The following is a 329143-nucleotide window of genomic DNA, read 5'->3' as shown; positions in this document are numbered from 1 at the left end:
CCCATGCCGAACACAGAAGTTAAGCTTCTTAGCGCCGATTGTAGTGAAGGGTTTCCCTTTGTGAGAGTAGGACGTCGCCACGCGAATTGTTGTTTTTGGAGGTTTAGCTCAGCTGGGAGAGCACCTGCCTTACAAGCAGGGGGTCAGCGGTTCGATCCCGTTAACCTCCATTTTTTGAGCCGTTAGCTCAGTTGGTAGAGCATCTGACTTTTAATCAGAGGGTCACAGGTTCGAGCCCTGTACGGCTCATATTCATATTTCATTTGCGGGTGTGGCGGAATTGGCAGACGCACTAGATTTAGGATCTAGCGCCGCAAGGCGTGGGGGTTCAAGTCCCTTCACCCGCATATTTAGCCGGCTTAGCTCAGTTGGTAGAGCATCTGATTTGTAATCAGAGGGTCGAGGGTTCAAGTCCTTTAGCCGGCACCATTTTGCGGAAATAGCTCAGTGGTAGAGCACCACCTTGCCAAGGTGGGGGTCGCGGGTTCGAACCCCGTTTTCCGCTTAGCCAATTCATTACGCCGGGGTGGCGGAACTGGCAGACGCACAGGACTTAAAATCCTGCGGTGAGTGATCACCGTACCGGTTCGATTCCGGTCCTCGGCATTGTTTTATATTTAGCACCCATAGCTCAACTGGATAGAGTGTTTGACTACGAATCAAAAGGTTAGGGGTTCGACTCCCTTTGGGTGCATTAGTTATATACGGGAAGTAGCTCAGCTTGGTAGAGCACTTGGTTTGGGACCAAGGGGTCGCAGGTTCGAATCCTGTCTTCCCGATAATAATTTTCATGGGGCCTTAGCTCAGCTGGGAGAGCGCCTGCTTTGCACGCAGGAGGTCAGCGGTTCGATCCCGCTAGGCTCCATTCTTATTTTAATATAAGAGTTTCGCGGTGTAGCTCAGCTGGCTAGAGCGTCCGGTTCATACCCGGGAGGTCGGGGGTTCGATCCCCTCCGCCGCGATTATACATTTGGAAGAGCCTGGACCTTTAGCTCAGTTGGTTAGAGCAGACGGCTCATAACCGTCCGGTCGTAGGTTCGAGTCCTACAAGGTCCATTGTGACGTTGTTTATAGTTTTATTTTTATCATGGAGGATTACCCAAGTCCGGCTGAAGGGAACGGTCTTGAAAACCGTCAGGCGGGTAAAACCGTGCAAGGGTTCGAATCCCTTATCCTCCTTTCTTAGGAATTAAGTTTCCTTAGTCTAATTATCGCGGGGTGGAGCAGTCAGGTAGCTCGTCGGGCTCATAACCCGAAGGTCGTAGGTTCAAATCCTGCCCCCGCAATTGCTTTTGATTTCAAAAGCACATAAAAAGAAAAGTATGGTTTGGTAGTTCAGCTGGTTAGAATGCCTGCCTGTCACGCAGGAGGTCGCGGGTTCGAGTCCCGTCCAGACCGCCATGCGGGTGTAGTTTAGTGGTAAAACCACAGCCTTCCAAGCTGTTGTCGCGAGTTCGATTCTCGTCACCCGCTTTTCTTTTTGGGCCTATAGCTCAGCTGGTTAGAGCGCACGCCTGATAAGCGTGAGGTCGATGGTTCGAGTCCATTTAGGCCCATAATTTTATAAAATGGCCCGTTGGTCAAGCGGTTAAGACACCGCCCTTTCACGGCGGTAACACGGGTTCGAGTCCCGTACGGGTCATAGTTTTGTTACGGAGGATTACCCAAGTCCGGCTGAAGGGAACGGTCTTGAAAACCGTCAGGCGGGTAAAACCGTGCAAGGGTTCGAATCCCTTATCCTCCTTTCTTAGGAATTAAGTTTCCTTAGTCTAATTATCGCGGGGTGGAGCAGTCAGGTAGCTCGTCGGGCTCATAACCCGAAGGTCGTAGGTTCAAATCCTGCCCCCGCAATTGCTTTTATTTTTTAAAGCATACATTTGCATAAAGCAAAAACGAATTGGTTTGGTAGTTCAGCTGGTTAGAATGCCTGCCTGTCACGCAGGAGGTCGCGGGTTCGAGTCCCGTCCAGACCGTTTTTGGCTCGGTAGCTCAGTTGGTAGAGCAATGGATTGAAGCTCCATGTGTCGGCAGTTCGATTCTGTCCCGCGCCATCCAAGAAAAATTTGCGGGTGTAGTTTAGTGGTAAAACCACAGCCTTCCAAGCTGTTGTCGCGAGTTCGATTCTCGTCACCCGCTTTTTTCTTATTTGGGGCCTATAGCTCAGCTGGTTAGAGCGCACGCCTGATAAGCGTGAGGTCGATGGTTCGAGTCCATTTAGGCCCATTTATTTCTTGGGGAAGTACTCAAGTGGCTGAAGAGGCGCCCCTGCTAAGGGTGTAGGTCGGGAAACCGGCGCGAGGGTTCAAATCCCTCCTTCTCCGTTTTTTCTTTTTAATGGCCCGTTGGTCAAGCGGTTAAGACACCGCCCTTTCACGGCGGTAACACGGGTTCGAGTCCCGTACGGGTCATAGTGAAGCATACAAACATTGTTTGTATGCTTTTTTTATTTTTATTACAAACAAATGTCGTTGAAAGCGTTGACATTTGTTGTAAATATGTTATTCTTTGGATGTAGGGATAAGTAAATAGATGGATAGTGATTGTTTAAAGACAAGCTAAACCTAATTTTTTCATGAAGCGACAGGTGTGTCGTTCTTTTTGAAGAAATTGGGTTTTTCTTTTTTCAACGAAACACAAAGGAGGTGGGGCATTGATTATTCACAAAATTTTAAACAATAATGTGGTTATTACATTAGATGATGATAAACGAGAGCAAATTGTTATGGGCAAAGGAATTGCTTTTAAGAAACGCATTGGGGATTGGGTTCCTGATGAAAGTATCGATCAAGTTTTTTATTTAGCCAATCAAGAAACATCACTTAAGTTTCAAGAATTGTTAGGAAATATTCCTTTAGAGATGATGAAACTCTCGGATGACATTATTGTTTATGCAAAATCAACGTTGAAAAAGAGTTTGAATGATACCATTTATATTTCTCTGACGGATCATTTGTACACAGCTTTAGAAAGAAAAAAACAAGGAATTGCAATTAAGAATTTATTATTATGGGATATTAAACGTTTTTTTCCTGAAGAGTACGAAGTAGGAGTAAATGCTTTAAAAATGGTACAAAAGCGCGTAGGAATGGAATTGTCAACGGATGAGGCAGGTTTTATCGCATTGCACTTGGTAAATGCGGAGATGGAGGAAGAAGTCGGTAATATTTACGAATTGACAAAGTTGATGCAAGAGATTACAAATATCGTCAAATACTATTTTAAGGTAAGTTTTGATGAAGACTCTGTCTACTTTTATCGATTTAGCACACATTTAAAATTTTTCTGTTATCGCTTATTACACCAACGTGAAGTTGTCGAAAATGATGATGAAGAACTGTATGCGGTAATTAAAAAGAAATATCTCAACGCCTATCGTTGCGTGGAAAAGATCAGCTTGTATTTAAATGAGAACTATGACTATCAAGTTTCAAATGAAGAACGCTTGTACCTAACGATTCACATTGCACGAATTGTACAAACAACGGAACAATAAACGCACCACTTTGGATAGTGACATTCAGTTGGCTAAACCTTCAAATGAAAATAAATTTTTGGAGGAAAAAAAGATGGGAAAATATCATGAACTAGCAGAAAAAATTGTAAAAAATGTCGGTGGGCAAGAGAATATTAATAGTTTGACACATTGTATCACACGTCTTCGCTTTAAATTAAAAGATGAGAGTCAAGCGAATGATGATGTCTTAAAAAATATGGACGGTGTGGTAACTGTTATGAAAAGCGGTGGACAATACCAAGTCGTTATTGGGAACCATGTTCCAGCCGTTTACGAAGAAGTAGTTAGTATTGCAGGCTTGTCAGGAGAACGTGAAGAAGAAGCTTCCAGTGGGAATTTATTTGATCGCTTAATAGATATTTTAAGTGGTTGTTTCCAACCCTTTTTAGGGGCGTTAGCAGCGGCTGGGATGGTCAAAGGGTTAAATGCCTTATTGGTTTTCTTAAAGCTCTATACGGCTACGTCAGGGACTTATACCATGTTAAATGGGATTGGCGATGCAATTTTCTACTTTATGCCAGTTATTTTAGGTTATACAGCAGCTAAAAAATTCCGGTTGCATCCAATGGTAGGGATCGTGATTGGCGCAGCTTTATGTTACCCAACGATTCAAGGAAGTGCATTACAAACGGCCTTTGAAACAACAGCGGGTGCGGGAGCCGCAGCGCCGTATAATTTATTCGGCTTACCTGCCTATGATACATTTATGGGGATTCCTTGGGTCGGTGCGAACTATACAAGTAGTGTCGTACCAATCATCTTCATTATTGCTTTTGCGGCACAAGTTCAAAAAGTGTTTAAACGTATTATTCCAGAAGTTGTTCAAACGTTCTTAGTACCGTTTTTCGTCTTGTTGATTGCCTTACCAATTGGTTTCTTAGTAATTGGGCCAATCGTTAGCATGCTAACAGATTTATTAAGCGCTGGCTTTACAGCATTAATGAGTTTCTCACCAGCTTTGTATGGTTTGATTCTTGGTTTCTTCTGGCAAGTCTTAGTTATTTTTGGTTTACATTGGAGCGTTGTGCCATTAGCTATTATGCAAGTGACACAAGAAGGTTCAAGCCAAGTATTAACGGGATCATTTGCAGCTAGTTTTGCGCAAACAGCGGTTGTTTTAGCGATGTTCTTCAAATTGAAAGATAAAAAGTTAAAAGCTTTGTGTCCGCCAGCAATTATCTCTGGTATTTTTGGTGTAACAGAGCCAGCAATTTATGGAATCACTTTACCAAAAAAATGGCCATTTATTTATTCAATGATTGGTGGCGCTGTCGGTGGTTTATATTTGATGATCAACAATGTGACAGCTTATACAATGGGTGGTTTAGGAATTTTTGGTGTGCTAAACTTTATCAATGGTGATGATGCAAGTGGGATGATCCAGTCCTTTATTGCAATTGCCATTGCAGCGGTCGTTGGTTTTGGTCTAACATTCTTCTTCTGGAAAGACAATACAGTTGAGGAAGAAGTGATTATTGATAAAACAACGATTAAAAAAGAAAATATTACAAGTCCAGTCAAAGGACGAGTGTTATCTTTAAAAAATGCAGAGGATCCTGCTTTTGCAAATGGAGCATTAGGAAATGGGGTCGTGATTGAACCAACGGAAGGTAAAGTGGTTGCACCCTTTGATGGAACGATTGTCACACTATTCCCAACAAAACATGCATTAGGTTTGATTTCAGATAACGGCACAGAATTATTGATTCATATTGGGATTGATACAGTTCAATTAGAAGGTGAAGGCTTTGAAGCTTTTGTAAAACAAGGTGACCGCGTGAAAAAAGGTCAAACATTAGTAACCTTTGATTTAGAAGGAATTAAAAAAGCTGGGTTTAGTACACAAATTCCAATCGTTGTGACGAATACAGCGGATTATTTAGATATTTTGGAAGTCGGCAGTAATGAAGTTTCAACAAGTGATGATTTGCTGACCGCTTTAATATAAAAAGATGTGGAGGAAGAGAATTTATGGCATTTAGAAAAGACTTTTTATGGGGTGGCGCAACAGCAGCCAATCAATGTGAAGGTGGCTATAACGAAGGCGGACGCGGTTTGGCAAACGTCGATTTAGCGCCAACGGGTCCAGATCGTTTTCCAGTAATCACTGGTGAAAAGAAAATGTTTAACTTTGATGAAGAACATTTCTATCCTGCACAAGAGGCAATTGATATGTATCATCGCTATAAAGAAGATATCGCCTTATTTGGTGAAATGGGTTTTAAAACATACCGTTTATCCATTGCTTGGAGTCGAATTTTTCCAATGGGAGATGAAACAGAGCCGAATGAAGAAGGCTTGAAGTTCTATGAAGACTTATTCAAAGAATGTCATAAATATGGGATTGAGCCACTAGTAACGATTACACACTTTGACTGCCCAATGCACTTAGTGGAAGAATATGGCGCTTGGCGTAGTCGTAAGTTAGTAGGTTTCTATGAAAATCTTTGTCGTGTAATTTTCAACCGATATAAAGGATTAGTCAAATATTGGTTAACATTTAACGAAATTAATATGATTTTACATGCACCATTTATGGGAGCAGGTCTATACTTTGAAGAAGGCGAAAACAAAGAACAAGTGAAATACCAAGCGGCCCATCATGAACTACTAGCAAGTGCAATTGCGACAAAAATTGCTCATGAGGTAGATCCTGAAAACCAAGTAGGTTGTATGTTAGCGGCTGGTTCCAACTACGCTTATACTTGTAAACCAGAAGATGTTTTCGCTGCTCGACAAGCAGATCGTGAAAATTATTTCTTTATTGATGTCCAATCACGTGGGGAATACCCTGCGTATGCTTTAAAAGAAATGGCCCGTAAAGGTATTCAAATTGAAATGGAAGAAGGCGACGAAGAACTTTTAAAAGAACATACGGTGGACTTCATTTCGTTCTCTTATTATTCTTCTCGTGTCACATCAACAGATCCAGAAATTAATGAACAAACAGCTGGTAACATCTTTGCCTCTGTGAAAAATCCTTATCTAAAAGCCAGTGAATGGGGTTGGCAAATTGATCCACTTGGTTTGAGAATTACGATGAATGACTTATATGATCGTTATCAAAAACCACTATTCATTGTTGAAAATGGCTTAGGAGCGGTAGATACACCAGACGAAAATGGTTATGTAGTCGATGATTATCGTATCGATTATTTGGCGGCGCATATTCAAGCGATGAAAGATGCCGTTGAACAAGATGGTGTCGACTTGTTAGGCTATACGACTTGGGGCTGTATTGATTTAGTATCAGCTGGAACAGGTGAAATGAAAAAACGCTATGGCTTTATCTATGTGGATCGCGATAACGAAGGAAATGGTACGTTAAAACGAAGCAAGAAGAAATCGTTTGATTGGTACAAAAAAGTAATCGCAACAAATGGTGAAGATTTAAGTAATTAATAAAATTAGCAACTATTAAAGGGCGTTTGACGTTGGTAGAAAAAACAAGGACTCTTCTGCCAGTGTCAATTCCCTTGATGGTTTCTTTGTGATGCCTAAAAACAGAGGGAAAGAGGGATTTTATGGGATTTCCAGAAAATTTTTTATGGGGCGGTGCAACAGCTGCTAACCAATATGAAGGTGGCTACCTTTCAGGAGGCAAAGGTCTGAGTACATTAGATGCAATTACTGGTGGTAGTCAAACAGAACCGCGACGGATTACGTATTTAACTAAAGAGGGCCAAAAAGCTTCGTGTACGCGCGATCAAGCATTACCCGAAGGAGCGATTGGTTATATCGATGAAGAGTTATACTACCCTAGTCATGTAGCGACGGACTTTTACCATCATTACGAAGAAGATATCGCCTTATTTGCAGAAATGGGTTTCAAATGTTTTCGGCTGTCTATCGCCTGGAGCCGGATTTGCCCAAATGGAACAAAAGAGATTAATGAAGAAGGCTTAGCCTTTTATGATAAAGTTTTTGATACTTTGCTGCGCCATGGAATTGAGCCCGTTGTGACGATTAACCATTTTGATATTCCGATGTATTTGGCCGATGAATATGATGGTTGGAAAAATCGTGAAGTGATTGATTTCTTTGTTTTCTTTTGCGAAACCATTTTTACACGTTATCAGGATAAAGTGAAGTATTGGATGACTTTTAATGAAATTAATTTTTTAAGAAGTTGGACGCAAATTGGGATTCACAATAATGATAAACAAAGTAAATATCAAGCAGCGCATCATCTATTTGTAGCAAGTGCGAAAGCAGTTGAATTAGGACATTCCATCAATCCAGATTTCCAAATTGGTATGATGGTGGCTTATATTCCAAGTTATCCTTTGTCCTGCAAACCTGAGGACGTGATGGCAGCTGTTCAATTTAACCGAGAGCAAGAATTTTATATGGATGTCCAGGCTAAGGGCTATTATCCAGCGCATAAGCTCAAAGAATTTGAGCGTGAAGGAATGACAATTCAAATGGAGTCAGAGGATTTAGCGATTATTCAAAAAGGAACAGTTGATTATATCGGGTTTAGTTATTATATGTCGACTGTTTCGACTGCTTATCCCGAAGAAGTAAAATATGTCGGAGGCAACCAAATGCCTGCGGTTAAAAATCCTTATTTGCAAGAATCTGAATGGGGCTGGGCTGTCGATCCTTTAGGGTTAAGAATTTCATTGTGTCAGCTGTCAGATCGTTACAATATGCCATTGTTTGTGGTTGAAAACGGGTTTGGTGCGGTGGACACATTGCAAGAGGATGGCTCGATTGTCGACGATTACCGCATTGATTATTTTAAACAACATATTGAAGCCATGAGAACCGCAGTAGAAGAAGACGGAGTTAACTTAATTGGTTATACGCCTTGGGGTTGTATTGATTTAGTTTCAGCAGGGACTGGCGAAATGAAAAAACGTTACGGCTTTATCTATGTAGACATGGATGACCAAGGTCAGGGAACCTTGAAACGAACTAAGAAAAAATCATTTAATTGGTACAAACAAGTTATCGCTAGTAATGGTGAAAACTTAACAACAGAGTAGAAGATGAGGGGAAATAAAAAATGAAAAAACGATTGACGATTGTGGGGATGCTTTTTCTGGCCATTTTAGTAATGGTTGGTTGTGGTAAAAATCAGCAAGCAACGACAAAAGAAAAAGAGACAAAACCTGAAGAACTAACTCTTTACATTGTGCGCCACGGAAAAACCATGTTAAATACGACGGACCGCGTACAAGGATGGTCAGATGCGGTCTTAACACCAGAAGGTGAAAAAGTTGTGACAGCAACTGGAATTGGCCTGAAAGATGTTGCCTTTCAAAATGCATATAGTAGTGATAGTGGCCGCGCATTGCAAACTGCTCAACTTATTTTAGACCAAAATAAAGCAGGCAAAGACCTTGAAGTCGTGCGTGACCCAGATTTACGTGAATTTAATTTTGGTAGCTATGAAGGGGATTTAAATAAGACAATGTGGCAGGATATTGCTGATGATCAAGGTGTTTCCTTAGAAGAATTTATGAAAAACATGACTCCTGAATCCTTTGCCAACAGTGTAGCTAAACTGGATCAACAGCGCGAGGAAAGCAAGAATAACTGGCCTGCAGAAGACTATGCTACAATTACTAAACGTTTGAAAAAAGGCTTAGATAAAATTGTTGCCACAGAATCAGCCAATCCCGGGAATGGCAATGTTTTAGTGGTCTCTCATGGCTTGAGTATTTCAGCGTTGTTAGCAACTTTATTTGATGATTTTAAAGTCCCAGAAGGCGGTTTGAAGAATGCTAGTGTCACAACAATTCATTACAAAAATGGCGAATATACTTTGGATAAAGTCAATGATGTCAGCTACTTAGAAGCAGGCGAAAAAGAATCAAAATAATCTAAGGAATCGAGAAACAGTCTATTTAGGAGTTGGTGGAGCAAGAAAAGGGTTGCTCCATCAACTCCTATTGTTGTGTTCTTTTTTTATTAAAGGTAGAATCAGAAAGAAGAATTTTTTCATTGGGAGGTAATGAGATGAAAAATAGAACAAAATCACGTTGGAAAAAAATTGTCCTAGGAATCGGGCTTTTTTTAGCGGTATTAGTCATCGGTCTGACTATTTTTATTAAAAATAGTACGTATCAAGCAACCGATTCGGCCTTAAAAATAAGTCAAAGTGCCACGCAAGAAAAAAACTATGATTATTACACAAACGGGCAAAAAAATGATACAGCACTGATTTTTTATCCAGGTGCATTGGTTGTGCCCGCTAGTTATAGTGAATGGGCGCAAGAAGTTGCTACGAAAGGTTACGATGTCTATGTTGTTCATTTTCCTTTGAATTTAGCGGTTCTTGCACCAAATGCTGCAGAACAAATTATAAAGGATCATCCACAACAAAACTTCGTTTTGGCTGGGCATTCTCTGGGTGGTGTGATGGCTAGTCGTTTTGTAGCGGAAAATGAGCAACGAATCAAAGGCATGATTTATTTAGCCAGCTATCCTGACGAAAAAGGTGCACTAAACAAGCAAAATCTGCCGGTTCTGTCAATAACAGCCACAAACGATGGTGTTTTAAATTGGACTAGCTACCAAAAAGCCAAACAGTTTTTGCCAAAAGATACGCAGTATGTATCTATCGAAGGTGGGAACCATGCAGGGTTTGGTAATTACGGTGTCCAAAAAGGAGACAACAAAGCGACAATTTCTAATGAGCAACAGCAAACAGAAATCAGTCAATTGATTGTAGCATGGCTACAATCACGCCCCAATAAATAATCCGATGAGCCGAAATGTTATTTTTTCGGCTCATTTTTACTGCGATAAACAGAGGGGGTTACGCCTGTTTCTTTTTTAAAAGTGGTGGCAAAATATGCTGCGGTTTGGAAGCCAACTTTTTTCGCGATTTGTTGAATCGTAAGGGGTGAATGGAGAAGCAATTCTTGGGCTTGCCTAATTCGGACACTTGTTAAATAAGCTAATGGGGTTTGTTTCGTCTGTTCCTTAAAGGTTCGCTGCAAATGAAAGGGACTACCGTGGCAGGTTTGCGCTAAATAGTCTAAACTTAAAGGTTCCGCTGAATGCCGATCAATAAATTGCTTAATTTGAGCAACCCATTCCTCGTTAGGAACGACTTGCCCGGTTGGTTGACATCTTTTACATGGACGAAAACCAAGTGTTAAAGCTTCCTGAGCCGTTTTGAAGATCAGAACGTGGTTCTTATTGGGCACACGGGAAGGGCACGAAGGACGACAAAAAATTTTAGTTGTGGTCACACCATAAAAAAAATCACCATCAAATTGCGTATTATTATTTTGAATGGCTTCCCAACGTTTCTGAGTAAGTCGATACGTTGTTTTCATTGTAAGCACACCTCCCGTTTTCTTCATTGTAAAAGAATCCCTAATAAAAACAAGTAAAAAGTGATAGGAGCGCAAGATTTTGAAAGCCAAAAGAATTATAATGAAGATAAGAAAAACACGAGAAAGAAGTGTAGAAATATGGCAAAAAAAATTTATTATGCGCAACAAGAATGGCAGAACGATCACTATTATCTTGGTGTGACAGACGCTGGACTAGCTTTTGTAGGTTCAGCCAATCAATCGATAGAAGAGCTGAAAAACTGGTACCCTCAAGCACAATTAGAAGCTTCTGAAAAGAAAACTGCGCCTTATAAAGAAGCATTAATAAGTTATCTTAACCAACATTCGACAACGTTTGCTTGCCCCATAGACATAGAAGGAACGCCCTTTCAAAAAGAAGTTTGGCAGGCGTTGCAAGAAATCCCTTATGGTGAGACAATGACCTATCAAGAAATTTCAGAAAAAATTGGGCGTCCACGTGCGGTTCGAGCAGTTGGCACAGCGATTGGGAAAAATCCTTTATTAATGGTCATTCCTTGCCATCGAGTCATCGGCAGCAAGGGACAATTAACCGGTTACCGTGGTGGTTTAGCAATGAAACAAGCATTATTAACATTTGAACAGTCTTAAAAGGAGGCGGCGATGAACAACTATCAATGGTATACAGAACAATGGGGAAAACCTACAAGAGAGGATGATTTGCTGTTTTTATTGTTGACGGTGGGTGTTTTTCAAGTTGGTTTAAGTTGGAAAGCAGCCGCAGGGAAAAAAGTAGCATTCATGAAAAATTTTTGCCAAATGAAGCCGGAAAAAGTTGCCGCGCTGTTGCCTGACGAAGTCGATCGAATAGTAGCTGATCCAGATATGATTCGCAATCGGCGCAAAATTGAAGCAACCATTAAAAATGCGCAAGCAATTTTAAAAGTACAAGAAGAATTTGGCAGTTTTGCCAATTATCTATGGCAATTTGTAAAAAACGTCCCCGTTTTATCTATTTATGAAGAAGCATACCAAGTCCCGCGCACACAGCTTTTGTCAGATAACGTAGCAAAAGACTTAAAAAAAAGAGGATTTTCTTTTGTAGGTCCGATTGTCACCAATATGTTTCTGAAAGCTAGCGGGATTATCCAGGTAGAAATTTTAAATCCAGAATAAAGGAGTGTTAGGATGTTTGAAAATGAATCTCTTAGTTTTGAAGAACAAACAATTATTCAAGCAGCAGCGCGTTATGTTCAACAAGAATTAGCCAACGAAGCAAGTGGCCATGACTGGTGGCATATTTATCGAGTGACACAATTAGCAAAAACAATTGCAGAGAAAGAACAAGCAAATTTATTTTTATGTATATTAACAGCATTGTTACATGATATTGGCGATGAAAAATTTAACGAAAGTGAAGAGGCTGGCTTACTAAAGGTGCAACAATGGTTGGAAGCAAATAACGTATCAACAGAGCAAACGAATCACATCCTTTCCATTATTGCTAATATGTCCTTTAAAGGAGGAAATACTGGGAAAACAGTTACTACATTAGAAGGAAAAGTGGTCCAGGATGCGGATCGATTAGATGCCATCGGCGCGATTGGAATTGCACGGGTGATGGCTTATTCGGGAAATAAAGGCCGTCTAATTCACGATCCCCACAAACAACCTCGTGAACAGTTAACCCAAGAAGAATACCGGAATGGGGAAGATACTGCCATTATGCATTTTTATGAGAAACTTTTAAAGTTAAAGGAACAAATGAATACAAATTATGGTCGCTTATTGGCGGAAAAGCGTCATCAATTTATGGAACTTTATCTGGAGGAATTTTATCAAGAGTGGGATGGACATCGATAAATAAGGGCCAACTAAAACAGTCAGTACATTTCTTTTTGAATTTTAAGAGAACTCTTTTTTACAAATACCTCAGAAGTGGTAAAATGATGGATGAATAAACGGGTGGTTTATCTTAGTTTTACGTTACATATAGGAGGTAATTATGGAGACAAAAAAATCGAGTGGCATGTTTGCAGTTATTGCCGCACTGATTGCGAATATTTTAGTAGCGATTAGTAAATTTGTTGGTTTTGCTTTAAGTGGTAGTACCGCTATGATGAATGAAAGTATCCACAGTGTCGTGGACTGTAGTAATCAGGTATTATTACTTTTTGGGAATAAGCGCGCTTCTCGTGGACAAAGTGCGTTACATCAATTTGGAGAAGGCCGTGCAAAATACTTTTTTAGTACAATTGTTGCAACGATGCTCTTTTTTGGTGGGGGTGCGTTAGGCGTAATGGAGGCTATTCAGAAGTTACTGCATCCCTCTCATGAAGTAGAAAATGTGGCTATTGTCATTGGTATTTTAATTTTTGGTTTGCTTGTGGAAGGTAGCTCGTTGCGTGTAGCGATGAAAGAAATCAAAGAATTGAATACAGAGAAGTTATCGCTCTTAAAATTTTTGCGAGAAAGTCGTCACAGTGAAATTTTAATTATTTTTACGGAAGACTTTTGTGCGGTTATTGGTTTGTGTTTAGCTTTGGTGGGGACCCTTTTAACGATGGTAACTGGGATTGCTGCATTTGATGCTATCAGTGGTTTACTGATTGGTTTACTATTAATGTGTGCAGCCATTTTCTTAGCGAAAGAATTTTATAGTTTGATTATAGGCGAAAGTGTGACCGCTACAGATTTAGCAAAAATTAAAACCGCATTTGATCGGGCGGATGTTGAAAAACTAATTGATGTAAAAACCGTTCATTTAGGCCCAACTGAAATTTTAGTAGCGGCAAAAATTGATGTGGTAGAACCAATGGAAGAAGATGCACCTGATGTTGTGAATGCGATTGAACGAGACATTCGCAGTAAAATGCCTGATAAAAAAATCTATATCTATATTGAAGTTGACGATTATGATGTGAATTACATTCGTAAATAACAAATGAAAGAATAACTTTAAAAAACAATATGGGGGAAGAAACGATGCAAGAGGCAATTATAACAAGTACAGTAGATTTAACCAGTGGTGGTTGCAACGCCTGTGGTTTAGTGGAAGATACCGTCTACACATTAGCAATGAATGGAGTGGACATTCCGTTAGATGGCTTGACAGTTGCTCATCTAGTTTCTGCTGTTGTTGCCAGAAATGGATTTAAACAGGAGCTACAAATGGATATGCTAGATGACGAATATATCCTTTATCGAAAAGAAGACACAGCAGTAACCTTTAAAGAAGCGTACAATCATTTAAGCTACGATAACGGTTCTGAAAAAATCCAATCTAAAAATAAACTGGAAGATTTACCAGAACTTTTTGAACAAGTCAATCAAATTCTAACAACTGTTTTTGGAATTGAAACTGTCGATTTTATTATAGAATAAAGTAAAAAATAGAACAGAAATTGGACAATCAATGAGTGAAAGAGATTGTCCAATCTCTGTTTTTTAATGTATAAATAGAAAATAAAGACAAAAAATGATTAAGTTAAGTGAACGCCTTTATCGACATAAATGATGTCACCGACCACACCACTAGCTAGTTCACTGACTAAAAAGGCACAAGTGTTTCCGACTTCTTCAATGGTTACACCTGTTTTATCTGGTGTCCGCTCATTAGAAATACTAATCAATTGATCGTAGTCTTTTACACCAGTCACAGCCAATGTTTTAATCGCTCCTGCAGAGATTCCGTTGACACGAATTTTATCTGCAGCTAATTCAAAAGCTAAATATTTCACGGCAGTTTCTAAAGAAGCTTTAGCAATCCCCATCATATTGTAGTTAGGAATCGCACGTTCGGAACCTAAATACGTCAATGTGACAATTCCTGAACCAGGATTTAACAAAGGTTTCGCATAATGAGTGACTGCTAAAAGAGAGTAGCTACTAATATCTTGTGCTAATAGGAACCCATCACGAGTGATGTCACTAACGTTTCCAGACAATTCTTCTTTTTTGGCAAAAGCAATCGCATGGACTAGTCCATCGATCGTGCCCACTTCATTTTTAATTGTTTCAAAGGCTGCTTGAATGGACGCATCAGAAGCAACATCGCATTCCACCAACAAATCATTTTCATCTGCTAATTTAACCACTTGCTTTTTCATGCGTTCATTTTGATACGTATAAATAACATTGGCCCCTTGATCTTTTAATGCTTTTGCACAGCCCCAAGCAATACTTTTTTTGTTGGCAACACCCATTACGACGACATTCTTATTTTGTAAAAACATATAAAATCTCCTTTAATAAAAAATTTTTGTTGATAGAATAGGCTTTTCTTCATCAAAATGTAAAAGTTACATTTATTGAGTTGACGAATAAAATTTCAACTGGTATTATCTGTGTGAGAATGATAACAAAATCTTCTCAATTTTCTAATCTTGAAAAAAACAGACATTTTTCCTGATGTCTGAATTATTAACCAAAATACTTTGAAAGTCAAACTATTTTTCTTATTTTTTGAGAAAAAGTGCTGGAAACCGCATGGAATAATAGTTTGATAATCAAAATAAACTCGGAGGTACAGTATGAAAAGAGTGGTCATAACCGGCATGGGTGCCGTAACACCATTAGGCAATACCGTAAAAGAATTTTGGCATAATCTAGTGGATGGCAAACTAGGAATTGGCAAAATTACTAAATTTGATTCTGAAGATACTGGGGTAGCTTTGGCTGGCGAAGTGAAAGAGTTTGACCCAAGTGCTGTTTTAGAACGCAAAGAGCAAAAAAGAATGGACTTATTTTCTCAATATGGCTTGGTCGCTGCTTTAGAAGCGTGGGAAATGAGTGGTTTAACAGAAGCAACGATTGACCCGACTCGTTTAGGTGTGATTGTCGGTAGTGGGATTGGCGGGATGACTACCTTACAAGACCAAGTACGGGTAATGGATAAAAAAGGCGCAAAACGCGTAACACCATTTTTCGTGCCCATGGTAATTGCTAATATGGCAGCGGGAAATATTTCGATTCGTCTAGGTGCAAAAGGACCTTCTCAAACTATCGTGACTGCTTGTGCTTCTGCGACGAATGCGATTGGTGAAGCTTTTCGCACGATTAAATATGGTTTAGCGGACATGATGGTAACTGGGGGGACAGAAGCCACAGTATGTGAAATTGGGATTGCAGGCTTTGCAGCATTGAATGCTTTAAATACAACAGAAGATGCGACTCGGGCTTCGATTCCTTTTGATAAAGAACGAAAAGGTTTTGTGATGGGTGAAGGCGCAGGAATGCTGGTTTTAGAAGAACTCGAGCATGCACAGAAACGTGGCGCAACTATCTACGGCGAAATTGTTGGATATGGCAGCAACTGTGATGCTAGCCACATGACCGCTCCTTTAAAAGACGGTAGTGGCGCGGCGGCTGCGATGGAAATGGCGATTGCAGAAGCAGGGATTACGCCGGAACAAATTGGGTATATCAATGCTCATGGTACGTCAACCCCAGCGAATGACGCTGCGGAAACAACGGCCATCAAACGTGTCTTTGGTGAGCGAGCATCGCAAATTCCAATTTCAAGTACAAAGAGTATGACTGGACATTTATTGGGCGCGGCTGGCGGTATCGAAGCGATCGCTTGTGTGCAAACATTGCAAGAAGGAAAAGCTCATCCGACAATAGGCTACCAAGTTGCTGATCCAGATTGTGATTTAGATTATGTCACAGAAGGTGCACGTGACATTACAGCGGACTATACAATTAGTAATTCGTTTGGCTTTGGTGGCCATAATGGTGTAATTTGCTTGAAGAAATGGGAGGAAAACTAGTATGAAAAAAGTAATGACTGCAACAGAAATTATGGAAATGATTCCTAATCGCTATCCGATTTGTTATATTGATTATGTGGATGAAATTATTCCAAATGAAAAGATTATTGCAACAAAAAATGTAACAATTAACGAAGAATTTTTCCAAGGACATTTTCCTGGAAATCCAACAATGCCAGGCGTTTTGATTATTGAAGCATTGGCACAAGTAGGTTCGATTTTAATCTTAAAAATGGATCAATTTGAAGGTGAAACGGCCTATATTGGCGGTATCAACAAAGCCAAATTCCGTCAAAAAGTGGTCCCTGGTGATGTCTTGAAATTACATTTTGAAATCGTCAAATTACGTGACTTTGTCGGCATCGGCAAAGCGACTGCTTACGTGGAAGATAAAAAGGTCTGCGAATGTGAATTGACGTTTATTGTGGGACGATAAGAATCAATCAATTTTGGATACGTTAGTTTCCCTAAGAAAAGGAATAAGTCACAATGGCTTATTCCTTTTTAAATTTATATAAATAACACTAACGCAAAAAAACATGCTATAATCATAAAAAGCTTACGTGAAGGTGGTAAGCTTATGAGTAAAACAATTTACAGGAGGGTTTTTCTTTTGGATATTTCAGTAGAGTTTTCGGGACATAAATTGGCGAATGTGTTAATGAACGCATCAGGCATTCATTGTATGACAATTAAGGAAATGGACGAGTTAGCGGCTTCTCAAGCAGGTGCTTTTGTCGCTAAGACGGCAACACCTAATCCTCGTCAGGGCAATGAGGAGCCTCGGTATTTTGATACACCATTAGGAAGTATTAACTCAATGGGCTTGCCTAATTTAGGGATTGATTATTATTTAGATTATCAGATTGCACGTCAAAAGGAATTTCCCGAGGAGTTACGCTTTTTATCTGTATCTGGTATGAATTATGAGGAAAATATCGCTATTTTAAAAAAAGTGCAAGAAAGTGAATACACAGGAGTGACAGAATTTAATTTGTCTTGTCCCAATTTGCCTGGTAAACCGCAAATTGCTTATGATTTTGAATTAACAGAAAAGCTTTTAACAGAAGTTTTCCAATTTTTTACTAAACCATTAGGTGTAAAATTACCCCCATTTTTTGATATTGCACATTTTGACGCAATGGCTGAAATTTTAAATAAATTCCCTTTAGTATACGTGAATAGTATTAATAGCATCGGTAATGGTTTATATATTGACAGTGACAAGGAAGAAGTGGTCATTAAACCAAAAGGAGGCTTCGGTGGACTGGGCGGCGAATATGTCAAACCAACAGCGTTAGCCAATGTTCGTGCGTTTGCGCAACGTTTGAAACCAGAAATCAAAATTATTGGAACGGGCGGTATTACATGTGGAAAAGATGTTTTTGAGCATCTTTTATGTGGTGCGACATTAGTACAAGTCGGCACACAATTGCATCAAGAAGGTCCACAAGTTTTTGAGCGTCTAGCCAAAGAATTACAAGAAATCATGGCAGCAAAAGGTTATGAAAGTATTGAAGAATTTCGTGGGAAATTGAAAGAGATGTAACAAAAAAACGTCAAGAAATTTTCTTGACGGTTTTTTGTTATTTCACAGCCTTAACATTTTCCATAAAGGCTTCCAAATATTCAGGTTGTGTTAATTGTTGGTTACAGGTGTCGCTATCATGGCAAATGTAATTGCCTTTTTTCGTGTAGGTTCCGTCACCGCCTGATTTGGTGGTAGCTAGGAACATAGACACATTCGTGATTGTTTGACAGATGGAGCAAACACCTTTAACAATGGTGGGTGAAAGGGTGCCGTGGACGCCGATTAATTTATTTTCTCGATAAGCTAAGATAAATTTTTTCTGAGTCCCAGCGTCGTTCCAACCGACATAGGTATTGTTCCGTAAATCCATGTTTTCCCACTCAGGAATCTTTAACTTTTTCACTTTGCGAAAGACTTTCGTGACTTGTGGTGTTGAAGGTTCCTTAAAGGGCAGCACGGTTTCTTTTAATTCGTCTAAATATTTTTCAGCACGCGCGCGTGTTAAACGACGATCCATCACTTTGTCCAACAAAATCGTAACAGCAGGGTGTTCTTCTGGAAATAACCCATTGATTTTTTCGGCACATAGGGCCTGGACAGTTTTGACAGTCGTAGCATCGTTAACAGACGTATAGGTGTTTAGTAACACAGCGACTTGTTCTTTAATTATGTTAAATTGGTAAGGTTGAATAGTTGGGTTCATGATTTTAAATTCCTTTCAAATAGACCGAGTACATACGCTGAAAGGCAATTTGTCTCACCAACGTATGTTTAGTGACAGACAACCTCATGTGTTTTTGATAAAGATAGCGTTTGACGTATCATATCATCACCCCCTTTAATGATTGATTTTTTCTATGTAAAAAGTGAAAATAATTGATGAAAGCTTGGTAATTCTAACGCAATTCAAGAAAAAAGGCAAGTTAAACTCGTTTTATTTCCCAATTCAATGTCTGGGGAGTGATAAACTTCTAAAAAAGATACGTGATTTCCTAGATTAATCCTAGGTTATTTGCTACAATAATGAAGAATTAACCAGAGAAAAGGAGAAATTACAATGATTGCAGCAAGCGATTTAAAAGCCGGTATGACTTTTGAGCAAGACGGCAAATTAATTAAAGTAATGGAAGCTAGCCACCACAAACCAGGTAAAGGTAACACGGTTATGCGTATGAAATTAAAAGATGTTCGTACGGGTTCAACAACAGATACAACAATGCGCCCAGATGAAAAAGTGAAAAAAGCGCACATCGATACAAAACCAGTTCAATATTTATACAGCCAAGATGATATGGCTATTTTCATGGATTTAGAAACATATGAACAATATGAAGTACCAACTGCTTTAATTGAAGAAGAACTAAAATATTTATTAGAAAATATGGAAGTAAAAATTCAATTTTATGGTGAAGAAGTCATTGGTTTAACTTTACCAACAACGGTAATCTTACGTGTTGCTGAAACACAACCTTCAATCAAAGGCGCAACAGTAACTGGTTCTGGTAAACCCGCTACAATGGAAACAGGATTAGTTGTTAACGTTCCAGATTTTGTTGAAGCAGACGAATTATTAGAAATCAATACTGCGGAAGGTACGTATTTAAAACGTGCTAAATAAGTAGCAGAAAAACAGAAGGCTAGCCTTCTGTTTTTTTTGGTCTATTAATTCTTTTGCCTATAAGAAAACCATTGGTGTGATAGGAAATAGCAATCGTTAGAATCGTTGACACTAGAAAATGGTAAATGGTATAGTTTGGTCAACACATGACGAAGGAGGAAATCAACCATGACGAAAAAACAAGCTAGCCTTTTTTTAAAAACGGAAAGCTGTTGTTGTATGGTGCAAAATAGTGCAGCATACTCTTTTGTGATGGGGAAAACCTCCGTTATTTCTGAAAAATTGCCTAACACGATTCCTCTCTGAATCTAGACAACCAGAAATAAACAAAAAAGGTGCTGATGCGATCAGCACCTTTTTGTTTTATGTACATGTATTAGAAGGAGGAATTCGCTATGATTGTTCAGTCAATTTTAGACACAATCGGAGCAACACCATTATTTGAATTTACAAGTGAACAATATCCTATGCCAGAAGGCACTAAAATTTATGCGAAACTAGAATATTTGAATCCAGGTGGCAGCGTCAAAGATCGGCTTGGTGTGCATCTTCTCAAAGAAGCAATGAAAACGGGAAAGATAAATCAAGCCACAACAATTATTGAACCGACAGCGGGGAATACAGGGATTGGACTTGCATTAGCTGCCAGTCAACTGGGCCTCAAGACAATCTTTGTTGTGCCAGAAAAATTTAGTCAGGAAAAACAACAGCTGATGCAAGCGTTAGATGCTAAAATTGTCCCTTCGCCAACAGAGCAAGGGATTGTCGGAGCGATAACTAGTGCCCAAGACTTAGCCAAGGAAATTCCTAATAGTTACGTGCCGTTACAATTTGAAAATCCGGATAATCCTGCTGCTTACTACGAAGGATTAGGACCTGAAATTGTTCAAGACCTAGGCGGGAAGATTACTAGCTTTGTCGCAGGTTTAGGCAGTGGTGGAACGTTTGCAGGTGTTGGCAGATATCTCAAAGAACAAAATAGTAAGACGCAATTATGGGGCGTGGAGCCAGAAGGTTCAATTTTAAATGGCGGACCTGCACACGGACATGAAATCGAAGGCATTGGCGTGGAGTTCGTGCCGCCTTTTCTTAAACAGATTCCTGTGGACGGCTTTTATACCATTTCAGACGAGGATGGTTTTTTCTGGGTCAAACAATTAGCCAAGAAAAGCGCTTTGCTGGTGGGAAGCTCCAGCGGCGCAGCATTTGCGGCGGCATTAAGAGAGGCGCGCCGCTTACCAGCAGGCAGCACAATTGTAACTATTTTTCCTGACGGTAGTGACCGTTATTTATCAAAAAATATTTATTCTTAGGAGGAAAACTTTTATGAAATTCAATACCAAATTAATTCATGGCGGCATTAGCAAAGACACAACAACAGGTGCAGTGAGTGTTCCTATTTATCAAACATCAACCTTTGAACAAAATGGCGTGGGCCAGCCAAAAGAATATGAATATTCTCGTTCAGGTAATCCCACACGTCACGCGTTAGAAACCTTAATTGCTGAGTTAGAAGGTGGGAGCCATGGCTTTGCGTTTAGCTCAGGCTTAGCTGGTATTCATGCAATCATTTCTATGTTTGGACCCGAAGATCATATTTTATTAGGTGACGATGTCTATGGGGGGAGTTTCCGTTTATTGGATAAAGTATTTGTAGCAAATGGGTTAAGCTACACGATTGTAAACGCCAGCGACGTATCAACAATTGAAGCCGCAATTCAGCCAAATACAAAAGCCTTGTTTTTGGAAACACCAAGTAATCCACTGTTAAAAATTACAGATATTGAAGCGGCAGCTAAGCTTGCTAAAAAACATCAGTTGTTAACCATTGTCGATAATACATTTGCGACGCCTTATTTTCAACGGCCGTTAGCGTTAGGTGCTGATATTGTGGTTCACAGCGGGACAAAATATTTAGGGGGCCATAGTGATGTAGTCTCTGGTTTAGTCGTAACGAATAACCCAGAAAGCGCAGAAAAGATTGCCTTTTTACAAAATGCGATTGGCGCTGTTTTAGGACCGCATGATAGTTGGTTGGTCCAACGTAGTTTAAAAACATTAGGCGTCCGGATGGCAGCGCACGCCCAAAATGCTCAAAAAATTGCAGAATTTTTAGAAGCGCATCCAGCGGTAGCAACGGTGTATTATCCAGGACTAGCGAGTCATCCTGGTCACGAAATTGCGCAAAAACAGATGTCGGGATTTAGTGGCATGATTTCTTTTGAATTAGCCAAGGATGAGCAAGTCGTTCCTTTCGTAGAAGCGTTGGAAATTTTTACTTTAGCGGAAAGTTTAGGTGGCGTAGAAAGTTTAATTGAAGTACCTGCCATTATGACTCACGCATCTATCCCCAAAGAAAATCGTGAAGCCGTGGGAATTAAAGATGGACTCATTCGTTTATCTGTAGGAATTGAAGCAGTCGAAGATTTATTGGCTGATTTAGAAAAGGGATTACAAGCATAAACAAAAGGCCCTCGTCTTTAGACGAAGGCCTTTTGTTTATAATTCTTCTCCATTCGTAGCAATCACTTGTTGATACCAAGCAAACGATTTTTTCTTTCGCCGTTCCAACGTTCCGTGACCATCGTTGTCTTTATCTACATAAATGAAGCCATACCGTTTCTTCATTTCGCCTGTACTAGCGCTCACTAAATCGATGAATCCCCAAGGTGTGTAGCCCATCAAATCAATGCCGTCATACGCAACGGCTTCTTTCATCATCTCAATATGTTCACGTAAATAAGCGATTCGGTAAGTGTCGTTAATCGTTCCGTCTGGTTCTAGCTCATCAATAGCACCAAAGCCATTTTCGACAATAAAAAGTGGTAATTCATACCGATCATTGAACCAATTCATTGCATAGCGTAAGCCCATAGGATCGATTTGCCAACCCCAATCAGATGTTGCTACATAAGGATTTCGCACCAAGTCTTTTGCTTCATTGTAGTCAAAAGTAGGGGCCTTTTCTGCACCTTTCACAGCAAACGACATGTAATAGCTAAAGCCAATATAATCAACACAGCCATTAGCTAAATCAGTTAAATCTTCTTTTGTGACATCTAATGAAATGTTTTTTCGTTTCAAATAGCATTGAATTGCACTTGGATAATGACCGCGGACATGAACATCGGTAAACCAATAACGTTTTTGCATTGCGCTAACACTCATCATCATATCCTCAGGATTACAAGAATAAGGATAAATAGGCACCATCGCAATCATACAGCCAATTTGGAAGTCGGGATTGATAGCGTGGCCAATTTTCACTGCACGTGCGCTAGCGACTAGTTCATAATGAGCAGCCTGATACATAATTGCTTCGCGGTCTTCTCCTTCCTGGTAAGCAATACCAGAGTTAGTAAAAGGTGCAAAATCTTCTTCATAATTGGCTTGGTTGTTAATTTCGTTAAAGGTCATCCAATATTTGACTTTTTTCTGGTAACGAGTGAAACAGACTTCAGCAAATTTGACAAAAAAATCAATGACCTGGCGATTGCGAAAACCGCCATATTTTGTGACTAAATGATAAGGCATTTCAAAGTGAGACAGTGTCACAACTGGCTCAATGCCATTTTTCAAACACTCGTCAAAAAGTGCATCATAAAAACGAAGGCCTTCTTCATTGGGCGTTTCTTCATCTCCGTTAGGAAAAATTCGTGTCCAAGCAATAGAGGTTCGGAAACAATTTAAACCAAGTTCTTTGAATAGTTGAATATCTTCTTGATAGCGATGGTAAAAATCAATCGCTTCATGGTTAGGATAGTGTTCATCTGGTAAAACGCCTGCGGTAATTTTACGAGGGACGCCATGTGCACCGGCAGTCATTACATCCGCCACGCTCACCCCTTTACCGCCTTGGTCCCAGCCTCCTTCTAATTGATGAGCAGCGACAGCGCCGCCCCAAAGAAAATCATTTTTCAAAATTGACATATCGTTTCAGTCCTTTGTTCAAATTTTTATACGTTTTGTGCTTCAACTTTTTCAAGGGTTTCTTCAGTAATCGGTTGATTGGTTTCTTCTGCGTAATTAAGTGCATCCATTTTTTTAGCAAACGGTAAATAGATAAAGAAACTCATCGTCAGTACCACTACTTGAAGCAACGCTGCTTGCCAACCACCAACTAAAAGTCCAGAAATGATTGGAGGAGTAGTCCAGGGAACTTGTACCGCAGTAAAGAGAGGAACCAGTCCTGTGTACAAGGCAAAATATGTCACAACAGAAGAAACAATCGGTGTGATAATGAACGGCACAGCCATGATTGGGTTCATCACGATAGGTGTAGCAAAGACAATTGGCTCGTTAATATTGAAAACAGCTGGCCCAATTGAAAGCCGACCTAATTGCTTAAACTGAGCTGATTTGGCAAAGAAAACCATGAACACGACTAACCCGATTGTCATGCCCGCACCAGTGACCGTTAAAAATTGATCTAAAAATTGTTGTGTAACAATATGGCCACCATTAGCCAGTGTTAAGTCTTTTCCTGATTTCAAAATTTCGGTGTTTTCTAAAGAGTTTGCTTGTAAAATAGGACCCATGATGCCGCCAACGATTGTTGACCCGTGAACACCGAAAAACCAAAAGAGCGGAATGACAAAACCTAATAGTAATGCGCCACCTAGTGAATCTGTGACTCCTTGAAGTGGTGATTGTAGCACTTCGTAAATAAAGTCAAAGAATGTCGTATTGAAGACTTTATCTAGAAGAATGAAAATTAGCATTGCACCAGTTACAATGACGCTGGCAGGAATTAACGCAGTAAAGGAATTGGCCACATTTTCTGGTACAGCTTCTGGTAATTTGATACGAATATCATGACGTAAAAACCAACTATATACAACGCCGACTAACAAACCAACAATAATAGCTGTAATCATCCCTTTGCCAGCTGTCCAATCTTTGTTGATGACATTGCCAACTACTGCGCCAGAAACCGCATCTTTGACTTCAGATGACATAAACAAAATGAAAACCACCATGGCAATCATGCCCGCTGGGAGGCCTTCAAATCCCTCGCTTTTTACATATGAGTAGGCAATACCGATGACCGCAAATAAAGACATAATCGCAAAAGATGCACCATATGCTTGATTGAAATAAACAGCCAGACCGCTTGCGTTAACCCATTCAGAAATAGCTGTAACTGGGAAATTCGCTAATAGAAGAAACACGGAACCAACAATGGTAAAAGGCATCGTGTAAAGCATCCCGTTCCGTAAGGCAGTAATTGCTTTGGTATTGACGAATTTTAGTACTGGAGGTAATAATTTCTCGTTAATCCATTCGTTCATAAAAATCTCTCCTTTGAAGAATAATATAAATGCAAATGTATCCGTTTACACATTTACTATATAAGGTTATTTGAAGAAAAAATAGACTTTTGCCTGAATGAGAAACATGTACCAAGAAAAAAAACAAAAAAACTCATGCTGTTTTAGACAGCATGAGCTTTTGTGAAAAACAACTAGAAAGGTGTTTCATCTAGTTCCTTTAAAAGTTGACTTGCTTGATGAGCTAGGAGTTCAATTAAAGCAATGACAGGGATTTGAGTGGTTGTATTGACTGATTTATCTGCAAATGGAGAACGTTCGTCGGGCATATAATAGGAGATGTTGTAGTCAGCCAAGCGGGCAATAGTTGAATGTTGATTGTTGGTAATGCTTAGTACTTTGGCGCCAGCTGTTTTAAAGTCGGTCATTTGTTTAATCATTTCATTGGTTTCCCCAGATACAGACAGAATCAAGGCTAATGTATTTTCAAATCCGCGCTTGGGGATAGGCGTAAAGGGGTCAGCAATACTGTAAGAATTGATATTTAAGTTGGCAAAATAACGACTGCCATAACTACCTAAAATTCCGCTAGTACCAATGCCAGTAAAGGCAACGTGACGTGCTTGAACAATCATTTGAATTGCTGGACGAAGCATTTCGTAATAGGTTTCTTGGTTTAATTTTTTCAAAAAAGCATCGACGTGAACTGTGGCATCATAAAAATTTTCAAACGTTTGTGTTTGTTTGGCTTCTTCTTTCACTGCATATTTTAATTCGGAAAAACCAGCATAGCCCATTTTGTTACAAAATCGTAGAATCGTTGAGGTGGAGACATGACAGGAAGTAGCCAGTTGGCGAATGGTCTGTTGAGGGATTTGGTGCAGGTGTTCCAATACATAATGGTAAACGAGCATTTCTAATTCATTCAAGGTCTGAACCTTCTCTAAATCAAACAAAGTAATCCTCCTTTATATAAAAACTGAATATGTTATTTTTTTGTGTAAATCAAATAAACCAATTCTTATTTTTCTTGAAAAAAATGTAAAATAACTCAATAAAAAGTTTCTTATTTCCTATTTTACAAAAAGTAGCCCAATTATCCTAGTTTTTCTCTTTTTTCTTTTAAAAATAACAATGCGCACCCCTAGAGTTTTTTGAGAAAACAAGCTAAAATAGATAAGAAGAGAAAAGGAGGCGTTGATGTGGCACGGGAAGTAATTTTATTTATTGCAGCGAGTATTGATGGTTTCATTGCGGATAAAGCGGGCGGTGTTGCTTGGTTAGAAGAGAATATTCGTGGCGATGAAGAAGATCGTAGTTACGATGAAATGTATAAAAAAATAGACACTGTGGTAATGGGGCGGACTACTTATGATCAAGTGACACAAGAATTGTCCCCAGATGTGTATTTTTATGAAGACAAGCATTCTTATATCATTACCTCTCATCCAGAACCATCAACTGCTTCAAGAACTTTTACCAAGGAAGATCCAGTCACATTAATTCGTCGTCTCAAAGAAGAAGACGGCGCGGGAATTTGGATTGTTGGAGGCCCAAAAGTGGTTCAACCGCTTTTGGCAGCTGATTTAATTGATACCTTCATTTTGACGACAATACCACTGTTTCTGGGTGAGGGCATTGCTCTATACGAGACAATGGCTCAATCAATCCCAGTTCGTTTAAAACAGGTTTATCAAAAAAATGAGTTGGTTTATTCGATTTATCAACGTGAAAACAAAAATTAAAAAATAATTATTCGGTTGGGCAAGTTGCTTTCAAGGTTTTGAGTTTCTCATAGGGCGAGAGGAACAAAGCAACAGTTGTCTAGCCGTTTGTGTTGTTTTTGATTGACAAAGAAATGGTAGAGGAGAAAAAAATGAAACATCAGATCAAAAGAAGGTTGTATATTTCACCTGTTCAAACAATTGTCTTAGGCTTTTTTCTATTAATTGTTGTAGGCACGATCTTATTAATGATGCCTTTTTCTGCACAAGCTGGACAAAAAACGCAATGGATTGATGCTTTTTTCGTGGCAACTTCCGCCGTCTGTGTTACAGGGCTTTCGCCTTTGAATACGGCGGAACATTGGAGTCCTATCGGGCAAGTTATTATTATGATTTTGATTGAATTAGGCGGCTTAGGCTTTTTAACCGTTGCCACGATTTTCTTTAGTTTGCTGCGGAAAAAAGCGTCACTAAGTGTACGGATGTTGTATCAAGAAGCGTTAAATGTTAGTGAAGTTTCCGGAGTTTTTCGTTTAATGAAATATATTATGAAGTTTGCGGCCATTATTCAATTACTTGGAGCCTTCTTGTTGTCCTTTCAATTTGTGCCAACAGTTGGGTGGAAAAAAGGGTTGTTTTTTAGTCTCTTCCATGCCGTTTCGGCATTTTGTAATGCTGGCTTTGATTTGCTAGGGGATAGTATGGTTCCTTATCAAAATTCGCCTTATCTTTTACTAGTCATTAGCTTTTTAATTATAGCTGGTGGTTTAGGATTTATTGTGTGGCGCGATATTTTTACAATGATTAAAGGCTATAAAAATAAAATTAAGCACCGTGTTAGTATTCATACACGCCTTGCTTTAACGGTGACCGCCACCTTTTTAGTCTTAGGGACCGTTATTTTTTACATTTCAGAATATCGCCATTTTCCAGCTGACATGTCTTTTTGGCAGCGTCTTGTCAACAGTTGGTTCTTGTCGGTTACACCAAGAACGGCTGGCTTTTATTCAGTTGATTATTTGAAAATGAGTAATCCAGGCCTGATTGTCACGATTTTGTGGATGTTTATTGGTGGCACTTCAGGATCAACCGCTGGCGGCTTGAAAACCACTACGTTTGGTGTGCTATTTTTACAATTTCGTGCAATTTTTAAAGGGAAACAGCGAGTGGAATTCCATGAACGCACAATTCCTGAGCGAGTAGTGCTCCAAGCGTTTACTTTGTTCTTCTTGGCAACTTTTTTATGTGTAACTGCTTCGGTTATTCTCTCGTTTACAGAAACATTACCTTTAAAAAACGGGATTGAGTATATTGTTTTTGAAGTGATTTCTGCATTTGGAACGGTCGGTTTAACAATGGGGTTAACACCAGATTTAACTGTTTTTGGTAAACTGGTGATTATTTTTCTAATGTTCGTCGGTCGTGTGGGTGTGTACACGGTGTTATTGTCATTAATTAAGAAAGGCTTGGAAAGTCAGTCGAAAGTTCAATATCCAAAAGAATCAGTGATGATTGGTTAATAGAGAAAGAGGGAAATAGAATGGAATTTTTAGGTATTTTATGTTTGATTTTAATTACAACGACTTTAGCAGGTGTTGCTTGTAAAAGAGTAGGAATTCCTGCAGTAATTGGGCAATTGCTAGTAGGGATTGTGTTAGGTCCAGCGATGTTAAATATTGTGCATCAAGATGTGTTTGTGCATGACTTTTCAGAAATTGGTGTCATTATGCTGATGTTTATTGCTGGAATGGAATGTGAATTGGAATTATTGAAAAAATATGCGAAACCTAGTGTCATGGTTGCTATTTTGGGCATCGTTTTACCGGTTGGTTTTACTATGTTGATTGGTCAGCTGTTTGCTTTTTCTTGGAAAGAAGCTTTTTTCCTTGGGTTAGTTTTAGCAGCAACGTCGGTCAGCATTTCAGTAGAAGTATTAAGAGAGTTGAATGTTTTAAGTAGTAAAGAAGGTGCAACGATTCTTGGGGCTTCTGTCGTTGACGATATCGTGGTCGTGATTATTTTAAGTGTTGCTGTCGGCATGATTGGTGCAAGTACAGGCGGCAATACAGAAGTCAGCTTTATTGTTAAGTTAATTGAACAAGGCTTATTCTTTATTGGGATTTTCTTTTTGGTCCGCTTTATCGCTCCCTATTTACTACGTTTAAGTCAAAAAATGAACATTGGGTCGTCTGTTATTATCATGTCATTGATTATCTGTTTGGGCATGGCTTATTTGGCTGATTTAGTTGGTTTAAGTTCTGTCGTAGGTGCCTTTTTTGCAGGGATTGCTGTGGGACAAACGGATGCAAAAACAGAAATTGATTTCAATATTGAAGCTATTGGCTATGCCGTGTTTATTCCCGTCTTCTTTGCCAGCATTGGCTTATCAGTGACATTTAACACGTTAGGAAAAGATTTACCTTTTATTTTGGTAATGACGATTATGGCGATTTTAACGAAATTACTGGGCGGCGCCTGGGGAGCGAAAATGGTTGGTTTCTCCAATACAAGTTCTTTAATGGTCGGTGCTGGGATGGTTTCGCGTGGGGAAATGGCATTAATCATTGCGCAAATTGGTTACCAATCTAAATTACTTTCAGAAGCGTATTATACGAGCATGATTGTGGTAATTATCTTAACGACCTTAGTTGCACCGTTCTTATTGAAATACTTTGTTAAAAAACAAGAATCTGCGTTGCAATAAAAAAAGATGAGCAGAAGTTGTTGACAAAAAAATAAAATAGCTATATGATGAGTTCAAGATAAACGACTACGTTTGTAGTCAATAATCTTGAACTCTTTTTTTATTGATGAAGGAGGAATTTAACGAGTATGGCAAAAGATAAATTAGCGACAATTACTGATGCAGAGTGGGAAGTCATGCGGGTTATTTGGACCCAAGGCAAAACCACGAGTCGTGAAGTGCATACACTTTTAAATGAGAAGAAAGAATGGAAATCAACGACCGTCAAGACGTTACTAAGTCGTTTAACAGATAAAGGGTTAGTTGGAACGGAGAAAGTAGGCAATAAATATATTTATTATCCGCTAGTAGAAGAACGTCGGAGCGTTGAAACGGTGGCAGATGAACTTTTAGCCAAAGTGTGCAGCCGTAAAGTTGGTTCCGTGGTGGAAACAATTTTAACAGAGAGTCAGTTGAGTTATGACGATTTGGATCGATTAGAGGAACTCTTGAAAGAGAAGCGCAAGACGGCGGTTGAATCCGTCCCTTGCAACTGTATTCCTGGTCAATGCCAATGTCATTTAATTTAAAAAGGAGTGAAAAAAATGGAAAGTAAAACGTTTGATATTGAAGGGATGAGCTGTGCTTCCTGTGCCCAAACGATTGAAAAGGCTACGGCGAAGTTACCTGGGATGGCAAAGGCAAGTGTCAATTTAGCTACGGAAAAATTAAGTGTCACGTATGATCAGACGGAAGTCACAGAAGAAGAAATTAAGGAAGCTGTGTCAGATGCTGGCTACAAGGCGATTAGCCCAGCCCAGCAACGAACGTTTGCGATTGAAGGAATGAGTTGTGCTTCCTGTGCCCAAACGATTGAAAAAGCTGTGAACCAATTATCTGGTGTTCAACAAGCGATTGTTAATTTAGCCACGGAAAAACTGGTGGTTAGTTATGACGACCATCAAGTAACGAGTGCTGAAATTATCAAAGCAGTTACGGATGCAGGTTATCAAGCGACAGAAGAAGTCGCTGCAGGTGCAACAGCGGACCAAGATCGTGAAAAGAAACAAAAACATATTGCTGAGATGTGGCAACGTTTTTGGATCTCAGCGGTGTTTACAGTGCCCCTTCTTTATATTGCGATGGGACATATGGTAGGCTTACCATTGCCGGATTTTTTGAATCCAATGACACATGCGATGACCTTTGCAATGGTTCAATTGATTTTGACTTTACCCGTTCTATATGTCGGCAGAGAATTTTTCACAGTTGGTTTTAAAGCATTGTTTAAAGGGCATCCGAATATGTTTTCTTTGGTGGCTTTAGGAACCAGCGCTGCTTTTGTGTATAGTTTATATGGCACAGTCATGATATTTTTAGGAGACACAAGTTTTACAATGGCTCTTTATTATGAATCAGCGGGTGTTATTTTAACCTTAATTACATTAGGAAAATATTTCGAAGCTGTTTCAAAAGGGAAAACCTCAGATGCGATAAAAAAATTAATGGGTTTAGCGCCGAAAACTGCTCATATTTTACGTGATGGCGCAGAAATTGAAGTGCCAGTTGATGCTGTTCAGTTGGATGACATTGTGATTGTTCGCCCAGGAGATAAAATCCCTGTTGATGGAGTGATTGTTTCAGGCAGTAGTTCTGTGGATGAAGCCATGTTAACGGGCGAAAGTTTGCCTGTTGAAAAGAAAGTCGGTGATGCAGTAATTGGTGCTAGCATCAATAAAAATGGCAGCTTTCAATTCAAGGCGACAAAAGTGGGAAAAGAGACGGCCCTTGCCCAAATCATTCAATTAGTGGAAGATGCGCAAGGCTCAAAAGCGCCGATTGCACAATTAGCTGATAAAATTTCGGGTGTTTTTGTCCCAATCGTTATTGGTTTGGCTGTTCTTTCTGGCTTGGTTTGGTTCTTTTTAGGACAAGAGTCATGGATTTTCGCTTTGACAATTACCATTTCTGTGTTAGTGATTGCTTGTCCTTGTGCGCTCGGCTTGGCAACGCCGACTGCGATTATGGTGGGAACAGGTAAGGGCGCTGAAAATGGCGTTTTAATTAAAAGTGGGGATGCTTTAGAAACCACTCACAAAATTCAAACAATCGTGTTTGATAAAACAGGAACTATTACAGAAGGCAAACCGGTGGTTACGGATATTTTAGTTGCTGATTCAGCACTTTCAGAAGCTGAGTTACTAACATTAGCAGCTTCTGCAGAACAAGGATCAGAACACCCCCTAGGTGAAGCAATTGTGGGAGCGGCTAAAGAACGTCAATTGCCATTAGCAGAAGGAAGCGATTTTTCAGCGATTCCAGGTCACGGCATCCGTGTGACAGTCAACGAACGAGTCCTACTTTTGGGCAATATAAAATTAATGAAAGAAGAAGCCATCGAGCTATCAACGTTTGTTCAACAAGCGGATCGTTTGGCAGAAGAAGGGAAAACCCCAATGTTTGTGGCAAAAGATGGTTCGTTTGCGGGTATCATTGCGGTAGCAGATACTGTGAAGGATAGCAGTCAAACAGCCATTGCACGTTTGCATAAAATGGGGATCGAAGCCGTGATGATTACGGGAGACAACAAGCGTACTGCCGAGGCGATTGCAAAACAAGTAGGTATCGATCGTGTCTTAAGTGAAGTTTTACCAGAAGATAAAGCATTAGAAGTGAAAAAACTACAAGCAGAAGGCAAAAAAGTTGCGATGGTGGGTGACGGTATTAATGATGCACCAGCACTTGCCCAAGCAGATGTGGGGATTGCTATTGGTTCAGGCACAGATGTTGCAATAGAATCGGCCGACATTGTGCTAATGCGTAGTGATTTAATGGATGTGCCTACAGCAGTTGAATTAAGTAAAGCGACCATCAAAAACATCAAAGAAAATCTTTTCTGGGCATTTGCTTATAATACATTAGGTATTCCAGTGGCTATGGGTGTGTTACACTTATTTGGTGGACCTTTGTTAAGTCCGATGATTGCAGCAGCAGCTATGAGTTTTAGTTCAGTCTCTGTCTTACTAAACGCCTTACGATTGAAAGGATTTAAACCTTCGACGGTGAAAAGAACTAGTGGAAGTCAAAAATAAAATTGAAAAGGATGAAGTGAAATGGAAAAAACAGTAAAAATTGATGGGATGAAATGTGATGGCTGTGTTCAAGCGGTCACTGAAAAATTTAGTGGAATTGACGGCGTAACGAATGTTGCGGTTCACTTGGCAGATCAAACAGCCGTTGTGACAGCAGATCGTGAAGTAAGCCAAGATGAACTGAATACCACGTTGGCAGATACAAAATTCAAGGTTGTCAGCGAATAACAAAAAACAGGGCCTACCATCATGAGTAGGCCCTGTTTTTTTGTTATGGAAGTTTGGCTTTGATTTCCTGATAAATCTTAGTCGTTTCTTGACCATCACGCGCAGTATAATAATAAACTTTTTCCCGCGTTTCTATTTTCAGAATCGGATGACTTTTTGTATAAATTAGTAAATAAGCAGGTTTTCCAGCGACTTTAAATTCTCCTGCTAAGTAACTATCTGTCGCAGCACCCATTGTGCGAATGCGTTCTTGAGGTAAGTCATCAATCAAAGAAACAGCAGTGATGTGGTTAAAAGGAATTGACCTCGTTTTTGCTAATGGGGCAGATAACTCAATTTGTTTCTTTTCAATAGTTGCTTGAAAGGCATGACTAGAAAAATCATTTATAAACATTGGTACTGTGGCAAAGAACAGCACCGCAATCGTTAAAATACCAGTAGCGGCTAGAATAATTTTCCCAGCAGGCCGTCCTAGGTTAATAGATAAATTCATACCAATGCGATCAGGAACCATGATTTTGGGGTCCTTTGGATTGATATAAATCCCATACCGCCAATATTGATCGTCATCTCCATAGCGATAATCGCCAGCCTGTAAAACGAATTGATCTTGTTTTTTGCGCATTGAAAATAGGTAGTAGAAGAGAAAGCCTACATAAACAAACAAAAGAATAAAATAACAAAATGTAAGAGCCATCGCAACCGTATAATCAATTACAATTGTCAAAGTTGGTAAAATGGTTAGCGGTGCAAAAACTAAGGCGGATAAAACCATTAAAACAGACCAATGATGCCGAAATAAATCATTAATTTGCTGATTAATTTTTGAGTCACTAGTTAGCGGTTTGACAGGTAAGCGCGCGATAAAATAATAGCCGCCAATGAACAAACTTAACATCAAAACAGTAATTAAGAAAAGAATCCAGGAACCAATCGCCGTTTGCAAGGAATAAAAGCCCCCAGCAAAAGTAAGAATAATTGCAGGTAAAAACCACCAAAATGAAATAAGTTTCTGGTTTTTATTTAAAACTAATTGCGTATCGATTAAGAGAGGACGCTTAGGTAGCAACCAGCCGTTTTGCATTTTTAAAGCGGCCATTTTGCGAATATAAACGATTTGCAGATAGTAGCCACTGCCAATAAAACTAAATAAAAGTAACAGAAAAAGGAACAATAAAATCGAATCATAAGGAATAAATAACAAAGGTAAACTAAGAACACTAAAAACGGCTGCTAGTTGAACCAAGCGTTTTTTATAACGTTTTCGGATTGCTTGAACGCTGGGATCTTGTAGTTTATCTTCTGGTAAAGTGTTTTCCAAAATAATATTTTTGTGAGGATTTGCATAAATCCCCATAGTAAATGCCATAAAAAAAGCGACAGAAACTAGGATGAAATAAAAGAATACCGCCATTATAATGCACGCCCTTTCGAATCAAAATTTTGATAAATTTTCTGAATAAGTGCTTGGATTTCTGCTTCGGATTGCTGATGTAAAAAACTTTCAGCCAACAGAAGTTCTAAACGCTCATGCAATTGCTGTTGCCAAACAGCGGTAGCAGGTAACTTTGCGGCAATTTTGGTGCCGTTACGACGGTCAGTCACAATATAACCTGATTGCTTTAACTTATTATAAGCTTTTGAAACAGTCATCATATTGACCCCGATTTCGTCCGCCAATTGTCGGATAGAAGGCAAACTTTCATTGGGAACCAGTTCACCTTTGGCAATGCCTACAATGATTTGATCAATGAGTTGCTGATAGATGGGCTGTTCGCTTTGTTCATCTATTTCTAAAAGCATCGAATCACTCCTGTCTTATTTGTGTTATCTGTATTATATATCCTAATACAAAAAGAGTTGGAAAGCAAGGAATTTAGAGTAAATGGTTGTTTCTGTTTAAAGAGAAGCATATAATGAAGAAGAACGTAAAATGAAAGGACGATGAAAATATGACAGCAATTGAACCAAAATTAACAGAGAAATTCCATCAAGATTTCTTGAACAATAATAAACAAAATGCCTTACAACGTAGTGTAGTAAAAAATGGTATCAGCGCTTCAGGTGAATCTGTACAAGGAGCCGTGAATAACGTACCCGTCTTTTCAGTCGACTTAGCTACTGGAAAAGTGGCCAATCAAAAACAAAGCGGTCGCTGCTGGATGTTTGCGGCATTAAATACATTTAGACATAGAATGTTAAATGCGTTTCAATTAAAAGATTTTGAATTATCACAAAACTATACATTTTTCTGGGATAAATATGAAAAATCAAATTATTTCTATGAAAATATTATTGCAACAGCCGATCAACCGTTGACTAGTCGTAAAGTGGCCTTTTTATTAGCTACACCACAACAAGATGGTGGGCAATGGGATATGATCGTTTCAATTTTTGATAAATATGGCGTAGTGCCTAAAACGGCAATGCCTGAAAGCAGCAACAGTTCCAATTCACGTGATTTAAACAACTATTTAAATAAAAAATTACGCAAAGATGCAACAATTTTACGTAGTTTAATTGAAAAAGGCGCTTCTGCTGAAGAAGTCCAAAAAAACAAAGAAGCAATGTTACAAGAAATTTATAATTTCTTAGCAATCTCTTTAGGAACGCCGCCAGAAACCTTTGATTTTGAATACCGTGACGAAGAAAAAAATTATCATTTGGATCAAAATCTAACACCGCAAACATTCTTTGAAAAATACGTTGGCGTTAATTTACATGATTATGTAAGTATTATTAATGCTCCTACAGAAGATAAACCCTTCAACAAAACATACACTGTTGAAATGTTAGGGAATGTTGTCGGCGGCAAAGAAGTTAAATATTTAAATGTAGAAATGGCTGCTTTCAAAAAATTAGCTGCTGCACAATTGGAACAAGGCGAATCTGTTTGGTTTGGTTGTGATGTCGGACAATCTTCAACACGTGACACAGGAATTATGGCATTAGACGTTTACGATATGAACGATCTTTTTGATATTGATTTTACGATGACTAAAGCAGAACGTTTAGACTTTGGTGAAAGCTTAATGACACACGCCATGGTTTTAACAGGTGTTGATATCGTTGATGGTCAAACAACAAAATGGAAAGTGGAAAATAGCTGGGGCGAAAAAGTCGGTGAAAATGGCTTCTTCGTTATGAGCGATGCGTGGATGGACGAATACACTTATCAAATCGTTGTGCACAAAGATTTATTAACTGATGAACAGAAAAAAGCTTGGGAACAAGCGCCAACTGTTTTGGCACCTTGGGATCCAATGGGAGCATTAGCATAAAACAGAAAAAGAAGGCCCCCGCCGTCATGGCGGGGGCCTTCTTTTTACGTTGGGCGGCGAATTTCACGGATTTCGCCCAATGTTGTATAATCATTGCCTGCTAAACGAGCAATCGGTTGGAGTTTTTCAGGTAAAATGTACTGATGTTCTTCATCGAAAACGGCTGAATCAAAATAGAAATCGGTAATTTCTACAATGAATAAATCCGTAATAATTTGACCTTCATGGTTAGCAATAGGTACATATTGATGTAAGCGAGCTTCCATCCGAATCGGCGCGGCTTTGATTGCTGGAACAGCAACAGTCTGGCTGGCAATGGTTTCAATACCAAATGTGTCAATTTCACTGATCTCTGCTGCTAAAGGTGCCGAAGTCTGATTCATTTGAGTAAGAACGTCTTCGTTAACGAAATGGATGACAAGTTCTTTAGTAGCCAAGATGTTTCGTGCCGTATCTTTAGGCGCTTTGTCTGGTCGTAAAATGGATAACGTTGCTAAAGGAATTTCAGCTGCCGCCGCATTAAAGAAACTAAAGGGAGCAGCGTTGACGACACCTGTGGCTGTATCTTGTGTCGTAACCCAAGCGATTGGTCGAGGAATAATGCTTCCTGATAAAAATTTATACGCTGTTTTTGCAGATAACTCGTTACTATTGTAATGAATCATAGGAGCCTCCTAGAAAAATACTAATTTCGTTGAACATTCGCATCTGAAGTATCGAAAGGACGCACAAATTCTTCAATCCCTGCCCGTTTTGGTTCTAAAAATGGCGGTAATGATAATTTTTCGCCAGCGTGTTCATAGGTTTCATCCTCTAAAAATCCAGGACCATCGGTTGCCAGTTCAAATAAAACATGTGTTGCTGCCAAGAAATATTCAGATTTAAAGTAAAAACGTTCCACAAAGCCAGAATTAGGAAATTCCAAACGATTAATTTTTTCAATCCAGAAACGTAGTGCTTCCTCATCGGCAACGCGCAAGGCTAAGTGATGGACATTGCCGTAGCCTTCTTGAGCCGCTGGTAAATCTTCTCGATGCTCTACGATGATGCTGGCGCCATTCCCACCTTCACCAACTTCAAATAAATGGAAACTACCTTCAGCATCAATCAATTTGAATCCTAAAACTTCAGTTAAAACTAGTTGCAGATGTTCGTAATTTTCGACAGTTACAAAGGCTGGACCTAAGCCGATTAAAGCATGTTCACTAGGGACGTTAGATTTTTTCCAAGGCGTGCCAGCTGCAACACCTTGGTTCTTTTCATCAGAAATAAGTTGGTAACGTTGATTGTCAAAGTCTTCAAATTCTAAATACTTTTTACCAAAACGTTCTTGAATTTCTCCATGATCAATTGCATATTCATTAAAGCGTGATACCCAGTAATCCAAAGCATCATCATCTTTTACACGGAAGGAAGTACGAGAAATTGTATTGGTTCCTTTGGTTCCTTTAGGTAAGCCTGGAAAGTCAAAGAAAGTCATATCTGTTCCGGGAGAGCCGGCATCATCAGCAAAAAATAAATGATATGTTTCAATATCGTCTTGGTTGACAGTCTTCTTAATTAAACGTAGACCTAAAATATCGGTGAAAAAGTGATAAATTTTTTCAGCACTTGAAGTCATGGCAGTGACGTGGTGTAAACCTAAAATTTGTGTATTCATAATAAAAATCCTCCTAAAAGAAAAATAATTTTTTAATTAATTAACTTACTAAAAGTAAGTTTAAATGATTAGTCCTAAAAATGCAAAAGAAATGTCTCGAATTCGAACTATTGTTTTTTAGTTGATTTTTTAAAAAAATAAGAATATAATGACCTGAGATATTTTAATACATAAACTTTCGTAAACATCGCCGGATGCTTGCGACTAAAGTGTTAATGAACAGTTCTTAGGCCATAGCTGAACTGTTTGTTGGCACTTTTTTTGTTTGGAAGGGAAGGAAAACAAGATGAGTAAAGCTTGGTTAAAAGTTATTTTTGGCGCTTTTTGTGAAGTGATTTGGGTCGTTGGCATGAAGCATAGTACAACATGGTGGGAGATTTTAGGGACAGTAATCGCAATCTTTATCAGTTTCTATGCGCTGATTAAAGCAGGAGAGGAATTGCCAGTCGGCACAGCCTATGCTGTATTTGTCGGCTTAGGTAGTGCTGGAACTATTGTAACAGATCATTTTTTATTCCACACACCTTTGGGTATAGGAAAAGTTCTTTTTCTGTTGCTGTTATTAATAGGTGTAATTGGCTTAAAAATGGTAACTGGAAATAAAGAGGAGGAAACAAGATGAGTTGGTTATACTTAGTCATTGCAGGCTGTTTTGAAATCTTTGGCGTAGGTTCAATTAAATTATTTACAACAAAAAAAGACTTACGTTCATTGTTAATTTTAATTCTAGCGTTTAGTGGTAGTTTCTTATTCTTATATTTAGGGATGAGACAATTGCCGATGGGCGTTTCTTATGCAGTTTGGACAGGAATTGGTACAGCAGGAGGCGCTATTTTAGGAATGCTCTTAGGTGAATCAAAAGACCTACGCCGGATATTTTTTATTTTTTTAATCATTGTTTCTGTGATTGGTTTAAAATTAATTGGTTAGAAAGCAAGAGAACATTGTTTGGATTATTGAAAGACCGGTGAGTAAAATTTAAAAAGAGACAGAACCAAATGCGGTGTTCTGTCTCAAAATAGCTTTTATTTTACAAGGTTACTATAACGTGTCGCAAATTCATTGTTGTAGGACTTGCCGTTGACATCTTGACCAACGTCCCAATTTGCAGACCAAGTCATTAAGCCACGGATAGGATTACCGTCTTTTGCTAACTGATCAAAAGTTTTGGCTACAGGGGTAGCCTCAACGACATAGCCGCTACCAGCAGCATCCCGATTTGCTGGTAAACCAAGGACTAATTTATCGTTTGGTATCTGTAGATAGCCGCGCGTGCCATGGATTAATGAATCAGACATATAATAGAGGAATTCGTATTTTAGAGCATCGTTGCTTTGAGCAACCCAAGTCATAATTTCATCGACCCAGACACCGTCGCCGCCTTGGTTATATAATTGTGGGGCAATGTAATCATAATAACCATTTAGGGAAGTAATGTATGTTTCATAAGCGGCACCAGGTTTTAAATAAGGGAATTCTGGCGCCATCGTAATGATGAAATTTTTTCCTTGTGCTCGATAATGGTCTTTGACTATTTTCAATGCAGCAGGGATGACGGTTTGGTTGTCGCCAGCAGTAATCGCCAATTGCTCTAAGTCAATGTCTAAACCATCAAAGCCGTATGTTTCCACTTGACGAATGATTTCATTCGCAAAGGCTTGTTCATCGCCTTTGACTAATTGGATATGTGCATCTGCTCCACCAAGTGCCAATAAAACTGCGCGACCTTGACTATTTAATTGTGCGACTTCTTGTCGGAAGGCAGTGTCTGTTTGGTTATAAGGCTTGAACGTAGGAATCCGTGTCGTGCCATCGCTTTTCATGAAGGAAACCGGTACGACATTGTAGGCTTGATTTACTTCTGAAAGGTTCAGTGATGCTGATGTTCCTTGTTTGTAACCATCGCGTCCTTTTGAGGCCCAGTTATGCCAATATCCAACCAACACTTTTTTGCCAGAGATATCTACCATCGTATCCGCAGCATCTGCAGAAGCTTGAGTAGGCGTTAACCACAAGCCAACTGCTACGGTTGAAAGAAGGAGAAAAGCAGGAATTATTTTTTTTAGCTTCATTTTTTGAGAACTCCTTTAATTTAGTTTTAGATGTGAGTATTTTTACTGAATGTTCACATCAATCGCTTGGTAAAAGGCGTTCACCGTATCACCAATGCCCCAGACAGCGTAAATGACATGATAACCTTTGCGGTCTGTCGGAATATTAATTGTTTGTTTAACAACTTTATTAGGAACTTCTTGTTTGCCGTCAATTGAAGCAATTTTGTCGAAGTTTTTAATGTCTAATGGTTGATTGGGATTCCAGCCATTTTTAGTAATATAGTAATCCCAAGAAGCAGTTCTATGTTGGGCAGTTAAGTTCCAAGTGATGTCAAGGGGACCTGTTGTAATGTTTGTTTTGTGCCAACGAGTAGCTGTTTGTTCATCCAAAGGTTCAAAACCTGAGACACCTGCACTGGCTAATTTACCAGTAATAAACGTATTTTTGGGAGCTTCGATACTTTGAGGTTCCCATTGTGCACGACCAACATTTGTATTTAAGTTACCACCAGCAGAACTACCAAAGAAAGCACGACTTCCAGGACTTGCTACGTAACCATGAGCCTCCGAAACAGTAGGGGCCAATGCAGCGCCACCTAAAACAAAACTAAAAGCCAGGACGATTGTTAATAAACTCTTTTTCACGAAAAAACCTCCTAAAAAATTATTTTGTATGCGATTACAGATAGGAATATAACATAATAATCTTTCGGATACAAATAATAAGAAATGTTATTTTTAAAAATAAAACAATATTTTTTAAGTAATATTAAGAATGTTTTTAAATAATATAAATAATAGTGTTTTTCAAAGTTTTGTTAATTTTTCATTCGGAATCGCAATTGAAGAAATCACGTGGTATACTTTTAAGAAGAAACAATGACACGAAAGTAGCCATTGGAAAAAGGAGATTATTTCGTGGGAAAAAAACATACATCCTCTTATGAAGTTGCCTACTATGACGGCGATTTTACTGGTGCAATGAAGATACCGGCTTTGTTAGCGGTTGTCATTAAAGTATCAGAAGAACAAACAGAATTACTAGGAAGAGATGCGGCTTATGTCGCTCAATTTGGTCTAGGCTGGGTCATCACCAATTATGAAATAGAGATTCACCGCTTACCAAAAGTTGGTGAAAAAGTAGCAATTACAACGCAAGCTATGAGTTATAACAAATATTTTTGTTATCGTAACTTTTGGGTTCATGATGAAGAAGGCAATGAATGTGTCTTTGTGAAATCAACCTTTGTCTTAATGGATCAAAAAAATCGGAAAATCAGTAGTGTGTTACCAGAAATTATTGCACCTTTTGATTCTGAAAAAATCACTAAAATTTATCGCCATGAAAAAATTGAAAAGGTCACAGAGGGGAACTTTTTACCTTATCGTGTGCGTTTTTTTGATATTGATGGCAATCAACATGTTAATAATGCGATTTACTTTAATTGGTTATTGGATGTGTTAGGGTATGACTTTTTAACAACGCATCAACCGAAAAAAATTCTTGTGAAATTTGACAAAGAAGTAGAATACGGCCAAGAAGTCGAAAGTCATTACGAAATTGTCGAACAAGAAAATCAGTTGAAAACGCGCCATGAGATTCGGATTGATGGTCAAACCTATTGTGAAGCGAATATCGATTGGACCAACTAAGTTAAGATGACGGTTTAGAAAATAAAAAGTTACGCAGAGGAGGAAGGACATGATTCGCTTAGGATTAACATCTTTTAGTGAACACGACTATTTAACTGGAAAAAAACGGGCCACGCTTTATGAATATGCCAGTCATTTACCACTAGTTGAAATGGACACGGCGTATTACGGGATTCCTCCCAAAGAACGAGTAGCTGAATGGGTCAAAGCAGTTCCCGAAAACTTTCGCTTTGTCATGAAAGTTTATAGTGGAATCAGTTGTCAAGGTGAGTGGCAAACCTATTATGCAAGTGAAGAAGAAATGATCACCGCTTTTTTAGAAAGTATGGCCCCATTAATTGAAAGTAAAAAATTATTTGCCTTTTTGGTACAATTTTCAGGAACATTTGGTTGTACGAAAGAAAATGTCGCTTACTTGCAAAAAATTCGTCACTGGTTTAAAGACCTACCCATCGCCATTGAATTACGAAATAATTCATGGTATCAACCAAACTTTGTAAAACAAATGTTGCAATTTATGAAAGAAAATCAATTTTCACTTGTGATTGTAGATGAACCGCAGATTCCTACGAATCCAGTGCCCTTTTATCCGTATGTAACGAATCCTAATCTCGTGCTCTTCCGGTTTCACGGACGTAATGCGGCTGGCTGGTTAGCCAATGATGCAGAGTGGCGAAAAAAAAGAACCCTTTATCATTATAATACGCAGGAAATCGCTGATTTAAGCGAAGCTGTTTTAAAAATGTCGCAAGAAGCCAAAGAAGTGGGCGTAATTTTTAATAATAATTCTGGCGGCGATGCCGCAGAAAACGCTCTACAGATGCAAAAAGTCTTGAATTTGAGTTACGATGATTTGAATCCAAAACAATTAGATTTATTTTGAGAAAGAAGGTAGCTGAATGTCTGAAAAGCAATCCCCTTATGAAATGGCTTGTGCATTCCACGAGGTTTTTAATCCACAACAACCAGAGCAACCAACTGCTTTTTCGCCAGAGTTAGCTAGTCGACGAGCAGAGTTTAAAGTCGAAGAACTTGTGGAATTTTTATATAGTGCTGCTAATAATGACCAAGTACTTTTTCAACAATTGGTCAACGGATTAAAAAAATCTGTCGATAAAGCAGAGCAGAAAGTCTTGGCGAAAGGCAAACCAGTATCTGATCCTTTAGTGGAGGAAGTGGATGCACTAGTCGATTTATTGTATTTTACTTATGGTTCGTTTTGCTTAATGGGCGTCAATCCAACAAAAATTATTGAAATCGTTCATCAAGCCAATATGGGGAAATTATTTCCAGATGGGCAGCCACATTATGATCCAGAAACAAATAAAGTATTAAAACCTGAAAATTGGGAACAAGATTTTGCGCCAGAAGCTAAAATTAAAGCGGAAATTCAACGCCAATTGAAAATTACTGAGACCAATGAAAAAGACGAATGAGAAAACTCATTCGTCTTTTTTATTAATCATGGAAGAACGTCCGATATAAGGCTTTGATGGCTTTTTCCTCTTGCTCTTTTTTGATACCAAACATAATACTTACTTCCGAAGATCCTTGGTTAATCATTTCTAAGTTGATTTTTTCTTTGGCTAACGCCATTGTACTTTCAGCAGTAACCCCAATTCGTTGGCGCATGCCTTCCCCGACAATCATAATCATGGAAAGGTGATGCGTGATGCGTAACTCATCAGGCGCTAAAACTTCTTGGAGTTGAGCCATCAGTCTATTTTCAATTTCAGCTGTTAACTGGTCTTCTCTTAAAACAATTGTGATGTCATCAATTCCTGAGGGCATATGCTCATAGCTTAAGGCTAATTTTTCTAGTACTTCTAAAAGCCGTCGCCCAAAACCTAACTCTCTATTCATTAAATACTTACTAATGTAAATACTTGCGAACCCTTGATCACTAGCAATTCCTACAACAGGGGCATGCTTCACTTTGCGAGAAGTGGTAATTAGGGTGCCAGGATGATGTGGGTTGTTAGTATTTTTGATAACGACTGGAATATTTGCGCGATAGGCAGGCATTAAAGCTTCGTCGTGGAGGACGGCAAATCCTGCATAAGCTAACTCCCGCATTTCTCTGTAGGTCAATTCTTGAATCGTTTGAGGCTGTTCAATAATTCCAGGATGGGCGACATAAATTCCGTCCACATCGGTAAAGTTTTCATACAAATCTGCTTGAACACCTGCGGCAACAATGGACCCTGTGATATCGGAACCGCCACGAGAAAAAGTACAAATTTCGCCGGCTTCTGTATAACCAAAGAAACCTGGAATAACCAAGATTTGTTGAGTCTCACGATAGACACTAATTTTCTCTAAAGCTTTTGGTAAAATGCGAGCATTTCCTGGCTCAGGTGTCACCAGGAGACCCAATTCTTTTGGACTAATGTAGCGAGCATCTAAGCCATTTTGCTTGAAAAAACTGGCAACAACTTTTGCATTATTGTCCTCGCCGCTAGCTAAAAAATAGTCAAATAAAAAAGCATTGTTTTCTTTTGGTAAAGTGGCTAATTGGCGAATCGAAATAGCAATATCAGCTAAAACTGCTTTATCCAAGTGTAATTCATCAAAAAGATCTTCATAACGACGAATGATGGCAGAAATTGTCGATTCAATTTCCTCATTATTTAAGTAGCGCTGATAGTATTGAATCAATAAATCAGTCACTTTAATATCTTGCGGGGTTCGCTTTCCAGGAGCGGATACAACGACAAACGTTCGGCGCGGCTCTTCCTTGACGATTTGTAAGACTTTCTGTAACTGTGGTGCTGATGCTAGCGAGCTACCGCCGAATTTAACTACGTTCACGTTTATCACTCCTGTTTTTAATTATTTTCTCATTTGTAGATTAGTAAAAGGATACCGAAAAACATTTAGAAAAGCAACCACTTATTTTCAGAAAGTTAGGAAATCATGAAAATATTTGTTCTTCATTTTTCCTTAAAATTTTGTTAAACTGTAAAGATATGAGTCGTAACGAAGGAGTTAAATAGTATGACAGAATCCAAAACTGCCATTATTTTTGATATGGACGGTGTCCTAGTAGATAGCGAAGCTTATTATTATGAGCGACGTAAAGCATTTTTAGCGGAATTTGATTTGACCATTGAGGGCCTAACCTTGCCAGAATTAGTCGGTGCAGATATGCGTTCATTATGGCAAAAGATTGAACAAGTCAACAAAAAAGAGCTAGATATTGCTTTTTTAAATGAACAATACATAGCCTATAAAAAAGCGCATCCGATAGATTATTTAGCTGTGCTTGATGAAAATGCGAAACGTGTTTTACAATTTTTAAAAAGACAAGGCTATAAAATCGGATTAGCTTCTTCTTCCACAAAAGACGCAATTGAAGAGGTTTTGACAGTGGGGCAATTAAGTAGTTATTTTGATGCGGTCGTGAGTGGGGAAGATTTCGAAGAAAGTAAACCGGCGCCGGATATTTATCTGCACACGTTACAAGAATTAGCTGTTGCGCCACAGGAATGTATAGCCATTGAAGATTCAGAAAAAGGCATTGCCTCTGCCAAAGAAGCTGGGCTAGAAGTTTGGGCGATGCGCGATGAACACTTTGGGATGGATCAAAGTCAAGCGGATGCCTTCTTAACACAACTAAGTGATATTTGTAAAAAAATTAGTGAAAATCGGATCGATGAAAGCAGTGAATCAACCCCTTCGTAAGAAGATCGCGGGTTTTCTTAAAAAAGTTTGTTATAACTAGTGAATGAATATACAGTTTGTGCTATAATTTTCTATAGGTATTTCTGCAAGAATGCCCTTTTTCAAGGGTCAGGAACAATAGATAACCGTGTGAAGAGAACAAACAACCTTTCTTTTATTATAGAAAAATTATCGGAGGAGCCAAAATGAAGAATAATTGGATTATCATTTTAGTACTAGTAATCGTTATTATTGCTGCGGTGCTATACTTAATTGGTTATTTTATGCGCAAAAAAAATCAAGAACAATTAGATGAATTAGAAGTTCGTAAAGAAGCCCTGTTTGACTTGCCAGTCTTTGAAGAAATCGATGACATTAAAAAAATGCATCTAGTTGGACAGAGTCAAAATAGTTTCCGTGAATGGAATCAACGTTGGGTAGAACTATCGACGCGTTCTTTCGCCGAACTAGAGAGTCAAATTTATGAAGTCGAAAATCAAAATGAAATCTTCCGTTTCATGAAAGCGAAGAAAGCAGTCGTGGAAGCGAATGAAACGATGACCGAAATGGAAGCCGAAGTGGAAGTCATTCGTAATGGCTTGAAAGAATTACGTGAAAGTGAAGAGCGCAATTCATTAGAAGTTCAAAAAGCTTTGGATGTCTATGAAGAATTAAGTAAATCACTAAAAGATGATAAAGCTAGCTTTGGTCCAGCATACTCCGAAATCCAAAAACAATTAAGAAACGTCGAAATTGAATTCACACAATTTGTCACACTAAATACATCGGGGGACCCAATCGAGGCTCGAGAAGTCCTAGAAGATGCGGAACGTCATACGTATGAATTGGAAGACTTAATGAAACGGATTCCACCAATGTATGAAGAATTAAATGAAACTTTCCCAGATCAATTAAAAGAAATCGAAGAAGGCTACAACCAATTATTAGCTGACGATTACGTGTTCCCTGAACAAAACTTTGCTGAAGAAATTCAACATGCGAAAAAACGTGTCGAGAATTCAATGGCTGATTTAGAGAAAACAGAGATTGCTGCAGTAGAGGTCGCAAATCGCGACACAGCAACGGCGATTGATGCATTATATGAAGTGATGGAACGTGAAATTGAAGCGAAGAAATATGTCGTGACCAATCAAAAAATTATTGACGATTATATTTCTCATTCCTTAAAAAATAACCGTCAATTAATGATTGAATTGGACCATGTATCACAAAGCTACACCTTAAACAACAACGAGCTAGGACGTAGTCGTGGCTTCCAAACGGAAATTGAAGAAATTATCCGCCGTCAAAAAGACTTGGAACCTCGAATGAAAGAACATACCGTTCCTTACTCTGAAATTCAAGCGTTCTATAAAGAATGCTATAAGATTTTAGATGATATTGAAAATCAACAATTAGAAATTGATGCTTCATTGAAAGAACTAAGAAAAGGCGAAAAAGTCGCCCAAGAAAAAGTCGACGAATACGAATTCCGTTTACGGAGTATCAAACGGTATGTTGAAAAGCAACGATTACCAGGTTTGTCTGCTGATTACTTAGAATTTTTCTATGTGGCAACGGATCGAATTGAAGATTTAAGCCGAGCCTTAAATAAAATGCGCATTAACATGGATGAAATCAATCGTTTGTGTGACTTATGCGAAGATGATTTAGAGTTATTAGATAAGAAAACAAAAGATTTAGTCAATGCAGCAGCTCTGACAGAACAAATGATGCAATATGCAAACCGCTATCGTCATACTCACGAGACCATCCGAGCGGCTTTAGATAAAAGCATGTATTTATTCTCGACAGAATTCCGTTATCAAGATGCATTAGATGAAATTGGAACGGCATTGGAAGCTGTTGAGCCAGGAGCGTTCAAGCGAATCGAAGATTTTTATTTTAAAAATATCAATAACCCTAATTTAACAGCAATTTAATTAAACAATCACTAAACAGAGGTTTGTCGACAGACAAGCCTCTGTTTTTATGGCGTGGTGGTGACTTGAAGTGATACTTTAGAAAGTATATAATGGGAAAGAATTTTAAAAAAGAAGGGTGACAAATGATTTATTTTGATAATAGTGCAACTACACCGATTTACCCCCAGGCTTTAGATACATATGTAAAAACCAGTCAGCGGATTATTGGCAATCCGTCTAGCCTACATGACTTAGGCAGCCAAGCGAATCGGCTCTTACAACAAGCACGGAAGCAGATTGCGGAGCTAATCAATGTTTCAGCAAATGAAATCTATTTTACAAGTGGCGGAACTGAAGGAGATAACTGGGTTTTAAAAGGAACGGCAATCGAAAAACGAGAATTTGGTAATCATATTATTATTTCTGCAGTGGAACATCCAGCAGTTACAGAAACAGCGGAACAATTAGTCGAACTAGGTTTTGAACTTTCTTATGCGCCAGTGGATAAAGAAGGTCGTGTAAAAGTCGAGGAACTACAGAAATTAATTAGAAAAGAAACGATTTTGGTTTCTGTTATGGCAGTGAACAATGAAGTGGGAACGATTCAACCAATTAAAAAAATCAGCGAGGTTTTAGCGGAGTTTCCTAAAATTCATTTTCATGTAGACGCGGTTCAAGCAATTGGGAAAGTTAATTACTCAGAGTGGTTAACGGATCGGGTGGATTTTGCAACGTTTTCTGCACATAAATTTCATGGACCACGAGGCATCGGTTTTATGTATTGGAAACAAGGAAAACGTTTAGCGCCGCTTTTAACAGGAGGCGGGCAAGAAAACAACCAACGCAGTGGGACAGAAAACGTACCAGCAATTGTGGCAATGGCCAAAGCGTTACGTTTGCATTTAGAGAACGAACAACAACGGCCGCAACATGTGGCGACATTACGGAGTTATTTATTAAAGGCGCTAGAAGAATTTCAAAATGTGACTGTTTTTTCACAAGATAATGAACATTTTGCGCCACACATTTTATGTTTTGCTTTGAAAGGGATTCGCGGCGAAGTGCTAGTCCATGCATTGGAAGAAAAACAGATTTATATTTCTACTACGAGTGCTTGTTCTAGTCGGAAAAAAATGGCTAGCAGCACCTTATATGCCATGCATGTGCCAGGGGAATTAGCGACTTCCGCTGTGCGCATTAGTTTAGATGAAAGCAATACAATGGCAGAGATTGAACAATTTATGATTGTTTTCAACCAACTTTATCAAAAATTTTCTCGTGTAAATTAATAAAAAAATAAGTCGGAGCCTAGAAATAGGCTCCGACTTATTTTTGCTCTCTTTATCGATTGAAGCGGTAGCCACTTCCCCAGAGTGTTTCAATTGGAGAGTCAGAAAGATTGGCTTTTTTTAATTTTTCCCGAATCCGTTTAATGTGAACAACGACAGTCGAAACCTCAGTATCTAAGGCATCAAATCCCCAGACACTTTCAAAAAGTTCTTCTTTATTCCACACGCGATTAGGATGTTCCATCAAGAAAACCAACAATTTGTATTCTTTGCTTGTAAAAATAACTTCATTTTCTAAAACAAACACTTTGTGGGCGGCAGTGTCGACAGCGATTTCATTGATTTTTAGTAATTGTGGTGGTTGTTCTGCTTTGCTTAGCAATTGATAACGGTTCATATGGGCTTTTGCTCGAGCGACTAATTCATTGGGACTAAACGGCTTGATTATATAATCATCAGCACCTAAGCCAAGCCCACGAATTTTATCAATATCTTCTTTTTTAGCCGAAACAATCATGATCGGCGTTTGCTTTTTTTTCCGAATTGCACGACAGATTTCAAAACCATCCATAGTTGGCAGCATCACATCTAAAATAATTAAATCAAAGGGCTCATTTAAAGCTGCTTCCAATCCTTTTTTTCCATCATGTTCGATTGTGACAGTCATATCATTAATTTCTAAATAATCTTTTTGCAAATCAGCAATGCTTGGATCATCTTCAATAATTAATACATGTGGTTTCATTTTTCATCCTCCAACAACGGCAGCGTAATTATCACGTTGGTGCCGTCTCCTTTTTTACTTGTGACAGTGATTGTTCCCTGATGATAGTCAATAATTTGTTTGACAATACTTAATCCCAAGCCGCTTCCTTTAACTGTTGGGGTTCGAGATTTGTCTACACGATAGAAGCGTTCGAATAAATAAGGTAATTCTTTTTTATCGATACCAATGCCGTTATCTGTAATGGTTAAAACTAAGTCCGTTTGATTATGCGTTAAAGAAATCGTAAAGGCTAGTTGCTCTTTAGTGGGATCCGCAAATTTAATGCTATTTTGAATTAGATTGGTAATCACGCGATTCATCTGCGTTGGATCCATTTGAACGTATAAAGCTTCGGTGGGAAGTACAGAAGTGATCACGAGTTCTTGTTCCAAACGGTATTCTTCAAGAATATGTGCAATAAAACGAGTGAAATTGGTCTTTTCCATTGTAAAGACAGCACGGTCTAGGTCTAATTTAGAATACAAAAATAATTCTTCGATTAAATCATTGAGGCCTAAACTTTTTTCATGAATGACCGTTAAATAGCGCTGTTTTTTTTCTTCGGTATTGGCAACACCATCCATCAAGCCTTCAACGTAACCAATGATAGAAGTAATTGGTGTTTTTAAGTCATGAGAAATATTTGCAATTAATTCTTTCCGATTAGCTTCATATTTTTCGCGTTCCGCATTGGCTTCTTCTAAATCTTGCCACATTTGTTCAAAACTAAGTTGGAGCTGTTTGACTTCCGTTGAGACGGTTTGGTGGCTAGTTGGTGTAAATGGATTTTCTTTTTGGGCATCCTTACCCAATGTTTTAGTCGCTTTTTCTAATGCTTCTAATGGCTCGATAGTGGTTTTGGTTAAGCGCTTATTAATGAGCCAAGCTGCCGCAATTGCTACAAGGATAATTAACAAAATCATCCAGATAATCCAGCGTGTGAAGAATTCAAAAAGGCTGCTTTCGCGTTTCAAGACAATAAAGCTCCCGTTAGAACCATCTAAATAATGAAAATCGGATTTGACATAATGATATAGACGCCCTGCATTATCCAGTGTGCCAGTTGGCATAATATTATTCATTTCGTAGTTTGGAATATGTACAGACAAAGATTTTTCTACTAAATTATCCGAATAATAAGGAAACCGTGCATTCTTTCGAATAATCACACTTAATCCTTTTGCCTCAATTGTTTGAATCGTTTCCTTTAATTCTTTACTCAAAGGCGTATCTAGTAATTTCGGTGACTTTTTTAACAATTGATCTAAGGCCAAATAACTTTCTTCTTCGTTAGCGGTCAATGGTCGTTGCTTATTCATCATTCGGTAAGCTTGGGGCAAACTGGGGACAGTTCCTAATGTGATGTAAGAAGCTAAGGATAAAACAGCTAAAACAGAGGCTAAAGTAATAATGATGGCACTAATATAAGAAATAAAAAAGCGGCGTTTAATGGTCAAAAGCGTCCCTCCTAGTGGTTTTAATCTATTTCTTACTTATAGTGTATTACAAGTGAACAAAAAAAAGCTAGTATTGTTATTAACTTTTTTTCATTTGTTTATAATTTGTTCATTTTTCGGCAAGTAGGAGTTTATAAGGCTTTGCTATTCTAGGTATATAAAAAAGAAAAAAGGGGATTACCAACTATGAAAAAGAAAAAAGTTTTTAGTACGATTACCTTATTAACCTTTAGTACGTTGTTGATTGCAGGCTGTGCTGGCGGAGCCAACTCTGCAACAGATAAATCAAGTGCAGCTAGCTCAAGCACTGCAGTCTCTAGTTCAGCAGAAGCAGCTAAAGAGCAATCAAAAGGACAAGAATTAACAGAAATTTTATCCAGTACTGATTGGCAAGGCACAAAAGTTTACGACAAAAATAATAATGATTTAACAGCAGAAAATGCTAATTTTATTGGTTTAGCAAAATATGATGGTGAAACAGGTTTTTATGAATTTTTCGACAAAGAAACAGGTGAAACCCGTGGCGATGAAGGCACATTCTTCGTGACAGACGATGGCGAAAAGCGTATCTTAATTTCGGATACACAAAACTATCAAGCGGTGGTCGATTTAACGGAAGTGACGAAAGATAAATTTACCTATAAGCGAATGGGTAAAGATAAAGACGGAAAAGATGTAGAAGTCTTTGTAGAACATATCCCTTATTCTGACGAGAAATTAACCTTTACGAATGGCCGTAAAGATTTAGAAACAGAAACTGGCAAAATTGTTACCAATGAACCTGGGGATGACATTTTAGGGGCCACATTATGGAATGGCACGAAAGTTTTAGATGAAGACGGTAACGATGTTACTGAAGCAAATAAAATGTTTATTAGTTTAGCGAAATTTGATAATAAAACAAGTAAATATGAATTCTTTGATTTAGAAACGGGTAAAACCCGTGGAGATTTTGGTTACTTCCAAGTAATTGATAATAACAAAATCCGTGCCCACGTTTCAATTGGTGACAATAAATATGGAGCTGCGTTAGAATTAACAGAATTAAATGATAAACGTTTTACGTATACGCGAATGGGTAAAGACAACAATGGCAAAGAAATTAAAGTCTTTGTAGAACATGAACCATATGAAGGAGATTTTACGCCAGACTTCACGTTCTAATTAGTCAATCACGAGAGGATGAAGCGGTCAAAAGGAAGTAAAGGATTCTTTTGACCGCTTCATTTTTAACAAAAAAATAGTTTATAGTTGTTTTTAATCGTTTATAAATTGTTCATTTTTCTGACAGTGGTAGTTTAGAATCGTTTGTTAAGATAGGTTTATCAAAGAAAAGGAGCGATGCTTTATGAAAAAGAAAGTATTAAGTTCGATTACTTTAGTAACATTAAGTACGTTACTTATAGCAGGTTATGCAAGTCCAGCATTTGCAGATCATGCAGCCAATCCAAATAGTGCTACAGCAAATTTAGGCAAACATCAAAACAATGGCCAAACAAAAGGCGATAAGGCGACAAAGATTTTATCTGGCACGGACTGGCAAGGAACCCGTGTTTATGATGCTGCTGGTAATGATTTAACGGCAGAAAATGCTAATTTTATTGGTTTAGCAAAATATGATGGTGAAACCGGTTTTTACGAGTTTTTCGACAAAAATACTGGGGAAACCCGTGGTGACGAAGGAACATTTTTTGTGACAGGTGATGGCACAAAACGAATTTTAATTTCGCGGACACAAAATTATCAAGCCGTAGTGGATTTAACCGAAGTGAGTAAAGACAAATTTACTTACAAGCGTTTAGGGAAAGATAAACTGGGGAATGATATTGAAGTTTACGTGGAACACATCCCTTATCATGGGAAAAAATTAGCTTTTACAAATGGACGTGAAGCATTAACCAATCAAACTGGCAAAATTGTGACAAATAAATCAGGGGATAAAATTTTAGGAACAACCTTGTGGAATGGCACAAAAGTCGTAGATAAAAACGGGAATGATGTGACAGCGGCCAATCAAAATTTCATTAGTTTAGCGAAATTTGATCCAAACACAAGTAAATATGAATTTTTCAATTTACAAACAGGTGAAACCCGCGGCGATTTTGGGTACTTCCAAGTGGTGGACAATAACAAGATTCGGGCCCATGTATCTATTGGGACGAATCGTTACGGTGCGGCGCTAGAATTAACGGAACTAAACAATGATCGATTTACGTATACACGAATGGGTAAAGATAATGCTGGTAATGATATTCAAGTGTTCGTGGAACATGAACCTTATCAAGGCACATATCATCCAGCCTTTACTTTTTAAAAGTCTCTTGTCTTCTCTCTTATTTAACAAAAGAACGTCCCCCAACGTTCTTTTGTTTTCTCTTCTTCTATAAATAAATTGTTATTAGTTACAATTAAACATTATTATTAATATAATTATAATGATTATTATTTAATAATTTATTCATATTATGGACAGGTGGAGTTAATAACTACTTGCTATCCTTAAATTATCAAAAGGAAAGGGAGTAGTAGCTTATGAAGAAAAAAATGGTGGGGACAATTACATTATTGGCCCTAAGTGCAATGTTAGTTGGTGGAGTAGGGAGTTCTGTCACAGCACAGGCATATGCGCCTGTAGCAATGGCTAATCCCAATAATTTAGGAGATTTACCTGAGTATTTACGCTCGGTTGGTATTCGGCAAGATGAAATGTTATCGGAAAAAGATTGGGCAGGTCAACGTGTCTATGATAAAAATGGGACCGACTTAACCGCTGAAAATCAGGATTTATTGCATGCAATCAAGTTTGATGCAACCACTAGTTTCTATGAATTTTTTGATAAAGAGACTGGAGAATCAACAGGAGATGAAGGAACCTTCTTTATGACCGCTGGTATTACAGATGTTTCCCGTCTTGTAATTATTTCTGAAACCAAAAATTATCAAGGTGTATACCCACTTAGAACTTTATACCAAGATACTTTTACGTATAGACAGATGGGGAAAGATAAAAACGGAAATGATATTGAAGTTTTCGTAGAAAACAAAGCAACCTCAGGTCCAGTTTATGGTCGTCCGCAGCCATACCCCAATAATCGTCCCAGAACACTAGAATTCACGAATGGACGCCGTGCCATGACAGAACAAACAGGCCAGATTGATGTAAATCGACAAGGGGATGAAATTATTGGTAAAACTTCCTTTGATGGGACACCGCAACTTCTTTGGAATGGCACAAAAGTAGTGGATAAAGATGGCAATGACGTAACTTCGGCCAACCAAAACTTTATCAGCTTAGCGAAATTTGACCAAGATAGCAGCAAATATGAATTTTTCAATTTACAAACTGGTGAAACTCGTGGCGACTATGGCTACTTTAAAGTAGGAAATCAAAATAAATTCCGTGCCCATGTTTCGATTGGAACCAATCGCTATGGTGCTGTCTTAGAATTAACAGAATTGAATGATAATCGTTTTACGTACACACGAATGGGTAAAGATAACGAAGGAAACGATATCCAAGTCTATGTGGAACATGAACCATACCAAGGAACTTTTAATCCTGAATTTACCTTTTAAGAACAAAACATACGAATGGAAACCAAAAAAAGTTTCGACTTCTTTTGGTTTCTCTCTTTTTAAAATAGAAAAACAGAGAAAGCGTTTTAATCGACAAATAAAAAAAGATTCGTTAGATTAGAACCACTGGAGAAAAATCTCATATTTCTCTCGAGGAAAGGAAGTTGAGCACAATGAACAAAAAAATTTTAATGGGGCTATTAAGTGTCGTGACCATTCCATTACTTGCTGCGTGTCAAGGAGGAGAAACACCCTCCGCAGCGTCAAAAAATAGTCAAACGGTGACTACTCAAAGTAGTGCAAAAACTGAAAGCACCAGTACAACCCGTTCGGTGGCTCAAACAACATCAAAAGAGGAAGTGAAAGAACCGATGAAGACCTATGAAGTGGGTGCGCTTTTAGAAGCAGCCAATCAACGAGATACGAAGAAGGTCAAGGAAATTTTACAAAATACTACTTATCAAGTGGATGAAGTCGACACAGAAGGCAACACACCGCTCAATATCGCTGTTCACAATAATGACATTGAGATTGCAAAAGCGTTGATTGATCGGGGTGCCGATATTAATCTGCAAAATAGCATTAGTGATAGTCCCTATCTTTATGCGGGAGCGCAAGGACGTACGGAGATTTTAGCGTATATGTTAAAAAATGCGACCCCAGATTTAAATAAGCATAACCGTTACGGTGGCAATGCGTTAATTCCGGCAGCTGAAAAAGGACATATTGACAATGTGAAGCTCTTGTTAGAAGATGGACGAGAAGACATAGATTTCCAAAATGACTTTGGCTATACAGCATTGATTGAGGCAGTGGGGTTACGTGAAGGGAACCAACTTTACCAAGATATTGTAAAATTGTTAATGGAAAATGGTGCGGATCAATCCATTAAAGACAATTCTGGTCGAACAGCAATGGACTATGCCAATCAAAAAGGTTATACGGAAATTAGTAAAATTTTAGCACAGTACAACTAAGTATTGTGTCCTTTCGGGAAGGAATAAATACAGGTAGGAGTGAAGGAAAGCATGAATTATTGGTTAAAAAATGTTCGAATTGAAACAGGGTATCAAAAAGAAGGTGACTGGTTATCTGGGACAGTAACCAAAGAAGTGGCAATTGAAATAACAGATGGAGTATTTACGAAAATCATCCCCAATGAAGAATTGGTAGAAGAACCTGGGTTGACAATTATTGATGGTCACCATCAATTGATTTTACCAGGTTTGATTGAAAAACATTGTCACTTTGATAAAAGTAAACTAGGTGTTCCGTGGTATCCGGTGACGCCAGCGAAGTCAATTGTGGAACGTGTCGAAGCAGAAATCCCTTATTTAGATAGTTTAGAACTTTCTTTAACTGAACGCGCAAATCATTTAATTGACTTAGAATTACCACATGGCGCGACAGCCTTCAGAACACATGTCGACGTGGAACCGATGACAGACTTACGTTATTTTGATGAAGTCCAAGCATTGGCCCAAACGAAACCATTTGCGGTAGAAATTGTCGTCTTTCCACAGCACGGCTTACTACGTTCAGATTCCGTTGAATTAGTTGATCAAGCATTGGCAAAAGGTGCCGATTTTATTGGTGGCGTGGATCCTTATTCACTAGATGGTGATTACAAAAAATCATTGGCTGAAACATTCCGCTTAGCAGATAAACATGGTGTCGGTGTGGATATTCATTTACATGACCGTCATGAAGCTGGGACAACAACGATTAAAGAAATTATCCGTTTAACGAAAGAATATGGCCTACAAGACAAAGTATTTATCAGCCATGCCTTCGGGTTAAATGATTTCATTGGTGAAGAACGTGCCGAAGTTTATGATGCTTTAGCAGCAGAAAAAATTCATATTAATTCCAGCGTGCCAATCACACCTAATACGATTCCGCCAATTATGGAATTGTTACGTCATGGAGTCAATGTTCATCTTGGTTGTGACAATATCTACGATTGCTGGTCTCCCTATGGTGATGGTTCATTACAAGAAAAATTGGCTCGTTTAGGTGAACTTTTTAATGTGAAAGATCAAGATGCTTTAACCCAATTATTGGGCTTAGTGACAGATGGTGTCACAACTTTAGACGAACAAGGGCAAGCAAATTGGCCGCAAGTTGGTGCTGAAGCAACTTACTTACTCACTGAAGCAGAATGTGCGGCGGCTTTTGTCGCTCGTCAGACACCGGTGGAAATCAGTGTGGTAAAAGGAACCACACTTTATCAAAAATAACAAAAAGAAGCGAGATTTCTCGCTTCTTTTTTTGTTATGCTTATCGTTCCTTCAGCCAGCTATCCAATTGCTCAAATAAAGTGATGACCGAAGGATCTTTGGTTTGTTTTAAAAAATCATGTTCTAAATAGTAAACCGCTTTAAAGGTACTCTCAGGAATGGTCCGTCCGATTTTTTTGCTATAGCGGAACGGCACTTCTTCGTCTGAGCTGCTAGCTGTACTGAAACAAGGTGGAAAAGTTTTTAATGTTTCGTCTGACAGTGCGTAAGCAGACCAGTCCCCGTTTTCTGGTAATCCGTAAAAGTGCGGCAATAGCGCTTGCTGAATACTGTAATGATACAGCAGATAGCGAGAAAGAAAAGGATCATCCCAAACAGGCTTCGTTTGGTCGATAGCAGCTATTTCTTTAGCGGAAATGGCTTGCTTTAATAATTTCCGTGGCTCTTTAATAAATTCTAAATCTGTATAGCCGTAAAAATTGACTAAAAATTGTGGCGTCAAATTTAGTGTTTGTAATTGTTTGGTTAACTGTAACATTAAATAACCGCCAGCGGAACGCCCGCACAAACCAAAGGACTGGTTTTGAATAATCTCTTCGTTTAACAATTGGAAGGTTTCCGTTAGCGTCCTTAAGATGTGATCGATTTTTGTATTTGGAGCCAACAAATAGTCCAGTGCTAAAACGGTATAGCCATTGCTTGTAAACAGCTCCTTCAGTTCTTCTGGTAAATCACTTTTGGTTCCATAAATCATCCCGCCACCGTGTAAATAGACGACATAGTTCGTTGGTTCAGTCGTAGTGGGGTAGATAGTAACTGTTGCGCCATTAGCGAGTGTTTGATTGTTTTTCAAGTGCACGTCTCCTCATCTTTATAATGTATGTGGCAATTTCATAATTTAACAATTGCAAGGGATTGGCTAAGTCAATATCAAGAAGTTGTTCCACTTTGTTTAAACGATAACGAATCGTTTTTGAATGAAGGAACATCGCTTCAGAGGTCTGTTTATAGTTGCGATTATTTTGGAAAAAACTGTACAAGGTTTCAAACAAATCGTAGTTATTTTCGGCTAATTGATAAAGTGCGCGAGGAATTAATTCGTCTAAATTTTCCAATTGGTCTTCGCGGATAAAATTTTTAAATACCCCGATATCGGCTAAGGTGACAATTGGTCCGTTATAAAAAGTTTCATTAAAGCGCAGAATGTCCAGACATTCAATCAGTAGCTCTTTAATCCCTTCTCGTGATTTTAAACTGCTGACGGCAACGGTAAGCGTGTCGTTTTCTTCTAAAAGTTCAGCTAATAAACGACTTAATTGCAGCTTTGTAATTTTTCCATCACTTTCATTGAAGTTAAAAAGGACCGCCGAATAATTTAGCTGATCGAAGAAGATGGATTTCACACGCAGGGTACGAAGTAAGGCAATAATTCGTTCTTTCATGAGTTGTGTATTGGTGTCTTTGGTAGAAAAAGCAATCGCTTGGTAAGAATCTAGCTCTTGCATTTGCACTTCACGAAGCAAACTGTTTAGCTCGTCAGGATTTTGCGGTGTATTTTGTAAAATAGCATCCGCTAAGTTGTTCAAACGAGTATACCGTTCTTTTTTTAACAAATTTTCGGTATTGAATTTTTCTTGTAAGACATCAATCGCATTTTCGATAATCACTAAATCCGTTTCTTTAACCTTTTCATCTTGTAAATAAACCAGAAGTAAACAATTAGTGGAATAACTATTGAAAATAGAAACTTCTAGTGCCAACTGTTTTTTGGGGTTGGCATGAGAGTAAAGTGTTAAAAGAGAGTAATCGTTTTTAGTGAATTCACTGTTTTTTAGTTTTTCTCTTGAGAGTACAATCGCATCATGGGGTAAGTCGCCATCGCTAATTTCCAGATGTTTATCCAACATTTTTAAAGCGAAGGGTAATTTAATGATGTCATAAAATTCTTGCATAATCGTCTCAACCGTTGGGTAGTGGCGCTCTAATTTGGTGAAACGTTGGCGCACATCGTAATACGTACGTAAGACATGCGACTGATAATTCAACAAAGGCTCGTAAATCGTAAACAGAATTTTTTCATAGCTAATGTCTTGTGTGATTTTAATTAAAGGAATTTCATAATTGAAACATAATTCGATAAACCACTCTGGAATCATTTTAATGAATCGATCTGTTTTCAAAATTAAGCCGCTGATGCCAATTCGGCGCATCTTTACGAAAAAATTTTCCAACTCTTTTTCGGGTAGATCATGCAATGCGTAGAAAGAAGTCAAAATTAACTGATTCTTTCTACTCCAGTTCTCAATGTCAATCGCTTCTAAGACCATTGCCGAGTCAACTTCATTGTCTAAACCAATCTCTTTCGTCAAAATTTTACCTTTTTTTAAGTCACCTATCGATAATAACTCTCTTAATTTCATCATTTTCTCCTTTTTTCCTCTTATGGATAAAAATTATACCATTTTTTTAGAATTATGTCCGATGAAAACACTTTCTCGTTTCGATACAATAGCATTGTAAGGAATAGATAGGAGGATGAACAATGTTACACACAGTAATTTTGAAAAACAATTACCAAGACTCCATCAACTTAATGTTATTGACCAATAAAATCAATGCATTAGATGGTGTAACCATGAGTCAAATCATGATGGGAACAGATGCCAACAAAGACATCCTTAACAACACAAACTTGTTAACGGATGAGGCCAATAGTGCATCTGCAAACGACATGATGATTGTGGTTGACAGTGAAAAAGAAAACATCATGGAAGAAGTTATGCCAGCGATTGATGAATTCTTAGATGATTTATCAGCAAAGGGAACTAGTGAAGAAGCACAAGCAGCGACTTCTTGGTCAGAAGCGTTTGATCTTTTACCAGAGGCGAATGTAGCGCTATTCAGTATTCCTGGTGAATATGGTGCGCCAGAAATGGAACGTGCCTTAAAAAATGATTTACACGTGTTCTCTTTCACGGATAATGTGTCAATTGAAGATGAAGTACGTTTGAAAAAATTAGCGCATGAAAAAGGCTTACTAATGATGGGCCCTGACTGTGGAACTGGTATTATCTCAAGTATTCCAATCGCCTTTACAAATGTTGTTTCTCCAGGAAACATTGGCGTTGTTGGTGCTTCAGGAACAGGGATTCAAGAAGTTACAACGATTATTGACCGCTTAGGTGGCGGAGTTGTTCACGCCATTGGTACTGGTGGTCGTGACCTAAGCGACAAAGTAGGCGCTATCACAGTGAAAGATGCTATTGTGGCCTTAGAAAATCACGAACCAACCGATGTGATTACAGTTATTTCTAAACCACCTGCAAAAGAAGTTCGTGATGAAGTGGTTGAATTATTACAAAGCATTTCAAAACCAGTCGTTGCGATTTTCTTAGGAGAAAAACCAACAAGTCACGAAGGCAAAGTTTATCTAGCTCATACATTAGAAGAAACAGCTAAAATTGCTGTTGATTTAGCAAATGATGTGGCCGTGAAGAAAAATTACTTTGAAGCATTAGCAAAACCAGCTGTACCAACATTACCAGAAGCTAAAGTTGTAAAAGGCTTATATTCAGGTGGTACATTAGCTTCTGAAGCGGGTATGTTAATTTCTGAAGCTTTAGACCTTGGCGGTTTAGTGAAAGCAGAAGGTTATGTCTTGAAATCTCACGGTTATGAAGTCATTGACTTAGGCGATGATATGTATACACAAGGTCGTCCGCACCCAATGATTGACCCAGATGTTCGTATCGAAAAAATTCGTGAATACGCACAAGATGAAAAAACTGGGATTATCTTATTCGATGTGGTGTTAGGCTACGGTGCTCATGAAGACATGGTTGGTGCATTGTTACCAGCAATTGAAGAAGCGCGTGCCACAGCCAAAGAAGCCGGACGTGATCTTTACTTTGTTGCAACTGTTTGTGGGACTACGAAAGATCCGCAAAATTACCAATCGTCGGTTGATCGTTTGAAAGAAGGCGGCGTTTTAGTTGCAGAAAGCAATGCTAAAGCTGTTCAATTAGCTCTATTGCTAAAAGGAATCGAAATTTCAGAAGACGATAAAGAAGTGGTTGCTTACAACGGACCAACTGTCGATGTACCAAAACCAGGCGAAAAAGTAATGGAACTATTAACAACCAAACCAAGAATCATTAACGTTGGGTTGCAAAGCTTTACAGAATCAATCGTTGATTACGGTGGCGAAACTGTTCAATTTAACTGGCGTCCGCGTGCCAACGGCAATAAAAAAATGATTAAAATTTTGGATGCTTTGGAAGATTACAGTGAACAAATCGAAGCTGAAAATCACAAAGTAACAGACAAAATTAAAAATGCACAACCATTCTTAGTAGATGTGGTACCTGCGAAATCAGTGATTCCAGAATTAAATGATGATGCACAAAAAACATTACTTCATGCTGGACCACCAATCCAATGGTCTGAAATGACTGGACCAATGAAAGGTGCTTGTATCGGAGCTGCATTATTCGAACGTTGGGCAGACAATGAAGAAGATGCTTTGAAGATTTTTGAAGCTGGCGAAGTACGTTTCATTCCTTGTCACCATGTAAAAGCAGTTGGACCAATGGGCGGTATTACTTCTGGTAATATGCCAGTCTTTGTTGTAGAAAATCGCTTAGAAGGTAACGAAGCATACTGTATCTTGAATGAAGGTATCGGTAAAGTATTGCGTTTTGGTGCTTATTCACAAGAAGTGGTTGATCGTTTAGATTGGATTAAAGATGTTTTAGGACCAACTATTGCGAAAGCCTTGAAACTTTCTGAAGAAGGCTTGAACTTAAACGTATTGATTGCGCGCTCTATTACAATGGGTGACGAGTTCCACCAAAGAAATATTGCCGCATCTTTGAACTTCTTAAAAGAATTGTCTCCGTTAATTATCAAAACAGATATTCCAGAAGATCAAAAATACGAAGTAATCAAATTCTTAGCTGACACAGATCAATTCTTCTTAAATGTCATGATGGCAACTGGAAAAGCAATTGTTGATGGTGCCCGTAAAGATACCAACGGAACGATTGTCACAACGATGACTCGTAACGGCGTGAACTTTGGGGTTCGGATTGCAGAAACAGGCGATCAATGGCATACCGCACCAGTAAATACACCAAAAGGTCTTTACTTCACTGGTTTCAGCGAAGAAGACGGAAATCCTGATGTCGGGGATAGTGCAATTACTGAAACAGTAGGCGTTGGAGCAATGGCTATGGTAGCTGCACCTGGCGTAACACGGTTTGTTGGTGCAGGTGGCTTTGAAGATGCGTTAGCAACCTCAAATGAAATGGCAAAAATCTGTGAAGGACACAACCCAACATTCTCAATTCCAACTTGGGATTTCCAAGGAACTTGTTTAGGAATTGATATCCGTAAAGTGGTGGAATTAGGAATTACACCAATCATCAATACAGGGATTGCACACAAAAATGCCGGTGTTGGTCAAATTGGTGCAGGGACAGTTAGAGCACCTCTAGGCTGTTTTGAAAAAGCCCTAGAAGCGTATGCTGAGAAACTAGGCATTACGGTTGAATAACCAACTAGTCATTAGTGACTACATTTTTCCTATCCACCAATATGGCAAGATGGGAACCATTCACAGTGTTTTTGAACGTTCATTTAATCTGAAAGTCCAGGATCAATTAATCAATGTTGCAAACTTCCATAATTATTTATCAAGCTTTGGTATGTTTTTGCCAGATCAATTGTTTCAAGAAATCTTTCCGTATGTACAACAAGGTAATAAAGTCAAAATCACAGAAAATCAGTTGACCTTTTACAGTACAGTCGGCGTGAAAACGATCCAACTCACACCTGCCGAGGTCGTTTCTTTAAACATTACTCATTTCAAGTTAGAAAAAGACCAATTACGCTTGTTGCGAGACCGCTTATTAGCGAGAAACTTAGAACGTAGAATTGGCCTGCCTTTAGACGAACGAGCAAAGCATATTTTCAAAAAAATGAGCCAAAAACAAAAAGTTTGGACACTATCGGAATGGCAAGAAGTAACGAATTATCTGATTGGTCGGGGCAAAGGGTTAACCCCGAGTGGTGATGACATTTTAGTAGCGTATCAAACAATTCTGTTCATACTTGCTGATGAAAGAGCTGCGGCGTTAGCCGCTACTCTTTCGGCAGCAAATTTATCCACAACAGATGTTAGTAAAGGCTATATTGCAAGCTCGGCTAAAGGATATGTAAATTCATTGTTGTATCAGTTACTCTTGGATTTGGAGAACCATCGGGATAATAGAGTTGACGAAAATATTGACAGAATTATACAAATCGGACATTCCTCTGGTAAAGATATGTCATTTGGAATGTTACTAGCTTTACAATCTGTAGAGTTAGATGAGAAGTGAGGAGAAGACATGGAGAATAGTAAAAAAAATCAAGCAGTGCAAGTGAGCAATAGTTACTGGATTAAAGTCGTAGCCATTTTCTTCGTAGGCTGGATTTTAATGTACGCAACACGAACTATTTTTAATCCAGTGATGGGGGTCATTGGAGAACAATTTGGTCTAAGTAACACACAACTTGGTTTAGCCAATAGTATCTTCTTTCTAACCTATGCTGTTGCACAGATTCCTTTTGGGATGATTGGCGATAAAATTGGGCGGAAATTAGTCATTGCTGTTGGGTTTATCGTTCTTGCTATTTCTACTTATTTTAGTGGATTAGCAACAACCTTTGTTATGTTTTTAGTCATTCGTGCAATTGCTGGTATTGGTCAAGGCGCTTACTATGGCCCGCAATATGCGCTATCGACAGAAGCGATTCCAGCAAGTAAACGGACCATCGGTAATGCCATCATCAATAGTGGGATGGCCTTCGGTACATCAGGTGGGTACTTACTTTCAAGTAAGTTGGTTTTAGAAAATGGTGAACATTGGAGCAAACCATTCTTTATCATGGCGATTCCAACGTTTATCGTAGGAATTCTTTTCTATACAATTTTGAAAGAAAAAGTGATTCGTCCTGGTGAAGAAGCTGCACGAGCAGCTGCTGAAGAAGGACCGCAAGAAAAGATATCATTAAAAGAAATTTTCTCAAATCGTAATTTATTAGCCGCATTTATTTTATGTTTCACAAGTATTTATGCAAACTTTGTCATTATTACTTGGTTGCCACAATTTTTAATTGCTGAACGTGGCTTTACAGGAGCGAGCGTTGGTTTCATTTCATCACTTGTACCATGGGCCTCTATTCCAGGCGCCTTAATCTTCGCTCGTTTGAATGATAAAACAGGTGCGACGAAAAAATTAGTCTTTACATTAGTACCTTTAGCAATCCTATCTGTCTTTGCGATTGCTTTTGTAACAAATCGGACATTGTTAATTTCTGTTTTAATTCTTTATGGGTTAACAGGGAAATTAGCGTTAGATCCAATTATGGTGACTTTTGTTACCAAACATGCACCAAAAGCGGCCTTAGGAACAACGTTAAGTGCCTATAATTTTATCGGGATGTCAGGGTCAATCCTAGCACCGTATGTCACAGGATATTTAGCAGATACAGCAGGCTCAATGCAAGTTGGCTTCTATCTTTCTTGTGTACTATTAGTTATTGGTTTACTAGCTTTTGCTTTCTTAGCTAAAGATGAGAGTAAACCGAAATTAGGTTAATTATCCCTTCGATAATGACTGAAACAATCAAAATGAGCAAGACAAAATCTTTCATTTCGTAAACAAATTATTTCTTATCCGTCGATACTGAAAAGATTTTGTCTTTGCTTTACTAAAAAGGAGCGAATCAATCAATGAGTTTAAACGTAATTGCCCTAGGTGGGAATGCTATTTTAGATACGGATCCAACAGATGAAGGCCAAAAAGCCGTCGTTAATCACGCGGCCAAATATATTGCAGAATTTGTTGCTAAAGGGGAACAAGTCATTGTCTGTCACGGAAACGGACCACAAGTAGGGAATTTGCTTTTACAACAAAAAGCAGGCGAAAGTGAAAAAAATCCAGCGTTGAAATTGGATACTTGTGTTGCGATGACACAAGGAAGCATCGGTTACTGGTTACAAAATGCTTTAACTAATGAGTTTGAAAAACGTAACATTGCTAAACCAGTTATCTCTGTAGTTACGCAAGTGCGTGTGGACAAAGAAGATCCTTCGTTTAAAAAACCATCCAAACCAATTGGTCCATTCTATACAAAAGAAGAAGCTGACGCGGAAGCAGCCAAAGATGGCTCTACGTATGTGGAAGATGCTGGCCGTGGCTACCGAAAAGTTGTTCCATCACCAATGCCTAAAGAAATTGTTGAAAAAGAGGCGGTTCGTGCTTTAGTAGAGGCGGACGTTTTAACTATCTGTTCTGGTGGCGGGGGCATTCCGGTCGTAGCAGAAGACGGACAATACGTAGGCGTGGAAGCGGTTAACGACAAAGATTTCTCTGCACGTGTTTTAGCTGAAAACGTTGATGCAGACCGTTTGATTATTTTGACAGGCGTTGATAACATCTACATTAATTACAATCAACCAGATCAAAAAGCATTAGAACAAATCAGTGTAGCCGAAGCAGAAGAATACATTAAAGAAGGTCACTTTGCTGCTGGTAGTATGCTACCAAAAATCGAAGCTGCCTTAGACTTCGTAAAAGGTGATGACAAACGGAAAGCAATCATTACTTCTATCGAAAACTTAGAAAACATCGATAAAGAAGCAGGAACTGTGATCAGTCAAAAGGGGTAGTTTACCATGAAAAAACCGTCCATGATCACCCAAATTGCAATTGCTGTTGTCGTAGGAATCCTCGTAGGACTATTGATTCCTGCTAGCAGCAATTACTTGAAAATAGTTGGAGATGTCTTTTTGCGACTGATGCAAATGGCTATTCCTATCTTGATCTTAGGGCAAATTGTCCAAGCAGTTGGCAGTATTAATCCAAAAGAATTAACGAGCCTTGGGGGTAGAACAATCGCTGTTTTCGGGATTTCCTCCTTAGCTGCCGCTTTATGGGGCGTCCTAATGGCAGTCATTTTTAATCCAGGATACGGTGTTAAAATGACTGGCTTCCAAGATGCTTCTATTAAAGCGCAAGAAATCTCAATCACTGATACGATTTTAAATTTCGTTCCGAAAAATATTTTTGATTCACTGACTCAAGGATCGATTATTCAAATTATTGTCTTTGCATTATTTTTTGGTTTAGCACTGAATAAATACTTACAAAGCCATCCAGAGACACAACTCTTCCAAATAATTGTGGACTTTAATGAAGTTATCATTACAGTCATTCGATACGTCATGTATCTAGCACCTCTGGGGATTTTTGCTTTAATTGCTTCAACAATTAGTCACTTAGGCCTTCAAATTATTTTACCGTTAGTGAAGTATCTATTGGTCTATGGATTAGGAACTATTTTATTTTTGGGCATCTGGATTTTGGTTATCACATTGTACTGTAAAGTAAGTCCACTACGTTTAATTACAAACATGAAAAATATGTCTGTGATGGCCTTGGCGACAACTTCTTCAGCAATTACTTTACCAGTAGCTTTGGAAGAAACAGAAACGAAATTAGGTTTAAGTAAGCGAATTACTAACTTAGTGTTGCCGTTAGGCATGTCGTTAAACAGTAACGGTTCAGCGATGCATATGGCTTTTACTGTAATGACTATCGCTCAGATGTATCAGCTAGAGTTTGATATTACGAAAATGATTTACTTAGCAATTACAGCAACGTTTGTCTCACTAGCAAACGCAGTTGTTCCCGGTGCGGGCTTAGTCTCACTGGCTGTGATTGTTCCGCAAATGGGTTTACCCATTGAGAGTATTGCAATTTTTGCAGGCGTCGAATGGTTTGTTGGCATGTTACGAACAATTTTAAATGTCAATTCAGATGTTTACTCTGCTATTCTAGTTGCAAAATCAGTGGATGAAATTGACTATACTGTCTTTAACAGTAGCAATAAGTAGTGAAAAAAGGGGAGGAAATGCAAGGACGAAGAAGAAAATCACTTGTTTTCTTTCCCTTTTTTAAGATTAATGATAAAGGAGCAAGCGCAATGGAAGAAATGGTTGTCGTTACACCGGAAAAATTAGAAAAGCTGATGAAACAAAAATTAGAAGCTGCTGGTTTACATTCTGAACATGCCGAAGAAGTTGCTCGACATTTAACTTTTGCAGATGCTAGCGGTATTCATTCACACGGGGCGGTTCGTATGGATTATTATGCGGAACGGATTGCAAAAGGCGGGATCACGATTGACCCCGAATTATCATTTGAAAAAACTGGACCGTCCACTGCCATTTTTCATGGCGATAATGGCGTGGGTCAATTTGTTTGTAACGAAGCATTAGCTGCTGCAGTTGATCTAGCCAAAGAATCAGGGTTAGCGTATGTTGGCGTTTCTCAAACGAGTCATAGCGGGACGTTATCGTATTATGTTAAAAAAGCAGCGGAACAAGGCATGGTTGCTCTTTCGATGTGTCAATCTGATCCAATGGTGGTACCGTTTGGTGGTACAAGCAATTATTTTGGGACAAATCCAATCGCTTTTGCAGCACCTAGAGCAGGTCACGAACCAGTCGTGTTTGATATGGCTACGACAGTACAGGCTTGGGGGAAAATTTTAGATGCACGTTCAAGAGATGTTGAAATTCCCGACACGTGGGCAGTAGACGAAAAAGGCCAGCCAACGACTGATCCTTATGAAGTACGAGGTTTATTGCCGATTTCAGGACCAAAAGGATATGGACTAATGATGATGGTCGATGTCTTAGCTGGTTCGTTGTTAGGCTTACCTTTTGGCAAACATGTCAGCTCCATGTATGCGGATTTAACGGAGAAACGGAATCTGGGACAGATGTTTTTAATCATTGATCCAAGCCGCTTTACAGATTCTGAACGATTTAAAGAAAATATTAATCAAATGGTGGAAGAACTTCATAGTGTGCCTACAGCAGAAGGGTTTCAACAAGTTTACTATCCAGGAGAAATTGGTCAGCTAAACTATCAAAAAGCCATGTCAGAAGGCATTGAAATTCCACAAAGTATTTATGATTATTTAGTTAGTGAGATTGTACATTACGATAAATATGGCGGGCAAGGTGCCTTTGCCAAATAATGAGGAGCGCAGAGAGTATTCGCTGCTGCGTTGCTCTCGCCTTCTTTCTATTGGAGGAAAGTAAAATGAAAAAATCGTCAAAAGTAGCACTTATTTTTGCATTCTTAGTTAGTATTTTTGTGCCAGTTGCGGCCTTTGCTGATGAGATTGGGGATGTAGTTGCCCCGACAGGAATCATGGCATTAGTTGTGATTATTCCATTGATTGTTGTTTTGGTTCTATTGTTTATGAAAGTCGATATGATTATCGCAGGTTTAATTGGTGGCGTCTTAGCGATGCTGATTGGTGGCATTGGACTAGAAGAAGCGAATAAACAGATGTTGGAAGCTATCCCAATGATGTTAGGAATTACCGTTCCCATCATTAATTCAGCTGTTGCGATGGCGGTCTTTAAAGCAGGTAGTTATTCAGCTGCATTAACTTTAGCCAAACGAGGCACAAAAGGAAAAGTCGAGTATGTTTCAGCTTTTATTGTTATCTTATTAGCCGCAGCCACATATATGTCAGGAATTGGTGGCGGAAGTGCGATGGTTATTGCACCATTGGCCTTTGCTGCAGTTGGCGTTGTTCCTGAATTAATTGCAGCAATGTCTTTAGCTGCTGCGGTATCATTTACAACATCACCCGCTTCATTAGAATCAAGTATTGTTTCAAAATTAGGTGATATCAGTGTCGGTTCATATGTTTCAACCATGCGACCTTATTGGTTATTCTTCGTAGCATTAGCGATTGTTTTAGCCTTTTGGGGAACGAAACATAGAAATGTTGGCTTTAAAGAGTCGGCAGATGATGAATTTGATAAAAAGAGCAATGGTGAATTATTTAAAATTACCTTGCCAGCCATTTTCTTATTGTTTGCTGTAATTTTTGGACCAATTGTGAATGATTTAATTGGTTTTGCCTTCTTTACGCCACTTGTATACATGATTTTAACATTAGTTTTAATTTTCTTATGTACAGATTTCTCAATGAACAAATCTGTCGAAGCGATGGTAGATGGGTCTACATATATTTTGACTCGTTTATTCCAAGTAGGGATTTTCTTAGCCTTTATTAATGTTATTGCGGAAACAGGAACGTTTGCTGTAATCGCAGGTGTTGCTGAAAATGCACCAGCCTTTATTGTCGTGCCAGTTGCTATTTTAACAGGGATTTTAATTGGGATTCCAGCTGGGGCCTACGTAGGTTCTGTTTTAACTTTAGTGCTACCAGTTGCTGTATCGTTGAACTTCCCGCCGTTAGCATTAGGTTTTGTAGCAATGGGTGTTGGTTTAGGTAGTCAAATGAGTTTCGTTAATATTACTATGCAAGCTTTATCTTCAGGCTTCCAAATTCCAATTTTGGATGTTGTTAAAGGAAACGTGAAATGGTTAAGTATTGCCTCTGTACTATTATTAGTTATCGGTTTAATCTTTGGATAAAAAACAATTTAGGGAGTGGAAAACATGGATTTATTAATTAAACAAGTTCGTCTTCAAGACGGTGAAGCATTACAAGATGTAGCTATTAAAGAAGGAAAAATCATTGAAATCGCCCCAGTTATTACTGGCGATGCCAAAGAAGTCATCGAAGCAGATGGTCGTGTTTTAATCCCAGGTTTTGTAGAAAGCCATTTACATTTGGACAAGGCATTAATCGCTGATCGTAAACCAAATAAATCAGGTACGTTGAAAGAAGCAATTGAAGTAACCGCAGAATTAAAACCAACATTTACCGAAGAAGACATTTACGACCGTGCCAAACGTGCTTTAGAAATGTTAATCGTTCATGGAACCACGGCGTTAAGAACGCATGCAGAATTTGACCCAGCGCAAGGTTTTACTGGCTTCAAAACAATTATGCGTTTGAAAGAAGAATACAAAGAGTTAATTGACATGCAAGTAGTTGCGTTTCCGCAAGAAGGAATTTTTAAAGCCCCTGGAACAGAACAAATGATGTATGAAGCAATGGATATGGGCGCAGACGTTGTCGGCGGTATTCCTTATAATGATGCACCAGCGAAAGAACATATTGATTTAGTGTTTGAAATTGCTAAAAAATATGATAAAGATGTAGATTTACACCAAGATTTTGCCGATGAAGCTGATGATATGAGTATTGAATATTTATGTGAAAAAACCATCGCTGAAGGCTACCAAGGCCGTGTTTCAGTGGGCCACTTAACGGCATTGCATGCCTTACCTGAAGCAGAATTGGCGCCTATTATTGCAAAAATGGCGGAAGCAAATATTAGCGTGATGGCTTTACCAGCAACGGATTTACATTTAGGGGCTCGTGGTGATCAGTACAATGTTCGACGTGCGGTTACGCCAATCCGTAAATTACGCGATGGTGGCGTGAATGTCTGTATTGCTACAAATAATATTCGCAATGCTTTTACACCATATGGCACAGGGGATATTGTTCAAACAGCGATGCTAGCCATTCCTGTTGGACACCTAGGTGGAGCGGATGACTTAAAAACAGTGCTACCAATGGTAACAACAAGTCCTGCTCGTGCGATGGGACTAGAAGGATACGGTGTCGCAGTTGGGAATAAAGCAGATTTAGTCTTATTAGACACAAAAGTGGTTGAACATGCGATTATTGATATTCCAGAACGGTTATATGTTATTAAAAACGGCCGTGTTACAGTTAAGACAGACAAAAAAGTCGAAATCATTCGTTAAGAAAAAAAACAAAAAGCTCAAAATGTTAGTTGTCAAAACTAACATTTTGAGCTTTTTTTGATAAAGGTGAAGATGTGTTTGATTGATCCTGTTTTAGTTATTTTTTTGTTCCACGAGTTCTATTTATTAACAGAATTAAATCATTTCTTTGCTACCAACCGAACTAATTGTTCTTGAATCGCTAGTAAGTCAGTTAAAGAAACTTGCGCATTAATTAATAAAAATGGTGCAGCTTGTTTTACTTGCAGCAAAGGCGTAGTGCTTAAATAAAGGTCGTACCTATCTTCTTCAGACAATTGATTAATTGCAAGGTGATAGAAACTTGCAAACGTTTCACGAATTCGTTGAATGATAATCGCTTCAATCGGTGTAGGTAAGTCTGTTTCTATTTTTATGTGAACTGTTTGATTGAAAGCTGTTGGAGCAGTAATTAACGTGTAGGCCATCGATAATTGAAGGCCTAAGCCAGTTTGTTTAGCTGGGTTCGAAACATAGATGTCTTGCTCGGCGACTATCTTTTGTGCATGCTCAAATAAATGAACAAAATTTTGTAATAAATACTTCTTAATGTTGTAGCCAGTAAGTGTAAAATCCATTTGTTCAAATAACTCTACGAAAAGAAGGCCGGCCACTAATTGTTTTGTAAATAAGGCCCTGTTTTTTGTGGTTTCAAAGGCATGAGGGTTTTCTGTTTCAAGGGAGTGAAGAATCTTTTTAATAAAGGAATTCGTCTCTGAAAATGGTTGGTTAGGTTCGATTAAATCTATAAAATGTTTGTTCGAGAGTTGTACTGTTGTATTTGTTAATAGAAATAAAAAAATCAGCTGGCTTTCACTCTTGGGTAACAGAAAGGCGTTCGTTAATTGATTTTCTAAATGTTCTTTTAGTAGATGATGAGTATCAACAAATTGAAGCAGTACTTCTTGATCTTCATCAGATAAAGAAGAAATAGATTCAGAAAGCAGGAAATTTGTCTGGAATCCCTTTCGATAACGAATAATATTTACCGCTAAAATATAACAAATAAGTTTCATATTCAATTGATTGGCTGGGAAATAGCCTAAAGCAATCAGCTCTTTCGCAAGGGTTTCACATTTTGTTTGCGAAACGTCAGCAAATGGCCAATCGAGACCAGAAAAAACGCGCCAAAAGAAAGCAATCATGAAAAAACGAATGCGTGGTTCAGCACCAACTAAACGAATCTCGCCTTTGGTTCTCTGGATCGAAAAATCAAAGGTTTTTAAAATGGTATCTAACTCAGCAACCTTATGCCGAACAGTTGATTCGGATAAGAATTGGTCCATACTAAATTTTGTTAAATGAACATTGCTTTCAAAGAATAGTTTTTCGAGCAATGTAAAATACGGACTACTTTGCAAAATTTGCTTCGTCAAAATTTTATATTCTTTTTTTGATCCCATGAAACAATAGCCTTTACCTCGCTCGGCAGAGAAAATATGTGAACAATTATTAGCCAATACATAAGGTTTACTAATTAAGGATTCGTAGTATTTATTGATTGAACGTCGATCCATTTGTAACAATTGACTAAGTGTTTCAATACGAATAAAGTTTTTTTTATGGTACAACAAACGCAGTAAATCCAATTCCTTTTTAACTTCTGAGCCGAAAAAAGTGTCTAATATTTCCATTATTCTTCTCCAATTGGTTCGATTCTTTTTGTTAAAATAAGTATAACTTGTTTTTTATTCGATTATTTAAAAAAATGTACTTAGCAAGTACATTTTTTTGTCTCCTTAAAAGTTATTTCTGTAGTAAGTTACATATATCGCTCAAATTTCATTTGAATGAGAAATTACTTACCACAAAGGAGTTAAAAAAATTGAAAAAAACAACCTTATTTTTATTTATGTTCTTTTTCCTAATGACTATTTTTAGTATAGACGTTTCCGCAGAAACATACAATTTTAACTATAAAAATGACGAACAAGGTCATTATTTAACGAACGGAATTAGTGAGGGAGACACAAACAATTATGATTATGGTCATGCCCCTGAAGCGACATTTGACGAAGAACAATATGTGAATTATGGAGATGAAGCTTATTTGAAGAAAAGTGTGGCGGCTGTAACAGGCCAGCAAGGGCTTTTTAATGTGACTTTAGATGTAAAAGGAAATCAGACAGAAAGCCCTATTGATCTAGTGCTAGTGATTGACTATTCTTCGTCAATGAAAGGTGAAAAATTAAACAACGCTTTGAAAGGTTTGCAACAATTCGGCGAAGAACTTTCAGATTCATTAACAGATGGTCATGTTCGAATTGGTATCGTTGCCTATAATCGACTAACTTACTCCACCGCGGATTTTTCTACAGACATGAATGACTTAGAAGACTTTTTAAGAAATACAGCCGAGCCACATTCAGGTACGTTTATGCAAAAAGGCTTGCTAGAAGGGCAACGTTTATTGGCTGAAAAAAGTCGTCCAAATGCAAAAAAGATGTTGGTTCATATTGGTGATGGTAGTGCAAATGCTAGTTTTTTACCTAGAGAAAATGCTCAAAGCTATCCCAATAATGGTGAAATTATCGATTACAACGGTTACCATACATCGTCCTACATGGAAGAGTTTCAAACAGAATCCAATCAGTACTATACAAGTAACAGTGCTTCTACTGATGCTAACGCTATCCAAACAAACAGTACAACAGTGACAGATAATACGTTAGGAACCATTGTTTCTCTAAAAAAATCAGGAGATACTTATTATTCAATTGCAGCTAATCCTTCGTTAAGAGGAGAGTATATTAGTAGGAATATAGCTTCTGATCCTAAAAATTATTTGATTATTGATGAAAATTTATCTGGTTTGGGCACTGCACTGAAAGAATTAGCTGGGAGTATCAATAATACTATCCATGAGGGGCTCATTATCGATCCAATGGGAGAAAATATTCTTTTACAAGGTGCTGGGAATTTCACAGAAGATAACTACCAACTAAAAGGTTGGCGAAAAATGCCAACGGGTGAATGGTTAGAGGCTAGTGACTTATTGACTGATGTCGTAGTTACAGAAGAAAATCAAGTGCTCCATATTTCTACTATTTCATTAGGAAAGAACGAACGTTTAACATTAACTTATCAGATTAGATTGAACACAGAAACAAATGATTTTAAAGGAGATACATGGTTTTTATGTAATGATCGTACTACGTTACAACCAACTCCAGAAGAAGAAACAGTTGATTTTCCGATTCCAGCAATTAAAGCACCTACTGTACAATTAAAATTGATTAAGAACTGGGAAAATATTACAGAAAAAGAAATTCCAGAAGCAATTCAATATCAAGTAACTCGAAAAGCGACAACAGATGAAACTGCTTGGTCCACTTCAGAAGTCATGCAATTAACCCAAAAAGAAGGCTATCAAAAGCTGATTAATCAAGTAACGGTTAATGGCGCAGAAGTAGCATTACCAAAGTTTAATAACAGGGGTGAAGACTTTGTATATCAGATAGAAGAAGTGAACGTGCCAGCTGAATTTGACAGTATAATGACAAAGACAAAGGATGAATTTATCCTTACAAATCGTCGTAAAGAAGTTGTTTCCAGCACAACAGATACAAGTACGAATGAGGCTTTAAGTTCTGAGACTGCTACAACAAATTCGAGTGCTGAAAAACCAATTGTTGTAGAAACTACCACAACAACCTCAGAACTCAAGGATAATAATTTCTCAGCAGAGACGAACACAACAGCAAAAAAAATAACGAAGGCTACACCCAATGATAGACATTTGCCAAAAACAAACGAAACCCAGAAATTTCAAAGAGCATTCTTACTATTAGGTGGTTTGTTGGTAGGTTTATCTGGATTCTATTTACTTAAGCAGAGAAACTAAAATAATTCTTTAAATAAAGCAATAAAAGGCGGCTCAACGAAGCGGCCTTTTTCTTGGTTCATTACCAAAATATAACGAATTTTGTAACAAAAACGTTTGATAAAAAGAAGGAAAAATGATTAATTTTACGAAAAAAAGCATATATCGACAAAAAAGAAGCAAAATTTGAATAAAAAAAGAAAAAATATGAAAAAAAATCGAAGAATTGTTTAACAATTGAAAACACGTGAAAACCAGTCGTGACAAGGCGTAAAAGCCTTACAAAAGGTAAGTTTACCTATTATGGAGAAAGAACGAGTGATCTGAAATGTTTTTGTAACATTTCTATTGCTTAATTGAAATATGGGTGTGGTAGAATGTTTTTGTCGTAAGAAAAGATTAAGATATTTTAAATAAACTTTAGAAATTAATTCGGAGGAATGACAAGTGAAGAAACGTCTATTTGCATCAGTATTACTATGTTCATTAACGCTATCAGCAATTGCTACCCCAAGCATCGCTTTGGCGGACAATGTTGATAAAAAAATTGAAGAAAAAAATCAAGAAATTTCATCATTAAAAGCAAAACAAGGGGATTTAGCTTCACAAGTATCTTCTTTAGAAGCAGAAGTATCTTCAGTATTTGATGAAAGCATGGCTTTACGTGAACAAAAGCAAACACTAAAAGCAAAATCAGAACAATTACAACAAGAAATTACAAACTTGAATCAACGTATTGAAAAACGTAACGAAGCAATCAAAAATCAAGCACGTGATGTTCAAGTTAATGGACAAAGCACAACAATGCTAGATGCAGTTTTAGATGCGGACTCAGTTGCAGATGCAATCAGCCGTGTTCAAGCTGTTTCAACAATCGTAAGTGCCAACAACGACTTAATGCAACAACAAAAAGAAGACAAACAAGCGGTTGTTGATAAAAAAGCTGAAAACGAGAAAAAAGTGAAACAACTTGAAGCAACAGAAGCTGAATTAGAAACAAAACGTCAAGATTTACTTTCTAAACAATCTGAATTAAACGTAATGAAAGCTTCATTAGCATTAGAACAATCATCAGCTGAAAGTTCTAAAGCTGGCTTAGAAAAACAAAAAGCAGCTGCTGAAGCAGAGCAAGCACGCTTAGCTGCTGAACAAAAAGCTGCAGCTGAAAAAGCTAAACAAGCTGCTGCAAAACCAGTTCAAGCTAAAGCTGAAGTAAAAGCAGAAGCACCAGTTGCCTCTTCTTCAACAACAGAAGCACAAGCACCAGCAAGCTCAAGCTCAGCAACTGAATCAAGCACGCAACAAACAACTGAAACAACTACACCAAGTACAGATAATAGTGCAACAGAAAATACTGGCTCTTCTTCATCAGAACAACCTACAACACCAAGTGATAATGGAAATAATGGTGGTGGACAAGAAACACCAGATCCAGTAACTCCAACTCCTGGTAATGGCGGTGGCAACGGTAATGGTAACGGTGGACAAACACCTCCTCCTGTTGCGGCTGACCCAACAATCAATGCATTGAACGTTCTACGTCAATCATTAGGTTTACGTCCAGTAGTATGGGATGCAGGTTTAGCAGCTTCTGCAACTGCTCGTGCAGCACAAGTTGAAGCAGGCGGTATTCCAAATGATCACTGGTCTCGTGGAGATGAAGTTATCGCAATTATGTGGGCGCCAGGTAACTCAGTAATCATGGCGTGGTACAATGAAACAAACATGGTAACAGCTTCAGGTAGCGGTCACCGTGATTGGGAAATTAACCCAGGTATTACACGTGTCGGTTTTGGTTACTCAGGTAGCACAATCGTAGGACACTCAGCCTAATCAGCAATGATAAAAATAGACGTAAGCAGCTTCTGAAAAGAAGCTGCTTTTTTCATTACTATTTCATCCGTCTCCGTTGACAAATTTGCTAAACGTGGTATTCTAATTATAATCTAATAATTTCCGTTGAATAGGAAAGTAAATACAAGACAGCTGGTAGAGAGACTTTGGTTGGTGAAAAAAGTTAGATGTCTGTATCGAAAAATGGCCTAGGAGGAATTTTTGTCGAAACGTAGGCAAAAACGTAATGTCTTTCGTTAACAAGACCGCTGATTATGATTGTCAGTTGAAGGGAAAGAGTCATCTTTCCGAAAAAAGGTGGTACCGCGATAATAATCGCCCTTTTACTAGTTACGGCTAGTAAAAGGGCGTTTTTTTATAAATAAAAATAGGAAAGAGTGAGGCAAATGAGTAGTCAGATTCCTTTTACAGTTGATCATGTGGGAAGTTTTTTACGTCCAGAAACAATTAAGAAAGCACGGAAAAAGGTCCAAGCAGGTGCTTTATCTCAAGCAGAGCTACGTCTTATTGAAGATGAAGAAATCAAAGCATTAGTAGCAAAACAAAAAGCTGGCGGCTTACGGGGAATCACAGATGGTGAATTTCGTCGCGGTTTTTGGCATATTGATTTCTTAGAAGGATTAAATGGTGTGACAGGCTATATCCCAGAAACGGGGTATAACCAAACCTTTCATGGAAAAGCAGCTCCGGCCTATAATATCCGCGTAGTGGATAAAATATCTTTTCCTGCGCAACATCCATTTTTAGAGGACTTTTCATTTTTAAAAGAGGTGGTGGAAGTTGGTGATGGCACGGTAGCCAAAGCAACGATCCCTAGTCCGACCATGATTTTACGTCAAGAAATTTTATCTAACGATGGCACCTCGCGCATTCAAACAATTTATCCAGAGATTGGTGCTTTTTATAAGGATTTAGCACAAACATATAAAGACGCAATTGCGGCCTTTTACGAGAGAGGTTGCCGTTATTTGCAATTTGATGATACAAATTGGGCGTTTCTAGCGGATCAGACAAAACAAGAAGAATTACGAGCAAAAGGAATACAGCCAGAGGAAATTGCACAAGTGTGCACCACGATTATTAATGAAGCCTTAGCTGGCAAGCCAGAAGATTTAACTGTAACCACACACATTTGCCGTGGGAACCATGCTTCGTCTTGGTTATTTTCAGGTGGTTATGAACCGATAGCAAAAGAATTATTTGCTACGAATTATGATGGTTTCTTCTTGGAATATGACTCAGATCGTGCAGGGGACTTTTCACCATTAAGACATTGGCAAAATAATGGCAGCAAAGTCGTTTTAGGTTTAGTTACTTCTAAGTTTCCTGAATTAGAAGAGACTGAACAAGTGAAAGCACGAATTGAAGAAGCCCAACAGTTTGTTCCTTTAGAAAACTTAAGTATTAGTCCGCAATGCGGTTTTGCTTCGACGGAAGAAGGAAATCGTTTGACGGAGAAAGAACAATGGCGCAAAGTTCAATTACTTCAAGAAATTGCTAGAGAAGTATGGTAAAAAAACTGGGACATAAGTCTAAACGGCTTATGTCCCAGTTTTTTCATTGTATTATTTTAAATATTGATCTTTAGTAAAATTCGTGTGTTCATACTCGCCGTTGTCACCATAAAAGCGGTTATAGCGTTGTTTGAATTTGCGGAATAAATAAATGACTGTCACTTTAACTAGGCAATACATTGGAATCCCGAAGATAACGCCCATTAAACCAAACAGTTCACCCATAACTAACAAGACAAGTAAAATAGTAATCGGATGGACTTTTAATTTATCGCCCATCACACGAGGAATAACAAAATCACCATGAATCAATTGGATGGCAAACCAGACGATAACAAATTTAACTACCATAAATGTGGAATCCTGAAAGGCAATAATCAATCCAGGAATAAAGGCAATAAATGGCCCGATATAAGGAATAATACATAAAATACCCGCAGCTAAAGCTAAAATGCTACCAAATTGTAAACCAATTAATAGAAAAGCTGGCCAATACATAATCCCTAAAACCAACGAAGCAATGACTTGACCTTTTAGATAATCGCCAATTTGAATGTTGGCAATTTGGCTATATTCATCAAAATCAGGACGAAAAGCTGGGGGAATGATGCCTTTTACAAAGCGATAAAACTTTTCTTTGTCTTTTAAAAGGAAAAAGGCGATGATAGGTCCTGTAAACAAGGTTAGGAAAGTAGAAGAGACTGCAGAAAAGACGCTTCCCAGACCTTGTGCGCCTGTTTGTAGGTAATCCCCTGCAAAGTCTTTAAAGGAGTTTGCAAGTTTGCCCCAGAGCTGATTAATCGACTCATTAGCAGATTCTAAATCTTTTGCAAAAGGTGTTTTAGCCATAAATTCTTGTACTGCTTGGAGCGTGCTTTTCCAAAAACTTGGGAATTGTTTGATTAATTCTTCCGTTTGGTCTTGGATAATTGGGAAAAGTTGCAGTCCAGCTAACACTAGTAATGCAATAATTAAGACATAGAGAATCGCAATCGCCCAAACACGGGGAATTTTTTTCTCAAGGCGTTTCACCATTGGATTAAGCAAATAAAATAGAATAATACCAAAAAGTACCGGGCCTAAGACGGCACTAAAAATAACAAAAATTGGTTTAAAGATAAATGAAACAGTGTTGAATAAAAAGATAGTTACAGCAATTAGACAAAGGATAGTTAATGTGTAAAGTAAATTTTTCCCACCTAAAAAGCGGATCCACTTGGTACTTTCTTTATCCATAAGTTGCTCCTTTCGTTAAGCTTTATTTCTAAAATGACCAATAATTTCAATGACACCCATGAAAATCAGGATAAATCCAAAGACTTGCATCAAAACTAAGAGACTTTTGAAGGGATTAAAAACTAAAACGGCTCCAGCGATTAAAACCAGAATACTGTAGATAAGCGCGCCTGTTTGACGAGTATTTAAAGCAAAAGTCAATTGAACGAGGCCGTTTATAACAATGCTAATCCCTAATAAAAACGGCAGAATCGAAACAATCACTGGTGCAAAAAATAAAAAGGCTACTGCTAAGACGACAAAGATTAAACCTGTTACGAAACCAAGTCCCCAGCTACCCGTTTGTTTTTTTATTTTGTAGTCATCATAAATATTAATTAACCCTAAAAGCATCAAATAACCAGCAATTAAATAACCGACGAACTGGAAGAAAGCACCGGGATTAAAGACAATGGCACTTCCGATAACGATAAAGACGGCGTCGCGCAATAGGGTATGGCGCCGAAAATTTTCTCTAAAAGTTTGGAACATAAAAATCCTCCTCAATGTTATTGTTTCTTTTATTCTAGCGGAAAAAAGAAAAAAGTGCGAGTGGTAGCTCTAAAAAGTGTTGGAAACTGTGTCTTTAGAAAAAATAACATTAAAAATTAAAAAAGTCTTACAAATGAGCGAAAATTGGCATATAATGGAAAGTGAAATTTTATTTTAAGAAGGAGAGATTTGATGGATTTATTACCTTTATTAGGCGTATTGATCGTCATTGTCGGCTTCGCATTGAAATTTGATGCTATCTTGATTGTGATGGTTGCTTTAATAGTGACGGCTTTTACTGGCGGGCTTGGTTTGACATCGATGCTAGAAACACTAGGAACAACCTTTGTGAATAATCGAGGCATGGCTATCTTTATTATTATTATGTTAGCAACAGGAACGTTAGAAAGAAATGGCTTGAAAGAGTCAGCGGCTACGTTGATTAAACGATTCAAAAAGGTATCTGCTGGTGTGATTATTGACATTTATGGTGTCTTTCGGATTATCTTCGCCGCTTTTAACGTAAGTTTTGGTGGGGTAGCAGGTTTTGTGCGTCCGATTATTTTGCCAATGGCGTTAGGAACAATTGAATCAAAAAATTTACCAATGGTGCCAGAGTATGAAGAAGAACTAAAAGGGATGGCTTCAGCCATGGAAAATATCTGTTGGTTCTTTGGTCAAGTTCTGTTTGTTGGTGGGGCTGGGGCATTGCTTGTTCAATCAACATTGAAAGATTTAGGCTATGAAGTGACATTAGGTAAATTGGCTTTAGTGGAAGTACCAGTCGCCTTAGTTGCCTTAATTTCGGCAAGTATTTACTTTACTTTAAAAGAAAAAAGATTACGTAAAAAATATTATGGACAGGAGGGACTGAAATGAGTTTTTTCACAGATCCAAGTATTGATTTGAGTGCAAAGTTATTGGAAGTCCTTTATATTTTTATGGGGATTATCTTGTTATACACAAGTTTTCGTAGTTTTCGTGATAAAACCAATCAACATGCGTATGGGACTAGTTTATTCTGGGGAATCTTAGGGATCTTAATCGGTTTTGGTCGGTTTATTCCACCAGTTGCCTGTGGCGTACTTATTTTTGTGATGACAATTCCGGCAATTCTTCAAAAAGTGACAAAAGGAGAAAGTCGCTTACCTTCGAAAGAATACATGGAAAAAATGTCTCAAAAATTAGGAATGAAGATTTTTATTCCCGCACTAAGTATCGGGGTTTTTGCAATTCTTTTTGCCACATTGACTACTTTAGGAGCTTTAGTCGGTGTCGGTGTTGGTGTCTTTGTAGCGATTTTCATCATGATGTTCTTTTCTAAAAATAATACGCCGAAAGTATTTTTTGATGATGCGGCGGAAATGTTAGAAACAGTCGGTCCTCTTAGTACGTTGCCAATGCTATTAGCTTGTTTAGGTGCTGTTTTTACTAGCGCTGGTGTTGGTGAGATTATTTCAAAAGGGGTTAGTGCCGTAGTACCAGCAGGAAATGTCAATGTAGGGATTATTATTTATGCTGTGGGAATGGTTATTTTTACGGCTATCATGGGCAATGCCTTTGCAGCAATAACCGTGATGACAGTCGGAATTGGTGTGCCGTTTGTCTTTTCTTTAGGTGCAGATCCCGCATTAGTTGGGATGGTTGCCTTAACATGTGGTTTTTGTGGTACACTGTTAACACCGATGGCTGCGAACTTTAATATCGTACCTGTAGCCATGTTGGAAATGAAAGATAAGTACGGCGTCATTAAAAATCAATTGCCGATTGCACTTTTCATGTTAATTTTCCAAATTGTTTATATGATTCTATTCAAATAAGAAAGGATGATCGAAATGAAAGTTGTCGTTACTGGCTTTGATCCATTTGGAGGAGAAGCAATCAATCCTGCCTTTGAAGCAGTCAAAAAATTACCTGCTGAAATTGCAGGAGCTGAAATTATTAAAGTTGAGGTGCCAACTGTTTTTGGCACTAGTGGTGAAAAAGTGGCTGAAGCAATTGAAACCCATCAACCAGATATGGTGATTTGTGTTGGACAAGCAGGGGGCCGCCAAACAGTCACTGTTGAAAAAGTGGCGATTAATTTAGCGGAAGCGCGTATCCCGGATAATGCAGGACAACAACCAAGCGATGTGCCGTTGGTTGAAGATGGAGCAACAGCCTATTTTACAAATTTACCGATTAAAGCGATGGTAAAAAATTGTCATGACCATCAATTACCTGCAGCGATTTCTTATACAGCAGGAACCTTTGTATGTAATGATATTATGTATCACTTACTACACTTAATTAACACTAAATATCCAACTATTCGTGGCGGATTTATTCATGTTCCGTTCCTACCAGAACAAACAATTGATAAACCAACGTTTGCTTCTATGTCATTAGAAGCAATCACAGATTCTTTGTTCTATATGATTGAAGCAGCAGTAAAAACGCAAGAAGATATTCAACTACAAGGTGGCACAACCCACTAATTAACAGGCGTGTGGAACAAAAATCACTTTGGATTTTTGTTCCACGCTCAAAAACTGATAAACGGCGGGAACAGAAGCAACTCCTTCGGAAATAAGCCGAAATTCTCCAAAAATTAAAGAACAATTTTCGGAAATTCCTTCTTATTTCTCGGAGTTAAACGCTGCTGTCCCGACCTCTTTCTATTTTTACAAAAAGAAAAAGTAATTTTTGTTGGCGTGTGAAAAAATTTTTTATGCTATTTTCGTTGACAAGTCGGTTTCTTCTTGGTATATTGAGATTCATAAATTATTAGCCCAGTAGGAAATAGATGTTTTGTTCAGAAAGTCGATGGTTGCTGCGAATCGATCAAGTCTATTTGTGAATTACACTAATAAGTAGTAACAATTACATAATACATAAGCGAGAAGCAAGTAAGCTTCTAATTAAGGTGGTACCGCGGAGAGATTCGTCCTTATTCTTTAAGGATGAATCTCTCTTTTTATGTAGCTTTAGGAGGCGTTTTCAATGAGTTGTGGAGGGGTTATTCGTTATCATAAGATCCTTTAATGTCAGAGTATTCAGAAAAAAGATTAGAGGAGAGTAACGAAATGAAAGAAAAACAGAAAAAGAAGACCGTGAGTGTTCGAGAAGCAAGTATCGTATTATTAATTATTGTGGCAGCTATTGCAACAGGAGTAATTGGCTTAAAGATATCGCCAAATATTACTATTTTGTTTGTGATTGCATTGATTTTAGGCTACGCAATGTTTCGTAAAGTACCATTTGATCAAATGCATAAAGGGATTGTTGATGGCTTGAAGCCAGGAATTATTCCAATTTTTATTTTCATTTTAGTGGGGGCATTGATTGCCGTTTGGATTCAAGCAGGAATTATTCCAACGATTATGGTTTTTGGTTTTAAAATGATTAGTGTTAAATGGTTTGTGCCGTCAGTTTTTATTGTCTGTGCGATTGTCGGCAGTGCAGTAGGTAGTGCTTTTACAGTGATGTCAACAATTGGAATTGCCTTTTTCGGTATTGGCAGTACCTTAGGGTTAAATCCTGCTTTAGTTGTGGGGGCGATTGTTTCTGGTTCAGTTTTTGGTGATAAAATGTCGCCTTTATCAGAATCAACAAACTTAGCCGCAGCGATTGTTGAAGCGGATTTGTTTAAACATATAAAAAACTTGATGTGGTCGACTGTACCAGCATTTATCGTCTCTTTAATCTTGTTTATGATTTTAGGGCAAACGTACGCGAATACAAGTCTGACAGAAGTAGTTCAAGTTATTCAAGTATTGGAAGACCACTTTACCATTTCCATTTGGTCATTGTTACCATTAGCCTTAATGTTAATCTGTGCCTGGCGCAAAATTCCAGCGATTATCACGATTTTGTTAAACATTATTGTGGCAGTAATTATGATTATTATTCAAAATCCGAAAGTATCGTTGCAGGCATTAGGAAACACGTTGGAAAATGGGTTTGTTTCTCAAACGGGGAACGCACAAATTGATCAATTATTAAGTCGTGGCGGAATTATGAGCATGATGCCGACTGTGGCACTTATTATTCTAACGTTGTCTCTAGGTGGCTTATTAATGGAATTAGGATTGATTTCTGCGGTCATGGAAGTTGTTTCGCAGAAAATGAGCAGTACACCGAAATTGATTTTATCAACGTTATTAACAGGAATTGGCGTAAATATTTTTATTGGTGAACAATTCCTATCGGTTATTTTACCAGGAAATGCCTTTAAAGAAGTTTACAAAAAAGAAGGTTTGGATCCGACTGTTTTAGGCAGAACCTTGGAGGATGGTGGGACGGTCATTAACTACCTCATTCCTTGGGGGATTGCAGGTAGCTTCGTAGCGGGGACCTTTGGCGTACCAACGTTGACTTACTTACCATTTGTTTTCTTTAGCTTATTATCGCCTGTCTTCTCAATGGTCAGTGCGTTTACTGGTTTAGGGATTAAGCGGTTATCAGCAGAACCTGTTACCGAAAAATAGATTGATTAAAATAGAACAGTTGATGGGGAATACTGTAGTTTCTCCCTGTCAATTGTTCTATTTTTCTTGTAAAAAAGGTTGCATTTTTAGAAAGAAACAGTTATAGTTGACTAGTCAATTGTTGACGAGTCATCTTTTTAAGGAGGAAACTATGTCGTTATCATTACGGGAAGTCAGCCAATTATTATGTCAGTTAAAGGTATTAGATCAAAAAATTACCAAAGTTTTTGAAGAGCAAGTTGGCTTGAGTTTGACTCGTTATGAGTTGCTGATGATTTTAAAAGAACGTCAGCCGTGTCTTCAAACGGAGATTCAAGAACACTTAAAAATCGATAGTGGTGCGGTCACTCGCCATTTGAAAATTTTAGAAGAGAAACAGTATGTGACACGACAGCGAAATCCAGAAAATAATCGGGAAGTGCTAGTGCATTTAACAGAAAAAGCACAACAAGAACTACAGCAATGTACAGCCAAGCAACAAACGGTAACAGAAATTATTCCCAGTACATTTACAAAGGACGACTGTCGCCAGTTAAAAGAACTTTTGACAAAACTAGATCAAAGCATTACAACGAAAGAGGTATGATAGAATGACAACATATACAACGAATGATTTTTCAGAGATTGTTTTTGGCCGCAAATCAGTTCGGGTGTACGATGAAACCCATAAAATTTCTCATGAAGAAATGTTAACAATGATTCAAGAAGCGACCACTGCCCCTTCTTCTGTTAACATGCAGCCCTGGCGTTTTGTCGTAGTGGAAAGTGAAGCAGGCAAAGAAAAATTAAAACCCTTAATTCGCTTTAATACGCGTCAAAATGAAACATCTTCTGCAATGCTCTTAATTTTTGGTGATCTAAACTGCCATGAGCGAGGAGAGGAAATTTACAATCAAGCCTATGCTAGTGGTAAAATGCCTAAGGAAGTGCGGGACCAACAATTAGCAGCCATTATTCCCCATTATGAAAGTTTAAGTAGAGAACAAATGAATGACATCGTAAAAATTGATGCGAGTTTAGCAGCTATGCAATTTATGTTAGTGGCCCGAGCTCACGGATATGAAACAAATCCAATCGGTGGTTTTGAAGCGGAAAAATTAGCCGAAACATTTGGTTTAGATCAAGAGCGCTATGTCCCAGTAATGATTTTATCTGTGGGTAAGGGCATGGAAACTGGTTATGAATCTGTTCGTTTAGCACCAGAAAAAATCACGACATTTGAATAGGCAATAAAAAATGACGGCGTACGCTTGCATTAACCAACTTTCTTAAAGAAAGTTGGTTAATGCAACAGCGATGCCGTCATTGTCGTTGGATAAAGTGATTTCCGTTGCGATGCTTTTAAGCTCGTCAACGGCGTTTTCCATAGCAATCCCCGTGCCGGCCCATTCCAACATAGTATAGTCGTTGTGACCATCACCAAAAGCAATTACTTCTTCAGCAGTTATGCCTAACTGTAGGGTTAGTTTTTCTAAAGAACGCGCTTTATCAATATTTTTGGCGGTAAATTCAAAATAGAAAGGAGCGGAAAAAGCAGCGGTGACGGTTTCTTTGAAAGGCGCGTAGATGGCCTCATGATATTTTTGTAAATAGGCGGGTTCACCAGCAATTAAAATTTTGTTCAAGGGAAAGTTTAGTCTGGCGGCTAAATCATGCCACTCACATAATTGAAAGTTGCCGCCCCGTGATTCATATTCAATAATATTAAAATCACCAGTCTCTAAATGTAAGGTGTGATGAAAAACATCATTGACATACATAAATGTTTCATCATTAATCATTGGAATTACGTCAAATTGTTTCAAATGTTCTAAAATTTGTTGACTCAATGACTTTGAAATTGTCTGATTAAATAGTTGTTGCTGACTGCCATGATGGGTGACACAAGCGCCGTTATAGGAAAGTAAGTGTCCATTATAATGAGCCATCTCCAATTCATCTGCTAAGGGCCGCATACCGTTAGTCGGGCGGCCAGAAGCCAAAATCAGTGAGAGGCCTTGTTTTTGTGCAGCTACTAATGCTTGTCGCGTTTTTGGTGAAATCTTTTTTTCTGAAGTTAACAAGGTACCATCAATATCCATTACAATTGCTTTGATTGCCATAATTGGCCTCCAATCCGAAGAGTTTCTTTCTTTTAGTATAAAAGTTTTTTCTATTAATGTAAACGGATTCTCTTGTGAGGTGTATAAAAGAATTATTTTACAAAAATCTATACTATTTTTTTGTGAAATTTCATATAATAGAAGTATTCTAATTATCTACATAGAGAGCGAGGGACAAGGAATATGAAGGAAAAAGAAATGCATTCGCTCTTTTTTAAACATAAGTTTGTGAAAGTAACTCCCTATTTACGTCGTTTTGGTCATCGTTTGAGTGGGATGATTATGCCAAATTTGAGTATTTTTATTGCGTGGAGCTTATTGTCTTTGGTGGCTGGCTATACGACTGGAAATCTACGGCTAGCTCTTTCTGAAGTCGAAACGATAATGATTCGAGTTGTTTTACCGATTCTAATTGGTTTTACAGGCGGAAAAATGTTCGAGGAACAACGTGGCGGCGTTGTTGCGGCTATTGCGACAGTGGGCGTGATTGTTTCCACAGATGTTCCACAGTTGTTTGGTGCTATGTTTATTGGCCCTTTAGCAGGATATACTTTCGCCAAAATTGAACAAATTCTCTTACCGAAAGTTAAAGAAGGCTATGAGATGCTGACTAAAAACTTTTTAGCAGGAATTGTGGGAGGACTGCTTTGCTGTTTTGGTATTCTGGTTGTAGCTCCTGCTGTTGAAAGTGCTAGTTTTTGGCTGTATCAATTTTCTTCTTGGTTAATTGAAGCCAATCTTTTACCATTGGTTCACGTTTTCTTAGAGCCCTTAAAAGTGTTATTTTTTAATAATGCGATTAACCATGGCTTATTAACGCCTCTAGGTTTAGAAGGCGCTAGTCAAACAGGTCAGTCCATTTTATTTCTATTGGAAACAAATCCTGGACCAGGCGTGGGCGTTTTGGTTGCTTTTCTGCTGTTTGGGCCTGTAGGACAACGAAAAACAGCAGGAGGTGCCACCATGATTCAACTGATTGGGGGCATTCATGAAATTTATTTTCCGTTTGTTTTGATGGATCCGCGCTTATTTTTAGCAGTAATTGCTGGAGGAATGAGTGGTACGCTTGTTTTTCAAATATTTAATGTGGGGCTAAGTGCTCCAGCTTCGCCAGGTTCATTGGTTGCGATTTTAGCCAATGCCCCGACTGAGGCAAGGCTGGCGGTTTTTAGTGGAATTTTTATTAGCTTTCTGTGCTCTTTTGCAATAGCAAGCTTGTTATTAAAACGTCAACGAGGAACTGAACCAGTTTCAATGATAAAGATGAAGGAGAAGGAGGAAGACCAAGTGGAAACAGTCACACCTAACTATCAGCAAATTTTATTTGTTTGTGATGCAGGAATGGGCTCAAGTGCCATGGGGGCTAGTTTGCTAAGCCGACAATTAAAAGCTGTGAACTTGGAGATGCCTGTGACTTACCAGTCCGTTCATCAGATGAAGTGGCAGCCTAAGACATTAGTGGTCATTCAAGCAGAATTGAAACAGTTAGCACAAAAGTACGTCCCAGAAAAGGATATGGTGAGTGTTCAAAATTTTTTAGAAATTAAATCCTATTACCCGCAAGTTTTAGCCAAACTTACTGCTTCTTCTCAAGAGCAATCTTCACTTGGTTCAGAGTCTACTGGAACGAACCCGACCAAACAAATACAGAAGCTTGTTTTTTTATATGCCGAGAATGTTCGAGGATCGCAAACAATGGGAATGGAATTATTGCGGCAACAAGCGGCGAAACAAGGAGTCGCGATTGAAGTATCTAAAGAACCACTGGAAACAGTCTTTTTTACCAAGGAGACAACCTACGTAGTGACTCGTGAACTGGCGCAAGCCTATCATTTAGATCTAACGCAACAAAATTTATACGTAGTTACTAGTTTTTTGAATAAGAAAGAGTATCAAGAATGGCTGGAAGGAGGAGCTGATAGATGTTTTTAACGACAAGAGAAACTGTTCTATTAACGGAATTAGTGAATAGTCCTACCCCCGTTTCAGTAAACCGCATGATGAATTTGTTAAAGGTTAGCCGCCGGACGGTATATCGTGAATTAGAAAATTTAGAAACCTCGCTAGCATCGATGGGCGCGACGTTGGAAAAAGTAGCTCGTGGGCGCTTTTCGATTCAAGCAGATGAAGCAGCGATGACGGAAATTCAGGCTGCTATTTTAGGAGAAGAGACACAGGAACTTTCTACTTTGGCGCGGCAACATGCGATTTTATTGACATTACTTCAAACAAAAGAGCCAGTCTCTATGCATTATTTTCTGGAAACGTATTGTATTAGTAATACGACTTTTTATGCCGATATTAAACAATTAGAAACACGGATTGCTCGGATTCCGTTGACGATTTCTCGGAATCAAGGCTATGAAGTGACTGGTTCTGAAAAATATCGCCGTCTTCTAATGGCGAATATTCTAAGTATGGAAATTAATGAGTACCAATTTTTTCATTTTACCGAATTAACGACAAACGACCATTTTTTCTTTCAATTTATTCATGCGGAACATTTAGCATTTGCACAAAAAATTGTTCAGCCAGAAGTAGAAACTTTATTTCCAGCATTAAGTGATCGTAAATTACAACATTTGATTTTAATGTTAACAATTGCGATGGATCGGGTCACTGCAGGTTTTTATTTAGCTGATGAGACCTATACTGGGCAGATGAATAAGGCCTTTCTAAATTGTTCTAAACGACTTTTTTCAAAAGTCGCTGCTGAAACGAAACAACTATACGCTGTCAGTGAGATTGTTTTTTTTGCTAGCTTATTAAGTGATTTTTCTAATTCTTTTGATGAAGATTTTTTTGATGAACATTTTGACACTCAGCTGGCTTATGCAGTGAAACAACTGATTGAAGCAGTAAGTCAAGAAACGGAAGTTAATTTTTTCGAAGATACCAATTTGTATAAAATGTTGTTGACGCATTTATCAGGTGTTTTTTCTCGGGCGGTTTTACAAGAAGAAGATTTAACGAATCCCATTTTAGAACGGATTATGAATCAATATCAAGAAATAGCTGCGGCTTTACGCCAAGCGTTGCCGCAAATTTTTCCGCAAAAGAATCTATCGGAAGAGGAAATTGCCTACATGGTACTTCATTTTGCCAATTCTTTAGAGCGGAGTCCCAAAATTATGGAAGTTGATATTGCTGGTTTTTCTCCTAGCGGTTTGGCTTCGACAAGTATGCTGGAAATGCGATTACGGCGCTACTTTCCTTTTATCAACCAGATTCATTTTTTTCGGATTGCGGATTTAGGTAAGGTGAATGTTGAGGAAAACTATGACTTAGTGATTTCCACTTCGTTATTACCAGGATACAATGGTAAATATAAATTAATCTCACCGTTACTTTTAGACGATGAAATCCGCCAATTGAAAGAAGAGTTTAAGCGGATTAGTCACGAAAAACGCTCGCTTAGGAAAGCGCCTGTGAAAAAAATAGGTGGCGAAGAAAGCTACGAAACGGTGGTCGCTTTCATGGAAGAAATTAGTAAACTATTAGAAACATTTTTCATAGCAGATTTAAATAATCAAGCGGATTTAGCTGAAACCGTTCAACAAGCTCTCGCGCAACTTTCCGCAGATTTAATCACCGATAGTGCAATCGTCTGTCAGCAATTGATGAAACGTTACGAGCAAGCGCCTATTGGGATTCCTCAGACGGAAATGGCCTTATTCCATACCTCAAGTACAGCAGTGATACAGCCTGTTTTTTGTATTTTTAATCTGGCCCAGCCACTTATGATTGAAGGTATGGATAAAAAGCCGATGCAGTTACAACGTATGTTACTCATGCTAGCGCCGATGCCGATTGATGAAACAATCGGGAAAATTTTAGGAAAAATCAGTGGTGCGATTATTATGAATGATTTAAATACAGAAATTTTTCATTCAGGAAATGAAGCCATTGTTTATCAGTTGCTTTCGTCATTATTAATTGAAGAAATGAAAGGCTAGGTGTTGAGAGATGTTTGAAATTACAGCGGAGCAAATAATGTTGAATCAATCGTATGCTAGTTGGGAGGAAGCACTTGCAGCTTCTGGTGAATTACTGCTAAAAAATCAGTTGGTCACGCCTGACTATGTCAAAGCAATGTATCAACGTCAACAAAAAGTCAGCGTGTATATCGGTAACTTCGTGGCATTACCTCATGCGGAAGGACAAGATGAACAAGTTTTAAAAGAAGGGATTTGCTTTATTCAAGTGCCTGATGGGGTCAACTTTGGTACGGAAGCAGATCGAAAAATAGCCACCTTGTTATTTGTTGTTGCTCTAAAAAGTCAACGGCAACTAAGCATGCTTCAAGAATTAGCTTTTTTCTGTTCAGATCTCGAAAACATTCAGCGGCTCAGTGATTGTCAAACAATAGATGAAGCGCAAAAAATTCTGGCTCAAGCCTAAAGTTACGTCTGAAAAAAATCAATTCAATCTGAAATGTTCAAAAATTATTGAAATAATTTTATATTAAAAAAATATTTTTTATTTAAGAGGTTAAACAAAAAAGATAAGAAGTTTCCTTGACAAAAAATAGGCCCTATGATAAATTTAGAGTAACTTGTGACAAAGTCGTGCATGGATGCACTAAAAAGACACCCTATTGCAGTAGGGTGTCTTTTTTTGCTGTTTAGACAGCAGCGGCTGGAAGCAACTTGTTTATTCCTCGTTCTGTTTTTCCAGCCAAATGGTTACAAGTTTCAGGACAATCCCGACAAAAATCGGCACAAGAATTTTTGTGACAATCTCGTACATGTGATGCACCTCCTTTCGAGGCAAGTCGCCAATTTGAGTATAGCATAAAAAGTTGTTCATTTATTATTGAAATTATTAGAAATGGAATAAGCACGTGTTTTCTGGTTTTCGTAACTAGAGAACACGTGCTTTTTTCTTTCAACTTTTGGCACAATGGTTTGTGCCAAAGTACGACTTTTTCCAGATTCGGAAAGCGGATACAATTTAGTCAACAAGAAAAGTTACTTGAGAGAAGGGGAATAAAAATGGAACAAGTACCAGAAAAAAATAAAGTATCAATTAAAGCGAAAGTCCAAAGACTTGGCAGTACCTTATCTAGCATGGTGATGCCCAATATCGGGGCGTTGATTGCGTGGGGCGTTTTGACAGCGCTATTTATCCCAGATGGATATCTGCCAAATAAAGCCTTTGCCACGATGGTTGGCCCAATGTTGACCTATTTAATTCCATTATTAATTGGCTACACTGGTGGGAAAGTAATTGCAGGTGATCGCGGTGCCGTAGTTGGCGCAATTGCGACAATGGGCGTGATTGTGGGAACCGATATTCCGATGATGCTAGGTGCCATGATTATGGGTCCACTTGGTGGCTTTACAATTAAGAAATTTGATCAGTATTTCCAACATCGGATTAAAGCTGGTTTTGAAATGTTAGTAAACAATTTTTCAGCTGGATTGATTGGTTTTGCATTAGCTTTACTTGGTTTTTCAGCGATTGGCCCAATTGTCGATGCGCTGACTGCTGCAATGGCACGTGGTGTGGAAATCATTTTAAATGCTCATTTGATTCCATTAACGAGTATTTTTATTGAACCGGCAAAAGTGCTCTTTTTAAACAATGCGATTAATCATGGTATTTTAACACCCTTAGGGACAGAACAAGTCTTATCGGCTGGCAAATCAATTCTTTTCCTATTAGAAGCAAACCCTGGCCCTGGGTTAGGTGTCTTATTAGCATTTATGTTTTTTGGAAAAGGTGCGGCAAAATCTTCTGCGCCGGGAGCAATAATTATTCATTTCCTTGGTGGTATCCACGAAATTTACTTCCCATATGTAATGATGAAACCGTTATTATTCTTATCGGTTATTGCAGGTGGCGCGACAGGTAGTTTGGTTTTCCAAACGTTAGATGCTGGTTTACGTGCGCCCGCTTCCCCAGGCTCCATTATAGCTATTTTAGCGATGACACCAATGGGTTCTTACTTACCAGTTATTTTAGGTGTTTTGGCAGCAACTGCTGTTTCCTTTGCAGTATCCGCAGTCATTTTAAAAGCAGATGCGAAAGAAGAAAGTGATGAATTTGCCCAAAAAGTGAAAGAAACCCAAGCTGCTAAAGCAGCATCAAAAGGATTAACTGTCGCAAATGGTAGTGCTTCATTGTCAGGAATTCAACAAATTATTTTTGCTTGTGATGCTGGGATGGGCTCTAGTGCAATGGGTGCGTCTATCTTACGGAAAAAGGTCCAAGAGGCTGGTTTAGTACAAACTGTGACAAATCGGGCCATTAATAATTTGACCGATGAGGGAAATACATTGATTGTCACACAAGCGGAATTGCAAGAACGGGCCAAACAGAAAGCACCTAATGCAACCTTTGTAGCAGTTGAAAACTTCTTGAACTCACCACGTTATGATGAAATTGTGGCTGAACTATCAGGTACCAAAGAAAAAAACGACGCACAACCAACAGTCTCCAAAGCAACACCTGCTTCTGAAATTGAGGGAGATTTAGCAAATGTCAATGAGATTCTTTTGGTTCACGATGATCGTGTCGGGTCAGCAACGATGGGAATGAAAGTCTTAGAAGAAATTTTAGATAAAGAGAAAATTTCAATGCCGATTCGAAAAATTAATATTAATGAATTAACTCAACAAACACAGGCTTTAATTGTCACAAAAGCTGAACTAACGGAACAAGCCCGTAAAAAAGCACCGAAAGCGACACACTTATCAGTAAAAAGTATGGTTAATCCCCAAAAATATGAAACAGTGGTTTCGCTCTTAAAAGAAAGTGCCTAGAGAGGAAGAAAACAATGGAAAATCTTACGAATATTTCAATTGAATTAAATCAACAGTTTAATACAAAAGAAGAAGCTATTCGCTTTTGCGGCGAAAAACTAGTCGAGGCAGGCTGTGTTGAGCCCGCTTATATCGAAGCAATGATTGAAAGAGACCAATTGCTATCTGTTTATATGGGGAATTTTATTGCCATTCCTCATGGAACAGAAGAAGCCAAAAAATTAGTGAAAAAATCAGGAATCTGTGTAGTGCAAGTCCCAGAGGGTGTTAATTTTGGCACCGAAGAAGATGAAAAAATTGCTACCGTATTATTTGGGATTGCCGGAGTCGGTGAAGAACATTTGCAATTAGTCCAACAAATTGCACTTTATTGTAGTGATATGGATAACGTGGTGCAACTTGCCGACGCATTAAGTAAAGAAGAAATAACAGAAAATTTAGCCATTGCTTAAAGGAGAGAATAAGAATGAACGCAGTACATTTTGGAGCAGGAAATATTGGACGCGGCTTTATCGGCGAAATTTTAGCTAAAAACGGGTTTCATATTACGTTTGTGGATGTTAATGAAACCATCATTCAAGCGTTAAAAGAACGTAAAAGTTATACAATTGAATTGGCCGATGCCTCACATCAACAAATTAACGTTGAAAATGTGACCGGGTTAAATAACATGACAGAACCAGAAAAAGTAGTAGAAGCAATTGCGGAAGCTGATTTAGTCACGACGGCTATTGGTCCCAATATTTTACCAAGAATTGCTGAATTAATTGCTCAAGGAATTGATGCACGTGCCGAAGCAAATTGTCAAAAGCCGCTGGATATTATCGCTTGTGAAAATATGATTGGTGGTTCAACCTTTTTAGCAGAAGAAGTGGCCAAATATTTGAAAAACCCAGCTTATGCTGAACAATGGATTGGTTTTCCTGATGCGGCGGTTGATCGGATTGTTCCATTACAAAAACATGAAGATCCACTTTTTGTTCAAGTTGAGCCTTTTTGTGAATGGGTCATTGATGATACCAACCGAAAAGCCAAAAAGATTCAGTTAGAAGGCGTTCATTACGTTGCTGATTTAGAGCCGTATATTGAACGAAAATTATTTAGTGTAAACACTGGCCATGCTACAGTTGCCTATACAGGGGCGTTGTTAGGCTATCAAACCATTGACGAAGCGATGCAGGACGCCTTAGTGGTAGCACAACTCAAATCAGTTTTGCAGGAAACCGGTAAACTTTTAGTGGCTAAATGGAATTTTGATGAACAAGAACATGCAGCCTATATTGAAAAAATTATTCAACGTTTCCAAAATAAATATATTTCAGATGCTATTACACGTGTAGCACGGACACCAATCAGAAAATTAGGTGCGCAAGAACGGTTTATTCGACCAATCCGTGAATTACAGGAACGCAATCTAGTGTCGCCGCATTTATTAGCAATGATTGGTATTGTTTTTAATTATCATGATCCAGAAGATGAACAAAGCCGTCAATTACAGGAAATGCTTGACCAAGAAAGCGTTGATACAGTGATCGCTGAAGTAACGGGCATTGAAGATCCAGAAACGGTTAAAAATATTAAACAAAACGTAGAACGCTATGCGCGACCACAAGTAGCATAATAACAAAATCCTTCTACCAAGATACTTCACATTTCTTAATTAAAGAAAAAAACAACCGCTCACTGATTAAAGTGAGGGGTTGTTTTTAACATATTGACTAAGTGGTTTTTGATAAAGTTCTCCTTTGAAGGTACCTGTATTGAAGTATTCAGCTAATTGGTAACCAATGAATGGGCCAGTAGTGAGTCCTGATGAACCAAGTCCGCTAGCAACCACAAGGTGGGGCATTTCTGGCAAAGGGCCAAAAAACGGAGCGAAATCAGATGTATAAGCACGTGTACCGACACGGTAATGCATGGGTTGCTTAAAAAGCTGATCTGCTTCTTTTAGAAATGGCGCAGTCCCAGAAGTTAGTTGTTGAAAAGCGCTAACAGTCTCTTCTAAATCCCAGGCTTGTTCATTTTCGTGGGTGGCACCTAATAAAATTTTTCCTTGATTAAAAGGAATTAAATCGGCTTCGCCATCTAACATAGCAACAGGCCATTTCTGACTGTTTGTAAAAGGGGTCTCGAAAACTAATAATTGTCCTTTTTGGGGACGAATGTCCACAGATAAATTTAAAGTAGCTAGTAATTCCTTTAAATGAGGACCAGGTGTTAAAGCGAGAAAATCAACGCTCTTTTTTTCTGAATTTGTGACAATTTCCCACCCTTGATTCAGTTGTCGAAAGTGCGCCCGTTGTGAACAAAAAGTGACCCCTTTGGCTTCGGCGCGTTTCTGAAGATGGTTTAGATAAGCTGGTCCATCTAGGCGACCGCCGCCAGAAATAAAAAGTGAGGGAGTTTCCTTAAGTAGCGGTAAGAACTTCGCTGTTTGAACCGCTGACAACATCGTGATTTCTCCAATTTCAGGTGCAGTTTGCTTACGCTCTTCTGCCAAATGGGCTAAGTCTGCCAAAGCAGCTGCCGGACGCAAAATGACTGTCCCTGATTGACGATAAATATCCTCCGTCAGCTGAAAATCTTTGACTAGCTTTGGAAATAGGGCAGCGCCCTCTCGCGCTAATTGGTACCATTTCTTATTCCGACGTTTGGATAGCCAAGGGGAAATAATCCCAGCGCTCGCTTTAGTCGCTTGGCCGAGCCCTTCATCATAAACGGTAATGTCAAATTTTTGTGGATCTAAATAATTAGCTAACGTCATTCCGATAATGCCGCCGCCAATAATGGCAATTTTTTTCATGCTTCTTCTCTCCTTCGAACAGTTGTATTGTAACACAAAAAAACCGCCTCTAGACAGAGACGATTGGGAGATAACTTGTTAACGGGTCCTTCTGTGTGTGTAAATAGAATTGCCGCCTTCTAAAACGTGAACAATTTCTTGTGCCATTTCTGCCACAGGCACGGGATCATAGCCAATAAATAAGTTCTTTAAAAAGGGGATTTTCTTAAAAAAATAAATACATTTACTAAAAAGTATGGTGCCGGTACGTTCTTGACCTACGAGTAAACTAGGATAAAAAATCACTGCTTCGGCGACTTCTTGGTGGATTAGTTCCTCCGCTGCCAATTTGGCCTCCATATATTTTCTCAAAGGGAAAGGAACAGTATTGGCTGAAATAAATAAAAACTTAGCTGGCTTTTTTTGTTGTGCTAAAAAAGAGCTGATTTTTTTCACTGGCGTCAGAATTAGCCGTTGATAGGTTTTCTTTTTTCGTGGATTTTCAAATAAAATACCTACTGTATCAATGACCCAGTCAGCACGCTGGACTTGTTCTTGCCAATTCGTGTCACGAGTAACATCGGAGCATACCCACTGCACTTGGTGGCTCCAAGATGCGGAGAGCGTGGCAGGCTTTCCATGACGTGAAACACTGATGACTTGATGTTGGCGTTGGACTAAAATTTTCGCGATTTGTTGACCTAAAAAACCGCTACCGCCAAAAATAATGACTTTCATGGCAAGCCCTCACTTTCAATTGTTTCTTCTAGTGTACCTTAAATAAAAAAAGAAACAAAAAATCTCGATTGCGCATAGTTTAGTTATAAATAACATAAAAATAACCTTTTTAGATTGTTGAAACACAAAGACCCAACAATGGTTATTTATTGTCGTGAAATAAATAAAAAAATGAACAAAAATGAAATAAATCAGACTAAAGGCCTAGAGAAAGGCCCTTGTTTCTTGAATTCAAGCATGGTTAAATAGTTATAAGTGAACGACCGAGCAATTTAGTTTGTTGGGGAAAATAGACAGAATGAGGAGATGAAACGAAGAAAATGAAGAAGAAAACGATAATTATATTGGGGGCAGTTGCGGTAATTGCGGTTGGGGGCATCGTAACTGTGAATGCGTTAAATAAAAATGCACAACAAGTAGCTGTCAAGCAAGCGCCTAAAGATGACTGGGGAATTGACTATTTTGATGTTCCTGACTTGCAACAAATTTATATTAACGGTGTCATCCAACCGGAACAAATGGAAGCCTTTGCGCGCGATCAAAAAATAACAAAGGATCCAGAGATTAAGGTGAAAAACGGCGATGTCGTAGATGCAGGCACAGAATTATTTACTTATGAAGATGAGGCGGTCACAAAAGAAATTGAGGCACAACAAAATAGCTTAGCCAAATTAGAAACGAAGCGGGCGAATATCTATAATAAGTGGAATCGGGCCATTGATAAATTTAATAAAACTAAAGAAGAAGACCGCACGATGTCTGGTGATGATTTAAATGAACAATATCAAACAGAAGTCGATGCAGTAGATGAAGAGATTACCTTCACCAATGAAACCTTAGCGGATTTAGGAGCGAAGCAATATATTTCCACAAAGGCTAATTTCAAAGGTCGCGTATCAATTCCAGAAGTAAAAGATGCCAATTCACCGATTTTACGGTTAACTTCAGAAGATCTTTATTTAGCTGGAAAAGTGAATGAAAAGGACTTGACTAAAATTAGTGTTGGGCAAAAAGCTAAACTAACTTCTGTTTCCAACAATGTGGTTGTGGATGGCTCAATTTCTTATATCGATGATAATCCTCCTGAAGGCAACAGCGATGCCGCGAGTGGCAATCCAGAGGGCGGCACGACGATGTCTAGTTATAGCGTCAAAATTGCGTTGGCCAATTTAGACAAAGTCAAAAATGGCTACCATATGCAAGCAACCATTGATTTAGGCGATTTAGGGGCGATTGAGTTACCGAAAAAAGCGATTCAAAAAGAGGGTGAACAGGCCTACGTTTTAGTGAATGATTTTGGAACCATCATTCGTCGTGATGTCCAAGTCGGGCAAGAAAATGGCGACAAAATGGCGATTGAATCTGGCTTAGAATCAGCCGACCGAGTGGTTATTTCTTCAAAAAAACCAGTAAAAGTCGGTGATATTGTGGAATCAGATGCAGCGATTGCTTCTGATGAATCAGCAACCAACGAATCAATGACAGATGCGTCGAAATAGGAGGGCTTGATGGTGGAAGCAAACAATACAAATCAACCCCTCATTGAATTGCGGGACATTAACAAGTTCTATCCAGTAGGTAAGGAAAAACTACATGTTTTAAAAGAATTGAACTTGACCATCCATCAAGGAGAGTTCATTTTAATCATGGGGAAGTCCGGCAGCGGTAAGACAACACTGATGAACATTATCGGTTTCTTGGATCGCTTAACAGACGGAAGCTATCATTTCTCAGGAACAGATGTTTCAAAATTGTCTGAAAATAAAAAATCAGCCTTTCGCAATGAATATCTAGGGTTTATTTTTCAACAATTTTTCTTGATTAATTCCTTAAATGTTAGTCAAAATGTTCAATTGCCCTGTGTTTATGAAGGGAAAAAAAGCCGCGCTGAGAAAAAAGCGATTGCTGAGAAGTACCTAAAAATTGTCGGTTTGGAAACAAAAGCCAAATCAAAAGTTACTGAACTTTCTGGAGGACAGCAACAAAGAGTAGCCATTGCTCGTTCCTTGGTGAATGATCCATTATTGATTATGGCTGATGAACCGACTGGGGCATTGGATAGTGAAACGGGTACAGAAATTATGGAATTATTGAAAGAATTGAATGAACAGGGCAAAACAATTGTCATGGTGACACATGATGAAGATATGAAAAAATATGCCTCACGAGTGATTCATATGAAAGATGGTCGCTTTTTGGAAGAAGAGGTGATTAGATGATTGCTAATTTATTTGTTAGTACTTTTTTAAGCTTAAAGGCGCATAAGTTGCGGGTATTTTTAACGATGGTCGGGATTATTATTGGGATTACATCAGTCGTAACGATTTCTGCGCTAGGTGAAGGGATGAAGCGTCAAGTTGTGAAGGCATCCAGTGCAGTGAACGCGGATGTTTTGAAGATTCATTATACAATGTCGGATGGTAGCAGTGACAATTTTATGTCCTATGAAGAGCCAGATTATACGTTTAGCCGAGTGGACTTGAAAAAATTACAAGACATTCAAGGAATTGAAAGTATTTATCCTCAATATGGTGAATCAATGATGGGGGGCGGAGACAATTTGTTTGTACCAATGGATTATTTTGGGGCACAAGCGAATTTATCCATTACGTCGACTAAAGGGCAGAATGATATTTTATATGGTCGTGATTTTCAACCGAGCGATGCAAATACAGATGCGATTGTCTTAAATCATGATATCTTTGAAGCGCAAATTCGGCTTGATGATCCTAGCCAACTCATTGGAAAAGCTGTTTCAATTGGTGGTTATATGTACAAGGTGATTGGTATTTTAGCACCAAAAGATTTAGATAGTTTGGGTATGAACGATGATTGGGCAACTGCTATGAGCAGTTTTGTTTCTCGAGAATCATACAATAAATTAGCGAAAACAAAAGCAATTAGTGGCATCAATATTAAGGTTCGTGAGGGAGCGGACCGTGAAGCAATTTTAGGACAGGCAATCACTATTTTAAGTGAAAATCATCCTGAAGTGAAAGGAACGTTTAAAGAAAATGACCAAGACCAACAACTCCAACAACAAATGGAAGAAATGGTCACGGGTATGACCATGTTTCTGATGGCAATTACTGCAATCTCCCTATTAGTCGGGGGAATTGGCGTCATGAACATCATGTATGTGTCTGTCACGGAACGGAAACGAGAAATTGGGATTCGTCGGGCCATTGGTGCTAAACCACGAGTCATTTTATTCCAATTTTTAATGGAAGCAGCGTTTATCACATTGATTGGTGGTTTGATTGGTGTCGGCTGCGGCTACTTATTGGCAACTGTGGTCGGTGGGTATATTTCGATTACGCCAATTATTACGCCGTCCATCTTTGCCATTTCAACATTGGTTTCGGTCTTCACAGGTATCTTTTTCGGGATTATTCCAGCAATTGGTGCCTCGAGGATGGATCCGATTAAAGCGATTTATAATTAAAAAGATATATTTTGGGTTTTTTATTCTTTGGTATGCTTCCAACATGATTGTGCTGGAAGCATATTTTATTAAAAAACAATTTAAAATAATAATTAAAATGTAAACATGTACATTTAAAAAATAGTAGAAAAAATGTTGAATAATATTGGAGTCCAATAAAATAGTTTGAATTTTTTGTTTGACTTTGTACAGGCTTGTTTTAGGTGGATAAAAATCTACCATGCTAGTTCTATAAATTTATTTGTTTTTCTTTTTGTAAATAGTTACTTTAAAATAACTGTTAAAATTATTCTACTAAATTTTATATAAGATAGTTTGGATTTTATGAAGAAATGATTTATTAAGGTTTGTTCACTAAAAAAAGGATATCCTTTCTTGTCTAAATGAAAAAAGAGATTGGAAAAGTAACAACATTACAAAGTTTCGGGTACATTATAATATTATTTTTTTGGTAAAATTTATTATATTTATTATTTTTATAATATTTTTAAAAAAATATTTATCTTGAACTTTAAAAATATTTAGGTATAATTTGTTGTGTGAGTGATTACTTGCGGAATAAAAAAAAGAGTAGGAGTGTTTAGATGAAATATTTTAGGAAGTCGTTGGGTATATTACTTTTGTGCGGGATAGTGTTTCTTGGAGCGTGTGGTAATACAGGGGGAAATAAATCGGAAAAGAAGAAAGGTGAAGTTTCAAGTAAAGTGGTTTCGATGCAGATTGTAGACGGAACATATGTTATTCCTGAAAAAGAAACTGTAACAGAAGATACGGGCTATTTAGCATTAAATATTAAAATCAAAAATAAAGGAAAAGAAACACTTAGTTTATCTCCAGATGAAATTAATCTTTATGATGAAGACGACAATAAAATTGCTCAAAAAAATATATATAATGAGGATGAGAATTTTAAACAGATTAAGTTTGAATCTATTTCTGGTGGAAAAAGTACTAATGGATATGTTATTTTCAAAGTAGATAAAGATAAAAAATATGAACTTCACTATGCACCCGTTAGTTTTTTAGGTGATAAGAAAAAGGATATCAAAGTAGCTGTTGAATCAAAAGATTATCCAGATAATTCAGAGGAAGCTCAAAAACTAGTTGAAGGTTTTGTTGATACAGTGTTTTTAAATAAACAAGTTGAAAAAGCAGCAGAAAATTTAACGAATAATTTAGGGGAGGAACAACAAACATTTAGTAAAGAGTTTAGACAAGTGCTAAATGAACAGTTTTACGATTACAAACCTTCAGAAGCAGAATTGGAGACAGCGGTGAAAGCATTTGAATCAGCAAATGCTAAAAAAGCAAAAATCAGTTATTCTTTTAAAGAATTTTATCCAAAATCAGCGATTGTTTATGTAAAACCAGAAACAATTCACTTTGATAGTATTGATCTGACAGGAATTGTCTCTGAATTTGTGGATAAAAATGAAGGGAAATATTCAGATTATGACAAAGCGCAAACCGATGCTGAAAAGTATGTATTAGAACAACTACCTGCTAAGTTTGAATCTGCTTCTACTAATACTAATGATTATTCAAGTGGTGAAGGCTATGAAGTTCGTTTAACAAAAAATTCAGATAAGTGGACAATTGATACCGCAGATAATAGTAATAATCATTCATTTAAATATTTAAAACAAGCATTTATGGGAGATTTGTATTTATAATGAAAAAAAGGAAACTACTGGTTATAGGTAGTTTGTGCGTATTCACGCTGTCGCTATTCGTTACTAGTTATGTCATTAGAAGGATTTATTATGCACCAGAAGCAATAGCAAAAAAATTAGTTAGAACTATCTCTGAGGGAGACGCTGACACAGGTAAGATGATTTGTCCGACTTATTCAGATGGTTCAGCAATATCTAAAGAAAGCTATTCATTGTTCTTTGCTCAATTAGCGGGGAATGTAGATGAACAGTTTTTGCTGAATCCGAAAAATTTTAAGAAGGTTACAACCAAAGGGTTATTCCCGAAAACGACATTTTTACCTCGAAAACGTTATATTCAGTTATTAACAGGGAGTGATTTGGAGAAAATTTCTGTTGTTCACAAGAAAAGAGCTATTGAAATCAAGAACAATAAAATTGGTCCATTGATTCCAGGAAAATATCAGTTTGAATTTGAAGTTGAAAATCCTTCTTTTGGCTTGGAGTCTAAAGAGAAAACAATCACATTAGATCAGGACAAGGAAGTAATTTTAACAGATTCAAAAACATTTCTAAATAATCAGGCAATTCAAAAACAGCTTTTAGGTGTGGTTGCAGATTTTTATCAGTCATATAATGACTGTATACAAAATAATTTTAATTTTGACTTATTAACGAATGTGGAAAAAGATGTCAAAAAAGAGCTAATTGAAACATTTGAAATAATCAAACCGATAATGGAAATGTATTGTCAGGATTTTCAAGTGTTGATAATGAATAATGATAGTTTGAAAGTGACTGATGATTTGCAAATGATTTGTTTTGATTTATATATTGACCTGTCTATTTCAATTCGATTAAAAGACGATAAAGTGGAAGAAAATGTTCGAGATGGAAGTGAAAATGCTACGGTTACTTTAGTTTATGACAAGAATAAAAAAGAATGGCTTGTCGCTGAAATTGATTTTGAAACCTATGAGCAAGATCCGTTAAATTGGAAGAATAAGCAACAAATAAAGTTAAAAAAGAAAAATAAAGCTATTTGGAATTTTGGACAAGTTGGAACATTAATATAGACATGTAAGATTGTTTTCGATGATTAATGATATGTTTAGAACTCTCGTTTATTGATAAGTGTAGTTTATAGGAATAACGTTAAGAAGGACCGCCTGATAAGTTTCTCAGGCAGTCCTTCTTTTTATTTCATGTCACTAAGAATTTTCTGAATCAATTCTTGTTGAAACTCTTTGGTATATTGTTCGGTGAGTTTCGCTTGTTCTTCTTGGGACATTGATGGATTCGCCATCATAGCAGCCATCATTTTTTTGCCAACTGTTTCAGTCCCTTCTTTTTTGATATCAGCGGCATGTTGTTCCATATATTCGCCTAATTTTTTGGCTTGATCAGCACTTAAAACTAGCCAGTCACTAGCAACGTTGAAGGTGTTTTCTTGTTTTGCAAATTGGTTATCGTTGTCAGCAAGGCCAAATAGTGTTTTGGCCCAAGACTCTTGATAGGACCATTTCGTCGTTTTTTGGACTAATGTGGCTTTTTGAGCATCTTTTTGAACCGTGTTTGTGACGTTTTCCGTTCCTGTTTTTTGTAGTTTCTTTTTATCTGGTGTGTTATATAAATAAACTTTTTCGGAACCATCGCCCAACGGCTGGTACAATAACATGTTGGGGCCATCTTTGCTTGAACTACTGCTTTTTAGTTCAAACGTTTTGTCCTGAGTAACTTCGGTCATACCAAAATGATCTTTATCGTTTAAAACGATAAGACTTAACGAAGCTAAGAAGCCTAAACCAAAAATAACCATACAGAATTTATGCCAGACTTTTCGGCCAAATACATTTGTGTAGGCAAAGCCTAACACGCAAAGGATTAAAAGAAAAATAATCATTATTTCATTGCACCTACTTCCTTGACCGGCATCGCTTCTTTTTTATTTAAGAAGAAAGTAATCGCCAAGCCGAGAACGCCAAAGATTGTTGCCACGAAGAAGGCTGCGTGATAACCGTTTAGTGTTGCGTTTGTTGCTTGGTCGCGATAAGCGAGTGGGGCTGTTTTTAATAAGTCCGATGCAGGTAAGCCGTCTTTGGTAACATTTGTTAAAACACTAATCAAAACAGCTGTTCCAATTGAGCTAGCTACTTGTCGGAAGGTGTTGTTTACAGCAGTTCCGTGACTTAATAAATTCATTGGTAAAGCATTCATGCCAGAAGTTGTCACAGGCATCATGACCATCGAAATACCAAACATCCGAATCGCATAGAGGACAATGATATAAATAATAGGTGTTGCTTTTGTTAAGAAAGCAAACGGTAACGTTGCAGCTGTTAAAATAAACATCCCAGTAATCGCAAGACGACGGGCACCAATTTTATCAAAAATGCGACCAGTTACTGGCATCATAAGTCCCATGACTAACGCTCCTGGTAAAAGCATTAACCCTGAATGGAAGGCAGATTCGCCACGAATATTTTGGATATACAAAGGTAAAACCATTTCGGCACCAATCATTGCCATGTTGGTTACGCCAGATAAAATGGCTGCAACAGTAAAGACTTTTGATTTAAAAACGCGTAGTTCTAAGAAAGGTTGTTCTAAATGCAATTGTCGATATGTAAAAAGACATAAAACAATCGCACCAACAATTAAGAATCCATAGACTTGTGGGCTACCCCAACCCTTATCACCAACGCTTGAGAAACCGTAAAGTAAGCTGCCAAAGCCGAGAGTAGAAAGAATGACCGATAAGACATCGATACTTGGATTAGATAATTGGATGACATTTTTCATTAAAAATGAAGCTAAAATTAGGACTAAAACGACAATTGGAATGACCATCCCAAAAAGGTCACGCCATGTATAAGAATCAATAATCCAACCAGACAATGTTGGACCTAAAGCGGGTGCTAATCCGATAACAATTCCCGTTGTGCCCATGGCAGCGCCACGTTTTTCAGGCGGGAAAATTGAAAGCATAATTGTTTGTAAAAGAGGCATAGATACGCCGACCCCTGCGGCTTGAACAAGACGTCCAGTCAATAACATGCCGAAGTCTTGCGCTACAAAACAGATGATGGTTCCGATTAAGAACGTTGACATCGCTGTTATGTATAATTTTTTTGAACTAAATTTGTTAATCAACCAAGCACTGATGGGAATCATAATGCCGTTCACAAGTAGGAATCCAGTGGTTAGCCACTGTACACTTGAAGCAGAGATATCAAATTCTTTCATTAATGTAGGTAAGGCCGTCGTTAAAAGTGTTTGGTTTAAAATCGTACAAAATGTTCCGATTAGTAAAACGCCGACTAGTAACGACCGGTTATAAGGTTTTCCGTGAATATCCACAGGTTGTTGTGAAGTCACATATATCGCTCCTTTTTCTGTAAGTTTCAAATTAAATTGCATTAACTACTTTACAACTAATTAGAATCTTTGTCAACTTACTTGACAAAGGTGTAAAAAAAACTACAATTAGGGAAAGGATAAGGGAAAGGAAGTTAAACTAATGTGGTCAAAAATGATTCAGCGTTTGTTAAATGAAGAAAATTTGTTGATAGGAATTAGTGAACTAAGTGAAATTGCTGAAGTTTCGCCACGTCAACTTCGTTATTGGGAAGAAAAAGGGTATATTTCTTCCATTGTGAAAGACGCAAACGGTCCACGGAAATATCGGTTACATACAGTCGTCAAAGTGCATTGGATCAAGCGTTTTTTAGATGAAGGATATACGTTACAAAGTGCGGTGGAAAAAGCAGAAGAGCAGCATCGTAATGTGGGGATGACGAAAAAAATCTTTAGTCAAATGTTTCATGGTATCTCAGAAGTTTGTCCCAATTACGTAGCGATTGATTTGGGCGATTTCGATGAAGAACAAAAATTATATGTCGTATTTAATGAAACCACAGAAGTCAGTGAGTATCTTTTAATCCCTAAGGATGCAGATGTTTCTGATGAGTTAAAGAAAAGAAAATAAGAATGAAATAGGACTGGGAGAAAGACCTGAAGTGAAAGTAAAACGTTACTGAATGAATCTTCGAGTTCTTTTTTTCTTGCAATTTCTTTATTTTTCTATATAATTTCTTATATGGAAAAGGAGGGTTTCGATGAAAGAAACAAAACCTTACGGAACAGTCTTGTTAAAAGCGGCTAAAATCATGGACTGTCTAAGTTTACAACCCGATCAAACCTTACAGGAAATTGCAAAGAATACCGAAATGACGGCATCAACGGCAATCAAAATTTTAGAAACCTTAACATTAATTGGCTATGTTCAAAAAGACACGAACAAAACGTACCGCTTAGGAACAAAATTGATTCGTTATGCGAATCAAAGTGTGGAGCAAATCGATTTAGCTGAAATTGCGGTACCTTATTTAGAAAACCTTCAAAATACGGTCGATGAAACCATTCATTTAGGGATTTTAAATAATAATGAAATTCTGTATATCAATAAATTAGAACCGAAAAATCAAACGATTCGCATGTCCTCGAAAGTGGGAATTACTCGACCTTTGTATAATTCGGCCATGGGTAAAGCCGTTTTAGCAGAATTTTCGGAAGAACAAGTGCAACAATATTTAGACACGCAGACATTAATTCCCTATACCGAAAATACGATTACCAATCCCTTGCGTTTGAAAAAAGAATTAAAACAAGTGCAACAAACGGGGGTTGCTTACGATGATGAAGAAATTGAACAAGATATTTTCTGTAGCGGAGTATCTTTAATGAAAGATGGCGAAATTGCGGGTGCTTTTAGTGTAAGCATGCCGAAATATCGTTTGACAGAGGAAAATAAAACGACGATTAATCAAGCCCTTTTAGCAACAAAAGCAGCGATTGAAGCGAAATTATAGTAGAAAAAGAAAGACAAACAAAAGTCGATTGGGATTTTTGTTTGTCTTTCTTTTTTTATTTTTGTAAAAACGTTTGCATTTTCTTTTTTTATCTGTATAATGAAGTTGTAAATTTCTTTATAATAAATATATATTTCTAAATAAGAAATGAGGGAGTCTGTTGAAGCGAGTATCAATTTTACAAAAATTAGAAAATGCTGGCGTAATTGCTGTGGTTCGCGGAAAGACAAAAGAGGAAGCACTAAAAGCTAGTCAAGCCATTGTAGCAGGCGGTATGCGGGGGATTGAGTTAACTTTTACTGTTCCTCAAGCAACAGAAGTGATTCAGGAATTAGTTGCGTTATACCAAGAGAATCCTGACGTAGTCATTGGTGCGGGGACAGTTTTGGATGCTACGACTGCTCGTTTAGCTATTGTAGCAGGGGCTGAATATATTGTGAGTCCAAGCTTCGATGAAGAAACCGCTAAAATTTGCAATTTATATCAAGTTCCCTATTTGCCAGGCTGTATGACCATCACAGAAATGAAAGAAGCACTGAAAAGCGGAGCAGATATTATTAAACTATTTCCGGGAAGTGTTTATGGACCGAGTGTTATTTCGGCATTTAAAGCGCCATTGCCTCAGTTAAATATTATGCCAACGGGTGGTGTCAGTTTGGAAAATATGGCCGAGTGGTTCGCTGCAGGTGTGACGGCCGTCGGTGTTGGCGGTAATCTGTTAGCGCCAGCAGCAACTGGGGATTTTGAAAAAGTTCGTGAGGTTGCCCAAGCCTATATGGAAAAATTCCAAGCAATCAAAGGGGGGTAGGCACATGGGGAAAGTCGTAACATTGGGAGAAATCATGTTGCGTTTGTCCACGCCTGTCGGAATACGCGTAGCACAAACAGAAAATTTCGCTGTACATTACGGCGGTGGTGAAGCGAATGTAGCGATTTCGTTAGCGAACTATGGCCACCAAGTGATTTTTGCTAGTAAAGTGCCCGATAATTCATTAGGAGAAGCCGCCAAAAAGCATTTAAGTCGTTATGGGGTTTCAACGGAATTTGTACGAACTGGCGGAACACGTCTAGGAACGTATTACTTGGAAACTGGTACAGGAGAACGAGCAGCCAGTGTTGTCTATGATCGCGTCTATTCAAGCTTTGCTCAAATCGAAGAAATGGAATGGGACTTACATGAGCTGTTTTCAGGAGTAGAGATCTTTCATATTTCAGGGATTACAGCGGCGTTATCAAAAAATTGGCAAAGTATGACGGTTGCGTTAGTTAAAGCAGCGAAGCAAGCAGGGTGCCAAGTAAGTTTTGACATTAATTATCGAGGGAAACTTTGGTCCCAGAAAGAAGCGAGCGTGGCATTGAAGGCCATTCTTCCATTTGTTGATATTTGTTCAGCTGGGGTATTAGATGCTCGTTATTTATTGGAGATTCCAGAACCAGAGGAAGAACTTGAAGACGCATTAACGTGGTACTACCGGAAAATGCAAGAACGTTATCCCAACATTCAAGTATTTTATTCAACCAAACGTCAAGTTCATTCAGCGACAGATAATGAATTAATCGGAACGCTATGGTACAAAGGTGTGTATTATACGTCCAAATGTCATCGATTACAACCGATTGTTGACCGTATCGGTGCCGGTGATGCGTTTGCTGGTGGGGTTTTACATGGTTTATTAGCTGCCTATGATCCACAAACCTGTATTGATTTTGCGACAGCGGCTAGTGCGTTAAAACATACTGTCCATGGTGATTGTAATCAATTTAGTCAAAAAGAAGTCCTTGCTTTTTTGGCAACGGGCTCAGGAAAAATAAATAGATAGGAGATTTTAGTTATGCAAAATATGGAAACACGTTATACACATAGTCCGGCGGATATCCGTCACTATTCAACAGAACAATTGAGAGATGAATTTTTAGTAGAGAAAGTTTTTATTCCAGGTGCAATCAGCTTAACCTACACACATAATGATCGGATGATTTTTGGTGGTGTGACACCGACCACAGAAGAATTAGAAATTATTTTGGACAAAGAATTAGGGGTTGACTATTTCTTAGAACGCCGTGAACTAGGGGTTATTAATATTGGGGGACCAGGCTTTATTGAAATTGATGGCGCCAAAGAAACAATGAAAAAACAAGATGGCTATTATATTGGGAAAGAAACAAAACATGTTCGTTTTTCTTCAGAAAACCCTGATAATCCAGCGAAATTTTACATTAGTTGTGTGCCAGCACATCATAAATATCCCAACGTAAAAATTAGTATTGATGAAATTACCCCAATGGAAACGGGTGATCCATTAACATTGAACCAACGTAAAATTTACCAATACATTCATCCGAACGTTTGTGAAAGTTGCCAGTTACAAATGGGCTACACCATTTTAGAACCAGGTAGCGCTTGGAATACAATGCCTTGTCATACACATGAACGTCGTATGGAAGCGTATGTTTATTTTGATATGGAAGAAGATACGCGGATTTTCCACATGATGGGTAAACCAGACGAAACGAAACATTTAGTAATGAGTAATGAACAAGCAGCCATTTCACCAAGCTGGTCAATTCATTCTGGGGTTGGTACAAGTAATTATTCCTTTATTTGGGCCATGTGCGGAGAAAATATTACGTACACAGACATGGATATGGTTGCAATGGATCAATTAAAATAAACCAAAGAAAGAGGAGAAAACATGGAATTTAAAATGAATGATTTTCAATTAGATGGAAAAGTAGCGTTAATTACAGGTGCTGTTTATGGGATTGGCTTTGAGATTGCGAAATCCCTAGCTGAAGCAGGAGCAACAATTGTTTTTAATAACTTATCTCCTGAATCAGTTGAACAAGGCTTGGAAAATTATCGGGCCGCAGGGATTGAAGCACGTGGTTATGTGTGTGATGTCACTGATGAAGAGCAAGTTCAAGCGATGGTCGCTCAGATTAAAGAAGAAGTCGGCTCTATTGATATTTTAGTCAATAATGCGGGAATTATTAAACGAATTCCAATGGTGGATATGTCAGCAGAAGAGTTCCGTCAAGTGATTGATGTTGACTTGAATGCGCCATTTATTATGGCAAAAGCGGTTATTCCAGATATGATTGAAAAGGGTCATGGCAAAATTATCAATATCTGTTCAATGATGAGTGAACTAGGTCGTGAAACAGTTAGTGCGTACGCGGCAGCAAAAGGCGGACTAAAAATGTTAACGAAAAATATTGCTTCTGAATATGGACAATATAATATTCAATGTAATGGGATTGGACCTGGCTACATTGAAACGCCACAGACGGCGCCATTAAGAGAACCAGGGCATCCATTTAACGAATTCATCTTGGGACGAACACCTGCTAATCGTTGGGGCACACCAGCAGACTTAGCTGGCCCAGCAGTTTTCTTAGCATCTAACGCTTCTGACTTTGTTAACGGACATATCTTATATGTCGATGGTGGAATTTTAGCTTATATTGGAAAACAACCATAATAAATAAGTAAAGGAGCGAGACTAGCAATCTCGCTCCTTTTACTTATGGCTAGCCTTCTACTAAAAACTCACATAAAAGAAAGAAGCAATCGCCACAGCAAATGAAATAATAGCAAACACTAAACTACTCCATAGTCCTAACAGAATAAATGGTGAGGTTCTTTTACCGCCCTCTTTCTTTAAATAGGAAAATGTCCGTCCAGTAACAATGAATTGCCAGATACTAATCAATAAAAAAATACCGCCAATTAAGTAACGCATGTCCTCGTCCTCCTTCTATTTAGTATACCACTTGATGAAAACGTTATCAAAACGCTGTATAAAAAAGTTGCCTTTCAAAAAAGAGAAAGGCAACTTTTTTGACGGTTTAACGGACGTCACCCATTAAGTTTTGGATTGGTTTTTTCACAATGAATAAGAGAATCCCAGCAACGACAGCTACAAGTCCGACAATCCCAAAATATGCTGACTCTGTTCCAGGTGTATAGAAACGAGCAATTTGAGCGTTAATGGCTTGTGAAGCGGCATCTGCTAATAACCAAATAGCAACGGTTTGAGCTTCGAAAGCTTTCGGTGCTAATTTTGTAGTAATCGATAAGCCAACGGGAGATAAACACATTTCTCCGACAATCATAATGAAGAAACTAAAGAATAACCAAAGTGGACTCACCCGTCCTTCGGTACCATAAAGTAGACCTGGCAACATTAATAAGACGAAGGAAAGACCAGCAAAGACTAGCCCTAGTGAAAACTTCACAACTGTTGACGGTTGACGTTTACCTAGTTTTGTCCATAATGTAACAAAAATAGGGGTCAAAATAACTACGAATACAGGATTTAATGATTGGAACCAGCTAGCGGCAATCGGGAAGCCAAACAAACTCGTTTGCGTCCGTTCATTTGCAAATAGAGCAAGAATAGACGAACCTTGTTCTTCCAATGACCAGAAAACAATTGCTGCTAAGAATAATGGCAAGTAAGCCAGAACTTTTGGTTTTTCTTCAGCAGTGACATCTTTAGACGTTAACATTTTGCTGAAATAATAAACAGGTAACAGGATTCCTAACACGCTGATGGTATTAATAAAGAAATCAATTGTTAAATGTCCTGTGACATAGGCGCCACCAAAAATAAGTAAAGCAACGACAATTGCTAACATAAATGCTTTAGCAAATTTCTTTTGCTCTTCTTTAGACATTGGATTAGTTGGGGCCTGACCAATCCCAGCCAGAGATTTACGTCCTTGGAAATAATATTGTAGTAACCCGAAGAACATCCCAACTGCGGCAACGGAAAAGCCTAAATGATAATTATATTCTTGTCCTAAGGTTCCGACAACAAGGGGAGCGATTAAGGCTCCGATATTAATCCCCATGTAAAAAATGGAGAAGCCTGCATCTCTACGTAAGTCAGTTTTTGAATAAAGATGGCCAACCATCCCTGAAACGTTTGGTTTTAACATCCCAGTCCCAAATACAATTAACATAATAGAAACGAATAAGGCGGGGACACCAAATGGGGTAGCGAGAACAATATGTCCAGCAATGATTAACAAACCACCAATAAAAACAGTTTTCCTTGAACCTAAGACACGGTCAGAGACCCAACCGCCAATGATACTGGACATGAAAACCATTGATCCATAAATGGACATGATGGCTAAGGCAGTTGCTTTGGGGAGACCTAAACCGCCATTGGCTACGGTATCGTAAATGTAATACATTAGAATAGCACGCATGCCGTAGTAACTGAAACGTTCCCACATTTCTGTGAAGAACAGTGTTGCTAGTCCTTTCGGTTGTCCCAGAAAGGATTTGTCTAATTTCTCAAGTTGTTCTTTGTCACTCATAGATAAAACTCCAATTCTTATAATATTCAGAATATTTGATAATAAAATGACTTAAATGTAGATTCATATATTTTATTACTCATAGATTGGAAAATAGAAAGAGAAAAAACTGATTATGTTTTTAAATAACAAGCGTTCGAGTGATTGTTTGTTTTTTATTCGTGAATTATGATAAAAATGAATATTTATTCTGCTTTATTTTCAATACTTTGTTTTCACAGTCGTTTTAGCTGTTCCTTTTTTGAATAAGATTAAAATGAATAAATAACAAGCAAAATATAAGATTTTTTTGTTTAACTCTTTTTGTTTCAATAGGAAGTGCTTAGTGTTTTTTCAGAATCGAAAAATGAATACGATAAAAAATTTAACTATATAATAGAAGGAAAAATAAAAATAGTGAATGATAAAAAAATTCAAAGAAAACACCTGTTCTTTTTAGGCGTGAGTTTTTGAAAAAACATTCTCATGTCTAGTATCTTTAACATTTTGTTACTTTTTGACTGAAACGAATGTAAAAAAACCGACATTTAAGGGCTAATCAAGGGTTGGAAAACGGTTTCTCAAAAATAAAATCCTGTTTTTTTAACTTTTTTTCGCAAAATATAAACAGGATAATATCAAGCTTCCAGCAGCTTTTTATTACAAAATGTAACAAAACCGACATTCTAGTAATAAATTGTCACGAGATATTCACCTACGGCCGGCCATTCGATGATAAAGTATGTGAAGTCGTTTCGATAAAGCGAAGCAGACGTGGTTGTTGCCGAGAGCTAAGAGCAACAATCAAATATTTTTAATTACAAAGGAGAAACATACATGAAATCAATCAAAACGATTTTACTTGGAACAACTTTGGCCGCAGGTTTAGGATTATTCTTAGGAACAGACGCAAACGCAGAAAGCTTATATACAGTTAAAGCAGGAGATACTTTATCAACAATTTCTCATCAATTTGCAGGAGACAATAGCTTAATTCAAAAAATTGCTTCTGATAACAAATTGCCAAACCTTGATTTAATTTTTGAAGGAGAACAATTAGTTATTCGTTCAGAAAAAGAAGTTGCTAATACTCCAGCACCAGCTGTAGAAGTTGCACCAGTTCAACAAGTAGTTGAACAACCTGTTGCACAACCAGTACAACAACCTGTTGCTCAAGAAGTAGCGCAACCAGCAGCACCTGCCGCAAGCAGTGATGCAAAAGAGTGGATCGCACAACGTGAATCTAGTGGTTCTTACGATGCAACAAACGGTCAGTATATCGGTCGTTACCAATTATCTGCCTCTTATTTAAATGGTGACTATTCACCTGCCAACCAAGAACGCGTGGCAGATCAGTACGTAGCAGGTCGCTATGGTTCATGGGATGCAGCTAAATCATTCTGGTTAGCAAATGGTTGGTACTAAAATTAAATAAACGAAGTAATCTAATTACTTATTAAAAACCATAAACAAAAAAACAGTAACCTGTAAAGATTACTGTTTTTTTTGTCGATTTGTTAAGGTACAACGCCCCACGCTCGTCAATTGGTGGTCTGCGTTATAAATTTTTGCTTCCCAAACTTGAAGGGTCTTTCCCGAGTGATCGGGTGTCGCAATCACGGTAAGGCTACCATCATGGACACTACGAAGATGATTTACTTGTAAGTCTATGCCGACAGCAAAAGTGTTTTCAGGAACGTTTTCGTTCGCACCTAAACTACAGGCAGTTTCAATTAAGACGCCGTTTAAGCCCCCGTGGACAAGGCCATAGGGTTGTTTATGCACGTCTTTTACCGCTAAAGTAAGCTGACATTTCTCAGCAGAAACGTGTTGAATCGTGATGCCTAAATACTCTAAAAGATGAATAGTAATCAGTCCTTTCTAATAAAAGAGAGAATAAAAGGTTTTTTATTTATTATACAGGAATGAAGAAAATTTGAAATAGCCATGTTTTTTCTTAAAATTCAAGCGACTTTTTCTCTAAAGTGCCGATTCTTGTGTATAATAGAAAAGATGAGATTAATGAAGGAGGTTTCCTAATGAGAAACTGGACAACAATTAAAGAATATGATGAAATTTTATTTGAGCAAGCAGGCAAAGTAGCAAAAATTACTATCAACCGCCCGCATGTTCACAACGCATTCACACCAAAAACAGTCATGGAAATGATTGATGCATTCAACATTAGTCGTGATAAAGAAGATGTCGGGGTTATTATTTTAACAGGCGCAGGTGACCAAGCATTCTGTTCTGGTGGCGATCAAAAAGTTCGAGGTAATGGTGGTTACGTTGGCGAAGACAACATTCCACGTTTAAATGTGTTAGATTTACAACGGTTAATCCGTGTCATTCCCAAACCAGTCATCGCAATGGTGAAAGGCTGGTCCATTGGCGGCGGCAATGTTTTACAATTAGTTTGTGATTTAACAATTGCGGCGGAAAATGCTAAGTTTGGGCAAACAGGACCAAATGTCGGTAGCTTTGATGGTGGATACGGCTCAGGTTACTTAGCGCGTGTTATCGGCCATAAAAAAGCAAAAGAAGTTTGGTTTATGTGTAAACAATATTCTGCCCAAGAAGCCTTAGATATGGGTTGGATTAATACCGTTGTTCCATTGGATCAAGTAGAAGATGTGACAATGGAGTGGGCAGAAGAAATGTTAACCAAAAGCCCGATTGCTTTACGGATGATTAAAGCCTCTTTAAATGCCGATACAGATGGTTTGGCTGGTGTGCAACAATTAGCTGGTGATGCGACACTTCTTTACTATACAATGGCTGAAGCACAAGAAGGCCGAGATGCATTTAAAGAAAAACGGACACCAGATTTCGATCAATTCCCTAAATTCCCATAAACCAATGACTTGGTTAAATAAACAAGTACAAAAACGTCCCGATCATCCTGCTTTTTATTTTCAGGATGAATCTTGGACGTTTTTAGAAGTGCAACAAGAAGTCAGCCATTGGGTAGCCACATATCAACAGGTGCTTGCACCAGAAGAAAAACGTGTGGCTTTATTCAGTAAGAACAGCAAAGAGTTGTATTTTTCAATTCTAGCCTTATGGGAATTGGGGAAAGAGTTATTATTTTTAAATACGCATTTGACACTTGCTGAACTGACTTTTCAGTTAAAAGATGCGCAAGTTAAAACGATTATTGGTGCGCCTGAAACGCAGGCTTTGTTAGAGGAGATTTCTTTTGTCGACGTTCAGCCAATGATTAAAAAACAGCATAGTCTTTCACATCAGGAGTTTCAACAGCCAAGTGACTTAGAGTCGGTGGCTTCTATTATGTATACATCTGGAACTACAGGACAGCCTAAAGGGGTCTTGCAACGGTTTAAAAATCATTTGGCCAGTGCTAGAGGCACCCAAGAAAATATGGGGATTACTGCTGAAGATTGTTGGTTGTGTGCAGTCCCATTATTTCACATTAGCGGATTGTCGATTGTTGTTCGACAACTCGTCTTAGGTTGTAGTATTCGCCTTTACGATAAATTTGATGAACAGCAAGTGACACAAGATTTACAAGAAGGCCGTGGAACCGTCATTTCAGTGGTTGCGACAATGTTACAACAATTATTGTCTGTCTATCCTGAAGCTGGCTACAGCGTCAGCTTTAAAGGAATGCTATTAGGCGGCGGACCGATTGCTCTGGATAAATTAGCGCAGTGTGAGGAAAAAGGGATTCCAGTCATTCAATCTTATGGGATGACGGAAACGTGTTCGCAAGTTGTTGCCTTGAAATTTGAAGATGCGGCACTGAAAATCGGCTCTGCTGGGCAACCGTTAAAAGATATGCAGATCAAAATTGTTGATGAACTAGGACAAGAACAGCCAGAAAAGCAAGTCGGGGAAATTTTACTTAAGGGACCAAACGTTGTTTCAGGTTACCTTAACCAGCGTCAACCTGAAAAATGGACAGCGGATGGTTGGTTTAAAACAGGCGACATGGGCTATTTAGATGCACAAGGTTACCTGTATTTGGTTAGTCGTTTAAGTGAACTCATTATCTCTGGTGGTGAAAATATTTACCCCACTGAGGTTGAACAGGTGTTACAGGCGATAACAGGAATTAAAGCAGCGGCAGTTGTAGGAGAACCAGATGCGCAATGGGGAGCCGTCCCAGTTGCATATGTGATTAGTGACCAAGAAATCACCTTAGCGCAAATTCAAGACCAGTGTTCACGAAAACTGGCAAAATATAAACGACCGAAACGCATTTATTTTTGTCATTCTTTCCCGCAAACAGCAAGTGGAAAGATTGCCAAACATCGTTTCATGACAGAAGAAAGAGAGGCGTTTTTAATCAGATGAAATTGCCTGATGAATTACGACAAGCCTATCAGAAGAATGCCCGTCAGTTCAGTTGGGTTTTTCCATTAGAAACAGAACAAACAGCCTTGGCAATTTTTGCCGCTGGTGAAAAGGCATACCAAGGAGAACGTTTTTTTTGGCAAACGCCGAAAAAAGATTTTGCTTTGGTTGGCTTCGGATATGAAACTATCTTAAAAGGCGCAGAAACAGAAACGCATCAATTGAACAACTTTTTAAAAAAAGAGGCGGCAACTCGTTTTCAAAATATGTCTATTTCTGGTACGGGGGCTCTTCTGTTTGGCGGTTTGCCTTTTGATACAGAACAAACGCCTACTGAGGCCTGGGGAGAGTTAGGGGAAGGTTGGTTTTATCTACCAAGTATTCTATTTACTTTTTCAGGTTCACGTATTTATGGAACGCTGAACTTTTCAGGTTCTAGTGAACAAGAAGTCGAGGAACGTTGGTCGACTTTGGTGGCTCAGTTTGATCGCTTGTTAGCTACCTGTGAGGAGTTGCCAGCTGTAGCGGAAACAAAGATTGACAAGGAAGAAGTTGCCGTGACTGAATGGCTACAAGCTGTCAACGAAACAGTAGCAGTCTTAAGAGAAGATGGCCCTTTAAAAAAAGTGGTTTTGGCTCGACAACTTGCTGTGAGCAGTCCTGAAAAAATTCGAAGTAACCAAGTGCTCGTTAATTTAATGGCACAACAACAAAATACGTATTTGTTTGCTTTAGAAGCCAAAGACACAAGTTTCATTGGTGCAACACCAGAACGACTTCTGTTGGGTACTAAAGAAACGTTTGCGACCGCTTGTATTGCAGGAACCATTAAAACGGGTCAAACACCAGAAGAAACGAAAGCTTTAGGAGCACAACTTTTACAAGACCGCAAAAATACCGGAGAACACCAAATTGTGGTGGAACGTTTAGCGAAAGAGTTGGCAAAGATGACGACTTCTGAAAACAGTATTCAAGCACCCATTATTTTGGAAAATCGAGATGTACAACATCTTTATGTGCCAATCTCGGGTCAACGTAAACCGGGAATTTCGTTTTTGGAAAGTGTGATGCAGCTACACCCAACGCCAGCTTTAGGTGGTGAGCCCAAAGAGTTGGCAGTCGAATGGATTCGACAATATGAGCCAGGGAGTCGTGGGTTATATGGTGCGCCAATCGGTTGGATTTCAGGGAATGATGATAGTGGCGAGTTCGCTGTGGCCTTGCGTTCAGGTGTCTTTGCTGGTCAGCAAGGCGTTCTTTATGCAGGTTGTGGTATTGTTGCGGATTCCCAAGCAGAGCTAGAAAGAGAAGAAACGAAAATAAAATTTCAACCGATGTTACGAGGAATTGGAGGGCAGGTTTAATGAATCATCAAGAAACAATGACCGATTATTTAACGGCCTTTATTGAAGGCTTAAAAAATAGTGGGGTTGAACAAGCAGTCATTAGTCCAGGGTCCCGTTCCACACCACTGGCTTTATTACTTCATCGGGAAACCGCAATCCAAACTTTTGTCGATGTCGATGAACGTTCCGCTGCTTTTTTTGCTTTAGGATTAAGTAAAGCGAGTCAAAAACCAGTGGTCTTACTTTGTACCTCTGGAACAGCAGCTGCAAACTATTATCCAGCAATTTGTGAAGCCAATATTAGCCATGTGCCTTTAGTCGTTTTAACAACGGATCGGCCGCATGAGTTACGTCAAGTTGGTGCTCCTCAAGCCATGGACCAATTACAAATGTATCAAAATCACGTGAAATTATTTGTTGAAATGGCTTTGCCAGAAGCAACAGAAGAGATGTTGAATTACGCCTATTGGCAAGGCGCTAAAGGAGCAGCTTTCGCGCAACAAACGCCTGCAGCACCTGTTCATTTGAATTTTCCTTTGCGGGAACCATTATTACCTGACTTAGAGAGAAAAACAAAGAGTTCTCAACAAACGGCTTTATTCGCTGGTCAATCAATCCTTTCTACAGAACAAGTGCAACAGTTAGCGGATCAATGGTACCAGAAAAACGGCGTTTTGGTTGTCGGTGGCAGTCATACAGAGGAAGAAGCGGCGTTATTTATTCAATTAGCCGAAGCTTTGCAATGGCCGTTACTAGCGGATCCTTTAGCAAACATTGTGACACATGGGCAAAATAGTGAAGTTGTTATTGCACACAGTGATCTGTTTCTAAATGTGGCGACCTTGCCACAAGAACCAGAAGTGGTAGTGCGTTTTGGTTCGCTGCCAATTTCTAAAAACATCATGTTATGGTTGAAACGCTTAGCAACGACAGAGACTGCTTTTTATTTTGTGGACGAAAATGGGCAATGGCAAGAGCAATTGAAAAAATCACAAACAGTTATTCAGGCAAAGGAAACCACGTTTGTAGAACAACTGCTAACGGTTGTCAAACCAACAGAAGCGACTTGGTTAGCACAATGGCTCCTGCTGGAAAAAACGGTCTCTGAAGTTCTTCTAGAAACGCTGAACGCGACAGAATTAAATGAAACAACAGCCAGCTTAGCTGTTCACCAAACGATGAAAGAGAACGGTCAGTTATTTGTATCTAATAGTATGGCTATCCGCTACTTAGATCGATTTATGGATAGTCGCCCTTATCGGATGTTTGGAAATCGCGGCATCAACGGGATTGATGGGATTGTTTCAACTGCTTTAGGAATGAGTGCCGTAGCACCGACACAGCAAAACGTTCTACTGATTGGTGATTTAGCACTATATCATGATATGAATGGTTTATTTTTGGCTAAACGTTATCAGTTGCCGTTAACAATTGTTTTATTAAATAACAATGGTGGCGGGATTTTCTCTTTTCTATCTCAACGAACTTTACGTGAGGACGATTTCGAGCCTTTATTTGGAACACCGCTTGATTTAGATTTTTCGTTAGTTGCTGAACTTTACGGTGCTTCGTACCAAGAAGTCAAAACAATCGCGGAGCTCAAGCAAATTTTACAAGCAGCGGCTGAAGAACCACAATTTCAAGTGATAGAAGTCAAAGGAAATCGCCAAGAGAATGTTCATTTGTACGAATCAATTTTAGCTGAAATTGGTAGACGAGTAGAAAGACAGGGGATTTCATGGAACGGTTAATTCGGGGGATGCAGTACCATTATCAATGGTTAACACCTTTTGATGCAAAGCGAACGACAGTAGTCTGTTTACACGGTTTCACAGGAACGTTAGCCACGTTTGCAGCCGTTTTTCCCAGTCAAACACCTTATAACGTTTTAGGAATTGACTTACCTGGGCATGGCGCGACTGCTAGTTTGGTAGCACCAGAGCGTTATACCATGAAACAGGTTTGCCATGATCTTGCTGAACTAACCGAATCGCTAAATTTGCCTTGCTTTTGTTTATTAGGCTATTCAATGGGCGCTCGAACAGCTTTAGGTTTTGCATTACATTATCCACAAAAGGTACAGCATCTTTTATTGGAAAGTGGATCGCCAGGTTTGGCCACCGCCGCAGAACGTCAGACTCGTATCTGTCAAGATCATCGTTTGGCGGAACGTCTCTTAGAGGAACCGCTGGTGGATTTTATTGATTTCTGGCAAGAATTACCGTTATTTCAAACGCAAAAAGCCTTGCCTGTGGCACAGCAAATGGCCATTCGTCAGGAACGTTTGAGCCAATCGGCCTTTGGGTTGGCTAGTAGTTTGTGGTATATGGGTACAGGAGCGCAAGAGAGTTACTGGGAACGTCTAGCAGAATTGCAGCCGATTCCTACCGATTTATTGGTAGGCGGCGAAGATCAAAAATTTATTGGAATTGCGAAAAAAATGCAGGCACGTCAACCGTCGTTGAGGCTGACAATTTTTCCTGAAGCCGGACATTGTATCCATTTGGAACAACCAACGATTTTCTATGAAAAGGTGACAGCGTTATTGGAAGGAGCTATCTGAATGAACATTCAATCAATTGAAACCTATCAGGTTCGTTTGCCTTTAAAAACGCCGTTTGTCACGAGCTATGGTCGCCTGGAAGAAAAAGCGTTTGATCTATTTGTAATAACGGATGAGCAAGGAAATCAAGGGTTTGGCGAATTAGCGGCTTTTGAGCAACCTGATTATGTGCAAGAAACGTTGGTAACCGAACGCTTCATCATCCAACAGCATTTAATTCCGTTACTTTTAACAGAAGCGATTGAACAGCCGCAAGAGGTTTCAACAATTTTTGAAGAAGTTAAAGGGCATTGGATGGGAAAAGCTGCGTTAGAAACTGCCATCTGGGATTTATATGCCAAACGGCAACAGAAGAGTTTAACTGAATTTTTTGGACCAACGCGGAGGAAAATTCCTGTAGGGATTAGTTTAGGGATTCAAGAAGACTTACCTCGATTGCTTAAACAAGTTCAGTTAGCTGTAGAAAAAGGGTATCAACGAGTGAAGCTGAAAATTCGTCCCGGTTATGATGTGGAACCTGTTGCTTTGATTCGTCAGCATTTTCCTAACTTGCCTTTAATGGTCGATGCAAATTCAGCGTATACATTGGCAGATTTGCCTCAATTGCAACGTTTAGATCACTATCAATTAGCGATGATTGAACAGCCTTTTGCTGCAGATGATTTTTTAGATCACGCACAATTACAAAGAGAACTGAAAACAAGAATTTGTTTGGATGAAAATATTCGTAGTCTCAAAGACTGCCAAGTGGCGTTAGCATTGGGTAGTTGCCGTAGTATCAATTTGAAGATTCCTCGTGTAGGTGGGATTCACGAGGCGTTGAAGATTGCCACATTTTGCCAAGAAAATAATTTATTGGTTTGGTTAGGTGGCATGTTTGAGTCTGGTGTTGGACGCGCATTGAATTTGCAATTTGCGTCACAGCCTACCTTTTCCTTTCCAGGTGATATTTCAGCCACGGAACGCTATTTTTATGAAGATATCATCACTGAACCTTTTGTTTTAGAGAAAGGGACAATGACCGTGCCTCAGGGACTTGGTATTGGTGTTACACTTTCCCAGACGAATTTGCTAAAATACAGTCAGTATCAAAAAATCATGTAATGATAACAAAATTGCGCCTATGACTATGCAGAGAAGCATAATCTAGGCGCAATTTTTTATTTTTCTAATTGACTCGCTGCGGCTTCATCCAAGAGAACCGTTAAATTTGGGTGGAGTTGAAGAATAGAAGCAGGATACGTTTCTGTGACAGGTCCTTGGAGCACTTGTTTGACCATCTGAGCTTTTTGTTCACCATTTACAATTAGGACAAGGTGCTTAACTTTCATGATGCTGGCTGGCCCCATCGTAACAAAGGTCATGCCTGGCTGCATCATTTCAGGAACAAACCAAGGCTCTGAACCAGTGACGGTCACTTGATAGGTTTCATTTTTAAAATGAGTGGTAGTGGGCATGTTCCCACAAAAATGACCATCTGCTCCTAAGCCAATTAACATCAAATCTAAGCCGCCTGCGTCAGCAATCCGTTGTTCTTGTTGTTGAAAGTTTTCAACAGTTAATGGATGGATGTTTTGCTCGGATATTTCCGCAGGTGTCAAATACAGCGTCCGCAAATCTGTCAGAGTAATGCCTTCCTTTTGATGAGGAACGGGGATTTCATCAAAGTTATAATAATGAACATTATCAAAGTCAGATGAATTTTTCACAATCGAGGCTAATTTTTGGTAAACAAGTGCTGGCGTTTTACCAGCGGTAATTGATAAATTCACTCGTTTATCTTGGCTCATCGTGCTTAGAAGTAACATTTTTGCCCATTCGCTCATCGTGTCGAAATCTTGTTTAATTAAAATTTTCATACTTGCTCACTCCATTCTTTGAATAAGCTAAGTATAATTTGTGGGAACCATCCCATGTCAAGCTCTTCACAAAAAGGATTTAATTAACGGTAGGCAAAAGAAAGAGGAGCAGCCGTCAAAACGATGGCTGCCCCTCTTTTTAAAACTTAAGATAACCTACAACGAGTTAACTTTTTAGCTTTCTGTTCCACTTGCTCCAACGCTGGTCTAAACGTTCTTTTGACCAACACTGTTTAACAAAGAATTTTATTTTATTGTTCTTTTAACCATTTTTCTAGTTGTAAACGTTGCACTTTCATAGTAGCTGTGTGAGGGATTTCATCAAAAGCCATAATGATAGGTTCGTTTAAATGTGGTAAATCGGCTACTTGTGTCCACCAAGCATCCCAATCCATTTCTTCCCCAGGGACAACCGCTAAAATTGGCTGAGGTTCATTTTCTTTGCCACGGACAATAATCACTTCTTCTAAGAAATCTAATGCATCCAATAAATGATCTTCAATAGCTAAATTACTGTCGATGTTTTCAATTAGATCTACTTGGCGATCTTTCAAGAATAAGTGGCCGCGTTCATCTAACATCCCGTAATCGCCGCTGTCCCACCATTCGCCGTAGACATTTTCTGCAAAGCGGGCATCTTCTTTGTAATATGTTAAGGCCCGTCCTTTTGATAAGAATTGGATATGGCCGTCCGTCATCGCAGGTAAAACTTGTCCTTTTTCATCGGTAATTCGAGCTTGTGTTAAATCCTCTAAACCAACGCCCATGTCACGAGCATCTGAATCTTTTAGGGATTCTAAAGTATGCGCTCGTAAGATCATTGGCCCGCATTCACTTTGTCCATAAACTTGTAGGAAAATTGGTTCATTGGCAGCAGATGCTTTTAAGAAAGCCACCATTGTAGCGTTGTTAATTGCATCAAAAGTAGAATGATAATAATGGACACTAGCGAAAGCTTCAGGTTTTTCTTTGGCCAAACGAACCCATTGAACGAAGTTATTGGGGTGTGTTTCTACAGCGATTGGTTGATAGGTGCTGAACATTTCAGCGACTTTTTCGCTCGAAGCATTTGCTAAAGGCATCATAGGGAAGCCCATGGCCATTAAAGAAGACACGCCAATGTTAAAACGAGAATGAACTGGCGAAATATGAAAGCCAACTAATTTCTTTTCAGCAATTTTTGTAAAAATGGTTTTTTGCCATTTTGTACGCCAACCCATAGAGTGATTGGAATGACAGATAAGTTTAGGAATACCTGTTGTTCCAGAGGTGTGGGTCATGTAGGCAATTTCGTCTTTAGTCAGTTCGTCTTGAGGAACTTCCGTGGCATCAGCTTCTAAAAGAGAAGCAACCGAAAGTTTTTTATTGGCAGAGCTGTTACGAACAGCTTGAACTTTTTCAGCAGTCACATCATCAAATAAAATATAAGGATCTTCTAAACGATCAACGAATACTTCAATTGTTTCAAAAGGTAAATGGTATGAAACCATTACAGGAACGGCTGCGAGATATGAGGCTGCAACAGCTAGTAAATACGTGTCGAATTTAGGACTTTTATAAATAATAATTTTGTCGCCTTTTTTTACACCTAAAGCGGCTAATTGATATGCCCGTTTCAAAATTTCTTGATGGCTTTCACCATAAGTTGTTTCTAAGCCAAGTGCAGGAAAAGCAGGCAAAGATTCATCAAAAATAATTGGAACAGTTGGTGTTTTTTCTGCGGCTTCTTGATAGTTTGTGTAGAGGTTTAATGGTTGATAATCAAGTAAGTGTGTCAAGGGAAAGTCTCCTTTGTAAAATAGTTTGTGTACAAATGTACAAGTTCACTTTATCCTATCATAGAATGGGTTCTTTTTCTACGTCAAAAATACAACGTTAAATGTTATTTTTTATTATTCACAAGCACAACGTTTGCTGTATCTGACAAAGTTTCCTACAATAATTATGTAAGTAACAAGTTCTCAGAAGTGTAAAACTTTACAAAGGAGAGGAATTTACATGAAAAAAATCTATGAAACAACTATCATTAATACGGGTGGACGTGCAGGAGAAGTTCACTCACCGGATAAATCATTTTCTTATGCGGTTGCTTCGCCAGGTGTCAAGAAAGAAAATACAACAAATCCAGAACAATTATTCGCAGCGGCTTACAGTGCTTGCTTTAACGGTGCATTAGAATTAGTGATGGATCAAGAAAAAGTCGAAGGTAAAAGTACAGTAACTGCACGTGTTTCCTTATTCCAAGGAGAAGATGGATTTAGCGTTGGTGCTGAATTAGAAGTTCATATTGATGGGGTAGATCAAGCTAAAGCAGAAGAACTTGTTAAAAAAGCCCACGAAATTTGCCCATATTCTAAAGCAACAAGAAATAATATAGATGTTAAATTAACAGTGATTTAATTAAAAAAGAAGCGCTTTGTCTATACGACAAAGCGCTTCTTTTTTAGATAACACTCCACAAATTATACATATTTAACAAAATAACTAAAAAAACAACTAAACTATAAATTTGGGCGACCCGTTGTTGGGATAATTTTTTACTGAAAAGACCGCCGACATAACCACCGAATAAAGCGGCAGGAATAATAGCCCAAAGCATTGTCAAATCAAAAACCGCAAACCCTGTGGTCAAGCCGATATTGCCAAGTTTGGCGAGTTGGGAGAAAAAAATAGTAATGATGGAATAGACAGTTGCTGATTTGATATCCATTCCAAAAAAGAGAATAAGGCAAGCTACATTAATGGGACCGCCACCGATGCCTAAAAAGGTTGATAGAATCCCTAAGCCTAATCCGACAATCAGAAAAATGCTCAATCCGTTGAGGTGTAAGTGCCAGTTGGAAAATTGATTGTAGAGAAGAACCAAAACCAAGGTCAGCAACATGATGATATATTGGATTAGTTGTACTTTTTCTTCATTTGGCGCTAGTGCAATCGCCTGATTAAGAAGTAAATCACCTAACATGCCGCCGACTAAGGAACCAAACGAAATACTCGCGGCTTTTTTCCATTCAATTTGGACACCATTTTGATACTGTTTATAAGTCGAAGAAATGGACATGACAAAAACAGCGACACTTGAATAGAACGCAATACTATTTAACGAATGGAACCCAAGAAAATCCAAAACAGGCTTAATAATGACGCCTCCACCCATCCCAGAGAGCGCCCCAACTGTATTGGATAGAAAAATAGTTATGAAATAAATCAGCAAAACCCGCACATAATCACTCCTAAACCGTTTTCTTTTAGTATAGCACAAAAATTATATAAGAAATGTAATTTCATTTAAAAATATTTTTAAAAAGAACTTGAAATGATATTTCTTTAATGGTATTCTACAAATACAAAAAAGAAAACGCATTCAAGGAGGATGAGAAAGCATGACAGTATCGATTGGTATTATTTTGATTTTATGTCTTTACACAGTTGTTGGTGTACTTGACCAAATTTCTATTCAGATTGGTCCATATACACCATTGTTTGCTGCAACTTTTACTGGCCTAGTCTTAGGAGATGTTCAAACAGGTTTGATGATTGGGGCAACGCTTCAATTGATGACATTAGGCGTAGCGACTTATGGAGGAGCAACAGTCCCAGACTTTCTTTCGGGGGCCATTATGGGAACGGCTTATGCAATCATTTCAGGGAAAGGGGCAGAGTATGGTATCGGAGTTGCGGTTCCGATTGGGTTATTATTGACACAACTAGATATTTTAGGCAGAATGGCTAATACGTTTTTCCAACACAAAGCAGATCGCTATGCGGAAGAAGGCAATTATAAAGGGGTCGAGCGTTGCAATGTTTTAGGAATTTTTCCTTGGACGATTTCTCGTGTCATCCCAGTTTTTATTGGCCTAGCTTTTGGTGAACAAGTTGTAAACGCTATCAATAATTGGATTCCTATTTGGGTGATGAATGGGTTAAAAGCAGCAGGTGCTATTTTACCAGCGATGGGGATTGCTATTTTAATGCGGTACTTGCCAATTAAAACATACTGGCCTTATTTTATTATTGGGTTCGTGTTACTTGCTTATGGGGCCCAATTCTTCTCAGTTTTAGGTGTCGCACTGGTTGGCTTGGCTTTAGCAGCGATTTATGTGATGAATCATAACAAAGGCGGCGCAGCTACAACAAGTGGCACGGTTATTTACGAAGATGATGAGGAGGTTGAGATTGATGACTAACAAATTAACAAAAAAGGATATTAATAAAGTTTACGTCCGTAATCTTTTTGGCTATCAGTGGGGCTGGAACTATGAAAAAATGCAAGGACTTGGTTACGCTTGGGTGATGATGCCTGCATTAAAGCGACTATACAGTGAAGATCCAGTAGCTATGAAGAAAGCCTTGAAGACACATCTTGGCTTTATGAATACAACGCCAGCCATGTCGCATTTAATTGTCGGAGCTGATATGGCTTTGGAAGAAGAAGTTGGTATTGAAGATGAAACGGCCATTACTGGCTTGAAAACAGGTCTAATGGGTCCGTTTGCTGGTGTTGGTGATACCATTTTTATCGCGATTTATCGTGCGATTGTTTTTTCGATTGCAGCTTACATGGCGCAAGGGGGACAGGTTGTTGGGTTACTGATCCCGTTAATTGCCGGAGCAGTGGTCCTATGGGTTCGCTATAAATTCACTTGGATTGGTTACCATCAAGGGAAAAAAATTGCGACAGAATTTGCGGATAAAATGAAATTGTTTACGCAAGGTGCAGCCATTTTAGGGTTAACAGTGGTCGGCGGTTTGATTCCTTCGGTAATTACTTACAAATTAGATTTAACTTATAAAATGGGAGATGTAACATTATCTGTTCAAGAAATGTTGGATAAAATTTTACCCGCATTAATTCCTTTAGGGATTGTTCTTTTATCCTATTGGTTACTAGGGAAAAAGAAAATGAATTCAACACGGCTAATCTTTGTTTTAATTTTAATTGGCATGGTTTTAGGCAATTTACAACCAATGTTGGCTTGGGTTGGCGGTTTATTTTAAAAAAATAGTATATAATAGGAGAGATTTATTATGACAATTGTACATGCAAGAGTAGATGAGCGTTTAATTCACGGACAAGTTGCAACCGTTTGGACGAATACGGTTGGAGCACAAAGAATCATGGTAGTAAATGATGCCGCTGTCAAAGATCAATTACAAATTGGTGCCTTAAAAATGGCAAAACCTGCAGGAGTTAAATTATCCATTTTATCAAAACGTAAAGCGATTGAAAAAATTTTAGCAGGCAATTATGATGAAGAAAAAGTCTTTTTAATTACGAAAGACATTGCAGACATGGCGGCTTTAATTGATGGCGGTGTCCCATTACAGAGCTTCAATGTCGGCAATATTTCTCAAAAAGAAGGCAGTCGAGCAATTAAAAAATCTGTTGCATTAACCGATGAAGATATTCAAACCGTTCGTCGTTTAACAGATAATGGGGTGACTATTACCGCACAGATGATCCCTTCTGAACCAAACGAAGCAATTTTAACTTTCATAAAATAGAAATGGAGATGAGAAGATGGAGCCAATCCGTTCAATCAGACAAAAATATAAGGACTTTTCCAAAGTAAATAAGAGAATCGCAGACTATATACTGAAGGATCCGACCCGTCTTCTCTCATTAACAGCAAACGAAATTGCTAGCAATAGCGAAACTTCTCCGGCGTCAGTTACCCGTTTTTCTAAACAATTAGGGTTTGACAGCTGGGAAGAGTTAAAACTATCCATTGCAGCGGTACAAGCTGCCAGTAACGGTAAAAAAGATATTGATCCAATTGTAGCGGCGGATGATTCGGTGGATACTATTTGTATGAAAGTGGAATCTTTATTAAATGCTACGATTGAGGATTTATTTTATACAGTGGATAAACAAGCCTTGGAACGAGCAATCGCGCATGTTAAAAAAGCGGAAAAAATTCATTTGGTTGGAATTGGTGCCTCTTCTTTAACGACTTATAATCTTTATCACAAGTTTAACCGCGCTGGTCGCCAAGCAATTTTTAATTATGATAGTCACATGATGTTGGAGTTTTTAAATTATGCAACGGCACAAGACATTTTGATCACGGTCTCCTATAGTGGTTTGACAAAAGAAGCCTTAATCGCCTGTGAAATTGCCAAAAATAGGGGCGCAACGGTTATTTTTATTACCAGTAACGATGGAGAAAACGTGCGATCATTGAGCGATGAAGTTCTTTTAGTCCCCAATAATGAGCACCTCATTCGAGTTGGGGCTATTTCATCGATTGCTTCGTCAATGGCAATTGGCGATGTTCTGTATTTAGGTTCAATTCAAGATGATTTAGACACAGAAATTGAACGTAATATGATTGAAACGAGTCAACTTGTCAGCCGTCTAAAAGAGAAGTAGGGGTGTGCAAGCAAATGAACTTAGAAGGATTAACGACAGAAGCCAGAAATGAAGCGACTAAAAAGATTGACCAAGTGTCAACATTAGAAATGGTAACTTTAATAAATCAAGAAGACCAAAAGGTAGCACAAGCAATTGAAAAGGTGCTTCCGCAGATTGCTGCAGCAATTGATGCAGCGGCAGAACGATTTAAAAAAGGGGGCCGTTTAATCTATTGTGGTGCAGGAACGTCTGGACGTTTAGGTGCTTTGGATGCGATTGAATTAACACCCACATATAGTGTGTCGCCAGAACGCGCATTTGGTATTTTAGCTGGTGGTGAAAAAGCAATGTATCAAGCAATTGAAGGCGCTGAAGACTCGAAAGAATTAGCTATCGAAGATTTAACACAACATCAATTGACTGCCCGAGATGTCGTAATTGCGATTGCTGCTAGTGGTCGGACACCATATGCTGTTTCCGCAATTGAATACGGAAAAAAAGTGGGCGCTCTAACCATTTCAGTTACCTGTAATAATCAAAGTCCGATGAATCAATTGGCGGAAATTGGGATTGCGCCAATTGTAGGACCGGAAGTCATTACAGGGTCAACTAGAATGAAAGCGGGTTCAGCACAGAAAATGGTTTTAAATATGTTTTCAACAGGAATTATGGTTAAAGTAGGGAATATCTATCAAAATTTGATGGTCAACGTACAACCAACGAACGAAAAATTAATGCAACGTGCCACGAATATCATTAAAGAAGCAGCAGAAATCGAGGAATCGCAAGCCAAAGAATACTTGGAGGCAGCACAGCTAGAAGTGGCACCAGCCATTGTAATGGCGAAAGCCCACGTTGATTTTCAAAAAGCCAAACAACTATTAGCAGAACATGACGGACGGATTTCAGAAGTTTTAGCATAGAAGTGGTGAACAATGAATCAAATCGCAATTCAAGAAACAATTCAGAGACTGATTAATCAGCAAGTCGTTCCGGGTGTCGCTTGGGGGACGATCACAGAAGATAGCTTATCAGAACAGTATACGGGCTTTTTAGGTAATACTGGTCCATTTGCAAGACAAAAGGTTTCATCAGCTAGCCTGTATGATTTAGCGTCCTTAACGAAAGTTATTGGGACAACAAATCGAATGTTACAATTAATCGATACAAATCAGCTTACTTTTTCAACCACTGTGGGGGAAATCCTACCTGATTATCAAGGACTATCTTGTTCGATTGGGGAGCTTCTACTGCATCAGAGCGGACTGCCAGCTGATGTTGTCGATAAGAAAAATGTCACAAAAAAAAGCTTGCAAGAAATCATTTTAACGCATTCGTTATCTGAACGAGGGAAAACCACTTATTCTGATTTAGGGTATTACTTATTGGGAGAAATTATTCAAGTATTGGATCGCTGCTCATTAGAAGAGAGCTTTCAAACATACTTATTTCAACCAATGAACCTACAGCATACAAGTTTTACGGTCAGCGATTTTGCCCAGGCAGTGCCCACAGAGATTACAAAACAACGCGGCGTTATTCAGGGAGTGGTCCACGATTCGAAAGCCTATCAACTAAAAGCGCCAATTGGCAGTGCAGGTTTATTTGCAACTTTACCAGATTTACTCACTTTTGTTCAGTGTTTTATGAACAATCGCTACCCGTCTGGCAAACCATTATTTTCTGAAAAAATGTTCGATGCTCTCTGGTCTATGAACCAAGGGGGACGTACATTTGGTTGGGAATTGAAAAAGACGCAAGCAGGGGCAGGCTATTTGTATCATACTGGCTTTACTGGAACGGCGATTGGTATGAAAAAAGAGACCAAAGAAGCCCTAATTTTGCTGACGAATCGGATTCATCCCACTCGTGAAGAACGTGGCTTTCTGAAAGCACGAACAAAAATTTATCAGCAGTATTTTTAGGAGGATATGATGAAACCAAAATTAATTTTAATGAGCCATGGACGGATGGCAGAAGAAACCTTAGCTTCTACTCAAATGATTGTCGGGGAATTAGCAGATGCTGCGATTGTGTCAATGACCGCAGAAGATGGCTTGAGCGGCACGCAAGCAAAACTGGCAGCAATCTTAAAAGAAGCTGGCAATGTCCCGACGCTTGTATTAGCTGATTTAAAAGGAGGAACACCTTGTAATGTGGCTATGATGGCCATGGGCACTTATCCGCAATTGCGAGTAGTCGCTGGACTTAATTTAGCAATGGCAATTGAAGCAGCCGTCTCACCTGTGGAAAATGTGGATGAATTAGCTGCATATTTAACGCAAATTGGCCAATCTGCGGTGACCACGATTGACTTACCTGAATTAACAGATGAAGAAGAATTTGAAGAATAGCAAAAAGGTGTTGTCTCAAAGACAACACCTTTTTTTAAGAACCAGGGATATTCCGTGGTTCGTTTTTGGTTGTGACAAAGAAAAAGAACAGACTTAGTAAAATAACTAGGATGCCATCGTTAAACATCGGATTTACGAAATTTAAAATAGCACTTAAGATGACTGGCACGGTAGCACAATACGTAATAATTTTTAAACAATCAATCAAACGTAAAGAATAAAAACGTAATTTTGAATAGAGAGATGCACCGATAGCGGCAATCAGTAAGTCTAAAACTAAACCGATTAGAACAGGGTAGATAGCCACTAAAAAGACAATGAGTTTTGTCCACCAAGGGATTGCTGCTTCACTTAGCGCAGTCTTGATACTCTGAGCGTTAACGCCATCTAAGGTTCCTTTACTATAGGGGAAGATAAATTGGTCGGTGCCTAGAATTGATTCAGTTGCGCCTGAATTCGGTAAGGCGACTACAAATTCATCTTGTAAAAAAGCCAAACCAAACGCATTACCAATTAAATCCTTTTGGACATCAGCGGCTGTACGTTTTCCATCTGGATCAAACGTAAAAATAATCGAGTCGGTTTGATAAATAAAGCCAGATTCTTTGGCCTTTGTTTGCAACGTGCCATTTTCAATAGAAAAGTCAGGCAACTTTTCTGCAATTTTTTGGCCATCTTGTTGCACCTCTTGTAGCACAGAAAAGACTTGTTTGGTAATAGGTAGTGCTAAAATAGCACTTAAAAAAACAGCATAGAGAATTACTTTCCAAAACGCCATTTTTTTCGCATGCCGTAATTCTGAAACTGAAAAAAAGGCCTGCTTAAATAATTGCAATGTATTCATTTATTTACTCCTCACATCATTCTTCTACAGGTCATTCTAGCGAATTTATGAGGGAAACACAAGGTAATCTCCCTCTTTTGTAAAACTTTTCTTTTGGCAAGCAAACTATTTTGTAGAAAGCGGTTCACTCTGTTATCATAATAGTTGTATGAAAGACGTATGTTACATACTAAAAAATAGGGGGATTTAAAAAATGACTTACACATTACCAGAATTAGCATATGCTTATGATGCATTAGAACCTTACATTGACGTGGAAACAATGCACTTACACCATGATAAACACCACAACACTTATGTGACTAACTTAAACGCAGCGATTGAAAAACATCCAGAATTAGGCGAAAAATCTGTAGAAGACCTAATTTCAGATATGAATGCTATTCCTGAAGATATCCGCACAGTCGTTCGTAACAATGGTGGCGGGCACGCAAACCATACATTCTTCTGGGAAATTATGGCACCAAATGCTGGTGGACAACCAACTGGCGCTATTAAAGAAGCAATCGATGAAACATTTGGCAGCTTTGATGAAATGAAAGCTGCTTTCAAAACAGCTGCAACTGGCCGCTTTGGTTCAGGTTGGGCTTGGTTAGTTGTGAATAACGGTAAATTAGAAATCACTTCTACACCAAACCAAGATTCACCATTAATGGATGGCCAAACACCTGTTTTAGGTCTTGACGTTTGGGAACATGCGTATTACTTAAAATATAAAAACGTTCGTCCAGATTACATTGAAGCATTCTGGAACGTTGTTAACTGGGATAAAGTAAACGAACTTTTTGCAGCAGCAAAATAAGTTTGCCAATTGTGAAGGAAAGAGTCAAATGACGGCTGTCATTTGACTCTTTCCTTTTACAAATCCAGGGTCGAAATAGTTGTTCGTTTATGGCATACTAAAGTAAGTAGGGAAAGATAACGGATACATAAAGAAGGAGCTAAAAAAATGAATGTTATGATGCAAAAAGTACACGGGTCAGAAAATGATTTCTTTTTATTGGATGAAACACAGTTTGAGCGTTCTTTAACCGCTGAGGAAATTGAGCAATTGCGCATCCAGTTATGTTCGCGGGAAACAGGATTATTGGCGGGAGCAGATGGGTTACTTTTGGTAGGAGAAGGGACTCACGGCACGTCCAATGCTAGAATGCGAGTGATTAACAGCGATGGTAGTGAAGCAAGCATGTGCGGGAACGGCTTGCGTACGGTTGCCCGTTATTTAGCTGAAAAAAACCAAGAAAAATCATTTACAGTTGAAACAATGTTTGCAGATTTGAAAGTACGTCAAGCCCCCAATTTAGCTGAAGAAGTAGCGACTTACCAAGTGGAAATTTCGCCAGTAAGTTTTGAAGCAGTCACTATCCCAATGCATTTAGGGGTCCAAACATTAATTGATGAAATCGTACCAGCCTTATCTAAAACCATTCGCTTTACAGCGGTAGCAGTGCCTAATCCGCACCTTGTAGCATTTGTGGATCACGAAACCTTAAATGGTCCAGAATTTGAACGAATCGCTACCTATGTAAATAATGAAAATCCGTATTTTCCAGAAGGGATAAATGTGAGTTTTGTTGAAATTCTTGGCAAAAATCAACTATTTGTTCGAACGTATGAACGTGGTGTAGGTTTTACAAGTGCTTGTGGGACAGCTATGTGCGCAAGTAGTTTACTTTATACGTTATTGAAAGATGGTGTTTTTTATGAAGAAATAACCGTCAAAAATGCTGGAGGTATGGTGAAAACAGTCGTCCACGAAACGTCTGATGGCAGTTATTGGATGGAATTAATTGGGAATGCCACGATTACGCATTTGATTGAAGGATCACTGACTGATTTACTAAATGGTGCATTTGAGAAAATAACTATCACTGAAACGAATGAACAGAAACATTATCAAGAATTTCTGCAAACACTTTCTCAAAAATAACAATTGTTCCTTGATAAAGCGCTCTTTTATTTTACAATTGTGTTAAGTTCTTGTTCCAAAAAATAAAAAATATTGCTTGAATAAGCAAACTATGAGAAAATAAAGGGCATGAATTAAGAATTATTCTTAGATAAACGAGGAAGTGTCTTATGAAACTATGGAAAAAAGTAGTACTGGGCTTCTTGAGCGTCTTGCTAGTGGTAGTAGCTGGGGTATGTGCTTACGGGATTAAGATGTATTCAGATGCCAATTCAACAATTAATGGGATCTATCAATCAGTTAACCGTAAGTCCAATAAAGGAGCCACGGCCAATATTGATGCGCAAGAACCATTCTCTGTTCTTTTAATGGGGATTGACACAGGCGATTTAGGCCGAACAGAGCAAGGTCGTTCAGATACTACAATGGTTGTAACCATCAACCCGAAAGAAAACAAGTCCACAATGATCAGTTTGGATAGAGATATTCTAACAGATATTGTTGGAAATGACACACAAGACAAATTGAACCATGCCTATGCATTTGGTGGCGCCGAAATGGCGATTAATACAGTCCAAGAATTACTGGATATTCCCATCCATCACTATGTATCCATCAATATGAAAGGGTTAAAAGACCTGATTGATGCGGTAGGCGGTATTGAAGTAGATAATACGATTGGTGAATTTACGTTGGACGGTATTACTGTTCCAGCGGGTAAAATCAAGTTAGATGGCACGACAGGTTTGGCTTATGCGCGGATGCGTCACGAAGATCCTGAAGGAGATGTGGGTCGTCAACGCCGCCAACGAGAAGTTGTTGAGAAAATCGTGCGCAAAGTCATGAGTTTTGATGGTGTTTCAAAATATCGAAAAATTCTTGATGCTGTTGAAGCCAATGTAAAAACAGACTTAACTTGGGATGACATGATGGACATCCAATCAAAATATTTGTCTGCCTTTAAAACAATTGACTCTGAGCAATTACAAGGATACAGTGCAACCATTGATGATATTTATTATCAAGTCCTAGATCCAAATAGCTTATACAAGACACAAACAACGCTTAGAAAACAACTTGGTTTAAAAGAACATGCTTCTGAACGTGAAAAAGATTTAGCCTTTTATAATCAGTTTAGCTATGCTGTTACAGATACTGCACTGATTGGTGAATCTGGTGATTCAAGTGCCAATAGCTCTACTAGTTCGAGTAGCACAGCGGACACCACAGCCGGACAAACAGAATACAACGGCAATACGCAACAAGCAGCAGAAGGAGCCTACGATCCGAATACGTACGTTGACCCAAATGCGTACACAGATCCAAACGCTTATGCTGATCCAAATACGTATGTGGATCCCAACGCACCACAATATTAATCTGTTAAACAAGCTCGAAAACTTCTATTTCTGATGGGAAATAGAAGTTTTTTTCTTTTATTCTAGAAATTTTTTTCAGAAGGTGTTATAATTGGACTATACCAAAATAAACCGTAAGGAGCGTGTCAAAATGCAAATTATCCGTGTAGCAAATGCAGAAGAAGGCGGCAAAAAAGCGTTTGAATTAATTAAAGAAGGTATGAACAATGGTGCGAAAGTTTTAGGCTTAGCAACAGGTAGTACACCAGAAACATTATATAAAGAAATGACAGCAAGTGATGTCGACTTTACAGAAATGACTTCTGTAAACTTAGATGAATATGTTGGTTTAGGTGGCGAAGATGAGCAAAGTTACCGTTATTTCATGAACAAACACTTATTCGACAAAAAACCATTTAAAGAAACATTTGTACCAAATGGTAAAGCAGAAGATTTAGATGCTGCTTCCGCAGAATATGAAAAAATTATCGATGCACATCCAGTAGATATCCAAATCTTAGGTATTGGTCAAAATGGACACATTGGTTTCAACGAACCAGGCACACCTCTAGATAGCTTAACACATGTCGTTGAGTTGACTGAATCAACAATCAACGCAAACAAACGTTATTTTGACAAAGTAGAAGATGTCCCAACACGTGCTGTTTCTATGGGGATTGGCTCAATCATGAAAGGTAAAAAAATGATTTTAATGGCTTATGGCGAAGCAAAAGCAGAGGCCATTAAAGGAATGATTGACGGACCAGTAACAACAGACATGCCAGCAAGTGCATTACAAAACCATCAAGATGTTGTTGTAATCATTGATGATGCAGCTGCAAGTAAATTATAATCGTTGATTAAAAAGAACTTGAAACATAAGGATTTCCTTATGTTTCAAGTTCTTTTTTTGTTATACTGGAAGTAATAGAAGAAGAGGTGAAAAGGATGTTACAGCTAACAATTCCAGAAATTATTTTACGGTTAGTCCTAGCGATGGTGATGGGTGGCGCAATTGGTTTTGAAAGACAATATAAGAATCGCCCAGCAGGGATGCGCACTCACATTTTAGTTTGTATGGGCGCGGCTATTATTGCGTTAATTCAGTCGCAAATTGCAATCAATGCATTGAAAGATGCGTTAGCTAATCCGGCTTTGACGGGGGTCATTCGTTCAGATCAAGCAAGGTTGATTGCACAAGTTGTAAGTGGAATCGGCTTTTTAGGTGCTGGAACCATCATTGTAACGAAACAAAGTGTCACCGGATTGACGACAGCAGCGTCACTATGGACCGTTGCTGGTTTAGGGATCGCGGTGGGCATGGGCTACTATACGATTGCCTTAACAAGTTTTATCGGTGTATTATTTGCCTTAACCATTGTCAAACGAATTATTCACGTACCAACAATCAAAAAATTAGAAATTCGCTATCAACATAAACAAGAAACCAAAGAATTTATTAATCAGTATTTTGAAGAAAAACATATTGAAATTTATGATGTGAATTTCAATGTTTCTTGGGTAGATGATACAAAAATCTATACGAATATCTATACTATTGATTTGCCTAAAGGCCTAACGTATGCCGATGTTATCGAAGATCTATCTGTTTCAAATAATGTAACAAAATTACGATTGATTAATGTGTAGAAATTAAAAAATATCTCATGAAATGGATGCTTTTAGCGTTTGGTTTTATAGGGATAATGAAAATAGAGAGGGATGTAGGATGAAAAATAATCAAGAAAAAGCTAATGAGAAAATGAATATCTCTAATTCTTCTTTTGATAAAATGAATACAAAAGTAGATCCTTCGCAAAATGGTTCACCCCTTCCATTTCAAGTGGGAGATTTTGCTTCTACCAGATTTGAAAAAGGAGAAGAAAAATCTAGCCGAGAAATACTCCAATTTTATTTGGTGGGCATTATTTTATCTCTTATTGGGTATCTAGGGTTAATAAAAATTCCCGTATTTAAGAATGTTTTGGAAAATACTATCGGTTCTTTTGTTATTTTAGCCTGCATCATAATTTTTAGCTTTATTTTCTCCAAAATTATCCAGGTTGCTTTTAAAAGAAAAAAGTAAGCCATTTTGCATAAGCTAATTGTTATCCTGTTTATCAGGGGCAATGAGAAAAGAAATTACTTATAAGTTAGAGTAGGGTACATAATAAAATGGTTTCATACTCTAATTTATATATATCTTTTACTTAGGGAGGTGAAAAGTATGTTTGGTTGGATTAGTTCTTGGTTCGGTGGCGGCTCATTCGGCGGTGGCGGTGCCTCAGGAAGTTGGTAAAATAAAAAGCTAGAAACGATTAGCGTTTCTAGCTTTTTGCTATTTATCTAAACCGTAAAGATAGTCATCATCTTTCATGGCTTCAACTGTTCCTAGTAAATAGCCATTTCCTACTTGGGAGAAGAAGTCATGGTTGCTAGTTCCTGTCGAAATACCATTCATTACAATCGGGTTCACATCATTGGCTGTATCCGCAAATAAGGGATCCATACCTAAGTTCATTAAAGCTTTGTTGGCGTTGTAACGTAAAAAGGTTTTTACTTCTTCGGTCCAACCTAAGTCATCATATAATTCTTCTGTATAACGTTCTTCGTTTTCGTACAATTCGTAAAGTAAATTATACATCCAGTCTTTTAGTTTATCTTGCTCATCTTCTGGTAATTCATTAAATCCTAATTGGAATTTATAGCCAATATACGTGCCGTGCACTGATTCATCACGGATAATCAATTTAATAATTTCAGCGACGTTCGCTAGTTTATTGTTTCCTAAATAGTAAAGAGGAGTGTAAAACCCAGAATAGAATAAAAACGTTTCTAAAAATACACTAGCAATTTTTTTCTCTAACGGAGTACCGTTTTTATAAATTTCGTTAATCCGTTCTGCTTTATATTGCAGATGTTTGTTGGTATTTGTCCACTCAAAAATATCATCAATCTCTTTTTTTGTATTTAATGTACTGAAGATAGAAGAATAACTTTTGGCATGGACAGATTCCATGAATTGGATGTTATTTAAGACGGCTTCTTCATGAGGCGTCCGCACATCATTTCTCAGTTGATCCATGCCGCTTTCTGATTGAACAGTATCTAATAAAGTTAAACCGCCGAAAACGTAGCCGACAGTAGTTTTTTCTAAATCGGAAAGAGTCCGCCAATCATCTAAGTCATTGGATAACGGAATCCGTGTATCTAACCAAAATTGTTCGGTTAATTTTTCCCAAGTGGATTTATCAATGACGTCTTCAATGGCGTTCCAGTTAATTGCTTCATAATACGTTGCCATGGTTATTCCTCCTGTATGCTGGGACAGCAGTCTGTTTGACTAGTTGTCTCGTTTCTTCGCTTAAAACGTTCTACAGAGTCCAAATAGGAGCGTGCAGCCGTTCTTCTTTGTCCAGTATATCTGAAAATGTCCTGTTTAAAAAGAGAACATTCCTAAAAAATAAGACGCTCAAGCAGAACGCCTTATTTAAGTGCTTTTCATTAAATCACGCAAGACTCACATTGATTGCTGCCAATTTCTTCAGCATCATCTGTAAATGTACGAATATAGTAAATTGATTTAATCCCTTTGTTGAACGCATAATGACGTAAAATGTTCAAGTCACGGGTTGTTTGTTTTGGTGTTTCTTTCCATTCATACAAGCCTTCAGGGATTTCTGAACGCATAAACAAGGTTAAACTCATTCCTTGATCAACGTGTTGTTGCGCTGTTGCGTAGACATCAATCACTTTGCGCATATCCATGTCGTAAGCAGAAGTATAGTAAGGGATTGTATCATTAGCTAAATAAGGCGCTGGATAGTAAATCTTACCAATTTTCTTCTCTTGACGTTCTTCAATCATACGAGTAATTGGATGAATGCTGGCACTAGTATCGTTAATATATGAAATTGAACCATTTGGCGCTACGGCTAAACGATTTTGATGATAAAGACCATCTTTTTTCACAGCATCGCGTAACGCAGCCCAATCTTCAGCCGTTGGAATCTGAATGTCTTTAAAAATTTCTTTCACTTTATCAAATTTTGGTGTAAAGTTGCCTTCAATATATTTATCGAAGTAAGCACCAGAAGCATAATCTGATTTTTCAAAATTGTGGAAGACTTGGTTACGTTCTTTCGCAATTTGATTACTTTCCATTAAAGTCCAGTAATTTAATAACATGAAATAAATGTCTGTAAAGTCTAATGATTCTTCAGAGCCGTATTCCATATGATTTTTAGCGAAGAAGGTGTGTAAGCCCATTGCGCCTAGTCCGATTGTATGGCTTAAACGATTTCCATTTTGGATAGTTGGCACGACATCAATTTCAGAAGCATCTGTTACAAAAGTTAACGCACGCGTCATAGCGCGGACAGATTTTCCAAAGTCAGGACTTTCCATTAAATTAACAATGTTAGTTGAACCTAAGTTACAACTAATATCTGTTCCTAAAACTTCATATTCTTGTTTCCCATTAATAACAGAAGGCGTTTGAACTTGAAGAATTTCAGAACATAAGTTACTCATGATAATCTTGCCATCAATCGGATTGTTTTTGTTAGCTGTATCAATATTGATGATATAAGGATAGCCAGATTCTTGTTGTAATTTAGAAATTTCATTTTCTAAGTCACGGGCTTTAATTTTACGTTTACGTATGTTTGGATTGGCCACTAGGTTATCATATTCTTTGGTAATATCTACATAGGAATAAGGTACACCATATTCACGTTCCACACTATAAGGACTAAATAAATACATATCTTCGTTGTTACGTGTTAATTCGTAAAATTTATCTGGAACAATAACACCAAGAGACAACGTTTTTACACGGATTTTTTCATCAGCGTTTTCTTTTTTAGCAGATAAGAACATTTCAATATCTGGATGGAAGACGTTTAGATAAACCACACCAGCACCTTGACGTTGACCTAGTTGGTTAGAGTAGCTAAAGCTATCTTCAAATAATTTCATAACAGGGACAACACCACTTGCTGCGCCATCATAACCTTTGATTGGTGCGCCCGCTTCACGTAAGTTGGAAAGAGTAATTCCTACGCCGCCGCCGATTCGTGATAATTGAAGGGCAGAATTAATTGAACGCCCAATGCTGTTCATATCATCTGTTACTTGAACTAAGAAACAAGAAACCAATTCACCTCGACGTTTACGCCCAGCGTTTAAGAAAGAAGGTGTGGCTGGTTGATACCGTTGATGGATCATTTCATCCGCCAATGTTAAAGCCAACTCTTCATCGCCATCCGCAAAATACAAGGCATTAAAGGCAACCCGATCTTCATATGTTTCTAAATACTCTGTTCCGGCGTTGTTCTTTAAAGCGTATTGAGAATAAAATTTATAAGCCGCCATGAAAGACTTGAATTGGAAATGTTGTTCATCTAAGAAAGCATATAATTTTTCAATAAAGTCCATTGAATATTTTTCGATGAATTCAGTTTCAATAAAATCTTCTTTCATTAAAAAGTTGATTTTTTCTTCAGCAGAGCTGAATTTACGTGTATTCGGTTCTACATTTTCTTTAAAGAAGGCTGCGAGTGCTTCTTTATCTTTATTTAAAGGGATTTGACCATCAACAGGACGGTTAATCTCGTTATTCAGTTTGAAATAGCTGACATCTTTAATTTCTTTTAGACTCAATTTCTTCCACTACTTTCTTAAAGGTCTCCACGTCTTCGTCTGTTCCGCTAAACTCAAAGGAGTATAGAAGCGGAACGTGGTAATCGCGGGCAATATCTTTGGCGGTATAGACAAATAATTCAGCAAAATTACGGTTGCCCCCACCAGCTACACCAACTAACAGTTCTTGATTACTTTTATAATCAAGAAAGTCATTCACTACCTCTGTAATTTCTGCATCATAGGTAGGAATGACAAGAATAAAAGGCTCATTTATTTCAAAAAAAGGATTCGCTGGCTCAAGTTCATAAGCAGGCAAATCCAATTTTTTAATAAAGCGCCTTGTTTGACCGGTGACTGAAAAATAAACAAGTTTCATCTTAGCTAGCCAATTGTTTTAATTGGTCTGGACGGAAGCCAACAACGGTTGTTGCTTCAGATGTGATTACCGGTACGCTTTGGAACCCTTGTTCTTTTAACCAGTCGATAGCATCTGGTTGTGCGTCGATATTGATTTCTTCAAAAGCGATGTTATTTTCACTTAGGAAACGTTTCGCCATTTTACATTGGATACAGTTATTTTTTGAAAAGATTTTTACGTTCATTGAAAGTTCCTCCTCTTTTTTTCTACATAGACTAGTATAAATCTATGTAGAAAAAAGTCAACACTTTAACACTATATATTGTGGTGCGTTTTTCTCATAATACTAGTTTTTGTGTTTTTGAAAGAAAAATGAAAACACGTGAATCCTCGTTTTTGGGAGAAAAAACACATTGGTCAGTGTTTGACAAACAAAAAAATTAAAATTTTGAAAGAGAACATTTAGTGAAAAAACACTAAATATTGTGTTGACATTTGAGTTAGGCACAAGAAGAAAAAATAAGCGGATTTGTTATTGAATGAGTGGAATTTTATAGTAGCTAGTAACATAAAAAACAAGAGCTGACTTTTTTCAAAAATAGTAACCTGAAAAAAGTGTCTCTATATAGAAGGAAAATAGAAGAAAACAGGAGATACATCCAGAAATTCATTGACTTTCCGTGTAAGCAAGCGTATTCTTTTAATTGAGAACGATTCTCATTTTCGTTTGAAACTTTTTCACATGGAGGAAAGTAAATGATTACGTTAGCGCAGGCAGAAGTTGGGAAAGTCTATACAGTCGAAAGCGTCCAAGCAGATGTTCAGACAAAGAAACATCTGAACAATTTAGGTGTCGTTGCAGGCCAAGCAGTTGTCCTTGTCAATTATCAGAATCAAAATGGTATTGTTTTATTACATAATAGTCGAATTGCGCTGACAGATACGATTTTACAAGCGATTCATGTGGAGGAGCGCTCGGCGAATGAGAAAGTTTGGGTCTCCTTAGATACCTTGAAAGTTGGAGAACGCGCTACAATAGTAGGGATCCACGGACAAGGAGCGGTGAAACGTCGGTTGATGGACATGGGCTTAACAAAAGGAACAGTAATTTTTATTCGCAAAGTAGCTCCTTTAGCTGATCCAATTGAAATCAATGTACGTGGCTACGAACTAACGTTACGAAAAAGTGAAGCGGAACTAATCTTGGTTGAAAAGGAGGAAAGCGAATGACTCAGCAAATTGCACTAGCCGGCAACCCTAATAGCGGTAAAACGACAACGTTCAATATGTTAACAGGAGCCAACCAATATGTTGGAAACTGGCCAGGGGTGACTGTGGAACGCAAAGAGGGGGTGGCAAAGAAAGATAAGACACTCATTATTCAAGATTTGCCAGGGATTTACTCTCTTTCTCCTTATACGCCTGAAGAAATTGTGGCACGAGATTATCTTTTGGAGGACCAACCTTCAGTGATTTTGAATATTCTCGATGTGACCAATTTGGAACGGAATCTTTATTTAACAACACAATTAATTGAAACTGGATTACCGGTTGTTTGTGCGTTAAATATGATGGATTTGTTGGAAAAAAACGGCCAAACATTGAATAGTGAAAAGTTAAGTTATGGCTTAGGCGTGCCTGTTGTTGAGATTAGTGCTTTGAAGAATCGTGGGTTGGATCATGCTTTAAAACAAAGTAAGCAGCGAGCGAATGCCATAGAGACAGAGGTTATTTATCCTTCTTATGATAATCGCTTAGAAGCAGCACTTGCTGAAATTGTTGATATTTTAGGGAATACTGTTCCTGAAACGCAACAGCGTTGGTATAGTTTAAAACTTTTTGAACGAGATGTTCGAACCAAAGAGCAATTATTATTGAGTTCTTTTCAAGAAAAAGAAATTGAAGAAGTCATTCAAATTACTGAAAAAATCTTTCAAGATGAAAGTGAAGCGATTATCATCAATGAACGCTATGCCTTTATTGCTCGATTAATTGCTTTATGTGCGACGAAAAAAACAGAAATGACATTTACTCACAGTGATAAGATTGACCGAGTGGTAACCAATCGGTGGTTGGCGTTGCCAATCTTTGCGTTTGTGATGTGGTTGGTCTATTACTTGTCTATTCAAACGGTTGGTACAATGGGGACAGACTGGTTAAACGATGTCTTTTTCGGGGAATGGGTTCCTCAATTTGTAGGAAATTGGTTGGCGCAATGGCAAGTAGCGCCATGGATGCAAAGTTTAATTTTAGATGGGATCATTGCAGGTGTTGGGGCTGTGTTAGGCTTTTTACCACAACTGGCCGTCCTGTTTTTATGTTTAGGTTTTTTAGAAGATTGTGGCTATATGGCACGGATTGCCTTTGTCATGGATCGCTTGTTTCGGAAATTCGGCCTATCTGGTAAGTCGTTTATTCCAATGTTAATTGCGACAGGTTGTGGGGTCCCAGGCGTGATGGCTAGTCGAACGATTGAAAACGAACGCGATCGGCGAATGACTATTATGGTCACGACTTTTATGCCATGTTCGGCGAAGTTGCCAATTATCGCTCTGATTGCAGGTGCATTTTTTCCTAACCAAAGTTGGGTCTCGCCCTCTGCTTATTTCTTAGGGGTTGCTTCCATTGTGTTGTCAGGGATTGCTTTAAAAAAGACCAAGCATTTTTCGGGAGATCCAGCACCATTCATTATGGAACTTCCCGCCTATCATTTGCCACAGCTTAGAAGTGTGGTTCGACATGCCTATGAACGATGTCGCTCATTTGTAAAAAAAGCAGGCACGATTATTTTTGTTTCCAGTATTCTCATTTGGTTCATGTCCCATTATTCTGTGACGTTTCAACCCGTTCCAGAAAGTCAAAGTATTCTAGCATTTCTAGGTAAAGGGTTGGCGGTGCTATTTATCCCATTAGGTTGGGGGAATTGGCAAGGGGCAGTTGCTACAATTACAGGATTGATAGCGAAAGAAAATATTATTGGTACCTTAGGCATTTTATTTGGCAATGTGAAAGATGTTTCTGAAAACGGGGTAGAAGTCTGGGGCGCACTGCAACACACCTTTACACCAGTCGCGGCCTATTCGTTCTTAACTTTTAACTTATTATGTGCACCTTGTTTTGCTGCAATTGGCGCAATTCGCCGTGAAATGGGAGACCTCAAATGGACATTAGGAGCCATTGGTTATCAATGCGGTTTGGCTTATATGGTTAGTTTTGTGATTTATCAATTGGGCCATGTGTTAGTCGAAAAAGGCACACTAACTCTGGGGACTTTTTTAGCGATGGGTGTTGTTTTAGCTGGATTTTATTTCCTTATAAGAAAACCAAAGCCAGGCAAAGAAAGTGTCCAAGCAATCACTTCTTTAGAAAGAGGGTAATAACGGATGGCAACAATTATTTTATCCATTTTAATTTTTGGAACAGCAGGAATCATCACCTATCGACGAATAAAAAAAGGGGAAAGTTGTGAAGATTGTCAAACAGCTTGTCCTGTAAAAAAAGAACAATCTTCACAAGAATAACAACTGAAAAAAATTCCCTCTTGTATAAATAATAGCGGAGTGCTACAATATTGAGGTAGCTGAAAAGCCATTTTATACAACGGGGGCATAGCTCAGTTGGTTAGAGCATCTGACTCTTAATCAGAGGGTCTAGGGTTCGAATCCCTATGCCCCCATTGGGTGCCAAACCCACGAGAACGGTATTCTGTCGGCGTCTTAGGACGTTTCGAAGACGGAGTACGCGTTCTCTTTTTTTACATAAAATGTCGAGTGTCGTGAGAGATACACTAGTTAAATCATTTAAAGAATGCTACGCTTAGAAGAGCGAGAAAGTACGTTATATAAAAAAAGTTGAAAAATTTTTCAGGCTAAAAAAGCGAATTTACCAAAAAACGCACTTTTTGGTTCCTATGAAACGAAAAAGTACGTACTATACAGCATGTACGGCACGGTATATGATGATATCAGAAAACGTTAAAGGAGCGAATCAAATGATTACATCACTAGCAGATACAGTAACATTAAACAACGGCACTAAAATTCCAGGAATGGGTCTCGGGGTATTCCAAATACCAGATGAAGAGACAGCAAAAGTGGTCGAAGAAGGGATTGTCAATGGTTATCGTTTAATCGATACAGCGCAAATCTATGGCAATGAATCTGGCACAGGAGCGGGAATTAAAGCAGGCTTAGCGGCAACTGGTTTGAACCGTGAGGACTTATTTGTTACCTCGAAAGTTTGGAACGCGCATATTTCCTATGATGAAACAATTCAAGCTTTCAATGATAGTTTGGAACGTTTAGGTTTAGATTATTTAGATTTGTATTTAATTCATTGGCCAGGAAATAATTCTTACAAAGAATCATGGCAAGCTTTAGAAACTTTATACGCCGAAGGAAAAGTGAAAGCAATTGGTGTCAGCAACTTCCAAGTTCATCATTTAGAAGATTTACTTTCTTATGCAAAAGTTGTTCCGGTAATTAACCAAGTGGAACTACATCCAAAATTGGATCAAAAAGAAGTGCGTAATTTCTGTGAAAAACATGATATCAAAGTCCAAGCTTGGTCACCATTGATGCAAGGCCAATTATTATCTAATGAAACCATTTTGGCGATTGCTGAGAACCATAATAAATCAGCAGCCCAAGTGATTTTACGTTGGGATATTCAACAAGATATCTTATTAGCCGTGAAATCTGTCCACAAAGAACGGATGATTAGCAATGCAGCGGTCTTTGATTTTGAACTAAGTGCAGAAGAAATGGCACAAATCAACCAATTGAATGAATCGTTACGTGTGGGACCAGATCCAGACACGTTTGATTTCTAAAAATTAACTAGGAGGAGATACAATGAGTGAAGCAGTTAAAGGTTTTTCAGTAGTCAACCACGTGGGGATTACAGTCAGTAATTTGGATGAATCAGTGAAGTTTTATGAAGCATTAACAGGAACAAAAATCGCAAATCGTGATGAAATTGGTGGAAAACGGATGGCCCAAACACAAGGGTTAGATGATACATTAATCAAGTATGCCAATGTGCATCTAGAAAACATCAATATTGATTTATTAGAATATGTTAAACCAAAATCAGAAAAAGCTTCTTATTCCAACGAACAAATTAGTGCAATGCATATGTGTTTCGAAGTGGAAGATATTGATGCAGCTGTTGCACGTCTAAGAGCGATTGGCGTAGAACCTGATGGAGAGCCGATTACATTCCAAGAAGAAGATGGCTTGAAGAGCGGTTTTGGTACAGGGGTTGCTTACTTTACCGATCCAGATGGTACAAATTTAGAATTGATTGCTCCTAAAGGTCCATTTACACGAAATTAAGTTAAAAGACTTTCAAACAAACATCAAAAAGACCCCCTCATTCTAGTATCACTAACTAGAATGGGGGCTCTTTTTATTTTTTGAGACAGAAGTCGCTAAAGAAAAGATATTCCAAATCCGTAATTGATGGTATACTAAAACGTAACAAATAAAGGAGGAAGACAATTGATTCTTAGCGTCTTAACAGTTATTTATTTTATTAATGCAATTATTGCGGGAATTACCATTTTGTTAAAACCTCGGGATGTAGCAGCAATTTGGGCATGGCTACTCGTACTGATTGCTCTACCCGTTTTTGGTTTTTTCTTATATTTATTCTTTGGTCGAGGGTTAACCGACAAAAAGAAATTTTATTTGCAACAAAGTGATTTACGGGAATTAGAGAATTTCCAGAATTTCCAAGAAGAAAGTTTTGAACTTTATAGTCAAAAGATGCCGACGGAGGAGCAACAACAGTTTACAGACTTTTTTTCCTCGTTAAATAGGATGCCTCTGACTAAGAAAAATGATGTTGAAATTTTTACGGATGGTACGGAAAAATTCAATGCGTTGATGGCGGATATAAAAAAAGCTCAGCACTCCATTCATATTGAATATTATGCCTTTGTAACGGATCATATCGGCACCAAAATTTTGAACTTATTAGAAGAAAAGGCGGCTGAAGGGGTTGAAGTGCGGTTGCTTTACGATGCCTTTGGCTCAAAGGGCACCAAGGTTCATCATTTGAATGAATTGAAAAAAAACGGTGGTTTTGTCCAAACGTTTATTACTTCTCAAAAAGCACTTTTGAAGTTTCGTTTGAATTATCATGATCACCGGAAAATTGTTGTTATTGACGGAAAAGTAGGCTACATTGGCGGCTTTAATGTTGCCGATCAATATGCCGGAACGACTAAAAAGTTTGGCTATTGGCGGGATACACATTTACGGATTCAAGGGCCAGCAGCCTCATTACTGCAAATGCGTTTTTTAATGGATTGGAACGTCTCTTCCCCCGAGAAAAATCGTGTGGCGTATCAATTGGATTATTTCTTTAAACTTGAAGCGTTGGTGCCAGAGGCAAATACATCCATTCAGATGATTGCCAGTGGTCCTAACAGTGACCGTGAACAAATTAAATTGGCCTTTATTAAATTGATTACTTCTGCCAAGAAAAGAGTCTGGATTCAAACGCCGTATTTAGTTCCTGATGATAGTGTCTTGGCTGCTTTAAAGGTTGCTGCGGCTTCAGGAGTAGATGTTAAAATTATGATTCCAGATAAGCCCGACCATCCGTTTATTTATCGAGCAACACAGTATTACGGCCGCTTATTGATGAAAGAAAATATTGAAATTTTAATTTATAACGGTGGTTTCTTGCATGCGAAAACAATGATTATGGATGATGAAGTCTGCACAGTTGGTTCAGCCAATCAAGATATCCGAAGTTACAAATTAAACTTTGAAGCAAATGCTGTGTTATATGATAAAAAAATCATTGATCAATTAGAAGCAATTTTCTTAGAAGATCGAAAAAAATGTACAACAATGACTCCAGAAGTTGTTCGCGACATGTCAAAATGGTTGATTTTTAAACAACAAATTTCACGATTATTTTCACCAATTCTTTAAAACTGTTTTTCACAAAATGACGAACTTCTGATCCGAAGTTCGTCATTTTTCTTCGGGAATTTTATAAAAGTATAGAAAATCACAAAAAAAGTCAAAAAAATTTTAAAGAATATTTTTTTAATTTTTTCGTTATTTTTTTATCTGTAGTTGCTGTTAAAACAAATAAATATTATTGTTAATTCGTTATTTTATTTTTGTGAAAAAGGGACATCTTTTGTAAAAGTAAAAAAAATTAAGCAAAGAGTGTTGACAAAAAAAACGAAAAGGAATATGCTACATGTACAAGTTAAATACAAAGCAATGACAGAAAAGCAGTAGAGAAATAACCACTGTTACAGAAAGCTAGTGGCGCTGGAAACTAGTACACGTTATTTATCGAATTACATTCTTGAGCTTCTGCCTACAGGGCACGGGTAACAGCGTTATTTGTTAAGAGGTATATAGTATTTTAAATAAACTAAACTATGTATAAATTTGGGTGGTACCACGAGAAATTCGTCCCTAAGTCGTTTCGACGGCTTAGGGATTTTTTGTATTCTTTTTTTGAATACGTGGCAGACCAAAGAAAATTTCGTGAACCCGTGTATACATAGAAATAAACACGGAATATCGTGTAAAAACAAGTGTGTTAATCGTTTGTTTCGTTAAATGAACGATTTCCTATAAAGAGATAATTATAAATATGGAGGGTGATAACATGAATATCATTGACGAGCTAGCATGGCGTGATGCAATCAATCAACAAACAAACGAAGAAGGACTAAGAGAACTTACAGAAAATACGAGCATTTCGCTATATTGCGGTGTCGATCCAACTGGAGATAGCATGCATATTGGACATTTAATTCCTTTTATGATGATGAAACGATTCCAATTAGCAGGTCATCACCCATACATTTTAATTGGTGGCGGAACTGGAACAATTGGTGACCCAAGTGGACGAACAACCGAACGTGTCTTACAAACGATGGAAGCTGTGCAACATAATGTGGACAGTCTTTCAAACCAAATGAAAAAATTATTTGGTAAAGATGCTGAGGTAACAATGGTGAACAACTACGATTGGTTATCAGAACTATCTTTATTAGATTTTTTAAGAGATTACGGGAAAAACTTTAATGTCAACACGATGTTGGCAAAAGACATTGTCGCTAGTCGTTTAGAAAGTGGCATTTCCTTTACAGAATTCACATACCAAATTCTTCAATCAATTGACTTTTACACATTGCATAAAAAACATAATATTCAATTGCAAATTGGTGGCGCTGATCAATGGGGCAATATCACTGCAGGATTAGATTTGATTCGTAAAAAAGAAGGACCAGAAGCCAAAGTATTCGGGTTAACCATTCCTTTAATGCTAAAAGCAGATGGTACAAAATTTGGGAAAACAGCGGGTGGCGCTATCTGGTTAGATCCTAAGAAAACCTCACCATTTGAATTCTACCAATTCTGGTTAAACCAAGATGATCGTGATGTCATCAAATACTTGAAATTCTTTACTTTCTTAGATAAAGAAGAAATCGATGCGTTAGCTGAAAAAGTTGAAAAAGAACCAGGTAAACGTGAAGCACAAAGACGCTTAGCTGAAGAAGTGACACGATTTGTTCACGATGATGCAGCATTAGAAGAAGCGCAAAAAATTTCAGAAGCTCTTTTCTCAGGCAATATTAAAGACTTAACGATTGAGGAAATCGAGCAAGGGTTAGAACATGTGCCAACTGTTGAAATTACCAAAGATGCTAAAAACATTGTAGATTGGTTAGTTGACACAGAAATCGAACCATCAAAACGTCAAGCTCGCGAAGATGTGAGCGGAGGAGCTATAAGTATTAACGGTGACCGAGTTACCGATTTAGATTTTGCAGTCGATCCAACACAACATTTCGATGGAAAATTCGTTGTTGTACGGAAAGGGAAGAAAAATTACTTTTTAGCAAAAGTAATGGATTAGAAATTGATAATAATTTCACGAAGAGAAGACGTGTGATTATTTGATCAAAGTTAAAATTCTATTTCTCCTTACAGGTAGTGGTGAAACCGTTAATACACCTAATAAGAGTGGGATTGTACACACAATCCCACTCTTATTTTTTTATATAATGGTTCTGACAAGACACCTTGTGAAAAAATTATAAAATTAAAGAGCTATGATAACCATTGTTATTTTTCTTCTTTACACTTTAGCCGTTTGGGTGTAAGTTGTGAATGCAAAATCTAATTCATTAAAATTTGTAAGGAGGAATTTTCGTATGAAAAACGAAAAATTAGCAAAAGGCGAAATGAACCTTAATGCACTATTCATTGGGGACAAAGCCGAAAACGGACAATTATATAAAGACTTGTTGATCGACTTAGTAGATGAACATTTAGGATGGCGTCAAAACTACATGCCACAAGACATGCCAGTTATCTCTTCTCAAGAACGCACATCTGAAAGCTACGAAAAAACTGTCAACCATATGAAAGATGTATTGAATGAAATCTCTTCTCGCATGCGTACACATTCAGTTCCATGGCATACAGCAGGTAGATATTGGGGACATATGAACTCAGAAACATTAATGCCTTCTCTATTAGCTTATAACTTTGCAATGCTATGGAACGGGAACAACGTTGCCTATGAATCTTCTCCAGCAACTTCTCAAATGGAAGAAGAAGTAGGACATGAATTTGCTCACTTAATGAGCTACAAAAATGGTTGGGGACACATCGTTGCTGATGGTTCTTTAGCTAACTTAGAAGGCTTATGGTATGCCCGTAACATTAAATCATTACCATTTGCTATGAAAGAAGTAAAACCAGAATTAGTTGCTGGCAAATCAGATTGGGAACTATTGAACATGCCAACAAAAGAAATTATGGACTTATTAGAATCAGCTGAAGATGAAATTGATGAAATCAAAGCTCATTCAGCTCGTTCAGGTAAACATTTACAAGCAATCGGTAAATGGTTAGTTCCACAAACTAAACACTATTCTTGGTTAAAAGCTGCTGATATTATCGGTATCGGTTTAGATCAAGTTATCCCAGTACCAGTTGACCATAACTACCGTATGGATATCAACGAATTAGAAAAAATCGTTCGTGGCTTAGCAGAAGAACAAATTCCAGTGCTAGGTGTTGTCGGTGTAGTTGGTTCTACTGAAGAAGGTGCCGTTGACTCAATCGATAAAATTATTGCTTTACGCGATGAATTAATGAAAGACGGTATTTACTATTATGTACACGTTGATGCTGCTTATGGTGGTTATGGACGTGCCATCTTCTTAGACGAAGACAACAACTTCATCCCTTACGAAGATTTACAAGATGTTCACGAAGAATACGGTGTCTTCAAAGAGAAAAAAGAACACATTTCAAGAGAAGTGTATGATGCATATAAAGCAATCGAATTAGCAGAATCAGTAACAATTGACCCTCATAAAATGGGTTATATCCCTTATTCAGCTGGTGGTATCGTTATCCAAGATATCCGTATGCGCGACGTTATTTCTTACTTCGCAACTTACGTATTTGAAAAAGGTGCCGATATTCCTGCATTACTAGGTGCTTATATCCTTGAAGGTTCAAAAGCTGGTGCAACAGCTGCTTCTGTATGGGCTGCACATCACGTTTTACCTTTAAACGTTGCAGGTTATGGTAAATTAATTGGTGCTTCAATTGAAGGCTCACATCATTTCTATAACTTCTTGAATGATTTAACATTCAAAGTTGGCGACAAAGAAATCGAAGTCCACACATTAACTCATCCAGACTTCAACATGGTTGACTATGTGTTTAAAGAAAAAGGCAACGATGATTTAGTAGCAATGAACAAATTAAACCATGATGTATATGACTATGCATCATACGTTAAAGGAAATATTTACAACAACGAATTCATTACTTCACATACTGACTTTGCTATTCCAGATTATGGCAACAGCCCATTAAAATTTGTAAACAGCTTAGGATTTAGTGACGAAGAATGGAACCGTGCAGGTAAAGTAACTGTGTTACGTGCTGCTGTAATGACTCCATACATGAACGATAAAGAAGAATTTGATGTTTACGCTCCTAAGATTCAAGCTGCTTTACAAGAAAAATTAGAACAAATTTACGACGTAAAATAATTGAATCTTAAACGGAAAAAAGAAATGGTAACCGAACGAGAGAACGTTGGTCTGGTTGATTTATTCAATAGATAAATCAACCAGACGGCTAACCTCTTAACCAATTCTTTGTCTGGGTAAGAGGCAGTCGAATGACTGTTTTACTCAGCGTATAACAGTCATTCATGCTCCTTATCCAAAATCTTATAAGGAGTGTACAAAATTGGATAAACAACAAGTTAAAAAAATTGAATTAGGTACTTTTATCGGTTTAACAATGGCATTGTGTGCAACTGTACGTAGTATCCCAACACTTGCTGCTGTTGGTTGGACATTAATTTCTTACACAATTTTCGCGGTCTTATTCTTTGCTGGTCCAATCGCATTGATATCTGGTGAATTATCTACGATGCTTCCTCAAGAAGGTGGCCCTCAACTTTGGGTTAAAACTGCCTTAGGTAGCAAATGGGGTTTTGTTGTCGCTTGGTTACTATGGGTGCAAATGTTCCCAGGAATGGTAATGGTTGCTTCTACATTAGGCCCTTTGCTAGGTAATACATTTGGTAATGTTCATTTAGGTGAAAATCATTGGTTCGTATTAGGTTGTATCTTAGTGATTTACTGGATTATTACAATCTTGAACTTGAAATTTGACATGGCGAAAGTTGGCGGAAATATTGGTGTTTGGCTAGGTGTTTACATCCCAGTATTAGTTATGTTTGTTTTAGGTCTTCTTTCAATGATTAAAGTAGGCTTAACACCTGGCGGCTATTTAGGTGCCTTCTCTTGGTCAAAAGTTTTACCAAACTTAGAAAATATGGACACATTTAAATATCTAGCAGGGATTGCGTTTATCTTTGTTGGGATTGAAATGTCTTCTGTTTATATTCCTCGTTTGAAAGATGCAACAAAAAATTATACAAAAGGCGTTTTCATTTCATTAATTGGTTTAGTTTTATTAAATGTTATTAATGCAATGTTTGTTGCTAACATTGTTCCAAATGGCAAAATGGAATTGTCTAACATTACACAACCAATTTTGCTTTATTGTGACGTTTTAGGTTTACCAACAATTATTGGTAATATCTTTAGTTTCATGGTCTTCTTAGGTGTGTTATTACAATTATCTGCTTGGGTTACTGGACCATCAAAAACAATTATTCAAGTTGCTCGTGATGGCTTATTGCCACCAAAATTTGGTTTCCATCGCGAAAATAAATATGGCGTTTCTCGTAACGTTGTGTTAACACAATCTGTAGTTATCTCATTATTCGCTTTACTTTATGGGGTAATGGATGATGTCAACGCTGTATTCTTAACTTTAACAAATGCAACAACAATTATTTATAGTATTGTGTATGTATTGATTGCGATTTCCCTAATTAAATTACGTAAATCTCAACCAGATACACTACGTCCTTACCGAATTGGTAAAAAAGGTAATGGCTTAGCTTATTTAGTGGCAGCAATGTTAATTTTTAGTGTTATCATTGTTATTTTCGCCACATTAGGTACAACAACCGTGACTGATGCAGTCTTAGTTGCATTAATCACTATTGTTATGTTTGTGATTCCGTTAATCATTAATCGCTTTAAAAAAGCAAGTTGGGCAACGGAAGTAAAAGAAGATTTAGGTGAATAAAAAGGCTAGCAATTATTTTGCTGAGTGCCTCTTCACCTGATGACTATAGTAAATTGTCGTTTGGAAACTGAAGCAAGTTCGATTATTGCTTCAGTTTTCGCTTTCCATAAAAGGAGGTTTTCATATGAAATCAACGAAACCCACTGTTTCGTTCGCTGAAAGTTTAGGCATTTTGATTGCCTTGTTAGCGATTCTCGGGTACTTAATTATTGGTCAAAAATTAACCCCTCACATACCGATTCTTTTTGTATTCATGTTGTTGTTGCTTTATGGCAAATGGAAAGGATTTTCTTGGGATGAAATCCACGAAGGCATTGTGGAAGGGATTAAACCAGGAATCATTCCGATTATTATTTTCTTGTTGATAGGTGTCTTAGTTGCTACTTGGATCTTGTCTGGGACGATTCCAACAATTATGGTCTATGGTTTTAAAATTATCTCAGTGAAGTTCTTCTTACCAACCGTTTTTGTGGTCTGTGCACTAGTTGGTGTGACGGTAGGGAGCTCCTTTACGACTGTTTCAACTATGGGGATTGCCTTTCTAGGTATTGGTCATATTCTTGGATTCGACAATGCGATGACAGCTGGTGCAGTTGTTTCAGGTGCCTTTTTGGGGAACAATATTTCACCGTTATCTGATACAACAAACTTAGCTGCTGGAATTGGTGGCGTGAACCTTTTTGAACATATACTAAACATGATGTACACTGTTATTCCGGCGTTTATTATTTCGATTGTCGGCTATATCTTCTTGGGGCATCAATCTGGTTCAGCGGATTTACAATCGGTTGATGCAATGGTCCAAACGTTACATCAAGGATTCTGGATTTCACCGATTACATTGTTGCCAGTAGCGGTTTTATTCTTATTCGCTTGGAAAAAGGTACCAGCTATTCCAACGTTATTAGTCGGCTCTACAGTGGCGGTCATCTTAGCTTTTATAAATGATCATCACCTAAGTTTAGCGAAAGTTTCTACCATCTTAATGAGTGGTTATGTGGCAGATACAGGGGATCAAAGTATTGATACACTTTTATCTCGTGGTGGGATTGAAAGCATGTTAGGTTCTGCTGCGTTGATTATTTTGGCATTAGGTTTGGGCGGCTTGTTGATTAAGTTTAACATCGTGGCTACTTTAATTGATAAAATTAAAGGCTATGTGAATAATCCAGCCAAATTAATCGCTTTAACTGCCTTAAGTTCTGTGGGAATTAACTTACTAGTTGGCGAACAATATTTGTCAATTATTTTACCAGGGGAAACATTTAAATCCTCATTTACTCGTTTAGGTATTGATAAAAAATATTTAACTCGTACTTTGGCAGATGCTGGGGCGGCAGTCAACTCGTTAATTCCTTGGGGAGTTAGTGGTACCTTCATTATGGGAACGTTAAAAGTTGGTGCACTAGAATACTTACCATATGCCTTTTTCCCATTGCTTTGTCCTATTATCACTGTCATTTTGGGGATATTCTTAAAAAAACAACAAGGGGAAAACAAAAAAGCACCAGGGACTAACGTTGAATTGTGAGTTTTTTCAGATAATTAAACAATTGGTTACGATTGAACCTCAGTGTATCTACTGATTGGTTCAATCGTTTTTTCGTCACAGATTTTTTACAATTCTTCATATAATCTTTGAAGCTCCTTAAAGGCAATTTAATTATTCTAAGTTATGATACAAAGGATCAATCAAATAGGTGGATGAACGTGGTGTTAAACTCATAGAGACTAACAGTAGTTTATTCTTGCTCAATGTTGAGGTGTAGGTTCGAATCCTACCGTCCACTTTCTGTTATTTAAACCAACTTAGAACGAAACACAAACAAGTGACGGATACACATGATTAAGGTACAATAAGGGTAGGGAAAACAAGGAGGAATTCTTATGAAAAAGATAGGGCTTATTTCTAGTGCTTTTCTTTTAACCCTTGCTTTAGCAGCATGTGGCGGCGGAAAAAGTACAGAAAATACGGATAGTCGTTCCAGTGCTGCGGAAAGTACCACAGTCGAGAGTACAAAAGCATCTGCTACAAAAGAATCAAGTAGCAAAGCAGCAACAAAATCTAGTGATGCGAAACCGTCAGGAACAACAACAGCTGATTCGAAAGCAACAGCTTCTTCTACGAAGGAAGCGGCAAATAATGGCTCAGCAGAGAAGCAATCACCAGCGAAAAATGCGAATCCAGATGACCAAGCCAACCAAGTGCTTAACCAGCTAGCAAACATGTTTCCTGGTCAAGGCTTACCGCAGGCAATTTTAACGAGTCAAACGAATAACTTTTTAACTGCAGCGACAACATCACAAGCGGATCAAAACAATTTCCGTGTTTTATATTATGCAGAAAAAGAAGCGATTCCAGTGAATGATGCACGTGTTAATCAGTTAACGCCAATTAGTTCTTTTGAGAAAAAAACATATGGCTCTGATGTCGAAGCAAAAAATGCAGTGAACCAAATCATTGACAATGGCGGTCAACCAGTAGATTTAGGTTACAATATCACTGGTTATAAACAAGGGGCGGCAGGTTCTAGTTACTTATCTTGGCAAGAAGGCAATTGGAGTTTAGTCGTACGGGCCTCAAATATCAATGGTGAATCGCCTGATGATTTAGCGAAAAATGTTGTCAATATTTTGGAACAAGAAACATTACCAGCACCGAATACCGTTGGTCAAATCACGCTGAACGTGGCAGGAACCACTGACTATAATCGAAACTCAGTAGTTTGGCAAGCCGGTACAGTCGTTTACTCTGTTCATCATTTTGACCCAATTCAAGCAGTGAAGATGGCAACATCGATGTAATTAATAAAAAGAAAGCGTGCGACAACGCCCATTGTCAAACGCTTTCTTTTATTATTTTTGTTCTGTATAACCTTGTGACTCCACCAATTCTTGGCTTTTCTTCATGCTGATTCCCTTAGAAGAATCTCCATCAATCTGGATACCATCCACTTTTTTTGCTTTATCATAATCAAGTTTTTCATAATTAATCGTCAATTTTTCGATGGCTTGTTTGTCCTCATAGGTCAGTTTGTAATCAAGCCCTTTGATGTCCTCATATTGTTTAGAAACGGGTTCCAACGCTGTTTTTGCCTCTTCTTTTGTAATCCCCAATTTGTCATAAGAAACAATGTTTTTAGCCGTTTGCGTTAAGACTTTATCTCCTTGGTACGTATAGGTTAAGGTGGAATCAATCCCATCTTGTGGCGAACCTACAAAGGTTTTTGTCTCTATTTTTGAACCGCAACTTGCAAGAAAGAATACCCCAATAAAAATTAAAAATACGCGTAAAAACTTTTTCATTTCTAGATAACCTCCTTTAGCTGTTTATTCTTGACTGTAACATAACACGGCAAATAATTACTGTTAAGTAGAAAGCTTGTGAGAAGTCCAGCAAATAAAAAACTTGCCTCTTCTCATAAAAATGAAGAGGCAAGTTTTTTATTTAGTAATATCACTTAAATCTGGTTGTGAGTGGGCCAACCGACTGGCAGCCGCAGCCGCAATTGCGCCCACGATATCATCCAAGAATGTGTGGACATGTTCGCCATCATGCGCATTTAACTCTTTTAAAATGCCTGGTTTTACCTTGTCGATATACCCATAGTTCGTAAAACCGATAGATCCATAAACATTTACAATGGAGAGCGCCATAATTTCATCAATGCCATAAAGCCCTTCATCTTCCGTTAAAATTTCTTGTAACGGTGAGAGTAGCTTGTTTTCTTCTGCCAGAATATCCAGTTGGACACCTGTAATAATCGCGTTGTGTACTTCACGCTTTGTTAACACGGCATCAACACTTTCTAAACAAGTATCTAATGTTAAATTGTCAATATAATCTTTTTGTAAAAATAACACAAGTTCAGCTAAATCATTCATTGTTACGCCACGTTCTTGCAATAAACGACGTGCGCTATTTTCTAACGTATCTCCTTGGATTACCATTTTTTGTCCTCCTAATTTCTGCTTTAGTTGAAGTTCTTCTTTCATGGTACCAAAAAGAACGATAAAGGGGAATTAGAATCTATTTTGGTAGAGAATAATTTAGTTGAAGTGTTATTTTTAGTTAAAAATTACTAAGCGTTCGGTTGTAACGATGCCATCACTTGTTTTAATTGTGTCACTGATTTTTGGAAGAGTTCTTTTTCAGCGGCATTCAGATTCAATTCAATAATGTCAGTCACACCTTGATTGCCAACGACTGCAGGAATCCCTGTAAATACATCTTGTTGCCCATATTGCCCATCTAAGTAAGCTGAGACAGGTAAAATAGCTTGTTCATTATTTAAAATGGCTTTAACAATGCGTGCAGTACTCATACCAATCCCATAATAGGTCGCTTGTTTGCGATCGATAATTTCATAAGCTGTATTTTTCACTTTATCAGAAATGATTGGTAAATCGTCACTAGTTAAGCGCTCTGTCGTATCCACAATTTCTAAAATAGGTTTGGTACCAATCATGGTATGAGACCAGACAGCCACTTCAGAATCCCCGTGTTCGCCAATAATATAGCCGTGAACATTGCGTGGATCAATCGCTAAACGTTGAGACAGTTCTTTGCGGAAACGAGTTGTGTCCAAAGTTGTACCAGTTCCAATTACTCTTGAAACAGGTAAACCAGAAGCTTGCCAAGCCACATAAGTCAGTACATCGACAGGATTTGAGGCAATCACTAAAATTCCATCAAAACCAGATTTCATGATATTGTTAACAATTGTTTTCATAATTTCTGCATTGATTGAAACCAAATCTAGACGACTTTGCCCAGGTTTTTGATTAGCGCCAGCTGTAATCACGACGATATCGGCATCTTGGCAGTCTTGATAGTCGCCAGCCCAGACGTTTACATTTTCTTGACCCCAAGACACACCATCTAATAAGTCAATTGCTTCGCCTTCAGATTTGGCTTTGTCAATATCAACTAAGATTAATTCATTCGCAATCCCTTGGTTGATCATGGAATAGGCAATACTTGTGCCAACAAAACCAGTACCAATAATTGCGACTTTTTTGTTAAATACTTTCATCGTTCATCTCTTCTTTCTGTAATATTTCTTTCTTAGTGAATTATATCACGAACTTTTCAGGTGTGGTTATACCAATCTGTAATAGTCTTTATTAACAATTTAAATAAGGGAAGCGTGCTTTTTTTGTTATGATAAGAGTAGGAAAATAGAGAAGATAAGGAGGCAAAATGACAACGACAACAGTGTATTATGCAAGCAATAATGAAAAACAGCCGAACCGTTTTCAACTAGTTATCGGTAGCTGTAGCTATGAACTTCCAAAAATAGAAATCTACGAAATTCTGGAATGTATCGCTTTAGCATATGGCTATCAAAAAGAACCATTCATTGAAGAACAAACAGAATGTTTTGTTAAAGGCAACCGTTGTATACATGTTTCCCAACAAGCGACGACGTTGACTTTTGTTGTGAATGATCTGCGTTTAGTAATGGAAAAACAATGCCGAAATCACGAAGAAGTCTTTCAAGAAGTCAATCATATTTTATTGAATATTTTTGAGGAGACCCCTTGTGTTTTTCTCGAAAAGTAGGAAAGAAGGATTAAGATGAAACAGGTGAAAATAACAACTACCTCAGACTTGATTAATGGCGGCTGCAATGCCTGTCCGAATGTGAAGTGTACGAATTATCTTGTTCATGTAGAAGATGAAACAATTGCGTTAGAAACGCTAACCGTTGCAGATTTAGTAACTTTATTAGCACTCAAAGAAGGGTTTCGTCAAAAATTAGTTATGGAAATGTTCGAAGAATATACGGTGTTTGAAAGGGAAACTCATCAAGTTGTATTTAAGGAAGAGGAAACGAGAATTCTTTTTCAATCAAAAAAACAGACCATTCAAAGCACTCTTTTGTGTAAAGAGCCACAACAAGTGTTTCAAGAAACCCAGCAAATTTTACACCAACTATTTGAGTTAGAACCTTTTGAATTTGAATTGGTAGAGGAAACTGATGAATAAAAAACAGGAAAACGATTTAGCGAAAGCTAAGTCGTTCTCCTGTTTTTTAGGTTTGTCGTTCACGAATTTTTTCAACGATTCGGTTATAAACTTCAGAGAAGGAAGTATTGGCATGGTGATCGGTCTGGACAATGAAAATTTTTCGAGAAGCAAAGGACTGATCAATTGGTTGCCAAGGGATCTCATCGGAAATAGATAATCGAGAAACAATTGATTGCCCAATGTTATTTTTTAGCAATTGTAATAGAACTTCGTTGTTGTTTAATTCGATAATTGGTAAGTTGATGCTGTGTTCGTTGAGATAAAGCTCATTGAAAAAACGTAAGCCAGAGTTCTTTTCTCTTAAGAGCCAAAATTTTGAAGCGGCATCTCCTGCTAGAACTAGTTGGTCTTCATAAACAATTTCTTTGTGTAGATTTTTGGTTTCAATGGGTTTTTCAATTAGTCCAATGTGGGCATGATTATTTTGAACCATATCCACGACTTCGTTTGAATTCATCAGTTGAATCGAAAAGTTGATGAGTGGAAAAGCGGTAACCAAACTCTCCATAATATCTGGCAATAAATAAATAGCAACTGTATTTGAAGAGGCTATAATGCAGTCTTCTTTAAAATTCTCTTTTTCTGCAGCTTGCGCAAAAGAAGTAGTTAAGCTTTCAATAATCGAGAGCATTTTTGGATATAAAAAATCAGCTTCTTTGGTAGGAATAACCGATTGTTTTCCATTACGATAGAACAGCTTGATCGAAAAGTGTTGCTCTAATTTCTTGATTTGCAAAGAAACAGTTGGCTGAGAAATATACAATTGTTTGGCCGCCGCACTAAAATTTTTGGTTTCATACACAGCAATAAATGTTTTGATCCATTCGAACATAAAATCGCCTCTTTCTATTTACTATCTTAATAGTTGGTATTGCAAATATTTATTTTACAAATATAAATATTTCATTTAGTATAATAACATACTTTTGATTAATATCAATAATAATAAATAAAGACGGAGTGTGACTACATAATGGTAGAAAGTGCGAAAAAATTCTTGCGGAAAGTCCCGATTCCCATTTGCGGACTAATTTTAGGGATGGTTTCTTTGGGGAATTTACTTTATTCCTTGGGATATGCAACAATTGGGACCATTTATTGTGTACTTGGCAGTCTCTTAATGATTTTAGTTATTTTAAAAATTATTTTTACAATGAAACATGCATTAAGCACCTTAGATGATCCAATTATTGCTTCGGTATCACCAACATTTACAATGGCTTTAATGGTTATCTGTGTTTTCTTAGATCGGATATTTACCAATGCTGCTTGGATTAACGTGTTGTGGATTGGCGCAGTGATTTTACATTTTATTTTAATGATTTATTTTGTAGCGGTGCATATTTTTCCAACAAAAATCGAACTGGAACATATTTATCCAAGCTGGTTTATTACGTTTGTCGGCATTGGCGTTATTCCTAATACTTCTCAATTGTTTATCAATGAGTTGGGAAAAATTGTTTTTTGGGTAGCGTTGTTCTTTTATTTACTCTTGTTACCAATTTTAATCAAGAGAATTACGAAGTCGAAAGAAATGCCTGAATCGACCATTCCTTTATTGACGATTATGACAGCGCCAGGTTCGTTATGTTTAGCTGGCTATATTTCAATGGGTGGTCATTTGTATATGCCATTAGTTGTTTTCTTGCTAATTTTATCTCAATGTATTTATGGGATTGTAGTTGTGAATCTATATAAAATTATGCAAGTGACATTCTATCCAAGTTATGCTGCCTTTACATTCCCATTAGTGATTTCTGCGACAGCATTAGTCAAAGTTAAACCTTTATTTGCAGAAAAGGTAGGCCTAACGAGTCTGCTAAATATTTTGTCTACTTTTGAACTTTTATTAGCTGTGGCTATTGTAAGTTATGTGTTCATTCGATATTGCATTTTTTTATTCCAAAGAGAAAATAACACGAAAAAAGTGGAATTAAATTAAAAAAAAGAGAGGAAGCAAAGAGGTGAAGAAACTATTAATTACTGGAGGAGCTGGCTTTATTGGTTCTAATTTGGCTAATTTTTATAGTCAACAGTATCAAGTTTTTGTGATTGATGATTTGTCCATGGGGCGAGTGTCAAATTTGCAACAAACTGAGCAGTTGGTTTTTATTAAAGGAAGTGTGACGGATCAGCAATTATTGGACGAAGTACTTTCAAAGCATTCGTTTGAGTATATCTTTCATCTTGCGGCCGTGGCAAGCGTGGCAAGTTCTGTGGCACAGCCTCTAGAGACCCACGAGGTCAATTTTTTAAGTGTATTGAAAATACTGGAATCAATAAAAAAATATCAAAAAAAGCTCAAACGTTTTGTTTTTGCTTCATCGGCAGCCGTTTACGGTGCAGAGCCAACGTTGCCTAAAAGAGAAACTTCGGTGATTTGCCCTTTGAGTCCCTATGCTATTGATAAGTTTGCTGCTGAACGTTATGTTCTCAATGAATACCATTTACACGGGGTACCCACGAGCGCAGTTCGCTTCTTTAACGTCTATGGTCCCAATCAAAATCCTGCTTCACCCTATTCTGGTGTCCTGTCCATTTTGATGGATCGTTATATCCAGTTAGAACAAGGGCAAGCGAGCCAATTTCAAATATTTGGAGATGGTCAGCAAACACGTGACTTTATCTACATTGAGGATGTCCTAACTGCATTAGATTTAGTAGCAACCAAAAATGAAGCGTTGGGACACGTTTATAATGTGGGTACCGAAGTTGCTATTTCCCTTAATCAATTAATTGAAGAAATGAACCAATTAGTGGGACTTTCTTTGCCAGTTTCTTATCAAAAGGAACGAGATGGCGATATAAAATATTCTCTTTCAGATAGTTCTGCTTTGAAAGGCTTAGGTTTTTCACCCGTTTATTCAATTCAAGAAGGACTTCAAAAATATCTTAAGTTTACCCATAATACCCAAAATAGATAAAAAAAGACGAGACTTATTTGTTAAGTCTCGCCTTTTTTTGTGCAAATGTTTCGCCCCAATGGCAAAGTGAAGAGAGGGCATCGTAAAGAGCATATCCTTCCGGAGTGAGCGTATATTCCACACGCGGGGGTAGTTCGTTAAAGGATTCTCGATGGACTAGGCCATCTTTTTCCATTTCTCTCAAGCGATCTGTCAGGACGCGCTGAGTGATTCCGTCGAGCGCACGCATCAATTCACCGTTGCGCTTGGTTCCTTGGAATAATTCATCCATTAATGATAATTTCCATTTGCCGTTAATGGTGGAAAGGGCTAAGTTGATACTGGTTTGTTTATCAGTTGTCATAGTTTCTCCTTGTGACACGTAATGGTTACTTTTTTCTTCCTAGGTGAATAAAAAGTGCGTACTTTTTTTCTCCATCATAGTGAGTAATAATAACTATGTCAAGTAAGGCAAGAGGAAGGAAGAAGAAATATGATGTATCAAGATGTTGTTCGCAGCCGCCGCTCAGTTCGGGATTTTATGCCAGATGTTGAGATTCCTAAAGAGGAATTAATGGCCATAATTGAGGAAGCGATGTTCGCGCCAAATAGTACCAATTTAAATTCATGGCGTTTTTTAATTGTCACAGAAAAAGAACAAAAAGAGGCCCTTTACGAAGTTTCGATGCAACAACCAGCAGTTAAAGGGGCAGCGGCGGTGATTATTTTATTAGGTGATTTGACTGCTTATACAGTGGCCAATGCAGATGAAATCAGTGCTAAAGCTGTCGCACAAGGAACGATGACGGAAGAAATTCGTCAAGGAATTAATGAAAATGTTTCTTGGTACTATGATGTTAGCGAAGAACAAAAAAGAGAGTGGCTAATGTTAGACCAAGGCTTAGTTGCGATGCAGCTGATGCTTTCTGCAAAAGATCGAGGCTATGATACTGTGGCGATGTCTGGGTTTGAAACGGAAGCTGTTCGCAAGTTATTTAATATTGAGGATCATTTAGTGAACGGACTGATTATTCCGATTGGCAAAGCTCAAACACCCGGCTTTGAAACAGTCCGACGAGATGTTTCAGAAGTAGTAACTTGGTTAGATTAAAAAGCTAAACAGTTCTGCAATTGCTGTTTATTAGATTTTGAGCGTGGAACAAACATCCAAAGTGATTGTTGTCCCACGTTCTTTTTTTGTTGATCATCCTCTTTTGAGAATGGCCAGAGAAGACGTTTAGTGAACCAATTTTGAAAGAAAGTGATACACTAGAAGAAAAAGAAGTGGGGCGACCTTATGCGTTATGTCATAATGCAGTCACGAGATATTCGTGAAAATTTAGCAACGGAAGATTATCTATTAAACACTCTCTCTTTTGAAGAGCCCTTAGTGTTGTTTTATATTCAGGAACCCTGTGTTATTTTAGGCCGAAATCAAAATGCTTATGAAGAAATTGACTTAGCTTATGCTAGAGAGAAGGGAATCGTTATTACTCGCCGTTTATCGGGCGGTGGTGCTGTTTATGATGATCTCGGGAATGTCAGCTTTAGTTTTGTTGTTCAGGAAGGACATCAAGCTTTTGGGGATTTTAAAGCGTTCACTAAACCAATTATTGAAGCATTACATAAAATGGGCGCAACGGGGGCCGAGATTAGCGGTCGCAATGATTTATTAATTGATGGGAAAAAATTTTCTGGCAATGCCATGTATACAAAAAAGGGGAAGATGTATACTCATGGTACCTTGATGTATGATGTTGGTTTGGCAGAAGTTCAACGTGTCTTAACTGTTTCTAAGAAAAAAATTGAATCAAAAGGGACAAAATCTGTTCGGGGACGCGTAACCAATTTACGGCCGTACTTAGACGAAAAATATCAACAATTAACCATTGAGGAATTTCGCAATCGTTTACTGATGGAGCTCTTTGATGTCGAATCTCTAACTGAAATTGCGGAGAAAGAATATGTCCTAACCAAAGCAGATCAACAGGAAATTAGGAAATTGGTCGCTGAAGTGTATGGCAATGAAGCTTGGATTTTTGGTGAAGCGCCTAAATTTACGATCAAAAAAGAAGAAAAGTTTAAAGGTGGCATTGTGGATGCACGTTTGACTGTTGAAAAAGGTAAAATAATTGAGTTAACGATTTATGGTGATTACTTTGCCAAAAAAGAAACAGCGGAAATCGTTGCGGCTTTATTAGGTGTGGACTATCAGTATTCATCAATTTGGCAAGCATTAGCAGCGTTTAACTTTGAAGACTACTTTGTAAATATCACCAAAGAAGAATTTGTTCATTTATTGGTGGATTAATAAACGTGCTGGGACAAAAGTTAAAGAATCTTTTGTCCCAGCACGTTTATTTAATGATGGTTGGCTCTCGCTAGAAAAATTTCCCATGAACGTCCCAATTGCCAGTATCTTTGGCTTTTTTCAATGTTTGCATTCGACGGAAGCCAACAGGATGATCGGATAAGAAGTTACTCAATTTAAGCCAGATGGTATCATCATGTAAATCAATACTGTGAAAGTATTCTTCTAAATCCACACGACTGCCCATATATTTTCCTGAAAATAAATAAATCATGCTTAAAGCACCTTCTTCGGCGTAGTATAAACCTGCGCGATCAGCGGTATATTCTTGCGTTCTTGTAAAACTTTTATCTAACGCAACTGGTTTCAAAATAATGGATAACATTAGCCGCCATAAATTAGTGTGTCCACATTTATGGTGTCCTAGCTCGTGTGCCAAAATAAAGCGAATCAGCGAAAAATCGCCTGTATTGTACGCGATGTCCAACAAATCACTGTGAATGACAACATAGCGTCTGTGTAAAGAGCATTTTGCCGCAAAAGCGTTTAGGACACCATTCCCGTTGATTAAATAAAGACGTGGCATCCTTAATTTTTTAGTGCCAAAGCCCATTTCTTTTGCCAAATCAATATACAAGGAATAAATTTCTGGTAACTGATTTTCTGTAATTTCCACTCCGTTAGAAGCAGTATCCATGTACATATAACGAATGGTAAAAAAAGCAATGACTGGCGCAATTGGTGCAATTAAGACAATTAATAACCAGTCAGGAATCGGCAAATCACTCAATATCAATAAGGCAACTAACCCCAATGCGAAAAACAATAAAACAAAACCAATGATAATCATTGGTACTTCAAAACGATAACGTAACTTAGCAACAGAAATTTCTTTCTTTTTTTCCTGCGGTTGACACATAAACATTCCTCCCCAAACATTTCCCAAACACTTTTTCAAATAAAATGACTTATCTGTTACTTCTAATATACCATTGGTTAATCGATAATGACAATGGTGGGAACTTGAATAAAGGTAATTATATCAAGTGATTAATGAAAGGGACTCGTTGTACGCAGGGAATTGGTCTATCTTGATTAAATAAAATTTTAATAATCTAACTGTTTTAGACGTAATAAAGTAGTTTCTGGAGTTAATTTTTTAATAACATACAAACGCAAAATCGCATGTTCAATTTTTTGTTCTTCTGGCGATAGCGCCGAATTTATATAGGATAACTTCTCGATTAAATAGGTTAAAAATGAGCCAGCGCCTTGGCTGCCCACTAAAAAGCCCATTTCTTCCGTTTCGGTTAATTGTTGTTTTTTTAAGTGGTAAATTTCTTGTGCAAGTGCCCCCGAGATAATGATTTCATCTGTTTGCTTGTTCAAATTTGTTAGTAAGTCGCTTTTTGTTGCTACTGTAACAGTTTCCATTGCACTCATCCTTTGCTTTTATATGATACATCTAGTATAACATGGTCTCACTTTTTTTATTTTTCCTCTTGCTCTGGTACGCGTTTCATAAGGTAAGCTATGTGTATCAAAATATTGGAGGGCATGAAAATGAATGTTATAGTGGAGATAAGCGATAGACTTGGTATGGATTACTATTTTGTCTCGGTGACTACGACGGCCAAAAGTCTGCAGTTAAATAGTCCCAAAAAATACTATAAGATTTGGCATCAAGAAATTCCGTACCATCAGATAACGGAGTGGCACTTGACACAGCAGGAGGATATTCAGGAAATTTCTTTTGCTTGGCAGGAGACCTTTTATCGTTTTGTTGATTACGGGACAGGGATTGTGCCTTATTTAACTCAATTTTGTAAAGTAATGGGGTGAAAGTATGACAACAATTCGAGAAATTGCGCGCCTTTCAGGATCTTCAGTCACGACTGTTTCGCGTGTGATTAATCATCATCCGTATGTTTCTGAAGAAAAACGACTGAAAATCCAAGCAATTATCGATGAGTTGGGCTATAAGCCCAATATATTAGCGAGAAATCTTAGCTTTGGGAAAAGTAATACATTAGGTGTCATGGTTCCTTATACGAATCAACCTTATTTTGATGCTATTTTAAGTGGGATTATCCACCAAGCATTTCAGCAAGGGATGATGGTCAGTTTATTACCAACGGATTATGATAAAGAAGTTGAAAAAAGTTACTTGGAAAAAATGGCCACGGGTGCGTTTGATGGCATGATTGTTTTGTCAAAGGCAAATCCTTTAAGTGTGTTTGCTCCGTATAAAGAGCAAGTTGTTTTTTGTGAAAAAATAGAAGACCCTAGTTATGCTAGTATCTATATCGATCGTTTAACCGTTTATCGGCGGGTTTTCCAAGCGTTGAAACAACAAGGATGTAGTGAAGTGGCAATTACGATTAACCGTGCACCAGAAAAAAGTACAAGCGCACGCTATTTAGTTGACGCATATCAGGAAATTTATGGAGTGATTCCTGAAAATCGGTTATTTAAGGACTGTTTAACCTATGAAGATGGGTGTGAAGTAGGACGACACTGTGGGAAAGATCCAACGCTCCAAGCGGTTGTGACCAACGGTGATGAAATTGCTGCAGGGATTCAAGCCGTTATTGAAAGACCACTCTTTTTAGTGGGACAGGAGCAAACTTTATTAAGTGAAATTTTAAATTTTTCAACAATCTGTCATCCATTAATGGAATTAGGGGAAAAAGCCACACACTTATTTCAAGAAAAACGGCCGAAAACGATTCAATTGACTTCTACATTTATTAATCGACAACCAGATTTTTCTTTTTCTTAGAAAAAAGCTGGTTGTTTTTTCTTTGGTAGAATAAGGTTTTTCACTAAAAAATAAAAAAACTTACAAAAAGTAAGACAAAAAGCTTTACTTACTTTTAGTAAGGTAGTATAGTAAGCATGTAAACAAAATTAAATGAATTTACTGAGGAAATTCGAAAGGATGAACATATTATGTCAAAATTTACTGAAATGATGAAAAACCGTCGTTCAATCTATGCTTTAGGAGAAAACTTACCAATTTCAAAAGAAGAAGTAACTGCTTTAGTAAAAGAAGTTGTTAGAGAAAGTCCAACAGCTTTTAACTCTCAAACACAACGTGTTGTGTTCTTATTCGGCGATGCTCACAAAAAATTATGGGCAATGACTGAAGATGCCTTAAAACCATTAACTCCAGCAGAAGCATTTCCAAACACACAAGCTAAATTACAAGGTTTTGCAGCTGGTGCGGGCACAATTTTATTCTTTGAAGATACAGATATCGTGAAAAACTTACAAGATAGCTTTCCATTATATGCGGATAACTTCCCTGTTTGGTCTGAACAAGCAACTGGTTTAACACAAGCGAACGTTTGGACTGCCTTAGCGCAAGAAAATATCGGCGCAAACTTACAACACTACAACCCAGTCATTGACGAAGCGGTTGCTGTAGAATGGTCAATTCCTGCAAACTGGAATTTACGTGCACAAATGGTTATTGGTTCCATTGAAGCGCCAGCTGGCGAAAAGGAATACATGGAAGATAGTGCTCGTTTTAAAGAATTCAACTAAATCATTGCTTTAGTAAAACGAAGAGGAAAGGAGTGAAAGCAAATGGTTCAAGCATTACCAAGTAATATTGGGATTCAACAAGTCACTTTGAAAGTGGCTGATTTAGATAAAATGGTAAACTTTTATACGAAAACAATTGGCTTAAAACTTTTAAAACAAGGAGAGGGACGTGCTTGGCTAGCGCCACAAGGCACCAACGATGCAATTCTTGTCTTAAAAGAACTAACAGCTGGGGAAGAAAATCAGGGTACCACTGGCTTGTACCATATTGCTTTCCTGCTACCAACCCGCAAAGATTTAGGCAATATGTTGCTGTGGCTTTTGCAGGAAAATGTGCAAATTGGCGCAGCAGATCATGGCTATAGTGAAGCCCTTTACTTAAGTGATCCAGAAAATAATGGCATCGAAATTTATTGGGATAAACCAGAAGAAGTCTGGGATATTCGTCCAAATGGTGAAATTATCGGTGTGACAGAAGAATTAGACGGTGATAGTTTAGCTGCAGAAGCTGACGGTCACTGGCTAGGAATTTCCGAAGGTTCTAAAATTGGGCACATTCATTTGAAAGTGGCCGATTTAGATGCCACTGAAACGTTCTATAAAAACTTAGGGTTTGGCTTAAAGTCTAACTTTGGTCAACAAGCGAAGTTTTTTGCAGCGGGTCAGTACCATCATCATATTGGGACAAATACATGGAGCGGCAAACAGCTGCCAACGATTCAAGAAAATCAATTTGGCTTAGAAAATTACACGTTCCGTTTACCAACTGCGGCAGATTTAGAGATAGTCCAAGCCAATGCGGAAGAAGCAAAGTTACATTTTATTGCCAAAGATCATTTACTTGCGTTAGAAGATCCTAGCGGCATGATTATTCAATTTACCTATTAAAACCACTCTCAAACTAGCCCTTCGTTAGAAAATGAAGGACTAGTTTTTTTGTCTTTTTTTGCATTGTTTTGCATTTATTTGCAAAATGATGCAAAAGGTGCTATCTTTACTTAGAAGAGGTGAGGAAGCATGTTGATTGAAGAACGTTTAGCCAAGATTCAAAAAATAGTGAATGAACAAAAAAGTATTTCCATGGAAGCGTTAGCGGAGCAAGTCTCCGTTTCAAAAGATACTATTCGGCGAGATTTAATTCGTTTAGAAAAGGAAGGACATTTAAAGAGAACGCACGGTGGCGCTATCTCAGTTCAGTCTGAAGCAACTATTTACGATTATGCTCAACGAATAATGAAGCATCCAGAGAAAAAACAAGCGATTGCCCAAAAAGTTTGGGCAAATATTCCCAAACAAGCGTCCATTTTTTTTGATTCATCAACCACGGTGGAAGCAGCTATTCGAGCGATGGAAAATAGTCCGATTCACGCGATCACGAACTCTCTCAGTCATGCGCTACTTCTAGCGCAAATGGATCAGACAAAAATTACAGTATTACCTGGGCAACTGCATAAACAACAACTCTTTTTGTTTGGGGCAGAAACAGTCGCTAAGGTTGGGGAATTTGCCCCCGACTATACATTATTAGGTGTGTTTGCGTTATCTGAACAAGGATTATTTATTCACACAGAAGAAGAAGGTCAAGTCAAACGGCGAATGATTCAACAAGGCAAACAAGTCATTGCCTTAGCAGACCAAACGAAATTAAACAAAACGGGTTTATTTAAAATTTGCGAATTAACAGAAATTGATTGTTTAGTGACAGATACACGACCTGATGAAAAATTCTGTGAGCAATTAGCGCAAGCAGGCGTAACGTTGATTGTCGCAGATGAATAATGGAGGATAATAATGAAGCGAAAAATTAATTATACACATATTGCTGAACCTACTGTTTTTGAGAATGTTTTTCCAACGTATTTGACGAATGAAACGATGATGGCGCGTAAGCAGAAAGTATTACAACGAATGGAAACAGAAAAATTCGATCAATTGGTCTTCTATGCAGACAAAGAGCATGGCAGTAATTTTGAATACTTAACTGGCTTTATTCCGAGGTTTGAAGAAGGACTCCTTGTGTTAAATAAGGATGGTGCGACGACACTTATTTTAGGCAATGAAAATTTAAAACTGTGCCAACATGCCCGCATCTCAGCCGATTTAATTCATTATCCAGCTTTTTCGCTACCTAATCAACCAATGGCTGGGGAACAAAAGTTGTCGCAGATTTTTGAAACGCTTCTCGATGAAACTGCTCAAAAAATAGGTATCGTTGGTTGGAAAATGTTTACGACACAACAGCAAGAACCCGCTACGATGTTTGATGTGCCACATTTTATTGTCGAAGCACTGAAAAAAGCGCTGCCGAAAGAAGCTCGTTTACTAAATGGGACCCACTTATTGATTGGAGCAAAGGGGGCCCGCACAACAAATAATGCCAACGAATTGGCGCACTATGAATATGGGGCGAATTTGGCTTCTCGCAGTATGTTAAAGGCCTTAAATGCAATTGAAGTAGGACAGCGTGAAACGGACATTGGGGCTTTGTTAAATGATGAAGGTCAAACGCCGACGGTAGTAACCATTGCGGCAACTGGTCAACGTTTTGAATATGCAAACATGTATCCGACTGCCAAAGAAATTCAGTTAGGTGATGCCTTATCATTAACTACAGGCTACAAAGGCGGCTTGTCTAGCCGAACAGGTTTTGTTATTGAAAACGAGCAGCAATTGCCAGAAGCGCAACGTGATTATTTAGAGCGCGTAGCAAAACCCTATTTTCAAGCTGTCGTTCACTGGCTTGAAACCATTCGAATCGGACTGTTAGGGCGAGAAATGTACCAAGCGATTGAAGAACAGTTACCAAAAGAAATCTATCACTGGCATTTGAATCCTGGGCATTTAGTTTCGGATGATGAATGGATGTCGTCGCCTATTTATCCAGATTCAGCCATTCGCTTGGAAAGTGGCATGCTCTTTCAAGTGGATATTATTCCTTCTGTACCTGGTTATACAGGGGTGAGTGCAGAAGAATGTGTGGCTTTGGCTGATGAAACACTACAAAAAGAGATTCAGCAAACTTATCCAGACATGTGGCAACGGATTGCGACACGCAGAGCCTATTTAAAAGAGACATTAAAGATTGATTTACCAACGGAGGTTTTACCAATGTCTAATTTAGTTGGTTACTTACGGCCTTTTTATCTAGCTAAAGACAAAGCTTTGTGTGTAGAAAAACCAGCTCCTAAATGAGTAGGTCCCTTTTTTTGAGTTTCTTTTGGGCCTTATTTATAATCAATATAGCGAAGGAAGAACACCAGAAGAGAGGCGTGATGGTAAATGCATTATCCTGAACATCTGAAAAAAGCAGTTTTAGCTAAAGCGAAAGACTTACCATTAGAAGGTTTTGTGGAAGGGCAAGGCCCGCAACAGCCAAAAGTGATGCTGATTGGGGAAGCCCCTGGAAAAGAAGAAATTAAAGAAAACGTACCATTTATAGGGCGTTCAGGTCAATTGTTGATGGAACAATTACAACAAGTTGGCTTAAGTCGTGAAACGGTGTATATCACCAGTGCGGTTAGGAGTCGGCCTTTTTCTGTAAAAACGAAGCAGATTGCAAAAACGGGAGAAAGAGTAACCAAATTTCCTAATCGAACGCCAACCAAAGAAGAAATCAAAATTTTTGCGCCTTTGCTTGATTGGGAAATCGCTGTTTGCCAACCTGAACTAATTTTGACACTGGGGAATATTGGGTTGCAACGACTTTTAGGACCAAAGCCAACAATCACTGCAGTGCACGGAACGGTCATTCAGTCGCCCATTCAAACATTTGATGAGCAATCACAAAACTATCATTGGACGCAGAAAACCTATCAAATCATTCCACTCTTCCATCCAGCGGCTGTCTTTTATAATTATCGTTTAAAAGAAGTCGTGAAAGAAGATTGGCAAGTGGTTCAAAAACAACTGCAACTGCTTAAGAAAGTTTAAAATGAGAAAAATAAAAGGATGGTTGTTTTTTCGAAGAGAGAATGCTACCCTAGAAGTATCAATAAATAGACAGATTATTTAATCGCTGGGTTGAATAATTGAAGGATTCTGATTTTTGCGTAAGCCTTGAAGCAAAAAGAATGAGTCCTTTTTTTGTTAGAAGGAGATTTGGGTATGGAGCAAACACAGCAAAACCATTTTACTGCGTTGTTTTATAAAAATGTTCTGTTAGGAATTTTAAGTATGGCGGCGCAATCAATTTTTATTTTGGCGGACACATTTTTCATTGCAAATGGAATCGGCACCGAGGCGTTGGCGGGGCTTAACATTGTCTTACCACTCGTTAATATTATTAATGGATTAGGTTGGATGTTTGGCGTTGGCGGCGCTACGTTGTTTTCGACCACGGTTGCGCAAAAAGAAATCAAAAAAGCCAATCAGTATTTTAGTTTAACGATTGGGTTAGTTTTCGTTATAGGGAGTCTCTTTACTTTAGCGAGCTTGACTTTTTCCGATCAAATTATTCGGGGACTTCAGGGGACCGGTGTCTTGTTTGGTTTGGCAAAGGAATATTATATGATTTACCTTAGCTGTTCATTATTATTTATTTTAAACAATTGCCTGATTACTTTTTTAAGAAATGACCATAATCCTCGTTTGGCAACGATTGCTTTTGTCAGTGGGGGAATTGTCAATATTATTTTGGACTATGTCTTTATTTATCAATTTGGGTGGGGCATGGCAGGTGCGGCCATTGCAACGGTGATGTCACCTTTAACAAGCTTAATCCTGATTACGTTGCATAAGTGGTCGCCGCAACGAGTTTTACGTTTTGAAAAGTTTAAAGTGAAATTTCAGGATGTTCGAGAAATTATGTCGATTGGTTTTTCCTCCTTTTTAAATGAATTTTCTTCGGCCTTTGTCATGTTTTTATTTAATATTGTTTTGTTAAACTTAGTTGGTCATGTGGCGATTTCAGCTTATGCGATTGTTGCCAATCTCAATATTATTGTGATTGCCATTTTTACAGGGATTGGGCAAGGGGCGCAACCATTACTCAGCCGATACTATGGTTTAGGGGAAACGAAGGTGTTGCGTAAATTTGTTAAACTTAGCTTTATTACGTACTTGGTCGCCGGCTTCCTGTTCTTTTTAATCAGTCAAGTGTTTACGGGACAAATTATTGAGGTCTTTAATAGCGAAGGGAACGACCAGTTGGCGCAAATTGCTAGGACAGCCATCCGCTTATATGCGATTTCCTTCTTGTTTACAGGATTGAATTTTATGGGGATTTATTACTTTTCGGCAGTTCGTAAACCGAAAATGGCGCTAATGATTTCCTCTTTGCGTGGATTCTTTTTAATTGTGCCAGTTTTATTTATTTTGGTGAAATTACTAGGATTAACCGGTGTTTGGTTAGCCATGCCCGTAGTTGAATTTGTTACGTTTGGACTAATGCTTGTGGGCTACCTTGCGTATCGAAACTATTTGAAAAAAAGAGAAGCAGTAACCTGATGTTGGTTACTGCTTCTTTTTTGCTTAGTTTACATAGTTTTCAGTTAAAGTCATGAATTGTTCCACATCTTTTAGGACTTGATCAATGCCGGCTTGCCAGAAATCAGGTTTTGTTAAGTCAACATTTAAATGTTTTTTCGCTAATTCTTCGCTTGTCATCGAAGCAGTGTCTCTTAATAACGCAATGTATTGGTCTTCAAAAGAGCTGCCTTGTTGATTGGCATACGCATAGATACCCATGCTGAATAGATAGCCAAAAGTATATGGGAAATTATAGAAAGGCACATCATCAATAAAGAAGTGCAATTTGCTCGCCCAGAAATGAGGATGATAACTGCCAAGACTATCTTTGTAGCTTTCTTTTTGCGCCGCTAACATTAATTCAGTAATATCTTCTTCCGCTACTAAACCTTTTTGGCGCGCTTGATAAAAATTATTTTCAAAGATAAAACGCGCATGAATGTTCATAAACATGGCAATGGCATTTTGCATTTTTGTGTCTAAAAGGTTAATCTTTTCAACATCTGATTTTGCCTCTTTTAAGGTGGCGTCAGCAACAATCAATTCTGCAAAGGTACTAGCTGTTTCTGCTACGTTCATGGCATACTCTCGATTCAATGAAGGTAAATCCCACATCACGCTACTATGGAAAGCGTGACCTAATTCATGGGCTAAAGTAGCTACTTCGTTGATTGAATTGCCAAAGGTCATGAAAATCCGTGACTCTTGTGTTTCAGGTAATTCTGTACAATAACCCCCAGGACGTTTGCCTGGACGATCTTCAGCTTCAATCCAACTTTTTTCAAAAGCCATTTGGGCAAAATCGGCCATTTTCGGACTGAATTTACGGAAATTTTCTAAAATAAAGGCAGCGGCTTGATCAAAGGAATACGTTTTTTCTTCTAAATCACCTAAAATAATTGGTGCATCTTGGTCTTGCCAATCCATTTTTTCTTTACCGAATAATTGCGCTTTGCGCGTTAGAAAGTCGACGAATGGTTGTTTATTTTTTTGGATGGTTTCCCACATAACCGTTAATGTTTCTTGACTCATTCGATTATAGTTTAAGGGATTTTCTAAATAATCTGTAGTGCCATGCAATTTGTAATCAGATAAACGGAACCCATCCAAGTGATTTAGGGTGTCTGCTAAAATTGAAGCTTTGCCACTCCAAGCTTTCTCCCAGGCTGTAAACAAACGTTGACGAACCTCTTTGTCAGGATCTCCCATCATGCGGTTAAAGGCTTGGCCTGCAGATAGTTCTGTCACAGAGCCATCTTTTTCTTCAAAAGGAATCACGATGGAAGCAACAATCGTATCGTAATGTGTACTCCAAGCATTTAACCCATCTAGAGAAAGCGTATTGATGATATTTTCTTCTTGTTCGGAAAGCAGTTTTTTTCCATCACGGCGTAATTCATTTAAGCGAAAAGCCATTGTTTTGAACGGTTCTTCGGCTAACAGGGATTGCCAATGTTCTGCTGAAATCTCGGTGATTTTTTTAGTAAAAATGGTTTCAGCTAATTGAATCGCTGGCAACAGATTGTATAAATCGCCTGATAAAATTTTGGCCTTGGTATCATTAGTATTAGCAGAAATTAAAGCAGTTAAAAAACTATTACATTGTGAAAAGCCATTTGAGATTTTCCCTTGTAACGTTAAGATTTCAGCAAATTGTTCTTTGCCTTGGGCACTTTCTGGTGTCCATTCTGTGATTAATTGATGGTACTCTTTTGTTTGTTCGGTTAATTGAGTCATTCGTTGGCTAAGTTCTTTGGACTCGCTCCCATTGGGGAAAATACTGTCTAAATCCCATGTAATAGAATAGGTCATATCCAATCCTTCTTTCATTTTTTTCTTTTCAGTATATCATAAGACCTAAGAGAAGTTGTTTCTTTTTCCCTCGAAACCGACTATAATAAAAAAGAATTTTCCGTGGCAGGCACGGGGCAACTTGAAACCAAGAAAAGAGGATTATATGAAAAATTATTTGAAAGATAGTAATTTATATTTAGTCATTGCGTTTGTAATTATGGCCATTTTATTTTTCAGTTCATCACAGACGTATGAACAGCAATCACAAGTTGGTCTTTTAGATAAACTTCTGAGCAGTCATCCTTTTGAAGAACAATTAAAAAATATTTCTTTTCAATATGCTGGCAGTGAAGTGAGCATTCAAGCTAGTGGTTATAGTAAATTTGTTGAATTTTTTATTCGTAAGGGAGCCCATTTTGGTACGTATTTTCTATTAGGTGGTAGTTGGTTTATTGGATTAGTGCCAAGAATCAAAGGTCTGTTTTTAACAGCTGTTGTTTCCTGGCTAGCTGCTACTGGCTATGCAGGTTTAGATGAATTTCATCAAATGATCACAGGCGGAAGGACCCCTCTTTTTCAAGATGTTATGTTGGATGCCATGGGTGCTTTGACAGCCATCGTTATTTGTTTGGTGGTTCATGGTTTGAAGAAAAATAAAAAAAGAAGACGCTAATTTAGAAGAGCTTCGTTTATTCGTCAGAAAGATGGATAAGCGAGGGTCTTTTTTTGGTAGCGCTTGTTCCTAACTGAAAAGAAGAGTAGAATAAAGGAGAATAGTAACGAAAAGTCAGGAGGAATCAAGGATGTCAGGACACAGCAAATGGAGCAACATTCAAGGGCGTAAAAATGCGCAAGATGCCAAACGTGGGAAAATTTTCCAAAAAGTTTCAAGGGAAATCTATATGGCGGCAAAAGCAGGTGGCCCTGACCCCGCAATGAATCCTGCTTTACGTTTAGCAGTCGATAAAGCTAAGTCAGCCAATATGCCCAATGATAATATTGCGCGCGCCATAAAAAAAGCCAGTAGTGCTGGTGAAGGGGAACATTATGACGAGGTAACTTATGAAGGATACGGGCCAGGTGGCGTGGCAGTTTTAGTTCATGCACTAACAGATAACCGCAACCGAACGGCCACCAATGTTCGCGTCGCGTTTACTCGAAATGGTGGCTCTTTAGGTGAAACGGGTTCGGTGAATTATATGTTTGATCGTAAAGGCTATATTGTCATTAAGAGAGAAGATCATGCAATTGAGGAAGACGACATGCTAGAAGTCGTTTTGGAAGCAGGCGGCGAGGATTTAGAAACATCACCAGAAGTATTTGAAATTTACACAGCACCAGAAGATTTTACAGCGGTTCGCGATGCTTTAGAACAAGCAGGTTATTCATTAGCACAAGCTGAATTAACAATGGTTCCGCAAACCTTACTAACCTTGAACGATGAACAAAAAGCGCAATTAGAGCGCTTGGTTGACAAGTTAGAAGACGATGATGATGTGTCAGAAGTATTTACCTCTGCAGAAAATCTATAAAATAAAGGGATGCTTGGCATCCTTTTATTCATAAAATGAAAGCGGATACAGAATGGAGGGCATTTTGAAAAAGAGAATTTGTTTACAAGCAATCAGAGAAGAAGCGGAAGCCTATTATCGTAACGGTGATTTTTATTGCTCGGAAGCGATTGTGGCGACCATTCGGCAACACTTCGATGCGGAGATTCCCATTGAAGCTGTGGCCATGGCTTCTGGGTTTCCTGTAGGTGTTGGAGGAGCGAAGTGTATTTGTGGTGCTCTTTCAGGCGGGGTTATGTGTCTGGGCTACTTTTTTGGTCGGACAGAAGCCAAAGGAGAACAAGTAAATAAAACGATGGCTTTAGCCAACGAATTGCATCAAAGTTTTCGACAAAAGCATCGAGTGGTTTGCTGCAGTATTTTGACAAGTAAAATGACGATGGGTTCACCTGAGCATATGGAACAATGCATTGGCTTTACTGGAGAAATCGCTGAAACAACCGCAAAAATTATTGCACGAGAACTTGCTTACGAATTAGTCTAGTAAAAAATGAGAGAGGAGCAACCAGATTCATTCACCTGAATCTGGTTGCTCCTCTCTCATTTAATACGTAATCAATTAACCAAGTACTTTTTCATAAGCTTCCACTTGAGATAAGACACGTTGGAGCTGTAATTCATTTTCAATATAGTTGATTGAATTACCTAAATCTTCTTGGCGGTTTGTTTCTAAACGATCGACTTCTTTTTTTGCTTCGTTCAATAAGTGTAGAACTTCTTCCTTAGATAACATGTACTCACCTCCTTGCGCAGTTCATCTACTATTAGTGTACTCCTTTTTTTCAAAAAAGGGCAATAATAGGATATTAAAAAACAAAAATAGCGGTTAGAACCGCTATTTTTGTTTACTCATGGCGTTGTTGTGCTAAAATCGCTTCGATTCGTTCTCTTTGATCTGCCAAAAAGTGAGGCAAATAAAGGGGGATTTCATCAAAGTTTGAACTTTGATTTTCATAGGCTTCGGCATCTAGCAGGCCTTTTTGTGTGGCTACTTCAAATAACAAGTGGTTCGGTTCTCTAAAATACAATGATTTGAAAAATTCGCGGTCTTTAATTCCTGAGTTTGTAAAATTCTTTTCCTCTAACAGGCTATCAACTTGCGTTAATTCTTGCGTATCTTCCACCCCAAAGGCGACGTGATGAACGCCACCAATTCCTTCAATGGCAAGCGGATTGGTACGGTCATCAATGATATGCACCTCTTGATAAAACTGTGGATGATGATTTTCCAGAACAGTTACTTCATGCGCAGTTTCAAAAAAAGGTACTGTTTTTTTTTCATGCCAATGTAAATAATCCACTAAAGGTTGTTTAGTAGCTGCGGCATATTGGACGCGTAATTGAATTGCATCAATGCCTAAAATTGCATGTTCTACTGGAATTTCAGCATGTTCAGCTGGAAAATAATCTTCCGCATTTTCAAATTCACGTAACGGAACAAGCGCCATTTGCGTATTATCGGGCGCTTCAAAACGCAAAATTGGGTGTTGGTTAAATGTTTCCACACCATAGTGGCAGATACCCGCTTGCTCAAGACGTTCTGCCCAAAAATCCAAAGAGGCGCGCGTTGGTACTTTTAAAATAGTTCGTTCAATCGTATTTGTTCCAAAGGATTGATCTTGGCCATCATTCAATTCAAAAAAAGTTAATTCGGTACCTGTTCGTTGCTCATTATCTGAGAAAAACAAGTGATACATGGTGTGGTCATCTTGGTTGATCGTTTTCATTAGTAATTTTAATCCCAGTGTATTATGATAGAAGTCAAATGTAGGCTTTATCAATCGATTTAAAATAGAGATGTGATGAATTTGTGCATACATAGTAAAATTCCTTTCTTGGAGGTTTATTAAATGAAACAATTTTTTCAAAAAGGGTCGAAACCTAATCAATTAGTTGTCGCTTTCCATGGTACTGGTGGCAATGAATATCAATTATTAACGACCATCGCAACCCTTTATCCAGAAGCGAGTGTTCTAAGTTACTTAGGGACAGAAGGTGTAGGCGAACAGCGACGCTTTTTTGCGCCATTAGTCAATGGAGCATTACCTCGTGCTAACTTTGATGAGCGAGTGACGGCGTTTCTAGAAGAAGTTTGGCAACCGCAAAAGTTATACGATGAAGTTATTTTTATAGGGTACTCTAACGGTGCCAATTTTATTTTAGGCCTGTTAGAAAAGAACCCGACTATTGCTAACACTGTTATTTTACTGCATCCAAGCAATTTAGGCTATCAATATGTATCTGGTGAGTTTGCGACAAAAGTGATTGTCACAACAGGGGCTCAGGATGAGTTGAGTATTCCGGGACAAGTTCTTTCTTTAGCTAATCAATTAAAGAAACATTTTCCAGTCGACTTTTTACTAGTGGATGGCGGTCATGGCTTATCAGAAGAAGAAGTAACGAAAATAAAAGAAGTTCTTTAAAAACAAGCTGCAACCTTTGTTGATAAGTGGTTGCAGCTTGTTTTTTCATGTGTGTTTAAATGATTTAGTTCTTTTTATTAATGAAAGCTTCCGCAAGGGCAAAGTCTCCTGCGTAAGGTTCATCTACGCCGTTTACTTTTTGATAAAGGTCGGCGCCTTTACCAGCTAAGACAATCGCATCATCAGCCGTTGTGCTTAAAGATAATGCGTGAGCAATTGCTTCGCCACGATCTAAAACGGTGTAAACAGGTATTTCTTTGGTAATATGGGCTTGAATTTCTTGGCAAATTTTTGCTGGATCTTCACTGGCTGGGTCATCGGTTGTTAGGACTGCAACATCAGCCAATTCAGAAAGAACCCTACCAAAGTCTTTGCGGCGAGAAATCGCTTTGTCTCCCGTACTACCGACAAGAACAATTAAGCGGCCGTCAGGATGTTCTTCACGGACAAAGGTTAAAAGATTCTTCAAACTGTCATAGTTATGAGCGTAATCAACATAGACGGTTGCACCGTTGGTATTCGTTAAAGATTCCATCCGGCCAGGGACGGTGGTTGCTGCGATCCCTTGTTGACACTCTTCTTTTGAAGCTCCCACAAGGACACTAGCAATCGCCGCACTTAACGCATTACCTTTGTTAAAATCACCACCTAAACGAAGGTGATAAGAGCCGGCCAATCCTAACGCATCTGCAGGACTTTCAACGATAAAACGTAAGGAATCCTCTGAAGAAACAGCGAATGAATAGTCAACTTCTGGAGCCGGCTGACTGCCATAGACAATGGCTGGGACTTTTTGCTGTTGTGCGGTTTCTTTAAGTAATGGAAAATAATCAGCTTCGTGATTCAACACAATGACTTTAGAATGTGTAATCAATTGACGTTTGCAATAAAAGTAATCGTCAAAGGTTGGATGTTCAATTGGACTGATATGGTCGGGGGTAATGTTTAAAAAAATGCCGACATCAAAAAATAACTTGTAGACACGATTAGTTTTGTAGGCTTGGGAAGAAACTTCCATAATAAAATGAGTCATCCCGTTAGCAACAGCGGTTGCCATCATTCGATACAAGTCCAAAGATTCGGGTGTAGTCAAGGCAGATTTAAAGAATGTTTTGCCATCTAATGTCGAATTCATGGTAGAAAGCAAGGCTGTTTTTTGTTGTGTAGCAACATCTAAAATATATTTGGTGAAATAAGCCGCTGTTGTTTTACCTTTGGTTCCAGTAAAGCCAATCAGTTTTAATTTATTTTGTGGATAATCATAAAAAGCCATGCTTAACACAGCCATTGCTTTTTTAATGTCAGTCACGATAATTCCTAGTTGCGCCGGAACCTCATAAGGCACCTCAGAAACATAGATTTCTAGGCCGTCTTTTACAGCATTTTCTAAATAGATTTCTTTAAAGTTTAATCCTTTACAAAAAAAGAGTGTTTCTGCTGTTACGTCTCTCGAATCGTAAGAAAGAGCCGTTACTTCTCGTTGACCTAACGTGTCGGAAAGAGTCAAGTGCCAGCCTTCTGGTGAAATAAATTCTTTTAATAAATCTTCTTTTTCTAAGCAATCGCGAATTGCGAATAATGAAATCGTCACTTTTTTTGCCTCCAAACGTTTCAACGAAATTTCAAAACTGATGTCATTATAGCATTATTTTTCTTTTAAAAAAACCATCTCGTTAGCGTGAGAAAATCCATGAGAAATGTTAAAATAGGATAATTCTTCGAGAAAGTCGTTGCATATCCCAAGATGAACAATTAAAATAAAGAAAGCATACTCAAAGAATATTGGAGGACAAAATGATCAATCAACCAAATTCAGTTGATCAACCAATCCTGACGAACCAAGAAAAAATGGTCAAAGGCTCAGCTTGGATGACAGCTAGTAATATTATCTCCCGCATGTTAGGGGCGATTTACATCATCCCCTGGTACGCTTGGATGGGCGAGCACGGAAACGAAGCGAACAGTTTGTTTTCAATGGGGTATACGATTTATGCCTTATTCCTAATGATCTCTACCGCCGGAATTCCAGGTGCGATTGCCAAGCAGACCTCGCATTATAATTCATTGAACGAATATAAAATTAGTCGACAGCTTTTTTATCGTGCCTTACAACTAATGGGTGGCTTAGGTGTGGTTTTTGCTATTGTGATGTATTTGGCATCTCCGGCATTAGCAGCTTTGTCTGGCGGAGGGCCTGAATTAGTTCCAACGATGCGTTCATTAAGTTTAGCCGTTTTAGTTTTCCCAAGCATGAGTGTCATTCGCGGTTATTTCCAAGGAAATCAAGAAATGATGCCCTTTGCTTTATCACAAATTGTTGAACAAGTAGCACGAGTTTTTTACATGTTATTAACTGCTTTTATTATCATGAAAGTCTTTGAAGGTAATTACGTTACAGCGGTGACCCAAGCCACTTTTGCGGCATTTATTGGGATGCTCGCAAGTTTTGCGGTTTTAGGTTATTACATGTACAAACAAAAACCATTATTTGATTATTTAGAAGAACACAGCGCCAATGAACATGAAATTGCTCCAAAAGAGTTATTGATTGAAACTTTTAAAGAGGCGATTCCTTTTATCGTAGTTGGCTCAGGGGTAACGGTCTTTAAACTTGTCGATCAGTTTACTTTCTCAAACTTTATGCGTTTGTTTACGGATTATTCAGATACCCAGTTACGAGAGCTTTTCGGTATTTTTAATGCCAATCCGGACAAATTAACCATGATTGTCGTGGCTTTAGCAACTTCGATTTCGGCTACTGGATTACCGTTGATTACAGAAGCGGTCACCTTAAAAAATCACCGTGAGTTAGCGCGTTTGATTAGTAATAATTTACAACTTTTTGTGTTTGTAATGTTGCCAGCAACGTTCGGTATGATTGTTTTAGCGCAACCACTATACACTGTTTTTTACATGCCAGATGCTTTAGGCACTTCTTTATTAGTGCAAGCTTGTTACGCTAGTTTATTCTTGGGCTTGTATATGTTAGTGTCAAATATGTTGATGGGGATGTATGAAAATCGTGACGCAATGCGTTATTTAGGAATTGGTTTAGCTGTGAAATTAATCGTGCAATTCCCCGCAATCCGTTTATTTGAAGTTTACGGTCCGTTATTAGCAACGATGATTGGCTTTACGGTTTCTTGCGTATTGATTCTAAGAAGAATTCGTCAAGTGACACGTTTTAATTACAAATTAACCTTACGGCGAACATTGTTAATGTTCTGTATTACAGTCATCATGATGATTATCGCTTTGATTTTCCGTCAGTTCTTGTATCTATTTTTAGATCCAACTAGACGTTTCCAAGCTTTCATTATCGTTGTAATTGTGGCTGCTGCAGGAGGCGCTTTTTATGGCTATTCGGTCTTGAAGATTCGCTTAGCTGATCGTTTATTAGGGAAAAATGCCGCAAAATTACGTGCAAAATTCAATATTAAATAATAGCTGATTGAACTCCTTTCAGCAGATTCTCTTAAGAGACAAGGCTTGAGACATCGATCGATTCGATTTATGTCCCAAGCTATTTTTTTAAAGGAAAGAGGAATGACGATGCGTTTAGATAAATTTTTAGCCGATGTTGGTATCGGTAGTCGTAAAGAAATCAAACAATTGTTAAAGAAAAAAGTCGTTACGGTGAATGGTGACATCGTAAAAGAAGCCAAAACACAAGTAAATGAAGAAACAGATCAAATTGCCTTGATGGGAGAAATTCTTACGTATCAGAAATTCTTTTATTACATGTTGCATAAACCACAAGGTGTCATTTCTGCGACGGAAGATCAGCGAGATGAAACGGTAATTGACTTGTTAACTGATCAGGATTACCGTGCCGACTTGTTCCCAGTTGGTCGCTTGGATAAAGATACTGAAGGCTTGCTTCTATTAACAAATGATGGCCAGTTAGCGCATCAATTATTATCACCCAAAAAGCATGTGGATAAAGAATATTTAGCTGAAGTTGAGGGACTTGTGACAGCGGAAGATTGTCAACTGTTTGCGCAAGGATTTGCCTTGAAAGATGGAGAAATGGTTAAACCAAGTCGTTTAGTCATTGAGACGATCAATGAGGAAGAAGGGACTTCCGTAGTCCGTTTAGTGATTCAAGAGGGGAAATTTCATCAAGTCAAACGGATGTTAGCCACTGTAGGCAAACCTGTGACGTATTTAAAACGATTACGAATGGGCGAACTATGGTTGGATGAAACGTTAGAACTAGGGGAATATCGGCCCTTAACAGAAGCCGAATTGCAACAACTACAACCTAAACAATCATACCTCAATTAAAATAAACAAAAACCCAGCCCTTTCTGCGGAAAAGATAAAAAATTTCTCGAAAAATAGTGTCGGGTTTCTTTCTTTTTCTGCATAAAATGGTATGATTGACTATGTAGAACTTTATGAATAGGAGTGACAACAAATGACAATTGATTGGACAAAAGAAGTCGAAGCACGTAAAGACGACTTATTAGAAGATTTACAAAACTTATTACGGATCAACAGTGAACGTGATGATGCACAAGCAACACCTGAAGCGCCCTTTGGACCTGGGCCAGTTGCTGGCTTAAAACACATGTTAGCGTATGGTGAACGTGATGGCTTTACGGTGAAAAATGTCGACAATTACGCTGGACACATTGAATATGGTGAAGGCGACGAAACGTTAGGGATTTTTGGTCATATGGACGTTGTTCCTGCTGGTGATGGTTGGGAAACAGATCCTTATGAACCAGTCATTAAAGATGGCAAAATTTATGCACGTGGTGCAAGCGATGATAAAGGCCCAAGTATGGCTGCTTATTACGCAATGAAAATTATCAAAGAATTAGGCTTACCCGTGTCTAAAAAAATCCGTTTCGTAGTAGGAAGTGACGAAGAAAGCGGCTGGGGCGATATGGATTACTATTTCCAACATGAAGAAGCGCCAGATTTTGGTTTCTCACCAGATGCTGAGTTCCCAATTATCAATGGGGAAAAAGGAAATGTGACTATTCGTTTAACTTTCCGAGGCGGTAACGGTGCTGATTATAAATTAGAAAGCTTCAAATCTGGCTTACGTGAAAACATGGTTCCGGGAACAGCAGATGCTGTTGTAACGGCTGCTTCAGCAGACGAAGCGGCTTCACTAGCTGCTAGCTTTGAAACATTCATCAAACAAGAAGCAAAAATTTCAGGTAACGCAGAACTTTCAGATAAAACAGTGACTTTCCATGTAGTTGGTAAAGGTGCTCACGGTGCTAGCCCACAATCTGGAATTAACGCAGCGACTTTCTTGGCAACTTTCTTAAATGATTACAGCTTTGCAGAAGGCGCATACAGCTTTATTAATACCATTGCTGAATTTATCCATGAAGATTTTTATGGCGAAAAATTAGGTGTGGCTTTTGAAGACGAAAAAATGGGTAAATTGACAATGAACGCTGGGATTGTTAACTTTGATCCAGAAAATCCTGAAAATAGCTTAGTAACATTAAACTTCCGCTATCCAAAAGGAACTTCAGCAGAAGAATTACAAGCAAAAGTTCAAGCAACAGTCGGTGAAACGGTCACTGCAACACAAGGAGATCGCAATCAAGAACCGCATTATGTACCAGTTGATGATCCATTGGTGGCAACGTTACTACAAGTTTACGAAGACCATACAGGCGAAAAAGGCCAAGAACAAATCATTGGTGGCGGTACTTATGGCCGCTTATTAAAACGTGGTGTTGCCTATGGCGCAATGTTCCCTGGCTACACAGACACAATGCACCAAGCCAACGAATTTATGGAATTAGATGACTTATTCCGAGCAGCTGCTATTTATGCAGATGCGATTTATCGTTTAGCGAAGTAAAGTAAAAAAGCTGTTTTCGATTTTCGAAAACAGCTTTTTTTTGCAATTTTTGCCTTTTAAAAACCCAAAATCAGAACCGTCAATTTACTGAAAATTTCTTGCAAATCAAAGGATCCCACGATACGATAAATAGGAGAAAAGGCAATGAGTGAAACACTTATTGTTAACTATTTAATCAAAGGACGTGTGAAGATGAACGTAGAAGAATTAGTTCAAAAAGCAAAAGATTTAATTGGAGAAGGCAACGTGGAACATGCGCAACTATTCATTGAAGAACATAAAGATGAATTAGGCGAACACTATCATAAAATTACAGCGATGTTAGCTGATACAACGACCGATGGTTTGTTTGATAAAATTAAAGGATTGTTTCAATAGTTGAAAAAAATCTGAGATAAAAGTGTTTAGCTCCAAAAACCAAGTAGGTACGATGATTTCATTTGTTCATGCTTCACGGTGAAACATTGCAACTCTCGCCGTTTAACAGTTTTTGAGCGTGGAGCAAAAATCCAAAGTGATTTTTGTCCCACGCTCTTCTTTTTTTATTTAACTTTTAACCATTGTTTTGGCAACACATACGCAATTGGATTAAAAAGATAATCCGCTCCCCGTTTCACCACAGGCATATTCGTAATAGCTAAAATGAAGAGGGCTAAGAAGAAAAGTGCCAGGATTCGGAAAGTAAACCATTCTTTAAAGAGTGTGTCTAATTGCAAACCACTTTCCAACAGAATAATTAAGGGCATATGCAAGAGATAAGGGTAGAGGGTATCTTTTCCGAGGGCGCTTAAAGGTAACTTTCGTTTCGGCAATAATGCAAACCAAGAAAGAGACACCAATGCTGCAGCAACGTAAAAGAACAGCTGAATGAAACTACTGTATTCAAAGGCCGGACTAATTTCAGCGTAGGAAGCCCAACCAGTTAAGAAGCCCCAAAATTTCGTTGCCAATGACCATTGACTATTTACAAATAAAAAGGAGCTTAAAATTACGCCTATCGCTGCCCATTTGACTTTGCGATGATCTAAAAAGGTTTGTAGCTTTTGAATATCCATTAAGTAGCCACAATAAAAGAAAGGGAAGAAGCCCAGAGTCCGTCCTAAAGACAAGAAACCTTCCACAGGTAAATAGCCTGAGGCGCAGCCGATAACAATGATGATGGGCAACATGATTTTCGGCTGAACGCGCTGAAGAAAGATGGTAATTAAGTAGAAACTTGCTAAGGAAAGTAAGTACCAAGGAACGCCTGTTTCGTTCAGTAAATCAAAATTCATTTTATTTGCAAAGGCGAAATTAGCAAGCGTAATCAACAACTTCGCTAAGAGATAAAGCCAAACAAAGGAAAGTAAGCGTAGATATTTTCGTTGTTTAATGGCATGTTTACTAAAGAGTCCAGAGACAAAAATAAAGGCTGGCATATGGAATGAATAGATCCAAAAGTTGATCGTTTCCATGAGTCGTGAAGGAGAAGCTTCACGATCTAAAATATGCCCAAAAATCACTAAGAAAATTAAAAAAAGTTTCACGTTGTCCCATTTATAAATTCGCTTGTCGTTTTCCATAACGATCACTCCTTTTAGTAGAAAACAGTTCACTTTTGTTTAAGGCAGAAGAGGACAATTTTTCCATTCATTGAGTAGATAATTGTAGATACGAACCGGCAGCCGTTAAATGAGCCCCCACATACTTGCGCTTAAAACAAAAAATTAGGCAGGATGTTAGTCTTAAATTATACTGAAAGAGTGACGATCCTCCAAAGATTTTGTTTATTAAGAAGTGAAAGATGCGGTGAAAATAAATGATAAAATTTCAAAATGTTTCAAAAGTATATCAAGAAAATGCCGTTTTGTCCGATGTGAATTTAACAATCCAACAAGGCGAATTTTTTGTATTAGTAGGGCCGAGTGGTAGTGGAAAAACGACGACTTTGAAAATGATTAATCGGCTCATTGAGCCAACGACAGGTGAAGTGGCTCTCAATGAACAAGCGGTAACCAATTATCCTTTACGTGAATTACGACTAAAAATTGGCTATGTTCTTCAGCAAATTGCCTTATTTCCTAACTTAACCGTGGCGGAAAATATTGAGTTGATTCCTGAAATGAAAAAATGGCCCAAAGAGCAACGCAGAGAGCGAACCATTGAACTATTGAAAAAAGTTCAGCTGGATCCTGAGGAATATCTGCATCGTAAGCCAGCAGCGCTTTCAGGAGGCGAGCAACAACGTATCGGGATTTTACGCGCCATTGCAGCCGAACCAGAAGTGATTTTAATGGATGAACCTTTTAGCGCGCTAGATCCGATTTCAAGACATCATCTTCAACGTTTGGTGAAAGAACTTCATCAGGAATTAGCGAGTACCATTGTTTTTGTGACCCATGATATGAATGAAGCTTTACTGTTAGGAGAGCGCATCTGTATTATGGACGCTGGCAAAATTATTCAAGTCGATACGCCAGAAGCCATTCAAAAACATCCGAAAAATAATTTTGTCGGTCAATTTTTCAAACAATCTTCACCAGAACTAGCGAACTATTGTGGCGCTGACTTGACTGCATTTTTAGAAGCCGCAGATGAGACGATTGAGCCAGTGCCGACTGTTTTCATGGAAACCAATTTAAAAGAGATTGTCCAACTCATTAATGCGCAAGAGAAAGCAAATTTAGTAGAAAAACAACAAGTTTTAGGGTGTATCACCTCAAAAACGATTACTCGTTTTATGGAACAGCTGTTGGAAAGCGAGGGACAGTAGATGCAAGCACTGATTGAAACTTTTTTCGCTCGAAAAGAAGAATATCTGCAAGCGTTAATCGAGCATATGCAATTGTCCTTTATCTCGTTATTATTCGCTGCGTTGATTGCAATTCCTTTAGCCATTTATTTAACGAGTCATCGTAAGTTAGCGGAAAGTCTGTTACAAGTGACTGGGATTTTCCAAACCATCCCTTCTTTAGCCTTGCTAGGCTTACTGATTCCGTTAATTGGTATTGGTCGACCACCGGCAATTGTTGCGCTAGTGATTTATGCCTTATTCCCAATTTTACAAAACACCTATACTGGTTTGACGGAAATTGATCCTTCGTTAGAAGAAGCCGCAGAAGCATTTGGGATGAGTAAAAAAGAAAAACTGTTTAAGTTTGAGTTGCAAATGGCGTTACCATTTATTATTTCTGGGATTCGAACGGCTACCGTTTTAATTATTGGTACGGCCACGTTGGCGGCGTTAATTGGAGCAGGTGGTTTAGGGACCTTCATTTTATTAGGAATTGATCGAAATAATTTATCGTTGATTTTTATTGGAGCTCTTTCATCAGCTGCACTAGCAGTCTTATTTAATTATGGAATTCATTGGTTGGAAAAAGCGAATGGACGGCGACTAATCATTGGCGGTACTATTTTAGGCCTTTTGTTAGGTGGTTCATTTTTCTGGAATCAACAAACTTCTTCAAAGGAAAAACAGCTGACAATTGCTGGCAAATTAGGAGCGGAACCAGATATTATTATTAATATGTATAAAGCCTTAATTGAAGAAAATAGCGACATTCAGGTGACGTTAAAGCCAAACTTTGGCAAGACTACTTTTTTATATAATGCCTTGAAATCAGATGAAATCGATCTTTATCCGGAATTTACAGGAACAGTAATCGAAACCTTTTTAAAAAATCCTCCTCAGCTAGACAATCAACCTCAAGTAGTCTATGAAGCGGCACGCGCTGGCTTGAAAAAACAAGAAAACCTTACTTTGTTGAAACCGATGCGCTATGAAAATACGTATGCCGTCGCAGTTAAGCGCTCATTTGCAAAAGCGCATCAATTAAAAACGATTAGTGATTTACAGAAAATCAGCAATCAGTTGAAAGCAGGTTTTACGTTAGAATTTATTGATCGGCAAGATGGTTATAAGGGATTACAAGAAAAATATCATTTAAATCTGAATGTCCAATCGATGGAACCGGCGTTACGCTATCAAGCGATTAATAATGGTGAGGTAAATGTGATTGATGCCTATTCAACGGATAGTGAATTGAGACAATACGATTTAGTAACGTTAGAAGATGATCAAGCGCTATTTCCGCCTTATCAAGGAGCACCACTTATTAAAACAGCAACGTTGGAAAAATATCCAGAATTAGCAGAAATATTGAATAAATTGGCAGGAAAAATTAGCGAAGAAGAAATGAGTGAAATGAATTATCAAGTCAATGTGGAGGGGCAAGACCCTAGCATAGTGGCGAAAGACTATTTAAAAGAAAAGAATCTTCTTAAATAAGTATTTTTTACTGAAAAAGACTGGTATATAAACATTTATCCAGTCTTTTTCAGATAAATAAAGAGTTTAATGTGAAAAGTACCTGTATTTTTGCTCATTTTTGGATATAATAAAAGAAATGAATGGAGAGGAGTGGTCTATATGAAAAAAGCAGAACGTCAACGTTTGATTAAACAATTAATTATGCAACAAGAAATTGAAACACAAGATGAATTAATCACTCGTTTGGAAGAACTTGGCGTCCGAGCCACTCAAGCGACTGTTTCAAGAGATATCCGTGAAATGAGTATTGTTAAAACACATGGTGCAGATGGTCGTGTCAAATATGCAATTTTTTCTCAAGCACAAGGCACAAGCAGTGAAGAGAAATTACGAGAATCAGTAAAAGATTCAGTTGTTCGAATGGAGCGAGTACAATTTATTGTCATCTTGCATACAGAGATGGGAAATGCCGATGTGGTGAGTAACTTTTTAGATGAAGTAGCTTATCCAGAAGTGGCTGGTACAGTGGCTGGTGCGGATACGATTATTGTGATTACACGTTCAGAAGAGGATGCGGAACACTTTATCGAACGCATCGAAAATATGATTTTTTAAAATTGAAAGCATCAATAGAAGGGAGTTTTTTTCTTGGTGGAATTGAAAGCGCTACAAAATGGTTCGGATATTCGGGGAATTGCTTTGGATACGGAAGAGCAAACTGCAACATTAACCGCAACAGCAGTAGCCGAGATTGCGGTGGGCGTGGTTCGTTGGTTACAGGACAAAAAACAGCTGCCACGAAAGGCACAACAGCGCCTGACAATTGCAATCGGACATGATAGTCGTCTAACGGCGGAGCCGATTAAGCAAGCATTAGTAGATACGTTTCTTTCATTAGGTATTCAGGTGATTGACGTTGGTTTAGCTACGACGCCTGCTATGTTTATGGCTACTCAATTTCCAACGCTTCAATGTGATGCAGCGATTATGATCACAGCTAGCCATTTGCCTTATTACTTTAATGGTTTGAAGTTCTTCACAGCAGAAGGTGGAGCAGAGAAAGAAGATATTCGGTATATTTTATCTCATACTGATCCGCTGACGGCCAATGAAAATGGCACACTGATGAAGCAAGAGTTACTGCCAATTTATGCGGAGCATTTGGTGGCAAAAATCCGCCAAGGAATTCATTCGCCAGAAGAGAAACCTTTACAGGGCTTTCGAATTATCGTTGATGCGGGTAATGGGGCTGGGGGCTTCTTTGCAGAGCAGGTTCTTCAAGTTTTGGGCGCTGATACGACGGGATCACAGTTTTTAGAACCAGATGGGCATTTTCCTAATCATGTACCTAATCCAGATAATTCTGAAGCAATGAAAAGTATTCAAACAGCTGTTTTAGCTAATCAGGCAGATTTGGGCATTATTTTTGATACAGATGTAGATCGTTCGGCCGTGGTGGACCAATCAGGTGAGGTACTAAACCGAAATAATTTAATTGCTGTTTTAGCGGCAATCGTTTTAAAAGAAGCGCCTGGTAGTTATATTGTGACAAATTCGCCAACCTCAAGTCATTTAAAAACATTTATTGAAGAAAAAGGCGGCCAACAGATTCGTTATATTTCTGGTTACCGAAATGTCATTAATAAAATGATTGAATTGAATCATGGGGGCTTTCAGACACCGTTAGCCATCGAAACCAGTGGTCATGCAGCATTTCAAGAAAACTACAATCTGGATGATGGTGCATATGTCGTGGCGAAAATTTTAATGTTGTTACCAGAATTGAAACAAAATAATCAAACGTTAGGTGATCTAATTGCCACATTGAAGCAACCAGCAGAAACCAACGAATTTCGCTTTAAAATTACTGCGGAGAATGTTACTTGTTATGGGCAACAAGTCTTGCGAGACTTTGAATTGTTTGTAGAAAATCAAGCAGACTTTGCTGTGGACCGTGAAAACCAAGAAGGTGTTCGGGGAAACGTGTCTGGTCAATATGGCAGTGGGTGGTTTTTGCTACGCTTAAGTCTGCATGAACCGTTGCTTGTTCTTCAGGTAGAGAATGACCAAAGCGATAAAAATGCATGTGTCATCGAAAAAATTGCCACTTTTTTACAAAAATACGAGGAAATAGATAGTCAGCAAATAGAAAATAATTTAGGAAATTAAAGGTGTTCTTATGGAAAATGTTTTAAAAGGAAAACACGTTGGCTTTTCTCATTTTAGAGAAGAATATATCGAACATATTGCAAAGCAGCAATGGGATAATGAATTGCTTCGGCATTTGAGCTGGGATGCTTTACATCCGTGGGAGCTTGAAGAATGGAAAGATTTCACAATTAATAAAGGAGAAGATGATCGATTTCTATTTGCTATTTTAGAAAATACGACAGAGGAATTTATTGGTTGGGTTTCGTTGTCTGATGTACAGTTGAAAAATAGAGGGGCCAATTTAGGGATTGCTATTTTACAAAAAGAGCAACGTGGTCAAGGATATGGCTTTGAGGCGGTGTCTTTAATTTGTAAATTTGCTTTTTATGAATTGGGCTTGCACAAAATCAGATTAGCTGTCAATAGTAACAATCAAAAAGCGATTCATGTTTATGAAAAAGTAGGCTTTAAAAAAGAAGGAATTGATAGAGAAGCGTTATTTCAAGATAGCCAATGGCTGGATATCTACAATTACGGAATTTTACAAAAAGAGTGGCTACAAATGATTAAGGCTGAGAGTTAGCTCAGGAACTGTTTAACACCAAGACACTGAGCAAACGCAGATATGCCGTTCTCAACAGTGAATGTGCGGTAAAATAAAAAAAGCAGAAGAAATCGGATGGTAACCGCCGATTTCTTCTGTTTTTTTACCATAGGCCAGGCGCTGCAGTCACAACGATTTGTTTTTTTGTAAACGGATGGAGTAAATGAAGTTGTGAAGCATGGAGCATTAAACGAGCTGCCTGCGATTTTGGGTTGTATAACGGATCACCAATAATTGGATGCCCTTCGCTAGCTAAATGGACCCGAATTTGGTGCGTCCGACCTGTTTCTAAAACACAGGTAACTGCAGTTTGATTATTAGAAAGAGCTTGGACCACTTGGACATGTGTAATCGCTGAATCCCCTTTTTGAGGATCAATCCGTCGTTTCCGGCGATCATGTCGATCACGACCGATCGGCTGATTGATTGTCTGCTCTTTTTGGTTAAAGTGACCAGCCACAATCGCTTGATATTGGCGGTAAATTTGTTTTGTTTCTAATAAACGCCCTAAAATAGGTAAGACAAAAGGATTTTTAGCAAAGACAATCGCACCACTGGTTTCTTTATCTAATCGATGAACGACATAAGGGACCTGATTTTTCTCAGCTAAATAGGCAGCAACATGATTTAACAAGGTGTCTGTTTCCTGTGGCTGATTTGGATGGGTTTTAATGCCATAAGGTTTATTTACAATCATTAAATGTTCGTCTTCATATAAAACCTTCACACGCGTTGCTTCCCCCAAATGAATAGTGGGACGCACATAATCGGTTTCTTCAAACGTTAAGGTGACACAATCGCCAGCTTGAACTGGAAAATGAAAAGCAGCTGTTTCTCCGTTGATTTTGACATTTTTTCGCGTGCGTAAAAAATGGCGCACTTTTCGAGGGACTAGCCACTCATTTTCTAATAGTTCTTTTACAGTCATTGTTGAAAAATTTTCAGGTAATCTCATTGAATATTCCACCAAATCCCACCTTTCACTGATTCGCTATTTAGTGTAACAAAGCTACTCAAAAGGTCAAGTCAGAACGGAAAAAAAGCTGAAATTTGTTAGAAAGGCAGTTCCTTGAGAGATTCTTAAACAAATTTACATAAAAAACGAAGAAAAGCATGATAGAATAGAGGCTAAATAAAGACTCGTTTCTAAGCGTAAGCAATTATTTACCTCTAGTGAAGGCCATATTTCCTTTGCTACAGCGAAAAGACCATTGAAATTGTTTTTCAAGAATTTTTCATGCTTTAGACCTAGGTCGTACCCACAAGAATATGGTAGACTTAGCCAAGAAACGTAAACAGAGGGAGTACTATGGACAATCTTAAACAATTTTTTAGTAAAGTCGGTGTCGGATTACGTCATTTTTGGACGTGGATAAAGCCTTATTTAATACAATTCCATCAAGCCAGAAAGCGGATTTGGAAAAAGTATCAAATCAATAAAATTTTCTTGTTAATTGGTTTGGTAGTCGCTTTAGGTGCCAGTATTTATTTATTTTACTTAGCCAAGTCCGCAAACGTTGAGACCCTAAAATCGGGGCTAAGTGAATCAACACGCGTTTATGATGAATCAGGAAAAGAAGTCGGAAAATTATTCGGACAAAAAGGGACTTTTGTGGAACTGGATAATATTTCTCCTTATATTCAAGATGCGGTTATTTCAACTGAAGATCGCGGATTTTATCAACATAAAGGGTATTCCATCAAAGGGATTGCCCGTGCGGTTGTTGGAAAATTGACCTTTGGGAAAATCGGTGGCGGTGGTGGCGGAAGTACAATTACGCAGCAATTAGCCAAAAATGCTTACTTAACGCAAGAGCAAACGTTAGATAGGAAAGCCAGAGAATTATTCTTAGCGATTGAAATCGAAAAGAAATATTCGAAAAAAGATATCTTAGCAATGTATTTAAATAATTCTTATTTTGGTAATGGTGTCTGGGGCGTGCAAGATGCAGCTCGTAAATACTTTGGCGTGGATGCGTCCCAAGTTACAGTGGGGGAAGCCGCAACGCTAGCGGGCATGTTAAAAGGGCCAGGAATCTATAACCCAATTGATTACATTGACAATGCCACAGCGCGACGGAATACCGTTTTACAACTTATGGTCGACAATAAAAAACTGTCTCAAGAAGAAGCCAATCAAGAAGCGAGTGTTAACTTAGCGAGTCTATTAAATGACACCTATGTTGGCGACGAAAATAGTTACAAATATCCATATTATTTTGATGCGGTAATTGATGAAGCGGTCAATCGTTATAAATTTAAAGAAGAAGATATTTTAAATAAAGGCTACAAGATTTACACTTCTTTAAATCAGGGGTATCAAGATGCGATGGATGCAACTTATAAAAATGATGCACTATTTCCACCCAATGCAGAAGATGGTGCCATGGTTCAAAGTGGCTCTGTAGCCATTGATCCGAAAACCGGCGGCGTGCAAGCACTGGTGGGCGGTCGAGGAGAACACGTTTATCGAGGCTTTAACTTTGCAACGCAAACAAAACGTTCACCAGGCTCGTCCTTAAAACCAATTTCTGTCTATACACCAGCTTTAGAGGCTGGCTATAAACCAGACTCTGTTTTAGAAGATAAACCACAAGATTATTATCCAGCGCAAAACTATAGCCGAACGTACAGTGGAGAAGTTCCTATGTACCAAGCCTTAGGAGAAAGCTTAAATTTACCAGCGGTATGGTTATTACATCAAATTGGTTTAGATAAAGGCTATGAAAAAACAGAGAAATTTGGTATTCCATTATCAGAAAAAGATCGATATTATGGTTTAGCACTTGGGGGATTACAAACGGGTGTTTCGCCACTAACCATGGCGGGAGCTTATAGTGCCTTTGCCAATGAAGGCTATAAAACTGAAACGCATTTAATTACAAAAATCGTCGACTCAACTGGCGCAATTGTAGTTGATAATACTAAAGTCAAGAAAGAGCAAGTCATTACCAAAGATGTTGCAGATGGGATTACAAGTATGCTACTAGGGGTCTTTAGTTCTGGGAGCGGGGTCAACGCACAACCAGCAGGCTACGTAATGGCTGGTAAAACAGGTACGACAGAAACCAACTTCGATAGTAGTAAAACGAACGATCAGTGGGTGATTGGTTATACACCAGAAGTTGTCATTGCTACTTGGCTAGGCTTCCAAGAAACCAGTAAAACCCATTATCTGGAAGGTAGTAGCGCCACATATGCCTCTCAGGTGTTCAACAGTCAAGCTAGTGGCATCTTGCCTGAAGTTAAACAAGCACAATTTCCTGTCGCGGATGCTTATGCCACAGGTGGGAAAGTTGTTGATAGCAACGATAGTTTAACCGGTGGTGCCAATTCTAATTGGCGGGATAACTTAAAAGACTTTGGAAACTCTGTTCAAGATGGCGCTAGCAATTTCGGAGATACATTGAATGAAGTTGGGGGACAAATTAAAGACGGCGCGAAAAAAGTCAAAGACAAGATTGAAGGAATTTTCGGAGGCTTATTAGGAAATTAGTTGGGAAAACCTAAGAGAAATGGTACAATAAAGATGAAACTATTGAGAAAAGAGGGATTCCATTGAGTAACATTTATGATACAGCCAATCAGATTGAACGTGAACTACGTGAGTTAGACGAATTTAAAGCATTACAAGCAGCGTATGAAGAAGTAAAAGCAGACGAAGCAGCTTACACATTGTTTAAAGAATTCCAAGGATTCCAACAAGGACTTCAAGAAAAACAAATGCGCGGCGAAGAATTCACGGATGAAGATGCTGAAAAAGCACAAAGCATTGCAACGAAAGTGCAAGAAACAGCAGTTATCAACGAATTAATGCAAAAAGAACAAGCGTTTAGCTTAGTTGTCAATGATTTAAACCGAATTATCATGACTCCTGTGCGTGATATGTATAACGATTAATTTACGTAATTGAACTCTGACAAGTTGTCTATAAGACAATTTGTCAGAGTTTTTCTTTTACTGAAAATAAAAAAACGAACAAATTTTCGTATGTTTTTACTGACCAAGCTGGCAGAAAATGATATGATAAAGGAAGGAGAAAAGGAGGGGAAACGATGAAACTATTGCATACAGCTGATTTACACATGGATCGGTCTTTTGAAGGGTTAACTGGGATCCCGACAGCCTTAGCGAAGCGCTTAAGAGAAGCTAATCAACAATTGTTAATGAACATCGTAACAGTTGCCATTCGAGAAGCGGTGGACTTGGTTATTTTTGCAGGAGATACGTTTCATCAAAGTCAGACCTCTATTTCAATGCAAGCCCAATTGATGGCTGCATTAGAACAGTTGAAACAAGCAGAAATCCCTGTGATTCTAACATTTGGGAATCATGATTACTATAAAAAAGACCGCTATTGGTTTTCTTTTCCAGACAATGTCTTTTTATTTGAAAAAGAAATGGTTGAGACACTGTATTTTGAAACGAAAGCGGGCGAACAAGTGGCTGTTTCAGGGTTTAGTTATGAGCATCCCTGGATTGATGAAAATAAAGCACTAGAATTTCCTATCAAACAAGCAGAATCTGATATTCATATTGGGATTTATCATGGAGACACCAGTCGGAAAGCGCAACAAAATTATGCTCCGTTTACATGGAAGGATTTAAAAGCCACTGGCTATAATTATTGGGCATTGGGCCACATTCATCAGCCGCAAATTGTTAGTGAACAACCGCTAATTGTTTATCCTGGAACACCTCAAGGACACACGAAAAAAGAACAGTCTTTACAAGGGGTTGCAGTGGTCACACTTTCCCAAAATCAAGCGACTGTTCAATTTGAAAAAGTCGCAGAAATAGATTGGACGAATGAAGAAGTATCTCTTGCGCAATGCCGTGACACCCAAAGCGTTTTGTCTTATCTTGAAACCAGTTTGCTGACGAAGTGGCATGCGCATCAGCAACAGCAATTGATGGCGTTGACACTGAAAGAAACGCAACATTTGGATGTGACCGTGGTGCAAGCCATTGTCAATGGTGAACTATTAAGCTACTTACAGCAGCAGCTTTTACAAAAAACGCAAGGTGATTTTTTTGTTTATCGCCTAATACTGCAAGCAGAGGAACCAACGAAAGAACCGATCTATTTAGCCGCTAGTCCCAACTTATTAACGGCATTAGAAAAAACATACTTAGAGCCAGTTATTTTTGAAGATACCACCAAGGAATTGTTACGTTATCCAGAATTTGCTGGAATTTTTTCAATGGATGAGCAGTGGCGATTAGAGAGCTTGCGCCTAGCACATGAGCAAATTAATGAAGACTTTACTATTCAGGAGGACCCACTATGAAATTACTCGCAGTAGAGATTGTGGGCTTTGGAAAATGGCAACAACAGAAAATTACATTTGAATCTGGTAATCAATTGCTGTACGGCGCAAATGAAGTTGGCAAGTCCACATTGTATCAATTCATTCAAGCAATGCTGTTTGGGTTTCCCACAAAGGGCAAAAGAAAACGCGATTACGCACCTAAAAATGGTGGCTCGTATGGTGGTCGTTTGTGGTTGGCACATCCTGTGTTTGGGGAAATTCAAGTCGAGCGTTTTAAAGAAAAAAATAAAGGGCAAGCAATCATTTATTATCAACAACAAATGGGGGATGAGAAAACCTTACAGCAAATGTTACATCCGCTAACGAAAAAGTTATTTCAAGAGGTTTTTACTTTCCAACAAGAACAATTAATTACGAGTGACAAGTTGACAGAAGAGGAACTGCAAACATCCTTGTTAGCCATTGGTGTTTCTGGTAGTCAACAACTTTTGACTTACCGAAATGCGTACTTTAAAGAAGCACAAAAAATCTTTAAAGGTAAAGGACAGCAGCCATTACTCAATCAGAAGTTGGCGGCTTATCAAGAACTAAAAGAGCAAATTCAAGAGAAAGAAGCGCAGCAACAAACTTTTCAACAATTAGAAGAAACGATTCGCGAAACAGAACAACAGCGCGTGACACTGCAACAGCAATTAAAAGAAACGCAACAGGACTTGTTACAGGTTGCGGAACAGCAACGTCACTTTCCCTTGTACGAAGAATGGCAGTCGCTACCTGAAGAAACAGAGAACGTTGTTTTAGTAAAAGAAGACCAAGTTCAATTAGAAGAAACCTTTCAAGAATATATGTACCTAGATAAAGAACGACAACGTTTGACCAAAGAGTTATCTCTTCAGTCAGAAGCGCTCGATGTTCCAGAAGGCTATGCTTTTTACCTAGAACAAGAAGCATTGATTCAACAATTGTTGAATCAACGCTATGATATGCAACAATTGATGACGGAATCGGAATGGATGACCCAAACCTTTGAGCAAAATCGTCAAGAAATGGTCCTTTTAGAGAACGAATGGTCATGGTCGCCTGAACGACCACCACAGCTTTTTTATGACAACGAAACCGTTCAAAAGTGGCGCCAACAACAAGTTGCGTATACGCAAGCTCTTCAAAAAGGACAAGAACAGAAAGCATTCTTGGCTTCTCAAATTGAAAATCTGGAAGACCAGTTAACGGATTTTGAAAAAGCGCATGCCGCATTTTTTGGTGAAGCGACGCGTGCCCAAAAAGCGCAGAAAACAAGTCAACCACTTTGGTTATTGCTAGGAAGTATCCTTGCATTACTCGGTTTCTTTTTGCCAAGCCCTTTAAAATGGGGCCTAGTTCTCGTGGGAGTTAGTTTTATCGCGAAAGAAGTGCTTAGCTACGCTACTAGAAAAGAAGCTTCCTCTGATGAAGTGAAAGAAGAGTGGCAGACAAAACTTTCGCAACTAGATTATTTAAATGAACAGTTCCAACAAGCGCTGAATCAAGAACGTGAGGTACAACTGCAAGTGGAACAACTTGAACAAGCAGTAGCGGAGCAAGCCCAACTCCATCAATTAGGAAAAATGCAACAAATTGATACTTTAATGAATCAGCGGGAATTGATTACGCGCTATTTATTGCTTGTTCAAACAAATGAAGAACTCAGGAGTCAATTGAAGGAAAATCAACAAAAACGCCAAGTATTTGAAGAACAAATCTTCCCATTGATGACGCATTTACCCTTGCAAGGAAAGAGCCTTTCCGAAAAGTTACACTTTTTAGAAGGATTTGCTGAAGAAATGGAGAAAGTTCGCTTTGCTCAGGAGTATCAAGCAGATGGCTATCTCAAACAGCAGTTACGAGAGTTGAAAATTAAACAGCAAGAAGCATTAACACGAATTCAGCCTTTACTAATTCGTTATCGGATTCTATCAATCGCTGATGTTCCAAGTAGGATTCAACAGCTGACCACTCAGCAAGCTCAAGTTGGTCGTGGGCAAGAATTAGCGACACAATTAGGCAATCTGTTTCCAGAAGCGGTAACAGAAGCAATGTTAAAAGACCGTTCTTTACAACTGGCGCAGCAACAAGCACTGGAAGAAAGCCAGTTAGATAAAATACAAGAGCAGTATCAAGCGTTGATTTATGAAAAACAACAATTAATGACGGATGGTACCTTAGATGAGTTGTATCAACGACAAGCAATTTTAAAAGCGGAAATCAAAGAACTAGCTCAACGTTGGTCTGGGTATCAACTGGCGGGGCAACTGCTAATGGACCTATTAACAGAGCTTTCGGAACAACAATTGCCCAGCTTATTACAGTATGCATCAAGCTACTTTGCACTTTTAACAAATCAGCGTTATCAATCAATCCAAGTAGCCGAAGGTCAACTAGTTGCGGTGACGAAAGAACAAGAAATGTTTTATTTACATGAATTATCAACTGGCACTAAAGATCAATTGATGATGGCTGTTCGTTTTGCCTTTTTAGCAGTCCAAGGCGAGCAACTGATTTGTCCAATTATCATTGATGATGGCTGGTTACACTATGATCATCAAAGAAAAGCCCAATTAGCTGAATTATTTACTAAGTTTGGTCAAAAACAGCAAGTCATTTGTTTTTCTTCTGACCAAGAAATGGTAAGCTATTATCAGGACTTACAACAAAGAGTAATTGCGTTAGAAGGAGGAAGCGTCAAGTGAAAAAATTACGTGAATTAACAGTAGAAGAACTTTTTGAATCATTTGTTCTAATTAAAAATGCCGATGTGCGTGTAGCTAAAAATGGAAAAAAGTTTATTGCCTTTACCTTTCAAGACACATCTGGCACGATTGACGGAAAATATTGGGACGCCTCTGAGGATGAAATTACACGATTTACTGCGGGAAACGTTGTTTTACTGAATGGGAAACGAGAAGTTTATCAAAACAAACCCCAAGTAAAAATTTTACACATGCGTTTAGCGACAGCAGAGGAACCAAGCCAGCCAAGTTTATATATGGAACGAGCGCCTTTGAAAAAAGAAGAGATGGTCAAGGAAATCAATCAAGTGATTTTTGAGATTACCAATGCTCATTGGAATCGTATTGTGCGCTATCTCATGACGAAATACCAACAAGAATTTTATGAATTTCCTGCAGCCAAACGGAACCATCATGCTTTTGCGAATGGCTTAGCTTACCACACTGTCTCAATGTTGCGCCTAGGCAAAGCAATTGCTAAGGAATATCCTGAAATTAACACGTCACTATTATACGCGGGGATTATTTTACATGACTTAGGAAAAGTTTTAGAACTATCTGGTGCTATTACGACAGAATATACGGTGGCAGGGAACTTAATTGGTCATTTAGTTTTGGTGGATGAGGAAATTACCAAGGCGTGTTTGGCTTTGAAAATTGATGATCGAGAAGAAGACGTTGTCGTTCTTCGGCACATGGTCTTAGCCCACCATGGATTGTTGGAATATGGCTCACCTGTGCGACCAAGAATTATGGAAGCGGAAATCTTACATCAAATTGATACCATGGATGCGTCCATTCAAATGATGCTAGGGGCAATTCGTCAAACACAGCCTGGGGAGTATACGGAACGAATCTTTGGTTTAGATAACCGCAGTTTCTATGTGCCAAAAGATAAATAAAAAAAGGGAGTGGTCAATCGACCACTCTCTTTTTTATGCTTATTTAGAAGAAGATTCTGTTGTTTTGCTTGAAGAATCTGTTGCTTTTTCAGAGTCGCTTGTTTTGGTATCGCTTGTTTTAGAATCACTTGATTTTGATTCTTTTTTCTCTGAAGAAGCGCTTGAAGATTCAGTTTGCATGTAGCCTGCTAAAGCGTTCTTGAAGGCATCATCTTTAATTTTCACATTGGCCGCTTTTAATTCGTCACTAATGACTTTTGCTTGGAATGTTTGATCGGCTAATTTTGTCTCTTCAGCAATTTTCTTGATCTCTTTTTCATAAGGTTTCATGTCATTGCCTTTTGCTTTGTTTTTCGTCATTTTCACTACATAGTAAGTTGTTTGGTACGTTTGTGCGTTTGTTGCAGCAATTGGTTCTGATACTTCGCCATCTTTTAGTTTGAAGGCAGCTTCTTTAACTTCGGCAGGAACAGTTGTTGATTGTGAATCAAATTTAATTTTACCGCCGTCTTTTTTCGTTGCAGCATCGGTTGATTTGTCTTTGGCAATTTTTGCGAAATCGCCGCCGTCAGTGATTTCTTTCTTGACAGCTTTTGCATCATCTTCTGAAGCAACTTGGATAATTTGTGCTTCTACTTCTGGATGGAAGCTTGCCCAAGCTGTTTTTAAGTCTTCATCTGTAATTTTCAAATGATCTTTCAAACCTACTTGCATTGCTTCGGCTTGTTTTAATTGTTTCTTGAATGATTTTTCAGTTAAACCAGCTTGTGTTAGTGCATCAGAGAATTTTCCGCCTTGCGCTTCCACTTGTTTTTTAGCGTCATCAAATTTCTTTTGAATGGCTTTGTCAGTTACTTTGTCGCCATATTTTTCTTCAAAGACTTTATAAATAACCATTTGGCTAAACGCTTGTTGGCTCGTACTTTGTTCTTTAATTTGGTTATAAAAATCATCAACAGTAATTGTTGAACCTTTCATTGTTGCGATATCTTTTGAACCGCTTGAACACGCTGCTAAACTAAAAACGGCCATTGCGCCCGCTGCAGCTAAGATTAGTTTTTTCTTCATTCTCTTATGCACTCCTGTTTTTTTTAGTTTTATTTCTGTTATAACTATACCATACCTCATTTTGAAAAAGAAAGAGTCTCAGGCATAGTTTCAAACAAAATTCGTATTTACGTCACACTTTTTATTTTTTTAATAACAAAAGAAATAATTAACATCAAAGACTTTACTTTTGCTTGTTGGTTTGTGTGTCAGGTAATTCAGCTGTAATTTTGGCAATTTGTTCTTTAATTTGAGCAATCCGAGGTTCCGCTTGGAATTTGAAATCAGTGATTTCTTGTTGCAGGTCTTTTGAAAATTCAGTTGCCAGTGGAACGTTTTCTTCGACAACTCCCAAGTTTCGTTGCACCTGATCCCAGTCATTCGTGACTTGATTTTTCAGTGAACGATAGTCCTCTAGCTCATTGATTAAATGCTGACGTGTTTCTTTCCCGCTTCTTGGAGCAGCCAACAAACCGCCAATGGTACCGGCAGCTGCGCCAAAAAAGAGGCCTTTAATAAATTTTTTCATTTAGTTCACCTGCTTTGCAATGGTCTCAGCAATTTCTTGCATCGCTTCGGCGGAATAGTCCTCTTGATGGTTGCCAAAATGAATAGAGAAATCATCTTCTTTTGAATAACGGGGAATCAAATGAACGTGGGAATGGAAAACGGATTGATAAGCCACTTCCTTATTGTTATTTAAAATGTTTAATCCTTCCATTTCTGGAAAAGCTTTTTCTAATGCTCGTGCTACTTTAGGAATACGAGCAAAGACGTCACTTGCTAAAAGGTCATTATATTCAAAAATATCAGCAACGTGTTGTTTTGGAATCATTAAGGTATGTCCTTTGGTCACTTGTGTGATGTCTAAAAACGCGTAGACTTTCTCGTCTTCATAGACTTTATAACTTGGGATTTCGCCGTTGATAATTTTACAAAAAATACAATCATTCATGAAAAATTCCTCTTTTCTCTAGGTTCTTTCCTTTACTTTACCACAAGTTGATTTCTCTGTGGATGAAAAAGTACGTGAGTTCGCTAAAAAGTTCGTTTCATTTCGTGTATAATAAGAGAAAGAAAAAAATCCATTTAATTAAGGGAGTAATTTTTGAATTCTTGGTTCGCTTAGGGTTTAATAATGGTAGAGAGAAAAGGTTGGAGGCAAAAGAAATGAGCTTAACAATTGAACATTTAACAGGAGGTTACGGCCATATTCCTGTCTTAAAAGATATTAATTTTGACGTCAAGTCTGGTGAAATGGTTGGTTTGATCGGCTTGAATGGTGCGGGGAAAAGTACCACCATCAAAAATATTATTGGGTTACTTACGCCGCAAAAAGGCAAAATTATGATTGACGGGGAAACATTGCAGCAAGCCCCTGAAGAATATCGTAAAAAAATCGGCTATATTCCGGAAACACCTTCTTTATATGAAGAATTAACATTGAAAGAGCATATCGAAGTAACGGCCTTGGCTTATGATATTTCATTAGAAGAAGCATTCAAACGAGCGGAACCATTACTAAAAACGTTCCGCTTAGACAATAAATTGGAATGGTTTCCTGCTAATTTTTCAAAAGGCATGAAACAAAAAGTCATGGTACTTTGTGCATTCTTAATTGAACCGAGTTTATATATTATTGATGAACCTTTTCTAGGCTTAGATCCTTTAGCAATTCATGCTTTATTAGAATTAATGGATACGATGCGTAAGCAAGGGGCAGCGATTTTAATGTCCACGCATATTTTAGCAACAGCTGAAAAATATTGTGATCGTTTTGTGGTGCTACACGAAGGGAAATTACGGGCAAACGGTACAATGGCTGAATTACGTGCAGAATTTAATTTACCAGAGTCTTCTTTAGATGATATTTATCTTGCCTTGACGAAGGAAGAAAAGGTGGGGTAACATGGGCGAATTTTTTAGTCAACGTTTGTCACGGCATTTCAAAAAAATGTCCAAGTACTTGCGCTATATTTTAAATGATCATTTTGTTTTAGTCTGTATGTTTTTATTAGGCGGATTAGGTCTGTACTATTCCCAGTTGTTAAAAGAATTACCTCGTGATTTTGTTTGGGGCAGACCGTTAATTCTATTGGGCTGGCTGCTACTCATTCAAGTTGGTAAGTTGGCTACTCTGACAGAAGAGCCAGACAAGGTGTTTTTATTACCAAAAGAAAAACAATTCGCTGCTTATCTGAAACGAGCGCTGCGCTACTCTTTACTTTTACCGATTGTAGTCAGCTTTCTAGGAAGTGGCCTATTGATGCCGTTGATTGTAGTCACAACAGGTTGGTCGTTTCAAACCTTCTTTTTATTTTTGGTCATGCTAGTTTGTATGATTTATACACAACTTAGTTTACAAAGCTATGGGCTCTATCATCTTTCGTCAACCACTTACCGTAGTTGGTGGTTTGTTTGGTTGATCAGTAGTCTCTTGATTATGACGGGAGCTATTTACTGGACGCCTTGGGTTGGTGTGATTGGTGGCATCATTCTGGCCGTTTGTTTATCGAGTATTTGGCAAAATAAGATGAAACAGAGTTTCTTGGATTGGGAAAAAATGATCCAAAAAGAACAAAACAGAATGCATAGAATTTATAAATTCATTCAGCTGTTTACAGATATTCCTGAAGTGAGTAGTACAGTGAAACGCCGTAAATACTTAGATCCTCTCCTCGGAGTAGTCAAAAAAACATCTGAGAACACGTATGCTTACTTATTCATTCGGAGCTTTTTACGAGGTAGCGAATATAGCGGCTTATTGTTTCGTTTGATTTTGGTTGGTGGCGTGCTACTCTTCTTTTTACAAGAATTCTGGATTGCGTTGGTAGTTGCTTTATTGTTTGTCTATTTAATCGGGTTCCAGTTGATTCCCATGTACACGCAATTTGATTATATGGTGATGACACAGCTATATCCAATTTCAATAGAAAAAAAACAAGCAGCGATTCGCCGGTTAATTGGTGGCGCATTATCTGTTGCGGCCATTATTTTTAGTGGGATTGTCTGCCTTCGTTTAGGCAATTTGCAAAATAGCTTGATCATTCTGGGTGCCTTAATTGTAGAAGTTGTGATTTTCACTAAAATGTATGTTCCAATGCGCTTGAATAAGTTATAAAGATGAGAAAACCCAGCAAAATTTACAAAAGAACCACATAGAAGCTTGACGAAGCAAGGTTTGGCGACTAAAATGGTAATTGCTGTAAAAATTGCAATAAAATTGTGTTGAGATAGGAGATAATTTCCATGGAATTTCAGTTGGATAAAGACTGGCGTCTGCAGCCGATAAAGGGCGCAACTGGTCAAACATACATGGGAATAAAAGAAACAGAGAAAGTGTTCATTAAACGAAACACTTCTCCACTTCTTGCAGCATTGTCTAAAGAAGGGTTAGCCCCGAAGATGATTTGGACAAAGCGGACAGCGAATGGCGACGTACTAACAGCCCAAGAATGGCTGGAAGGACGTTTATTACATGCGGACGAAATTGGCAAACGCAATGACGTGATTGACGTGTTATACCAATTGCATCATTCCAATTTGCTGAAAGACATGTTGAAAAAAATTGGTGGCGAAGTTTGTACCCCGCTAACAATGTTGAAAGAGTATAAGCGTCAACTACCTAAAGAATTAAAACGAAACAGTTATTTAAAAGAAGTAATCACTTATTTATATAATCATTTACCAGAATATCCAGAAACTAGTTATGTAGCTGTTCACGGCGATGTGAATCATCGGAATTGGTTAGTCTCGAATAATTATCTCTATTTAGTAGATTGGGATTCTGTGATGGTCGCGGACCCAGCGGTAGATTTAGGAATGATTTTGAGTCATTATGTCCCTCGTTCCGGTTGGAATCAATGGTTACTATCTTATGGTTTAATTCCTAATGAAAGTACGGTTCAACGAATTTATTGGTATGGTTTATTTAGCTTTTTACAAGAGATTGTTCGTCATCACCAAGAGGGCGAAAGAAGAGCAATGACTGCAGAAATTTTACAATTAAAACGAATGTTTAGTAGTTAAACTAATTCATTTAACATCCACACAGGCTGGCGAATTTCACCAGTCTGTTTTTAAAAGAAAGGAATTTTAAATATGCGTGTAAGAAATAGACCCGGAGCAGCAGAATATATGGCAAAATATCCACAATATGTGGTAGAAGGTCCTGAAAAATGGCAAGGGAAATGGCAAGAACGTTTTGGCAATAATCATCCCATCCACATTGAAATTGGTTCAGGTAAAGGTCGTTTTATTTATGAAATGGCTAAAGCACATCCTGAAATTAATTATATTGGTATCGATATGCAATTAAGTATTTTATCGATTGCATTAGATAAGCTAGTGGCCGAGCCGTTACCTAATCTACAATTATTGCGCGTAGACGGCGAAGCATTAACAGAATATTTTGCTGAAAATGAAGTAGATTTAATCTATTTAAATTTTTCAGATCCTTGGCCAAAGAAAAAACATGAAAAACGTCGTTTAACGTATAAAAACTTTTTAGCGACAGATGAGATTATTTTAAAACCGAATGGAGAAATTCATTTTAAAACGGATAATCAAGGGCTCTTCGAATACTCATTAAGTAGCTTTTCTAAATATGGCATGATTATTGAACGTGTGTGGCTAGATTTGCATAATAGCGAGTTTGAAGGCAACATTATGACAGAATACGAAGAAAAATTTTCTAGTCGTGGTCAACGAATTTATCGAGTAGAAGCACGTTTTGTTGCAAAATAAAAACAAGCATTCCTTTATTTTAAGTGAAGGAATGCTTGTTTTTTATTATTTAAGAAAGCCTAAGTTGTCGTTCTTAAAGCATAGGCGTCCAATAAAATTCTTGCCAGAATGGATAGTGGTAATCGTGAACGCACTTCATAATCGGGGAAAAAGGAGCCTTCTGATTTGAAACCTACGAACGGAATTTCAATGTATTTCATTAAACTAGAGTGTTTGCTTGCAGTTAAAAGGATAGTCCCAATTTCTGAGTCGTAACAGTTTTTACCAGCGACAACTAATTCTTGGGTTTCTCCGTTTAAAGAAACAAAAAGAGCCACATCTTTTTTTGATAACTTTTTACTAATATTTTTAATAATTTCTGGGTCCGTATGCAGTTCACAGTATTTGCCAGCCAATTGAAACTTAACCATCATTTCCTGAGCAATTAATTCTGAAAAACCTCTAGCAAAGATAATAATCCGTCGAGAAGCCTTGATTTTTTGGATCGCATCTTCGATATTACCAATTTCAATCATGTTAATCGTGCGAGTTACTTCTTCTTCATTCTTTAAAATGGCCGTCCGAATTCCTCGGTCTACTTTTTCTAATGCTGAAAAATTTATATTTTGGTTTTCTTTATCTTTCAAGTGATGCTTGAAAGATGTGAAACCTTCATAGCCTTTCTTTTTCATGGTTCTTACAATCGTCGCAGTTGATACGTTGGCTCGTTCGCTTAATTTTACAATGGAATAATCAGGGATTTCTAAAATATGTGTTTCGATAAAATGCCAGAGATATTGCTCTGACTCACTCAATTTTTGTTCCATAATGGCTAGCCCTTCTTTCTTTCACTAAAAAAACATTTATAAGCCTATTTTTAATGAAAAAAAATAAAAAAGCTAGAGAAATTATGAAATTGTAAATGTTTTCTATATTTTTGCGAAAGAATGAAAACCTTTACATGGTATTTTGAGACATAATAAAGAGGAGAAAGGAGGAACTACAGTGACCATTTATACATGTACATTAAATTTAGCCATTGATTTATTTATCGAAACAGAAGAGCTAGTTCCTTTTGTCGTGAATCGCACGAAGGAAGATGATATTCAAGCAAACGGGAAAGGAGTCAATGTTTCCCTAATTTTAAAGATGTTAGGGATTGATAATACCGCTTTGGGAGTCAAAGCTGGTTTCACTGGGAACTATGTCGAGGATTATTTAAAAGAAAAAGAGATAACCACTGATTTTATCGAAGTCGCTGGCACAACGAGAATCAATGTGTTTACAAAAGTTACCCAAGATCAAAAGGAATACAAATTAGTCAATAAAGGACCAAAATTATCTGAAGAACATGTACAACGTTTTTTGAAAAAAATTTCAGAGTTACGTAAAGGGGATTATTTGTGCGTATCAGGAAGTTTACCACAAGGGGTTTCGCCAAGTATTTTGATTGAAATTAGCCGAATTTGTTTTGAAAAGCAGGTGTTCTTAATTTTAGACAGTAGTTATGAAGAAATTTTAGATTGTTTGCCTTATCAACCATTTTTATTGAAACCAAATGAAGAAGAACTTCAAGAGTGGTTTCATACAGAAGTGCAGACTAAGGACGATTACATTTTTTACGGACAAGAATTACTGAAGCGGGGAGCCAAAAATATTTTACTTTCTTTAGGTAGTGAAGGGGCTTTATTTATGAATAATGAAAAGGTTCTTTCAGGTAATTCACCAACTGGAATGGTTGTGAATACAGCTTGTTCAGGGGATGCAATGTTAGGTACCTTTTTAGCTGGTTGGCATCAAGGACTTTCATTGGAAAAAAATTTGAAAAGAAGTATTGCAGCAGGTAGTTCAACAGCATTTCGCAAAGGATTGACAGATTTTTCAGATGTTCAGGAGTTAGAGCAACAAATAAAGATTCAAGAGGAGGAATAAACAGATGGCTACGTATCAATTAATAGCTGCTACAGGTTGTCCGACGGGAATAGCGCACACGTATATGGCACAGGAGGCATTGGAACAAGCTGCGAAACGTAAAGGTATTACGATTAAGGTTGAAACACATGGTCAGATTGGTATAGAAAACGAGTTAACACCTGCAGAAATCCAAGGAGCGGAGGCAGTCATTATTGCCGCCGACAAAGACGTTCAAGCAGAACGTTTTGCTGGGAAACGAATCATTGATGTCCCTGTCAGTGTGGGAATTAAAGAAGCAGATCGCTTAATTGAAGAAGCGCTCGCAGGCAAAGGATCGATTGCGGCCGAAAACCAAGCAGTGGATGAACTTGAACAGGAAACACAGATTTCTTCAGGAAATGTTGGACATAGTATTTATAAAAACTTAATGAATGGCGTCTCTCACATGTTGCCGTTTGTAGTAGCAGGCGGCGTTTTAATTGCTCTTTCTTTTGCTATTTGGGGCATTTATTCATTTGATCCAGAAAGTAGTCAGTATAATGCTACCGCTGCTATGTTAAAAAGTATTGGTGATGCCTCAATGGGCATGATGGTGCCAATCTTATCTGCGTATATCGCAGAGGGGATTGCCAAACGACCTGGTTTGGTTGTGGGCTTTGTCGGTGGTTTGATTGCTAACACTGGTGGCACTGGCTTTTTAGGAGGGATATTATCTGGTTTTCTTGCTGGGTATTTCATTCTTTTATTACAAAGAGTATTTAAAGGCTTGCCTAAATCATTAGATGGTTTAAAAGCAATTTTCCTTTATCCAGTCATTGGCGTTGCAGTTATTGGTATCACTATGTCTTTACTAGCAGATCCGATGAAAGCTGTTAACGAAGGAATGATGAGCTTTTTAGCTAGTTTCCAAAACTCCAGTCCGTTGGTTTTAGGAATTATTGTGGGTTGTATGTGTGCCTTTGATATGGGAGGTCCAGTTAATAAAGCGGCCTATGTTACTGGGACGGCACTCTTAGCTCAAGGAAATACTTCTTTTATGGCAGGAGTTTCTGCTGCCTGCATAGCGCCACCTTTAATTACAGGCTTTGCTACATTATTCTTTGGAAAATACTTTGACACAAATGAACGCAATGCGGGGCTAGTGAACTTTATTTTAGGCTCCACACATATTACAGAAGGCGCTATTCCGTTTGCGGCAAAAGACCCCTTGAAGGTTTTACCAATTATGATGCTCGGATCTTCAATTGCGGCAGTCCTAACGTATATGTTTGGGGTACAAGTGCCAGCACCTCATGGAGGATTTCTTGTTCTACCAGTTGTTACTCACGCTGTTCAATGGGTTTTGGCAATTTTAGCTGGTTCATTGGTAGGTGGCTTATTGCTAGGTTTTGTACAAAAAAGTAGAATCGCCAAACAAGAGCAATCGTTATCAAAAAAATGAAATAACAGGAATTAGGAGTGGATGGAATGGCTTTTATTAAAGAAAATCATATTTTTTTAAATCAACAGTTACAAACGCAAGAGGATGTTTTTCACTTTTTAGCAAAAAAATCAACAGAATTGGAAGTTGCTCAGGACGCACAGGAAGTTTTCGATAAACTGAACGAGCGAGAACAAGAAGGAACAACGGGGATGATGAATGGATTTGCGATACCTCATGCAAAAGCAGCAACGATTCAACAAGCGGCCATTATCATCGTTACCTTGGACCAAGGTGTTGAGTGGCAGAGTCTTGACAACCAATTAACGGAGTTTGTGATTGCGCTGTTTATTCCAGATGCCGAAGCTGGCACGACACATTTGAAATTACTCTCTTCTGTTGCGCGCCTCTTATTAAGAGAAGAAGTTACTTCTGGACTGAAACAAGCAAGTTCGCCAGCTGAAATTGCTACGTTACTAAATAATCAATTAGGAGAGGGAACAGAATGAAAAAAATTAGTGAACAAAAACGTAAACATTTAGAAAATCTGGTAGATGATCAAGGGATTATTGGCGCACTAGCCATTGATCAACGTGGGGCCTTAAAACGCATGATGGGAAAATACAAAGAGGTGACTGCGCAAGAAATCAGTGACTTTAAAGTATTAGTATCTCGTTGCTTAACACCAGAGACTTCAGCAATTTTGTTGGATCCAGAATATGGCCTAGCTGCTGCTGAAAATCGAGCACAGACTTCAGGTTTGTTACTTGCGTATGAAAAAACGGGCTACGATGCTTCGACACCAGGACGGTTACCCGATAGTCTTGATGTTTGGTCGGTTAAGCGTTTAAAAGAAGCGGGCGCAGACGCGTGTAAATTTTTGCTTTACTACGATGTTGACGAAAGTGAAGCAATCAATGAGCGAAAGAAAGCTTATATAGAACGGATTGGTTCAGAGTGTTTAGCCGAAGAAATTCCATTCTTTTTAGAAATTGTCTCTTATGATGCAAACAATTCGGATAGTGCTTCAAAAGAATACGCTAAAGTAAAACCGCACAAAGTAATTGAAGCGATGAAAGAATTTTCAAAGGATCGCTATAATGTTGATGTTTTAAAAGTAGAAGTCCCTGTGAACATGAATTTTGTAGAAGGTTTTGGCACTGAAAGTCTTTATAGCCAAGATGAAGCACAGGCCTTTTTCAACATGCAAAGTGAAGCAACACAACTTCCATTTATTTTCTTGAGTGCAGGGGTTAGTGCTACGATGTTTCAGGAAACATTGAAATTTGCAAAAAAAGCAGGTTCCTCGTTTAATGGAGTCTTATGTGGTCGCGCAACTTGGGCAGACGGCGTGCTTCCATTTGTTCAACAAGGTGCTGAAGCAGCCGTTGCGTGGCTTGAAACAACTGGTAAAACAAATGTTGAAGAATTGAATCAGGTTTTAAGAGAGAGCGCAGTATCAGTCTTTGAAAAAATACAGTAATTAAGCTGAAAATATATACTGAATTTAAACTATTTGGTCATCTGAATTAAATTTTTTCAGAAATCGTCTTCTTTAAGTGAACTCAATGTACGCAAACTCAAAAGATATGATATAATTATTTCGATATCGATGTATGAACACCCAAAAAGTAACATTGCTTTACTTTATTTGGGGAAAGTTGGGGTATTATGGGAATTCCTAAAGAAGGCGAGTTTGTAACCATTCAGAGTTATAAACATGACGGACATTTACATCGAACGTGGCGTGATACGATGGTACTAAAAACGAGCGAGTATTCTTTAATTGGTGTGAACGATCACACGTTAGTAACGGAATCCGACGGACGTCGGTGGGTGACTCGTGAACCAGCCATTGTTTATTTTCACAAGAAATATTGGTTCAATATAATAGCAATGATTAGAGAAAAGGGGGTTTCGTATTACTGCAATCTGGCTTCGCCATATGTTTTAGATGACGAAGCGTTGAAGTATATTGATTATGATTTAGATATCAAGGTTTTTCCAGATGGTGAAAAACGTTTACTAGACGTTGATGAATATGAATTTCATAGCAAACTAATGGATTATCCAGAAGATATTGACTTCATTTTAAAAGAAAATGTCAAGACTTTAGTGGATTGGATTAATAACGAAAAAGGCCCCTTCTCGCCCGAATATGTAGATATCTGGTATCAACGTTATCAACAGCTATCAAAAAAATAGCCGATGTAAACAGCCCACAAAAGGAGCTTGGAGCATTAGCCAAAATGGCTAATGCTCCAAGCTCTAAATTTTCCGATTTAATTGGTGTTATAGTTCTTTATTCATTTCGTAGTGTTCAATGCCAGCATCCATAAAAGGTGCTCCTGTTTTTTGATAACCTAAACGTTCATAGAAGCCTACAGCGGTGACTTGTGCTCCTAGAGTAATCTTGTGGTAGCCTTGTTCTTTGGCAAAATTTTCCGCCGCTTCCATAATCACTCGTCCATAGTCGGCGCCACGGTAAGCTTTTTCAACGGCCATTCGTTGTAATTTCATAACGCCATTTTCTAGTGGAAGCAAGCGACAAGTTGCGACAGCTACATGGTTCGTGTACAAAACAAAGTGAATACAATGTGCTTCATATTCATCGATTTCCATCTCTTCTGGTACCCCTTGTTCCGCTACGAATACGCGTTGACGAAGCCGGACAGCATCTAAATAAAGATCACTCATGGTATCTTTTGTTTGAGCTACATGCATAGAAAAACCCCCAAGTTCAGAATCTGTTTCTATTTTATTATACCACGAAAAAGTTCTAGCAATGAAGTATTCTCAATGACTGAGGGGGGAAGGTGTGATAAAATAAAACAGCAACAATTGAATAAAAATAAAGGAGGAGCCGCTGTGATTAATCGATTTAAAGAATCGAAATTATTTTTCTGGTCAGTTGAATTACTTGTCGTGGCCATGCTATTATTTATTGCTTCGAAAATTAATTTCTTATTTGCACCGATTGGGACATTCTTTTCAACGTTGTTTGCCCCAGTCTTAGTAGCAGGCTTTTTGTATTATTTACTAAATCCTGTGGTCAATCTACTAATGAAGACGAAAATGAAACGAATTTATGCCGTCTTACTGGTATTTTTATTACTAATCATCGCATTAGTTCTGATCTTATTAACAATTATCCCTAAGTTGGCAGATCAGCTAGCTAGTTTAGCATCAAGTATGCCTGATTTCTTTAAACAAGTGGAGACCTGGATTTATGAGATTGCGGAGTTACCTATTTTTAAACAAATTGATTTAACAAGCTATATTGAAAAAATGGATATTTCTTATGCAAATATTATCCAACAATTTTTAAGTAGTTTATCAAGTAGCTTAGGTTCAATCGTATCAACGGTGGCGTCAACCACCATTGTTTTGGTCACTGCGCCATTTATTTTATTTTATATGTTAAAAGATGGAGACAAGCTAGTACCAGCGATTCAACGTTTTTTACCTGAAAAAAGAAAAGATGATATCGTGGATCTTTTAGGACAATTGAACCAAACCTTATCCAGTTATATTAGTGGACAAGCGATTGAATGTTTATTTGTCGGTACATTTACGATTATTGGGTATTCATTGCTTGGCGTTCGTTATGCCTTTTTATTTGGTGTCATTGCCGGCTTTACGAATTTGATTCCCTATCTAGGCCCTTATCTAGGATTAGCGCCTGCTGTCTTAGTGACCATCTTTAATGAACCCGTCAAAGCAGCCTTATGTTGTTTAGTGGTGCTAGTGGTTCAACAATTGGACGGAAATATTATTTATCCAAACGTTATCGGAAAATCTCTAAAAATCCATCCATTAACGATTATTTTAATTTTATTGGTAGCAGGAAATTTAGCAGGTTTGCTAGGTATTTTCCTTGGCGTCCCATTTTACGCAATCTGCCGGACCATTATCTACTATGTTATTGATATGGTCAAAGCGGGTCGTAGTGAAAAAGTTACCAATGCCGTTCTTTTAGGGAATGAAACAAATACGAAAGAAAATAACGGTTAATGATTGAATCCGCTAATCTTTCGTGCTATGATTTTATGGATTAGGATAGAAAATAACCTGTCATAATACTGATTGTGTCTGTTTCTAAGCCTAACCACAAAAAGAGGAAGAACGTTAAAAGAGTACGAAAGTACAGCCTCGGAATTATCAACAATTAAGGAGAGAGAGAACATTATGAATAATGCTGACCCTGAGAGTCAGTCGCTAATTGCGCAACTTCTATTATTAGTCGTGTTGACGTTTATCAATGCCTTTTTGGCAGCGGCGGAAATTGCAGTCGTATCTGTTAACAAGAATCGTGTGGAACAAAAAGCGGAAGACGGCGACGCAAAAGCTCAAAAATTGCTTAAGGTATTGCAAGACCCCAATAACTTTTTATCCACAATCCAAGTAGGGATTACTTTGGTTAATATCCTATCTGGTGCTTCATTAGCAGAGACTTTATCTAGTCGTTTGGCCCCTGTATTAGGTGGCGGCGCCGCAGCTAAGAGTCTTGCCAGTATCATTATCTTAGCATTGTTAACGTACGTTTCTATAGTATTTGGTGAATTATACCCTAAACGAATTGCTATGAACAAATCAGAAGAAGTCGCTCAATTGACTTCTGGTGCAGTCCGCTTTTTAGGAGTTATCGCGCGTCCCTTCGTTTGGTTGCTATCGGCTTCGACCGATTTATTATCCAAAATCACACCAATGACTTTCGATGATGCCGATTCGAAGATGACACGAGATGAAATGCGCTACATGCTTGAAACAGAAGGTGTTTTGGAAAACGAAGAACTAGAAATGCTACAAGGTGTCTTTTCATTAGATACAAAAGTGGCACGAGAAGTAATGGTTCCTCGGACAGACGCATTCATGGTTGACATCCAAGATGATGTCCAAGAAAACATCAATTTAATTTTAGGAGAAAATTATTCTCGGATTCCTGTTTATAGTGAAGACAAAGATAAAATTGTTGGTATTTTACATACCAAAACGTTACTAAAAGCTGCACGTAATTTAGGCTTTGAAAACATTGAATTAGGCGCAATCATCCAAGAACCATTATTTGTCCCAGAAACCATTTTTATTGATGATTTACTTTATGAGTTAAAACGAACACAAAACCAAATGGCGATTTTACTAGATGAATATGGCGGTGTTGTCGGTTTAGCAACACTAGAAGATTTACTAGAAGAAATCGTTGGTGAAATTGACGATGAAACAGATGAAGTAGAAAATTTATATACACAAGTGGCTGACAATGAATATTTGGTTCAAGGACGCATGTTAATTGACGAATTTAATGAAGTATTTGAAACAGATTTACACATGAGCGATGTTGATACAATGGCAGGTTACTTAATTACAGCATTAGGAACCATTCCTGATGAAGGGGAAAAACCTTCTTTTGAAGTGGGCAATATTAAGTTAACTGCTGAAGAAATGGAAGGCACACGTTTGCTAGTCTTACGCGTTCATTTCTACGATGAAGAAACTGTCGATGAAGAACCAGAAGAAAATCGTCGTTTTTTCCGTAAAGAAATGGAAGATGACGAACCAAGACGTTAAAAATAACCTGTGACATCAGTCGTTTTGACTAATGTCGCAGGTTTTCCTTTTAAAAAACAGCCAACAGCAGCTCTTTATTCTCAAGGCTTGACATGATATACTAGCAAAGGTTAATCAAAAATTATGCTGAAGAAAATAAATAAATAAACATCACAAGTGATAAGGAGATTTTTATGACGATCAATCAAAAAGAAGCAGTCGATAGTCGCCGTACGTTTGCGATTATTTCCCATCCGGATGCTGGGAAAACAACGATTACTGAACAATTATTATTATTTGGGGGCGCCATCCGCCAAGCTGGAACCGTCAAAGGGAAAAAAACAGGGAACTTTGCCAAATCTGACTGGATGGAAATTGAAAAACAACGGGGAATTTCGGTAACGAGTTCTGTGATGCAATTTGACTATCAAGACAAACGGATTAATATCTTGGACACCCCAGGACATGAGGATTTCTCAGAGGATACGTATCGGACCTTAATGGCCGTGGATAGTGCTGTGATGGTTATTGATAGTGCCAAAGGGATTGAAGCACAAACGAAAAAACTTTTCCAAGTTGTTAAAAAACGTGGTATTCCAATTTTTACTTTTATTAACAAATTGGACCGTGACGGACGGGAACCATTGGAACTTTTAGAAGAATTGGAAGAACTATTGGATATTGAATCTTATCCAATGAACTGGCCAATTGGTATGGGAAAAGGCCTAGAAGGTCTATACGATATTTATAATGAACGTGTGGAATTATATCGTCCAGAAAATAATGGCGGGGAGCGTTTTATTCCTTTAAAAGATGGCGATATCCCAAGCGATTTACCATTGCACAATAACAGCGTTTATCAACAAGTGTTGGAAGATGTTGAGTTATTGGTAGAAGCAGGCGATGAATTTAGCGAGGAAAAAATCGCTCGTGGTGATCAAACGCCAGTCTTCTTCGGTTCTGCTTTGACAAACTTTGGGGTTCAAACATTTTTAGAAACCTTCTTACAATTTGCGCCTGCGCCACATGCGCATAAAACAGAAGAGGGTGGCGAAGTAAGTCCTTATGAAAAAGAATTTTCAGGCTTTGTCTTTAAAATTCAAGCGAATATGAACCCAGCCCATCGTGATCGAATTGCCTTTGTTCGAATTTGTTCAGGTGTTTTTGAGAGAGGCATGGACGTGACCTTAGGTAGAACAGGCAAAAAAGTCAAATTAAGTAACGTGACGCAATTTATGGCGGATGCCCGCGAAAACGTCACAGAAGCTGTTGCAGGCGATATTATCGGTGTGTATGACACAGGAAATTACCAAATTGGCGATACTTTGTATGAAGGGAAAATGAATGTTCAATACGAAGAGTTGCCGTCATTTACCCCTGAATTATTCATGAAAGTGACTGCCAAAAACGTAATGAAACAAAAATCTTTCCATAAAGGAATTTACCAACTGGTTCAAGAAGGAGCCATTCAATTATACAAAACATATTTAACAGAAGAATATATCATTGGCGCAGTAGGTCAATTGCAGTTTGAAGTTTTCCAATATCGAATGTCCAATGAATACAATGCTGAAGTGGTAATGACGCCAATGGGTTCTAAAATTGCCCGCTGGATTAATCCAGAAGATTTAGATGAACGCATGAGCTCTAGCCGAAACATTTTGGCACGGGACCGCTTCGACCAACCATTGTTCTTATTTGAAAACCAATTTGCGGAACGCTGGTTTGCGGATAAATATCCAGATGTTGAACTGAAAAGTTTGATGTAAAATTAATTTGTAATCAATCGGTAGCTGAATCTTTAGAAGATTGAAGCTCGCATCTTCAGCAAAATCTATTAAGATGCGTTGGTTTGCATGAAGTCCTTTTTTATCAAAATTTGATAAGAAGGGACTTTTTTCTATGAACTGGGAGGATATTATTTTAGAATTTTGTATGGATATTACAGTGAAAGATTTTTCAAAAATAACAATCAAAAATTATAAATCAAAATTGAGAAACACAGCAAATTTTTTCAAATCAATAAATGTTGAACCGTCACAGATTGAAAAGAAACATATAAAAAGCTGGATAATAGATATGCAAGAAAAAGAAATGCAAGCATCGACAATCAATGTCAGTGTTAGCAGATTAAAGAAGTTATTTGACTATATGTTAATTGAAAAATATATTGAGTATAATCCGTTTGTTGATATTGAAAGATTAAAAGAACAAAGAAAAGTAATCTATCCTTTGAATGATTATGAAATTAAACAAATGCTGATAGTTGCTAAAAAACACCCATACAAACATATAGCACAAAGAAATGTTGTGATATTGATGTTGATGATTGAATGTGGGTTGAGGATTAGCGAAGTTTGCGAGATACGAGATGAAGATATTATGAATAATCAAATCATTATTAGAAAATCAAAAAATAATAAGGATAGAGCCGTTGCTGTCAGTCCAATTCTCAAAAAAGAAATAATAAAATATCAACGAATTAAGAAAAGAAAATATGGGCTGTTAGAAGGAAATCCTTTTATTGTCAGTAATTTAGGTAAAAAATTGAATGAAAAAAGTATTTGGCAGATTATGCAAGAAATAAAGAAACAAATTGATATAAGAGATTGTGTTCGTTTTTCGGGGCATACGCTAAGACATACTTATGCAAGTATGCAATTACGGAACGGATTAGATATTTATACGTTAAGTCTAAATATGGGGCATAGTTCAATTGAAATGACTCAAAGATATGTTCAAACGCTAAGTAGCGAAGATTTTATTGAGAAGTCTATTAAAACGAGTACTTTGATGAATTTGAGGTGATTAAGTTATTTAACGTTTCTTTAAAGTACAAAATTATTTAATAAACCCAGTTAGGATTTCCTAACGGGGTTTAATGAATTTTAAACCTTTGTGTCTATAATATTAGAGTTAGTGATTATAAATTTTTGAACGAGATTTGTACTCTGCGGATTTAAGATAATTTTCATTCATTTTAGTTTGTGCTATAGGGGTGAAACATTCTCCATAACTTTCTAAAATAGGTAAGTAGTCAGATGTAGCCGCACATATAATTCTATTTAAATCATTGCTTTTTAATTCCCCCATTTTAAGTCTGACTTCTTTAATAGCTAACTTATTAAATCCTTTTTCAAAGAATAAGAAATTAGTTGTTCCAGTTACCATAGACTTATACGCTATACAATCTGGTTTTGCATGATTTATTTTGGTTATCAAGATATTATCTTCACTAGATAATGGAATATTATTGTCGCATTTTTCTAAAATATCCTCAAAACCGAATCGTATTCCATCAATAATAATTAGAGGTTCTTCATTTTCTAATGTTGGAAAAGTGCTTGTCAAATCATCATAAGCCCAGAATGTAACTATATTTTTACTAGAACCATGTTTTAAAATTTCTTTACGGGAAGTATCTGGTGTGTCCGACCAATAAGATAATTTTTGATTTGGAAATAATTGAGAATATCTATTTGATGAGTTACTATCTCTTAGATTGCCATGAAACAGCTCGCTGGCAGTTTTTTCATAAAAATTTTGATTGAATTCAACGCATCTAAAGAAATCGAATTCTTTAGTTATCAGTATAGGCAGTGTGCTATGTTTCAAAACTTTAGATAGATGAGAGTGATTGGAATATAGTTTGCTCAATGGTCTATTACTCCTTAAACTTAATATTTTATAAATACTTATGCTATAACAATAATATAACAAATGTTTAGAAGAGAGAATATGAATTGATAATTATAGTTTAGAATTTTTAATTTCTGTAAACTGTAAGTATTATAAGTTATGATATTTCATATGATTTTTAATAGTCAATAAGATTTGATAAGTATTAATCTATGATTTGACCATCAGAATTCATTTTTTCAATTTCAACCATTTGTTGTTCATAGAATGACGAGATAGCTATTTTAATCTTTTTATCTGTTGAAATCGTTAAAGATGAAATATAGTGAGGAGTTACTGCCACTTCAGCAGATGTTTCCGATAACGTAATTAATAATGATTGATTGTCGCCAAAAGTAGTATATTCAGAAACAATAGCAACTAATCCATCTTGATTTGTTAGTATCGACAAATACTTAGGAGCTTCGATAATCCATCCAAATTGCATCTTGTGAGTATTCATTATATGTTCCAACTCTCTATTTGTTTTTTTGTTAGTATAATAGTAACTTAAAAAAAGAAAAAGTGCGAGATAAGAAAATCTTTATAGTTTATCTCTAGAAACACTGATAAAAATGGCTGTAAAAAATTGATATATCAGTATTTATTTTTTAGTGCCGGCAAGAGATATCTTGCTTACTTAATAGCACTATCTAGGTTCAGTAAAATAGCTAAAATTGACGCTCTAGATATATTTATATAATGAAATAGTGATAATTCATTGTTGCTTTAGTTGAATTATTTGTTTTTTTGAAATCAACTAGAACTATCTTCATATTTAGAATATATAGGTAAAGTTATATTTTTATTTTGTTTAGATATGTAGTGTTAAAATAACGTAGTATGGAATTTAAATAGCCTGTGTTATTGCTTAGGAGTTTTAAAATTTATTCTTGATAAATTATACTTAATATTTTAGAAACGCTTAGAATGTAATTCAGGCAGCATACAATCGATTCTGGAGATTTTGAATATATTTTTAGAAAGAGAGGAAGTGTGGTCTGACTTCTGTGAATATTAATTTAAGTTAATAGTAAGAAAAGTATGGATTATACGAGTTTTTTATATCTATTTTAAGTTGATTTTTCTTATAAGTTTGAGATAATATTGTATGATTGGAAAATTTAGAAGAACGGAATATAAAATAGAGTAATTTTACTTGTTATTTGATTATGGAACCGTATTCTCTAAAATATTGTTCTTTATTATTGCGATAATTCAAAAATACACTCACAGATTAAAAAATAAGTCAACTATGCAAGGAGATATGATATGGTGGAAAGAGGATTTCAACCGTTAATTACTATCAAAGAAGCTATTGAAAATATAGACAAAAATATTTATCTATTACCTGCTATCCAAAGAAAATTTGTATGGAGCCCAGAGCAGATAGAATCATTGTTTGATAGTATCATGAGAAAGTATCCTATAAATTCGTTAATGTTATGGCAAATTACTTCAGATGAGATAAAAAATAATTATAGATTTTATTCTTTTTTGAGAAAATATAAACAACGTTTTGGAGAAATGAATGAATATTATAATTCTATGGGACGAACAGACAATTTTTTTGCAGTAATTGATGGACAACAGAGGTTGAACAGCTTATATATTGGACTAAAAGGAAGCTATGCAGTTAAATTAAATCACAAACGATGGGTGGACAATGAAGACAATTTTCCTCCAATGAAGTTATACTTAAATATAAAAAATACCTATAAGCAAGAAACAAAAATTGATAAAGAATATGAATTCAAATTTTTACGTAGAGATAAAGTAGAGAAAGAAAATAAATTAGGTGAAAAATATTGGTTTGAAGTAGGAAGTATTTTAGGCTTGTCAGATGAAAAAAATCGATGTTCTTATTTAGAAAAAGTGGGTTTAGAAAATAATGAATACTCCAAAGATATATTAAATCTGTTATATGAGACTATCAACGAAGAAAAAGTTTTAAATTATTACTTGGAAGATGAACAAAATCTTGATAAGGTATTAGATATTTTTATTCGAACTAATGATGGCGGGACGAAACTTACTTTTTCAGATTTGTTGATGTCTTTTTTAACAGTTCATTGGTCTGATGCGAGGGAAAATTTTGAGGAATTAATTAGAGAAGTTAACCAGTTCGGTGATTTTTCTATCACAATAGACTTCATTTTGAAAAATATGTTAGTTTTATATGCAGATGACATAAAGAGTAGAGTGAAAAATTTTAATGAAGATGTAATTAATAAAATTAAAACTAATTGGGAAAGGATTCGTAAATCAATTCTTAATGCTTTTGAGATGTTCTATAGATTGGGTTTTGAAAACAGAACGTTTCCTGCTAAAAATGCTGCTATACCAATTGTTTATTATATCTATGAAAACAAACTTGAGGATGAAGTTATAAAAAATAGATTCTTAGATTCCAACACGCAAAACGCCAATTCTCAACTCATGAAAAAATGGTTATTATTAGTGTTTTTGAAACGTATTTTTGGTGGGCAATCAGATAGTATCCTTCGAGAAATTCGTAAAATAATTGATGACTCTTCCTCTGGTGTCTTTCCTTTAAAAGAAATAATCAATAGTGCTAAAAGCAATCCTACAAAAAATTATTCTTTTGATGATGCAATAATTGAAGGCTTATTTGAAGTACAATGTGGTTCTGATGACGCATTTTTTGTATTGTCTTTATTCTATCCAGATTTAGATTATTTCAATCAAAATTTCGATATTGACCATATTCACCCAAAATCAAAATTTCAAAATAAAACATTTATGGAAAACCATTTTAGTAAAGAAGAAATTGAGAGGATTGGTAATAATTGGAATAAAATTGGAAATTTACAATTATTAAATAAGGAAAAAAATATTTTGAAGAAAGATAAGAGTTTGTCAGAATGGATGGAAATCAATCACTTGAATAACTCATTTTTATTTATTGATGAAGATATCAAATTAGATATAGAAAATTTTGAATTGTTTTATGAAAATAGAGTTGCCAAGATGAAACAAGATTTAAAGGAGCTTGTTAAATAATACCTTAGTGGCTTGTAATTCAACTTATTATCAGGTAGGTGTTATTATGAAAGATTTCGAAATTGGTTTACCTAAAGACGCATCGTTATTGGTAAATGTTACCGATAAAAATTTATACAATTATGATTTTACATCTTATTCATTATTGCCATTGCAAAGAATAGCTTCAAAATCGATAGCGGTAAAAATTAAAAACAGTTTATTTTCAAATATTTCAGAAATGAGTTTGATTGAAAATTTGTCTAATCAGAAAGAAACAGAATACGTAGCTAGGATACCTGATTTTGCAAAGGAAAAGATAGATTCTGGAGAATGGTCATTTGGCGTAAGAAAAAAAACAGGTGAAACATATGCTGTCATTAAGGATAATTTAAGTGGGGAAAATAAAAGTTTTGTTACTCTTGATAAGAAAATTGTAAAAGAGTTAGGTGTTCTACCAGAGTTATCAGCAATCCAAGGTCAGTTAGCATCAATTTCAGAGCAAATTGAGGGATTAAATCAAATTATACAAAGGGTAGAGAAGGGTCAGTATAATGATAGATATGCGGGATTTTTTTCATCCAGACAATTAGTTGTTGAAGGATTAGCTTCAGAGAATGAATCGAACAAAAGAGAGCTATTGATTAGTTCTATCAAAATTGCTAATGAAACAATTAGCAAGCTAATGCTTTCTATTCACGAAGATGCAGCTCTTTTAATTGATTCAAAAACAAAATCAAAAGATGCACGTAGAATTGATAATTTATTGCAAACATCTTTAGGATATTTAAATTCTGCAGTCCAACTAAACCTAATAGCGTATACAGCTTTGGGAGAAAAACAATCTTTATTTGCAACACTGACAAACTATCACTCGTTTGTTAAACAAGTGTTAATGAAAGAAAACGAAAGCGGAAGAACTATTGCGTGGTTATTAGATAATGCTCACGTGGGTGATGATGGAAGAATTCAGGAATTAACTAATGATTTGTCTACAAAAATTGAAGTGCTCATAGCAACTTATAATAATGAAAGGACAGACGTGACTGAAAATGAAAGAATCGAAAATTAAGACTTGTAAGTACCCAAATTGTAATAAAGAAGTTCCATCAGATAAATCTTTATTTTGCATGGAACATAGTCGTAGCTTAAAGGAAAAAAGAAATTTAGTTGGAACTGCTTTAGGTAGCGTAGCTATTCTAGGAGTGACTACTTTAGCAAACAGTATTATCAAGAAAAAGATTTAGTTGGAATGTTTAATCATGTTATAGTCAATAAATGGATTTAGTAGAAAGCTTACCTCCTTTGGAGATAATTGACTAAAATTTAGAGTGTTTATAATAAAAAGCCTTTATTAGGCTTTTTATTATAACTATGTGCTCGTATAGCTGAAAGGATGAAAATTAAATTGTATAATAATTATAATAATATTGAAAGAATTTTTTATAAAAACTTACGAAAAGAAAACCTAGATAATAAATTAGAAAAATCTGTAATTCATAGTAGATATATGGATTCTTCTCAAAGTATAATCGTTCCAGAGAATGAAACACTTACTATAGCTAAGTTTCCACCAAATAGATTTTCTGAGAAAATAGGAACACATCCAGATTTTATTGATGAAAGTTTACTTCCAAAGACACAGTATATCTGCTCCATTTTTTTAGATATTAAAGGTTCCACTAGATTGGCACTTAAATATGATTTAGAGACTGTTCAGAAAATAAAAAATGCTGTTCTTTCAACTGGAATTGAAATTATTAGATATTTTGGTGGTCATATCCACCGACTTCAAGGAGATGCAATTTTTGCTTTTACTGGACATAGTAAACTTTTAAAAAGTGATGCAATAATTCAAGCTATAAATGCTGCTTCAGTGATACAATACATGAATCAAAATATTTTGAAAAAATATTTTGAGAATGTTTTAGGTGTATCATCATTAAAAATAAGAATTGGTATAGATTTTGGGGATGATGATGAAGTTCTTTGGTCTAAATATGGCATTGATAATATTAATGAAGTTACTGTGACTAGTTTACATGCTGATTTGTCATCTAAGCTCCAAAATAAGGCTTCTGAAAATAGTATTATGGTTGGAGAAAATGTTTTTTCATACTTGCAATTACCAGATGATTTGCTCAGTGATATCTACATTAAAGGTAGCTCTGAAGAAAAAGACTATTATATTATGAAACACAATTCATTTAATTATAAAATGAAAAATTTTGATTGGTCAAAATATTTAGAAAGAATAGCCCATTTTGAATCGTATGAGGGAGATTTTCAAATAAAATGTTACTATTTATCAGAAAACGAAAGGCGGATACCTTACTATTCAGAAAAAGCATTAGAAAAAGATACAGATATAGTTTATCAAATTGAAGCTAGTCAGTCGTTGCTACATAAAATTAACAGTGTAGAATGGACTGTTTCAAACTCTGGTATTGAAGCTTCGAAAGAAGAAGAATTAGACTATGTAGTCCCAAAGGAAGCTTTCACGGATGAAGATAATGCTGTTTTTCGATGTAAGAGACATACTGCTTTTAATGGACTGCATTATATGATTTGTAAGATAAAAGCTGAAGGAAATATTACCAAAAATAAATATTTTAGTTTATATGTTAATGATAATGATTTATCTAAGAGTTACTTAAAAAAAGCTGAATTGGAGTGATATTTACATGGCATCATCAAAAAAAGACTTTGTTTATTCACAAAATGACTATCTAAACAATTATATACAGTTTGCAGATACTAAATCAGCAGTATTTATAACTGTAAACGGTGTATTGATGGGATTTTTATATACTCAAATTAAAGATAATATGCCTTTCGAATTTGAAAAATCGAAAAATCTTTTTTTATTAGCGAGTATTGGACTTTTACTTGTGGCTTATGTTTTTTTATTTTTAGTTATTTTTCCACGTAGAAGCTATAGAAATGGCAACGGAATTGTTTTTTGGGAAGACGTAGCTACCTATAAAGATGCAGAATCTTATAAAATGAAAGTATCTGAAATCCCTCAAGGTAGTTTTGAAGAAGTCATGATTGAACAAAATTATTATCTGGCAAAGACAGCAACGAAAAAGTATAAAAACTTACACTGGAGTTTTATTTTTTCGATAGCTTCTTATATATCTGTAGTTGTTTTTTCTATCCTGAATGTATTGAAATGATTAAAATTAGGTTCCATTGATAAAACAGAAAAGTCACAATAAATAACATATAATTTTCAACTTTTGTTTTGTGATAATTGTCTAATCAATTTTCCTACTAAAATTATTGATTAAGAAGTAATAGGTGTATTGAGAAAAATAAAGGTTGCACATTGCGTTGGTTTGTAGCAAAAAATGGATTGCTTTCTAAGATTATTTATTGTATGATGAAGCCTGATAAAAAGGGACTTTCACTTATTTGAAAACCAATTTGCGGAACGCTGGTTTGCTGATAAATATCCAGATGTTGAACTGAAAAGTTTGATGTAAAATTAATTTGTAATCAATCAGTAGCTGAATCTTTAGAAGATTGAAGCTCGGCGCAGTCATTCTCAAGATGATTGCGCTGAGCTTTTTCTTGTTATAAGGTATTAAAGTAGGCGTGATTGTTTTTTTTGAGATAGAATACTTATTATAACGAACCTATCAAGGAGTGGACAAGAACATGAATTTTTATGGCATCGAGTATTTAAAAAGCCAATCTAATTTAAATGATTACTTAAAGTATTTTTTTATTTTTGCTTTGTTAATCGGGCTAGTCATTGTATTTAGTTTTTATGTGCGACATCAAATTCAAACGAAATATCGTGAATTAAGTATTATTATTTTTTTATCATTATTATTTGTTTTAGGGGTTCAATATTCCAATTATCAACTGAACCAAAATCAGCATTCACAATCTTCACAAATGGTACATTTTGTCGAACAAGTGGCACAGGAAAAAAAGGTTTCTCCAGAAAAAGTTTATGTCAATGGTACACAATTGGCTGACGGAACCATAGTTAAAATTGACGAAGTCTTTTACAAAATGAGTTTAAGTACGGATCAGCAGTCTTATACGTTACAAGAAACGTATTTATTAACACCAACGATTGAAATCATAAAGTAAAGTGAGGGAAAATTAATGCAGTTTTATAGTCCAATTATTATTAAATTTGCTTTAGGTATTATTTGTTTAATTGTCCAAATTAATTTGATGGGAAAAGGCAATTTGGCGCCCACATCGGCTATGGACCAAGTGCAAAACTATGTATTGGGGGGCATTATTGGTGGTGTTATTTATAATGATTCAATTACGGTGCTCCAATTTGTATTAGTGTTAATTTTGTGGACATTATTAGTCTTAATTTTAAAATTTGCAAAAGAACACAATCGCTATGTGAAGCAAATTGTGGATGGTAAACCCATTACTTTAATCAAGGATGGACAGGTTGTGGTGAAGGAATGTTTGAAAAATGGTATTTCTGCAAATGATCTAATGTTTAAATTACGAGCAAATGGTATTTATGAAGTCCAGCTTGTTAAACGGGCGGTTTTAGAACAAAATGGTCAATTAACAATCGTCGAATATGGCGATGAAAGTATTCGTTATCCGATTATTGTGGACGGTCAAGCCAACATGGATGTCCTAGAGTTAATCAAAAAAGATGAGCACTGGCTATTAACGCAAATCCAAGAACAAGGATTCCAAAGATTACAGGAAATCTATTTAGGTGAGTATTTATCTGGACAGTTAAGTTTATCGCCGTATGAAGAAAAAACGATTTCTTAGCTATACTTTTCATTCTACTTATATTAAAATTAAATGGTAATTCAATGAGTTTTAAAAGGAGGAAAAATGAAAACTAAAAAGATAGTTGTCGGGTTATTTTGTTCAATGATTATTTTAATGGGGTGCCAACCAGATCAACGAACTGAAAAAATGAAAGAAAGTACTGAAGCAGAAGCAGTCCAAGTAACGAGTGGTGCCTCGGCAGCCACTAATGCCACTTCTGTAAAGCAGGAGGAGCAGACAAACACGAATGATCAACCGAAGGAGAGTGCTGCCAAAGTGAGTTATGAGCGTAATGGACATACCTTTGAAGTTGATGCTGTTTCTGGCGCTACAGTAGAAGCTAATAATGGACAATCAGGAATTAGTCCAGAAGAAAAAGCTCAGAAGATGTATTGGTCAGGTCGTCCAGAAATCGGGGAAGTTCAAGGGGATTATTATCATCATGAAGTCGTGTTTGATGGCGGCTATACGGCTTTAATTGATGTCGTTGTTAAGGATCAACAAATTCAGTTAGTGGAATTTGATGAACGTGGACCTAAAAACTATTATTCTGAAGAATGGGCAGGAGTGACAAAACGTTTATCCGGCTATGCAAATTTTCAAGCGAACAACGCCCGAACTGATCAATCGTTAGTGACCGTTGTTAATACGATGACTTTTCTAGAAAATCAAATGGTTGCTGAAAATCGCCTAGATGGCGCATTCCAGACAGCCAAAGGTCAATCCAATAGCGCTAATAATGGCTATCTTCCTGCTGCTAGGGCTTTAGCCAAGGAAATCAAAGAACCTTCAAAAGAACATTATACAAGTCTAACAGAAGATTTTGAGGAGGGGCTTTCTGGACGTTTAACGGTTATTACGTTAAAAGATTCAGGGAAAATAACCGATCTTCGTTATGATGAATATTTTGCAGATACAGAAGAAGAGATTAAAGATGCGAAACTGAAGGCTTATTCTCGCCAATCAAAATATTTTTCTAAAGATTATGCTCAAAAATCGGGGGAAAATTTCAAAAAAGAAGTAGATGACTTAAGAAAAAAAGCAATCGAGGAAAACAAATTAGTCAGTCCGACAAATGAGGAAGCCTGGTCGGAAAATTATCAAAGGCTTGTAAAAAAAATAACGTCACAATAAATTAAAAAAACTGCCGAAGTGTAGTGACCCCAAAAAGTTAGACTTTTTATAGAGTGGATTTTTCCACTCTATTTTTATGCAGTTTTTTGATTGAATTGTCGAAATTCTACTGGGCTTTTCCAGTTAAGTTTTTCCTTGATTCGGTGATGATTGTAATAATAAATGTAGTTCTCAATTGCTTCTCTCAATTCATTTTGACTTTGATAGATTTTTCCATAGTACACTTCTTGTTTTAGGATACTGAAGAAATTCTCCATAGGAGAATTATCTAAACAGGTTCCTTTTCGAGACATACTTTGAAAGATATTGTTGTCCTTTAATGCTTGTATATAGACATTCATTTGATAAGCCCAGCCTTGATCAGAGTGAAAGGTGCGCCGATAGGGACAATCATTTGTTTGAGAAATTGCTTCTTTCAGACCTTCCATAACTGTTTTACCATTTGGTTGAGTAGAAAGGCTATAGCTTAGAATTTCACTATTATACATATCCATAAATGGATCTAAGTATAGTTTTTTCTGACGAAAGATGCCTACGTTATCTGCTTCAAAGTACTTAAATTCAGTTGTATCAGTTGTAATTTTTTGATGAGGAACAGAGGTTTTAAATCGGCGACGAATCAAATTTTTAGCGATTTTACCAACGGTTCCTTTATAGGAATTATATTTTCTGGATTTCTTAGTAAAAGCTTTGACTTGTAACTTTAACTTTTGTATTAATCGCTGGACTTTCTTTTTATTCACTTGAAATCCACGTCGTTTCAATTCTTGGGTCATCCTTCTATAGCCATAATGTTGATGTTTTTTACGAATCGCTTGAATTTCTTCTTCAATGATTTGTGTTGAAGCTGTTCTGTCGAGGCGTTTTTGCCAGTACATGTAAGTAGATTTTGGAAACCTTAGGGTTTCCAAAATATCTTTTAATCGAAAGTGTCTTCGGAGACTGTGAATGATTCGTGCGATTCGTTCATTTTTTGTTCGTCCTCTAAACGCAGTCTCCTCAATTCTTTTAAATAGGCATTCTCAATTTTTAACATTCTATTTTCTTTTTCTAGTTTCTCTACTTGAGATCGTTCACTTGGTAATGGTTGGCTTTCCTTTTGTTTCTTCTTAGGCATGGTAGGTGGACGTCCTTTCTGTTTAGAGAGTCCCTCTATACCAAACTTCTGATACGTTCTAAGCCAATTCGCAATCAATGATGGATTGTTCATTTTTAGAAGATTAGCTACTTCTTGATAGGACAACTCTGTTGTTAAATATAACTCTATCGCATCTAGCTTAAATTGAACAGAGTAATTCTTATTTTTTTGACTGCGAAGTAGGCCTTCTTCACCAAGTTCCTTATAGGCATTTATCCATTTGCTTATTTGAGAACTATCTTTAAACCCATACTTCTTTGCGAGAAACCTTAGACCTCCTTGACCAGATAAGTAGTCATGAACAAGTTTAAGTTTAAATTCAAAACTGTATTTTGCCATACAAAAAAACCTCCAAAAGTTAGATTTCTAGGTCTAACTTTTGGGGGTCGGCTCAAAGTGGGGAAACTTCGGCAGTTTTTTTAATTTTCCATGAGGGAAACTTTTAATGGAACAGACACTTCGGTCACATGGTTTAACTCAATGATAGAAATTTCATCTGGGTCATAAGCCTCTTTAGGTAATCGTTTTAACAGTTTTGCTAAAATTTCTTTTACTTCTGTCGGACGAATGCGACGATTTTTATTCATAATCAGAACTTCCACATGGTGAGCTGCTTCTGAATAGACAGCGGTCGTGTTTCCTGCTGAGTAGACTTTTACAAAGTAAGCATCCGTGTTTTCCAATTGTTTATTTACTAATTGTTTGTAGCTATTGGTCACATTCACTAATTTCATTTTATCACCTCATTATAGTTGTGTGCTGCAAAAGAGCGTTTCCAATTATGTACAGGAGTTCCAGATTGAATTTTTTCTATGAGGAACAAGTATACGAATATCTTTCTTCTATTATAGTTTTTTTTGATGAAAATAAAAAGTGAAAAGCATAAAAAAATCCGCACGCATTGTTATTAATGCGTGTGGATTTTTGATTATTCTGCTTGGTCAGATGTTGAAGTTTCTGTTTTAGTCACTTCTTGTGCGCCAGTTACGATAATTTTACCTTCGTTATCTAACGCTGCGACTAATTGATGATTTTCAGGATGATCTAGATAGTATTCAGCAATGCCGTCTTCAATTTGTTCTTGAATTGTTCGACGTAAAGGACGAGCGCCCATTGCAGGATCATAACCTAAATCAACGAGTTTCTCTTTGACTTCTGTTGGAACCTCAATGTGTAATTTTTGTTTAGCTAATAAGCCATTTACTTCTTCTAACATCAAGCTGACAATGTTCATCAGGTTTTCTTTGCTTAATGCTTTGAATTCGATAATACCATCGAAACGGTTAAGGAATTCGGGGGTGAAGAAGTTGTTCAATTGACCTAAAACAGATTTAGTCACACCTTCACGGGCAGCGCCAAAGCCAACGTTGGCTTCCACAGCACCTGTTCCAGCATTACTTGTCATGATAATGATGGTGTCTTTAAAGCTGACCGTACGACCTTGTGCATCTGTTAAACGACCATCGTCGAGAATTTGTAAAAACATGTGTAAAACATCAGGATGCGCTTTTTCAATTTCATCCAATAAAATTAAACTATAAGGATTACGACGGACTTTTTCTGTGAGTTGTCCAGCTTCGTCATACCCAACATAGCCTGGAGGAGAACCAATCAGTTTAGAAACACTGTGTTTTTCCATATACTCACTCATATCAAAACGAACCATCGAATCTTCTGAACCGAATAGCTCAAAAGCTAATTGTTTTGCTAATTCTGTTTTACCAACGCCTGTTGGCCCTACAAATAAGAAGGAACCAATTGGGCGGTTTTGTTTGCCTAGGCCTACACGATTGCGACGAATCGCTTTAGCTACTTTATCGACGGCATCATCTTGTCCGACAACATGAGCTTTTAAGTCAACAGCTAAATTTTTCAATTGGGTTTGTTCTTTTTCTTTTAAGTCACCGACAGGAATGCCAGTTTTTTGTTCCACAATGGCTTCAATATCTTTTTCAGTGATGACGGGTGTTTCTTCATCGCTGATTTGTTTTTCTTTCATTGCTTGTAATTTATTGATTTGATCACGATAGTAAGCCGCTTTTTCAAAATCTTCTTCTGCGGAAGCTTGTTGTTTTTGTTGTTCCGCTTCTGCTAATTTTTTATCAATTGTTTTTGGATCGACGAGTTGGATAGTTAGATTCATTTTTGAACCAGATTCATCTAACAAGTCAATCGCTTTATCTGGTAAAAAGCGATCTTGAATGTAACGGTTGGATAAGTTTGCTGCTGCGTTAATCGCTTCATCTGTATATTTAACATGATGATAATCTTCATAACGTTTTTGCAGACCATGTAAAATCGTTATGGTTTCAGCAACGGTTGGCTCATCTACTTGGACTGGTTGCATCCGACGTTCTAAGGCAGCGTCTTTTTCAATAATACGGTACTCATTTAAAGTTGTGGCACCGACTAATTGTAATTCACCACGTGCTAAGGCCGGTTTTAAAATATTGCCAGCATCCATATTGCCATCACCAGCAGCACCAGCACCCACAATTTCATGGACTTCATCAATAAATAAAATGACATTTTCAGCTTCAGTGATTTCTTCAATCAATTTTTGCATCCGTTCTTCAAATTGTCCGCGAATACCAGTTCCTTGAACAAGTGAAACCACATCTAAACGAATGACTTCTTTGTCCAATAATTTTTGGGGCACATCGCCATCGACAATTTTTTGGGCTAAACCTTCGACAACGGCTGTTTTACCAACACCTGGTTCACCGATTAAAACGGGGTTGTTTTTTGTACGGCGATTTAAGATTTCAATGACACGCTTAATTTCTTGGTCACGTCCTACCACAGGATCGATATCTCCTTGGCGTGCCGCTTCGGTGATGTTAATCCCATACTCGCCTAGTAAACCTTGACCAGCGCCAGCGCCTCCGCGAGGGGGTTGACCGCCATTACCACCATCACCAAATTGAGTGGGTGGTGTTTGTTGTTCATAAGGATTACCTTGTTGCATTTGGCGAGAAAGAGAACGATATAAATCGTCTAAACTCCCAAAGCCAAAAGGGTCTTGTCCCATATTTTGAGGGGAATTATTTGCTTGATTTTTTAATTTTTGATAGCAGCTTTGGCAATAGTCCAGTTGTTTTCTTTGACCATTCACATTTGCATATAAATGAATTGTTGCTTCATTTTGTTGACAATTTTGACAAATCATTGAATGAAACACATCCTTTCAAAATAACTGAGGCCAGAAAAATAGTTGTTTGTTCTATTATTTCTAGTAAACAAACCATTTTTTCTCAAACCAGCCAAGTACTAGATAGCAGGAATAAATTCTGTCTACAAAACCACTTGACCATTTTTGACCTTTGAGGTTATTATAGCATTTTTTGTAAGAGAATCAAGTAAAAGACCTTGTTTAAAAAAAGACAAAGATTCGATTTTTTTACAGACAATTGCGCCATTTTCAAGTAAACTATAAGAGTTGATATTTAAGAGAAAGAGTGGTGAAATCAATGGCTGAAAATCCTTTTGTAGAAAAAATTGCTTCATTAAAAGCTGGAGAAATCTCTGAATTAATCGTGGAGCAAAATGAATTTTTCCAATTTCGTGATGCTTGGATTTCTTTACCTGACCGCGCGGAAATTGTTGGAGAAGCGGGGTTAAATGGACGAATCATTTATCGTTACCAAAAAGAGGAAGAATAGTCAGTGCAAAACATCACGAAATTTAAGCAAAAAGTGTTGTGTAAGATAGAAAAAAATGGTAATCTTAGAAACTGAAAGGGTCTTTTTTCGAGTAGACGTTTGATTTTAGCGTATCAAGAAAGGAAAACCCTAACATAAAAATTTTTTATTTACGAAGGAGACCGATTTATATGGAAAAGAAAGAATTTCACATTGTAGCAGAAACAGGAATTCACGCACGTCCAGCTACTTTATTAGTACAAACTGCAAGCAAATTTAACTCAGATATTAACTTAGAATACAAAGGTAAATCTGTTAACTTAAAATCAATCATGGGCGTTATGTCTTTAGGCGTTGGTCAAGGTTCTGACGTAACAATCACTGTTGATGGTGCTGACGAAGCTGAAGGAATGGCAGCAATCGTTGAAACATTACAAAAAGAAGGATTGGCTGAATAATGTCTGAGATGCTAAAAGGGATTGCCGCAAGTGATGGCGTTGCTGTTGCTAAAGCTTACCTGCTAGTTCAACCTGACTTGTCTTTCAACAAAACTTCCGTAGAAGATACTGATGCAGAAGCAACTCGCTTAGACGATGCTTTAGCAAAATCTACTGAAGAGTTGCAAGCAATTCGCGACAAAGCAGCTCAAAGCCTTGGTGAAGCAGAAGCGCAAGTTTTCGATGCTCATTTAATGGTTTTATCTGACCCAGAAATGGTTGGTCAAATCAAACAAAATATCCAAGACAACAAAGTCAATGCAGAAGCTGCCTTGAAAGAAGTTACGGATATGTATATTGGTATGTTTGAAGCAATGGACGACAATGCTTACATGCAAGAGCGTGCAGCAGATATTCGTGACGTTGCCAAACGTATCTTAGCACATTTATTAGGTGTGACTCTTCCAAATCCTTCAATGATTAACGAAGAAGTAATCGTGGTTGCCCATGACTTAACACCTAGTGATACTGCACAATTAGACCGTACGTATGTTAAAGCCTTTGTGACAGACATCGGCGGACGTACTTCTCACTCAGCAATCATGGCTCGTTCGTTAGAAATCCCTGCAATCGTTGGTACAAAAGAAATTACTGACAAAGTAAAAGCAGGCGATATTTTAGCAGTGAACGGAATCATTGGGGATGTTATTATTGACCCAACAGATGCTGAAAAATCTGAATTTGAAGCAGAAGCAAAAGCTTATGCAGATCAAAAAGTAGAATGGGATAAACTAAAAAATGCAGAAACAGTGACAGCTGACGGCAAACATGTTGAGTTAGCTGCAAACATTGGTACACCAAAAGATTTAGAAGGCGTACACAAAAACGGCGGCGAAGCTGTTGGTTTATATCGTACAGAATTCTTATACATGGATTCATCTGACTTTCCAACTGAAGAGGACCAATACCAAGCGTATAAAGCAGTTCTTGAAGGAATGGAAGGAAAACCCGTTGTGGTTCGTACAATGGATATTGGTGGGGACAAAGAGCTTCCTTACCTAACATTACCACACGAAATGAACCCATTCTTAGGTTACCGTGCATTACGTATTAGCTTATCAGAACTAGGTGACGGCATGTTCCGTACACAAATGCGTGCATTATTACGTGCGTCTGTTCATGGTAACTTACGTATCATGTTCCCAATGGTTGCTACTTTGAAAGAATTTAGAGCAGCGAAAGCAATCTTTGAAGACGAAAAACAAAAATTAGTCAACGAAGGTGTTGAAGTTTCAAAAGATATCCAAGTAGGTATTATGATTGAAATTCCAGCAGCTGCCGTATTAGCTGATAAATTTGCCAAAGAAGTAGACTTCTTTAGTGTTGGAACCAACGACTTAATCCAATACACAATGGCGGCAGACCGTATGAACGAACGCGTTTCTTACTTATACCAACCATACAACCCATCAATCTTACGTTTAATTAAAAATGTAATTGATGCAGCACACGCTGAAGGTAAATGGGCTGGTATGTGTGGTGAAATGGCGGGCGATCAAACAGCTGTTCCATTACTATTGGGTATGGGCTTAGATGAGTTCTCAATGAGTGCTACATCTATCCTTAAAACACGTAGCTTGATGAAACGTCTAGACACAACTAAAATGGCTGAACTTGCTGACCGCGCATTAAAAGAATGCGACACGATGGAAGAAGTCGTTGCATTAGTTGAAGAATATACAAAATAATTAAGTGATTATGAAAGCACATCGACAATTGTCGATGTGCTTTTTTATTGTTGCGCTTCACGTATTTTTTTCTTGAAATAATAAATCGTGCTTCCCAAAATGAATAGAAAAACTAGCGTGATGCTACTCACCAGTTTCCAAGGGAAATTGGTGTGTTTTTCAGGTGGGAGGTTGACGGCGGTAGCATTGTATTTTTTAGCTTCTTTTTCTTGGATAACTAAGTGTTTTTCCCACGAATAGTCTTGATAGCCATCGTTTGCTTTGATTTTTACAGTATAATTTCCAGGAACAAAAGGTTGTTCCTTTAAGTCAATCCGATAATTAAAATTTGTATTAGGGGCCATTGTTAACGACTCTTGGTGATTTTCGTAGCGAGGTTTAGCTTCTTTTTCATAATATAAAGAGGCATCGACTTGTAATTTTTTAATCATAGCCGCTTGTTTGTTTTGGAGATTCATTAATACGCGGTTACGACCGTTAGCTTGATCGGTTTTTACTTCATTTAAAGATAATTCTGGCTGAACAGGTTCATCTGTTTCACTAAGTAAGACGCCGACTACATAAGAAAAACGATTATTGATGGCCACACCGTTTTCTGAGTGAGCAGGTTGTTCATCTGACTTTTGTTCAAAGTAGAGTCCTCCTAAAACGTACCCATTAAATGGTTTTTCCGGTAAAGTAAGCTGACATTCAACAGTCTTGGTTGAGTGTTTAGGTAGGTGGATTTCTTTTGGTAATTGCGCAATATCATTAAAAGTAAAAGGTGCAGATGGGTCTTTTTTTGTTTCAGCATGAGAATAATCTGCCAAGCCATTATCATTAGTAATCGCTGCATTAGCTGAAGCTAGCACGGTAATGTCGTTGGCTGTTTGATTCGTTAGTTCGATTTGTAGCTTTTGTGTTTGGTTTGGAGCGACACGTAGATCAAAATAACTTGTCTCTTTGGTTCGTTGATTGTCGGGTAAAATGGCTTTTACAGAAAAAGTCATTTCGCTTGCTTCTACAGAATAAGAGCCAATAAAAAATAAAAAAATGATGACGCTAATAGCATGGAGCCATTTAAAAAGCTGCTGATTCATAGTGTGCACTCCTTTTTGACAATTTTTTATAACAAGGTATTGCATGAAGTTGTTTCATGCAATACCTTGTTTGTTTTCTTTTAAAGTGGTGTATCATCCAAAATCCAAGTAAGCGTTGTTTTATATTGTTTAGCTGCAACTTTTTTCGTTGTCGCAGGAACAGTTAATTGAATGCCTTGAGCAGCGGTCGCTCCGCTACCAAAAGCTAATGTCCAAGTGCCCATTCCTGTTGAAAGAGCGGCAGTCGCCACAGGAGAAGTGGCGGCACCAGTTGGATCCAAGGTTACTGGGACCGTTAATGGCGCCAAAGAAAGTAACTGTGTTGAATTGGGTGTTGCTGCTAAAAAGGTCAAGGACGCATTATCCAAAACAGCGGGTGTTGAATCACTTGTAGCAAATTGCGCACTCTGTTTAACTGATAATTTCCAGCCAAGATTTAGACCACGTTTGTCAGTTACTTGGACATAGTTTGGCACGCTAATTAAATCGCCAGTACTATTTTGCACTTGATCCAGTTGTGCCGAATAGATCGCTGTTCCGGCTTGAATTTGTTTTGATCCAAAATGGATATTTGAAACATAGTCAATACTAAGGGGTCCGGCTGTACCAGGTTGATGAGGATCAGCAGGATTAGGTGTCACAGGCTGAGAAGGGTTCGTCGGGTTGACAGGTGGCGTGACAGTATTATCAAGAGCAAACGTAATATCAGCGTTGGATTGAATAGAAGCGACTTGAGCTGCTTCAACTTTTGGACTATTTAAAAGCATAAGAGGCGTAGCAACGAACAAAATGCTTGAAATGCGCACGATCTTTTTCATTTTTTATTCCTTCTTTCTAGTTTATTTTTAACTTTTAAAAAAGCTAAATCCTAATTAGAGGGGTGTATCAGAAAGAATCCATTGTAATTCGGCAGTGTAAGATTCTTTGACCGTTAAATTAAGGTCAGGAGCAACGCTTAAAAAAAGTCCATTTTGTTGGTTCCAAGGAATTTCTACATTGTTATCGTCCGTTGCGGTGTATTGATAAACTTCGGTTGCTAAAGAGGAGAGAGGAAAATCACTGCCGTTTTTTCGATAAATGAAAGCTTGCTGGATCGTTTTATTTGTAGAAGTTGAATGCATGGGCTGACTCTCTCTTACCAACAAGTGCCATGGTGTTTTTGCAACTCGACCATCGGCAATGAGGAAAGGAGCGCTGATGGTCGATGGTGAGTATATGGTTCGTTTGCTGGGAAAAGGTAAATTTTTAAAGGAAACTGTAGTTGGCATCTGCACAAAACGGAGGGTACCGTTTTTGATGGGTAAAGACTGTTCCTTAGTGATTGGCGTAATTGGCGTTCCGCCACCATCATTGCCAGTAACCGTGCTAGAAAATAAAAGAAATTGGTTTATCCATTCTTCTGTAACCGTTGCTGTATATTGTAAGGTGAATTGTGTATTAGCTTCCGTAAAATTATCTGCTGGCAGCGAATTGTGATAACTCCAATACGGCAAACCAGTGGGACTATCAGTTAAAAGTTGAAGCCCAGCTATTGGCGTACTTAAACCTGCTGCTGATTGTTTTGTTAATGTAGCAGCTGAAAGTTGGGACAGTCCTTTAGGCACCGTTGCTCGTAATTGCTGATTCATCCACGTTGCTGGTTGATTGGTTAAACGTGTGGTTAACGTAAAACGAATGATTTGACCACTTACGACAGAGTTTGCAGCTTCCCAGAGCCCTTGTGCATTTTTCCGCTCAATGATTTGCGTGACCGTTAGTTGAGGCACAGGATAAGCAACTGTTTGAGAAACAGTAGAACTGGTTAGCAAAGGCAGGCCAGTGCGATTGCTGAGCCCTTGGGCCCACAAGCTGACCGTTTCTCCTCCTTGGAAAGTGGGTAAATTAGCAAATTGAAAATGGCCATTGGAATCTAAGGACGTTGTGTAAATAGAACCACCATTTATTTGTACTTTAACTTGATAGGTTCCGTTAGATACTTGAGAAGCTTTACCTGAAAGTTGAGTTGAGCCGGCATTGGCGACTACGTTTGTGACTGGTTGGATTGACCAATTGACACTTTGGTCAGCTGAGGGGCTGCTTTGAATATAATCGGTTGACGTTTTTGAACGAGCAAAGACAATTGTAGAGAGCGTGTCGCCATATTCTAATGGTGAAGCTAAAGAGGTCGAGAAATTTCCGGCTGCATCGACAGAAATCCCTTTCACCACAATGGGGGTAGTGGTGCCATCATGGCGGTTCAAGGTTAATTGAACAGAGTAGTTATAGTTTGGGTCTTGTACTTGTTGAATGGTCCCTGTTACAGTAGTGTCCAGATGATTTGGTTGAGTTAGTTTGGCTGGTGTGACTTGAGGAACGGGATAATTACCTAAACTAAGTTGAGCTTTGCTAATTACGCCTGTTTTTGTATTATTCCCAATAATAATATTAATTGCGCCTAATCCAGTGCCAACATCTGTAAAGGTTCCTCGAATCGGATAGTCTTTGTCGTTAAGAGCAGGAGGGATTGAAATTCCTCGTTTATAAAGTGCGCCGACATCAAACGAAATGGCGGCAGACCATTTGGTTCCGGGAAGTAACACCAAGGTGCTACTTGGAAAAGTCAGATATACAGAATGATAAGTGCTACTATAAGAGAGGCTGACGCCGTTAGTTGAACTGTGAATATCTTGAGTGGTTGTTCCTGGATAACTGACAGTCCCTGTTAAAAGAGTCAGAAAATCTTGTTGCTTTAGAGTGTCGTTATCTAACTGGCTTGAAATTTCTGTAGGAAGTTGAATAGCAATAATCGGTCGATCATTAATTGCTAAGCCGATAAGTGTCACACTGTATTCATACGAAAGTGTGATAATATCTTGGTTATACGTTCCCGTGCTTAAGGTACTTTTTAAGGTGCTATTACCAACAGAAACACTAGCTGGCGTAGGTGCCATAGGTTCATCGTTTTCAGAGGAAGCATGGGTTTGCTCGGTTTCTTGTTCCACGATATCGGTTGCTTGAGTTGTTTGTTGTTCTGTTGAAACTGAGGTAAATGTTTCACTAAAAGTAGAGGCGTGAGTTGTAGGGTTCAGTGTTTCAGAATGAGCTATCAAAGGTTGAGTCAGCGATAAAAAAAGCCATGATATGATGCAAGAAAAGATTCCCCAGACGAACTTATTCAAAACCATCCTCTCCTTTTTTGATATTATATGTATAATGACGAAAATATATAATGCGTAAATATTGAGTACATACATTCTATAATGGGCCATTCATAAAGTAAAGCGATTACATCCGATGGTGAACAAGATATTTTGTTCACAATCTTTTAGTGTTTTAAGAAGGAAATTTCTCGAAATTCTATGCTTTTTTAATCCGAAAAAATTAAAAAACTGATAGTTTGCTAAAAATCGAGTCTTTCTTTCACTTCTTAGCACTTAAAATATTTACATTTTCCTAGGGATAGTGTACTATTTAAAGGTATGCATAAATAAAGTTTGATGTATAAAATTAAATGTTATTCGGAGGGAAACAAATGTCTGCGAAATGGGAAAAAAAAGGCACTAATGATGGTGTATTAACTTTTTCAATCGAACAAGCAGTAATCGAAAAAGGATTAACGCAAGCGTTCAATAAAGTGAAAAAAAACTTAAACGTACCTGGTTTCCGTAAAGGAAAAGTATCACGTACTGTTTTTAACCGTATGTATGGAGAAGAAGCGTTATACGAAGATGCGTTAAACGCTGTTTTACCAGAAGCATATGAAGCGGCTGTTTTAGAAGCAGGAATTGAACCAGTAGCACAACCAAAAATTGATGTTGAAAGCATGAATAAAGGGGAAGACTGGGTTATCACTGCTGAAGTAACTGTAAAACCTGAAGTAAAATTAGGTGAATACAAAAACTTAACAGTGTCTAAACAAGACCGTGAAGTAACAGATGAAGATGTGGAAGCACGTTTGAAACGCGAACAAGAATCTCAAGCTGAATTAGTAATCAAAGAAGATGCCGCTGCTGAAAACGGCGACACTGTAGTTATCGACTTTGAAGGCTTCTTAGGCGACGAAGCATTTGAAGGCGGCAAAGGCGAAAATTACTCATTAGAATTAGGTTCTAATTCATTTATTCCAGGCTTTGAAGACCAATTAGTTGGCAAAAAAGCTGGCGAAGAAGTAGAAGTAAACGTTACTTTCCCTGAAGATTACCAAGCAGAAGATTTAGCTGGTAAAGAAGCAGTCTTCAAAGTAACTGTTCATGAAGTAAAAGCAAAAGAATTACCAGAATTGGATGATGAATTTGCAAAAGACGTTGACGATTCAGTAGAATCATTAGACGAATTAAAAGAAAAATTCCGTAAAGAATTGACAGAAGCAAAAGAAGCAGCAGCTGAAGAAGCAAAAGACGAAGAAGCAATTCGTTTAGCTGTTGAAAATGCTGAAATCGTTGAATTACCACACGTAATGGTTCACGACGAAGTTCACCGTTCAATGGATGAATTCTTAAACAACATGCAACGCCAAGGAATTTCTCCTGAAATGTACTACCAATTAACTGGTTCTACAGAAGAAGATTTACACAAACAATTTGAAGGCGAAGCAGAAACACGCACAAAAACAAACTTAGTGATTGAAGCAGTTGCCAAAGCTGAAAACATCGAAGTAACACAAGAAGACATCGATGCTGAAGTGAAAGATTTAGCAGAACAATACAACATGCCTGAAGCGCAAGTACGTAAAGTATTAAACAACGACATGTTAGAACACGATATTCGTATGAAACGTGCTGTTGAAACAATTACTGAAACAGCTGTTGAAAAATAAACATTTTTAATAAGCTCTTCATTCGATAGAGTTTTCTAAAACTGTAGATGGAAGGTGTCTTTCATCTACAGTTTTTTTCATATAAAATAACTTTTGAAAGGGTGTGTCAAAATGGATAAAAATTATTCGAAAATTAAATATGGATTAGTGGTGTTTGGCATCTTATGCTTGACGTACAATCTCTGGGAATTTTTTACGGCTAAGTATTCAACAAAACAAGGTGTGACGTTTGTTATCGAATGTTTACTTGGAATTGGGCTGATCTTTTTACCGGATCTTGTCAATAAATTTTTAAAAATTATTATGCCACCGACCATCGTTTATTTTTACTGGTTTTTCTTATTTATTTCAGTATTCCTAGGAACCTCGTTGCATATGATTTCAATCATTTCGTTCTGGGATAAAATTTTACACTTTGTTAGTCCGATGCTGTTAACTGCTGTGGGTTATGGTATTGCTGCTTTCCTATTGAAGAAAACGAAGTACGCCGATGTTTCCCCGTGGTTGTTTTTATTATTTGGGTTTGCATTTGCAGGGCTTTGTGGCGTTTTCTGGGAATTCTGGGAATTTATCTGCGATTCACTAGGGAACATGAACTTACAACGCTATAATATGTCCAACGGCCAACCATTTATTGGGCGTGCTGCTTTAATGGATACGATGGGGGATTTATTTACCAATACCCTTGGGGCCTTTGTGATGGGCGTGTATACGTATATCAGAAGCAAAGGAAATCCTGAGTATTTAGAAAATTATGCGATAAAGAGAAAATAATAAAAAAGCGATTCAACCATGGTTGAATCGCTTTTTTGCTGTTTTTTTAAGCAGGTACTTCGACAGGTTTTTTCAAAAGTCCGTAGACAATTCCTGAAATAATCGCCCCAATTAAGATGAACAATAGATATAGTAATGGATTACTTAATAGGAAGACGACGAAGATTCCTCCATGTGGTGCCAATAATTTGATACCAAACGCACCAACCAACGCACCAGTAAAGGCAGAACCTACCACGAAACTTGGAATCACACGTAATGGGTCAGCTGCTGCAAAAGGAATTGCCCCTTCAGTGACAAAAGAAAGTCCCATTACAATATTGGTTAAGCCGGCATCTTGTTGATCTTTTGTAAATTTATTTTTAAATAAACGAGTTGCTACGAAAATTGCTAATGGAGGAACCATTCCGCCAGCCATTACAGAAGCCATGACCACGCTGCCACCTTCTGCAACAGTACTTGCTAGCGTAGCTGTACCGAAAACATAAGCAGCTTTGTTAACTGGTCCACCTAAGTCGATGGCCATCATACCAGCTAATAAGGCACCAAGTAAAGCAGCATTTGTGCCATCTAAGCCAAGTAGGAAATGATTTAACGCATCATTAATTGCTTTCATCGGGATGTTAATGACTAACATTAATAAGCCTGTAATAATCAAACCAAAAACTGGATAGAATAAAATGGTTTTAATTCCATCTAATGATTTTGGCAAGCCTTTGAAGACTTTACGTAAAAGAACCACTACATAACCAGCTAAGAAACCACCGATTAAGGCCCCAAGGAATCCAGCTCCGCCAGCATTTGCTAATGCACCAGCCGCGAAACCAGCAACTAAGCCTGGACGATCCCCGATACTAGAAGCAATAAAACCAGCTAAGACAGGTAACATAAAGCCAAATGCTGCGCCACCAATTTGGTTAAACCAGCTAGCTACGTCATTGTAATTCCCTAAATTGGCTAATTGATCTTGAGGAACCCCGATAAATTGATCAATCATAAAGGAAAGAGCAATGGCAATTCCGCCACCAATAACGAAAGGTAACATATGAGAAACACCATTCATTAAATCTTTATAGATACGAGAACCGATTGAACCTTCCGCTGAATCCTCTTGATTGCTTGCAGCCGAGTCACTGCCATGGAAAGTAGGAGCTTCACCACTAATGGCTAAGTTAATTAGTTCTTCGGTTTTACGAATTCCATCACTGACGGGACGATTGACTAATTTTTTACCATCAAATCGATTCATTTCTACTTTTTTATCGGCTGCGACAATCACGCCATCAGCACGAGCAATATCTTCAGCAGTTAAACGATTTTTAATTCCTTCTGAACCGTTTGTTTCTACTTTAATGTCTACGCCCATTTCTTTTGCTTTTTTCTTCAGCGCATCTTCGGCCATGTAAGTATGAGCAATTCCTGTAGGACAAGCAGTCACAGCAATAATATATTTACGATTGCTTTCTGGTGCTGGCGTTGTTTGTTCTTGTTCTGCTTTTTCTTCCGCTTCTTTTTGATCTTCTGCTGCTTGGAAAAGAGCTTGTACTGCTTCTGGAGTTTCCGCTTCTTTCAATTTGCCAACAAATTCTGGATCGATAAGTAATCGAGAAAGGGCCGCAAGCGCTTGGAGATGTGTATCATTGGCGCCTTCTGGAGCAGCAATCATGAAGAATAGATAAGTAGGTTGTCCATCTAGTGCTTCATAATCAACACCTTTTTTACTTTTAGCAAAAAGAACTGTCGGTTCTTTTACGGCACTATTTTTTGCGTGAGGCATAGCGATGCCGTCGCCTAAACCAGTCGATGTTTGTGCTTCGCGTTTTAAAATTCCTTCTTTGTAAGTGTCAATGTCAGAGATGCGGCCACCATCGTATAATTTTTGGACCATTTCATCAATCGCGCCTTTTTTATCAGTAGCTTGTAAATCCATAATCATGACATCTTTTATTAATAAATCATTAATGTTCACTCTATTTTCCTCCCTTAGTGGATTTATTCTGAAATTTTTTCAATTGTTACTTCGTGAATAAGTTCCTGGATAAAATCTTCTGAGGCTAAATCATCAGAAAATGCGGTCGCGCTACCGCAAGCGACACCCCATTTGAAAGCCTCTAAAGGATCTTGTGTTTTTGAAAAGTTGCCAATAAAACCAGCAATCATTGAGTCGCCAGCGCCGACAGAATTTTTCAGTGGACGTTTTAAAACGTTGGAACGATAAACACCTTCTGTTGTGAAAAGTAATGCACCATCACCAGCCATTGAGATAATTACGTGTTGCGCTCCTTCTTCTAGTAACCGATGTCCATAAGGTAAAATGTCTTCAACACTTGTAAAGGTTGTATGATATAATTCTGCCAACTCATGATTGTTTGGCTTGACCAATAAAGGCTTTTGTGGCAAAGCGTTCATTAAATCTTCACCTGTCGTATCAATAACAAATTCTGCGCCTTTTTCCTTCACAATTTGGATTAATTCTTCGTAAAATCCTTTGCGTAGAGAAGCAGGTGTACTTCCTGAAAGAACAACAATATCACCAGCCTGAACACGACTAACTGCTTGTTTTAGTTCTTGAATTTCTTCGTTTGTTAGAGCAGGTCCTAAGCCGTTAATTTCTGTTTCAGTATCTGATTTCAATTTAATGTTGATTCGTGTATCAGCAGACACGGGAGTGAAATTCGTTTGGATTTCTTCTTTTTTCAACCAATCAGCAATGAATGAGCCTGTAAAACCACCTAAAAAACCTAAGGCAGTGGATTCTGTCTCCATACGTTTTAAAATACGTGAAACGTTGATTCCTTTGCCGCCAGGTAATTTAAAATCATTCGTCATCCGATTTAAATCACCAATTTGTAGATGATCGACATGAACGATAAAGTCGATAGAAGGGTTTAAAGTCACTGTGTAAATCATTTGTTTGCCTCCATTAAAATAGTTTTTTGCTGGAATCCTTGAAGCGATTCAGCAGGGCAGTAGTCAGTTAGTAAAGTAACTGACTCTAATTCTTCCACTTTGGTAAACGTTACTTCATTAAATTTTGTATGATCCAGTAAAACATAGGCTGTTTCTGCTTGATGAATAGCCAAGGCTTTTAGCGCTGCTTCTTCGGGATCAGGCGTCGTTAAACCAAACTCTAAATGTGCGCCGTTAGTTCCTAAAAAAGCTTTGTTAAAACGAAAATGTTGTAGCTGTTCCATACTAGTGGCACCAATGATTGCTTTAGTGGAGAGCTTCAAAGTACCACCAAGCATAATAGTGGGAATTTCCATATCGCTAAGTTTTGCAGCGTGATGCACGGAATTCGTCACTACATGGATTTGTTTCCCAACTAAAAAAGGGATCATTTCTAACGTGGTTGAACCAGCATCTAAATAGATCATATCGCCATCTTGTACACAACTAGCGGCTAAAGAAGCAATCTTTTGCTTTTCGTGCGTGTTTTTGATTGATTTTTCCGTCATGTTTTGTTCAAAGCCTAAATTAAGAATACGCTTAGCGCCGCCGTGAATGCGTTCTAACAAATTGGCGTCTTCTAATTCTTGTAAATCGCGGCGGATTGTGGATTCTGAAGCATTGAACAAGCTAGCAAGTTCTTGCGATTTGACGACTGATTTTTGATCTAACAATTGTAAAATTTTTTGATGTCGTTCTTCCGTAAGCATTTTCATCCCTCATTTCATGGATATAATAGCACAAATGAAAACGCTAATCAATCTAAAACGGTCAAAAACATTCAAAAAAATTAAAAAACAGTCATAAGAAAAAAAGAAAGCTGCTGAACTCAGGTTCAGCAGCTTTCTTTAATTCACTAAATCATTCGGTAAAGTTTTTTGATAAATCTCTTTTTTGACTTGGTAAGCGAGTTTTTCATCGGTCAAAATAATGAGCACATCGCCAACATGCATAACAGTATCACCATGTGTTAAAATTTCCGATTCGCCACGGCGAATGGAAGTGAGCAACATTTGTTTAGGCCAGACAAAATCACGTACCATCGTATCATCTAAGGAACTTTCTGCAGTGATAGGTAATTCAATAATCGTTTTGTGGCCACGAATATTACTTACTTTAGAAGGAACCAAACGTTCTAATAAGCTTTCATAAATTGGCTTGCCGCCAAGACTATCGATGGTAATATAACTAACTAAAGCGACAACTCCTAAAGACATTAAATGAGAAAAATTGCCGACCATTTCTGTTACTAAAATAATCGCTGTTAACGGTGCTTTACCAATCGCAGTAAAATAACCAGCCATGGCAAAAATTAAAAAGTTTTTCACAAAAATTGGATCCATCCCTACGTATTGGACAAGTAGACTGCCATACAATGTTCCGATAATGGCACCTAAAGTTAGAATAGGCAAGAAAATACCACCAGGGAGATTCGAACCGTAAGAAACCATTGAAAAAACAAAACGTAAAACCAGTAAGCCGACTAAAGCCCAAATAGTGGCCGGTTGATTGCCTAAAGCTAAAACAATTTGATTCCCACCGCCAAGTAAATGTGGAAAGAAATAACCAATCGGTAAAATCAAAATAAAAGGAATAAAACCATAATAATTAGAAGAAAGGCCTTTGATTTTTCCATATACTTTTGGTAAGGACAACAATGTTTTTTGATATATCCAACCTAATAATCCTAGCAAAACGCCCAGCAGGACTAATGTCCAATAGTACTCTAAAGGCAAAGATTTAACCGGACCAATATAAAGAACTGGTTGCAATCCGAAGAAATGCAAAGAAACAAAGTTAGCGGAAATGGCCGCAGAAAAAGAGGTTAACCAAACTAAAGGTGAAAAGGAATGGTGAACCTCTTCTAGAACAAATAAAAGTCCTGCGATTGGTGCATTAAAAGCGGCGGCTAAACCAGCACTGGCACCACTACTGATTAAAATTTTTTCTTCAGACTTGGTGCTTTGCCGCCATTGACTATAGCCTTGTCCAACCACTGCACCTAGTTGAATTGAAGGACCTTCACGTCCCAAAAATAGCCCAGGACTAATCGCTAAGATCCCACCGATAAATTTTTTCCAAAGCACTGGAAACCAGTGAATTTCTAATTGACCTTGAAGTTGTCCTTCCACTTGGGGAATGCCACTGCCTTTAATTGCTGGTTCGCTTTTGATCAGTCGTCCTAATAAATAAGCAAGCACGAGAGAAAATAAGAACCAAGGAATCATCCAAAAGGGTTTTTCGTGAAACGTTTGATACAGATGCACGACTTGTTCGCCAATTTTTTCAATGCCTAAGCGAAATAAGCTGACAACAAAGCCGACCAGGATTCCGACGACGATGCCTTTAAGGATAAAGCCGATTCGGGTACCATCTAATTGTTTAATTTCATGTACATCATTATTCATTTCATTTTTAGCCTCCATCACTACTTACTAATGTACTGCGGTTTGACTTGATTTACAAGAAAATTTCATATAAAAAGAAAAAGATTTTTTGTTCTTTTCTAAAGAACTTCAAAGGGATTTTTGGTATACTGTATAAGATTGAAAAAAGAGAGAGGACGTTTAATATGACACAAAAACATGCCTTGGTTCAGGGAATGAATCCTCGACAAGAAGAAGCCGTTTTGCATACAGAAGGACCACTGTTAGTCATGGCTGGTGCTGGTAGTGGAAAAACGCGGGTTTTAACACACCGAATTGCCTATCTAATTGAGGAAAAAGAAGTAAATCCATGGAATATTTTGGCGATTACGTTTACCAATAAAGCTGCTAAAGAAATGAAAGAGCGTGTAAATAAATTACTGGAAACGGGTGGCGAAGATGTATGGGTCTCCACTTTTCACTCCATGTGTGTAAGAATTTTACGTCGTGATGTGGATCAGATTGGTTACAACCGTAATTTTACAATTATTGACCCATCGGAACAAAAAACATTAATGAAACGCATCTTAAACGACTTAAATATTGATTCAAAAAAATATGATCCTCGCTCAATTTTAGGTACGATTAGCAATGCCAAAAATGAATTACAAACGCCTGAAAAAGTTGCTGAAATGCAAGGTTCCTTATATGAAGAAATTGTCGCAAAATGCTATGAAGCCTATCAAAAAGAATTACGCAAAAACCAATGTATGGATTTTGATGATTTGATTATGAATACGATTCGTTTATTCAATGAACAACCAGATACGTTGGCGTTCTACCAAAATAAATTTCACTATATTCATGTGGATGAATACCAAGATACCAATCATGCACAATATACCTTAGTCAATTTATTGGCTGCACGTTTCAAAAATCTGTGTGTCGTAGGTGATGCCGACCAAAGTATCTATGGTTGGCGCGGGGCGGATATGCAAAATATCTTGGATTTTGAAAAAGATTATCCAGATGCCAGTGTAATTTTGCTAGAACAAAATTATCGATCCACCAAAAACATTTTGGCGGCTGCGAATGATGTCATCAAAAATAACCGTAACCGCCGCGAGAAAGAACTGTGGACAGAAAATATAGACGGTGAAAAAATTGTCTATTATCGCGGGGACACAGAACGGGATGAAACACAATTTATTGTGAGCCAAATCCAAAAAGAAATGCGGGAAAATGACCGAATTTATGGTGATTTTGCGGTATTATATCGGACCAATGCTCAATCCCGTGTAGTGGAAGAAATGCTCTTGAAATCTAATATTCCGTATACCATGGTGGGCGGACATAAATTCTACGACCGTAAAGAAATTAAAGATATTTTGGCTTATTTAAGTTTGATTGCCAATCCAGATGATTCGATTAGTTTTGAACGAATTGTCAATGAACCAAAACGAGGAATCGGTAAAAGTTCAATTGAAAAATTACGGCTATTTGCGGATACGCATGGTTGGGCTTTGCTGGAAGCTGCCCAAAATGTTGATTTGGCAAATATTTCAGGAAAAGCGGGTAAAGAGCTTGGTAATTTTGGCATGATGATTCAAGACTTAACGAAAACAGTGCCCTATTTAACGATTACAGAATTGGTGAAAGAAACTTTACAACGTAGTGGTTATCGGGAAGCTTTGATGGCGCAAAATAATTTAGAGTCTCAAGCTCGCTTAGAAAACTTGGACGAATTTTTATCTGTGACACAAGAATTTGATAAACGTTTTGAAGCGCAAAACAACGACGATTCAAATGGCGAAGAAACAAAATTGACGGATTTCTTAACAGATTTAGCCTTGGTTTCTGATTTAGATAATTTAGAAGAGAGCTCTTCACAAGTGACCTTAATGACGTTGCATGCGGCCAAAGGGCTGGAATTTCCAGTGGTCTTTTTAATGGGCTTAGAAGAAGGGGTTTTCCCATTATCACGTGCCATGCTAGAAGAAAGTGAACTGGAAGAAGAACGGCGCTTGGCTTATGTTGGTATCACACGAGCGGAAGAAGCCTTGTTCTTAACGAATGCTTATTCGAGAACATTATATGGTCGCACGCAATATAATCGACCAAGTCGCTTTTTAGAAGAAATTGAGGCGGAGCGTTTAATGAAACAAGGGGCGGCGGCCAATTTACAGAAAGCTCCAGCGCGCACCTTTGATCCTAAAGTATTTAAGCCCAGCGCAAGTAAACCAGCTTATACACAGCCAGCTACAAAATCAGTTAGCAACAAAGTGGCAAGTGGTGGCGAAAAAGTTTCTTGGCAAGCAGGTGATAAGGTCCAACATAAAGCATGGGGCGTTGGTACAGTCGTTCGTGTAGGCGGTTCGGCCAAAGACTTAGAGTTGGACATTGCTTTCCCAGAAAAAGGCATAAAACGGTTGTTAGCGGCATTTGCACCAATTGAAAAAATTTAACATGCAAAATAGGTCAGCGATTTAATGAGAAATCATCATTAGATAAATTCTTTTTATTTTCTATCTTAGTGTAAATGTGTTAAAAAGACGATAGGAGCATTACACTTATGAGGAGGAGTTCTACGATGGAACAACAACCATTAACATTAACGGCGGCGACAACTCGTACGCAAGAATTAAGAAAACAACTCAATCAATATTCCCATGAATATTATGTCAAAGATCAACCATCCGTAGAAGATTATGTTTACGATCGTTTGTATAAAGAGTTAGTCGATATTGAAACGGAGTTTCCTGATTTAATCACGCCAGATTCGCCGACACAACGTGTAGGTGGCAAAGTTTTATCTGGTTTTGAAAAAGCTCCGCATGACATTCCAATGTATAGTTTAAATGATGGGTTTAGCAAGGAAGACATTTTTGCTTTTGATGAACGTGTTCGTAAGGCGATTGGTAAACCCGTTGCTTACTGTTGCGAGTTGAAAATTGATGGGTTAGCAATTTCATTACGTTATGAAAACGGGGTGTTTGTACGCGGAGCAACACGAGGCGATGGAACGGTTGGTGAAAACATTACAGAGAACTTACGAACGGTTCGCTCTGTACCGATGCGTTTAACGGAGCCCATTTCAGTGGAAGTTCGTGGCGAGTGCTACATGCCTAAACAATCCTTTGTCGCGTTGAATGAAGAACGTGAAGAAAATGGCCAAGATATTTTTGCCAATCCTCGGAATGCAGCGGCGGGAAGTTTGCGCCAATTAGATACAAAAATTGTGGCGAAACGGAACTTAAATACGTTTTTATACACAGTTGCTGACTTTGGACCGATGAAAGCGAAGACGCAGTTTGAGGCATTAGAAGAGCTTTCTGAAATTGGTTTTAGAACCAATCCTGAACGTCAATTATGTCAGTCAATCGATGAAGTTTGGGCCTACATTGAAGAATACCATGAAAAGCGGAGCACTTTGCCATACGAAATCGATGGAATTGTGATTAAAGTGAACGAATTTGCGTTGCAAGATGAATTAGGTTTCACTGTCAAAGCACCTCGCTGGGCGATTGCCTACAAATTTCCACCAGAAGAAGCAGAGACAGTAGTGGAAGATATTGAATGGACAATTGGGCGCACGGGAGTGGTCACTCCTACTGCGGTCATGGCTCCTGTACGAGTCGCGGGAACCACGGTTAGTCGGGCAAGTTTGCATAATGCAGATTTTATTCAAATGAAAGATATCCGTTTAAATGATCATGTTATTATTTACAAAGCCGGCGATATTATCCCAGAAGTAGCGCAAGTCCTAGTTGAAAAACGTGCAGCCGATAGTCAGCCTTATGAAATGCCGACACATTGTCCAATTTGTCATAGTGAGTTGGTGCATTTAGATGAGGAAGTGGCGTTACGTTGTATTAATCCAAAATGCCCTGCGCAAATTAAAGAAGGGCTGAATCACTTTGTCTCACGAAACGCAATGAACATTGATGGCTTGGGGCCAAGAGTGTTAGCACAAATGTATGACAAAGGATTAGTGAAAGACGTAGCGGATCTGTATTTCTTAACAGAAGAACAGTTAATGACTTTGGATAAAATCAAAGAAAAATCAGCAAACAACATTTATACTGCCATTCAAGGGAGTAAAGAAAACTCTGTCGAACGTTTGATTTTTGGCTTAGGGATTCGCCATGTGGGGGCGAAAGCGGCGAAAATTTTAGCGGAGCATTTTGGTGATTTACCAACCTTAAGTCGTGCAACTGCGGAAGAAATTGTGGCTTTGGATTCAATTGGCGAAACAATCGCAGACAGCGTTGTGACGTATTTTGAAAATGAGGAAGTTCATGAATTAATGGCTGAACTGGAAAAAGCCCAAGTGAACTTGACATATAAAGGTCTCCGGACAGAGCAATTAGCAGAAGTGGAGTCACCTTTCAAAGACAAAACAGTTGTTTTAACAGGAAAATTAACGCAGTACACTCGCGAAGAAGCCAAAGAAAAAATTGAAAATCTTGGTGGAAAAGTTACAGGGAGTGTTTCGAAAAAAACTGACATTGTGGTTGCTGGCGAAGATGCAGGCAGTAAATTAACCAAAGCTGAAAGCTTAGGCGTGACCGTTTGGAATGAACAAGAAATGGTCGATGCGTTAGATGCAAGTCATTTTTAAGAAGAAAAATTAACGTTGTCAGATTTTATGTAGTAATTTGATGGTATACTTATTTTAGTCATAAAAGTTATATGAACGAGGACTTTCTGAGTTGAGAAAGGAGGTTGATGCTTATGCGCAATTCTTCTTACTTTAACGAAAGGAGCAATGTTTTTGTCCGTTGAAGCAGCGCTAGGACTGATGATTGGTTTTGCAACACTTGTTGTGACCATTATCTTCGGTATCTTAGCGCTTGTCTTAGACAACAAAAATAACCGTTCATAAGCTTTGAGGAGCTGAACGGTTAAGCGTTTGAAATAAAACCAATAACTCAGTAAGCCACCAGTTCTTATAACTGGTAGTGGCTATTAGAGAGGTATGTTCCTGCATATCTCTCTTTTCATTTTCATAATAACATATTTCCGTCATTTTTGCGAGCGACAAATTATCAATGAAATTCAAGGTTTCATCTAAAATATCCGACCATTTTATGGTAGAATGGGAACAGAGTGAGCAGCTGTGCTAAGCTGTTTAAAGAAATACAATCCAATTGATTAATCTGAAAATGAAAATTTCAGTAAATGATAGAAAGAAGGGTATCTATGGCAATTACAGAAGAACAAGTCAAACATGTCGCTAAATTATCAAAATTATCTTTCTCCGAAGAAGAATTAGCGGACTTTACCAATCAACTAGATAAAATTATTGATATGGTGGAATTACTAGAAGAAGTAGATACAACAGGGGTTCCTTTTACTTCAAATGTGAATGAATCAATCAATGTCATGCGTGAAGACGTAGCGACACCAGGAATGGACCGTAAAGAATTAATGCGGAATGTTCCGGAATCAGAGAATGGTTACATTAAAGTGCCTGCAATTATGGATAACGGGGAGGCAGGAGCCTAATGGAAAAATTATACGACAAATCGTTAACAGAGTTACATGATTTATTGGTCTCAAAAGAAATCACTGCAGTTGATTTAACCGAAGAAACATTAAATCGTATTCAAAATACAGAAGAACAACTAGGTTCTTTTATCACAGTTAGTGAAGAAAAAGCAATGGCATTAGCCAAAGCGATTGACTTAAAAGGCATCACTGAAAGTAATCCATTAGCTGGGATTCCAATTGGGATTAAAGACAACATTGTCACAAAAGATATTTTAACAACAGCTGGCTCAAAAATGTTACACAATTTTGACCCAATTTATGATGCGACCGTGATGGATAAAGTCTATCAAGCAGATATGATTCCAGTCGGAAAATTGAACATGGATGAATTTGCCATGGGCGGAAGTACGGAAACGTCTTACTTCAAGAAAACAAAAAATGCTTGGGATCAAACCAAAGTTCCTGGCGGTTCTTCTGGTGGTTCAGCTTCTGCTGTCGCAGCCGGACAAGTCCCAGTTTCTTTAGGGAGCGATACAGGTGGCAGTATCCGCCAACCAGCCGCATTCAACGGTATTGTGGGCTTGAAGCCAACTTATGGACGTGTGTCTCGTTTTGGCTTGATTGCTTTTGCTTCAAGTTTAGACCAAATTGGTCCATTGACACGAAATGTTAAAGACAATGCCTTAGCTTTAAATGCAATTAGTGGTTATGACGAAAAAGACGGCACTTCTGCAGGCGTTTCTGTTCCTGATTTTACGGCAGATTTAACTGGCGACATCAAAGGCATGAAAATTGCTTTACCAAAAGAATACTTAGGTGAAGGGGTACACCCAGATGTTCGTGAAGCGGTATTAAAAGCAGCAGAAACATTTAAATCTTTAGGAGCAACGGTGGAAGAAGTTAGTTTGCCACATTCTAAATACGGCGTAGCGGTTTATTATATTATTGCCTCTTCAGAAGCAAGTTCAAACTTACAACGCTTTGATGGCATTCGTTATGGTTACCGTTCCGAAAATGTCCAAAATCTAGAAGATGTCTATGTTAATTCACGTTCTGAAGGTTTCGGAACAGAAGTTAAACGTCGGATTATGTTAGGAACCTTCTCTTTAAGTGCTGGTTATTATGATGCGCACTTTAAAAAGGCTGGTCAAGTCCGTACACTAATCAAACAAGATTTTGAGAATGTCTTTGCGGATTATGACTTAATCATTGGCCCATCCACACCAACAGTTGCCTTTGGTCTAGGGGAAAACATCAATGATCCAATCACAATGTATATGAATGATATTTTAACCATTCCTGTCAACTTAGCAGGACTACCAGGCATGTCCATTCCAGCAGGCTTCTCAGAAGGCTTGCCAGTTGGTTTACAAATTATTGGAAAACATTTTGACGAACATACAATGTATAAAGCAGCCTATGCTTTTGAACAAGCGACAGATTTCCATACGAAAAAACCAGTCATTTTAGGGGGGAACGATTAATGAACTTTGAAACTGTCATTGGATTAGAAGTCCACGTAGAATTGAAAACCAACTCTAAAATTTTCTCCTCTGCGCCAGCGCATTTCGGAGCAGAACCAAACAGCAACACAAATGTGGTTGACTGGAGTTACCCAGGTGTTTTGCCTGTCATGAATAAAGGTGCCTTAGAATTTGGCATGAAAGCAGCACTTGCCTTGAACTGTGAAATTTCAAAAGAAACACATTTTGACCGTAAAAACTATTTTTACCCAGATAACCCGAAAGCATACCAAATTTCTCAATTTGATCAACCAATCGGACATGATGGTTGGATTGAAATTGAAGTCGAAGGCAAAAAGAAAAAAATTCGCATTGAACGGGTGCATTTAGAAGAAGATGCTGGGAAAAATATTCACGGCACAGATGGCTATTCTTATGTAGACTTGAATCGTCAAGGCACGCCTTTAATTGAAATCGTTTCTGAAGCAGACATGCGTTCACCAGAAGAAGCGTATGCTTATTTAGAAGCGTTGCGTTCAATTATCCAATTTACAGAAGTTTCTGATGTGAAAATGGAAGAAGGTTCTATGCGTTGTGATGCCAATATTTCTTTACGTCCGTATGGTCAAGAAGAATTTGGTACTAAAGCGGAATTAAAGAACTTGAACTCTATGAACTTTGTAAAAAAAGGTTTAGCTTATGAAGAAAAACGCCAAGCCAAAGTCCTATTATCTGGTGGCGAAATTCAACAAGAAACACGCCGCTTTGATGAAGCAACTAGTACAACGTTGCTTATGCGTGTTAAAGAAGGCTCAAGTGACTACCGTTACTTCCCAGAGCCAGATGTTCCTCGTTTTTCAATTGATGATGAATGGATTGAAAAAGTTCGCGCTAGTTTGCCAGAAATGCCAGCCTCACGTCGTGCCCGTTATATCAGTGAATTAGGTTTACCTGAATACGACGCAATGGTCTTGACTTTAACGAAAGAAATGTCAGATTTCTTTGAAGCAACCTTAGCAAACGGTGCAGATGCGAAACAAGCATCAAACTGGTTAATGGGCGAAGTTTCTGCTTACTTAAACAGTGAAAAAGTTGAATTAGCCGATACTAAACTAACACCAGAAAATCTAGCGGGTATGATTACTTTGATTAACGATGGCACAATCAGCTCGAAAATTGCGAAGAAAGTGTTCAAAGAGTTAATTGAAAACGGTGGAGACGCTAAAGAAGTTGTTGAAGCAAAAGGTTTGGTTCAATTATCTGATCCAGCGCAATTATTACCAATGATTAACGAAGTTTTAGACAACAACCAACAATCAATTGATGACTTTAAAAACGGAAAAGACCGTGCAGTTGGTTTCCTTGTTGGACAAATTATGAAAGCAACTCGTGGACAAGCAAACCCAGGTGTGGTTAACAAGTTATTGCAAGAAGAGCTTTCAAAACGATAAGAAAGTAGCAGGCAAACCATGAAAAAAGCTAGAGTGATTTATAATCCAACGTCAGGCAAAGAGTTAATCAAAAAGAACTTAGCCGATATTTTATCTATTTTAGAAGAATGTGGTTATGAAGCCAGTGCATTTGCGACCACACCAGAAGAAAATTCGGCACGCAATGAAGCACATCGTGCTGCGCGTGCAGGATTTGATTTACTAGTAGCTGCAGGTGGAGATGGGACCATTAATGAAGTCGTGAATGGGATTGCTCCGTTGAAGCGGCGCCCTAAAATGGCCATTATTCCTGCTGGAACGACGAATGACTATGCACGGGCCTTGAAGATTCCTCGTGATAATATCGTTAAGGCAGCAGAAGTGATTAAAAAAAATCAAACTGTCAAAATGGATATTGGCCAAGCCGGCAAAAATTACTTTATCAATATTGCGGCGGGTGGTCATTTAACGGAACTGACTTATGAAGTTCCGTCAGAGTTGAAAAGTATTTTTGGTTACTTAGCGTACTTAGCCAAAGGAGCCGAAATGTTGCCGCGAGTGAAGCCGATTAAAATGCGCATGACATATGATGAAGGTGTCTACGAAGGCAACGCATCAATGTTTTTCCTAGGGCTGACTAACTCGGTGGGTGGTTTCGAGCAAATCGTACCAGACGCTAAATTAGATGATGGTAAGTTTTCATTAATCATTGTAAAAACAGCCAATATTTTTGAGATTCTTCATTTAGTTGCGTTAATGTTAAATGGTGGAAAGCATGTTGAAGATCATCGACTAATCTATACAAAGACCAGCTATTTACATGCAGAAACGTTAGAAAAGAACAATAAAATGATGATTAATTTAGATGGTGAATATGGAGGCGATGCTCCAATGACCTTTAAAAATATGCATCAACACATTGAAATTTTTGCAAATGGTGATGCACTGCCGTCCAATGCAATTATGGGTTCTGTCTTAACTGGTAGCGATGAGATTGTCGTAGAATCAGAAGACGAAGAGGAAGAAGCATATAACGAAGCCAGCAAAGAATTTGTCAAAGAAGTTGAACGACTAACAGACGAAGATATTGATGGCGATGGAAAGATTGCCGAAAAAGAAAAGCACTAGGTAGTCCGTGAATAGCTAATGAAAGATTTAGTTTATAAGATCTTTCATTGGCTATTTTTTGACTAAGGGAAAGGGTCTCATTCTTTTATTTACCCAAAAAGCTCAAACGGAATTGCTAAATTGCCATGAAAATTCGTTGTTGCTTTTCTTAGGTATTTTCATTAGAATGAGTGAAGTGTATAAAAAGAAGGAGCGACTTATGAAAAATTATCCAGTAAAGAAAAATGACGTCATTGAAGTAGAAATCATTGACTTGACGCATGAAGGTTTAGGCGTGGCAAAAGTGGACCATTATCCATTGTTTATTGAAAATGCCTTACCAGGTGAAAAACTTGAAATCAAAGTCTTAAAAACAGGCAAAAGTTTTGGTTATGGGAAAGTATTGACTGTCCTAAAAAGCAGTGAACAGCGTGTGCCCGTGAAAGATGAAAACTTTACAAAAGTCGGGATTAGTCCGTTGCAACATTTAGCGTACGGCGCCCAACTATCATTTAAAACGCAACAAGTCGAAAATGTTATGCAACGTGTCGCTAAATTGCCAGAAGTCCCTGTTTTACCAACAATTGGGATGAACGATCCGTGGCATTACCGGAACAAAGCACAAATTCCCGTGCGTAAAATTGACAACCAACTACAAACAGGTTTTTTCCGGAAAAATAGCCATGATTTAATTCCGATGGAACATTTCTATATTCAAGACCCCGAAATTGATGCAGCAATTGTTAAAATCCGTGACATTATGCGTAAATATAGCGTAAAACCTTATAACGAATCTGATAATACAGGGAACTTACGCCATATTGTCGTTCGTCGTGGCTACCATACTGGGGAGATGATGGTTGTTCTAATTACGAGAACACCGAAATTATTCCCAATTAGTAAAATTGTGCCAGATATTTTGGAAGCTATTCCGGAAGTAGTCAGCATTGTACAAAATGTAAATCCAAAACGAACCAATGTCATTTTTGGCGACGAAACCATCTTATTACATGGGTCTGAAAAAATTACAGATACTATTTTTGATTTGAAATTTGAAATTTCCGCGCGTTCATTTTATCAAGTAAATCCACAACAAACAGAAGTGATGTATCAAAAAGTCAAAGAGTATGCGGCTTTAACAGGCAATGAAATTGTGGTGGATGCCTATTGTGGGATTGGGACGATTGGCTTAACTTTAGCCCAAGATGCAAAGCAAGTTTACGGTATTGAAGTAATTGAAGAAGCGGTCAAAGATGCAGAAAATAATGCTAAATTAAACAACATTGAGAATGCCACTTTCACGGCTGGTTTAGCGGAAGAATTATTGCCAAAATTAGTTGAAAATGGCTTGCAACCAGATGTTGTGGTGGTGGATCCACCACGGAAAGGGTTAGATGGTCAATTAGTAAACACATTAATTGAAACGCAACCTGAACGAATTGTTTATGTCAGCTGTAATCCAGCCACACTCGCTCGCGACATTGCATTATTAACAGAAGGTGGCTATGAAGCAAAAGAAATTCAACCAGTGGATAATTTCCCACAAACGACCCACATTGAATCTGTCACGTTATTAACAAAGGCGGTGGATTAAATGAATGAAAAAGAAAAAATGTTAGAATTAATTAAAAAGAAACAAGGCGGTGGCCGTTCTAAAAAAATGGAAACTCCCAAAAATGATCGTAAAAACATGCGCAAAGGGCCTAAAATTTTTAATAAATAAGCGGTTATCAGTAAAAAGTTGCCGCCCATTAATGAAATGGGCGACAACTTTTTTGTTAAAGCATTCCTAGCCAAACAAATAAGTTGTTATTTTGCTAGTAAATCTGTTATTTTAGACAAAAGACAAGGAGGAATATTCAGTGGAATATGTAACAACATTAGAAGAATTAGAAGAAAAAATTACAGACAATCGTCTACAAGCCGTCTTTTTGACAGCAAAAAATTGTAGTGTTTGTACAGTTGATAAACCGATTGTCGAAAAAATTGCAACAAAATATGAATTTCCTACATACATTGCAGAAGCTGATAAAAGTCCAGAAATAATTGGACAATTAAATGCTTTTTCTGCACCGACCATTATCTTATACTATGAAGGAAAAGAAATTCATCGCCAAGCTAAAATTATTAACTTTCAAGAAATTGAAAAGAGAGTTCGACAAGTACAAGAAAATAGTTAATCAAAAAGGAAGCCACCGATCACGGAGGCTTCCTTTTTGATTATCTCGCTAAATGTTCAGTTTGTTGTTGAGAAAAAAGTTGATAACTGACAAAAACTTCTGCTCTTTTGTTTACTTCTAATTTAACGAAAATATTGTGGATATGTGTTTTTACTGTCCCGATTGATAGGAATAGTTCGTTGGCTATATCTTGATTTGTTTTGCACTCTAAAAGTAACGAAAGCACTTCTCGTTCTCGCTGCGTTAATTGATAGGCATCACAAAAAGGCGCCAAAAGTACGGGTTCATCTGATTGATTTTCTTCCAATTTAGCAGCGTCTTTTTCAAGAACCGACAGAGGAAAATCATGATTACAGAAGTAGATAATGGCGATGGAGAGAATGATTGTATAAATATCTTCAGAAACGTTTCGGTTGTTAATTTTAAAGACAATATCAGAATATTGGTCAATGTTAAAAATAACGAAGGTATCTTCCAAAAGAATCGCCACACCGAAACCAATGCTTAGCCAACCAATAAAACGAAGATATTTTTTCGCAAGGGCTGATAAAGGATCTATTCGTAATTGATAGAGCGCATAGAAACCAAGGTAAATTAAAAATAGCTGATTGGGTAAATAGTACAACCAAACTTTTAAGGCGGAATTTTGTGAAAATGGAATAGCTAGCATCCATAAACCAATTAAAAATAACCAGACAAATTGATAATTTTTAAAAGGACGCCCACTAATAGTATTGATAATAGCCAGATAGGCAAAATTACAACAAATAAAAATGATGGTCTTTAAAAAAGGTGCGGTCATAAAGGTCTGATTATATTCGGTTGCAAACGAATTAATGAACTCAGTCATATAAACAATCACATTGTCACAAATAAAAATAACCATTAAAAAGAGAAGCAATAAAAAAATCGGTTGTTTATTTTTCAAGTAAAGATTTAAGGTAAAGGTTGAAGTAAACGAATATAAAATAATCAACAAGATGTTATAAATAAAAACAAATGTCACGATTGGAAACCCCTTTCATCTTTTATTTTAAGTGAATGATTTTTCAAAATAATTATACCATTTTCAAATCTATGATTGGTCAGAAATTAGAGAGAAATCCGCCTAAACTTTTATAAACCCCTGGTGTACCAACGGTTTATAACCATAAATAAACTTTTTTTAATGAAAAATAACGCCGAAAAAGAAAGCGTTTTCTAACTTTTGGTGGATAGTAAACTCTTCGCTAAACTTGGTAAAGTCGATGTGTAAACAAAAACAACTTTTAGGAGGAACACATCATGAAAAGAGATTACGTTACAACAGAAACATATACGAAAGAGGAAATGCACTATTTAGTCGATTTATCATTAAAAATTAAAGAAGCGATTAAAAATGGGTATTATCCGCAACTGTTAAAAAACAAATCTTTAGGAATGATTTTCCAACAATCTTCAACTCGAACACGAGTATCTTTTGAAACTGCAATGGAACAATTAGGTGGACATGGCGAATATTTAGCACCTGGTCAAATTCAATTAGGGGGACATGAAACGATTGAAGATACCAGCCGTGTATTGTCACGTTTAGTAGATATTTTGATGGCTCGTGTGGAACGTCACCATAGTATTGTTGATTTAGCTAATTGTGCTACCATCCCAGTCATTAACGGTATGTCTGATTACAATCATCCAACCCAAGAATTAGGTGATTTGTGTACCATGGTTGAGCATTTACCAGAAGGCAAAAAATTAGAAGATTGTAAAGTTGTCTTTGTCGGAGATGCAACACAAGTTTGTTTTTCTTTAGGATTAATCACAACAAAAATGGGCATGAATTTTGTTCACTTCGGTCCAGAAGGCTTCCAATTAAATGAAGAGCATCAAGCGAAATTAGCAAAAAATTGTGAAGTTTCAGGCGGTAGCTTTTTGGTCACAGATGATGCAAGTTCTGTTGAAGGCGCTGATTTCTTGTACACGGATGTTTGGTATGGCTTGTACGAAGCGGAATTATCTGAAGAAGAACGTATGAAGGTTTTCTATCCAAAATATCAAGTGAATCAAGAAATGATGGATCGGGCAGGTGCCAATTGTAAATTCATGCACTGTTTACCAGCAACACGTGGGGAAGAAGTAACTGATGAAGTGATTGACGGTAAAAATTCTATTTGTTTCGATGAAGCAGAAAACCGTTTAACATCTATTCGTGGCTTATTAGTATATCTTATGAATGATTATGAAGCAAAAAATCCTTATGATTTAATCAAGCAAGCAGAAGCGAAAAAAGAACTAGAAGTTTTCTTAGACACTCAAAGCATTTAACGGCCAACTGTCCACTGATTGAAAAAATGAATCAGTGGACAGTTTATAAAGAGAGGAAGAGTCTTCATGGAGGGGAAAAAGAAATTTAGTTTAACGAGTGCCATTTTATCAGTCATCTGTGTGGTTTTCGTTGCTGAAGCAGCGGCGCCTGTTGCTGCAATTGGTAATTCTCAGTTTTTTTGGTGGATTTTCTTATTAATTGCATTCCTATTGCCATATGGGTTAATTTCATCAGAATTAGGAACAACTTATATTGGTGAAGGGGGCATCTATGATTGGGTGACCAAAGCATATGGTCATCGTTGGGGTGCCAGAGTTTCTTGGTATTATTGGATTAATTATCCATTGTGGCTAGCTTCATTAGCCGTTATGACGCCAGAACTATTAACGACAATTACAGGTATTAAGTTTTCAACACCGATGATGATTATTGTTGAATTAATTTTTACTTGGATTGTGGTTTGGATTAGTTTTTATCCAGTCAGCGACAGTATCTGGATTCTAAATGGAGCTGCCGTAATCAAGATGGTTTTAGCTGTCTTAATTGGTGGGCTAGGATTGTATGTAGCCTTGACGAAAGGTGTTGCCAATGAATTTACCTTGAAATCAATGCTGCCAACGTTTGACTTAAGGAGTTTATCTTTTATTTCTGTAATCATTTTTAATTTGTTAGGGTTTGAAGTCATCTGTACGTTTGCAGATGATATGGAAAATCCTAAGAAGCAAATTCCACAAGCTATTGTAGCAGCGGGGTTAGTCATTGCGGCCATTTATATTTTTTCAGCCTTTGGAATTGGGGTAGCGATTCCCACCGATCAAATTAGTACCGGCAGTGGTATGATGGATAGCTTTAAACTATTGACAGGCTCGACAGAAGGTTGGTTCATTATGTTGATGGCTTTCCTATTCCTTCTTACGTTGTTCGGAAACATGATTTCTTGGTCATTAGGAGTCAATAATACAGCTTGTTATGCTGCTGAAAATGGTGACATGCCTAAATTTTTTGAAAAACGTAGTAAGAAAAATGACATGCCAATTGGGGCTGCTTTGATGAATGGCATTGTGGCATCGGTGGTCATTGTATTAGCACCAATTTTACCTAATCAAGATTTATTCTGGGCCTTTTTCTCCTTGAATGTCGTCCTATTCTTGTTATCGTATATCCCAGTTTTCCCAGCTTTTTATAAGCTTAGAAAAATTGATCCCGATACACCACGTCCGTTTAAAGTTAACGGAAAACCAGGATTTTTAAAAGTTTTAGTGGTTTTACCAATGATTATGATTATTATTTCACTGATTTTCACAGCAGTGCCTTTAGATTTTAGTCCCGCAGCATTAAATGAAAAATTACCAATCACAATTGGGGCAATCATTTTTATTCTGTTTGGTGAAGTAATTATTTACGTGAAAAAAATTAAGAAGGGAACGAAAGAAAATGGCTAAACGAATTGTAGGAAGTACCCCTAAACAAGATGGCTTTAGAATGCCAGGAGAATTTGAACCACAAGAGAAAGTTTGGATGATTTGGCCAGAAAGACCGGATAATTGGCGTGATGGTGGTAAACCTGTCCAAGAAGCTTTTACTAATGTGGCCAAAGCAATTAGTCAATTTACACCGATGAATGTGGTGGTTTCTCAACAACAATTTCAAAATTGCCGTCGCCAATTGCCGCCAGAAATTACGGTTTACGAAATGTCAAACAATGATGCCTGGGTTCGTGATTGTGGACCATCATTTGTCATTAACGACCATGGAGAAATCCGTGGTGTGGATTGGACATTCAATGCTTGGGGGGGATTAGTAGATGGTTTATATTTCCCTTGGGACCAAGACGATTTGGTTGCACAAAAAATTTGTGAAATTGAGCATGTAGATTCTTATCGTACAGATGATTTTGTTTTAGAAGGCGGTTCATTCCACGTAGATGGACAAGGAACAGTCTTGACTACAGAAATGTGCTTATTAAGTGAAGGTCGAAATCCACAACTTTCAAAAGAAGCAATCGAACAAAAATTATGCGACTATTTAAATGTTGAAAAAGTTCTTTGGCTAGGTGATGGAATTGACCCAGAAGAAACCAATGGTCATGTGGATGATGTAGCTTGTTTTATTGCACCTGGTGAAGTGGCTTGTATTTACACCGAAGATCAAAATAGCCCATTTTATGAAGCGGCACAAGATGCGTATCAACGTTTGCTTAAAATGACTGATGCTAAAGGACGCCAATTAAAAGTCCACAAATTATGCTGTCCTGTCAAAAATGTAACCATTAAAGGCTCCTTCAAAATTGATTTCGTGGAAGGAACCATGCCACGAGAAGATGGCGATATTTGTATCGCATCCTATATGAACTTTTTAATTACAAATGATGGCGTGATTGTGCCACAGTATGGTGATGAAAATGATCGTTTGGCTTTAGAGCAAGTTCAAACGATGTTCCCAGATAAAAAAATTGTCGGCGTTAATACGGTAGAAGTTGTTTATGGGGGCGGCAATATTCACTGTATCACACAACAAGAACCAAAGCGCTAGGAGGGAAACAGATGTCAAAAATAGTGATTGCATTAGGTGGAAATGCGTTAGGAAATTCTTCGAAAGAACAATTGGCAAAAGCACAAACCGCTGCAAAATCCATTGTTGATTTAATTGAACAAGGCCATCAAGTGGTGATTGCTCATGGCAACGGGCCACAAGTTGGCAAAATTCGCTTAGCTTTTGAGGAAATGAGTCAATCTCCAGAAGATGTCGTGCCGTTTCCTGAATGCACAGCAATGAGCCAAGGCTATATTGGCTATCATTTACAACAAGCAATTGATGAAGAACTAGTAGCCAGAAATTTAGGGGAACAACCAGTTGTTACGTTAATTACACAAGTCGTGGTGGATCCAAAAGACCCAGCGTTTACAAAACCAACAAAACCAATTGGTGGTTATTATGACGAAGAAACAGCCAAACAGTTGATGGCGGAAACTGGGAACGTCTATCAAGAAGATGCGGGTCGAGGCTGGCGACGGGTAGTTCCTTCACCAAAACCAGTTGATATTTACGAAAAAGTTAGCTTGCGAACACTTGTTGATGCAGGACAGATCGTAATTGCTTGTGGTGGTGGCGGGGTTCCTATTGCCTATGATGGTCCAGTCTATCATGGTGTAGATGCAGTCATTGATAAAGACTTTGCGGCAGCAAAAATGGCTGAACTCATTGAAGCAGATGTTTTTGTGGTATTAACTGCAGTGGAACATGTTTTTGTTAACTTTGGTCAAGCAAATCAACAAGCTTTGACCGATGTTACGGTTACGGCAATGCAACAATATATAGAAGAAAATCAATTTGCGCCAGGTAGTATGTTACCTAAGGTAGAAGCGGCCATCAGTTTTGCAGAAAGTAAACCAAACCGCCAGGCGATTATCGGGCTTTTAGAATTAGCTTCGGAAGCAATCAAAGGAGAAAGTGGTACACGAATTACACAATAAATTCTCAGTATTTAACTTTCACAAAAGACTAAAACAAACGCATTTAGCGGACTATCTTAATCGTTAGAGAGTAGGACATCGGTCGTTTTGACGGATGTCCTACTCTCTATTTTGTCTTTTTAACGAACAAAACTGTTAGTTGTCATGCAAAAATAAACATAGTAAGATAATCTTTAAATGGTATAGGAGGATAAAAATGTCTAAATTTTTAAAAGTAATCGGAATAATTGCTGTTTTGTTAGTCATAATAGGCGCTGCAGCGTATTGGTTTATACTCAAAAAGTTCACTCCTGAGGCAGAAACCCCAGCAATGTACAATCAAGAGAGAATCGTTAAAACGATTGAAGACCAATTAAAAGAAACAGATGTACAAAAAGCTCGGACCAAAGCACCGTTGATTATTGAAAAAAATATCACTGAATTACAGCAAGCGATTGCCGAAGGAACATTGACCTATGAAGAACTTACGGCGTTTTATTTGGACCGTATTTTACAGTTCGATCAAATAGATAATGGCATGAACAGCATCTCTGAAATCAATCCGCAAGCAATTAAGGAAGCCAAGGCATTTGACCAGCAAGCCTCTCAAACACCGAAGAAGCCTTTGTATGGTATTCCTGTGACTTTGAAAGAAAATATAAATACGACCAACATGATTTCGAGTGCAGGAGCTTATGCCTTACGCACGTTCAAGCCTAAGGAAGATGCGGAAGTAGTTAAGAAGTTAACAGAGGCGCAAGCTTTGATTTTAGGAAAAGTAAACTTATCTGAACTAGCGAATTATATGTCAATGAAAGCACCAAGTGGCTATAGTTCCAAACATGGACAAACACTTAATCCTTATGGGCCGCTCAAAATAACACCTTCAGGTTCAAGTTCTGGGAGTGGGGCTAGTGTGACGATGAATATCGGCGCCTTCTCTTTAGGCACTGAGACGATGGGATCGATTGTTTCCCCCGCTTCTCATCAATCAGTGGTTGGTTTTAAACCGACCCACAGTTCAGTAAGTGGCGAAGGTGTTTTGCCATTGGCACCGTCATTAGATACAGTTGGCCCGATTGCCCGAAGTGTCGTTGATGCTGCGCAAGGCTATAATGCGTTTAAGAAAGACACGGTTCCGAGCATTGATTCAACGAAATTTACTAAAAATAACTTACAAGGTCAACGCATTGGGTTGCTAGAAATGCCAAGTGCTGAAGAAGAATTTGCGACTGCTAAAAAGGCCCTCCAAAAAGCTGGAGCAGAAGTGATTCCGGTAACGCCAGACATGGAAGGGATTGATGGCGGGAAAGTTATTTCCAATGAATTTAAGTTTGCATTGGAAGAATTTGCGAAACGTTATGACTTACCATTTAAAACACTGGAGGAACTAATTGCGTATAATCAACAAGATAAAAAGGTTCGTGCCAAGTATGGGCAAGATTTATTAGAAGCAGATGTTAAAAAGAAACAACCAGATAAAGAAATCATTCAAACAACCATTAAAAAAGCACAGCAAACGTTTGATGCGTTGCTAAAAAAACAACAATTAGACGGATATGCTTTTATTGATTCTGAAGGTACGGGTTTAAGTGCCGTGGCAGGATATCCTGAATTGACGGTTCCTTTGGCGAAAAACAGTGAAGGACAACCTTATGGGCTGACTTTTACACAAACTGCCAATAATGAGCAAACGTTATTTGAGCAAGCTTACAGCTTTGAACAAAGTACCAAAGGACGGATAGTACTTTCAGACAACGAGCTGTTGGCAAACAGTAAAAAAATAAATAGAGATGAGCAGTAAAGGGAAACTAGGAATGGCGAAATATCTGTATCAAACCTAATAAAGATAATCGACCTACAAATGAAAGGAATTGTTTGTAGGTCGATTATTTAGGTGAGTCGTTTTTTTTGCTTTTTTAGGCGAATGTTTTCATGTAATAAGTTAATAAGTGGCCAGATTCGAGAAATAAGGCCGTCAATTTTTAAGCATTTCAATAAAAAGAGTGAACGATGGCTGTGTTTGAAGCATAAATATGTACGATTGCTTCCGCTTTCGCAACATTAATTTGGAGCGCTACCGTCGTAAAGGGTTCTGCCGCAGGAATCATTAGATGGAAACAAATCCATGAATACATAGAAGATTAAAGCAAGATGAAGAAAATATTGTGGCAATAAAGGATACCAGAAAGCTTACGAAATAACTATATGTAGTGTGTTTTTATTTTTTTGATCAATATATAGTATTAAAATCTTCTTTTTATTCCGAAATCTGATTGACTTGTTTTTTAAAACGGAGTACTCTTATTGAGACGTCAACAGAGAAAAGTTTGGTTTTAGGAAGGTCGGAAATTTGTTGTGAATAAGAATTTTTTGGTGAATGATTTTAAAGGTTGGGAAACGAGAAGTTACTTGTTTTTAGCTTTGATGGTGGGGGTACAGTTGATTGCATTTGCTATCAATCCATCGAATTGGATTACGTTAGTAGGTGGTTTAGCCGGCATCATTTGTGTGAATTTAATTGCCCAAGGAAAAGTCAGCAATTACATTTTTGGGTTAATCAGTGCAGTGATTATTGGCTATTTTGGGTTAGTGACACGGGTATATGCGGAAGTTCTTTTACAAAGCTTCTATATTATTATGGACATTACAGGGCTCTATGCTTGGCTTCGTGCTAGCGAGGATGGCTCGGGTCAAGTAACCGAAGTAAAAGTTTTAAAAGGTATTCAGTGGTTGTATGCTTTTTTCACGTGGCTGCTCATTGGCGTGGCTGCATATATTTTGTTAGGTTTTGTAAATGATGCGCAACAAACATTAGATGCAATCACGTTCAGTGTTTCAGCGACAGGGATGTTATTGATGATTAAACGTTATCAATCGCAATTCGTGTTTTGGCTACTAGGAAATATTTTTTCAATTTTGTTATGGTTCCGAGCAGGGACGCACGCTGGTGGTGATTATGCGATATTTGTTATGTATTGTATGTATACTTTTAACTCAATTTTTGGTATGTTTAATTGGTTGAAGATAAAAAATAAAATGGAAAAAAATAGGTAGGGAGTTCGATGGCAGTGATTGTTTTAGCAGGTACGATTGGCGCTGGTAAATCTAGTTTAACAGCTTTAATTGCAAACCGTTTAGGTTCAGAAGCCTTTTACGAATCAGTTGATGATAATGAGGTATTACCTTTATTTTATGCGGAACCGGAAAAGTACGCGTTTTTATTACAAATTTATTTTTTAAATAAACGTTTTGATAGTATTAAACAAGCATTAACGCATGAAAATAATGTATTGGATCGCTCGATTTATGAAGATTCATTACTTTTTCATTTAAATGCAGATTTAGGTCGTGCCAACGAAACAGAGGTCAAAGTGTACGATGACTTATTACAAAATATGCTCCAAGAATTGCCTTATGCTGCGCATAAAAAAAGACCTGATTTGTTAGTTCACATTCGTATTTCATTTCCCAAAATGTTGGAACGCATCAAAAAACGTGGCCGTCCTTATGAACAAATTGAGACAGATCCAACGTTGTATGATTACTATCAAATGTTGAACGAGCGTTATGATCAATGGTATGAAGACTATGTTGAAAGTCCTAAAATTCAAATTGATGGCGATAAATATGATTTTGTCGAAGATCCTGAAGCGTGTCAATATGTCTTGGCGTTAATTGAGAAGAAAATTGAAGAATTAGAAAGATAAATAAAAAGAAGCAAGTCCGGACTTGCTTCTTTTTGACTTAAAATGTGGATAGATAGGCTAAAGTTGCTACTAAATAAAGGAGTGTAGTGCTAAATTATAGAATCGGATTTTAACCTTCCCCTAAGTTAAAATCGGATAATCTATCCATCGACAGTTTAAGTTTGTATAAAATAGCGGTAGCTATTATCAACGAAGTCATTCATCGGTTGACCTGACTTCTCTAGAAGTATACCATCGAAAATAACCAACAGTTGTTCAAAATTTGGACTTAGTAAGTGTAAATTTTGATTGAAAGTTTCTGCAAATCAATCATTTATTCAAAAAATAATGCTCGAAAGAAGGAAGATAAATGAGCCAAATTTGGTTTGAACGCATTCTACGTTGGCGCAAAAAAGCGCAACGATTTTTACAAGGACGTTATGCCCGGTTCGATGAATTGAATCGAACGCTGTTGCTAACAAGTGTCGTGCTGGCGCTCATCAATATTTTTACTGGCTATCTTTGGGTTCGGTTATTGATTTTAATCACAGTCGCCTACGTGTATTATCGCTTTTTTTCAAAACATATTCACCCGCGATTGAATGAAAATCAACGGTTTATTCTTCGAAAACAACGCCTAATGCAAAAGGTTCATGCTTTTCGCAAGCGACACCTGACTCAGAAAGAGTATCGTTATTTTAAATATCCAAAATGTCAGCAGTCATTACGTGCGCCGAAAGGACGAGGAACAATCAAAGTCACTTGTTCAAACTGCCAAAATCAATTTATCAAAAAAGTCTGACCTTCTGTGTTTTTTGGTCTAGGCAACTTTCGGACTTGTGGTATACTTGAGAAAAGAAACCATTGGATATTCTAAAAGGGGAATATCTTGTTAAAAAAGGAGAGAAAAAACAATGGAAATTAAACGCCAACAAGAAATTGTTGAAGCGTATCACTATGATATGCGAGTACCTGATTCAGAAGTAGAGACAGATTTACGTGTCAGTTTTTCACCAATTGAAGTAGAAGAAGAAAATTATCCAGAAAATAGCTCAGCACTTGTTGCTCGCTTAGAATTTCGAATTGTCTTTGACGAATTTGTTTTATCAGGGGCGATTAGCCAAATTAATCACATTATTGATCGTAAAATTGAAAAACAAGAAGATATTTCGCAAGAAGAAGTCGATGAACTTGTGCGTCCTTTATTTAGCATCGTCGAACGTTTATCTTATGAAGTAACTGAAATTGCTCTGGATCGTCCAGGTGTTCAATTGAATTTTCAACAATCAGAAGAAGCGTAACCTTTAAAAACAGCGTTTATAACGGATTCCGTTACAAACGCTGTTTTTATTCTTGTGAAGATTTAGCAACCAAAGCTTTTTTAAACTGTTCATAATTTTTTGTAGCGATATCCACATAAGCAATCGGCTGACCAACTTTGGTGATTTTTTCGGGAAGATAGGGAGCGAGCATTTCATTGTACAAAATGAACGCAGCTTCTGGTACTTCCTCTGAAAGAACATCATAACTGATAAAGTCAATTTCATAGGTTGGTTGAAAAAAGGCTTTGATGTTTTGCTGCTCTTTGTTTGAAAAGAGCCAAGGACCTCCATTTGCAGGGCTCCCAACATACAACATTGCTCCATCACGGTTGACAGAAAGGATCCAACAAATTTTTTGCATACGCTTACACCTCCTAGAACTAAGTATACCACGTCAGCTTAAAAGAAAGAGGACAAAAAACAAATTATTTTTACAGTGACTAGTAAAACAACGCTTGGTGATAGTTTTAAACTATCACAACGGTTATTTTCTATCAAAAAGTAAGCAAATTATCCCACTATTTGCTATAAAATAAGGTACAATAGAACTATCACTGGAAACAGTTTGCTGTTTTCAGGGTATTTACTGGAGAGTGAGTACCGGGAACCTTTACTTCCTTTGATGTACTTGTCATTAAAAACATAGGGAGGAACTAAAATGACAACATTCATCACTGTATTAGTGATCCTTGCATTTATTGCTGTGTTATTCGGTTTCTACCAAATGCAAAAGAAACATTTAAAATTCTCAACACGTGTCTTTTCAGCATTGGGCGTGGGGATTGTTTTAGGTGCAATTATTCAATTTGCTTTTGGTACAGACAGTAAAATTACTACGCAATCAATGGAATGGATCGGGATTGTAGGTAATGGTTATGTAGCGTTTCTACAAATGCTCGTAATTCCGTTAGTATTTGTATCTATCGTAGGTGCATTTACAAAAATGAAAGAATCCAATAAATTAGGAAAAATTAGCTTTAATGTGTTAGCCACCTTACTAGGAACAACAGCAGTAGCTGCCTTGGTGGGGATTGGAACAACCTTAGCGTTTGGCCTTCAAGGGGCAAAATTCACGCAAGGTGCTGCAGAAACGTCAAGAATTGCCGAGTTAGCGACGCGTCAAGATGCGATTCAAGATTTGACGATTCCCCAACAAATCGTTTCATTCATTCCTAAAAATGTCTTTGCTGACTTTGCGGGCACACGACCAATGAGTACCATTGGGGTGGTAATCTTTGCTGCGTTTGTTGGTGTCGCTTATTTAGGCGTTCGTCGTAAAGCGCCAAAAGAAGCTGAATTTTTTGCAAATTTAATTGATAGTTTATATAAAATTACCATGCGAATTGTTACCTTAGTTTTACGCTTGACCCCTTATGGCGTGTTAGCGTTAATGATTAATGTTGTAGCAACAAGTGATTTTGTTGCGATTATTAACTTAGGTAAATTTGTGTTGGCATCGTATGTGGCCTTAATTATTGTTTTTGCCATTCACATGTTGATTTTAATTACTTTAAAAGTCAACCCAGTTACGTATCTAAAAAAAGTTTTTCCAGTCTTGAGCTTTGCTTTTACTTCTCGTTCAAGTGCAGGCGCTTTACCATTAAATATTGAAACACAAACCAAAGCATTAGGTGTCGATGATGCCACAGCAAACTTTGCTGGTAGTTTCGGTTTATCTATTGGACAAAATGGTTGTGCCGGCGTTTATCCAGCTATGTTAGCAACCATCGTTGCACCAACTGTTGGAATTGATGTCTTTAGTTTACAATTTATTTTAATGTTAGTAGCAGTTGTCACAATCAGTTCATTTGGCGTAGCCGGTGTCGGCGGCGGAGCAACCTTTGCTTCTCTAATCGTTTTAGGCGCAATGAACTTACCAGTTGCAATTGTTGGTTTAGTAATTTCAGTTGAACCACTTATTGACATGGCGCGGACAGCTGTTAACGTTAACGATAGTATGGTTGCAGGCGTGTTAACAAGTGCTCGTATTCATGAATTAGATCGTGATGTCTTAAATGATCGCGACGTTGTCTTAGATGCAAATATCTAAATCAATAAAACGAAAAGTGTTTGAGCAATGTCTTGCTCAAACACTTTTTTTGAATTTTAAGCGAAAGTGCAGTAATTATTTAAAAGAACGTATATAATAAGTTGTTAACTAAATTCAAAAGGACGTGAAGGAATGTTTTCAAACCAAGTAAAGATTATGTTATATGTGAATAATGTTGAGGAATCTAGTCAATTTTGGCAAACGTTTGGCTTTGTTGAAAAGGAAAGAGAGGAAGTTGACGGTACATTGGTGGTAGAAATTGCACCAAGTGAATCGGCAGAGACGATTATTGTTTTATATGATTTGGCCTTTATTCAAAAACATTCACCAGAAGTGGCGGGGAATACCCCTTCTCTAATGTTTGCTAGCGATGATATCATTGGTCTCTATAAAAAAATGCAAGAGGCTGGGGTTACTGTCGGTGAAATGGTTCAATTGCCAACAGGCTTAGTTTTTAATTTTGCAGATAACGATGATAATTACTTTGCTGTGATGGGGCAAGAAAGTAAATAAAAAACAGCTTGGCACCAGAATCAATCTAGATTCCGGTGCCAAGCTGTTTTTTATAAAAGTTGAAAGTTTTATAAATTTTACTGAAATCTGTAATTTTCATGAAAATATAGCGTATGATAATGCTGTTAATAGAATAGGCGGAGGTAAGCAGTATGCGTAAACGACATGCAAAGAAAAGACATGGAGGAGTGAATTGGCTTTTTATAGTATGTTTGTTGGTGGTGATTGGTGGTAGTGGTTATTTAATAAAAACGTTCTTTTTCACTAGAGATTCACAAGTTAGTCAAGAATCGAAAGTGGTCTTGGAAGAAGATCGCCGAAGTGATAATTATGCGAATTTAACGAAAGAAATAGTTGCACCAGATAGTGGCGAACTTGATCAAAAAATTCAAGAAACAAATTATATTGGTTCGGCTTTGATCATTAAAGATGATCAGGTTTTAGTAAATAAAGGATATGGCTTTGCCAATTTTGAAAAGCAACAAGCCAATACGCCAAACACAAGGTTTCAGATTGGCTCAATTCAAAAATCTTTTACCACAACCTTGATCTTAAAAGCGATTGAAGAAGGTAAACTTACATTAGATACAAAACTCGCTACGTTTTATCCGCAAATTCAAGGTGCTGAGGATATTACGATTAGCGATATGTTGAATATGACAAGCGGTTTAAAGTTATCAGCAATGCCTAATAATATCGTTACCGATGAAGAAATTATTCAATTTGTTAAACAAAATACCATTCAAGTCAATAAAGGAAAATACAATTATTCCCCAGTAAATTTTGTCCTTTTAGCAGGAATGTTAGAGAAAATGTATCAACGTACCTATCAAGAATTATTTAATAATCTTTATCACAAAACGGCTGGTTTAAAGAATTTTGGCTTCTATGAAACCTTATTGGAACAACCCAATAATTCAACAAGTTATAAATGGACAGAAGACAATTCGTATAATCAAGTGCTCTCAATTCCCGCAGCTAGTTTTGCCCATGAATTTGGAACTGGGAATGTGGATATGACGACAGGTGATTTGTATTGGTACTTACATCAATTAATGAGTGGACACTTAGTTTCCACCGCACTTTTGCAAAAATTATGGACGTCTTCTCAGCAAAGTTCTTATCATGGCGGCATCTATGTTCATGATAATTATTTACGCTTACACGGCGTTGAAGCGGGTCAACAAGCCCTGGTTTTATTTTCAAAAGATATGAAAACCGGGGTCATATTGCTAACTAATTGTGTGAATCCAGCGAAATACAAAGAATTAATTGGTTCGTTGTTCCATGATGTAACCAATTTAACTGTTAAATTTTAAAGCAGAAGCAACAACGATCACTCCAAGGCCTTTTTAGGTTTCTTCTGAGAGACTTTATATTAAAATAAAGGGAAGAACGATCAAAGGGAGTGACGAAGATGAAGCAATCAAAAAATAAACAAGTTGTTATTGGTGAATCAACGAAAAAAAACATTTATCTTCAAGATATAGAACAGGAAACGCAAGCTTTTATTCTCCAAAACAATCCACAATTGACAGCTGAATCGATGATTACATTGGCGGAGTTACTTAATTATCGTTTGGATTACATGAAACAATTGGTCGCAAATGATTCTGAAAAAATCCAACAACTGAATGAATTGGTGGTTCAACATATCAAAGAAGATAAGCTGATTTCCAATAATATGAATGAAAAGATGGAAAAGAAATTAACCTTTGGCCAACGAGCAGCGGATACCATTGCTAAATTTGGCGGTAGCTGGGTGTTTATTGGCTTCTTTTGCTTCGTGTTGATTGCTTGGATCGTGATTAACTCTACCACTTTATTGGGACAACCATTTGACAAATATCCTTATATTTTGCTAAATCTCGCCTTATCTTGTTTAGCAGCTATCCAAGCACCGATTATTATGATGAGTCAAAACAGACAAGAAGCCCGTGACAGAGAACAAGCGAATAATGATTATAAAATTAACTTAAAAGCAGAAGTAGAAATTAATTTATTACATGAGAAAATGGATTATATTATCAATAATCAACTAGAAAATTTGGTAAAAATCCAAAATATTCAAATTGAACTTTTAGGTGAATTGCAAGAACAACTCGCCGCGACTTCTGAAAAGGAGTAGTATATAGAAGAGGTCGGGACAGAACCGTTTAGCTCCGAGAACCAAGTAGGTACTGATTAACATCTATTTGCTTTGCAAATAGTGTTTCTCAGCAATAAGAAGAAATTTCCGAAAATTGTCATAAAACACAACGAGGAACGAGTTGATGTTGCATGATACCTACCCGGTGTTCTTTAATTTTTGGAGACCAAGTAGGTATTGTTCATCATCGAATCACTACGTTCTTCGTGATTCTCAACACTTGGAAGGATTAAGATACGCCGAACACTTGTGTGAGAAAGTCAATTTCGGCTTATTTCCGAAGGACCTTCACCAAGTAGGTACGATGATTTCATCTGTTCATGCTTCACAGTGAAACATCGTAACTCTTAGAGCTGTAGCTCTTTTAAAGGGTGTACTGTGACGAGACGCATGTCGAGAAAACACCTTAGAAGTTGTTGAGATCGGAGCAACGCGTAGTGTTGGTTCTGTTCCCGCCGTTTATCAGGCTTTTTTTATTGTGTGTAAATACACAAGCAAAATAATCGCTTTCCCTTTTTTATTCACCGTATAATGGGATAGAATGACTTTATACAAAAGGGGAAAACAAGATGAAATACCAAGTATTACTTTATTACAAATATACAACAATTGAAGATCCAGAAGCTTTTGCGAAAGAGCATCTAGCTTTTTGCAAATCATTAAATTTAAAAGGCCGTATTTTAGTAGCGACAGAAGGGATTAACGGAACGTTATCTGGTACTGTCGAAGAAACAGAAAAGTACATGGAAGCAATGCAAGCAGATGAGCGCTTTAAGGATACATTCTTTAAAATTGATCCAGCAGAAGAAATGGCGTTCCGCAAAATGTTTGTTCGCTCACGTTCTGAATTAGTGGCGTTGAACTTAGAAGAAGACGTTGATCCATTAGAAACGACGGGGAAATATTTGGAACCTGCAGAATTTAAAGAAGCCTTATTAGACGAAGACACTGTTGTAATCGATGCTCGTAACGATTATGAATATGATTTAGGTCATTTCCGTGGTGCCGTGCGCCCAGATATCCGTAGCTTCCGTGAGTTACCACAATGGATTCGCGAGAACAAAGAACAATTTATGGATAAAAAAATTGTTACCTATTGTACTGGCGGGATTCGCTGTGAAAAATTTTCTGGCTGGTTATTAAAAGAAGGATTTGAAGATGTTGCTCAATTGCATGGTGGTATCGCCAACTATGGAAAAAATCCAGAAACACGTGGCGAACTTTGGGATGGCAAAATGTATGTCTTTGATGACCGAATCAGTGTCGAAATTAATCACGTTGATAAAAAAGTTATTGGGAAAGACTGGTTTGATGGAACACCTTGCGAACGCTATATTAACTGTGCAAACCCAGAATGTAATCGTCAAATCTTAACTTCAGAAGAAAATGAACATAAACATTTAGGTGGCTGCTCATTAGAATGTAGCCAGCATCCTGCCAACCGTTATGTAAAAAAATATAATTTAACAGAAGCAGAAGTTGCTGAACGTTTAGCTTTGTTAGAAGCGGTTGAAGTATAAAAATAATAAAAAAATAAACAAAAAAACTTCGAAAATTATTTTTTGAAGTTTTTTTGTTTATTTTTTTGTCTTTAAAAGTGTTGATTTTAAAGCTTTCTTAGCTGAAACCATTTTATTTTTTAAAAGCGTCTGAAAAAAATAAAAAAATCTAATAAATATTTCTTTTATATAATGTTTATTGGCTGGGCCAGTCAATGTTGAAAATGGGGAAGGAGGAATTCAGATGAAAATCATAAAAAGGTTTAGTTTGGTATGTTTAGGGCTATTGATCATTGGGTTGCAAACAAAAAGCGTTATGGCTGAAGAAAATAATTATGAATCAAATGGTCAAGCGAGCTTCTATGGCACCTACGTTTATGAGAATGAAAAAGAGTCAAATGACATAGCGTATACCCAACAATCAGAAGAACAGGGAAGAAACAATTTAACTGCTTCTGGACAAGCAGTTTTACCTAAAACAGGCGAGTCTGAAAATCCACTGTATTCCTTGATAGGAGTTAGTTTGTTGGGGGTAGTCATTTATTTAATTAATAAAATGAAACGAGAGAAGGAGCTTATTTAATGAAAAAAAATGTTTTACTTACATCGGCAACCATACTTTTAGGCGTAGGGTTTCAAGCAATAAACGCATCAGCAGCAGAAACTTTTCCGAAAGAATACAATACGGAAGGCACAATTACTTTTGAAGCAGGCGATAACGAAATCACACCGCCAGTTGATCCAGAAAATCCCGATCCTACTGATCCAGTAGACCCAATTGATCCTCCAGGGCCAGGAACGGGTGGTGCTTTATCAATTGATTATGGGTCAAAATTTAAATTTGGCACACAAAAGATTTCTACGGCAGATCAAACGTATTATGCTGCGCCAGATGAAATGAAAGATGGTTCAAAAAAACCAACCTATGTACAAGTAACTGATAAAAGAGGAACGTTAGCAGGATGGAAACTAACGCTTTCCCAACCTGAACAATTTAAAACAGCTACTGGAGAGGAACTAGTCGGCGCTCAATTAACGTTTACAAAGGCAGAAGCTGCCTCAATGGTGGATGAAAAATATAAACCTACTGAAGTCAGTAGTACTATTTCCCTAACACCTGGTGTAAATAATAATCTAGCGATGAACGCTAAAAAAGAAACAGGTGTTGGGACTTGGGTTTATCGCTTTGGTTCAAATGAAGCAACAAATAAAGAAGCTGTCCAACTATTCGTTCCCGGAAAATCTGTAAAGCTTGCACAACAATATTCAACGAAGTTAGTTTGGGCATTAGAAGATACTCCCGCTAATAATTAAATAAAGGAGAAAAGCAATGAAAAAACAATTCACAGGAATCGTTCTATGCAGTACATTTGCAGTTGCTGGTTGGTCCTTACAAGCGAAGGCAGAGGAGCCAAAAGAGTATCGTTCGAATGGTTTAGTAGAATTTATTCCGAACGTAGATCCGACAGAGCCGGTTGATCCAGAAAATCCCGATCCAGAAAAGCCAGTCAAACCAATTGATCCGACAGACCCAGAAGGTCCCAATCCTGGTACCCAAGGACCGCTGTCTATTGATTATGCTTCAAGTTTTGACTTTGGGAAAAATCGTATTTCGAATAAAGACCAAGTATATTTTGCAAGAGCACAGCAATATCAAGAAAATCAAAAAGAAACACCAAATTTTGTGCAAATTTCTGATAATAGAGGAACCAATAGTGGTTGGTCTTTAACGGTTACGCAAAAGGAGCAATTTAAAGCAACAAAGGCGACTTTAAATAGTCAGTTGACAGGTGCGCAAATTTCTTTAGCTAACCCGACCGTTAATAGTAATGCGCAAAATGTTGTGAAACCAGAGGCAACAAATAAGATTGCCCTTGTTCCAGGAACCGCATCGCTAGTGGCAGCTGCGAAGCAAGGAACCGGTGCAGGAACCTGGGCTACTTATTGGGGCAAAGTAGAAGTTGTTGCAGAACGCGATGAAACCAATACGGTACACAATGTTAATGTTACAAAAGATGTTGCGCTATCAGTACCAGGGTCAACCCCTAAAGATGCCGTGAAATATCAAACAAAATTATTGTGGACGTTGACGGATGTACCAGGAATTTAAAAAGTAGAGGTGAAGAGAGATGCGAAACAAACAAAGCCTAGTCTTTTTGGCAAGTAGTTTATTCTTACTAATCCTTGCGCCTATTACTAGCGAAGCGATTAGTAATCCTTCGACAAATATCAACGAAGTCAATCGGGAAATAGTGGAGGAATCGGCCAATGATCAGGCAACTAGCGCTCCTTCTCACTCGGAAACATTAGAGCAAGAACCTTCCCTAGAAACGACAACAACAACCGATAATCATCCAGCAGAAACAGACCAATCAACGGCTACTTTAGAACCTAGCGAACAACAAAAGGATGACGGTACCAGTGCAACGGAATCGGTGATAGTTGAACCACAGCCGCGCATGTTGGCTGCGCCATACGCTACTTCATTGCCGGATGATCCTAACATCATTCCAATCGACAAGGTGTTTCAAGAGCCAATTGGAAATGCAACAAGTATTTTAGAAGGTGGGAAGTTATTACAACTAAACCCAGCTGTTAAATCACAAAAAGGCGCTATTTGGTCAAAAAAACCAATCAGTTTATTGTCGGATTTTACCTTTAAAAGTTATTTGTATTTAGGAAACGAGTATGCAAATGCTGGTGATGGTATGACCTTTACCTTAACGAATGATCCTAGAATGTCCACAACGCCTCAAGAAGTCATTGGTTCACCTGGGATGGGAATCGGTGCATACTCCACGAAAGCTGGTCAACCTTATGTTAGAAATGCCTTATCGATTGAGTTTGATACCTATAAAAATACTGGTAGTTCCAACCGAATGGACCGAGAAATTTCACAAGATAAGGGAAATGGACATTTAGCTTTTGTCACTCCGAAAGCTAATAACAACAACTATACAGGGGAGCATTCAGGCGTCACTGTTGCGCCAACCTATCTATCTAATGGAACCTGGCGCATGTTGACTGTTCATTGGAATGCCGCAACCAAAGCATTAACATATGATTTAGAAGGTGTGGGCACGAATACGTATGTAGTTTCAGATTTAAATGCACAATTTGGCGCAACAACGGTTTATTGGGGCTTTACATCATCCACAGGTGGCAAATACCAAGAGAATGCTTTAGCAATGACACAAATTCCTACCAACGTTACGTCACAAGCAGCCCTTAGCGTGAATGGTCAGGAATTTAGCTCAGCTGTTGAAGCAGTGAAAAATGATCAGGTGATACTACGGAATACGTTGAATATTGACAATGACTTTATCGAAGATCGTCAACCGCAAGTAAGCATTGACTTACCTGATGAATTAGCATATGAAGAAAATTCATTAATGATTGATGGTAAAAAGGTAGCAGCCAAAGATCTGACACAAACAGGGAATCACTTAACAATTGCTTTAAATGACTACCTAGTCTTAAAGAAGGACATGATGATTGAATTAAAAACAACCCTTCAAGATAATACGCCCGAAAAAGTTTTAACTATGAACTTTGACTATTATGAAGAAGGAACCTTACTGCAAAAGTCAAATAATGTAACGATTACTATTCCTAAACCAACAGAAAAAACAGTAACCGTTTTTTATAAAGACGCGGAAGGTAAAGATATTGCTCCACCTAAAAGTGTAACAGGGAAAATTGGTGCACCCTATCAAGAAAAACCCCTAGATATTTCTGGCTATGTTTTTACAAAAGACTCGGGCAATGCGGAAGGAACAATGACAGAGGAAACAAAAGATATTTATTTTTACTATCGTTTAGGGGAACTATATTTTAAAGAGACACCAAAACAGATTACTTTTGGTACGGAAAAGATACGTAATCAACCACTAATTAAACTTGGGCATCCCACCGAAGGACTCAAAGTCGTGGATGAACGTAACGCAAATAATTGGCGCCTGCAACTAAAGCAAACGCAACCGTTAACAAATGATTCAATTGTAATGCCAGATGTTTTTTCTTTCGTTTCAACTGCTGGAAGCTCTCAGATTACAAATGAGGCAATTACGCTTTTAGAAAGTAATCAGAAAGGTGAAACAGATTTAACAGCATTACTTGATGAATCAAAACAACAAGGAATTCAAATCAATGTTCCTGTAGCTTATCAAAGAGTTGGAACATTTAAAGCTCGTTTATCTTGGGCGTTAGAAGATGTGCCAGGAAATTAAAGAAAAGAATGGAGAAAAGAAAATGAAAAAAGTAACAACAGTATGTTTATCCACATTTATTTTAGGGAGCTTAGGTATGACTTCTCAAGCCTTTGCAGAAGATGGCGGTAGTTATACATCTAATGGTATCGTAGAATTTACACCAAGTGAAGAGCCAACTAATCCGGTTGACCCAACGGATCCAACTAATCCAGTTGATCCTATTGACCCAACAGATCCTGAAGGTCCTAATCCAGGAACAAACGGTCCGTTGTCAATTGATTATGCGTCAAGTCTAGACTTTGGTGTTCAAAAAATCACGTCGAAGGATCAGACTTATTTTGCTGCTACCCAAAAATACAAGACGGTAGGCGCAACCGATGAAGTCAAAGAAGGGCCTAACTATGTCCAAGTAACAGATAACCGTGGAACCGAAGCTGGCTGGTCATTAAAAGTGAAACAAGAAGGACAATTTAAATCAACTTCTGGTAAAGAATTGACTGGGGCAGCTATCACGTTTAAAAACGGAAATGTAGTGACTGCTTCAGATTCAGGCAAACCAACAGGCCCAGCCACAATCACGCTAAATTCAGATGGTAGTCAATCAGATGTAATGAGTGCAGCGAAAGGAAACGGTGCAGGAACTTATTTATTTGATTGGGGAACAGATGCAACTACAGCTGCTAAAAGTATTGAGTTAACTGTTCCAGGTTCTACAACCAAATACGCTGAAAAATACGCCACAAAATTAACATGGACGTTGACAGACGCTCCAGGAAATTAAACGAGTTTTAAAAAGAAGAATAGCGGGGAACATGGTTACCTGCTATTCACTACATATAGAAAAGGAGTAAATAATTTGAACAGAAAAAAACAACGATTTCTTTTTTTTCCGATACTACTAATTCTTTTAGCGTTAGTACCTAGCAATGGTTTTGCCAGTGAATTTAATTTCGCGGTTACGCCTATTCCATCAGAAAAACAAGTAGATAAAGAAAAAACTTACTTTGATTTATTACTAGCACCAAATGAAGAAACTGAGTTGAAAGTGAACTTGCGCAATGATACAGATAAAGAAGTAAAGGTAGGTATTTCCATCAATAGTGCCATTACCAATTCAAATGTAATCGTGGAGTATGGTGAAAATAAGGGGAAAAAAGATCAAAGTTTAGCGTTTGATATAAAAGACTACGTTCAATACCCTAGCTCAGTTCGTTTAAAACCGAAAAGTGAACAAACGGTTTCTATTAACGTCAAAATGCCTAATACCCCCTTTGATGGAGTGTTAGCTAGTGGTATCACTTTTAAAGAAGAAACGTCAGATGAAGGCAAACGTCAAGACGATAAGAGTCAGGGGTTATCCATTAAAAATGAATATTCGTATGTCGTTGCATTATTGATGCAACAAAACAAAAAAAAGGTTGAGCCGAATTTACTTTTGAAAAAAGTCTCACCAGGACAGATTAATGCTAGAAATGTGATTTTAGTCAATCTACAAAATGATCAAAAAACATATATTAACCAAGTTGCATTTTCGGCAGAGATTACCAAAAAGGGGCATGAAGAAGTTTTATATAAAGAGGAAAAAGCAAACATGCAAATTGCACCAAATACCAATTTTTCTGTTCCCATTGCGCTAAAAGGGCAACCGCTTAAGCCAGGAGATTACCATTTGTCTATGACCGTTGTTGGGAATAAAGATGCTGCAGGCTCATTTAAAAAATCAATAAACAATGAATCGATATCTTTTAGAAATCAATGGCAATTTGAAAAAGACTTTACAATTAATGGTGAAGTTGCCAAAGAATTAAATGAAAAAGATGTCACCTTAAAAGAAAATCATTCGAATTTATATTTGATGATTGGCTTACTACTATTATTGATAGTGATTTTAATCATTGCCTGGTTGATTTGGCGAAAAAAGAAACAGGAAAAAAACGAAAGAGAAATATAAAGAGTAGTTAATTTTTGATTATCGGCAACGTTTTTGTTTGTTTTTACTTATCAAACATGCAGTTTATTCGACAAACCTAACTCAAAAAAAGAAATAATAAGAAGGAGTATTGTTAAATATCGTCTGATACCACTTTACTAGTTATATTTTTTATTTTGTTATGTAGCTAAAGTATTTGGCAATATATGTGAGAAAAATGGATAAATACAAACATTTACTATTATGGAGTACATTGTTACTCTCGTTTTTTCAAGTAACCACTGTGCAAGCAGCAGAAGAACGGAATCCAATTTATAATCCGACCAATCCAACAGAAGAAATTTATCCGATTGAGAATACTGGCACACCAGAAAAAATGGAAGAAACAAATGAAAGTACTATGACTAGCGAAACGCAAACGGAAGAAAGTAGCGAAGACGTTAGTAAAAAAGAAGTGAAAACCAATAATCCAAAAACAAATGAAGAAAGGCCTTCTTCCAAGAAAAGTCAGCATCAAGTATTTTTCACGGATGAATTATTTGATGCTAGCCATATCACCATTGTACCAAATAGCACAGGCGGTGCTGGAACGGAGGGGCAAAACACTTTTTACTTGAATTTCATACGGGAATTAGTAGGAACGGCTATTTATGGGAGAAAGAATTGATAAATGATGAATTATGAAATTTTTTTAAATAAAGAAGATCAACGAAGTTATTCCTTGCTAAGGCATTTAGAAGAAAGTCCCACGCTATCAGGTACTTTTATTGCACTTCGCGAAGAATTATCAATGTCGAATTTTTTAGTCAAAAAAACATTAGAAAAATTAAAAGCAGATATTGACAATCTAAAGTTAAGCGATAGCTTAACTTTAGTCGTTTCTGATGTAGATGTTACACTTGAAATTGATGGAAACTATTCAAGTAAACTTTTGCTCACGAAATACTTAACAGAATCGCTCTCTTTTAAATTAGTGTTGTCTTACTTTAGAGGAAATTATAGTTTGACAAAGTTTGCTGAATGTAATCATGTCAGCACCTCTGTGGCGTATAGTACCTTACAGCGGCTAAAAAAAGCCTTAAAGGAGTATCAGATCTATTTTAGTAAGCGGGAAATTGTCGGCAATCAAAAAGCAATTTCATTTTTTTTGTATAAATTGTTCACGCTTTCCAATCAACCAATTTCCGAACTATATTCGGTAAAAGTCTATAATGAAGCGAAACGTGTATTACAGTCTGTTGAGTTAAACTATACTTTCACCACCTATGAGCGACGCAATTTTTTCCATTATTTAGCTATTATGATTAACAACGAAGGACGTGCGGTGGAAGGGATCGATACGCGTGCACTGAATACATTTTCAGAGGAACTAATAAAAAAATCGCAAGTGGCATGGGCATTGGCCTCAAAATCATTAACGTATACGATTGTTTTTTTCTTGTATTTGCATGGCAAACTAGAGAAAAAATATGTCATTCACGAAGATCCTACGATTGAAAGCCTAACTCGTGTTTTCATTGGAAGTTTTGAAAAAGCATTTAATTGTTTAGAGGAGTCAACAAGGAATACTCTAGAAGAAGGGTTAGCAATTATTCATTTCAATGTTATTTACTTTCCGATTAATATGTTTGACGATTTTGAAATGGATTTACAGTTTTTTAAGCAAACATATCCGGAATTTTATTTTTATTTAATTGAATATATTCGTTGGTTAACAGCAAAACATAAAAAAATTGCGAAAGCCAATCACTGTTTGTTTTTTAACTATCTATTGTTGCTAATTAATCATGTTCCGGTTCATTTAATTGCAGAGCCAGCCAAGGTCCTAATTGATTTTTCTTATGGAAAAGAGTATAACCAATTCATCAAAAAAAATTTATCCGTCTATGTGAATTTAAATGTAGAAATTATTGACCCGTTATCAGATACCTTACCAGATGTGGTGATTACCAATTTAAATAACTTGTATCAAGAAGAACAGAGTAAAGTTATGGTTTGGCTGGATCCACCTCGTTCGATTGATTGGGTCAATTTAACGCAATCATTATTGACTATTCAAGAAGAAAAATATCAACAACAAAAAGAATCGACAAAGACAAGCGGTGATCCTATCGAATAGAATCATCGCTTGTCTTTGTGTTTAAGTCTTTACAAAACCACCCAAGTGTTTTATAATATGAATATACATTCATATGAATAGAAAAACATTAATAAGGAGGCGTATAACAATGTCAAAACAAACAGGTGCACACACACATGAAGAAAAAGGTAAAAACGTTCCAGTTATTCTCTTTTTTACAGGATTGGCTCTTTTCTTTATCGGTTTATTTTTAGGGAACATGCTCTTAGTGAAAAATATTCTTTTCTCGTTAGCTGCTATTTTAGCTGGTTATCATATTATTGGGGAAGGTTTTGGAGATACGTATCGGGATACGAAAAACAATCGAAAGTTTTCGCCTAATATTCATTTGTTAATGACCTTAGCTGCAGTTGGTTCAGCATTAATGGGAAGTTTTGAAGAATCAGCATTGTTGATTTTGATTTTTGCGGCGGCGCATTTCCTTGAAGATTATGCTCAAGGCAAAAGCCAACGTGAAATTACAAAACTATTAAATTTAAATCCAACAGAAGCTCGCCTGATAACAGATGACGGCTCAATTCAAACTGTGTCAGTTGAACAATTGAAGATTGGTGACCGCGTGCAAGTCCTCAATGGTGCGCAAATTCCGACAGATGGCGTCGTGATTGAAGGAAGTACCGCTGTGGATGAATCATCTATTAATGGGGAAAGTATTCCCAAAGAAAAAAATAGTGGGGACCCAGTTTTTGGTAGTACCATGAACGGTTCAGGCACAATTGTTGTTGAAGTAACGAAAGATAGTTCAGAAACAGTTTTTGCAAAAATCGTACAGCTCGTGAACCAATCACAAGAAAATCAATCGGAAATTGCAAGCAAAATTAAACGATTTGAACCAAAATATGTCACACTAGTTTTAGCAGTTTTTCCACTAATTGTTTTAGGTGGCGCATTACTTTTCCAATTGACTTGGGCTGAAAGTTTTTACAGAGGCTTGGTCTTCTTAATTGCTGCCTCACCTTGTGCTTTAGCAGCGAGTGCCGTTCCGGCAACTTTATCAGGAATTTCCAATTTAGCGAAACAAGGCGTTTTGTTTAAAGGTGGCTCATTCTTATCAAATTTAGCTGAAGTGAAAGCACTCGCTTTTGATAAAACAGGCACGCTAACAAAAGGCAAACCTGAGGTCACAGATTATCTTTTTGTTGATGGCTTAGAAGATCGTCAAGACGAATTAGTGGCTGTTTTAACAAATATGGAGAAAAAATCCAATCATCCATTGGCGACGGCGATTGTTAATCGCTTTGAAGCAGAAACAACGGCTTTAAATTTAGAAGTAGAAAATATTGTCGGGGTGGGTTTAGTAACGACCATTGCAGACACAACTTTTAGAATTGGTAAACCATCTAGTTTCGAACAAGTGCCAACAATCATTGAGAAACAAACAACGAAATTAGCGAGTGAAGGCAAAACGGTAGTGTACTTTGCCGAAAATGAACAAGTGATTGGTTTAGTGGCATTGATGGATGTTCCTAATGAAGAAGCAATGAACGCCATTCACTATTTCAAGTCACAAAATATTGAAACAACAATGATTACAGGAGATGCAAAACTTACGGGTGAAGCAGTTGGTCGCTTAGTAGGCGTGGACCAAGTTTTTGCTAATGTTTTACCTGAGGAAAAATCAGCGATTGTTGATCAATTAAAACGCGAAGTAGGAATGACAGGGATGGTTGGTGATGGCATTAACGATGCGCCCGCTTTAGTGAATGCTGACATCGGAGTGGCGATGGGGGATGGTACAGACATTGCTATCGATGTTGCAGACGTGGTAGTGATGAAAAATGATCTTTCTAAATTAGGCTATGCTCACCGTGTCTCAAAACGCTTGAATAAAATTGTGCAGCAAAATATTATTTTTTCAATGTTAGTGGTAGCAACGTTAATTATCTTGAACTTTTTAGGTATTGCGAATATCGCATTTAGCGTACTTATTCATGAAGGAAGTACCTTAGTGGTCATTTTTAATGGCTTGCGTTTATTAGTTAATACAAAATAAGTCAAATAGTCACTTGCAAGAAAGGAGAGAAAGCGATGAATTCTTTAAAAATGATTGAACTTTCTCTCACCGACGTTGTCATTCGGATGGCTCTAGCCGTGGTTTTTGGAGCTTTGATTGGGTTAGAAAGAAGTATTAAAAGAAAAGGCTTCGGTATCAGTAGTAATGCCATTTTATGTTTGGCCTCCTGTACGATTTCCATTTTACAGATTCAATCGGTGGATATTTTAGTCGATGTGGTGAAACAAAATAGCGCCTTGGCGTCCATTATTTCTATGGATATTACACGATATGGCGCCCAAGTGATTAGTGGTGTAGGCTTTCTCGGTGCGGGGATTATCGTTTTTAGAGAAAGGAAAGTCACTGGGTTAACGACAGCAGTAATGATGTGGAATGTTACTATTATTGGTTTAGTCATTGGGATGGGTTTTTTAACCATTGCGTTTATCAATCTCGTGGCGACTTTGCTAGTATTAGCTCTGGCCCATTTTAAACGAAAAACTCCTCTAAAACGATTGCAGCTTATTGTAAAAATGAAGGAACCCATGATTAAAGAAAGCCGACTGCATGAACAACTTCAAGCTTCTTTAGAAAAAGGGGAGCGCTTAGTAGAATTGACTTTGGAATCCGAACAAGAGGCAGTAACAGCAAAGATTTCTTATGTAGGCAAAGAAGATTTCTGGCATTCCAACTTGCACCATCTCTTAAAAGAAAAAGGGCACGTTCAATCTGTCTCTGTCACGGAAACAATTTAACCATAAAATAAAGCACTTGGGCGCTAGCGCGCGCCAAGTGCTTTTGTTTAAATATTTAATACTTTATCTAAGAAATCTTTTGTTCGAGGGTTTTGAGGATTTTCAAAGACTTGCTCTGGCGAACCATCTTCTAGAAAGTTACCGCCATCAATGAACATTACTCGATTAGCCACTTCTTTTGCAAAGCCCATTTCGTGAGTAACTATGACCATTGTCATTCCTTGTTTTGCTAAATCTTTCATTACACCAAGAACATCGCCAACCATTTCTGGATCAAGAGCTGATGTTGGCTCATCGAAAAGCATAATATCAGGATTCATCGCTAACGCACGTGCAATTGCGACACGTTGTTTTTGACCACCAGATAAAGAATCTGGATAGGCATCTTTTTTATCTGCCAACCCAACACGTTCTAAAAGTTCTAACGCTTTTTTCTCCGCTTCATCTTTTGACAAGCGACCTAAATCGGTTGGTGCTAAAACAATGTTTTCTAAAATAGATAAATGTGGAAACAAATTGAAATGTTGGAAAACCATGCCGATATGTTGACGGACTTGGTTGATGTCCGTATTTTTATCTGTCAAGTTCGCACCATCAATAATAATGTCTCCGCTAGAAGCTTCTTCTAATTGATTCAAGCAACGTAAAAAAGTACTTTTACCAGAACCAGAAGGACCGATGACGCAGACTACGTCGCCTTCGTTAATAGAAACATTAATGTCGTTTAAGACCGTGTTGTCACCATATTTTTTTACTAAATGTTCAACTAAGATTTTTTCAGTCATATTAGTTCACCTTCTTTTCAAGGTTTTTCGCTAATTTAGTTAAGCTAGTAATTAAAATTAAGTAGATTAACGCAATAACGAAGTAAACCATTGTACTTTGTAATGTCCGAGCAACAATAATTTTTCCTGTTTGTAGTAGTTCGATTAAGCCAATTGCTGAAAGGATAGTTGTATCTTTCAATGAAATAACAAATTGGTTAATGAATGAAGGAATCATAATGCGAATCGCTTGTGGTAAAATAATTTTTTGCATTGTCCGATTATAGGAAAGACCTAAACTTCTTGAAGCTTCCATTTGGCCAACTGGAACAGCTTTGATTCCGCCGCGCACAATTTCAGAAATATAGGCACTGGCATTTAAAGTTAATGTGATAATCCCAGCAATGAAGACCGGGATATTAAAGCCAAGCACACCAGGTAATCCGAAATAGATGAAGAACGCTAAGACCATTAAAGGAATTCCACGAATTAAATCAACATAAATGGTTGAAAGTACACGTAATGCTTTGATTGGTGAAACGCTGAATAGCCCAAAAATAACGCCGACAATTAAAGCAAGTACGAAGGAAATCAACGTTAATAGAATCGTCATCCATAAACCGTGTAACAATTGTTTCCAGTTGTTTTGCATGAAGCCAACAAACGTAGATTCGTCAGCTGTTTCTTCTTTGGCTTCGTTGCCATCTTTCACGTAAGTGCCGATAATTTTATCGTATTCACCTGTACGTTTCATTTCTTTTAAGCCTTCGTTAAACATTTCAAGTAGTTCAGGATTTTGCCCTTTTTTGACAGCAAAACCGTAAGAACCACCTTTTTCACGAGGAATTGGTGTCGCTAGTGGTTGATTTTGCGCAACCCCATAGCCAATGACAGGATAATCATCCATCATGGCATCAACTTCGCCAATTTCTAACGCACTGTATAATGCATCAGTTGTGTCTAAATACTTAATTGAGTAATCATATTTCTTTTTATTTTTTTCTAAGAAATCAGCACTTTCAGTACCAATTTTTACGCCGACTTTTTTGCCTTTTAAATCATCATACGATTTAATTTTGTCATTGCCTTTTTTGACCGCAATTTGAATACCGCTATCAAAGTAAGGAACAGAGAAATCGAAGGCTTTTTTACGATCATCCGTAATCGTCATGCCTGCAACCATCCCATCTGCTTGACCAGATTCAACAGCTTGGACAGCAGAACTAAAGCCAATAAATTTAAATTCAACAGTAAAACCTTGCAATTCAGCTGCACGTTTGACTAAATCTACATCAATTCCGACATAATCGCCTTGGGCATTTTGAAACTCAAACGGAGCAAACGTAGAATCACTAGCAATCACATATTTCTCTTTTTTAGGAGTGATTTTTTTCATCTGTTCGCCAGCGTCTTGTGTGTTTGTTTCATCGCCTGTCGCTAAGTAGTTGTTTAAAATTTTATCATAAGTACCATTGTCTTTAAGATTTTTCAAACCAGCGTTGAACTTTTTGATTAATTCAGGGTTTTGACCTTTTTTCACTGCGAAACCATAAGAACTGCCTGTTTCTTTATCGCCAACTAATTGTAATTTTTGGCCATTTTTCACTGCGTAGCCCAATACAGGATAATCATCAACGATTGCATCCGCTTCGCCGTTTTCTAAGGCTTTATAAAGACCCGTTGCATCGTCAAAATTTTTGATGGTGTAGTCATATTTCTCTTTATTTTTTTCAAGGAAATTGGCACTTTCAGTTCCAACTTTAGCCGCGACCGTTTTGCCTTTTAAATCATCATATGATTTAATTTTGTCGTTTCCTTTTTTAACCGCTAATTGTAAACCGCTATCGAAGTATGGATCTGAAAAATCAAAGGATTTTTTTCGCTCATCCGTAATACTCATTCCAGCAATCATGCCATCAATTTGTTTAGATTGAATCGCTTGGACTGCACTATCGAAGCCTAATGGTTTTAAATCCACTTCAAAACCTTGATCTTTGGCAATCGCATCTAATAAATCAACGTCAATACCAATGTATTTTCCTTTTGAGTCTTGGAATTCAAAAGGGGCGAATGTTAAATCCGTTCCAATTGTATATTTCTTTCCTTCTGCATGTGCTGAAGTGCCACTAATGAATGTTAGCAGAGTTACCATCATCACAAAGAAAGAAAGTAAAAAGTGTTTCCTTTTCATAAAATACCTCCTAGTTTTGCATATTGAACAATTATATAGTAAGAAATAGGAAGCTGACAAGTATTTGAACGCTAAAAAGAGAAAAAAACTCTAATTTCCTTACATTGCATGTTATAAAATGTGACATAAAAATTAAGAACAAAAGATTAAGATCAGTTGAAGTCCGAAACAGCAAAAGTGGCGAAAATATGTTCGGTATGTTAAACTAATAAGTGGACATTCTGCCAGAATGGGCCGATAATTTAAGAGAAATTAGACACTTTGAGGGGGAGTTATAAATGATCGAAAGAGAAACTTCCAATACCTTTCATTTGGCTTCTAAATATGAGCCTGCCGGAGATCAGCCAGCCGCTATTGCTGAACTAGTTGACGGTGTCAAAGGTGGAGAAAAAGCTCAAATTTTACTTGGAGCGACCGGAACAGGTAAAACATTTACAATCTCTAATGTGATTCAAGAAGTGAACAAACCAACATTAGTGATTGCACATAATAAAACACTAGCTGGACAATTATACGGGGAATTTAAAGAATTTTTCCCAGATAATGCGGTCGAGTATTTTGTCAGTTACTATGATTATTATCAACCAGAAGCATATGTACCCTCAAGTGATACATATATTGAAAAAGATTCCAGTATTAATGATGAAATTGATAAACTACGCCATTCAGCGACAAGTTCTTTATTGGAACGAAACGATGTCATCGTGGTAGCATCAGTTTCTTGTATTTTTGGTTTAGGGGATCCGCGGGAATACAGTCAACAAGTTGTTTCATTACGTGTGGGAATGGAAATGGATCGTAATGAGTTACTAAAAAGCTTAGTCGATATTCAATTCGAACGAAATGATATTGATTTTCAACGGGGGCGTTTTCGTGTCCGCGGTGATGTGGTTGAGATATTCCCAGCTTCACGGGATGAGCATGCGCTACGTGTTGAATTTTTCGGAGACGAAATTGATCGAATTCGTGAAGTAGATGCGTTAACTGGTGAAATTGTCGGCGAAACAGAGCATGTCGCTATTTTTCCGGCAACACACTTCGTGACGAACGAAGAACATATGGAACACGCCATATCGCAGATCCAAGAAGAATTAGAGGCACGTTTGAAAGTGCTTCGCAGTGAAAACAAATTATTGGAAGCCCAACGTTTGGAACAGCGAACTAACTATGATATTGAGATGATGAGAGAGATGGGCTATACGTCAGGGATTGAGAATTACTCTCGACATATGGACGGTCGCCAAGAAGGAGAGCCGCCGTATACGCTGTTGGACTTTTTCCCAGATGACTTCTTACTTGTAATCGATGAGTCTCATGTAACAATGCCGCAAATTAGAGGAATGTATAATGGCGACCGAGCACGGAAACAAATGTTAGTGGACTATGGTTTCCGTTTACCAAGTGCACTTGATAACCGACCGCTTCGTTTAGAAGAATTTGAACAACATGTAAACCAAATTGTTTATGTATCGGCAACACCAGGCCCTTATGAAATGGAACAAACAGAGACTGTTGTTCAACAAATCATTCGACCAACAGGTTTACTAGATCCAGAAGTAGAAATCCGCCCAATTATGGGTCAAATTGATGACTTGGTGGGCGAAATTAATGAACGGATCGAAAAAGATCAGCGGGTGTTTGTCACAACCTTAACGAAGAAAATGGCCGAAGATTTAACCGACTATTTCAAAGAATTAGGCTTAAAAGTTAAATATTTGCATAGTGATATAAAAACACTGGAAAGAACGGAGATTATTCGCGATTTACGATTAGGCGAATTTGATATTCTAATTGGTATTAACTTATTACGTGAAGGAATCGATGTGCCAGAAGTTTCCTTAATTGCGATTCTAGATGCGGATAAAGAAGGCTTCTTACGTAGTGAACGCTCGTTAGTGCAAACGATGGGACGGGCTGCCCGGAACGCTGAAGGAAAAGTCATTATGTATGCAGATAAAATCACCGATTCGATGCAACGAGCTATGGATGAAACGGCACGACGTCGGGCAATCCAAGAAGCATATAATGAAGAACATGGTATTGAACCAAAAACAATTATTAAAGAAATTCGTGATTTGATTTCTATTTCCAAAACAGCTGATAAAGATGAAACCGTGGTTCAATTGGATAAATCATATGAAGATTTATCAAGACAAGAAAAAGCTGATTTATTAATGAAACTTGAAAGAGAAATGAAAGATGCGGCCAAAGCGTTAGACTTCGAAACTGCAGCCACATTACGAGATACCATTCTTGAATTGAAAGCTGCCAAATAAGTCAACCAACGGATTAAGTAAAAGATACGATGAACCATCGTATCTTTTACTAATCTTTTCTCTATAGAATGACTTGAAATGATTTGACGTAAGAGATTTAGTAAAAGGAGAACATATATGGCAAATGATAAAATTGTGATTCATGGTGCACGCGCCCATAACTTAAAAAATATTGATGTCACGATTCCTCGTGACAAAATGGTTGTTGTAACTGGACTATCTGGTTCTGGCAAAAGTTCATTAGCATTTGATACGCTTTACGCAGAAGGGCAACGACGTTATGTAGAGAGTCTCTCTGCTTATGCGCGACAATTTTTGGGACAGATGGATAAACCAGATGTTGACAGCATCGATGGTTTAAGTCCAGCTATTTCAATTGATCAAAAGACGACAAGTAAAAACCCGCGCTCAACGGTGGGGACGGTCACAGAAATCAATGATTATTTACGATTGTTATTTGCTCGGGTAGGTCATCCAATTTGTCCTAACGATCATATTGAAATTACCAGTCAGTCTGTTGAACAGATGGTTGATAAAGTCTTAGAGCTACCAGAGCGAACAAAAATTCAAATTTTGGCCCCTGTTGTGGTCAAGAAAAAAGGCCAACATAAAAAAGTGTTTGAAATGATCCAACGTGAAGGGTATGTCAGAATGCGGGTGGATGGTGAAACCTATGATGTTAGTGAGGCACCAGAACTTGAAAAAAATAAAAAACATGATATTGCGATTGTGATTGACCGTATCGTTGTGAAAGAAGGCATTCGCTCTCGGTTGTTTGATTCGTTTGAAGCGGCTTTGCGTTTAGCTGAAGGTTACGCAATTGTTGATGTGATTGGTCAAGAAGAGATGTTGTTTAGTGAACATTATGCTTGTCCTTATTGTGGGTTCACAGTCGGTGAATTGGAACCGCGCTTGTTTTCATTTAATGCACCATTTGGCGCTTGTCCCGATTGTGATGGTTTAGGTGTTAAATTAGAAGTGGACAAAGACTTAGTGATTCCAGATCCCACTAAAACCTTGAGAGAAGGAGCCATTGTTCCGTGGAACCCTATTAGTTCCCAATATTATCCACAAATGTTGGAGCAAGCAGCCACCAGTTTTGGGATTGATATGGATACGCCGTTTGAAGAATTACCTTCAGACCAACAAGAAATTATTTTAAATGGTTCTGGCGAGAAAAACTTTCATTTTCATTATGAAAATGACTTTGGTGGTGTTCGTGATGTGGAAGTGCCATTTGAAGGGATTTTAAAAAATATTAAACGACGTTATCATGAAACAAATAGCGATTTTACACGAGATCAAATGCGGTTATACATGACAGAATTGACTTGTCGAAGCTGTCAAGGGTATCGTTTGAATCCGCAAGCTTTAGCTGTAAAAATCAATGGCACGCACATTGGTGAAGTCAGTGAATTAGCAATAAAAAATGCGGTCCAATTTTTTGAAGGTGTGTCTTTATCTGAACAAGAAACAACGATTGCTCGGCCAATTTTAAAAGAAGTCGAAGATCGGTTAACCTTCTTAAAAAATGTCGGGTTAGATTACTTAACCTTAAGTCGAGCTGCTGGTACACTTTCTGGTGGAGAAGCACAAAGAATTCGCTTAGCAACACAAATTGGCTCAAACTTATCAGGCGTCCTTTACATTTTAGATGAACCATCAATTGGTTTGCATCAACGAGATAACGACCGCTTGATTGACTCATTGAAAAAAATGCGGGACTTAGGCAATACATTAATTGTGGTGGAACACGATGAAGATACAATGATGGCTTCGGATTACTTGATTGATGTGGGACCTGGCGCTGGACATCTGGGCGGTGAAATTGTAGCCGCTGGTACGCCGGAAGAGGTTGCTAAAAATCCGCATTCATTGACCGGACAATATCTTTCTGGGAAAAAAGTGATTCCTGTACCAAAAGAACGTCGCAAAGGTAATGGCAAAGCGATCAAAGTCACTGGTGCCAGTGAAAATAATTTAAAAAATGTCAGTGTTGAATTTCCGCTCGGTGAATTTGTTGCTGTCACAGGTGTTTCAGGTTCAGGGAAAAGTACTTTAGTCAATCAAATTTTGAAAAAAGCACTGGCCCAAAAATTAAATCGTAATTCCAATAAACCTGGGAAACACAAAAGTATCACTGGTTATGAAGCCATTGAAAAGATTGTTGACATTGATCAAAGTCCGATTGGTCGAACACCAAGAAGTAATCCAGCGACTTATACTAGTGTTTTTGATGACATTCGCGATTTGTTTGCCCAAACAAATGAAGCCAAGGTTCGTGGTTATAAAAAAGGCCGCTTTAGTTTTAACGTCAAAGGTGGCCGTTGTGAAGCTTGTCGCGGGGATGGTATCATCAAAATTGAAATGCACTTTTTACCTGATGTCTATGTGCCTTGCGAAGTTTGTCATGGCAAACGTTATAATTCTGAGACGTTAGAAGTTCATTATAAAGGCAAAAACATTTCTGATATTTTAGATATGACGGTGGAAGATGCCGTAGAATTTTTCAAACATATCCCTAAAATTCATCGTAAATTGCAAACAATTGTGGATGTAGGCTTAGGCTATGTGACATTGGGGCAGCCAGCAACTACTTTATCTGGTGGAGAAGCACAGCGGATGAAGCTAGCGAGTGAACTTCATAAAAATTCTAATGGGAAAAACTTTTATATTCTGGATGAACCAACAACAGGCTTGCATACCGATGATATTGCGCGGTTGCTTCTAGTATTAGAGCGTTTAGTGGAAGCGGGCAATACCGTTTTAGTGATTGAACATAACTTGGATGTCATCAAATCTGCGGATCATGTGATTGATCTAGGGCCAGAAGGTGGCGACGGTGGTGGGACAATCGTGGCGACAGGAACACCAGAAGAAGTTGCTAAAGTCAAAGACAGTTACACAGGATATTATTTAAAACGTGTTCTGAAATAAACATTAATGATTAGATAAAGAATCTTGTTTTTATGGGAAACAAGGTTCTTTTATTATAAAATAACAAATATTTTTTAACGAAAATTAAAAATAAATGTTGACTTAATGTGTAATTAAAAGATATACTATGTTTGTTAACAAAATAACAATGAACACGAAGGGAAGTCTTAAATGAAAAACAAAAAAATAACAACAGGTTTATTAACAGCAGGAATGGTCTTAGCTATCGGAATCACACCTTTTGTACATAGTAACACAATGGAAGCAGCGACCTTAATTTCACAATCAGACCATGAAAAAGTAATGGGCTTTACCAAGAAAGACTTAAAAGAAGCAACGGGCATTCAATTGGAGCCGGCGACAGTACAAGCCGTTCATCAGGAATTAAAGCAACAAATCACCTGGGAAACATTAGGCTATTCCACAATTGATGCGCAAAATATTGCGACACGTTTTACACAAAATACATATCAGGCTCTGGGGATTTTAACAGATATCGCCAACCATTCAGACCTTCAATTGAAAGTCATTACCATTAATAATCCCTATCTAGCAACAGCTAAAATTGGTACCTTTAAGTGGGAAACTGTAACTCCTGAAGTTGGTGGGGACCATGAAACAGCAGACAATGAACTAACCACACCGACACCAACTGTTGCCAGTCTTCAAGAGATTGATGTAGAAATCGAATACGACGAAAATGAAATTGAGTTCACCTATGAAATAAAATCGAACGGAACAATTGAAGCAACGTATGAAGATGAATCTGCTGATTTAGAATTAGAAGGTAAGGCAGCACAAGACAAAATCATGACTCTTTTAGATGGATTGTCAATCAAAACAGCTACAAATGAACAAATTAAAGAACACATTACGAAAAAGTTAGCCGTGAATGAACAAGTAAAACAATTTGAGTTTGAAGCTAATTTTACTGATAAAACAGAAATTGAGTTTGTATTAAAATAACACAGAGTTATATAGTATAATTCAGCAATTAAAACAGCATTGACAAAAATGTCAATGCTGTTTTTCTATGAAAGAATAGAAATCTTTATAAGAATGATTGAAAAGCTTTCTTTGATACGCCCGGGGTGTTATAATATAGTGATGCAAGTGAAGGGAGTGTTGAATATGCCAGAAAATTTACAACTGGTTATTATTACAGGAATGAGTGGCGCTGGAAAAACAGTCGCTGTTCAAAGCTTTGAAGACATGGGCTATTTCTGTATCGACAATTTACCACCAAGCTTAATCCCAAAATTTTGGGAATTAATTAAAGAATCTGGAAAAGTTACCAAGATTGCGTTAGTGATTGATTTACGTTCACGGACCTTCTTTAGAGAAATTCAGGATATGTTAGTCGAACTTGAAAATACTAATTTTATTGATACAACGATTTTATTTTTAGATGCCACCGATGAAGAGTTGGTTTCTCGTTATAAAGAGACACGGCGTGCGCATCCAATGGCGATGGATGGTTTAGTGACAGAAGGTATTCGTAAAGAACGTGCAATGCTGGAAGAAATCAAGGCGGATGCTCAGTTGGTTATTGATACCACGGACTTGTCCCCTCGTCAATTGCGGGAACGTTTGAATAAAGAACTAGCAACGAGAGAGACACACGAATTTCGAGTGGAAATGGTGTCCTTCGGCTTTAAATATGGTTTGCCGATTGATGCAGATATCGTTATGGATGTTCGCTTTTTACCTAATCCCCATTATATTGATGAACTACGGCCGTTAACTGGAATGGATCAACCTGTTTATGATTATGTGATGGGCTTCCCAGAAACAGATGAATTTTATACAAAATTTATCGATTTACTGCGAACAGTCTTACCTGGATATAAAAAAGAAGGTAAAAGTAGCGTTACCATTGCAATTGGCTGTACTGGCGGACAACATCGCTCTGTTGCATTGACAGAACGTGTTGGCGCTGAATTAAAAGAGGAAGATTACCATGTAAATATTACCCACCGCGACCGCTTAAAAAGAAAAGAAACGGTTAATCGCTCTTAATGAAAACCTATCGAATTCGTAAACCGAAGATTGTGGTTGTTGGTGGTGGAACAGGCTTGCCAGTAATTTTAAAAAGTTTAAGAAATCAAAGTGTTGATATTACTGCCGTCGTAACGGTCGCTGATGATGGCGGTAGTAGTGGCGAGCTTCGTTCCTCTATTAATAACATGACACCTCCGGGAGATTTAAGAAATGTTTTAGTGGCATTGTCAGATATGCCACAATTATATGAAGATATTTTTCAATATCGTTTTGATAAATCAGATAGTCATTTTGCCAATCATGCAATCGGTAATTTAATCATTGCTGCTGTCTCAGAAATGAGAGGAAGTACGTATGAAGCGATTCAATTGCTTTCAAAAATGATGCATGTTGATGGACGGATTTATCCATCATCAGAACGGCCATTAACGTTACATGCCGTATTTAAAGATGGCTCAGTGGCGGTGGGAGAATCAAAAATTGCACTGGATCGCAAGACAATTGACCATGTGTTTGTGACAAATACACACGGAGAAGAACAGCCAAGAGCTGCGCGCAAAGTCGTCAAAGCAATTGAAGAAGCAGACATGGTCGTGTTAGGACCAGGGAGTCTTTTTACAAGTATTTTACCTAATTTAGTTATTACAGAAATTGGTGAAGCCATCAAACAAACGGCAGCCGAAGTAGTCTATATTTGTAACATCATGACCCAAAAAGGGGAAACGGAACATTTTACGGATGCCGATCATGTTCGTGTCTTAAACGAGCATCTACAAGCGCAGTTTGTTGATACAGTGTTGGTTAACACAGAAAAAGTACCAGAAAATTATATGGATCCTGAAATTTATGATGAATATTTAGTTCAAGTAAAGCATGATTTTCAAGGATTACGTGAAGAAGGTTGCCGAGTCATTTCGACAGACTTTTTAGAATTAAGAGATGGCGGAGTTTTTCATGATGGGGAAAAAGTTGTTGAAGAACTTTTCCGTATCGTATTTGGAACGAAATATTAATTAATCAAAAGAATCAAGAGAGGAGGAGCTTAGATGTCTTTTGCCTCGGATGTCAAAAAAGAGTTGACTGGTTTAGAAGTCCATCGAGAACACGCGAAAGCAGAATTAGCAGCATTAATTCGGATGAACGGCTCACTTAGCTTAGTTAATCAACAGTTTGTCTTGAATGTACAAACGGAAAATGCTGCAATTGCTCGTCGAATGTATTCATTGCTGAAAGATCATTACCATGCACAAGCAGAATTATTAGTTCGTAAAAAAATGAAACTAAAGAAAAATAATGTTTACATTGTGCGTCTAAAACAAGATACACAAAAAATTCTAGCTGATTTGGATATTATGGATGGGGTCGTTTTTAATGGCAATGTGTCAAATGAAATCATGGGTAACGCGCAAAAAATGCGTTCCTATTTACGTGGAGCCTTCATGGCTTCTGGATCAGTTAATAATCCGGAAACAAGTCGCTATCATTTAGAAATTTTTTCAATTTATGAAGAACACAATAATGATATTTGTAAGATGTTGAATTACTATGACTTAAACGCTCGAACATTGGGACGCCGAAATGGGTATATTTGTTATTTAAAAGGTGCTGAAAAAATTGCCGACTTTTTAACGTTAATTGGTGCCACGAACTCTATGTTGAAATTTGAAGATGTCCGGATTGTCCGTGATATGCGGAATTCAGTAAATCGTTTAGTGAATTGCGAAACAGCGAATTTAAATAAAACCATTGATGCGGCTTCAAAACAAATTGAAAATATTCAATTTATTGAAAGTACAGTAGGGCTGACGTCATTACCGGAGAAACTTCAGGAAATCGCAGAATTACGGTTAGAGTATCCGGAAGTTAGTCTCAAAGAACTAGGGGAAATGATTCCTTCAGGAGCTATTTCTAAGTCAGGTATTAATCATCGTATTCGAAAAATTAATGAATTTGCAGAAAAATTACGAGAAAAAAGTGCGTAAATTTTCTGCTCCAGAAGTGAAGAATAACATTTCCGTTTGAAGTGCTATCCTTCACTTTTTCTTTAAGCGTGTAAAAAAAATTAAAGTGTGCAAAAAGTGTGTAGCGCTGAAATGTAGTGTTGACCTGTGGTTTAAAGAAAGGACGTTGGCACGAATGTTGCATGTAATAAAATGCAAGCGATTACTTATTGCTGTTTTTAACTAAAACATTAAAAACTATTGGAGGGGTCAAAATGGTTCAACGATTAATTAGTGCAAATGCATCAGAAATCAAACGGATGTCAAAAGAAGAGCTGTTTCAGAGTATTAAAGCGAGCGAAGGGCGCGTAATTTTATCGGAAAATGTGGTAGTTCATCCATCCGTAGCAGGTGATATCACTTGTGCGGAAATGTCAAAAGCATATGGCGCAGACATGATTTTATTGAATGTTTTCGATGTTAATCAACCGATTGTAGTAGCCGCTTATGAAGGGCAATATACTGCGGAAACATGTGTCCCTAATGATGAGGTTGTTCATCGTTTGAAAGAACTAGTCGGTTTACCGATTGGCATGAATGTCGAACCTGTTGATGAAAATTTAGACTTAGCTTCAACGAGAGTTTCGATTGAACCAGGTAGAAAAGCATCAGCAGCTACTTTCAAAAAAGCCAATGAACTGGGTTTGGATTTTATCTTATTGACAGGTAATCCAGGAACTGGCGTGACCAACGACTTGATTGCTAAGAACGTGGCCTTAGCCAAAAAACATTTTGACGGTATCATTATTGCCGGAAAAATGCACAGTTCAGGCGTAGATGAACCAGTGGTCAGTTTAAAATCAGCTGAACAATTTATTGAAGCGGGCGCTGATATTGTCTTAGTCCCAGCAGTCGGCACGGTTTGGGGCATCGATGATCAACAAGTCAAAGAAGTTGTGGATTTTGCACATTCAAAAGGAAAATTAGTTATGAGTGCCATTGGAACTTCACAAGAAAGTGCTCAACCTGAAGTTATCCAAGCAATCGGCATTAGAAATAAAATTTTAGGCGTAGATATTCAACATATTGGCGATGCCAATATGGGCTTAGTTGGTATTGAAAATATTAAAGAGCTTTCTGATGCGATACGTGGGAAAAGACATACTGTTGCTAGAATGGCTCGTTCGATTAATCGTTAAAAAAGTGAACAGAGGCACGAATTCAGAAAATTTGAATTCGTGTCTTATGATTTTTTTATTGAAAAACGGTATACTAAAAGAGAAATAAAGGTTTGAAAGGATGAGGTTTTTTTATGGATATTTCAGTAATTGATGCAACAAAAGTTAACGCAGAAACAGGGCTTCACATTGGTGAGAGCAATGCCCCTGTCAAAATGATAGAATTTATCAATGTTCGCTGTCCTTATTGCAGAAAATGGTTTGAAGAGTCTGAGGAACTGTTAGCACAATCTGTCAAAAGTGGTAAAGTTGAACGTATCATTAAGTTGTTTGATAAAGAAAAAGAAAGTTTACAACGCGGCAATGTGATGCATCACTACATTGACTATTCAGCGCCTGAACAAGCGCTGTCAGCATTGCATAAAATGTTTGCTACGCAAGATGAATGGGGAAACTTAACCTTAGAAGAAGTAGCGACGTATGCTGAAAAAAATCTGGGCTTAAAAGAACAAAAAGATGCAACGCTTGTTTCCGCAGTGATTGATGAAGCCAATGCGGCGCACATTCAATTTGTACCAACGATCATCATTGGTGAGCATATCTTTGACGAAAGTGTCACTGAAGAAGAATTACGTGGATACATTGAAAAATAAAAAAAATGGAAACAGCGACTGTCGCTGTTTCCATTTTTTTATTTTTAATTTAAGGCGCTACTATTTTCCATTACTTCATCGATTAAACCATATTCTTTTGCTTGTTCGGCAGTCATATAGTTATCACGATCGGTATCACGTTCAATCACTTCAATTGGTTGGCCAGTTCGTTCAGCTAAAATTGAATTTAAACGTTGACGAGTGTCTAAAATGTGACGAGCAGCAATTTCAATTTCTGTTGCTTGCCCTTGAGCGCCACCAAGTGGTTGGTGAATCATGATTTCCGCATTTGGTAAAGCGAAACGTTTGCCTTTTTGACCAGCTGTTAATAAGAAGCTACCCATTGAAGCCGCCATTCCTAATACGATCGTTTGGACATCCGCTTTAACGAAATTCATGGTATCGAAAATCGCTAAGCCTGCAGAAACGCTGCCACCAGGAGAGTTAATGTACAAGTAAATGTCTTTTTCTGAATCTTGGGCATCTAAGAATAATAACTGTGCAATCACTGAGTTTGCCACATTATCATCGATAGGGCCGCTTAGCATAATGATGCGGTCTTTTAATAAACGAGAGTAAATGTCATAAGCACGTTCACCGCGAGATGATTGTTCAATAACTGTTGGAATTAAATTCATAAGTAAATCCTCCTATATAAAGAAACTTTTAAAGTCATTCTATCACAAAGCACTTTGAATGCCTATGAAAAGTATACCTCTTTGGTCAATAAAGGTCAACGAAGTCGCTTGAAAAATTTTGTGTCATTTTTTATCCGAAACTTTTGGATTATGTTATACTAAAATGGAAAATTAGAAAAGAGCGAGGGGAAAAATATGTTTGTTTTTATCGCCGGAATGGTCGGTGTAATCGTCGGTGCGCTAATAGTCACAGCAAGTGCCGCCTTACATTCATCTTACAAAGAGCGAAAAGAAGTACGTTATCGTGAACTAGAACATTTGGTTAAAGAAATTGAATCATTGAATTTATTAAATAAAAAAGTCAAAGAAATTTTACAAAAGCGTGAATTATATATAGACAGATCAATTGAATACTTATCGATGGATGATTGTTTCATCAGCATCGATGATTTTATTTATTTGGAATCATTTTCTGCTCAAAATAATTTTTACTTACCGACGTACTTAATTGAAGAATTTTTCAAAAAAATTGCGCATCGTAAAGTCATTTTGACGGCCAGCGAAGTTGCTGAAATGGGTGGTCACACCTATAAAGGCGGCCGTGTTATTTTAGAAAATTTTTCAGACGAGATTTTAGCAATTATTGAAGATAAAAAACGTAAAATGCAGCGTTTGTCTAACGAACCACTTCATTATTTTAAAGCGATTAAATAAAAAAAGAACCAGCGTACCCGCTAATTTTTTGGGGTATCTGGTTCTTTTTCTTGTTGTTCCATATCGGTCATAGTGTCTTCAATTTCTTTATGTAAGAAATAAGAAATAACTGTACGAATGATCACCAAGGTTGCCAATTTCAAAATATCTTGAAAAGTTGGTTTGACAATGGATTCAATAATATCAGCAGCAATTAAAATTTCTAAACTTAACAGAATGTAGCTACCAAGGAAGTTTTTGATGAACGTATTCATTTTGGTTAAGGTAAAGCGGCTTTGATTTTGTCGTTCACTTTTAATGAAATCTTTTCCTGCTAAACAAACACCCCAAACTAAAACAATAATCGAAAAAACATTCAGTCCTAAAATACATAGCTCAAAAAGTGGGGTTAAAAGCGTCATTAACTGATGGGGCCACTCATTCATCGTATTCACTCCTACCAAAAAGCCTTTTCTTTAACTATAACGAAACGGCTGACTAACGTCAAATATTGTTGAAATAAACAGGCTAAACTATTCAGCTTATAGAACAAAACTAAGAAAATTATGAATAGCATCTAACAATTAAGTAAAAGGACTGTAAAGGTTCTTTTACTTTTTTTGTGTAAAAAAAGAGTCTTAAAAGGAATCAAGTAGCAAAAAGTAAGTGAAAACCAACTTTGTCAGTGGATAGTCTTTTCATTAATTTTTAAAAGACAAATTTTACGTTTTCAAGAGCCGAATACTGCCAAGTTTTAGCCTTTAAAGGTGATAGAATCAGAAATTGAGTAAGAGATGTGTCACAAAAACAAGGAGACACATCGACTTGATGAAAGATTTAAGGAGCTGTAGTTGAAGTAAAGAGAAGCAAGTGTCCCAAACACTAGCGAAAGAAAATAGGGAGGATTAAAATGTTTAAGAAAGCAACTAAATTATTATCGACAATGGTGATTGTCGCTGGAACAGTTGTGGGAAATTTCAGTCCCACATTGGCTTTAGCTGAAGGAGCGGTTAAAGCAGGAGATACAGAAGGAATGACCAATACGGTGAAAGTGAAAGACGACAGTCTGGCTGATTGTAAACGGATATTGGAAGGACAAGCTACTTTCCCAGTTCAAGCGGGTGAAACGGAACCAGTCGATTTAGTAGTTGTTGAAGATGCCAGTGGTAGTTTTTCAGATAATTTTCCACATGTAAGACAAGCGATTGATGAAGTGGTTCAAGGCTTATCTGATCAAGACCGCGTGATGCTGGCTTCATATCGCGGCGGAAAACAATTTATGTTTCCTGATGGAAAGACAAAAATTAATTCAGCTGATTATGATATGAATGTGCGCGTCAATACGCAATTGACTTATGATAAAAGCCAATTTGTCTCTGGTTTTGGAGACGTTCGGACGTATGGTGGTACGCCAACCGCCCCAGGATTGAAACTCGCTTTAGATACGTACAATCAAACACACGGAGATTTAACGAATCGAAAAACGTATTTCCTATTAGTGACAGATGGGGTCGCTAATACACGTTTAGATGGTTACTTGCATAAAACCAATACCAATGATTCAATCAATGAATATCCAGATCCAAGACATCCTCTTCAAGTCTCAGTGGAATATAGTAATGACTACCAAGGTGCAGCAGCAGAAGTTTTAGCGTTAAACCAAGAAATTACTAACCAAGGCTATGAAATGATTAATGCGTATTGGGAAAGTGTTGAATCTTTAAGTTCAGTGAATTCATACTTTGATAAATATAAAACAGAAGTGGGTCCTTTTGTAAAACAAGAGTTGCAACAAGGGTCTAGCACACCAGAAGATTTTATTACAAGCCAATCTATTGATGATTTTACAACCCAATTAAAACAAATTGTCAAAGATCGTCTGGCGCAATCGACACCAGCAACAGCTTCATTAACGATTGCCAATCAATTTGATATTCAATCGGCGACCGCTACGGACGATGCTGGAAATGATGTGCCTGTTCAAATTAACGGACAAACCATTTCAGCAACTAGTACAGAAGGTTACGTAGGAAACATCACGATTCACTACGAAGTCAAAGAAAATACAGCGATTGATGCAGCAACCCTTGTAAGTAGTGGGACAATGAATCAAGGAACAATTGCTAAGGAATTTCCAGAAGCGACGATTCCTAAAAATGACAATGCGCATGCGTGTGACGTGACGCCAGAAGATCCAACGATTACAAAAGATATCGAAAATCAAGAGCACTTAGATTTAACCAATCGTGAAGATAGTTTCGATTGGCATGTCAAAACAGCCTTTGGTAACGAAACAAGCACTTGGACCCAAGCCAGCATGGTAGATGACGTTAATAAAGTGTTAGACATCACTGATGTAAAAGTCACCGATGAAAATGGTAAAGATGTTACAGCTAACGGCACAGTAACACAAGAAAATAACAAAGTAACTTTTGAAATGAACAAACAAGCAGACAGCTACTCATACTTAGCTGGACATACGTACACAATGACTATTACCACTAAAATTAAAGACGGCGCAACCGATGAAGAATTAGCACCTTATATTGAACAAGGTGGCATTCCCAACCAAGCCGACTTAAACTTTGGCAACGAAGGTGACGTGTTGCATTCCAACAAACCAACCGTAACACCGCCACCTGTTGATCCAAATATTACTAAAGACGTAGAAGGACAAGAACATTTAGATTTAACCAACCGCGATCAAGAATTTAAATGGAACGTCAAAACAGCTTTCGGTAACGAAACCAGTACTTGGACCCAAGCCAGCATGGTGGATGACATTAATAAAGTGCTAGATATCACTGATGTGAAAGTCACCGACGAAAATGGTAAAGATGTTACAGCTAACGGCACAGTAACACAAGAAAATAACAAAGTAACTTTTGAAATGAACAAACAAGATGACAGCTACTCATACTTAGCTGGACATACGTACACAATGACTATTACCACTAAAATTAAAGCCGGCTCAACGGACGAAGAATTAGCACCTTATATTGAACAAGGTGGGATTCCCAACCAAGCGGACTTAAACTTTGGCAACGAAGGTGACGTCTTACATTCCAATAAACCAACCGTAACACCACCACCTGTTGATCCAAATATTACTAAAGACGTAGAAGGACAAGAACATTTAGATTTAACCAACCGCGATCAAGAATTTAAATGGAATGTCAAAACAGCTTTCGGTAACGAAACAAGCACTTGGACCCAAGCCAGCATGGTAGATGACATTAATAAAGTGTTAGACATTACAGACGTGAAAGTTACTGATGAAAATGGCAAAGATGTTACAGCTAACGGCACAGTAACGCAAGAAAAGAACAAAGTAACTTTTGCAATGAACAAACAAGACGACAGTTATGCCTACTTAGCTGGACATACGTACACAATGACTATTACTACTAAAATCAAAGCTAGCGCAACCGATGAAGAATTAACACCTTATATTGAACAAGGTGGCATTCCCAATCAAGCCGACTTAAACTTTGGTAACGAAGGTGACGTGTTGCATTCCAACAAACCAACTGTAACACCGCCTGCACCAACGCCAGAAGATCCAAAAAAACCTGAACCTAAACAACCGCTAAAACCGAAAAAAACGTTGACGCCTACAAATCATCAAGCACCAACGAACCCAGTCAATTTTGGAAAATCAGCAAGTAAAGGAATTCATTTACCAATGACTAATACAACAGTAAATCCACTTTACATGATCGCAGGTTTAATTGTCCTTATAGTGGCTATTAGCTTTGGCATAACAAAAAATAAAAAAAGAAAAAATTAGACAAACTAAAAAGGAAGAAAAAACATGAATAAAAAAATTTCGTTCAGTCTGTTAATTTTGTTACTTAGTTTGTTGGTGGGTTTTACATTTATTCCGCATAAAAAGGAACTAAGTTTTAATGAGTATCAAGAAAAAAAACACTCTGGCGAAACATTTTATGTTGTTTTAAAAAAGAAAAACTGTTCAGATTGTCAGGATTTCGAGAAACTATTGCAAGCACCTAAACAGGTTTACTATGTAGAATTAACCAACAAAGAGACCATGAAGGAATGGTCAACATTTATCCGAGAAAATAAAGTTTTACATGTGCCATCTATGTTTAAAATAGATAACGGCCATCTCAAGAAAATTGATGGAGAAGGAGATGCGAATCAATTATTCGCAAACTATCAAAAAATAACGAAGTAAAAAGAATAAAAAGACAAGCCAAGTTTCCTAAATAAAGGAAACTTGGCTTGTCTTTTTTATAGTAATAGTCGTTTAGTAAATAACATGTGAAATGTTTTACAAATCCATTTTGGTTTGATAAAATAAACGCGAACATATGAATTTGTTTTCATTTGTTTTGGGAGGAGGAACGAATGATTGAATTGATTTTACTTTTGTCGGTGATTCTTTTAGGTTTATTGATTGGAAATAAAAGAGTTGATAAGTGGCTTTTTCTTAAGGCATTACTTTTGTTTTCTGTTATGCTAAGTGTGAGCATCTTAATTTCGGTAGCTATGTATTTATTATTAACAATAGGCGTTGCAAACGTAATAGGGCAGCGGTTAGAGTCGTTATTTCTTTTAGGGATAGTCGTTATCATCAGTACGAGTCTTTTGTTATATTTTTTATTGAATTTAACGACGAAAAAAATTGTTTTACCCATCGCTTTAATGAAAATAATTGAATATTATATTCAATGGGTATTGATTTATGTTACTATTTATCAAGTGATTTTTGATCAGTTTATTGTTTCTTCAGAAGTAAAAAATACGTTACAAGGGACTATTGATGAGCCAGTCGCAATCATTATTGTTATTTTGCCATCATTTATTTCAATTTGGATTGCCGTTGTTTTATTTAGGCTTCGTATGGAAGAACTTTAATCAGATACTTTTAGAATGGAGGAGTTTGTATGTCTGCTTGGCAAACATTTAAAAATGGAACAAGGCAATTTTTTAAAGACATCTTGCAGTACTTATGGTTATTTTTTACTTTAAATGTATTATTATTATTGGTGGGTGGGGCTTTTAGTTGGGCTACTTCCAACGCACTAAAAACTCAAGGTATTCCTTATCTTTCGTTTAATAACCTGAATTTATTGTTAGAAAAGCCGCTTGCTCTGGTGTTATTAATTCTCTTGTTGTTACTTTTTTTAGGTGCAGTTTTTTATCAGTTTACCTTTTTATTATTAGGGATTTTTCAAATACGGCAAGACCATCGCTTTCATTTTAAAGGAGTTACCAAGGCATCTTTTAAGGTTCTTAAAAAGCAAGGTGCCCGTTCGTGGTTATTCTTTTTCGGTTATTTTGTTGTCATTGTCCCTTTTGGTAACCTGATTTTCCAAAGTAATCTATTGACGAAATTTGTGATTCCAGATTTTATTGTTGAATTTTTGTCCCAACGAATTCCTTACTTGGTTGGGTTACTGGCCTTTGGGTTATTAGTCTGGTATTTAGCTATTCGTTTCATTTACACGCTTCCATTAATGATTCTGGAGAGAAAAAAAGCGGGCGAGGCAGTTAAGGCTAGTTGGTCAATGACAAACAAACGATTATGGTTCATTATTCGTAATATTGCATTTGTGACGATCGCGGTATTTGTTTCAACGTATGTTATTTATGTGTTACTTTATCTTCTACAGTTGAAGTTAGATACCTTGAGCGATACCATTAGCTTACTAGGTGGTATTTTAAATTTAACCGTTGTCCAATTTTTACAGTTTGTCTCTAATGCTTGGCTTTCAGTATTACTGATTAATTTCTTATATACACAATTAAATGTTCAAGCAGAAACGACGACAAAAGTTGCCTTTGACAAAGAAACGAAACGTAATAAATTAGTGACTATCGGAATGGGCCTAGGACTATTCACCATTTTTGGCGGCTATATAATTTTCAACGCTGTTTACTTAACAGGGCTATTAGAATCAAAACCTTTGATTATTTCGCATCGAGGGGTCACCAATAGTAATGGCGTACAAAATACTATTCCTGCTATGGAAAGAACCATTAAATTTAAACCAGATTATATTGAAATTGATGTTCAAGAAACCAAAGACCATCAATTTGTTGTGATGCATGATGCCAACCTTCAAGAACTCGCCGGCATCGATGGCACGCCACAAGAATTTACGTTGGCTGAATTAACAAAAATGACCGTTAAAGAAAATGGCCAAGAAGCACCAATTGCCAGTTTTGATGATTATTTAGCGAAAGCAAACCAAGCCAAACAAAAATTACTAGTAGAAATTAAAACGTCTAAACAAGATAGTCAAGGTGCGCTATCTAACTTTATTGAAAAATATGAACGTCCTTTGATAAAGAATAACCATCAGGTTCAATCTCTCGACTACAATGTGATCAAAGCGTTTAAAAAAGCCAAATCAAAAGTAAAAGTAAGTTTTATTTTGCCCTATAATTTCACTTTTCCAGAAACACAAGCTGATTTGTATACAATGGAAGCTACCACGTTGAACGATACTTTCATTTTAAAAGCTGACCAACAGAAAAAAGCAGTTTATGCTTGGACAGTTAATGACTCAGAGGTATTGAGTAAAATGCTCTTTATGGACGTTGCTGGAGTGATTACCGATGATTTGGAGTTAGTCAATGAAGAAGTCAATGACTTTGAAAAAAATCCATCGTATGCGGATCGTATTTTGCATTATATTTTTATGCTGCCAAGTGTGGCTTCTCAATAAAAAATGAAGAAGAGGGTTAAACGAAATGAAAAAAGAATTTTCGCGAGTACTTCTTAAAAATCAATCAGATGAAATTCTTATTTTAAAAGATCGGCCAGACACTTGGAATTTCCCTGGCGGAAAACAAGAACTTGGTGAATCAGCGCTGGAATGTGCGATTCGTGAAATGAAAGAAGAATTAGCAGTGGAAATTACTGAACTTGAAGAAATTTTTACTGGACCACTTGTTTTTGATTCAATCGTTTGGCAAGGACATTTTTATTTTGCCAAACAAGCCCAAGGAAAAGTTACCCTGAACGAACCAAATAAAATTAAAGGCGTACAATTTATTAAGGGGTTTGAGGAAGTAAATTTTTCACCAGGATTAGCTCCGCTATTTGATTATTTAGCGCATAGTGATTATTTAAAGTTAAATAAAACTAACTGGAAATAGAAAGAATAGGAGTGTTTTTTGCTAGGGCTTTGTCAGAAAATTTGAAGAAGACATAGTTATTTGTTTTATCTTTTTACAAATAAAATTTTTCAGATATATTAGCATCAGAAAGTACAGAATCTAAAAAAGTTGCCATTGTTCCATAAACGTTGGAATGATGGCAACTTTTTATTAATAATTTGTTTGAATTAAGTAGTGGTGGTTAACCATTTAGAGTAGTAACTGGCAATTTCTTCTAATTGAGCATTTGTGGGAAATAAAGAGCAACAGATGATGTTTCGTTCTACCACATCTGGAATTGGAATATTCGTTAATAGTAAATCATAGGACGCTACAACTTCTTTTAAATCAACAGAAGAATCTAAAGTGAATAAGTTGTCAATTGCTAAGATATCCCTAAAACGCTCAGTAAAAAATTTTTTCATAAATAAATTATGTTCAATATCTGTAAAAAAATAGATACCCGTTTTCATTTTCGGAGGCAGTTTATTTAAAGAGGCTTGTAATTCATCCCAACGAATAATTAAGTGATAGATAAATTCATAAAATCTATCAATAGATTTATCATTAAGTATTTTTTTTAGAAAAGGAACACATTTGTCGTAAAAATAAGGATAATGATGAGTTAAATTTTCTAAGAAAAATTTATATTTTGGGAAAAGAATAAAAGCCTCTCCATAATCGGAAACAGAAAGATTATACAAATAAAGAACTATTGCATGGTAATTAGGATTACTGATTGCTAATGCTGTGGCTAGATAATCCAGTAGTTGCTCGATCTGTCTCTTTCTTGTAAGTACTTGTTGATTTTCTTTAGATAAGAAAACTAACTCTTTATAAGATTTCAGATAATGACCATTAAAGAAAATAGATTCTAAGCTATGAAAGAAAGAGGTATCCGTTTTGATAGAAAAGTAGCGGTCGAATAAATGAGAGTAATCAGCAAGATTGGAATAAAGTTGTCTATTTTCAGAAAAGAATGCTAAACTACCTACTTGTTTAAATCTAAGCACGATTGAATAGACATAAAAACTAAATTTATCGATATCAATGTTTCCAGCAAATTTGAGAATAGGTAAAGACTCCTCAAATAGTTGATTAAAAAAAATATTCTGTTCTTTTGAAAGAAGTTGAGTAGATGTCACATAGGATTCTTTCAAGAATGCTATAAAAAAATTTATTATTTTCGTTTCATCGCCACTGAAAGTAAGTGGTGACGTTTGAATTTTAAAGCTAAACTTTTCTAAAAGTATCTGATTGATACGAGTAATCATTCGCTTAACTGTTGAATTGCTGACGTATAGTGCTTCTGCTAACGCCTCAGTCGAAGGATAGGTGTTGAAAATTAGTTGCTGTAGGAGCCTAAATTCAGGGGCTACTTGTAGAAAACAACTATATACATATTCTATGTTTGTATTGTTTGGAAAATGTAAAAAATATTCTAGGTTTGCAGTTTTAATAATTTCACAGGGAGAAATAATGCTGTTCAAATCAGCTAAATCATTAAGCAAGGTTGTATGATTATATTGGAAGTGCTCTTGGATGGTTGTTAATTTTTGATAAGGATTGTCGTACAAAAAATCAATTACTGTTAATTTTCTTTGGAAAGAATCAGATAATAAAGCTCTCATAAATATTATCCTCCATGTTTTCCGCTCAAAATTTATAATTTTTCTTCTATTTTTTGAGCCAAAATTTTTATGCGAATAGAATATACTGTATAAAGTAAAACTATTTGTGGAAAAGATAGTAATTTAATTAAAAAATTTTTTTATATGAATTGGAGTTTTAAGATGAGTAAAAATTTTATTACATATGAAAAATTTGAACAATTTTTAGAAAAACAGGATAAAAATGTTTATGATATTTTAAAATTCATTGCGAGCAGTGAAAAAGTATCGCTTACATATGAAGAATTATATGAAATAACAAATTTATCGGTTCAGACACTGTATGAGTTACTTCGTAAATTTATAGAAATACTTCCAGTGATAGATAAGAATCAATCCTTAAGTGTTCACATAGAAAGTTATAATTGTTATTCATTTCATAAAAAGCCAAGTTTTACTTTGGATTATTATTTTGCCGTTTTTCTCAGAAGAAGTCAATATTATCGTATCCTTATAGATTTATTGTATGGGAAGCAACGGACGATTGAACAGTACACTGAAAAATTATTTATTAGTGAGTCTTCAGTCAAGCGAACGATGAAGCAGTTAAGAGAAATTTTGGATGGATTTTATCTGAAAATCATTAAAAAAAATAAAAAGTATCTCTTAGTAGGCGATGAAGAAAAGATTCGCTATTTTTATTTCATTTTATTTAAAATTAGTAGCAATGCACCGGATGATCTATATTCTGAAGAATCAATAAAACGAATACAAACAGATTTTCAAAAAATCTATCCTAATATTACCCAGAATACGTTAGAAAACTTTTTATATTTTTTACATGTTACTAAAATCCGAATGGCGCATGACTTTCGTTTGCAAGCAAAAGAAAATCACTTTGAAGTAATTAATCGATTATTTACGCTGAAAGATTTTGAAACCCAGTTAGGGAAATATATTTTTTTTAATGATGCGATGAATAATCAAGTTGAATTAGAATGTTTATACTTTTTTATCAGTACTGATGAGTTATTAACAATTGAAACAATTTTAAGTGTTTCCGCTTATCTTTCTCCAGCTATCTTATCGGAAGAAGCTTTTTTGATTGGGAATACAATTCTTTATCAGCTTTCTCAATATTTTGACATAAAGTTTAGTCCAGAAGAATATTTCTATCTCGGTGCAAATTTTTATTTAAAAATAAAAAAGAGTGAAATTTTTTATTACTATCACTTTGAAAAAAAGTATTTAGATAAACCTATTGAGAAATACATCAATAAGTTATTTTCCGATTTTTCAAAATACTTTGAACGAAATACTGGAGAAAAGCTGCCTTTACCAGTTGACTATCTTCAATTAATTCTCTTAGAAATACTTTTAGAAAAAGATAAAAAAATTAGCGTGTTAGTTTACAGTGCGCTTGGAGATAGGGACAAAGTTCGGATTGAGAAGAAACTACAAAAGTTTATTACAATTCCTATACGTTTTGTTAATCGTTTAGAAGAAAACCCACAATTGATTATCTCTAATCGTTATCTGAAAAGTAATCAGAAGATTCCGATTTTTTATATTAGAAATTACTTTATGAACACTGAATTAAACAATATCTCAAAGTTTGTAGAAGAATTGTATTTTTTAGAGAAAGGATATAACCAATGAAAGTGAATATAATTTGTATCGGTAATAATTTGAATAGTATTTATAAAGATGAAATAGAAGAATATTTTGCGGAAAGTAACCATTATTCAGAGAAGGAATTAAAAAATATCAAGCCAAATAAAGAGGAGATTTATCTTATCTATCACTCGAATGAAGTAGAGAATGATTTGAAATATGAAGTGATTATAGCATTGTGTAAGAATTTTAAAGTACCTATCTTTGTTTTGTCGGATTGTCTGTCCTGTTCCGAGCAAATCATCTATTTGAATTTAGGGGTCATGGGTTTTCTGACAACAAAATTTACACCAGCAAATATCAAAACAATTTTAGCGAATAATTATTCTTTTTTCCAAGAATTGAATCAACAAACTGAGGCGATAGAGGCTCCCTTAAATTTTCAAATAAATTCACAAGAAAGAAGTCTGCGCATAGGTGATTCAAAACAAGTTCAATTAACAAGGTTAGAATTTAAATTTTTTAATTCTTTGTATCATAAAAAAGGCCATGTTGTGAATTATGAAGAAATCGCAAAAAATATATGGGAAAAAGAAACGTTTGAGAAAAAAGATACAGTTCGTTTGTCAATTATTGCTAAGCACGTCAGAGAAAAACTACGAGAAATTGCTGGGAATTCAGACTATATTTATACGGTGCGCTCGATTGGTTATAAGTTTAAAGAAAGCTGTTAAGGAGGAGTTCTTATGGTAAAAAAAATTAGTTTATTCATGATGATTTTTATGGCAATTGCTGGTTATGGTCTTTCGGTCTGTGCTGAAGAAGATCAAGCAATTCCATATAGTGCCACAGCAATCATTCCTGAGAACCAACTAAATAAAAATGTCAGTTATTTTGATTTACTTGTTTCAAAAGGAGAAAAACAAATAGTAACTATTCAAATAAACAACAGTAGCAACAAAAAAATAAAAATAAAAATCACACCCAATACAGCTAAAACAACTAGGAATGGAACGATTGACTATTCTGGTATGGATTTAAAGAATACGGATAATCTAAAGTATCAGTTTGATAAACTCGTATCAAAAGAGCAAGTGGTCTCGATTGAACCTCATACAAAGAAAAACGTTGATTTTGTATTATCTATACCAAGGGAGGAGTTTCCAGGGATTATTTTAGGTGGATTTTATATTCGAGAAGAAAAAGATGAACAACAGGTAGAGTCTTTAAATAAGACTGTTCAAATTACTAACGAGTTTTCTATGGTTATTGGATGTCAATTAAGAATGAATGAGGAAAAAGTGCCCAAAGATTTTCAATTAAACAAAGTTAAACTGGGTACGTATGGTGGCTATTTTTCAATTATTTCTTCTATTTCTAATGTTTCTCCGTCGTTAGTTTCATTCTATTCTGTTGAAAAAACGATTCAAGATATGAATAGAAAAGAAATAGCAAAGTTTAAAAAAGAAGGGATTTCCATCGCACCTAATAGTATTTATGAAGCGCCAGACAAAATTGAGGAAAACAAGCTTAAACCAGGTAAATATAAGATGCTACTGACGATAGAATCGAGAGATAAAAAAAACAAATGGCGTTTATCTGAGGATTTTGAAATTACATCTAAAGAGAAAAAAGGTGTCCAAAATGAAGCAATACCGAGTACCAAAATCAGTAATCGAAAAATTATTTATTTAGTCACCTGTATCTGGTTTGGGCTAGTTATTTTATTACTTATGATATTACTTTTAAGAAAGAGAAGAAATAGGGATAGATAAGAACGAGTTGTTCTTATTTATATATATATTATTTAGGAGGAAGAAAGATGAAGAAAACGATTTTATTTTCAATGTTAGTGGGATCAACATTATTTTTAGGTAAGGAGGCTTTGGCAGTTACACCTGCAATTTCAGAAGGAACTGCGACATTACAAGCACTTACGGAAGAGGAGGCTGGCCCAGTTACGCCGCAAATTACAGATCCAGAAAACCCCAACGGAACGGGTCAAACTGGCCTTCTAACATTGGACGCTGTTCCTAGTTTTGATTTTAAGGGGGAAGGATTATCCGGTCAATTTATGGACACATTAACACCAACCCAAATTGAAAATGGGTATGAAAAAAATGCTCAAATTACAGATCGAAGAGGAACTGGAGCAGGTTGGAATTTAAGTTTAAATATCTCAAGCTTTAAAAGCGCGGATGTCGCACTCAAGGGAGTTAATATCACAATTCCCGTTAGTCTTGAAGCGGGAACAGATAATACCTCTGCAGCCCCGTCAATTGTTAAATCAATTTCTGGTATCGTAGATCCGGTTTCAGGATTTGATGCGGGAACGGTTGTGTCAGCCAATGTCGGTGAAGGATACGGGACTTGGATTTCTAAATTTTCTGGTGCATCTTTGAATATTGCAGACGGGAATTCAGCTGGTAGTTACAAAAGCACTTTTACTTGGACAATCGCGCAAGTTCCAATTGGTGAATAGCAAACAGACGCATCCAACTTACTATAGTAGATTTACTTGGACGTTGTCACTCATTCCACAATAGGAAAGTGAAGAAACCATTAGGAGGGATTATTAATTGAAGTGTAATTTAATAAAAGGATTTAGTTTGTTGTGTTTACTCGCTTATTTTTTAATATTTTCAAGTAGTGTTCAAGCAGATGAGACAATACCAAACAGAGTCTCACTAGATGGAATTTTTACAACAAACTTGGGAGTATCTAATAATTCCTCCGAAGTGGTTGATGATGTCGGCGTTATTACGAATGGTCTGCCAAATCAAGTAGGAGCACTCTGGAGTACAGAATATAATTTATTGGATTTTAAAAAAGATTTTAATATGGTTGCTTATGTTAAACAGACTGGGGTTGCTGGTGCTGCCGGTGATGGTATGGTTTTTCTTTTACAAGGGGCCACGCCAGAATTAAAATGGTTTACCTATTCGGGGGCTTCAATGGGAGCGCTTGGGGAAAATAAGTATAAAGGCACCTTAGGTATTCCTAATTCTATTGGGATAGAGTTTGATTTATATGGCAATCGAAGTTCACAGGACGGTTTTTTTGATAATGGTATTTCTGGCGTATATAAAAATAGTCATATTGCAGTCATTTATCCAGGAATGGAAGCAGGTTATCAAGATAATTATGTGCTTTTAGGCACGTCAACAAGATATGTAAAGCATGATAATTTGATTACAGATGTTGACTTAGCTAACGGAAATTGGAATAGGTTAGATTTACATTGGCAAACAAACGAGTCGGATTTTACGAAGGGCGTTTTGGCGTATCAAATTAATGGAGGTACGCCAATCATCATAAACTCTGAAATATTGAACGCGCAAGTTTTTTTAAATGGCAGTGTATCAACGGCTTATTGGGGATTTACTGGATCAACAGGACCTACATATAAAGCTGTTCAAAATGTTGTTTTTCAAAGAGTACCAGGTTTGGTGGACGCAAAAGTAAAGATGAACGTAGTAAACAAAGACGGTCAAGAATTTCCAAACGGTGCAGTGCTAGAAGGCAATACAACCTATACAGTAAATGTTACAGCAGACTGGTTGGACGGCAAGCAGAACTGGCAAAATATTTTACTAGAAACAACTTTACCTGAAGGAATAGAAGTAGTTCCTGATACGACGACCATTGATGGAAATAACATATCAGATACTTTAATTTGGTCAGCGAATACGTTAAAGACGAGCGACAATCAAATTCCGCCATTAGGTAATAAACAAGAGAACACACAAACTTCTTCTACCATAAGTTTTAAAGTGAAAACTAAAAATGATAATTTTACCAATCAGAATATTACAAATCGTTTTTCTGGAAGAAATGCGATTTATAATTTAGAACCTTATACGTTTACTATCAAGCCTGTAACGCTAAGTGCTACAATTACATCACCTAAAGATCAAGCGGTTATTGTAGATAATAATTTAACTGAATTATCGATTGAAACCAGTTGGATAGCGAAAGGTACCGCTTCTATTACGCAAGCGATTGGTTATGCGCAAGGCGGAGAACTTCAGCTTGTTACATTAAACCAAGAAACGATCACGAATGAAGAAGGTAATTTTTCTTATGATATGATCGAAGCATTCAAAAAATTGTCATATGGTGAATTTTCGGTTGAGTATTTATTGAAAAATGAAAATAATTTATCCACTTCTTCTAAAATCACATTGTTTAAACAGAATGCTCCATCAGTTTCGTTAAAAGAAACTGAGCAAAGTAATACTTTTTACAAGGGCAGTCCAATAAAAATACCTGTTTTAGTAGAAGATAAAGATAGTTCTTACTTAGATATTATAATGGAGGTAGAAGGGCAAAGTGAACCATATCGACAAACAATTGAACATATTCCTGGTGAGACACAAGAAGTAGAATTGAACTATGATACCTCACTTTTAACACCAGGAATCTATACGTTGAAGATATATTGCATGGATTCAGAAAAAAACAAATCTGAAATTCTCTCTTTAGATGATATATATCTAGAAGGATTTTTAGCATTTGAAAAAGTGCCACAAGCATTTAGTAGCGATGCATTGAAAATTGGTGGAAATCCTGAAAAAGTTACTAATATAGGGGAAATAGCGATAACTGATAGTCGTGTAAAACGTGACAATTGGCTATTGGAAGCCCATTTAGTAGATTCAAATTTCGTCAATACAGCAAGCGGAACGTCAAAAGCGTTAACTGCATCTAATAATTTTTTCTATTATCAGTTAGATGGACAAATTACATCCATTAGTACGGAACCAGTGACTATTTTACGGAGTAATCCTACTGATACAGCAACTAGAATCACAGTCAATCAAGAACAAGCGAATGGTTTTTATTTTAACCCCAATAATGCAATGGGAATCGGAACGTATCAAGGGAAAATTCAGTGGAATCTAATCTCAGCCCCAACATAAGTTGAAAATAAGTAATTTTTCTTGTTTAGAAAGTCCAAGGAAAAGTCGTGGGCATTGTTTATTCCTAGTAAATATGTTATAGTAATTAAGTAATCAATTTTGATAAGTAATTTGAGTTATATATTTAAAAACTATACTTCTCCTTTTGCCACTCAACATTTTTTGCAATAACTTGCATATTTTTATGCACTAGGAGGAAATATATATGAACAACGGTACAGTAAAATGGTTTAACGCAGACAAAGGTTTTGGATTTATTACAGGTGAAGATGGCAATGATGTATTTGCACATTTTTCAGCTATTCAATCAGATGGATTTAAAACTTTAGACGAAGGCCAAGCAGTAACTTTTGATACTGAAGAAGGTCCACGCGGCTTACAAGCAACGAACATCGTAAAAGCTTAATAATGAATGAAAACGGACCACGTGTTGGTCCGTTTTTTTGATAGCTGTTGTCTGATCTCGCCATCAATTACATAGCAAAACAAAGCAGATGCCATTTAAAGGAGGAGAATCTGAAGATGACCTTAACTGAGCTGTTACTTGTAAGTGGATTATTTTGGCTAGTAATCGTAATCGGCGTGATTGCGGGTAGCATATTTCTAATTAAGTATTTTAGAGGTCGAAGCTGAACGGTTCTGTTCCCGCCAATTATCAGGTTTTAAGCCTGGGACAAAAATCCAAAGTGATTTTTGCCCCAGGTTCTTTATTTAATTAGGGTATCAAGTTTTAGGTAAAATAATTAACAAATTAAAAGCAATTTACTATATAATCAGAAAGGGATCTTTAAGAGAGAAGCAGGTGTTTGCTGGTCGTAATACTTTGTTTAGCAGATAGAAAAAGGAAACGTTATGCGTTACAATAGGAACGGAGGAATTTTAACCTTATTGGATTTGTAGCTGAAGCAGAACAAATGTTGTCGCGTTAAGTGCGATTGAGCTTGCCACAAGCAACATTTAAAAAAACTACGGATAGAAAAATCATTCCTAAACAAAAAAAAACACTCTTTAGATGAATAAAGAGTGTCCAGAAACGTTGATAAATCAACATATTTAAATAACGCGCCCTGAGGGAATCGAACCCCCGTCTCAAGAACCGGAATCTTACGTGATATCCACTACACTAAGGGCGCGGCACGAATACTAGTTTAGCTGATATTGACAAAAATTACAAGAGGGAGGACGAAAATAATGAAATTTGAGCAACGAATGTCCCAACAACAAAAACAAGTCCAGAAGTTGGCCATGACTCAACAGCTTCAACAATCTATTCAAATTTTACAATTTAATACGGAAGAACTCGCTGCCTTTGTTGAAGCGAAAGCACTAGAGAATCCATTAATTGATTTACAAGTAGACACGCAGTACACCACAGATTTTCCGATAACTAGTCGTTCTTACACCAACCAAGACGAAGAAAATAATTATATGAATCAAATTCCAGACTATCATTTATCATTATTTGAGTCTTTAATTGATCAAATTCATTTGAATTACCGCGATACATACTTGCGAACATTGGTTTTGTTTTTAGTAGAATATATAGACGTGAATGGTTATTTAACGATTTCGTTAGAAGAAGCGGCAGAGAAAACCGAAGCAAGCGCCATTCAAATGCTAGATGCATTAACTTTGTTACAACAGCTAGATCCAGCAGGTGTGGGGGCACGCAATTTACAAGAATGTTTGATGCTACAAACAGAACGAGACGATACCGCGCCTAATTTAGCGTATATTTTATTGGAGGAAGAGTTTGATGCCTTAGTGAGTCGTAAATGGGGCCCGTTAGCTAAAAAATTCGGGATTGAATTAGCAGAAATTCAATTGATCTTTGATTATATACAAACGTTATCGCCAGCGCCAGGGAATATTTTTGATGCGACCGAGGAATTGTATATTCGACCAGATTTAACTGTCCGAATCAAGGAAGATCGAATAGTGGTGATTTCCAACAAAGCTGGTCGACCGACATTAAATTTTCAAGAAAATTATTTCAAACGAATGCAAGAGACTGACGACAAAGAAGTCCAAGAATATATTAAGGATAAGAAAAACGAATTTGAATGGTTAGAGCGCGCAGTGAATCAGCGGGGGGATACAATTTTACGTGTAGGGCAAGAAATTGTGCGTCGTCAAGAAGCCTTCTTTTTAGAAGCAGATCGGCCATTAAAACCAATGACTTTAAAAGAAATTGCGGATGCTTTGTCTATTCATGAATCGACAGTTAGTCGTGCGGTTAATGGAAAATATCTAGAAACCACGTTTGGCGTCTTTGAATTGCGCTCATTCTTCTCAACAAGTATTCTTTCATCAGAAGAAGATGGCGAGGATGTCTCAACAACGATGGTTAAAAAGCAACTACAAAAATTAATTGATCAAGAAGTAAAAAGTAAACCGTTATCTGATCAAAAATTAGTCGAGCGATTAAAAGATTCAGGCATGGAAATATCCCGGCGAACGGTGGCAAAATATCGTGAAGCCCTAGGGATTCCATCTTCATCTAAACGAAAACGATATGAGTAAACAACCAAAGCTTATGAGTGATTTTCATAAGCTTTGGTTGTTTTTTTACAATTTAAAAAATGTTGGTTTTTTGAATTGTAAAAAAAGCCTAAAGGAGACAAAGTTTGCTTGCCATTTCCTAGGAAAAAACGTATATTAAAGTTACTTGCTTCTTTAAATAAAGGAAAAGAATAATTTTATAGAAAAGTTGGAAAGCACAAATGAATCAGACAGCAAATAGCAAGAAAAAACGCTATATTACAGGTTTTGATGGCATTCGGACGATCGCTGTAATTGGCGTGATTTTGTATCACCTTTTTCCCCAAGTCATGCGAGGTGGCTACTTAGGTGTTCCGGTTTTCTTTGTTGTTTCAGGTTATCTTATTAACGACTTGTTGCGGCAAGAATGGGCAGAAAATCAGACCATTGATTTAAAAGGATTTTATGTGCGAAGGATGAAACGGCTGTATCCAGCATTAATTGTGATGCTTTTAAGTGCAGTTAGTTATATTACACTCTTTCAGCAGGATTTATTAAACAATATTCGCAGCGTTGTCGCTAGTAGTGTTTTTTATTACAACAACTGGTGGCAAATTTTTAAAGGGTTTTCTTATTTTGATGGATTTGCGACACAATCGCCATTTGTACATATTTGGTCATTGGCAGTTGAAGCGCAAAATTATTTAATTTGGCCATTACTTTTTATTCTTCTGGAACGCTTTGTTCGTAAGCGCGGTCGAATTTTCAGTTTAGTTTTAATCGGCGCCTTAATTTCGGTGACGCTGATGGCCGTTTTATATGTTCCTGGCGCAGATCCTACACGTGTCTATTATGGAACAGACACACGTGTTTTTTCTATTTTACTAGGTAGTGCATTGGCGTATGTTTGGCCAAGCACACGTTTGAAAGAAGAAATTCCAGAAGCCTCTAAAAAAATCTTAAATGGCGCTGGTTTATGTGCCTTAATTCTTTTAGTATTAGCCTTTTTAACATTATCAGATCATACAAATTTTGTTTATTATGGCGGTATGTTTTTAATTAGTTTGGCAGCCACTGTCTTAGTGGCCGTCACTGCACATCCAGGGGCAGATATGAATCGTTGGTTGACGAATCCAGTCTTTACGTGGATAGGTAAACGGAGTTATGGCATTTACTTGTATCAATTCCCAATCATGATTTTTTATGAGGCCAAAATTAAGACCTTATCGGACCATGTTTTTCTACATTCATTGGTTGAAATAGCATTAATTTTAGTAGTGAGCGAATTGTCTTATCGTTTTATCGAACATCCACTGACACGATTGTCTTATAAGGATGTCTGGACTCAATTCACTGAGTTCTTACGGAAACCGTGGGACCTTCGTGAAAAAGGGACAATGGCCTTTATGACAGTGATTAGCGTGATTGCAGTATTCGGCTTAATTGTGGCCCCAGCAAACGCTAAAAGTGCGCAACAAGAGCAACTAGAAAAAAATATTGCGAAAAATCAGCAAAAAATTGAAGAACGTAAAAAAGAAGTTCAAGAAAGTGGCACGAAAAATAGTAGCACGTCCACAGAAAGTAGTACAAAACCGAGTGAAAGCCAAGACGTTCTACCCACACAACTCACACCAGAGCAAGTAAAAAAAGCGCAGAATTTAGAAATCACAACTATTGGTGATTCTGTTATTCTAGATGGTGCTAGCGGGTTACAAGATATTTTTCCTAAAATGATTATCGATGGGGAAGTGGGCCGTCAATTGTATAGTAGCATTTCACTAATTGGTGAACTAGACAAAAAGAAAATGCTCAAAGATACTGTTTTAGTGAGTTTAGGTACGAATGGTCCTTTTACAGAGGCACAATTTGATGAATTTATGAAAGCGTTAGGTAATCGAAAAGTTTATTGGATTAATGTTCGCGTCCCAACTAGAAGATGGCAAAATCAAGTGAATAGTTTACTTAGTCAAATGGACAAAAAATACGATAACTTAACGGTCATTGACTGGTTTAATTATAGTAACGCCCATGATGATTGGTTTTATGATGACCGAGTTCATCCAAATGTGGCAGGTGGCGAGCAATATACACACTTTATCGCGGAGAAAATTTTACAGTAGCAAGAAACTTCCAGCTCAGATGAAAGGGGCTGGAAGTTTTTTGTTATAGGAAAAGCAAATATAGGTAATTTAATGATTTTCTTGAAAACCTAAGCTTTTTTTTTAGATATCTGGTATACTGTTTTTGTTACAAGTTCCCGAAAGGATTTAGCAAGTAATTGTCGTTACTTACTAAAGATGCCTTGTAACCGAAACTATTTAGGGGGAATAACATTATGACAGAAAGACATTTATTTACATCAGAATCCGTTTCAGAAGGACATCCAGATAAGGTAGCTGACCAAGTCAGTGATGCAATTTTAGATGCGATTTTGGAGAAAGATCCGATGGCCCGCGTGGCATGTGAAACATCCGTAACAACTGGTTTAGTCCTAGTATTTGGAGAAATTTCTACAACAGCTTATGTAGATATCCAAAAAATTGTTCGTCAAACTGTGAAAGATATTGGTTATACACGAGCAAAATATGGATTTGATGGAGAGACTGTCGCAGTTCTTGTAGCAATCGATGAGCAATCACCTGATATCGCTCAAGGGGTTGACGCAGCCTTAGAAGTGCGTGATCAAGATGAAAAAGACGATATTGGCGCTGGTGACCAAGGCTTAATGTTTGGTTTTGCCGTTGACGAAACACCAGAATTAATGCCATTACCGATCGCGTTAAGTCATCGTTTGGTTCGCCGTTTAGCAGAATTGCGGAAGGAAAAAGTCTTACCTTACTTACGTCCTGATGCAAAATCTCAAGTAACAGTGGAATATGATGATCAAGGTCAACCACAACGTGTGGATACGATTGTCATCAGTACACAACATGATGATGAAACAACCTTAGAACAAATCGAAAAAGACATTAAAGAACAAGTAATCAATGAGGTGATTCCTCATGAACTTTTAGATGATGAAACAAAATACTTTATCAACCCAACTGGTCGCTTTGTAATCGGTGGCCCTCAAGGAGATGCCGGCTTAACTGGTCGTAAAATTATCGTTGATACTTATGGCGGTTATGCTCGTCATGGCGGCGGTGCTTTTTCTGGAAAAGATGCAACCAAAGTTGACCGCTCTGCTAGTTATGCTGCGCGTTATATCGCGAAAAACATTGTTGCTGCTGGTTTGGCGAAAAAAGTAGAAGTCCAATTAGCTTATGCAATTGGTGTGGCGCAACCAGTGTCTATTTCTATTAATACGTTTGGTACGAGTGATCTTCCAGAAAGTAAATTAATCGAAGCAGTTCGTAAAAACTTTGATTTACGTCCAGCAGGTATTATTGAAATGCTAGATTTACGTCGCCCAATTTATAAACAAACTGCGGCTTATGGTCATTTTGGTCGAACAGATATTGATTTACCTTGGGAACAAACAGATAAAGTTGAAGCGTTAAAAGCTAGTTTAGCTGAATAATTAAATAAAAAAAACAAGAAGTCAGCCAATACTTGGCTGACTTCTTGTTTTTTTTGCAATAATTTTTTTATGAAAAAGCATTTTTTTAAGACATTTTGTTCTTTTTTGTATAGAATAGCTATGGAGCAATTTAGAAAATTGACAATTGAATAGAAAAGGATGTGAACAAATGGCAAAAGAAACAAATGTTAAGTTAGTCACGGTGAGTGTTTTTGTGGCAACATTTATGACAGCCATTGAAGGGACCATTGTGTCTACTGCGATGCCAACGATTGTCGGCTCGTTACATGGCATGGAAATTATGAACTGGGTATTTTCAATTTATTTATTAACGAATGCGATGTTAACACCGATTTATGGGAAACTTGCGGATAAAATTGGTCGTAAACCTGTCTTCATGATTGGCATTATCATTTTTATTTTGGGCTCCTCGTTGTGTGGTTTTGCTCAAGATATGTTGACTTTAATTATTGCCCGCGCAATTCAAGGTGTGGGGGCAGGCGCAATTTTACCAGTTGCGTTAACGATTATTGCCGATATGTATACATTGGACAAGCGAGCGAAAATTTTAGGTTTAAACAGTGCCGCCTGGGGAATTGCTAGTATTTTTGGTCCGTTAGCAGGTGGTTTTATTGTAGATACAGTCGGTTGGCATTGGATTTTCTTCATTAATGTTCCTATTGGACTTGTTTTATTGGGCTTGATTAGTATTTTCTTAGTTGAACCAAAGCGGGAACGGACCAAGATGCCAATGGATATTTTGGGCAGCGTTACTTTGATGGCAGTGTTGCTAACGTTATTGCTAGGTTTTCAAATGATTAGCGATAATGGTTTTACATTAGTAACATTTGGTTGTTTGAGTTTGAGTGTGCTCTTTTTTGTAGCGTTTGTGATGATAGAAAAACGCGCGCAAGACCCAGTGATTGATTTGCATTTATTTAATCAACCAACGTTTGTTTTAGTAAATCTTATTGCGGCGCTTATTAGCGGTTTCTTAATGGGGATTGATGTCTACATTCCGATGTGGATGCAAGGCGTCTTAGGAAAAAGTGCAGGAATTGGTGGCTTAGTTTTAGCGCCTATGTCGTTACTTTGGATGGCTGGATCATTTATAGCAAGTAGCTTTATGGAAAAATATGCTATGAAAAAAGTCTTAACGATTGGGTTATCGATTCTATTAGTCGGGGCCATCTTTTTAGTGGTAATGCCAATGGCCGTTCCGTTTTGGCTTTTCTTTGTAGTGTCTTCTGTCTTAGGAGTTGGTTTTGGGATTACTATCACAACGACTACGGTGACCGCACAAAGTACAGTGGAGCCTGAAAAAATGGGGGTTGCAACATCGTTTAATACGTTGGTGCGTACAATTGGGCAGACTGTGATGGTGTCAATTTTTGGTGTGATTTTAAATGCAGGAATGTTTGCAAAATTGGAAGCGAGCGCGTTAAACGTCGATGCAGATGTCATGAATCAATTAGTGAATCCACATACTGCAAATTTAATTCCAGCTGCATTGTTAAAACCATTACGCGGTATCCTCTATGCAGGTCTGCATAATGTTTACTTAGTCGGTGCGGGCTTAGTTGTTGTCGCTCTTTTGTTAAATATTTTCGCAAAAGCGCAACGAGTGAAGGTTTAGTGGTACACTAATAGAAAGAGTATTGGAGGGAAAAGTAGATGGCCTTTTTACAAGCAAATATTTATTCAAATTTATTGGAAATGGAAGTGAATGTGAACGTAATTTTACCACAAGAAACGGTAAAAAAAGTGGGCACAAGTACCCAAGCAGCATTGACAGATATTCCCGTGTTGTATTTATTACATGGGATGGGAGGGAATCACAGTGTCTGGGCTCGCAGAACCTCTATTGAGCGGTATGTCGCTGATTTGGGGATTGCTGTCATTATGCCGTCCACGGATTTAGCTTGGTATACGGACACGCAATACGATATGAACTATTGGACGTTTATCTCAGAAGAATTACCGAAAATTTGTCATCAACTCTTTCCGCAGTTAAGTACAAAACGAGAAAAAACCTTTGCCGCTGGTTTGTCAATGGGTGGTTATGGCGCCTTGAAATTAGGATTAGCGAAACCAGAATCTTTTGCAGCCGTTGCTTCTTTGTCTGGGGCAGTCAGTTTATCATCCACTAGTTTTGGGGAATTATTAAAAGTCCGTAAGCGAAGCTATTGGGAAGGTATTTTTGGCCCGTTAGATCAAATTGAAGGTTCCATTCACGATCCGCTGTATTTATTACAACAATTAGTAGAAAGCCAAACAGAAATGCCCCAATTTTACCTTTGTTGTGGGGAACAAGATATGTTACTTTCTGCTAATCAACAGATGGCTCAAGCGTTGGAACAGGCACAGGCAAGTTACACTTTTGAAACTGGACCAGGAGAACATGACTGGGTGTTCTGGGATGAATGGATTCAAAAAGCCTTGGCTTGGCTACCAATACCAAAATAGAGAAAGTAGTTTTCGCTATTTATTTTAAAAGTTAACCCTTGGTCCGTCAGTCGAAATGACTGACGGACCAAGGGCTTTTTTTATTTAGATGAAGATGTGTTGTCTGCTTGCAACCCATCTAAGTAGGTTTTAACGGCTTGAATAAAGGCGGATTTTTGGTGGATGGAGTGTCGAAATTGAATGCTTTCCTCCATGTACGTTAACTCATTGTCGGAGACATATTGTTTCATGTGCAGCACTTGTTCTTTTAAATAGTCATCTCCGTTCAATACTTGCGAAACGAGCTGTTTTTCCTCCGTTGCGTCCATAATCATCCCAAATAAAAGATGTTGTAAAGACGTTACTGCTAAATGAGTCATTTCTGGTGAAAAACCTGCTTCTCTTAAAATGCCCATCATTTGATTCAAATGGCGTAATCGTTGGGGATAGGCAGGGACGGTTTGGATTTCGATAGCTACGGCACAGGGAAATTGTTGATAGAGATCATAATAGTTTTCCATGAAGGCTAGTAAGTCAGAATACCATTCACCACATAATGCAGGTTCTTGAAAGTGCTCTTCAATCGCTTCAGCCATACTTTGAAGTAAGGCTTGCTTATTTTTAAAATACCAATAAATTGCGGGCGCCTGTACACCAAGCTGTTTGGCGACTTTACGCATAGAAAGTTGTTCTAAAGTGGGACTTTTTTTTAACAAAGAAAATGCGGCTGCAATAATCGTGTCTTTTGATAATTTCGGTTCCATGATTTTAGCTCCTATTAAACGTTATCTTCGTAAGTTTATCAAAAAGAAGGTACACTTTATGATAGGAAAAACTTGTGAAAAATTAACTTGTTCGCTTGTATTTTACCACTAAAAATGGTAAATTATGAATCGGCCTTATTTTACAGTGTTAAATTGGTGAAGTCAATGAGCAAATTGATTTTTTTGTAATGGGGAAGAATTCGCAGACCAACACTGAAGAAGCAGGGAACTATTTTAAGAAAGTAGGGATAAGATGGACCTTATTATTCAACACGCCAAAAAATACAAAGGCTCGGTAGTTATTGCCTTGTTGGCGGTGATCGTAATGGTTGTCTCAGCACTTTGGCAACCAAAATTGTTACAACAAGTGTTGGAAGCAATTATGAATGACGATAGCGACAAAATGAAAAACTTAGGGATTCAATTAATTGCCATTGCAGGATTAGGGCTCGTTGCAGGGGTTATTAATACAATTTTTTCTGCCAAAGTTGCCCAAGGTGTCAGTGCTGACATTCGTGAAGCAACTTTCCGCAAAATCCAAACCTTTTCATTTGGCAATATCGAAAAATTTTCAGCAGGTAACTTAGTTGTTCGTTTAACAAATGACGTTACTCAAATTCAAAATGTCATTATGATTGCGTTGCAGACACTTTTTAGAATTCCTTTTTTATTTATCGGGAGTTTTATTTTAGCGATGCTAACCTTGCCACAACTATGGTGGGTGATTGTTGCACTTGTCATCGCAGTTATTTTGATTTCTATGCTGTCCTTTTCGCAAATGGGCAAGCATTTCATGATTATTCAAAACTTGATTGATAAGATTAATGGTATCGCAAAAGAAAATTTGTTAGGCATTCGTGTCGTCAAATCATTTGTTCAAGAAAAAAATCAATTGTCACGTTTTACAAAAGTGAGTGAAGAATTAACCACCCATAACTTAATCGTAGGTAGCTTATTTGCTGTGATGATTCCAGCGTTTATGTTGGTGGCGAACTTAGCTGTTGTAGGCTCGATTTTCTTTGTGAGTAACTTAGTCAAGGATGATCCAACTTTAATCGGTGGTGTCGCTTCCTTTATGAACTATTTAATGCAAATCATGATGGCGATTATTATCGGCGGAATGATGATGATGATGACTTCTCGTGCCGCTGTTTCCATTAAGCGGATTAAAGAAGTGATGGAAACAGAACCAGATGTTACCTACAAAAAAGTCCCAGAACAAGAGTTAATTGGTAGTGTTGAGTTTGATCACGTATCTTTCCGTTATCCTGGGGATGAAGAAGATACCTTGAAAGACATCTCTTTCTCTATTCAGCCAGGTGAAATGATTGGGATTGTGGGCGCAACTGGCGCTGGTAAATCTACATTGGCACAATTAATTCCACGTTTATTTGATCCGACAGAAGGAAAGATTGAAGTTGGTGGTGTCGATTTACGAGAAGTGAACGAACACAGTTTACGAAAAACAGTTTCCTTTGTGTTGCAAAAAGCAATCCTGTTCTCTGGAACGATTGCGCAAAATCTACGCCATGGTAAACATGACGCTTCTGAAGCGGACATGGAACGGGCTTCAGGCATCGCCCAAGCCAAGGAATTTATTGAAAAATTAGCAGAAGGTTATGATGCACCCGTCGAAGAACGGAGTAATAACTTTTCTGGTGGACAAAAACAACGGTTATCAATTACAAGAGGTGTGATTGGTGAGCCTAAAATTTTGATTTTAGATGATAGCACCAGCGCGTTGGATGCTCGTTCGGAGCGGTTAGTCCGAGAAGCGTTGGATAGAGAGTTAAAAGAGACTACCACGATCGTTATTGCCCAAAAAATTTCTTCTGTTGTCCATGCAGATCGTATTTTAGTATTGGATAATGGACGTTTAGTCGGGGAAGGCACGCATGAAGAATTAGCAGCTACGAACCCCGTGTATCAAGAAATTTACGAAACTCAAAAAGGAAAGGAGGAAGCTTAATGACTGATTTAATAAAAGCTAGTAAATTTTTCTATCATTATTTAAAACGTTACAAAGTTTCTTTCCTCTTTATTTTCTTAGCAATTTTCGCAGCGACTTATTTACAAGTCAAAGCGCCGCAATTCGTTGGGGAAGCTATTCAGGAATTAGCGAAATATGCGGTTAATGTGATGCAAGGAAAAGACGATAAAAGTGCGTTCGTTTCTGTCATTTGGAAACTACTCATTTTTTATGTCTTAACTAGTGCCGCTAGTTTCATTTATAGCATTCTCTTTACACAAGTCGTGGGGAAATCGACAAACCGCATGCGGATTGGTTTGTTTAACAAACTAGAAAAATTGACGATTCGTTTCTTTGATTCTCATCAAGATGGTGAAATTTTAAGTCGTTTTACTAGTGATTTAGACAACATCCAAAACAGTTTAAACCAAGCGTTGCTACAAGTGTTAACCAATATTGCCTTATTGGTTGGTGTCTTAATCATGATGTTCCGTCAAAATGTGGAACTGGCATGGGCTACAATTGCTTCTACGCCGATTGCGATTTTAATTGCGGTCTTTGTGATTAGCAAGGCGCGCAAATATGTCGATTTACAGCAAGATGAAGTGGGTAAATTAAATGGCTATATGGATGAAAAAATTAGTGGGCAACGTGTGATTATCACTAATGGCTTACAAGAAGAAACCATTGACGGCTTTTTAGAGCAAAATGAAAAAGTTCGTGCAGCTACGTATAAAGGTCAAGTGTATTCAGGATTACTTTTCCCAATGATGCAAGGAATGTCATTAGTCAATACGGCAATTGTTATTTTCTTTGGTGGTTGGTTAGCAATCAATGGTTCTGTTGATCGTGCCGCTGCGCTAGGTTTAGTCGTTATGTTTGTCCAATATTCCCAACAATATTATCAACCATTGATGCAAATTTCTTCAGGTTATAGCATGATTCAATTAGCTGTTACAGGCGCTCGTCGTTTAAATGAGATGTTTGATGAACCAGA

The 329143-nt window shown here is 37.6% G+C and carries 298 protein-coding genes, 27 tRNA genes, 1 rRNA gene, 1 pseudogene, 1 riboswitch and 3 other annotated features (2 of these 331 running past the window's edge); of the genes and pseudogenes, 250 read left to right on the top strand and 77 right to left on the bottom strand.

All coding sequences use genetic code 11. The features are described 5' to 3' along the window. From rrf to IGI97_RS12610, 32 genes are all read left to right on the top strand, one after another. Positions 1-83: ribosomal RNA gene (gene rrf / locus IGI97_RS12765) — 5S ribosomal RNA — on the top strand; it begins 33 nt to the left of the window's first position. Positions 84-97: 14 nt separating this feature from the next. Further along, positions 98-170, top strand: a tRNA-Val gene (locus tag IGI97_RS12760). A gap of 6 nt (positions 171-176) precedes the next feature. After that, a tRNA-Lys gene (locus tag IGI97_RS12755) sits at positions 177-249 on the top strand. A gap of 16 nt (positions 250-265) precedes the next feature. Then, a tRNA-Leu gene (locus IGI97_RS12750) sits at positions 266-347 on the top strand. Between the two features lie 6 nt (positions 348-353). Next, positions 354-429 (top strand) — tRNA-Thr (locus IGI97_RS12745). Between the two features lie 4 nt (positions 430-433). Beyond that, positions 434-505, top strand: a tRNA-Gly gene (locus IGI97_RS12740). A 15-nt stretch (positions 506-520) separates the two neighbouring features. Further along, positions 521-606: transfer RNA gene (locus IGI97_RS12735), tRNA-Leu, on the top strand. A gap of 14 nt (positions 607-620) precedes the next feature. Next, a tRNA-Arg gene (locus IGI97_RS12730) sits at positions 621-694 on the top strand. A gap of 11 nt (positions 695-705) precedes the next feature. Further along, positions 706-779: transfer RNA gene (locus IGI97_RS12725), tRNA-Pro, on the top strand. A 13-nt stretch (positions 780-792) separates the two neighbouring features. Next, positions 793-865: transfer RNA gene (locus tag IGI97_RS12720), tRNA-Ala, on the top strand. A 23-nt stretch (positions 866-888) separates the two neighbouring features. Next, positions 889-962, top strand: a tRNA-Met gene (locus tag IGI97_RS12715). A 20-nt stretch (positions 963-982) separates the two neighbouring features. After that, positions 983-1056 (top strand) — tRNA-Ile (locus IGI97_RS12710). A 33-nt stretch (positions 1057-1089) separates the two neighbouring features. Beyond that, positions 1090-1179: transfer RNA gene (locus IGI97_RS12705), tRNA-Ser, on the top strand. Between the two features lie 33 nt (positions 1180-1212). Beyond that, positions 1213-1286 (top strand) — tRNA-Met (locus tag IGI97_RS12700). Positions 1287-1324: 38 nt separating this feature from the next. Then, positions 1325-1401 (top strand) — tRNA-Asp (locus tag IGI97_RS12695). 1 nt (position 1402) lies between these two features. Further along, positions 1403-1473, top strand: a tRNA-Gly gene (locus IGI97_RS12690). Positions 1474-1482: 9 nt separating this feature from the next. Beyond that, positions 1483-1556, top strand: a tRNA-Ile gene (locus IGI97_RS12685). 14 nt (positions 1557-1570) lie between these two features. Next, a tRNA-Glu gene (locus IGI97_RS12680) sits at positions 1571-1642 on the top strand. Positions 1643-1654: 12 nt separating this feature from the next. Further along, positions 1655-1744 (top strand) — tRNA-Ser (locus tag IGI97_RS12675). A gap of 33 nt (positions 1745-1777) precedes the next feature. Next, a tRNA-Met gene (locus IGI97_RS12670) sits at positions 1778-1851 on the top strand. Between the two features lie 48 nt (positions 1852-1899). Further along, positions 1900-1973: transfer RNA gene (locus tag IGI97_RS12665), tRNA-Asp, on the top strand. A gap of 5 nt (positions 1974-1978) precedes the next feature. Further along, positions 1979-2051 (top strand) — tRNA-Phe (locus tag IGI97_RS12660). Between the two features lie 14 nt (positions 2052-2065). After that, positions 2066-2136, top strand: a tRNA-Gly gene (locus tag IGI97_RS12655). A 13-nt stretch (positions 2137-2149) separates the two neighbouring features. After that, a tRNA-Ile gene (locus IGI97_RS12650) sits at positions 2150-2223 on the top strand. A gap of 10 nt (positions 2224-2233) precedes the next feature. Further along, positions 2234-2321 (top strand) — tRNA-Ser (locus IGI97_RS12645). 15 nt (positions 2322-2336) lie between these two features. Beyond that, a tRNA-Glu gene (locus IGI97_RS12640) sits at positions 2337-2408 on the top strand. 242 nt (positions 2409-2650) lie between these two features. After that, complete coding sequence (gene licT, locus IGI97_RS12635; RefSeq protein ID WP_002355181.1) at positions 2651-3493, top strand: BglG family transcription antiterminator LicT; 843 nt, start codon at positions 2651-2653, stop codon at positions 3491-3493. A 73-nt stretch (positions 3494-3566) separates the two neighbouring features. After that, entirely contained in the window at positions 3567-5462 is a 1896-nt protein-coding gene (locus IGI97_RS12630) for a beta-glucoside-specific PTS transporter subunit IIABC (protein WP_002365001.1), read from the top strand. Between the two features lie 23 nt (positions 5463-5485). Next, a complete protein-coding gene (locus IGI97_RS12625) occupies positions 5486-6916 on the top strand; it encodes a 6-phospho-beta-glucosidase (protein WP_002355183.1) in 1431 nt (476 codons plus the stop codon). 122 nt (positions 6917-7038) lie between these two features. Further along, positions 7039-8505, top strand: a complete 1467-nt coding sequence (locus tag IGI97_RS12620) for a glycoside hydrolase family 1 protein (RefSeq protein ID WP_010711916.1) — start codon at positions 7039-7041, stop codon at positions 8503-8505. 20 nt (positions 8506-8525) lie between these two features. Beyond that, complete coding sequence (locus tag IGI97_RS12615) at positions 8526-9344, top strand: histidine phosphatase family protein (RefSeq protein WP_002358330.1); 819 nt, start codon at positions 8526-8528, stop codon at positions 9342-9344. 137 nt (positions 9345-9481) lie between these two features. Then, positions 9482-10225 carry an alpha/beta hydrolase gene (locus IGI97_RS12610; protein ID WP_010816987.1) on the top strand — a complete coding sequence of 248 codons (744 nt, stop codon included), beginning with the start codon at positions 9482-9484 and terminating at the stop codon, positions 10223-10225. Between the two features lie 17 nt (positions 10226-10242). Here the strand turns inward: IGI97_RS12610 and IGI97_RS12605 are convergent, their stop codons facing one another. Next, the gene (locus IGI97_RS12605) at positions 10243-10836 is read right to left on the bottom strand and encodes a bifunctional transcriptional activator/DNA repair enzyme AdaA (protein ID WP_002358333.1); all 594 of its coding nucleotides are present in this window, start codon (positions 10834-10836) and stop codon (positions 10243-10245) included. 111 nt (positions 10837-10947) lie between these two features. Here IGI97_RS12605 and IGI97_RS12600 point away from each other — a divergent pair, with 111 nt between their 5' ends. From IGI97_RS12600 to IGI97_RS12580, 5 genes are all read left to right on the top strand, one after another. Continuing rightward, positions 10948-11439 (top strand): methylated-DNA--[protein]-cysteine S-methyltransferase, encoded by a 492-nt coding sequence (locus IGI97_RS12600; protein ID WP_002355188.1) that lies wholly within the window; start codon positions 10948-10950, stop codon positions 11437-11439. Between the two features lie 12 nt (positions 11440-11451). Then, a complete protein-coding gene (locus IGI97_RS12595) occupies positions 11452-11964 on the top strand; it encodes a DNA-3-methyladenine glycosylase I (protein ID WP_002355189.1) in 513 nt (170 codons plus the stop codon). Positions 11965-11976: 12 nt separating this feature from the next. Then, positions 11977-12651 (top strand): HD domain-containing protein, encoded by a 675-nt coding sequence (locus tag IGI97_RS12590; protein WP_002413471.1) that lies wholly within the window; start codon positions 11977-11979, stop codon positions 12649-12651. Positions 12652-12793: 142 nt separating this feature from the next. Beyond that, the gene (locus IGI97_RS12585; protein WP_002386043.1) at positions 12794-13729 is read left to right on the top strand and encodes a cation diffusion facilitator family transporter; all 936 of its coding nucleotides are present in this window, start codon (positions 12794-12796) and stop codon (positions 13727-13729) included. 29 nt (positions 13730-13758) lie between these two features. Next, the gene (locus IGI97_RS12580) at positions 13759-14172 is read left to right on the top strand and encodes a DUF4809 family protein (protein WP_033595372.1); all 414 of its coding nucleotides are present in this window, start codon (positions 13759-13761) and stop codon (positions 14170-14172) included. A 98-nt stretch (positions 14173-14270) separates the two neighbouring features. On the opposite strand, the gene fabI is transcribed toward IGI97_RS12580, so the two are convergent. Then, a complete protein-coding gene (fabI, locus tag IGI97_RS12575; RefSeq protein ID WP_002358338.1) occupies positions 14271-15023 on the bottom strand; it encodes an enoyl-ACP reductase FabI in 753 nt (250 codons plus the stop codon). A gap of 297 nt (positions 15024-15320) precedes the next feature. Here fabI and fabF point away from each other — a divergent pair, with 297 nt between their 5' ends. The 3 genes from fabF (at position 15321) to IGI97_RS12560 (ending at position 18108) form a co-directional block, all read left to right on the top strand. Next, complete coding sequence (fabF, locus tag IGI97_RS12570) at positions 15321-16559, top strand: beta-ketoacyl-ACP synthase II (RefSeq protein ID WP_010821341.1); 1239 nt, start codon at positions 15321-15323, stop codon at positions 16557-16559. Position 16560: 1 nt separating this feature from the next. After that, positions 16561-16995 carry a 3-hydroxyacyl-ACP dehydratase FabZ gene (gene fabZ, locus IGI97_RS12565; RefSeq protein WP_002355197.1) on the top strand — a complete coding sequence of 145 codons (435 nt, stop codon included), beginning with the start codon at positions 16561-16563 and terminating at the stop codon, positions 16993-16995. A 144-nt stretch (positions 16996-17139) separates the two neighbouring features. Further along, entirely contained in the window at positions 17140-18108 is a 969-nt protein-coding gene (locus tag IGI97_RS12560) for a dihydroorotate oxidase (RefSeq protein WP_002386045.1), read from the top strand. Positions 18109-18145: 37 nt separating this feature from the next. On the opposite strand, the gene IGI97_RS12555 is transcribed toward IGI97_RS12560, so the two are convergent. Continuing rightward, positions 18146-18793, bottom strand: a complete 648-nt coding sequence (locus IGI97_RS12555; protein ID WP_002355200.1) for a FusB/FusC family EF-G-binding protein — start codon at positions 18791-18793, stop codon at positions 18146-18148. A 354-nt stretch (positions 18794-19147) separates the two neighbouring features. Here IGI97_RS12555 and efp point away from each other — a divergent pair, with 354 nt between their 5' ends. The 4 genes from efp (at position 19148) to IGI97_RS12535 (ending at position 22171) form a co-directional block, all read left to right on the top strand. Further along, positions 19148-19708, top strand: coding sequence for an elongation factor P (gene efp / locus IGI97_RS12550; protein ID WP_002355202.1), 561 nt, complete (start codon positions 19148-19150; stop codon positions 19706-19708). Positions 19709-19876: 168 nt separating this feature from the next. Continuing rightward, positions 19877-20014: a hypothetical protein gene (locus IGI97_RS12545; protein ID WP_010816990.1), complete on the top strand. Its 138-nt coding sequence runs from the start codon at positions 19877-19879 to the stop codon at positions 20012-20014. 89 nt (positions 20015-20103) lie between these two features. Beyond that, a complete protein-coding gene (locus IGI97_RS12540; protein ID WP_010821343.1) occupies positions 20104-21021 on the top strand; it encodes a PLP-dependent cysteine synthase family protein in 918 nt (305 codons plus the stop codon). Between the two features lie 13 nt (positions 21022-21034). After that, positions 21035-22171 carry a cystathionine gamma-synthase gene (locus IGI97_RS12535; RefSeq protein WP_081115733.1) on the top strand — a complete coding sequence of 379 codons (1137 nt, stop codon included), beginning with the start codon at positions 21035-21037 and terminating at the stop codon, positions 22169-22171. A 36-nt stretch (positions 22172-22207) separates the two neighbouring features. On the opposite strand, the gene genA is transcribed toward IGI97_RS12535, so the two are convergent. From genA to genR, 3 genes are all read right to left on the bottom strand, one after another. Continuing rightward, positions 22208-23638: a 6-phospho-beta-glucosidase GenA gene (gene genA, locus IGI97_RS12530; RefSeq protein WP_002358345.1), complete on the bottom strand. Its 1431-nt coding sequence runs from the start codon at positions 23636-23638 to the stop codon at positions 22208-22210. A gap of 26 nt (positions 23639-23664) precedes the next feature. Continuing rightward, positions 23665-24999, bottom strand: a complete 1335-nt coding sequence (gene genB / locus IGI97_RS12525) for a PTS sugar transporter subunit IIC (RefSeq protein WP_002355207.1) — start codon at positions 24997-24999, stop codon at positions 23665-23667. A 173-nt stretch (positions 25000-25172) separates the two neighbouring features. Next, positions 25173-25934, bottom strand: a complete 762-nt coding sequence (genR, locus tag IGI97_RS12520; protein ID WP_002355208.1) for a MurR/RpiR family transcriptional regulator — start codon at positions 25932-25934, stop codon at positions 25173-25175. A gap of 198 nt (positions 25935-26132) precedes the next feature. On the opposite strand from genR, the gene IGI97_RS12515 reads away from it, so the two are divergent. From IGI97_RS12515 to IGI97_RS12490, 6 genes are all read left to right on the top strand, one after another. Further along, positions 26133-26723: a dihydrofolate reductase family protein gene (locus IGI97_RS12515; RefSeq protein WP_016615451.1), complete on the top strand. Its 591-nt coding sequence runs from the start codon at positions 26133-26135 to the stop codon at positions 26721-26723. A 131-nt stretch (positions 26724-26854) separates the two neighbouring features. Then, on the top strand, positions 26855-28222 hold the full coding sequence (locus tag IGI97_RS12510) for a TrkH family potassium uptake protein (RefSeq protein ID WP_438738734.1): 1368 nt from the start codon (positions 26855-26857) through the stop codon (positions 28220-28222). Positions 28223-28242: 20 nt separating this feature from the next. Then, the gene (locus IGI97_RS12505; protein WP_002355211.1) at positions 28243-29406 is read left to right on the top strand and encodes a cation:proton antiporter; all 1164 of its coding nucleotides are present in this window, start codon (positions 28243-28245) and stop codon (positions 29404-29406) included. 128 nt (positions 29407-29534) lie between these two features. Further along, the gene (locus IGI97_RS12500; RefSeq protein WP_002355212.1) at positions 29535-29975 is read left to right on the top strand and encodes a CopY/TcrY family copper transport repressor; all 441 of its coding nucleotides are present in this window, start codon (positions 29535-29537) and stop codon (positions 29973-29975) included. Positions 29976-29990: 15 nt separating this feature from the next. Further along, the gene (locus IGI97_RS12495; RefSeq protein WP_141435568.1) at positions 29991-32477 is read left to right on the top strand and encodes a heavy metal translocating P-type ATPase; all 2487 of its coding nucleotides are present in this window, start codon (positions 29991-29993) and stop codon (positions 32475-32477) included. Between the two features lie 21 nt (positions 32478-32498). Further along, on the top strand, positions 32499-32705 hold the full coding sequence (locus IGI97_RS12490; protein ID WP_002355215.1) for a heavy-metal-associated domain-containing protein: 207 nt from the start codon (positions 32499-32501) through the stop codon (positions 32703-32705). Between the two features lie 43 nt (positions 32706-32748). Here IGI97_RS12490 and IGI97_RS12485 read toward each other — a convergent pair whose 3' ends face one another. Further along, positions 32749-34119: a DUF5808 domain-containing protein gene (locus IGI97_RS12485; protein ID WP_438738732.1), complete on the bottom strand. Its 1371-nt coding sequence runs from the start codon at positions 34117-34119 to the stop codon at positions 32749-32751. Further along, positions 34119-34508, bottom strand: coding sequence for a GntR family transcriptional regulator (locus tag IGI97_RS12480; protein ID WP_002358356.1), 390 nt, complete (start codon positions 34506-34508; stop codon positions 34119-34121). Before IGI97_RS12480 ends, IGI97_RS12485 begins: the two co-directional genes overlap by 1 nt. 149 nt (positions 34509-34657) lie before the next feature. Between IGI97_RS12480 and IGI97_RS12475 the strand changes: the two genes are divergently transcribed. Then, a complete protein-coding gene (locus tag IGI97_RS12475; RefSeq protein ID WP_002358357.1) occupies positions 34658-35986 on the top strand; it encodes an aminopeptidase C in 1329 nt (442 codons plus the stop codon). Positions 35987-36030: 44 nt separating this feature from the next. Here the strand turns inward: IGI97_RS12475 and IGI97_RS12470 are convergent, their stop codons facing one another. Then, positions 36031-36651 (bottom strand): flavin reductase family protein, encoded by a 621-nt coding sequence (locus IGI97_RS12470; RefSeq protein WP_142961031.1) that lies wholly within the window; start codon positions 36649-36651, stop codon positions 36031-36033. Positions 36652-36671: 20 nt separating this feature from the next. Next, the gene (locus tag IGI97_RS12465; RefSeq protein ID WP_002358359.1) at positions 36672-37646 is read right to left on the bottom strand and encodes a ring-cleaving dioxygenase; all 975 of its coding nucleotides are present in this window, start codon (positions 37644-37646) and stop codon (positions 36672-36674) included. Positions 37647-37911: 265 nt separating this feature from the next. On the opposite strand from IGI97_RS12465, the gene IGI97_RS12460 reads away from it, so the two are divergent. Together IGI97_RS12460 and IGI97_RS12455 are read left to right on the top strand one after the other, a co-directional pair. After that, positions 37912-38268 (top strand): DMT family transporter, encoded by a 357-nt coding sequence (locus IGI97_RS12460; protein ID WP_438738729.1) that lies wholly within the window; start codon positions 37912-37914, stop codon positions 38266-38268. Then, entirely contained in the window at positions 38265-38576 is a 312-nt protein-coding gene (locus tag IGI97_RS12455) for a DMT family transporter (protein ID WP_002355223.1), read from the top strand. The genes IGI97_RS12460 and IGI97_RS12455 overlap by 4 nt, the downstream gene beginning before the upstream one ends. Positions 38577-38671: 95 nt before the next feature. Here IGI97_RS12455 and IGI97_RS12450 read toward each other — a convergent pair whose 3' ends face one another. Next, entirely contained in the window at positions 38672-39718 is a 1047-nt protein-coding gene (locus tag IGI97_RS12450) for a chitinase (RefSeq protein WP_002364979.1), read from the bottom strand. A gap of 42 nt (positions 39719-39760) precedes the next feature. Continuing rightward, positions 39761-40345 (bottom strand): lytic polysaccharide monooxygenase, encoded by a 585-nt coding sequence (locus IGI97_RS12445; RefSeq protein ID WP_002355225.1) that lies wholly within the window; start codon positions 40343-40345, stop codon positions 39761-39763. A 273-nt stretch (positions 40346-40618) separates the two neighbouring features. Here IGI97_RS12445 and IGI97_RS12440 point away from each other — a divergent pair, with 273 nt between their 5' ends. Genes IGI97_RS12440 through IGI97_RS12430 form a run of 3 tightly spaced genes read left to right on the top strand, consistent with a single transcriptional unit; the run spans position 40619 to position 42789 of the window. After that, positions 40619-41353, top strand: coding sequence for an acyl-ACP thioesterase domain-containing protein (locus IGI97_RS12440; RefSeq protein ID WP_002355227.1), 735 nt, complete (start codon positions 40619-40621; stop codon positions 41351-41353). Positions 41354-41402: 49 nt separating this feature from the next. Next, positions 41403-42236 carry a DUF72 domain-containing protein gene (locus IGI97_RS12435; RefSeq protein WP_002358361.1) on the top strand — a complete coding sequence of 278 codons (834 nt, stop codon included), beginning with the start codon at positions 41403-41405 and terminating at the stop codon, positions 42234-42236. 16 nt (positions 42237-42252) lie between these two features. After that, positions 42253-42789: a haloacid dehalogenase gene (locus tag IGI97_RS12430; RefSeq protein ID WP_002383648.1), complete on the top strand. Its 537-nt coding sequence runs from the start codon at positions 42253-42255 to the stop codon at positions 42787-42789. A gap of 22 nt (positions 42790-42811) precedes the next feature. Here the strand turns inward: IGI97_RS12430 and IGI97_RS12425 are convergent, their stop codons facing one another. Beyond that, positions 42812-44164 carry an aspartate kinase gene (locus tag IGI97_RS12425; protein WP_202452762.1) on the bottom strand — a complete coding sequence of 451 codons (1353 nt, stop codon included), beginning with the start codon at positions 44162-44164 and terminating at the stop codon, positions 42812-42814. Between the two features lie 186 nt (positions 44165-44350). Here IGI97_RS12425 and IGI97_RS12420 point away from each other — a divergent pair, with 186 nt between their 5' ends. From IGI97_RS12420 to IGI97_RS12410, 3 genes are all read left to right on the top strand, one after another. Next, positions 44351-45037 carry an HAD family hydrolase gene (locus IGI97_RS12420; protein WP_002355232.1) on the top strand — a complete coding sequence of 229 codons (687 nt, stop codon included), beginning with the start codon at positions 44351-44353 and terminating at the stop codon, positions 45035-45037. Positions 45038-45222: 185 nt separating this feature from the next. Then, a complete protein-coding gene (gene ezrA, locus IGI97_RS12415) occupies positions 45223-46959 on the top strand; it encodes a septation ring formation regulator EzrA (RefSeq protein ID WP_002385382.1) in 1737 nt (578 codons plus the stop codon). A 125-nt stretch (positions 46960-47084) separates the two neighbouring features. Further along, the gene (locus tag IGI97_RS12410) at positions 47085-48230 is read left to right on the top strand and encodes a cysteine desulfurase family protein (RefSeq protein ID WP_128704939.1); all 1146 of its coding nucleotides are present in this window, start codon (positions 47085-47087) and stop codon (positions 48228-48230) included. A 52-nt stretch (positions 48231-48282) separates the two neighbouring features. Here the strand turns inward: IGI97_RS12410 and IGI97_RS12405 are convergent, their stop codons facing one another. Together IGI97_RS12405 and IGI97_RS12400 are read right to left on the bottom strand one after the other, a co-directional pair. Then, a complete protein-coding gene (locus IGI97_RS12405) occupies positions 48283-48975 on the bottom strand; it encodes a response regulator transcription factor (protein ID WP_002355236.1) in 693 nt (230 codons plus the stop codon). Then, positions 48972-50315, bottom strand: a complete 1344-nt coding sequence (locus tag IGI97_RS12400; protein WP_002385380.1) for a sensor histidine kinase — start codon at positions 50313-50315, stop codon at positions 48972-48974. The genes IGI97_RS12405 and IGI97_RS12400 overlap by 4 nt, the downstream gene beginning before the upstream one ends. Positions 50316-50639: 324 nt before the next feature. On the opposite strand from IGI97_RS12400, the gene IGI97_RS12395 reads away from it, so the two are divergent. The 5 genes from IGI97_RS12395 to IGI97_RS12375 all read left to right on the top strand — a co-directional run bounded on the left by IGI97_RS12395 (position 50640) and on the right by IGI97_RS12375 (position 56269). Then, positions 50640-51617: a DUF4822 domain-containing protein gene (locus IGI97_RS12395; protein ID WP_002366072.1), complete on the top strand. Its 978-nt coding sequence runs from the start codon at positions 50640-50642 to the stop codon at positions 51615-51617. Between the two features lie 184 nt (positions 51618-51801). After that, entirely contained in the window at positions 51802-52767 is a 966-nt protein-coding gene (locus IGI97_RS12390; RefSeq protein WP_002408667.1) for a DUF4822 domain-containing protein, read from the top strand. 218 nt (positions 52768-52985) lie between these two features. After that, entirely contained in the window at positions 52986-54029 is a 1044-nt protein-coding gene (locus IGI97_RS12385; protein ID WP_104855595.1) for a DUF4822 domain-containing protein, read from the top strand. 173 nt (positions 54030-54202) lie between these two features. Beyond that, a complete protein-coding gene (locus IGI97_RS12380) occupies positions 54203-55006 on the top strand; it encodes an ankyrin repeat domain-containing protein (RefSeq protein WP_010822461.1) in 804 nt (267 codons plus the stop codon). Between the two features lie 51 nt (positions 55007-55057). Continuing rightward, a complete protein-coding gene (locus IGI97_RS12375) occupies positions 55058-56269 on the top strand; it encodes an amidohydrolase family protein (RefSeq protein WP_142666809.1) in 1212 nt (403 codons plus the stop codon). A 40-nt stretch (positions 56270-56309) separates the two neighbouring features. Here IGI97_RS12375 and IGI97_RS12370 read toward each other — a convergent pair whose 3' ends face one another. Both IGI97_RS12370 and IGI97_RS12365 read right to left on the bottom strand, forming a co-directional pair. Beyond that, on the bottom strand, positions 56310-57122 hold the full coding sequence (locus IGI97_RS12370) for an alpha/beta hydrolase (RefSeq protein ID WP_002387662.1): 813 nt from the start codon (positions 57120-57122) through the stop codon (positions 56310-56312). Next, positions 57097-58689 carry a PucR family transcriptional regulator gene (locus IGI97_RS12365; protein WP_002355248.1) on the bottom strand — a complete coding sequence of 531 codons (1593 nt, stop codon included), beginning with the start codon at positions 58687-58689 and terminating at the stop codon, positions 57097-57099. Before IGI97_RS12365 ends, IGI97_RS12370 begins: the two co-directional genes overlap by 26 nt. 122 nt (positions 58690-58811) lie before the next feature. Between IGI97_RS12365 and fdrA the strand changes: the two genes are divergently transcribed. The 8 genes from fdrA (at position 58812) to IGI97_RS12325 (ending at position 70032) form a co-directional block, all read left to right on the top strand. Next, positions 58812-61823 (top strand): DUF1116 domain-containing protein, encoded by a 3012-nt coding sequence (gene fdrA, locus IGI97_RS12360; protein WP_010820621.1) that lies wholly within the window; start codon positions 58812-58814, stop codon positions 61821-61823. Beyond that, complete coding sequence (locus IGI97_RS12355; protein WP_002355250.1) at positions 61816-62649, top strand: DUF2877 domain-containing protein; 834 nt, start codon at positions 61816-61818, stop codon at positions 62647-62649. The genes fdrA and IGI97_RS12355 overlap by 8 nt, the downstream gene beginning before the upstream one ends. Positions 62650-62658: 9 nt before the next feature. Then, positions 62659-63912, top strand: a complete 1254-nt coding sequence (locus IGI97_RS12350; protein ID WP_002355251.1) for an MFS transporter — start codon at positions 62659-62661, stop codon at positions 63910-63912. Positions 63913-64046: 134 nt separating this feature from the next. Beyond that, positions 64047-64985 (top strand): carbamate kinase, encoded by a 939-nt coding sequence (gene arcC, locus IGI97_RS12345; RefSeq protein WP_002355252.1) that lies wholly within the window; start codon positions 64047-64049, stop codon positions 64983-64985. 6 nt (positions 64986-64991) lie between these two features. Further along, entirely contained in the window at positions 64992-66212 is a 1221-nt protein-coding gene (locus IGI97_RS12340; protein WP_142957240.1) for a dicarboxylate/amino acid:cation symporter, read from the top strand. A gap of 89 nt (positions 66213-66301) precedes the next feature. Next, positions 66302-67363: an ureidoglycolate dehydrogenase gene (allD, locus tag IGI97_RS12335; protein WP_010708246.1), complete on the top strand. Its 1062-nt coding sequence runs from the start codon at positions 66302-66304 to the stop codon at positions 67361-67363. Further along, complete coding sequence (locus IGI97_RS12330) at positions 67363-68784, top strand: hypothetical protein (RefSeq protein WP_002392492.1); 1422 nt, start codon at positions 67363-67365, stop codon at positions 68782-68784. The genes allD and IGI97_RS12330 overlap by 1 nt, the downstream gene beginning before the upstream one ends. Before the next feature lie 24 nt (positions 68785-68808). After that, the gene (locus IGI97_RS12325) at positions 68809-70032 is read left to right on the top strand and encodes an amidohydrolase family protein (RefSeq protein WP_002389547.1); all 1224 of its coding nucleotides are present in this window, start codon (positions 68809-68811) and stop codon (positions 70030-70032) included. A gap of 140 nt (positions 70033-70172) precedes the next feature. Here IGI97_RS12325 and IGI97_RS12320 read toward each other — a convergent pair whose 3' ends face one another. Next, positions 70173-71684 (bottom strand): helix-turn-helix domain-containing protein, encoded by a 1512-nt coding sequence (locus IGI97_RS12320; RefSeq protein WP_438738725.1) that lies wholly within the window; start codon positions 71682-71684, stop codon positions 70173-70175. A gap of 74 nt (positions 71685-71758) precedes the next feature. On the opposite strand from IGI97_RS12320, the gene IGI97_RS12315 reads away from it, so the two are divergent. The 3 genes from IGI97_RS12315 to IGI97_RS12305 all read left to right on the top strand — a co-directional run bounded on the left by IGI97_RS12315 (position 71759) and on the right by IGI97_RS12305 (position 77241). Beyond that, positions 71759-73894 (top strand): VWA domain-containing protein, encoded by a 2136-nt coding sequence (locus tag IGI97_RS12315; RefSeq protein WP_025192777.1) that lies wholly within the window; start codon positions 71759-71761, stop codon positions 73892-73894. Between the two features lie 426 nt (positions 73895-74320). After that, the gene (locus IGI97_RS12310) at positions 74321-75706 is read left to right on the top strand and encodes a PcsB-like coiled-coil domain-containing protein (protein WP_010824991.1); all 1386 of its coding nucleotides are present in this window, start codon (positions 74321-74323) and stop codon (positions 75704-75706) included. Between the two features lie 117 nt (positions 75707-75823). Then, positions 75824-76053 (top strand) — a binding site (T-box leader). Between the two features lie 60 nt (positions 76054-76113). Next, positions 76114-77241, top strand: a complete 1128-nt coding sequence (locus IGI97_RS12305; protein WP_002366087.1) for a 5-methyltetrahydropteroyltriglutamate--homocysteine S-methyltransferase — start codon at positions 76114-76116, stop codon at positions 77239-77241. A gap of 51 nt (positions 77242-77292) precedes the next feature. Here IGI97_RS12305 and IGI97_RS12300 read toward each other — a convergent pair whose 3' ends face one another. Further along, the gene (locus IGI97_RS12300) at positions 77293-78477 is read right to left on the bottom strand and encodes an AI-2E family transporter (protein ID WP_002383671.1); all 1185 of its coding nucleotides are present in this window, start codon (positions 78475-78477) and stop codon (positions 77293-77295) included. Between the two features lie 15 nt (positions 78478-78492). Then, complete coding sequence (locus IGI97_RS12295) at positions 78493-79008, bottom strand: HdeD family acid-resistance protein (protein WP_002381189.1); 516 nt, start codon at positions 79006-79008, stop codon at positions 78493-78495. Between the two features lie 192 nt (positions 79009-79200). Between IGI97_RS12295 and IGI97_RS12290 the strand changes: the two genes are divergently transcribed. From IGI97_RS12290 to IGI97_RS12265, 6 genes are all read left to right on the top strand, one after another. Continuing rightward, positions 79201-79887, top strand: coding sequence for a DUF969 domain-containing protein (locus tag IGI97_RS12290; RefSeq protein ID WP_002355265.1), 687 nt, complete (start codon positions 79201-79203; stop codon positions 79885-79887). After that, positions 79884-80828 (top strand): DUF979 domain-containing protein, encoded by a 945-nt coding sequence (locus IGI97_RS12285; protein ID WP_002355267.1) that lies wholly within the window; start codon positions 79884-79886, stop codon positions 80826-80828. Before IGI97_RS12290 ends, IGI97_RS12285 begins: the two co-directional genes overlap by 4 nt. Before the next feature lie 15 nt (positions 80829-80843). After that, entirely contained in the window at positions 80844-81485 is a 642-nt protein-coding gene (pcp, locus tag IGI97_RS12280; RefSeq protein WP_002355269.1) for a pyroglutamyl-peptidase I, read from the top strand. A gap of 281 nt (positions 81486-81766) precedes the next feature. Further along, positions 81767-81942, top strand: a binding site (T-box leader). Between the two features lie 89 nt (positions 81943-82031). After that, positions 82032-83477 (top strand): Na+/H+ antiporter NhaC, encoded by a 1446-nt coding sequence (gene nhaC / locus IGI97_RS12275; RefSeq protein ID WP_002383673.1) that lies wholly within the window; start codon positions 82032-82034, stop codon positions 83475-83477. A 151-nt stretch (positions 83478-83628) separates the two neighbouring features. Continuing rightward, complete coding sequence (locus IGI97_RS12270) at positions 83629-84063, top strand: MarR family winged helix-turn-helix transcriptional regulator (RefSeq protein WP_002362972.1); 435 nt, start codon at positions 83629-83631, stop codon at positions 84061-84063. A 4-nt stretch (positions 84064-84067) separates the two neighbouring features. Then, on the top strand, positions 84068-84703 hold the full coding sequence (locus IGI97_RS12265; protein ID WP_002358386.1) for a nitroreductase family protein: 636 nt from the start codon (positions 84068-84070) through the stop codon (positions 84701-84703). 42 nt (positions 84704-84745) lie between these two features. Here the strand turns inward: IGI97_RS12265 and IGI97_RS12260 are convergent, their stop codons facing one another. Continuing rightward, positions 84746-85579: a Cof-type HAD-IIB family hydrolase gene (locus IGI97_RS12260; RefSeq protein WP_438738721.1), complete on the bottom strand. Its 834-nt coding sequence runs from the start codon at positions 85577-85579 to the stop codon at positions 84746-84748. A 183-nt stretch (positions 85580-85762) separates the two neighbouring features. Between IGI97_RS12260 and IGI97_RS12255 the strand changes: the two genes are divergently transcribed. The 3 genes from IGI97_RS12255 to IGI97_RS12245 are packed head-to-tail and all read left to right on the top strand — an operon-like array spanning position 85763 to position 89980. Beyond that, entirely contained in the window at positions 85763-87511 is a 1749-nt protein-coding gene (locus IGI97_RS12255) for a PTS transporter subunit EIIC (RefSeq protein ID WP_438738719.1), read from the top strand. Then, entirely contained in the window at positions 87502-89535 is a 2034-nt protein-coding gene (locus IGI97_RS12250) for a BglG family transcription antiterminator (protein ID WP_438738717.1), read from the top strand. The genes IGI97_RS12255 and IGI97_RS12250 overlap by 10 nt, the downstream gene beginning before the upstream one ends. Before the next feature lie 10 nt (positions 89536-89545). After that, positions 89546-89980, top strand: coding sequence for a PTS sugar transporter subunit IIA (locus tag IGI97_RS12245; RefSeq protein WP_002355276.1), 435 nt, complete (start codon positions 89546-89548; stop codon positions 89978-89980). Positions 89981-90232: 252 nt separating this feature from the next. On the opposite strand, the gene IGI97_RS12240 is transcribed toward IGI97_RS12245, so the two are convergent. Next, positions 90233-90328: a type I toxin-antitoxin system Fst family toxin gene (locus IGI97_RS12240; RefSeq protein WP_015543884.1), complete on the bottom strand. Its 96-nt coding sequence runs from the start codon at positions 90326-90328 to the stop codon at positions 90233-90235. A 245-nt stretch (positions 90329-90573) separates the two neighbouring features. Here IGI97_RS12240 and IGI97_RS12235 point away from each other — a divergent pair, with 245 nt between their 5' ends. From IGI97_RS12235 to IGI97_RS12225, 3 genes are read left to right on the top strand one after another with little or no spacing between them, the layout of a single operon-like run. After that, positions 90574-92346, top strand: a complete 1773-nt coding sequence (locus IGI97_RS12235) for a PTS mannitol-specific transporter subunit IIBC (protein ID WP_010821364.1) — start codon at positions 90574-90576, stop codon at positions 92344-92346. Between the two features lie 14 nt (positions 92347-92360). Then, complete coding sequence (locus tag IGI97_RS12230) at positions 92361-92798, top strand: PTS sugar transporter subunit IIA (protein ID WP_002355279.1); 438 nt, start codon at positions 92361-92363, stop codon at positions 92796-92798. 14 nt (positions 92799-92812) lie between these two features. Then, the gene (locus IGI97_RS12225) at positions 92813-93967 is read left to right on the top strand and encodes a mannitol-1-phosphate 5-dehydrogenase (RefSeq protein WP_010822475.1); all 1155 of its coding nucleotides are present in this window, start codon (positions 92813-92815) and stop codon (positions 93965-93967) included. Positions 93968-94033: 66 nt separating this feature from the next. Here IGI97_RS12225 and IGI97_RS12220 read toward each other — a convergent pair whose 3' ends face one another. Beyond that, the gene (locus IGI97_RS12220) at positions 94034-95149 is read right to left on the bottom strand and encodes an NAD(P)/FAD-dependent oxidoreductase (protein WP_142956844.1); all 1116 of its coding nucleotides are present in this window, start codon (positions 95147-95149) and stop codon (positions 94034-94036) included. A 78-nt stretch (positions 95150-95227) separates the two neighbouring features. Next, positions 95228-95866 (bottom strand): NAD(P)H-binding protein, encoded by a 639-nt coding sequence (locus tag IGI97_RS12215; protein ID WP_010819173.1) that lies wholly within the window; start codon positions 95864-95866, stop codon positions 95228-95230. A gap of 320 nt (positions 95867-96186) precedes the next feature. Here IGI97_RS12215 and IGI97_RS12210 point away from each other — a divergent pair, with 320 nt between their 5' ends. The 5 genes from IGI97_RS12210 to IGI97_RS12190 all read left to right on the top strand — a co-directional run bounded on the left by IGI97_RS12210 (position 96187) and on the right by IGI97_RS12190 (position 102039). Further along, positions 96187-97365 carry an efflux RND transporter periplasmic adaptor subunit gene (locus IGI97_RS12210; RefSeq protein ID WP_002355284.1) on the top strand — a complete coding sequence of 393 codons (1179 nt, stop codon included), beginning with the start codon at positions 96187-96189 and terminating at the stop codon, positions 97363-97365. Positions 97366-97374: 9 nt separating this feature from the next. Beyond that, complete coding sequence (locus IGI97_RS12205) at positions 97375-98085, top strand: ABC transporter ATP-binding protein (RefSeq protein WP_002383683.1); 711 nt, start codon at positions 97375-97377, stop codon at positions 98083-98085. Then, entirely contained in the window at positions 98082-99311 is a 1230-nt protein-coding gene (locus tag IGI97_RS12200) for an ABC transporter permease (RefSeq protein ID WP_002355288.1), read from the top strand. Before IGI97_RS12205 ends, IGI97_RS12200 begins: the two co-directional genes overlap by 4 nt. Positions 99312-99895: 584 nt before the next feature. After that, positions 99896-100984, top strand: coding sequence for a DUF4352 domain-containing protein (locus IGI97_RS12195; RefSeq protein WP_010819732.1), 1089 nt, complete (start codon positions 99896-99898; stop codon positions 100982-100984). Next, positions 100984-102039, top strand: a complete 1056-nt coding sequence (locus IGI97_RS12190) for a histidine kinase (protein WP_438738713.1) — start codon at positions 100984-100986, stop codon at positions 102037-102039. The genes IGI97_RS12195 and IGI97_RS12190 overlap by 1 nt, the downstream gene beginning before the upstream one ends. Before the next feature lie 122 nt (positions 102040-102161). On the opposite strand, the gene IGI97_RS12185 is transcribed toward IGI97_RS12190, so the two are convergent. Together IGI97_RS12185 and IGI97_RS12180 are read right to left on the bottom strand one after the other, a co-directional pair. Beyond that, the gene (locus IGI97_RS12185; protein ID WP_002361178.1) at positions 102162-102866 is read right to left on the bottom strand and encodes a DUF4811 domain-containing protein; all 705 of its coding nucleotides are present in this window, start codon (positions 102864-102866) and stop codon (positions 102162-102164) included. Further along, positions 102866-104383 (bottom strand): MDR family MFS transporter, encoded by a 1518-nt coding sequence (locus tag IGI97_RS12180; protein WP_002389910.1) that lies wholly within the window; start codon positions 104381-104383, stop codon positions 102866-102868. Before IGI97_RS12180 ends, IGI97_RS12185 begins: the two co-directional genes overlap by 1 nt. A 100-nt stretch (positions 104384-104483) precedes the next feature. Here IGI97_RS12180 and IGI97_RS12175 point away from each other — a divergent pair, with 100 nt between their 5' ends. The 6 genes from IGI97_RS12175 (at position 104484) to IGI97_RS12150 (ending at position 109316) form a co-directional block, all read left to right on the top strand. Next, a complete protein-coding gene (locus IGI97_RS12175; protein ID WP_002395424.1) occupies positions 104484-104951 on the top strand; it encodes a MerR family transcriptional regulator in 468 nt (155 codons plus the stop codon). A 130-nt stretch (positions 104952-105081) separates the two neighbouring features. Further along, entirely contained in the window at positions 105082-105834 is a 753-nt protein-coding gene (locus IGI97_RS12170; RefSeq protein ID WP_002355294.1) for an IclR family transcriptional regulator, read from the top strand. Between the two features lie 160 nt (positions 105835-105994). Then, a complete protein-coding gene (locus tag IGI97_RS12165; protein ID WP_002395423.1) occupies positions 105995-106642 on the top strand; it encodes a bifunctional 4-hydroxy-2-oxoglutarate aldolase/2-dehydro-3-deoxy-phosphogluconate aldolase in 648 nt (215 codons plus the stop codon). A 4-nt stretch (positions 106643-106646) separates the two neighbouring features. Beyond that, a complete protein-coding gene (locus IGI97_RS12160; RefSeq protein ID WP_438738711.1) occupies positions 106647-107654 on the top strand; it encodes a PfkB family carbohydrate kinase in 1008 nt (335 codons plus the stop codon). A 12-nt stretch (positions 107655-107666) separates the two neighbouring features. Continuing rightward, positions 107667-108506 (top strand): 5-dehydro-4-deoxy-D-glucuronate isomerase, encoded by an 840-nt coding sequence (kduI, locus tag IGI97_RS12155; protein ID WP_002355301.1) that lies wholly within the window; start codon positions 107667-107669, stop codon positions 108504-108506. A 21-nt stretch (positions 108507-108527) separates the two neighbouring features. Then, positions 108528-109316 carry a gluconate 5-dehydrogenase gene (locus tag IGI97_RS12150; protein WP_002362994.1) on the top strand — a complete coding sequence of 263 codons (789 nt, stop codon included), beginning with the start codon at positions 108528-108530 and terminating at the stop codon, positions 109314-109316. A 60-nt stretch (positions 109317-109376) separates the two neighbouring features. Here IGI97_RS12150 and IGI97_RS12145 read toward each other — a convergent pair whose 3' ends face one another. Together IGI97_RS12145 and IGI97_RS12140 are read right to left on the bottom strand one after the other, a co-directional pair. Beyond that, positions 109377-109577, bottom strand: coding sequence for a hypothetical protein (locus tag IGI97_RS12145; protein ID WP_002355314.1), 201 nt, complete (start codon positions 109575-109577; stop codon positions 109377-109379). Positions 109578-109683: 106 nt separating this feature from the next. Continuing rightward, positions 109684-111165, bottom strand: a complete 1482-nt coding sequence (locus tag IGI97_RS12140) for a peptide MFS transporter (RefSeq protein ID WP_002355315.1) — start codon at positions 111163-111165, stop codon at positions 109684-109686. Positions 111166-111981: 816 nt separating this feature from the next. Between IGI97_RS12140 and IGI97_RS12135 the strand changes: the two genes are divergently transcribed. Further along, a complete protein-coding gene (locus tag IGI97_RS12135) occupies positions 111982-112569 on the top strand; it encodes a LysM peptidoglycan-binding domain-containing protein (protein ID WP_104669557.1) in 588 nt (195 codons plus the stop codon). Between the two features lie 69 nt (positions 112570-112638). Here IGI97_RS12135 and IGI97_RS12130 read toward each other — a convergent pair whose 3' ends face one another. Then, a complete protein-coding gene (locus IGI97_RS12130) occupies positions 112639-113019 on the bottom strand; it encodes a PaaI family thioesterase (RefSeq protein WP_002361187.1) in 381 nt (126 codons plus the stop codon). A gap of 110 nt (positions 113020-113129) precedes the next feature. Here IGI97_RS12130 and menB point away from each other — a divergent pair, with 110 nt between their 5' ends. Genes menB through menC form a run of 6 tightly spaced genes read left to right on the top strand, consistent with a single transcriptional unit; the run spans position 113130 to position 120474 of the window. Continuing rightward, complete coding sequence (gene menB / locus IGI97_RS12125; RefSeq protein WP_002391106.1) at positions 113130-113999, top strand: 1,4-dihydroxy-2-naphthoyl-CoA synthase; 870 nt, start codon at positions 113130-113132, stop codon at positions 113997-113999. A gap of 4 nt (positions 114000-114003) precedes the next feature. Next, positions 114004-115461, top strand: a complete 1458-nt coding sequence (locus IGI97_RS12120; RefSeq protein WP_002379071.1) for an o-succinylbenzoate--CoA ligase — start codon at positions 114004-114006, stop codon at positions 115459-115461. Beyond that, positions 115458-116825 (top strand): isochorismate synthase, encoded by a 1368-nt coding sequence (locus IGI97_RS12115; RefSeq protein ID WP_002407297.1) that lies wholly within the window; start codon positions 115458-115460, stop codon positions 116823-116825. Before IGI97_RS12120 ends, IGI97_RS12115 begins: the two co-directional genes overlap by 4 nt. Then, positions 116825-118558: a 2-succinyl-5-enolpyruvyl-6-hydroxy-3-cyclohexene-1-carboxylic-acid synthase gene (gene menD, locus IGI97_RS12110; RefSeq protein WP_202489134.1), complete on the top strand. Its 1734-nt coding sequence runs from the start codon at positions 116825-116827 to the stop codon at positions 118556-118558. Before IGI97_RS12115 ends, menD begins: the two co-directional genes overlap by 1 nt. Next, positions 118546-119370, top strand: a complete 825-nt coding sequence (gene menH / locus IGI97_RS12105) for a 2-succinyl-6-hydroxy-2,4-cyclohexadiene-1-carboxylate synthase (RefSeq protein ID WP_185931614.1) — start codon at positions 118546-118548, stop codon at positions 119368-119370. Before menD ends, menH begins: the two co-directional genes overlap by 13 nt. Next, the gene (gene menC / locus IGI97_RS12100) at positions 119371-120474 is read left to right on the top strand and encodes an o-succinylbenzoate synthase (RefSeq protein ID WP_438738709.1); all 1104 of its coding nucleotides are present in this window, start codon (positions 119371-119373) and stop codon (positions 120472-120474) included. Between the two features lie 56 nt (positions 120475-120530). On the opposite strand, the gene IGI97_RS12095 is transcribed toward menC, so the two are convergent. Both IGI97_RS12095 and IGI97_RS12090 read right to left on the bottom strand, forming a co-directional pair. Further along, entirely contained in the window at positions 120531-121229 is a 699-nt protein-coding gene (locus IGI97_RS12095) for a glucosamine-6-phosphate deaminase (RefSeq protein WP_002355326.1), read from the bottom strand. Between the two features lie 251 nt (positions 121230-121480). Further along, positions 121481-123007, bottom strand: a complete 1527-nt coding sequence (locus IGI97_RS12090; protein ID WP_002361196.1) for an AMP-binding protein — start codon at positions 123005-123007, stop codon at positions 121481-121483. Positions 123008-123227: 220 nt separating this feature from the next. Between IGI97_RS12090 and IGI97_RS12085 the strand changes: the two genes are divergently transcribed. Further along, positions 123228-123629 carry an organic hydroperoxide resistance protein gene (locus tag IGI97_RS12085; RefSeq protein ID WP_002355332.1) on the top strand — a complete coding sequence of 134 codons (402 nt, stop codon included), beginning with the start codon at positions 123228-123230 and terminating at the stop codon, positions 123627-123629. 43 nt (positions 123630-123672) lie between these two features. On the opposite strand, the gene IGI97_RS12080 is transcribed toward IGI97_RS12085, so the two are convergent. Beyond that, positions 123673-124443: a sulfite exporter TauE/SafE family protein gene (locus tag IGI97_RS12080; RefSeq protein ID WP_225583261.1), complete on the bottom strand. Its 771-nt coding sequence runs from the start codon at positions 124441-124443 to the stop codon at positions 123673-123675. A gap of 169 nt (positions 124444-124612) precedes the next feature. Here IGI97_RS12080 and IGI97_RS12075 point away from each other — a divergent pair, with 169 nt between their 5' ends. From IGI97_RS12075 to IGI97_RS12045, 7 genes are read left to right on the top strand one after another with little or no spacing between them, the layout of a single operon-like run. Beyond that, the gene (locus IGI97_RS12075; RefSeq protein WP_002358431.1) at positions 124613-125416 is read left to right on the top strand and encodes a PTS mannose/fructose/sorbose/N-acetylgalactosamine transporter subunit IIC; all 804 of its coding nucleotides are present in this window, start codon (positions 124613-124615) and stop codon (positions 125414-125416) included. After that, positions 125409-126227: a PTS system mannose/fructose/sorbose family transporter subunit IID gene (locus IGI97_RS12070; protein WP_002355336.1), complete on the top strand. Its 819-nt coding sequence runs from the start codon at positions 125409-125411 to the stop codon at positions 126225-126227. The genes IGI97_RS12075 and IGI97_RS12070 overlap by 8 nt, the downstream gene beginning before the upstream one ends. A 30-nt stretch (positions 126228-126257) precedes the next feature. Next, positions 126258-126734 (top strand): PTS system mannose/fructose/N-acetylgalactosamine-transporter subunit IIB, encoded by a 477-nt coding sequence (locus IGI97_RS12065; protein WP_002355337.1) that lies wholly within the window; start codon positions 126258-126260, stop codon positions 126732-126734. A gap of 16 nt (positions 126735-126750) precedes the next feature. After that, the gene (locus IGI97_RS12060; RefSeq protein WP_002355339.1) at positions 126751-127602 is read left to right on the top strand and encodes a MurR/RpiR family transcriptional regulator; all 852 of its coding nucleotides are present in this window, start codon (positions 126751-126753) and stop codon (positions 127600-127602) included. Positions 127603-127616: 14 nt separating this feature from the next. Next, complete coding sequence (murQ, locus tag IGI97_RS12055) at positions 127617-128507, top strand: N-acetylmuramic acid 6-phosphate etherase (RefSeq protein WP_002361198.1); 891 nt, start codon at positions 127617-127619, stop codon at positions 128505-128507. A gap of 12 nt (positions 128508-128519) precedes the next feature. After that, on the top strand, positions 128520-129509 hold the full coding sequence (locus IGI97_RS12050) for a serine hydrolase domain-containing protein (protein ID WP_002392506.1): 990 nt from the start codon (positions 128520-128522) through the stop codon (positions 129507-129509). 9 nt (positions 129510-129518) lie between these two features. Further along, complete coding sequence (locus IGI97_RS12045; RefSeq protein WP_002363016.1) at positions 129519-129938, top strand: PTS sugar transporter subunit IIA; 420 nt, start codon at positions 129519-129521, stop codon at positions 129936-129938. Between the two features lie 34 nt (positions 129939-129972). Here IGI97_RS12045 and IGI97_RS12040 read toward each other — a convergent pair whose 3' ends face one another. Then, positions 129973-130782, bottom strand: a complete 810-nt coding sequence (locus IGI97_RS12040; RefSeq protein WP_002355344.1) for a DUF1189 domain-containing protein — start codon at positions 130780-130782, stop codon at positions 129973-129975. Positions 130783-130975: 193 nt separating this feature from the next. Between IGI97_RS12040 and IGI97_RS12035 the strand changes: the two genes are divergently transcribed. From IGI97_RS12035 to IGI97_RS12010, 6 genes are all read left to right on the top strand, one after another. After that, positions 130976-131584 (top strand): superoxide dismutase, encoded by a 609-nt coding sequence (locus IGI97_RS12035; RefSeq protein ID WP_438738707.1) that lies wholly within the window; start codon positions 130976-130978, stop codon positions 131582-131584. Positions 131585-131731: 147 nt separating this feature from the next. Next, positions 131732-132712, top strand: coding sequence for a diaminopimelate epimerase (gene dapF, locus IGI97_RS12030; protein ID WP_002370226.1), 981 nt, complete (start codon positions 131732-131734; stop codon positions 132710-132712). Between the two features lie 149 nt (positions 132713-132861). Continuing rightward, on the top strand, positions 132862-134070 hold the full coding sequence (locus tag IGI97_RS12025) for an LCP family glycopolymer transferase (protein ID WP_002390468.1): 1209 nt from the start codon (positions 132862-132864) through the stop codon (positions 134068-134070). Between the two features lie 130 nt (positions 134071-134200). Beyond that, a complete protein-coding gene (nagB, locus tag IGI97_RS12020; protein WP_002355352.1) occupies positions 134201-134902 on the top strand; it encodes a glucosamine-6-phosphate deaminase in 702 nt (233 codons plus the stop codon). 95 nt (positions 134903-134997) lie between these two features. Next, positions 134998-135699 (top strand): MgtC/SapB family protein, encoded by a 702-nt coding sequence (locus IGI97_RS12015; RefSeq protein WP_002355354.1) that lies wholly within the window; start codon positions 134998-135000, stop codon positions 135697-135699. Positions 135700-135778: 79 nt separating this feature from the next. Beyond that, positions 135779-136135: a hypothetical protein gene (locus tag IGI97_RS12010; RefSeq protein WP_002375865.1), complete on the top strand. Its 357-nt coding sequence runs from the start codon at positions 135779-135781 to the stop codon at positions 136133-136135. Positions 136136-136387: 252 nt separating this feature from the next. Here IGI97_RS12010 and nrdF read toward each other — a convergent pair whose 3' ends face one another. The 4 genes from nrdF to IGI97_RS11990 all read right to left on the bottom strand — a co-directional run bounded on the left by nrdF (position 136388) and on the right by IGI97_RS11990 (position 140297). Next, on the bottom strand, positions 136388-137353 hold the full coding sequence (gene nrdF, locus IGI97_RS12005) for a class 1b ribonucleoside-diphosphate reductase subunit beta (protein WP_002355357.1): 966 nt from the start codon (positions 137351-137353) through the stop codon (positions 136388-136390). A 200-nt stretch (positions 137354-137553) separates the two neighbouring features. Then, the gene (nrdE, locus tag IGI97_RS12000; protein ID WP_002355358.1) at positions 137554-139713 is read right to left on the bottom strand and encodes a class 1b ribonucleoside-diphosphate reductase subunit alpha; all 2160 of its coding nucleotides are present in this window, start codon (positions 139711-139713) and stop codon (positions 137554-137556) included. Then, complete coding sequence (gene nrdI / locus IGI97_RS11995; RefSeq protein WP_002355359.1) at positions 139694-140071, bottom strand: class Ib ribonucleoside-diphosphate reductase assembly flavoprotein NrdI; 378 nt, start codon at positions 140069-140071, stop codon at positions 139694-139696. Before nrdI ends, nrdE begins: the two co-directional genes overlap by 20 nt. Before the next feature lies 1 nt (position 140072). Next, on the bottom strand, positions 140073-140297 hold the full coding sequence (locus IGI97_RS11990; RefSeq protein ID WP_002355360.1) for a redoxin NrdH: 225 nt from the start codon (positions 140295-140297) through the stop codon (positions 140073-140075). Between the two features lie 512 nt (positions 140298-140809). Here IGI97_RS11990 and IGI97_RS11985 point away from each other — a divergent pair. From IGI97_RS11985 to IGI97_RS11930, 12 genes are all read left to right on the top strand, one after another. After that, complete coding sequence (locus tag IGI97_RS11985; protein WP_002355361.1) at positions 140810-141283, top strand: ferrous iron transport protein A; 474 nt, start codon at positions 140810-140812, stop codon at positions 141281-141283. Next, the gene (gene feoB, locus IGI97_RS11980; RefSeq protein ID WP_002355363.1) at positions 141280-143430 is read left to right on the top strand and encodes a ferrous iron transport protein B; all 2151 of its coding nucleotides are present in this window, start codon (positions 141280-141282) and stop codon (positions 143428-143430) included. Before IGI97_RS11985 ends, feoB begins: the two co-directional genes overlap by 4 nt. 6 nt (positions 143431-143436) lie before the next feature. Further along, on the top strand, positions 143437-143574 hold the full coding sequence (locus tag IGI97_RS11975) for a hypothetical protein (RefSeq protein WP_002355364.1): 138 nt from the start codon (positions 143437-143439) through the stop codon (positions 143572-143574). Positions 143575-143655: 81 nt separating this feature from the next. Further along, positions 143656-143729 (top strand) — tRNA-Lys (locus IGI97_RS11970). 279 nt (positions 143730-144008) lie between these two features. Further along, on the top strand, positions 144009-144884 hold the full coding sequence (locus IGI97_RS11965; protein ID WP_016632874.1) for an aldo/keto reductase: 876 nt from the start codon (positions 144009-144011) through the stop codon (positions 144882-144884). Positions 144885-144906: 22 nt separating this feature from the next. Further along, the gene (locus tag IGI97_RS11960) at positions 144907-145389 is read left to right on the top strand and encodes a VOC family protein (protein WP_002355441.1); all 483 of its coding nucleotides are present in this window, start codon (positions 144907-144909) and stop codon (positions 145387-145389) included. A 165-nt stretch (positions 145390-145554) separates the two neighbouring features. Continuing rightward, on the top strand, positions 145555-147000 hold the full coding sequence (gene cls / locus IGI97_RS11955; protein ID WP_002361214.1) for a cardiolipin synthase: 1446 nt from the start codon (positions 145555-145557) through the stop codon (positions 146998-147000). Positions 147001-147291: 291 nt separating this feature from the next. Then, positions 147292-147506 (top strand) — a binding site (T-box leader). 191 nt (positions 147507-147697) lie between these two features. Then, positions 147698-148954 (top strand): tyrosine--tRNA ligase, encoded by a 1257-nt coding sequence (gene tyrS / locus IGI97_RS11950; protein WP_002355444.1) that lies wholly within the window; start codon positions 147698-147700, stop codon positions 148952-148954. Positions 148955-149252: 298 nt separating this feature from the next. Next, positions 149253-151115, top strand: coding sequence for a tyrosine decarboxylase (tdc, locus tag IGI97_RS11945; protein WP_002355450.1), 1863 nt, complete (start codon positions 149253-149255; stop codon positions 151113-151115). A gap of 202 nt (positions 151116-151317) precedes the next feature. Next, positions 151318-152736 (top strand): tyrosine-tyramine antiporter, encoded by a 1419-nt coding sequence (gene tyrP / locus IGI97_RS11940; RefSeq protein WP_002355453.1) that lies wholly within the window; start codon positions 151318-151320, stop codon positions 152734-152736. Positions 152737-152860: 124 nt separating this feature from the next. After that, positions 152861-154267: a Na+/H+ antiporter NhaC gene (gene nhaC, locus IGI97_RS11935; protein ID WP_002363118.1), complete on the top strand. Its 1407-nt coding sequence runs from the start codon at positions 152861-152863 to the stop codon at positions 154265-154267. 356 nt (positions 154268-154623) lie between these two features. Continuing rightward, positions 154624-155541, top strand: a complete 918-nt coding sequence (locus IGI97_RS11930) for a hypothetical protein (protein WP_141435520.1) — start codon at positions 154624-154626, stop codon at positions 155539-155541. 51 nt (positions 155542-155592) lie between these two features. Here the strand turns inward: IGI97_RS11930 and IGI97_RS11925 are convergent, their stop codons facing one another. The 3 genes from IGI97_RS11925 to IGI97_RS11915 form a co-directional block, all read right to left on the bottom strand. Continuing rightward, positions 155593-156042 carry a YehR family lipoprotein gene (locus tag IGI97_RS11925; protein ID WP_002355456.1) on the bottom strand — a complete coding sequence of 150 codons (450 nt, stop codon included), beginning with the start codon at positions 156040-156042 and terminating at the stop codon, positions 155593-155595. A 138-nt stretch (positions 156043-156180) separates the two neighbouring features. Further along, complete coding sequence (locus tag IGI97_RS11920) at positions 156181-156687, bottom strand: phosphatidylglycerophosphatase A family protein (protein WP_002355457.1); 507 nt, start codon at positions 156685-156687, stop codon at positions 156181-156183. A 131-nt stretch (positions 156688-156818) separates the two neighbouring features. Continuing rightward, positions 156819-157772 (bottom strand): L-lactate dehydrogenase, encoded by a 954-nt coding sequence (locus IGI97_RS11915; RefSeq protein ID WP_002358635.1) that lies wholly within the window; start codon positions 157770-157772, stop codon positions 156819-156821. 167 nt (positions 157773-157939) lie between these two features. Here IGI97_RS11915 and IGI97_RS11910 point away from each other — a divergent pair, with 167 nt between their 5' ends. Together IGI97_RS11910 and IGI97_RS11905 are read left to right on the top strand one after the other, a co-directional pair. Then, positions 157940-158302 (top strand): DUF4809 family protein, encoded by a 363-nt coding sequence (locus IGI97_RS11910; protein WP_002364850.1) that lies wholly within the window; start codon positions 157940-157942, stop codon positions 158300-158302. Positions 158303-158317: 15 nt separating this feature from the next. Next, entirely contained in the window at positions 158318-158728 is a 411-nt protein-coding gene (locus tag IGI97_RS11905; RefSeq protein WP_002358638.1) for a DUF4809 family protein, read from the top strand. Between the two features lie 46 nt (positions 158729-158774). Here IGI97_RS11905 and IGI97_RS11900 read toward each other — a convergent pair whose 3' ends face one another. Next, positions 158775-159602, bottom strand: a complete 828-nt coding sequence (locus IGI97_RS11900) for a LysR family transcriptional regulator (protein WP_002358639.1) — start codon at positions 159600-159602, stop codon at positions 158775-158777. A 141-nt stretch (positions 159603-159743) separates the two neighbouring features. Here IGI97_RS11900 and IGI97_RS11895 point away from each other — a divergent pair, with 141 nt between their 5' ends. Then, on the top strand, positions 159744-160712 hold the full coding sequence (locus IGI97_RS11895) for a TDT family transporter (protein WP_002355462.1): 969 nt from the start codon (positions 159744-159746) through the stop codon (positions 160710-160712). Positions 160713-160734: 22 nt separating this feature from the next. After that, entirely contained in the window at positions 160735-161694 is a 960-nt protein-coding gene (locus tag IGI97_RS11890) for a GDP-mannose 4,6-dehydratase (RefSeq protein WP_048955689.1), read from the top strand. 13 nt (positions 161695-161707) lie between these two features. Here IGI97_RS11890 and IGI97_RS11885 read toward each other — a convergent pair whose 3' ends face one another. Then, entirely contained in the window at positions 161708-162055 is a 348-nt protein-coding gene (locus tag IGI97_RS11885; RefSeq protein WP_002355464.1) for a winged helix-turn-helix transcriptional regulator, read from the bottom strand. 111 nt (positions 162056-162166) lie between these two features. On the opposite strand from IGI97_RS11885, the gene IGI97_RS11880 reads away from it, so the two are divergent. Beyond that, positions 162167-162784: a nitroreductase family protein gene (locus tag IGI97_RS11880; protein ID WP_002355466.1), complete on the top strand. Its 618-nt coding sequence runs from the start codon at positions 162167-162169 to the stop codon at positions 162782-162784. A gap of 186 nt (positions 162785-162970) precedes the next feature. Next, on the top strand, positions 162971-163984 hold the full coding sequence (locus IGI97_RS11875; RefSeq protein WP_002363126.1) for a lipoate--protein ligase: 1014 nt from the start codon (positions 162971-162973) through the stop codon (positions 163982-163984). Between the two features lie 70 nt (positions 163985-164054). Here IGI97_RS11875 and IGI97_RS11870 read toward each other — a convergent pair whose 3' ends face one another. Together IGI97_RS11870 and IGI97_RS11865 are read right to left on the bottom strand one after the other, a co-directional pair. Next, a complete protein-coding gene (locus tag IGI97_RS11870) occupies positions 164055-164909 on the bottom strand; it encodes a M48 family metallopeptidase (RefSeq protein WP_002382951.1) in 855 nt (284 codons plus the stop codon). A 182-nt stretch (positions 164910-165091) separates the two neighbouring features. After that, positions 165092-165427 (bottom strand): hypothetical protein, encoded by a 336-nt coding sequence (locus IGI97_RS11865; RefSeq protein WP_002358645.1) that lies wholly within the window; start codon positions 165425-165427, stop codon positions 165092-165094. Positions 165428-165541: 114 nt separating this feature from the next. Between IGI97_RS11865 and IGI97_RS11860 the strand changes: the two genes are divergently transcribed. The 8 genes from IGI97_RS11860 (at position 165542) to IGI97_RS11825 (ending at position 172978) form a co-directional block, all read left to right on the top strand. Continuing rightward, positions 165542-165826, top strand: a complete 285-nt coding sequence (locus IGI97_RS11860; protein WP_002364844.1) for a hypothetical protein — start codon at positions 165542-165544, stop codon at positions 165824-165826. A 4-nt stretch (positions 165827-165830) separates the two neighbouring features. After that, the gene (locus IGI97_RS11855) at positions 165831-166766 is read left to right on the top strand and encodes a LacI family DNA-binding transcriptional regulator (protein ID WP_438738703.1); all 936 of its coding nucleotides are present in this window, start codon (positions 165831-165833) and stop codon (positions 166764-166766) included. 170 nt (positions 166767-166936) lie between these two features. Then, positions 166937-167533: a nitroreductase family protein gene (locus IGI97_RS11850; RefSeq protein ID WP_438738701.1), complete on the top strand. Its 597-nt coding sequence runs from the start codon at positions 166937-166939 to the stop codon at positions 167531-167533. Positions 167534-167575: 42 nt separating this feature from the next. Continuing rightward, the gene (locus tag IGI97_RS11845) at positions 167576-168421 is read left to right on the top strand and encodes a VOC family protein (protein WP_002358647.1); all 846 of its coding nucleotides are present in this window, start codon (positions 167576-167578) and stop codon (positions 168419-168421) included. A gap of 129 nt (positions 168422-168550) precedes the next feature. Beyond that, a complete protein-coding gene (locus IGI97_RS11840) occupies positions 168551-169312 on the top strand; it encodes a DeoR/GlpR family DNA-binding transcription regulator (protein WP_002375902.1) in 762 nt (253 codons plus the stop codon). Positions 169313-169324: 12 nt separating this feature from the next. Further along, complete coding sequence (locus tag IGI97_RS11835) at positions 169325-170725, top strand: M24 family metallopeptidase (RefSeq protein WP_141435516.1); 1401 nt, start codon at positions 169325-169327, stop codon at positions 170723-170725. An 87-nt stretch (positions 170726-170812) separates the two neighbouring features. Next, positions 170813-171463 carry a uracil-DNA glycosylase gene (locus IGI97_RS11830; protein ID WP_002355481.1) on the top strand — a complete coding sequence of 217 codons (651 nt, stop codon included), beginning with the start codon at positions 170813-170815 and terminating at the stop codon, positions 171461-171463. 174 nt (positions 171464-171637) lie between these two features. Continuing rightward, positions 171638-172978 (top strand): MATE family efflux transporter, encoded by a 1341-nt coding sequence (locus IGI97_RS11825; RefSeq protein WP_002396992.1) that lies wholly within the window; start codon positions 171638-171640, stop codon positions 172976-172978. A 24-nt stretch (positions 172979-173002) separates the two neighbouring features. On the opposite strand, the gene IGI97_RS11820 is transcribed toward IGI97_RS11825, so the two are convergent. Further along, positions 173003-174829, bottom strand: a complete 1827-nt coding sequence (locus IGI97_RS11820; protein ID WP_174123204.1) for a M3 family oligoendopeptidase — start codon at positions 174827-174829, stop codon at positions 173003-173005. A gap of 127 nt (positions 174830-174956) precedes the next feature. Here IGI97_RS11820 and IGI97_RS11815 point away from each other — a divergent pair, with 127 nt between their 5' ends. The 3 genes from IGI97_RS11815 to IGI97_RS11805 all read left to right on the top strand — a co-directional run bounded on the left by IGI97_RS11815 (position 174957) and on the right by IGI97_RS11805 (position 176848). Continuing rightward, positions 174957-175466, top strand: a complete 510-nt coding sequence (locus tag IGI97_RS11815; RefSeq protein ID WP_002366143.1) for a VanZ family protein — start codon at positions 174957-174959, stop codon at positions 175464-175466. Between the two features lie 130 nt (positions 175467-175596). Next, positions 175597-176325 carry a YebC/PmpR family DNA-binding transcriptional regulator gene (locus IGI97_RS11810; protein WP_002361233.1) on the top strand — a complete coding sequence of 243 codons (729 nt, stop codon included), beginning with the start codon at positions 175597-175599 and terminating at the stop codon, positions 176323-176325. A 52-nt stretch (positions 176326-176377) separates the two neighbouring features. Beyond that, positions 176378-176848 carry a C-GCAxxG-C-C family protein gene (locus tag IGI97_RS11805; RefSeq protein ID WP_002384891.1) on the top strand — a complete coding sequence of 157 codons (471 nt, stop codon included), beginning with the start codon at positions 176378-176380 and terminating at the stop codon, positions 176846-176848. A gap of 75 nt (positions 176849-176923) precedes the next feature. Here IGI97_RS11805 and IGI97_RS11800 read toward each other — a convergent pair whose 3' ends face one another. Together IGI97_RS11800 and IGI97_RS11795 are read right to left on the bottom strand one after the other, a co-directional pair. Next, positions 176924-177097, bottom strand: coding sequence for a hypothetical protein (locus IGI97_RS11800; protein WP_002355495.1), 174 nt, complete (start codon positions 177095-177097; stop codon positions 176924-176926). Between the two features lie 112 nt (positions 177098-177209). Further along, on the bottom strand, positions 177210-178184 hold the full coding sequence (locus IGI97_RS11795; RefSeq protein WP_438738697.1) for a ring-cleaving dioxygenase: 975 nt from the start codon (positions 178182-178184) through the stop codon (positions 177210-177212). 30 nt (positions 178185-178214) lie between these two features. Between IGI97_RS11795 and IGI97_RS11790 the strand changes: the two genes are divergently transcribed. After that, positions 178215-178787 carry an alpha/beta hydrolase gene (locus IGI97_RS11790; protein WP_002358653.1) on the top strand — a complete coding sequence of 191 codons (573 nt, stop codon included), beginning with the start codon at positions 178215-178217 and terminating at the stop codon, positions 178785-178787. A 64-nt stretch (positions 178788-178851) separates the two neighbouring features. Here the strand turns inward: IGI97_RS11790 and IGI97_RS11785 are convergent, their stop codons facing one another. After that, positions 178852-180378, bottom strand: coding sequence for a UDP-N-acetylmuramoyl-L-alanyl-D-glutamate--L-lysine ligase (locus IGI97_RS11785; RefSeq protein WP_141435514.1), 1527 nt, complete (start codon positions 180376-180378; stop codon positions 178852-178854). Positions 180379-180581: 203 nt separating this feature from the next. Here IGI97_RS11785 and IGI97_RS11780 point away from each other — a divergent pair, with 203 nt between their 5' ends. From IGI97_RS11780 to IGI97_RS11765, 4 genes are all read left to right on the top strand, one after another. After that, complete coding sequence (locus IGI97_RS11780) at positions 180582-182231, top strand: putative polysaccharide biosynthesis protein (RefSeq protein ID WP_002364837.1); 1650 nt, start codon at positions 180582-180584, stop codon at positions 182229-182231. Between the two features lie 108 nt (positions 182232-182339). Then, positions 182340-183074, top strand: coding sequence for a pseudouridine synthase (locus IGI97_RS11775; protein WP_174123206.1), 735 nt, complete (start codon positions 182340-182342; stop codon positions 183072-183074). A gap of 133 nt (positions 183075-183207) precedes the next feature. Further along, positions 183208-184623, top strand: a complete 1416-nt coding sequence (pepV, locus tag IGI97_RS11770) for a dipeptidase PepV (RefSeq protein ID WP_002358655.1) — start codon at positions 183208-183210, stop codon at positions 184621-184623. Between the two features lie 144 nt (positions 184624-184767). Next, the gene (locus tag IGI97_RS11765) at positions 184768-185001 is read left to right on the top strand and encodes a hypothetical protein (protein ID WP_141435512.1); all 234 of its coding nucleotides are present in this window, start codon (positions 184768-184770) and stop codon (positions 184999-185001) included. 164 nt (positions 185002-185165) lie between these two features. Here the strand turns inward: IGI97_RS11765 and IGI97_RS11760 are convergent, their stop codons facing one another. Next, positions 185166-186185, bottom strand: a complete 1020-nt coding sequence (locus tag IGI97_RS11760; protein WP_002355505.1) for an acyltransferase family protein — start codon at positions 186183-186185, stop codon at positions 185166-185168. Positions 186186-186421: 236 nt separating this feature from the next. On the opposite strand from IGI97_RS11760, the gene IGI97_RS11755 reads away from it, so the two are divergent. From IGI97_RS11755 to IGI97_RS11735, 5 genes are all read left to right on the top strand, one after another. Beyond that, the gene (locus IGI97_RS11755; protein WP_002363150.1) at positions 186422-187375 is read left to right on the top strand and encodes an ABC transporter ATP-binding protein; all 954 of its coding nucleotides are present in this window, start codon (positions 186422-186424) and stop codon (positions 187373-187375) included. Further along, positions 187376-188893: an ABC transporter permease/substrate-binding protein gene (locus IGI97_RS11750; protein ID WP_002355507.1), complete on the top strand. Its 1518-nt coding sequence runs from the start codon at positions 187376-187378 to the stop codon at positions 188891-188893. A gap of 141 nt (positions 188894-189034) precedes the next feature. Further along, a complete protein-coding gene (argR, locus tag IGI97_RS11745; protein ID WP_002355509.1) occupies positions 189035-189490 on the top strand; it encodes an arginine repressor in 456 nt (151 codons plus the stop codon). Between the two features lie 33 nt (positions 189491-189523). Next, entirely contained in the window at positions 189524-191044 is a 1521-nt protein-coding gene (locus IGI97_RS11740; RefSeq protein ID WP_438738693.1) for a phosphomannomutase/phosphoglucomutase, read from the top strand. 10 nt (positions 191045-191054) lie between these two features. Next, positions 191055-191609 carry a GNAT family N-acetyltransferase gene (locus IGI97_RS11735; RefSeq protein WP_438738691.1) on the top strand — a complete coding sequence of 185 codons (555 nt, stop codon included), beginning with the start codon at positions 191055-191057 and terminating at the stop codon, positions 191607-191609. Between the two features lie 124 nt (positions 191610-191733). On the opposite strand, the gene IGI97_RS11730 is transcribed toward IGI97_RS11735, so the two are convergent. After that, positions 191734-192597 carry an RluA family pseudouridine synthase gene (locus IGI97_RS11730; RefSeq protein ID WP_002364824.1) on the bottom strand — a complete coding sequence of 288 codons (864 nt, stop codon included), beginning with the start codon at positions 192595-192597 and terminating at the stop codon, positions 191734-191736. A 342-nt stretch (positions 192598-192939) separates the two neighbouring features. Between IGI97_RS11730 and IGI97_RS11725 the strand changes: the two genes are divergently transcribed. The 5 genes from IGI97_RS11725 (at position 192940) to IGI97_RS11705 (ending at position 200570) form a co-directional block, all read left to right on the top strand. Further along, positions 192940-195126, top strand: a complete 2187-nt coding sequence (locus IGI97_RS11725; protein WP_141416902.1) for a PBP1A family penicillin-binding protein — start codon at positions 192940-192942, stop codon at positions 195124-195126. A gap of 62 nt (positions 195127-195188) precedes the next feature. Next, complete coding sequence (locus tag IGI97_RS11720; protein WP_002355518.1) at positions 195189-195530, top strand: YlbF family regulator; 342 nt, start codon at positions 195189-195191, stop codon at positions 195528-195530. Positions 195531-195685: 155 nt separating this feature from the next. Next, positions 195686-196921 (top strand): metallophosphoesterase, encoded by a 1236-nt coding sequence (locus IGI97_RS11715; RefSeq protein ID WP_438738689.1) that lies wholly within the window; start codon positions 195686-195688, stop codon positions 196919-196921. Continuing rightward, a complete protein-coding gene (locus IGI97_RS11710; RefSeq protein ID WP_438738687.1) occupies positions 196918-199629 on the top strand; it encodes an ATP-binding protein in 2712 nt (903 codons plus the stop codon). The genes IGI97_RS11715 and IGI97_RS11710 overlap by 4 nt, the downstream gene beginning before the upstream one ends. Further along, entirely contained in the window at positions 199626-200570 is a 945-nt protein-coding gene (locus IGI97_RS11705; protein WP_438738685.1) for a 3'-5' exoribonuclease YhaM family protein, read from the top strand. Before IGI97_RS11710 ends, IGI97_RS11705 begins: the two co-directional genes overlap by 4 nt. A 39-nt stretch (positions 200571-200609) precedes the next feature. Here IGI97_RS11705 and IGI97_RS11700 read toward each other — a convergent pair whose 3' ends face one another. The 3 genes from IGI97_RS11700 to IGI97_RS11690 all read right to left on the bottom strand — a co-directional run bounded on the left by IGI97_RS11700 (position 200610) and on the right by IGI97_RS11690 (position 202572). Continuing rightward, complete coding sequence (locus IGI97_RS11700) at positions 200610-201638, bottom strand: peptidylprolyl isomerase (RefSeq protein WP_033594561.1); 1029 nt, start codon at positions 201636-201638, stop codon at positions 200610-200612. A gap of 163 nt (positions 201639-201801) precedes the next feature. Continuing rightward, positions 201802-202146, bottom strand: coding sequence for a YtxH domain-containing protein (locus IGI97_RS11695; protein WP_002398135.1), 345 nt, complete (start codon positions 202144-202146; stop codon positions 201802-201804). After that, positions 202147-202572: an HIT family protein gene (locus tag IGI97_RS11690; protein WP_002398134.1), complete on the bottom strand. Its 426-nt coding sequence runs from the start codon at positions 202570-202572 to the stop codon at positions 202147-202149. It abuts the gene before it with no gap. Positions 202573-202787: 215 nt separating this feature from the next. Here IGI97_RS11690 and IGI97_RS11685 point away from each other — a divergent pair, with 215 nt between their 5' ends. From IGI97_RS11685 to trmB, 4 genes are all read left to right on the top strand, one after another. Beyond that, on the top strand, positions 202788-203525 hold the full coding sequence (locus IGI97_RS11685) for an ABC transporter ATP-binding protein (protein ID WP_033627612.1): 738 nt from the start codon (positions 202788-202790) through the stop codon (positions 203523-203525). Position 203526: 1 nt separating this feature from the next. Next, positions 203527-204738 carry an ABC transporter permease gene (locus IGI97_RS11680; RefSeq protein WP_438738682.1) on the top strand — a complete coding sequence of 404 codons (1212 nt, stop codon included), beginning with the start codon at positions 203527-203529 and terminating at the stop codon, positions 204736-204738. Positions 204739-204866: 128 nt separating this feature from the next. Beyond that, positions 204867-205646, top strand: coding sequence for a phosphotransferase family protein (locus tag IGI97_RS11675; RefSeq protein ID WP_002355531.1), 780 nt, complete (start codon positions 204867-204869; stop codon positions 205644-205646). 72 nt (positions 205647-205718) lie between these two features. Next, positions 205719-206363 carry a tRNA (guanosine(46)-N7)-methyltransferase TrmB gene (trmB, locus tag IGI97_RS11670; RefSeq protein WP_002355532.1) on the top strand — a complete coding sequence of 215 codons (645 nt, stop codon included), beginning with the start codon at positions 205719-205721 and terminating at the stop codon, positions 206361-206363. 59 nt (positions 206364-206422) lie between these two features. On the opposite strand, the gene IGI97_RS11665 is transcribed toward trmB, so the two are convergent. Then, a complete protein-coding gene (locus tag IGI97_RS11665; protein ID WP_002363162.1) occupies positions 206423-207169 on the bottom strand; it encodes a MurR/RpiR family transcriptional regulator in 747 nt (248 codons plus the stop codon). A 178-nt stretch (positions 207170-207347) separates the two neighbouring features. Between IGI97_RS11665 and pfkB (IGI97_RS11660) the strand changes: the two genes are divergently transcribed. The 5 genes from pfkB (IGI97_RS11660) (at position 207348) to bph (ending at position 211881) form a co-directional block, all read left to right on the top strand. Beyond that, entirely contained in the window at positions 207348-208274 is a 927-nt protein-coding gene (gene pfkB / locus IGI97_RS11660; RefSeq protein ID WP_002355534.1) for a 1-phosphofructokinase, read from the top strand. A gap of 4 nt (positions 208275-208278) precedes the next feature. Next, the gene (locus IGI97_RS11655; protein ID WP_002355535.1) at positions 208279-209697 is read left to right on the top strand and encodes a PTS fructose transporter subunit IIC; all 1419 of its coding nucleotides are present in this window, start codon (positions 208279-208281) and stop codon (positions 209695-209697) included. Positions 209698-209723: 26 nt separating this feature from the next. Continuing rightward, the gene (locus IGI97_RS11650; RefSeq protein ID WP_002358680.1) at positions 209724-210185 is read left to right on the top strand and encodes a fructose PTS transporter subunit IIA; all 462 of its coding nucleotides are present in this window, start codon (positions 209724-209726) and stop codon (positions 210183-210185) included. Beyond that, positions 210182-211159 (top strand): tagatose-bisphosphate aldolase, encoded by a 978-nt coding sequence (gene lacD, locus IGI97_RS11645; RefSeq protein ID WP_002371479.1) that lies wholly within the window; start codon positions 210182-210184, stop codon positions 211157-211159. Before IGI97_RS11650 ends, lacD begins: the two co-directional genes overlap by 4 nt. 188 nt (positions 211160-211347) lie before the next feature. Beyond that, positions 211348-211881, top strand: coding sequence for a biofilm phosphatase Bph (bph, locus tag IGI97_RS11640; RefSeq protein ID WP_002355538.1), 534 nt, complete (start codon positions 211348-211350; stop codon positions 211879-211881). A gap of 87 nt (positions 211882-211968) precedes the next feature. On the opposite strand, the gene IGI97_RS11635 is transcribed toward bph, so the two are convergent. After that, positions 211969-212400 carry a GNAT family N-acetyltransferase gene (locus IGI97_RS11635; protein WP_002355539.1) on the bottom strand — a complete coding sequence of 144 codons (432 nt, stop codon included), beginning with the start codon at positions 212398-212400 and terminating at the stop codon, positions 211969-211971. 75 nt (positions 212401-212475) lie between these two features. Here IGI97_RS11635 and IGI97_RS11630 point away from each other — a divergent pair, with 75 nt between their 5' ends. The 4 genes from IGI97_RS11630 to IGI97_RS11615 all read left to right on the top strand — a co-directional run bounded on the left by IGI97_RS11630 (position 212476) and on the right by IGI97_RS11615 (position 218031). Further along, the gene (locus tag IGI97_RS11630; protein ID WP_002384914.1) at positions 212476-213690 is read left to right on the top strand and encodes an AI-2E family transporter; all 1215 of its coding nucleotides are present in this window, start codon (positions 212476-212478) and stop codon (positions 213688-213690) included. A gap of 174 nt (positions 213691-213864) precedes the next feature. Further along, positions 213865-215244, top strand: a complete 1380-nt coding sequence (locus tag IGI97_RS11625) for a hemolysin family protein (RefSeq protein ID WP_002363168.1) — start codon at positions 213865-213867, stop codon at positions 215242-215244. Between the two features lie 173 nt (positions 215245-215417). After that, entirely contained in the window at positions 215418-216992 is a 1575-nt protein-coding gene (locus IGI97_RS11620; RefSeq protein WP_002355543.1) for a peptide chain release factor 3, read from the top strand. 133 nt (positions 216993-217125) lie between these two features. After that, on the top strand, positions 217126-218031 hold the full coding sequence (locus IGI97_RS11615; protein WP_438738679.1) for a tyrosine-type recombinase/integrase: 906 nt from the start codon (positions 217126-217128) through the stop codon (positions 218029-218031). 108 nt (positions 218032-218139) lie between these two features. On the opposite strand, the gene IGI97_RS11610 is transcribed toward IGI97_RS11615, so the two are convergent. Continuing rightward, the gene (locus IGI97_RS11610) at positions 218140-218880 is read right to left on the bottom strand and encodes a hypothetical protein (protein WP_240185336.1); all 741 of its coding nucleotides are present in this window, start codon (positions 218878-218880) and stop codon (positions 218140-218142) included. Between the two features lie 187 nt (positions 218881-219067). After that, positions 219068-219364 carry a hypothetical protein gene (locus IGI97_RS11605; RefSeq protein WP_438738677.1) on the bottom strand — a complete coding sequence of 99 codons (297 nt, stop codon included), beginning with the start codon at positions 219362-219364 and terminating at the stop codon, positions 219068-219070. A gap of 809 nt (positions 219365-220173) precedes the next feature. On the opposite strand from IGI97_RS11605, the gene IGI97_RS11600 reads away from it, so the two are divergent. The 8 genes from IGI97_RS11600 to IGI97_RS11565 all read left to right on the top strand — a co-directional run bounded on the left by IGI97_RS11600 (position 220174) and on the right by IGI97_RS11565 (position 227811). After that, positions 220174-221925 carry a DUF262 domain-containing protein gene (locus tag IGI97_RS11600; RefSeq protein ID WP_002384918.1) on the top strand — a complete coding sequence of 584 codons (1752 nt, stop codon included), beginning with the start codon at positions 220174-220176 and terminating at the stop codon, positions 221923-221925. Further along, complete coding sequence (locus IGI97_RS11595; RefSeq protein ID WP_002388528.1) at positions 221915-222976, top strand: hypothetical protein; 1062 nt, start codon at positions 221915-221917, stop codon at positions 222974-222976. Before IGI97_RS11600 ends, IGI97_RS11595 begins: the two co-directional genes overlap by 11 nt. Next, complete coding sequence (locus IGI97_RS11590) at positions 222957-223151, top strand: hypothetical protein (RefSeq protein ID WP_002384921.1); 195 nt, start codon at positions 222957-222959, stop codon at positions 223149-223151. The genes IGI97_RS11595 and IGI97_RS11590 overlap by 20 nt, the downstream gene beginning before the upstream one ends. A gap of 161 nt (positions 223152-223312) precedes the next feature. Beyond that, positions 223313-224581, top strand: a complete 1269-nt coding sequence (locus tag IGI97_RS11585) for a nucleotide-binding domain-containing protein (protein WP_010774078.1) — start codon at positions 223313-223315, stop codon at positions 224579-224581. A 7-nt stretch (positions 224582-224588) separates the two neighbouring features. Continuing rightward, complete coding sequence (locus tag IGI97_RS11580; protein ID WP_048340628.1) at positions 224589-225083, top strand: Pycsar system effector family protein; 495 nt, start codon at positions 224589-224591, stop codon at positions 225081-225083. Between the two features lie 484 nt (positions 225084-225567). Next, positions 225568-226011 (top strand): DUF3290 domain-containing protein, encoded by a 444-nt coding sequence (locus IGI97_RS11575; protein WP_002355544.1) that lies wholly within the window; start codon positions 225568-225570, stop codon positions 226009-226011. 15 nt (positions 226012-226026) lie between these two features. Beyond that, entirely contained in the window at positions 226027-226674 is a 648-nt protein-coding gene (locus IGI97_RS11570; RefSeq protein ID WP_002355545.1) for a DUF421 domain-containing protein, read from the top strand. Between the two features lie 66 nt (positions 226675-226740). Then, positions 226741-227811 carry a hypothetical protein gene (locus IGI97_RS11565; protein WP_438738674.1) on the top strand — a complete coding sequence of 357 codons (1071 nt, stop codon included), beginning with the start codon at positions 226741-226743 and terminating at the stop codon, positions 227809-227811. 74 nt (positions 227812-227885) lie between these two features. On the opposite strand, the pseudogene IGI97_RS11560 reads toward IGI97_RS11565, so the two are convergent. The 3 genes and pseudogenes from IGI97_RS11560 to IGI97_RS11550 all read right to left on the bottom strand — a co-directional run bounded on the left by IGI97_RS11560 (position 227886) and on the right by IGI97_RS11550 (position 232118). After that, a pseudogene (locus IGI97_RS11560) lies at positions 227886-229288 on the bottom strand (IS3 family transposase). An 80-nt stretch (positions 229289-229368) separates the two neighbouring features. Further along, on the bottom strand, positions 229369-229683 hold the full coding sequence (locus IGI97_RS11555) for a DUF1827 family protein (protein WP_002355547.1): 315 nt from the start codon (positions 229681-229683) through the stop codon (positions 229369-229371). A gap of 194 nt (positions 229684-229877) precedes the next feature. After that, positions 229878-232118, bottom strand: coding sequence for an ATP-dependent Clp protease ATP-binding subunit (locus tag IGI97_RS11550; RefSeq protein ID WP_002386935.1), 2241 nt, complete (start codon positions 232116-232118; stop codon positions 229878-229880). 301 nt (positions 232119-232419) lie between these two features. Here IGI97_RS11550 and IGI97_RS11545 point away from each other — a divergent pair, with 301 nt between their 5' ends. The 3 genes from IGI97_RS11545 (at position 232420) to ptsP (ending at position 234775) form a co-directional block, all read left to right on the top strand. Continuing rightward, positions 232420-232611: a hypothetical protein gene (locus tag IGI97_RS11545; protein WP_002366170.1), complete on the top strand. Its 192-nt coding sequence runs from the start codon at positions 232420-232422 to the stop codon at positions 232609-232611. Between the two features lie 170 nt (positions 232612-232781). Continuing rightward, positions 232782-233048 carry a phosphocarrier protein HPr gene (locus IGI97_RS11540; RefSeq protein WP_002355551.1) on the top strand — a complete coding sequence of 89 codons (267 nt, stop codon included), beginning with the start codon at positions 232782-232784 and terminating at the stop codon, positions 233046-233048. Next, positions 233048-234775 (top strand): phosphoenolpyruvate--protein phosphotransferase, encoded by a 1728-nt coding sequence (ptsP, locus tag IGI97_RS11535; RefSeq protein ID WP_438738672.1) that lies wholly within the window; start codon positions 233048-233050, stop codon positions 234773-234775. Before IGI97_RS11540 ends, ptsP begins: the two co-directional genes overlap by 1 nt. A 44-nt stretch (positions 234776-234819) precedes the next feature. Here the strand turns inward: ptsP and IGI97_RS11530 are convergent, their stop codons facing one another. Genes IGI97_RS11530 through IGI97_RS11520 form a run of 3 tightly spaced genes read right to left on the bottom strand, consistent with a single transcriptional unit; the run spans position 234820 to position 239102 of the window. Continuing rightward, complete coding sequence (locus IGI97_RS11530) at positions 234820-235899, bottom strand: DUF916 and DUF3324 domain-containing protein (RefSeq protein ID WP_438738670.1); 1080 nt, start codon at positions 235897-235899, stop codon at positions 234820-234822. A gap of 35 nt (positions 235900-235934) precedes the next feature. After that, complete coding sequence (locus IGI97_RS11525) at positions 235935-236672, bottom strand: WxL domain-containing protein (protein WP_002358689.1); 738 nt, start codon at positions 236670-236672, stop codon at positions 235935-235937. A 54-nt stretch (positions 236673-236726) separates the two neighbouring features. Further along, the gene (locus IGI97_RS11520) at positions 236727-239102 is read right to left on the bottom strand and encodes a hypothetical protein (protein ID WP_438738668.1); all 2376 of its coding nucleotides are present in this window, start codon (positions 239100-239102) and stop codon (positions 236727-236729) included. Between the two features lie 263 nt (positions 239103-239365). On the opposite strand from IGI97_RS11520, the gene tig reads away from it, so the two are divergent. Together tig and IGI97_RS11510 are read left to right on the top strand one after the other, a co-directional pair. Then, positions 239366-240649: a trigger factor gene (tig, locus tag IGI97_RS11515; protein WP_002355556.1), complete on the top strand. Its 1284-nt coding sequence runs from the start codon at positions 239366-239368 to the stop codon at positions 240647-240649. Positions 240650-240760: 111 nt separating this feature from the next. Beyond that, positions 240761-241423: a hypothetical protein gene (locus tag IGI97_RS11510; RefSeq protein ID WP_002355557.1), complete on the top strand. Its 663-nt coding sequence runs from the start codon at positions 240761-240763 to the stop codon at positions 241421-241423. 46 nt (positions 241424-241469) lie between these two features. On the opposite strand, the gene IGI97_RS11505 is transcribed toward IGI97_RS11510, so the two are convergent. From IGI97_RS11505 to IGI97_RS11490, 4 genes are all read right to left on the bottom strand, one after another. Further along, the gene (locus IGI97_RS11505; RefSeq protein ID WP_438738666.1) at positions 241470-243392 is read right to left on the bottom strand and encodes a PTS fructose transporter subunit IIABC; all 1923 of its coding nucleotides are present in this window, start codon (positions 243390-243392) and stop codon (positions 241470-241472) included. A gap of 23 nt (positions 243393-243415) precedes the next feature. Next, positions 243416-244333, bottom strand: coding sequence for a 1-phosphofructokinase (pfkB, locus tag IGI97_RS11500; protein ID WP_002425502.1), 918 nt, complete (start codon positions 244331-244333; stop codon positions 243416-243418). Then, entirely contained in the window at positions 244330-245082 is a 753-nt protein-coding gene (locus IGI97_RS11495; RefSeq protein ID WP_002381250.1) for a DeoR/GlpR family DNA-binding transcription regulator, read from the bottom strand. Before IGI97_RS11495 ends, pfkB (IGI97_RS11500) begins: the two co-directional genes overlap by 4 nt. A gap of 138 nt (positions 245083-245220) precedes the next feature. Beyond that, positions 245221-246780: a ClC family H(+)/Cl(-) exchange transporter gene (locus tag IGI97_RS11490; protein WP_002368023.1), complete on the bottom strand. Its 1560-nt coding sequence runs from the start codon at positions 246778-246780 to the stop codon at positions 245221-245223. 164 nt (positions 246781-246944) lie between these two features. On the opposite strand from IGI97_RS11490, the gene pcrA reads away from it, so the two are divergent. Further along, complete coding sequence (gene pcrA, locus IGI97_RS11485; RefSeq protein ID WP_438738664.1) at positions 246945-249203, top strand: DNA helicase PcrA; 2259 nt, start codon at positions 246945-246947, stop codon at positions 249201-249203. Positions 249204-249328: 125 nt separating this feature from the next. After that, positions 249329-251359 (top strand): NAD-dependent DNA ligase LigA, encoded by a 2031-nt coding sequence (gene ligA / locus IGI97_RS11480; protein WP_438738662.1) that lies wholly within the window; start codon positions 249329-249331, stop codon positions 251357-251359. Here ligA and IGI97_RS11475 read toward each other — a convergent pair. Next, complete coding sequence (locus tag IGI97_RS11475; protein ID WP_002382998.1) at positions 251356-251571, bottom strand: hypothetical protein; 216 nt, start codon at positions 251569-251571, stop codon at positions 251356-251358. The genes ligA and IGI97_RS11475 overlap by 4 nt on opposite strands. On the opposite strand from IGI97_RS11475, the gene IGI97_RS11470 reads away from it, so the two are divergent. The 8 genes from IGI97_RS11470 to IGI97_RS11435 all read left to right on the top strand — a co-directional run bounded on the left by IGI97_RS11470 (position 251537) and on the right by IGI97_RS11435 (position 258411). After that, on the top strand, positions 251537-251623 hold the full coding sequence (locus IGI97_RS11470) for a hypothetical protein (protein WP_306173767.1): 87 nt from the start codon (positions 251537-251539) through the stop codon (positions 251621-251623). The two genes, IGI97_RS11475 and IGI97_RS11470, sit on opposite strands and share 35 nt — an antisense overlap. Positions 251624-251940: 317 nt before the next feature. Next, positions 251941-252246 carry an Asp-tRNA(Asn)/Glu-tRNA(Gln) amidotransferase subunit GatC gene (gene gatC, locus IGI97_RS11465; RefSeq protein ID WP_002355569.1) on the top strand — a complete coding sequence of 102 codons (306 nt, stop codon included), beginning with the start codon at positions 251941-251943 and terminating at the stop codon, positions 252244-252246. Further along, on the top strand, positions 252246-253715 hold the full coding sequence (gene gatA, locus IGI97_RS11460) for an Asp-tRNA(Asn)/Glu-tRNA(Gln) amidotransferase subunit GatA (RefSeq protein ID WP_048737364.1): 1470 nt from the start codon (positions 252246-252248) through the stop codon (positions 253713-253715). Before gatC ends, gatA begins: the two co-directional genes overlap by 1 nt. Continuing rightward, a complete protein-coding gene (gatB, locus tag IGI97_RS11455; RefSeq protein ID WP_002358703.1) occupies positions 253715-255145 on the top strand; it encodes an Asp-tRNA(Asn)/Glu-tRNA(Gln) amidotransferase subunit GatB in 1431 nt (476 codons plus the stop codon). Before gatA ends, gatB begins: the two co-directional genes overlap by 1 nt. Positions 255146-255163: 18 nt before the next feature. Continuing rightward, on the top strand, positions 255164-256252 hold the full coding sequence (locus IGI97_RS11450; RefSeq protein WP_002355572.1) for a diacylglycerol kinase: 1089 nt from the start codon (positions 255164-255166) through the stop codon (positions 256250-256252). A 199-nt stretch (positions 256253-256451) separates the two neighbouring features. Continuing rightward, entirely contained in the window at positions 256452-257825 is a 1374-nt protein-coding gene (rlmD, locus tag IGI97_RS11445) for a 23S rRNA (uracil(1939)-C(5))-methyltransferase RlmD (RefSeq protein WP_002355574.1), read from the top strand. Next, the gene (locus IGI97_RS11440) at positions 257826-257954 is read left to right on the top strand and encodes a hypothetical protein (protein WP_002355577.1); all 129 of its coding nucleotides are present in this window, start codon (positions 257826-257828) and stop codon (positions 257952-257954) included. A 139-nt stretch (positions 257955-258093) separates the two neighbouring features. After that, entirely contained in the window at positions 258094-258411 is a 318-nt protein-coding gene (locus IGI97_RS11435) for a thioredoxin family protein (RefSeq protein WP_002355583.1), read from the top strand. 40 nt (positions 258412-258451) lie between these two features. Here IGI97_RS11435 and IGI97_RS11430 read toward each other — a convergent pair whose 3' ends face one another. Then, the gene (locus IGI97_RS11430; RefSeq protein WP_438738820.1) at positions 258452-259297 is read right to left on the bottom strand and encodes a helix-turn-helix domain-containing protein; all 846 of its coding nucleotides are present in this window, start codon (positions 259295-259297) and stop codon (positions 258452-258454) included. 398 nt (positions 259298-259695) lie between these two features. Between IGI97_RS11430 and ptcA the strand changes: the two genes are divergently transcribed. The 9 genes from ptcA (at position 259696) to IGI97_RS11385 (ending at position 269158) form a co-directional block, all read left to right on the top strand. Then, positions 259696-260715, top strand: a complete 1020-nt coding sequence (ptcA, locus tag IGI97_RS11425) for a putrescine carbamoyltransferase (protein ID WP_002355587.1) — start codon at positions 259696-259698, stop codon at positions 260713-260715. Positions 260716-260781: 66 nt separating this feature from the next. Further along, positions 260782-262158 carry an APC family permease gene (locus IGI97_RS11420; protein WP_002355588.1) on the top strand — a complete coding sequence of 459 codons (1377 nt, stop codon included), beginning with the start codon at positions 260782-260784 and terminating at the stop codon, positions 262156-262158. After that, the gene (gene aguA / locus IGI97_RS11415; RefSeq protein ID WP_002364800.1) at positions 262151-263248 is read left to right on the top strand and encodes an agmatine deiminase; all 1098 of its coding nucleotides are present in this window, start codon (positions 262151-262153) and stop codon (positions 263246-263248) included. Before IGI97_RS11420 ends, aguA begins: the two co-directional genes overlap by 8 nt. A gap of 11 nt (positions 263249-263259) precedes the next feature. Further along, positions 263260-264189, top strand: coding sequence for a carbamate kinase (gene arcC / locus IGI97_RS11410; protein ID WP_438738660.1), 930 nt, complete (start codon positions 263260-263262; stop codon positions 264187-264189). 196 nt (positions 264190-264385) lie between these two features. Continuing rightward, entirely contained in the window at positions 264386-265972 is a 1587-nt protein-coding gene (locus tag IGI97_RS11405) for an amidase family protein (RefSeq protein ID WP_002361263.1), read from the top strand. Positions 265973-266526: 554 nt separating this feature from the next. Continuing rightward, positions 266527-267225 (top strand): nicotinamide riboside transporter PnuC, encoded by a 699-nt coding sequence (gene pnuC, locus IGI97_RS11400; RefSeq protein WP_002355593.1) that lies wholly within the window; start codon positions 266527-266529, stop codon positions 267223-267225. An 8-nt stretch (positions 267226-267233) separates the two neighbouring features. Beyond that, entirely contained in the window at positions 267234-267878 is a 645-nt protein-coding gene (locus IGI97_RS11395; protein WP_438738658.1) for a deoxynucleoside kinase, read from the top strand. Between the two features lie 349 nt (positions 267879-268227). After that, positions 268228-268659 (top strand): hypothetical protein, encoded by a 432-nt coding sequence (locus IGI97_RS11390; protein WP_438738656.1) that lies wholly within the window; start codon positions 268228-268230, stop codon positions 268657-268659. 112 nt (positions 268660-268771) lie between these two features. Then, on the top strand, positions 268772-269158 hold the full coding sequence (locus IGI97_RS11385; RefSeq protein WP_002358717.1) for a DUF1149 family protein: 387 nt from the start codon (positions 268772-268774) through the stop codon (positions 269156-269158). A gap of 46 nt (positions 269159-269204) precedes the next feature. On the opposite strand, the gene IGI97_RS11380 is transcribed toward IGI97_RS11385, so the two are convergent. Then, positions 269205-269540: a hypothetical protein gene (locus tag IGI97_RS11380; RefSeq protein WP_002355597.1), complete on the bottom strand. Its 336-nt coding sequence runs from the start codon at positions 269538-269540 to the stop codon at positions 269205-269207. A 297-nt stretch (positions 269541-269837) separates the two neighbouring features. Here IGI97_RS11380 and IGI97_RS11375 point away from each other — a divergent pair, with 297 nt between their 5' ends. The 15 genes from IGI97_RS11375 to IGI97_RS11305 all read left to right on the top strand — a co-directional run bounded on the left by IGI97_RS11375 (position 269838) and on the right by IGI97_RS11305 (position 286419). Beyond that, positions 269838-271229, top strand: a complete 1392-nt coding sequence (locus tag IGI97_RS11375) for an L-cystine transporter (protein ID WP_002355598.1) — start codon at positions 269838-269840, stop codon at positions 271227-271229. 132 nt (positions 271230-271361) lie between these two features. Continuing rightward, on the top strand, positions 271362-271742 hold the full coding sequence (locus IGI97_RS11370; RefSeq protein ID WP_002363195.1) for a VOC family protein: 381 nt from the start codon (positions 271362-271364) through the stop codon (positions 271740-271742). A 152-nt stretch (positions 271743-271894) separates the two neighbouring features. Beyond that, entirely contained in the window at positions 271895-273061 is a 1167-nt protein-coding gene (locus IGI97_RS11365) for a serine hydrolase domain-containing protein (RefSeq protein WP_002355600.1), read from the top strand. A gap of 98 nt (positions 273062-273159) precedes the next feature. Then, entirely contained in the window at positions 273160-273870 is a 711-nt protein-coding gene (locus IGI97_RS11360) for a DUF1003 domain-containing protein (RefSeq protein WP_002355601.1), read from the top strand. A 590-nt stretch (positions 273871-274460) separates the two neighbouring features. Beyond that, the gene (trhO, locus tag IGI97_RS11355) at positions 274461-275411 is read left to right on the top strand and encodes an oxygen-dependent tRNA uridine(34) hydroxylase TrhO (protein WP_002364795.1); all 951 of its coding nucleotides are present in this window, start codon (positions 274461-274463) and stop codon (positions 275409-275411) included. A 178-nt stretch (positions 275412-275589) separates the two neighbouring features. Continuing rightward, a complete protein-coding gene (locus IGI97_RS11350; RefSeq protein ID WP_002364792.1) occupies positions 275590-275973 on the top strand; it encodes an LPXTG cell wall anchor domain-containing protein in 384 nt (127 codons plus the stop codon). Continuing rightward, positions 275973-276704 (top strand): WxL domain-containing protein, encoded by a 732-nt coding sequence (locus IGI97_RS11345; RefSeq protein ID WP_438738654.1) that lies wholly within the window; start codon positions 275973-275975, stop codon positions 276702-276704. The genes IGI97_RS11350 and IGI97_RS11345 overlap by 1 nt, the downstream gene beginning before the upstream one ends. A gap of 16 nt (positions 276705-276720) precedes the next feature. Next, positions 276721-277500, top strand: coding sequence for a WxL domain-containing protein (locus IGI97_RS11340; protein WP_002355607.1), 780 nt, complete (start codon positions 276721-276723; stop codon positions 277498-277500). A gap of 19 nt (positions 277501-277519) precedes the next feature. After that, positions 277520-279619 carry a lectin-like domain-containing protein gene (locus IGI97_RS11335; RefSeq protein ID WP_438738652.1) on the top strand — a complete coding sequence of 700 codons (2100 nt, stop codon included), beginning with the start codon at positions 277520-277522 and terminating at the stop codon, positions 279617-279619. A 22-nt stretch (positions 279620-279641) separates the two neighbouring features. Next, positions 279642-280382 carry a WxL domain-containing protein gene (locus tag IGI97_RS11330; RefSeq protein WP_002355609.1) on the top strand — a complete coding sequence of 247 codons (741 nt, stop codon included), beginning with the start codon at positions 279642-279644 and terminating at the stop codon, positions 280380-280382. 75 nt (positions 280383-280457) lie between these two features. Further along, a complete protein-coding gene (locus tag IGI97_RS11325; RefSeq protein ID WP_002361272.1) occupies positions 280458-281552 on the top strand; it encodes a DUF916 and DUF3324 domain-containing protein in 1095 nt (364 codons plus the stop codon). Between the two features lie 196 nt (positions 281553-281748). Beyond that, positions 281749-282198, top strand: a complete 450-nt coding sequence (locus IGI97_RS11320) for a hypothetical protein (protein ID WP_010712024.1) — start codon at positions 281749-281751, stop codon at positions 282196-282198. Between the two features lie 3 nt (positions 282199-282201). Next, positions 282202-283650 carry a helix-turn-helix domain-containing protein gene (locus tag IGI97_RS11315; protein ID WP_002358731.1) on the top strand — a complete coding sequence of 483 codons (1449 nt, stop codon included), beginning with the start codon at positions 282202-282204 and terminating at the stop codon, positions 283648-283650. 109 nt (positions 283651-283759) lie between these two features. Further along, the gene (locus tag IGI97_RS11310) at positions 283760-285664 is read left to right on the top strand and encodes a heavy metal translocating P-type ATPase (protein WP_002386153.1); all 1905 of its coding nucleotides are present in this window, start codon (positions 283760-283762) and stop codon (positions 285662-285664) included. Between the two features lie 35 nt (positions 285665-285699). Beyond that, complete coding sequence (locus tag IGI97_RS11305; RefSeq protein WP_438738650.1) at positions 285700-286419, top strand: MgtC/SapB family protein; 720 nt, start codon at positions 285700-285702, stop codon at positions 286417-286419. Positions 286420-286466: 47 nt separating this feature from the next. Here the strand turns inward: IGI97_RS11305 and IGI97_RS11300 are convergent, their stop codons facing one another. Both IGI97_RS11300 and IGI97_RS11295 read right to left on the bottom strand, forming a co-directional pair. Beyond that, entirely contained in the window at positions 286467-287204 is a 738-nt protein-coding gene (locus tag IGI97_RS11300) for an amino acid ABC transporter ATP-binding protein (protein WP_002355616.1), read from the bottom strand. A gap of 1 nt (position 287205) precedes the next feature. Continuing rightward, a complete protein-coding gene (locus tag IGI97_RS11295) occupies positions 287206-289374 on the bottom strand; it encodes an amino acid ABC transporter substrate-binding protein/permease (RefSeq protein WP_002355617.1) in 2169 nt (722 codons plus the stop codon). Positions 289375-289652: 278 nt separating this feature from the next. On the opposite strand from IGI97_RS11295, the gene uvrB reads away from it, so the two are divergent. The 8 genes from uvrB (at position 289653) to IGI97_RS11255 (ending at position 300359) form a co-directional block, all read left to right on the top strand. Further along, positions 289653-291650 (top strand): excinuclease ABC subunit UvrB, encoded by a 1998-nt coding sequence (gene uvrB / locus IGI97_RS11290; protein ID WP_002368045.1) that lies wholly within the window; start codon positions 289653-289655, stop codon positions 291648-291650. Between the two features lie 117 nt (positions 291651-291767). After that, complete coding sequence (gene uvrA / locus IGI97_RS11285) at positions 291768-294587, top strand: excinuclease ABC subunit UvrA (RefSeq protein ID WP_016633056.1); 2820 nt, start codon at positions 291768-291770, stop codon at positions 294585-294587. Between the two features lie 171 nt (positions 294588-294758). Further along, the gene (locus tag IGI97_RS11280; RefSeq protein WP_002398108.1) at positions 294759-295553 is read left to right on the top strand and encodes a YusW family protein; all 795 of its coding nucleotides are present in this window, start codon (positions 294759-294761) and stop codon (positions 295551-295553) included. Positions 295554-295718: 165 nt separating this feature from the next. After that, complete coding sequence (gene rapZ / locus IGI97_RS11275) at positions 295719-296606, top strand: RNase adapter RapZ (protein ID WP_002355625.1); 888 nt, start codon at positions 295719-295721, stop codon at positions 296604-296606. Then, entirely contained in the window at positions 296606-297601 is a 996-nt protein-coding gene (locus IGI97_RS11270; RefSeq protein ID WP_002355627.1) for a gluconeogenesis factor YvcK family protein, read from the top strand. Before rapZ ends, IGI97_RS11270 begins: the two co-directional genes overlap by 1 nt. Before the next feature lie 33 nt (positions 297602-297634). Further along, entirely contained in the window at positions 297635-298570 is a 936-nt protein-coding gene (gene whiA / locus IGI97_RS11265) for a DNA-binding protein WhiA (RefSeq protein ID WP_002358736.1), read from the top strand. Between the two features lie 233 nt (positions 298571-298803). Further along, positions 298804-299727, top strand: coding sequence for a DUF7916 family protein (locus IGI97_RS11260; protein WP_002358737.1), 924 nt, complete (start codon positions 298804-298806; stop codon positions 299725-299727). 113 nt (positions 299728-299840) lie between these two features. Beyond that, entirely contained in the window at positions 299841-300359 is a 519-nt protein-coding gene (locus tag IGI97_RS11255; RefSeq protein WP_016633058.1) for a DsbA family protein, read from the top strand. Between the two features lie 44 nt (positions 300360-300403). Here IGI97_RS11255 and clpP read toward each other — a convergent pair whose 3' ends face one another. Next, on the bottom strand, positions 300404-300997 hold the full coding sequence (gene clpP / locus IGI97_RS11250) for an ATP-dependent Clp endopeptidase proteolytic subunit ClpP (RefSeq protein WP_002355633.1): 594 nt from the start codon (positions 300995-300997) through the stop codon (positions 300404-300406). 195 nt (positions 300998-301192) lie between these two features. Here clpP and IGI97_RS11245 point away from each other — a divergent pair, with 195 nt between their 5' ends. Further along, entirely contained in the window at positions 301193-301711 is a 519-nt protein-coding gene (locus IGI97_RS11245; RefSeq protein ID WP_002355635.1) for a hypothetical protein, read from the top strand. Positions 301712-301731: 20 nt separating this feature from the next. Here IGI97_RS11245 and IGI97_RS11240 read toward each other — a convergent pair whose 3' ends face one another. Beyond that, positions 301732-302136 (bottom strand): DUF1622 domain-containing protein, encoded by a 405-nt coding sequence (locus IGI97_RS11240; protein ID WP_002383026.1) that lies wholly within the window; start codon positions 302134-302136, stop codon positions 301732-301734. A gap of 464 nt (positions 302137-302600) precedes the next feature. Between IGI97_RS11240 and IGI97_RS11235 the strand changes: the two genes are divergently transcribed. The 5 genes from IGI97_RS11235 to IGI97_RS11215 all read left to right on the top strand — a co-directional run bounded on the left by IGI97_RS11235 (position 302601) and on the right by IGI97_RS11215 (position 308821). Continuing rightward, positions 302601-305480, top strand: coding sequence for an isopeptide-forming domain-containing fimbrial protein (locus tag IGI97_RS11235; RefSeq protein WP_438738647.1), 2880 nt, complete (start codon positions 302601-302603; stop codon positions 305478-305480). A gap of 24 nt (positions 305481-305504) precedes the next feature. Beyond that, positions 305505-305888: a bacteriocin gene (locus IGI97_RS11230; RefSeq protein WP_002358745.1), complete on the top strand. Its 384-nt coding sequence runs from the start codon at positions 305505-305507 to the stop codon at positions 305886-305888. 173 nt (positions 305889-306061) lie between these two features. Beyond that, positions 306062-306571 (top strand): SA1002 family membrane protein, encoded by a 510-nt coding sequence (locus tag IGI97_RS11225; RefSeq protein WP_016614884.1) that lies wholly within the window; start codon positions 306062-306064, stop codon positions 306569-306571. Positions 306572-306600: 29 nt separating this feature from the next. After that, positions 306601-308388: a glycerophosphoryl diester phosphodiesterase membrane domain-containing protein gene (locus tag IGI97_RS11220; RefSeq protein WP_016632839.1), complete on the top strand. Its 1788-nt coding sequence runs from the start codon at positions 306601-306603 to the stop codon at positions 308386-308388. Between the two features lie 25 nt (positions 308389-308413). Further along, positions 308414-308821 carry an NUDIX hydrolase gene (locus IGI97_RS11215; RefSeq protein ID WP_016632838.1) on the top strand — a complete coding sequence of 136 codons (408 nt, stop codon included), beginning with the start codon at positions 308414-308416 and terminating at the stop codon, positions 308819-308821. A 188-nt stretch (positions 308822-309009) separates the two neighbouring features. Here IGI97_RS11215 and IGI97_RS11210 read toward each other — a convergent pair whose 3' ends face one another. Further along, positions 309010-310452: a helix-turn-helix domain-containing protein gene (locus IGI97_RS11210; protein WP_010824429.1), complete on the bottom strand. Its 1443-nt coding sequence runs from the start codon at positions 310450-310452 to the stop codon at positions 309010-309012. Positions 310453-310614: 162 nt separating this feature from the next. On the opposite strand from IGI97_RS11210, the gene IGI97_RS11205 reads away from it, so the two are divergent. The 6 genes from IGI97_RS11205 to IGI97_RS11180 all read left to right on the top strand — a co-directional run bounded on the left by IGI97_RS11205 (position 310615) and on the right by IGI97_RS11180 (position 317373). Continuing rightward, positions 310615-312090 (top strand): helix-turn-helix domain-containing protein, encoded by a 1476-nt coding sequence (locus IGI97_RS11205; RefSeq protein WP_010777428.1) that lies wholly within the window; start codon positions 310615-310617, stop codon positions 312088-312090. Further along, complete coding sequence (locus IGI97_RS11200; protein ID WP_002383033.1) at positions 312087-312779, top strand: winged helix-turn-helix domain-containing protein; 693 nt, start codon at positions 312087-312089, stop codon at positions 312777-312779. The genes IGI97_RS11205 and IGI97_RS11200 overlap by 4 nt, the downstream gene beginning before the upstream one ends. A gap of 12 nt (positions 312780-312791) precedes the next feature. Beyond that, the gene (locus IGI97_RS11195; RefSeq protein ID WP_016632836.1) at positions 312792-313820 is read left to right on the top strand and encodes a DUF916 domain-containing protein; all 1029 of its coding nucleotides are present in this window, start codon (positions 312792-312794) and stop codon (positions 313818-313820) included. A gap of 47 nt (positions 313821-313867) precedes the next feature. Beyond that, complete coding sequence (locus IGI97_RS11190; protein WP_010777430.1) at positions 313868-314527, top strand: WxL domain-containing protein; 660 nt, start codon at positions 313868-313870, stop codon at positions 314525-314527. Positions 314528-314624: 97 nt separating this feature from the next. Next, complete coding sequence (locus IGI97_RS11185) at positions 314625-316967, top strand: lectin-like domain-containing protein (protein ID WP_010824431.1); 2343 nt, start codon at positions 314625-314627, stop codon at positions 316965-316967. A 205-nt stretch (positions 316968-317172) separates the two neighbouring features. Continuing rightward, the gene (locus IGI97_RS11180) at positions 317173-317373 is read left to right on the top strand and encodes a cold-shock protein (RefSeq protein WP_002355647.1); all 201 of its coding nucleotides are present in this window, start codon (positions 317173-317175) and stop codon (positions 317371-317373) included. Positions 317374-318028: 655 nt separating this feature from the next. Here IGI97_RS11180 and IGI97_RS11175 read toward each other — a convergent pair. Further along, positions 318029-318100: transfer RNA gene (locus IGI97_RS11175), tRNA-Arg, on the bottom strand. Between the two features lie 58 nt (positions 318101-318158). On the opposite strand from IGI97_RS11175, the gene rpoN reads away from it, so the two are divergent. From rpoN to IGI97_RS11150, 5 genes are all read left to right on the top strand, one after another. Then, a complete protein-coding gene (rpoN, locus tag IGI97_RS11170) occupies positions 318159-319490 on the top strand; it encodes an RNA polymerase factor sigma-54 (RefSeq protein WP_002361288.1) in 1332 nt (443 codons plus the stop codon). A 200-nt stretch (positions 319491-319690) separates the two neighbouring features. Continuing rightward, entirely contained in the window at positions 319691-321568 is a 1878-nt protein-coding gene (locus IGI97_RS11165) for an acyltransferase family protein (RefSeq protein WP_438738642.1), read from the top strand. A gap of 122 nt (positions 321569-321690) precedes the next feature. After that, positions 321691-321786, top strand: a riboswitch (SMK box riboswitch). Further along, the gene (gene metK / locus IGI97_RS11160) at positions 321784-322968 is read left to right on the top strand and encodes a methionine adenosyltransferase (RefSeq protein ID WP_002355656.1); all 1185 of its coding nucleotides are present in this window, start codon (positions 321784-321786) and stop codon (positions 322966-322968) included. It overlaps the preceding riboswitch by 3 nt. 169 nt (positions 322969-323137) lie before the next feature. Further along, positions 323138-324604, top strand: a complete 1467-nt coding sequence (locus IGI97_RS11155) for an MDR family MFS transporter (RefSeq protein ID WP_438738640.1) — start codon at positions 323138-323140, stop codon at positions 324602-324604. 38 nt (positions 324605-324642) lie between these two features. Continuing rightward, positions 324643-325434 (top strand): alpha/beta hydrolase, encoded by a 792-nt coding sequence (locus tag IGI97_RS11150; protein ID WP_002358753.1) that lies wholly within the window; start codon positions 324643-324645, stop codon positions 325432-325434. Positions 325435-325514: 80 nt separating this feature from the next. Here IGI97_RS11150 and IGI97_RS11145 read toward each other — a convergent pair whose 3' ends face one another. Beyond that, on the bottom strand, positions 325515-326177 hold the full coding sequence (locus IGI97_RS11145; protein ID WP_010712038.1) for a TetR/AcrR family transcriptional regulator: 663 nt from the start codon (positions 326175-326177) through the stop codon (positions 325515-325517). A gap of 253 nt (positions 326178-326430) precedes the next feature. Here IGI97_RS11145 and erfC point away from each other — a divergent pair, with 253 nt between their 5' ends. Then, positions 326431-328146, top strand: coding sequence for a multidrug ABC transporter ATP-binding protein/permease ErfC (gene erfC / locus IGI97_RS11140; RefSeq protein WP_438738638.1), 1716 nt, complete (start codon positions 326431-326433; stop codon positions 328144-328146). Further along, positions 328146-329143, top strand: the 5' portion of a protein-coding gene (erfD, locus tag IGI97_RS11135) for a multidrug ABC transporter ATP-binding protein/permease ErfD (protein ID WP_002358756.1). The gene runs 772 nt beyond the window's last position; 998 of the gene's 1770 nt are visible here — the first part of the coding sequence; the start codon lies at positions 328146-328148; the stop codon falls past the right edge of the window. The genes erfC and erfD overlap by 1 nt, the downstream gene beginning before the upstream one ends.

It is taken from the genome of Enterococcus sp. DIV2419 (genome assembly GCF_051711865.1).
Lineage (GTDB): Bacteria > Bacillota > Bacilli > Lactobacillales > Enterococcaceae > Enterococcus > Enterococcus faecalis.
The sequence above is the reverse complement of the archived record's forward strand: the minus strand, read 5'-3'. Positions and strand labels throughout refer to the sequence as shown.

What these genes read in the sequence shown, in the direction of transcription:
- fabF (WP_010821341.1), top strand. Translation starts at nt 15,321, where the DNA reads ATGAAAAGAGTGGTCATAACCGGCATGGGTGCCGTAACACCATTAGGC.
- IGI97_RS11925 (WP_002355456.1), bottom strand. Translation starts at nt 156,042, where the DNA reads ATGAAAAAGTTTTTACGCGTATTTTTAATTTTTATTGGGGTATTCTTT.
- kduI (WP_002355301.1), top strand. Translation starts at nt 107,667, where the DNA reads ATGCAAAATATGGAAACACGTTATACACATAGTCCGGCGGATATCCGT.
- IGI97_RS12325 (WP_002389547.1), top strand. Translation starts at nt 68,809, where the DNA reads ATGGATTTATTAATTAAACAAGTTCGTCTTCAAGACGGTGAAGCATTA.
- pepV (WP_002358655.1), top strand. Translation starts at nt 183,208, where the DNA reads ATGACAATTGATTGGACAAAAGAAGTCGAAGCACGTAAAGACGACTTA.
- murQ (WP_002361198.1), top strand. Translation starts at nt 127,617, where the DNA reads ATGAACTTAGAAGGATTAACGACAGAAGCCAGAAATGAAGCGACTAAA.
- IGI97_RS12435 (WP_002358361.1), top strand. Translation starts at nt 41,403, where the DNA reads ATGATTCGCTTAGGATTAACATCTTTTAGTGAACACGACTATTTAACT.
- IGI97_RS12260 (WP_438738721.1), bottom strand. Translation starts at nt 85,579, where the DNA reads ATGGCAATCAAAGCAATTGTAATGGATATTGATGGTACCTTGTTAACT.
- IGI97_RS11845 (WP_002358647.1), top strand. Translation starts at nt 167,576, where the DNA reads ATGGTTCAAGCATTACCAAGTAATATTGGGATTCAACAAGTCACTTTG.
- IGI97_RS12380 (WP_010822461.1), top strand. Translation starts at nt 54,203, where the DNA reads ATGAACAAAAAAATTTTAATGGGGCTATTAAGTGTCGTGACCATTCCA.
- IGI97_RS11830 (WP_002355481.1), top strand. Translation starts at nt 170,813, where the DNA reads ATGCATTATCCTGAACATCTGAAAAAAGCAGTTTTAGCTAAAGCGAAA.
- IGI97_RS12510 (WP_438738734.1), top strand. Translation starts at nt 26,855, where the DNA reads ATGAAACATCAGATCAAAAGAAGGTTGTATATTTCACCTGTTCAAACA.
- IGI97_RS11800 (WP_002355495.1), bottom strand. Translation starts at nt 177,097, where the DNA reads ATGTTATCTAAGGAAGAAGTTCTACACTTATTGAACGAAGCAAAAAAA.
- IGI97_RS11260 (WP_002358737.1), top strand. Translation starts at nt 298,804, where the DNA reads ATGGTTCAACGATTAATTAGTGCAAATGCATCAGAAATCAAACGGATG.
- IGI97_RS11225 (WP_016614884.1), top strand. Translation starts at nt 306,062, where the DNA reads ATGATTGAATTGATTTTACTTTTGTCGGTGATTCTTTTAGGTTTATTG.
- IGI97_RS11240 (WP_002383026.1), bottom strand. Translation starts at nt 302,136, where the DNA reads ATGAATGAGTGGCCCCATCAGTTAATGACGCTTTTAACCCCACTTTTT.
- IGI97_RS12135 (WP_104669557.1), top strand. Translation starts at nt 111,982, where the DNA reads ATGAAATCAATCAAAACGATTTTACTTGGAACAACTTTGGCCGCAGGT.
- IGI97_RS11340 (WP_002355607.1), top strand. Translation starts at nt 276,721, where the DNA reads ATGAAAAAACAATTCACAGGAATCGTTCTATGCAGTACATTTGCAGTT.
- IGI97_RS11520 (WP_438738668.1), bottom strand. Translation starts at nt 239,102, where the DNA reads ATGGCCCATTATAGAATGTATGTACTCAATATTTACGCATTATATATT.
- IGI97_RS12305 (WP_002366087.1), top strand. Translation starts at nt 76,114, where the DNA reads ATGAGTAGTCAGATTCCTTTTACAGTTGATCATGTGGGAAGTTTTTTA.
- genA (WP_002358345.1), bottom strand. Translation starts at nt 23,638, where the DNA reads ATGTCAATTTTGAAAAATGATTTTCTTTGGGGCGGCGCTGTCGCTGCT.
- IGI97_RS12175 (WP_002395424.1), top strand. Translation starts at nt 104,484, where the DNA reads ATGTGGTCAAAAATGATTCAGCGTTTGTTAAATGAAGAAAATTTGTTG.
- IGI97_RS11760 (WP_002355505.1), bottom strand. Translation starts at nt 186,185, where the DNA reads ATGGAAAACGACAAGCGAATTTATAAATGGGACAACGTGAAACTTTTT.
- IGI97_RS12490 (WP_002355215.1), top strand. Translation starts at nt 32,499, where the DNA reads ATGGAAAAAACAGTAAAAATTGATGGGATGAAATGTGATGGCTGTGTT.
- IGI97_RS11825 (WP_002396992.1), top strand. Translation starts at nt 171,638, where the DNA reads ATGGAGCAAACACAGCAAAACCATTTTACTGCGTTGTTTTATAAAAAT.
- IGI97_RS11710 (WP_438738687.1), top strand. Translation starts at nt 196,918, where the DNA reads ATGAAATTACTCGCAGTAGAGATTGTGGGCTTTGGAAAATGGCAACAA.
- IGI97_RS11915 (WP_002358635.1), bottom strand. Translation starts at nt 157,772, where the DNA reads ATGAAAGTATTTAACAAAAAAGTCGCAATTATTGGTACTGGTTTTGTT.
- IGI97_RS12215 (WP_010819173.1), bottom strand. Translation starts at nt 95,866, where the DNA reads ATGAAAGTCATTATTTTTGGCGGTAGCGGTTTTTTAGGTCAACAAATC.
- IGI97_RS11420 (WP_002355588.1), top strand. Translation starts at nt 260,782, where the DNA reads ATGGAGGGGAAAAAGAAATTTAGTTTAACGAGTGCCATTTTATCAGTC.
- IGI97_RS11835 (WP_141435516.1), top strand. Translation starts at nt 169,325, where the DNA reads ATGAAGCGAAAAATTAATTATACACATATTGCTGAACCTACTGTTTTT.
- IGI97_RS12475 (WP_002358357.1), top strand. Translation starts at nt 34,658, where the DNA reads ATGACAGCAATTGAACCAAAATTAACAGAGAAATTCCATCAAGATTTC.
- IGI97_RS11525 (WP_002358689.1), bottom strand. Translation starts at nt 236,672, where the DNA reads ATGAAAAAGATCGTGCGCATTTCAAGCATTTTGTTCGTTGCTACGCCT.
- IGI97_RS11310 (WP_002386153.1), top strand. Translation starts at nt 283,760, where the DNA reads ATGTCAAAACAAACAGGTGCACACACACATGAAGAAAAAGGTAAAAAC.
- IGI97_RS11855 (WP_438738703.1), top strand. Translation starts at nt 165,831, where the DNA reads ATGACAACAATTCGAGAAATTGCGCGCCTTTCAGGATCTTCAGTCACG.
- pcrA (WP_438738664.1), top strand. Translation starts at nt 246,945, where the DNA reads ATGACACAAAAACATGCCTTGGTTCAGGGAATGAATCCTCGACAAGAA.
- IGI97_RS12160 (WP_438738711.1), top strand. Translation starts at nt 106,647, where the DNA reads ATGGGGAAAGTCGTAACATTGGGAGAAATCATGTTGCGTTTGTCCACG.
- IGI97_RS11255 (WP_016633058.1), top strand. Translation starts at nt 299,841, where the DNA reads ATGGATATTTCAGTAATTGATGCAACAAAAGTTAACGCAGAAACAGGG.
- IGI97_RS11650 (WP_002358680.1), top strand. Translation starts at nt 209,724, where the DNA reads ATGGCTTTTATTAAAGAAAATCATATTTTTTTAAATCAACAGTTACAA.
- IGI97_RS12500 (WP_002355212.1), top strand. Translation starts at nt 29,535, where the DNA reads ATGGCAAAAGATAAATTAGCGACAATTACTGATGCAGAGTGGGAAGTC.
- pcp (WP_002355269.1), top strand. Translation starts at nt 80,844, where the DNA reads ATGAAAGTTGTCGTTACTGGCTTTGATCCATTTGGAGGAGAAGCAATC.
- arcC (WP_438738660.1), top strand. Translation starts at nt 263,260, where the DNA reads ATGTCAAAAATAGTGATTGCATTAGGTGGAAATGCGTTAGGAAATTCT.
- IGI97_RS12340 (WP_142957240.1), top strand. Translation starts at nt 64,992, where the DNA reads ATGAAAAAACCGTCCATGATCACCCAAATTGCAATTGCTGTTGTCGTA.
- IGI97_RS12350 (WP_002355251.1), top strand. Translation starts at nt 62,659, where the DNA reads ATGGAGAATAGTAAAAAAAATCAAGCAGTGCAAGTGAGCAATAGTTAC.
- IGI97_RS11205 (WP_010777428.1), top strand. Translation starts at nt 310,615, where the DNA reads ATGAGTAAAAATTTTATTACATATGAAAAATTTGAACAATTTTTAGAA.
- IGI97_RS12600 (WP_002355188.1), top strand. Translation starts at nt 10,948, where the DNA reads ATGGCAAAAAAAATTTATTATGCGCAACAAGAATGGCAGAACGATCAC.
- trmB (WP_002355532.1), top strand. Translation starts at nt 205,719, where the DNA reads ATGCGTGTAAGAAATAGACCCGGAGCAGCAGAATATATGGCAAAATAT.
- IGI97_RS11685 (WP_033627612.1), top strand. Translation starts at nt 202,788, where the DNA reads ATGAGCTTAACAATTGAACATTTAACAGGAGGTTACGGCCATATTCCT.
- IGI97_RS12470 (WP_142961031.1), bottom strand. Translation starts at nt 36,651, where the DNA reads ATGATTCATTACAATAGTAACGAGTTATCTGCAAAAACAGCGTATAAA.
- IGI97_RS12015 (WP_002355354.1), top strand. Translation starts at nt 134,998, where the DNA reads ATGTTACAGCTAACAATTCCAGAAATTATTTTACGGTTAGTCCTAGCG.
- gatC (WP_002355569.1), top strand. Translation starts at nt 251,941, where the DNA reads ATGGCAATTACAGAAGAACAAGTCAAACATGTCGCTAAATTATCAAAA.
- IGI97_RS11840 (WP_002375902.1), top strand. Translation starts at nt 168,551, where the DNA reads ATGTTGATTGAAGAACGTTTAGCCAAGATTCAAAAAATAGTGAATGAA.
- bph (WP_002355538.1), top strand. Translation starts at nt 211,348, where the DNA reads ATGGGAATTCCTAAAGAAGGCGAGTTTGTAACCATTCAGAGTTATAAA.
- IGI97_RS12605 (WP_002358333.1), bottom strand. Translation starts at nt 10,836, where the DNA reads ATGAAGAAAACGGGAGGTGTGCTTACAATGAAAACAACGTATCGACTT.
- IGI97_RS12070 (WP_002355336.1), top strand. Translation starts at nt 125,409, where the DNA reads ATGACTAACAAATTAACAAAAAAGGATATTAATAAAGTTTACGTCCGT.
- nhaC (WP_002363118.1), top strand. Translation starts at nt 152,861, where the DNA reads ATGAAATCAACGAAACCCACTGTTTCGTTCGCTGAAAGTTTAGGCATT.
- nrdI (WP_002355359.1), bottom strand. Translation starts at nt 140,071, where the DNA reads ATGAAACTTGTTTATTTTTCAGTCACCGGTCAAACAAGGCGCTTTATT.
- ezrA (WP_002385382.1), top strand. Translation starts at nt 45,223, where the DNA reads ATGAAGAATAATTGGATTATCATTTTAGTACTAGTAATCGTTATTATT.
- IGI97_RS11145 (WP_010712038.1), bottom strand. Translation starts at nt 326,177, where the DNA reads ATGGAACCGAAATTATCAAAAGACACGATTATTGCAGCCGCATTTTCT.
- IGI97_RS11690 (WP_002398134.1), bottom strand. Translation starts at nt 202,572, where the DNA reads ATGAATGATTGTATTTTTTGTAAAATTATCAACGGCGAAATCCCAAGT.
- tdc (WP_002355450.1), top strand. Translation starts at nt 149,253, where the DNA reads ATGAAAAACGAAAAATTAGCAAAAGGCGAAATGAACCTTAATGCACTA.
- IGI97_RS12610 (WP_010816987.1), top strand. Translation starts at nt 9,482, where the DNA reads ATGAAAAATAGAACAAAATCACGTTGGAAAAAAATTGTCCTAGGAATC.
- IGI97_RS12590 (WP_002413471.1), top strand. Translation starts at nt 11,977, where the DNA reads ATGTTTGAAAATGAATCTCTTAGTTTTGAAGAACAAACAATTATTCAA.
- IGI97_RS11750 (WP_002355507.1), top strand. Translation starts at nt 187,376, where the DNA reads ATGCAAGCACTGATTGAAACTTTTTTCGCTCGAAAAGAAGAATATCTG.
- IGI97_RS11675 (WP_002355531.1), top strand. Translation starts at nt 204,867, where the DNA reads ATGGAATTTCAGTTGGATAAAGACTGGCGTCTGCAGCCGATAAAGGGC.
- IGI97_RS11625 (WP_002363168.1), top strand. Translation starts at nt 213,865, where the DNA reads ATGAATAATGCTGACCCTGAGAGTCAGTCGCTAATTGCGCAACTTCTA.
- gatA (WP_048737364.1), top strand. Translation starts at nt 252,246, where the DNA reads ATGGAAAAATTATACGACAAATCGTTAACAGAGTTACATGATTTATTG.
- IGI97_RS11405 (WP_002361263.1), top strand. Translation starts at nt 264,386, where the DNA reads ATGTCTAAATTTTTAAAAGTAATCGGAATAATTGCTGTTTTGTTAGTC.
- IGI97_RS11215 (WP_016632838.1), top strand. Translation starts at nt 308,414, where the DNA reads ATGAAAAAAGAATTTTCGCGAGTACTTCTTAAAAATCAATCAGATGAA.
- IGI97_RS12265 (WP_002358386.1), top strand. Translation starts at nt 84,068, where the DNA reads ATGACAACATATACAACGAATGATTTTTCAGAGATTGTTTTTGGCCGC.
- lacD (WP_002371479.1), top strand. Translation starts at nt 210,182, where the DNA reads ATGAAAAAAATTAGTGAACAAAAACGTAAACATTTAGAAAATCTGGTA.
- IGI97_RS11870 (WP_002382951.1), bottom strand. Translation starts at nt 164,909, where the DNA reads ATGTTTATGTGTCAACCGCAGGAAAAAAAGAAAGAAATTTCTGTTGCT.
- IGI97_RS12140 (WP_002355315.1), bottom strand. Translation starts at nt 111,165, where the DNA reads ATGAGTGACAAAGAACAACTTGAGAAATTAGACAAATCCTTTCTGGGA.
- IGI97_RS11345 (WP_438738654.1), top strand. Translation starts at nt 275,973, where the DNA reads ATGAAAAAAAATGTTTTACTTACATCGGCAACCATACTTTTAGGCGTA.
- IGI97_RS12595 (WP_002355189.1), top strand. Translation starts at nt 11,452, where the DNA reads ATGAACAACTATCAATGGTATACAGAACAATGGGGAAAACCTACAAGA.
- IGI97_RS12255 (WP_438738719.1), top strand. Translation starts at nt 85,763, where the DNA reads ATGAAGGAAAAAGAAATGCATTCGCTCTTTTTTAAACATAAGTTTGTG.
- IGI97_RS12285 (WP_002355267.1), top strand. Translation starts at nt 79,884, where the DNA reads ATGAGTTTTTTCACAGATCCAAGTATTGATTTGAGTGCAAAGTTATTG.
- menC (WP_438738709.1), top strand. Translation starts at nt 119,371, where the DNA reads ATGAACATTCAATCAATTGAAACCTATCAGGTTCGTTTGCCTTTAAAA.
- IGI97_RS11280 (WP_002398108.1), top strand. Translation starts at nt 294,759, where the DNA reads ATGAAAAACAAAAAAATAACAACAGGTTTATTAACAGCAGGAATGGTC.
- IGI97_RS12225 (WP_010822475.1), top strand. Translation starts at nt 92,813, where the DNA reads ATGAACGCAGTACATTTTGGAGCAGGAAATATTGGACGCGGCTTTATC.
- dapF (WP_002370226.1), top strand. Translation starts at nt 131,732, where the DNA reads ATGAATGTTATGATGCAAAAAGTACACGGGTCAGAAAATGATTTCTTT.
- IGI97_RS11580 (WP_048340628.1), top strand. Translation starts at nt 224,589, where the DNA reads ATGGCATCATCAAAAAAAGACTTTGTTTATTCACAAAATGACTATCTA.
- IGI97_RS12290 (WP_002355265.1), top strand. Translation starts at nt 79,201, where the DNA reads ATGGATTTATTACCTTTATTAGGCGTATTGATCGTCATTGTCGGCTTC.
- IGI97_RS11375 (WP_002355598.1), top strand. Translation starts at nt 269,838, where the DNA reads ATGACAACATTCATCACTGTATTAGTGATCCTTGCATTTATTGCTGTG.
- IGI97_RS11615 (WP_438738679.1), top strand. Translation starts at nt 217,126, where the DNA reads ATGAACTGGGAGGATATTATTTTAGAATTTTGTATGGATATTACAGTG.
- uvrA (WP_016633056.1), top strand. Translation starts at nt 291,768, where the DNA reads ATGGCAAATGATAAAATTGTGATTCATGGTGCACGCGCCCATAACTTA.
- IGI97_RS11370 (WP_002363195.1), top strand. Translation starts at nt 271,362, where the DNA reads ATGTTTTCAAACCAAGTAAAGATTATGTTATATGTGAATAATGTTGAG.
- IGI97_RS11910 (WP_002364850.1), top strand. Translation starts at nt 157,940, where the DNA reads ATGACAACGACAACAGTGTATTATGCAAGCAATAATGAAAAACAGCCG.
- gatB (WP_002358703.1), top strand. Translation starts at nt 253,715, where the DNA reads ATGAACTTTGAAACTGTCATTGGATTAGAAGTCCACGTAGAATTGAAA.
- IGI97_RS11990 (WP_002355360.1), bottom strand. Translation starts at nt 140,297, where the DNA reads ATGAACGTAAAAATCTTTTCAAAAAATAACTGTATCCAATGTAAAATG.
- metK (WP_002355656.1), top strand. Translation starts at nt 321,784, where the DNA reads ATGACAGAAAGACATTTATTTACATCAGAATCCGTTTCAGAAGGACAT.
- IGI97_RS11380 (WP_002355597.1), bottom strand. Translation starts at nt 269,540, where the DNA reads ATGCAAAAAATTTGTTGGATCCTTTCTGTCAACCGTGATGGAGCAATG.
- IGI97_RS12620 (WP_010711916.1), top strand. Translation starts at nt 7,039, where the DNA reads ATGGGATTTCCAGAAAATTTTTTATGGGGCGGTGCAACAGCTGCTAAC.
- IGI97_RS11570 (WP_002355545.1), top strand. Translation starts at nt 226,027, where the DNA reads ATGCAGTTTTATAGTCCAATTATTATTAAATTTGCTTTAGGTATTATT.
- IGI97_RS12220 (WP_142956844.1), bottom strand. Translation starts at nt 95,149, where the DNA reads ATGAAAAAAATTGCCATTATTGGCGGCGGCATTATCGGAATGACGTTA.
- IGI97_RS11430 (WP_438738820.1), bottom strand. Translation starts at nt 259,297, where the DNA reads ATGGTTATTTTTATTTGTGACAATGTGATTGTTTATATGACTGAGTTC.
- IGI97_RS12365 (WP_002355248.1), bottom strand. Translation starts at nt 58,689, where the DNA reads ATGAAATTAAGAGAGTTATTATCGATAGGTGACTTAAAAAAAGGTAAA.
- nrdF (WP_002355357.1), bottom strand. Translation starts at nt 137,353, where the DNA reads ATGGCAACGTATTATGAAGCAATTAACTGGAACGCCATTGAAGACGTC.
- IGI97_RS11440 (WP_002355577.1), top strand. Translation starts at nt 257,826, where the DNA reads ATGAATGAAAAAGAAAAAATGTTAGAATTAATTAAAAAGAAACAAGGC.
- IGI97_RS11600 (WP_002384918.1), top strand. Translation starts at nt 220,174, where the DNA reads ATGGTGGAAAGAGGATTTCAACCGTTAATTACTATCAAAGAAGCTATT.
- IGI97_RS11150 (WP_002358753.1), top strand. Translation starts at nt 324,643, where the DNA reads ATGGCCTTTTTACAAGCAAATATTTATTCAAATTTATTGGAAATGGAA.
- IGI97_RS12300 (WP_002383671.1), bottom strand. Translation starts at nt 78,477, where the DNA reads ATGGATAAAGAAAGTACCAAGTGGATCCGCTTTTTAGGTGGGAAAAAT.
- IGI97_RS11210 (WP_010824429.1), bottom strand. Translation starts at nt 310,452, where the DNA reads ATGAGAGCTTTATTATCTGATTCTTTCCAAAGAAAATTAACAGTAATT.
- IGI97_RS12410 (WP_128704939.1), top strand. Translation starts at nt 47,085, where the DNA reads ATGATTTATTTTGATAATAGTGCAACTACACCGATTTACCCCCAGGCT.
- IGI97_RS11635 (WP_002355539.1), bottom strand. Translation starts at nt 212,400, where the DNA reads ATGCATGTAGCTCAAACAAAAGATACCATGAGTGATCTTTATTTAGAT.
- IGI97_RS11775 (WP_174123206.1), top strand. Translation starts at nt 182,340, where the DNA reads ATGCGTTTAGATAAATTTTTAGCCGATGTTGGTATCGGTAGTCGTAAA.
- IGI97_RS12320 (WP_438738725.1), bottom strand. Translation starts at nt 71,684, where the DNA reads ATGGAAATATTAGACACTTTTTTCGGCTCAGAAGTTAAAAAGGAATTG.
- IGI97_RS11295 (WP_002355617.1), bottom strand. Translation starts at nt 289,374, where the DNA reads ATGAAAAGGAAACACTTTTTACTTTCTTTCTTTGTGATGATGGTAACT.
- IGI97_RS12485 (WP_438738732.1), bottom strand. Translation starts at nt 34,119, where the DNA reads ATGGCGGTATTCTTTTATTTCATCCTAGTTTCTGTCGCTTTTTTTATG.
- IGI97_RS11335 (WP_438738652.1), top strand. Translation starts at nt 277,520, where the DNA reads ATGCGAAACAAACAAAGCCTAGTCTTTTTGGCAAGTAGTTTATTCTTA.
- nhaC (WP_002383673.1), top strand. Translation starts at nt 82,032, where the DNA reads ATGTCAGAGTATTCAGAAAAAAGATTAGAGGAGAGTAACGAAATGAAA.
- IGI97_RS11390 (WP_438738656.1), top strand. Translation starts at nt 268,228, where the DNA reads ATGAGCCAAATTTGGTTTGAACGCATTCTACGTTGGCGCAAAAAAGCG.
- trhO (WP_002364795.1), top strand. Translation starts at nt 274,461, where the DNA reads ATGAAATACCAAGTATTACTTTATTACAAATATACAACAATTGAAGAT.
- IGI97_RS11270 (WP_002355627.1), top strand. Translation starts at nt 296,606, where the DNA reads ATGAAAACCTATCGAATTCGTAAACCGAAGATTGTGGTTGTTGGTGGT.
- IGI97_RS11190 (WP_010777430.1), top strand. Translation starts at nt 313,868, where the DNA reads ATGAAGAAAACGATTTTATTTTCAATGTTAGTGGGATCAACATTATTT.
- uvrB (WP_002368045.1), top strand. Translation starts at nt 289,653, where the DNA reads ATGATCGAAAGAGAAACTTCCAATACCTTTCATTTGGCTTCTAAATAT.
- IGI97_RS11360 (WP_002355601.1), top strand. Translation starts at nt 273,160, where the DNA reads ATGAAGCAATCAAAAAATAAACAAGTTGTTATTGGTGAATCAACGAAA.
- IGI97_RS12450 (WP_002364979.1), bottom strand. Translation starts at nt 39,718, where the DNA reads ATGAAGCTAAAAAAAATAATTCCTGCTTTTCTCCTTCTTTCAACCGTA.
- IGI97_RS11545 (WP_002366170.1), top strand. Translation starts at nt 232,420, where the DNA reads ATGGCTGAAAATCCTTTTGTAGAAAAAATTGCTTCATTAAAAGCTGGA.
- IGI97_RS12295 (WP_002381189.1), bottom strand. Translation starts at nt 79,008, where the DNA reads ATGTTCCAAACTTTTAGAGAAAATTTTCGGCGCCATACCCTATTGCGC.
- IGI97_RS11905 (WP_002358638.1), top strand. Translation starts at nt 158,318, where the DNA reads ATGAAACAGGTGAAAATAACAACTACCTCAGACTTGATTAATGGCGGC.
- IGI97_RS12115 (WP_002407297.1), top strand. Translation starts at nt 115,458, where the DNA reads ATGAAATTGCCTGATGAATTACGACAAGCCTATCAGAAGAATGCCCGT.
- IGI97_RS12400 (WP_002385380.1), bottom strand. Translation starts at nt 50,315, where the DNA reads ATGAATAAGCAACGACCATTGACCGCTAACGAAGAAGAAAGTTATTTG.
- IGI97_RS11330 (WP_002355609.1), top strand. Translation starts at nt 279,642, where the DNA reads ATGAAAAAAGTAACAACAGTATGTTTATCCACATTTATTTTAGGGAGC.
- IGI97_RS11575 (WP_002355544.1), top strand. Translation starts at nt 225,568, where the DNA reads ATGAATTTTTATGGCATCGAGTATTTAAAAAGCCAATCTAATTTAAAT.
- IGI97_RS11815 (WP_002366143.1), top strand. Translation starts at nt 174,957, where the DNA reads ATGAAAAATTATTTGAAAGATAGTAATTTATATTTAGTCATTGCGTTT.
- IGI97_RS11875 (WP_002363126.1), top strand. Translation starts at nt 162,971, where the DNA reads ATGCGTTATGTCATAATGCAGTCACGAGATATTCGTGAAAATTTAGCA.
- IGI97_RS12615 (WP_002358330.1), top strand. Translation starts at nt 8,526, where the DNA reads ATGAAAAAACGATTGACGATTGTGGGGATGCTTTTTCTGGCCATTTTA.
- rapZ (WP_002355625.1), top strand. Translation starts at nt 295,719, where the DNA reads ATGCCAGAAAATTTACAACTGGTTATTATTACAGGAATGAGTGGCGCT.
- IGI97_RS12150 (WP_002362994.1), top strand. Translation starts at nt 108,528, where the DNA reads ATGGAATTTAAAATGAATGATTTTCAATTAGATGGAAAAGTAGCGTTA.
- IGI97_RS12375 (WP_142666809.1), top strand. Translation starts at nt 55,058, where the DNA reads ATGAATTATTGGTTAAAAAATGTTCGAATTGAAACAGGGTATCAAAAA.
- IGI97_RS11200 (WP_002383033.1), top strand. Translation starts at nt 312,087, where the DNA reads ATGAAAGTGAATATAATTTGTATCGGTAATAATTTGAATAGTATTTAT.
- allD (WP_010708246.1), top strand. Translation starts at nt 66,302, where the DNA reads ATGGAAGAAATGGTTGTCGTTACACCGGAAAAATTAGAAAAGCTGATG.
- IGI97_RS12455 (WP_002355223.1), top strand. Translation starts at nt 38,265, where the DNA reads ATGAGTTGGTTATACTTAGTCATTGCAGGCTGTTTTGAAATCTTTGGC.
- IGI97_RS11810 (WP_002361233.1), top strand. Translation starts at nt 175,597, where the DNA reads ATGTCAGGACACAGCAAATGGAGCAACATTCAAGGGCGTAAAAATGCG.
- IGI97_RS11665 (WP_002363162.1), bottom strand. Translation starts at nt 207,169, where the DNA reads ATGGAACAAAAATTGAGTGAGTCAGAGCAATATCTCTGGCATTTTATC.
- IGI97_RS12075 (WP_002358431.1), top strand. Translation starts at nt 124,613, where the DNA reads ATGACAGTATCGATTGGTATTATTTTGATTTTATGTCTTTACACAGTT.
- IGI97_RS12240 (WP_015543884.1), bottom strand. Translation starts at nt 90,328, where the DNA reads ATGTACGAGATTGTCACAAAAATTCTTGTGCCGATTTTTGTCGGGATT.
- IGI97_RS12395 (WP_002366072.1), top strand. Translation starts at nt 50,640, where the DNA reads ATGAAAAAGAAAAAAGTTTTTAGTACGATTACCTTATTAACCTTTAGT.
- IGI97_RS12505 (WP_002355211.1), top strand. Translation starts at nt 28,243, where the DNA reads ATGGAATTTTTAGGTATTTTATGTTTGATTTTAATTACAACGACTTTA.
- IGI97_RS12405 (WP_002355236.1), bottom strand. Translation starts at nt 48,975, where the DNA reads ATGAAACCACATGTATTAATTATTGAAGATGATCCAAGCATTGCTGAT.
- IGI97_RS12250 (WP_438738717.1), top strand. Translation starts at nt 87,502, where the DNA reads ATGTTTTTAACGACAAGAGAAACTGTTCTATTAACGGAATTAGTGAAT.
- IGI97_RS11155 (WP_438738640.1), top strand. Translation starts at nt 323,138, where the DNA reads ATGGCAAAAGAAACAAATGTTAAGTTAGTCACGGTGAGTGTTTTTGTG.
- IGI97_RS11245 (WP_002355635.1), top strand. Translation starts at nt 301,193, where the DNA reads ATGTTTGTTTTTATCGCCGGAATGGTCGGTGTAATCGTCGGTGCGCTA.
- IGI97_RS11630 (WP_002384914.1), top strand. Translation starts at nt 212,476, where the DNA reads ATGACTGAGGGGGGAAGGTGTGATAAAATAAAACAGCAACAATTGAAT.
- IGI97_RS11305 (WP_438738650.1), top strand. Translation starts at nt 285,700, where the DNA reads ATGAATTCTTTAAAAATGATTGAACTTTCTCTCACCGACGTTGTCATT.
- IGI97_RS12235 (WP_010821364.1), top strand. Translation starts at nt 90,574, where the DNA reads ATGGAACAAGTACCAGAAAAAAATAAAGTATCAATTAAAGCGAAAGTC.
- IGI97_RS11195 (WP_016632836.1), top strand. Translation starts at nt 312,792, where the DNA reads ATGGTAAAAAAAATTAGTTTATTCATGATGATTTTTATGGCAATTGCT.
- IGI97_RS12420 (WP_002355232.1), top strand. Translation starts at nt 44,351, where the DNA reads ATGACAGAATCCAAAACTGCCATTATTTTTGATATGGACGGTGTCCTA.
- IGI97_RS12210 (WP_002355284.1), top strand. Translation starts at nt 96,187, where the DNA reads ATGAAGAAGAAAACGATAATTATATTGGGGGCAGTTGCGGTAATTGCG.
- erfC (WP_438738638.1), top strand. Translation starts at nt 326,431, where the DNA reads ATGGACCTTATTATTCAACACGCCAAAAAATACAAAGGCTCGGTAGTT.
- ligA (WP_438738662.1), top strand. Translation starts at nt 249,329, where the DNA reads ATGGAACAACAACCATTAACATTAACGGCGGCGACAACTCGTACGCAA.
- aguA (WP_002364800.1), top strand. Translation starts at nt 262,151, where the DNA reads ATGGCTAAACGAATTGTAGGAAGTACCCCTAAACAAGATGGCTTTAGA.
- IGI97_RS11795 (WP_438738697.1), bottom strand. Translation starts at nt 178,184, where the DNA reads ATGTATGCACAAATTCATCACATCTCTATTTTAAATCGATTGATAAAG.
- IGI97_RS11235 (WP_438738647.1), top strand. Translation starts at nt 302,601, where the DNA reads ATGTTTAAGAAAGCAACTAAATTATTATCGACAATGGTGATTGTCGCT.
- IGI97_RS11495 (WP_002381250.1), bottom strand. Translation starts at nt 245,082, where the DNA reads ATGCTTACGGAAGAACGACATCAAAAAATTTTACAATTGTTAGATCAA.
- IGI97_RS11565 (WP_438738674.1), top strand. Translation starts at nt 226,741, where the DNA reads ATGAAAACTAAAAAGATAGTTGTCGGGTTATTTTGTTCAATGATTATT.
- IGI97_RS12330 (WP_002392492.1), top strand. Translation starts at nt 67,363, where the DNA reads ATGAGGAGCGCAGAGAGTATTCGCTGCTGCGTTGCTCTCGCCTTCTTT.
- IGI97_RS12145 (WP_002355314.1), bottom strand. Translation starts at nt 109,577, where the DNA reads ATGCGTTACTTAATTGGCGGTATTTTTTTATTGATTAGTATCTGGCAA.
- IGI97_RS12580 (WP_033595372.1), top strand. Translation starts at nt 13,759, where the DNA reads ATGGGGGAAGAAACGATGCAAGAGGCAATTATAACAAGTACAGTAGAT.
- IGI97_RS11220 (WP_016632839.1), top strand. Translation starts at nt 306,601, where the DNA reads ATGTCTGCTTGGCAAACATTTAAAAATGGAACAAGGCAATTTTTTAAA.
- rlmD (WP_002355574.1), top strand. Translation starts at nt 256,452, where the DNA reads ATGAAAAATTATCCAGTAAAGAAAAATGACGTCATTGAAGTAGAAATC.
- menH (WP_185931614.1), top strand. Translation starts at nt 118,546, where the DNA reads ATGGAACGGTTAATTCGGGGGATGCAGTACCATTATCAATGGTTAACA.
- IGI97_RS12270 (WP_002362972.1), top strand. Translation starts at nt 83,629, where the DNA reads ATGTCGTTATCATTACGGGAAGTCAGCCAATTATTATGTCAGTTAAAG.
- IGI97_RS11735 (WP_438738691.1), top strand. Translation starts at nt 191,055, where the DNA reads ATGGAAAATGTTTTAAAAGGAAAACACGTTGGCTTTTCTCATTTTAGA.
- IGI97_RS11605 (WP_438738677.1), bottom strand. Translation starts at nt 219,364, where the DNA reads ATGAATACTCACAAGATGCAATTTGGATGGATTATCGAAGCTCCTAAG.
- IGI97_RS12495 (WP_141435568.1), top strand. Translation starts at nt 29,991, where the DNA reads ATGGAAAGTAAAACGTTTGATATTGAAGGGATGAGCTGTGCTTCCTGT.
- IGI97_RS12010 (WP_002375865.1), top strand. Translation starts at nt 135,779, where the DNA reads ATGAAAAATAATCAAGAAAAAGCTAATGAGAAAATGAATATCTCTAAT.
- IGI97_RS12540 (WP_010821343.1), top strand. Translation starts at nt 20,104, where the DNA reads ATGATTGTTCAGTCAATTTTAGACACAATCGGAGCAACACCATTATTT.
- IGI97_RS12585 (WP_002386043.1), top strand. Translation starts at nt 12,794, where the DNA reads ATGGAGACAAAAAAATCGAGTGGCATGTTTGCAGTTATTGCCGCACTG.
- IGI97_RS12480 (WP_002358356.1), bottom strand. Translation starts at nt 34,508, where the DNA reads ATGCTTTTAGAAATAGATGAACAAAGCGAACAGCCCATCTATCAGCAA.
- IGI97_RS11695 (WP_002398135.1), bottom strand. Translation starts at nt 202,146, where the DNA reads ATGAAAAAATTTATTAAAGGCCTCTTTTTTGGCGCAGCTGCCGGTACC.
- IGI97_RS11475 (WP_002382998.1), bottom strand. Translation starts at nt 251,571, where the DNA reads ATGGTCACAACAAGTGTTGCAAAACCAATCATCAGTCCTAGCGCTGCT.
- IGI97_RS12085 (WP_002355332.1), top strand. Translation starts at nt 123,228, where the DNA reads ATGAAAAAAATCTATGAAACAACTATCATTAATACGGGTGGACGTGCA.
- IGI97_RS11590 (WP_002384921.1), top strand. Translation starts at nt 222,957, where the DNA reads ATGAAAGAATCGAAAATTAAGACTTGTAAGTACCCAAATTGTAATAAA.
- IGI97_RS11320 (WP_010712024.1), top strand. Translation starts at nt 281,749, where the DNA reads ATGGATAAATACAAACATTTACTATTATGGAGTACATTGTTACTCTCG.
- IGI97_RS12245 (WP_002355276.1), top strand. Translation starts at nt 89,546, where the DNA reads ATGTTTGAAATTACAGCGGAGCAAATAATGTTGAATCAATCGTATGCT.
- IGI97_RS11165 (WP_438738642.1), top strand. Translation starts at nt 319,691, where the DNA reads ATGAATCAGACAGCAAATAGCAAGAAAAAACGCTATATTACAGGTTTT.
- arcC (WP_002355252.1), top strand. Translation starts at nt 64,047, where the DNA reads ATGAGTTTAAACGTAATTGCCCTAGGTGGGAATGCTATTTTAGATACG.
- IGI97_RS11900 (WP_002358639.1), bottom strand. Translation starts at nt 159,602, where the DNA reads ATGTTCGAATGGATCAAAACATTTATTGCTGTGTATGAAACCAAAAAT.
- IGI97_RS12465 (WP_002358359.1), bottom strand. Translation starts at nt 37,646, where the DNA reads ATGAATACACAAATTTTAGGTTTACACCACGTCACTGCCATGACTTCA.
- IGI97_RS11755 (WP_002363150.1), top strand. Translation starts at nt 186,422, where the DNA reads ATGATAAAATTTCAAAATGTTTCAAAAGTATATCAAGAAAATGCCGTT.
- IGI97_RS12040 (WP_002355344.1), bottom strand. Translation starts at nt 130,782, where the DNA reads ATGAATACATTGCAATTATTTAAGCAGGCCTTTTTTTCAGTTTCAGAA.
- argR (WP_002355509.1), top strand. Translation starts at nt 189,035, where the DNA reads ATGAAAAAAGCAGAACGTCAACGTTTGATTAAACAATTAATTATGCAA.
- IGI97_RS11230 (WP_002358745.1), top strand. Translation starts at nt 305,505, where the DNA reads ATGAATAAAAAAATTTCGTTCAGTCTGTTAATTTTGTTACTTAGTTTG.
- IGI97_RS12200 (WP_002355288.1), top strand. Translation starts at nt 98,082, where the DNA reads ATGATTGCTAATTTATTTGTTAGTACTTTTTTAAGCTTAAAGGCGCAT.
- IGI97_RS11555 (WP_002355547.1), bottom strand. Translation starts at nt 229,683, where the DNA reads ATGAAATTAGTGAATGTGACCAATAGCTACAAACAATTAGTAAATAAA.
- IGI97_RS12560 (WP_002386045.1), top strand. Translation starts at nt 17,140, where the DNA reads ATGAGTAAAACAATTTACAGGAGGGTTTTTCTTTTGGATATTTCAGTA.
- IGI97_RS11805 (WP_002384891.1), top strand. Translation starts at nt 176,378, where the DNA reads ATGGAGGGCATTTTGAAAAAGAGAATTTGTTTACAAGCAATCAGAGAA.
- IGI97_RS11620 (WP_002355543.1), top strand. Translation starts at nt 215,418, where the DNA reads ATGACGATCAATCAAAAAGAAGCAGTCGATAGTCGCCGTACGTTTGCG.
- IGI97_RS11550 (WP_002386935.1), bottom strand. Translation starts at nt 232,118, where the DNA reads ATGATTTGTCAAAATTGTCAACAAAATGAAGCAACAATTCATTTATAT.
- IGI97_RS12060 (WP_002355339.1), top strand. Translation starts at nt 126,751, where the DNA reads ATGGAGCCAATCCGTTCAATCAGACAAAAATATAAGGACTTTTCCAAA.
- IGI97_RS12230 (WP_002355279.1), top strand. Translation starts at nt 92,361, where the DNA reads ATGGAAAATCTTACGAATATTTCAATTGAATTAAATCAACAGTTTAAT.
- IGI97_RS11365 (WP_002355600.1), top strand. Translation starts at nt 271,895, where the DNA reads ATGCGTAAACGACATGCAAAGAAAAGACATGGAGGAGTGAATTGGCTT.
- ptsP (WP_438738672.1), top strand. Translation starts at nt 233,048, where the DNA reads ATGTCTGAGATGCTAAAAGGGATTGCCGCAAGTGATGGCGTTGCTGTT.
- IGI97_RS11850 (WP_438738701.1), top strand. Translation starts at nt 166,937, where the DNA reads ATGTCAAAATTTACTGAAATGATGAAAAACCGTCGTTCAATCTATGCT.
- IGI97_RS11490 (WP_002368023.1), bottom strand. Translation starts at nt 246,780, where the DNA reads ATGAATAATGATGTACATGAAATTAAACAATTAGATGGTACCCGAATC.
- IGI97_RS12430 (WP_002383648.1), top strand. Translation starts at nt 42,253, where the DNA reads ATGTCTGAAAAGCAATCCCCTTATGAAATGGCTTGTGCATTCCACGAG.
- IGI97_RS12065 (WP_002355337.1), top strand. Translation starts at nt 126,258, where the DNA reads ATGACAATTGTACATGCAAGAGTAGATGAGCGTTTAATTCACGGACAA.
- feoB (WP_002355363.1), top strand. Translation starts at nt 141,280, where the DNA reads ATGACTCAGCAAATTGCACTAGCCGGCAACCCTAATAGCGGTAAAACG.
- IGI97_RS11930 (WP_141435520.1), top strand. Translation starts at nt 154,624, where the DNA reads ATGAAAAAGATAGGGCTTATTTCTAGTGCTTTTCTTTTAACCCTTGCT.
- genB (WP_002355207.1), bottom strand. Translation starts at nt 24,999, where the DNA reads ATGAACGAATGGATTAACGAGAAATTATTACCTCCAGTACTAAAATTC.
- IGI97_RS12315 (WP_025192777.1), top strand. Translation starts at nt 71,759, where the DNA reads ATGTACTTAGCAAGTACATTTTTTTGTCTCCTTAAAAGTTATTTCTGT.
- rpoN (WP_002361288.1), top strand. Translation starts at nt 318,159, where the DNA reads ATGAAATTTGAGCAACGAATGTCCCAACAACAAAAACAAGTCCAGAAG.
- clpP (WP_002355633.1), bottom strand. Translation starts at nt 300,997, where the DNA reads ATGAATTTAATTCCAACAGTTATTGAACAATCATCTCGCGGTGAACGT.
- tig (WP_002355556.1), top strand. Translation starts at nt 239,366, where the DNA reads ATGTCTGCGAAATGGGAAAAAAAAGGCACTAATGATGGTGTATTAACT.
- IGI97_RS11880 (WP_002355466.1), top strand. Translation starts at nt 162,167, where the DNA reads ATGATGTATCAAGATGTTGTTCGCAGCCGCCGCTCAGTTCGGGATTTT.
- IGI97_RS12555 (WP_002355200.1), bottom strand. Translation starts at nt 18,793, where the DNA reads ATGAACCCAACTATTCAACCTTACCAATTTAACATAATTAAAGAACAA.
- IGI97_RS11860 (WP_002364844.1), top strand. Translation starts at nt 165,542, where the DNA reads ATGAAAATGAATGTTATAGTGGAGATAAGCGATAGACTTGGTATGGAT.
- IGI97_RS12630 (WP_002365001.1), top strand. Translation starts at nt 3,567, where the DNA reads ATGGGAAAATATCATGAACTAGCAGAAAAAATTGTAAAAAATGTCGGT.
- IGI97_RS11450 (WP_002355572.1), top strand. Translation starts at nt 255,164, where the DNA reads ATGAAAAAAGCTAGAGTGATTTATAATCCAACGTCAGGCAAAGAGTTA.
- IGI97_RS11715 (WP_438738689.1), top strand. Translation starts at nt 195,686, where the DNA reads ATGAAACTATTGCATACAGCTGATTTACACATGGATCGGTCTTTTGAA.
- IGI97_RS12035 (WP_438738707.1), top strand. Translation starts at nt 130,976, where the DNA reads ATGACTTACACATTACCAGAATTAGCATATGCTTATGATGCATTAGAA.
- IGI97_RS11765 (WP_141435512.1), top strand. Translation starts at nt 184,768, where the DNA reads ATGAGTGAAACACTTATTGTTAACTATTTAATCAAAGGACGTGTGAAG.
- IGI97_RS12095 (WP_002355326.1), bottom strand. Translation starts at nt 121,229, where the DNA reads ATGAAAATTTTAATTAAACAAGATTTCGACACGATGAGCGAATGGGCA.
- efp (WP_002355202.1), top strand. Translation starts at nt 19,148, where the DNA reads ATGATTGCAGCAAGCGATTTAAAAGCCGGTATGACTTTTGAGCAAGAC.
- IGI97_RS11510 (WP_002355557.1), top strand. Translation starts at nt 240,761, where the DNA reads ATGGATAAAAATTATTCGAAAATTAAATATGGATTAGTGGTGTTTGGC.
- IGI97_RS11315 (WP_002358731.1), top strand. Translation starts at nt 282,202, where the DNA reads ATGATGAATTATGAAATTTTTTTAAATAAAGAAGATCAACGAAGTTAT.
- IGI97_RS11865 (WP_002358645.1), bottom strand. Translation starts at nt 165,427, where the DNA reads ATGAGTGCAATGGAAACTGTTACAGTAGCAACAAAAAGCGACTTACTA.
- IGI97_RS11985 (WP_002355361.1), top strand. Translation starts at nt 140,810, where the DNA reads ATGATTACGTTAGCGCAGGCAGAAGTTGGGAAAGTCTATACAGTCGAA.
- menD (WP_202489134.1), top strand. Translation starts at nt 116,825, where the DNA reads ATGAATCATCAAGAAACAATGACCGATTATTTAACGGCCTTTATTGAA.
- IGI97_RS12625 (WP_002355183.1), top strand. Translation starts at nt 5,486, where the DNA reads ATGGCATTTAGAAAAGACTTTTTATGGGGTGGCGCAACAGCAGCCAAT.
- IGI97_RS12170 (WP_002355294.1), top strand. Translation starts at nt 105,082, where the DNA reads ATGAAAGAAACAAAACCTTACGGAACAGTCTTGTTAAAAGCGGCTAAA.
- nagB (WP_002355352.1), top strand. Translation starts at nt 134,201, where the DNA reads ATGCAAATTATCCGTGTAGCAAATGCAGAAGAAGGCGGCAAAAAAGCG.
- IGI97_RS11700 (WP_033594561.1), bottom strand. Translation starts at nt 201,638, where the DNA reads ATGAAGAAAAAACTAATCTTAGCTGCAGCGGGCGCAATGGCCGTTTTT.
- IGI97_RS11960 (WP_002355441.1), top strand. Translation starts at nt 144,907, where the DNA reads ATGAGTGAAGCAGTTAAAGGTTTTTCAGTAGTCAACCACGTGGGGATT.
- IGI97_RS12385 (WP_104855595.1), top strand. Translation starts at nt 52,986, where the DNA reads ATGAAGAAAAAAATGGTGGGGACAATTACATTATTGGCCCTAAGTGCA.
- IGI97_RS12180 (WP_002389910.1), bottom strand. Translation starts at nt 104,383, where the DNA reads ATGCAATTTAATTTGAAACTTACAGAAAAAGGAGCGATATATGTGACT.
- whiA (WP_002358736.1), top strand. Translation starts at nt 297,635, where the DNA reads ATGTCTTTTGCCTCGGATGTCAAAAAAGAGTTGACTGGTTTAGAAGTC.
- IGI97_RS11820 (WP_174123204.1), bottom strand. Translation starts at nt 174,829, where the DNA reads ATGAAAGAAGGATTGGATATGACCTATTCTATTACATGGGATTTAGAC.
- IGI97_RS11920 (WP_002355457.1), bottom strand. Translation starts at nt 156,687, where the DNA reads ATGGTAATCCAAGGAGATACGTTAGAAAATAGCGCACGTCGTTTATTG.
- IGI97_RS11540 (WP_002355551.1), top strand. Translation starts at nt 232,782, where the DNA reads ATGGAAAAGAAAGAATTTCACATTGTAGCAGAAACAGGAATTCACGCA.
- IGI97_RS12545 (WP_010816990.1), top strand. Translation starts at nt 19,877, where the DNA reads ATGACGAAAAAACAAGCTAGCCTTTTTTTAAAAACGGAAAGCTGTTGT.
- IGI97_RS12120 (WP_002379071.1), top strand. Translation starts at nt 114,004, where the DNA reads ATGACTTGGTTAAATAAACAAGTACAAAAACGTCCCGATCATCCTGCT.
- tyrS (WP_002355444.1), top strand. Translation starts at nt 147,698, where the DNA reads ATGAATATCATTGACGAGCTAGCATGGCGTGATGCAATCAATCAACAA.
- IGI97_RS12025 (WP_002390468.1), top strand. Translation starts at nt 132,862, where the DNA reads ATGAAACTATGGAAAAAAGTAGTACTGGGCTTCTTGAGCGTCTTGCTA.
- IGI97_RS11965 (WP_016632874.1), top strand. Translation starts at nt 144,009, where the DNA reads ATGATGATATCAGAAAACGTTAAAGGAGCGAATCAAATGATTACATCA.
- IGI97_RS11385 (WP_002358717.1), top strand. Translation starts at nt 268,772, where the DNA reads ATGGAAATTAAACGCCAACAAGAAATTGTTGAAGCGTATCACTATGAT.
- fdrA (WP_010820621.1), top strand. Translation starts at nt 58,812, where the DNA reads ATGTTACACACAGTAATTTTGAAAAACAATTACCAAGACTCCATCAAC.
- IGI97_RS12535 (WP_081115733.1), top strand. Translation starts at nt 21,035, where the DNA reads ATGAAATTCAATACCAAATTAATTCATGGCGGCATTAGCAAAGACACA.
- IGI97_RS12185 (WP_002361178.1), bottom strand. Translation starts at nt 102,866, where the DNA reads ATGATTATTTTTCTTTTAATCCTTTGCGTGTTAGGCTTTGCCTACACA.
- IGI97_RS12045 (WP_002363016.1), top strand. Translation starts at nt 129,519, where the DNA reads ATGAAACCAAAATTAATTTTAATGAGCCATGGACGGATGGCAGAAGAA.
- IGI97_RS11530 (WP_438738670.1), bottom strand. Translation starts at nt 235,899, where the DNA reads ATGCAATACCTTGTTATAAAAAATTGTCAAAAAGGAGTGCACACTATG.
- IGI97_RS11725 (WP_141416902.1), top strand. Translation starts at nt 192,940, where the DNA reads ATGGACAATCTTAAACAATTTTTTAGTAAAGTCGGTGTCGGATTACGT.
- IGI97_RS12190 (WP_438738713.1), top strand. Translation starts at nt 100,984, where the DNA reads ATGAAAAAAAGGAAACTACTGGTTATAGGTAGTTTGTGCGTATTCACG.
- IGI97_RS11790 (WP_002358653.1), top strand. Translation starts at nt 178,215, where the DNA reads ATGAAACAATTTTTTCAAAAAGGGTCGAAACCTAATCAATTAGTTGTC.
- fabI (WP_002358338.1), bottom strand. Translation starts at nt 15,023, where the DNA reads ATGTTTTTACAAAATAAGAATGTCGTCGTAATGGGTGTTGCCAACAAA.
- IGI97_RS11395 (WP_438738658.1), top strand. Translation starts at nt 267,234, where the DNA reads ATGGCAGTGATTGTTTTAGCAGGTACGATTGGCGCTGGTAAATCTAGT.
- IGI97_RS12050 (WP_002392506.1), top strand. Translation starts at nt 128,520, where the DNA reads ATGAATCAAATCGCAATTCAAGAAACAATTCAGAGACTGATTAATCAG.
- IGI97_RS12390 (WP_002408667.1), top strand. Translation starts at nt 51,802, where the DNA reads ATGAAAAAGAAAGTATTAAGTTCGATTACTTTAGTAACATTAAGTACG.
- IGI97_RS12205 (WP_002383683.1), top strand. Translation starts at nt 97,375, where the DNA reads ATGGTGGAAGCAAACAATACAAATCAACCCCTCATTGAATTGCGGGAC.
- IGI97_RS11180 (WP_002355647.1), top strand. Translation starts at nt 317,173, where the DNA reads ATGAACAACGGTACAGTAAAATGGTTTAACGCAGACAAAGGTTTTGGA.
- IGI97_RS12195 (WP_010819732.1), top strand. Translation starts at nt 99,896, where the DNA reads ATGAAATATTTTAGGAAGTCGTTGGGTATATTACTTTTGTGCGGGATA.
- pfkB (WP_002425502.1), bottom strand. Translation starts at nt 244,333, where the DNA reads ATGATTTACACAGTGACTTTAAACCCTTCTATCGACTTTATCGTTCAT.
- IGI97_RS11975 (WP_002355364.1), top strand. Translation starts at nt 143,437, where the DNA reads ATGGCAACAATTATTTTATCCATTTTAATTTTTGGAACAGCAGGAATC.
- IGI97_RS11780 (WP_002364837.1), top strand. Translation starts at nt 180,582, where the DNA reads ATGATCAATCAACCAAATTCAGTTGATCAACCAATCCTGACGAACCAA.
- IGI97_RS11895 (WP_002355462.1), top strand. Translation starts at nt 159,744, where the DNA reads ATGGTAGAAAGTGCGAAAAAATTCTTGCGGAAAGTCCCGATTCCCATT.
- IGI97_RS11655 (WP_002355535.1), top strand. Translation starts at nt 208,279, where the DNA reads ATGGCTACGTATCAATTAATAGCTGCTACAGGTTGTCCGACGGGAATA.
- ptcA (WP_002355587.1), top strand. Translation starts at nt 259,696, where the DNA reads ATGAAAAGAGATTACGTTACAACAGAAACATATACGAAAGAGGAAATG.
- IGI97_RS11300 (WP_002355616.1), bottom strand. Translation starts at nt 287,204, where the DNA reads ATGACTGAAAAAATCTTAGTTGAACATTTAGTAAAAAAATATGGTGAC.
- IGI97_RS11680 (WP_438738682.1), top strand. Translation starts at nt 203,527, where the DNA reads ATGGGCGAATTTTTTAGTCAACGTTTGTCACGGCATTTCAAAAAAATG.
- fabZ (WP_002355197.1), top strand. Translation starts at nt 16,561, where the DNA reads ATGAAAAAAGTAATGACTGCAACAGAAATTATGGAAATGATTCCTAAT.